This is a genomic window from Xenophilus sp. Marseille-Q4582 (assembly GCF_916700565.1).
GTDB lineage: Bacteria > Pseudomonadota > Gammaproteobacteria > Burkholderiales > Burkholderiaceae_C > Xenophilus.
On sequence record NZ_CAKAKO010000003.1, the window covers coordinates 564,051 to 990,645 of the forward strand.

Annotated in this window: 423 protein-coding genes, 7 tRNA genes, 1 other RNA gene, 8 pseudogenes and 2 riboswitches (1 of these 441 running past the window's edge); of the genes and pseudogenes, 181 read left to right on the forward strand and 258 right to left on the reverse strand. The window is 69.1% G+C overall.

Translation table 11 applies throughout. From position 1 onward, the window contains the following. Both LG388_RS13135 and LG388_RS13140 read right to left on the reverse strand, forming a co-directional pair. Positions 1-612 carry the 5' portion of a YeeE/YedE family protein gene (locus LG388_RS13135; protein ID WP_225783177.1) on the reverse strand. The gene continues 588 nt to the left of window position 1, outside the view, so the window shows 612 of its 1,200 coding nt (coding positions 1-612); it begins with the start codon at positions 610-612; its stop codon lies beyond the left edge, outside the window. A 177-nt stretch (positions 613-789) separates the two neighbouring features. Beyond that, positions 790-1,677: a sulfurtransferase gene (locus tag LG388_RS13140; protein WP_225783596.1), complete on the reverse strand. Its 888-nt coding sequence runs from the start codon at positions 1,675-1,677 to the stop codon at positions 790-792. A gap of 280 nt (positions 1,678-1,957) precedes the next feature. Here LG388_RS13140 and LG388_RS13145 point away from each other — a divergent pair, with 280 nt between their 5' ends. Both LG388_RS13145 and LG388_RS13150 read left to right on the forward strand, forming a co-directional pair. Then, on the forward strand, positions 1,958-2,590 hold the full coding sequence (locus LG388_RS13145; RefSeq protein ID WP_225783178.1) for an FMN-binding negative transcriptional regulator: 633 nt from the start codon (positions 1,958-1,960) through the stop codon (positions 2,588-2,590). Between the two features lie 33 nt (positions 2,591-2,623). Then, on the forward strand, positions 2,624-2,953 hold the full coding sequence (locus tag LG388_RS13150; RefSeq protein ID WP_225783179.1) for an antibiotic biosynthesis monooxygenase: 330 nt from the start codon (positions 2,624-2,626) through the stop codon (positions 2,951-2,953). Positions 2,954-2,988: 35 nt separating this feature from the next. Here LG388_RS13150 and LG388_RS13155 read toward each other — a convergent pair whose 3' ends face one another. Both LG388_RS13155 and LG388_RS13160 read right to left on the reverse strand, forming a co-directional pair. After that, entirely contained in the window at positions 2,989-3,774 is a 786-nt protein-coding gene (locus tag LG388_RS13155; protein WP_225783180.1) for an ABC transporter permease, read from the reverse strand. Then, complete coding sequence (locus LG388_RS13160; protein ID WP_370630157.1) at positions 3,774-3,959, reverse strand: hypothetical protein; 186 nt, start codon at positions 3,957-3,959, stop codon at positions 3,774-3,776. The genes LG388_RS13155 and LG388_RS13160 overlap by 1 nt, the downstream gene beginning before the upstream one ends. A 92-nt stretch (positions 3,960-4,051) precedes the next feature. Here LG388_RS13160 and LG388_RS13165 point away from each other — a divergent pair, with 92 nt between their 5' ends. Then, positions 4,052-4,459 (forward strand): ABC transporter substrate-binding protein, encoded by a 408-nt coding sequence (locus LG388_RS13165; RefSeq protein WP_370630177.1) that lies wholly within the window; start codon positions 4,052-4,054, stop codon positions 4,457-4,459. On the opposite strand, the gene LG388_RS13170 is transcribed toward LG388_RS13165, so the two are convergent. From LG388_RS13170 to LG388_RS13215, 10 genes and pseudogenes are all read right to left on the reverse strand, one after another. Next, complete coding sequence (locus LG388_RS13170) at positions 4,425-5,045, reverse strand: ABC transporter substrate-binding protein (protein WP_370630158.1); 621 nt, start codon at positions 5,043-5,045, stop codon at positions 4,425-4,427. The two genes, LG388_RS13165 and LG388_RS13170, sit on opposite strands and share 35 nt — an antisense overlap. 32 nt (positions 5,046-5,077) lie before the next feature. After that, a complete protein-coding gene (locus LG388_RS13175) occupies positions 5,078-5,896 on the reverse strand; it encodes an ABC transporter ATP-binding protein (RefSeq protein WP_225783181.1) in 819 nt (272 codons plus the stop codon). After that, positions 5,893-6,994: pseudogene (locus LG388_RS13180) on the reverse strand (acyl-CoA dehydrogenase family protein). Before LG388_RS13180 ends, LG388_RS13175 begins: the two are co-directional and overlap by 4 nt. Further along, complete coding sequence (locus LG388_RS13185; protein WP_225783182.1) at positions 6,984-7,568, reverse strand: carboxymuconolactone decarboxylase family protein; 585 nt, start codon at positions 7,566-7,568, stop codon at positions 6,984-6,986. The pseudogene LG388_RS13180 and the gene LG388_RS13185 overlap by 11 nt, the downstream one beginning before the upstream one ends. A gap of 62 nt (positions 7,569-7,630) precedes the next feature. Beyond that, positions 7,631-8,650 (reverse strand): AraC family transcriptional regulator, encoded by a 1,020-nt coding sequence (locus tag LG388_RS13190; RefSeq protein WP_225783183.1) that lies wholly within the window; start codon positions 8,648-8,650, stop codon positions 7,631-7,633. A 172-nt stretch (positions 8,651-8,822) separates the two neighbouring features. After that, positions 8,823-10,907: a family 2A encapsulin nanocompartment cargo protein cysteine desulfurase gene (locus LG388_RS13195; RefSeq protein WP_225783184.1), complete on the reverse strand. Its 2,085-nt coding sequence runs from the start codon at positions 10,905-10,907 to the stop codon at positions 8,823-8,825. A 13-nt stretch (positions 10,908-10,920) separates the two neighbouring features. Continuing rightward, the gene (locus LG388_RS13200; RefSeq protein ID WP_225783185.1) at positions 10,921-11,859 is read right to left on the reverse strand and encodes a family 2A encapsulin nanocompartment shell protein; all 939 of its coding nucleotides are present in this window, start codon (positions 11,857-11,859) and stop codon (positions 10,921-10,923) included. Between the two features lie 132 nt (positions 11,860-11,991). Beyond that, positions 11,992-12,327: a multiprotein-bridging factor 1 family protein gene (locus LG388_RS13205; protein WP_370630178.1), complete on the reverse strand. Its 336-nt coding sequence runs from the start codon at positions 12,325-12,327 to the stop codon at positions 11,992-11,994. 41 nt (positions 12,328-12,368) lie between these two features. Further along, positions 12,369-13,274 (reverse strand): serine O-acetyltransferase EpsC, encoded by a 906-nt coding sequence (epsC, locus tag LG388_RS13210; RefSeq protein ID WP_225783186.1) that lies wholly within the window; start codon positions 13,272-13,274, stop codon positions 12,369-12,371. 126 nt (positions 13,275-13,400) lie between these two features. Next, positions 13,401-13,901 (reverse strand): rhodanese-like domain-containing protein, encoded by a 501-nt coding sequence (locus LG388_RS13215; RefSeq protein ID WP_225783187.1) that lies wholly within the window; start codon positions 13,899-13,901, stop codon positions 13,401-13,403. Positions 13,902-14,153: 252 nt separating this feature from the next. On the opposite strand from LG388_RS13215, the gene LG388_RS13220 reads away from it, so the two are divergent. Together LG388_RS13220 and LG388_RS13225 are read left to right on the forward strand one after the other, a co-directional pair. Then, a complete protein-coding gene (locus LG388_RS13220) occupies positions 14,154-14,441 on the forward strand; it encodes an antitoxin (RefSeq protein ID WP_225783188.1) in 288 nt (95 codons plus the stop codon). Beyond that, positions 14,438-14,845 carry a type II toxin-antitoxin system VapC family toxin gene (locus LG388_RS13225; protein WP_225783189.1) on the forward strand — a complete coding sequence of 136 codons (408 nt, stop codon included), beginning with the start codon at positions 14,438-14,440 and terminating at the stop codon, positions 14,843-14,845. Before LG388_RS13220 ends, LG388_RS13225 begins: the two co-directional genes overlap by 4 nt. A 77-nt stretch (positions 14,846-14,922) precedes the next feature. Here LG388_RS13225 and LG388_RS13230 read toward each other — a convergent pair whose 3' ends face one another. Next, on the reverse strand, positions 14,923-16,125 hold the full coding sequence (locus LG388_RS13230) for an LLM class flavin-dependent oxidoreductase (RefSeq protein ID WP_225783190.1): 1,203 nt from the start codon (positions 16,123-16,125) through the stop codon (positions 14,923-14,925). Here LG388_RS13230 and LG388_RS13235 point away from each other — a divergent pair. Then, complete coding sequence (locus LG388_RS13235; protein ID WP_225781640.1) at positions 16,077-17,438, forward strand: IS5 family transposase; 1,362 nt, start codon at positions 16,077-16,079, stop codon at positions 17,436-17,438. The genes LG388_RS13230 and LG388_RS13235 overlap by 49 nt on opposite strands. Positions 17,439-17,453: 15 nt before the next feature. Here LG388_RS13235 and LG388_RS13240 read toward each other — a convergent pair whose 3' ends face one another. Then, on the reverse strand, positions 17,454-17,768 hold the full coding sequence (locus LG388_RS13240; RefSeq protein ID WP_225783191.1) for an LLM class flavin-dependent oxidoreductase: 315 nt from the start codon (positions 17,766-17,768) through the stop codon (positions 17,454-17,456). Between the two features lie 106 nt (positions 17,769-17,874). Further along, complete coding sequence (locus LG388_RS13245) at positions 17,875-18,474, reverse strand: hypothetical protein (RefSeq protein ID WP_225783192.1); 600 nt, start codon at positions 18,472-18,474, stop codon at positions 17,875-17,877. A 236-nt stretch (positions 18,475-18,710) separates the two neighbouring features. On the opposite strand from LG388_RS13245, the gene LG388_RS13250 reads away from it, so the two are divergent. The 5 genes from LG388_RS13250 (at position 18,711) to LG388_RS13270 (ending at position 23,817) form a co-directional block, all read left to right on the forward strand. Continuing rightward, positions 18,711-19,526 carry a MetQ/NlpA family ABC transporter substrate-binding protein gene (locus tag LG388_RS13250; RefSeq protein WP_225783193.1) on the forward strand — a complete coding sequence of 272 codons (816 nt, stop codon included), beginning with the start codon at positions 18,711-18,713 and terminating at the stop codon, positions 19,524-19,526. Positions 19,527-19,682: 156 nt separating this feature from the next. Then, complete coding sequence (locus LG388_RS13255) at positions 19,683-21,014, forward strand: LLM class flavin-dependent oxidoreductase (RefSeq protein WP_225783194.1); 1,332 nt, start codon at positions 19,683-19,685, stop codon at positions 21,012-21,014. Positions 21,015-21,557: 543 nt separating this feature from the next. After that, complete coding sequence (locus tag LG388_RS13260) at positions 21,558-21,821, forward strand: ParD-like family protein (protein ID WP_225783195.1); 264 nt, start codon at positions 21,558-21,560, stop codon at positions 21,819-21,821. Between the two features lie 10 nt (positions 21,822-21,831). After that, positions 21,832-22,623, forward strand: coding sequence for a type I methionyl aminopeptidase (gene map, locus LG388_RS13265; protein ID WP_225783196.1), 792 nt, complete (start codon positions 21,832-21,834; stop codon positions 22,621-22,623). Between the two features lie 231 nt (positions 22,624-22,854). Continuing rightward, positions 22,855-23,817 carry an IS110 family transposase gene (locus LG388_RS13270; protein WP_225783197.1) on the forward strand — a complete coding sequence of 321 codons (963 nt, stop codon included), beginning with the start codon at positions 22,855-22,857 and terminating at the stop codon, positions 23,815-23,817. Between the two features lie 16 nt (positions 23,818-23,833). Here the strand turns inward: LG388_RS13270 and LG388_RS13275 are convergent, their stop codons facing one another. The 5 genes from LG388_RS13275 to LG388_RS13295 form a co-directional block, all read right to left on the reverse strand. Further along, entirely contained in the window at positions 23,834-24,655 is an 822-nt protein-coding gene (locus LG388_RS13275) for a MetQ/NlpA family ABC transporter substrate-binding protein (protein WP_225783198.1), read from the reverse strand. Positions 24,656-24,887: 232 nt separating this feature from the next. After that, positions 24,888-25,094 carry a dodecin gene (locus LG388_RS13280; RefSeq protein ID WP_225783199.1) on the reverse strand — a complete coding sequence of 69 codons (207 nt, stop codon included), beginning with the start codon at positions 25,092-25,094 and terminating at the stop codon, positions 24,888-24,890. Positions 25,095-25,204: 110 nt separating this feature from the next. After that, on the reverse strand, positions 25,205-26,569 hold the full coding sequence (locus LG388_RS13285) for an ATP-binding protein (protein ID WP_225783200.1): 1,365 nt from the start codon (positions 26,567-26,569) through the stop codon (positions 25,205-25,207). Continuing rightward, positions 26,566-27,237: a winged helix-turn-helix domain-containing protein gene (locus tag LG388_RS13290; protein ID WP_225783201.1), complete on the reverse strand. Its 672-nt coding sequence runs from the start codon at positions 27,235-27,237 to the stop codon at positions 26,566-26,568. The genes LG388_RS13285 and LG388_RS13290 overlap by 4 nt, the downstream gene beginning before the upstream one ends. 19 nt (positions 27,238-27,256) lie before the next feature. Further along, complete coding sequence (locus LG388_RS13295; protein WP_225783202.1) at positions 27,257-27,937, reverse strand: hypothetical protein; 681 nt, start codon at positions 27,935-27,937, stop codon at positions 27,257-27,259. A 183-nt stretch (positions 27,938-28,120) separates the two neighbouring features. Next, positions 28,121-28,288: riboswitch (yybP-ykoY riboswitch) on the forward strand. Between the two features lie 18 nt (positions 28,289-28,306). On the opposite strand from LG388_RS13295, the gene LG388_RS13300 reads away from it, so the two are divergent. Further along, positions 28,307-28,879: a TMEM165/GDT1 family protein gene (locus LG388_RS13300; RefSeq protein WP_225783203.1), complete on the forward strand. Its 573-nt coding sequence runs from the start codon at positions 28,307-28,309 to the stop codon at positions 28,877-28,879. Positions 28,880-28,972: 93 nt separating this feature from the next. Continuing rightward, positions 28,973-29,784, forward strand: a protein-coding gene (locus LG388_RS13305) for an IS5 family transposase (protein WP_370630159.1) whose coding sequence is annotated in 2 segments (ribosomal slippage) — positions 28,973-29,306 and positions 29,306-29,784 — 813 coding nt in all. Because the reading frame shifts where the segments join, the coding sequence is not laid out codon by codon here. On the opposite strand, the gene LG388_RS13310 is transcribed toward LG388_RS13305, so the two are convergent. Further along, entirely contained in the window at positions 29,781-30,734 is a 954-nt protein-coding gene (locus tag LG388_RS13310) for an IS110 family transposase (RefSeq protein ID WP_225783205.1), read from the reverse strand. The genes LG388_RS13305 and LG388_RS13310 overlap by 4 nt on opposite strands. Positions 30,735-30,943: 209 nt before the next feature. Between LG388_RS13310 and LG388_RS13315 the strand changes: the two genes are divergently transcribed. From LG388_RS13315 to LG388_RS13330, 4 genes are all read left to right on the forward strand, one after another. Next, on the forward strand, positions 30,944-31,561 hold the full coding sequence (locus tag LG388_RS13315) for an ABC transporter permease (protein WP_225783206.1): 618 nt from the start codon (positions 30,944-30,946) through the stop codon (positions 31,559-31,561). 115 nt (positions 31,562-31,676) lie between these two features. Then, complete coding sequence (locus LG388_RS13320) at positions 31,677-33,365, forward strand: ABC transporter ATP-binding protein (RefSeq protein ID WP_225783207.1); 1,689 nt, start codon at positions 31,677-31,679, stop codon at positions 33,363-33,365. Between the two features lie 19 nt (positions 33,366-33,384). Beyond that, complete coding sequence (locus LG388_RS13325) at positions 33,385-34,725, forward strand: LLM class flavin-dependent oxidoreductase (protein ID WP_225783208.1); 1,341 nt, start codon at positions 33,385-33,387, stop codon at positions 34,723-34,725. 10 nt (positions 34,726-34,735) lie between these two features. Further along, positions 34,736-35,176 (forward strand): N-acetyltransferase, encoded by a 441-nt coding sequence (locus tag LG388_RS13330; RefSeq protein ID WP_225783209.1) that lies wholly within the window; start codon positions 34,736-34,738, stop codon positions 35,174-35,176. 36 nt (positions 35,177-35,212) lie between these two features. Here the strand turns inward: LG388_RS13330 and LG388_RS13335 are convergent, their stop codons facing one another. The 12 genes from LG388_RS13335 to LG388_RS13390 form a co-directional block, all read right to left on the reverse strand. Then, positions 35,213-36,109, reverse strand: coding sequence for a DMT family transporter (locus LG388_RS13335; RefSeq protein ID WP_225783210.1), 897 nt, complete (start codon positions 36,107-36,109; stop codon positions 35,213-35,215). 178 nt (positions 36,110-36,287) lie between these two features. After that, positions 36,288-37,376, reverse strand: a complete 1,089-nt coding sequence (locus tag LG388_RS13340) for an IS5-like element ISCte5 family transposase (RefSeq protein ID WP_225781276.1) — start codon at positions 37,374-37,376, stop codon at positions 36,288-36,290. A gap of 107 nt (positions 37,377-37,483) precedes the next feature. Beyond that, a complete protein-coding gene (locus LG388_RS13345; protein ID WP_038216298.1) occupies positions 37,484-37,699 on the reverse strand; it encodes a molybdopterin-binding protein in 216 nt (71 codons plus the stop codon). 79 nt (positions 37,700-37,778) lie between these two features. Then, complete coding sequence (locus LG388_RS13350) at positions 37,779-39,071, reverse strand: O-acetylhomoserine aminocarboxypropyltransferase/cysteine synthase family protein (protein ID WP_225783211.1); 1,293 nt, start codon at positions 39,069-39,071, stop codon at positions 37,779-37,781. Positions 39,072-39,095: 24 nt separating this feature from the next. Continuing rightward, positions 39,096-39,917, reverse strand: coding sequence for an ATP-binding cassette domain-containing protein (locus LG388_RS13355; RefSeq protein ID WP_225783212.1), 822 nt, complete (start codon positions 39,915-39,917; stop codon positions 39,096-39,098). Between the two features lie 13 nt (positions 39,918-39,930). Further along, positions 39,931-40,773 carry an aliphatic sulfonate ABC transporter permease SsuC gene (gene ssuC / locus LG388_RS13360; RefSeq protein ID WP_225783213.1) on the reverse strand — a complete coding sequence of 281 codons (843 nt, stop codon included), beginning with the start codon at positions 40,771-40,773 and terminating at the stop codon, positions 39,931-39,933. A gap of 50 nt (positions 40,774-40,823) precedes the next feature. After that, entirely contained in the window at positions 40,824-41,999 is a 1,176-nt protein-coding gene (gene ssuD, locus LG388_RS13365) for an FMNH2-dependent alkanesulfonate monooxygenase (protein ID WP_225783214.1), read from the reverse strand. 13 nt (positions 42,000-42,012) lie between these two features. Further along, complete coding sequence (locus LG388_RS13370; protein ID WP_225783215.1) at positions 42,013-42,234, reverse strand: hypothetical protein; 222 nt, start codon at positions 42,232-42,234, stop codon at positions 42,013-42,015. 17 nt (positions 42,235-42,251) lie between these two features. Beyond that, positions 42,252-43,226 (reverse strand): sulfonate ABC transporter substrate-binding protein, encoded by a 975-nt coding sequence (locus LG388_RS13375; RefSeq protein WP_225783216.1) that lies wholly within the window; start codon positions 43,224-43,226, stop codon positions 42,252-42,254. Between the two features lie 44 nt (positions 43,227-43,270). Then, positions 43,271-44,317, reverse strand: coding sequence for a sulfonate ABC transporter substrate-binding protein (locus LG388_RS13380; protein WP_225783217.1), 1,047 nt, complete (start codon positions 44,315-44,317; stop codon positions 43,271-43,273). Between the two features lie 143 nt (positions 44,318-44,460). Further along, positions 44,461-45,045: an NADPH-dependent FMN reductase gene (gene ssuE, locus LG388_RS13385; protein WP_225783218.1), complete on the reverse strand. Its 585-nt coding sequence runs from the start codon at positions 45,043-45,045 to the stop codon at positions 44,461-44,463. A 97-nt stretch (positions 45,046-45,142) separates the two neighbouring features. Further along, positions 45,143-46,192, reverse strand: a complete 1,050-nt coding sequence (locus LG388_RS13390; RefSeq protein ID WP_304956848.1) for a sulfate ABC transporter substrate-binding protein — start codon at positions 46,190-46,192, stop codon at positions 45,143-45,145. Positions 46,193-46,361: 169 nt separating this feature from the next. On the opposite strand from LG388_RS13390, the gene LG388_RS13395 reads away from it, so the two are divergent. Continuing rightward, the gene (locus LG388_RS13395; protein WP_225783219.1) at positions 46,362-46,634 is read left to right on the forward strand and encodes an oxidative damage protection protein; all 273 of its coding nucleotides are present in this window, start codon (positions 46,362-46,364) and stop codon (positions 46,632-46,634) included. A gap of 76 nt (positions 46,635-46,710) precedes the next feature. Here LG388_RS13395 and LG388_RS13400 read toward each other — a convergent pair whose 3' ends face one another. Together LG388_RS13400 and LG388_RS13405 are read right to left on the reverse strand one after the other, a co-directional pair. Then, the gene (locus LG388_RS13400; protein ID WP_225783220.1) at positions 46,711-47,406 is read right to left on the reverse strand and encodes a DUF4019 domain-containing protein; all 696 of its coding nucleotides are present in this window, start codon (positions 47,404-47,406) and stop codon (positions 46,711-46,713) included. A 188-nt stretch (positions 47,407-47,594) separates the two neighbouring features. After that, the gene (locus LG388_RS13405; protein ID WP_225783221.1) at positions 47,595-48,230 is read right to left on the reverse strand and encodes a DUF4019 domain-containing protein; all 636 of its coding nucleotides are present in this window, start codon (positions 48,228-48,230) and stop codon (positions 47,595-47,597) included. A gap of 172 nt (positions 48,231-48,402) precedes the next feature. Between LG388_RS13405 and mnmC the strand changes: the two genes are divergently transcribed. Both mnmC and LG388_RS13415 read left to right on the forward strand, forming a co-directional pair. Further along, positions 48,403-50,274, forward strand: a complete 1,872-nt coding sequence (gene mnmC / locus LG388_RS13410) for an FAD-dependent 5-carboxymethylaminomethyl-2-thiouridine(34) oxidoreductase MnmC (RefSeq protein ID WP_225783222.1) — start codon at positions 48,403-48,405, stop codon at positions 50,272-50,274. 245 nt (positions 50,275-50,519) lie between these two features. Further along, positions 50,520-51,125, forward strand: a complete 606-nt coding sequence (locus LG388_RS13415; RefSeq protein WP_225783223.1) for a chemotaxis protein CheB — start codon at positions 50,520-50,522, stop codon at positions 51,123-51,125. Between the two features lie 70 nt (positions 51,126-51,195). On the opposite strand, the gene LG388_RS13420 is transcribed toward LG388_RS13415, so the two are convergent. Then, entirely contained in the window at positions 51,196-52,326 is a 1,131-nt protein-coding gene (locus tag LG388_RS13420) for a GGDEF domain-containing protein (protein ID WP_225783224.1), read from the reverse strand. A gap of 240 nt (positions 52,327-52,566) precedes the next feature. On the opposite strand from LG388_RS13420, the gene LG388_RS13425 reads away from it, so the two are divergent. Then, a complete protein-coding gene (locus tag LG388_RS13425; RefSeq protein WP_225783225.1) occupies positions 52,567-53,463 on the forward strand; it encodes a transglutaminase family protein in 897 nt (298 codons plus the stop codon). A gap of 84 nt (positions 53,464-53,547) precedes the next feature. Here LG388_RS13425 and LG388_RS13430 read toward each other — a convergent pair whose 3' ends face one another. Together LG388_RS13430 and LG388_RS13435 are read right to left on the reverse strand one after the other, a co-directional pair. Next, positions 53,548-54,633, reverse strand: a complete 1,086-nt coding sequence (locus LG388_RS13430; protein WP_225783226.1) for an MFS transporter — start codon at positions 54,631-54,633, stop codon at positions 53,548-53,550. A 12-nt stretch (positions 54,634-54,645) separates the two neighbouring features. Then, complete coding sequence (locus LG388_RS13435; RefSeq protein WP_225783227.1) at positions 54,646-54,864, reverse strand: hypothetical protein; 219 nt, start codon at positions 54,862-54,864, stop codon at positions 54,646-54,648. Between the two features lie 91 nt (positions 54,865-54,955). Between LG388_RS13435 and LG388_RS13440 the strand changes: the two are divergent. Continuing rightward, positions 54,956-55,147: pseudogene (locus LG388_RS13440) on the forward strand (DUF2917 domain-containing protein); the annotation flags it as partial. Positions 55,148-55,173: 26 nt separating this feature from the next. On the opposite strand, the gene LG388_RS13445 reads toward LG388_RS13440, so the two are convergent. Further along, a complete protein-coding gene (locus LG388_RS13445) occupies positions 55,174-56,139 on the reverse strand; it encodes a LysR family transcriptional regulator (RefSeq protein WP_225783228.1) in 966 nt (321 codons plus the stop codon). A 146-nt stretch (positions 56,140-56,285) separates the two neighbouring features. Here LG388_RS13445 and LG388_RS13450 point away from each other — a divergent pair, with 146 nt between their 5' ends. Then, on the forward strand, positions 56,286-57,542 hold the full coding sequence (locus LG388_RS13450; protein WP_225783229.1) for an MFS transporter: 1,257 nt from the start codon (positions 56,286-56,288) through the stop codon (positions 57,540-57,542). Then, positions 57,539-57,661, forward strand: coding sequence for a hypothetical protein (locus tag LG388_RS26685; RefSeq protein ID WP_255632171.1), 123 nt, complete (start codon positions 57,539-57,541; stop codon positions 57,659-57,661). The genes LG388_RS13450 and LG388_RS26685 overlap by 4 nt, the downstream gene beginning before the upstream one ends. 49 nt (positions 57,662-57,710) lie before the next feature. Here LG388_RS26685 and LG388_RS13455 read toward each other — a convergent pair whose 3' ends face one another. Then, entirely contained in the window at positions 57,711-58,775 is a 1,065-nt protein-coding gene (locus LG388_RS13455) for an SDR family oxidoreductase (protein WP_225783230.1), read from the reverse strand. A 288-nt stretch (positions 58,776-59,063) separates the two neighbouring features. Further along, the gene (locus LG388_RS13460) at positions 59,064-61,493 is read right to left on the reverse strand and encodes a YgiQ family radical SAM protein (RefSeq protein WP_225783231.1); all 2,430 of its coding nucleotides are present in this window, start codon (positions 61,491-61,493) and stop codon (positions 59,064-59,066) included. A 223-nt stretch (positions 61,494-61,716) separates the two neighbouring features. Between LG388_RS13460 and LG388_RS13465 the strand changes: the two genes are divergently transcribed. The 3 genes from LG388_RS13465 to LG388_RS13475 all read left to right on the forward strand — a co-directional run bounded on the left by LG388_RS13465 (position 61,717) and on the right by LG388_RS13475 (position 64,288). Further along, entirely contained in the window at positions 61,717-62,676 is a 960-nt protein-coding gene (locus LG388_RS13465; RefSeq protein WP_225783232.1) for a bifunctional helix-turn-helix transcriptional regulator/GNAT family N-acetyltransferase, read from the forward strand. A gap of 183 nt (positions 62,677-62,859) precedes the next feature. Next, positions 62,860-63,324, forward strand: coding sequence for a GyrI-like domain-containing protein (locus LG388_RS13470; RefSeq protein WP_225783233.1), 465 nt, complete (start codon positions 62,860-62,862; stop codon positions 63,322-63,324). A 58-nt stretch (positions 63,325-63,382) separates the two neighbouring features. Next, complete coding sequence (locus LG388_RS13475) at positions 63,383-64,288, forward strand: GyrI-like domain-containing protein (RefSeq protein WP_225783234.1); 906 nt, start codon at positions 63,383-63,385, stop codon at positions 64,286-64,288. 12 nt (positions 64,289-64,300) lie between these two features. On the opposite strand, the gene LG388_RS13480 is transcribed toward LG388_RS13475, so the two are convergent. The 5 genes from LG388_RS13480 to LG388_RS13500 form a co-directional block, all read right to left on the reverse strand. After that, positions 64,301-65,812, reverse strand: a complete 1,512-nt coding sequence (locus tag LG388_RS13480) for a DegQ family serine endoprotease (protein WP_225783235.1) — start codon at positions 65,810-65,812, stop codon at positions 64,301-64,303. Between the two features lie 99 nt (positions 65,813-65,911). Next, positions 65,912-67,225: an ATP-binding protein gene (locus tag LG388_RS13485; protein WP_225783236.1), complete on the reverse strand. Its 1,314-nt coding sequence runs from the start codon at positions 67,223-67,225 to the stop codon at positions 65,912-65,914. Between the two features lie 33 nt (positions 67,226-67,258). Beyond that, positions 67,259-67,936, reverse strand: coding sequence for a response regulator (locus LG388_RS13490; protein WP_225783237.1), 678 nt, complete (start codon positions 67,934-67,936; stop codon positions 67,259-67,261). Between the two features lie 17 nt (positions 67,937-67,953). Then, the gene (locus tag LG388_RS13495; protein WP_225783238.1) at positions 67,954-69,183 is read right to left on the reverse strand and encodes a patatin-like phospholipase family protein; all 1,230 of its coding nucleotides are present in this window, start codon (positions 69,181-69,183) and stop codon (positions 67,954-67,956) included. Further along, positions 69,183-69,755 (reverse strand): CHRD domain-containing protein, encoded by a 573-nt coding sequence (locus LG388_RS13500; protein ID WP_225783239.1) that lies wholly within the window; start codon positions 69,753-69,755, stop codon positions 69,183-69,185. The genes LG388_RS13495 and LG388_RS13500 overlap by 1 nt, the downstream gene beginning before the upstream one ends. Positions 69,756-69,879: 124 nt before the next feature. Here LG388_RS13500 and LG388_RS13505 point away from each other — a divergent pair. After that, positions 69,880-70,224 (forward strand): annotated as a pseudogene (locus tag LG388_RS13505) (chromate transporter); the annotation flags it as partial. Between the two features lie 150 nt (positions 70,225-70,374). Here LG388_RS13505 and LG388_RS13510 read toward each other — a convergent pair. Next, positions 70,375-71,463: an IS5-like element ISCte5 family transposase gene (locus LG388_RS13510; protein ID WP_225783240.1), complete on the reverse strand. Its 1,089-nt coding sequence runs from the start codon at positions 71,461-71,463 to the stop codon at positions 70,375-70,377. An 89-nt stretch (positions 71,464-71,552) separates the two neighbouring features. On the opposite strand from LG388_RS13510, the pseudogene LG388_RS13515 reads away from it, so the two are divergent. The 3 genes and pseudogenes from LG388_RS13515 to LG388_RS13525 form a co-directional block, all read left to right on the forward strand. Further along, positions 71,553-71,804: pseudogene (locus LG388_RS13515) on the forward strand (chromate transporter); the annotation flags it as partial. A gap of 61 nt (positions 71,805-71,865) precedes the next feature. Then, positions 71,866-72,465, forward strand: a pseudogene (locus LG388_RS13520) (chromate transporter). 121 nt (positions 72,466-72,586) lie between these two features. Next, positions 72,587-73,561, forward strand: coding sequence for an aldo/keto reductase (locus LG388_RS13525; RefSeq protein WP_225783242.1), 975 nt, complete (start codon positions 72,587-72,589; stop codon positions 73,559-73,561). Between the two features lie 95 nt (positions 73,562-73,656). Here LG388_RS13525 and LG388_RS13530 read toward each other — a convergent pair whose 3' ends face one another. The 3 genes from LG388_RS13530 to LG388_RS13540 form a co-directional block, all read right to left on the reverse strand. Beyond that, positions 73,657-73,983 carry a hypothetical protein gene (locus LG388_RS13530; RefSeq protein ID WP_225783243.1) on the reverse strand — a complete coding sequence of 109 codons (327 nt, stop codon included), beginning with the start codon at positions 73,981-73,983 and terminating at the stop codon, positions 73,657-73,659. A 16-nt stretch (positions 73,984-73,999) separates the two neighbouring features. Next, complete coding sequence (gene rlmB, locus LG388_RS13535; protein ID WP_225783244.1) at positions 74,000-74,761, reverse strand: 23S rRNA (guanosine(2251)-2'-O)-methyltransferase RlmB; 762 nt, start codon at positions 74,759-74,761, stop codon at positions 74,000-74,002. A gap of 406 nt (positions 74,762-75,167) precedes the next feature. After that, positions 75,168-75,884 (reverse strand): ABC transporter ATP-binding protein, encoded by a 717-nt coding sequence (locus LG388_RS13540; protein WP_225783245.1) that lies wholly within the window; start codon positions 75,882-75,884, stop codon positions 75,168-75,170. A 16-nt stretch (positions 75,885-75,900) separates the two neighbouring features. Between LG388_RS13540 and LG388_RS13545 the strand changes: the two genes are divergently transcribed. Continuing rightward, positions 75,901-76,557 carry an arylesterase gene (locus LG388_RS13545; protein ID WP_225783246.1) on the forward strand — a complete coding sequence of 219 codons (657 nt, stop codon included), beginning with the start codon at positions 75,901-75,903 and terminating at the stop codon, positions 76,555-76,557. Between the two features lie 123 nt (positions 76,558-76,680). Here LG388_RS13545 and LG388_RS13550 read toward each other — a convergent pair whose 3' ends face one another. The 3 genes from LG388_RS13550 to clpB all read right to left on the reverse strand — a co-directional run bounded on the left by LG388_RS13550 (position 76,681) and on the right by clpB (position 80,061). Beyond that, positions 76,681-76,884: a hypothetical protein gene (locus LG388_RS13550; RefSeq protein ID WP_225783247.1), complete on the reverse strand. Its 204-nt coding sequence runs from the start codon at positions 76,882-76,884 to the stop codon at positions 76,681-76,683. A gap of 169 nt (positions 76,885-77,053) precedes the next feature. Beyond that, positions 77,054-77,416, reverse strand: a complete 363-nt coding sequence (locus LG388_RS13555; RefSeq protein ID WP_225783248.1) for a hypothetical protein — start codon at positions 77,414-77,416, stop codon at positions 77,054-77,056. Positions 77,417-77,421: 5 nt separating this feature from the next. Continuing rightward, a complete protein-coding gene (gene clpB / locus LG388_RS13560; RefSeq protein ID WP_225783249.1) occupies positions 77,422-80,061 on the reverse strand; it encodes an ATP-dependent chaperone ClpB in 2,640 nt (879 codons plus the stop codon). Between the two features lie 208 nt (positions 80,062-80,269). Between clpB and LG388_RS13565 the strand changes: the two genes are divergently transcribed. Beyond that, entirely contained in the window at positions 80,270-81,244 is a 975-nt protein-coding gene (locus LG388_RS13565; RefSeq protein WP_225783250.1) for a Bug family tripartite tricarboxylate transporter substrate binding protein, read from the forward strand. An 85-nt stretch (positions 81,245-81,329) separates the two neighbouring features. Here the strand turns inward: LG388_RS13565 and LG388_RS13570 are convergent, their stop codons facing one another. Then, positions 81,330-81,587 carry a TIGR04438 family Trp-rich protein gene (locus tag LG388_RS13570; protein WP_225783251.1) on the reverse strand — a complete coding sequence of 86 codons (258 nt, stop codon included), beginning with the start codon at positions 81,585-81,587 and terminating at the stop codon, positions 81,330-81,332. A 97-nt stretch (positions 81,588-81,684) separates the two neighbouring features. On the opposite strand from LG388_RS13570, the gene LG388_RS13575 reads away from it, so the two are divergent. Beyond that, positions 81,685-82,011, forward strand: coding sequence for a c-type cytochrome (locus LG388_RS13575; protein WP_225783252.1), 327 nt, complete (start codon positions 81,685-81,687; stop codon positions 82,009-82,011). 63 nt (positions 82,012-82,074) lie between these two features. Here LG388_RS13575 and LG388_RS13580 read toward each other — a convergent pair whose 3' ends face one another. After that, positions 82,075-82,590, reverse strand: coding sequence for a LapA family protein (locus LG388_RS13580; RefSeq protein WP_225783253.1), 516 nt, complete (start codon positions 82,588-82,590; stop codon positions 82,075-82,077). Between the two features lie 250 nt (positions 82,591-82,840). Then, positions 82,841-84,835, reverse strand: a complete 1,995-nt coding sequence (gene acs, locus LG388_RS13585; RefSeq protein WP_225783254.1) for an acetate--CoA ligase — start codon at positions 84,833-84,835, stop codon at positions 82,841-82,843. 249 nt (positions 84,836-85,084) lie between these two features. Here acs and LG388_RS13590 point away from each other — a divergent pair, with 249 nt between their 5' ends. The 6 genes from LG388_RS13590 (at position 85,085) to LG388_RS13615 (ending at position 92,364) form a co-directional block, all read left to right on the forward strand. Continuing rightward, complete coding sequence (locus LG388_RS13590; protein WP_225783255.1) at positions 85,085-85,705, forward strand: TIGR00645 family protein; 621 nt, start codon at positions 85,085-85,087, stop codon at positions 85,703-85,705. 136 nt (positions 85,706-85,841) lie between these two features. Beyond that, positions 85,842-86,648, forward strand: coding sequence for an SDR family NAD(P)-dependent oxidoreductase (locus LG388_RS13595; protein ID WP_225783256.1), 807 nt, complete (start codon positions 85,842-85,844; stop codon positions 86,646-86,648). Positions 86,649-86,791: 143 nt separating this feature from the next. Then, on the forward strand, positions 86,792-87,781 hold the full coding sequence (locus LG388_RS13600; protein ID WP_225783257.1) for a MoxR family ATPase: 990 nt from the start codon (positions 86,792-86,794) through the stop codon (positions 87,779-87,781). A gap of 8 nt (positions 87,782-87,789) precedes the next feature. Continuing rightward, entirely contained in the window at positions 87,790-89,151 is a 1,362-nt protein-coding gene (locus tag LG388_RS13605; RefSeq protein ID WP_225783258.1) for a VWA domain-containing protein, read from the forward strand. Between the two features lie 31 nt (positions 89,152-89,182). Beyond that, entirely contained in the window at positions 89,183-90,919 is a 1,737-nt protein-coding gene (locus tag LG388_RS13610; protein ID WP_225783259.1) for a class I adenylate-forming enzyme family protein, read from the forward strand. Further along, positions 90,916-92,364 carry an MATE family efflux transporter gene (locus LG388_RS13615; RefSeq protein ID WP_225783260.1) on the forward strand — a complete coding sequence of 483 codons (1,449 nt, stop codon included), beginning with the start codon at positions 90,916-90,918 and terminating at the stop codon, positions 92,362-92,364. Before LG388_RS13610 ends, LG388_RS13615 begins: the two co-directional genes overlap by 4 nt. A gap of 18 nt (positions 92,365-92,382) precedes the next feature. Here LG388_RS13615 and LG388_RS13620 read toward each other — a convergent pair whose 3' ends face one another. Next, positions 92,383-93,636, reverse strand: coding sequence for a TetR/AcrR family transcriptional regulator (locus tag LG388_RS13620; protein WP_225783261.1), 1,254 nt, complete (start codon positions 93,634-93,636; stop codon positions 92,383-92,385). 192 nt (positions 93,637-93,828) lie between these two features. Here LG388_RS13620 and LG388_RS13625 point away from each other — a divergent pair, with 192 nt between their 5' ends. The 15 genes from LG388_RS13625 to LG388_RS13695 all read left to right on the forward strand — a co-directional run bounded on the left by LG388_RS13625 (position 93,829) and on the right by LG388_RS13695 (position 111,438). Then, positions 93,829-95,160 carry an acyl-CoA dehydrogenase family protein gene (locus tag LG388_RS13625; RefSeq protein WP_225783262.1) on the forward strand — a complete coding sequence of 444 codons (1,332 nt, stop codon included), beginning with the start codon at positions 93,829-93,831 and terminating at the stop codon, positions 95,158-95,160. A gap of 561 nt (positions 95,161-95,721) precedes the next feature. Beyond that, a complete protein-coding gene (gene proV / locus LG388_RS13630; protein WP_225783263.1) occupies positions 95,722-96,924 on the forward strand; it encodes a glycine betaine/L-proline ABC transporter ATP-binding protein ProV in 1,203 nt (400 codons plus the stop codon). A gap of 19 nt (positions 96,925-96,943) precedes the next feature. Next, a complete protein-coding gene (gene proW / locus LG388_RS13635) occupies positions 96,944-98,203 on the forward strand; it encodes a glycine betaine/L-proline ABC transporter permease ProW (RefSeq protein ID WP_225783264.1) in 1,260 nt (419 codons plus the stop codon). A gap of 30 nt (positions 98,204-98,233) precedes the next feature. Beyond that, complete coding sequence (proX, locus tag LG388_RS13640; protein ID WP_225783265.1) at positions 98,234-99,238, forward strand: glycine betaine/L-proline ABC transporter substrate-binding protein ProX; 1,005 nt, start codon at positions 98,234-98,236, stop codon at positions 99,236-99,238. A gap of 164 nt (positions 99,239-99,402) precedes the next feature. Beyond that, positions 99,403-100,419, forward strand: coding sequence for a glycine betaine/L-proline ABC transporter substrate-binding protein ProX (proX, locus tag LG388_RS13645; RefSeq protein ID WP_225783266.1), 1,017 nt, complete (start codon positions 99,403-99,405; stop codon positions 100,417-100,419). Between the two features lie 96 nt (positions 100,420-100,515). Next, complete coding sequence (gene proX, locus LG388_RS13650; protein ID WP_225783267.1) at positions 100,516-101,556, forward strand: glycine betaine/L-proline ABC transporter substrate-binding protein ProX; 1,041 nt, start codon at positions 100,516-100,518, stop codon at positions 101,554-101,556. Positions 101,557-101,933: 377 nt separating this feature from the next. Beyond that, complete coding sequence (locus tag LG388_RS13655) at positions 101,934-104,057, forward strand: 3-hydroxyacyl-CoA dehydrogenase NAD-binding domain-containing protein (protein WP_225783268.1); 2,124 nt, start codon at positions 101,934-101,936, stop codon at positions 104,055-104,057. Positions 104,058-104,123: 66 nt separating this feature from the next. Beyond that, a complete protein-coding gene (locus LG388_RS13660) occupies positions 104,124-105,308 on the forward strand; it encodes an acetyl-CoA C-acyltransferase (protein ID WP_225783269.1) in 1,185 nt (394 codons plus the stop codon). A gap of 33 nt (positions 105,309-105,341) precedes the next feature. Then, complete coding sequence (locus LG388_RS13665; protein ID WP_225783270.1) at positions 105,342-106,232, forward strand: MaoC family dehydratase N-terminal domain-containing protein; 891 nt, start codon at positions 105,342-105,344, stop codon at positions 106,230-106,232. A 35-nt stretch (positions 106,233-106,267) separates the two neighbouring features. Then, the gene (locus LG388_RS13670) at positions 106,268-106,978 is read left to right on the forward strand and encodes a histidine phosphatase family protein (protein ID WP_225783271.1); all 711 of its coding nucleotides are present in this window, start codon (positions 106,268-106,270) and stop codon (positions 106,976-106,978) included. A 149-nt stretch (positions 106,979-107,127) separates the two neighbouring features. After that, the gene (locus tag LG388_RS13675) at positions 107,128-107,931 is read left to right on the forward strand and encodes an enoyl-CoA hydratase-related protein (RefSeq protein WP_225783272.1); all 804 of its coding nucleotides are present in this window, start codon (positions 107,128-107,130) and stop codon (positions 107,929-107,931) included. Beyond that, the gene (locus LG388_RS13680; RefSeq protein WP_225783273.1) at positions 107,928-108,764 is read left to right on the forward strand and encodes a crotonase/enoyl-CoA hydratase family protein; all 837 of its coding nucleotides are present in this window, start codon (positions 107,928-107,930) and stop codon (positions 108,762-108,764) included. Before LG388_RS13675 ends, LG388_RS13680 begins: the two co-directional genes overlap by 4 nt. A gap of 64 nt (positions 108,765-108,828) precedes the next feature. Next, on the forward strand, positions 108,829-110,001 hold the full coding sequence (locus tag LG388_RS13685; protein WP_225783274.1) for a C4-dicarboxylate TRAP transporter substrate-binding protein: 1,173 nt from the start codon (positions 108,829-108,831) through the stop codon (positions 109,999-110,001). 94 nt (positions 110,002-110,095) lie between these two features. Then, positions 110,096-110,800, forward strand: coding sequence for a glutathione S-transferase N-terminal domain-containing protein (locus LG388_RS13690; RefSeq protein WP_225783275.1), 705 nt, complete (start codon positions 110,096-110,098; stop codon positions 110,798-110,800). Then, the gene (locus tag LG388_RS13695) at positions 110,797-111,438 is read left to right on the forward strand and encodes a 2-hydroxychromene-2-carboxylate isomerase (protein ID WP_225783276.1); all 642 of its coding nucleotides are present in this window, start codon (positions 110,797-110,799) and stop codon (positions 111,436-111,438) included. Before LG388_RS13690 ends, LG388_RS13695 begins: the two co-directional genes overlap by 4 nt. 661 nt (positions 111,439-112,099) lie before the next feature. Here the strand turns inward: LG388_RS13695 and LG388_RS13700 are convergent. The 16 genes from LG388_RS13700 to LG388_RS13775 all read right to left on the reverse strand — a co-directional run bounded on the left by LG388_RS13700 (position 112,100) and on the right by LG388_RS13775 (position 132,201). Next, positions 112,100-113,773 carry a class I adenylate-forming enzyme family protein gene (locus tag LG388_RS13700; protein WP_225783277.1) on the reverse strand — a complete coding sequence of 558 codons (1,674 nt, stop codon included), beginning with the start codon at positions 113,771-113,773 and terminating at the stop codon, positions 112,100-112,102. 95 nt (positions 113,774-113,868) lie between these two features. Next, the gene (locus LG388_RS13705) at positions 113,869-115,476 is read right to left on the reverse strand and encodes a long-chain fatty acid--CoA ligase (RefSeq protein WP_225783278.1); all 1,608 of its coding nucleotides are present in this window, start codon (positions 115,474-115,476) and stop codon (positions 113,869-113,871) included. 89 nt (positions 115,477-115,565) lie between these two features. After that, positions 115,566-116,213, reverse strand: a complete 648-nt coding sequence (locus LG388_RS13710) for a methyltransferase domain-containing protein (RefSeq protein ID WP_225783279.1) — start codon at positions 116,211-116,213, stop codon at positions 115,566-115,568. Positions 116,214-116,217: 4 nt separating this feature from the next. Beyond that, positions 116,218-117,000: an enoyl-CoA hydratase/isomerase family protein gene (locus LG388_RS13715; protein WP_225783280.1), complete on the reverse strand. Its 783-nt coding sequence runs from the start codon at positions 116,998-117,000 to the stop codon at positions 116,218-116,220. Between the two features lie 38 nt (positions 117,001-117,038). After that, positions 117,039-119,024 (reverse strand): acetyl/propionyl/methylcrotonyl-CoA carboxylase subunit alpha, encoded by a 1,986-nt coding sequence (locus LG388_RS13720; RefSeq protein ID WP_225783281.1) that lies wholly within the window; start codon positions 119,022-119,024, stop codon positions 117,039-117,041. 20 nt (positions 119,025-119,044) lie between these two features. Continuing rightward, a complete protein-coding gene (locus tag LG388_RS13725) occupies positions 119,045-120,202 on the reverse strand; it encodes an acyl-CoA dehydrogenase family protein (protein WP_225783282.1) in 1,158 nt (385 codons plus the stop codon). Positions 120,203-120,239: 37 nt separating this feature from the next. Further along, positions 120,240-121,859: an acyl-CoA carboxylase subunit beta gene (locus LG388_RS13730; RefSeq protein ID WP_225783283.1), complete on the reverse strand. Its 1,620-nt coding sequence runs from the start codon at positions 121,857-121,859 to the stop codon at positions 120,240-120,242. A 221-nt stretch (positions 121,860-122,080) separates the two neighbouring features. Further along, the gene (locus tag LG388_RS13735; RefSeq protein WP_225783284.1) at positions 122,081-122,470 is read right to left on the reverse strand and encodes a hypothetical protein; all 390 of its coding nucleotides are present in this window, start codon (positions 122,468-122,470) and stop codon (positions 122,081-122,083) included. A 23-nt stretch (positions 122,471-122,493) separates the two neighbouring features. Next, complete coding sequence (locus tag LG388_RS26745; RefSeq protein WP_304956849.1) at positions 122,494-124,185, reverse strand: hypothetical protein; 1,692 nt, start codon at positions 124,183-124,185, stop codon at positions 122,494-122,496. Positions 124,186-124,307: 122 nt separating this feature from the next. Beyond that, positions 124,308-124,967: a response regulator transcription factor gene (locus LG388_RS13745; protein ID WP_225783285.1), complete on the reverse strand. Its 660-nt coding sequence runs from the start codon at positions 124,965-124,967 to the stop codon at positions 124,308-124,310. Beyond that, positions 124,945-127,269, reverse strand: a complete 2,325-nt coding sequence (locus LG388_RS13750) for an ATP-binding protein (RefSeq protein ID WP_225783286.1) — start codon at positions 127,267-127,269, stop codon at positions 124,945-124,947. The genes LG388_RS13745 and LG388_RS13750 overlap by 23 nt, the downstream gene beginning before the upstream one ends. Next, a complete protein-coding gene (locus tag LG388_RS13755; RefSeq protein WP_225783287.1) occupies positions 127,269-128,324 on the reverse strand; it encodes an ABC transporter substrate-binding protein in 1,056 nt (351 codons plus the stop codon). The genes LG388_RS13750 and LG388_RS13755 overlap by 1 nt, the downstream gene beginning before the upstream one ends. Before the next feature lie 151 nt (positions 128,325-128,475). Beyond that, entirely contained in the window at positions 128,476-129,357 is an 882-nt protein-coding gene (locus tag LG388_RS13760) for a phosphatidylglycerol lysyltransferase domain-containing protein (RefSeq protein WP_225783288.1), read from the reverse strand. Between the two features lie 4 nt (positions 129,358-129,361). Then, positions 129,362-130,174 carry a TIGR03084 family metal-binding protein gene (locus LG388_RS13765; RefSeq protein WP_225783289.1) on the reverse strand — a complete coding sequence of 271 codons (813 nt, stop codon included), beginning with the start codon at positions 130,172-130,174 and terminating at the stop codon, positions 129,362-129,364. A 57-nt stretch (positions 130,175-130,231) separates the two neighbouring features. Beyond that, positions 130,232-131,401, reverse strand: a complete 1,170-nt coding sequence (locus LG388_RS13770) for an acyl-CoA dehydrogenase family protein (protein WP_225783290.1) — start codon at positions 131,399-131,401, stop codon at positions 130,232-130,234. 101 nt (positions 131,402-131,502) lie between these two features. Next, positions 131,503-132,201 carry an AAA family ATPase gene (locus LG388_RS13775; RefSeq protein WP_225783291.1) on the reverse strand — a complete coding sequence of 233 codons (699 nt, stop codon included), beginning with the start codon at positions 132,199-132,201 and terminating at the stop codon, positions 131,503-131,505. A gap of 211 nt (positions 132,202-132,412) precedes the next feature. Between LG388_RS13775 and LG388_RS13780 the strand changes: the two genes are divergently transcribed. The 3 genes from LG388_RS13780 (at position 132,413) to LG388_RS13790 (ending at position 137,162) form a co-directional block, all read left to right on the forward strand. Beyond that, positions 132,413-134,200: an acyclic terpene utilization AtuA family protein gene (locus tag LG388_RS13780; RefSeq protein WP_225783292.1), complete on the forward strand. Its 1,788-nt coding sequence runs from the start codon at positions 132,413-132,415 to the stop codon at positions 134,198-134,200. A gap of 21 nt (positions 134,201-134,221) precedes the next feature. Further along, the gene (locus LG388_RS13785; protein WP_225783293.1) at positions 134,222-135,760 is read left to right on the forward strand and encodes a class I adenylate-forming enzyme family protein; all 1,539 of its coding nucleotides are present in this window, start codon (positions 134,222-134,224) and stop codon (positions 135,758-135,760) included. Between the two features lie 142 nt (positions 135,761-135,902). Continuing rightward, positions 135,903-137,162 carry a branched-chain amino acid ABC transporter substrate-binding protein gene (locus LG388_RS13790; RefSeq protein ID WP_225783294.1) on the forward strand — a complete coding sequence of 420 codons (1,260 nt, stop codon included), beginning with the start codon at positions 135,903-135,905 and terminating at the stop codon, positions 137,160-137,162. Positions 137,163-137,249: 87 nt separating this feature from the next. On the opposite strand, the gene LG388_RS13795 is transcribed toward LG388_RS13790, so the two are convergent. The 5 genes from LG388_RS13795 to LG388_RS13815 form a co-directional block, all read right to left on the reverse strand. Then, the gene (locus LG388_RS13795) at positions 137,250-138,089 is read right to left on the reverse strand and encodes an AraC family transcriptional regulator (protein ID WP_225783295.1); all 840 of its coding nucleotides are present in this window, start codon (positions 138,087-138,089) and stop codon (positions 137,250-137,252) included. Between the two features lie 221 nt (positions 138,090-138,310). Beyond that, entirely contained in the window at positions 138,311-139,516 is a 1,206-nt protein-coding gene (locus tag LG388_RS13800) for an acyl-CoA dehydrogenase family protein (RefSeq protein ID WP_225783296.1), read from the reverse strand. Between the two features lie 39 nt (positions 139,517-139,555). Continuing rightward, positions 139,556-141,166, reverse strand: coding sequence for an AMP-binding protein (locus tag LG388_RS13805; RefSeq protein WP_225783297.1), 1,611 nt, complete (start codon positions 141,164-141,166; stop codon positions 139,556-139,558). Positions 141,167-141,176: 10 nt separating this feature from the next. Next, complete coding sequence (locus tag LG388_RS13810; protein WP_225783298.1) at positions 141,177-142,484, reverse strand: TRAP transporter large permease; 1,308 nt, start codon at positions 142,482-142,484, stop codon at positions 141,177-141,179. 75 nt (positions 142,485-142,559) lie between these two features. Continuing rightward, positions 142,560-143,099 (reverse strand): TRAP transporter small permease, encoded by a 540-nt coding sequence (locus tag LG388_RS13815; RefSeq protein WP_225783299.1) that lies wholly within the window; start codon positions 143,097-143,099, stop codon positions 142,560-142,562. A gap of 357 nt (positions 143,100-143,456) precedes the next feature. Here LG388_RS13815 and LG388_RS13820 point away from each other — a divergent pair, with 357 nt between their 5' ends. From LG388_RS13820 to LG388_RS13840, 5 genes are all read left to right on the forward strand, one after another. Further along, positions 143,457-143,651, forward strand: a complete 195-nt coding sequence (locus LG388_RS13820) for a hypothetical protein (protein ID WP_225783300.1) — start codon at positions 143,457-143,459, stop codon at positions 143,649-143,651. Beyond that, positions 143,648-143,911, forward strand: coding sequence for an ATP-binding protein (locus LG388_RS13825; RefSeq protein ID WP_225783301.1), 264 nt, complete (start codon positions 143,648-143,650; stop codon positions 143,909-143,911). The genes LG388_RS13820 and LG388_RS13825 overlap by 4 nt, the downstream gene beginning before the upstream one ends. A 159-nt stretch (positions 143,912-144,070) precedes the next feature. Continuing rightward, positions 144,071-144,451 carry a hypothetical protein gene (locus tag LG388_RS13830; RefSeq protein ID WP_225783302.1) on the forward strand — a complete coding sequence of 127 codons (381 nt, stop codon included), beginning with the start codon at positions 144,071-144,073 and terminating at the stop codon, positions 144,449-144,451. Next, entirely contained in the window at positions 144,448-144,906 is a 459-nt protein-coding gene (locus tag LG388_RS13835) for a hypothetical protein (protein WP_225783303.1), read from the forward strand. Before LG388_RS13830 ends, LG388_RS13835 begins: the two co-directional genes overlap by 4 nt. 247 nt (positions 144,907-145,153) lie before the next feature. After that, positions 145,154-146,170 carry a lipid A deacylase LpxR family protein gene (locus LG388_RS13840; RefSeq protein WP_225783304.1) on the forward strand — a complete coding sequence of 339 codons (1,017 nt, stop codon included), beginning with the start codon at positions 145,154-145,156 and terminating at the stop codon, positions 146,168-146,170. 35 nt (positions 146,171-146,205) lie between these two features. Here LG388_RS13840 and LG388_RS13845 read toward each other — a convergent pair whose 3' ends face one another. From LG388_RS13845 to LG388_RS13870, 6 genes are all read right to left on the reverse strand, one after another. Further along, positions 146,206-146,421 (reverse strand): hypothetical protein, encoded by a 216-nt coding sequence (locus LG388_RS13845; protein WP_225783305.1) that lies wholly within the window; start codon positions 146,419-146,421, stop codon positions 146,206-146,208. 88 nt (positions 146,422-146,509) lie between these two features. Then, complete coding sequence (locus LG388_RS13850) at positions 146,510-147,733, reverse strand: MFS transporter (RefSeq protein ID WP_225783306.1); 1,224 nt, start codon at positions 147,731-147,733, stop codon at positions 146,510-146,512. Further along, entirely contained in the window at positions 147,717-148,259 is a 543-nt protein-coding gene (locus tag LG388_RS13855) for a Chromate resistance protein ChrB (protein WP_225783307.1), read from the reverse strand. The genes LG388_RS13850 and LG388_RS13855 overlap by 17 nt, the downstream gene beginning before the upstream one ends. 309 nt (positions 148,260-148,568) lie before the next feature. Then, positions 148,569-149,831 carry a putative Na+/H+ antiporter gene (locus tag LG388_RS13860; protein WP_225783308.1) on the reverse strand — a complete coding sequence of 421 codons (1,263 nt, stop codon included), beginning with the start codon at positions 149,829-149,831 and terminating at the stop codon, positions 148,569-148,571. A gap of 239 nt (positions 149,832-150,070) precedes the next feature. Then, a complete protein-coding gene (locus LG388_RS13865; protein ID WP_225783309.1) occupies positions 150,071-150,301 on the reverse strand; it encodes a hypothetical protein in 231 nt (76 codons plus the stop codon). A 141-nt stretch (positions 150,302-150,442) separates the two neighbouring features. Then, positions 150,443-150,655, reverse strand: coding sequence for a hypothetical protein (locus LG388_RS13870; RefSeq protein WP_225783310.1), 213 nt, complete (start codon positions 150,653-150,655; stop codon positions 150,443-150,445). A 145-nt stretch (positions 150,656-150,800) separates the two neighbouring features. On the opposite strand from LG388_RS13870, the gene LG388_RS13875 reads away from it, so the two are divergent. The 6 genes from LG388_RS13875 (at position 150,801) to LG388_RS13900 (ending at position 156,984) form a co-directional block, all read left to right on the forward strand. Further along, a complete protein-coding gene (locus LG388_RS13875; RefSeq protein WP_225783311.1) occupies positions 150,801-151,151 on the forward strand; it encodes an NIPSNAP family protein in 351 nt (116 codons plus the stop codon). 166 nt (positions 151,152-151,317) lie between these two features. Continuing rightward, positions 151,318-151,986: a helix-turn-helix transcriptional regulator gene (locus LG388_RS13880; RefSeq protein WP_225783312.1), complete on the forward strand. Its 669-nt coding sequence runs from the start codon at positions 151,318-151,320 to the stop codon at positions 151,984-151,986. Positions 151,987-152,279: 293 nt separating this feature from the next. Continuing rightward, on the forward strand, positions 152,280-152,513 hold the full coding sequence (locus tag LG388_RS13885) for a DUF4407 domain-containing protein (protein WP_225783313.1): 234 nt from the start codon (positions 152,280-152,282) through the stop codon (positions 152,511-152,513). Positions 152,514-152,554: 41 nt separating this feature from the next. Beyond that, positions 152,555-153,559 carry a multidrug transporter subunit MdtN gene (gene mdtN, locus LG388_RS13890; protein WP_370630161.1) on the forward strand — a complete coding sequence of 335 codons (1,005 nt, stop codon included), beginning with the start codon at positions 152,555-152,557 and terminating at the stop codon, positions 153,557-153,559. After that, on the forward strand, positions 153,540-155,504 hold the full coding sequence (locus tag LG388_RS13895) for an FUSC family protein (protein WP_225783314.1): 1,965 nt from the start codon (positions 153,540-153,542) through the stop codon (positions 155,502-155,504). Before mdtN ends, LG388_RS13895 begins: the two co-directional genes overlap by 20 nt. Next, positions 155,491-156,984: a TolC family protein gene (locus LG388_RS13900; RefSeq protein ID WP_225783315.1), complete on the forward strand. Its 1,494-nt coding sequence runs from the start codon at positions 155,491-155,493 to the stop codon at positions 156,982-156,984. The genes LG388_RS13895 and LG388_RS13900 overlap by 14 nt, the downstream gene beginning before the upstream one ends. Before the next feature lie 56 nt (positions 156,985-157,040). Here the strand turns inward: LG388_RS13900 and LG388_RS13905 are convergent, their stop codons facing one another. Then, on the reverse strand, positions 157,041-157,646 hold the full coding sequence (locus LG388_RS13905) for a helix-turn-helix domain-containing protein (protein WP_225783316.1): 606 nt from the start codon (positions 157,644-157,646) through the stop codon (positions 157,041-157,043). 238 nt (positions 157,647-157,884) lie between these two features. On the opposite strand from LG388_RS13905, the gene LG388_RS13910 reads away from it, so the two are divergent. Further along, entirely contained in the window at positions 157,885-158,847 is a 963-nt protein-coding gene (locus LG388_RS13910; RefSeq protein ID WP_225783317.1) for an IS110 family transposase, read from the forward strand. Positions 158,848-158,874: 27 nt separating this feature from the next. On the opposite strand, the gene LG388_RS13915 is transcribed toward LG388_RS13910, so the two are convergent. The 3 genes from LG388_RS13915 to LG388_RS13925 all read right to left on the reverse strand — a co-directional run bounded on the left by LG388_RS13915 (position 158,875) and on the right by LG388_RS13925 (position 161,102). After that, positions 158,875-159,667 (reverse strand): IS5-like element ISStma16 family transposase gene (locus LG388_RS13915; RefSeq protein ID WP_086009121.1). Its coding sequence is split into 2 segments (ribosomal slippage): positions 158,875-159,409 and positions 159,408-159,667, totalling 795 coding nucleotides; the frame shifts between segments, so codons are not numbered across the junction. Positions 159,668-159,875: 208 nt separating this feature from the next. Then, on the reverse strand, positions 159,876-160,352 hold the full coding sequence (locus tag LG388_RS13920) for a helix-turn-helix domain-containing protein (RefSeq protein WP_225783318.1): 477 nt from the start codon (positions 160,350-160,352) through the stop codon (positions 159,876-159,878). Positions 160,353-160,373: 21 nt separating this feature from the next. Continuing rightward, positions 160,374-161,102 carry an AP2 domain-containing protein gene (locus LG388_RS13925; RefSeq protein ID WP_225783319.1) on the reverse strand — a complete coding sequence of 243 codons (729 nt, stop codon included), beginning with the start codon at positions 161,100-161,102 and terminating at the stop codon, positions 160,374-160,376. 241 nt (positions 161,103-161,343) lie between these two features. On the opposite strand from LG388_RS13925, the pseudogene LG388_RS13930 reads away from it, so the two are divergent. From LG388_RS13930 to LG388_RS13940, 3 genes and pseudogenes are all read left to right on the forward strand, one after another. Further along, positions 161,344-162,588, forward strand: a pseudogene (locus tag LG388_RS13930) (MFS transporter). 138 nt (positions 162,589-162,726) lie between these two features. Further along, entirely contained in the window at positions 162,727-162,876 is a 150-nt protein-coding gene (locus LG388_RS13935) for a hypothetical protein (RefSeq protein WP_225783320.1), read from the forward strand. 483 nt (positions 162,877-163,359) lie between these two features. Then, positions 163,360-163,896 (forward strand): HNH endonuclease signature motif containing protein, encoded by a 537-nt coding sequence (locus LG388_RS13940; protein ID WP_225783321.1) that lies wholly within the window; start codon positions 163,360-163,362, stop codon positions 163,894-163,896. Here LG388_RS13940 and LG388_RS13945 read toward each other — a convergent pair. The 8 genes from LG388_RS13945 to LG388_RS13980 all read right to left on the reverse strand — a co-directional run bounded on the left by LG388_RS13945 (position 163,889) and on the right by LG388_RS13980 (position 173,597). Continuing rightward, positions 163,889-164,383: a DUF2514 family protein gene (locus LG388_RS13945; RefSeq protein ID WP_225783322.1), complete on the reverse strand. Its 495-nt coding sequence runs from the start codon at positions 164,381-164,383 to the stop codon at positions 163,889-163,891. The two genes, LG388_RS13940 and LG388_RS13945, sit on opposite strands and share 8 nt — an antisense overlap. Beyond that, the gene (locus LG388_RS13950; RefSeq protein WP_225783323.1) at positions 164,371-164,835 is read right to left on the reverse strand and encodes a lysozyme; all 465 of its coding nucleotides are present in this window, start codon (positions 164,833-164,835) and stop codon (positions 164,371-164,373) included. Before LG388_RS13950 ends, LG388_RS13945 begins: the two co-directional genes overlap by 13 nt. Further along, entirely contained in the window at positions 164,832-165,071 is a 240-nt protein-coding gene (locus LG388_RS13955) for a hypothetical protein (protein WP_225783324.1), read from the reverse strand. Before LG388_RS13955 ends, LG388_RS13950 begins: the two co-directional genes overlap by 4 nt. Further along, a complete protein-coding gene (locus tag LG388_RS13960; protein ID WP_225783325.1) occupies positions 165,068-165,682 on the reverse strand; it encodes an SGNH/GDSL hydrolase family protein in 615 nt (204 codons plus the stop codon). Before LG388_RS13960 ends, LG388_RS13955 begins: the two co-directional genes overlap by 4 nt. Positions 165,683-165,774: 92 nt before the next feature. Continuing rightward, positions 165,775-166,218: a hypothetical protein gene (locus LG388_RS13965; protein ID WP_225783326.1), complete on the reverse strand. Its 444-nt coding sequence runs from the start codon at positions 166,216-166,218 to the stop codon at positions 165,775-165,777. A 1-nt stretch (position 166,219) separates the two neighbouring features. Further along, a complete protein-coding gene (locus tag LG388_RS13970) occupies positions 166,220-167,224 on the reverse strand; it encodes a hypothetical protein (protein WP_225783327.1) in 1,005 nt (334 codons plus the stop codon). Beyond that, on the reverse strand, positions 167,224-168,144 hold the full coding sequence (locus LG388_RS13975; protein ID WP_225783328.1) for a hypothetical protein: 921 nt from the start codon (positions 168,142-168,144) through the stop codon (positions 167,224-167,226). Before LG388_RS13975 ends, LG388_RS13970 begins: the two co-directional genes overlap by 1 nt. Beyond that, complete coding sequence (locus LG388_RS13980) at positions 168,141-173,597, reverse strand: tape measure protein (protein ID WP_225783329.1); 5,457 nt, start codon at positions 173,595-173,597, stop codon at positions 168,141-168,143. The genes LG388_RS13975 and LG388_RS13980 overlap by 4 nt, the downstream gene beginning before the upstream one ends. 509 nt (positions 173,598-174,106) lie before the next feature. Between LG388_RS13980 and LG388_RS13985 the strand changes: the two genes are divergently transcribed. Beyond that, positions 174,107-174,361, forward strand: a complete 255-nt coding sequence (locus tag LG388_RS13985; RefSeq protein ID WP_225783330.1) for a hypothetical protein — start codon at positions 174,107-174,109, stop codon at positions 174,359-174,361. Here LG388_RS13985 and LG388_RS13990 read toward each other — a convergent pair. From LG388_RS13990 to LG388_RS14150, 33 genes are all read right to left on the reverse strand, one after another. Then, entirely contained in the window at positions 174,358-174,648 is a 291-nt protein-coding gene (locus tag LG388_RS13990; protein WP_225783600.1) for a DUF1799 domain-containing protein, read from the reverse strand. The genes LG388_RS13985 and LG388_RS13990 overlap by 4 nt on opposite strands. A gap of 77 nt (positions 174,649-174,725) precedes the next feature. Further along, complete coding sequence (locus tag LG388_RS13995; RefSeq protein WP_225783331.1) at positions 174,726-175,043, reverse strand: phage tail assembly chaperone; 318 nt, start codon at positions 175,041-175,043, stop codon at positions 174,726-174,728. 100 nt (positions 175,044-175,143) lie between these two features. Further along, positions 175,144-175,791 (reverse strand): phage tail protein, encoded by a 648-nt coding sequence (locus LG388_RS14000; protein ID WP_225783332.1) that lies wholly within the window; start codon positions 175,789-175,791, stop codon positions 175,144-175,146. A gap of 110 nt (positions 175,792-175,901) precedes the next feature. Continuing rightward, complete coding sequence (locus LG388_RS14005) at positions 175,902-176,240, reverse strand: DUF3168 domain-containing protein (RefSeq protein ID WP_225783333.1); 339 nt, start codon at positions 176,238-176,240, stop codon at positions 175,902-175,904. Continuing rightward, on the reverse strand, positions 176,240-176,674 hold the full coding sequence (locus LG388_RS14010; protein WP_225783334.1) for an HK97-gp10 family putative phage morphogenesis protein: 435 nt from the start codon (positions 176,672-176,674) through the stop codon (positions 176,240-176,242). Before LG388_RS14010 ends, LG388_RS14005 begins: the two co-directional genes overlap by 1 nt. Further along, a complete protein-coding gene (locus LG388_RS14015; RefSeq protein ID WP_225783335.1) occupies positions 176,671-176,991 on the reverse strand; it encodes a phage head closure protein in 321 nt (106 codons plus the stop codon). Before LG388_RS14015 ends, LG388_RS14010 begins: the two co-directional genes overlap by 4 nt. Continuing rightward, positions 176,991-177,560 carry a head-tail connector protein gene (locus LG388_RS14020; protein WP_225783336.1) on the reverse strand — a complete coding sequence of 190 codons (570 nt, stop codon included), beginning with the start codon at positions 177,558-177,560 and terminating at the stop codon, positions 176,991-176,993. Before LG388_RS14020 ends, LG388_RS14015 begins: the two co-directional genes overlap by 1 nt. Positions 177,561-177,598: 38 nt before the next feature. Next, positions 177,599-177,988, reverse strand: coding sequence for a hypothetical protein (locus LG388_RS14025; RefSeq protein ID WP_225783337.1), 390 nt, complete (start codon positions 177,986-177,988; stop codon positions 177,599-177,601). 50 nt (positions 177,989-178,038) lie between these two features. Beyond that, entirely contained in the window at positions 178,039-179,355 is a 1,317-nt protein-coding gene (locus tag LG388_RS14030; RefSeq protein ID WP_225783338.1) for a phage major capsid protein, read from the reverse strand. A gap of 66 nt (positions 179,356-179,421) precedes the next feature. After that, positions 179,422-180,114, reverse strand: a complete 693-nt coding sequence (locus tag LG388_RS14035; protein ID WP_225783339.1) for an HK97 family phage prohead protease — start codon at positions 180,112-180,114, stop codon at positions 179,422-179,424. Next, positions 180,095-181,333 carry a phage portal protein gene (locus LG388_RS14040; RefSeq protein ID WP_225783340.1) on the reverse strand — a complete coding sequence of 413 codons (1,239 nt, stop codon included), beginning with the start codon at positions 181,331-181,333 and terminating at the stop codon, positions 180,095-180,097. The genes LG388_RS14035 and LG388_RS14040 overlap by 20 nt, the downstream gene beginning before the upstream one ends. Then, entirely contained in the window at positions 181,330-182,823 is a 1,494-nt protein-coding gene (locus tag LG388_RS14045) for a terminase large subunit (RefSeq protein WP_225783341.1), read from the reverse strand. Before LG388_RS14045 ends, LG388_RS14040 begins: the two co-directional genes overlap by 4 nt. Then, entirely contained in the window at positions 182,816-183,262 is a 447-nt protein-coding gene (locus tag LG388_RS14050) for a hypothetical protein (protein ID WP_225783342.1), read from the reverse strand. The genes LG388_RS14045 and LG388_RS14050 overlap by 8 nt, the downstream gene beginning before the upstream one ends. 124 nt (positions 183,263-183,386) lie before the next feature. After that, positions 183,387-183,704, reverse strand: a complete 318-nt coding sequence (locus LG388_RS14055; protein ID WP_225783343.1) for an HNH endonuclease — start codon at positions 183,702-183,704, stop codon at positions 183,387-183,389. Beyond that, complete coding sequence (locus LG388_RS14060) at positions 183,701-184,258, reverse strand: hypothetical protein (protein WP_225783344.1); 558 nt, start codon at positions 184,256-184,258, stop codon at positions 183,701-183,703. The genes LG388_RS14055 and LG388_RS14060 overlap by 4 nt, the downstream gene beginning before the upstream one ends. A 297-nt stretch (positions 184,259-184,555) precedes the next feature. Next, a tRNA-Met gene (locus LG388_RS14065) sits at positions 184,556-184,633 on the reverse strand. Positions 184,634-184,858: 225 nt separating this feature from the next. After that, positions 184,859-185,245 carry a hypothetical protein gene (locus LG388_RS14070; RefSeq protein ID WP_225783345.1) on the reverse strand — a complete coding sequence of 129 codons (387 nt, stop codon included), beginning with the start codon at positions 185,243-185,245 and terminating at the stop codon, positions 184,859-184,861. 309 nt (positions 185,246-185,554) lie between these two features. Continuing rightward, positions 185,555-185,830, reverse strand: a complete 276-nt coding sequence (locus LG388_RS14075; protein ID WP_225783346.1) for a hypothetical protein — start codon at positions 185,828-185,830, stop codon at positions 185,555-185,557. Further along, the gene (locus LG388_RS14080; RefSeq protein WP_225783347.1) at positions 185,827-186,033 is read right to left on the reverse strand and encodes a helix-turn-helix transcriptional regulator; all 207 of its coding nucleotides are present in this window, start codon (positions 186,031-186,033) and stop codon (positions 185,827-185,829) included. The genes LG388_RS14075 and LG388_RS14080 overlap by 4 nt, the downstream gene beginning before the upstream one ends. Then, the gene (locus tag LG388_RS14085) at positions 186,030-186,530 is read right to left on the reverse strand and encodes a hypothetical protein (protein ID WP_225783348.1); all 501 of its coding nucleotides are present in this window, start codon (positions 186,528-186,530) and stop codon (positions 186,030-186,032) included. Before LG388_RS14085 ends, LG388_RS14080 begins: the two co-directional genes overlap by 4 nt. Before the next feature lie 302 nt (positions 186,531-186,832). After that, positions 186,833-187,099 (reverse strand): hypothetical protein, encoded by a 267-nt coding sequence (locus LG388_RS14090; protein ID WP_225783349.1) that lies wholly within the window; start codon positions 187,097-187,099, stop codon positions 186,833-186,835. Next, a complete protein-coding gene (locus LG388_RS14095) occupies positions 187,089-187,382 on the reverse strand; it encodes a hypothetical protein (protein WP_225783350.1) in 294 nt (97 codons plus the stop codon). The genes LG388_RS14090 and LG388_RS14095 overlap by 11 nt, the downstream gene beginning before the upstream one ends. Then, positions 187,366-187,764, reverse strand: a complete 399-nt coding sequence (locus tag LG388_RS14100; protein ID WP_225783351.1) for an HNH endonuclease signature motif containing protein — start codon at positions 187,762-187,764, stop codon at positions 187,366-187,368. Before LG388_RS14100 ends, LG388_RS14095 begins: the two co-directional genes overlap by 17 nt. Positions 187,765-188,062: 298 nt before the next feature. Beyond that, positions 188,063-188,470, reverse strand: a complete 408-nt coding sequence (locus tag LG388_RS14105) for a recombination protein NinB (protein WP_225783352.1) — start codon at positions 188,468-188,470, stop codon at positions 188,063-188,065. After that, on the reverse strand, positions 188,463-188,918 hold the full coding sequence (locus tag LG388_RS14110; protein ID WP_225783353.1) for a hypothetical protein: 456 nt from the start codon (positions 188,916-188,918) through the stop codon (positions 188,463-188,465). The genes LG388_RS14105 and LG388_RS14110 overlap by 8 nt, the downstream gene beginning before the upstream one ends. After that, the gene (locus LG388_RS14115) at positions 188,915-189,205 is read right to left on the reverse strand and encodes a DUF6378 domain-containing protein (protein WP_225783354.1); all 291 of its coding nucleotides are present in this window, start codon (positions 189,203-189,205) and stop codon (positions 188,915-188,917) included. Before LG388_RS14115 ends, LG388_RS14110 begins: the two co-directional genes overlap by 4 nt. A gap of 463 nt (positions 189,206-189,668) precedes the next feature. Further along, positions 189,669-190,532, reverse strand: a complete 864-nt coding sequence (locus LG388_RS14120) for a toprim domain-containing protein (protein WP_225783355.1) — start codon at positions 190,530-190,532, stop codon at positions 189,669-189,671. Continuing rightward, positions 190,529-192,073, reverse strand: a complete 1,545-nt coding sequence (locus tag LG388_RS14125; protein WP_225783356.1) for a DEAD/DEAH box helicase — start codon at positions 192,071-192,073, stop codon at positions 190,529-190,531. The genes LG388_RS14120 and LG388_RS14125 overlap by 4 nt, the downstream gene beginning before the upstream one ends. Continuing rightward, positions 192,070-192,897 (reverse strand): ParB N-terminal domain-containing protein, encoded by an 828-nt coding sequence (locus LG388_RS14130; RefSeq protein WP_225783357.1) that lies wholly within the window; start codon positions 192,895-192,897, stop codon positions 192,070-192,072. Before LG388_RS14130 ends, LG388_RS14125 begins: the two co-directional genes overlap by 4 nt. Positions 192,898-193,002: 105 nt before the next feature. Next, complete coding sequence (locus LG388_RS14135; protein WP_225783358.1) at positions 193,003-193,191, reverse strand: hypothetical protein; 189 nt, start codon at positions 193,189-193,191, stop codon at positions 193,003-193,005. Then, positions 193,188-193,403: a hypothetical protein gene (locus LG388_RS14140; RefSeq protein WP_225783359.1), complete on the reverse strand. Its 216-nt coding sequence runs from the start codon at positions 193,401-193,403 to the stop codon at positions 193,188-193,190. Before LG388_RS14140 ends, LG388_RS14135 begins: the two co-directional genes overlap by 4 nt. A gap of 47 nt (positions 193,404-193,450) precedes the next feature. Next, the gene (locus tag LG388_RS14145) at positions 193,451-193,840 is read right to left on the reverse strand and encodes a hypothetical protein (RefSeq protein ID WP_225783360.1); all 390 of its coding nucleotides are present in this window, start codon (positions 193,838-193,840) and stop codon (positions 193,451-193,453) included. Between the two features lie 283 nt (positions 193,841-194,123). Then, positions 194,124-194,840: a hypothetical protein gene (locus LG388_RS14150; RefSeq protein ID WP_225783361.1), complete on the reverse strand. Its 717-nt coding sequence runs from the start codon at positions 194,838-194,840 to the stop codon at positions 194,124-194,126. A gap of 62 nt (positions 194,841-194,902) precedes the next feature. On the opposite strand from LG388_RS14150, the gene LG388_RS14155 reads away from it, so the two are divergent. After that, positions 194,903-195,277, forward strand: a complete 375-nt coding sequence (locus LG388_RS14155; protein ID WP_225783362.1) for a DUF2513 domain-containing protein — start codon at positions 194,903-194,905, stop codon at positions 195,275-195,277. A 212-nt stretch (positions 195,278-195,489) separates the two neighbouring features. Here the strand turns inward: LG388_RS14155 and LG388_RS14160 are convergent, their stop codons facing one another. Continuing rightward, positions 195,490-195,729: a YdaS family helix-turn-helix protein gene (locus LG388_RS14160; protein WP_225783363.1), complete on the reverse strand. Its 240-nt coding sequence runs from the start codon at positions 195,727-195,729 to the stop codon at positions 195,490-195,492. A 72-nt stretch (positions 195,730-195,801) separates the two neighbouring features. Between LG388_RS14160 and LG388_RS14165 the strand changes: the two genes are divergently transcribed. Next, entirely contained in the window at positions 195,802-196,449 is a 648-nt protein-coding gene (locus LG388_RS14165; RefSeq protein ID WP_225783364.1) for a S24 family peptidase, read from the forward strand. A 63-nt stretch (positions 196,450-196,512) separates the two neighbouring features. Beyond that, positions 196,513-197,091, forward strand: coding sequence for a hypothetical protein (locus LG388_RS14170; protein ID WP_225783365.1), 579 nt, complete (start codon positions 196,513-196,515; stop codon positions 197,089-197,091). A 98-nt stretch (positions 197,092-197,189) separates the two neighbouring features. On the opposite strand, the gene LG388_RS14175 is transcribed toward LG388_RS14170, so the two are convergent. The 4 genes from LG388_RS14175 to LG388_RS14190 form a co-directional block, all read right to left on the reverse strand. Continuing rightward, a complete protein-coding gene (locus tag LG388_RS14175; RefSeq protein ID WP_225783366.1) occupies positions 197,190-197,378 on the reverse strand; it encodes a type II toxin-antitoxin system HicA family toxin in 189 nt (62 codons plus the stop codon). Further along, positions 197,375-197,644 (reverse strand): DUF1902 domain-containing protein, encoded by a 270-nt coding sequence (locus LG388_RS14180; RefSeq protein WP_225783367.1) that lies wholly within the window; start codon positions 197,642-197,644, stop codon positions 197,375-197,377. The genes LG388_RS14175 and LG388_RS14180 overlap by 4 nt, the downstream gene beginning before the upstream one ends. A gap of 222 nt (positions 197,645-197,866) precedes the next feature. Beyond that, positions 197,867-198,109, reverse strand: a complete 243-nt coding sequence (locus LG388_RS14185) for a hypothetical protein (protein WP_225783368.1) — start codon at positions 198,107-198,109, stop codon at positions 197,867-197,869. A 6-nt stretch (positions 198,110-198,115) separates the two neighbouring features. Then, positions 198,116-198,889, reverse strand: coding sequence for a hypothetical protein (locus LG388_RS14190; RefSeq protein ID WP_225783369.1), 774 nt, complete (start codon positions 198,887-198,889; stop codon positions 198,116-198,118). Positions 198,890-199,901: 1,012 nt separating this feature from the next. On the opposite strand from LG388_RS14190, the gene LG388_RS14195 reads away from it, so the two are divergent. The 25 genes from LG388_RS14195 (at position 199,902) to xerC (ending at position 212,840) form a co-directional block, all read left to right on the forward strand. Then, complete coding sequence (locus tag LG388_RS14195) at positions 199,902-200,222, forward strand: hypothetical protein (RefSeq protein ID WP_225783370.1); 321 nt, start codon at positions 199,902-199,904, stop codon at positions 200,220-200,222. A gap of 215 nt (positions 200,223-200,437) precedes the next feature. Continuing rightward, positions 200,438-200,695 carry a hypothetical protein gene (locus tag LG388_RS14200; RefSeq protein WP_225783371.1) on the forward strand — a complete coding sequence of 86 codons (258 nt, stop codon included), beginning with the start codon at positions 200,438-200,440 and terminating at the stop codon, positions 200,693-200,695. A 23-nt stretch (positions 200,696-200,718) separates the two neighbouring features. Then, positions 200,719-200,847: a hypothetical protein gene (locus tag LG388_RS26690; RefSeq protein ID WP_255632172.1), complete on the forward strand. Its 129-nt coding sequence runs from the start codon at positions 200,719-200,721 to the stop codon at positions 200,845-200,847. 283 nt (positions 200,848-201,130) lie between these two features. Next, positions 201,131-201,580 carry an HNH endonuclease gene (locus LG388_RS14205; RefSeq protein ID WP_225783372.1) on the forward strand — a complete coding sequence of 150 codons (450 nt, stop codon included), beginning with the start codon at positions 201,131-201,133 and terminating at the stop codon, positions 201,578-201,580. After that, positions 201,577-202,044 (forward strand): hypothetical protein, encoded by a 468-nt coding sequence (locus LG388_RS14210; RefSeq protein WP_225783373.1) that lies wholly within the window; start codon positions 201,577-201,579, stop codon positions 202,042-202,044. Before LG388_RS14205 ends, LG388_RS14210 begins: the two co-directional genes overlap by 4 nt. Then, positions 202,044-202,319 carry a hypothetical protein gene (locus LG388_RS14215; protein ID WP_225783374.1) on the forward strand — a complete coding sequence of 92 codons (276 nt, stop codon included), beginning with the start codon at positions 202,044-202,046 and terminating at the stop codon, positions 202,317-202,319. Before LG388_RS14210 ends, LG388_RS14215 begins: the two co-directional genes overlap by 1 nt. 70 nt (positions 202,320-202,389) lie before the next feature. Beyond that, positions 202,390-202,554: a hypothetical protein gene (locus tag LG388_RS14220; protein WP_225783375.1), complete on the forward strand. Its 165-nt coding sequence runs from the start codon at positions 202,390-202,392 to the stop codon at positions 202,552-202,554. Continuing rightward, positions 202,551-202,769: a hypothetical protein gene (locus LG388_RS14225; RefSeq protein ID WP_225783376.1), complete on the forward strand. Its 219-nt coding sequence runs from the start codon at positions 202,551-202,553 to the stop codon at positions 202,767-202,769. Before LG388_RS14220 ends, LG388_RS14225 begins: the two co-directional genes overlap by 4 nt. 3 nt (positions 202,770-202,772) lie before the next feature. Then, entirely contained in the window at positions 202,773-203,699 is a 927-nt protein-coding gene (locus LG388_RS14230) for a recombinase RecT (RefSeq protein ID WP_225783377.1), read from the forward strand. Between the two features lie 230 nt (positions 203,700-203,929). After that, positions 203,930-204,217, forward strand: a complete 288-nt coding sequence (locus LG388_RS14235; RefSeq protein ID WP_225783601.1) for an HNH endonuclease — start codon at positions 203,930-203,932, stop codon at positions 204,215-204,217. Continuing rightward, on the forward strand, positions 204,214-204,867 hold the full coding sequence (locus tag LG388_RS14240) for a lambda exonuclease family protein (RefSeq protein ID WP_225783378.1): 654 nt from the start codon (positions 204,214-204,216) through the stop codon (positions 204,865-204,867). Before LG388_RS14235 ends, LG388_RS14240 begins: the two co-directional genes overlap by 4 nt. Next, positions 204,864-205,130, forward strand: coding sequence for a hypothetical protein (locus tag LG388_RS14245; protein WP_225783379.1), 267 nt, complete (start codon positions 204,864-204,866; stop codon positions 205,128-205,130). The genes LG388_RS14240 and LG388_RS14245 overlap by 4 nt, the downstream gene beginning before the upstream one ends. A 59-nt stretch (positions 205,131-205,189) precedes the next feature. Then, positions 205,190-205,606 (forward strand): DUF551 domain-containing protein, encoded by a 417-nt coding sequence (locus LG388_RS14250; protein ID WP_225783380.1) that lies wholly within the window; start codon positions 205,190-205,192, stop codon positions 205,604-205,606. Beyond that, on the forward strand, positions 205,603-206,523 hold the full coding sequence (locus tag LG388_RS14255) for a hypothetical protein (protein WP_225783381.1): 921 nt from the start codon (positions 205,603-205,605) through the stop codon (positions 206,521-206,523). The genes LG388_RS14250 and LG388_RS14255 overlap by 4 nt, the downstream gene beginning before the upstream one ends. After that, positions 206,520-207,251, forward strand: coding sequence for a hypothetical protein (locus LG388_RS14260; protein ID WP_225783382.1), 732 nt, complete (start codon positions 206,520-206,522; stop codon positions 207,249-207,251). Before LG388_RS14255 ends, LG388_RS14260 begins: the two co-directional genes overlap by 4 nt. After that, entirely contained in the window at positions 207,248-207,676 is a 429-nt protein-coding gene (locus tag LG388_RS14265) for a hypothetical protein (RefSeq protein ID WP_225783383.1), read from the forward strand. The genes LG388_RS14260 and LG388_RS14265 overlap by 4 nt, the downstream gene beginning before the upstream one ends. Next, the gene (locus LG388_RS14270; RefSeq protein WP_225783384.1) at positions 207,660-208,025 is read left to right on the forward strand and encodes a hypothetical protein; all 366 of its coding nucleotides are present in this window, start codon (positions 207,660-207,662) and stop codon (positions 208,023-208,025) included. Before LG388_RS14265 ends, LG388_RS14270 begins: the two co-directional genes overlap by 17 nt. After that, positions 208,022-208,147, forward strand: coding sequence for a hypothetical protein (locus LG388_RS26695; protein WP_255632173.1), 126 nt, complete (start codon positions 208,022-208,024; stop codon positions 208,145-208,147). Before LG388_RS14270 ends, LG388_RS26695 begins: the two co-directional genes overlap by 4 nt. Further along, entirely contained in the window at positions 208,144-208,635 is a 492-nt protein-coding gene (locus LG388_RS14275; protein WP_225783385.1) for a hypothetical protein, read from the forward strand. Before LG388_RS26695 ends, LG388_RS14275 begins: the two co-directional genes overlap by 4 nt. Next, positions 208,632-208,838 (forward strand): hypothetical protein, encoded by a 207-nt coding sequence (locus tag LG388_RS14280; protein ID WP_225783386.1) that lies wholly within the window; start codon positions 208,632-208,634, stop codon positions 208,836-208,838. The genes LG388_RS14275 and LG388_RS14280 overlap by 4 nt, the downstream gene beginning before the upstream one ends. Continuing rightward, positions 208,835-209,266 carry a hypothetical protein gene (locus LG388_RS14285; protein WP_225783387.1) on the forward strand — a complete coding sequence of 144 codons (432 nt, stop codon included), beginning with the start codon at positions 208,835-208,837 and terminating at the stop codon, positions 209,264-209,266. The genes LG388_RS14280 and LG388_RS14285 overlap by 4 nt, the downstream gene beginning before the upstream one ends. Before the next feature lie 30 nt (positions 209,267-209,296). Continuing rightward, positions 209,297-210,331, forward strand: coding sequence for an IS630 family transposase (locus LG388_RS14290; protein WP_225783388.1), 1,035 nt, complete (start codon positions 209,297-209,299; stop codon positions 210,329-210,331). Positions 210,332-210,605: 274 nt separating this feature from the next. Beyond that, positions 210,606-211,046, forward strand: coding sequence for a hypothetical protein (locus tag LG388_RS14295; protein WP_225783389.1), 441 nt, complete (start codon positions 210,606-210,608; stop codon positions 211,044-211,046). After that, positions 211,030-211,515 carry a hypothetical protein gene (locus LG388_RS14300; RefSeq protein WP_225783390.1) on the forward strand — a complete coding sequence of 162 codons (486 nt, stop codon included), beginning with the start codon at positions 211,030-211,032 and terminating at the stop codon, positions 211,513-211,515. Before LG388_RS14295 ends, LG388_RS14300 begins: the two co-directional genes overlap by 17 nt. Positions 211,516-211,754: 239 nt before the next feature. Then, complete coding sequence (gene xerC, locus LG388_RS14305) at positions 211,755-212,840, forward strand: tyrosine recombinase XerC (protein WP_225783391.1); 1,086 nt, start codon at positions 211,755-211,757, stop codon at positions 212,838-212,840. Positions 212,841-212,937: 97 nt separating this feature from the next. On the opposite strand, the gene LG388_RS14310 is transcribed toward xerC, so the two are convergent. The 11 genes from LG388_RS14310 to LG388_RS14360 all read right to left on the reverse strand — a co-directional run bounded on the left by LG388_RS14310 (position 212,938) and on the right by LG388_RS14360 (position 223,484). Continuing rightward, positions 212,938-213,014 (reverse strand) — tRNA-Pro (locus LG388_RS14310). A gap of 23 nt (positions 213,015-213,037) precedes the next feature. Further along, on the reverse strand, positions 213,038-213,544 hold the full coding sequence (locus tag LG388_RS14315; RefSeq protein ID WP_225783602.1) for a MerR family transcriptional regulator: 507 nt from the start codon (positions 213,542-213,544) through the stop codon (positions 213,038-213,040). Positions 213,545-213,608: 64 nt separating this feature from the next. Then, a complete protein-coding gene (locus LG388_RS14320; protein WP_225783392.1) occupies positions 213,609-213,977 on the reverse strand; it encodes an integration host factor subunit alpha in 369 nt (122 codons plus the stop codon). 51 nt (positions 213,978-214,028) lie between these two features. Next, positions 214,029-216,452: a phenylalanine--tRNA ligase subunit beta gene (gene pheT / locus LG388_RS14325; RefSeq protein WP_225783393.1), complete on the reverse strand. Its 2,424-nt coding sequence runs from the start codon at positions 216,450-216,452 to the stop codon at positions 214,029-214,031. A gap of 28 nt (positions 216,453-216,480) precedes the next feature. Continuing rightward, a complete protein-coding gene (pheS, locus tag LG388_RS14330) occupies positions 216,481-217,551 on the reverse strand; it encodes a phenylalanine--tRNA ligase subunit alpha (RefSeq protein WP_225783394.1) in 1,071 nt (356 codons plus the stop codon). 129 nt (positions 217,552-217,680) lie between these two features. Further along, on the reverse strand, positions 217,681-218,040 hold the full coding sequence (gene rplT, locus LG388_RS14335; protein WP_038218552.1) for a 50S ribosomal protein L20: 360 nt from the start codon (positions 218,038-218,040) through the stop codon (positions 217,681-217,683). 26 nt (positions 218,041-218,066) lie between these two features. Beyond that, positions 218,067-218,270 (reverse strand): 50S ribosomal protein L35, encoded by a 204-nt coding sequence (gene rpmI, locus LG388_RS14340; protein ID WP_058642377.1) that lies wholly within the window; start codon positions 218,268-218,270, stop codon positions 218,067-218,069. 172 nt (positions 218,271-218,442) lie between these two features. Then, positions 218,443-219,048, reverse strand: coding sequence for a translation initiation factor IF-3 (gene infC, locus LG388_RS14345; protein WP_255632177.1), 606 nt, complete (start codon positions 219,046-219,048; stop codon positions 218,443-218,445). A gap of 101 nt (positions 219,049-219,149) precedes the next feature. After that, positions 219,150-221,057, reverse strand: coding sequence for a threonine--tRNA ligase (gene thrS / locus LG388_RS14350; RefSeq protein WP_225783395.1), 1,908 nt, complete (start codon positions 221,055-221,057; stop codon positions 219,150-219,152). Positions 221,058-221,414: 357 nt separating this feature from the next. Next, on the reverse strand, positions 221,415-222,746 hold the full coding sequence (gene aceA / locus LG388_RS14355; RefSeq protein WP_225783396.1) for an isocitrate lyase: 1,332 nt from the start codon (positions 222,744-222,746) through the stop codon (positions 221,415-221,417). A gap of 297 nt (positions 222,747-223,043) precedes the next feature. Continuing rightward, the gene (locus LG388_RS14360) at positions 223,044-223,484 is read right to left on the reverse strand and encodes a gamma-glutamylcyclotransferase (RefSeq protein WP_225783397.1); all 441 of its coding nucleotides are present in this window, start codon (positions 223,482-223,484) and stop codon (positions 223,044-223,046) included. On the opposite strand from LG388_RS14360, the gene LG388_RS14365 reads away from it, so the two are divergent. Both LG388_RS14365 and LG388_RS14370 read left to right on the forward strand, forming a co-directional pair. Next, positions 223,483-224,487 (forward strand): DMT family transporter, encoded by a 1,005-nt coding sequence (locus tag LG388_RS14365; RefSeq protein ID WP_255632174.1) that lies wholly within the window; start codon positions 223,483-223,485, stop codon positions 224,485-224,487. The two genes, LG388_RS14360 and LG388_RS14365, sit on opposite strands and share 2 nt — an antisense overlap. Before the next feature lie 180 nt (positions 224,488-224,667). Further along, a complete protein-coding gene (locus LG388_RS14370; protein ID WP_225783398.1) occupies positions 224,668-225,063 on the forward strand; it encodes an SWIB/MDM2 domain-containing protein in 396 nt (131 codons plus the stop codon). Positions 225,064-225,181: 118 nt separating this feature from the next. On the opposite strand, the gene LG388_RS14375 is transcribed toward LG388_RS14370, so the two are convergent. Beyond that, complete coding sequence (locus LG388_RS14375) at positions 225,182-226,888, reverse strand: thiamine pyrophosphate-binding protein (protein WP_225783399.1); 1,707 nt, start codon at positions 226,886-226,888, stop codon at positions 225,182-225,184. Positions 226,889-226,976: 88 nt separating this feature from the next. On the opposite strand from LG388_RS14375, the gene LG388_RS14380 reads away from it, so the two are divergent. The 13 genes from LG388_RS14380 (at position 226,977) to LG388_RS14440 (ending at position 240,404) form a co-directional block, all read left to right on the forward strand. Beyond that, positions 226,977-227,624, forward strand: coding sequence for a TetR/AcrR family transcriptional regulator (locus LG388_RS14380; RefSeq protein ID WP_225783400.1), 648 nt, complete (start codon positions 226,977-226,979; stop codon positions 227,622-227,624). Between the two features lie 79 nt (positions 227,625-227,703). Beyond that, positions 227,704-228,720, forward strand: coding sequence for a tripartite tricarboxylate transporter substrate binding protein (locus tag LG388_RS14385; RefSeq protein ID WP_225783401.1), 1,017 nt, complete (start codon positions 227,704-227,706; stop codon positions 228,718-228,720). Between the two features lie 28 nt (positions 228,721-228,748). Continuing rightward, entirely contained in the window at positions 228,749-229,312 is a 564-nt protein-coding gene (locus tag LG388_RS14390; protein ID WP_225783402.1) for a tripartite tricarboxylate transporter TctB family protein, read from the forward strand. 140 nt (positions 229,313-229,452) lie between these two features. Next, positions 229,453-230,994 carry a tripartite tricarboxylate transporter permease gene (locus LG388_RS14395; protein WP_225783403.1) on the forward strand — a complete coding sequence of 514 codons (1,542 nt, stop codon included), beginning with the start codon at positions 229,453-229,455 and terminating at the stop codon, positions 230,992-230,994. Beyond that, the gene (locus LG388_RS14400; protein WP_225783404.1) at positions 230,991-231,824 is read left to right on the forward strand and encodes a sugar phosphate isomerase/epimerase; all 834 of its coding nucleotides are present in this window, start codon (positions 230,991-230,993) and stop codon (positions 231,822-231,824) included. The genes LG388_RS14395 and LG388_RS14400 overlap by 4 nt, the downstream gene beginning before the upstream one ends. A 40-nt stretch (positions 231,825-231,864) precedes the next feature. After that, positions 231,865-233,289 carry an enolase C-terminal domain-like protein gene (locus LG388_RS14405; protein WP_225783405.1) on the forward strand — a complete coding sequence of 475 codons (1,425 nt, stop codon included), beginning with the start codon at positions 231,865-231,867 and terminating at the stop codon, positions 233,287-233,289. A 236-nt stretch (positions 233,290-233,525) separates the two neighbouring features. Next, complete coding sequence (locus tag LG388_RS14410) at positions 233,526-234,494, forward strand: tripartite tricarboxylate transporter substrate binding protein (RefSeq protein WP_225783406.1); 969 nt, start codon at positions 233,526-233,528, stop codon at positions 234,492-234,494. Between the two features lie 42 nt (positions 234,495-234,536). After that, entirely contained in the window at positions 234,537-235,712 is a 1,176-nt protein-coding gene (locus LG388_RS14415; RefSeq protein ID WP_225783407.1) for a Gfo/Idh/MocA family protein, read from the forward strand. A gap of 11 nt (positions 235,713-235,723) precedes the next feature. Next, entirely contained in the window at positions 235,724-236,908 is a 1,185-nt protein-coding gene (locus LG388_RS14420; RefSeq protein WP_225783408.1) for a dihydrodipicolinate synthase family protein, read from the forward strand. A gap of 14 nt (positions 236,909-236,922) precedes the next feature. Then, entirely contained in the window at positions 236,923-237,810 is an 888-nt protein-coding gene (locus tag LG388_RS14425; RefSeq protein WP_225783409.1) for a sugar phosphate isomerase/epimerase, read from the forward strand. 76 nt (positions 237,811-237,886) lie between these two features. Then, positions 237,887-238,786 carry a DMT family transporter gene (locus LG388_RS14430; RefSeq protein WP_225783410.1) on the forward strand — a complete coding sequence of 300 codons (900 nt, stop codon included), beginning with the start codon at positions 237,887-237,889 and terminating at the stop codon, positions 238,784-238,786. Between the two features lie 70 nt (positions 238,787-238,856). Then, positions 238,857-239,023, forward strand: a riboswitch (FMN riboswitch). A 111-nt stretch (positions 239,024-239,134) separates the two neighbouring features. Further along, positions 239,135-239,638, forward strand: coding sequence for a 6,7-dimethyl-8-ribityllumazine synthase (locus tag LG388_RS14435; RefSeq protein WP_225783411.1), 504 nt, complete (start codon positions 239,135-239,137; stop codon positions 239,636-239,638). A gap of 79 nt (positions 239,639-239,717) precedes the next feature. Beyond that, on the forward strand, positions 239,718-240,404 hold the full coding sequence (locus LG388_RS14440) for a glutathione S-transferase family protein (RefSeq protein ID WP_225783412.1): 687 nt from the start codon (positions 239,718-239,720) through the stop codon (positions 240,402-240,404). A 29-nt stretch (positions 240,405-240,433) separates the two neighbouring features. Here LG388_RS14440 and LG388_RS14445 read toward each other — a convergent pair whose 3' ends face one another. Continuing rightward, positions 240,434-241,261, reverse strand: coding sequence for a cyclopropane-fatty-acyl-phospholipid synthase family protein (locus tag LG388_RS14445; protein ID WP_225783413.1), 828 nt, complete (start codon positions 241,259-241,261; stop codon positions 240,434-240,436). A gap of 47 nt (positions 241,262-241,308) precedes the next feature. On the opposite strand from LG388_RS14445, the gene arsC reads away from it, so the two are divergent. Further along, on the forward strand, positions 241,309-241,686 hold the full coding sequence (gene arsC / locus LG388_RS14450) for an arsenate reductase (glutaredoxin) (protein ID WP_225783414.1): 378 nt from the start codon (positions 241,309-241,311) through the stop codon (positions 241,684-241,686). 44 nt (positions 241,687-241,730) lie between these two features. Beyond that, positions 241,731-242,387, forward strand: a complete 657-nt coding sequence (locus LG388_RS14455) for a cold shock and DUF1294 domain-containing protein (RefSeq protein ID WP_225783415.1) — start codon at positions 241,731-241,733, stop codon at positions 242,385-242,387. A gap of 9 nt (positions 242,388-242,396) precedes the next feature. Here the strand turns inward: LG388_RS14455 and LG388_RS14460 are convergent, their stop codons facing one another. From LG388_RS14460 to LG388_RS14470, 3 genes are read right to left on the reverse strand one after another with little or no spacing between them, the layout of a single operon-like run. Continuing rightward, positions 242,397-242,900, reverse strand: coding sequence for an EVE domain-containing protein (locus LG388_RS14460; protein ID WP_225783416.1), 504 nt, complete (start codon positions 242,898-242,900; stop codon positions 242,397-242,399). Between the two features lie 37 nt (positions 242,901-242,937). Continuing rightward, entirely contained in the window at positions 242,938-243,702 is a 765-nt protein-coding gene (locus LG388_RS14465) for a sulfite exporter TauE/SafE family protein (RefSeq protein WP_225783417.1), read from the reverse strand. A gap of 27 nt (positions 243,703-243,729) precedes the next feature. After that, positions 243,730-245,004: an MFS transporter gene (locus LG388_RS14470; protein WP_225783418.1), complete on the reverse strand. Its 1,275-nt coding sequence runs from the start codon at positions 245,002-245,004 to the stop codon at positions 243,730-243,732. 97 nt (positions 245,005-245,101) lie between these two features. On the opposite strand from LG388_RS14470, the gene LG388_RS14475 reads away from it, so the two are divergent. From LG388_RS14475 to LG388_RS14495, 5 genes are all read left to right on the forward strand, one after another. Beyond that, entirely contained in the window at positions 245,102-245,956 is an 855-nt protein-coding gene (locus tag LG388_RS14475; RefSeq protein WP_225783419.1) for a helix-turn-helix domain-containing protein, read from the forward strand. A gap of 328 nt (positions 245,957-246,284) precedes the next feature. Continuing rightward, positions 246,285-246,755, forward strand: a complete 471-nt coding sequence (locus LG388_RS14480; RefSeq protein ID WP_225783420.1) for a DUF421 domain-containing protein — start codon at positions 246,285-246,287, stop codon at positions 246,753-246,755. Between the two features lie 103 nt (positions 246,756-246,858). After that, positions 246,859-248,592 (forward strand): SulP family inorganic anion transporter, encoded by a 1,734-nt coding sequence (locus LG388_RS14485; RefSeq protein WP_225783421.1) that lies wholly within the window; start codon positions 246,859-246,861, stop codon positions 248,590-248,592. Positions 248,593-248,643: 51 nt separating this feature from the next. After that, positions 248,644-249,867 (forward strand): chromate efflux transporter, encoded by a 1,224-nt coding sequence (gene chrA / locus LG388_RS14490; RefSeq protein WP_225783422.1) that lies wholly within the window; start codon positions 248,644-248,646, stop codon positions 249,865-249,867. A 33-nt stretch (positions 249,868-249,900) separates the two neighbouring features. Beyond that, complete coding sequence (locus tag LG388_RS14495; protein WP_225783423.1) at positions 249,901-251,406, forward strand: rhomboid family intramembrane serine protease; 1,506 nt, start codon at positions 249,901-249,903, stop codon at positions 251,404-251,406. 79 nt (positions 251,407-251,485) lie between these two features. Here LG388_RS14495 and LG388_RS14500 read toward each other — a convergent pair whose 3' ends face one another. After that, the gene (locus tag LG388_RS14500) at positions 251,486-252,865 is read right to left on the reverse strand and encodes a tol-pal system YbgF family protein (RefSeq protein WP_225783424.1); all 1,380 of its coding nucleotides are present in this window, start codon (positions 252,863-252,865) and stop codon (positions 251,486-251,488) included. 430 nt (positions 252,866-253,295) lie between these two features. Between LG388_RS14500 and cml the strand changes: the two genes are divergently transcribed. Continuing rightward, complete coding sequence (cml, locus tag LG388_RS14505) at positions 253,296-254,492, forward strand: CmlA/FloR family chloramphenicol efflux MFS transporter (protein ID WP_225783425.1); 1,197 nt, start codon at positions 253,296-253,298, stop codon at positions 254,490-254,492. 32 nt (positions 254,493-254,524) lie between these two features. Here the strand turns inward: cml and arfB are convergent, their stop codons facing one another. From arfB to LG388_RS14525, 4 genes are read right to left on the reverse strand one after another with little or no spacing between them, the layout of a single operon-like run. After that, a complete protein-coding gene (gene arfB, locus LG388_RS14510; RefSeq protein ID WP_225783426.1) occupies positions 254,525-254,932 on the reverse strand; it encodes an alternative ribosome rescue aminoacyl-tRNA hydrolase ArfB in 408 nt (135 codons plus the stop codon). A gap of 22 nt (positions 254,933-254,954) precedes the next feature. Continuing rightward, positions 254,955-256,142: an acetyl-CoA C-acyltransferase family protein gene (locus LG388_RS14515; RefSeq protein ID WP_225783427.1), complete on the reverse strand. Its 1,188-nt coding sequence runs from the start codon at positions 256,140-256,142 to the stop codon at positions 254,955-254,957. 33 nt (positions 256,143-256,175) lie between these two features. Beyond that, the gene (locus LG388_RS14520) at positions 256,176-256,964 is read right to left on the reverse strand and encodes an enoyl-CoA hydratase/isomerase family protein (RefSeq protein ID WP_225783428.1); all 789 of its coding nucleotides are present in this window, start codon (positions 256,962-256,964) and stop codon (positions 256,176-256,178) included. Further along, entirely contained in the window at positions 256,961-257,743 is a 783-nt protein-coding gene (locus LG388_RS14525) for a TetR/AcrR family transcriptional regulator (protein WP_225783429.1), read from the reverse strand. The genes LG388_RS14520 and LG388_RS14525 overlap by 4 nt, the downstream gene beginning before the upstream one ends. Positions 257,744-257,907: 164 nt before the next feature. On the opposite strand from LG388_RS14525, the gene LG388_RS14530 reads away from it, so the two are divergent. The 6 genes from LG388_RS14530 to LG388_RS14555 all read left to right on the forward strand — a co-directional run bounded on the left by LG388_RS14530 (position 257,908) and on the right by LG388_RS14555 (position 264,749). Continuing rightward, positions 257,908-258,750 (forward strand): ABC transporter ATP-binding protein, encoded by an 843-nt coding sequence (locus tag LG388_RS14530; protein WP_225783430.1) that lies wholly within the window; start codon positions 257,908-257,910, stop codon positions 258,748-258,750. Next, a complete protein-coding gene (locus tag LG388_RS14535) occupies positions 258,747-259,628 on the forward strand; it encodes a branched-chain amino acid ABC transporter permease (protein ID WP_225783431.1) in 882 nt (293 codons plus the stop codon). Before LG388_RS14530 ends, LG388_RS14535 begins: the two co-directional genes overlap by 4 nt. Next, positions 259,625-260,662, forward strand: coding sequence for a branched-chain amino acid ABC transporter permease (locus LG388_RS14540; protein ID WP_225783432.1), 1,038 nt, complete (start codon positions 259,625-259,627; stop codon positions 260,660-260,662). Before LG388_RS14535 ends, LG388_RS14540 begins: the two co-directional genes overlap by 4 nt. A 14-nt stretch (positions 260,663-260,676) precedes the next feature. Next, a complete protein-coding gene (locus tag LG388_RS14545; protein WP_225783433.1) occupies positions 260,677-261,867 on the forward strand; it encodes an ABC transporter substrate-binding protein in 1,191 nt (396 codons plus the stop codon). Between the two features lie 88 nt (positions 261,868-261,955). Beyond that, complete coding sequence (locus LG388_RS14550; protein ID WP_225783434.1) at positions 261,956-262,771, forward strand: ABC transporter ATP-binding protein; 816 nt, start codon at positions 261,956-261,958, stop codon at positions 262,769-262,771. Positions 262,772-262,964: 193 nt separating this feature from the next. Next, entirely contained in the window at positions 262,965-264,749 is a 1,785-nt protein-coding gene (locus LG388_RS14555) for a long-chain fatty acid--CoA ligase (RefSeq protein WP_370630179.1), read from the forward strand. A gap of 21 nt (positions 264,750-264,770) precedes the next feature. On the opposite strand, the gene LG388_RS14560 is transcribed toward LG388_RS14555, so the two are convergent. After that, positions 264,771-265,679: a LysR family transcriptional regulator gene (locus LG388_RS14560; protein WP_225783435.1), complete on the reverse strand. Its 909-nt coding sequence runs from the start codon at positions 265,677-265,679 to the stop codon at positions 264,771-264,773. A gap of 75 nt (positions 265,680-265,754) precedes the next feature. Here LG388_RS14560 and LG388_RS14565 point away from each other — a divergent pair, with 75 nt between their 5' ends. Continuing rightward, positions 265,755-266,810, forward strand: a complete 1,056-nt coding sequence (locus tag LG388_RS14565) for a kelch motif-containing protein (protein WP_225783436.1) — start codon at positions 265,755-265,757, stop codon at positions 266,808-266,810. Between the two features lie 66 nt (positions 266,811-266,876). Here LG388_RS14565 and LG388_RS14570 read toward each other — a convergent pair whose 3' ends face one another. Further along, entirely contained in the window at positions 266,877-268,073 is a 1,197-nt protein-coding gene (locus LG388_RS14570; RefSeq protein ID WP_225783437.1) for a cystathionine beta-lyase, read from the reverse strand. A 67-nt stretch (positions 268,074-268,140) separates the two neighbouring features. On the opposite strand from LG388_RS14570, the gene LG388_RS14575 reads away from it, so the two are divergent. Beyond that, the gene (locus LG388_RS14575) at positions 268,141-269,016 is read left to right on the forward strand and encodes an alpha/beta hydrolase (RefSeq protein WP_225783438.1); all 876 of its coding nucleotides are present in this window, start codon (positions 268,141-268,143) and stop codon (positions 269,014-269,016) included. Between the two features lie 125 nt (positions 269,017-269,141). On the opposite strand, the gene LG388_RS14580 is transcribed toward LG388_RS14575, so the two are convergent. From LG388_RS14580 to LG388_RS14605, 6 genes and pseudogenes are all read right to left on the reverse strand, one after another. After that, positions 269,142-269,735, reverse strand: a complete 594-nt coding sequence (locus tag LG388_RS14580; protein ID WP_225783439.1) for a DJ-1/PfpI family protein — start codon at positions 269,733-269,735, stop codon at positions 269,142-269,144. 84 nt (positions 269,736-269,819) lie between these two features. Then, on the reverse strand, positions 269,820-270,764 hold the full coding sequence (locus LG388_RS14585) for a substrate-binding domain-containing protein (protein ID WP_225783440.1): 945 nt from the start codon (positions 270,762-270,764) through the stop codon (positions 269,820-269,822). A gap of 76 nt (positions 270,765-270,840) precedes the next feature. After that, the gene (locus LG388_RS14590) at positions 270,841-271,836 is read right to left on the reverse strand and encodes an ABC transporter permease (protein ID WP_225783441.1); all 996 of its coding nucleotides are present in this window, start codon (positions 271,834-271,836) and stop codon (positions 270,841-270,843) included. Then, positions 271,833-272,936: a sugar ABC transporter ATP-binding protein gene (locus tag LG388_RS26825; protein ID WP_370630167.1), complete on the reverse strand. Its 1,104-nt coding sequence runs from the start codon at positions 272,934-272,936 to the stop codon at positions 271,833-271,835. Before LG388_RS26825 ends, LG388_RS14590 begins: the two co-directional genes overlap by 4 nt. Continuing rightward, a pseudogene (locus LG388_RS14600) lies at positions 272,929-273,366 on the reverse strand (ATP-binding cassette domain-containing protein); the annotation flags it as partial. The pseudogene LG388_RS14600 and the gene LG388_RS26825, both read right to left, overlap by 8 nt. 8 nt (positions 273,367-273,374) lie before the next feature. Further along, positions 273,375-274,067 (reverse strand): GntR family transcriptional regulator, encoded by a 693-nt coding sequence (locus tag LG388_RS14605; RefSeq protein ID WP_225783442.1) that lies wholly within the window; start codon positions 274,065-274,067, stop codon positions 273,375-273,377. Between the two features lie 196 nt (positions 274,068-274,263). Between LG388_RS14605 and LG388_RS14610 the strand changes: the two genes are divergently transcribed. Next, on the forward strand, positions 274,264-275,487 hold the full coding sequence (locus LG388_RS14610; RefSeq protein WP_225783443.1) for an iron-containing alcohol dehydrogenase: 1,224 nt from the start codon (positions 274,264-274,266) through the stop codon (positions 275,485-275,487). Between the two features lie 26 nt (positions 275,488-275,513). Continuing rightward, positions 275,514-277,001, forward strand: a complete 1,488-nt coding sequence (locus tag LG388_RS14615; RefSeq protein WP_225783444.1) for an NAD-dependent succinate-semialdehyde dehydrogenase — start codon at positions 275,514-275,516, stop codon at positions 276,999-277,001. Between the two features lie 99 nt (positions 277,002-277,100). Here LG388_RS14615 and LG388_RS14620 read toward each other — a convergent pair whose 3' ends face one another. The 20 genes from LG388_RS14620 to LG388_RS14715 all read right to left on the reverse strand — a co-directional run bounded on the left by LG388_RS14620 (position 277,101) and on the right by LG388_RS14715 (position 298,148). After that, on the reverse strand, positions 277,101-277,625 hold the full coding sequence (locus LG388_RS14620) for a phosphoribosyltransferase (protein WP_225783445.1): 525 nt from the start codon (positions 277,623-277,625) through the stop codon (positions 277,101-277,103). 46 nt (positions 277,626-277,671) lie between these two features. Next, positions 277,672-279,003 (reverse strand): adenylosuccinate synthase, encoded by a 1,332-nt coding sequence (locus LG388_RS14625; RefSeq protein WP_225783446.1) that lies wholly within the window; start codon positions 279,001-279,003, stop codon positions 277,672-277,674. A 39-nt stretch (positions 279,004-279,042) separates the two neighbouring features. Next, positions 279,043-280,200, reverse strand: a complete 1,158-nt coding sequence (locus tag LG388_RS14630) for an ATP phosphoribosyltransferase regulatory subunit (protein ID WP_225783447.1) — start codon at positions 280,198-280,200, stop codon at positions 279,043-279,045. Positions 280,201-280,380: 180 nt separating this feature from the next. Continuing rightward, a complete protein-coding gene (locus tag LG388_RS14635; protein WP_225783448.1) occupies positions 280,381-280,569 on the reverse strand; it encodes a DUF2065 domain-containing protein in 189 nt (62 codons plus the stop codon). Beyond that, positions 280,566-281,465: a protease modulator HflC gene (hflC, locus tag LG388_RS14640; RefSeq protein ID WP_225783449.1), complete on the reverse strand. Its 900-nt coding sequence runs from the start codon at positions 281,463-281,465 to the stop codon at positions 280,566-280,568. The genes LG388_RS14635 and hflC overlap by 4 nt, the downstream gene beginning before the upstream one ends. Before the next feature lie 24 nt (positions 281,466-281,489). Continuing rightward, positions 281,490-282,824, reverse strand: coding sequence for an FtsH protease activity modulator HflK (hflK, locus tag LG388_RS14645; protein WP_225783450.1), 1,335 nt, complete (start codon positions 282,822-282,824; stop codon positions 281,490-281,492). Positions 282,825-282,978: 154 nt separating this feature from the next. Beyond that, a complete protein-coding gene (hflX, locus tag LG388_RS14650) occupies positions 282,979-284,151 on the reverse strand; it encodes a GTPase HflX (protein WP_225783451.1) in 1,173 nt (390 codons plus the stop codon). 55 nt (positions 284,152-284,206) lie between these two features. Further along, the gene (gene hfq, locus LG388_RS14655) at positions 284,207-284,452 is read right to left on the reverse strand and encodes an RNA chaperone Hfq (RefSeq protein ID WP_370630168.1); all 246 of its coding nucleotides are present in this window, start codon (positions 284,450-284,452) and stop codon (positions 284,207-284,209) included. A gap of 173 nt (positions 284,453-284,625) precedes the next feature. Continuing rightward, positions 284,626-285,981, reverse strand: coding sequence for a ribosome biogenesis GTPase Der (der, locus tag LG388_RS14660; RefSeq protein ID WP_225783453.1), 1,356 nt, complete (start codon positions 285,979-285,981; stop codon positions 284,626-284,628). A 144-nt stretch (positions 285,982-286,125) separates the two neighbouring features. Next, a complete protein-coding gene (gene bamB, locus LG388_RS14665; protein ID WP_225783454.1) occupies positions 286,126-287,268 on the reverse strand; it encodes an outer membrane protein assembly factor BamB in 1,143 nt (380 codons plus the stop codon). A 26-nt stretch (positions 287,269-287,294) separates the two neighbouring features. Next, complete coding sequence (locus tag LG388_RS14670) at positions 287,295-287,966, reverse strand: tetratricopeptide repeat protein (protein WP_225783455.1); 672 nt, start codon at positions 287,964-287,966, stop codon at positions 287,295-287,297. A gap of 26 nt (positions 287,967-287,992) precedes the next feature. Beyond that, on the reverse strand, positions 287,993-289,324 hold the full coding sequence (gene hisS / locus LG388_RS14675) for a histidine--tRNA ligase (protein ID WP_225783456.1): 1,332 nt from the start codon (positions 289,322-289,324) through the stop codon (positions 287,993-287,995). A gap of 12 nt (positions 289,325-289,336) precedes the next feature. Continuing rightward, the gene (gene ispG / locus LG388_RS14680; protein ID WP_225783457.1) at positions 289,337-290,614 is read right to left on the reverse strand and encodes a flavodoxin-dependent (E)-4-hydroxy-3-methylbut-2-enyl-diphosphate synthase; all 1,278 of its coding nucleotides are present in this window, start codon (positions 290,612-290,614) and stop codon (positions 289,337-289,339) included. Next, positions 290,611-291,555 carry a RodZ domain-containing protein gene (locus LG388_RS14685; protein ID WP_225783458.1) on the reverse strand — a complete coding sequence of 315 codons (945 nt, stop codon included), beginning with the start codon at positions 291,553-291,555 and terminating at the stop codon, positions 290,611-290,613. Before LG388_RS14685 ends, ispG begins: the two co-directional genes overlap by 4 nt. Then, complete coding sequence (gene pilW / locus LG388_RS14690) at positions 291,548-292,354, reverse strand: type IV pilus biogenesis/stability protein PilW (protein WP_225783607.1); 807 nt, start codon at positions 292,352-292,354, stop codon at positions 291,548-291,550. The genes LG388_RS14685 and pilW overlap by 8 nt, the downstream gene beginning before the upstream one ends. Positions 292,355-292,479: 125 nt before the next feature. Next, on the reverse strand, positions 292,480-293,634 hold the full coding sequence (rlmN, locus tag LG388_RS14695) for a 23S rRNA (adenine(2503)-C(2))-methyltransferase RlmN (RefSeq protein WP_225783459.1): 1,155 nt from the start codon (positions 293,632-293,634) through the stop codon (positions 292,480-292,482). A 62-nt stretch (positions 293,635-293,696) separates the two neighbouring features. After that, positions 293,697-294,122, reverse strand: a complete 426-nt coding sequence (ndk, locus tag LG388_RS14700; protein WP_225783460.1) for a nucleoside-diphosphate kinase — start codon at positions 294,120-294,122, stop codon at positions 293,697-293,699. A gap of 287 nt (positions 294,123-294,409) precedes the next feature. Then, a complete protein-coding gene (locus LG388_RS14705; protein ID WP_225783461.1) occupies positions 294,410-296,173 on the reverse strand; it encodes a pseudouridine synthase in 1,764 nt (587 codons plus the stop codon). Between the two features lie 46 nt (positions 296,174-296,219). Then, positions 296,220-297,044, reverse strand: coding sequence for an SMC-Scp complex subunit ScpB (scpB, locus tag LG388_RS14710; RefSeq protein WP_225783462.1), 825 nt, complete (start codon positions 297,042-297,044; stop codon positions 296,220-296,222). 129 nt (positions 297,045-297,173) lie between these two features. After that, complete coding sequence (locus LG388_RS14715; RefSeq protein ID WP_225783608.1) at positions 297,174-298,148, reverse strand: RluA family pseudouridine synthase; 975 nt, start codon at positions 298,146-298,148, stop codon at positions 297,174-297,176. Positions 298,149-298,234: 86 nt separating this feature from the next. On the opposite strand from LG388_RS14715, the gene LG388_RS14720 reads away from it, so the two are divergent. Next, complete coding sequence (locus LG388_RS14720) at positions 298,235-299,044, forward strand: outer membrane protein assembly factor BamD (RefSeq protein ID WP_225783463.1); 810 nt, start codon at positions 298,235-298,237, stop codon at positions 299,042-299,044. Positions 299,045-299,169: 125 nt separating this feature from the next. Here LG388_RS14720 and LG388_RS14725 read toward each other — a convergent pair. The 3 genes from LG388_RS14725 to LG388_RS14735 form a co-directional block, all read right to left on the reverse strand. Continuing rightward, a protein-coding gene (locus LG388_RS14725) for an IS5-like element ISStma16 family transposase (RefSeq protein WP_086009121.1) occupies positions 299,170-299,962 on the reverse strand; the annotation gives its coding sequence in 2 pieces (ribosomal slippage) (positions 299,170-299,704 and positions 299,703-299,962; 795 coding nt in all). A gap of 45 nt (positions 299,963-300,007) precedes the next feature. After that, positions 300,008-302,074, reverse strand: a complete 2,067-nt coding sequence (locus tag LG388_RS14730; RefSeq protein WP_225783464.1) for an ATP-dependent DNA helicase — start codon at positions 302,072-302,074, stop codon at positions 300,008-300,010. Next, positions 302,074-302,277, reverse strand: a complete 204-nt coding sequence (locus tag LG388_RS14735) for a DUF465 domain-containing protein (protein WP_225783609.1) — start codon at positions 302,275-302,277, stop codon at positions 302,074-302,076. Before LG388_RS14735 ends, LG388_RS14730 begins: the two co-directional genes overlap by 1 nt. Positions 302,278-302,424: 147 nt before the next feature. Here LG388_RS14735 and LG388_RS14740 point away from each other — a divergent pair, with 147 nt between their 5' ends. After that, positions 302,425-303,204: a PP2C family serine/threonine-protein phosphatase gene (locus LG388_RS14740; protein WP_225783465.1), complete on the forward strand. Its 780-nt coding sequence runs from the start codon at positions 302,425-302,427 to the stop codon at positions 303,202-303,204. 87 nt (positions 303,205-303,291) lie between these two features. Here the strand turns inward: LG388_RS14740 and LG388_RS14745 are convergent, their stop codons facing one another. The 6 genes from LG388_RS14745 to LG388_RS14770 form a co-directional block, all read right to left on the reverse strand. Then, positions 303,292-303,933 carry a hypothetical protein gene (locus LG388_RS14745; protein WP_225783466.1) on the reverse strand — a complete coding sequence of 214 codons (642 nt, stop codon included), beginning with the start codon at positions 303,931-303,933 and terminating at the stop codon, positions 303,292-303,294. Beyond that, the gene (zapE, locus tag LG388_RS14750; protein WP_225783467.1) at positions 303,930-305,030 is read right to left on the reverse strand and encodes a cell division protein ZapE; all 1,101 of its coding nucleotides are present in this window, start codon (positions 305,028-305,030) and stop codon (positions 303,930-303,932) included. The genes LG388_RS14745 and zapE overlap by 4 nt, the downstream gene beginning before the upstream one ends. A gap of 75 nt (positions 305,031-305,105) precedes the next feature. Beyond that, complete coding sequence (lpdA, locus tag LG388_RS14755; protein ID WP_225783468.1) at positions 305,106-306,533, reverse strand: dihydrolipoyl dehydrogenase; 1,428 nt, start codon at positions 306,531-306,533, stop codon at positions 305,106-305,108. A 146-nt stretch (positions 306,534-306,679) separates the two neighbouring features. Next, complete coding sequence (odhB, locus tag LG388_RS14760) at positions 306,680-307,951, reverse strand: 2-oxoglutarate dehydrogenase complex dihydrolipoyllysine-residue succinyltransferase (RefSeq protein WP_225783469.1); 1,272 nt, start codon at positions 307,949-307,951, stop codon at positions 306,680-306,682. Positions 307,952-308,052: 101 nt separating this feature from the next. After that, positions 308,053-310,926: a 2-oxoglutarate dehydrogenase E1 component gene (locus LG388_RS14765; protein ID WP_225783470.1), complete on the reverse strand. Its 2,874-nt coding sequence runs from the start codon at positions 310,924-310,926 to the stop codon at positions 308,053-308,055. A 263-nt stretch (positions 310,927-311,189) separates the two neighbouring features. After that, entirely contained in the window at positions 311,190-313,103 is a 1,914-nt protein-coding gene (locus LG388_RS14770; protein WP_225783471.1) for a propionate--CoA ligase, read from the reverse strand. 243 nt (positions 313,104-313,346) lie between these two features. On the opposite strand from LG388_RS14770, the gene LG388_RS14775 reads away from it, so the two are divergent. Beyond that, complete coding sequence (locus LG388_RS14775) at positions 313,347-314,126, forward strand: Crp/Fnr family transcriptional regulator (protein WP_225783472.1); 780 nt, start codon at positions 313,347-313,349, stop codon at positions 314,124-314,126. Positions 314,127-314,167: 41 nt separating this feature from the next. Here the strand turns inward: LG388_RS14775 and LG388_RS14780 are convergent, their stop codons facing one another. Further along, positions 314,168-314,770: an isochorismatase family protein gene (locus LG388_RS14780; protein WP_225783473.1), complete on the reverse strand. Its 603-nt coding sequence runs from the start codon at positions 314,768-314,770 to the stop codon at positions 314,168-314,170. 89 nt (positions 314,771-314,859) lie between these two features. Here LG388_RS14780 and LG388_RS14785 point away from each other — a divergent pair, with 89 nt between their 5' ends. Then, entirely contained in the window at positions 314,860-315,666 is an 807-nt protein-coding gene (locus LG388_RS14785) for an alpha/beta hydrolase (protein ID WP_225783474.1), read from the forward strand. A gap of 41 nt (positions 315,667-315,707) precedes the next feature. On the opposite strand, the gene LG388_RS14790 is transcribed toward LG388_RS14785, so the two are convergent. After that, positions 315,708-316,838: a PQQ-dependent sugar dehydrogenase gene (locus LG388_RS14790; RefSeq protein WP_225783475.1), complete on the reverse strand. Its 1,131-nt coding sequence runs from the start codon at positions 316,836-316,838 to the stop codon at positions 315,708-315,710. Positions 316,839-317,033: 195 nt separating this feature from the next. Here LG388_RS14790 and LG388_RS14795 point away from each other — a divergent pair, with 195 nt between their 5' ends. Then, entirely contained in the window at positions 317,034-317,576 is a 543-nt protein-coding gene (locus LG388_RS14795) for a C40 family peptidase (protein ID WP_225783476.1), read from the forward strand. Positions 317,577-317,723: 147 nt separating this feature from the next. Here LG388_RS14795 and lpdA (LG388_RS14800) read toward each other — a convergent pair whose 3' ends face one another. The 3 genes from lpdA (LG388_RS14800) to aceE are packed head-to-tail and all read right to left on the reverse strand — an operon-like array spanning position 317,724 to position 324,015. Continuing rightward, positions 317,724-319,565 carry a dihydrolipoyl dehydrogenase gene (gene lpdA / locus LG388_RS14800; protein ID WP_225783477.1) on the reverse strand — a complete coding sequence of 614 codons (1,842 nt, stop codon included), beginning with the start codon at positions 319,563-319,565 and terminating at the stop codon, positions 317,724-317,726. Between the two features lie 11 nt (positions 319,566-319,576). Next, positions 319,577-321,238, reverse strand: coding sequence for a dihydrolipoyllysine-residue acetyltransferase (gene aceF / locus LG388_RS14805; protein ID WP_225783478.1), 1,662 nt, complete (start codon positions 321,236-321,238; stop codon positions 319,577-319,579). Between the two features lie 44 nt (positions 321,239-321,282). Beyond that, positions 321,283-324,015 carry a pyruvate dehydrogenase (acetyl-transferring), homodimeric type gene (aceE, locus tag LG388_RS14810; RefSeq protein WP_225783479.1) on the reverse strand — a complete coding sequence of 911 codons (2,733 nt, stop codon included), beginning with the start codon at positions 324,013-324,015 and terminating at the stop codon, positions 321,283-321,285. Positions 324,016-324,243: 228 nt separating this feature from the next. Between aceE and LG388_RS14815 the strand changes: the two genes are divergently transcribed. The 5 genes from LG388_RS14815 to LG388_RS14835 all read left to right on the forward strand — a co-directional run bounded on the left by LG388_RS14815 (position 324,244) and on the right by LG388_RS14835 (position 331,278). After that, the gene (locus LG388_RS14815) at positions 324,244-326,745 is read left to right on the forward strand and encodes a PAS domain S-box protein (protein ID WP_225783480.1); all 2,502 of its coding nucleotides are present in this window, start codon (positions 324,244-324,246) and stop codon (positions 326,743-326,745) included. Next, positions 326,742-327,386, forward strand: coding sequence for a response regulator transcription factor (locus LG388_RS14820; protein ID WP_225783481.1), 645 nt, complete (start codon positions 326,742-326,744; stop codon positions 327,384-327,386). The genes LG388_RS14815 and LG388_RS14820 overlap by 4 nt, the downstream gene beginning before the upstream one ends. 109 nt (positions 327,387-327,495) lie before the next feature. Then, entirely contained in the window at positions 327,496-328,347 is an 852-nt protein-coding gene (folD, locus tag LG388_RS14825) for a bifunctional methylenetetrahydrofolate dehydrogenase/methenyltetrahydrofolate cyclohydrolase FolD (RefSeq protein ID WP_225783482.1), read from the forward strand. Between the two features lie 90 nt (positions 328,348-328,437). After that, entirely contained in the window at positions 328,438-330,486 is a 2,049-nt protein-coding gene (locus LG388_RS14830) for a M3 family metallopeptidase (RefSeq protein WP_225783483.1), read from the forward strand. Positions 330,487-330,609: 123 nt separating this feature from the next. Then, the gene (locus LG388_RS14835) at positions 330,610-331,278 is read left to right on the forward strand and encodes a glutaredoxin domain-containing protein (protein WP_225783484.1); all 669 of its coding nucleotides are present in this window, start codon (positions 330,610-330,612) and stop codon (positions 331,276-331,278) included. Between the two features lie 54 nt (positions 331,279-331,332). Here LG388_RS14835 and rpiA read toward each other — a convergent pair whose 3' ends face one another. Beyond that, positions 331,333-332,022: a ribose-5-phosphate isomerase RpiA gene (gene rpiA, locus LG388_RS14840; protein WP_225783485.1), complete on the reverse strand. Its 690-nt coding sequence runs from the start codon at positions 332,020-332,022 to the stop codon at positions 331,333-331,335. Positions 332,023-332,066: 44 nt separating this feature from the next. Here rpiA and LG388_RS14845 point away from each other — a divergent pair, with 44 nt between their 5' ends. Then, on the forward strand, positions 332,067-333,146 hold the full coding sequence (locus LG388_RS14845) for a quinone-dependent dihydroorotate dehydrogenase (protein ID WP_225783486.1): 1,080 nt from the start codon (positions 332,067-332,069) through the stop codon (positions 333,144-333,146). A gap of 179 nt (positions 333,147-333,325) precedes the next feature. Here the strand turns inward: LG388_RS14845 and LG388_RS14850 are convergent, their stop codons facing one another. The 13 genes from LG388_RS14850 to uvrB all read right to left on the reverse strand — a co-directional run bounded on the left by LG388_RS14850 (position 333,326) and on the right by uvrB (position 344,566). Beyond that, positions 333,326-334,003: a phage holin family protein gene (locus LG388_RS14850; RefSeq protein WP_225783487.1), complete on the reverse strand. Its 678-nt coding sequence runs from the start codon at positions 334,001-334,003 to the stop codon at positions 333,326-333,328. 59 nt (positions 334,004-334,062) lie between these two features. Next, on the reverse strand, positions 334,063-334,374 hold the full coding sequence (locus LG388_RS14855) for a DUF883 domain-containing protein (RefSeq protein ID WP_225783488.1): 312 nt from the start codon (positions 334,372-334,374) through the stop codon (positions 334,063-334,065). A 115-nt stretch (positions 334,375-334,489) separates the two neighbouring features. Beyond that, positions 334,490-335,596 carry an NAD(P)/FAD-dependent oxidoreductase gene (locus LG388_RS14860; RefSeq protein WP_225783489.1) on the reverse strand — a complete coding sequence of 369 codons (1,107 nt, stop codon included), beginning with the start codon at positions 335,594-335,596 and terminating at the stop codon, positions 334,490-334,492. 120 nt (positions 335,597-335,716) lie between these two features. After that, a tRNA-Val gene (locus LG388_RS14865) sits at positions 335,717-335,791 on the reverse strand. A gap of 62 nt (positions 335,792-335,853) precedes the next feature. Then, positions 335,854-336,576, reverse strand: coding sequence for a DNA polymerase III subunit epsilon (dnaQ, locus tag LG388_RS14870; RefSeq protein WP_225783490.1), 723 nt, complete (start codon positions 336,574-336,576; stop codon positions 335,854-335,856). Between the two features lie 48 nt (positions 336,577-336,624). After that, entirely contained in the window at positions 336,625-336,963 is a 339-nt protein-coding gene (fdx, locus tag LG388_RS14875) for an ISC system 2Fe-2S type ferredoxin (RefSeq protein WP_225783491.1), read from the reverse strand. A 44-nt stretch (positions 336,964-337,007) separates the two neighbouring features. Beyond that, on the reverse strand, positions 337,008-338,864 hold the full coding sequence (hscA, locus tag LG388_RS14880; RefSeq protein ID WP_225783492.1) for a Fe-S protein assembly chaperone HscA: 1,857 nt from the start codon (positions 338,862-338,864) through the stop codon (positions 337,008-337,010). Between the two features lie 46 nt (positions 338,865-338,910). Further along, on the reverse strand, positions 338,911-339,429 hold the full coding sequence (gene hscB, locus LG388_RS14885; protein WP_225783493.1) for a Fe-S protein assembly co-chaperone HscB: 519 nt from the start codon (positions 339,427-339,429) through the stop codon (positions 338,911-338,913). A 150-nt stretch (positions 339,430-339,579) separates the two neighbouring features. Further along, entirely contained in the window at positions 339,580-339,903 is a 324-nt protein-coding gene (gene iscA / locus LG388_RS14890; protein ID WP_225783494.1) for an iron-sulfur cluster assembly protein IscA, read from the reverse strand. Between the two features lie 34 nt (positions 339,904-339,937). Continuing rightward, positions 339,938-340,348 (reverse strand): Fe-S cluster assembly scaffold IscU, encoded by a 411-nt coding sequence (iscU, locus tag LG388_RS14895; protein ID WP_225783495.1) that lies wholly within the window; start codon positions 340,346-340,348, stop codon positions 339,938-339,940. A gap of 45 nt (positions 340,349-340,393) precedes the next feature. Further along, positions 340,394-341,614 carry an IscS subfamily cysteine desulfurase gene (locus LG388_RS14900; protein ID WP_225783496.1) on the reverse strand — a complete coding sequence of 407 codons (1,221 nt, stop codon included), beginning with the start codon at positions 341,612-341,614 and terminating at the stop codon, positions 340,394-340,396. Positions 341,615-341,741: 127 nt separating this feature from the next. Further along, entirely contained in the window at positions 341,742-342,278 is a 537-nt protein-coding gene (gene iscR / locus LG388_RS14905; RefSeq protein ID WP_225783497.1) for a Fe-S cluster assembly transcriptional regulator IscR, read from the reverse strand. A gap of 200 nt (positions 342,279-342,478) precedes the next feature. Then, positions 342,479-344,566, reverse strand: coding sequence for an excinuclease ABC subunit UvrB (gene uvrB / locus LG388_RS14910; RefSeq protein WP_304956850.1), 2,088 nt, complete (start codon positions 344,564-344,566; stop codon positions 342,479-342,481). Between the two features lie 163 nt (positions 344,567-344,729). Between uvrB and LG388_RS14915 the strand changes: the two genes are divergently transcribed. Beyond that, the gene (locus LG388_RS14915; protein ID WP_225783498.1) at positions 344,730-345,929 is read left to right on the forward strand and encodes an amino acid aminotransferase; all 1,200 of its coding nucleotides are present in this window, start codon (positions 344,730-344,732) and stop codon (positions 345,927-345,929) included. Positions 345,930-346,178: 249 nt separating this feature from the next. Here LG388_RS14915 and ppa read toward each other — a convergent pair whose 3' ends face one another. Beyond that, a complete protein-coding gene (ppa, locus tag LG388_RS14920) occupies positions 346,179-346,706 on the reverse strand; it encodes an inorganic diphosphatase (protein WP_225783499.1) in 528 nt (175 codons plus the stop codon). Positions 346,707-346,962: 256 nt separating this feature from the next. On the opposite strand from ppa, the gene LG388_RS14925 reads away from it, so the two are divergent. Beyond that, the gene (locus tag LG388_RS14925; protein WP_225783500.1) at positions 346,963-349,122 is read left to right on the forward strand and encodes a sodium-translocating pyrophosphatase; all 2,160 of its coding nucleotides are present in this window, start codon (positions 346,963-346,965) and stop codon (positions 349,120-349,122) included. A 96-nt stretch (positions 349,123-349,218) separates the two neighbouring features. On the opposite strand, the gene LG388_RS14930 is transcribed toward LG388_RS14925, so the two are convergent. Together LG388_RS14930 and LG388_RS14935 are read right to left on the reverse strand one after the other, a co-directional pair. Next, a complete protein-coding gene (locus LG388_RS14930) occupies positions 349,219-349,803 on the reverse strand; it encodes a hypothetical protein (RefSeq protein WP_225783501.1) in 585 nt (194 codons plus the stop codon). A 262-nt stretch (positions 349,804-350,065) separates the two neighbouring features. Beyond that, the gene (locus LG388_RS14935; protein ID WP_225783502.1) at positions 350,066-350,302 is read right to left on the reverse strand and encodes a hypothetical protein; all 237 of its coding nucleotides are present in this window, start codon (positions 350,300-350,302) and stop codon (positions 350,066-350,068) included. Between the two features lie 198 nt (positions 350,303-350,500). Here LG388_RS14935 and LG388_RS14940 point away from each other — a divergent pair, with 198 nt between their 5' ends. After that, positions 350,501-351,934 carry an aldehyde dehydrogenase family protein gene (locus tag LG388_RS14940; protein ID WP_225783503.1) on the forward strand — a complete coding sequence of 478 codons (1,434 nt, stop codon included), beginning with the start codon at positions 350,501-350,503 and terminating at the stop codon, positions 351,932-351,934. A 106-nt stretch (positions 351,935-352,040) separates the two neighbouring features. Here LG388_RS14940 and LG388_RS14945 read toward each other — a convergent pair whose 3' ends face one another. The 3 genes from LG388_RS14945 to LG388_RS14955 form a co-directional block, all read right to left on the reverse strand. Beyond that, positions 352,041-352,667, reverse strand: coding sequence for a DUF937 domain-containing protein (locus LG388_RS14945; RefSeq protein ID WP_225783504.1), 627 nt, complete (start codon positions 352,665-352,667; stop codon positions 352,041-352,043). A 167-nt stretch (positions 352,668-352,834) separates the two neighbouring features. Next, a complete protein-coding gene (locus tag LG388_RS14950) occupies positions 352,835-353,758 on the reverse strand; it encodes a ZIP family metal transporter (protein WP_370630169.1) in 924 nt (307 codons plus the stop codon). 40 nt (positions 353,759-353,798) lie between these two features. After that, on the reverse strand, positions 353,799-354,431 hold the full coding sequence (locus tag LG388_RS14955; RefSeq protein WP_225783505.1) for a superoxide dismutase: 633 nt from the start codon (positions 354,429-354,431) through the stop codon (positions 353,799-353,801). A gap of 435 nt (positions 354,432-354,866) precedes the next feature. Between LG388_RS14955 and moaA the strand changes: the two genes are divergently transcribed. The 3 genes from moaA to glp are packed head-to-tail and all read left to right on the forward strand — an operon-like array spanning position 354,867 to position 358,062. Beyond that, positions 354,867-356,000 (forward strand): GTP 3',8-cyclase MoaA, encoded by a 1,134-nt coding sequence (gene moaA, locus LG388_RS14960; RefSeq protein WP_225783506.1) that lies wholly within the window; start codon positions 354,867-354,869, stop codon positions 355,998-356,000. A 38-nt stretch (positions 356,001-356,038) separates the two neighbouring features. After that, the gene (gene mobA, locus LG388_RS14965; RefSeq protein ID WP_225783507.1) at positions 356,039-356,740 is read left to right on the forward strand and encodes a molybdenum cofactor guanylyltransferase MobA; all 702 of its coding nucleotides are present in this window, start codon (positions 356,039-356,041) and stop codon (positions 356,738-356,740) included. Next, positions 356,737-358,062, forward strand: a complete 1,326-nt coding sequence (glp, locus tag LG388_RS14970) for a gephyrin-like molybdotransferase Glp (protein WP_225783508.1) — start codon at positions 356,737-356,739, stop codon at positions 358,060-358,062. The genes mobA and glp overlap by 4 nt, the downstream gene beginning before the upstream one ends. Before the next feature lie 24 nt (positions 358,063-358,086). Here glp and rnhA read toward each other — a convergent pair whose 3' ends face one another. Together rnhA and LG388_RS14980 are read right to left on the reverse strand one after the other, a co-directional pair. Then, entirely contained in the window at positions 358,087-358,536 is a 450-nt protein-coding gene (gene rnhA / locus LG388_RS14975; RefSeq protein ID WP_225783509.1) for a ribonuclease HI, read from the reverse strand. A gap of 123 nt (positions 358,537-358,659) precedes the next feature. Next, the gene (locus LG388_RS14980; RefSeq protein ID WP_225783510.1) at positions 358,660-359,472 is read right to left on the reverse strand and encodes a class I SAM-dependent methyltransferase; all 813 of its coding nucleotides are present in this window, start codon (positions 359,470-359,472) and stop codon (positions 358,660-358,662) included. Between LG388_RS14980 and gloB the strand changes: the two genes are divergently transcribed. From gloB to LG388_RS14995, 3 genes are all read left to right on the forward strand, one after another. Beyond that, positions 359,471-360,271, forward strand: a complete 801-nt coding sequence (gene gloB / locus LG388_RS14985; protein ID WP_225783511.1) for a hydroxyacylglutathione hydrolase — start codon at positions 359,471-359,473, stop codon at positions 360,269-360,271. The genes LG388_RS14980 and gloB overlap by 2 nt on opposite strands. Continuing rightward, entirely contained in the window at positions 360,268-361,860 is a 1,593-nt protein-coding gene (locus LG388_RS14990; RefSeq protein ID WP_225783512.1) for a transglycosylase SLT domain-containing protein, read from the forward strand. Before gloB ends, LG388_RS14990 begins: the two co-directional genes overlap by 4 nt. Before the next feature lie 63 nt (positions 361,861-361,923). Then, complete coding sequence (locus tag LG388_RS14995; protein WP_225783513.1) at positions 361,924-363,717, forward strand: monovalent cation:proton antiporter-2 (CPA2) family protein; 1,794 nt, start codon at positions 361,924-361,926, stop codon at positions 363,715-363,717. A gap of 204 nt (positions 363,718-363,921) precedes the next feature. On the opposite strand, the gene LG388_RS15000 is transcribed toward LG388_RS14995, so the two are convergent. The 7 genes from LG388_RS15000 to dnaX form a co-directional block, all read right to left on the reverse strand. Beyond that, a complete protein-coding gene (locus LG388_RS15000) occupies positions 363,922-364,755 on the reverse strand; it encodes an ABC transporter permease (RefSeq protein ID WP_225783514.1) in 834 nt (277 codons plus the stop codon). A gap of 79 nt (positions 364,756-364,834) precedes the next feature. Beyond that, a complete protein-coding gene (locus tag LG388_RS15005) occupies positions 364,835-365,731 on the reverse strand; it encodes an ABC transporter ATP-binding protein (RefSeq protein WP_225783515.1) in 897 nt (298 codons plus the stop codon). 16 nt (positions 365,732-365,747) lie between these two features. Beyond that, positions 365,748-366,785 (reverse strand): ABC transporter substrate-binding protein, encoded by a 1,038-nt coding sequence (locus tag LG388_RS15010; RefSeq protein WP_225783516.1) that lies wholly within the window; start codon positions 366,783-366,785, stop codon positions 365,748-365,750. 181 nt (positions 366,786-366,966) lie between these two features. Further along, positions 366,967-367,368 carry an MAPEG family protein gene (locus tag LG388_RS15015; protein ID WP_225783517.1) on the reverse strand — a complete coding sequence of 134 codons (402 nt, stop codon included), beginning with the start codon at positions 367,366-367,368 and terminating at the stop codon, positions 366,967-366,969. A 43-nt stretch (positions 367,369-367,411) separates the two neighbouring features. Continuing rightward, on the reverse strand, positions 367,412-367,993 hold the full coding sequence (recR, locus tag LG388_RS15020) for a recombination mediator RecR (RefSeq protein ID WP_225783518.1): 582 nt from the start codon (positions 367,991-367,993) through the stop codon (positions 367,412-367,414). An 80-nt stretch (positions 367,994-368,073) separates the two neighbouring features. After that, entirely contained in the window at positions 368,074-368,406 is a 333-nt protein-coding gene (locus tag LG388_RS15025; RefSeq protein WP_225783519.1) for a YbaB/EbfC family nucleoid-associated protein, read from the reverse strand. Positions 368,407-368,457: 51 nt separating this feature from the next. Further along, positions 368,458-370,494 carry a DNA polymerase III subunit gamma/tau gene (gene dnaX, locus LG388_RS15030; RefSeq protein ID WP_225783520.1) on the reverse strand — a complete coding sequence of 679 codons (2,037 nt, stop codon included), beginning with the start codon at positions 370,492-370,494 and terminating at the stop codon, positions 368,458-368,460. 121 nt (positions 370,495-370,615) lie between these two features. Here dnaX and ffs point away from each other — a divergent pair. After that, positions 370,616-370,712, forward strand: an RNA gene (ffs, locus tag LG388_RS15035) — signal recognition particle sRNA small type. Positions 370,713-370,775: 63 nt separating this feature from the next. On the opposite strand, the pseudogene LG388_RS15040 reads toward ffs, so the two are convergent. After that, positions 370,776-372,068: pseudogene (locus tag LG388_RS15040) on the reverse strand (TIGR03862 family flavoprotein); the annotation flags it as partial. Between the two features lie 125 nt (positions 372,069-372,193). Here LG388_RS15040 and trxA point away from each other — a divergent pair. Next, positions 372,194-372,526, forward strand: coding sequence for a thioredoxin TrxA (gene trxA, locus LG388_RS15045; RefSeq protein ID WP_225783522.1), 333 nt, complete (start codon positions 372,194-372,196; stop codon positions 372,524-372,526). A gap of 218 nt (positions 372,527-372,744) precedes the next feature. Continuing rightward, positions 372,745-374,010, forward strand: coding sequence for a transcription termination factor Rho (gene rho / locus LG388_RS15050; protein WP_225783523.1), 1,266 nt, complete (start codon positions 372,745-372,747; stop codon positions 374,008-374,010). Between the two features lie 73 nt (positions 374,011-374,083). Here the strand turns inward: rho and LG388_RS15055 are convergent, their stop codons facing one another. Further along, positions 374,084-375,163, reverse strand: a complete 1,080-nt coding sequence (locus LG388_RS15055; RefSeq protein WP_225783524.1) for an oxidoreductase — start codon at positions 375,161-375,163, stop codon at positions 374,084-374,086. Positions 375,164-375,283: 120 nt separating this feature from the next. Here LG388_RS15055 and LG388_RS15060 point away from each other — a divergent pair, with 120 nt between their 5' ends. Together LG388_RS15060 and LG388_RS15070 are read left to right on the forward strand one after the other, a co-directional pair. After that, positions 375,284-375,544: a type B 50S ribosomal protein L31 gene (locus tag LG388_RS15060; RefSeq protein ID WP_225783525.1), complete on the forward strand. Its 261-nt coding sequence runs from the start codon at positions 375,284-375,286 to the stop codon at positions 375,542-375,544. 1,972 nt (positions 375,545-377,516) lie between these two features. Further along, the gene (locus LG388_RS15070) at positions 377,517-378,860 is read left to right on the forward strand and encodes an MATE family efflux transporter (RefSeq protein WP_225783612.1); all 1,344 of its coding nucleotides are present in this window, start codon (positions 377,517-377,519) and stop codon (positions 378,858-378,860) included. Positions 378,861-378,911: 51 nt separating this feature from the next. Here LG388_RS15070 and phoR read toward each other — a convergent pair whose 3' ends face one another. The 7 genes from phoR to pstS form a co-directional block, all read right to left on the reverse strand. Beyond that, on the reverse strand, positions 378,912-380,252 hold the full coding sequence (gene phoR, locus LG388_RS15075; protein ID WP_225783526.1) for a phosphate regulon sensor histidine kinase PhoR: 1,341 nt from the start codon (positions 380,250-380,252) through the stop codon (positions 378,912-378,914). Between the two features lie 126 nt (positions 380,253-380,378). Beyond that, the gene (gene phoB, locus LG388_RS15080; protein ID WP_225783527.1) at positions 380,379-381,071 is read right to left on the reverse strand and encodes a phosphate regulon transcriptional regulator PhoB; all 693 of its coding nucleotides are present in this window, start codon (positions 381,069-381,071) and stop codon (positions 380,379-380,381) included. 20 nt (positions 381,072-381,091) lie between these two features. Beyond that, a complete protein-coding gene (gene phoU / locus LG388_RS15085; RefSeq protein WP_225783528.1) occupies positions 381,092-381,793 on the reverse strand; it encodes a phosphate signaling complex protein PhoU in 702 nt (233 codons plus the stop codon). A gap of 20 nt (positions 381,794-381,813) precedes the next feature. Further along, complete coding sequence (gene pstB / locus LG388_RS15090) at positions 381,814-382,596, reverse strand: phosphate ABC transporter ATP-binding protein PstB (protein WP_225783529.1); 783 nt, start codon at positions 382,594-382,596, stop codon at positions 381,814-381,816. An 11-nt stretch (positions 382,597-382,607) separates the two neighbouring features. After that, positions 382,608-383,492, reverse strand: coding sequence for a phosphate ABC transporter permease PstA (gene pstA, locus LG388_RS15095; protein ID WP_225783530.1), 885 nt, complete (start codon positions 383,490-383,492; stop codon positions 382,608-382,610). Next, complete coding sequence (gene pstC, locus LG388_RS15100; RefSeq protein WP_225783613.1) at positions 383,489-384,481, reverse strand: phosphate ABC transporter permease PstC; 993 nt, start codon at positions 384,479-384,481, stop codon at positions 383,489-383,491. Before pstC ends, pstA begins: the two co-directional genes overlap by 4 nt. Before the next feature lie 126 nt (positions 384,482-384,607). Next, positions 384,608-385,648 carry a phosphate ABC transporter substrate-binding protein PstS gene (gene pstS, locus LG388_RS15105; RefSeq protein WP_225783531.1) on the reverse strand — a complete coding sequence of 347 codons (1,041 nt, stop codon included), beginning with the start codon at positions 385,646-385,648 and terminating at the stop codon, positions 384,608-384,610. 229 nt (positions 385,649-385,877) lie between these two features. Here pstS and LG388_RS15110 point away from each other — a divergent pair, with 229 nt between their 5' ends. Next, positions 385,878-387,398, forward strand: a complete 1,521-nt coding sequence (locus LG388_RS15110; RefSeq protein ID WP_225783532.1) for a Ppx/GppA phosphatase family protein — start codon at positions 385,878-385,880, stop codon at positions 387,396-387,398. Between the two features lie 100 nt (positions 387,399-387,498). Here the strand turns inward: LG388_RS15110 and LG388_RS15115 are convergent. The 3 genes from LG388_RS15115 to LG388_RS15125 all read right to left on the reverse strand — a co-directional run bounded on the left by LG388_RS15115 (position 387,499) and on the right by LG388_RS15125 (position 388,446). Beyond that, positions 387,499-387,575: transfer RNA gene (locus LG388_RS15115), tRNA-Arg, on the reverse strand. A gap of 48 nt (positions 387,576-387,623) precedes the next feature. After that, positions 387,624-387,700: transfer RNA gene (locus tag LG388_RS15120), tRNA-Pro, on the reverse strand. Positions 387,701-387,714: 14 nt separating this feature from the next. Continuing rightward, positions 387,715-388,446 carry a glutathione S-transferase C-terminal domain-containing protein gene (locus LG388_RS15125; protein ID WP_225783533.1) on the reverse strand — a complete coding sequence of 244 codons (732 nt, stop codon included), beginning with the start codon at positions 388,444-388,446 and terminating at the stop codon, positions 387,715-387,717. Between the two features lie 187 nt (positions 388,447-388,633). Here LG388_RS15125 and LG388_RS15130 point away from each other — a divergent pair, with 187 nt between their 5' ends. The 3 genes from LG388_RS15130 (at position 388,634) to LG388_RS15140 (ending at position 392,289) form a co-directional block, all read left to right on the forward strand. Then, positions 388,634-389,485: a GNAT family N-acetyltransferase gene (locus LG388_RS15130; RefSeq protein ID WP_225783534.1), complete on the forward strand. Its 852-nt coding sequence runs from the start codon at positions 388,634-388,636 to the stop codon at positions 389,483-389,485. Between the two features lie 78 nt (positions 389,486-389,563). Then, positions 389,564-391,780 (forward strand): polyphosphate kinase 1, encoded by a 2,217-nt coding sequence (ppk1, locus tag LG388_RS15135; RefSeq protein WP_370630170.1) that lies wholly within the window; start codon positions 389,564-389,566, stop codon positions 391,778-391,780. 47 nt (positions 391,781-391,827) lie between these two features. Further along, on the forward strand, positions 391,828-392,289 hold the full coding sequence (locus LG388_RS15140) for a histidine phosphatase family protein (RefSeq protein ID WP_225783535.1): 462 nt from the start codon (positions 391,828-391,830) through the stop codon (positions 392,287-392,289). 223 nt (positions 392,290-392,512) lie between these two features. Here LG388_RS15140 and ilvC read toward each other — a convergent pair whose 3' ends face one another. The 3 genes from ilvC to LG388_RS15155 form a co-directional block, all read right to left on the reverse strand. Beyond that, positions 392,513-393,529: a ketol-acid reductoisomerase gene (ilvC, locus tag LG388_RS15145; RefSeq protein WP_225783536.1), complete on the reverse strand. Its 1,017-nt coding sequence runs from the start codon at positions 393,527-393,529 to the stop codon at positions 392,513-392,515. Positions 393,530-393,676: 147 nt separating this feature from the next. Beyond that, on the reverse strand, positions 393,677-394,168 hold the full coding sequence (gene ilvN / locus LG388_RS15150; RefSeq protein ID WP_225783537.1) for an acetolactate synthase small subunit: 492 nt from the start codon (positions 394,166-394,168) through the stop codon (positions 393,677-393,679). Positions 394,169-394,307: 139 nt separating this feature from the next. Next, positions 394,308-396,092 (reverse strand): acetolactate synthase 3 catalytic subunit, encoded by a 1,785-nt coding sequence (locus tag LG388_RS15155; protein ID WP_225783538.1) that lies wholly within the window; start codon positions 396,090-396,092, stop codon positions 394,308-394,310. Positions 396,093-396,346: 254 nt separating this feature from the next. On the opposite strand from LG388_RS15155, the gene LG388_RS15160 reads away from it, so the two are divergent. The 6 genes from LG388_RS15160 to LG388_RS15185 are packed head-to-tail and all read left to right on the forward strand — an operon-like array spanning position 396,347 to position 399,738. After that, positions 396,347-396,916: an RNA polymerase sigma factor gene (locus LG388_RS15160; RefSeq protein WP_225783539.1), complete on the forward strand. Its 570-nt coding sequence runs from the start codon at positions 396,347-396,349 to the stop codon at positions 396,914-396,916. Beyond that, positions 396,913-397,332, forward strand: coding sequence for a DUF3619 family protein (locus LG388_RS15165; protein ID WP_225783540.1), 420 nt, complete (start codon positions 396,913-396,915; stop codon positions 397,330-397,332). Before LG388_RS15160 ends, LG388_RS15165 begins: the two co-directional genes overlap by 4 nt. 49 nt (positions 397,333-397,381) lie before the next feature. Then, on the forward strand, positions 397,382-398,128 hold the full coding sequence (locus LG388_RS15170; protein WP_225783541.1) for a DUF3106 domain-containing protein: 747 nt from the start codon (positions 397,382-397,384) through the stop codon (positions 398,126-398,128). Positions 398,129-398,166: 38 nt separating this feature from the next. Beyond that, positions 398,167-398,706 carry an RDD family protein gene (locus LG388_RS15175; protein ID WP_225783542.1) on the forward strand — a complete coding sequence of 180 codons (540 nt, stop codon included), beginning with the start codon at positions 398,167-398,169 and terminating at the stop codon, positions 398,704-398,706. Beyond that, positions 398,703-399,122 carry a diacylglycerol kinase gene (locus LG388_RS15180; protein WP_225783543.1) on the forward strand — a complete coding sequence of 140 codons (420 nt, stop codon included), beginning with the start codon at positions 398,703-398,705 and terminating at the stop codon, positions 399,120-399,122. The genes LG388_RS15175 and LG388_RS15180 overlap by 4 nt, the downstream gene beginning before the upstream one ends. Before the next feature lie 13 nt (positions 399,123-399,135). Continuing rightward, positions 399,136-399,738, forward strand: coding sequence for a TIGR00730 family Rossman fold protein (locus tag LG388_RS15185; protein WP_225783544.1), 603 nt, complete (start codon positions 399,136-399,138; stop codon positions 399,736-399,738). 117 nt (positions 399,739-399,855) lie between these two features. On the opposite strand, the gene LG388_RS15190 is transcribed toward LG388_RS15185, so the two are convergent. From LG388_RS15190 to LG388_RS15220, 7 genes are all read right to left on the reverse strand, one after another. Further along, a tRNA-His gene (locus tag LG388_RS15190) sits at positions 399,856-399,931 on the reverse strand. 36 nt (positions 399,932-399,967) lie between these two features. After that, positions 399,968-401,881 (reverse strand): SurA N-terminal domain-containing protein, encoded by a 1,914-nt coding sequence (locus LG388_RS15195; protein WP_225783545.1) that lies wholly within the window; start codon positions 401,879-401,881, stop codon positions 399,968-399,970. 100 nt (positions 401,882-401,981) lie between these two features. After that, positions 401,982-402,057 (reverse strand) — tRNA-Val (locus tag LG388_RS15200). Positions 402,058-402,073: 16 nt separating this feature from the next. After that, entirely contained in the window at positions 402,074-402,346 is a 273-nt protein-coding gene (locus LG388_RS15205; protein WP_225783546.1) for an HU family DNA-binding protein, read from the reverse strand. Between the two features lie 224 nt (positions 402,347-402,570). Further along, positions 402,571-403,605, reverse strand: coding sequence for an IS630 family transposase (locus LG388_RS15210; RefSeq protein WP_225781239.1), 1,035 nt, complete (start codon positions 403,603-403,605; stop codon positions 402,571-402,573). 202 nt (positions 403,606-403,807) lie between these two features. After that, positions 403,808-404,908 (reverse strand): tartrate dehydrogenase, encoded by a 1,101-nt coding sequence (locus LG388_RS15215; RefSeq protein ID WP_225783547.1) that lies wholly within the window; start codon positions 404,906-404,908, stop codon positions 403,808-403,810. Continuing rightward, positions 404,905-405,804, reverse strand: coding sequence for an alpha/beta fold hydrolase (locus LG388_RS15220; RefSeq protein WP_370630171.1), 900 nt, complete (start codon positions 405,802-405,804; stop codon positions 404,905-404,907). Before LG388_RS15220 ends, LG388_RS15215 begins: the two co-directional genes overlap by 4 nt. A 91-nt stretch (positions 405,805-405,895) precedes the next feature. Here LG388_RS15220 and LG388_RS15225 point away from each other — a divergent pair, with 91 nt between their 5' ends. Beyond that, a complete protein-coding gene (locus LG388_RS15225) occupies positions 405,896-406,852 on the forward strand; it encodes a LysR substrate-binding domain-containing protein (RefSeq protein ID WP_225783548.1) in 957 nt (318 codons plus the stop codon). Positions 406,853-406,879: 27 nt separating this feature from the next. Here LG388_RS15225 and LG388_RS15230 read toward each other — a convergent pair whose 3' ends face one another. From LG388_RS15230 to uvrC, 3 genes are all read right to left on the reverse strand, one after another. After that, positions 406,880-407,728 (reverse strand): DMT family transporter, encoded by an 849-nt coding sequence (locus LG388_RS15230; RefSeq protein WP_225783549.1) that lies wholly within the window; start codon positions 407,726-407,728, stop codon positions 406,880-406,882. 112 nt (positions 407,729-407,840) lie between these two features. Next, positions 407,841-408,407 carry a CDP-diacylglycerol--glycerol-3-phosphate 3-phosphatidyltransferase gene (pgsA, locus tag LG388_RS15235; RefSeq protein WP_225783550.1) on the reverse strand — a complete coding sequence of 189 codons (567 nt, stop codon included), beginning with the start codon at positions 408,405-408,407 and terminating at the stop codon, positions 407,841-407,843. Between the two features lie 94 nt (positions 408,408-408,501). Further along, on the reverse strand, positions 408,502-410,550 hold the full coding sequence (gene uvrC / locus LG388_RS15240; protein ID WP_225783551.1) for an excinuclease ABC subunit UvrC: 2,049 nt from the start codon (positions 410,548-410,550) through the stop codon (positions 408,502-408,504). A 144-nt stretch (positions 410,551-410,694) separates the two neighbouring features. Here uvrC and LG388_RS15245 point away from each other — a divergent pair, with 144 nt between their 5' ends. Then, positions 410,695-412,725 (forward strand): gamma-glutamyltransferase family protein, encoded by a 2,031-nt coding sequence (locus LG388_RS15245; protein WP_225783552.1) that lies wholly within the window; start codon positions 410,695-410,697, stop codon positions 412,723-412,725. A gap of 145 nt (positions 412,726-412,870) precedes the next feature. Here LG388_RS15245 and LG388_RS15250 read toward each other — a convergent pair whose 3' ends face one another. From LG388_RS15250 to LG388_RS15265, 4 genes are read right to left on the reverse strand one after another with little or no spacing between them, the layout of a single operon-like run. Further along, positions 412,871-413,839, reverse strand: coding sequence for a tripartite tricarboxylate transporter substrate binding protein (locus LG388_RS15250; protein WP_225783553.1), 969 nt, complete (start codon positions 413,837-413,839; stop codon positions 412,871-412,873). 54 nt (positions 413,840-413,893) lie between these two features. Continuing rightward, the gene (locus LG388_RS15255; protein ID WP_225783554.1) at positions 413,894-414,874 is read right to left on the reverse strand and encodes a tripartite tricarboxylate transporter substrate binding protein; all 981 of its coding nucleotides are present in this window, start codon (positions 414,872-414,874) and stop codon (positions 413,894-413,896) included. A 31-nt stretch (positions 414,875-414,905) separates the two neighbouring features. Further along, on the reverse strand, positions 414,906-415,883 hold the full coding sequence (locus tag LG388_RS15260) for a hydroxymethylglutaryl-CoA lyase (protein WP_225783555.1): 978 nt from the start codon (positions 415,881-415,883) through the stop codon (positions 414,906-414,908). Further along, entirely contained in the window at positions 415,880-417,094 is a 1,215-nt protein-coding gene (locus tag LG388_RS15265) for a CaiB/BaiF CoA-transferase family protein (protein WP_225783556.1), read from the reverse strand. The genes LG388_RS15260 and LG388_RS15265 overlap by 4 nt, the downstream gene beginning before the upstream one ends. Before the next feature lie 108 nt (positions 417,095-417,202). Here LG388_RS15265 and LG388_RS15270 point away from each other — a divergent pair, with 108 nt between their 5' ends. From LG388_RS15270 to LG388_RS15305, 8 genes are all read left to right on the forward strand, one after another. Continuing rightward, entirely contained in the window at positions 417,203-418,099 is an 897-nt protein-coding gene (locus tag LG388_RS15270) for a LysR family transcriptional regulator (protein WP_225783557.1), read from the forward strand. Positions 418,100-418,160: 61 nt separating this feature from the next. Continuing rightward, a complete protein-coding gene (gene earP, locus LG388_RS15275) occupies positions 418,161-419,300 on the forward strand; it encodes an elongation factor P maturation arginine rhamnosyltransferase EarP (RefSeq protein WP_225783558.1) in 1,140 nt (379 codons plus the stop codon). A 163-nt stretch (positions 419,301-419,463) separates the two neighbouring features. Beyond that, positions 419,464-420,018, forward strand: a complete 555-nt coding sequence (efp, locus tag LG388_RS15280; RefSeq protein WP_225783559.1) for an elongation factor P — start codon at positions 419,464-419,466, stop codon at positions 420,016-420,018. 87 nt (positions 420,019-420,105) lie between these two features. Next, positions 420,106-420,921 (forward strand): crotonase/enoyl-CoA hydratase family protein, encoded by an 816-nt coding sequence (locus LG388_RS15285; protein ID WP_225783560.1) that lies wholly within the window; start codon positions 420,106-420,108, stop codon positions 420,919-420,921. Between the two features lie 107 nt (positions 420,922-421,028). Then, a complete protein-coding gene (locus LG388_RS15290) occupies positions 421,029-421,898 on the forward strand; it encodes a TIGR00730 family Rossman fold protein (protein WP_225783561.1) in 870 nt (289 codons plus the stop codon). Positions 421,899-422,082: 184 nt separating this feature from the next. Next, a complete protein-coding gene (locus LG388_RS15295; protein ID WP_225783562.1) occupies positions 422,083-422,985 on the forward strand; it encodes a glutamate ABC transporter substrate-binding protein in 903 nt (300 codons plus the stop codon). A 3-nt stretch (positions 422,986-422,988) separates the two neighbouring features. Then, positions 422,989-423,651 (forward strand): ABC transporter permease subunit, encoded by a 663-nt coding sequence (locus LG388_RS15300; RefSeq protein WP_225783563.1) that lies wholly within the window; start codon positions 422,989-422,991, stop codon positions 423,649-423,651. Beyond that, complete coding sequence (locus LG388_RS15305; RefSeq protein WP_225783564.1) at positions 423,648-424,448, forward strand: amino acid ABC transporter permease; 801 nt, start codon at positions 423,648-423,650, stop codon at positions 424,446-424,448. The genes LG388_RS15300 and LG388_RS15305 overlap by 4 nt, the downstream gene beginning before the upstream one ends. A gap of 36 nt (positions 424,449-424,484) precedes the next feature. On the opposite strand, the gene LG388_RS15310 is transcribed toward LG388_RS15305, so the two are convergent. Beyond that, on the reverse strand, positions 424,485-425,138 hold the full coding sequence (locus tag LG388_RS15310) for a flavin reductase family protein (protein WP_225783565.1): 654 nt from the start codon (positions 425,136-425,138) through the stop codon (positions 424,485-424,487). 383 nt (positions 425,139-425,521) lie between these two features. Between LG388_RS15310 and LG388_RS15315 the strand changes: the two genes are divergently transcribed. Next, complete coding sequence (locus LG388_RS15315) at positions 425,522-426,556, forward strand: ABC transporter substrate-binding protein (RefSeq protein ID WP_225783566.1); 1,035 nt, start codon at positions 425,522-425,524, stop codon at positions 426,554-426,556. Positions 426,557-426,595 lie beyond the last annotated feature (39 nt).

The following is a 426,595-nucleotide window of genomic DNA, read 5'->3' on the forward strand; positions in this document are numbered from 1 at the left end:
GCGCCACAACCAGGCCGCGAGGGCCGCCAGCACGCCCAGCTGCAGCACCAACGCACCGCCATAGCCCAGGTGCGCCGGCAGCCAGACCACGGGCGCATCGGCCACGGCGAGGCTGTAGAGCGGGTTCCAGGTGATGAAGCCCAGCACGAAGCCGGCCGCGCTGCCGACCAGCGCGAAGGGCGAGGCCGGCGAGCCCTCGGCCAGCCGGTACCAGTGCGCGCTGATGCACGAGCCCGACACCACCATGCCCGCCCCGAAAGCCAGGCCGGCGAGCACCAGCACCCAGCTCACGGGGCCGATGTGCAGGTCGGGCGGCAACTGGCCCGGCTGCGGTGCCGCCACCCAGCTGCCGACCACCACCGTGTAGCCCAGCAGCCCCACGGCCAGGGCCAGCACGATGGCCAGCAGGCCGCGCGGGTTGCGGTCCTCGAACCAGTCGCGCGCGTGGCAATAGAAGCAAAAGCGCGTGCGCTGCAGCAGCAGGCCCAGCAGCGTGCCCGCGCCCAGCGCGAAGACCAGCGTGCGGGCGCCGGCCAGCGGCGTGAGGAAATGCGCCGCCACCGGCAACGCCGCCAGCCACAGCAAAGCCGCCCAGGGAGAAATGGAACGCATGGAAGAGGCGTGAAGGAATGCGAAAGAAGGCAAATGAAGAGGGGCGCAAACGCAAAGGCCGCACGCAAAAAACGGCCCGCACGAAGCGGGCCGAACAGAGACACCCTCACCCAAAAAATCAGGGCCGCAGCAGCATGTGCGTGGCGCGCGGGGGCACGGCGCTGCAGCCTCGCCGCCTTACTTGGCGGCCCAGACCGTGCCGGCCGGGTTGGCAATGGGCACGCCCACCGCATTGCCGTACTCGGTCCACGAGCCGTCGTAGTTCTTCACCTCATAGCCCAGGATCTTGCTGAGCGCGAACCAGGTGTGGCTGGAACGCTCGCCGATGCGGCAGTAGGTGATGATGGGTTTGGAGCCGTCGACACCGGCGGCCGTGTAGAGCTTCTTCAGGTCTTCGGCCGACTTGAAGGTGCCGTCTTCCTTGACGGCCTGGCCCCAGGCGACGTTGGCCGCACCGGGGATGTGGCCGGCGCGGATCGCCAGTTCAGGCACGCCCGCGGGCGCAAAGACCTTGCCCGAGAACTCGTCGGCCGAACGGATGTCCAGCAGCTTGTGGTTCGTCTTGCCTTCGGCCGCCGCCAGCGCGTCGGGCAGACGTGCACGCAGGGCCGTGTTCACGGTGCCCACGCGGTAGGTGGTGGCCGCGTACTCGGGCGCGCGGTTGTTCAGCGGGCGGCTTTCGGCCTCCCACTTCTTGCGCCCGCCGTCCAGCAGCTTGACGTTCTTCACGCCATAGATGTCGAACACCCAGGCGCCCCAGGCCGCGAACCAGTTGTTGGTGTCGCCATAGAGCACCACGGTGGTGTCCGGGCCCACGCCGGCCTTCGAGAGCAACTTCTCGAAGTCTTCCTTGCTCACGATGTCACGGCGGACCTTGTCGTTCAGGTCCGTGTGCCACGAGAAGTTCACGGCGCCCGGCACATGGGCACGCTCATACACACCAGGATTGACACTGACCTCGATCACGCGCACGTTGTTGTTGTCCAGGTTCTGTGCGAGCCAGTCGGTGGTGACCAACGGGCCGGCGGGAATCGGGGTTGCGCCAAACGCCACGCCGCCCAGCATCACGCCCAAGCCCAGCACGACGGTCTGGCGCCAGCGGATGCGCTGCACGGTGGGGTTTGCGAGTTCAGTTTTCATCCTCGTCCTCTTCCTTTCGAGTGGCTGATGACCCCGCGCGGGATGCGCGGGCTGGGACGGAATCTAAAGAGCGGGCAGACAGAAGCAAACCAATAAGAACTGGTTTGCTTATCGCCAACTCATCCGAGCCGACGTGCCGTGCCGCGGCGCCTGGCCGCCACCGGTGATACCGTCGGCAACCCACCGCGTCCGTCACCCCGCGTCCATGTACATCCCCGCGCATTTCGCCGAAACCCGGCCCGAGGCCCTGGCCCGCATCATCCAGGCCCACCCGCTGGGCATGCTGGTTCACGCCTACGGCGGCCAATTCGACGCCGACCACATCCCCTTCGAGTTCGACCCCGACGAAGGCCCGCACGGCACCTTGCGTGCGCACGTGGCCCGGGCCAACCCGCTGTGGCAGCGCTGCGCCAACGGCACGCCCGTGATGGTGGTCTTCCGCGGCGCCGAAGCCTACATCTCGCCCAACTGGTACCCGAGCAAGCACGAGACCCATCGCCTGGTGCCAACCTGGAACTACGAGGTGGTGCACGTCCATGGCACGCTGAGCGTGCACGACGACGAGCGCTTCGTGCGCCGCATCGTCGCGCGGCTCACGCGGCGGCACGAGGCCGGCGAGCCCCAGCCGTGGAAGATGGGCGACTCGGCGCCCGAGTTCATCAACGAGCTGCTGCAGCACATCGTCGGCATCGAGATCGCCGTCACATCGCTCGAAGGCAAGGTCAAGCTGAGCCAGAACCGCGCGCCGCGCGACCGGCTGAACGCGGCCGACACGCTGGCCGCGCGCGAGCGCCACGACATCGCGCAGTCCATGCGCGGCGCCGGCCCGAATCCCTGACCCCCCCGCAGCCCTCCCGCTTCCACCACCTCGATGTACAGCAGCACCTTCACCTTCGCCAAGCGCGAGTTCGACGACGCCTTCCACGCACTGGACCAGGCCATCGCGCAGGCCGCCAAATCCATCCCCGGCTACCTGGGCGAGGAAAGCTGGGAGAACCCGGCCAACGGCCTGATCTGCAACGTGTACTACTGGGAAACGCGCGAGGCCTTGGAGGCGCTCATGCAGCACCCGATGCACCGCGCGGCCAAGGAACAGCAGGCGCGCTGGCTGCAGGGCTACCACGTGGTGATCGCGCAGGTCACGGGCTCGTACGGCGACGGCGGCATCCCTCACCCGCTGGCGCCACCGAAGCAGGGCTGAACCGACTCAAGCATCGGCCCGGACTGGGGCCGGTCTCAGCTGCTGTGCAGCCAGCGCGCGTGCACCCAGCGCGCCAGGTGGTCGAGCAGAAAGCCCAGCGCGCCGATCAGCAGGATGGCGGCCATCAACTCCGAATAGGCCAGCCGGTCGCGCGTGTCGAGGATGAAGTAGCCCAGCCCGGCCGACACGCCCAGCATCTCGGCCGGCACCAGCACAATCCAGATGATGCCGATGGCCAGGCGCACACCCGTGAGGATCTGCGCCGTGATGCCCGGCAGGATCACGCGCCACACGGTTTCGCGGCCCGTGGCCGACACGCTGCGCGCCAGCAGCAGCCAGTTCGGGTCAAGCTGCGCCACGCCGGCGGCCGTGCTCAGCAGCACCGGCCACACGGCCGCGAAGGCCAGCAGGAAATACACCGGCGCATCGCCCACGCCCAGCACCATCACGGCAATCGGCATCCACGACAGCGGCGAGATCATGCGCAGGAACTGGAACACCGGCCCGGTGGCCTGCGCGAAGCCGCGCCACAGGCCCGTGGCCACGCCCAGCGGCACGCCGAAGCCGATGGCCAGCGCCAGCCCGACGCCCACGCGCTGCAGGCTCAGCAGCGTGTGGTGCCAGATGTCGGCGCCCGTGACCAGGCCGGCCAGCGCCTGGAACGTGGGCCAGGGCGCGAAGGCGGCGGCGATGGGCGTGCGCGCCGTCAGCGCGACGCTGCCCGCCCACCACAGCAGGCCCACGGCCAGCAGGCCCGCCCAGGGCAGCAGCCAGCGCAGGCCGCGGCCCCCGGCCTTCTTGCCTGCAGCCGCGCCCGCCATCAGAGCGCGAAGACTTCCTGGCGGCTGTAGCTGGCCGGAATGCCGAACACCGAAGGGCCGCCCACGGCGTCGATGGCCTTGCGCACGAAGCGCTCGTCCACCAGGTCCTTGGCCACGAAGGAAGGCTCCAGCGCCTGCAGGAAGGCGTCATTGCCTTCGACTTTTGTCACCTTGATGGCACGCACCAGGCGCTCGGTGTAGCTCGGGTACGGGTAGGGCTGGAAGTCGATGCGGCGCTGCAGCCAGCATCGGGCCGAAGGAAGTCAACCTGGTGGTGATGGCGCCGGCCGAGATGGTGGCGGCACTGGCGGGCAAGGGCATTGCGGGCAACATCGTGGCCGAGCCCTTCAACGCGCAGGCCGAGATCGCAGGCGTGGGCAAGATCCTGCGCTTCTCGGGCGACGTGTGGCGCGACCATGCCTGCTGCGTCACCTTCCTGGCCGAGCGCGACCTCGCCGAGCGGCCTGAATGGGCGCAGCGCGTGACCAACGCGCTGGTCAAGGCGCAGCAATGGACGCTGAGCAACCGGCTGCAGACCGCGCAGTTGCTGTCCAGCAGCGGCCCGGGCAAGTACACGCCGCACAGCCCGCAGGCGCTGGCCAAGGTGCTGGCCGCCACCGACTATGCCGAGTACGAGAAGAGCGGCGTGGTCAGGCACAAGGGCTGGCGCCGCGGGCGCGCGTGACCGGCGTCAGGCCGGCATCGCGCAGCAGGTCCTGGAACAGGATGTTGTGGATCGAGTACCAGAAGGGAATGGCGAAGGTGCGGCCACCCAGGTCCTGAATGGTGTTGACTTCCGGCGCCACGGTGATGCCCGAGCCGTTGATGTGGTTCCACATCACGACCTTGGCCGGGAACCTGGAGCCGTAGCGCACCCACAGCGTGGCGGGCGACAGCAGGTGCACCACGTTGACCTGGCCCGAGACGAAGGCCTCGACGATCTGCGCCCAGCTGCGGAACAGGCGCGGCGCCTCCACCTTCAGGCCTTCCTTCTGGAACAGGCCGTTGCCATGCGCCACCAGCAGCGGCGTGGCGTCGGTGATGGGCAGGTAGCCGATCTTCACGGGCTGGTCATCGCCCTTGAAAGACTGGGCCATCGCATCCCCCGCCTTCAGCAGCCCTGCCGCACCGGCGCCGGCCAGAGCCGACAGGCGCAACATGTCGCGCCGCGTGAGGCCGCAGCCGCAGTTGGTGGAGGCGCACACGTGCGGCGACAGGCCATTGCCAGCGGCTTCTGTGCCGGCGCCCAGGGAAGGAAAGCGGAAAGTCATGGCGATGGATCAGTCAATGGGAATGAAAGGGGTTAGACGGCCGGGCCGGGCGCAGTGGCATGCCGCACCTCGCGCAGCGCTTCCAGCACCTGCAGCCGCAGGGCCGTGACGGCTTCGGGATGCGCTTCACGCGGGCGCGGGATGTCCACGCGCCATTCGTGCACGATGCGGCCTGGCCGGCCGCCCATGAGCAGGATGCGGTCGCCCACGAGGATCGCTTCGTCGATGTCGTGCGTGACCAGCAGCGCGGCCGTGTGCCAGCGATGCACCACGTCGACCAGCAGCTCCTGCATCTCGGCGCGCGTGATGGCATCGAGCGCCGAGAAGGGTTCGTCGGCCAGCAGCAGTTGCGGTTCGCGCGCCAGTGCGCGGGCCAGCGCCACGCGCTGAGCCATGCCACCCGACAACTGCGCGGGGTACAGATCGCCCTGCCCGCCCAGGCCCACGGCCGCCAGCGCCTCGTCGACGCGGCGCTGCAGCGTGGCCTGGTCGTGCCGGGGCTGGTGCTGGAAGTCCAGGCCGAAGCCCACGTTGCGCGCGGCGCTCAGCCAGGGCAGCAGGCTGGGCTGCTGAAAGACCAGCGCGGTGCGCGGATGCGGCGCGGTGAGCGGCTCGCCGCCCAGCCGCACTTCGCCGCCGGCCTGCGTGCCGTCGTGCTTCTCGAGCCGGCCCAGCAGGCGCAGCAAGGTCGACTTGCCGCAGCCGCTGCCGCCCAGCAGGCAGACGATCTCGCGCTCGCCGATGTCCAGCGACACGTGTTCGAACACCGGCGGGCCGCCGGCATAGCCGAAACGCAGGTCGCGGCCTTCGAGCAGCGGACGTGTCGCCGCTTCAAGTCCCTGGACGCTCATGCGGCGCCGGGTGCCGAGGCCGCCGCCTCGGCTTCACGCGCGGCCTGCTTCTCCAGCTCGCCCAGCAGCTGCGTCACGCTGGGCGTGACGATGGGAATGAAGGCCGACTCGCGCCAGCGCCGCGCGAAGCCGCCCGGCACGTCGCGGTGATACGCCCGCCCGCCGCTGGCCTGCAGCTCCAGCTGCAGCGCCTGCTGCACGCATTCATGCAGGTCCAGGCGCAGTCGGAACAGCCGGTGCGGCTCGGCCACGAACAGGCCGCTGTCCACGCCCGCCTTGAGGGCGTGCACCGTCGCATCGAGCCGCTGCCCCAGCACCTGCAAGGGCGCCTGCAGCACATGCCGCCCTGCGCCCGCGCGCTGGCCTGCCACCGCATGCGAGGCACGCGCCAGGCCGATGGAGAGGCCGCATTGCAGGCCCAGGAAAGCCGGTCGCACGCGCGGCAGGAAGGCCGGCGCCTTCTCGGCCAGCAGGTCGCCCCCGTCGATCACCACGTCCCGCAGCTGCAGTGACGCGGTGTTGGTGCCGCGCAGCGCGATCAGGTCTAGGTCCGGCGAGCGCTGCAGGCCCAGCCGATCCGAGGGCAACGCCACCACCATGGGCGGCGAGCCGTCCTCGCGCGCCACGGCCATCGCGGCCAGGAAGCCCTCTTTGCGCAGGTTGGTGCACCAGGGCACGCTGCCTTGCAGAACCCAGCCTCCCTCGGGCCGGTTGGCGGCGCGGATGTTGAGCGACTCGATGCCGCTCAGGAACTTCATGACGTTGGACAGGCCCGAGGCGCCTGCCCCCCTCACCCGCCAGCAGTCGTGGCAGTTGCCGTTCGCGCAGCGCGGCGTTGTCGGTCTGGTCCAGCAACTGGATCAGCACACGCTGGCCCCAGAAGGCGAAGGCCGCGGCCAGCGAATGCGAGGCGACCTGCGCAATGGCCTCAATGGCATCGCTCACGGCGCCGCCGCGGCCACCGCGCTCCACGGCGATGCCGTGGCCCAGCACGCCGGCCTGGGCCAGGCGCGGCACCACGGTGGTGGCCAAAGCCTCGTCGGCATCCAGCGCTTCGGCATTGGCGTCGAGCCAGACGCGGTCGGCGTCAGCCAGCATGGGCCTTGCCTTGCGTGTTCTGCAGCTGCGCCGGCAGGAAGGCCTGCAGCTCGGCGTTGACGGTGTTGCGCGCCAGGTTGTTCGCAAAGTTGCACAGCGTGGCCAGGCTCACGCCCAGCACCACATCCAGCGCCTGCTGCTCGTTGTAGCCCGCGGCGGTGAAGGCGGCCAGGGCGGCATCGTCGACAGCACCGCGCGTGGCGATCACGGCTTCGGTGAAGACGCGGACGGCATCGAGCCTGGTGTCGCCCGTCGCGTCGCCGTTCTGCAACGCGATGACCTGCGCGTCGGGCAGCTGGGCCTGCTTGAGCGCAATCTTGGTGTGGCCCGCCACGCAGAAGTCGCAGCCATGGATGCGCGCGGCGGTGATCTGCACCACCTCGCGCTCGGCCAGGTTCAACGCACCTTTGGCATTGATCTGGCCCACCGTGAGGTAGGTTTCCAGCGCTTCCGGTGCATTCGCCAGCACGCCGATCAGGTTGGGCAGAAAGCCGCTGTTGGCCTGGACCTTCTCGACGAAGGGGCGGCTGCCTTCAGGGGCAGACTGGGCGGTGTGCAGGGTGAGCCGGGTCATGCGCGTTGGGGGTGACGAGTTGACAGAACTGAGGCCTCATTGTGTCGCCTGGGCTTTGACGATCAATGACCGAAGGTCTCATCCTGATGCCCGTTTGCTGCAGGGCCCTCGCCCGCTGGGGTTGCCGGCGCGGCTTCGCCACGTTGCCACGCGCCGGGCTGCTGCCCCAGTACGCGCTTGAAGGCGCGCGAGAAGGCCGGCACCGACTCATAGCCCACGGCCGTGGCCACGCGCGAGATGGCCTCGCCACGCGCCAGCAAACGTGCCGCCGTCTGCATGCGCAGCAACAGCACGAATTGCAGCGGCGACTGGCCGCAGGCGGCCTGGAACTGCCGGAACAGCGCGGCGCGCGACAAGTGCACCTGCCGCGCCATCTCGTCCACGTTCCAGGGCCGTTGTGGCTCGTCGAGCAGCGCCTGCACCAGCTCGGCAAAGCCCGGCTGCCGCAGCAGCGCGAGGATGCCGCCGACCTGCGGCGCGCGCTGCGCCAGCTCGCGCCAGGCGTAGAAGAAAAGCAGGCCCGACAGGCGGTCGAGTGCGACCGAACCCAGCTCGGGGCTGCGCAGCGACTCGCGCAGCATCAGCTCGAACAACAAGGCGGGCTCGCGGTTGTCGCTGTCTTGTGCACGCAGCACCAGCACATCGGCCAGGGCACCCGCCACCAGCGCGCGCAGGGGGCCGTCGAAACTGAAGAAACCGCAGGCCAGGCCCGTGGTGCCCAGGCCGCCCTCGGCCCGCAGCGGCTGCATGGCCTGCGGCGCGCAGGGCATGGCGGCATCTTCATAGGGCGAAAGAAAGTGCGGCACATCCTGCATCAGGAACACCGCATCGCGCGCATGCAGCGCCAGCGAGGGCTGGCCCGGTCGGTGCAGCCAGCAGCGCCCGCCCAGCACCAGATGGAAGCTGGCCTGTGCCTTGCCCTGCGTCGACGCCCGCCAGCGTCCGCAGTACTGGCCCACATGGAAGACGCGTGCCTGCCATTGCAGGCCATCGAGCAGGCCATCCACCACGCGCTCCAGCGCCGGGTGGCGCCGGCTCGCACTGTCGGAGGCGCAAGAGGATGGGTTCAGAACACGGGGCATCCGGTCGAGTCTGTCGCACGCGCGCGCATCTGCCAACGAACGATTGGCTCTTTGCTTATCCGGCCCGGCCGGCCTGCAACAACGCCCGCTCCATGAAAAAAGCCGCCGGTCCCGAAGGGGCACCGGCGGCTTGACTCGAAGCGGACGGCATCCGCCTGATGCAGCGCGGCGATCAACCCGCGCGGCGCTGCCCCGCCAGGCGCCGCACCACCGTCGTCAGGCGGTCGATCTCGTCGAAGGTGTTGTAGAAGGCCAGCGAGGGCCGCACCGTGGTCTCGACCCCGAAGCGGCGCAGGATGGGCTGCGCGCAGTGGTGGCCCGTGCGCACGGCAATGCCTTCCTCGTTCAGCGCCTTGCCCACCTCTTCGGTGCTGTAGCCCTGGAGCACGAAGGACATCACGCTGGCCTTGTCACGGGCCGTGCCGATCAGGCGCACGCCCGGGATGGCACCCAGGTGCTCCATGCCGTAGACCAGCAGCTCGTGCTCGTAGCGCGCGATGTTCTCGATGCCGACCCGGTTCACGTAGTCGATGGCCGCGCCCAGGCCCACGGCGTCGGCGATGTTGCCCGTGCCCGCTTCGAAGGTGTTGGGCAACGGCTGGAAGATCGTCTTCTCGAAGGTGACGTCGGCAATCATGTTGCCGCCGCCCTGCCACGGGGGCATGTCTTCGAGCACTTCGCGCTTGCCCCAGACCACGCCAATGCCGGTCGGGCCGAATACCTTGTGGCCGGAAAACACGAAGAAGTCGGCGCCAATGTCCTGCACGTCCACCCGCATGTGCGAGATGGATTGGGCCCCGTCCACCAGCGCCTTGGCGCCCGCGCGGTGCGCCAGTTCCACGATCTGCTTGACCGGCACCACGGTGCCCAGTGCGTTGGAGACCTGCGTGACGGACACGATCTTCGTGCGGTCGTTCAGCAGCTTCTTGTACTCATCGAGCAGCACCTGGCCCGAGTCGTCGACCGGGATCACGCGCAGCTTCGCGCCCTTGGCGGCCGCCAGCTGCTGCCAGGGCACGATGTTGGCGTGGTGCTCCAGGTGGGAAACGATGATCTCGTCGCCCTCGCCCACGTGCTGGCCGCCCCAGCTCTTGGCCACTAGGTTGATGGCTTCGGTGGTGCCGCGCACGAAGATGACCTCGTTCACATCCGGCGCGTTGATGAAGTTCTTGACCCGCTGGCGGGCACCTTCATAGGCGTCCGTGGCGCGGGCCGCGAGTTCATGCGCGGCGCGGTGGATGTTCGAGTTCTCGCGCTCGTAGAAGGATGAGATGCGCTCGATCACCGACTTGGGCTTGTGCGTGGTGGCCGCGTTGTCGAACCACACCAGCGGCCGGCCGTTGACGCGCTCCGACAGGATCGGAAAGTCGCGCCGCACGGCATGCACGTCGAAAGCCGGATGGCGGCCCTGGCCGGCTTGCGGGACGTTGTCCCTCGCACCTGGCGTGGCCGGCGTGACATAGCCGCTGGGCAGCACCACAGCGTCGACGAAGTAGAACTTCGGGTCGGCCGAGGGCGCGCCTTGCGGCACGGCGGCGCCTGCTGGCGCTGCCGTCGCACGGGGCGGTTGAGTGTGGCCCGTGAAGGGCAGGCTCGCCAGCGCGTCCAGCGGATCGGCAGGGCCTGGAGCGGCGGCCACGGGGGCCGCGCGTCCCGGATCGGCGCCGCCGGCGGAAGGATGGCCACGCGAGCTGTCCAGGAAGTAATAAGGCACCGCGCCCGTCGCCGGGTGCGTGGCGGCCTGCTGCGCGCTGGCGCCCTGAGCGCCGCCCGGCCGCCCGAAGGCGCTCACGCCTTCGCGCCCTGGCGCGAAGGCTTCGGCATTCCTTTCGGGCACGCCCAGCGCGGCACCGCCGAAGCGCGGCTCATAGGCCGGCAGCGCAGTGACCACGTTGTCGGGCAAGCCATTGCCGGCCTGCGTATGCGGCAGCAGCGCGGGGGCGCGATGCGCGAGCGATGCCAGCGGCGTCGGTGAAGCCGGCAGCAGGTTCGCGCCGGGCGCGATGCCCTGCGGAACCGGCGTGCCGGGCACGGAAGGGCCGAAGCCCGCCGGGCTGACCAGCGGCGAGCCCGGTGGCGCGATGTTCACCGGGGCCTGCACGCCGGCCGGCACGCCCGCCGAACCCAGCGCGGGGACGGAATCAGGGGACGTGCCCGGCAGCGCGGCGAACATGGCCGAGGCCATGCGCGCGAGCATCGCAGGGTCAATCGGCGCCTCCGGCCCGGTGGGCAGGTTTGGCACGGTCGCAATCGTCATGACGCGCTACCGATCACTTGTAGGTGTCCAGCACCGAATAGTCGTGGTAGCGGTTGATCTCCACGTCGTCCAGCACGGCCAGCGCGTCGAGCGTCAGCACCGCCAGCGAGCAGTACTGCGAGATCAGGTACGAAGCGATGGCGTGGTTGTTGATGCCCATGAAGCGCACCGACAGGCCGGGGCCCTGCTCACCCGGCAGACCCGGCTGGAACAGGCCGACCACGCCCTGGCGCTTGTCGCCGACGCGCACCAGGATGATCTTGCTCTTGCCGTCGGCCACGGGCACCTTGTCCGAAGGGATCAGCGGCACACCGCGCCAGGTGATGAACTGCGAGCCGAACAGGCTCACGGTGGGCGGCGGCGTGCCGCGGCGCGTGGCTTCGCGGCCGAAGGCGGCGATGGTCAGCGGGTGCGCCAGGAAGAAGGCCGGCTCCTTCCAGACCTTGGTCAGCAGCTCGTCGAGATCGTCGGGCGTGGGCGCGCCCGTCAGCGGGAAGATGCGCTGCTCGTCCGTGACCTGGGCCAGCAGGCCGTAGTCCGGGTTGTTGATCAGCTCGCTCTCCTGGTTCTCCTTGATCGTCTCGATCGTCAGGCGCAGCTGCTCCTTGATCTGGTCGTGCGGGCTGCTGTAGAGGTCGGAGACGCGCGTGTGCACGTCCAGCACCGTGCTGACGGCGTTCAGGAAGTACTCGCGCGGATGCTCTTCGTAGTCGACCCAGGTGCGGGGCAGCTGGTTCTCGCTTTCCTTGGCGGTGCACACCACCTTGATGTCGCCCGGGTTCTTCACCTTGTTCAGGCGGTAGATGCCCGCTTCGACCGGCACCCACTGCAGCAGGTGCGTGAGCCAGCGCGGCGAGATCGTCGCAAGCTGGGGGACGGTCTTGGTGGCATTGGCCAGCTGGCGTGCTGCGCTATCGCCCAAAGCGGTGGTGCCGCCGACGGTTGCTGTCATGAAGGACTCCGGAGGAAAACGAGAGTGAAAGAAGGCCCGCACGCACCCCAGGGGGCGCGCTCTTCACCAGGAGGGCCGCGATGAAAGGGCTGCTGAAAGCGAAGGCAGTGTCTTGGCGGCGGGGGTTTACCCTCAACAGGCTATAGCCGCCAAGCGAAGGCGCTGCGCGACGCGCTGGCGCTCCAGCAACTCGCCATGGCGCAGCAGCGCGGCCACGTCCACATTGAGCGCGTGCGCGAGCTTGTGTGCCGTGACGATGGAGGCGATGGCACGCCCGCGTTCCACCTCGCCCACATAGGAGCGGTTGAGTTCCGACAGCTCGGACAGCTTTTCCTGCGACAGGCCCTGGCGCTCGCGCAACTGGCGGATGGCCAGGCCGAAGTTCGCGACCAGGGCGGCGCAGGATTCGGTGGTGCTCAGCGCGAGAGGCGCCGCGGCGGGCTCGGTGCCCGGCAGCGGGCCGCGCATCGGCGGTGGCAAGCCGCGGCCTGTGGAGCGTTCGTCCAGGCTCATGCTGCCCTCGCCTTCTGCAGGCTGGCCTGCGTCACGCTGGCACCGGGCGGCACGTCTTCGGTGACCCAGACATTGCCGCCGATGGTGGCGCCCCGGCCCAATGTGACGCGGCCCAGGATGGTGGCGCCGGCGTAGATCACCACATCGTCCTCCACGAGGGGGTGGCGTGGCAGGCCCTTCTGCAGCTGGCCTTCGGCGTCGGTCGGGAAGCGCTTGGCACCCAGGGTCACGGCCTGGTAGACCCGCACGCGGGCGCCGATCTCCGCCGTTTCGCCGATCACCACGCCCGTGCCGTGGTCGATGAAGAAGCCCGCGCCGATGGTGGCGCCGGGGTGGATGTCGATGCCGGTCTGGCCATGCGCCTGTTCGGCCACGATGCGTGCCAGCAGCGGCAGGCCCAGCAGGTAGAGCCGGTTGGCGAGCCGGTGGTGGATCATGGCGTGCACGCCGGGGTAGCACAGCAGCACCTCGTCCACACTGCGCGCGGCCGGGTCGCCCTGGTAGGCGGCCAGCACGTCGCTGTCGAGCAGGCGGCGGATGTCGGGCAGGCTGGCGGCGAAGGCACGCACGGCGTCCAGCGCCTCGCTCTCGATCTCGGCCGGCGAGCGCGGGTTGCGACGCGCGGCATAGGCCAGCTCCAGCCGCACCTGCGCCAGCAGCGTGTGCAGGGCGGCGTCGAGCGTGTGGCCGACGAAGAAGTCCTCGCTTTCATGCCGCAGATCGGGCGGCCCCAGGCGCATCGGGAAGAGCACGCCTTTGAGCTGCTCGATCACCTGGGCCAGCGCATCGCGCGAAGGGAACTCGCGGCCCTGCGGCTCGCGGGTGCGCTTCTGCGCATCGCGCCACTCATCGCGCACGCGATGCAGCGCCTGCACGATCTCGCTCACATCAAACACGGCCATGCCGTCACTCCCTCTTCTTCATCGTCGGCGATGGGCCTCTTGTGTGCGGGCGCCATCGGTGGCTTTTTCTGGAGGCGTGCCGCAAGGAATGCATACCACACGCGGGATGCACCAAGTCAGTCCGGCTCAGTCCTGTTCCCAGGGCAGGCCATGGAAACGCCAGCCATCGCCATGGCCGCGCTGCTGCTGCGCATCGAGCTCGCCCTCGAAGCCCTCGAGGACGTTGAACACATGGGTGAAGCCGGCTTTGGCGGCAGCTTCGGCGGCCTGCGCCGAGCGCTTGCCCGAGCGGCACAGCAGCAGTGCCACGGCGTCCTTGCCGCCATGGGGCGCCAGCTTGGCTTCCAGCTCGCGCACGAAGCGCGGGTTGCGCGTGAGCGCCGTGCCCGTGGCCCAGGCCACATGCACGCTGGCGTACTCGCCGGCCGGCACGCGACCGACGAAGGCGCGTTCCTCGGCCGAGCGCACGTCCACCAGCACGGCTTCGCCGGCCTGCACCAGCGCCCAGGCGCTGCGCGGAGACACGCCGCCGGCATAGGGCAGCCCGCGCGCCTGCGCCTCGGCCTGCGCGGTCTCCAGGACTTCGGGCAAGGCGAGGACTTCGAGGGCTTCGCTCGGGGATGGCATGGGTGGTACTCCTTGATCTCTTTTGGGGTGAGCCGTTGGGGATGCGTGATGGCTACAGGCATCAAATTTAGAGGCCGGCCCCGCAATCACCAACGAACAAGAAGTGAAAACCAAACACCCGTTTGCTTATGACCAAATCGTCCTTTCCATGCGGCGCAGCCCCCTTGGCACTCCCACACGCCAAAAAACAAGCAGCCAAAATATATATTCATGTATATACTTCAGATTTCCGAACTCGTGAAAGGGAGCGCCATGCAAGTTGAAGAACGCATCGCCAAGCTGTTCACGAACGGCGCGAGCCAAGCCGTTCGTCTGCCTTCGGAATTCCGCTTTCAGGGCACGGAGGTCTACATCCGGCGCGATGAACGCTCTGGCGAAGTCATCCTGAGCCCGAAGACCCGCCGGAGCTGGGCCAGCTTCGAAGCGCTGCGGGCGGAGCTGGAAGAGGATCTGTCGAACGAGGGCCTGAAGGACTTCATGAAGGACCGCCAGCAGCCCGAAGACGCACCCCGCGATCCCTTCGAAGGCTGGACCGAATGAGCCTGGTCTTCATGCTCGACACCAACATCGCAAGCGCCGCCATTCGCGGCGAGACCGCGGTGTCGAAGCGCCTGCAGGCCCTGCCGCTGGAGGCCTGGTGCATCTCGGCAGTCACCGCCGCCGAGCATCTGTACGGGCTGGCCAAGCGCCCCCAGGCGACCACGCTGGCCCGGCTGGTGCATGGTTTCCTGCAGGTGGCAGAAGTCGCACCCTGGGATCGCGCTGCGGCAGGCGAACTGGGCGAACTGCGCGCCGAACTCGAACGCAAAGGCACACCCATCGACGCCTACGACCTCATGATCGCGGCCCATGCGCGCGCGAGGGGCCTGGTACTGGTCACGGACAATCAGAAGCACTTCAGCCGCGTGCCGGGCCTGAATCTCGAGAACTGGCTGCCCGCCTGATCGCCCCTCCGGGCGATCCCGGATGCCGCACCCAACGCACCATCCGCCATCCTGTTCCCCAACAGCCCTTCAGCCCTTCAGCGCTTCGCCGCCGGGTGCGCCGGCCGCGCCAGCCCCAGGTGTTCGCGCAGGGTGCGGCCCGTGTATTCGGTGCGGAACAGGCCGCGACGCTGCAATTCGGGAATCACCCCCTCGGCGAAATCCTTCAGGCCGTGCGGCAGCGTGGGGGCCAGCACGTTGAAGCCATCGGCCGCACCGGTCGTGAACCAGTGCTCCAGCTGGTCGGCGATGGATTGCGGCGTGCCCACCACGGTCCAGTGGCCGCGCGCGCCGGCCACCTTCTCGTAGAGCTGGCGGATGCTCAGCTGGTCGCGCCGGGCCATCTCCTCGAACAGCGCCTGCCGGCTCTTCCAGCCTTCGGTCACGGGCAGCCCCTGCGGGAAGGGGTCGTCCAACGAATAGCCGCTCAGGTCCACGTTGCCCAGAAAGGTGGACAACAGGCCCACGCCCAGCACGGGGTCGATCAGCGATTGGAGCTGCTCGAACTTCTCCTGCGCCTCCTGCTCGCTGCGGCCCACGAAGGGTGAGATGCCGGGCAGGATCTTGAGCGAGCCCGCCTCGCGCCCATGCGCGGCCAGGCGGCCCTTGAGGCCGCTGTAGAAGGCGCGCGCATCCTCGGGCGTCTGCTGGGCCGTGAACACCACCTCGGCCGTGGCGGCCGCCAGGTCCTGCCCGTCACCCGAGGAGCCGGCCTGCACCAGCACCGGGTAGCCCTGCGGCGCGCGCGGCGTCTGCAGGCCGCCGTGCACCTTGAAGTGCTCGCCCTGGTGCGACACGCGGTGCAGCTTGGCGGTGTCGAAGAAGCGGTTGGCCGCCTTGTCGTGGATGAAGGCGTCGTCTTCCCAGGTGTCCCACAGGCCCTTGACGATCTTCACGTACTCGTGGGCGCGGGCGTAGCGCTGTGCATGGCCGATCTGCTGGTCCAGCCCGAAGCTGCGCGCCTCGAAATCGCTGCCCGAGGTGACCAGGTTCCAGCCGCTGCGCCCGCCGCTGATCTGGTCGAGCGAGGCGTACTTGCGCGCCAGGTGGTACGGCGGCAGGTAGGTGGTCCGCCCTGAACAACTCGCAAGCCCTTGATCTGACTGGTTGTTCTTCGAGTTGATGGGCGCGGGATTTGCAAGGTATGGTCTTGCCAGTGCCTGTTTTCTTGCAAATTTCTCCGGGGAGTCCGATGGGTCCGAAGCCTTCGCAGCCGCAAACGGGCGAGTTGTTTCGTCCACGACTGGACGAGCAGATCAACATGAAGCATCCGCTGGTCAGGCTGGGCGCGCTGATCGACTGGGCCGAGATCGAGCGCACGTTCGCGGTGTCGTTCACTTCGGGGCGCGGGCGGCCCGCCTTGGCGCCGCGCCTGGTCGCCGGGCTGCTGTACCTGCAGCACACCTTCGATGCCTCCGACGAGGCGGTGGTCAACACCTGGGTGGAGAACCCATACTGGCAGTTCTTCTGCGGCGAGACCTACCTGCAGACCGAGCTGCCCATTGACCCGTCCAGCCTGACGCGCTGGAGAAAGCGCGTTGGGGAAGAAGGCGTGGAGATGCTGCTGGCGGCCAGCATCGATGCCGCCCGGCGTGGTGGCGTCATCAAGAAAGCCAGCGTGCAGCAAGTGATCGTGGACACCACGGTGATGCCCAAGGCTATCGCTCACCCCACCGACAGCCGCCTGCTGGAGCGAAGCCGCCAGCACCTGGTCAAGGTGGCCGAGGGCAATGGGCTGAAACTGCGCCAGAACTACAACCGCATCGCCCCACGGCTGGCCGCGCAGATCGGGCGCTACGCCCACGCCAAGCAGTTCAAGCGCATGAACAAGGCCGTTCGCACACTGCGCACCCGGGTTGGCCGCGTGCACCGCGAGGTGGCCCGCCAACTGCACATGCTGCCCGAAGCGGCCCAGGCCAAGGTCCAAGACCTGCTGCAGCGCACCGGCCGCATCCTCAGTCAACGCACGAAGGACAAGAACAAGCTGTACGCCCTGCACGCGCCCGAGGTCGAATGCATCAGCAAAGGCAAAGCCAGGACACCGTACGAGTTCGGCGTGAAGGTCAGCATCGCTACCACGTTGAAGGAAGGCCTGGTGGTGGGCATGCGCTCCATGCCGGGCAACCCCTACGACGGCCACACCCTGGCTGAGACACTGGAGCAGGTGGGCATCCTCACTGGCACGGACAGGCCGCCCGCCACGGCAATCGTGGACAAGGGCTACCGGGGTGTGAAAGTTGAAGGTGTGCGCATCCTGATGTCGGGCCAAAAGCGGGGCATCACCCGAACGCTCAGGGCCATGATCAAGCGGCGCAGCGCCATCGAACCGGCCATTGGGCACATGAAGATGGACGGGCGGCTGGGCCGCAACCCGCTCAAGGGTGCGCTGGGCGATGCGCTGCACGCGGTGATGTGCGGTGCCGGGCATAACCTGCGCCTGATCCTGGCCGCGCTGCGGCTTTATTGCGCCCGATTCGGGTTATCGATGCAGGCGGTCATCGCCGCACTGCTGGCCGCTCCTGGCGACGTCAGCCTATCTGTAGCTGACAACTGAATTGTTCAGGGCTGACTAGGTGGCCGACACGGTGGCCACCAGGCCGATGTGCGTGGTGTGCTGCGACAGCGCGGCCAGGGTGAGCATCGGATCGAGCGGGTACCACAGCGCGTTCTTGGCCAAGCCCACATCGGGCGGGCCGGGCAGGCCCACGTTGTCGGCAAAGAAGATGGCGTCGAACTTGGCGGCCTCGGCGATGCGCGTCCATTCGCGCAGCGCTTCGATGCGGCTGCCCGCGCCGGGCTCCACGTCGGGGTGGCGCCAGGCGGCCAGGTGGTGGCCGACGCCGAAGAAGAAGGCACCGAGGTGCATCTGGGGTGGGGTGGACATCGTGGAGTCTGGGCAAGGAAGAAAGGAAGACCGGGCGCCCGGCTGCGGGGCGCTCCGGCAGGCGATCCGTGCCGCGGTCGAGCCACCGCGGGCACGCAATCAGGAATCAGGGGGCCGGACAGTGCTCGGCCAGCGCCACGTCCACGCCCACCTCTTCGGCCAGCTGCGCGACGAACTCGTCCATCAGCGGCAGCGCCGCGGCAGGCGCGTCCGTGGGTTGCGCCACCCAGCCATCCGGCGCGGTGAAGAGGCGCAATGCGTCGAAGTCGGGCTCATCGCCGGCATCGAAGAAATGGCGCAGGCCCGCGGGCAGCGCGACCCAGTCGCCCGCCTCGCACAGCAGGCCCAGGTGGCCTTCAGGCGTGCGGATGTAGAACAAGCCGGCGCCGCCCAGGAAGAAGCGGATCTCCGCATCGGCATGCGTGTGCTCGGCGATGAACTTCTGGCGCAGCGCGGGCCAGCCGGCATGGCCGGGTGCCAGGCGCACGCGGTCCACGCTGCGAATGGCGAAGCGCTGCCCCAGCGCGGCCAGCTGCGGCGCATAGGCCGCCTGCACCTGCTCGGCGCCGGCCTGCGGTGCCAGCGCCTTCAGCGGCCAGCGGCCGAAGGCGATGTCCTGCGCTTCGAGCGCGGCGGCGATGCGCGCGGGGCAGTCCAGCGTCAGGCCCCAGCGGCCCTGGCCATCGAAGGCAACCAGCGCGCTCATGGCGCCGCGCGGCGGACGAACGACATGCGAACCCACTCCTCGGTATGACGAAGCGGCAGTATGCGAAGCGCCGCGCGGGCTGTGAACGAACCAATGGATTCGTGCTTATCACCGAAAAATCTGTGCGCCGGCCGTGGCAGCCACGCTTGCGCGCGGCGCGGATAAGCTGCTGCGCGAATCTTCGTTGGGCGGGCGCGAAGCGCCTCCTAAAGTGCGGACGCCTTCAAGGAACCTGCATGCCGCCCTCCCTCCCCTCGCCCCCGCCCCGCTGGCTCGCCGGCCTCGCGGCGGCCCTGTTCGCCACCGGCGCCCTGGCCGCCGAACTGGCCGTCGGCTTCATGCCCGGCCCCTACCGCGACATCTTCGCGCAGGGCATCGCACCGCAGCTCGAGAAGCAGGGCTACACGATCAGGTACGTGGAGTTCAGCCAAGGCGTGCAGCCCAACGACGCCGTGGAGCGCGGCCAGATCCAGGCCAACATCTTCCAGCACAGCCTGTACCTGGAGGCCACCAACAAGCAGCAGGGCTTCGACCTGGTGCCCGTGGTGCATGTGCCCACGCCGCCCATGGGCCTGTGCTCGCAGCGCCACAAGAGCCTGGCCAGCGTGCCCGATGGCGCGACCGTGACGCTGCCGGCCGACCCCGTGAACGCGGCACGGGCGCTCAACATCCTGGCCGCCCTCGGCTGGGTGCAGGTCAAGCCCGGCGTGAACCCGCTCACGGTGTCCGAGCGCGACATCGTGGCCAACCCCAAGAAGCTCAAGCTGGTGCCGCTGGAGGCCGCGCAGGCCCCGCGCTCGCTGGCCGATGCCGACATCGCCGCCGTGCAGGGCAACTTCGCCGTCGCCTCGGGCCTGAAGCTCACCGACGCGCTCAAGCTCGAGGACATGACGCTGCCCTACGTCAACGTGGTGGCCGTCAAGCGCGGCAACGCCAACGCCAGGTTCGCGCAGGACATCGCGGCCGCCTACCGCTCGCCCGAATTCCAGAAGGTGTTCCAGGCCAACCCGGCCTGGCGGGGCTACCGGCTGCCCGACTATTTCAGGAACTAGACATCCCCGTCGTCGCGCACTGCGCGCGCTGCGCCCACCCCTTCCCGGGGGGCACAACAGCGGTCTGGCAAGGCCAGCGCCGCGGCGGTCACCGAACTGGCCTGCCGTGCGGCCTTTGGCACCGCCTCCTGCGGGACCGCGCCTCTCCCGTTGCCCATGACTTCGCCTTCACCGCGCCAGCTGCACCTGAACGTCAACATCCTGCACTCGGGCTTCGTGCCCTCGGCCTGGCGGCTGCCCGAAGCCGATCCGCGGGCCTTCATCGACGTGCAGCACTACATCCGCGTGGCGCAGATCGCCGAGCGCGGCAAGCTGGACGCCGTGTTCCTGGCCGACAACGCGGCCATCATCGAGCAGATCCACTTCCGCCCCATCACGGGCCTGGAGCCCACGGTGCTGCTGGCCGCCATCGCGGCCGCCACCACACACATCGGCCTGATCGGCACGGCTTCGACCAGCTACAACGAGCCCTACAACATCGCGCGCCGCTTCGCCACGCTGGACCATCTGAGCGGCGGCCGCGCCGGCTGGAACGTGGTCACGACGGCCGACCTGCCTTCGGCGCGCAACTTCGGGCTGGACGCCGTGCCCGACCATGCGCGTCGCTACGCCCGCGCCTCGGAATTCACCGATGTGGTGAAGGCACTGTGGGACAGCTGGGAGCCCGATGCGCTGATCGGCGACAAGGCCTCGGGCCGCTTCATCGACCCGACCAAGGTGCATCCCATCGCCCACCGCGGCGAATTCTTCGGCGTGCAGGGCGCGCTGACGCTACCCCGTTCGCCGCAGGGCCGGCCCGTGCTGGTGCAGGCCGGCGGATCGGCCGACGGGCGCGAGCTGGCGGCGCGCCATGCCGAAGCCGTGTTCTCGGCCTCGCAGTCCTTCGACGAATCGCGGGCCTACCGCCAAGCGCTGAACGAGCGCGCCGCCGCCCTGGGCCGCGGCCCGCAGGCGGTGAAGGTATTGGCAGGCCTGACCACCATCCTCGGCGCCACCGAGGCCCAGGCGATCCGCCGTCGTGATGACCTGATCGACGCCATCCCCTGGGACTACAGCCTGGCGCGCGTGGCCGGCATCCTGGGCACAACGCCCGACCGGCTGCACCTGGACCAGCCGCTGCCCGAGGACCTGCCGCTGCCCGCCCGTGGCAACGGCAACCACACCTTCTTCCACGCCACGCTGGCCGCCGCGCGGCGCGGCAACTTCACCGTGCGCCAGCTGGTGCGCGAACTGGCGGGCGGCGGCGGCCACCGCGTGGCCGTGGGCACGCCCGAGCAGATCGCCGACGACATCGCGCGCTGGTTCGAGGGCGGTGCCGCCGACGGCTTCAACCTGATGCCCGACGTGCTGCCCGGCGGCATCGTGGACTTCGTCGACGCCGTGGTGCCGCTGCTGCAGCGGCGCGGCCTGTTCCGGCGCGAATACAGCGGCCGCACGCTGCGCGGGCATCTGGGCCTGTCATGGCCCCCCGCAGGCGACCCGGGATAGCAAAAAAGGGGATGGCAGGCACCTGCGCCGCGCACGCAGCCTTGCGGACGGCGCATGTCCTGCTGCGCCAGATCCGGAACGGTCATCGCTGTGCGGAAGGCGCGCCGCCCGATCTGGCCCGTGCGCTTGCCGCCTGCGGCGCAAGCGCACGCGCGGCGGCCTGGCGCACCGACGAAAAAAGGGGGACGGGCCACCCCTGAACCGTCCCCCACCTCACCCGGGGACAGCTTTTCGCGCAGCCGCGATCGGCGTCCCTCTCGCCCAACCCCTGGCCGACACCACCGCGCCGGTGCCGGCCCCCTTCGGCTCCCGCTTCGGGGGGCCTGCCCGCGTGAACGGCGGCGACATCGGGCCGGCCTTGCGCCGGTGCCACGCGGGCATGGCCGCACCGGTCCACTCGAGCGCCATTCTTGCGGCCGCCCGGCAGCGGGCCAACGAAGACTTCAGCAGATGCTTGCTCGGTGCCCGAATCCAGCTCTCGCCTGCAAGGCTCCCGGAATGAATATATGATTCAAATATGTTTCGCATATCAAGGGGCCGCCAATGGGCATCGTGAAAATCTCGGACCTCATGCACGAGAACCTGCGCGTGGCCGGCGCCGCCATGAGCCGTTCCATCAACGCCCAGGCCGAGCACTGGATGCGCGTGGGCATGCTAGCCGAGCTGTACCCCGACCTGGACCACCGCGAGATCAACCGGTTGATGGTGCGCGCGGAACTGGCGGGCGGCCTGGATCTGGCGGCCGCACTGGCCCCTGCCGCCTCGGGGGCGCCGAGCAAGCCCGCGCCCGGCCGCGGCAGGCATTGAGGAGCGGCCGATGACGCGCGGCATCGCCCTTCGCAGCGCCGGGGAGATCGCGCAGGCCCGGCAGGCAGCGCAACTGGCGGCGCAGGTGCTCAGCATGATCGCGCCCCACGTGGTGCCGGGCGTGAGCACCGATGCGCTGGACCGCCTCTGCCACGACCACATCGTGAACGTGCAGGGCGCCATTGCGGCCAACCTCGGCTACCAGGGCTATCCCAAGACCGTGCTCACCTCGGTCAACCAGGTGGTCTGCCATGGCATTCCCTCGCCCGGCAAGATCCTGAAGGACGGCGACATCATCAACATCGATGTGGCGGTGCTCAAGGACGGCTGGTTCGGCGACACCAGCCGCATGTTCGTCGTGGGCAAGCCGGGCATCCTGGCGCAGCGGCTGGTGCGCACCGCCTACGAGGCCATGGCCGCGGGCATCCGCCAGGTGCGCCCCGGCGCCACGCTGGGCGACGTGGGCCATGCCATCCAGCACGTGGCACGGCGCGAAGGCTTCAGCGTCGTGCGCGAATACTGCGGCCATGGCATCGGCCGCATTTACCACGACGAACCGCAGGTGCTGCACTACGGCCGCCGCGGCGAGGGCCTGAAGCTGCTGCCGGGCATGATCTTCACCATCGAGCCCATGCTCAACGCCGGCCGGCGCGAGACGAAGGAACTGGCCGACGGCTGGACCGTCGTGACGCGGGATCATTCCCTGTCGGCCCAGTGGGAGCACATGGTGGCCGTCACCGAAGACGGCTTCGATGTGCTCACGGCCTGGCCCGAGGGCACCGGCGACTACCCGCCGATCTGAGCGGGCACCCGGCGTGCAGCCGGCCGCTTGTATCTTTAAACCAGACCAGCGCGGTAGAGTCTGACCGCCGTTGAGGCGGCCAGACCGGCCCGTGCAGTTTGGTAGCGGCTGGGGTGATCGAGCCCGTTTCTGAGTACAGAACGCACGGCCGCCGCGCTGGTCTCCGTCAAGCCCGAACGGTTACGCGCGCCTTCGATGAGTGCGCATGCACAAGCAAGGGTTCTGGAGATCATGTCTGTTTTGTCAGTGACGGTGGGCATCGACGTGGCCAAGGCGCACGTGGATGTCTGTGTGCTGGGTGCCAAGAGCGAAGCCCAGCGGTTGAACAACGATGCCGAAGGCCATTCGGCGCTGGCGGCGATGCTGCTGCCTGTGGGCGTGGGCCTGGTGGTGATGGAGGCCACCGGCGGTTACGAGGCGGCGCTGGCCTGTGCGCTGCAGGCAGCGGGCCTGCCCGTGGCCGTGGTCAATGCGCGCCAGGCACGCGAGTTTGCCAAGTCCATGGGCCGTCTGGCCAAGACCGATGCGGTGGACGCGCGCATGCTGGCCGAACTGGCGGCGGTGCTGGTACGCCGTGAGGACCTGGAGCGTTTCCTGCGCCCGCTGGCCGACGAGCGCCAGCAGTGGCTGGCAGCCCTGGTCACGCGCAGGCGTCAGCTGTTGACCATGATGCATTCGGAGCGCCAGCGGCTGCAGATCACACCCAAGAAGCTGCACGTCAGCATCGATGCGATCGTGGCGGCAATCAAAGCACAGCTCGACGAGATCGAGGCGCAGATGCTCACCCACGTGCGCGAGCACTTCGCAGAGCTGGACAGCTTGTTGCAGTCCACGGCGGGGATCGGCCCGGTGGCCAGTGCGACGCTGATTGCCGAACTGCCAGAGCTGGGCAAGCTGAATCGACGCGAGATCGCTGCGCTGGTGGGCGTGGCGCCCATGGCCAACGACTCGGGCAGCAGCAAGGGGCGAAGGCGCGTGCAGGGCGGACGCTTTGAGGTCCGGCGCGTGCTGTACATGGCCACGCTGACAGCCACACGCTACAACCCGGCCATCAAGACCTTCTACGAGCGATTGAAGGCCGCGGGCAAGCTGCCCAAGGTCGCCCTGGTCGCCTGCATGCGCAAGCTGTTGACCACGCTCAACGCCATGGCCCGAACCGGCAAACATTGGGATAAATCGCTTCTCGGCGCTTGACTTCAAAGACGGTTACTCAGAAGGCCGGGATCAGTGCGCCCTTGAAGGTGGTCTCGATGAACTGCCTGACCTCGGCCGACTGGTAGGCCGCCACCAGCTTCTTCGCCCAGGGCTTGTCCTGGTCGGCGCGGCGCACCGCGATCAGGTTTGCATACGGGCCGGTGGGCGATTCCTTGATGATGGCGTCCTTCACGAAGGACAGACCGGCCTTCTCGGCATAGTCGTTGTTGATGGCGGCGATGTCCAGGTCGTCGAGCGAGCGCGGCAGCTGCGCGGCGTCCAGCGCCACGAGCTTGAGCTTCTTCGGGTTGCTCGTCACGTCCAGCGGCGTGGCGGTGTTGTTCTTCACCGCCTCGGGCTTGAGCGTGAGGAGGCCGGCCGACTGAAGCAGCAGCAGCGCGCGGTTGCCGTTGGACGGATCGGCCTGGATGCCGACCGAGGCGCCCTCGGGCAGCTCCTGCAGGTTCTTGACCTTGCGCGAGTAGTAGCCCAGCGGCGCCGTGATGGTCAGGCCCACGGGCACGAGGTCGAAGTGGCGCGCCTTGATCTGGTTGTCCAGAAAGGGCTTGTGCTGGAAGGCGTTGGCGTCCAGGTCACCCGAAGCCAGTGCGGCGTTGGGCAGCTGGTAGTCGTTGAACACCACCACCTCGACGTTCAGGCCGTCGCGCGCGGCCACCTTCCTCACCACCTCGAAGATCTTTTCGGCATTTCCCACCGAGATGCCGACCTTGATGCTGGACTTGTGCTGGGCCTGCGCAGGCAGCAGGGCCGGCAGGGCGCCCAGGACGGACAAAGACAGGACGGCCAGGGCGGCGCGGCGGCGGAAGGAGCGAAGCATGATGAAGACGCGACCTCTTGGAAGAAAGGCCGCGACTGTGGGCAAGGACACGCCGCCTGGCAACGAAGAAAGTCGCATGACCATATCTGCTGCAGCGAGTTGCTTCAGGCGGCCTGGCCACCTGCGACGAGCCCTTCCCCAGCGCGCGGCGGCCTGAACGTGCATGCGGCCCCTGCAGGGGGCCGCATGGAAGCGTGGCAGGCCAAGCGCCGGGCTTCGCCTGGAGGGGCGCTCAGTCCAGCGTGAAGCCCAGCTTCAGCGTCACCTGCCAGTGCGCCACCTGGCCGTCGACCACATGGCCGCGCGTCTCGGTCACGGTGAACCACTGGATGTTGCGCACCGTTTCGTGCGCCTTCGCGATGGCGGTGCGGATGGCCTCCTCGACACTCGTGGTGGACGAGCCCGTGAGCTCCAGCGATTTGTAGACATGGTTGGACATGGGCGTGCTCCTGTGGCGGCGGTGAGAAAGCCACAGCGTGCCTGCGGCAGGGGCTGCGGCCGCGAAGGACAGCGCCGCGGCGGGCTGACGGCCAGCGCGCAGGCCGTGGATCAGGCCGGCCGCAGCACGGCGCAGAAGCCGCCCAGCCGCTCGGAGCGCTGCGCTTGCAGCCGCAGGCCATGCGCCTGCGCGATGCGGCTGGCGATGGACCAGCCCAGGCCGCTGCCGCTGGCGCGCGTGCCGGCGGGGCGGAAGAAGCGTTCGCCCAGGCGCTCAAGGTCGGCCTCGTCCAGGCCGGGGCCGCTGTCGTCGATCCGAAGGCCCGTCCTTTCGCCGGCGAGGCGCTCGATGCGGACCTCGATGCGCGCCCCTGTGCCGGCATGCTGCAGCGCATTGGCGATCAGGTTCCGCAGCAGCACGGCCAGCAGCGCTTCATCGCCTTGCAGCGGCCAGGGGGCCTGGGCTTGCAGCGACAGCCGCTGGCCCTGCTCCAGCGCACGGGGCGCCTGGGCGGCGAGCACCTGGCGCGTGAGGGCCGTCAGATCCACTTCGTGTGCAGCAGCGGCGGCGGCAGTGCCTTCGGCCTCCAGCCGCGACAGGGTCAGCAGCTGCGTGACCAGGTGCGTGGCGCGGTCGCAGCCGGCCAGCGTGCGCGCCAGGGCCTGCCGGCGGGCCTCGTCGTCACCGGCGGCGTTGGCGCGCAAGGCGACCTCGGCATGCGCGCGGATGGCTGCGATGGGCGTGCGCATCTCGTGCGCGGCATCGGCCGTGAAGCGGCGCTCGCCGCTCAGCAGGCCGGCGATGCGCGCGAAGAGCAGGTTGAGGGCCTCGACCATGGGCTGCATCTCGCGCGGCAGGCCTTCGTCGGGAATGCGCTGCAGCGCGTCGGGCTGGCGCGCATGCAGATCGTCACCCAGCGCGCGCAGTGGCCGCAGGGCATGGCGCACCACGGCCCAGATGCCCAGGCCCATGAGCGGCAGCGTGAGCAGCAGGGGCCACAGCGTGCTGCGGAACATGGCCCACAGCACGTCGTCGCGCGCGGCCACGGCCTGGCCCACCTGCACCTGCTGGCCGGGCTGCGCACCGGCGGCGACGAGCACGCGCCAGGGCTGTCCGCCCACCTGCACGGTCTGGAAACCGGTGCGGGAATGCGGCGCCAGCGCCGTGACCGGCGCCGTGGTCGAGCGCAGCCGCAGCGTGCCATCGGCCCAGACCTGCAGCGCGGTCTTGGCGGCGTAGCGGTGCAGCACCGGCGTGTCGATGCGTGCCTGCGCATCGGCCGGCAGCGGCTGCGCCACCAGCAGCGCGGCGGCCTGGGCGAGGTGGCTGTCCAGGATCTCTTCCACCTCGTGCCGCGCGTCGAACCACGCGAGCGCAGCGGTGCCCAGCCACACGGCCGCGAACAGGCCCAGCAGCAGCCGCGCGAGGCGCGACTGCAGCGAGGGACCGGCGAAGCGAGGCGTGGCCGCGCTCACCGCAGCGGCTCCGTCTTCAGCAGCACATAGCCCACGCCGCGCACGGTCTGGATCAGCGCGCTGCCCAGCTTGCGGCGCAGGTGGTGCACGTGCACTTCGACCGCGTTGCTGTCCACCTCGCGGCCCCAGCTGTAGAGCTGCTGCTCGATCTGCTCGCGCGAGAGCACGCGGCCCGCGTTGAGCATCAGGAGGTGCAGCAGGTCGAACTCGCGCGCCGACAGGGCGACGGCCTGGCCGGCCTGTTGCACGGTGCGCGCGGCCGGGTCCAGCGTCACCTGCCGCGCCTGCAACCGCTCCTGCGGCTGACCATGGGCGCGGCGCACCAGGGCGCGCAGGCGCGCGGCCAGCTCCAGAAGATCCACGGGCTTGATCACGTAGTCGTCGGCGCCACTGTCCAGGCCGCGGATGCGGTCGTCCAGCGCATCGCGCGCCGTCAGCAGCAGCACCGGCAGGGCATGGCCGGCCTGGCGCCAGGCGCGCAGCACCGCGATGCCGTCGCGGCCCGGCAGCCCCACGTCGAGCACGGCGGCGGCATACGGATTCAGCGGCCCGGCGTGGGCCGCGTCGTGGCCGTGCTGCACCCAGTCCACCTGGAAGCCCTGCTGTTGCAGGCCCGCCTGCAGGCCTTCGCCCAGCAGCAGGTCGTCTTCGGCCAGAAGAATGCGCATGCGCCGGATTGTGCGAGGCTCAGGAAAGAAGGGCGGGGCGCAGCAGGGCCTGCCACAGCCAGCAGGCCGGGACCAGCCCCGCCAGGGCCCAGGCCCAGCCGGAGGAGTCGCCCTGCAGGGCCTCCTGGGGCCGGCCGGTGCCCTCGCCGCGAAGCAGCGCGGCGCGCAGCGATTCGCCCGCGCGCCGGTGCTGCCACAGCGCGCCCAGGCCCTGCAGCGCCAGCAACGCGAGTGCGCCCCACGCCAGCGCCTGGTGCAGGACCGGCGCCGGCCGGGCCGCGAGCGCAGCGGCAAGCAGGAGCAGCAGCACCATCGCCCGCGCGGCCAGCGCGATGCGGCCCGGGCCCAGCGCGCGCGGGGCCCAGCGGGCCAGCGATGCGCGCCAGCCCGCCGCCTGCAGCCGGGCGCGCACCTCGGCGCGGCGCGGGCCGTACAGGGGCCACAGCAGGTGGAAGAGCGCGAGCCAGGGCAGCGCCATGTCCAGTGCGCGATGCAAGGCCTGGCCCTGCGGACCGCCGGCGGGCAGCCAGGTGCCGGCCAGCGCACCCAACAACAGAAGCGGTGCCAGGCGGGCGGGCGCGTCCCACAGGTAGACGGTCTGGAAGGGCCAGTCCGCGCGCAGCGATGCGCCTGGCGCGCGCGACGGAAGGGGCGCCGGCGGCGCCGTGGCGGAAGAGGGGGCGGAGGTGGAGGAGGGCACGCCGGCGATGATGGCGGGCGCTTCTTATCGTTTGCTTAACGTCGGCTGCGCGAAGCCGGAGTGAACCCGCGGGCAAGGCCCATGTCCAGGGGGCCGCTTCAACGAGCCGGGCGCGTGCGAATGCGAACCGCTTTCAGGCTCCGTGTTTCCCCGGCGGCTGCCATGGCCTCGCCTACAATGCCCCTACTCGTCATTGGGGAGTAGCTGACCTGCGCCATGCAGGGGCGCACGTCAACAGACTTGGCCTGAGGGCCATGGCGTGTGCAGCTTGAAAAAGCCTGGCAAGACCTTTGACCACATGCCTCCGGTGAGGGCCGGGGGGCGTGAGGTCATTGCTGTGTCTGGCCCTGTTTTTCCGTTCCCCCACCCATGGAAGCCTTTCTCGTGTCCACCGGCGTTGTCGCGCTCGGTGAAATGGGCGACAAGACCCAGTTGCTGGCCATCGTTCTCGCGGCCGCATTCCGACGGCCCTGGCCCATCGTGGCCGGCATCTTCGTCGCCACCCTCGCCAACCATGCCGCGGCCGGTGCCGTGGGCGGCTGGGTCGCGCAGATGATGGGCCCCGACGTGCTGCGCTGGGTCATCGGCATTTCCTTCATCGCCATGGCAGGCTGGATGCTGATTCCCGACAAGATCGATGACGAAGACCTGCACCAGCGCTCCCGCTTCGGGGTCTTCGGCACCACCGTCATCGCCTTCTTCCTGGCCGAGATGGGCGACAAGACGCAGATCGCCACCGTGGCGCTGGCGGCGCGGTACGCGCAGGTGGTGCAGGTGGTGATCGGCACCACGCTGGGCATGATGCTGGCCAACGTGCCGGCGGTTTTCCTGGGCGAGAAGATCGCGCAGAAGGTCTCGATGAAGGTGGTGCACGGCGTCGCCGCCGCCATCTTCGGCGTGCTGGGTCTGCTGACCCTGTTCAACGTGGGCCGGCTGTTCTGAGTAACCGTCTTTGAAGTCAAGCGCCGAGAAGCGATTTAGAGCGGCTAACACAACCCTGTCATCGTCAAGCGCCTGATCTGCGTTTGACGGTGCATGGGTCGAAACAAGAACAAGGAGATCAGCACGGCGCTGTTCAAGAAGATCGAGCCGCTGCTGCCGGTGTTCGTGCCCTCAGCCAAGGGCGGGCGCCCGCGGGTCAGTGACGAGATGGCGCTCAACGGCATCCTGTTCGTGCTGCGTACGGGCATCCCCTGGGAGGAACTGCCGCAGGAGCTGGGCTTTGGCAGCGGCATGACATGTTGGCGGCGTCTGCGCCAATGGCAGGAAGCCGGGGTGTGGCACCGCCTGCATCTGCTACTGCTTGCTGAACTGCACAGCGCCGGCAGGCTCGATTTCAGCCGGGCCAGCCTGGACGCTGCCAGCGTCCCCAGCCCCCGGGGGGCTCGCACACGGGCCCCAACCCGACCGACAGGGGCAAACTCGGCAGCAAGCGCCACCTCATCACGGACCGCCAGGGCATCCCGCTGATGTTCTGCGTCACCGGTGCTAACCGGCACGACTCGGTGGTCTTCGAGCAACTGGTCGATGCCTTGCCCGATGTGCGAGGAAAGCGCGGCAGGCCGCGCCGCTGGCCGGGCAAGCTGCATGCGGACAAGGGCTACGACTTTGCGCGCTGCCGGGCGCACCTCAGGCGCCGGGGCATCGTCGATCGCATCGCCCGCCGGGGCATTGAACGCAACGATCGATTGGGCCGCCATCGTTGGGTCGTGGAACGTACGCATGCCTGGCTGGCCGCCTTCGGCAAGCTGCGTGTGCGTTTCGAGCGAAGCGTTCATACCCACGTGGCCTTGCTATCCCTGGCATGCAGCGTCATTTGCGTGCGGTCCTTGAGGTGGTTGTGTTAGCCGCTCTTATCCCAATGTTTGCCGGTTCGGGCCATGGCGTTGAGCGTGGTCAACAGCTTGCGCATGCAGGCGACCAGGGCGACCTTGGGCAGCTTGCCCGCGGCCTTCAATCGCTCGTAGAAGGTCTTGATGGCCGGGTTGTAGCGTGTGGCTGTCAGCGTGGCCATGTACAGCACGCGCCGGACCTCAAAGCGTCCGCCCTGCACGCGCCTTCGCCCCTTGCTGCTGCCCGAGTCGTTGGCCATGGGCGCCACGCCCACCAGCGCAGCGATCTCGCGTCGATTCAGCTTGCCCAGCTCTGGCAGTTCGGCAATCAGCGTCGCACTGGCCACCGGGCCGATCCCCGCCGTGGACTGCAACAAGCTGTCCAGCTCTGCGAAGTGCTCGCGCACGTGGGTGAGCATCTGCGCCTCGATCTCGTCGAGCTGTGCTTTGATTGCCGCCACGATCGCATCGATGCTGACGTGCAGCTTCTTGGGTGTGATCTGCAGCCGCTGGCGCTCCGAATGCATCATGGTCAACAGCTGACGCCTGCGCGTGACCAGGGCTGCCAGCCACTGCTGGCGCTCGTCGGCCAGCGGGCGCAGGAAACGCTCCAGGTCCTCACGGCGTACCAGCACCGCCGCCAGTTCGGCCATCATGCGCGCGTCCACCGCATCGGTCTTGGCCAGACGGCCCATGGACCCGGCAAACTCGCGTGCCTGGCGCGCACTGACCACGGCCACGGGCAGGCCCGCTGCCTGCAGCGCACAGGCCAGCGCCGCCTCGTAACCGCCGGTGGCCTCCATCACCACCAGGCCCACGCCCACAGGCAGCAGCATCGCCGCCAGCGCCGAATGGCCTTCGGCATCGTTGTTCAACCGCTGGGCTTCGCTCTTGGCACCCAGCACACAGACATCCACGTGCGCCTTGGCCACGTCGATGCCCACCGTCACTGACAAAACAGACATGATCTCCAGAACCCTTGCTTGTGCATGCGCACTCATCGAAGGCGCGCGTAACCGTTCGGGCTTGACGGAGACCAGCGCGGCGGCCGTGCGTTCTGTACTCAGAAACGGGCTCGATCACCCCAGCCGCTACCAAACTGCACGGGCCGGTCTGGCCGCCTCAACGGCGGTCAGACTCTACCGCGCTGGTCTGGTTTAAAGATACAAGCCGCGTGATCTGGGGCGGCCGCGAGTCGCGGCTGTCCACCCTCGTGCCGGTCTTCGTGGCGGTGGTGCTGAGCCTGGCGCTGGGCCTGTTCGCGGGCTACACGCGCGGGCGCAGCTCGGCGCTGGTGATGCGCATCATCGACATCCTGTTCGCCTTCCCGATGGTGCTGCTGGCCATCGGCCTGGCCACCGCGCTGGGGCCGGGGCGCTGGACCATCGCGCTGACCATCGTCTTCACGGCCACGCCCTACCTGACGCGCGTGGTCTATGCCGGCGTGCGCGCCGAACGCGACAAGGAATACGTGGAGGCGGCACGCGCGCTGGGTGCGTCGACCGGCACCGTGCTGCTGCGCGAGATCCTGCCCAACGTGGCCACGCCGGCCATCGTGTACGGCACCACGCTGGTGGGCAGCATGATCGTCTTCCTGTCGGGCCTGAGCTTCCTGGGCCTGGGCACGCAGCCACCCACCGCCGACTGGGGCCGCATGGTGAGCGAAGGCGCGCAGGTGCTGGTGCTGGACGCGGCCCATGTGGCCACCGCACCGGCGCTGGCCATCGTGTCGGTGGCGCTGGCCTTCAACTGGCTCGGCAACGGCCTGCGCGACTGGCTGGACAAGAGATGAGACCTCCCCGTTTGGAGCGCCTCACTGCGTGTGGCGCTCCCATCCCCCTCAAGGGGCGCACCCAGCGGCCTGGCAAAGCCAGTTCCGCGGGTGCCCTCGCCTGGAACCTGTCTGCATGACCGCACCTCTGCTCGCCATTGAGGGGCTTGAAGTCGACTTCGTCGGCCCGAACGGTACCGAGCCCGCGGTGCGCGGCGTGAGCCTAGAGCTGCGCCCCGGCGAGGTGCTGGCGCTGGTCGGCGAGTCGGGCTCGGGCAAGAGCGTGACGGCCGCCGCCGTGCTGGGCCTGCTGCCCGAGCGCACGGCGCGCGTGCGCGGCAGCGTGCGCTTCGACGGCCGCGAACTGCTGGGCCTGAGCGAAGCACAGCTCAACGAAGTGCGCGGCCAGGGCATCGGCATCATCTTCCAGAACTCGCTGACCTCGCTGGACCCGTCCCTGCGCGTGGGCACGCAGCTGGCCGCCTGCGCCGCCCACCGGCGGCGCCTGTCACCCGCGCAGGCGCGCGACCTGGCCCTGCAGTGGCTGGACCGCGTGGGCATCCGCGACGCGGCGCGTGTGATGCGCGCCTACCCGCACGAGCTGAGCGGCGGCATGCGCCAGCGCGTGATGATCGCCATCGCGGCCATGGCCGGCCCGCGCCTGCTGATCGCCGACGAGCCCACCACCGCGCTCGACGCCACGATCCAGAAGCAGATCCTCTCGCTGCTGGCCGACATCCACCGGCGCTACGGCACGGCCATCCTGCTGATCACGCACGACTTCGGCGTGGTCTCCTATCTGGCGGACCGCGTGGCCGTGATGCGCCGCGGCCGGCTGGTCGAACAGGGCGACACGCGGCCCTTGCTGGCCGCGCCGCAGCACGGCTACACGCGCCAGCTGATCGAGGCCGTGCCGGAGATCGGCACGCGCGCGGCAGACACCAGCCATGCACGCCGGCTGGGCGCCGCGCCGCGCGTGGCGACGGCCGCACGGCAGCCGCCCGGCCATGTGCTGCTCGAAGCGCAGGGGGTCTCGAAGTCCTTCGTCATCGACCGCCACCTGTTCAACCGCCAGGGCCGGCGCATCGACGCCGTGGCCGACGCCAGCCTGCAGCTGCGGCGCGGCGAGATCGTGGGGCTGATCGGCGAATCGGGCTCGGGCAAGTCCACGCTGGCCCGCGTGCTGGGCCGGCTGCTGCCGGCCAGCGCGGGCCGCGTGCAGTTCGATGGCCAGGACGTCACCGACCTGGGCGAGCGCGCACTGCGCGACTTCCGCCGCCGCGTGCAGTTCGTGTTCCAAGACAGCACTTCCTCGCTCAACCCACGGCGCCGCATCGCCGCGCAGCTGATCGACCCGGCCCTGCGCCTAGGCGTGGCGCGCGACGCAGCCCATGCGCACGCGCTGGCCGCGCAGGCGCTGGAGCGCGTGGGCCTGCAGGCGCGCCACCTGGCCCGGCTGCCGCACGAGTTCTCGGGCGGGCAGCGCCAGCGCATCGGCATCGCGCGCGCCCTCATCGTGCAGCCCGAAGTGCTGATCCTGGACGAGCCGACCTCGGCGCTGGACGTGTCGATCCAGGCGCAGATCCTGAACCTGCTGCTGGACCTGCGCGCGCAGTTGCAGCTGAGCTACCTCTTCATCGGCCACCACCTGCCGGTGATCGAGTTCCTGTGCGACCGCGTGGCCGTGATGGACCAGGGCCGCATCGTCGAGACCTTCGACGCCGCCGACCTGCAGGCGCAAGCGCGCCACCCCGTCACGCGCAAGCTGGTCGATTCGGTGCTGCCGCTGCGCCCGGCCGAACTGGCGCCAGCGCGCGCCGCCTGAACCTTTGCCCACCATTGCCATGAGCCACAGCGCCCCACCCCGCCGCCTGCACCTGAACGTCAACGCCTGGCTGCAAGGCTTCGCCATCTCGGCCCGGCGCCTGCCCACGAGCGACCCGCTGGCCTTCGCCAACCTGCAGCACTACGTGAAGATCGCGCAGATCGCCGAGGCGGGCAAGTTCGACGCCTTCTTCCTGGCCGACAGCGTGAGCGCCGACGGCCTGGCCGTCGCGCCCGTCACGGCCCTGGAGCCCACGGTAGTGCTGGCCGCCATTGCCGCGCTGACGACGCACATCGGCCTGATCGCCACCGCCTCCACCAGCTACAACGAGCCCTACAACATCGCGCGCCGCTTCGCCACGCTGGACCTGGCCAGCGGCGGCCGTGCCGGCTGGAACGTGGTGACCAGCGCCGACCCCGGCTCGGCCCGCGCCTTCGGCCTGCCCGGCGTGCCCGAGCACGGCGCGCGCTACCGCCGTGCCGACGAGTTCACGCAGGTCGTGAAAGGTCTGTGGAACAGCTGGGAAGACGGCGCCTTCGTGGGTGACCGCGTGCAGGGCCGTTTCGTCGACACCACGCGGCTGCACCCGGTGCAGCACGAAGGCGAGTTCTTCCAGGTGGCCGGCCCGCTGGCCCTGCCGCGCTCGGCCCAGGGCCAGCCCGTGCTGGTGCAGGCGGGCGGCTCGGGCGACGGCCGCGCGCTGGCGGCCCGCCATGCCGAAGCCGTGTTCTCGCTTTCGCAATCGCTAGCGGAATCGGCCGCCTATGCGCGCGACCTGCGCCAGGCCGCCGAGGCGCAGGGCCGCGGCCCCGACGCGATCCGCGTCTTTCCGGGCCTGGGCGTGTTTCTGGGCGGCACCGAAGCCGAAGCCCGGCGCCGCCATGCCGAACTGATCGAACTGGTGCCCCTCGATCAGGCCCTGGCCCGGCTCGCCGGCCGCCTGGCCGTGCCGCCGGAGCGACTGAAGCTGGACGAACTGCTGCCCGCCGACCTGCCCGTGCCGCCCGATGGCAGCCAGACCTTTGCGACCGCCATCCTTGCGCGCTCGCACCGGGAAGGCCTGACCGTGCGGCAGATCCTGCGCGAACGGGTGGGCGGCGGCGGCCACCGCGAGATCGTGGGCACGCCCGAGCAGGTGGCCGACGACATCGAGCGCTGGTTCAGGGCCGGCGCGGCCGACGGATTCAACCTCATGCCCGGCGTGCTGCCCGAAGGGCTGCAGGAGTTCGTCGACGAGGTGGTGCCGCTGCTTCAACGGCGCGGCCTGTTCCGCACCGACTACGAAGGCCGCACGCTGCGCGAGCACCTGGGCCTGCCGCACCCGGGTGGGCCTTCGTCGCACCGCCCGGATCAGGGATGATCGCGCCCCCATGAAACCCTTGCCCCGCATCGAACTCACCGACGCCCCGCCCGACGCGGCGCGCCAGGTCCTCATCAACGGCCTGGTGGCCTACAACCAGGCGCGCACCGGCATTGCCGACCACCGCCCGCTGGCGCTGCTCGTGTACGGCGACGACGGCCAGGTGGCCGGCGGCCCCCGGGGCCGCACCGCCTATGGCTGGCTCTTCGTCGAACTGCTGTTCGTGCCCGAATCGCTGCGCGGCCGCGGCGTGGGCCGCGCGCTGCTCACACAGGCCGAGGACGAGGCCCGCGCACGCGGCGCCGTCGGTGCCTGGCTCGACACCTTCGGCTTCCAGGCGCGGCCCTTCTACGAACGCCTGGGCTACCGCGTCTTCGGCGAGATCAAGGACTATCCGCCGGGCTTCTCGCGCTACTACCTGGCCAAGCGGCTGGGTCGCCCGGTGGACTGACTCCGCTGCCGCGCCCTTCCAGCGCGCTCGGGCGGCTCAGGCGGCGACGCCCTGAGCCGCCACCGGCCGGCGCCGCGTGCCGGCTGCGCAACCGACCGAGGCCCCCATCACCAGGCCGATGGCCAGCCATTGCGAGAAGCTCAACCGCTCGCCGAGCAGCACCAGCGCCAGCAGCGCCGCCACCGCCGGCTCCATGCTGATCATGATGCCGAAGGCCTGCTTGGGCAGCCGTTTGAGCGCCACCATCTCGAGCGAGATCGGAATGGCGCTGGAAATGGCTGCCACGCCCAGACCGGCCAGCAGCACACCGGGCGACAGCAGCGCCGTGCCCGCATGCCAGACGCCCACCGGCAGCACCACCAGCGCGGCCACGCTCAGGCCCAGCGCCACCGACTGGCCCGCGTGCAGGTGGCCCAGCCGTTTGCCGAACACGATGTACAGGCCCCAGCAGGTGGCGGCGGCCAGTGCCCACAGCACGCCCACGGGGTCGAGGGCGCTGCCGCCCAGGCCCACCGGCAGCAGCAGCGACAGGCCCGCCGCCGCCAGCGCCACCCAGACGAAATCGAGCGCACGCCGCGAGGACAGCACCGCCACCGTGAGCGGCCCCGCGAACTCGATGGCCACGGCCAGGCCGAAAGGGATGGTGCGCAGCGCCATGTAGAAGCTCAGGTTCATCAGCCCCAGCGTGCTGCCGTAGAGCAGGACCGAGCGCCAGTCGCCCGCTTCCAGGGGCCGGCGCCACGGCCGCCAGATCAGCAGCAGCAACAGAGCCGACAGGCCCACGCGCAAGGCCGTGGTGCCCTGCGCACCCACGGCCGGAAACAGCGCCTGCTTGGCCCAGGAGGTGCCCAGGCCCAGGGCCGTGACGGCGCCCAGCACGGACAGGAAGGGAATGAACGCCGCCGCCGGTGCGCGGCCCAGGAATAAAGGCATGCGGCGAAGTATCGCCCGCATGCCTTAGCAGGCCGTTGAAAAAATGCTCATCGAACGCGCCAGGGTCGTGGATTTCGAAGAAACGGATCGCCCAAACTGGCCTGCGCAGCGATTGGAGCGGCCATTTCGGCCTGTTTGCAGGCCGTTTTGCCCGTTCCGGGCGCACGTATCCCATGGTTCACGCATGATGCGCGTCCCACCAGCCGCCCAGACTGCCCATGCGCACCAGGTTGTAGGTGGCAAAGCACAGCAGCGCCTGGCCCGCGAGCTTGGCCTGACCGATCAATTTGGTCTTGGCCAGACCACCCACTGTCTTGATCCAGCCAAAGGCCTCCTCGATGCGCTTGCGCACTTTGAGGCTGGTCTTGTAGCCCTCGTGGCGCCGGATGCGGCCATCGACCGCCGAGTGCTTGTCCTTGGCCGCCACGTGTGGCGTGACTTTGAGCTTTCGGCAGCCCTTGATGAAGGCCTGGCTGTCGTAACCTTTGTCGGCCCCGACCGTGGCCCGCTTGTTCTTGTTTCCCCGGCGTTTGAGCATCGCCAGCGCCGCCTCGCGCTCGGCGGTGCCACTGGCATGTGTGATCTCCACATCCACGATCAGCCCGTTGCGGTTCTCCATGAGGATGTGCCCCATGTGGCACAGGCGAGATTTGTCGCCCGCGCTCTTCTTGAACAGCCGGGCATCGGCATCGGTGGTGCTGGCGTGGGTGTCGTTGCAGCGCTCCTGCCCTTTGAAGTTCACCTCGGGGTTGCGTCCGGGTGGCGTGCCGCTGTCGTCGTCTTTGCGTTTGAAACTCTTGTGCGAGGCCCAGGCCTCAATCAGCGTGCCGTCCACGCTGAAGTGTTCGTCGCTGGCAAGCCGGCCCCACTGGGCGCTGAGCTTGACGCGCTCGAAGAAGGCGCGCGCCAGGTCTTCGTTGAAGAGGCGTTCGCGGTTGGCGCTGAAGGTGGAGTGGTCCCAGACCTTGTCTTCAATGTTCAGGCCCACGAACCAGCGGTACAGCAGGTTGTAGTTGACCGCCTCGACCAGCTGGCGTTCGCTGCGGATGGAGAACAGGATTTGCAGCAGCAAGGCCTTGAGCAGCATCTCCGGCGGCACCGAGGGGCGGCCACGGCGGGCGTACACCGCTTCGAACTCGCTGTTCATGCTCGACAGCAGCGCATCCACCACGGCGCGCAACTTGCGCAGCGGGTGTGCCGCTGGCACTCTTTCTTCAAGGCTGATGTAGCTAAACATCGCCCCCTGGAAGTCTTGGTTGCCTCTCATCTTTCTTGTCGCAGTTGTTCCGGGATGGCTTCAGATCGTAGCGGCCGACGCGGACGCTCGCAGGGGATTTTTCAACGGCCTGTTAGGTCGGAGATCGCTGCGCGGGCTTACAGCTTCGCGATCGAGACTTCCGTGGACTTCACCAGCGCGACCACGTCGGAGCCGATCTTGAGCTGCAGTTCGTCGACCGAGCGCGTGGTGATGACCGAGGTGACAATGCCCCAGGGCGTTTCGACGTCGACTTCGGAGACGACGTCGCCGCGGATGATCTCGCGGACCTTGCCCTTGAACTGGTTGCGGACGTTGATGGCTTGGATGGACATGGCAGGAAACTCCTGGGTTGGAAAACTGGGAGGAACGAAGGCCGGGCCCCTCACGCTGCCGGGGGCCCGCGCCGCCGCGTCACCGGGCAGCGACCAGCGCCTGGTCGAGGTCGGCCTTGAGGTCGTCGATGTGCTCGATGCCCACGGACAGGCGCACGGTCTCTTCGCTTACGCCGGCCCTGACCAGCTCTTCGGGCGAGAGCTGACGGTGCGTGGTCGAGGCCGGGTGCGTGGCCAGCGAGCGCACGTCGCCGATGTTCACGAGGCGCGTGAACAGCTGCAGCGCGTCCAGGAACCGGGCGCCGCCGGCGCGGCCGCCGTGGATGCCGAAGGTCAAGACGCCGCTGGCCCTGCCCTGGAGGTACTTCTGCGCCAGCGCATGCTCGGCATGGTCTTCCAGCCCGGCGTAGTTGACCCACTTGACGGCCGGGTGGGCCTTCAGGTGCCGGGCGATGGCCAGCGTGTTCTCGCTGATGCGGTCCATGCGCAGCGCCAGCGTCTCGATGCCCTGCAGGATGAGGAAGGCGTTGAAGGGCGACAGCGCGGCGCCCGTGTTGCGCAGCGGCACCACGCGCGCGCGGCCGATGTAGGCGGCCGGGCCCAGGGCCTCGGTGTAGACCACGCCGTGGTAGCTCACGTCGGGCTCGTTCAGGCGCTTGAAGCGCTGCTTGTGCTGCGCCCACGGGAACTTGCCCGAATCGACGATGGCGCCGCCGATGCTGTTGCCGTGCCCGCCCAGGTACTTGGTGAGCGAATGCACCACGATGTCGGCCCCGTGTTCGATGGGGCGCAGCAGATACGGGGACGGCACCGTGTTGTCCACGATCAGCGGCACGCCGTGCTGGTGCGCGATGGCGGCGATGGCCGCGATGTCGGTGATGTTGCCGGCCGGGTTGCCCACGGATTCCACGAACACGGCCTTGGTGCGCTCGTCGATCAAGGCCCCGAAGCTGGCCGGATCGCGGTGGTCCGCGAAGCGCGTGGTGATGCCCGACAGCGGCAAGGTGTGGGCCAGCAGGTTGTACGTGCCGCCATAGAGCGCCGTGCTGGCCACGATGTTGTCGCCCGCCTCGGCGATGGTCTGGATCGAATAGGCGACGGCCGCCTGGCCCGAGGCCAGGGCCAGCGCGCCGATGCCGCCTTCGAGGGCCGCGACGCGCTGCTCCAGCACATCATGGGTCGGATTCATGATCCGGGTGTAGATGTTGCCGGGCACCTTGAGGTCGAACAGGTCGGCGCCGTGCTGGGCCGAGTCGAAGGCATACGCGGCTGTCTGGTAGATGGGCGGCACCACGGCGCGCGTGGTCGGGTCCGGCGAATAGCCGGCATGCACGGACTTGGTCTCGAATTTCCAATCGGCGTTCTGGGGCATGGTGAGTCTCTCAACAAGGGGGGGTCACACCGCCCAGCGCAGCGCGTGCGCCGGGCGTGAGAGCCAGCGGCTCTCGTTGGCGGCATCGGCGTCCTCGGTCGGCGCTTTCTGCAGCACGCGGTCGAGGATACGTTTCTCGATGGCGGCGAAGGCGGCGTCGCCCTGCTGGCGCGGGCGCGGCAGGTCGATGCGCTCGTCGAGCGCGATGCGGCCGTCTTCGATCAGGATCACGCGGTCGGCCAGCGCCACGGCTTCCTGCACGTCGTGCGTGACCAGCAGCGCCGTGAAGCGGTGCCGCTGCCACAGCCCTTCGATCAGGCGGTGCATCTCGATGCGCGTGAGTGCGTCCAGCGCGCCCAGCGGCTCGTCGAGCAGCAGCAGGCGCGGGTGGTGCACCAGCGCGCGCGCCAGGGCCACGCGCTGGCGCTGGCCGCCCGACAGGCGCGCCGGCCATTCGTTCTCGCGCTCGGCCAGGCCCACCTGGGCCAGCACCTCGCGGCCGCGCGGACGCGATTCGGCGGCGAGGCCCAAGGTCACGTTGTCGAGCACACGGCGCCAGGGCAACAGGCGCGCTTCCTGGAACATGATGCGCGTGTCGCCGTGCAGGCCGTCGACCCGGTGGCCATCGGTGTAGAGCGCGCCGTCGCTGGCCGCTTCCAGGCCCGCGACCAGGCGCAGCAGCGTGCTCTTGCCGCAGCCGCTGCGGCCCACGATGGCGATGAACTCGCCGGGCGCCACGGACAGCTGCGTGTCGCGCAGCACCTCGCGCTCGCCGTAGCGCTTGGACAGGCCACGCGCTTCCAGCTTCACGCCGGCCGGGCCGAGCGGGGAACCCCAGGTATTCATGCGCAACTCCTTGTCATTTCGCGTAGCCCGGGTGCCAGCGCAGCCAGCCCCGCTCCAGCGCACGAGCGAACACGTCTGCCAGCTTGCCCAGCAGCGCGTACAGCAGGATGCCCACCAGCACCACGTCGGTCTGCAGGAACTCGCGGGCGTTCATGGTCAGGTAGCCGATGCCCGACTGCGCCGAGATGGTCTCGGCCACGATCAGGATCACCCACATCAGGCCCAGCGAGAAGCGCAGGCCGACCAGGATGGAGGACAGCGCGCCGGGCAGGATCACGTCCTTGTAGAGCTGCCAGCGCGTGAGGCCGTAGGTGCGGCCCATCTCGATGAGCTGCGGGTCCACGTTGCGGATGCCGTGGAAGGTGTTCAGGTAGATCGGGAAGAACACCGACACCGCGATCAGGAAGAGCTTGGCCGACTCGTCGATGCCGAACCACAGGATCACCAGCGGGATCAGCGCCAGCGCCGGGATGTTGCGCACCATCTGGATGGTGGAATCGAGCAGGGTCTCGAAGAAACGCACCGACCCCGTGAGCAGGCCCAGCGCCAGGCCCAGGCCGCCGCCGATGGCCAGGCCCACCAGCGCGCGGCCGGCGCTGACCTTGACGTGCGTCCACAGCTCGCCCGAGATCGTGAGCGCCCAGGCGGCCTTCACCACATCGACGGGCGCCGGCAGCACGCGCGTGGACAGCCAGCCCAGCGACGAGGCGATCTGCCACGCCACGATCAGGCCCACCGGCACCAGCCAAGGCACGGCGCGGCGCAGCACCTGCCGCGCCAGCGGCGCAAGGACGGCCGGGGTCGCGGGCGCGGCCGCGGGCAACGGTGGCTGCAGGGATTGGACTTGTTCGGTCATGCGGTTCGGAAGGGAGGGTTCGTCAATCAAGCTGCGGCTGGCCCATGGGCTCAGCTTTGCGCGCGCAGCCGCGTGGGCACGTCGACATTCGCGATCGCCTCCCCGAAGGGGCCGGTGACGCGGCTGGGGCTGAGCTGCTGCTGCACGGCGCGCGGCAGCCGCGGAAACACCAGTTCCGCGAAGCGGTAGGCTTCCTCGAGGTGCGGATAGCCCGAGAGGATGAAGGCGTCGATGCCCAGGGCTGCGTACTCCTCGATGCGCGCCGCCACCTGCTCGGGGCTGCCGACCAGGGCGGTGCCGGCCCCGCCGCGCACCAGGCCCACGCCGGCCCAGAGGTTGGGGCTGATCTCCAGCGCCTCGCGGCTGCGGTTGGCACCCTGCCTGTGCAGCGCGGCCATGCGCCGCTGCCCTTCCGAGTCCATGCGCGCGAAGGCCTGCTGCGCGCGGATCACGGTGGCGTCGTCGACGCGGCTGATCAGCGATTCGGCGGCGCGCCAGGCCTCGTCCTCGGTCTCGCGCACGATCACGTGCAGGCGGATGCCGAAGGCCACGCGGCGGCCCTTGCTTTCCGCTCTTGCACGCACGTCGGCGATCTTCTTGGCCACTTCGGCCGGGGTCTCGCCCCAGCTCAGGTAGCGCTCCACCTGCTCGGCCGCCAGGCCGTGTGCGGCTTCGGACGAGCCGCCGAACCACACGGGCGGATGTGGCCGCTGCACCGGCGGGTACAGCAGCCTGGCGCCCTTCACCTGCAGGTGCCGGCCGTCGTAATCGAAAGGCTGCCCATCATGGCTGCGCGCGAGGATCTCGCGCCAGATGCGGATGAACTCGGCCGACTGTTCGTAGCGCGCCGCGTGGTCGAGGAAGACGCCGTCGCCTTCCAGTTCCGCACGGTCGCCGCCCGTGACCAGGTTGACCAGCAGGCGGCCCTGCGACAGGCGGTCGAAGGTGGCGGCCATGCGCGCGGCCAGCGCGGGCTGGTGCAGGCCGGGCCGCACCGCGACCAGGAACTTGAGCTTCTGCGTGGCGCCGATCAGGCTGGAGGCGATGACCCACGGGTCCTCGCAGGAGCGGCCCGTGGGAATGAGCACGCCTTCGTAGCCCAGCCGGTCGGCCGCGCCGGCCACCTGCTGCAGGTAGGCCAGGTCCACCGTGCGCGCGCCTTCACCGCTGCCCAGGTAGCGGCTGTCGCCGTGCGTGGGCAGGAACCAGAACACCTGAACGCTCATGGTGCGCGCCCCTTCACCAGGAATGCGCCAGCACGGGCGCGGGGTGGATCAGGCGCACGGCAGCGCGCAATCTGCGCAGCGTGCGCAGCGGCACGTGGCCATGCGGGGCGCGGCGCGCAATGGCATGCGCCGACGGCAACTGCACGCCCCAGGCCACGGCCGTCACGCCGATCACGCGCAGGGCCTGCTGCGACAGCGCGTGGCGCAGGGGCCTCGAAGGAACTTGGGCGGTCATCGCATCCCCCCTTCCGCTCAGGCCAGGCCCGGGGCCGCGGCCTCGAGCACGTTGATCTTCTTCGGGATCAGCTTGAGCGCGAAGAAGGTGTCCGCGATCTGCTGCTGCTCGGCCAGGATGGCCTTGGTGATCGGGCCCGTGCCGAACTGCGTGCGCTTCGTCGACACATCGACCACCGGCTTCGGAATGCCCCACAGCGCAGACAGTTCGCTGGCCAGCGCCTCGCGGTTGGCCTGGCCCCACTGGTCGATCCTGTTGATTTCCTCGACCAGGATGCGGGTGACGTCCGTGTTCCGGCCCGCGTAGTCCAGCGACGAGAAGTAGTACGCGCGGTTGCCCACCACGCCCGTGGCGTCGGCCAGCACGCGCCCGCCCAGGCCCACTTCGGCGGCGGCGAGGAACGGGTCCCAGATCACCCAGGCGTCGATGGAGCCCTTCTCGAAGGCCGCGCGGGCATCGGCCGGCGGCAGGTAGACCAGGCTCAGGTCGGCATAGGCCAGGCCGTGCTTTTCGGCCAGCTTGACGATGAAGTAATGGACGTTGCTGCCCTTGTTGAGCGCGATGCGCTTGCCCTTCAGGTCGGCCACGGTCCTGATGGCCGAGTTCTTCGGCACCAGCACGGCCTCGGACGCCGGGCGCGGCACGGTCGCGCCCACATAGGCCAGCGGCGCGCCGGCGGCCTGCGCAAAGATGGGCGGCGCTTCGCCCACGTCGCCGAAGTCGATGGAGCCGACGTTCAGCGCTTCCAGCTGCACCGGGCCGGCCGTGAACTCGGTCCACTTCACGCCCACGCCCAGCGGCGCCAGGCGTTGTTCCAGCGTGCCGCGGCCCTTGAGCAGGCTCAGGTAGCCCTTCTGGTGGCCGATGCGCAGTTCGCGCCTGGCGCCCTGGGCGATGGCGGGGAAGCCGGCCAGACCGGCGGTGGCGGCCGTGGTGGCGAGGGCCGCGCCCTGCAGCAGGCGGCGGCGGGAGACAGCGATGGGGTTGTTCATGGTCACGGGATCGAAATCTGAAAAGAGAAGGCGGTGGGTTGCACTCAGGGCTGGGAGGACAGCACGGCGTCGCTCACGCGGATGGGCTTGGGAATGAGGCCCAGCGCATGGAAGGTGTCGGCGATCTCCTGCTGGCCCCGGGCCACCTCGGGCGTGATGGGCTTGACGTTGAATTCGTAGCGGCGCAGCGCGAGCTCGACCACGTCCACCGGCAGGCCCTGCAGCGGCGCGATCACTTCGGCCGCCTGGCGCAGGTTCTTCTTGAGCCAGATGCCCTGTTCCACCGAGTCCTCGAACAGCGCCTGGATCACCTTCGGGTGCTTCTGGGCGTAGCCGCGCTCGGCCAGGTAGAACTGGTAGTTGTTGACCACGTGCGGTGTGCCGGGGGCCGCGGTGCCCTGTGTCCCGTCCGCCAGCACGCGCGCGTTCACGGCCTTCTCGGCAGCGGCCTGGAACGGGTCCCAGATCACCCAGGCGTCCACGCGCTTGCTTTCGAAGGCGGCGCGGCCGTCGGCCGGGGCCAGGTACACGGGCTGGATGTCGCTGAACTTCAGGCCGTGCTTTTCCAGCTGCTTGACCAGCAGGTAGTGCACGTTGCTGCCCTTGTTGAGCGCGACCTTCCTGCCCTTGAGCTCGGCCACGCTCCGGATCGGCGAATCGGCGGTCACCAGGATGGCCTCGGCGCGCGGCGCGGCCGGGTCGAAGCCGATGTAGGCGAAGCGGGCGCCCGCCGCCTGGGCGAAGATGGGTGGCGCCTCGCCCACATAGCCGACGTCGACCGCGCCCACGTTCAACCCTTCCAGCAGCTGCGGGCCGGCCGGGAATTCCACCCACTTCACGCGGGTGCCCAGCGGCGCGAGCTTCCTTTCCAGCGTGCCCTGGGCCTTCTGCAGCACGAAGAGGCTGGCCGACTTCTGGTAGCCGATGCGCAGTTCCTGCGGACCCTGCTGGGCCTGGGCCGTGGTGGCACCGAGGAAGGAAGTGACCAGCGCGATCGCCAGCACCAGCAGCACGGCGATCAGCAGGTCGGCGACGCGCAGCCAGGCCGGGCGCGGGGCGGAAGGAATCGGATCGGTGAAGCTCGGGGGCATGTGAATTTCTCTCTCTTGTGTGCGTGTTCGGGTTCTCCGGGCCAAGCGCGGCCCATCCCGCCATCGGGCGGGTCAGGGACATCTGCGGCTGGAAGGAAAGGACGGTGGCGAAGCGGCGTCAGGCGCTACATCGCACCGCGGCGTTAGACGCTACATCGCACCCGCGAGAAGTGAACAGGTTCGAAACCGCTGCAGGAGGCGGACGGCAAGGCTTCGGCGAGCAGCGTGTCGACCGCCTCGGCCAGCCGGTCGGCAATGTCGACCTGCAGCTGGTAGGCGCCTTCGGGCGTCAGCGTGACCTGGGCATCGCTGGCGTACACGCCCGGCAGGATGTGGCCGGCGCCGAGCGCGCCCAACACGGGGCGCAGCGCATAGTCGAGCGCCAGCATGTGATGGGGGCTGCCGCCGGTGGCCAGCGGCAGCACCGTCTTGCCCTTGAAGGCGGCCTGCGGCAGCAGATCGAGAAAGGTCTTGAGCAGGCCGCTGTAGGCCGCCTTGTAGACCGGCGTGGCCACGATCACGACCTGCGCCGCAGCCACCGAATGGATCGCCTCCTGCACCTGGGCATTGCCGAAGTCGGCGTGCAACAGTGCCTGGGCCGGCAGCTCGCGCACCACCAGCCGCTGCACCGCGAGGCCGCGACGCTGCAGGCGCAGGGCGGCGGCGTCGAGCAGGGCCGTCGAGCGCGAGGGCGCTGTGGGGCTGCCGGCAATCAGGAGAACGGACATGGGAGGAGGTCGGCGGGGCGCGAAAGGCGGGGATCAGGGGAACAGTGCCGGAGGCGGCACGCCCTCGTCCGAAGAAAGGGCGTGCAGTCAGCCGGTCTTACTTCTGCTTGTTCGTGTAGATCTGGTCGAAGGAGCCGCCGTCGGCGAAGTGCTCCTTGTCGGCCTTGGCCCAGCCACCGAAGCCCTGGTCGATGGTGAACAGCGTCAGCTTGGGGAAGGTGTTCGCGTACTTGGCCTTGGCCTTCTCCGACACGGCCGGGCGGTAGAAATGCTTGCCCGCGATGTCCTGGCCTTCCTCGGTGTACCAGTACTTCAGGTATTCCTCGGCCACGGTGCGGGTGCCGCGCTTGTCCACCACCTTGTCGACCACGGCCACCGCCGGCTCGGCCAGGATGGAGATCGAGGGCACGACGATCTCGAACTTCTCGGGGCCGAACTCCTTCAGCGCCAGGAAGGCTTCGTTTTCCCAGGCCAGCAGCACGTCGCCCACGCCGCGCTGGACGAAGGTGATGGTGGAGCCGCGCGCGCCGGTGTCCAGCACGGGCACGTTCTTGTAGAGGTTGCCGACGAACTCCTTCGCCTTGGCGTCCCCGCCGTACTTGCGCTTGGCGAATTCCCAGGCGGCCAGGTAATTCCAGCGGGCGCCGCCCGAGGTCTTGGGGTTGGGCGTGATCACCTGCACGCCGGGCTTGACCAGGTCGTCCCAGTCCTTCAGGCCCTTGGGGTTGCCCTTCTTCACCAGGAACACGATGGTCGAGGTGTAGGGCGAGCTGTTGTGCGGCAGCTTGGTCTGCCAGTCGGCCTTGAGCAGGCCGCCGTTCTTGACCAGCGCGTCGGTGTCGCCGGCCAGGGCCAGCGTGGCCACGTCGGCTTCCAGGCCGTCGATGATGGAGCGGGCCTGCTTGCCCGAGCCGCCGTGCGACTGCTTGATGGTCACGTCCTGGTTGGCCTTGGCCTTCCAGTGCGCCGCGAAGGCCTTGTTGAACTCGACGTACAGCTCGCGCGTGGGATCGTAGGACACGTTGAGCAGCGTCACCGGCTCCTTGGCCTGCGAGCCCTGGGCCAAGGCCGCAGTCCCGGGCAGGGCCATGGCCAGCGCCGCGCCGGTGCCGAGGGAAAGCTTGATAAAGTCGCGTCGCAAGTTCATGTTTCTACTCAGAAGTGCATAAGGTCAGTGACCTGAATTCTGAGTAGCGCATAACGAATCTGGAACGACCGAGTTTTCAGTTCTAAATAGCCAAATGAGCTAAGGACCGGTGCGCGGCCCGCGCTCCGGCTCTTCGCCCTTCCCCACTTCTGCAGCAAAAGGTTTCCCCATGGCACGCATGGTCCAGTGCATCAAGCTCGGCACCGAGGCCGAAGGTCTCGACTTCCCCCCCTATCCCGGCGAACTGGGCAAGCGGATCTGGCAAAGCGTCAGCAAGCAGGCCTGGGCCGACTGGCTCAAGCACCAGACCATGCTGGTCAACGAGAACCGCCTGAACCTGGCCGACCAGCGCGCGCGCGAATACCTCAAGCGCCAGATGGAGAAGCACTTCTTCGGCGACGGCGCCGACGCGGCCCAGGGCTACGTGCCGCCGGCGAACTGAAGCGCCACCCGTTCCGAGCGGCTTCCCGAGCGCGCCCCTTGCGGGCGCGCTGCCGTTTCTGGCCTGGTGGGCCCTTTCAGCGCCGTGTGGCGGGGGCCGGGGCGGCGGCCGCGGGCGGGCGCGGCACGGCCTGCGACGGCGACTGCGCAGCGGCCGCCTGGGGCTGCAGCAGCTGGGTGCCATAGCCTGTGAAGAGCCAGGCGTTGCCTTCCTGCCTGAAGCTCAGGCGCTCGGCCACGCGCTGGCCGCTGGCCAGTTGCGCCACGTACATCACGTTCACGTACTGGCCCGGCGGCGGACTCTTCGAGTCGGGACCGAACTGCACCGGCTGCACCCCGCCGCGCTGGCGGCCCTGCACCGTGCCCAACGCGGCCCGCGCCCGGCGCACGCCCTCCTGGAACTGCGCACGCGGGCTGGTGGCCTGGACGAAAGGCGCCGTGGCGGCCCACAGCTCATCCATGCGGTTGCTCTCGATGAGCTGCAAGGTGGCATCGCTGCGCGCGAGCAGCGCCTGCAGCGCCGGGTTCGGAGCCGCCGCTTGCGGCGCCTGCGGGGCCGGCTGGGGCGCGCCCGGCTGGGGCGCGGGCTGTCGCGCCGGTGGCTGCGCCGCAGCGGCAGGCGATGCCGCCGCCGCGTTGGGCGACGGCTGCGCGGCAGGCGGCTGGGGGCCGGTCGTCGAGCAGGCGCTCAAGGCCAGCGCAGCGGCCGCGGCGAGCCAGGCGGGCCCCTGCTTGGGGCGGCGGGCGGCGTCGGGGGACAGGTAAGGCGACATGGTCGGTTCACGCTCCAGAAGTGCCTCAGCGGGCAGAGATCGGCATCGGCCCAGGCGGCGGACGCCGCAGAGGGCACCTCGCCCGCCCGTGGACGGGCAGCAGTTCGAGAATACCGCCGCCCCGGCGAAATACCCTTCATTCGCAAGGGTCATGCCTTGCCGAGGCCGAAGGTGGGCCGATGGCTCGGTCAGCGAGGCGCGGCGCTGGCGGCAGCCGGCGGCAGCGGCGACGCCACCTGCGCCGTGTAGCCCGTGAAGCGCCAGCCGTCGCTTTCCTGCCGGAAGCTCAGGCGTTCGACGGCCGTGCCGCCCGCCGCCCGCTGCGCCGTGTATTCCACGTTGGCGTACACGCCGGGCGGCGGCATGCGCGATTCGGTGCCCAAGCGCACCATCTGCACGCCCTGCGCGCCCGCGCGGCTGCGGCCCTGGATCGCACCCAGCGCGGCGCGGGCCTGCGCGATGTCCGCGAGGATGCGCTCGCGCTGGCCCGCCTGCTGCAGGAAGGGCGCCGCCCACGGCCACAGCTGCGCGGCCTGGCCGGCATCGATCAGGCGCACGCTCGCGTCGCTGCGCGCCAGCAGTGCCTGCACGCTGGTGGGCTGCGCGGCAGGGTCGGCGCCGCCCGGCGGTGCGGAAGCCAGCGTGGAAGGCGGCGAGGCCGGCTCCGGCTCGGCCACGCCCGCGAGCCGCGGAGGCACCGGCACGCCCGAGGCCGGCCGGGTGAGGCTGCAGGCCCCGAGCAGCAGGGCGGCCGCGATGGCCAGGCATGGCAGGCAGGCGGCAGCCCAGCGGCGATTGCGAAGCAGGGGCAGAGACGGGCTCATGGTCAGGCGAAGCTCCACGGACATGCGGGCAGGCATGGTGCGGCCAAGGGCGAAGCGCGGCGGCCGGGCCGCCCCCGGCATGGCGCCGCGCCGAGAATAGCCGCCCTGCGCCCCCCTGACGGCGCAGGCTGCCCATGCCCCGCCCCATTTTTCACACCTTTGCGCTGCCCGCATGACCGAGCCCGTCACCTGGCGCCCCGACGGCCAGCCTTTCAGCGCACGCTTCGGCGACGTCTACCACACCGAAAGCGGCGCCCTCGCCCAGGCGCGCCAGGTGTTCCTGGGCGGCTGCGGCCTGCCCGACGCCTGGCGCGGCGCTGCGCAGTGGTGCGTGCTGGAAACCGGCTTCGGCCTGGGCCTGAACTTCCTGGCCACCTGGCAGGCCTGGCGCGCCGACGCACGGCGCCCGGGCCTGCTGCATTTCGTCTCCGTCGAGGCCTTCCCCGTCGCGCCGGCCGACCTGCTGCGCGCCGCCGATGCGCATCCCGAACTGCGGCCGCTGGCCGGGGAGCTGGCGGCGCAATGGCACGGCCTGCTGCCGGGCTTGCACCGGCTGGCCTTCGACGGCGGCCGCGTGCTGCTCACGCTGTGCATCGGCGACGTGCAACCCATGCTGCGCGCCCACCGGCCCTTCCATGCCGACAGCCTCTTCCTGGACGGTTTCAGCCCCCGCGTGAATCCACAGATGTGGTCGCCCGAGACGCTCAAGGCCGTGGCGCGCTTCGCCCGGCCCGGCACGCGGCTGGCCACCTGGACCTATGCGCGGGCGGTGCGCGACGCGCTGGTGCCGCTGGGCTTCGTGCTCACGCGCGCAGCCGGCCTGCCGCCCAAGCGCGACTGCCTGCACGGCCTGTTCGCGCCCGCCTGGCCGCGGCGCGCGGCGCCGGCCGTGCAGCAGGCGCTGGACGAGCAGGCCGGGCCGCCGGCGCGCTGTGCCGTCGTCGGCGCGGGCCTGGCCGGCGCCGCGGTGGCGGCCAGCCTGGCGCGGCGCGGCTGGCAGGTCACGGTGCTCGATGCGGCCGCGGTGCCGGCCACGGGCGCCTCGGGCGCGCCGGCGGGCGTGCTCGCGCCCCATGTGTCGCCCGACGACGCCCTGCTCTCGCGCCTCACGCGCGCCGGCGCGCGCGCCACCTGGCAGGAGGTGCAGCGCCTGCTGGCCGAGGGCCGGGACTGGCAGCGCCATGGCGTGCTGGAGCGCCGCGCCAGCGCGCAAGCGCTGCGGCTGCCGCCCGGCTGGGGCCCGGGCGCCCCTCACCTGTCGTGGGTGGCCGACGCGCCGGCCCTGCAGGCGGCCGCGCTGCCGGCGGGCACGCCGGCGCTGTGGCATGCGCAAGGGGGCTGGGTGCGCCCCGCACGGCTGGTCGCGGCCTGGCTCGCGCAGCCCGGCATCCGCTTCGAGGGCGATGCCGCCATCGCGCGCATCGAAGAGGCCGGGGGCGTGTTCACGCTGATGGACGGCGCCGGCCGCGTGCGCGCGCAGGCCGAGCGCGTGGTCCTCGCCGGCGGGGCGAGCGGCCGCGCGCTCGCCCCCGGCCTGCCGCTGCAGCCCGTGCGCGGCCAGCTGGCGTGGGGGCCGCATCCGGCCGGCCTGGACGCGCGCGCCCTGCCCGCCGTGCCGCTCAACGGCGACGGCCACCTGGTGCCGCGCCTGACCGACGACGCGGGCCGGCCCTGCTGGCTCAGCGGCTCCACCTTCGAACCCGGCGACGACGGCAGCGACCTGCGCCCCGCGGGCCGCGCCCACAACGCCGAACGCCTGGCGCGCCTGCATGCGCCGCTGGCCGCCGCGCTGGCGCCGGCCTTCGCGCGCGGCGAGGTGCGGGACTGGGCCGGCGTGCGCTGCGCCTCGGCCGACCGGCGCCCGCTGGTGGGACCGCTCGATCCCGCGCGGCCGGGCCTGTGGGCCTGCACCGCGCTGGGCTCGCGCGGCCTGAGCTTCGCAGCCCTTGCCGCCGAACTGCTGGCCGCGCGCTGGCACGGCGAGCCCCTGCCCGTCCCCGCGGCCTGGGCGCGCGGAATGGACACGGCGCGGCTGCGCGGCTGAGGCGGCGCCGAGCCGCGCTGCGGCGCCTGCGCGGAGCGCCCCGGCCCCAACGGCGGGAAGCAGCACGGCCGCGCGTTCCTTGCGCGGCCCGCCTTGCATGGCCCGAGTGCCTGCCAGGCGGCCCGCCGCGCTCCGCTGCCAGGTCGCGCCGACAGCGGGCGTAGGGACCGGCTGACCTGCACCCGCCCCGCATGCGCGCACGCTGGGCGCATCGCGCAGCGGCCCTGGCGCGGAGGTCGCCCCCCATGAAAACAGCCATCCCCCAGCTCATCGTCGTCGCCGCCTCCGTGGGCGGCTGGCAGGCGCTGACGCGCATCCTGAGCCAGCTGCCGGCCCACTTTCCGGCCGCGATGGCCGTGGTCATCGAGCCGCCGGAGCCCGGCCCGGCCTCCGCGCTCGCGGCGCTGGCCAAGCAGACGGCGCTGCGCGTGCGGATGGCCGAGGACGGCGCCGAACTGGCCGCCGGGACGGTGCATGTGGCGCCGGCGGGCCACCGGCTCACCGTCAGCGGCACCGGCCGCCTCGGCGTGGCGCCGGCCGCGGCGCAGCCCGCGCCCGCGCAGCCCCCCGCGGACGCCCTGTTCACGAGCGCGGCGAACGCCCTGCGGCACCGCGTCGTGGGCGTGGTGCTGAGCGGCACCGGCCGCGATGGCGCCGCCGGGCTGACCGAGATCCACAAGCAGGGCGGCGTGTGCATCGTGCAAAGCCCGGGCGAAGCCCAGTCCGCCCAGATGCCCATGCATGCGATCCTCCAGGACGACCCCGACTACATCGCCTTCCTGGACGACATCGGTCCCTTGCTCATGACGCTGGCGACCCAACGGCGCGGCGGCGCCGGCGCTTCGCCGTGAAGCGCCGGGCCCGGCGCGAGGGAAGCGGCGCATGGCTGCCGCCCTCCTGCCGTGCCCCCGCGCCTGCCGGCTACGGCGCTTCGACCACCCGGTTGCGGCCCTGCCGCTTGGCCTGGTAGAGCGCCTCGTCCGCGCGCCGGATCAGCGCATCGGGCGAATGCGGGCCGCGGGCGACCCGCACCAGCCCGATGCTGACCGTGCAGCGCAGGGCGCCGTGCGCCGCCACGGCCCGGCGCAGCCCTTCGGCCACCGCGCGCGCATGCGGCGCGCTGGGGCCGGTCAGCAGCACGGCGAATTCCTCGCCGCCATAGCGGCCGAGCACGCCGTCGGCGGGCAGGGCCTGCTTCAGCACGGCGGCCAGCGCGGCCAGCACCTCGTCGCCCGCCGGGTGGCCGCGCTCGTCGTTGATCTTCTTGAAGTCGTCCACGTCCAGCATGAACACCGCCGTGACCGCGCCGCCCGGCCGCGCCAGCGCGGCCTGCGCGGCGGCCATCCAGCTGCGGCGCGTCAGCGTCTGCGTCAGGCCATCGTGCGAGGCGATGAACTCGAATTCCGCGCGCACGCGCTCGGTGGCCATGAACAGCACGCCCACGCCCAGCAGCAGCACGGCGACGCTGAAGGTGGCCAGGTAGGCGCCCTGCACGGCCGAGGGCGTGTAGATGTGCATTTCCGGCCGGTCCACCCACCACGTGACCGTGCCGCGCGCCGCCATCAGCGCGCTCAGGCACAGCAGCACGCCCGCGGTGAAGCGCGCGGCCCAGCCCTGGCCATGGCGCAGCAGCAACTGCAGGTGCGCCCCGCCGATGAGCGCGAGCGTCCAGGTGAAGGCCGCGATGCGCACCCGGTAGTCCGGCCGCACGAAGGAGAACCAGGCGATGAGCGCGAGGCTGGCGCCGCACAGCAGCATCCACGGCCACCAGCGCGCCGGCCGCCCCAGAAAGCGCTCGCTGCCCAGCAGCAGCAGCGCGAAGCCGACGAGCAGCAGGGCGTTGCCCGGCAGGGTGGCCAGGCGCGGCGCGAAGGCATGGGTCAGCAGGTAGCAGGCCGTGCCGGCCGCGTAACTCAGCAGCGCGATGCCCCAGTGCCGCAGGCCGGGCACGCGCTGCGCATGCGGACGGCGCAGCCCGAGCAGCAGCAGGCCGACCACCAGAGCCATCAAGCCGGCCATCGTGCTCAGGGATTTCGGATCCAGCGCTTGCATGGGGGAAGGAAGGGACAGGCCGCGGGGCGCTGGCCGCCCACGAAGCGCCATGGATCCAGCCGGCAGAATGTGACCAATCATCTCATTTAATAAGAAATTGTTCATTGACATTTCTTATGACCAGCCCGGCCCCGGCCGATGCGAGGGGAAACCAGCCTTGCCGCAGGCCCGGCGCGCCGGCGGCGGACGGCCCGGCCAGGGATCCGTCGCACAATCCGGCTGCCTTCCGGCGGGCCGACCATGACCACGCGCTACGACATCCTCCACACCACCACCTACCGCTACCACGAGCCGGTCAATTTCGGCCTGCACCGGGTCATGTTCCGGCCGCGCGACAGCCACGACCTGCGCGTGCTGGCCACCGACCTGCAGGTGAGCCCGCAGGCGCATGTGCGGCTGATCCAGGACCCGCATTCCAATTCCGTCGCGCTGGTGCAGCCGCAGGGGCCCGCGGCCGAGCTGACCATCGTGTGCGCCTTCACCATCGAGTACGTGCCCGGCCTGGAAGACCAGCTGCAGCTGGACCCGGCGGCCGAGTTCCTGCCTTTCGCCTATTCGGTGCAGGAGCGGCTGGACCTGGAGCACTACCTGCGCCCGCACCACGAGGACGCCGACGGCACGCTGATCCGCTGGGCGCACCAGTTCCTGCACAGCGGCGAACCCAACAGCACGCGCGAGACGCTCACGCGCATGAACGCGCACATCGCCCAGAGCCTCAAGTACCAGGCGCGCGACGAGGAAGGCACCCAGACGCCGCTGGAGACCCTGGCCCTGGGCGGCGGCAGCTGCCGCGACTACGCCCTGCTCATGATGGAGGCGGCGCGCCGCCTGGGCATCGCCACCCGCTTCGTGTCGGGCTACCTGTACGACGCCGCGCTGGACGAAAACGCGCAGGAGCCGGGCGAAAGCACCGTGGGCGCCGGCGCCACGCATGCCTGGCTGCAGGCCTACCTGCCCGGCGCGGGCTGGGTGGCCTTCGATCCCACCAACAACCTGATGGGCAGCGCGCGGCTGATCCGCGTGGGCGTGGCGCGCGACCCGGCCCTGGCGCCGCCCATCAGCGGCAGCTGGTTCGGCGAGGCCGACGCCTATGCGGGCATGGACGTGGTGGTGAAGGTCACGCGCCGGCGGGAATAGACCCGCGCCCGGCCGGGCCTGGGCGCGCCGCTGCCCGCGCGGCGCGGAAGAAGACGCGCCACCGCGCCGGAGCTCCGGCCGGCCTCAGGCGCCGCTGCCGACCCGCGCGGCCGCCCGCTGCCGCCGGCCATGGCGCCAGGCCAGGCCCAGCGCCGCGGCCAGCAGCAGCGCACTGGTGAGGAGGCCGGCGGCCAGCGTGCCCGCCTGCCCCCAGTGCTGCAGCGCCAGCGCCACGGCCACCGGCGCCCCGGCCGAGAGCACGAAGGCCGGCCGCAGGAGGCCGCCGACGATGCGGCCGTAGTGCGCCGTGTCGAACAGCAGCAGCGGCATGGCGCCGCGCGTGATGGTCGCCATGCCGTTGCCCGCGCCGTAGCAGAAGGCGAAGGCGGCAGCGCCGATCCAGGCGCCGCCGGCCGCCAGCGCCAGGCCATAGGAGGCGGCCAGCAGCGCGCAGGGCAGCAGGTTGAGCCATACCGCGTCGTAGCGGTGGCCCCAGGCCACCACCCAGGCGCGGGCCGTGAACTGGCCGATGCCCAGCAGGGTGGCCAGCGTGACCGCCGCCTGCGCGTCCCAGCCCAGGCCGCGCAGCAGCGCCAGGAAGTGCGCCGCCACGCCCGTCTGCATGACCAGCACCAGCACGGCCACGAGCCCGAAGAGCCAGGTGTCCAGCCGCGTGGCGCGTGCCACCGGCGCCGCGGCCGTTGCGGCCGCCGCAGGGCCCGCGCCGGGCGCGGCGGCCTCGTGGCGCTGCCGCGGAACGGCCAGGTGCAGCAGCGCGCACAGCACCAACAGCCCGGCGTACACGCCCAGCGCGCCGCGCCAGCCCAGCGCATCGGCCAGCGCCTGGCCCACGGGCCAGAACACCGTGGAGGCCAGGCCGCCGAACAAGGTGATCTGCGACATGGCGCGCTTGGCCGCCGTGCCGCCCAGGTGCGCCAGCGCCGCGAAGGCCGCGTCGTACAGGGCCAGCCGCATGCCCAGGCCCAGCAGCACCCAGCCGGCGAAATAGACGGGGCTCGCATGGCTCAGGGCCAGCAGCGCGCAGCCGGCGGCGCCGCAGCCGCAGCCCGTCATGAGCGCGGGGCGGCCGCCGCGCCGGTCGATCCACCGGCCCGCGAAAGCGGAGCTCGCCCCCATCGCCAGCAGCGCCAGCGAGAAGCCGGCCTGCACATGCGCCGCGCTCTAGCCCAGCTCGGCGCCGATCAGCGGCCCGAAGACCGCGATGAGGTAATGCATGCAGCCCCAGCCCACGAGCTGCGACAGGCCCAGGCAGACGACCAGGCGCGTGCCGATGCGGGGAGGGGCGCAGCCGTCGGGGGCGCGGGGCGGCGTCTGGCGGAAGCGGCGGTCATGGGCGGGCGGGCTGGCCCCACTGTAAGCGCTGCGCCCGCGCGCGGGCATGCGTGCTTCTCATGGGTGGCGGGCCGCCTTTGCATGCCAGGCGCCCCACCGGCCGCCCACACTGGCCGCACCTCGTTCGCAGGAGCCCGCCATGCACCCCACCCACTTTCTCTCGCCCGCGCACAGCCTCACGCTGCACCTGCGCGCCGGCACGGCCGTGCGCTGCGTGGCGGGCCGGCTGTGGCTGACGCTGGAATGCCCGGCCCTGCCCGGCGCCAGCCCGGACGTCCTGCTGGAGCCCGGCGAGCAGCACCGCATGCCGGCCAATGGCCGGGCCTTCGTGCATGCGTGGGGGCCCCACACCGCGCGCTATGCGCTGGTGCCGGCGGCCGGGCCGGGCCGCGCGCCGGGCTGGCTCGCGCGCGCCTCGGCCTGGATCCAAGCCGCCACGCGGCGCACGTCCTCGCGCGGTGCGGGCTCGGCCTGCAGCAGCCAGTAGCCGAAGGGGCTGGGCCGCGGCGCGGCCTCCCGGAGCACCCCGTCGGGCAGGCAGGCGAGCTGGCCGCTGGCCAGCAGGGGCTGCAGCAGTTCCAGGCGGCCCAGGGCGACGCCCTGCCCCGCCAGCGCCGCATGGATCACCTGGTCGTACTGGTTGAGCCGCAGCATGGTCGGCCGCGTGCGCGCCCCGCCCGCGCGGGCCGGCATCGCGGCGCGCCAGCTCTGCCACTGCAGCCAGGGCCGCGGGTCGTCCAGCTCCAGCAGCGTCATGCGCGCCAGCGCCCCGGGTTCGTGCGCCAGTTCCTGCGCCAGCCGCGGGTGCAGCACGGGCGCCAGCGTCTCGCCGAACAGGTGCACGGCATCGGCCGGCGCGTCGGCGGCGCTGCAGTAGCGCATCGCCAGGTCGATGCCGTCGGCGCGCAGGTCGGCCAGCCGGTTGCCGGCCGACAGCCGCAGGTCGACCTGCGGATGCAGGCGTTGCAACGCGGGCAGGCGTGGCAGCAGCCACAGGCCCACCACGCCCACGCTGGCCGTCAGCGTGACGGGTCGCCGCTCCTCGCTGCGGCGCAGCTCGCCCATCACGTCCTGCAGCTGCTGCAGCGCGCTGTCGGCGCTGCGGAACAGGCGCTCGCCCTCGGGCGTGAAGGCCACGCCGCGGTGCTGGCGCACGAACAGCCTGCAGCCCAGCTGCTGCTCCAGCGCATGGATCTGGCGGCTCACGGCCGACTGCGTGAGGCACAGCTCCTCGGCCGCGAGCGTGATGCTCATGCGCCGGCCCACGGCGACGAAGCCGCGCAGCGGGTCGAGCGAGGACAGGCGCACCAGGGGCAGGGACACGGCGCCATTGTGCCGCGCGGGCGGCGCCACGCACGGGCCTTGCCATGCGCCGCATGCATGGCAGCGCGGCGCAAAGATCGCTTGAGCGCGCCCGCACCGCGGCCTCCAATGCCGGCATCGCTTGCCCTTTCCTCAGGAGCCTTCCCATGCCCTTCGCCGCCCTTCCCCGTTCCGCACCGCCCGCGCGCTGGTGGACCCAGGCCTGGGTGCTGGTGCTCGCCGGCGGCCTGGTCATGGGCCTGGCGCTGGGCGCGCGCCATGTGCAGGGCCTGTTCCTGCTGCCCGTGACGCAGGAGCGCGGCTGGTCGCGCGAGAGCTTCGCCTTCGCGCTGGCGGTGCAGAACCTGGTCTGGGGCCTGGCGCAGCCTTTCGCGGGCATGGTGGCCGACCGCTGGGGCGCGCGGCGCGTGGTGGCCACGGGCCTGGTGCTCTATGCACTGGGCCTGCTGGGCATGAGCCAGGCCGCCACGCCGGCGGCCTTCGTGATCGCCGGCGGCCTGTGCATCGGCGTCGCGCTGTCGGGCACCTCCTTCGCCGTCGTCTACGCGGCGCTGGGCCGGCTGGTGCCCGCCGAGCGCCGCGGCTGGGCGTTGGGGCTGGCCGGGGCCGTGGGCGGCCTGGGTCAGTTCCTGCTCGTGCCCGGTGTGCAGGGGCTGATCGATGGATGGGGCTGGGTGGCGGCGCTGGGTTTGCTGGCGGGGGTGGCGGCGCTGATGCTGCCGCTGGCCATGCCGCTGAACGACCGCAGGGCCGGCGCGCCCGCGGGTGCGCCGGCCTCGGCCCCGCCCCAGGCCTTGCGCGCCGCATTGCATGAAGCCTTCGCGCACCGCGGCTTCTGGCTGCTGAACCTGGGCTTCCTGGCCTGCGGCTTCCAGCTGGCCTTCGTCGCCAGCCACCTGCCGGCCTGGCTGCTGGACCGTGGCTGGCGCGCGTCCGACGGCATGGCCGCGCTGGCCCTCATCGCGCTGGCCAACGTGGCGGGCACCTATGCCTTCGGCCTGCTGGGCGCGCGCTACAGCAAGAAGAAACTGCTGGCCGGCGTCTACCTGGCGCGCAGCGCGGCGATGGCGCTGTTCCTGCTGCTGCCGCTCTCCACGGCCAGCCTGTACCTGTTCGCGCTGGCCATGGGTGCGCTGTGGCTGGGCACGGTGCCTTTGACCAACGGGCTCCTGGCGCAGGTCTTCGGCGTGCGCTACCTCGCCACGCTGTTCGGCTTCGTGTTCTTCGGCCACCAGCTCGGCAGTTTCCTGGGCGTATGGCTGGGCGGGGCGGTGTTCGAGGCCACCGGCAGCTACGGCCCCGTGTGGGCCGGCGCCATCGGCCTGGGCCTGCTCGCCGCTGCCCTGCACTGGCCCATCGACGAGCGGCCCCTGCCCCGGCTGGCGCGCGAGGCCTGGGCATGAAGCGGGCCGACTGGGTGGCGGCCGCGGGCCTGCTGCTGGCCTGCGGCGCGGCGCTGCCACTGTGGCTGGACCCGGCGCTCGCGGCCGCCGCGCTGGCGCTGCTGAGCCTGTGCGCGTGAACGCACGGGCAGCGGGCGCGGGGCGTCCCGCCGGCCTGGTGCGCCAAGCCTAGATTGCGCCCACGCTGCCGGTGATGGGCAGCACGATGCCCGTGATGTAGCTGGAACAGCAGGGCGAGGCCAGGAACACGTAGGCCGGCGCGATCTCCTCGGGCTGCGCGGCGCGCTTCAGGTCGGTCTGGCTGCCGAACTCGGCGATCTTGTCGGCCGGCCGGTCCGCGGGATTGAGCGGCGTCCACACCGGGCCGGGCGCCACCGCGTTCACGCGGATGCCCTTGTCCAGCAGCTGGCTGGCCAGCGACTTGGTGAAGGCATGGATCGCGCCCTTGGTGGCCGAGTAGTCCAGCAGCTCGGCGCTGCCCTGCAGCCCCACCACCGAGCCCGTGTTGATGATGGCGCCGCCCTCGGGCAGGTGCGGCACGGCCGCGCGGGCCATGTGGAAATAGCCGCCGATGTTGGTGCGCAGCGTCATGTCCCAGCGCGCGTCGTCCAGATCGGCGATCGACTGCGCATGCAGCTGGAAGGCGGCGTTGTTCACGAGGATGTGCAGGCCGCCCAGTTCGTCGCGCGTGCGCTGCACGGCGTCGCGGCAGAAGCCGGGGTCGCCCACGTCGCCGGACAGCGTGATGCAGCGGCGGCCCTCGGCCTCGACGCAGCGCTTCGTTTCCTGCGCATCCTCGTCCTCGTCGAGGTAGGTCAGCGCCACGTCGGCGCCTTCGCGCGCGAAGAGCACGGCCACCGAGCGGCCGATGCCCGAATCGCCGCCGGTGATGAGGGCCACGCGGCCTTCGAGCTTGCCGCTGCCGCGGTAGTCCTGCGCCGCGAAGCGCGGGGCGAGCTGCAGGTCGGCTTCGCTGCCGGGCTTCTTCAGGTGCTGGGCCGGCAGCGGGTTCTCGGGCTGGTCGTGGTGGCCGGCCTGCACGGCCTGGCCAGACTCGCTGCCGCCACCGCTGGCGCCGGAGGACGGCCGGGCATCGGCCGCGTCCTGCCCCTGCTGCAGCTGGCGCTGGCGCTGCGCCACCTCACGGGCGCGCTGGGCGTGGGCCTGGAAGTCGGCGGACCGAGCGGCCGGCAAGGAGGACGAAGACGAGGAAGAAGGGGAATCGCTGGGCATGGGTCACTCCTGGCGCCGGAACCTTTCCGGCCATGGGGTGACGTTCGCGCATGCGCCGCGGCCGCCGGCGTAGGACCCGGGCGCGCCCGACCTGTAGTCAGAAGGTGTGAATGAATCCGGCGTGGCCGAGCAGGCCGCGAAAACGCGACCGATCAAGGCGCAAAGCGCAGCCATAGCTCCGGCTATGGCGAGCATTTGCAACGCAGAGCGGGTGTGTTTTGGCGGAATGAGCGGGCATGCCGGGTTCGTTCACACCTTCTCAGTGCTGAAGCATGCCGTGCGCGGCCTTCAGCGTGGCTTGCGCAAGCCGGGCTTCGCGCCGGTCTCACGCGGCGGCAGGCCGGTGTGCTGCGTGAGCATCCGGCCCTTCATCGGCCTGGCCGGCTTCTGGGCGGCCGCCGCGTTCTGCGACTGGCCCGCGCGCGCCGCGCCGCCGGCCTTGCCCGCTGGCGTGGAGTTCTTGCGCCGCGCACTCTGGTAGCCCCCGTCCGTCACCGGCTGGAAGGTCGGGATCAGGTGCTGCTTGCCGTTGCCGATCAGGTCGGCGCGGCCCATGGCCTTGAGCGCCTCGCGCAGCAGCGGCCAGTTGTTGGGGTCGTGGTAGCGCAGGAAGGCCTTGTGCAGGCGGCGGCGCTTCTCGCCGCGCACGATGTCCACCGATTCCTCGGCCGCATCGCGCATCTCGCGCCGCACCTTGGTGAGCGGGTTGCGGCCCGAGTGGTACATCGCCGTGGCGGTGGCCATCGGGCTCGGGTAGAAGGTCTGCACCTGGTCGGCGCGAAAGCCGTTCTTCTTGAGCCAGACGGCGAGGTTCATCATGTCCTCGTCGCGCGTGCCCGGGTGCGCCGCGATGAAGTACGGGATCAGGTACTGCTTCTTGCCCGCCTCGGCGCTGAACTTCTCGAACAGGCTCTTGAAGCGGTCGTAGCTGCCGATGCCCGGCTTCATCATCTTCGACAGCGGCCCCTGCTCGGTGTGCTCGGGCGCGATCTTCAGGTAGCCGCCCACGTGGTGCTGCACCAGCTCCTTCACGTACTCGGGGCTCTTGACGGCCAGGTCGTAGCGCAGGCCCGAGCCGATCAGGATCTTCTTGATGCCCTTGAGCCCGCGCGCGCGGCGGTAGATCTGGACCAGCGGCGAATGGTCGGTGTGCAGGTTCGGGCAGATGCCCGGGTACACGCAACTGGGCTTACGGCAGGCGGCCTCGATCTCGGGCGACTTACAGCCCAGGCGGTACATGTTGGCCGTGGGGCCGCCCAGGTCGGAGATGGTGCCGGTGAAGCCCTTGACCTTGTCGCGGATCTCCTCGACCTCGCGGATGATCGAGTCCTCGCTGCGGCTCTGGATGATGCGGCCCTCGTGCTCGGTGATCGAGCAGAAGGTGCAGCCGCCGAAGCAGCCGCGCATGATGTTCACGCTGAAGCGGATCATTTCCCACGCGGGGATCTTGGTCGCGCCTTCGTGGCTGCCCTGCTCATCGGCATAGCGCGGGTGCGGGCTGCGCGCGTAGGGCAGATCGAACACGTAGTCCATCTCGGCCGTGGTCAGCGGAATGGGCGGCGGCGTGATCCACACGTCGCGCGCGGTCGTGCCCTCGCCATGCGCCTGCACCAGCGCGCGGGCATTTCCGGGGTTGGTTTCCAAGTGCAGCACGCGGTTGGCGTGCGCGTACAGGATCGGGTCGGCCTTGACCTGCTCGTAGCTGGGTAGGCGGATCACAGTCTTGTCGCGCGGCGGCGGCTTCAGGCGCACCGACGGGTTGGCGATGAAGTTGATCGGCTGTGCTGCCGCGGGGGCCGCGGCAGGCGCAGCGGGCTTCATGGCCCCCACACCCACCAGCACCGGCGAGCCAGCCGCTTCGGCCTTCAGCGCGACAGCTTGCGCTTCGTCTTCCTTCGCGCAGGTGGCGCCATTGGCCTTGGCCTGCTCCGACACCATCAGGTACGGGTTCGGGTGCGCTTCCACGCGGCCCGGTGCGTCCACGGTGGTGGAGTCGATCTCGAACCAGCCGTCACCGGTCTCGCGTCGCACGAAGGCGGTGCCGCGCACGTCGGTGATCTGCGCAACCGGCTCCTTGGCCGCCAGGCGGTGCGCGATCTCGACGATGGCGCGCTCGGCGTTGCCGTACAGCAGCAGGTCGCATTTGCTGTCGACCACGATGGAGCGGCGCACCTTGTCGCTCCAGTAGTCGTAGTGGGCGATGCGGCGCAGGCTGCCTTCGATGCCGCCGAGCACGATCGGCACGTCGTTGTACGCCTCGCGGCAGCGCTGCGAGTACACGATGGCGGCACGGTCCGGCCGCGCGCCCCCCACGTCGCCGGGGGTGTAGGCGTCATCGCTGCGGATCTTCCGGTCGGCGGTGTACCGGTTGATCATCGAATCCATGTTGCCGGCCGTCACGCCCCAGAAGAGGTTGGGCCGGCCCAGCGCCTTGAAGGGCTCGGCGCTGTGCCAGTCGGGCTGGGCGATGATGCCGACGCGAAAGCCCTGCGCTTCCAGCACACGGCCGATCACCGCCATGCCGAAGCTCGGGTGGTCCACGTAGGCGTCGCCCGTCACCACGATCACGTCGCAGCTGTCCCAGCCCAGCTGCGCCATTTCTTCGCGCGAGGTCGGCAGGAACTTCGCGGGGCCGAAGCGATGCGCCCAGAACTTGCGGTAGCTGGTGATCGGCTTGGCGGCGCGCGCGAAAAAGGAGACGTCGACGGGGGCGTTCATCGTGGAGGGGAGCGGCGGGGCCGAAGCACCGGATTAGGCAGGCGCGGTCCGGACGGCGGGTGGCCCGGTTGTCTGCAACGCAAAAGAAGGCCGGGATTTTAGCGAAGGGGGCACATTCCTGCACCTTCGGGGGCATGGCCGCGCAGCGCGCGGGCCGGGAGGCCGTCGGCATGCCGGGTTCAACAATTTGCCTCAGTCAACCAATTTCATTGACAATGGCATCATGAATGCCGAATCCGCTGCCGCCGTCGCGCCAGCCGTCCCTGTGGACCAGGTCAAGGCCGTGCGCCGCTTCAACCGCTTCTTCACGCGCCGTATCGGCGTGCTGGCCCCCTACCTGGGCAGCGAACTGTCGCTGACCGACGTGCGCATCCTCTATGAGTTGGCGCACCGCGAGGGCCTGAGCGCCACCCAGTTGCAGCGCGAGCTGGGACTGGACGGCGGCTACCTGAGCCGCATCCTCAAGCGCTACGAGAAGGCGGGCTGGCTGTCGCGCACGCCGCACCCCAAGGATGCGCGGCAGAGCCTGCTGCAACTGACCGAGGCCGGCCATGCCGCCTTCGCGCCCCTGCAGCAGAAATCGCGCGAGGAGGCGGCCGCGCTGCTGGCCCCGCTCGCGCCCGCCCGGCGCGCCGAGGCCGTGCAGGCCATGGCGCGCATCGAAGCACTGCTGGAACCGGCCCCGGCCGCCGCGCCGCCCGTGCGCACCGCTGTCCTGCGCGACCCGGCGCCGGGCGACCTGGGCTGGGTGGTGCAGCAGCATGGCGAGGTCTATGCGCGCGAATACGGCTGGGACCTGCGCTTCGAGGCCCTGGTGGCCGACATCGCGGCCCAGTTCGTGAACAAGTTCGATGCCGCCTGGGAGAAATGCTGGATCGCCGAGCTCGACGGCGAGCGTGTCGGCGCCATCTTCGTGGTGCGCAAGTCGGCCACCGTGGCGCAGTTGCGCATGCTGATCCTGGCACCGCAGGCGCGCGGCCTGGGCCTGGGCGCCCGGCTGACCGACGAGGCCCTCGCCTTCGCGCGTGCCAAGGGCTATCGCAAGATGGTGCTCTGGACCAACAGTTGCCTGACAGCGGCGCGCGGCATCTATGCCAAGCGCGGTTTCGTACTGGACAAGTCAGAGGCCTATGAAGGCTTCGGGCAGCAACTGGTGGGAGAAACCTGGTCGCTCAAGCTGTGAGTGCGCCTCGGGGATCACGTCCCGCACCGTGATCCCCGCAGAGCGGCCTCGCTCGACAAGGCACCCGGTTCGCCCGGCACCTTCCCGCAAGGTCCGGGGCCTGCACAACGGCCATCAAGTCCGCAAGAATCGTCAGGTCGGCGCACCTAGAGTGCAGGCATCGCCCCCACACCGCAGCCCCCCGTGCACATCCTCTTCCAGGCGCAGGCCATCCACATCGTCGGCATCGAATTGCGCACGCGCAATGAGGAAGCCGCGCAGACCATTCCCGCCTTCTGGCAGCATTTTTTCGAGTCCGGCGCGCTGCAGCGCATTCCGCAGCGCATCGGCACCGACCTGCTGGCCGTCTACACGCATTTCGAGCATGCGGGCTGCAACAACCAGGGGCTTTACTCCCTGATCATCGGCGCGCCGGTGTCTGCCGATGCGCCGATTCCGGCCGGCATGGTGCGTGCGGTGGTGCCGGCTTCGCTCCGCGCGGTGTTTCCGGTGGCGCAGGGGCAACCCGAACAGGTGGCTGCGGCCTGGCGACAGATTTGGGCCGCGCACGACCTGCCCAAGACCTACATCGCGGACTATGAGCGCTATGGCGCGGACGGCAGCATTGCCGTCCTCGTCGGCATCCATGAGCGCAGCGCACTGGCATGACGGGCCAGCCACCGCGCCCACGTCGCATCGGGCGGCGCCTGCCAGCAGGGAATGTGTCGTGAGCGCCAGGCGTGGCCGGATCGACTACCACGCACGCATGGCGCGCGTGCTCGCCCATGTTCACGAACACCTGGACGCGCCCCTGGACCTGGCCCGCCTGGCCGAGCTCGCCCACATGTCGCCCTTTCACTGGCACCGCACCTATGCCGCGCTGTACGGCGAAACCATCGCCGCCACGGTGCGCCGACTGCGCCTGCAGCGCGCCACCGGCCATCTGGCCAACAGTGCGCTGCCGGTGGCAGACATCGCGCGCCGCTGCGGCTATCCGAACGTGCAGTCCTTTGCGCGCGCCTTTCGCGAAGGCTATGGCTGCAGCCCCAGCGCCTACCGCCGGCAAGGCGCGCACCAGCTCTTCCGCGCCGGCACGGCCCCCGTGCTGGCGGCCGGATACACCGTCGAGGTGCGTGAAGTGGCGGTCGTTCACCTGGCCGGACTGGATCACCACGGCTCCTACATGCACGTGGGCCAAGCCTTCGAGGCCAGCTTCGCGCACCTGTCTGCCGCCCGGTTGATGCGGCCCGACACCCGATGGCTGGCGGTCTACTTCGATGACCCGGACGCGGTGCCGGAGGGCCAGTTGCATGCGCGGGCCGGGCTCTCGCTGCCGCAGCACATCGCCGCTCCCGCTTCCCTCACCCGATTTGCGCTGGGAGGCCAGCCCTGCGCGGTGCTGCGCCATCGCGGGCCGTATGCCACCATGCGCGCAGCCTACGCGTGGCTGTATGGTCGCTGGCTGGTGGAAAGCGGCCATGCCGCAGCAGATCTGCCGGTGTTCGAGGAGTACCTGAACAACCCGCGCGACACGCCCCCCGAGGCCTTGCTGACCGACATCTTCCTGCCGCTGGCCGCCCCGGCGCCCCAAGAGGAGCCGGGGAGTGCCATCGCCATCGGGCCCGGCCACTGAAGCCGGGGAATCTCAGCCCAGCCGTACCGGGACGAAGATGCGCTGCTCACCGCGCTGGATCAGCAGCGCCACCGACTTGTCGGACTTGGCCACGGTTTCGCGCACCTGCGCCACATTGCTGGCCGGCACGCCGTTCACGGCCAGCAGCACGTCGCCCGGCTGGATGCCCGCCGCCGCGGCCGGCCCGCGCGCGTTCTCGATCACCAGGCCGCCCTGCGCGGCGCTGACGCCCGCCACCTCGCGCTCCTGCGGCTGCAGGGGCCGCAGCGCCAGGCCCAGCTGGCCCTTGGCCACCGGCGCGTCGGCCTGGGCCACCTGCGTCTTGTCCGAGGCATTGCCCAGCGTGGCGGTCAGCTCCTGCGCGTGGCCCTGGCGCCACACCTCGATGGCCACCTTCTTGCCCGGCAGGGTCTGGCCGATGATGGCCGGCAGGTCGCCCGATGCCACGATGGGCTGGCCGTCCACCTTGAGGATCACGTCGCCGGGCTGCAGGCCGGCCTTGTCGGCAGCGCCGCCCTTCTCCACCTGCGACACCAGCGCGCCCTCGGGCTTGTCGAGCTTGAAGGAATCGGCGAAAGCCTGGTTCACCTCCTGCACCGCCACGCCCAGCTTGGCGTGGCTGGCATGGCCGGTGGCCACGATCTGGTCCTTCACGCGCACCGCCAGGTCGATCGGGATGGCGAAGGAGACACCCTGGTAGCCACCGCTGCGGCTGTAGATCTGCGAGTTGATGCCCACCACCTCGCCGCGGCTGTTGAACAGCGGCCCGCCCGAGTTGCCCGGGTTGATGGCCACGTCGGTCTGGATGAAGGGTGTGAAGCTGTCATCGGGCAGCGAACGGCCCTTGGCGCTGACCACGCCGGCGGTCACCGTGTTCTCGAAGCCGAAGGGCGAGCCGATGGCCAGCACCCATTCGCCCACCTTCAGGTCCTTGGGATTGGCCAGCGGCACCGTGGGCAGGTTCTTCGCGTCGATCTTGAGCACGGCCACGTCGGTCTTGGCGTCGGCGCCCAGCACCTTGGCGCGGAACTCGCGCCGGTCGGTGAGCTTGACGGTCACTTCCTTGGCGCCCTGCACCACGTGCGCATTGGTCAGGATGATGCCGTCGGGGCTGATGATGAAGCCCGAACCCTGCGAGCGCGTGGGCTGCGGCTGGCCGGGCATGCCCTGGTGCGGCCCGCGCAGGCCCGGCGCGCCGAACTGGCGGAAGAACTCGTACAGCGGGTCGCCGGGCTGCAGGCCGGGGGCGGTCTGCGCGTCGTCGCCGTCGTCATCGCTGGCGGCGGTCTTGGTGATGCCCGAGACGCTGATGTTGACCACGGCCGGGCCGCTGCGGGCCGTGATGGCGGAAAAGTCCGGCGCGCCCGCGACCGGGGCGGCAGCCGCCGCCACCGGCGCCGCGGCCGCCGCGCCGTTCACCGCGTTGGCGCTGGTGTACGCCCCCGTGGCTGCCGCGCCCAGCACACCGGCTGCGGCCAAGGCCAGCACCAGACGGCGCGGCGTGGTGATCGATTGCGTGTTCATCCGAGACTCCTTGTGCTCTGGGCGGCCCATCCGCCCTTTGTTGCCAAGGAATGTCGGCGCGAGTGCTTAGGCCTGCCTTAAGCCGTCCTGGCGGCGCGTTCAGCCCGGCAGGTCGACGCGCACGCGCAGGCCGCCCAGTGCCGGGGCCTCGTCCAGCTGCAGGGAGGCGCCATGCCACTGCGCCACGGCGCGCACGATGGCCAGGCCCAGCCCGCTGCCGCCGGGCGTGCTGCCGGGGGCGCGGTAGAAGCGGTCGAGCACGCGTTCGCGCTCGGCCGGCGGCAGGCCGGGGCCCGAATCCTGCACCGCCAGGCGCGCGCCCCCGTCGGGCAAGGCCTGCAGCGACACGTCGACCTGGCCGCCTTCAGGGGTGTACTTGAGCGCGTTGTCGATCAGGTTGCGCAAGAGCATGCGCAGCGCCTCGGCATGGGCCGGCAGCACCCGCGCGTCGGCCTGCGCCACACCCAGGTCGATGCGGCGCGCGCGGGCGCCCGGCAGCGCTTCCTCGACGGCCTCGCGCACCAGCGCCTGCAGATCCACGGCCGCGGGCGCCGCGCCCCCGGTGGCCTGCGCCTCCTGCCGCGCGAGCACGAGCAATTGCTCGACCAGGCGCGTGGCGCGGTCGATGCCGGCGTTCAGGCGCTGCACGGCCTGCTCGCGCGCCGCCTCGTCGCCGGCCCGGCGCAGGCCCTGCACCTGCAGCTTGAGTGCGGCCAGCGGCGAGCGCAGCTCGTGCGCGGCATCGGCCACGAAATGCTGCTGCGCCTCGAAGGCGCTGCGCACGCGCGCGAACAGCAGGTTCAGCTCCTCGACCAGCGGCGCCACCTCTTCAGGCAGGCCCTCGCCGCTCACGGGCGAAAGATCGTCGGGCTGGCGCGCCGCAACCTGGGCGCGCACCCGCGCCACGGGCCGCAGCGCGCTGCCCACCACCCCGCCCACCACGAGCATCAGCAGCGGCGCCATCAGCGCCACCGGCGCCACGGTGCGCCAGGCCAGCGCGCCCGCCATGCGGCGGCGCGGCGCGAGGTCCTGCGCCACCTGGATCACCTGGCCGCGCGTCTGCATCGAGAACACGCGATATTGCGTGCCGCGCGCCTGGACCTCGGTGAAGCCCAGCACCGCCAGCTGGGGCAGCAGCGCGTCCTCGGCCGATTCGAAGATGCGCCGCCCGTCCAGCGACCACACCTGCACGATGAACTCGAAGTTCTGCTCGCCGTCGCCCAGGCCCTGGACGGTCGCGCTGGGCGGCAGCCCCGCGCGCAGCGACAGGGCCATCTGCTGCATGTGGTAGTCGAAGATGGCGTCGGCCTCCTTGAGCGCCGTGCGGTAGGTGACGACGGCCTGCACGCCGCCTGCCAGCACAATGGCCGCCAGCAGGAAGGCCAGCAGGCGGGCACGCAGGGACTTCAGCATGGCGGCGCGTTCAAGATCCGAGGCCTGCAGCCATCAGGCCTCGTCCCGCTCGTCTTCGCGCGGCACGCGGTAGCCCAGGCCGCGCACGGTGCGGATCAGCGAGGCGCCCAGCTTCTTGCGCAGGCCGTGCACGTAGACCTCCACGGCGTTGCTGCTGATCTCGTCCTTCCAGCCATAGAGTTTTTCCTCCAGCTGCGCGCGCGACAGGGTCATGCCCGGGCGAGCGATCAGCGGCTCCAGCACCGCCCATTCGCGCGCCGACAGCACGACCGGCCGGCCGTCGACGCTGGCCTCGCGCGTGGCCGGGTTCAGGCTCACGCCGCGGTGCTCGTAGACCGGCTCGGCGCGGCCCGCAGCGCGGCGGATCAGCGCGCGGATGCGCGCGAGCAGCTCGTCCAGGTCGTAGGGCTTGAGCACGTAGTCGTCGGCGCCCGCGTCCAGGCCCTCGATGCGCTGGCGCACCGAATCGCGCGCGGTGGCGATCAGCACCGGCATGCGCTGGCGGCGCGCGCGCAGGGCACGCAGCACCTCCAGGCCGTCGCGGCGCGGCACGCCCAGGTCCAGCAGCACCAGGTCGTACTCGCCCGTGCGCAGCGCGGTGTCGGCCATCTCGCCGTCCTTGACCCAATCGACCGCGTAATGCTCGGCGCGCAGCAGGTCGACCAGCGCCTCGCCGATCATCAGGTCGTCTTCGAGCACGAGTAGGCGCATGGGGACGGGCGTCGGCCTCACGCCTTCGGGCGTTGGGCGCCCGGGGACTTACCGGCGCCGGGCCGCGGATGGCGCACCCGCGGCGCCTCGGGCTCGCCCAGGTCCCAGGTCGTCACGCCGGCCCCGTGCGACACGCGGCGCAGCCATTCGCGGTGGGTGAAGCTGCGCTCCAGGTCGCGCATGCCGGCCTCCCAGTGCTCCTCCACCGTGATGCGCGAGAACTCGTAGTCCTTGGAATCGAGCTCGTAGGGCTTGTGGCGGTAGATGAGCTGCACGATGTCGATGGGCGCATGCTGCAGCTGGGCGCACAGGTGCGCCACGGCCGGGTTGCGGCGTTGCGCGGCCGGCAGGCTCTTGAGCAGCGCGGCCAGCTGTTCCTGCAGGTTCAGGTTGCCGGCCAGCACGTCGGTGTTCATGCGCGTGCGGCTCGAGTACTGGATGTCCTTCTGCCGCGCCAGCACTTCCCCCAGCGTGCGCGGCATCTCGCCGCGCGCGCTGAACAGGTCCACCTGCAGCACCAGCAGGCGCTCGTCGCGGTCATGCTCGTCCAGCACGTACTGCAGCGGCGTGTTGGAGACGATGCCGCCGTCCCAATAATCTTCACCGTCGATGTGCACTGGCGCAAAGCCCGGCGGCAGCGCGCCGCTGGCCATGATGTGCTCAGGGCCGATCTTCTGGCGCCGGTTGTCGAAGTAGACCGAATTGCCCGTGCGCACGTTGACGGCACCGACCGAAAAGCGCATCGCGCCGTCGTTGATGCGGTCGAAGTCCACCAGCCGCTCCAGCGTGGCCTGGAGCGGCGCCGTGTCGTAGTAGCTGAGCACCGGCGCGGCAGGGCCCAGCATCAGCACAGGGCTGCGCCGCGGCTCGAAGAAGCCTGGGATGCCTGCGACGATGGCCGAGCCCGCGCTCCACTGGTTGAGCCATCGCCGATCGCCGGCCCAGTGCGGCCATTGCTGGCCCGGCCCCGAAGACACCAGCTGCCAGAATTCGCGCAGCCGGGCCACGCGGCGCTCGGGCGGGTTGCCCGCGATCAGCGCCGCGTTGATGGCGCCGATGGACACCCCGGCCACCCAGTCGAGCGAAGGCTCGCGCGCCAGCAGCGCTTCGTACACGCCGGCCTGGTAGGCGCCCAGCGCGCCGCCGCCTTGCAGCACCAGCGCGCGATGCGCGTCGGGCAGGCCGGCGGCCGGGGGGCGGGCCGGCTCGGCATCGCCGGGCTCGCGCGGCGCCTGCGCGCCGGCCATCAGCGCCGCTCGATCAGTTGGCCGCGCAGCTCGCCGTTGGGATAGCGCGCCGTGTGGATGTTCAGGTACCAGCGGCCGGCCAGCAGGTCGGCGGCCTGGGCGGGCGTCAGCGTGAGCTCGCCGCGCCAGGGGCTTTCGAAGGGCGGGTTGAAGCCGATCAGCGGCGCGGCGTTGCTGCCCACTTCGGCCGGGCCGTGGATGTGCATGGCCGTGACCGGGCTGCTGAGGTTGGAGTAGCTGATCTGCCAGCGGAACAGGCCCGTGTCGCGGTTGAGCACCGCATCGATGGTGCCCGTGCCCATGCTGTGCACTGGCGGCACCTGGTTGCGGCCGTCCAGGCGCGTGCTGAAGGCGGCCAGCTGCGGGTCGCGCACGGGCGCCGACGGCGCGGGCGGCGGCACGTCCGCCGGCGCTGGCGGGGGCGGCGGCGCCGGCTGGGGCTGCGAGATCGGAGGCATGGGCGGCAGCGGCACCGAGGTGCCGCAACCTGCCAGCGCCAGGGCGGCCAGCACGGTCAGCGGGAAAGCGCGGCGCGCGGCCACGAGGGAAGATGGGTACAGGTTCACTCGCATGGCGCGAACCATATCACCGCCGCCAACGGCCCTCAAATCGCCGCGGCGGCTTGCGGTGTCATCCATCACGACATCGGGCTGTAGTCGGGCGATGGCAGGGCGGCACGACAATCGCGCCCTTCCCATGACGGCTCCCGCACCCTCCTCTTCGGCGCCCGCATCCGCCGCGGCGCGCCCCGCGCCGCGTTCGCCGGGCGACCTGTTCGTGTCCTTCACCTGGCTCGCGCTGCAGGGCTTCGGCGGCGTGCTCGCCATCGTGCAGCGCGAGATGGTGGAGAAGAAAAAATGGCTCACGACCGAGGAGTTCCTGGAAGACTGGGCCGTGGCCCAGGTGATGCCCGGGCCCAACGTGGTGAACCTCTCGCTGATGATCGGCGACCGCCATTTCGGCCTGCGCGGCGCGCTGGCGGCGCTGGCCGGCATGCTGAGCGTGCCCCTGCTCGTGGTGCTGGCGCTGGCCGTGCTCTATCAGGCCGTTGAAAAAATGCTCATCGAACGCGCCAGGGTCGTGGATTTCGAAGAAACGGATCGCCCAAACTGGCCTGCGCAGCGATTGGAGCGGCCATTTCGGCCTGTTTGCAGGCCGTTTTGCCCGTTCCGGGCGCACGTATCCCATGGTTCACGCATGATGCGCGTCCCACCAGCCGCCCAGACTGCCCATGCGCACCAGGTTGTAGGTGGCAAAGCACAGCAGCGCCTGGCCCGCGAGCTTGGCCTGACCGATCAATTTGGTCTTGGCCAGACCACCCACTGTCTTGATCCAGCCAAAGGCCTCCTCGATGCGCTTGCGCACTTTGAGGCTGGTCTTGTAGCCCTCGTGGCGCCGGATGCGGCCATCGACCGCCGAGTGCTTGTCCTTGGCCGCCACGTGTGGCGTGACTTTGAGCGTTCGGCAGCCCTTGATGAAGGCCTGGCTGTCGTAACCTTTGTCGGCCCCGACCGTGGCCCGCTTGTTCTTGTTTCCCCGGCGTTTGAGCATCGCCAGCGCCGCCTCGCGCTCGGCGGTGCCACTGGCATGTGTGATCTCCACATCCACGATCAGCCCGTTGCGGTTCTCCATGAGGATGTGCCCCATGTGGCACAGGCGAGATTTGTCGCCCGCGCTCTTCTTGAACAGCCGGGCATCGGCATCGGTGGTGCTGGCGTGGGTGTCGTTGCAGCGCTCCTGCCCTTTGAAGTTCACCTCGGGGTTGCGTCCGGGTGGCGTGCCGCTGTCGTCGTCTTTGCGTTTGAAACTCTTGTGCGAGGCCCAGGCCTCAATCAGCGTGCCGTCCACGCTGAAGTGTTCGTCGCTGGCAAGCCGGCCCCACTGGGCGCTGAGCTTGACGCGCTCGAAGAAGGCGCGCGCCAGGTCTTCGTTGAAGAGGCGTTCGCGGTTGGCGCTGAAGGTGGAGTGGTCCCAGACCTTGTCTTCAATGTTCAGGCCCACGAACCAGCGGTACAGCAGGTTGTAGTTGACCGCCTCGACCAGCTGGCGTTCGCTGCGGATGGAGAACAGGATTTGCAGCAGCAAGGCCTTGAGCAGCATCTCCGGCGGCACCGAGGGGCGGCCACGGCGGGCGTACACCGCTTCGAACTCGCTGTTCATGCTCGACAGCAGCGCATCCACCACGGCGCGCAACTTGCGCAGCGGGTGTGCCGCTGGCACTCTTTCTTCAAGGCTGATGTAGCTAAACATCGCCCCCTGGAAGTCTTGGTTGCCTCTCATCTTTCTTGTCGCAGTTGTTCCGGGATGGCTTCAGATCGTAGCGGCCGACGCGGACGCTCGCAGGGGATTTTTCAACGGCCTGCTATGCGCAGTACCAGGGCCATCCGCAGGTGGCCGGCGCGCTGCGCGGCATGGGCGCGGTAGCCGGCGGGCTGGTGGCGGCCACCGGCATCAAGCTCATCGCGGCCCTGCGCAGCCACCCGCTGGGCCTGCGCCCCTGCCTGGCCATCATGGGTCTGATGGTGGCGCTGATCGCGTGGTGGCGCTTGCCCCTGGTGGGGGTGCTGCTGGGCGTGGGTTTGCCCGCGTGCTGGCTCACCTGGCGAAGGATCGCGCCATGAACGCCGCACGACCGCCCCGAAAGCGCTCCCGCCCGACGTGCGCAGCACGAAGGGTTTGCCCATGAGCATCGCCCTGCACTGGACCGACTGGCTGGCGCTGCTGGGCCAGTTCATGCTGCTGTCGCTGATCTCGGTCAGCGGCGCCATCACCACCGTGCCCGAGATGCACCGCTTCCTGTTCGATGAAAAGCAGTGGCTCAGCGCCGCGCAGCTCAATTCGTCGGTCGCCATCGCGCAGGCCGCGCCGGGGCCCAACGTGCTCTTCGTCGGCTTGATGGGCTGGAACGTGTGACTCAACGCGGGCGGCGGCATCGGCGGCGGCCCGCCGGCCTGGGCGCTGGGCCTGCTCGGGCTGATGACCACGATGGTCGGCATCCTGCTGCCCAGCTCCACCCTCACCTACCTGGCCACGCGCTGGGCGCACCGCAACCGCACGCGGCGCGACGTGCAGGCCTTCAAGCTGGGCATGGCGCCCGTGGTGGTGGGCCTGCTGATCGGCACCGGCTGCGTGCTGGCCGGCAACTACGACGCGCCCGCCCTGCCCGCCTGGCACGGCTGGCTGTTGAGCGCCGGAGCCGCCTTCGTCGTCTGGCGCACGCGGCTGCACCTGCTGTGGCTGCTGGCGGCAGGCGCACTGCTGGGCGTGCTGGGCTGGGTCTGAACGCGCGGGGCCCAGGCCGGCCCGGCAATCGCCGCCTGCATCCGCCTCTATATCCGCGTACGCCACTGCGTTTTGGAGCCGCCTGCACACTGGGCGCCCCTTTCTTCATTGGAGTGCATGGATGCAGCACCGCGCCCTGGGTCGTTCCGGCCTGCAAGTCTCCCCGCTCGCCTTCGGCGGCAACGTGTTCGGCTGGACCGTGGACGCGGCCCAGTCCTTTCGCCTGCTCGACGCCTGGCTCGACGCCGGCTTCAATTTCATCGACACCGCCGACGTCTATTCGCGCTGGGTGCCCGGCCACACCGGTGGCGAGTCCGAAACCATCCTGGGCCAATGGCTGAAGGCCAGTGGCAAGCGCGACCGCATCGTGCTGGCCACCAAGGTCGGCAAGCCCATGGGCGACGACCGCAAAGGCCTGTCGCCGCGCTACATCCGCGAGGCCGTGGACGCCTCGCTCCAGCGCCTGCAGACCGACTACATCGACCTCTACCAGTCGCATGACGACGATGCCGACACGCCGCTGGAAGACACGCTGGGCGCCTTCGCCGACTTGATCCAGGCCGGCAAGGTGCGGGCCATCGGGGCCTCGAACTACAGTGCGCCGCGTCTGGCGCAGGCGCTGGACACCAGCGAGCGCCTGGGCCTGCCGCGCTACGAATCGCTGCAGCCGCTCTACAACCTGTACGACCGTGCCGTGTACGAAGCCGAGCTGGAACCGCTGTGCCGCGCGCGCGAGGTGGGCGTGATCAACTTCTATGCGCTGGCCGCCGGATTCCTGACCGGCAAATACCGCAGTGCGGCCGATGCGGCCAAGAGCGCCCGCGGCGCGAGCACCACGGGCAAGTACCTCAACGAGCGCGGACTGCGCGTGCTGGCGGCGCTGGACGAAGCCGCTGCGGCGCACCAGGCCACGCCGGCCCAAGTGGCGCTGGCCTGGCAGATCGCACGGCCTTCAGTGACGGCGCCGATCGCCAGTGCCACCTCACTGGAGCAGTTGCAGGAACTGGTGCGGGGCGCCCAGCTGCAGCTGAGTCCGGCCACTATCGCTGCGCTGGATGCGGCCAGCGCCGAGGAAGGAGCCACGCCTTCGGCCTGACGCACCGAAGGCAACGGAAGCGCGGAAGTTCGGGAGAACGGAAGAAGCGACGCAGTCCCGGCGGCCTGCGTTCAATCAATGTTTGACGCCAGCCCTCAGATGCCCTCGGGCCGCGACGGGATGTCGCCCAGGGCTTCGTCGTCGCGCAGCTCGCTCGCGACCTTGAGCAGTTCCACCGACAGGCCGCCTTCCTGGCGAGAGAAGCCGCTGGCGATGCCTTCGAGCACGTCGGCGAGGTTGTGGTCGCCGTCCTCGCGCGCATTCATGCTGATGTTGAGCACGCGCGCCGCCATCTGGCGATAGCTGACCACGCCGGAGCGCTCCAGCACGGCCACCAGGTCCAGGTACAGGGCCAGTTGCAAGTCGAAGACCAGTTTGTCGTTGAGCTGCAAGCCTTCGCGGTTCGAACTATCTGCTGCCAAGGGGGCCTCCTTTTCTTCAATGGTTCAGGGCAGGCTGCCGCTGGCGCAGCGCCTCGTACAGGCACACGCCGCTGGCGACCGACACGTTTAGGCTCTCCACGGCGCCGGCCATCGGGATGCTGACCAGCTCGTCGCAGGTCTTGCGCGTGAGCTGGCGCATGCCGGCACCCTCGGCGCCCAGCACCAGCGCCAGCGGGCGCTTCATGTCGCATTGGTAGAGCGTGCCGGGCGCGTCGTCGCTGGTGCCCACGCACCAGATGTGGCGCTCCTTGAGCTCATTGAGCGTGCGCGCCAGGTTCGTGACCATGAAGTAGGGCATGCTCTCGGCCGCGCCGCTGGCCACCTTGGCCACCGTGGCGTTGATGCCGGCCGCATGGTCCTTGGGCGCGATGACGGCATGCGCGCCGGCGCCGTCGGCCACGCGCAGGCAGGCGCCGAGGTTGTGCGGGTCGGTCACGCCATCGAGCACCAGCAGCAGCGGCACGGTGCCGGCTGCATCCAGGCCGTCGAGCAGGTCATCGAGCGAATGGGTCTGGGCCACCGCTTCCACGCGCGCGGCCACGCCCTGGTGGCCGTGGCTGCCGGCCAGCTTGGCCAGGCGCAGGCCGTCGGCCTCGATCAGTCGCACGCCGGCTTCCTGGGCGCGCGCAAGGAACTGCTTCATGCGCGCGTCGCGCCGGCTTGCATCGAACAACACTTCGATCACCGAGGCCGGTGCCATCTTGATGCGCACGCTGACGGCATGGAAACCGAAGATCACTTTGGGGGAAGAAGCCATATGGCGCGCGATTATCGAGGGCGCCCTGCGCCGCGGCGTGCAGGACGGCGCGCACAGGCCGTGCGCGGCGCGGCGTTGTGCACGAAAGCCACAGCCGGCGGGGCCGCCTGCGGCCGCTGGCCCACGCTTGTTCCGCCCTCAGAGCCTGTTCAGCGTCTCCAAGGGGCCGCGCAGCCGCCTTGCCGGGTGGCCTGCAAGGCGCAGCGCGCCGCTCGTAGTGATCTACGCGCAAGCGCTGCAACGCCGCAGGACGCCCGGCAAGGCGGCTGCCCGAAGGGTTGGGGCGAAATCGGGCCCGCTCAGCGCCGCGTCGCTTGCATGGGCACCCGCCCATGCGGCGCGCCGCAACGCCGATCGCCTCCCGATTGCGCCCCAACGCGACCCCTTGGAGACACTGAACAGGCTCTCAGACCGGTGCGTCGGCCTGCGCGCCCTGCTCGTTGCGCGCCACGCGGCCGGCTTCGATGGTCAGGCGCCGCTCGCACTGCGCCGCGATGCTGCGGTCGTGCGTGACCAGGACCAGCGTGGTGCCCAGTTCGCGGTTGAGCTCGAACATGAGCTTCATCACCTGCTCGCCGGTGGCGAAGTCCAGGCTGCCGGTGGGCTCGTCGGCCAGCAGCAGCTGCGGCTGCACCACGAAGGCCCGCGCGAGCGCCACGCGCTGCTGCTCGCCGCCCGACAGCACCTTGGGATAGTGCGACAGGCGCTGGCCCAGGCCCACGCGGCCCAGCATCTCGGTGGCGGCCGCACGCGCATCGCGGCGGCTGGCCAGCTCCAGCGGCAGCATCACGTTCTCCAGCGCCGTCAGGTTGCCCAGCAGCTGGAAGCTCTGGAACACGAAGCCCACCTGCCGGGCGCGCAGCGCGGCGCGCTCGTCCTCGTCGATGGCGAACAGGTCCTGGCCGGCCAGGCGCACGGTGCCGCGCGTGGGCACGTCCAGCCCCGCGATGATGGACAGCAAGGTGCTCTTGCCCGAGCCCGACGCGCCCACGATGGCCGCAGTTTCCCGGGCGCCCAAGGTGAAATCGATGTCCTGCAGAATGTCCAGCGTCCCGGTCGAATCGCTGACGGACTTGAACACATGCTCGACAGCGACGATGGCTTCGGGGACGGGCGTGGACATGAATGAAAGGTTCTCGATGCGGCTGAAACGACGTCTCATTATCCTGAGCGCAGCACTGGCGCTTCCCTTCGGCACGGCGGGTCTTTCGGTGGCCCAGGCCCAGGCCGGTGCCAGGGAGCCCGTGGTGCTAGTGGTGGGCGATTCGCTGTCGGCCGAATACGGCATCGCGCGCGGCACGGGCTGGGTGGCGCTGCTGGAGAAAAGGCTGGCGCAGCAGAAGATCCCCGCGCGCGTGGTCAATGCCAGCATCAGCGGCGACACCACCTCGGGCGGCCGGGCGCGGCTGCCGGCGCTGCTGGCGCAGCACAAGCCCGACGTGGTGGTGCTGGAGCTGGGCGCCAACGATGCCTTGCGCGGCCTGCCGCTCAAGGGCACCGAGGACAACCTGCGCCAGATGACCGAGGCCTCGCAGCGTGCCGGCGCGAAGGTGCTGGTGGTCGGCATCCAGGTGCCGCCCAACTACGGCAGCGACTACACGCGGCGCTTCGGCGAGATCTTCCCGCGCGTGGCCCAGGCCACGAAGTCGGCGCTCGTGCCCTTCCTGCTCAAGAACGTGGCCGACGTGCCGGAAGCGTCCAGCCTGTTCCAGGCCGACCGCATCCATCCGCTTGCCGACGCGCATCCGCGCATCCTGGACAACGTCTGGCCGGAGCTGCGCAAGCTGCTGCGCTGAGAAGGGCGCGTCCGGGGGCAGACCCCGGACGGCCCGCGAAGACGACGAAGGCCGCTGCCCGTTGCCGGGTCAGCGGCCTTCGCGCCTGCACGACCGTTCGTCCACCGGTGCGGGCCGGCGGCCTCAGCCGTCCTTGGTAGGTTCGTCGGGGATGGAAGGCGGATCGCGCTCCAGCGACGCCACGTCCGTTTCCGGGTCACCGGGCATCAGCCCCTGGCTGCTGGGGTTGAGCTTGCGCTCTGCCTTGGCGCGCGCCTTGTCTTCCTTCTTCTGCTTCTTGGCCAGTTCCTTCTGGCGTTTCTCGTAACCGTAGTTCGGTGTGGCCACGTGCGCTCCTTCTGAATGTGACCCCTGAAAACGAGGCCCCCTGCGCTGCAATGTACGCCATTGCCGCCGCGCTGCACCATGCGCATGACGTCTTCGTGCAGGAAGCGCCGCCGCGAGCGCGCCTCGGCGAGGACCATGGCGCGCGTGCCGGGCGGACCGGCGCGCGGATTCAGCCCGCGCTGTCGACGGGGCGCGCACGCACGTCCGTGACGTCGCCGCCACGGCCGATGCGCCCCGGCTTGCTGACCGGGCTGTAGGCCGATTCGCCGCGTGCGCGGGCCGCCGTCACGTCCGCCGCCGAGGGCGCGCGCGCGTGGCGGCCGGCCGCAGCGCGGAAGCGCTCGAAGCCCTGGCGCGGGTCGAAGCGCTGGCCGAACATCACGGTCCAGGGCGTCACGGGCCGGCACGTGAGCCGCGCCCAGGCCATGCGCAGGCCCCACACGGCCAGCAGCAGCAGGGCTGCCACCGCCAGGCTGGCCGCGAACACGAGCCCGAAGAAGAACAGAACGATGCGGATGAGGAAATCGAACATGCGGGTTAGGCTACCTCATCGGCCGCAGGTTCCCCGACGCCCGCCCCCGCCGCGCGCTTTTCGAAGCCGAACACGCCGGGCGACTGGATCGGGTCGCTGGTCACGCGCACCGTGTCCTTGGGGCCGAAGGCCCCCTCGAGCAGCAGCTTCGACAGCGGGTTCTCGATGCGCTGCTGGATCGCACGCTTGAGCGGCCGGGCACCGAAGACGGGGTCGAAGCCGACCTTGGCGATCTCGGCCAGCGCACCGGGCGCCACCTCGAAGCCGATGTCCATCCTGGCCAGGCGCTTTTCCAGCACATCCAGCTGGATGCGCGCGATCGCCGCGATGTTCTCCGCATTGAGGCCGTGGAACACCACCGTCTCGTCGATGCGGTTCAGGAACTCGGGGCGGAAATGGTTCTTGAGTTCGTCCCACACCGCGTCCTTGATGTCCTGCAGGTCGCGTCCGGCCATCGCCTGGATCAGCGGCGAGCCGATGTTGCTGGTCATCACGATCACCGTGTTCTTGAAGTCCACGGTGCGGCCCTGGCCGTCGGTCAGGCGGCCGTCGTCCAGCACCTGCAGCAGGATGTTGAAGACGTCGGGGTGCGCCTTTTCCACCTCGTCGAGCAGCACCACGCTGTAGGGCTTGCGGCGCACGGCTTCCGTCAGGTAGCCGCCCTCCTCGTAGCCCACGTAGCCGGGCGGCGCGCCGATGAGGCGCGCGACCGAGTGCTTCTCCATGAACTCGCTCATGTCGATGCGGATGAGGTGGTCCTCGCTGTCGAAAAGGAAGCCCGCCAGCGCCTTGCACAGCTCGGTCTTGCCCACGCCGGTGGGGCCGAGGAACAGGAAGGAGCCGGTCGGCCGGTTCGGATCGGACAGGCCCGAACGCGACCGGCGGATGGCGTTGGACACGGCCGCGATGGCCTCGTCCTGCCCCACGACGCGCTCATGCAGCTTGCCTTCCATCTGCAGCAGTTTCTCCTTCTCGCCCTGCATCATCTTGGCGACCGGGATGCCCGTGGCACGGCTCACGACTTCGGCGATCTCTTCGGCGCCCACTTGCGTGCGCAGCAGCGTCGGCTTGTTCGAGCCGTTCTTGTTCGCCTCGCTGGCCTCGGCTTCCTTCAGGCGCTTTTCCAGCCCGGGCAGTTGCCCGTATTGCAGCTCGGCCACTTTGTTGAAGTCGCCTTTTCGCTCGAACTCCTTGATCTGGAACTTGATCTTGTCGATCTCTTCCCGGATCTGCGCGCTGCCCTGGGCCTGCGCCTTCTCGGCCTGCCAGATCTCGTCGTAGTCGGCGATCTCCTTCTGCAGCTTGGCGATCTCCTCCTCGATCAGCGCGAAACGCTTGACCGAGGCCTCGTCCTTCTCGCGGCGCACCGCTTCACGCTCGATCTGCAGCTGGATCAGGCGGCGGTCGAGCCGGTCCATCACCTCGGGCTTGGAATCCATCTCGATCTTGATCTTGGCCGCAGCTTCGTCGATCAGGTCGATGGCCTTGTCGGGCAGGAAGCGGTCGGTGACATAGCGGTCGGACAGCTCGGCCGCGGCCACGATGGCCGGGTCGGTGATCTGCACGCCGTGGTGCACCTCGTACTTTTCCTGCAGGCCGCGAAGGATGGCGATGGTCGCCTCCACGCTGGGCTCGCCCACCAGGATCTTCTGGAAGCGGCGCTCCAGCGCGGCGTCCTTCTCGATGTACTTGCGGTATTCGTCGAGCGTGGTCGCGCCCACGCAGTGCAATTCGCCGCGCGCGAGGGCGGGCTTGAGCATGTTGCCGGCGTCCATCGCGCCCTCGGCCTTGCCGGCGCCCACCATGGTGTGCAGCTCGTCGATGAAGACGATGGTCTGGCCCTCTTCCTTGGCCAGCTCGTTGAGCACGTTCTTCAGGCGCTCCTCGAACTCGCCGCGGAACTTGGCGCCGGCCAGCAGCGCGGCCATGTCCAGGCTCAGCACGCGCTTGCCCTTGAGCGAGTCGGGCACCTCGCCGGCCACGATGCGCTGCGCCAGCCCTTCGACGATGGCGGTCTTGCCCACGCCAGGCTCGCCGATGAGCACGGGGTTGTTCTTGGAGCGGCGCTGCAGCACCTGGATGGCGCGGCGGATCTCCTCGTCGCGGCCGATCACCGGGTCCAGCTTGCCCTGGCGGGCACGCTCGGTGAGGTCGAGCGTGTACTTCTTGAGCGCTTCGCGCTGGCCTTCGGCATCGGCGCTGTTCACGCCCTGGCCGCCGCGCACCGCATCGATGGCGGCCTCGAGGCTCTTGCGCGCGAGGCCATGCTGCCTGGCGAGCTGGCCCACGTCGGCCTTGCTGTCGGCCACGGCGAGCAGGAACAGCTCGCCGGCGATGAACTGGTCGTTGCGCTTGATGGCTTCCTTCTCGGTCGCCTGCAGCAGCTTGGCCAGCTCCGGGCCGACCTGGACCACGTCGTGGCCCTGCACCTGCGGCAGCCGCTTGACGGCCCCTTCGGCGGCAATGGCCAGGCCCTGCACGTTGACGCCGGCGCGCTCGAGCAGCGCGCGCGGGCCGTCGTCCTGGCGCAGCATGGCCAGCAGCAGGTGCACGGGTTCGATGTAGGCGTTGTCATGGCCCAGGGCGAGCGACTGCGCGTCGCCCAGGGCTTCCTGGAACTTGGTGGTGAGTTTGTCTTGACGCATGGGTGGGAAAACCTCCGGACTGCCATGGATATAGGGACCGCGCGGCGGCTCTTCAAGCCGCCCTCTGTGCGTCGCGCCCGCTGCCGCGCGCACGACAGCGCACGTTTCTCCTATGGATCAATGGACCACTCAGGGAAAACAGGCGTACTTCTTGCTGACGATCCAGGCATCATTCACCTTTTCAGGAGTAACCATGGGTTTCGAGAACATGTCCCACGTTTCGCGACTGCTGCGTCGCACCTTCTTGGCGAGCGCCCTGCTCGCGGCCAGCCTGGCGCAGGCCCAGCCGGGTGCCCCCATCAAGTTGCTGGTGGGTTTCCCGGCCGGCGCCGGCACCGATGCGCTGGCCCGCGCGATCGGCGACAAGCTCAAGGACGAACTGGGCGCGCCGGTGGTGGTGGAGAACCGCGCAGGAGCGGGCGGCCAGATCGCCGCGCAGGTGCTCAAGAGTTCGCCCGCCGATGGCCATACCTTCCTCGTGTCGCACGACCACACGATCTCCATCCTGCCGGCCGTGACCAAGAACCCGGGCTTCAACCCGGCCTCGGATTTCACGCCCGTGGCCGGCATCGCCACGTTCTCGAACGTGCTGGCCGTGTCGGCCGGCACCCCGGCCAAGACCATCCAGGAATACATCCAGTGGGTCAGGACGCAGCGCGGCGGCAAGGACTCCATCGGCGTTCCTGCGCCCAACTCGATCCCGGTCTTCCTGACACAGCTGATTTCCAAGAAATACGGCGTGGACGTCCAGGCGGCCCCTTATCGCGGCGGCGCGCCCATGCTGGCCGACATGATGGGCAACCAGATCGCGGCGGGGATCGCCGGCACGCAGGATCTGATGGAACTCCAGCGCACGGGCAAACTGCGCGTGGTGGCTGCCATCGGCGCCAAGCGCGACCCGCTGCTGCCGCACGTGCCCACTTTCACCGAACTGGGCTTCGAGAATCTGAACGACTACCCCTGGTATGGCGTCTTCGCCCCGGTGGGCACGCCCCAGCCCGTGATCGACAAGTTCAGCGCTGCGCTGCAGAAAGTGCTGGCGAACCCCGAAACCCACAAGAAGCTGACCGAAATGGGCCTGCACGTGAACTACGAGACCCAAGGCCAGTTCGCCGGCCGCGTGCGCAGCTACACGCAGACCTGGGAAGGCATCATCAAGGCCAGCGGCTTCCAGCCGCAGTGAGGGCCTGGTGGGGCCGCCAGGCCGCCCTGGCAGAAGCTGGAAGGGGCGCCGCGGCGCCCCTTTTTTCTGTCCGCTTCGTGCGGCCTCAGCGCCGCCTGCCGCGGCCCGACTTGCTGTTGAGCATGCCCAGCTGGCTGCGCTGGCGTTCGATGCGCGCCTGCTTGCGACGCTCGTCGCGCTCCATGGCCTTGCGGCTGGTGTAGCCCGATGCATCGGCCCAGGCCCACCAGGCCAGCGCGAGGCCGAACGGAATCAGCACGATCCACCAGCTCCAGGTGGCGACGAAGCCGATTTCCAGGTACTTGAGCAGCACGCCCAGCACCCCGATGACGAGAAACCCCATGGCAACCCCTCCGCACCGCTGTGCGCTCGTGCGGCCCCCAGGGGCCGCTCCCTACAATTGTTGAAACGAATGTAACTCAGCCCGCCGGCCATTCCCCATGCATTGCTCGCGCCTGCCCCGCTTCTGGCCCGCCCTGTCGCTGGCCGCCGCAGCCGCCTTTGCGGCCCCCGCGCAGGCGGACCTTGCGCTGGCGCGCGCCAAGAACTGCATGAGCTGCCACACCGCCGAGCGAAAGGTGATCGGCCCTTCGTTCAAGGACATCGCCGCGCGCTACAGGAGCCAGGAAGGTGCGGAAAGCCTTCTGGCCGCCAAGATCCTCAAGGGCGGTTCGGGCGTCTGGGGGCCGGTGCCCATGCCGGCCAACACCCAGGTCAGCGAGGCCGAGGCACGCAAGCTGGCCGCGTGGGTCCTGCGGGCGCATTGAAGCCTCATCAATCCACGAAGCCGCCGCGCCCGGGCCTCGGCGGCTTCCGGCGGCCCTGCTGCTTCAGCGCAGCAGCGCGCCTTCGCCCAGCGCCGGGGCGGCCGCCATCGCACGACGGTCCAGCCGGTCCTCGAGCTGCCCCATGTGGGCCGCGAGCGTCTGGTCGGCCTGCTCGGCTCGCACACGCAGCGCCTCTTCCAGCCGCTCGATGCGGGCCAGCAGGGCGGCGTGGCGCTCGCCGTTCTGGGCCATGTGCTGCTGCTCCTGCTCGGCCAGGAAGTTGCGCAGCTCCGTGAAGCGCGAGGCCTCGGCCCTGTCGGCCAGCTCACGCTGGGCCTGCAGTTCCTTGGTGTGGCGGCGCGCGTCGAGCAGCACCGTGCCCTGCATGTAGATCACGTACACGAGGAACATCAGGCCCAGCAGCGTCGTCAGCCCGAGCATCAGCAGGCCCAGCGGCGCCGTGACCTGCATGAAGCCCAGCGACACCGCCGTGGGCGCGGCCAGCGTGCCCCAGTTCAGGGCAGCCAGCCCCGCGATCAGCAAGACCACCACCAACAAAATGCCTGTACGCACGCCCATGGCGCCCTCTCCTATCTGTACGAAAGCCGGGTTTGTAACGCAAAGCGGCCCGCAGCCGTGTCAGCCGCGGGCCCGGGCCGGGCGTCAGGCATTCGCGCGTGCTGGGAATCTGCGGGCGCCGAGGGCTTCAGCGGGCCGGGGCCGGCAGATCGAGCGGGGCGGGGTTGTGCCGGCACCTCAATCGCCTTCCCGATGGGAGCGCCGTCGGACCCCGCGAGCGCTTCGCGCCCGCGCCGGCGGCGCGACCGGATCAGTTGGCCTGCGCCAGTTGATCCAGGATGGCGGGGTTCTCCAGTGTGGAGGTGTCCTGCGTGATGGCCTCGCCCTTGGCGATGGAGCGCAGCAGGCGCCGCATGATCTTGCCGCTGCGCGTCTTGGGCAGGTTGTCGCCGAAGCGGATGTCCTTCGGCTTGGCGATGGGGCCGATCTCCTTGGCCACCCAGTTGCGCAGTTCGTTGGCGATGGCCTTCGCCTCGTCGCCGGTCGGACGCGCGCGCTTGAGCACGACGAAGGCGCACACCGCCTCGCCCGTCACGTCGTCGGGGCGGCCGACCACCGCGGCCTCGGCGACGAGGTCGGTCTTGGCGACGAGCGCGGATTCGATCTCCATCGTGCCCAGGCGGTGGCCCGAGACGTTGAGCACGTCGTCGATGCGCCCGGTGATGCGGAAATAACCGCGGTCGGCGCTGCGCACCGCGCCGTCGCCGGCCAGGTAGATGGTGCCGCCCATCTCCTCGGGGAAGTAGCTCTTCTTGAAGCGCTCGGGGTCGTTCCAGATGGTGCGGATCATCGAGGGCCAGGGCCGCTTGATGACCAGCATGCCGCCCGAGCCGTTGGGGATGTCCTTGCCCGTCTCGTCGACGATCGCGGCCATGATGCCCGGCAGCGGCAAGGTGCACGAGCCCGGCACCAGCGGCGTGGCGCCGGGCAGCGGCGTGATGACGTGGCCGCCGGTCTCGGTCTGCCAGAAGGTGTCGACGATGGGGCACTTCTCGTGGCCCACGTTCCGGTGGTACCACATCCAGGCTTCGGGGTTGATGGGCTCGCCCACCGAGCCGAGGATGCGCAGGCTGTCCAGGTTCCAGTTCTTCGGATGCACCTTCTCGTCGGAATCCGCGGCCTTGATGAGCGAGCGGATCGCGGTGGGCGCGGTGTAGAAGACCGTGACCTGGTGCTTCTCGATCATCTGCCAGAAGCGGCCCGCGTGCGGGAAGGTGGGCACGCCCTCGAACACCACCTGCGTGGCGCCCGCAGCCAGCGGACCGTAGGCGACGTAGGTGTGGCCGGTGATCCAGCCGATGTCGGCGGTGCACCAGAAGACGTCCTCCGGCCGGATGTCGAAGGTCCACTCCATCGTCATCTTGGCCCACAGCAGGTAGCCGCCGGTGGCGTGCTGCACGCCCTTGGGCTTGCCGGTGGAGCCGGAGGTGTAGAGGATGAAGAGCGGGTGCTCGGCGTTCACCGGCACGGGCGCGCATTCGTCGCTCTGGCCCTGGAGCGCTTCGGCAAAGGTCCTGTCGCGGCCTTCGACCTTGTTCCAGGCCGAGGGCGTGCGTTCGTACACCAGCACGGTCTTCAGCGTGTCGCAGCCGCCCAGCGCGATGGCGTCGTCGACGATGGCCTTGAGCGGCAGCTCCTTGCCGCCGCGCAGCTGGAAGTTGGCCGTGATCACCGCCTTGGCGCCGGCATCGATGATGCGTTCCTGCAGTGCCTTGGCCGAGAAGCCGCCGAACACCACGCTGTGCGTGGCACCGATGCGCGCGCAGGCCTGCATCGCGACCACGCCCTCGATGGTCATGGGCATGTAGACGATGACGCGGTCACCCTTGGCGATGCCCTGCGCCTTGAGCGCATTGGCGAACTGGCTCACGCGCGCGAGCAGTTCCTTGTACGTGACCTTCGTGACCGCGCCGTCGTCGGCCTCGAAGACGATCGCAGTTTTGTGCTCGACGGGCGTGCCGATGTGGCGGTCCAGGCAGTTGGCGCTGGCGTTGAGTTCGCCGTCGTCGAACCATTTGTAGAAGGGGGCGTTGGATTCGTCGAGCGTGCGCGCGAAGGGCTTTGTCCACTGCAGGTGGGTGCGGGCCTGCCGGGCCCAGAAGCCTTCGAAGTCGGTCTCCGCCTCCCGGCACAGCGCCTCGTAGGCCGCCATGCCGGCGATGCGCGCGCCGTGCTGCGCGCGCGCATCGGGTTCGAAGACGCGGTTTTCCACCAGCACGGATTCGATGGTCGAGGGGGAACTCATGCGTGTCTCTCCAGATGTCGTTGTAGCCCGGCAGTGTCGCACCCGCGGCAACGCCCGCCCGGCCCGCCGCCTGCGGGCCCGGCCGGGACTGTGGTGCGCGCCACTTACGGTGGACTGACGTGCCCCTGCCGGCGCCTTCTCCCGCACGAGGACGCCGGGGACCGGGCCGCGCCCGACGCACTCCGGACTGCGGGTTAGGCCCCATTGCGCCCCCTAGAATCCGCAGCTCCCTGTCTTTTCCCACCCCCGATGTCCGCCCCCTCCCCCGTGGATTCGCACGCCGCGCGCGCCTCGCGCATGCGCCCCCTGCCCCGTTTCATATTCGCCAGCCGCTGGCTGCAACTTCCGTTGTACCTGGGCCTGATCGTGGCACAGGCCGTGTACGTGATGCATTTCATGGTCGAGCTGTGGCACCTGGTGGAGGCCGCGTTCGGCAACCAGACCGCCCTGCAGGCCCTGATCACCAGCATCGGCTACAAGCCCGACGTCATGCCCACCGCGCTCAACGAGACGGTGATCATGCTGGTGGTGCTGGCCCTGATCGACGTGGTCATGATCTCGAACCTGCTCATCATGGTGATCGTGGGCGGCTACGAGACCTTCGTGAGCCGCATGGACCTGGAAGGCCACGAGGACCAGCCCGAATGGCTGAGCCACGTGAACGCCTCGGTGCTCAAGGTCAAGCTGGGCCTGTCCATCATCGGCATCAGCTCCATTCACCTGCTCAAGACCTTCATCAACGCCGGCAACTACACCGACAAGGTGCTCATCGCGCAGACCGTGATCCACCTGGCCTTCCTGCTGTCGGCCCTGGCCATCGCGTACACCGACAAGCTGATGCACGCCGCGGGCGACAAGGCGCACCACTGAACCACGCGCCGGGCCTTCCCGGCCCTGCGCCGCGGGCCGCATGCGCCTGCCCGCTGTCACGCAAGTGATGGCCGCGCCCGCCCTGCTTTGGAAGACTGCCCGGCTTGCATCGATCACTCCCAGCAGGGCACGCCACATGTCGGAACAACTCAGCGGCAAGACCGCCATCATCACGGGCGCGGGCTCGGGCATCGGGCGCGCGTCGGCGCTGCGCTTCGCGGCGGAGGGCGCGCGGCTCGTGCTGGGCGACAAAACCGAAGCCGTGCACGAGACGGCGCGCCGCGTGGCCGAGGCCGGCGGCCAGGCCGTGGCGCTGCAGGTCAATGCCGGCGTGGAAGCCGACGTGGCCAAGCTCGTCGCCACCGCACTCGAACGGTACGGCCAGCTCGATGTCGCCTTCGCCAACGCCGGCATCTCGGGCGACATGGCCAGCATCTTCGAAACCACGACCGAAGCCTGGACCGAAGTGCTGCGCGTCAACCTGATCGGCCCCTGGCTCATGATCAAGCACGCCGGCCAGGTGATGGCCGATGCCGGGCGCGGCGGCTCCATCATCGTCACCGCGTCGGTGGCCGGCATCCGCTCCGGCGCGGGCGGGCCGGCCTATTCGGCCTCCAAGGCCGGCGTGATCAACCTGGTGATGGTCTCGGCCCAGCAGCTGAGCGACACCCAGGTGCGCGTGAACGCCATCTGCCCCGGCCTGACCGAGACCGGCATGACCAAGCCCACCTTCGACTACGCCACCGAGAAGGGCGTGACGCACAAGATCGGCAGGCTCAACCCGCTGCGCCGCGCGGCTCAGCCCGAAGAGCTGGCGAACGTGGCGCTGTTCCTGGCTTCGGACCAGAGCAGCTATGTGAACGGCCAGGCCATCGCAGTGGACGGCGGGCTGTCCAGCTCGCACCCGGTCACGCGCCAACTGCGAGGCCAGACGGCGGTGTGAAGGGCTTCGCGGGGCCGGGTGCGCCATCGCAGACGGCCCATACCGCCGCGCCGAATCCCTGCCCGGCCGGCCAAGGGTAAACCCCTTGACTGGGTGTCCCGCGCTCGATAGCCGCACCCGCCGCCGCCTTCCATACTCGATGGATGAATTCCAAAGCTGCGCCGTCCACCCCGCCCGGGCTGGGTTCCATCGAGGCCGTCATCGAATCGCTGGCCGGCGTGGGCTACATCGCCACGCGCCAGATCGCCACGGCCGTCTACCTGGCCCATCACCTGCGCAAGCCGGTGCTCATCGAAGGCCCGGCCGGCGTCGGCAAGACCGAACTGGCGGTCTCGGCCGCGCGCGCGCTCGGCTTCTCGCTGCTGCGCCTGCAGTGCTACGAAGGCCTGGACGACAGCCGCGCGCTGTACGAATGGAAGTACGGCAAGCAGTTGCTGTACACGCAGATCCTCAAGGAAAAGATCGGCCTGCTCACCGACGGCACCGACACGCTCGAAGGCGCCTTCCAGAAGCTCGCCGGCTTCCAGGACCTGTTCTTCTCGCGCGAATTCCTGGAACCGAGGCCGCTGCTGCAGGCCATGGAACAGCCCGGCGGCAGCGTGCTGCTGATCGACGAGATCGACAAGTCCGAGGAATCCTTCGAGGCCCTGCTGCTGGAGGTGCTGGCCGACTACCAGGTCACGATCCCCGAGATCGGCACCGTCCGCGCGAAGACGCCGCCGCTGGTCATCCTCACCTCGAACAACACGCGCGAGCTGGGCGACGCCATCAAGCGCCGCTGCCTGCACCTGCACATCGGCTTTCCCGACCCCGCGCTGGAGCAGCGCGTGCTGCGCGCCCGCGTGCCGGGCCTGGCCGACGCTCTGCTCGCGCAGCTCGTGGCCTTCGTCCAGGCGCTGCGCCACGACGACATCCGCAAGCCGCCCTCCATCGCCGAATCGGTGGACTGGGCGCGCACGCTGGTGCTGATGCACGCGCCCGTGCTCGACGAGTCGCTGGTGCGCGACACGCTGGGCGTGCTGCTCAAGCGCGAATCCGACATCCGCGAGGTGGACGCGCGCCTGGGCGCGCTCACGCAGGCGGCGGTGGCCAGCGCGGCCGCACCGACGCGCAAGACCACTGCCGCCACCTGACGCCGGCCATGGACAGCATCCTGGCCGGCTTCGTGCGCGCGCTGCGGGCCGCGGGCGCCGAAGCCTCGCCGGCCGAGGCCATCGACGCCGCGCGCACCGTGGCCCTGCTGGGCTACGCGGACCGCGCCAACCTCAAGTCGGCCCTGGGTGTGGTGCTGGCCAAGTCGGAAGAGGACAAGCAGATCCACGACCGGCTCTTCGATCTGTATTTCAGCGCGCCCGCCGCCGCACCGCAGGCCGGTGCCGACCGCGGGCAGGTGGCCGGCCGAACGCCCGGCCGCACCGGCGACACCGCCGTGGACGCCCTGATCGCCCTCGCCACGCCGCAGGCCGGCGGCCAGGCCAGCGACGCCCTGCGCAGCGCGCTGGCCCGCGCCGCGGCACAGGCCGGCGTGGACGACATCCGCTTCGCCACCCAGGCGCCCTATCTCACCAGCCAGACGCTGGCCGCCCTCGGCATCGCGCCGCTCGAAGCGCGCATCGCCCAGCGCATGGCTGAGCCGGGATCCGCCGCGGATGCCGAGGTGCACCGGCTCACGCAGGCACGCGATGCGCTGCGCCAGCACGCGCGCGCGCTCGTGCAGCAGCGCTTCGAGCTCTTCGGCAAGCCGGCCACCGAGGCTTTCATGACCGAGGTCGCCGTCAACCGCCCCATCGGCCGCATGGCGCCGGCCGAGATGGAACGCATGAAGGCGGCCGTGGCCCGCATGGCGCGCAAGCTGGCCCAGCAGCACGCGCGCCGGCAGAAGGTGGTGCTGCATGGCCGGCTCGACCTGCGGCGCTCCATGCGCGCCAACGCGGGCCATGACGACGTGCCCTTCAAGCTGGTCTGGAAGCAGCGCCGCCGCGACCGGCCGCGCATCGTCGCCGTGTGCGACGTGTCGGGCTCCGTGGCCACCCATGTGCGTTTCCTGCTGCTCTTTCTCTATGCGCTGCACGACAGCGTGGGCGACCTGCGCAGCTTCGCCTTTTCCAGCCGGCTCAAGGACGTGACGGCGCCGCTGGAGCACCTGCCCTTCGACGATGCGATGGCGCTGATCCTCAAGGAGGTGGGCAGCGGCGCCACCGACTACGGCCAGGCCTGGCAGGACCTGCACGACCGCCACTGGGACGCCATCGACCGCCGCACCACCGTGATCGTGCTCGGCGACGGCCGCAGCAACGGCGCCGACCCGCGGCTGGACCTGTTCGCCGAACTCGCCGGCCGCGCCAAGCGCGTGGTGTGGCTCAGCCCCGAGCCGCCGGGCCGCTGGGGCACCGGCGACAGCGCCCTGCTGCGCTACCGCCCGCTGTGCACCCGCCTGTCCCACGCCGCCAGCGCCCAGGACCTGGAGCGTGCGCTGGACGAGGCCCTGGCCGCCTACCACTGACCACGCATCCCCCTTTTCTGGAAGGAATCCCATGGCCACGCCGATGACCCGCCCGCAAGCCATTGCCGAACTGACGGCGCCCGGCATGCCCTATGCGCTGGCCGATGCCACCATCCGCGGCCAGCGCCAGCGGGTCTTCGTCAACGCACCGCCCTCGCTGCGCCCGATGTACGAAGCCACGGCCACCGACCTGCCCTTCCTGGTCTACGAGGACGAGCGCTGGACCTTCGCCCAGGCCTGGGCCGACGCCAGCCGCATCGGCCATGTGCTGGTGCACGACTGCGGCGTGCGGCCCGGCGACCGCGTGGCCATCGCGATGCGCAACTACCCGGAATGGGTGCTGGGCTTCACGGCCATCACCAGCATCGGCGCCGTGGCCGTCGCCATGAACGGCCACTGGCAAGCCGACGAGCTGGCCTACGGCCTGCAGGACAGCGGTGCGAACGTGGTGCTGGCCGACGCGGAGCGCCTGCAGCGCCTGTCGCAGCCCGGCGTGCGCGCGGCGCTGCCCGATCTGCAATGCCTGGCCGTGCGCTGCACCGATCTGCCGGCCGGCGCGCGCTCGCTGAGGGCGCTGGTCGACGCCGTGGGCGAGGTGCCCATGCCCCCGGCGGATATCCAGCCCGAGGATTACGCGACGATCCTCTACACCTCCGGCTCCACCGGCCACCCCAAGGGCGTGGTGTCCACGCACCGCAACGTGCTGTCGGCCCTGCTGTCGTGGGAACTGGACGCGGCCATCGGCGAGCGCGTGGCGGGGCTGGAACCCGCGCCAGCGCAGAACCCCGGCACCCTGCTGGCGGTGCCGCTGTTCCACGTCTCGGGGCTGCACACCTCCTACCTGGCCGGCTACCGCGCGCAGCGCCGCATGGTCGCCATGTACCGCTGGGACGCCGAACTCGCCGCCCAGCTCATCGAACGCGAACGCCTCACCTCCTGCGCCGCACCCGCGGCGATGACAGGCGACCTGATCCGGGTCGCGAAGGAGAAGCGCCATGACCTGAGCTGCCTGCTGCTGGTGGGCGGTGGCGGCGCGCCGCGCGCGCCCGAGCAGGTGCGCCAGATCGCGCAGAGCTTCGGCCAGGCCCAGCCCGCCACGGGCTGGGGCATGACCGAGACCAACGCCATCGGCGTGGGCATCGGCGGCGAGGACTACCTGGCGCGGCCCGCCAGCTCCGGCCGCTGCTCGCAGGTGCTGGAGCTGAAGATCATCGACGAGCGGGGCGAGGCGCTGCCCACCGGCCAGCGCGGCGAGCTGCTGGTGCGCGGCACCTCCGTCTTCCCGGGCTACTGGAACCGGCCCGAGGCCAACGCCCAGTCCTTCCTGCCCGGGGGCTGGTTCCGCACCGGCGACATCGCCTGCCTGGACGAGGAAGGCTTTCTCTTCATCGTCGACCGCCTCAAGGACCTGATCATCCGCGGCGGCGAGAACATCGGCTGCGGCCAGGTGGAGGCGGCCCTGCTCATGCACCCGCACGTGCACGAGGCTTCGGTGTACGCCGTGCCCGACGAGCGCCTGGGCGAGGAAGTGGGCGCCACGGTGCACGGTTCGCCGCAGCTGGACGTGGAGGCGCTGCGTGGCTTCCTGGCCGGGCACCTGGCGCGCTTCGAGATCCCGCGCTACATCCAGGTCTCGGCGCAGCCGCTGCCGCGCACGCCCTCGGGCAAGATCCTCAAGCGCGAGATCCGGCAGGCGGCGCTGGCTGCCATCGCGCCGGGGCAGGCGCAAGCCCAGGCAGCCGCACAGGCCCCGAAGCCCGGCCTGTGAGCGCGCCCGCGCCCGCCCCCGTCCTGGCCAGCCGCTTCGTGGCCGGGCCGATCACGCCCACGCTGCTGCGCTTCGCCTGGCCGCTGCTGGCCACCAACCTGCTGCACGCGGCGGCCGGCACCTGGTCGGCGGTGTGGGTGGGGCAGGTGCTGGGCGCCAACGCGCTCACGGCGGTGGCCACGGCGACGGTGCTGCTGTTCATGCTCATGGGCGCGGTGATGGGCATCGGCACCGCCGCCGGCGTGGCCATCGGCCAGTCGCTGGGCGCGGGCGACATGGCGGCCGTCAAGCGCGTGACGGGCTGCGCGCTGACCTTCGTGGCCGGCTTCTCGCTGCTGGTGGCGGCGGCGGGCTGGGCGCTGGCGCCGGTCCTCATCGAGGGGCTGGGCACGCCGCCGGAATCGCACGGCTTCGCCGTCGCCCACGTGCGCTACACCTGCCTGTCGATGCCCGCCATCTTCGTCTACCTCGTGACGGTGATGATGATGCGCGGCGCCGGCGACTCGCGCACGCCCTTTCGCTTCACGCTGGTGTGGATCGCGCTGTCGGTGCTGCTCGTGCCGGCGCTTCTCACCGGCCTGGGCGGCCTGCTGCCGGGCACGGGCATCGCGGGCGTGGGCCTGGCCAACCTGATCGCCGCCGGGGCCGCGCTGGCCGCGCTGCTGGCCTATGTCTACCACCGCCGCCTGCCCATCGCGCTGCACGGCAAGGACCTGCGCCACCTGCGGCCCGAACCGGCGCTGCTGTCGCTCATGGTGCGGCGCGCGCTGCCGGTGGGGCTGGAATCCATCGTCACACAGGGCGCCTACTTCGTGCTGCTGGGCCAGGTGAACACCTATGGCGCGGCCACCGCGGCGGCCTACAGCGGGGCGGCGCAGCTGTGGACCTACGTGCAGATGCCCAGCAACGCGCTGGCTGCCTCGATGTCGGCCATGGCCGCCATGAACATCGGCGCCGGCCACTGGGCGCGCGTGGAGCGCATCGCGCGGCACGGCTGCGGGGTGGGGCTGGCGGTTGCCGGGGGCGGCACGCTGCTCATCTACGGGCTGGGGGCGGTGTTCGGCGAACTGCCGCTGCGCCTGTTCATCCCGGCCGGGGGCGAGGTGCTCGAGCAGGCGCGCCGCATCAACTTCATCGTGCTGTGGGGCTGGATCGCGCTGGCCGTGACCATGGGCCTGTCGGCCATGGTGCGCGCCAACGGCGCCATGCTCGCGCCCACCCTGATCTTCATCGTCACCATGTGGGCCCTGCGCGTGCCCTTCGCGCTGGGGCTCAAGCCCTGGCTGGGCGAAGCGGCCATCTGGTGGAGTTTTCCCTTCGGCAGCCTCACCTCCGCCCTGCTGGCCTACGGCTACTACCGCTGGGGCCGCTGGCGCGAGCGGCCGCTGATGCTGGCGCAGCTCAAGCCCGAGCCGCTGCCCGCGCGCCGCGACGCCCCGCGTTGACGCGCCGCGCGCCCCGGCTCAGGCCGGGGGCGCCGAAGGCGGCCTCAGCAGCCCCAGGAACAGCGGCTCCACGAACAGCGGCAGCACCTCCTGCGGGCGGATGCCCGGCACCCACCAGCGCAGCGAGGACGCCGCGTTGATCAGGCAGGCCACCTGCTGCGCCGCCAGGCCTGCGTCCACCGGGGCGATGGCGCCCTCGCCCATGCCGCCGACCACGAAGAGGCCAAAGCGCTCGGTCAGCCGGTCGCCGCGCTGCACGGCGCCCTGCCGTGCGCCTTCGGCCAGCGCGTTGCGCGCCGAGCCGCGCAGCAAGGGCCCGCGGTCCGAGAGCTGGAACAGCGCCAGCGCGCGCGTGCTCGCCAGCAGGCGCTCCCACCCGGAGTCCGTGCGCGCCATCGCGGCCGACTGCACGCCGCGCACGATGGCGAAACTGCGCTCGAAGCACTGGGCGATCAGTTCGTCCTTGTTCGCGTGGTGGTGGTAGAAGGCCCCCTTGGTCCGATGGAGCTGCGCCGCGATGCGGTCGATGGAGGCGCCGCGAAATCCCTGCTCGTTGATGAGCGCGGTGGCCGCCTGCAGGAAGGCTTCGCGCACGTCGCTCGCCGGCGCCGCGCTGCAGCCCACCTCCAGTTGCGGGCCGGGCCGCTCGTGCCAGTGCCGCGGCGCCGCGGCCAGGCCGTGCAGCAGCATGTCGGCCAGGTGCTGCGCGGCCCAGGCGTAGTCGGCCGGCTCGTAGCGGCCGATCCAGGCCCGCATGCCGTTGGCCAGCACCAGGAGCAGGTGCGTGCGCGCATTGCGCAGCGCCCGGCTCCAGCCCAGCGAGGCGGGAAAGCACTGGCGCAAGCTGCGAAAGAGCTGGCGGTAGGCCTCGAAGACGCGCTCGCCCTGCGGCTGCGCGAGCGCGCGGATCTCGTTGAAGGACAGCAGCGCGCCGCGGCCGCCCTCAGCCACCTCGGCCAGCAGGGCGGCCTGGCCTGCCAGCACCGCACGGATGCGCGCGGGCGCCGAAGGCTGCCGCAGCGCCGCGTCGACCACGGCGCGCAGCGCCAGCACGGAGCGCAGCATGCAGTCGGCCGCCAGGTCCTCCTTGCGGCGGTAGTAGTAGTTGAGGCTGGCCTTCTGCAGGCCCACGCGCGCCGCCACGCCCGCCAGCGTGACGCCACGGATGCCGTGCTGGTCGAACTCCTGCGCCGCGGCCACCAGGATGGCCTCGCGCCGGCTGTGGAAGCGTTCGGTCGCGGCGGGGGGCAGCGGGCGCTGAACCATACTCATGTCATGAATGCAGGGGATGAAGGCGGCGGGCCGCCAGGCGCCATCGGGTGAAAACCCTGACCCTGGGGTGTCCCGGACTGGACCCGATGGTAGCCAACCCGCTTCCATACTTGGCGTACGAAAAGGCCTTTCCACCGACCCCCGAGGCTGCTTCCCTTCCACCTTCCTCCCACCGCACGGAGACCGTCCGCCATGAGCCCCAGCGCTTCCACCTCCCCCACCGCATCCGCCTTCGGCCTGAACCCGAGCGACGAACTCAACGACCTGCGCATGTCCGACAAGGCGCTGCCGCTGTACGAGCATGTGAAGCGCTTCGTGGCCGAAACCGTCGTGCCCATGGCCGAGAAGTACGAAGCCCTGGGCGCCGGACGCACCGGCGCCGACCGCTGGCAATACGCCCCAGGCCAGCTGGAACTGCTCAACGCCGCCAAGGACCAGGCCAAGAAGGAAGGCCTGTGGAACTTCTTCCTGCCCGATGCCGAGACCGGCGAAGGCCTGTCGAACCTGGACTATGCCTACATCGCGGCCGAACTGGGCAAGGTGCCGCTGGCCAGCGAATGCATGAACTGCTCGGCGCCCGACACGGGCAACATGGAAGTGCTGGAGCGCGTGGGCACGCCGGCGCAGAAGGAAAAGTGGCTCAAGCCGCTGCTCAACGGCGAGATCCGCTCCGCCTACGCCATGACCGAGGTGCACCATGCCTCGTCGGACGCCAAGAACATCGCCACCACCGCCGTGCTCGACGGCGACGAATGGGTCATCAATGGCGAAAAGCACTACATCTCGGGCGCCGGCAGCCCGCGCTGCAAGATCCTGATCACCATGGTGCGCACCAGCCCCGACGCGCCCTCGCACAAGCAGCAGTCGATGATCCTGGTGCCCAAGGACACGCCCGGCGTGACCATCGTGGGCGCGATGCACGTGTTCGCCGAGGACCATGCGCCGCACGGCCACATGCACATCAAGTTCGAGAACGTGCGCGTGCCCAAGGAGAACATCCTGCTCGGCGAAGGCCGCGGCTTCGAGATCTCGCAGCTGCGCCTGGGCCCGGGCCGCATCCACCACTGCATGCGCTCCATCGGCGCGGCCGAGAAGGCGCTGGACCTGCTGGTGCAGCGCGGCCTCTCGCGCAAGGCCTTCGGCAAGGAACTGGCCTGGCTGGGCGGCAACATCGAGATCATCTCGCGCGCCCGCATCGAGATCGAGAGCATGCGCCTGATGGTGCTCAAGGCCGCCAAGGCGATGGACGTGCTGGGCAACCGCGAGGCGCGCATCTGGGTGCACATGGTCAAGGCCATGGTGCCCGAGCGCGTGTGCAAGATCATCGACCAGGCGATCCAGATGCACGGCGCGCTGGGCGTGTCGCAGCACACGCCGCTGGCCCACATGTACGCCCAGCAGCGCACGCTGCGGCTGGCGGACGGGCCGGACGAGGTGCATCACCTGGTGGTGGGCCGCAACGAGATCCGCATGCACGAAGGCGGCGAGGACGACGGCAGCATGGCGGCCGTGTTCCGCAGCTGAGGCTCCTCTTTGCGCGGGAACGCACCCCGCGCGCACAGCGAGGGCCTGCGGGCCCTCGCGGGCATCCCGGGCTCCGGGAGGCGCCGTCCAGGTCGAGCCAGCCAGCGCTGCGACCGGCCCGGCGCTTCCGGTCTTGCGGGGCCCTGCCCGGGGCCATGAGGCGGCCAGCAGCATCATGCAGTCATCTGCTTGCAACTTGCATCATTTGAAACGAGCGCCTATACTGCGGCCCCTACCCATCCAACAGCCGGCCAGCGTGCCGGCGGTCTGAGCGCTACTCGCGGAGCATGCTGCCTCCCGTCGCGGCGCCGGACATCCCCGCCGGGCTCGCCCGGCATCCGGCTGGTTCCCCAGCCACCCGACGCCGCGTCACACCGCCCCCGCTCGGCCCCCTTGACCAGGCCGCCGAATGGCCCTCCGGTGTGTGACAGGCGCTGGCTGCGTCGTTGCTTCGTCGTCTTCAGTGCCTGCCGTGCGGCTGCGGTTCGCGGCCGTCTGCGCACGACAACGACTTTTCCAGACGGCCATTGCATCAAGCCTTTCCCGAGGAGGCCCGCCGCAATGGCAAAAGACATCCAGATCGACCATGTGTTCAAGGTCTTCGGCGACGAGCCGAAGGCCGCGCTCGCGCTCGTGCGCGAAGGCAAGACCAAGCAGGAGATCCTGGCCGAGACCGGCCAGTCCATCGGCGTCTTCGACGCCCACTTCCACATCCAGGCCGGCGAGATCTTCGTGATCATGGGCCTGTCGGGCTCGGGCAAGTCCACGCTGGTGCGCCTGCTCAACCGCCTGATCGAGCCCAGCGCCGGCCGCGTGGTGATCGACGGCCGGAACATCTTCGAGCACAACGACCGCGAACTGCGCGCCCTGCGCCGCAAGGACATCAGCATGGTGTTCCAGTCCTTCGCGCTGATGCCGCACATGACCGTGCGCGAGAACACCGCCTTCGGCCTGGAGCTGGCCGGCGTGGACAAGGCCACGCGCCTGGCCGCGGCCGACGACGCACTGGCGCAGGTGGGCCTGGCCGGCTGGGGCGACAGCTACCCCGACGAACTCTCGGGCGGCATGCAGCAACGCGTGGGCCTGGCCCGCGCGCTGGCGTCCGACCCTTCCATCCTGCTCATGGACGAGGCGTTCTCGGCCCTGGACCCGATCATCCGCACCGACATGCAAAGCGAGCTGCTGCGCCTGCAGCAGGTCAAGCGCCGCACCATCGTGTTCATTTCGCACGACCTGGACGAGGCCATGCGCATCGGCGACCGCATCGCCATCATGAAGGACGGCCAGGTCGTGCAGGTCGGCACGCCCGAGGAGATCCTGCGCAACCCGGCCGACGACTACGTGCGCAACTTCGTGCGCGGCGTGGACGCGGCCAAGGTCTTCAAGGCCGGCGACATCGCGCGGCGCAGCCCGGTGGTGGTGTCGGAGAACCCGGCGCGCGGCAGCGTGCGCCCGGCGCTCAAGATGCTGGAGGACCAGGACCGCGAGTTCGGCTACGTGGTCGATCCGCAGCAGCGCTTCCTGGGCCAGGTCTCGGCCGATTCGCTGCGCGCCGCGCTCGAGAACCCGGAAGGACAGCAGGCGCTGCAGCAGGCCTTCCTGCCCGGCGTGCAGACCGTGGCCGCCATCCACCCCGTGAACGAGCTGTTCGGCCAGGTCGCGCAGGCCGCCGGGCCGCTGCCCGTGGTCGACGAGCACGGCCGCTTCATCGGCGCGATCAGCAAGACCACCTTGCTGCGCTTCATGGACAAGAACAGCGATTGACCCCGAGGAGGACGCACAGATGAACGAAAACACGGCCATCGCTCCCATGACGGAGACCGATCCCTGGGCCGCACCCGCCGCCCCGGCCACCGAGGCCCCGGCCGCGGCGGACGCCGCATCCGCCGCCGACCCGTGGGCCGGCGCCACCGCGCCCGTTGAAAGCACCGCGGCCCCCCAGGGCGGCGACGCCTGGTCGACCGGCACCGACGCCAGCGCCGGCAGCGACTGGCTCGCCGCGCCTTCCACGCCGGCCGACGGCCTGGGCGGCGCGCCCGACGGCTTCTCGCTGTCCCAACTGTGGGACGGCAGCCTGCCCGTCGAGTCCTGGATCAACCAGGGCCTGGCCTGGACGGTCGAACATTTCCGCCCCTTCTTCCAGGCCGTGCGCGGCCCCATCGACGCCACGCTCTCGGGCGTCGAAGGCCTGCTGCAATCCGTGCCCACGCTGGCCATGATCGCGCTGCTGGGCCTGCTGGCCTGGCAGTTCGCGGGCCGCGCCATCGCCATCGGCGCCGTCATCTCGCTCATACTCGTGGCCATGCTGGGCATCTGGCCCGAGGCCATGGTCACGCTGTCGCTGGTGCTGACCTCGCTGGCCTTCTGCCTGGTGCTGGGCCTGCCGCTGGGCATCCTGCTGGCCTCGAGCGACCGCGCCAACCGCATCGCCCGCCCGGTGCTGGACGCCATGCAGACCACGCCGGCCTTCGTCTACCTGGTGCCCGTGGTCATGCTGTTCGGCATCGGCAACGTGCCGGGCGTGATCGTGACCATCGTGTTCGCGCTGCCGCCACTCGTGCGCCTGACCACGCTGGGCATCCGCCAGGTGCGGCCCGACCTGATCGAGGCCGCGCGTGCCTACGGCGCCTCGCCCTGGCAGCTGCTGACCCAGGTGCAGCTGCCGCTGGCCATGCCGTCCATCATGGCCGGCATCAACCAGGCGCTGATGCTGTCGCTGTCGATGGTGGTGATCGCTTCCATGATCGCCGTGGGCGGCCTGGGCCAGATGGTGCTGCGCGGCATCGGCCGCCTGGACATGGGACTGGCCACCGTGGGCGGCCTGGGCATCGTGCTCTTGGCCATCACGCTGGATCGCATCACGCAGGCCATGGGCCAGGCGCGCCGCGACAACGGAAAAGGGGTGCGCCACTGGTGGCAGACCGGCCCGGCGGGGCTGGTCGTGCGCGCCCTGCCGCGCAAACCGCAGGCCACGCCCGCTCAGGCGACCCCGGCCCCTGAAGCCAGCCACGACGCGAAGCCAGCGCCGGCGCGCGCGCACTGAATCGTTTCCAAGCAAGCAAGGAGTCTTCGCATGAACTTCCCCTCCCTTCGCACCCTCTTCTCGGCCGGCCTGCTGGCCACGGCCGCCGCTGGCGCCTTGGCGCAGAACCTGCCCGGCAAGGGCGTGAGCGTGCAGCCGCTGCAAAGCTCGCTGGCCGAAGAAACCTTCCAGACCCTGCTGGTCAGCCGCGCGCTGGAGAAGCTGGGCTACGAGGTCAAGCCCATCCGTGAGATCGAGTACGCCACGGCCTTTGTGGCCATTGCCAACGGCGACGCTACGCTGATCGCTGCCAACTGGCAGCCGCTGCACGACGATTTCTACAAGAGCGCCGGCGGCGATGCCAAGCTGTATCGCAAGGGCACCTACTCCACCCACGCGCTGCAGGGCTACCTGATCGACAAGAAGACGGCGGATCAGCACAAGATCCGCAGCATCGACCAGCTCAAGGACCCGGCGATCGCCAAGCTCTTCGACACCGACGGCGACGGCAAGGCCGACCTCACCGGCTGCAACCCCGGCTGGGGCTGCGAAGGCGTGATCAACCACCACCTGCAAGCCTATGGCCTCTCCAACACGGTCAAGCATGTGCAGGGCAGCTATGCCGCGCTGATGGCCGACACCATCGCACGTCACAAGGAAGGCAAGCCCACGCTCTACTACACCTGGACGCCCTACTGGGTGAGCGGTGTGCTCAAGCCGGGCACCGACGTGGTCTGGCTGCAAGTGCCCTTCTCCTCGCTGCCCGGCGAGCAGAAGGGCATCGACACCCAGCTGCCCAACGGCCAGAACTACGGCTTCATGCCCAACACCCAGCACATCGTGGCCAACAAGGCCTTCGCCGAGGCCAACCCCGCCGCCGCCAAGCTGTTCGAAGTGATGCAGCTGCCCGTGACCGACATCAACGCGCAGAACCTGCGCATGCGCAACGGCGAGAACAAGCCGGCTGACATCGCGCGCCACACCGACGCCTGGATCAAGGCGCACCAGAAAACCTTCGACGGCTGGGTGGCGCAGGCCGCCGCCGCGGCCAAGTAAGGCACAGGCCCACGGCCGGCGCAGCCGCGCCCGGCGGCGGCGCCTTGTCTTTTCCCTTCGCGATCTGCCCGGCTGGCGCGCCCCTGTGGCGCGCAGGCCGGGCGCGGCCGCGCGTTCACGCGCCGGCCTCCTGCACTGTTTTTCTTGAAAGGACTTGCTTCCGAATGACGATGACCACCCGCCACTTCACGCGCACCCTTCTGGCCGGCGGCCTGCTCGCCCTCGGCCTGTCGGCCTACGCGGCCACCGACCTGCCCGGCAAGGGCGTGCAGGTGCTGCCGCTGCAGAGTTCGCTGGCCGAAGAGACCTTCCAGACCCTGCTGGTGACCCGTGCGCTGAAGCAGCTGGGCTACGACGTGCTGCCCATCAAGGAAGTCGAGTACCCGATGGCCCACCTCGCGGTGGCCAATGGGGACGCCACCTTCATGGCCAACCACTGGAACCCGCACCATTCGGAGTTCTACAAGAGCGCTGGCGGCGACGCGAAGCTCTCGCGCAAGGGTGTGTACTCGGCCGGCGCCGCGCAGGGCTACATGATCGACAAGAAGACGGCCGATGCGCACAAGATCACGCACCTCGACCAGCTGAGCGACCCGAAGCTGGCGAAGCTCTTCGACAGCAACGGCGACGGCAAGGCCGACCTGGTGGGCCCGAGCGCGGGCTGGGGCGGCGAGGCGGTGGTCAACCACCAGTTGGACACCTTCAAGCTGCGTGACACCGTGACCTACGTCCAGGGCAACTACCCGGCCCTGATCTCCGAGACCATCGCTCGCTTCAAGGCCGGCAAGCCCGTGCTCTTCTATGCCTGGACGCCCTACTGGCTCAGTAACGTGCTGCGCGCCGGCCAGGAAGTGGTGTGGCTGGAAGTGCCCCGCTCGGCCATGCCCGGCGTGCAGGCCGGCACCGACACCCGGCTGCCCAACGGCAAGAACTACGGCTTCCCGCTGAACAACGAGTACATCGTGGCCAACAAGGACTTCGTGGCGAAGAACCCGGCCGCCGCCAAGCTGTTCGAGATCATGGTGCTGCCCGTCCACGACATCAGCGCGCAGAACCGCCTGATGCGCGATGGCGAGAACCGCCAGCAGGACATCGAGCGCCACACCGACGCCTGGATCAAGGCGCACCAGAAGACCTTCGACGGCTGGATCGCCACGGCGCTGCAGGCCGCCGGCCACTGAGCGCCGGCCACACCGCCCCTCGACCCGAGGCTGCGCCGCGGCCTCGGCTCCGTTCCCAGACCTTCTCTGACACCGTTCAAAGGAAACCCGAACCGCATGCCGTCGACCCACGCCCGCCTCCCTTTCACCCACCGCCTCGCACAGACCCTGTTCGCCGCCGCGCTGGCCCTCGCCGGCACGGCCCATGCCCAGGCGCCTGCCACTGACCTGCCCGGTAAGGGCGTGACGATCCTGCCGGTGCAGAACAACATCGCCGAAGAGACCTTCCAGACTGTGCTGGTCATGCGCGGCCTGCAGGCCCTGGGTTACACCGTGCAGCCCATCAAGGAGATCGAGCCCTCGGCCCAGCATCTGGCCGTGGCCAACGGCGACGCGACCTTCATGGCCGACCACTGGACGCCGATGCAGGAAGACCTGTACCGGAACGCGGGCGGCGCGGCCAAGATGTCGCGCGAGGGCGTGTACTCGCCCGGCGCGCTGCAGGGCTACGTGATCGACAAGAAGACGGCCGACAAGCACGGCATCACGCGCATCGACCAGCTCAAGGACCCGGCCATCGCCAAGCTCTTCGACACCGACGGCGACGGGAAGGCCGACCTCACGGGCTGCAACCCGGGCTGGTTCTGCGCCCGGCTGGTCAGCCACCACATCGAAGCCTATGGCCTGAAGGACACGGTGGAGCAGCGCCAGGGCAGCTATGCCGCGCTGATGGCCGACACCATCAACCGCTTCCAGCAGGGCGAGCCGGTGCTGTACTACGCCTGGACACCCTACTGGGTCAGCAGCGTGCTGCAGCCGGGCCGCGACGTGGTCTGGCTGGAAGTGCCCTTCTCGGCCATGCCCGGCAGCCAAAAGGGCGTGGACACGCGCCTGCCCAACGGCAAGAACTACGGCTTCACGCCCAACGACCAGCACATCCTGGCCAACAAGGCCTTCACCGACGCCAACCCCGCCGCGGCCAAGCTGTTCTCGCTGATGCGCCTGCCGGCCGCCGACATCAACGCCCAGAACCTGCGCATGCGCCAGGGTGAAAGCAGCCAGCGCGACATCGAACGCCATGCCGATGCCTGGATCAAGGCGCACCAGAAGACCTTCGACGGCTGGATCGCCCAGGCGCGGCAGGCGGCGGGCGGCTGATCGGCCCGCCCCCTTCGCGCCCTCACCCACGCCCGACTCCGGGCCGGCGGCGCTGATGACCGGCACGCACGAACAGGACCTCCTCCTGGCCCGCCCCGCGGGCCCGATCCGCTTCATCGGACGTTCGGTCAAGGTGCGCTGACCGTCGCGCGGCACCGCCGCGAAGGTGGGTGCGTCGCGGCCTGCCTGCACCGGCCGCGCGCGCCGGCCTGACACCTTCGTGACGCTCCAGTCCCCTCGGGCTGACACCTGGGTGACCACTGTGCACAAGCCAAGCGGCGCTTTGTTGCTTACGCTAGGCCTTCTGACTTTCCGTCGCCGCCGGCGCGCCTTTTCGGCCGTCGCGCGCGCGGTGCGCACACCTTGCGGAGACACCCATGAGCCCTTCCCCCGTCACCTTGCAACGCGACGGCGACATCGCCGTGCTGCTGATCGACAACCCGCCCGTCAACGCGCTGGGCAAGTCCACGGTGCAGGGCCTGATCGACGCACTGGCCGCCTTCCAGGCCGACGCCACGGCGCACGCGCTGGTCATCGCCTGCGAAGGCCGCACCTTCGTGGCCGGCGGCGACATCGCGGCCTTCGAGGATCCCGACTTCAGCACCGTGCCCTACAACAGCTTCCTGGGCCGGCTCGAAGCGCTGGACCGCCCGGTGGTCGCGGCCATCCATGGCACCGCGCTGGGCGGCGGGCTGGAACTCGCCATGGCCTGCCACTGGCGCGTGGCGCTGCGCGGCACGCGCGTGGGCCTGCCCGAGGTCAAGCTGGGCCTGATCCCGGGCTCGCTGGGCACGCAGCGGCTGCCGCGCCTGGCCGGCCCCGAGAAGGCGCTGCAGATGATGAGCACCGGCCGCATGGTCGGCGACCAGGAGGCGCTGGCCGCCGGCATCCTCGACGAGCTGTGTGAGGGGAATGTGGGCGACGTGCGCGCCGCCGCGCTGCAGCGCGCGCGCACGCTCGTGGCCGAAGGCGGGGCACCGCGCCGCACCAGCGCGCTGCCGGTGCCCACGGCCGGCCTGGCTCCGGGTTTCCTCGACCAGGCCGTTGCATTGGCCGAGGCCCAGTTCCGCTACCCCGCGCTGGCCGCCATCGCCCGCGCGGTGCGCGCCGCCGCCAGCGCGCCCAGCTTTGCCGAAGGCGAAGCGGCCGAGGCGCGCGAATTCATGGGCGTGCTGCGCACCCCGCAGTCGCAGGCCATGCGCCACCTGTTCTTCGCCGAGCGCCAGACCGGCAAGATCCCCGGCCTGCCCAGGGACCTGCCGCTGCGCCCCGTCGAGCGCGTGGGCGTGGTCGGCGCCGGCACCATGGGCGGCGGCATCGCGATGGCGCTGGCCAATGCCGGCCTGCCCGTGGTGCTGGTCGAGGCCACGCCCGAGGCGCTGGAGCGCGGCCTGGGCCTGATCCGCAGGAACTACGAAGCCACCGTGGCCAAGGGCAAGCTGGCGGCCGGGGTGGCCGAAAAGCGCATCGCGCTCATCACGCCCAGCCTGGCCTACGAGGACCTGTCGCAGGTGGACCTGGTGATCGAGGCCGTGTTCGAGGACATGGCGCTCAAGAAGGACATCGCCGCCAGGCTGGGCCGCGTGGTCAAGCCGGGCGCCATCATCGCCACCAACACCTCCACGCTCGACGTGGACCAGATCGCGCAAGCCAGCGGCCGCCCCGCCGACGTGCTGGGCATGCACTTCTTCAGCCCCGCGAACGTGATGCGCCTGCTGGAGGTGGTGCGCGGCGCCAAGACCGACCCGGCCGTGCTGGCCACCGTGATGAAGCTGGCCCCGCGCATCGGCAAGGTGGCGGTGGTGTCGGGCGTGTGCTATGGCTTCATCGGCAACCGCATGGCCGAGGTCTACATGCGCGAGGCCGAGTTCCTGCTGATGGAAGGCGCCACGCCGGCGCAGGTCGACGGCGCCGTGCAAACCCTGGGCCTGGCGATGGGCCCCTGCCGCATGCTGGACATGGCGGGCATCGACGTCGGTGCCAAGACCGTGATCGAACTCGGCAAGACCGGCGGCCTGCCGCAGGATCCGAGCTACCGCGCGCTGGTGCAGGCCCTCTTCGCCAAGGGCCAGTTCGGCCAGAAGACCGGCGCCGGCTACTACCGCTACGAAGGCCGCACGCCGCTGCCCAACCCCGACACGCTGGCACTGGCCGAGTCGCTGGCGCGCGAGCACGGCATCGCGCGGCGCGACGACATCAGCGACACCGAGATCGTCGAGCGCCTGATCTATCCCATGGTCAACGAAGGCGCGCGCATCCTCGAGGAAGGCATTGCCTACCGCGGCAGCGACATCGACGTGGTGTGGACCGCCGGCTACGGCTTTCCCGACCATGCGGGCGGCCCCATGTGCCTGGCCGACCAGCGCGGCCTGGCGCACGTGGTCGAACGCCTGGAGCACTATGCGCGCGTGCGCGGCAATGCGCATGGCTACTGGAGCGTGAGCCCGCTCTTGCGCCAGCGCGCGGCCGAAGGCCGGCCGCTGTCGCTGGGCGCGAACTGAAACGCGCCTCCATCCCTTCTTTTTCCTCGCTTTCCCTTTCCACCCGCCCATCAACAAGGACTCGCCATGAGAGAAGCCGTCATCGTCTCCACCGCCCGCACGCCCATCGGGCGTGCCTTCAAGGGTGCGCTGAACAACATCAAGTCGCCCACGATGCTGGGCCACGCCATCCAGCACGCTGTGCAGCGCGCGGGCGTGGACCCGCAGGAGATCCAGGATGTGGTGGCCGGCGCCGTGCTGACGGCCGGCACGGCCGGCGGCAACCTGGCGCGCACGGCCCTGCTGGCCGCGGGCCTGCCCGACGTCGTCTCGGGCCAGACCCTGGACCGCCAGTGCGCCAGCGGCCTGATGGCCATCGCCACGGCCGCCAAGCAGGTGATCGTCGACGGCATGGATGTCGTGATCGGTGCCGGCCAGGAGAACATCTCGGCCGTGCAGGGCCCCTACATGAAGTGGGTGGGCCAGGAGGTCGATCCGAACGTGCTGGCCCGTTCCGAGCATGCCTACATGCCCATGCTGCAGACGGCCGAGTTCGTCGCCAGGAAGTACGGGATCTCGCGCGATGCGCAGGACGAGTACTCGCTGCAATCGCAGATGCGCACCGCCGCCGCGCAGGAAGCCGGCCGCCTCGACGCCGAGATCGTGCCCATCACGACGACCATGGCCATCGCCGACAAGCAGACCGGCGCCATCAGCTACAAGGAAGTGACCCTGTCGCGTGACGAAGGCAACCGCCCCGACACCACGCTGGAAGGCCTCAAGGGCCTGAAGCCCGTGATCGAAGGCGGCGTCATCACGGCCGGCAACGCCAGCCAGCTGTCGGACGGCGCCTCGGCCAGCGTGCTGATGGAGCGCTCGCTGGCCGAGAAGCGCGGCCTGCAGCCGCTAGGCATCTACCGCGGCATGGCCGTGGCCGGCTGCGCGCCCGAAGAAATGGGCATCGGCCCGGTCTACGCCATCCCCAAGCTGCTCAAGCAGCACGGCCTGAAGGTGAGCGACATCGGCCTGTGGGAACTGAACGAAGCCTTCGCCGTGCAGGCCCTGTACTGCCGCGACCACCTGGGCATCGACCCCGCGATCTACAACGTGGACGGCGGCGGCATCTCCATCGGCCACCCCTACGGCATGACCGGCGCGCGCCTGGTCGGCCACGCGCTGATCGAAGGCAAGCGCCGCGGCGTGAAGTACGTGGTGGTGACCATGTGCGTGGGCGGCGGCATGGGCGCCGCCGGCCTGTTCGAAGTCGCCTGACGGCACGCGCCGCCAGGTCCAGCCCGTGCCGCCATGACCGAAGACGAGCTTCAGGCCTTCGCGCCCTGGCTGGCCCGGCGCAGCAGCGCCACCCAGCGCCTGGACCCGCACCCGGCCCGGGCGCTGGCCGCCACGCTGGACCTGCCCGAGCCCGCCGCCTGGACCGAAGGCCGCGCGCTGCCGCCGCTGTGGCACCCGCTGTATCTGCACGACCTGACACCCAGCGCGCAACTGGGCCCCGATGGCGCACCCCTGCAGGATGCGCAGGCGCCGGCCACCGACAGCCTGATGCCGCCCATCCCGCTGCCGCAGCTGATGTGGGCCGGCGCCGAGTACCGCTGGCATGCGCCCATGGTGCTGGGCGAGGTGGTGCGGCGCCACTCGCGCATCGCCGGCATGCAGCTCAAGACCGGCCGCCGCGGCCCCATGGTCTTCGTGAGCTGGGAGCACCAGTGGTCGCAGCACGGCGGCCTGGCGCTCACGGCGATCGACCGTGCGGTGTTCCTGGGCGCCGAAGGCGGCACGCCGGCCGCGCCCGCCGCCGAGGCGCCGAGCTGGCAGCGCGAACGCCGCGCGCCCGCCGACGAAGCGCGGCTGTTCCGCTTCTCGGCCCTGACTTTCAACACGCACCGCATCCACTACGACCTGCCCTATGCGCGCGACGTGGCCGGCTACCCCGCGCTGGTGGTGCACGGCCCGCTGCAGGCGCTGCTGATCGCCGAGGCCTGGCGCGCCTGGCACCCAGACCAGCCCCTGGAGCGCATGCAACTGCGCGCCCGTGCGCCCCTGTTCCTGGGGCGCTTCGACGCCGGGGGCGTGCATGTGCGGGCCGCCGCGCCCGGGCCGGACGGCACGCGCGCCTGGACCTGCGGCAGCGACGGCCAGCCCTGCATGGAAGCCATGCTGCAAGCGGCTTCGCGCTGAGCCAGGCCCCCATCGAACCGAGAAGAGAAGCACCCATGGGAAAGATCGTCCTGGTCCGCCATGCGCAGGCCTCGCTGCTGTCGGCCGAATACGACCAGCTCTCGCCGCTGGGCGAAGAGCAGTCGGTGGTGCTGGGCCGCTGGTGGGCCGCGCGCGGCGAACGCTTCGACCAGGCCTGGTCGGGCGACCTCCAGCGCCAGCGCAGGACCGGCGAGCTGAGCTTGGCGCAATTGCCCGCGCCGCCCGCGCTGCAGATCGACCCGCGCTTCAACGAATACGGCCACCATGACGTGTTCGCCGCCGGCCCGAACCCCGAGCTGGTGGACCGCGTGCGCCTGGCCGAGACGCTGCGCGCCGCCGAGAACCCGCGCAAGCTGTTCCAGCAGCTCTTTTCGCAGGCGCTCGAAAGCTGGGTGCGCGGCGAAGGCACGGTGGACACGGCCTCGGGCTCGTTGACCTGGGCCGGCTTTCGCCAGCGCTGCATGGACGCGCTGATGCAGGTGGCCGAGCAATGCGGCAGTGGCCAGAGCGCCGTGGTCTACAGCTCGGGCGGCGCCATCGCCGCCATGTGCCAGCACCTCATGGGACTGCCCGACGCACGCGTGCCTGCACTGCACTACGCCGTGCACAACACTTCGATCAGCCGGCTGCTGAGCCGCCCCGGCCACATCACGCTGAGCAGCTTCAATGCCCTGCCGCACCTGGAAGCGCCGGGCGTGCCGGAATCGCTGATCACCTACCGCTGAGGCCCCGGGCCGACGCGTGGCACTCCCCGCCGGGCCTGACGCCCCGCGGACCTCCGGACGATGACGCGCGCCGCGGCCCCAGGCAAACCCGCAGCGCGCGCAGCCAGAACCCACAAGACCGGGCCCGGTGTGCTCCGCACACTGCCCGCATGTCTTCGTCCCCCTTCCTCCTGACCTGGCAAGCCGGGCTCGCCACCCTCACGCTCAACCAGCCCGCGCGCGCCAACGTGCTCGACGATGCCTGCGCGCAGGCGCTGGCCGAGGCCACGCACACGCTGGTGGAGCGCGCCCGCGACGGCCGCCTGCGCGCCCTGCTGCTCACCGCCAGCGGCCCGGTCTTCTGCGCGGGCGGCGACATCCAGGGCTTTGTGCGCGCAGGCAGCGACCTGTCGGGCGCACTGGACCGTGGCATCCCGCCACTGCATGAACTGATTCTTCAACTCGCCGCACTGCCCGTGCCGGTGGTCAGCGCGCTCAACGGGCCGCTGGGCGGTGGCGGCATCGGCCTGGCGCTGCTGGCGGACATCGTGCTGGCCGCCGACACGGCCAAGCTGCGCGGCGGCTATGCGTCCATCGGCCTGTCGCCCGACGTGGGCGCCTCGTGGGCGCTCACACGGCTGGCCGGGCCCATGCGCGCCAAGCAGATCCTGTTCAGCCCGCGCGCCTTCAGCGCGCAGGAATGCCTGGCCTTCGGCCTGTATGCCGAAGTGCTGCCGCCCGACCAACTGATGTCCGCCGCCCTCGCGCTCGCCACCGAACTGGCGCAGGGCGCGACCGGCTCCTTCGCGCAGATCAAGCGCCTGGTCGATGGCGCCGCGCAGCGCACGCTGAAGGAACAGCTGGCGCTCGAACACGCGGGCATGGTGCGCTGCGGCGCCAGCGCCGATGCGGCCGAGGGCGTGCGCGCCTTCCTCGACAAGCGCGCGCCGCGGTTCAAGGGGCATGCAGCATGAGCGCCACGTCCTCCACCCTGCCCGCCTTCCGGACCCTGCAGCTGAGCCTGGCCGGCGGCATCGCGCGCATCGTGCTGAACCGCCCCGAGAAGGCCAATGCCATCAACCTGGCCATGTGGCAGGAGCTGCGCCGCGCCATGCAATGGCTCCAGCACACCGCCGAGGCGCGCGTGGGCATCCTGAGCGCGGCCGGCGCGCACTTCAGCGCCGGGCTGGACCTGGCCAGCTTCGACGAGCTGCAGCAGGCCACGCGCGACGACTGCGACGGGCGGGCGCGCGAGAAGCTGCTGGCCGCGATCCTGGACATCCAGGACACCGTGACCGCCATCGAGCGCTGCCACAAGCCCGTGATCGCCGAGGTGCACGCGGCCTGCGTGGGCGGCGGCATCGACATCATCACCGCCTGCGACCTGCGCTACTGCAGCGCGCAAGCCTGGTTCTGCGTGAAGGAGATCGACGTCGGCCTGGTGGCCGACGTGGGCACGCTGCAGCGCCTGCCGCTGCTGATCGGCGAAGGCATGGCGCGCGAGCTGTGCTACTCGGGCCGCCGCGTCGAGGGCGCCGAAGCGCAGACGATCCGCCTGGTCAACCGCTGTTACGACGATGCCGCGGCGCTGCGCCAGGGCGTGGAGGAAATGGCGCGCTGCCTGGCGGCCAAGTCGCCGCTCGCGCTGCGCGGCACCAAGCAGGCCATCACGCATGCGCGCGAGCACAGCATCGCCGACGGGCTGCAGCAGGTGGCACTGTGGAACGCGGCCATGCTGTTCTCGAACGACCTGCGCGAGGTGCAGCAGGCCCGGAGCGCGGGCCGGGCACCCCGCTTTGCCGACTGACTGGATCCCTTGCGCCGCGGCCCCCTGCGGCTGCGGCTTTCCCGAGCCCACCCAGAACGGAGACATGACGATGCGCTGGTTCCCACCCCTGACTTCCGCCGCCACGGCGACCCTCCTCTCGGCCGCGCTGCTGTCCGGCGGCCCGGCCCAGGCACAGAGCACCACGCTGCGCTATGCGGTGGGTTTTCCCACCGGCGCTGCGCCCGAATCGGCGCGGGTCTATGCCGAGACGGTCAAGAAGCACAGCAACAACACGCTCAACATCCGCGTGTTCGACCTGTCGCTGCTCAACCTTTCGGAGATGAGCGGCGGCGTGAAGCAGGGCGTGGCGGACATCGGCTACGTGCTCACGCCCTACTTCCCGGCCGAGTACCCGCACCTGAACATGGCGACCGAGCTGTCGATGCTGCTGGCGCTGCGCGACGACCCGAGCGGCAAGGGCGGCCTGGCCTACGGGGGCGCGATGGCCGAGTTCGTGTTCACCAAATGCCCCGAATGCGCGGCCGACTTCGCCAAGCAGAACCAGCTCTACACCAGCACGGGGGGCAGCAGCAATTACATGCTCCTGTGCAACAAGCCCATGCGCACGCTGGCCGACCTGAAGGGCGCACGCCTGCGCGCCGGCGGCGCCGCCTGGGCGCGCTGGGCACGCGAGATGGGCGCCACGCCGGCCTCCATGTCGGGCAACGAGGTGTTCGAGGCGCTGCACCAGAAAGTGGTGGACTGCGCCATCATCTCGGCGCCCGAGCTCAGCGGCCTGAACCTCAAGGACGCGGTCACGCACATCACGACCGACCTGCCCGGCGGCGCCTTCTCGGGCGCGACCAGCAACGTCAACCTCGACGCCTGGCGCAAGCTCAACGAGGTGCAGCGCACGGCCCTGCTGCGCGGCGGCGCCGTGCTGGGCGCCGAGGTCAGCATGCGCTACCTCAAGTACGGCCAGCGCGACCTGGAACGCGCCAAGGCCAAGGGCACACAGATCACGCAGGCCGACCCGGCCGCGGTGCAGGCCTCGCGCAAGGCCATCGAGGCCGACATCCAGGCCATCGCCGCCACCTATGCCAGGCAGCACCACGTGAAGCGCGCGGATGAGATCGTGGCCACCATGCGCCAGCTGGTGGACCGCTGGATGCCGCTGGTGCAGAACGTGGAGAACGCCGAGCAGCTGGCGCAGCTGTACTGGAACGAGGTGTACTCGAAGGTCGACGTGAAGACCTACGGCGGGGCGGCGAAGTAAGCCGCGCGCCTTGTCCAGCGCGCACCGGACAGCCGCCGGCCGCGCCGCTGGGCATACTGGCCGCCGCGATGGCGCATGCTTGCAGGAGACTCCGTTGATCGACCTCTACTACTGGCCCACGCCCAACGGCTGGAAGCTCAGCATCATGCTGGAGGAATGTGGCCTGCCCTACACGCTCAAGCCGGTGAACATCAGCCGCGGCGAGCAGTTCGAGCCCGCCTTCCTGGCCATCAGCCCCAACAACCGCATTCCGGCGCTGGTGGACCCTGCGCCGCCGGGCGGCGGGGCGGCCCTGTCGCTGTTCGAGTCCGGCGCCATGCTGCAGTACCTGGCCGAGAAGACCGGCCGCTTCCTGCCGGCCGACCTGGCCGGTCGCTATGCGGTCACGAGCTGGCTGCACTGGCAGATCGGCGGGCTCGGCCCGATGGTCGGGCAGAACGGACATTTCCTGCTGTACGCCACCGAGCAGGTGCCCTACGCCATCGAGCGCTACGCGCGCGAGGTGCTGCGGCTCTATGGCGTGCTGGACCGGCAGCTGGCACACACGGGCGCCTACATCGCCGGGGCCGACTACAGCATCGCCGACATCGCCTGCTTCCCCTGGATCATGACGCACAAGAAGCAGCAGGTGCCCATCGATCGGTTCCCGCACGTGCAGCGCTGGTTCGCCACCGTGCGCGAGCGCCCCGCCGTGCAGCGCGGGCTGGCCGTGGGGCGCGAGCTCGGCTCGCCCGGCAAGCCCATGGACGAGGAAGCGCGCAAGCACCTGTTCGGCAACGCACCACAGGCGCGCGCATGAGCGAACTTCACCGCGGCGCGCAGCCACGCGTCGAATGCTTCTTCGACTGCTCCAGCCCCTGGACCTACCTGGGCTTTGTCACCCTGCGCCGCATGCGCGAGGAACTGGGCTTCGCCATCGCCTGGCGGCCGGTGCTGGTGGGCGCGGTGTTCAACAGCGTGAACCCCAGCGTGTACGCCTCGCGCGAGCGTCCCATTGCGCCCAAGCAGAACTACCTGAAAAGCAGCCTGGCTCAATGGTCGCGCCAGGCCGGCGTGGCCGTCACCTTTCCGCCTCGCGTGTTCCCGGTCAACAGCGCCAAGGCCATGCGCTGCTGCCTGGCGCTGCAGGCGCGGCCTGATGGCGACCGGCTGCTGGAAGCCTTTGCACTTGGCGCCTTCGAGGCCTACTTCGGACAGGACCTGGACATCTCGCAGGACGAGGTGCTGGCCACCGTCGCTGCAACGATGGGGCTGGATGCGCGTGAGCTGCTCGCGCAGCAGGACTGTGCGGAGGTGCGTCAGCAATTGCGCGCGTCGACGGACGAGCTGATCGCGCGTGGGGGCTTCGGGTCGCCGACCTTCTTCGTCGGCAAGACGATGGTGTTCGGGAACGACCATCTGCCGTTGGTGCGGCAGGCCTTGGCTTCTGGCACTTGATGCTTCGCGCGAGCGTTGCGCGTTCGCAGGGCGGCTCGGCGCAGCGGGCACGAGCTCATACCGGGGCGGTCGGCGCAGGGCACCGACTTCGCTGCGATGCTCGCGAAGCCGGCTGCATCGCAGAACTCACTGCGCGCTCCTTCGTCGCGCTCCGTTCAAACAGCTGCGATGAGTCAGAGCACGAAGCCCGCGCGACTTCGCGCGCGCACGCCGGCTCCGCTGCGCTTCTCGCCGCCCCGGAAATCGCCCGCGCCCGCTGCGCCGAGCCGCCCTGCGTGGACAGGTGGTCGGTACACGAGGCACATGAGTGGCCGTGCAGTCCGCGCGCTGTGCGTTGAGCAAACCACGGTCCTCGGCTTCTGCGCACTCTCCTGCTCGCTTCACCTCAGCGCGACGCAGGCCAAGGTCCCTGGGCCGGGGGCGGGGTGCGCCTCTGAAGCGCCGAGGAGCGCAGCGGAGCCGGCCGCGCACCCGCCGAAGGACGGGTGCGCTTCGTGAACTGACTTGCGGCAGCTGTTCGAGCGCAGTGAACGAAGTGAACGCAGCGAGTTCTGCCGCGGGCCGGCTTCGTGAGCACCGCAGGGCAGTCGGCGCAGCCGACCGCTTCAGTGAAGCACCCCGCCCCCGGCACAGGGGCCTTGGCCGGACACAGGCAGCCAGCCTACCCACCAGCCCCGTCACCCAGCAACCGCTTCGCCTCCGCCGTCAGCAACTTGAAATTGATCTTCCCCTCCGCTGTCACCGGCCACTCCCCTTCCCACGGCAGGAAGTCGCGTGGAATCTCGTAGGCCGCCAGATGCCCCTTGCAGGCCTCGCGCAGCTCGGCCGTGCTGCGCATCGGCCGCCCTACCCGGGCGCGCACGAAGCTCACCACCTTCGCGCCCCAGTAATCGTCTTCCACGCCGATGGTCTTCACGTCGTCGAACTCGTCGGCGAAGTGTTCCAGCAGCAAGGTGGTCACGCGCGTGGTCGACACGTTCTCGCCGCCGGACTTCACCACCCCGCCCAGCCGGCCGAGGAAGGTGATGTAGCCGCCATCGAAATGGCCGTAGTCGCCGCTGTGGAAGTAACCCTCGGCGTCGTAGGAGGCACGCGTGGCCTCTTCCTGCGCCAGGTAGCCGCGGAACATGTAGGGGCTCGCATAGCAGATCTCGCCCGGCATGCCCTGTGGCACGCGCTCGCCGGTGTCGATGTCCTTGATCACCACGCGCACGCCGGGCAGCGGGCGGCCGTGCGTGTACTTGTTGATCGGGTAGTCCACGCAGTCGTGCTGCGCCACCGACACCAGCGGGCCGTTCTCGGTCTGCGCGTAGAGGTTGTTGATGGTCGCGCCCGCAGGGCACATGCTGCGCACCAGGTCGTACGTTTTGGGCTCGCCGGCCAGGATGGCCTTGCGGATCGTGAAGCGGTGGCGCTCGAAGTCTGGCACGCGGCGCATCGCCTGCCAGTGCGCGTCGAAGCCGAAGGTGCTGGTGCAGCCATGGCGGTCGATCAGCTCCAGCGCCAGCTTGGGGTGAAAGCTCTCCATCAGCACCAGCGGCGTGCCGCACAGCACCAGGTTCATGTTCAGCGCGTACAGCCCGCTGTTGTGATAGAAGGGCGCGAGGTTGATGTAGCACTCCTCCTCGCCGAAGCCCATGGCCTGCGCGCCGAAGTTCACGGTGGCCAGCGGCGGGCGGTGGTCCCACAGCGCGCTCTTCGACAACCCCGTGGTGCCCGAGGTCTGGCAGATGAACTGGATCTCGGTGGGCTCGCGTGCTGCCACCAGGGCTTCCATCACGGCCGCATCGGCGCCCTCGCCCTGCTTGCGCAAGTCGCTGAAATCCAGGAAGCCCTCGTGCCGCTGGCCCGCCCGGCTCAGGCACACCAGATGGCGCAAGGTGGGCAGGCTGGCCGCGCGCGGCTGGCCCTGCGCGTCCCACGTCAGGTCTGGAATCGCCTCCTTGAGCAACGCGATGTAGTCACGCCCGCCGTAGTGGTCCACGGTGACGATCATCGCGGGCCGGTTGCGCGGCAACACGCCTTCGAACTCCAGCCGGCCCCACAGCAGGTTCAGCGGGTTGACCACCGCGCCCACCTGCAAGGTGGCGAAGTACAGCACCGCGAACTCGGGCGTGGGACTGGGCAGCGTGCACACCACGTCGCCCTTTGCGATGCCCAGGCGCAGCAGCGCCTGCGCCATCTCGTTCACCTGTGCCTGCAGCGCGGCGAAGGAGGTGGCCTGCCCCTCGAAGATCAGCGCCGTGCGTTCGCCGCGCAGGCGGCAGGTCTCGTGGAACAGGTCGGGGATGGTGCGGTGGTACCAGGCCTGGGCGGCGATGCGTTCGGCGAGCATGGGACGGTCCTGTCTCTCTGGAGGAGGCGAAGCGCGGCCCGCCCGCTTCATGCGCGAGCGTCCGCAGGGACGAAGGAAGTCGGGCTTAGGGCCGCTCAGCGCGGGCTGAACATCTCGCGCAACTGGTACTTCAAGATCTTGCCCGTGGGGTTGCGCGGCAGCGCCGACAGCAGCTCCAGACGGCGCGGGATCTTGTAGCGCGCCAGGCTCTGGCTCGCATGGTCCTGAAGCGACTCCAGCGTGAGTGTCTGACCCGGCTTGAGCGCCACCACGGCCAGCACGGTCTCGCCCCATTTCTCGTCGGGCGCGCCGATCACCGCCACCTCGGCCACGGCCGGGTGGGCGTGCAGCACGCTCTCGACCTCGGCCGGGTACACGTTCTCGCCGCCGCTGATGATCATGTCCTTCACGCGGTCGCAGATGTACCAGAAGCCGTCGGCGTCGAAGTAGCCCACGTCACCGGTGCGGAACCAGCCTTCGGCGTCCAGCGCGGCGGCCGTGGCCTCGGGCTTGTTCCAGTAGCCGCGCGTCACGTTCTGGCCGCGCACGCAGATCTCGCCGCGCGCACCGGGCTCGGTGATCACGCGATCCTGCGCGTCGAGCGCGCGCACCTGCGTGAGCAGCGGCGACTTGCCCACCGAGCCGATCTTGCGCGCCGCCCACTCCGCCGTCAGGCTGGTGGCCATGGCGGCGGTCTCGGTCAGCCCGTAGCCCTGCTGCACCGCAATGCCGCGCTGGTTGAACAGGTGCAGCAGCGGCTCGGGGCACGGCGCGCCGCCACAGGAAATGAGCTTGAGCGTGGACAGATCGGCCGTCGCGAAATCCGGGTGCTGGCTGATGAACAGCAGCATGGCGGGTACGACGAAGATCTTGTTCACCCGGTAGGCCGCAATGTCGCGCAGCACCGCGCCGGGGTCGAACTGGCGCTGCAGCACCACATGCCCGCCCTTGAGCAACAGCGTCAGCGTCATCACGTTCAGCCCGCCGATGTGATAGACCGGCGCGAAGACCAGCAGCACGTCGCTGGCATTGCAGTCGATGGTCAGCATCTCGTTGACGTGGTTCCACCAGAAGTTGCCGTGCGTGAGCATCGCGCCCTTGGGCTGGCCCGTGGTGCCCGAGGTGTACATGATCAGCGCCACGTCATCCGTGTCCACGGCCACGGCGGGCGTCTTCAGCGGCGCCGCCTCGCGCAGCGCCGCGCCCAGCGCCGGCCAGGCGCCGGCCGCCGCTGCGGGCTTGTCGCCATGCGCGAGCCAGAAGGCCTCGCAGACCAGCCGCGCGCGCACCGGCTCGATGACCGCCACATGGTCGGCATCGACGATCAGCGTATGCGCACCGGCGTCGTTGATGATGTATTCGAGTTCCGGCCCCGTGAGCCGGAAGTTCAGCGGCACGAAGATGGCGCCCAGCCGCGCCACCGCGAACAGGCCGACGAAGAACATCGGGTGGTTGAAGCCCAGGTAGGCGACGCGCGCGCCCTCCTTCACGCCGCTGGCCTGCAGCACGGCCGCCATGCGCTCGACCTCGTCCTGCAGCTCGCCATAGCTGCGCGTGTGGCCTTCGTAGCTCAGCGCGGGCCGGTGCGCGTCGCGGTCGGCGCGCTCGGCCAGCCACTGGCCCAGGCCGATGGCGGGCAGCGGCGCGCGCATGCCGCCGAACTCGGGATGCGGCAGGGGGCCATAGGGGTGGGCAGGGCTCATCGGTCAGTCTCCTGGTTTCGTCTCGTCTCGTTCTTTCATTCATTCGCGGCATTCGCAACCGGGCGCCGGCCCTGCTGCGCGATGCACGCTCAATCGGCCAGCCGCGGCAGCAGGATCGCCAGTTCGGCACTGCGCGCCGCGACCGTGTTCGCGTGGCCGGGCAGCGCGGGCGGCAGCACGCGCGCGTACGGCGGCCGCGGCCACTGCCAGCGGTGGGCCGGGAACAGCGCGCGCACGGCGTTGATGTCCAGGTGATAGGGCGGGCCCTCGACCCGCCCCTCCTGCGCGCCGGGCCGCAGGGCCTGCACGGCCAGCAGCGCAAGCTGCCCCCCGGGCCGCAGCCAGGCATGCAGGCGCTCGGCATAGCGCACCCACAGGTCCGGATGGATCGCGCACAGGCAGGTCTGTTCGTAGATGCGGTCGAAGGGCTGCGCGGGCTGCCACTGCAGCAGGTCGGCGTCGACCAGCGTGGCGCTCAGGCCGGCTTCCTTCAGCAGACCGGCGCAAGCCGCCAGCGCGGCGGGCGCGATGTCCACGGCCGTGACTTCGGCGCCCAATGCGGCCAGCGCCACCACTTCCCAGCCGCGCCCGCAGCCGGGCACCAGCACGCGCTGGCCGGGCTTCAGAACGCCCTCGGCGATCCAGGCCTGCAACTGCGGGCTGGCGCCGCCGCGGTCCCAGGGCATGCGCCCTTGCTCGAAATGCTCCTGCCAGAAGGCAGCGGTCGGGCCGGCCATGGCTTCAGCGCCCCGTCCAGGCCGGCTTGCGTTTCTCGTTGAAAGCAGCAAGGCCTTCCTTGGCATCCTCGGTCAGCGCGAGCAGGCCGATCTGGCTCTCGGTGTACGCGAGGGCCTGCTCGAAGGACATGGCCTCGATGGCGCGCATCGCGTACTTGCCGCGCCGGATCGCGGTCGGCGACTTGTCGGCCAGGCGCGCGATCAGCCATTCCACCTTGGCATCGAGTTCCGCCGCCGGCACCACGTGGTTGACCAGGCCATGTGCCTGCGCGGTCACGGCATCGAAGGGTTCGCCGGTCAGCGCCCATTCGCGCACCACGCGGCGTGGCGCCAGGTTCTGCAGCAGGCTCAGCACCTGCATGGGGAACACGCCCACCTTGACCTCGGGCAGGCCGAAGAGCGCATGGTCGGCCGCCACGGCCATGTCCACCATGCACAGCAGGCCCATGCCGCCGGCCATGCAGGTGCCGTTGACGCGCGCGACGAGGGGCAGCGTGGCGGCCTGGGCCTCGCGCAGCAGGTCGGCATAGGCCAGGTTGGGCCGGGAGAAGTCGAAGGCGAAGCCCTTGCCCGGCTGCAGGTCGCCGCCCGCGCAGAAGGCCTTCTCGCCGGCGGCCGTGAGCACGATGGCGCGCACCGCGGGATCGGCATGCGCGCGGCGGATGCCGGCGCGAATGCCCTCGATCACGCCCGCATGCAGCGCATTGCGCTTGTCGGGCCGGTTGATGGTGATCCACAGCGTGGCGCCGCGGACTTCGGTCAGGACTTCGGGTTCGGTGCTGCTCATGGCATTCTGCTGCGCAAGTCGTTCAAAGATGGGGGGCTTCAGGCGGTGGCCTTCGGTTCGATTTCGGCCAGCACGCGGTGCGCGGCCACCTGGTCGTTGACGCTGGCGGCCAGCAGGCGCACGCGGCCGGCCACGGGCGCGGCATGCACATGCTCCATCTTCATGGCCTCCAGCGTCACGATGGGCTGACCCGCTTCCACCTCGTCGCCTTCGGCCACCAGCACCGCGACCACGCGGCCGTTCATGGACGCGCGCACCTTGCCGTCGCCGCCGCCCGGGCCCTGCCTGGCCGCGGCGGCATGCGTGCGCTCCTGCACCACGAAGGGATGGCCGCGCAGTTGCAGGTACAGCGTGTCGCCCTGGCGCAGGAAGACCACGCTTTCGCGCACGCCGTCCAGCAGCACCTGCGCACGCGCGCCCTCGGTGCCCAGCAGCGTGACGGCATGCGCCCGGCCGTCGAGCGCGACGGCGAAGCTGCGCGGCCCGTCCTGCGTCAGCGCGGTGGTGACGGCCTGCCCATTGAGTTCGAAGCGCTGGCCGATGGGCAGGGTGTGGGCCAGGCGCCGCTCGCTGTGGCGCAGCGCCGCATCGGCGCCCGTTTCGGCCAGCAGCAGCGCGGCGACCACGGCGGCCTGCTGCGCCAGCGCCGCATCGGGCCGCAGCAGCGCTTCTTGGTGCTGGCCGATGAAGGCCGTGGTGGCGCCGCCCGCCGCGAACACCGGGTGCGCGAGGCAGCGCGACAGGAAGACCTGGTTCGTCTTGAAGCCCAGCGCGATGCTGTCCTGCAGCCCGCGCAGCAGGCGGCGGCGCGCCTCGTCACGGTCCCGCCCGTGCGCGATGAGCTTGGCCACCATCGAGTCGTAATAGGGCGGCACCTCGGCGCCCGAGCGCAGCGAGTCTTCCACGCGCAGCGCGGTCGACGGGGCCCACAGCGCCATGGTGCCGCTCTGCGGCATGAAGCCCTGGTCCGGGTCTTCGGCGCACAGGCGCACTTCGATGGCATGGCCGTTGAAGCGCACGTCTTCCTGCCGCAGCGGCAGCGGCTCGCCGGCCGCCACGCGCAATTGCAGTTCCACCAGGTCCAGACCGGTGATCGCCTCGGTCACCGGGTGCTCCACCTGCAGGCGGGTGTTCATCTCCATGAAGAAGAAATTTCCTTCTCGGTCGAGCAGGAACTCCAGCGTGCCTGCGCCCTCGTAGCCGATGGCCTTGACGGCCTTCACGGCCACGGCGCCCATGCGCTCGCGCAGCTCGGCGCCCACCACGGGCGAAGGCGCTTCCTCGATCACCTTCTGGTGGCGCCGCTGCACCGAGCAGTCGCGCTCGCCCAGGTGGATGGCGTGGCCATGCCGGTCGGCGAAGACCTGGATCTCGATGTGGCGCGGCTCCAGGATGGCGCGCTCCAGGATCACTTCGGGGTCACCGAAGGCATTGCGCGCCTCGCTCTGCGCGCTGGCCAGCAGCTCGGCGAACTCGCCCGCGTGCTTCACCAGCCGCATGCCGCGCCCACCGCCGCCGGCCGTGGCCTTGATCATGACCGGAAAGCCGATGCGCACGGCCTCCTGGGCCAGCCGCTCGGCGCTCTGGTCCTCGCCCTGGTAGCCCGGGATGCAGGGCACGTCGGCGTCCATCATGAGTTTCTTCGCACCGGCCTTGTGGCCCATGGCGAGGATGGCCTCGGGCGAGGGCCCGATGAAGACCAGCCCCGCGTCGCGGCAGGCGCGCGCGAAGTCCTCGTTCTCGGCCAGGAAGCCGTAGCCCGGATGCACGGCGTCGGCCCCGGTCCTGCGCGCGGCGTCGAGGATCGCTTCGATGCGCAGGTAGCTCTGCGCGGGCAGCGGCTCGCCGATGCACACGGCCTGGTCGGCCTCCTGCACGTGGCGCGCGTCGGCATCGGCGGTGGAATACACCGCCACCGTGCGGTAGCCCAGCGCCTGGGCGCTGCGCATCACGCGCAGCGCGATCTCGCCGCGGTTGGCCACGAGGATCTTGGTGAACGGGGTGGAGGTCTTGGAATCGGTCATGGCTCGGCAGGCGTCGGGGCTCACTTCATGCCCTTGGGATAGGTGCCCATGTACTTGGTGAGGATCTGCAGCATCACCTCGTCGGCGCCGCCGCCGATGGAGGACAGGCGCATGTCGCGGAACAGGCGCGAGATCAGGCTGTCGTTCATGTAGCCCATGCCGCCCCAGAACTGCAGGCAGCCGGTGGACACGTCGCGCGTCAGGCGGCCGGCCTTGAGCTTGGCCACCGAGGCCAGGCGCGTCGCGTCGCGCCCCGCCACCACGTCTTCCACGCCCTGCCAGGCCAGGGCGCGCACGCAGTCCACCTCGGCCTGCATCTCGGCCAGCTTGAAGTTGACCCACTGGTTGTCGAGAATGGAGCGGCCGAAAGCCTTGCGCTCGCGCGTGTAGTCGATGGTGATGTCGATGGCGCGCTGCGCGAAACCCGTGGAGTTGAGCGCGCCCCACAGCCGCTCGATCTGGAACTGCTCCATCTGGTAGACGAAGCCCTGCCCCTCTTCGCCGATGCGGTTGCGCTGCGGCACGCGCACGTCGTCGAAGTAGAGCTGGCCGGTGTCGGACGAATCCATGCCGATCTTCTGCAGCTTGCGCGCGATGGACACGCCCTTGCTTTTCATCGGCACGATGATCAGGCTCTTGTTGCGGTGCGGGGGGCCGTCGGAGGTGTTGGCCAGCAGGCAGCACCAGTCGGCCTGCGTGCTGTTGGTGATCCACATCTTGCCGCCGTTGATGATGTAGTCGCCGCCGTCCTTGCGGGCCGTGGTCTTGATGGAGGCCACGTCGGAGCCGCTGCCCACTTCGGACACGCCGATGCAGCCCACCATGTCGCCCGCGATGGCCGGCGCCAGGAACTCGGCGCGCAGCTCTGCGCTGCCGTGCTTGGCCAGGGCGGGTGTGCACATGTCGGTCTGCACACCGATGGCCATCGGGATGCCGCCGCAGTTGATCTCCGACAGCGTCTCGGCCAGCAGCGCGGCATAGCTGTAGTCCAGGCCGGCGCCGCCGTCCTCGGTGGGCTTGTCCAGGCCCAGCAGGCCCAGCTGGCCCAGCTGCTTGAAGAGCTGGTGGGCCGGGAAGATCTCGGCCTTCTCCCATTCGTCCACATGCGGGTTGACCTGCTCGGCGATCCAGCGCTGGATGGTGCTGCGCACCTGCTCGTGTTCGTGCGTGAGTTGCATGGTGTGTCTCTCTTGTGTTTTCGATGTCAGGCCAGGGTCACGGACGGGCCACGGAGAACTGCATCTTCTGCGGCTCGCGCGCCTCGGCCTCGCGGCAGACGGCCAGCACGGTGGAGAGTACGGCGCGCGTGTCGCGCGGGTCGATCACGCCGTCGTCCAGCAGGCGCGCGCTGGTCGTGAACACACTCATCTGGCTGTCGAAGCGCTCGATGATCTGGCTGCGCATGGCTTCCAGCTTGGCGTGATCGACCTGCCCCTTGCGCGCCATCGCGGCCTCGGTCACGTTGACCATGGTGCCGGCCGCTTGCTCGCCGCCCATCACGGCGGTCTTGGCATTGGGCCAGCTGAAGCAAAAGCGCGGGTGGAAGCCGCGCCCGCACATGCCGTAGTTGCCGGCGCCGAAGGAGGCCCCGCAGTACAGCGTGATCTGCGGCACCGTGGCGCTGGTCACGGCCTGGATCATCTTGGAGCCGTGCTTGATGATGCCGCCCTCCTCGTAGATGCGGCCCACCATGAAGCCGGTCGTGTTGTTGAGATAGAGGATGGGCGTCTTCGACTGGCAGCAGGCCTGGATGAAGTGCGTGGCCTTGGTGGCGCCGGCCGGGTCGATGGGGCCGTTGTTGGTGATCACGCCCACCGGCCAGCCCTCGATCTTGAAATGGCCGCAGACGGTGGCGCTGCCGTAGTTCTCGCCGAACTCCAGGAACTCCGAGCCGTCGGCGATGCGCGCGATGACCTCGCGCATGTCCACCGGCCGCTTGTGGTCGGTGGGCATCACGCCCAAAAGTTCCTCGGCCGCGTAGCGCGGCGGCTGCCAGCTGCGCGCGGGCTTGAGGGCCTGCCCGCGGTCCCAGTCGAGCTGGGCCAGGATCTCGCGCGCGATGCGGATGCCGTCGCGGTCGTCCTCGGCCAGGTAGTCGCCCAGGCCCGAGATGTGCGTGTGCATCACGGCGCCGCCCAGTTCCTCTTCGGTCGCGATCTCGCCCGTAGCGGCCTTGAGCAGCGGCGGGCCAGCCAGGAAGGCGCGCGAGCGGCCGCGCACCAGGATGATGTAGTCGGACAGGCCGGTCTGGTAGGCGCCGCCGGCCGTGGAGGAACCGTGCGTCACCGTCACCACCGGCAGGCCGGCGGCCGACAGCCGCGCCAGGTTGCGGAAGGAACTGCCGCCGCGCACGAAGTCCTCGACGCGGTAGGCCAGCAGGTTGGCGCCGGCGCTTTCGACCAACTGCACGTAGGGCAGCTTGTTCTCCAGCGCCAGCTCCTGCACGCGCAGCACCTTGTCCAGGCCCATGGGCTGCAGCGCGCCGGCGTCGATGCCCGAATCGGACGCGTTGATCATGCAGCGGATGCCGCTGACATAGCCGATGCCCGAGATGATGCCGCCGCCCGGCACGCTCTTGTCGAGGTCGGGCGTGTCCATGCCCAGCCCGGCCAGCGAGGCAATTTCCAGGAAAGGCGTGCCCGGGTCCAGCAGCAGCGACAGGCGCTCGCGCGGCAGCAGCTGGCCGCGTTTCTCGAAGCGTTCGCGCGAGGCGGTGGACTTCTGGCGCGCCCGCATCTCGTAGCTGCGCACGCGCTCGATGAGCTGCAGCATGTGCGCGCGGTTGGCCTGGAAGCTCTCGCTGCCGGGGGAAAGGTTGGACTCGATCAGGGCCATGGGAGACTGCTCAAAACAACGCTGGAGCCGGATGGCTTCTTGCGACGGATGTCAGCGTAGGGCGGGGGCCCCGGGCAGTCTTGCGGCAATTGGCTGGCGATCGGCTGGCGGCTCGTCTTCGGGCCCCAACCCCGGCGTCCTGTGCAGTGCCGATGCCGCATCCGCCTGCGGCCCGCCCTGCCCGTCGGCCTGCAGCGCCCACCGGGCAGGCGCTGCGGCGCTCAACGCGCCGTCACGCGCACCACTTCGCCGTTGGCGCGCCGCAGGTACATGTCCGGGCCGGCCAGTCGGACGTCGTTGCACACGGAAGGGATCACCTTGAACTGGAAGCACACCTTGCCGTCCTCGGTGCGCCAGGTGCCGCGGTCCGAACGGCCCGAGAAATACGCCGTGACCCCATCCGCCTCGGCCGCGTAGTCCGTGCGGACGGCCACGCCGTTGCCCGCGGTGAAGGTGAAGGACTTGCCGCGCAGCAGTCCCGCCAGCTCGCTGGCCGAGGGCGCGCGCACGCCCGCCGGGAAGTCGCGGGCCGGCGGCGCGGTGGCGGCGCAGCCGGCCAGCAGCAGGGGCAGCAGGGTGATCAGCCAGGGGGTGTGGGTGCGGATGCGCATGCGTCTCTCCTCGTTCGGGCCGGTCACAGCCCCAGTCGGGCCTTCATCGCCGTCCAGGCCGTGCCGTTCAAGCGGGTGCTGCTGGACAGGCGCGCGTTGAAGTCCGGCTTGATCTCGTGCGCGCGGTACACCCACTGGGTGTCGGGGTCGGCCGCATTCCAGCGGATCTGCGTGTAGACCACGTGGTAGTCGAGGGCCGGCGTCGGCGGCTGGCCGCTGAAGCGCAGCACCCGTTCGCCGTTCACTTCGTCGATGCGGTAGCCGCCCGTGGCGGAAGCCGCACAGTTGGAGACCACGGTCTGATCGGCATTCAGGTCGCACTCGTAGTAGGTGGCCACGCCCTGGGTGGCCCCGGCGGGCGTGAACGACACGCGCAGATTCCGCTGCGCGCTGGTGCTCAGCGCCAGGCTCAGGGTGTTGCCGCCCGTGGGCGAGGCCGCGCCCGAGGCCGGGAAGGCGCCGATCACGGCCTCCAGCGTGCGGCGGCTGGCCGGCTGGGAACGGGTGAAGAAGTTGTCGATCTGGATGTCGGGCGCCAGCACCACCGCGCTGCCCTGCCGCTCCTGCGAGCCCGCGGGAAAGGCCGTGCCGCCCAGCACGCTGGCCGCATCGAGCACGTTGAAGACGGCCTGGCGGTCGGCCACGTAGGCGGCCATGCCCTGGCCCGCAAGGTCGCTGGCCCGGCTCCAGCCCAGCTGCACGCGCGTGCCGCACACCCGCGCCCGGTTGGGGTTGCCGACCGTGACCTCGACCGCCACGGCGGGGCCGCACCACTTCCAGCCGTCCGGAGACAGGTAGGCCGAACGGTACAGCGCATTGGGGTCGTTGCCGATGGGCCGGACGGCGCCCCCGGTCTTGCCGCTGCGCGTGTCCAGCACCGTGCCGCCGGGCGTGCCGGCCTCCTTGGCCTGGGTGTCGAGTGTCTGCACGAAGAAGTTGCCGGCGTCCTGGAAATACAGGTTGCTCAGCAGCGTGCCGGCACTGGCGGCGGCACCCTGGTCGCCCACCACCAGCGGCACGCCGGTGCGCAGCATGCCCGAGATGAGCGCCGCCGCCGTGCGGGCGGTGTCGCGCACCTGCGCGTCGTCCCAGGCCGGGTCGTCCTGGTAGCCCTCGATCTTGGCGGCGTCGATGGCCAGTTGCAGCGCAACGTTGGCGCGCGCCTCGGACTCGGCCATGCCGGCCTCCACGCCGGCCTGCACCAGCGTGGTCAGCGGATTGATGGCGCCGCCCGAGCCGGCCGGGCGCTTGAGCACGTAGTCGGCGCTGGTGGCGGCGACGGTGGGGTCGTACGAATCGACGGCGGTGCCGGAGGCGGCCGGATCGCCCGCCTTCACGGGGGCGATGAGAGGGGCCGTGGCCGCGTCCGGCACGGCCGTGGCGTCGTAGCTCAGGGTGTATCGGCCGTCGGCCCCGGTGGGCGCGGAAGCGGGTTCGCCACTGTCGCAGGCATCGTTGCCGTCCAGGTCCAGGCAGACGACGACATTCTGGAGCGTGCCGTTGCGCGCGACTTCGCCGCTCAGGGTGACGGGCGCCGGGGCCGGGGCCGGGGCCGGGGCCGGGGCCGGCGCGGGTGCCGGCGCGGGCGCGGGCGGCGCCGGCAGGGACACGACGGGGAAACCACCACCACCTCCGCCACCCCCACAGGCCGTCAGGGCCAGCGCGGCGGAAGCGGCGATGGCGTGGATCCGCAGGTTCTTGCTTCGCGATTGCATGGATGTCCTCCTAGGTCCTGGGTACGCGATGTGTCTTTCGACACGAGGACACTAAGAGAAACACTTCTGTCGCACATCACCCAGTTGGGCGATGGCCGAGGCGGCGTGAAGCCGCTATCGGCTCAGGGCGGCGCGTCGTCCCCCAGCACCAGCCCCATCCGGTTGGCGGCCACGATGGCCTGCGTGCGCGTGGTGACGGCCAGCGCGCGCAGCACGGTGCTGACGTGGGTCTTCGCGGTGTTCGGGCTGAGCCCCAGCTCGCGCGCGATGAGCTTCATCGGCTTGCCCTCCAGGATCAGCCGCAGCACCTGCGTCTGGCGGGCGGTCAGCCCGAGTTCCGCGGGACTGGTGCACGGCCGCGAGGGCAGGAGCGACGGCGGCGCGATGCCCGCCAGGCTGAGCGGCGGCACGTAGATGCCGCGCGCCAGCACCGTGCGCAGCGCCTCGAACATCCGGCTCGACGGCGCCGACTTCGGGATGAAGCCCATGGCGCCCAGCTGGATCGCGCGCAGCACCGTGACCTGGTCCTCCTGCGAGGACAGCATGACCAGCGGCACGCCGGGATGCCGCTCGCGCACCGTCTCCAGCGCCTGCAGGCCGTGCGTGCCGGGCAGGATGAAGTCGAGCAGGATCAGCTCGATGCCGGCGCCGCCGTCGAGGACGGCCAGCGCCTCGTCGAGCTTCGCCGCGTGCCAGACCTGCACCGCCGGATCCAGCTCCCTGAGCAGCAGCGCCACGCCCTCGCGGAACAGCGCATGATCATCGACCAGCAGGATCTTCATGGCCCGAGTCTGAACCGATTTCCGGCGGCTCGCCTCCCCCGCTTGGGTGAGCCTGCAGCGCGGCCTCGATGGCCGCCAGCAGCGCATCGGCGCCGACCGGCTTGTGCAGCAGCGCCAGCCCCGCCTCGGCCACGCGCCGCAGGTCCGCGGCGGCGATGTCGCCGGTGATGATGATCGCGGGCACCGCCTGGCCGATGCGCGCGCGCAGTTGCCGGACCGCGGCCAGGCCATCCTGGCGCTCGCGCAGCCGGTAGTCGCACAGGATCAGGTCGGGATCGCGCAGATGCTCGCCGAGCAGGTCCAGGCACTGCCCCGCCGACGCGGCGGTGAGCACGTGCGCCCCCCAGCTGTGGCACAGCGCCTGCATCGCGCGACGGGTGTCGGCCTCGTCGTCGATCACCGCGATGAATGCGCCGGCGATGCGCCCGCCGCCCGCCAGGGCCTCGGGCCGCACCGGCATCGCCGGCGGCGCCTCGGCCATCGGCAGCAGGACCGAGAAGCAGGTCCCGCGGCCCGGCATCGAGCGCAGCGCATAGGGGTGGCCGAGCAGTTCGAGCGTGCGCTTGACGATGGCCAGGCCCAGCCCGAGCCCCTTGCCGCGGTCGCGCTCCGGGTTGTCGATCTGGAAGAACTCCTCGAAGACGTGCGGCAGCTGGTCCGGCGCGATGCCAATGCCGGTGTCCCAGACCTGCAGCTCGACGCCGCCCGGGCGGCGGCGCCCGCCGAGCAGGACGCGGCCGCGCTCGGTATAGCGGATGGCGTTGGCGACCAGGTTGCCCAGCACCCGCTCCAGCAGCACGGCATCCGTGCGCACGGCGCAGCGCGAAGGCACCACCACCAGCCGCAGGCCCTTGCGCGCGGCTTCCGGCGCGTGGCCGGCAGCCACCCGGCGCAGCAGTTCGGCCAGCGCATGGTCGCCCAGCACCGGCCTGGCCATGCCGGCGTCCAGCTTCGAGATGTCGAGCAGGCTGCCGAACAGGGCCTCCATGGCGCCGACCGAGGCCTGGATGTGGTCCACCAGCTGGCCCACTTCCGGCGTGACCGGCTGGCGGCGCAGCACGCCCACCAGCAGGCCGATGGTGTGCAGCGGCTGGCGCAGGTCGTGGCTGGCCGAGGCCAGGAAGCGCGTCTTGGCCTGGCTGGCCTGCTCGGCCTCCTCGCGCCTGGCGCGCAGCAGCGCGTTGGCCTCGCGCAGCGCCCGGGTGCGCTCGGCCACGCGGCTTTCGAGCAGCCGGTACGACTCGTGCAGCTGCCCGGCCATCTGGTTGAAGCGGGCCGCGAGCTGGCCCAGTTCGTCGCCGCGCGACAGTTCGATCCGGTGCGCCAGCCGGCCCTCGCCGATGCGGTCGGCGCCCTCGGCGAGCTGCTGGATTGGCCGCACCACCCGGCGGGCCAGCACGATGCCGACGGCCGAGCCGGCCAGGACGGCGAGCACCAGGATCAGCAACGCGGTGGCCAGCGCGCGGCGCACCGGCGCGTAGGCCTCGCTGCGCGGCTGCTCGGTGATCAGCCGCCAGCCGGGCACGCTCAGCGTCGCGACACGAGCGACCATCGCGCGGCCCTCGGGCGTCTCGAATTCGATCAGCCCACCGGCGGGCGCCTGCGCGATCGCCGCGCGCACCGGCGGGCGGGCGGCCCAGTCGGGCAGCGCCAGCACCTGCAGGAAGTCGGGGTGCGCCAGCAGGCGCCCCTGCTCGTCGACCACGTAGGCGTACCCCTCGAGGCCGAAGCGGGCTTCATGGATGATGTCGCGCAGTTGCGCCAGATCGACCTCCGCCGCAAGCACGCCGCTGGCCGGGAGCTGGCCGCGCCGCGCCATCACCACGCGGGGCTGGTTGACGACGAACGTGACCGGACCGAACCATGGCGCCTCGGCGCTTGCGTGCAGGAATTCGGGCGACTGGCTGCGGTCCTCGCCCCGGCCGATGCGGTCGGGTGCCATGCGCGAGATGTGCGCGCGTTCCTGGCCGTGCGGGTCGATCCAGTACAGCGCCTGGATCGCCCGCGACTGCCTCATCAGCCGGTACAGCTCGAACTGGATGTCGGCATCCGCATCGCCCAGGTGGCGCGAATCCTGCAGCGACAGGGTGGCGCGCAGCAAGGCGACCGTCTGGCCGATGAAGCGGTCGATCCGGGCCGACGCCCGGCTGGCTTCGAGCGCCTGCAGCGCCTCGACAGCCACGCGTGTCTCGCGCTGGATCAGCCAGAGCTGCGCGAAGCCGCTGGCCGCGAGCACCAGCGTGACCAGCGTGGCCACCGACAGGGCATAGGTTTGCCACAGGCGATGGCCGTGCGGGCGCATCAGCGGGAGGGCGCCTGGGCGGCAGCCTTCGCGTCACCCGGAGTGCCCGCCGCTGGCGGCAGCGTGACCTCGCCCGGCCGGATCAGGCGGTCGGCGCGCGCGAGCAGCGCCGGCGGCAACGTCACGCCGATGCGCTCGGCGGTGTCGAGGTTGACGACCAGCGCTGCTTCGTACAGCTCCTCGACCGGCAGTTCCGCCAGGGGGCGGCCGCGCAGCACCTGATCCACATAGTGCGCCCCGCGTCCGCACATGCTGACGCGACCGATGGCGCCGTAGCTGAGCAGGCCGCCGTGGCGGGTGGCGAACCAGGAGGTGTGCGCGATCGCCGGCAGCCGCACCCGCAGCGCCTGCCGCGCGTGCTCGCCGAGCAGCGCCGAGGAATCCGGCCAGATCATCACGGCATCGACCTGGCGCCGCGCCAGCTCGTCCCAGGCCGCGGCGACGCCGGCCTCGCCCGAGAAACGCACGCGCACCCCCTCGACGCCGGCCTGCAGCAACATGTCCGTGAAGGGGCCGAGGTCCTTGTGCCGCTCGTGCCCCGCGTGGTCGCCGTTCGAAATCATGCCGATGCGGCGCGCCTGCGGGAACGCCTGCAGCAACACCTCCATCGGCTTGAGGAAGAACTGGCCCTTCAGGCCCAGCGTGACGCCCGTGACATTGGCCAGCGGGCGCAACTGCGCATCGAGGACCTTGTGCAGATTGGTCGGGCCCAGCATAACGATGGGCAGCTCCCGCGTGGCGTTCATCAGGGCTTCGGCCGCCAGATTCTCGGTCGCCAGAAGCACGGCCGGCCGGCGCGCCGCCAGCGCTTGCGCCAGGGGTGCGAAGCGGGCTGGATCGTTGGCCGCGTCGTTCCATTCGAGCCTCAGTGGCCCGTCGAAGGACCAGCCGGCCTGCTCCAGGCCGGCGCGCACCTCGTTCATGCAGAGCCGATTCGACTCGCTCGGACCGGGGCCCAGGTAGGCAATGACGCGGGGAGCGGTGCCTGGCGGGTCCGCCCTTGCAACGGCCTCGGAGGCGGTCTGCGCGGCAAGCGGCCGGCAGATGGCCAGCATGGCGATGGCCGCCCACGCGGCGACGATGGATGGCCGATGGCGCGGCGGAGCTGGAGGCATGGAGAGGCCCTGTCGAAGACATGCCGTTCGCGGCGGATCGGATTATGCGGCGGGGCGCCTGCGCGGCCTGCGCGCGCAGAAGGGCCGCCCGCTACGCCAACCCCGCGCGGTACTTGGCCAGCAGCGCGTGCGGGTGGTAGCTGAGCTTGGTGCGGCGGAAGTTGGGCAGGCCCAGGTCCTGCTCGAAGTTGAGCCACTGCGGCGGGCGGCCGAACAGCGCGCCACCCTCGCTCGCCAGGTGCTGGAACAGCGCCTGCGCGATGCCCTTGAAGCGCGCCAGGCCCTTGGCGAAGCGCACCACGCACACGCCGGGCTGCAGTTCCTCGGCCAGCACGAAGCCGGCCGGCTCGCCGTCGGCCCAGGTGAGGAAGCCGCGCAGGCCGAGTTCCGGCGCATGCATCAGGGCCTCCTGGCAGGGCAGGTCGTCGGCATCGCCGGGCTGTTTGCCCTTGTCCGCCAGCCATTCGCGCAGGATGGCCAGCGCCGCCTCCCGCAGCGGCGGCGCATAGGCCGCATGTGTGAGCCGGTGCGCGGCCAGGCACTGGCGCAGCAGGTTGCGCTTGTTGTGCAGGCCGGGACCGGCGTAGTCGCGAAAGGTGCTGGCGCGGTAGAGGTAGTCGGCGTCGTCGCGTGCGCTGGCCAGCGTGAAGCGCGCAGGGTCCAGCGCCGCGGCCTGCGCGGCGGCAATCGGGAAGAAGCATTCCCCCGGGCGCAGCAGACCGCGCAATACATGCTGCGGCGCGCCGGCCAGCGCGAACAGCGGCAGCACATGGCGCTGCCCGTCATAGGCATGGCCGCGGATCACGGGCCAGTCGCCGTCGCAGAACCGGTAGTCGTGCGCGCGGCGGAACAGCCAGAGGTTGGCGAAGGACAGGTCGGCGATCGCCTGCTCGCCCTGCCCCGCCAGGCCTCGGGCCAGCAGCGGCGCCACGCGCGCCGCATGGGCCAGCGACAGCGGTTCACCCGCGTTCACGTATTCACGCGGGCCGCGGCAGGTGGCGCGTGCGCACGCCGGGCGCGGGCCCGTCGGCCGGCTCGCCCGCGAAGCACTGGGCGATGGCGGTCCATTGCTCGGCGCCCTCGCCGGCCCATTGCAGCGCGGTGTCGTCGCGGTGCCGGCGCTGCGTGACCAGCAGGGCGAAGTCCAGCGCGGGCCCTTGCACGTGGTCGGTGGCCGAAGGCTCACCCCAGGTCCACAGTTCGCCGTCGGGCGCGCGCAGCGCCACATGGGGCACGGGTTGCGGCGGCTGGCGCTGGCGGTTCACGAAGGTCCAGCCATAGGTGCTCACGCCCAGGTGCGTGATGTGGCGCAGGCCCGGGCTCGCGCCGCGCGTGCGGCCCAGCACGTCCCAGATGTCCTGCCCATGCGCCCAGGTCTCCATGAGCCGCGCGGTGGCGAAAGAGCGCGCGCTCATGCTCGGGCCGTACCAGAGCAGGCGCGCCTTGGGGTCCAGCGGGCGCAGCGCCGCCACCAGCGCCTCGAAGCGTTCGCGCCACAGGGCCAGCAGGGCCGGGCCGTCCAGGTGGCCGAAGGTGTCGCGCGCGATGGCGCTGATCTCGCGGCCCGTCTCCAGTTCGGCCGCCAGGGCCCGGGCGCCGGCCGTGAAGGCATCGGCGTCGGTGGCCGACTGCAGCGCGGTCTGGTCGAAGTAGCACAGGTGCGCGATCTCGTCCCACGGCGTCCAGCCGTAGAAGTCGGTGCGCAGGCGCCATTGCTCGGGCGTGAGCGTGGCGCACAGGTCGGCCAGCGCCCGGTACTCGCCGAGCAGGTCATCGCAGGTCTTGTCCATCGGGGGTGTCTCTCTAGTGTTCGTTCTTCGTCGGGCGCCGGGCCGGCGCATGCCGCGCTACAGGCCCAGTTGCCGCGCCGTGAGGTCCTTCATGATCTCTTCCGAGCCGCCGCCGATCATCATCACCTTCACCTCGCGGTAGATGCGCTCGCTCTTCGTGCCGCGCATGAAGCCCATGCCGCCCAGGATCTGCACGGCCTGGTCGGCGCAGAACTGCATGGCCTGCGTGGCCAGGATCTTGGCCATGCAGGTGCGTGCCACCAGCTGCGCCGGATCGCCCAGCCGGTGCTGCACGCGGTAAGCCAGTTCATAGACCTGTGCGCGCGCGGCGTTGATGCGCATCGCCATGTCCACCAGCTTGTGGCGGATCACCTGCCGCTCGATGAGCGGCAGGCCGAAGGTGCGGCGCTCGCGCGCCCAGTCCACGGCCTCGTTCAGGCACACCTCGGCATAGGTGCAGGCCGAAGCCGCCATGCTCAGGCGCTCGGCGTTGAAGTTGGTCATGAAGACCTTGAAACCGGCGTTCTCGGGCCCGAGCAGGTTCGCGACCGGCACGCGCACACCATCGAAGCGCAGGTGCGCCGTGTCGGACGCCCACCAGCCCATCTTCTGCAGCGGCGTGCGCGTGAGGCCCAGCGCGTCGCCTTCCACCAGCAGGGCGGAGATGCCGTTCGCCCCCCTGCTGGCCGGATCGGTGCGCACCGCCACCGTGATGTAGTCGGCGCGCATGCCCGAGGTGATGAACACCTTCTCGCCATTGAGCACGTAATGCTCGCCGTCGCGCACCGCCGTGGTCCGCAGCGCCGCCACGTCCGAGCCGCCGCCCGGCTCGGTCACGGCCAGGGCGGCGATCTTCTCGCCCGCCAGCACGGCCGGGATCACGCGCTGCCTGAGCGCCTCGCTGCCGAAATGCGCGACCGGCGGCAGCCCGATGGTGTGCGACATGGCCGAGGCCGACACGCCGCCGCCGCCCGTGCGCGCCAGCTCCTCGGCCACGACGATGTGGAAGAACAGGTCGGCCGGCGTGCCGCCGTAGGCCTCGTCGTAGCCGATGCCCAGCACGCCCAGCCGGGCCAGTTGCCGGTACAGCTCGCGCGGGAAGGTCTGGGCCTCGTCCCATTCGTGGACGTGCGGCGTGATCTCGCGCGCGGCGAAGTCGCGCAGCGTGGCGCGGAATTCCTCGTGTTCGGGCGAAAAGTAGTGCGGCAGGGGCTGGATGTCGATCATGGTGGCGTGGTGAGCAAGCGCTTCGGCCAGCGTAGGCCCACGCGCGGCGGGTGTCTTGCGGCGAGTGGCTGCCGGGTGCGCGCATCGGCGCTCGCGCGACTTCAGGGCCAGGCGCCACCGCGCAGCGCCTGCAGCAGGGCACCGGGCTCCACCGCGCTCAGGCTACCCAGGCGCGGCGGCGCCCCTGCCGCGCGGCCCTGCACATCCTCCTGCTTGCCCAGCCCGTCCGCGCCCTCCTCCGCTTCCAGCCAGCCCGCGACATGTGCGCCATGCAGGGCTGAAGCCTTGCAGCCGGCGCCCGCCGCCCGCACCAGCACCAGCGGCAAGGCCAGGCGCGCCAGCATCTGCCCGGCGCTCAGCGCGGGCCCCAGCCGGGCGCACAGGCCACCCACGCCCATCACCACCAGGGCATCCACCCAGGTCGCCAGCACGTCATGCGCATCCGCGACCACTTCGGGGTCGATGGCCACGCCGCCGCGGGCAGCCGCGACGGCCAGGTCGGGCGCGGGCGGCAGCCGGTAGGGGCACAGCGCCGATTCGGGCAGCCGGAAAGTGCCGGCCGCCGCCAGGCGCTGAAGCCGGAGGCTGGTCCAGCGGCCGGACTCCCGCCATTCGCCGCTGATCGCGGGCGTCATCACGGCCACGCTCAGGCCCTGTGTGCGCAATGCGCGCGCGATGGCCAGCGCGGCCTGCTCCTCGCCCGCGCCGCCGTCGATGCCCGTGACCACGCAGCCCACCGGCGCATGCAGCCAGGGACCGGGGCACTGACTGCCATCGGGATGCGCGGAACAGGAGCTCATGGGTCCATGCTGGGCAGGTGTCACGCACGTGTCTTGTGCTTACAGGCTGCAAGCGCCATGGCCGCGCAAGACCGCGCGCCAGAACACCCGCAGCCGCCGGCCCCGCTTAGCCACAAACCACAAGCCCTGCGCAGGACCCGCTGATAGCCTGACTGCATCCAGTTTCGGCCGCCCTCGGGCGGCCGCATCCAGACCCTTCGGAGACAAGAGCATGACAACGGCAGGCAAAGTGGTGCGCATCGGCGGCGCCTCGGGCTTCTGGGGCGACAGCGCCGTCGGCGCCCCGCAACTGGTGGAATCGGGGCAGATCGATTACCTGGTGTTCGACTACCTGGCCGAGACCACCATGGCGATCATGGCGGCCGCGCGCATCAAGAAGCCCGAGATGGGCTACGCCACCGATTTCGTCGACGTCGCGATGAAGGCCGTGCTCCCGGAAGTGATGAAGCGCGGCATCAAGGTGGTGGCCAACGCGGGCGGCATCCACCCGCAGGGCTGCGCGGCGGCGCTGCAGGCGCTGGCCGAATCGATGAACCTGAGCCCGCGCATCGCGGTGGTCGAAGGCGACGACGTGAGCGCGCTGATGCCCGCGCTGCGCGAAGGCGGCGCCACCGACATGTTCAGCGGCGAGCCGCTGCCCGCGCGCGTGCTCAGCGCCAACGCCTACCTGGGCGCGCTGCCCGTGGCAAAGGCGCTGGCCGAGGGCGCCGACATCGTGATCACCGGCCGCGGCGTGGACAGCGCCGTGACCCTGGGCCCGCTGATCCACGAGTTCGGCTGGACGCCCGATCAGCACGATGCGCTGGCCGGCGGCAGCCTGGCGGGCCACATCATCGAATGCGGCTGCCAGGCCACGGGCGGCCTGCACACCGACTGGGAAGCGGTGCCCGACTGGCCGAACATCGGCTACCCCATCATCGACTGCCGCGCCGATGGTAGCTTCGACGTGCGCAAGGCCGCGGGCACGGGTGGCGCCATCCTGCGCGCGGCCGTCGCCGAGCAGATGCTCTACGAGATCGGCGACCCCGGCGCCTACCTGCTGCCCGACGTGAGCTGCGACTTCCGCGAGGTGCGCATCGAGCAGCTGGACGCCGAGCGCGTGCGCGTGAGCGGCGCGCGCGGCCGTGCGCCCAGCGGCCAGTACAAGGTCTCGGCCACCGCCATGGACGGCTACCGCAGCGCGGGCGGCATGGTGATCGTGGGCATAGCCGCGGCTCGCAAGGCGCAGCGCACGGGCGAGGCCATCCTGGCGCGCTGCCGCCAGATGCTGCAGCAGCAGGGCCTGGGCGACTTCACGCAGGCCGAGGTGGCGCTGCTCGGTGCCGAGACGCTGTACGGCCCGCACAGCCGCGCACAGGCCGCGCGCGAAGTGATGGTGCGCGTGACCGTGAACCACCCCGACAAGCAGGCGCTGGCCCTCTTCGCGCGCGAGATCGCGCCGGCCGGCACCTCCTGGTCGCCGGGCACCACCGGCCCCGGCCTGGCGCGGCCCAGCGCGTCGCCGCACATCAAGCCTTTTGCCTTCCTGCTCGACAAGGCGCGCGTGCCAGTGCAGGTGCGCCTGGGCGAGCGGCAATGGGCGGTGGAGATTCCGGCCGGCGGCGCCGTGAGCGCGGCGCCCGCCCTGCCCGACCCTGCGCCCTGGCAAGACGCCGATACGCCGCACATCGAGGTGCCGCTGGTCCGCCTGGCCTGGGCGCGCAGCGGCGACAAGGGGAATCTGTCGAACATCGGCGTGATCGCGCGCCGCCCCGAATGGCTGCCGCTGCTGTGGGCACGGCTCACGCCCGAGGCCGTGAAAGCCTGGTTCGCGCACCTGGTGCACGGCCGCGTGGAGCGCTTCCACCTGCCGGGCATCCATGCCATGAACTTCGTGATGCACGACGCGCTGGACGGCGGCGGACCCGCGTCCACCCGCATGGACCCGCTGGGCAAGGGCATGGGCCAGATCCTGCTGGACATGCCGGTGCGCGTGCCGGCGGCCTGGTTCAAGGATTGAGGCGGCACGCCGGGTACAGGCATGAACGTCTACTCGCTCTTCCTCAACCGCGCGCGGGCCTGGCCGGCGCGCACGGCGCTGGTCCAGAGCGACCAGGCCATTCGCTACGACGAACTGGCGCAGCGCGCCGAGCGCACGGCCCGCGCACTGGCGGCGCAGGGCCTGCGTGCGGGCGACCGCGTGGCGCTGCTGTCGGAGAACCGCATCGAGTATGTGGAGCTGCTGCTGGGCGCCGCGGCGCTGGGCGTGATCGTGGCCTGCCAGAACTGGCGCCAGTCGCCCGACGAGCTGCGCCACTGCATCACGCTGGTGAAGCCGCAGTTCGTCATCGGCTCCGCTCGCTTCTCCGCCCTGCTGGCCGATGCGCGCGTCCCGGCCCTGGTGAGCGGCGAAGTGCCGGTGCTGAACCTGGACGAGGGACAGGCCGCCTGGCTGCAGCGGGGCGATGCGGCCCCCGCCCCGGCGCTGGGCCAGGCCGACCCGGAAGCGGGCCTGTTCATCCTCTACACCAGCGGCACCACGGGCCTGCCCAAGGGCGCGCTGATCAGCCACCGCGCCTGCATCGCGCGTTCCTGCATCGCGGCGCTGGACCAGCTGCTGGTGCCCGGCGATGCCTTCATCGCGTGGACGCCCATGTTCCATATGCTGGCCACCGATTCGACGCTCACCACCCTGCTGGGAGGCGGCACGGTGTTCATCCTCGACGGGCTGGATCTGCCGGCCATCCGCCATCTGGTGCAGACCGAGCGCATCGGCCACCTGGTCGTGATCCCGGGCATGGTGGACAAGGCCATCGAGGCCTTTCGCGCGCCCGGCTTCACCGTGAAGGGCGTGCGCGGCGTGGGCTGCATGGCCGACCTGGTGCCGCCGGCGCAGATCGAGGCCATCACGCGGCGGGTGCAGGCGCCCTTCCTCAACTCCTTCGGTTCCACGGAGACGGGCGCGGCGCCGGCCAGCGCGGGCCTTCTGGCGGCGGGCCAGCCGGTGCAGGATCTTGCCAAGCGCCAGAGCGCGCTGTGCCTGATCCGGCTGGTGGACGACGAGGGCCACGAGGTGGGCATCGACCAGCCCGGTGAGATGCAGGTCAGCGGCCCGGGCCTGTTCAGCGGCTACTGCGACTACCAGGCCCATGCCGATGGCGGCGCGCGCCTGCGTGCCGGCGACTGGTTCGCGATGGGCGACATGTTCACGCGCAGCGCCGACGGCCTGCTGCACTACGTGGACCGCAAGAAGTACCTGATCAAGTCCGGCGGCGAGAACATCTACCCGGCCGAGATCGAGCGCGTGCTCACCGCCCTGCCGGGCGTGGCCGACGCGGTGGTGATCCGCCAGCCCGATGCGCAGTGGGGCGAGGTGCCCGTGGCCTACGTGGTGGCCGCCGAGCCGGGCCTGGACGCCGCCACCGTCATCGCCCGCTGCCGCGGCCGCATCGCCGGCTACAAGCTGCCGAAGGAAGTGGTCTTCGTGCGCGCCGACGAACTGCCGCGCAATTCCACCGGCAAGGTGCAGCGCAACCTGCTCGAAGCGGCGCATGCGCGGCGGCGTGCGACTGCGGCCTGAGCGCCCCGCAACACCCCACCCACATCCGACTCGATTCCGGCCCGTGCATCCGTGACTGCGCGCCTGGGTGGTGCGCGATGCGCGGGCCCTGTTCCCGTGCCCTGCTCCCCTTTACACAGAACCCAGAACCGGAGACATCACCATGACACGCTTTTCCATCCGCCCCCGCCTGCAACGCAGCCTGCTGGCCGCCCTGGTGCTCGGCACCGCGGCCAGCGCCGCGCTGGCCGAGAAGGTCCGCATCGCCTACATCGACCCGCTGTCCGGCCCCTTCGCCGAAACCGGCATCAACGTGCTGCGCAGCTGGCAGCTGGTGGCCGAGATCGCCAACCGCGAGAACTGGGCGCCCGGCCACACCTTCGAGGTGGTGGGCTTCGACAACAAGGCCAACCCGCAGGAATCGCTGGCCATGCTCAAGTCGGCCAGCGACAACGGCTACCGCTACATCGCGCAGGGCTTCGGCTCGGGCTCGGCGCTGGCGCTGGTGGACGCCCTGAACAAGCACAACCAGCGCAACCCGGGCAAGGAGATGGTGTACTTCAACACCTCGGCCGGCGACCCCGACCTGACCGGCGCCAAGTGCAGCTTCTGGCACTTCAGCCTGGACTCCAACGCCGATGTGAAGATGAACGCCATGGCCGAGATGATCGCGGCCAACAAGGCCATCAAGCGCGTCTACCTGCTGAACCCCAACTATGCGCTGGGCCAGCAGGTGTCGCGCGCCGCCAAGGAACAGCTGCCCGCCAAGCGCGCCGACATCGAGATCGTGGGCGACGACCTGCACCCCTTCGGCCAGGTCAAGGACTTCGCGCCCTACGTCGCCAAGGCCGCGGCCGCCAAGCCCGACATCGTGATCACGGCCAGCGCGGGCTCCGACCTGGCCCTGCTCATCAAGGCCGCGCGTGACTACAACCTGGCCCCGCCGCTGTACACCTACTACGCGGTCGCGCCCGGCATGGCCGTGCCCATGGGCGCCGGTTCGGCCGGCAAGGTGCGCGCCCTGCCCTACTGGCATGCCAACGAAAGCAACCCCGCCAGCGACGCCGTGGTGGAGGCCTTCAAGGCCAAGTTCAACGACGACTATTTCGTCTCCACCACCTACACCGGCCTGCGCCTGCTGGCCCAGGGCATCGTCAAGGCCGGCTCCACCGATCCGATCAAGGTCGCCTTCGCGATGGAGGACATGCAAGTGGACAGCCTGAACGGCCGGGTGACGCTGCGCAAGGCCGACCACCAGGTGCTGCAGCCGCTGTTCGCCGTCACCTGGGCCAAGGCGGGCGGTGCCGGCATGCGCTACGACCTGGGCAAGACCGGCCATGGCTGGCGCACCGACGAGCGCCTGCCGGCCGAGAAGGTGACACTGCCCACCACCTGCGCCATGCAGCGGCCCAACGCCAGCTGATCACCTCGCGCACAAGCACAAAGGGCGCCGGGGGCGCCCTTTGTCATGGGGAACGAATCGGCGAAACGCGCCGGGCGCCCTGCCCGCTCAGTGGCCCCGCATCATGCCCGCCAGGGGCTCGCCGAGCATCCGCAGCTTGCGCGAACCCGCGAAGATGTCACGCGGCTTGAGGCCGTAGGTCTGGCGGATCGAATGGCTGAAGTGCGTGGAGTCGGGGTAGCCGATGTCCAGCGCCACCTGCGCGAGGTTGTAGTTGCGGTCCACGTAGTGCAGCAGGCTGCGCGCGCGCCGCCAGGTGCGAAAGCTGCGGAAGGGCAGGCCCACCTCGGCCTTGAACAGGTGCAGGAAACGCGAGAAGGACAGGTTCACCTGCCGCGCGCATTCCTCGGCCGTGGCGGGCGCCGACGGGTTGGCCTTGATGGTTTCCAGCACCTCGGCGATGCGCGGATCCATGCGCCGCACCGCGAAGTCGCGGCCGAAGAAGAGCGGGTCGAAGTCCTGCGGCGTCAGCTCCTCGCCCTGCCCCATGGCCAGCACGCGCGCATGGCAGGCGCGCAGGTGGGCCGCCAGCCCGGGCAGCTCCACCGGGCCGCTGCCCTGGCGCAGCAGGGCCGGCAGCTGGGCCGGATCGACCGTCTCGGGCTCGATGTAGACGGCACCCACGTGGCGCGCGTCACAGGCCACGCGATGCGGCACGCAGGGCTGCACCAGCACGGCTTCGGCCGTGCGCCAGGGGCCGCCTTCCACGCTCAGCCGCACCGGCGCCTCCAGCGCGAAGTACAGCACCAGCGCCCCGCGCACATGCTCAGTCGGGTTGCCGAGCAGGCCGGCGTAGAACAGCCGGTCGGGCGTGATCCACATCACCCGGTCGGCACTGGAGCAAGGGCGCAGGGGATGCCGGACGGCGGAAGCGGTCGCAAGGGTCATACGGTGTCTCCAGAGGCTGCGCCAGTCCGCCCTGGCCTGGCGCCGAGGTTGCGGGTGCGCGGGCGTCCCGGTCCGCGAGGACAGGGCCGCGGCCCGGTGTTCTGCGGGGAAGGATACCGATCGGGCGCCAGAGTTCTTGTGGCAGTTGGCTACGCCGCGCCTTCCCCTGCTCCGTGATTACCCTGCACGCCGCGCCGCGGGCCCGCACGCATCCGCAGGCCTCAGCCGTACTTGCGCAACTCCAGCCGCCCGATCTGCGCCCGGTGCACCTCGTCGGGCCCGTCGGCCAGGCGCAGGATGCGCGCCATCGCATAGGCCATGGTCAGGCCGAAGTCGTTGCTGGTGCCGCCGCCGCCATGCGCCTGGATGGACCAGTCGATCACCTGGCAGGCCATTTGCGGCGCCGCCACCTTGATCATCGCGATGTCCAGCAGCGCCGCCTTGTTGCCCAGGCGGTCCATCTTCTCGGCGGCGTTGAGCGTGAGCAGCCGCGCCTGCTCGATCAGGATGCGCGCCTGCGCGATGCGCTCCACCGTCACGCCCTGCTCCGACACGCGCTTGCCGAAGGCGACGCGCTCGGTGCTGCGGCGGCACATCTTCTCCAGGCTGCGCTCGGCCAGGCCGATCAGGCGCATGCAATGGTGGATGCGCCCCGGCCCCAGCCGGCCCTGCGCGATCTCGAAGCCGCGCCCCTCGCCCAGCAGCAGGTTGGCGGCCGGCACGCGCACGTCGCGGAACACGACTTCCGACGCGCGGTCCGGCGCGCCGTAGAAGCCGAACACGGGCAGCGAGCGCCTGACCTGCACGCCCCGCGTGTCCATGGGCACGAGGATCATCGACTGCTGCCTGTGGCGGTCGGCATGGCCGGGGTCGGACTTGCCCATGAAGATGGCGATCTTGCAGCGCGGGTCGGTGGCGCCGGTCGTGTACCACTTGTGCCCGTTGATGACGTACTGGTCGCCGTCGCGCACGATGGCGCTTTCAATGTTGGTGGCATCGCTGGACGCGACGCCCGGCTCGGTCATCGCGAAGCAGGAGCGGATCTCGCCGGCCAGCAGCGGTTTCAGCCAGCGCTCCTGCTGCTCGGGCGTGCCGTAGCGCGCCAGCACCTCCATGTTGCCGGTGTCGGGCGCGCTGCAGTTGAACACCTCGGGCGCCATCAGCGAGCGGCCCATCACCTCGCACAACGGCGCGTAGTCCAGGTTGCTCAGGCCCGCGCCATGGCCCGATTCGGGCAGGAACAGGTTCCACAGCCCGGCCGCACGCGCCAGCGGCTTGAGTTCCTCGATCACCGGCAGCACCTTCCATGGGCCCAGCGTCTCGGCCTCCTGCACGTAGCGGCCCTCGTTGGGGTAGATGTGCGCTTCCATGAAAGCGTGCAGGCGCTGCTGCAGGTCCACGACGCGCGGGCTGGGTTCGAAGGCCATGGGGCTCCTGGGGGCGGGACGGAACAGGCGTCGACGGGTTCAGCGCGCGTCGTACAGCGAGGCGTGCTGCTTGCGGATCATGTGCTTCTGGATCTTTCCGGTGCCGGTGCGCGGGAACTCCGCGACCACCACCACCGCCTTGGGCACCTTGAAGGGCGCCAGCAAGGCGCGGCAATGCGCGATGAGCGCTTCCTCGTCCACCTGCACGCCGGGGCGCGCGACGACCACGCCCGTGATCGCCTCGCCCCAGCGCGGGTGCGGCAGGCCGACGACGGCCGCCTCGGCCACGCCGGCGTGCTCCATCAGGCAGCGCTCCACCTCGATGGAGGCCACGTTCTCGCCGCCGGTCTTGATCACGTCCTTGTAGCGGTCCTTGAACCAGATGGCGCCGTCCTCGTCGATGTGGGCCACGTCTCCGCTGTGGAACCAGCCGTGGCGCATGCTCGCCGCCGTGGCCTCGGGCTGGTTGAGGTAGCCGTTCATCACCTGCGGGCCGCGGTAGACCAGCTCGCCGGTCTCTCCGCGCGGCAGCAGGCGGCCTTCGTCGTCCATCACGCCCACGCGCGTCATGGCCGAGGCCGTGCCCCAGGTCCTGGACTTGCTCCACTGGTGCTCGGGCCGCTGCATGCAGGTGGCGGGCGTGAACTCGGTCTGGCCCGAGCCCAGCACCACGTCGGCATTCGGGAACATGGCGTGGATCTGGTGCAGCCGCTCCTCGGGCATGGGCGCCATCGCGTACATGGCGCGGCGCATGTGGCCGAAGGTGCGGCCCTTCATGGCCGGATCGCCCAGCAGCAGCCCGTACATCATGGGCAGCAGCACGACCAGGTGCACTTCCTCGCGGTCGAAGAGATCGGCGGCCTGGACCACGTCGAAGCCCTTCGTCAGCACCACCTTGCCGCCCACCAGCAGCACCGGGATGCTGATCGAGTTGAGCATCGCGCAATGGAAGAGCGGCAGCGCCACCAGCGTGGTGTAGCCCGCATCGGCATGCAGGGCCAGCGCGCCGGCCAGGCCGGCCATGGTGACGGCCAGGTGGCTGGTGAGCACGCCCTTGGGCTGGGCCGTGGTGCCACTGGTGTAGAGCAGCTGCACGGCATCGCGGTCGCCCACGTAGACCTCCAGTGGCGCATCGCTGCCACGTGCCGCCAGCGCGTCCAGCGTGTCGCCCGGTACCTCGTCGTCGGGCGCGGAGCGGATCCAGAACCGGTGCTCCAGATCGGGCAGCTGCTCGGCCGCCACCACATCGGCATGCGCGCGCAGCGCGGTCTCGGCGATCAGCACGCGGGCGCGCGAATCGCGGAAACACCAGGCGATCTCGCTCGGCCGCAGCCCCAGATTGGCCGGCGCGCAGATCAGGCCGGCGCGCGCGCAGGCGAAGTACACGAGCAGCATCTCCTGGCAGTTGCGCGCCATCACGCCCACCACATCGCCGCGCGCGAGGCCCAGGCCGAGCAGGGCGTGGCCCAGGCGCGTGACCTGCGCGTCCAGCTCGGCATAGGTGGTGCGGCGCACGCCGTCGACGATGGCGATGCGCTGCGGGTGCAGCTCGGCGCTGCGCGTGAGCATGTCGCCCACGTTGACGCGCTCGATGAGGTTGCGGTTGAGCGCCTCGGCGCTCACGTCGGCGAAAGCAGGGGATGCGGGCATGGGCGTCTCCTCAGCCGGCGGCGCGGGGCAGCGCCAGAATGATGTCGGGGAAGGCGATGAGCAGCGGGATCATCAGCAGGTCGGCCGCGAGGAACCACAGGATCCCCCTGAAGATGCCGGTGGTGGGAATGAGCTGGCCCACCACCCCCTTGATGACGAACACGTTCATGCCGATGGGCGGCGTGATCATTCCGATCTCGAGCAGCTTGGTCAGCAGCACGCCGAACCACACCAGGCTCATGCCGGTGGCGTCGATGATGGGCAGCACGATGGGCAGCGTCAGCAGCATGCAGCCGATGGGCTCGAGGAACAGGCCCAGCGCCAGGTAGAGCACCACGACCCCGAACATGACCCAGAAGAAGCTCGCGTCCGTGTCGATGATCAGCGAGGAGACGTAGGAGCCCGCGCCCGACAGCGCCAAAAAGCGCGTGAGCAGGCTGGCGCCGACGGCGATCACCATCAGTCCGGCGGTGGTCAGCAGCGTCTCGAGGATCGCGTTGCGAAAGCGCGCCCAGGTCAGCGAGCGGTTGAACAGCGCCACGCCGCAGGCCAGGAAGGCGCCCACGGCGCCCGCCTCGGTGGGCGTGAACAGGCCGCTGAACAGGCCCGCGAAGATGCCGGCCATCACCACCAGGATGGGCCACACGGGCTTGAGTGCGCGCAGCTTCTCGTCCATGGGGATCGTCTCGGTCGAACGCGGCGCCAGCGCGGGGTTGAGCTTCACGCGGATCACGATCACCAGGATGTAGCCCGCCACCGTGAGCAGGCCCACAGTGATGCCGCCCAGGAAGAGCTGCGTGACCGAGGCCTGCGCGATGATCCCGTACAGGATCATGATGATCGAGGGCGGGATCAGCGCGCCCACCGTGCCGCCCACGGCCACGGTGCCGGTGGCCAGGCCGGCGTCATAGCGCTGGCGCATCATCTCCGGCACGGCGATCTTGCCCATGGCGGCCGAGCAGGCGATGGACGAGCCGCACACCGAGGCGAAGCCCGCGCAGCCCAGGATGGCCGAGATGGCCAGGCCGCCCGGCACGCCCGCGAGCCACACCTGGGCCGCGCGAAAGAGGCCCTGCGTGAGCTGCGCGTGGTAGCAGATGAAGCCCAGCAGCAGGAACATGGGCACCGAGCTGAGCACCCAGTTGGTGGCGAACTGGTAGGGGATGACGCCCAGCGCACCCCAGGCCACGCCCCAGTCCATCAGGACCCAGATGCCGCCGAAGGAGACCACGATCAGCGCGATGCCGATCGGCAGCCGCAGGGCGATCAGCAGCAGCAGGAGGCCCATGCCGGTCAGGCCGATTTGTACTTCGCTCATGAGGTCTGCGCCGCAGCGCGGGAGTGACAGGAAAGGGGGAAAGAGAAAAAGGAAGGGGGTGCGGGGCGGGCCGGCTCAGGCGTCCTCGAGTTCGTCGGCGCGGGCGCGCTCGCCGTCCAGCCCCGAGGCGGCGCCGCTCAGGTAGGCGAGGAACTTGTAGGCCACCACCAGGAACATCAGCCCGCAGCCGACGGGCAGGAAGAAATAGGTGGGCCACACGGGGATGCTGTCGAGCCCCTGCACGACCGAGGCCTTGATCTCCCACTTGGTGATCGCCTCCTGCCAGGTGCGCACCGTGAGCGCGAGGAAGGCGGCCATCGACAGCAGCAGCAGCCAGCCGGCCAGGTGCTTCTGCACCAGCGGCGGAAAGCGCTCGGTCAGCACTTCCACCGAGATGTGCGCCGACTTCTGTTCCGCGAAGGCCAGCGGCATGAAGGCCGCGATGGCCATGTAGTAGTACGACACCACGCTCATGGTGCCCGGCAGCGGGGATTGGAAGAACACGCGCGCCAGCACGTCGACGGTGATGTGCAGCATCATGAGCGCGATGGACAGGCCCGAGATGACGGTCAGCACGTCGATGAAGCGGGACAGCAGCCTGCCGAGCTGGTACATGGATCGGGTCTCCTGCGCCCGCGAAGAAGGGGCGTCTGGCATCCGGGGGATCGGTCTTTGCGGCGGCCTCGGGCGGGCCTGCATCGCGATGGGGCGTACCGTACCCGCGCGGCTGCGGCAGGGTCTTGTGTGTTCTGGCTGTGCGCGGGCCTCGCAAACCCGCGGCGCACGGCGGTGCCGCCCGGCCGCTGGCGGTGCGGCTTCGTGCGCCTTGTTTCAGGACGGTGGGCGCCGTGCCGGCGGCCCGCGGCCCGTGGCCCGCGTGCGGAAGGACTATTCCACGAAAGGGCCGACGCATCACCGGGCCATCGGCCGGGCCCGCGGCCGGTGCGGCGAAGTGTGGGCAGAATCGGGCGCATGACCGACAGCGCTTCCACCTCTGCCGATCTTTGCGCGCCTTCCGTCCCTCCGACTGCCGCCGCGAAGGACGGCGCCCCCGAGCCCGGGCCCGTCAGCCGCTTCGGCGAAGCGGCCTATCTGCTGGACCGCCTGGACACCCGCCCCTTCGATCAGCGCCAGCCCACGCGCCGGCCCTGGTGGCGGCTCTGGTGAGCGCCACGAGCGGCTCGCCCCTGACCCCTGCCCGCGCGCCCCGGCCGGGCTGGCAACCCGCCATCGACCCCGAGCGCTGCACCGGCTGCGGCTGGTGCGTGGGCGCGTGCGCGCCCCATGTGCTGAGCCTGGCGGTGCGGCAGGGCCGCAAGATCGCCACGCTGCATGCGCCCGCGCCCTGCACCGGCTGCAGCGACTGCGCCGTGGTCTGCCCCTTCCATGCCATCCGCATGCGCAAGGGTGGGGCATCCCGAGGCTGAAGCCGCTGCCGGGCGCGGCCTGCGCCGCCGCAAGAAGTTGCCGGCCCGGCCGCTTGCGCCCTGCCCACTGACCGCCCCCTGCGCCATGGACTGACACGGCCTGCGTCTTCTTCTGCGGACACTCGTCGGGACCGCCAGCCACCGCCCACTGCCGCCGCCATGTCCCTTCATCCCCTCTTTCGCGTGATGCTCCGGCATCCGGACCTCATCGCCGATCACTTCGCGAACCATCTGGAGCATGTGAAGGCCCAGTCGGTGGAGGCGGTGCGTTCGCTGGTGCGCAAGCTGGCCGGCGGCGCCATCGCGGTGGTCGCACTGCTCATCGCGCTCAACCTCACGGGCATCGCCGTGATGCTGGCTTCCACGCACGGCACGGTCACGCCGGCCCTGGTCTGGGTGCCGGCGGTGGCCTGGGTCGTGACCGCGCTGGGCGCCCTGGTGGCCTGGCGCGAGAACATGCGCGCGGAGGTGCGGGAAGTGAAGGACGAGATCCGCGCTGACGCGGAGATGCTGGCGCTGATCAAGGAGGCCCGTTCATGAACCCGCCCGCAGACGGACTGAGCCCGCAGCAGAAGCTCGCGCAATCGCGCCAGCGCCTGCTGGATGCGATGGGCTACGTGCCCATGGTGTCGAACATTTCGGGCGAGCCCATGCTGGGCCGCAAGCAGCCGGCCCCGCCGCCGCGCCGGCCGATGTCGCTGGCCGGCCTGCCGGCGCGCCTGCGCGACTCCACGGCTGCGCAATGGGCCGCACGCTGGTGGTCGCACCACCCCCTGCACGACGTGGCCGACCTGGGCCGGCCCTACCTGCAGGACTATGCCGAGCGCCATCCGGCCAGGCTCATGGCCTATTCGGCCGGCGTGGGCGCGGTGCTGTGGCTCGTGAAGCCCTGGCGCCTCATCTCCACGGCCGCGCTGCTTTCGCTCACGCTCAAGGCGGGCACCAAGGGCCTGGCGCGGGCCGCGCTCACGCGCCAGCCAGAGAAACGGGCCTGAGCGCCGCCGGCGCCGCATGGGGGCCCCCAAGAGCGTGCAGTGGGGACTTGCACGTGCGCGACGGATGGCGCGACCGGTCCACCGCCGCTCCGATGTGCGCACGGCGCGCCGATTCCTTCCCGCCAGCGCGGCATTCTCCCCACCCGGGCCACGGGCACGCGCGCACGCGCAAGGCAGCGGCAACCTTCGCTGCCATGATCGGCGCCGCACCGGCCCCTTTCCTTTGCGCTCACGCCTGAAGCCCATCATGCCCCTGCCCCCTGCCCGCCCCCATCCCTTCCCCCTGCTGCGCCCGACGGTCGGCGCCCTGCTGCTCCTGGCCGCGGCCGCCGCGATGCCTGCGGGCGCGCAGGCGCACTGGGGCGTGGTGAACCTGCAGAACGACGTCTTCGTGGGGCGCGACGGCGGTGGCTACACCAACGGCCTCTACCTCTCCAGCGTGCGCCGGGCCAACGGTGACGAGGGATGGGGGCCCACCCGCGCGCTGGGCAGCCTGGCACAGGCGCTGGGCGGCGGCACGGCCGCGTTCAATGCGCACACGCTGGGCCATGCCATGGCCACGCCGCGCGACATCAGCACGCCCACCCCCGACCCCAACGATGCGCCCTATGCCGCCGCGCTGATGTACCGCGCGGCCCATGTCCTGCGCACCGAGCGCGGCGCCGACCTGTGGGCGCTGACTCTGGGCGTCACCGGCCCGGCGGCCGGCGGCAAGCACGTGCAGAAGCTGGTCCACAAGATCACGGGCTCCGAGGAGCCGCGCGGCTGGGACACGCAGCAGGGCAACCGCTTCCACGCCGGCCTGGAGTTCGACCGCGCCTGGCTGCTGGCAGGCCGCTCCGCCGGCGCGGGCGGCACGCCCTGGGAACTCACGGCCCATGCGGGCGGCATCGCCAGCACGCTCGAAAGCTCGGCCGGCGTGAAGCTGCTGGTGCGCTATGGCGGCGGCGTGGGCGACCCGTCGGAAGCGATGGGCCTGCTGTCGCGCGGCTCCGATCCGCTGAGCCTGCGGCGCGGCTGGCAGGGCTTTGCGGGCGTGAGCCTGCGCCGGGTCTTCCACACGCACGACTTCCAGCGCGACGACCCGTGGCGCATCGACATGCGCGAGTGGCGCCGCAACCGCGCGACGGTGGTGGCGGGCCTGGCGTACTCGTGGGGGCAGGCCTCGCTGTCCTTCGCGCTGCACAGCGCCGACCCGGCGCTGAAGGCGGGCGGGCAGCGCCAGACCTATGGCTCGCTGACCTACGCCTTCGCCCTTCGCTGAGCGCGCCGGCCCTGCCGCCGCGGGAAGGCGCGCGCCTATCCCGCGCGCGCGAGGTGGCCGCGGATCCACGCCTCGGCCCGGCGCTGCAGGTCGCGCCGGGCGGTGGCCTCGTCCACGGCCGGGCCGGAGATGCTGAGCCGGCACATCGGCATGCCGCCGCGCGTCACGGTGGCGAAATGCGGACCGCCGTCCTTGGACAGCGAGAAGCTCACGGCCCATTCGCCGGGAATGGGCAGGCGGGGATGGGGCATGCGGCGGCTTTGCATGGCAGGCAGGGGTTCAGCGCACTGTCCCTCGCCTGCCGCAACGCACGTGTAGGAAGGCCGCCGCGCGGCCAAGTCAGCGCGCGCGGCGAAGCAGCCGCAGGCCGACGGCCGTGGCCGCGGCGAAGAAGGCGCCGCAGGCAAAAGTGCCGCGGAAACCGACCGCGTCCCACAGCGCACCCGCGATCACGCTGGCCAGCAGCAGCGCCACGCCGGTCAGCAGGTGGTACATGCCGAAGGCCGTGCCGCGCAGTTCGGCCGGTGCGGCATCGGCGATCAGCGCGTTGAACAGCCCTTGCGTGAAGCCCATGTGCAGCCCCCACAGCGCCACGCCGATGCCCAGGCCCCACAGGCCCGGCACGAAGGCCAGCACCAGGTCGGCCGCGATCAGCAGCGCCAGGCCCGCGAGCAGCACGTCGAGCCGGTGCACGCGGTCCGACAGCACGCCGGCCGGATAGGCCGAGAGCGAATAGGCCACGCCCATGACCACCAGCACCGCCGGCGCCCACATGGGCGGCAGGCCGGCCGACTCGGCGCGCAGGATCAGGAAGGCTTCGGAAAAGCGCGCCAGTGTGAACACCAGGCCGAGGCCCACCACCCCCCAGTAGGCCGGGCCGAGGCGCGCCAGCTCCGCGCGGCGCAGCGGCAGCTTGCGCGGCCGCGCGGGGGTGGGCCGTTGCGGCTCGCGCACGAAGAAGACCAGCACCGCCACGCCCAGGAAGGCCGGCAGCACGGCGAACCAGAACACCAGGCGGTAGTTGTCCGCGGTCCACGCCATCAGCGCCATGGCCAGCAGCGGGCCCGTGAAGGCGCCGAGGGTGTCCAGCGTCTGGCGCAGGCCATAGGCGGTGCCGCGCAGTTCGGGCGGCGTGATGTCGGCCACCAGCGCATCGCGCGGCGCGCCGCGGATGCCCTTGCCGATGCGGTCGACGAAGCGCGCACCGACCAGCCATTCCAGGGCCGGCGCCATCGGAAACACGGGCTTGGTCAACGCCCCCAGGCCGTAGCCGATGACGGCCAGCAGCTTGCGCTTGCCGAAGCGGTCGCTCAAGGCGCCCGAGAAGACCTTGACGATGGAAGCCGTGGCCTCGGCGATGCCCTCGATCAGGCCCACCGCCAGCACCGAGGTGCCGAGCACGGCCACCATGTACAGCGGCAGCAGCGCATGGATCATCTCGGAGGAGATGTCCATGAACATGGACACGAAGCCCAGCGCCCAGACGCTGCGCGGCACGGCGCGCGCGCCACGCGCTGGACCGGCGGCGGGCGCGGGCGCCTGGGATTCAGCGGTTTTCGTCATGGGCGTCGTAGACCATCTGGGCGTACTGGTCGAGCAGCGCCTTGCATTCGCGCAGTCGCTCGGCGGCGGTGGCGGCCAGCGGCGCGTCGTAGAAGTCCAGCTTGCGGATCTTCTCGAACCAGGCGTCCAGCTTCTTCAAGTCCGTCTCTTCCTCGTCCAGCTCGGCGTAGGTGAATTTGCGGATCGAGATCTCCTTGGCGATCTCGGCCTCGAAGTCCTTGCAGCGGCCCAGCAGCTCGCGGTACTGGTCGTCGCGGTCGGCCTTGAAGCGGGCGATGACCTTGTCTTCCTGCGCGCGGTCCAGCGCCACGGTTTCCAGCAGCACGCAATCGCCGTCCATCCGGGCAATCTCGTTTTCCAGCACCTTGAGCCGCCGCACGTGCTCGCCGGTCTTGGGCAGCAGGCACACGCCGTTCTGCAGGTACACCGCGCCCAGCCCCTTGAGGCGGCGCCACAGCGCCAGGCGTTTCGACGTCGGTTCGGCCGGGACCTTGTAGGTCAGCAGCAGCCATTTGAGGGAAGCCATCGCCTTCTTTTGGATGTAACGACCGCTTCATCATAGATGATGCGAATCGAATTTCCGACCCGTAACAATAACCTGGTACAATCCGCGCACCGGATCACGACCGAACCGGTCGCCGTATCTCACGGCGGACAGTCGCACTGCGGGCACCGACGAGAAAACAAACGCCCGCATTGCAGTTGCATGCACGTAGCGTGGACCGCGTAAGAGTTCACGGCCATCTTCGATGGGCCCGCCAAGTGCGGGCCCTTTTCCATTTCCACGCCCGGTGCGCAGCGCGAAGGCGTGCCGCCCGCGCCGACGCGGCGGCGCTCAGAGCAGCAGGAAGGCCGCCGCGGCCACGGCCGTGGGCAGCGCCGCGCCCAGCAGCAGGGCCCCCGCGCTCACGGTCTCGTCGCGAAAGCCCTGCTTGAGCAGCGCCACGCCCGCCGGGTTCGGCGCATTGGCGATCACCGTGAGGCCGCCGCCCGCCACGGCCCCCGCCATCAGCATGTACTTCGATGCGTCGGACAGCCCCACGATGAGCGAACCCAGGTAGGTCAGCGCGGCGTTGTCGGTGATGGCGGTCAGCCCAAGCGCGCCCAGGAACAGCGCGAGCGGGCCCAGGCTTTCCACGATGGGCTGCAGCCACCACTGCTGCATGCCGCCCAGCACCACCAGGCCGGCCAGGAAGAAGCCCACGAGCAGCGCCTCCTTGAGGATCAGCGGGCTCTGGTGCCGCTCATAGGCCTGCGTGAAGCCCAGAAAGAGCAGGAACAGCCCCAGGAAGATGACCGGGTGGTGCGCGAACAGCACCACGCCGGCCAGCAGCCCGACATGCACCAGCACCACCGGCAGCGGCACGTCCGCTTCAGCGCCCTGCCCCCGCCCCGGCACGGGGGCCGCACGCAGATGGGTGCGAAGCGCCCAGGTGGCGAAGCTCGCATTGACGAGCACGGCCAGCCCCGCCTTCCAGCCGAAGTGGGCGAGCATGAACGCGCTGTCCCATTGCCAGGTGGCGGCCACCATCAGCACGGGCGGCGCGGCATAGGACGTCAGCGTGCCGCCGATGGACACGTTGACGAACAGCACGCCCAGCGCGAGGTACTTGGGCGCCTCGGGAATGTGCTGGCGAAAGATCTGCGGCGCCAGCAGCAGCGCGGCGATGGTCATGGCGGCCGGCTCGGTGATCAGCGAGCCCATGAGCGGCACCACGGCCAGCCCCAGCCACGCCATGGCCAGCGGCGTGGCCACGGGCAGGCGTTCGGCCAGCGCATGCACGGCCACCACCACCGTGCGCAGCACCGGCCGCGAGGCGGCCATCACCATCACGACGAAGACGAACAGGGGCTCGGTGTAGTTGCGCGACTCGGCATAGGCCAGGGCCGTGCCGCCGTCTGCCACCAGGGCCATGGCGACGATCAGCACGATCGCCCAGAAGCCGAACACGACCTCCACCTCGCCCAGCAGGTGGAAGATGCCGGCGTGGCGCGGAAAGCGGCGGGACAGGCGCTCGAACTGCTTGGCGGTGAAGGTGTGCAGCAGCGCGAGGGCGAACAGGGATGCGGCGATCCACTGCAGGGAGGGGGCGGTCATGGGGCGGAAAAAGGACGAAGCAATGCCGCGAGGCGGCCCGACCTTTCGCTGAACCTGGTGCGCCGGCATGCGCACCACCCACGTTCATTCTAGAGGCCGCCCGCGCCGCCGCCGGCCGCAAACCCCGGCACGCCCTGCGCCTTGGCGCAGCAGGCAGGGCCGTCCAGGCGGCGGTTGCGGAGCACCGTCCGATCCCCCGCGGGCGGGCCGCGCGGTCGGGCCCGCCAGCGCACAGCCGCTCAGGGCTCCGTCTTGAACAGGCCGCGCACGTTGAGCCCGATGAGCCCGATCTGCAGCGCGATGAGCGCCCAGGCGCGCGTGTGGAAGCCCCAGGCGATCCACAGCGCATTGCTGAGCAGGAAGACCCAGAAGCCTGCATTGCGGCGCGACTTCGTGTTCGAGGCCACCAGCCATGCAGCCGTCAGCGAGGCGGCAAAGGCCGGCCATTGCAACCACGACAACCATTCCATCCTCGGCAATCCCTCCGGGCCGATGCGCCGCCAGCGGCGCGACAAGCACAGCGTGCCGGCCCGCGCCGGCCGCGGCTCGTCGGCCAAGCCGCCGACCGCGCGTGCGCGCGGGCGCCCACGGGCAAGGGATGCGGGCCGCCTTCAGTCCGCGTGCGCCGCCCAGGCGGCCTGCAGCACGCGCTGCCCCGACAGCAGCGCCGCGTAGACCGACGCAAAGGTTTCCATCGATTCGCAGATGACGACGATCGCGGCCTCGTCCCCGCCGGCCGCATGGCTGCTGCGCGCGAAGATCTGCCAGGCGTAGCGGCCCGACGGGGAGACTTTGACGGTCGTGACGGCCATGACTGCGGACATGGCCGCACGGTAGGGACCGCGCAAGTCAGGCGCGTGAAACGAAGCATGCCGCTGCATGCCCATGCTTCGCCCCGCGCCGAAGCGTCCGGGCCCGGCCGGCACCTACGCTGGAGGCCCTTCCACCCCCCAGCCACGGCGCCGCACCATGACCCTCACCTGCTTCATCCGCTACGAGATCGACCCGTTCCAGAAGGAAGCCTTCCGCCGCTACGCCCAGGCCTGGGGCCGCATCATTCCGCGCTGCGGCGGCCACCTGCTCGGCTACTTCCTGCCGCACGAAGGCTCCAACGTCGAGGCCTGGGGCCTGGTCGCCTTCGAGAGCCTGGCCGCCTACGAGGCCTACCGCGCCCGCCTGCGCGAAGACGCGGAGGGCCGCGAGAACTTCGCCTTCGCGCAGCGCGAGCGCTTCATCCTGCGCGAGGAGCGGCGCTTTCTGGAGGTGGTGCCCGAAGCCTGGCTGCGCCCCGCGCCATCGGCGAGCGCCACGGCGCCATGAGGCGGGTGCCACCGGGCCTGCGGCGCCACCGGCCGGCCGGACGCGCCGGCCCCGCCCGTGCGCGCCCCGCGGCGCCCGCACGCTCGCGGCGCGCGCACGCGCTACCCTCGCCCCTGCCCTGCCCCTGACCGCCTCCATCCGCCGCGACGAGCCGCGCATCGCCCGCGTGGCGGCGCAGATCGCCGAACCCGCACGCGCGCGCATGCTGACCTACCTGATGGCCGGCGATGCGGCGAGCGCCGGTGAACTGGCGCGCGCCGCCGGCGTGAGCGCCTCGACCGCCAGCGCGCACCTGGCACGCCTGCAGTCCGACGGGCTGGTGGTGGCGCAGGCGCGCGGGCGGCACCGCTACTTCCGGCTGGCCGACGAAGACGTGCTGCGCGTGCTGGAAGCGTTGGCCCTGGTGGCCGAACGTGGCGCTCACGACCAGGCCTGGTCCAGCCCCGCCCGCCAGCGCCTGCGCTGCGCCCGCAGCTGCTACGGGCACCTGGCCGGCCGCCTGGGCGTGCAGATGCTGCAGGTGCTGCTGGCGCAAGGCTGGCTGGCGGCGGCCTCGGGCGGCTATGCGCTGACGCCGGCCGGCCGCGCGGGCCTCGCCGGCGTCGGCCTGGAGCCGGCGCTCGTGGACACGCTGGCCCGCGCACCGGTGGCCGGCACGCCCTGCCTGGACTGGTCGGAGCGGCGCGATCACCTGGCCGGCCCGCTGGCCACGGCGCTGCTGCGCCACTGCCTGGCGCAGGGCTGGCTGCGCCGGCGCGAAGGCGAACGCTCGCTGGCCCTGACGCCGCCCGGCCGGCTCGCGCTGGCCCGCTGGGTGCCGCTGGACATGGACTGAGAAGGTGTGAACGAACCCCACATGCCCGCTCATCCCGCCCAGGTGCACGCCCTCATCGTTGCAAATGCTCGCCATAGCCCGAGCTATGGCTGCGCTTTGCGCCTCGATGGCGCACCCCTGGACGGTCTGCTCGGCCACGCGGGATTCATTCACACCTTCTGACCGGGCGGCACCGCCTGCCGCCGCGCCGGCGGCCCGCTCTTCCGCTTCGGGTATCGTGCGCACCGGAACCGCCGCTGCCTTGCCCCCATGCCTTCGCACTTTCCTTCCGGCCTGCTGGCCGCCTGCGCCCCTTGCTGCTGGCCGGCTGCGGGGGTGGCGCACCGAGCTACACGCTGTTCGGCGCCTACTTCCCGGGCTGGCTGCTGTTCGCGCTGCTGTGGGGCGCGCTGGCCATCGCCGTGCGCGTGACGCTGGTGCTGGCGGGCGGCGGCGCCGACTGGCCCTGGCCGCTGGCGCTGTGCCTGTCGGCCGGCTTCCTGCTCGCGCTGGGCCTGTGGTGGCTGGGCACCGGAGCGCTGCCATGAAGGCGGCCGGCCGTTCCGCACCCCCGCGGTGACGCCAGGCCGTGGTGCTGGCCGTGGTGGCGGCCGCGCTGGGCGTCGGCGGCTGGCTGCTGCATCAGCGCAGCCAGGCCATCTCGTCCGAAGAAGCCACGCTGGACGCCGAGGTGGTGCACGTGGCGTCCACCGTGGGCGGGCGCATCGTGCGCATCGCCGTTCGCGAGAACAGCGCCGTGAAGGCCGGCGACGAGCTGTTCCAGATCGACCCCGAACCGCTGCAGCTGGCCGTGAACCAGGCCGAGGCCGATCTGGCGCTGGCCCGCGCCTCGCTGGCCGGGCAGCAGCGCGGCGTGGCCACGCAGCGCTCCACCGTCACCCAGGCGGCTGACCAGACGCGCCGCGCCGAGAACCACCTGGCCCTGGCGCAGCGCACCGTGCAGCGCCTGACGCCGCTGGCCGCCAAGGGCTACGTGCCGCAGCAGGAGCTGGACCAGGCGCAGGTGGCCGAGCGCGATGCGCGCACCTCGCTGCAGCAGGCGCGCGAGCAGGAACGTGCCGCGGCGCAGGCCGTGGGCACCGAGGACGGCGGCCAGGCCACGGTGCGCGCCCGCGAGGCGGCGCTGGCCCTGGCGCGCCATGCGCTGGCCAGCGCGACCGTGCGCGCGCCGCACGACGGCCGCGTGGTGGGGCTGACGGTGGCCAGCGGCGAGATCGTCGCGCCTTCGCAATCGCTGTTCACGCTGGTGCTCTCGCACGGCTGGAGCGCGGTGGCCAACCTGCGCGAATCGGAGCTCGCGCGCGTGGCCGTGGGCGACTGCGCCACCGTCTATTCGATGATCGACCGGCGCCAGGCGCTGCGCGGCACGGTGCAGGGCATCGGCGCGGGCGTGCTCGACGCCGAACGCATCCACCTGCCGCGCAACCTGCCCTATGTGCAGAAGTCGGTGAGCTGGGTGCACGTGGCGCAGCGCTTCCCGGTGCGCATCCAGTTGCACGAGCCGCCCGAAGCGCTGATGCGCCTGGGCGCCAGCGCCACGGTGGAAGTGGGCCATGGCGACGCCTGCCGCTGAGGCTGCGGCGCAGACCGCGCGCGGCGCGGGCGCGGGCGCGGTGGCGGCCCCGGCCGGGGCGGCGGATTGGCGCGCCCTGCCCGGCCTGCTCGCACCCGCGCCGGGCCGCTTCGAATTCGCGCTGCGGCTGGCGCTGGTCTGCACGGCAAGCGCCGGTGTCGCGGCCTGGTACGGCACGCCCGAGCCGGCATTGACCGCCTATGTGGGCTTCTTCCTGCTGCGCGCCGACCGCACCACCAGTTGCATCCTGAGCCTGGGCCTGCTGCTGCTCGCGTCGCTGCTGATCGGCGCCGTCGCGCTGATGGCCAACGGGCTGATCGGCCGGCCCGCCGCGCTGCTGGCCAGCATGACGGTCATCGCCTTCGGCCTGCTGTTCCTGGCCTCGGCCAGCAAGCTGGCGCCCGTGGGCGGCATCCTCGCCCTGGTCGTGACCTTCGCGCTGTCGCTCATCGCGCTCGTGCCCGAAGGCGAGCTGGCCACGCGCGCCCTGCTCTACGCCTGGTTGATGGTGGCCATTCCCGTGGGCGTCTCGCTGACGGTGAACCTGCTGGCCGGCCCCGCCCCGCGGCGGCTGGCCGAACGCGCACTGGCCCGGCGGCTGCACGCGGCCGCCGCGCTGCTGCGCGAAGGCGACGCGCGCAGCCGCCAGGCGCTGCGCGAGCTGCGCGCCGAGGGGCCGCACGAGATCCAGACCTGGCTGCGCCTGGCGGCGCTGGAGCGCAGCAGCGCCGGGCGCGACATCGACGCGCTGCGCCAGGCCAGCGGCGCGACCGTGCGCGTGCTGCTGCTCGCCGACCTGCTCGACGGCACGCTGCGCGACCCGCAGGCGCGCCAGGCCCTCGCCGAAACGCTGGAAGGCATGGCCGCGATCCTGCGCGCCGGCGGCTATCCCGTGGACGTCACGCTGCCGCCCGAGGTGCGCGCAGCCGACGCCCCGGCGGATCAGGCGCTGGCCGCGCTGCGGCACACGCTCGCGCATTTCGCAGACGCCGCGCCGCCCCCGGCCGACCCGGACCCGCGGCCCGGCTTCTTCGCGCCCGACGCCTTCAGCCAGCCCGCGCACGTGCGCTTCGCGCTCAAGGCCACGGGCGCGGCGATGGCCTGCTACCTCTTCTACAACGCCATCGGCTGGCAGGGCATCCACACCGCCTTCATCACCTGTTTCATCGTCGCGCTGGCCACCACGGGCGAGACGGTGCAAAAGCTCACGCTGCGCATCGCGGGCTGCCTCCTGGGGGCGGCGGCCGGCGTCATCGCGCTGCTTTTCGTGCTGCCGCAGGTGCAGGGCCTGGCCGGACTGCTGGCGCTGCTGTTCGTCGTGTCGCTGGGCGCGACCTGGGTGGCCGCCGGCAGCCCGCGCATCGCCTACGCGGGCTTCCAGATCGCCTTCGCTTTCTACCTCTGCGTGCTGCAGGGCAGCGGCCCGTCCTATGACCTCGCGGTGGCGCGCGACCGCGTGATCGGCATCCTGGTCGGCAATGCCGTCGTCTACCTGGTGTTCACGCGCGTGTGGCCCGTGAGCGTGGCGCCGCGCATCGCCGCGGCCCGCACCGCGCTGCTGCAGCGGCTGGCCCGGCTGGCGGACGCGTCCGATCCGCGCCTGGCGGACCTGCATGCGGGCCGCGCGGAAAGCGAACGCGGGGCGCTCGCGGCGGACCTGGCGCTGCTGCGCTACGAGCCGCCCCGCCTGCGCCCGGCGCCCTCCTGGATCGCCGCCCAGCGGCAGATGCTGCAGCACACCGAGGCGCTGCTGCCGCCGTTGGCGCTGCACGGTCCCGACCCGGCGCTCGCGCGCACGCTCGAGGCACTGGCCCGGCCGGCGACCGAAGACGCGGCGCCGGCGCTGCCCCCGCATCTGGCGCCGTGGCTCGCGCGGCCCCTGCAAGCCCTGGCCCACACCCCGGTCGGGCGCGACCCTGACGCTTCCCACCATGCTTCGTCCTGATTGCGCCGCGACCGTGCTGCTGGCGGCGCTGCTCGCCGGCTGTGCCGTTTCCCCGTCCGACCCAGGGCCGGCCCGGCCGGACGCGCCCTGGCAGCCCGTCCACGCCGCCCCCGTGCAGGGCTTCGTGCTGCCGCCGCAGCCGGCCCTGGCCGAACTGCCCGCCACGGCCGACGTCGACCCCGCCCATCCCTACACCCTGCCCGAGCTGATCGACCTGGCGCAGCAGCATCATCCGGCCACGCGCATCGCCTGGATGGAGGCGCGCAATGCCGCCCTGGCGGCCGGCGCCGCGCAGCGCAGTGGGCTGCCGCGCCTGTCCGCCACCGTGCTGGCGGGCCACCAGCAACGCCGCGGCAGGGGCGAGGCGCGCTGGCTGTCCGGCGACGAGCGCAGCAGCGGCCAGGGGGCGCTGGGCGTACTTTCGCTGCAATGGCTGCTGTTCGACTTCGGCGAACGCCAGGCGCTGGCCGAAGGCGCCGAGCAAGGCGCCGTGGTGGCCGGCATCGGCTTCACGGCGGCGCACCAGCAGCTCATCGAGTCGGTGAGCCTGGCGTACTACGCGCTCGGCGCCGCGCAGGCGCGGCTGGCCGTGGCGCAGCGTTCGCTGGCCAACAGCCGCCTCGTGCTGGATGCGGCGCAGGCGCGCCAGCGGCAGGGCGTGGGCACGGTGATCGACATCGCCCAGGCCCGCCAGGGCGTGGCGCAGGCCGAGCTGGCGCGCGTGCAGGCCGAAGGCCGGGCACGCGACCAGCACCACGCCCTGATTGCCGCACTGGGCATCTCGCCGCTCACGCCGCTGCGCGTGGCGCCGGCCCCCACGCCGAAGCTGGGCCCCGCCACGCTGGCGCCCATCGAACGCCTGGTGGCCGACGCCCTGGCCCGCCGGCCCGACGTGCAGGCCGCGCATGCCGCCGTGCTGGCCAGCCGGGCGAATGCGCAGGCCGCCGAGGCGGCGCGCAAACCCAAGGTTTTCATGGCCGCCTCGGCTTCCCGCAGCAGCGGGGGCGCACGCATCACGGCCCTGCCCGCGCTGGCCGGCGGCCAGGACGGGCCGGCGCTGGACCTGTCGGGCAGCGGCTCGGGCGCGGGCGTGTTCGTGGGCGTGACGGTGCCGCTGTTCGATGGCGGCCTGCGCGCGTCGGGCCAGGTCCAGGCGCAGCAGCGCATGGACATCGCCCAGGCGCGGCTGGACCGTGCGCGCCAGCAGGCCGTGCAGCAGATCGTGGTGGCGCAGGACGCCTTGCGCAGCGCGCTGGCCGGGGCGCAAGCCGCCGAGTCGCTGCAGGAGGCGGCCGCCCTGACGCACGACGCCGCACTGGACGCCTATCGCCACGGCGTGGGCACCGTCACGGCCGTGGCCCTGGCCGACACCCAGCTGGCCCAGGCCGGCCAAGCGCTGGCCGACGCACGCGCCGCGGCGCAATCGGCGGCGGTGACGCTGGCCTTCGCCACCGGCGCGCTGGGCGAGGCGCCGCCCTGACGGCGGCGGCAGCGACAGCGGGCCGCGCCGCTCACGCGATGCGCGCGCGCTCAGCCTCAGCGCTTGCGCGCCGCAGCTCCCTGTTCCTCACGGCTCGCCACCGGGCGGCGCCCTTCGTGCCTCTGCGGCGCGGACGCCTCCTTGCGCGGCTGCCCGCGCGGCAGCGGCTGGCTCGACGCAGGGGCGGCCTGGGTCTGCAGCAGATGGTTCAGCCGCCGCGCCAGCTCCAGGATGGGCCGGTCGTCGCCGCGCTCCTTGGCCAGGTCCAGCAGCGCGTTCGTGAGGAAGGCGTCGAGCGAGAGGCCTTCGCGTTCCGCGCGCTGGGTGAACACCTCGCGCAGCTCGTCGTACAGCACGAAGCTGACTTCGGTGCCGCCTTCGTGCAGGGGCGCCGTCGTCACCTTCAGCGGCTTGCCGCGCGCCGTGCCGGGGCTCATGTGCCGCGGGCCCTTGCCGGTGAGCAGCCATTCGGGCCGCACTTCCAGGCAGGCGGCGATCGCCGCCAGGATGCGGTCGCGCGGCACATGCTTGCCGCCTTCGTAGCGGCTGATCTGGGGATGCTTGATGCCCAGCAGCTTGCCGAGCGCGGTCTGGCTGAGTCCCTTGGCCGTGCGCGTCAGGCGCATGCGCGCCGCAAAGGAGTCGAGGTCGGGAGGCGACACGTTCGCTGGTTCGAAGAAGATCTCTGAAGGGGGCTTGTATCTTTAAACCAGACCAGCGCGGTAGAGTCTGACCGCCGTTGAGGCGGCCAGACCGGCCCGTGCAGTTTGGTAGCGGCTGGGGTGATCGAGCCCGTTTCTGAGTACAGAACGCACGGCCGCCGCGCTGGTCTCCGTCAAGCCCGAACGGTTACGCGCGCCTTCGATGAGTGCGCATGCACAAGCAAGGGTTCTGGAGATCATGTCTGTTTTGTCAGTGACGGTGGGCATCGACGTGGCCAAGGCGCACGTGGATGTCTGTGTGCTGGGTGCCAAGAGCGAAGCCCAGCGGTTGAACAACGATGCCGAAGGCCATTCGGCGCTGGCGGCGATGCTGCTGCCTGTGGGCGTGGGCCTGGTGGTGATGGAGGCCACCGGCGGTTACGAGGCGGCGCTGGCCTGTGCGCTGCAGGCGGCGGGCGTGCCCGTGGCCGTGGTCAATGCGCGCCAGGCACGCGAGTTTGCCAAGTCCATGGGCCGTCTGGCCAAGACCGATGCGGTGGACGCGCGCATGCTGGCCGAACTGGCGGCGGTGCTGGTACGCCGTGAGGACCTGGAGCGTTTCCTGCGCCCGCTGGCCGACGAGCGCCAGCAGTGGCTGGCAGCCCTGGTCACGCGCAGGCGTCAGCTGTTGACCATGATGCATTCGGAGCGCCAGCGGCTGCAGATCACACCCAAGAAGCTGCACGTCAGCATCGATGCGATCGTGGCGGCAATCAAAGCACAGCTCGACGAGATCGAGGCGCAGATGCTCACCCACGTGCGCGAGCACTTCGCAGAGCTGGACAGCTTGTTGCAGTCCACGGCGGGGATCGGCCCGGTGGCCAGTGCGACGCTGATTGCCGAACTGCCAGAGCTGGGCAAGCTGAATCGACGCGAGATCGCTGCGCTGGTGGGCGTGGCGCCCATGGCCAACGACTCGGGCAGCAGCAAGGGGCGAAGGCGCGTGCAGGGCGGACGCTTTGAGGTCCGGCGCGTGCTGTACATGGCCACGCTGACAGCCACACGCTACAACCCGGCCATCAAGACCTTCTACGAGCGATTGAAGGCCGCGGGCAAGCTGCCCAAGGTCGCCCTGGTCGCCTGCATGCGCAAGCTGTTGACCACGCTCAACGCCATGGCCCGAACCGGCAAACATTGGGATAAATCGCTTCACGGCGCTTGACTTCAAAGACGGTTACTCAGAGCGTGTTCAAAGTCTCTTGAGCAAGAGCACCAAGAATGCCAAGTGGACGAACTGCAGGCTGGTGTTGAGCCATCGCTCGCAGTTCTTCCACAGCCTCCTGTTCTTGTCCAGCCAGGCAAAGCTGCGTTCCACGACCCAGCGCTTGGGCATCACCTTGAAAGTGTGAAGCTCGCTTCTCTTGGCGATCTGCACCGTCACATGCCCTCCCAGAATCTGCTGCACGCCTTGCGCGAACGGCCGACCGATGTAGCCTGCATCGCACAGCAGGCTTTGTAGCCGGCTCAACCGGGGCTTGCAGCGCTGTAGCGCCTGCAGTGCGCCTTTGCGGTCCGTCACCTCGGCCGTGGTCACCGCTATCGCATGCGGCAATCCCTGGGTGTCCACCGCGATGTGGCGCTTGATGCCCGAGACCTTCTTGCCTGCGTCATAGCCCTTCAAGCCCGCCGTGTCCGTGTTCTTCACGCTCTGCGCGTCCACGATCAAGAGCGTGCTGCAGGCGTTGCGCCCCAGTTTCTCGCGGGCCGCGCCAACCTGATTTTTTTAATGCCTGCTCCAGCAGGCTGCCACCCTCGCGTGGCTCGCTCCAGATGGCAAAGTACGAGTGCACGGTGCGCCACTTGGGAAAGTCACTGGGCAGTGCCCGCCACTGACAGCCCGTGCGCAGCAGGTAAAGCACGGCGCAAAACACCTCGTACAGCTCCACTTTGCGTGGGGCAGTCTTTCTGCGCGCACTCTCCAGCAATGGCCGGATCACCTCGAACTGCTCGCGCTTGATGTCGCTGGGGTAGCCTTTTCTCACCCACCGAGCTTCTCACATCAAGAGGGTGAGACTTTGAACACGTTCTCAGAAGGTGTGAATGAATCCGGCACGGCTGGGTCGGACGGCGAAAGAGGCGGCCCGTTCGGGCGCAGGCGCAGCCATCGCCCCTGCCCGGGCGAGCGTGCGCAATGCCGCAGGGCGTGCTTTCGCCGCGCGGGCGGGCATGGCGGGTGCCTTCACGCCTTCTTCAGACCGCGCCGGCGTCGATCAGGGCCTTGATTTCCCGGGCCAGCTCCAGCTTCTCGTCCACGGGCTCCTTGGCCAGCTCCAGCAGCGCGTTGCGGATGAAGGCGTCGAGCGTCAGGCCCTGGCGCTGCGCGCGCTCCATGAACACCGTGCGCAGGTCGTCGTAGAGCACCAGCGAGATTTCCGTGCCGCCGGCCGGCAGCGCCGAAGTGGCCACCCGCAGCGGCCGCGGCACGGCCTGCACGTCGCGGCTCGTGGTGCGCGGGCCCGTGCCGTTGAGCAGCCATTCCGGGCGCACGCCCAGCGCCGCCGCCAGGTCGAAGAGCACACGCTCGCGCGGGACCATGTGCCCCGCTTCGTAGCGCGACAGCTGCGAGGACTTCATGCCGGCCAGTTCGGCCAGCGCGACCTGGCTCAAGGCCTGCGCCATGCGGGTGGTCCGCAGCCGATCTGCAAAAGTACCGGAGAGACGAGACAACAGACGAATCCTTCCTGAAGTTCAAGGGCGCCCGGCCTCGGGGCGGCCGTGCGCACCGGGATGCGCCAGCTGGTCCAGCCGCGCCCAGGTGGCGAGGATCAGGGCCACCTCTTCGCCGTAGCGGTCGACGCGGAAGGACTGGCTCACCCATCGGCCGTTGCGTGTCGTCTGCGCGGTCCAGTGCCGCGCGCGGCGGACCACGCCGGGGAAACCACTGGTGTTGGAGCTGCGCGCGACCTCGTGCGCAGCCAGGGGCGGCGGCAATCCGCGCAGCGCGCGGCGCGACGGGGCGCTTGCGCGCAGCAAGGGCTCTGCCGGGTGGACCGATGACAGCCCCTTGACCAGCGCCAGCTGCCTGTGCCGCTGCTCGATCGCCAGCCGCTGCGCGGCATCGCCATGGGCTGCGATGCTGAAGGTCTTTTGCAGCACCTTGCCGTCGCCCACGTAGGTCTTGGCACGCCACAGCTTCACGCGGCCCTGCCGGTCCAGTTCGCAGGTCACGCCCGGAATCGGACCACTGCCCCCGCGGGGCCGCATCATCTTCACGCAGCGCGGCGTGGGCCGGTGCTGGCGCACGATCTGGTCACGCCAATGCGTGGCATGCGCGAGCGCGGCCTGTTCGCTGCCGTAGGCCAGGTCGCTGAATCCTTTTTCGTAGCGCACGCCGTCGCGAACCAGCCGCACCACCCATCGGTGGCGCGAACGAACGATGCCGTACAGCGGCGCAGCATTGAAGGATCCCCGGGGCATGTCGGCAGGCGGTCAGTGAGGCGGAAATCGCTATTTTGCATTCTGTTGACATTCGTCTCCTCAATGTTTCCCGAGGGGGGTGAATGGTCGCCCTGCTAACGCGGCCCTTCCTATACCCTACGCCCTACGCGCAGACCCGGCGGCGCGGCCTCGCGGGCGGTCGCCAGGTCCTGTCGCGCACGGGCCAGGGCAGGCGGGTGGCCACGGGTAATCTGGAACGCCCCACGACCGCCCCATTCCCATGGCCTTGCTCCAGGTCCTGCGTCCCGTCCTGCCCATCCTGATCGGCACCTCCGTCCTGCTCACGGTGAGCATGGGACTGCGGCAGAGCCTGGGCATCTTCATGCAGCCGCTGACACGCGAGATCCAGATATCGGTGTCGGACTTCACCCTGGCGGTGGCGGTCCAGAACCTCGTCTGGGGCTTCCTGCAGCCGTTCGCTGGCGCCCTGACGGTGCGCTGGGGCTTTCGCCCGACCATGGTGATCGGTGCGCTGCTCTACATCGCGGGGCTCGCGATGATGGCCGGCGCGCAGGGCATGCTCGGCGTCATGGTCGGCGGCGGTGTGCTCATCGGCGCGGCACTCGCCTGCACGGCCACGGCGATCGCGATGTCGGTGGCCGCGCGGGCCAGTTCGGAAACCGTGCGCTCGACCGTGCTCGGCATCGTCTCCGCGGTAGGCTCGCTCGGTGCGCTGCTGTCCGCGCCGGTCGGCCAGTTGTTGAACGACCAGGCGGGCTGGCGGGCCGGCCTGTTCGGTTTCGTGCTGCTGGCGCTGCTGATGATCCCGGCGGCGTGGTACGCCGGACGGGTCGACCGGCTCCCGGTGCCGAGCACGGCCGCATCGAAGGGCGTCGACGACGCCACCGCCGCCATGGCGGCAAGGGCCGCGCTCGGCAATGCCTCCTTCGTGGTGATGAGTTGCGCCTTCATGGTCTGCGGCATGCAACTGGTCTTCCTGACCACGCACCTGCCGTCCTATCTGGCGATCTGCGGCCTCGATCCCATGCTGAGCGCACAGGCGCTCGGCGTGATCGGCGGGTTCAACGTGCTGGGCTCGCTGTTTTTCGGCTGAGCCGGCCAGCGCTGGAACAAGCTCGCGCTGCTGGGCACGATCTACATCCTGCGATCACTCACGCTGGCCTGGTATTTCGCGCTGCCGGCCACGCCGGCCTCCACGCTGGCCTTCGGCGCCCTCATGGGCTTTCTCTGGCTCGGCGTGAGCCCGCTGGCTGCAGGCGCCATCGCCGAGATGTTCGGGCTGCGCTGGCAGGCCATGATCCAGGGGCTCGCCTTCATGGTCCACCAGCTCGGCAGCTTCCTCGGGGCCTACGGGGGTGGCCTGCTGTACGACGCGCTGGGCTCCTATACGATGGCCTGGCGCCTCGCCGTCGCGCTGGGCCTGGCCGGCGGCATCGTCCAGATCGCATTCGCGTTCATCCGGCCCTCCAAGCGGCCCCCCACCCTGCTGTGCGTTGCCCAGTGATGGCAGCACCGGCCGGTCCTGCACCGCGGCCACGGCCGCTGCGGCCTGACGACGCTCACCGAGTCTTTGGCAGCGTCCACACCGTGCCGCACTCCACATGATCGTTGCGCGGCCAGCCGGAAGATCACATTCCACGACATGCGCACCAAGGCTGCGTCGGATGCCTCGTCGGACGTGGCCGCCACAGAGCTGCTGCACCACGCTGATCCGAAGGTCACGAAGCGGGTCTATTGCAGAAAAATCCCCATGTCGGCCCCGCTTCCATCGGCCATCGGCGGCCAGGGCTGAGGCAAATACTACCGGCCTGCTGCGGCTGGGTTTGTCACGGGCAGGGGGTCATTTGTCACGGGCCAACGAAAAACGGGCTACGCTTTTTGAGCGTAACCCGTTGATCTACCTACTTATTTTTGGTCGGTGTGAAAGGATTCGAACCTTCGACCCCTTGCACCCCATGAATGGAGAGAATTCCACGCAACATGGCGCCGCCATTCAATGTTCCGCCCTGCCGGCTGACAAACTTAGCGCCCAAAAACGCGTGTTCTGCATATGGCGCCCCCTCTGACGACCCCGCGTTTGTCAGTACGATTTCGTCATGTTCTGCACCCTCTACATCCTGCGCCCCGCCGCCCACCCGCACGGCGGCTACCTGCCGCTCATCGCGTCAGCGAGTCGTAGGCCTTGCGCTGTACAGAACACCAGTAGAAAATAGGCGAGCCCGCAAGGTGGTTGCACACCATGCGGGCTCTAACCAATCGACGAAAGTACCGTCTCATGGCTACCCATGATCTTACCGCCGCGCGTCTGCGCGAGCTTCTTCACTACGACGCGAGCACTGGAATATTCACATGGATGAAACGCCCGCTCTCCATGTTCCGCGACCTGCGCGCATGTGCGGCATGGAACGGCAGGTATGCTGGGCAGACTGCCGGAGGCATATCCAACGGATACGTGTCAATTGGAGTTTTTGACCGAGCGCATTGGGCACACCGGCTTGCATGGCTCTACGTCCATGACGAATGGCCGGAGCATGAGATTGACCACATCAATGGGATCCGCACCGACAACAGGATGCAAAACCTGAGAGATGTGCGTCGCGTTGTCAATCAGCAAAACGTCTACTCAGTCTCTCGGGGGCAGAAGATGCCAATGGGCGTCTTCTTCAACAAGAGGAAGCGCGAGCGCGCATACAGCGCAAACATTCGAATCCAAGGGAAGACCAAGCACCTTGGGTACTTTGAAACAGCAGAAATGGCCTCGCAGGCCTATATCGCGGCGAAGCGGCTGCGTCACGCAGGATGCACTATCTAGGCATCAACGAATCGAAGGCTGCTTCACACGCCAGTCCGGCTATTCGGGCTCGGTCAGCCGCCTCTGCATAGATTGCTGCTCGCTCGCCCACTGCGCCGAGCACGTCGATGAGCACGGCCAGGGGATCAGGCTCACCCGCGCTTGGGGCGGGAGCGGCGGGACGCGGGCAGGCTCGACGGGCGGCACTGGCGGCGGCGACACGCAGGCGGTCAGCAGCACCACGGGAATCAGCCAGATCGCGCTCCAGGGCGTTGATTTGCTCTTGGGCATGGGTTGCCACCTCCTGCACGGCTTGCGTGCGCTGCTGTTCGATCTCGCGCTGGCGGGCCTCTGCCTCCGCACGCGCTTTCTCAGCGGTCAGCCGGAACTCGGCCAGCGCCGTCCTCGCGTCATTGCCCCGCATGCGCTCCACGCCGCCCCACAGCAGCGCGGCGGCCAGGGCTGCGGCGAGCCAGAGGCGCAGGTCGAGCAAGCTCACGAGATGCACAGCGCATACTCCGCTTGCCGGCGCCGCACGAGGCCGGGCAACTCACGGCCTCCCGCGTAGGTCCAGCGCCGCAGCTCGCCGCACCAGTCCAGCACCTGCGCACCGGCATTTGCTTTCCGGACCAGCGTGCTGGCGCACATTTGTTTCCGACCGACGTTGAAGGCGAAGGACAGCATCGCGGCCTTCTGGCTGTCCGTCAGCGGCGCCTTGATGCAATCCAGATCATCCGCGTGCTTGAGCAAGTCGCGGTACAGCATGTCCTCGCACTGCTCGCGGGTGTAGGTCTGGCCCATGCGCAGTTCCGGCCCGGTGTGGCCGGTGCAGGCCGTGATGATCCCGATGGGGTCGCGGTAGGTGCGCAGGATGGTGCCCTCGAAGTGCGTCACTACAGGCACGGCCAGTGCCACGACGCCAGCGCCGACAGCCGCAATGAGGCGCTGCTTGGGGGTCATTCGTCAGCCTCCCGCGTGTCGAGCGGCGCAAAGTCTGTGCCGCGCTTGAACTTCGCGCCCCAGTCCGTTTCTTCGCGCCACCACTTGCGGATCAGGTAGGCGATCTGGACAACGATGTAGATGCCGGTGGCAACGGCCACCCACTCATTCAGCGTGAGGGATGCTGCGACGGCTCCGGCTACTGCGGGGGCGGCCTTGACGGACTCCACTGCAATGTCGTGTTTCTCTGGTGTCATTGGCCGTCCTCCGGCAGTTGCTTGATGATTTCGGCCAGCCGCTCGGCGATCTCCACTGCCACGCGCTCCTGTGCCGCCGGCCCGGGGTGGATCGGGTCGTGCATTTCATCGGCGGCAATGGGCACGCCCAGCACGTCGATGTAAGGCACGCCGCGCGATGCCGCGAGCGCTCGCATGCGCTGGTCGATGTCGAGGTAGACGGCCCTGATCTCGGGCGTGACGGTCTCGCTGAGCGGCACGTCGAACGCGCCGACGACTGCAACACGCTTGCCCGCCGCCAGGGCGATGCCGACGAGCACGTCAATGTCAGCCGCAGTCTCGGCCGGCGCCATGCCGGCCAGAGCCTCGGCGCCGCCGAAGCGCAGCACGATCCAGTCGGCGCCGTCGCGCTGGATGGCCTGCGCGAACGGCTCGCTGGCCCACGGCTCAATGCCGTCGATGACGTGGCGCGCGTGGCTGCCGCCGTAGCTGCGGTCAAGATGCACACTGCCGGGCATGTGGGCCTGCAGACGCGGCACGGTGCCGCCGCTGGTCAGGCTGTCGCCGTAGTGCGCGTAGACGATCTCGCGCGGAGCGGGCGCAGGCGGTGGCGCAGGCTCCGGTGTGGGCACGGGCACAAAACCCGGCGATCCACCGCCCCCACCGCATGCAGCAAGGGCGGCTGCGGCCAGGAGCCATAGGCGGCGAGTCAAGAGCAGCGCGATCACAGAACGATCTCCCCGGCCGCGATGAACAGCGCGTCGAGTTGCTCGGGCGTCAGGCCCAGCCCAACGGCGCACGCGGCCAGGAACGGACTGTCTCGTCGCCACTCTTGCGTGTCGTGCAGCGCGATCTCTGCGAGCGCCTGCTGTGTCGGGTCGGCGATGCTGGCGACGTACGCCAGCACGCCCGCCCACAGGCCCGCCTGCACGAGTGCGGCTTTGCCCTGCGCGCGCGTGACGCTTTCGGGCACCACGGGCTCAGGCTCGGGCACTAGGGGCCGGACGAATGCCGTCCCATCCCATGTGTCGCCGATGGCCCCACCCTCCCCGTCGATGGCTCGCCAGCCCTCGGGCCGGCCCAGCGCCTGCGGATCGACCTCCGAATGGAGCGCCAGGATCATGTCTTGCACGACGCCCGCGGCGTCAATGATTGCTGTGGTTGTCATGTCAGATGCTCACGAGGTAGTCAAGGACGATGAGGCCGGGCATGCCGGCGCCGCTGGCTACGGCTGCCGCAGTTCCGCCCGTGCCGCCCACGCCGTATCCGGAGGCAGCAGCGCCCACACTTTGGGCGTTCACGCCGTTGATCCCGAAAGGTGTGTTGCCCACAATGAACCCTTGGGCGGCGCTGGTGTTGAGCCGAAACGCGTCGCCGACATTGATCCCACCACCTGTTGCCGCACCCCCAGCAACCCCTGACGTGCCTGTCGCCTGAGCGCCCGATGCCGGCGCCGGAGCGCCTCCTGCCGTAGCTCCGAACATCGTTGTGTTCCCACCCGCAGTGCCCGCCGCCGCCGCGCCAGAGGGCACGGATGCACCACCCGCGCCGATTGCGTAGGTGTATGGCGAGCCAGGCGTGACAGAGGCCACCCCTTCACAGTAGCCTCCGGGCCCACCAATGTTTCCGAGCGACGTAGTTGCGCCGATTCCGCCACCCGCACCACCGCCAACCATCCGGTATTTCACGCGGCCTCCCACCAGATTGGCCGGAGCTGTCCACGTCGTGCCACTGGTCAGGTACTCGGTGACCATGCGCAAACCGGCAGCCTTCAGTTCCCAGCCGTCACCGGTTGCGTTGACGGCCAGGAATTTCCCGGGGTCGGTAGGGTTGGGAATGCCGCTCGCCTCTTCCGCAACCCCGGCCCAGTACTCCGCTTCGTTGCGGAACCCCTGCGCGGCGTTGCGGTACGCGAGCGCATCGGCCGCGCTTGTGGATGCCTCGCCCGCCTTCGTTGCCGCTGTCGCCGCATTCGTAGCCGCGTTGGCCAAGCCTGCATCCATGGCCGCATTGACAGCCACCACTGCCGCGTTGATGCCGGGGATCGTGTCGGCGTTCATCTGCTCGACAAACACCACGTCAGCCGCGACCTTGGCGTCGGCGCGTGCGTCGAAGTTGTCCGGGTCCGAGGTGTTCGGTGGCGTGCCGTAACTGGGCAAAAGATCGATGGGCATCAGAGTCCTTCGAGGTCGATGGAAAGGTTGGAGTGGCCGAAGAAGTCCAACGAGACTTCCCAGTTGTTGATCAGGCCCAGCACGAGCAAGGCGTCGAAGTAGCCACTGCTGGAGTCCTCGACGCCGACGAAGACGGCGGCCTTGCCGCGCTGCGCAGACAGGGCGTCACGCACGCGGGGCACTTGGTCCTTGAAGACGGTTGTGCGCTGGGAGGTCTTTGGCACAGCCTTGCGGCGCAGGATGAGTGCGCGGCCGAATGCGTCCCGCTCGGTGCGGGTGAAGTCACGGATGCCCGACGTGGCGCCTGTCTGCACCTTGCCCAGATCAACGGGCACGCCCATGACGATGGGGCCGCAGAGCACGTCACCGGTAGCCCGCGTGATGGTGATCGTGACTGTGGCGCCAGAAATCGGAGGCAGGCCCTGGTACAACACCGACGGCTTCCGGCCGAACTTGCCGAAGTAGTAGTCCGACCACGTCAGCGTCGTGCGACGGCGCAGGGTCTCGGTGAAGCTCCACGCGACCTCATCATTCGCATCACGCATCTCGATAGAGATCGAGTCGGCCTCCAGGCCCACGATGGCCAGAGCCGTGATGCGCTCGCCAGGCTCGATCACTACCGTGAGCGGCGAGGCGCCCGAAGTCTGGTAGTTCGCATCCGGGACGAGCATGCGCCAACGGTTGGTAGACCCGAGGTCCAGCCACGGCGGCGGGTCGTCGGTCACGCTGACCAGATTCGACTCTGGCGCCTTGTTGGTGTTGGGTGCAAGGCACTCGTAGACGCGGTGCAGGCTCTCACGCATGACCCGCTGACCTACGGTGTATGCCGTGGCGCTGTTCCACTCTGCGTAGTCCGTCTCGGGGACCGTGGACGACACCAGCTTGTCGTCCGTGATGGTGAGCGGCGGGATCATCTTCATGCTGGCACCACACCTTTCCGAATGTCGGTTGGGGCCATCGTCTGCAGCGCCCCGCCAACGTCGCAGCGATCCAGCGTGTCGGCCGTGCTCTGCGATGCAACACGGATACCGTTGGCCTGCTGCTCCAGGTCGTGCAGCTTCGAGGCGATCTCGCGCAGCAGCCCTTGCACGGCTGGGTCGCTGCTCGACGTGCCGCCCAGCGCGCCGGCCCGGTACAGGTTGGCCTGCTGGGCGTTCAGCACCGTCTCGCCCTTGTGCAGTTCGGCGCGGTAGCCGTCATACGGCACGTAGGCAAGGCCAGCAGCATGCGAGCCGTCCACCCCGCTTTGCGCGGCGAGCATGGCCGTCTGTGCGGCGATGGCGGCAGAGATCGAGCGCCCCATGACGGTAACGGCATCCGCCACGGACTTGACCCGGTTGTCCACGCCCTTGACGGCATCCAACTGCTCGCGCCAGTACTCCAGCGTCAGGTCCAGCGCCTCAATGTCAGCCTCGTATTGCAGCTTGAGTTGCTTCAACTGCTCCTCGCCGGCAAGCGTGATAGCTTCAAGAGTCAGCTCGGCAACAGACACCTGGGCCTCTGCGCGCTCGCGCAACTCGCTCATCACGAGCCCCGCTGCAGCTTGCTCGCGCGAGTACTCCTCAAACGTCGAGTACAGGTCAGCAGAGGGGCTGGAGAACACGTCCAGCGCGCCTTGCAGGCCCTGATAGTTCGTGAGCGAGCCGCCCGTGTTGGCATACGCCAGAGCGCCCTGCAGCACGCTCTGCGCGGCGCGGCGGCGCTCCAGCGACAGCGCCTCGCTCTCGATCTGTGTGCTCTTGATGGCCGAGTCGATGGCGCTGAAGATCTCGGAGATCGCGGAGACACGCTCCTGAGCCGCCTTCGTGGCCGCCGAGGTCTGCGCCTGGATTGCCGACACTTGCTCGTTGTAGAGCGCCGTGATGCGCGCCTTCTCGGCGTTGATCGAGCGCTCCAGTGCGGAGTACGCAGCATCCGCCGCAGTGACAGCTTCGCGGAAAGCGGCCTCCAGGTCCTTGGTGACATCAATCACCTCCTCCTCAACCGGAAGCAGCTGCTTGAACGCGCTCCACACACCCGCCAATGCTGCAGCCTGGTTACGCCCTTCGTCGGTGCCCAACTCGAACAGGTGTTTGAACGCTGCCGCGAACTGGTCCTTGCTTGCGCCGAGGATGTCGTCCACGCTCAGATTCAAGCCCGACTCGGCAAGCTGATCCCGGATGCGCTCGGCACGATACTGACGCAGGGCGCCGTCATCCAGGAACTCAGCGGAGATACCGTCGAACGCGGACAGCACGTTCTTCCAACTTTCCTTGGTCGCCTGAGCGATGGCCTCCAGGCGTTCGCGCTCAGCTTGTTCGGCTTGCCGCGCGGCTTCCGCCAGGTCGTCAGTGCGCCCGGTCACGTCGGCGAACGCATCGGCAAGAGACATCAGGCCGCCGAACAGGTTGGCGCCTGCGGCTGTGCTGGTGTCCAGCCCTTCGACCAGCGCCCGGAACTGCTCGTTCGTCTTGGGCATCGCCACGCCCAGGCGGTCAAAGTCCTCGGCCATGCGAGCCCATGCCGCATCGACCTGCTCCTGCTCGGTAAAGAAGTTCGTCAAGTAGGCGTCCAGGCCCGATTGCAGAGCCTCCAAGCCTCCTGCCCCACGGATCATGTCGCGCGACAGGTCCAGCGCCTGAGCGCCGACGCTCTTCATTGCATCGCGCACGTCCAGCAAGCCAGCGTACAGCTCCTGAAGTTCGCTTGCATCGCCGACGAAGGTGTCGATGATGGACGCCAAGCCCGTCTCCGGCGTGGCGCCGCTGACCACCGTGCCGGCCGAGCCGTAGCGGTACATCGCCAGTTCGCGCTCTGCACCCATGATCGTCTGGCGCATGATCTCGACCGCGATGTCGCCGTTCTTGCGGGCGATCTCGCTGTAGTCGATAGCCGTCAGGCCGAACTGTTCCAGGGCGTACTCGGCGGTTTCGATGCCGGTCGTGACGCGAATCAGCGTCTCGAACATGCCCTCGCCCACCTGTTGGAACGGACGCAGGGCCGGCAGCGCAGCGGCGGCCATCTGGTCGCCCACTGCCGAGAAGATCGCTTCCAGCTCCTTCTGGATTTCCTCGCCGGTCATGTCCTTCAGGGACACGAGGCCGCCACCCGTCATCCCGAACATGCCGTTCTGCATGTAGGTGGAGGTGTCGCCCAGCGTCGGGATCAGCGACAGCATGCGCTCCTGCAGCGCGGCGTCGTTCAGGCCCAGGGCATCGGCGGCCGTGTAGACCGTCTCGGCGACGTTGGCCAACACGCGGCCCACGCCCGTCGTGAACTCCTCGTCAAGAGCCTTCCACATCGGCTGGGCGCCGTTCTGGAAGATCAGGTTGAACCCGACGCCCTGCACGCCCTTCTCGATGATGTCCGCCACGGATTGCCCGGGGAAGAAGCCGATGCCACTGTCCAGGAAGTCATCGCCGAAGCCACCGCCTGCCATCCCCCGGATGAACAGGTCCGTGCTCGCAGTGCCGGCCAGCCCCTGGATGCCCTCGCGCACCTTCGTCAGCTCGCTCAGCATCTTCTGCGTGTAGCCCAGCTCGATCTTGCTGTTGTCGGCCAGGATGTCGATGGCGTTGCCGATGCTCTCGGACTGCTGGCCTTCCATTCCGAGGACCGTGCCGGTGCCGCCTGCTTTGATGCCCGTGTAGCCGCCGCCAGAGCCACCGCCTCCACCACCGCCGCCCAGGGAAACGCCGAGAGAGGCAACAAAGGCCGCCATCGCAGCCATGCGCGCGAAGGCGCTGTACGGCTCGCCTTGGCCCTGTCCGAGCACAGCACTGATCGCCTTGGGCACCAGCTCGGCCGTGGTCATTGCCAGCTGTGCCGCGTGGAACACTGCCGAGACGGTCTGCAGGGTCTTGTAGCCGCTCGACTGCTTGTCAAAGTACTGCGACGCGGCGCTTGTCAGGTCGCCGAAGATGCCGAGGGTGTCCCGCAAAGCCTGCTGGTTGTTGCGCTCCGTCTCAGCCTGGATCCTGCTCGTTGCGTCCTGGAACTCCCAGGCCTTCATCTTCCCGCTGGCGAGCGCCGTCGCGGCGTTCTGCTCTTGCTTGGCGATCTGTTGCGAGCGCTTGCCATACCGGTCAATCGCCGTCATGGCCTTGTTGATCGCCCCCGACATACCGCCCAGCGCATCGCTTGCCCCGGCAAACGCATCACGCAAGGCCTCGCCGAAGTCCTGTGCGCGCTCCGGATCAAGGAACTCCTGCAGACTCTTTGCTGCGTTCTCGGCGTTCTTGTCGATCTTCAGGCTGACCGAGCCCTGCGTCAGTTGCGTGCTGGCCCATGCCTTGTCGGCGGCGCTCATGCCCTCATTGGCATTGATGGCGGCCAGCTTCTTCTTGAGGTCAAGCTCGATGGTGTACTTGTCGATCAGCCGCTGCCGCTCGTCTGCCGACTTGCCAATCGACTCGATCTCGGCGCGGAGCATCACCTCGGCGTCTTCGAGCCCTTTGAGGTAGTCGGTGACAGTCGAGATACCTGCCTTGCGCTGATCGTCCAGGCGCTTTTCTTCGGCTCGCACCTCCGCAGCAATGTCCTGCTGCTCCTTGTAGAGCGTCACCGCCGCGCGGGCCGAACGCATCTGCCGCTCTTGGGCATCCAGCGTTTCCAGGAGCGCCAGCGCCGACGCCCGATGCGTCGCAGTGAGGGTCTTTGAACCAGCGTCCAGTTCCGCAAGGAGCTTGATCCGCAGCTTGTCCGATTCGGTCAGGCGCCCGCCAAACTCCAGTTCCTCGCGGTTCGTCTCGATCTTCGTCTTGATGGAGGCGATCAGGGATTCATAGGCCGACTGTTCTTTCTTGGCCGCTGCCGCGCCGCCCTTGTCCTTGTACTTGTCGGCGATGTTGGCCAGCTCAGTCTCATAAGCCGCCTTGACCTTCAGCTGCCTGTTGGTGTCTCCAACGGCGTCCTTGTAGGCCTTCTCATAAGCGATCTTGGCCTTGGCGGACTCGGCCGCCTGCTGCTCTGCCTTGGTCTGTCGGGCCGAGTTGCCGAGGTAGGAGTCCACGTTGGCGAAGCGGGCAGCCTGTTGAACGGTGGTCTCGGGGTTGACGAAGCCGCGCCCACCACCGGCACCTCCCAGACTCGCAAGCTCTCCGCGCGCCGAACGCAGCTGGGCAATCAGAGCATTGACCTCGCCCATACGGACGGTCACGTTGATGCCTGCCTGCGCCTGCTTCTGTAGCTTCGCAAGCTCTTGTTCTGCGGCGGCCAGCTTTCCCGCCGTGGATTGGACCTCGTAGTTGAATCCGTTCAATGGGTTCAGCCAACTCAGGACCGCACCGGCACCCGATGCCATCTGGCCCGCGAACCCCGAGCCGCTGGCTCGCGCCTTCTCGATTGACTCCGAGACAGAGTTCATCCCGTCTTCGAGGATCAGCAACTGGCCACGCATCCCCTCCGACGCTCCGGCATCACCGACATTCCTCTTCAAGCGCTCCCAGGCCGTATCAACCTTGTTGGTTGCTGCGTCGAGCCTGTTGGCGGCGTTCTCTGCGGCAGCACCAATGTGCTCGTCTAGCGCCTTGGCGAACTTCGGCAAGAAGTCGTCGGCAACGACTTGACCCTGCTCTAGCATCTTCCCAAGTTCGGCAGTGGTGACGCCCATCGCCTTAGCGGCAATCTGGAACGATCCAGGCAGACGCTCACCAAGTTGCCCACGAAGCTCTTCTGCCTGCACCGTGCCCTTGCTGATCATTTGCTGCAGGGCCAGAAGTGCGCCCGCCGACTGCTCGCTGGTCAGCCCCATGACTGATGACGCCTTCGAGATTGCCTCAAAGATGTCTCGCGTCTTCTGCCCCTCAATCGCGGTCCCACGCGCCGCCGCCGCGAAGCTGGCGTAGGCTTGGGATGTGCCCTCCATGCGAAGCCCGAGGCGGCCCGTCAGTTCAGTCAGGTAGACCAGGTCCCTAGCAGAGTTGCCTGTTGCGAACTGCAAGGTCGTGCGTAAGCGCTCTCCTGCCGCACTTGCTTGATAAAGCGCTCTGGCCGCAGATGCTGCGCCCTGCACTACCTCGCTGCCCAGGTACACCCCGACGCCGGTCTTGGTCAGGGCGGCAAGGGAGAATGTCGCTTCGCCCGACCGCTTCTTCACGCTGTCCAACTGGTCCAGCAGCGGCTTCAAGGCGGCGGGGTCTACCCCACGAAACTTGGCCATCTGTTCCCAGTAGACGCGGCTATCGCGCGAGCCCGCCTGCAGTTGTGCCAGATAGCGCTCTAAGTGCTGCTGCAGATTGCGCGCACTGCGCTCGGCCTTTTTGCTCGCCGCATCCGCGCCATCCCCGACGCTCGCCAGGTCGCGGGCAGCCTTGCCCGAAGTCGCGGCAATCTCAGCGCCAGCACGTCGGGTAGTGCCGCTAAGGTTCTCGATGCTTTTCTTCGTGCGGTTCAAGCCCGACTCGACACCAGTGGTGTCAGCCGTGACTGTGATCTGCGTTTGTAGGTCTGACATCGAGGCCCCAATAAAAAAGCCCCGGCAATGCCGAGGCTCAGAAAGAGAAAACCCGCCGAAGCGGGTGTTAGCTCATTGCGGGGTCAGTGCTGTGCCGCAGTGCTTGCACTTTCGCGCATCCCGCCTGACCAGTTCGCGGCAGTCCGGACACCGGACATGCGATTCCGTCGTAATAACTTGGCCCGCTTCGTCCCTAGGCGCCGCCGCTGCTCCGGTCTTGCCCAGTGCCAGGACCAAAATGAGGCAGATCAGCGGCGAGAGCACCAGAGAAAGCAAGAACCAACCGAAGCCAGACCGGCCTCGATTGGATGCAATGACGGCGACGACGATAGCGCCGACTAACCAGAATAGAACAAACTCCATCACCACCTCCAGAAGGAAGCGGTGATGCTACAGCCACTCAGACGCGGATTTAGACTACTGGCGATCGCGGAATAGGACTTAGCTCAATGGACACCGAGAAGCGCCTCAACGAATTGGCCGGCCAGATCGCAGCCATGAATGCCGTTCTTGGCGCCCTGCTGAGCGTCATCACGCCGCTGCAGGCCGCCAAGATGGCTGTCATGGTCGAGATGGAGCGGCAGGAGCTAAACAACACCGACATCGACAACGACATCCCGGACCAGACGGCAGATGCGCGCAATCTGATCATCAAGGCCTATCTCGACCTTCTCTCTGCAAGATCACGGAGCCAGCCGGACTAGCGGCCTCGCGCCGCTTCGCGCTCCCTCTCTTCGCGCTGCTCGGCCATCGCCTCCAGCGCGCCGCGCTCGATCAGCCGAACCTGATCAAACAAGTCCTTGCGTCGCACCGGCTCGGGTTCCTCGCACCCCAGGCACGCCAGCACGGCCGTGTAGTCCAGGCCTGTGTAGCCAGACATTCCGACTCGCCACTGCGTCGAACAGAAATTGCAGAAGAAGAGCCATGCGTCCGCATGCTCTGGCCAGACTTCGAACGTGTCCTCCTCCTGCTCGAAGTCCTCCGGCCGCATCCCAATTGCCGCCAGCGCCGCCCTGTTGGCCGCGTCCTCATGGTCCAACCCGGAGTAGAGGGCGCGACCAAGGCCAATCAGTTTCCCCGGCGCGCCGCCGTCAGCTCTTCGAAGTAGCGGTCGATGATGGCCCGAGCCGCGCCCAGGTAGTTCTGGCACAGCTTCTCGACGTTCTCACGCTCGAAGGCATCTTCCAGCTCCCAGCCGGACAGGATGTCCATCAGGATCGTTGTGTCGTCGCGCTCTTCCGCGCGGATCGACTCGCCCCACTCTTTGAACTCGTCGCGGGTGCGGGCCTTGAACTTGAACTTCACCGGCACCGGCTTGCCGCCAGGGACAGGGATTTCGACGGCGACTTCGAACGTGGGCTTCTGGGTCAGGGAGAGTTTTGCCATGTTGATTCCTTGAGGCGAGGGAAAAGGCCCGCCGATCTGCCCTCGCCAGAAGGCAGTGATCGACGGGCAGAAAAAAGCCCGCTCTGTGGCGGGCTATGGGTCAGGCGTTGTAGCGAACCGGGCGGGACATCAACGAGAACGTCGCCACAACGGTCATGATCGAGCCCTTGTTCATGGTCGGGGTCTCGTTGAACGACACGTAGCCGTTGTAGAGGATGAACGAGCCATCCGGCAGTTGCGCGCGCAGGGCACGCACTTCGCGGGTCTCAGCCGCGCGCTTGAGGGCTTGGTAGCCGGGCAGCGCGGGATCGTCCGCGATGGTCAGCTGCAGCGACTGGGCCGATGCCTGGGTGGGCAGTTGGCTTTCAAAGTCGTTCTCCAGGAAGGAGTACGACGTGAACTGCATTTCGCCGCCCGACGTGCTGGACTCGGTGATCTGCTGGATCTGCTGCCAGGTGGTCACCTGACGCAGCGAGCCGGCGCCGCCGCCAGTGGGGTAGCGGGTCACGTCGCTGGTGTTGGTGTTCAGCAGGGACAGCGTGTCCGTGGTCAGTTGGTCCACCTTGAACACGCGCTCATTGAGCGGGTTCCAGCCAGACTTCACTTCAACGATGTCGCCATCGTCCAGGCCGTGGGCGACGGCAGTCACCACAGTGGGCTCCGCGTTGGTCATCGCCGAGATCGGCTTCGACGCGGAGTAGGCGGTTGCGAGGGAGAACAGGATGCCGTTGGGCAGTTTGACACTCATGGTCGGGCCTTTCAAAGAAAAACCCGCCAGCGACTGCTAAGCGGGTCGAACACGCCCTTGCGGGCACAAAAAAACCGCCAGGCGGCGGTTGTTGAGAAAGTGGCGGAGCGTCAGCTCCAGATGTTCCAGTCCTGCCGCAGTCCGTAGAGGCCAGTTGCGGGCTCGTGCGTCATGACGTGCGCGTCAGCCGGCGTGCATGTGATGTCGGTGCGCGCACGCAGGGTCAGTTCCAAGGTTTCGCGTAGCGGCGCCAGCGCGGCCGGGCTCGGCCCCCAGATGGCAATCTGCACGCGCCCGTGCTTCTTGGCACGGGTGTTGTCCATGAACGATTGATCCGATCCGCCGACCTGCTGCCACACCGCGTAGGGCGTTGCGGTGCCTTCCGGCGCGACGATGGGGTAGCTGCGGCCGACGATGCCAGCAATGATGGTTTGCAGAGTCGCCTCCATCACAGGGCCTTCCTCAACTCGGCGAGTAGGCGCTTCTCGGCTGCGGCCATTGCGGCGCGCTCGCCGCTGGTGTACGCAGGCCGCATGAACGGCTGTGCAGCGGCGCGGCTGGTGCCGTACTCGACCATGAACCCATAGGGCACCTTTTGATGGTTCCACGCAATGTGGTACTCGGCCACGCCGTCGCGGCTGTTGTCCTTCGAAAAGGCTTGGTAGATCGCATCCCGCAACGACCCCGGCGCATACGGCCCATAGACCGCGTTCTCGCCGTGGAACATGTGCGGCGCCTTCGAAACTGGCACGTAGCGGCGCATGAGGTCGTAGTAGATCTGCGCGGCTTCCTGGGCCGCTGGCCGCGCCGCATTTTCTGCAGCTTTCGCCAGCTTGTTCACCTCAGCGATCAGCCGGGCAGTGTCGTCCTCGAACTTGATCATTCGGTGACCTCACACACCAAGTCCACATGCTCGCGCGACTGCTCGTCGGGTAGAACTGCCTTGACCTGGTACATCGTGTCCTGGTGCAGCACGCGCATGCCGGCGTCCAGGCCTGCGCGACGGCGAATGCGGATCGAGGCCTGCACCGTCGATGCCACAGCACCCGCCCGGATCGCCTCCGACCCGTTCATGTGCCGGATGCTCGCCCAGACCTGCGCCACGTCTTCCCAGGACTCGGGCAAAGGCGTGCCCCACTCGTCCACGCCACCAGCGTGGCGCTGGATCGTGATGCGGGAGGTCAGGGAGCCGGCGCGCATCAATACACCCTGTAGGGATCAAGCAGTCGGTCCACAAACTGGCCCTGAATGCTCGCGATGGAAACGCCAGCCTGGATGCTTTCCCGATGGGCGTACATCGTGCCCACAGTCAACAACAGCCAGGACTTGATCGCGGCTGGAACGGCGGCCTGCTGAGCTGCCTCATTCCCGGTGGCGAAACCCGCCTGATAGGTGACCACCACAGCGCCAGGGCCCGGCCTCACTTCAGGCCATACATCCACGGGTGTCAGCGTGTCACCAGAAAGGACATAGGCACTCGGGTCCAGCGTCTGCGTAGCTCCATCAACGTCCACGTAGACCACCGACGTCACCGACAGGACGGCGGGCCAAAGCAGGCGAATTGCCGGCTCGAAATACTCGGCGCTGCGCTTCCACGCCTGCGCCATGATGGACCGGCCCAGCATCTGCTGGCACATCTGGGTCGCGGCGGGGATGTACACACCCGTGAACAGGGCGTCATCCTCCGAGCCATCGACGCGGCAGTGCAGCTTCGCCTCTGCCAGCGACAGCGGCAGGTACTGCGGAGGGGTTGCGGGTGTGGTGCTCATGATCTGCAAAGCGCCCTCTTGCAAAGGCGCTTCACGCATCAGACTGCGCCAGCCAGGGCCAGATGACCCTTGACCACCACCGCCCCTGCGGCAATCGACGTGCCGCTGGTTTTGGTCAGCACCACGCGGACGTAGCGCTTGCCGCCGCGATAACCCACGGCATACGACTTGTCGGCCTCCAGGGCAGCGGGAAACGCGCCCAGCAGGTCGTCTGCGGTCGCATCCGATCCGCCGCTCAGGTCGGCTGCATCGCCGTGCATCAGCTTGGCGACGAACAGGCCGTCGCCTGCGATGGCGCCCGTGTTGATGACCACCGTCGCGGAGCCTGCGCCCTGCAGGTCAACAACCGTCGCATCGGCCTTCGTGGCTGTGTGAACAGCCGGGGACACGGCCAGAACAGCCGAGATGTTGTTCTTCAGATCGCTCATGACGATTTCCTTTCAGAATGAATTGGCCCGCCGAAGCGGGCCGTTGAACATCAGGTGCCGAAGCGCAGGAACTTCACGGCCTCGGTGTTGATCGCGCCCCCGCCAGTCCGCTTCGTGCTGTAGAAGCGGATATACGGCTTGGCGGTGTACGGGTCGCGCAGGGTGCGCACGCCGATGCGGTCCACGATGGTGTAGGCCTCCTTGAAGTCACCGAAAGCCAGCGACAGCGAGTTGGAGCCCAGGGACGGCATGAACTGGTCGATGCGCACCGGGTAGCCCAGCAGGCGGTCAGGCTGGCCAGCTTGCAGGCCCGGCTCCCACAGGTAGGTGTCGTCCGTGGTGCCGCGCTTCATCTTGCGAATCAGCGTGCGCACCTCGCGGCGCATCACGAATACCGCGCCTTGCAGGTACTGGTCCTTGAACGCACCGATCAGATCCTGAATGGGATCAGCCTTGGTCGTGTGGAACGCACCGCTCGCACCGGTATTGATGTGCTCGAACGTGCCCCAGGCGCGCGTGCCGTCGCCGGTCGCTGCCGTGGTGTACGACGCCAGGCCGCGAGGCTGACCCACGCCATTGCCGGTCCAGAATGCAGCGCCCTCGATGCGGGCGAACTTGTCCGCCACCTTGTCGGCGAGCCAGGCCTCCACGTCGGTGGCCGCGTCGTCGATCAGCTTCTGAGTGACCTTCGGCTGGGCGTACATCTCGTGCGCCTCGATGCGGTACTTCCCGACTTGCGGAGTGTCCGTGTCGTTGCGCGTGCCCATTTCCGACACCCAGCCTGCATCGGCCTCGTCGTTGTCCACGATGCCTTCCAGCGCGTCGGTGCTGATGGTCAGCACGTTGGCAAGCTGGCGCATGGTGGATTGCTCGTACACCTTCTTGACCATGCGGCCCACGGTAGGCGTGGGCAGCAGGTAGCCGCCATCCGGGTCCGAGCCGGCAGACATGGCCTTGCGCTCGTCAGCCGACAGGCGCTCGATGTCGCCATGGCGGATCAGGCTGAAGAAGGCGCTCTTGTACTGGGCGTATGCGTCAGGCGACACATCGGCAGGAACCGGGCGGCCCTTGCTCTGGAAGTCGGCGCGCAGCATGGCGTTCCAGGACTTGCACTCCTCCTCCAGCTTGGCCTTCTCTTCGCCGGAGTTCCCCGGGCGCTGGGAAGCGGTGACGAACTTGTCGAACTCTGCCTTCAGCTCGGCGAGTTGGTCCATGTCCGTGTTGATCTTGGCGAGCTTGGTTTCGAGGTCAGCAACCGCCTTCCCGTCCGCCTTCGCCTTGACCAGCTCGTCGTTGGTCTTCTTGAACTCTTCCCATGCCTGACCTTGCTTTTCGATCAGGCTCTTGATTTCGATGATGTCAATCATCATTGGTCCTTTCGGAAATGAAAAAGCCGCCTCGGTCGGCGGCTCGTTGCGGGTGACGCTGTGGAATCAGCGCGGGATGTGCTGCTCTCTTCCCTTGAGGGCTTCGACCAGCTCTTGCAGCCCGCCAGAATCACTCCGACTGAGGCTCTTGATCCGTGACACCAGGGCCACGGCGGCGCTCTTGGACAGGCCACCTGAATCTCTCAGGTAGCGCTCAGCGTCCGCGAGCGTTTCGATGGCGTCGATGGACTTCACAGCCTCGACGCGTGCTTTTCCGTTCGCCGGCCGCGTGACCAGCGACACTTCGATCAGGTCGATCCGCTTCAGACGGCGCCTGGGATCCTCCGGCTTGGTGCGCGGCTCCCAGTCCTTGGCGATGTAGCCGATACTCATGCCGTCAATCGCTGGGCGCGGGCTCATTTTCATGAGCTTGTACATTTCCAGGCCGCGTGGCGTGTCTGCCAGCTGCCCAGTGACTTTCAGGCCGTGCCCGTCCTCAGCGAAGTCGGTCCAGACACCAATGGGCGTCATATCTTCCGCGCTCATCTGCCAGCCGCCGTGCTGGCTCAGCATCGCGGGCCAGGGTTGAGCGCCTGACTTCACGTCGGCCAGAAACTTCGAAAAGGCCCCAGCTTCGATCACGTCGCCATAGGCGTCCACGTTCCCGAATACGGCGCCGTACCCGCTGAAGCTCATGACCTGGTCGCCTTCGCCCGGGTCGAACTTCAGCTCCTTCAGGCTACAGATCAGACTGTCCATCATCATCTTCCTTCGGCTTCGCGCCGGCTACGTTCGTCGGCTTCGGCAGCACCGCCGCTTCGCCCCCCATCGGGTTCAGCTCTTCCAGGCCACGAATCTCATCCTGCGTCATCCATCCCGGCGCACCGCCAGCACCCAGGGCTTTGGCGTAGTACTCGGCCCGATCCTTATGAGAGCCGCGCATGAGCCCGGCGGCGTTGAACTTGATGAAGTAGTTCTGGTCCCGCTCACGCTCACTGAGCAGCTGACATTCGCCGGACTGCTCAATGCGCGTGTACCAGGGGGCCAGGGTGTGCACGACGTGCGCCAGGAACATCTGCTCCGCGCTCGCATAGGTAGCGGCCTTGTCCGAGTAGCCGACCATGATCGGCATGACCCGGAACGCTCGGCAGATTTCCTCTACCTGCTGCTTTCGCGTCTCCAGCAACTGGGCATCCACCGCCGTCATGCTGGTGGGCGTGTACTTCGCCCCGCGATCCAGTAGCTTCGTGCGCCCGACATTCTGCGGGCCGTCGAAGTTCTTGTCGATGAACTCCCGCAGCGCCTTGTACTGGTCGGAGTTGAGCTTTTCCTCGACCGAGTAGAGCCCAGACATTGATGCGCCCGACTTTGTCATCCTGGCCTGCGACTCTTCCGTTGCCATTGCCAGGCCAATCGACTCTCGCGCCAGCTTGACCACATCCATCCCGCACACGCCGTCCCAGCTCGGGCCGCGCCAGTGCCAGATGGCCTCCTGCGGGAAGTCCTGACTCTGGCCGTTCGGCGCCTGGAGCCGGTACGTCATGCGGTAGTCGTTCTCCTGCTTGATCGTGACGTTCGCCGGGGCGAAGGGGATGATCTCCTTCACCTCGCCGCGAACCCGATTCACGAAAGCCACTGCATCGCCCGTCAGGACAGCATGCAGCGCCATCGTCTCCCGAAGGTCGAAGCTGGTCATCCAGCTATTCGGGCGACGGTGCAGGATGGTGTACAGCGGATGATCGACGGCAGGCAACACCTTGTCGCCTTCTGCCCGGTAGAGCTTGAACGGGACTTGCGCAATGCCCTCCGAAATCACCCGGGCGCACGCCAGCACCACTGACACCTCCAGCGCCGACTTGTGGCTGACAGACGCCCCGCTTTTCGTCGCCATCCAGCCGTACAGCAGCCGGAACAGGTCGAGCGAGTGACGAACCGAGCCGTCCTCGTTCGACTTGCGGCTGAAAGGCCAGAGTTTCATGCGGTTTCCCAGAATGATTTTTCGGTGCTGACAGCCTCAGGCATCACGCCGACCGCCATGGCGAGGGCCTGGATCCCATCAATCCGGCCACTGGCTTTCGCTTTCGTGAATTTGCGGTTCTCGGCCGGGTCTTTGACTACCACCGCGTTGTTCGCGCACATGGACAGCACAGGGTGATTCCCATGCCTCATCTTTCGCGTCAGGATTCGCTCTTCCAGTGCCCGAATCGCCGGAGACATGCTCACAAAACCCTGGCCGAAGTCGATGAAGCGCTCCAGTTCCTCTTCAGTGAACCCAGATTTCACCAACCACGGCCGAAGATGACGCATCCCCCAACGGTCAAATGCCAGCGCTCGCACATTGCAGCGGTCAAACACGCCGCGAAGGTGCTCCGCGACAAATTCATACTCGATGGCCCGGCCAGGCGTCGTCTGCAGCAGGCCCTGAGCTTCCCAAAGGTCATACGGAACACGGTCCTTGCGCGACTTCTCGGACAATCCATCGCCGGGGAGCCAGAAGGTCGGATGCACGTCGCCCCTTTCCGATACCAGCACCAAGGCTGTCAAGTCACTGACCGACGATAGGTCAAGCCCCCCGTAGACATCTTGGCCATCAATGGGATCAGGCTGATCCCCGCACTCCTGCCACACCGAGCGCGTGATGAATGGAGTCTTGGCTTCCACGCGCTGATTCAGGATCAAATTCCGATACCCAGCCTCCTGAGTCGGAAGCCGCTTCGCATCTGCCGCCTGCTTGCGCACCTCTTCGCGGTTCATGAACACGTCGAAGTGCGGATTCGCAGCCCGGATGGCTTGATCCGAGAACGGGTCCATGTCCATCGGCGCCGTGTGCAATGCCACTTTGATGCGCGGATCCGTGCCAGTCAAAGCATCGTCAATCAGGACGCTCAGTAGGTCCGCATCCGTGGGCGACTGTGTGCTGATGATGATCGACAGCGGCTGCTCATGCGCTGCCGAGGCGGTTTCAATCGCCTCATACAACTCCGAACGCGGCCCCCGAACCTGCCCCAACTCGTCATGCACAGAGAAGACCGGCGACAACCCGTATGCCGTCGATGCATCTGCTGACAGCGCCCGATACACCGTACCCAGCTCAGGGCACACCAACGTCTTCGCGGACTCCTTCGGAATCACGTATTCGCTCAGCTCCGGCGACATACGAACCACCTTGGACGCATATCCGTACAGGATGGCGGCCTGGTCACGGGACTGCGCCGCGCTGTAAAGCTGGCTGTTCGGCTTCGCCTCCGGTCCGCACAGGTGCAGGAGCAACAGGAATGCGCTGGTCGCGGTCTTCGCGTTCTTGCGTGCCATCGACAAGATGAACGTGCGCGTCGGCGTGTCGTAAATCTGCCTGATCCAGCCCTTTTGCGCGTCCGTCAACCGAACAGGCTTGCCGACCAACTTCCCATCTGGAATTCGGCACATGCTCTCGATCCAGCGGATGTTCCTCTCGCCTCGGCTAACCATCTACCACTTCCCACGGCTTGCGAGAGCGGCCCATCGCACTGTGCGCACGGCCTACAGTCTTGGGGTCTGCCGTCGCCTGGCGCGTGATGCGCAAACGTGTCGCCAGGGACGACGCAGAGCGGACTTCACGCTCCCGCATCGCTAGCAGGCGGTCATAGCGCTTCAGGCCATCGTCATCGCGCAGCCATTCGCGGTCGAACGCCTTGATCTCGTCGTCCAGCACCTGGGCCGTCACGATATGCTGGCAATACAGGTCCAACAGGTCGCGGTGAGTCTCTGTAAACGCGGATGCCGGATGGTCATTGACCAGGCGCGCCCACACGATCTGCTCAGCATCACTCAGATGCGGAGACGCGCGCAGCCGGTTTTCCGCCAAAACAGGCCCAAGCTGGGCCGCCACTGCGACGCTCGCAGCGGACTTGCGGCCCCTTTGTGCCATTTATGTCACCTTTTTTCTGGACGTTTAGGAAAGTAAGAGGAACCGGGCGGTCAGGGCGACGAAGGCCGCAGACTTTGATGGCCCCCCCCTGTCACGCCAGCACGACGGTCCATCGGCGAGACGGTCAGGCATCGGTGGGCCAGCCATCGGGGCCGACCACCCTGCGCTTCCGCCCCTTCTCTTCCGCCTGCTTGTCAGAGTCGTGATGCCTCTTGCACAACGGCTGCCAGTTCGTCTGATCCCACATCAGGACTTCATCGCCTTTGTGCGGGACGATGTGATCCACCACCGTGGCGATGGTCACCCGGCGCTCAGCACTGCACATCACACACAGCACGTTCTCCGGCCTGGCCAGGAACGCCTTGCGCTCTCTCTGCCATCTGCCGCCGTACCCACGCTCTGCTGTCTTGCGTCGGTCCTGGCGCCAGCTGGGTTGCTTCATAGGAGAGTCAGAACCTTTCCACCCTTGGACAGATTCTCTCGGCCCCAGAGCGGCCGTAGGTTGGTGTGATGCGTCAGCCTTACCACATCCTCAGCACTGACAGCAGTTGCCAACGGGACGATGTGGTCGATGTGCCAATCGCCCCTGTTCTCCCATGACATGCCACGGGCGAACTGCTTCTCGATGTGGGCCACGAACTCCTGCATCGTGCACCCCAATATCTGCTCAACGCGCTCCGACTTCTTGGCTCCGCGTGAGGCCAGCGCCTTGAAGATGGCCGCTCGGATCGAGTTCCGAAGCGCGTATGCCGGATCATTCGCCAGCCTTTGCCTATCCTTGGCGTTCCTGGCGGCTCGGTTCTGTGCCTTGTACTGCCGATCGTAGGCAGCCCGGCGATCTGCATTGCTTTCGCGCCATGCCTGACTGCGGGCCTTGCTGCAATCCTTGCAAGAGGGCTTGTAGCTGCCTGGGCGGGACAGGTAGAAGTGCGTCAGGGGCAGAAGCCGGTCACATGTCGCACACGCTTTGCAAGCTACGGCATCAGACGCAGCCATAGAATCACTCTCAGCCATGAAGCCTCTCATACAGGTTGACTGGTTAGAGCCCGCACAGGATTGCCGTCCTATGTGGGCTCGCTTACTTTAGCTTCCTCTTTGCCTTTGGTCCACGATCCTCGGCGCCTGCTGCATCCTGGTGGACTGGGCCATCTGGATGCGCTGGGGTGCAGCGGGGATGCGGGGGCGTTGCGTCATAGGGCGCCGGGCTCAGTCCTTGGGTACAGGTGACCGATGGGATGCGGACCGGCCCGGCAAAAGAAAACCCGCCGAGGCTTTCACCTGGCGGGCTGTGTGTGGTTGCGGTGGCGGGCTTCGATCCCGCGCCCTTTGGGGTATGAACCCAACGCTCTGACCAGGCTGAGCTACACCGCTGTTGATCTCGGCCCCTTACGGGAGCCACTCGGCGCCTCGCTAATTTTCTGCGCCCGTCACCGCAGTTGAGGATTGCGGCTCCTGCTCACACCCATGTACGGGGCTCGCAACCTGCGATTTCTACCGACACCGGCGCCTCCGTTTCTGGATGCTCTTGCCTTAGTGCTCGACAGCTCACAAGTCCTCCCGTTTGTATCACAAGTTTTTCGGGTTCTCAAGGGGTTTTCATACAGCCCGATTGATGAGCATCTGCCGGGCGTCTCGGACGTGCCGGGCCAGCCCTTCCATGGACAACCCCAGCTCACGGCAAGCCTTGGCCGGCGCAGTCGGCCGGACGTATGACCAGTGAATGGCTTTGCGATGTTTCTCCGGCAGGGCTTGAACTCCCTTGGCGATCTTGGCGGCATCGGCCCCATCCACCACATCGGCCACGAGTGACACGTCCCCACGTACACGCGGCGGCGGTGGGACGAGGCGGAACATCGGCGACACAGACGCGCCTCCCCAGCTCCGGCCGTTGCACCATGCCGCCCAGTTGGCAAGGCGCCGGTCCATCTCACGCTGGTGAGGCTCCACGGCGTGGAAATCGACGGCTTTCACTTTCATCAGCATCTGTGCTCCTTGAAATCTTCTCAGTTCGCTATTCGCGAATGGGCTTTATTTGTTTGGTGGCGGGGACTTAGGCGCGGGGGATCGCATCGGGAATCGCCTCAGATCAGCCCCGCTCGCCTCCGCATGTGATGCGGTATGGCGGCTGCCATGGATTGGGCGCTGTCATCGGCTCTACTGGCCCGGGCGTGCCAACCCTCGGCGTGCCGACGAAATAGGGCGGGATGTAGGTTCTGCCGCCCTCAAGGCATGCCACTCGCTCGCGGAGCTTTGCGATCTCTTCTCGGAGCGCCTGGATCTCTTGGTCTGTTGTCACCCCTGCTCCTTGCGGTTGCGGATGGCGGCGGCGCACAGCGAGCCAATCTCGCGTGCGTCGCTCTGCTTCATATGCAGATCCATGCCTGTATTCCACGCAGTAACAGCACACGCCTCCCGCTCAGCCCTCTGCCCAGCGGCGTAGGCGGCTTGCCAGACGGTCCAGCCCGTTGCGGCCGTCGACAGCTTGTACTCAGCGCCGGTCTTCTCGACCGCTGCCGGCCACTGGCCTTCATCAGACATCCACTGCTCGAACTCCTCTCGCATCGTCATCCCGCACTCCTTTGCTCATAAACCACCCGCGCCACGAGCCCCGCATCCGCCAGCAGGATTGGCGACGGGTGCGGATGGCCGTTGAGCGACTGGCAAAGGGTTGATGGGTCGATGCCCAGCGCCTTGGCGGCCTCCTTCTGGGTGCCGTACTTCTGCTGCACGTGCTGGCGCAGTACCTGGCTGATGTTGTTGCGGTCGATCACGCTGCCAGCCTCCAGAATGGGTTCTGGGTGTCGGCCCATGCCTCGCCGCGCCGGATGCGCCCGACCACGCTGCGGGTGATGCCGTAGCGCTCGGCCAGGACGGGCCCGGGCTCCGGCGACAGGCGAATCTCGCGGGCGATCTCGATGGTGATCTTGGCTTTCGTCGCCCGAGCGTGTTGCGTCAGCTTGAGGCGGCGTCCCGGACCCTTGGAGTCGACCTTCCGGCCCATCTTGGCCATGTGCTGGGCCTGGGTGTACTGGCCGATGTGTTCGGGATTCACGCAATCCGCGCAGCCGCACTTCGGGGCGAAGTACCGCGCTCGCTCGACTCGGATGCCCAGCAGGTCCACCATCACCGCGCGGACCGGCATCATCTTGCCGCCGTGGCTCACTGCCGGCACTCCGTTGCCGAAGTAGCCCTGCCACAGCCAGCACTCGCCCTCTTCAATGCAGCGGTTGCGCAGGCTGGTCATCGTTTGGAGCGTCTTGACTCTCATGCGCGCTCCAGAAGCTCGGGCTGGATGGCGGGCAGCGGGACGGGCTTCCAGGCGAGGGTTTCGTCCACGGCGTCGTCACCGGGGTCGCGGAGGGGTCGAAGCACGCTGTCATGGACCATGCTCCAGACGACGCCTGGGCGCCCAGCCATGCGCAGCTCGGGCGACACTTCCCACCATCCGTCATGTGACCACACGCATCGGACGATCTTCCCGTGGTGCTCGGGAGCCGCACGAGTCCATCGGACAACAGCTAGATCCCCAGGCTTGCAGTTCACGATTCCTTCTCCTTCCTCAGTTCGCGCTCAGACCAGCGCGGCGATGGTGTTGTTGAGCACGGCCAGTTCATCCAGGCGCTTGACCTTCCATATGCGCTGCTGGCCGTGGATGCCGTTGAAACTGCCTCGATGGCAGTCGGCGCACAGAGGAATGGACGTGTGCCACTCACCCTGGCGCAGTTCGTGGGCCTCGGACGGGCCTGGCGCTTCGCAGACGCCGCACGGCATCTCTTTGATGCGGACGATGTGCTCGCGCTCGGCCTTGGTCGGGGCGGCCTTGTTCTTAGACTGCATGGATCGCTCCAATCGCCTGCAACGCCTCGTCCACGCTGTTGACCACATGGACCGGGGCGCCCCACGCCGCATGCCAGCGCACCTGATCGGGCGTGAGCGCACGAGCCGAAGGCGGCTTGCTGCCGTCCTTGACCTCCAGCAGGAACAGATCCGACCGGAAGGCCACAAGCAGATCCGGCACTCCGTCGCCCGCAGCGGCCAAGCTCTGCACAGTGGCGCCGGCCTTGCGCAGAGCAGCCACCACGGCGGGCTGGTTGGCGTCAACCCTAGCTTTCTTTCGCATGCTTCCTCCGGTTCTGCTCAGCCGTGAGCCATTGATGGTTCGTAGGGTGAAAAGCGGCACGGACCTGCTCAGGATCGGAGAAGTCAAAGCTGCACAGGGGCTTGATGTGGTCGATCTCCCATTCGCCCAGCGGGCCAGGACATGGGCCTAGATGCCGGATGATTGCCATGAAGTCCGCGTACTCGGAAGACGCTGCCTGCTTACCGGACACCGAGAAAGCGACGAACGCCTTCCGAAGCCGGTTGCGAAGGCGCGTCAACAGGACTTCTCGTCGATAGCGATCTCGGCCGCGCTCTCTCGCCAACACGGGGTTGAGTGCGCGCCTTTCCCGCGCCCACTCGCGCTGGTAGGCCCGCGCGGCATCGCGGTCGCGGGCAGCCATGGATGCGGCAGGGTTGAGGCGATATGCCGCTCTGGCCTTTTCTCGGCAGCACACCACACAACTGCGGTCTGACAGCTTCCGAAGACTTTGCCCTGTGCCATCGTGGTCGTGCCCACGCTTGCAGAGGGCGCCCAGATACTTTGGTGCGTCGATCTTCGCGGCGCGACGCATCATTCGCCCCTCGCCGCAATCCACATCGCCGCAAGTCCCCATGCGAGCACTGCGCCCAAAGCAAATTCCCGCGACAGATGAGGCGCCGCCAGCACAGCCGCCACGAGCGTGTAGCAATGCCACGTCTTCATGCAGCCTCCATGTAGTGCAGATCCACATCACGCGCCGCAGCGGTCGCATGCAAGAACTCGATGAACTCGCTCATCTCGCGCACGCTGAACTTGCTGGTGCGACTGCCGAGCATCACCATGCCGCCGTCCATGCCCATGGCGACCCGGACGGACTCGCGCTTGAAGGCTGCGGACAACACGTCCTTCCACTCGTCGGCAGTCATCCAGACCATCTGGCCATTGACCGGCCATTGCAGTTGGTCGGCGAAGGCTTGCAGCAGGGGCCACATCGCCGCGTTCTGCTCCAGGCTGCGCGTGGGCTCCGAAATAGTGACGCAGTACCCCTCCGGCGCCATGTCGATGGCGTCATGTGCACGCATGCGGCGCTCGTGGTCGATCAGGCGGATGACGCGCTTTTCAGCCACGGCCAGACTCCTTGCGCGCCCCATCATCCGGGGCGGCCAGGGATATGCCTCCGATCAACTGCTGGAGTTGCTCGATGTATTCGCGCTTGCTCCAGCCCTCAATATCGCAAACCTGCAGGTCAACCAGGATGTCGGAGAGCAGTCGCCGCTTGAAGCGGGCGCGGGCCAGATCGTTGAAGGCCTTTGCAGAGCCCGCATCAAAGACCGAATCTCCAGCCCCACTCTTAGGTGCGCTGGGCACTGGCACGACCAACTCCGGCCGCCTTCCAACTGCCGCCTGCGCATCCCCCTTCGGGCGTACCGGGACAAGCACGCGGCGTTGCCCAGTCAGCGGACTCTTGCCGTTCGTCGCGAACACATGCCCAGCCAGCGGAGAGCCGCAGGTTCTGTCGATGACCCATCCGTCAGGCAACTCATCAAGGACTGCCCAGTACTGGTAGGTTTTCATCGCTCCACGCCCTCCAGCCGGTCAGCCACCAGCTTTGCGTAGCCGGCGATGTCCACCCACGAATCGGCGTAGTTGGGATCGCCGTTGAGGATGCGCGAGATCTTGTGCGCGATCATCTCCAGGGCCTCGCGTTGGTCGTATGTGAGTCGGTCCCAGCCTTCGCAGATGCGCATGGTTCCGGTCAGCGTCTGGCTGATGGCCGCGTGCTCAGCGAAAACGCCGTACCGCTTGCCGCGCTCGTCCAGTACGGCGTCGATGCCGCCCGCTTGGGTGTCTTGGGGGGTCATGCGCACTCCTTCAGAGGTTGTTGCTGGGCTTCCGGTCCAGCCACTTCACACGAGCCGCAATCACGTCCGCAGGGGCCTTCACCGCCCGCTCGCACGTCCCGCTCGGCGACTTGAACTGCCAGGGCTTCCCGTGGGCACACAGCCCGAATCCGTGCTTTCCCATGTCCTTCGCGTCCTTCAGCCGCCAGTTGTTGCATCCCACACATCGCGTCATTCCTCTTCCTATGGATACGTCGCTAGAAATCCCCTAAGACCTGGCTTGGTGGGCAGACCTAGCCCATCCTGGGAAGGCCTTCACATGTGTCCTGTCTCGGAGCCGCATGACCCGTCAGCCGTTCGATGCAAGGGCGCTAACTTCGCCACCCTCTCCCCTGTTTCAGCACCTGATCCAACAGTAGGGGACTCACCCTGCGCCGCTGCCGTTAAACCATGTCCAACCAGCGCAGTGAAGACATAAGAAGCGCTAACGCATGGCGCGCACCCTCATCAACTTCCCCGCCACCGCGAACAGCCCAGCACGTAGGTGCAGATCGTTCGCGTCTTCGCCCACCACATCACTCATGCAATACGGCACACCCGCATTGATCGCGGCTTTCTCTCCAGTGCCCGATGCGTCGTTGTCAGCGAAGGCCATCACGCGGCCTTTAACCATCCGAGCCACGTGCTCCATGTTGTTTGCACTGAAGCACACCAGAATGGCCGCAGATAGGCCCACAGCGCGCGCTGCTGCCTCAATTGATAGTCCGGTGGCATACCCCTCGCACAGGAACGTCTCGCGTGCGTAGCGGTCGCCGATACGAAACACCGCCGCCTTGGCCTTCATGCCTGGCAGCATCTTTTTCTGGAACTTGCGCTCGTCCTCAATCCAACGGATGACTTGCAGCCCGTTGAGGTTGTTCGTGAACACGTCGCGCATCGGGATCAGCAATGCGCCGTCATCTGCCACGAGGCCCTGATGCGACGGGAATCCCTTGCGGTGCAAGTAGTCATGCTCAGAGGGCTTCGCGCCGCGCAGCATTTCTTGGGCGCGTCTTGCGGCACGCTGGTGGTCGGCGTCCTGGCTGGCCTGGGCCGCATTGCGCTTCGCGCGCCACGCCGCCTTTTCTTCTTCCGTCCACGGGCGCGCATTGGGGTCGCTGAACCACTGGACGCGCGCCTCTGCGGCCCAGTTGAAGACCCAGCCGCGCTCGCCATCAAAAAAGTAGGCGCCGTTGGTGCTCTTTGGCTTGTCAACCGTGCCACAGCGACGAATTCGGCTGCCAGGCTGAAAGCGCGACGGATCGATTTCCACGCCGTGGGCACGTGCGAAGGTGATGAAGTCAGTCATGCGCGCACCGCCTTCAGGTAGGCCAAATCAAGGCTCTTGATCTTGTTGCGCACGTTCGCGGTGATCTCAGCGTTAGGCGTGCAATCGAAGCGCCACTCACGCGGCGGCGCGAAACCAGTGATCTTCTTGAACAGGTTCCATGCGCGGCCTGCCTGACGCTCAGGCGCGCTGTGCCCGCGCGCATAGCTGCAAAGCTGCTCCCACAGGTGGCGGTGATCGTCTGCCAGCTTCTTCTTGCCTGCCATCACCACTTCTTGCATCACGCCTGCTGCAGCCTCTTGCATCGAGGGCGATTGCTTCTCAAACCCGCAGGACATGCAGCGCTTCGCAAAGGGCTTGTAGCCGCACGATGGGCACCCTTTGCTGTTCTTTTCCTCGTCCTCTTCCCGGCGAATCTTTTTGTCCAGCTTCTCGCCCATGTCCAGAGCGCTCAAGCCGTCATAGAAGATGCTGGTGAAGTCCTCAGCGAAGCGGATGATGTTTCCGCTGTGGTCCAGCAAGATGCAGTCCTTCTTGCCTGTGTCAGGACTCGCGCGCAGCCCACGGCCCCACATCTGGATTGCCGTGGAAAGGGACTTGCGAAGGGGGCGGCAATCCACGACACACCCGACGTCAGGCACATCAAACCCCTTTGCAAGTGCCTCAACACTGATCAGGACGCGCAGCGATGAATCGCGCTTGCTGTACTCCTTGACCAGCAGCTCACGCTCTGCCGCAGTGGTCTCGCTCGTGAAAACGGCGGCCATCACGCCCGCGTCAAGGAACTGGCGAGCCAATTCCTGGCAGTGCTTGATCGTGGCGCCAAACACAATGGTCTTGCGGCCTTCGCCATGCGCGATCCACTCTTTGACCACATCGCCGACGATGCCCATGCCGCGCTCTTCGGCGGCTGCATCCGTCCATTCGCCACCAGATGTGGCCGCGCCGGTCATATCCATGCGCTTGCACGAAAGGATGCGCATCGGCACCAGCACCCCCGATTGGGTCAGCTCGTGCATCGTGGTGGCGTTGATCAGATTCGTGAAAATCTTGCCCAGGCCCGACGAGAACGGGGTGGCCGACAAGCCAATGAATGCTGCTTTGCTTTGCGCTGAGAATTCGGTCCACACCTTCATTTGGGTGTGCGCCTCATCAACGATCACCACATCAGCCGCAGGCCAGTAACCACGCTTGGCAATGGTCTGAGCACTGGCGATCTGATAGGGCATCTCGGTGGCCCGGCGCCAGTGATTCGCCTGCACGATGCCGTGCGCCGACAGCCCATAGGAGTCAGCCGTCTTGCTGGTCTGGTTGATCAGCGTGGTGCGGTCGCAAAGAAACACCACGCGACGGCCTTTGAGTAGCGCTTCGTGCGCGATGCGGTGGCCCAGGTAGGTCTTGCCTGCGCCTGTCGGGGCCATGATGAGTTGATTCTTGTGGCCGTCGCGGAAGCCCTGGCGCAGAGCTTCATGTGCTGCCTGTTGAAACGGGCGCGGCGGTGGAAAAGTCGTGCTGGCGTAGTTGGGCTTGTCTTCAAACAAGCGGGCAGTGACGAGGCTCATGCGGCCACCTTGTCCAGCTTGCGCTGCAGGCTCTTGACCATGCGAATGGCCTCGTTCTTCTCGTTCATGAGACCCTGCAGGCGGCTCTCAAGCGCAGCGTTCACTGCGTTGAGGCGCTTGATCTCGGCATAGGCGGCGGCGAGCTTGTCATCCGACTCCATCAGCTTGTCGAGGGCCTCACGGTCAGCCTGCTCCTGCAGGGCATGGGCGCGCAGCTCCTCTTCGCTGGGGCCGTCGTATTCGGGGGCATCGTTGACAGCCACCGGTTCAGACTTCGGCGCGGGCTTGTGGATGGCGGCGGCCTGCTCCTCCTTGGGCAGCTTGGCGATGGCAGCGGCCTTGGGCAGACCAATATCGCCGCGCTTCACAGCCTCTTGGACTTCGGGCGCAGCTTTCGTCTGTACGGTCTTCGCCTGGGTGATCGTGTTCGGGTGAACGCCTGCGATGGCGGCCAGTTCCGCGTTGGACTTGGGGGGGGTCACATTCAGTGTGACCCCCCCTCTTTGGGCCGCCCCGTCAGCCGGGAACCAGGCAAACACAGCGGTGGTCGCCAGCGCCAACTGAGCCTGCGTGGTGTGGCGACGCGCCTTGTTCTGCGCCATCACGAAGTCGCGCGGGTCAACGTCTGCCAGCTCTACCGACGGGCAATCCACACCAACTTCGTTCGCTGCCGTGTAGCGATGCCAACCGTCCAGCACCATGCCCTCGAAGACGGTGATGGGGTTGAGCACGCCGTTCACGGTGATGCTGTCAACAAGCCCCTGGTACTCCTCGGCGCTCATGGCCGGGAATGCGGCCGACAAAGGATGCTGCTTCAGTGCCACTTCTTGCCCTCGTGTTGGATGCACCACACCGCGCTCGACCACGACCTGTGAATCCACAGGTAGCGCAGGAAGGCTGCGATGTAGGCCAGCTTGTTCATGGATTGCTCAGGCCTGAGTGATTGCCTGCGACGGAAGCCGACCGATAGGAGCCAGCGTGTACGGCCCAGCCTTCACGGTGGTCGTGATGAGCTTGCGGGTGCGACGACGGCGCGATGCCAGCGAGAGATTCGAGCGGCGCAACTGCGTGTCAGTGCGCGCGATGCTGGGGCCGGTGGTGTTCTGGAAGGCGTTCATGCGGCCTCCTCAAATGCCACGGCGCGCTCCAACTGCTCAATCAAGTAGTTGTGCCCAACACCGGCGGCCGCGCAGTAACTCTTGAGGCCATTGACGAAGAATCCCCTCCGGAAGTCGGGGGTCCTTTTTTGATTTTCCGCATCCGATTGCTCGTCAGCGATGGCCTGCGCCATGACGGCCAACAGAAGATTTCTTTCCGCCGACTCGGGCATGTCCGACCACCGACGAAGCAACTTCTCCCATGTGTCTCTGCGCAACCTCATGCGGCCCCCAGCGATTCGAGTTGCCGCATCATTTCGATCATCTGGTCCTTGATGACCTGCACTTGCTTGGCGTTCTTCGGGCGGGCATCTGGCGCCAAGAACTTCTCGACCAGATACATCACGGGCGTCGTGTCCCCGGTCTTCTCGATGTACCGTTCAAGGGAGTCCACCGAGAAGTTGCGGGACGGGTCCTCGCTCAACTGCACGGAAAGGTTTCCGGGGGCCTGATTCAGATCGATGGCGACGCGCCCGAGCCCACGCTGGTAGACGCCCGCCGCGATGCAGTCGCGCAGCGACAGGTGACGATCCGTCAGCCCAGGCGTGAAGTCCAGCGTAAGTTGGTCCTTCTTCTCGGCGCGGAGGGCAGTGATAACGGTTGATGCCATCTGCTATCAGTCCTTATCTGGAGTTATCAATGGGAGGCAAAAAAATAGAGGCCATGAAACACGTACATGCCTCAGCCCTACTCAGCCTCTCCCTCGTTGGGCTCGCGCCTGACTTGGATAGCCAGGTCGATCAGGGCGGCGACGGCCAAGGCAGTCAGCAAGGCGGTGGCGATGAAGGCGGCCATGGGTCAGATTCCGGTGTGGGTGCCCGCGCCCTCCAGGGGCAGAATGGCGTCACCACAACAACCATCCCCTGGAGGGGCGAACATGAACGACATGGAATTCACTCGCGTGCCTCTTGCGCCGAACCCACTGAAGGACTTCCCGGAGTTCGCACGGACGGTGACAGCGAATCAACGCGAGCTAGGTCTAACCCTGAAGCGGTTGATCGAGCTGCAAGAGCAGTCGAATGCGCTTCTTGCGCAGCTTGTGCAGGGTCAAGCTGCGAAGGACTGAACGGGTCGCGCTGGAGAAGTTGGGACCATGCCAGCACGGCGGTCTGGCGCTCCAGTAGCGCGCGGGCCGCCCGCAGTTCTGCGAGCACGTCAGCGAGCGTGGGCACTTGGTCTGCCGGGATGGATGCGCCTGCGCTCGGATCGATCTCGGCCGCCTCACTGCGTCCCTGTTCAACGCGAGACTGGATCGCGGCCAACTCCTGCCGTGCCCGCCTGATGTCGGCGATCAGTTCGCCCTTGCTGTACAGCCTGGAGGGCGCCGTCGCCTCAAGCTCGGGGCCTTTCTCGCCAAAGACGCGCATGTTTCTCACCCCGCCGAAGATCGGCGGCGGCGTGCTCGGGTCCGTTGCGGCAGGCTGGTCAGCGTCGCCATCGGCGCAGCGCACAAACACGCGCGTGCCATCGGCAAAGGTCAGCGACTCGCCGGGGCGCAGCTCGATGGAACGCTCACCCAGAGGCTCGGACGCACCAGACAGTTGGTCCACCGCTTTTTGCAAGGAGTACACGGCGTCGCGCAAATCAGCCAGCGTGCGGATGTCACCCATGGCTCGCCTCCTTCTCGGGGGAGAGAATCTGCTGGCCCAACTCAACACCGGAGAGCCGACCAATGAAGCGAGACATGGACTTGATCCGGCGCATCGCGCTGGAGACTGCGGCGCTGCCGTATGGCGAGCAGCTGACGGCCTTGGAAGGGGTCGCAGAGGAAGACTTTGTGACGCACGTCATATGGCTGCAGGAAGCGGGGCTGATCAAAGCAATTGCGCAGGATGGCGTGGGCACCTCCGAAGCGAGGTATGCCTTTGTGTTCAGGCTGACCTGGGCGGGGTGCGAGTTCACGGATGCGATCCGCGACGACACGCTCTGGAAGAAGGCGAAGGCCAACGTACTCAAGCCAGGCATGTCATTCACCTTCGATGTGCTCAAGGAATGGCTGAAAACCGAAATCACGCAGGGCCTGCCGACCTTGCGGGCTTTGGGCTAGCAATTCGCGGAGCTCGACCGCAGCAGCAAGCAAGCTGCTGCCTGTGGGGTCAAGCTCCAGCAGCTCAGTCGGCCGAATGGGATGGCGAACACTGCGACCCGCGATCTGTCCCCAACGAAGGGTCAGGGCAATCGCCCCATCGAGAACTGCCCGGTTGTTTCCAGATCGAATGCGCGCCAAGGCGTCGCGCATGTCCGGGGAGCGGACCGTGCTCATGCGCCCTCCTTCTCGGTGGCCAGCTCGGGCCACTTCGCCGGATAGGTGTCGGGGAACATGTCACGCCGGCTGCACTCGCCATTCGACTCACGCTCGATGGCGACGGCCAACTCGGTCGATGGCTCGCGATAGCCGTATGCGACGTTTCGCATGTGCCCCAGCGTGGTGCCGCATCTGCTCGCGAAAGACTCACGGCTTTCAGGCGACATCGCGAAGAAGTAGAGCTTCAGTTCCATGCGCGAATTACACCATCGGGTGACATTCGCTGTCAACACCGTTTAGTGACATTGGGTTGATGTACTCGCCCCATGAAGACGGAAGCCAGAGCCAGAGTGGACAGGCTCAATGCCTATATGGTTGCCCAAGGCTGGACCAGCCGGAAGTCTGCGGAGCGTGGTTCGCCATCCGAACTAGAGCGCAGGCTGCCAAAGGGCAGCAGTTTCTGGAGCGACCTGCTGCGCGGCGATAAGTCGTTTTCGGCTGATCTAGCGCGGGAGATCGAGGAGGCCTTTGGGCTTGAAAAGTACTACTTGGACAATGACCACGGCATTGACCCATTCGTGGCGGTCGAGAGAGTCAACGTCCGGGTATCTGCTGGGCCGGGCGCTCACCCTGAGGTGGTCGAAGCAGATGGCGCCCTGCAGTTCCGGCGTGACTTTTTGATGTCTTGCGGCGCCTCAAGCGCGAGCGCCAAGATCGTGACAGTCACGGGGACCAGCATGGAGCCCACCATCACGGACGGCGCTGTGCTGCTGATCAATATCGCGAACAAGGAGCCCAAGAACAACGCGATCTATGCATTGGCGACGTCTGACGGTTTGCTCGTCAAGCGGCTGATAAGGGTCGGCGAAGCATGGATTGCCAGATCGGACAACCCGGACGGGAACCCGGACCGACCTCTCGAGGATGGCGACCGGGTTATAGGCCGGGCCGTATGGATGGGCGCCAAGCTGTGAGCATTGACAGGTTGCACGACCCCTACGAGTGCGTAACATCGAGTTTCAACTACGGAGATGGGAATGATTCGATTGGTCGTCTTGGCTTTCGGGGCACTGGCCCTGAGCGGCTGCGTGGGGATGATGAAGCCCCCGCCGCCCCCTGTCGCTAAAGTCGACGTGACGGAGAACTGCCTCACCGAGCTGCACCAAGCACCCAAATACGAGCCCCTGCGCAGCAAGGTTTCGCTCAGCAAGTTCCCTCAGCGCGCAACCCTCGCGATGTTTGCGGATCAGACCAAGCCCACCGAAGCGGAAAAGGCCCTGCTTTCACAGCTGGACGCAGATCGGAATGCATGCTTCGAAGCCGGGCGAGAGTTCCGCAACTACTACGTTGCCGGGAACATCTCTGCCGAGTATCAGCGCGAGTACTCGGAGGTGACTCGCCTCACCGCTCAGATCTACAACGGTGAGCTGACGTACGGGCAATACAACACGAAGCGCGCCGAGATCGCTGACGCAGCGGATGCGCGAAGGGGTGCGCTACTGGAATCGAATCGCAAAGCCGTTCAGGAGCTTCAGGACCGCATCGACTCCATCGGTCAAAAGTCGCGCACCTCCTGCCGCCGAGTCCGCGGCGGCTTCGACTGCGAAACGGATTGAGGCAGCGCATGAGCTACCCCAAGGGCGGGAAGGTGGCGGGGTGAGGCTGGTTGTGCCGGAGTCGTTTAGGTAGGCAAAGAAAAGGCCCCTAGGAGGCCTTAGAACTTGTGCGTGATGCCCGCGTCTCTCATGATGCCGTTGGCGGTGTGGCGAGAGTAGCAGTTGTATGAAACCATCACCCTGATTGCGCCCTTGCGATAGAACTCGTGGGAGCCTTTGCCTGCCCCATCAAAAGAAAAGCCATGCTCCTTGAGCATGGCTATAACTTGAGGGTAGTAGCTCCTCATGCGGGGCAGAACTCTCCACTCCAAGCCAGCCTGGCCTCGGATTTGGCACGCCCGTGCACTTGTTCGGTGATAAGCGCGTCAGCGCCTAGGCGCACCTCATGGAACAGTTCTTCAAGGGTGGCTGCTTCGGCCACAAGGCCCCGCAAATCAGGGCTAGTCGCCACAAAGACCCCTGCCTCTTCATCCTTCAACACTTCAATGTTGAAAACGAGCGGCCTACCAAAGCGAGCCGCCAGCTTCCATCCCGGAAACCCAACTCGATACATATCAGACTCCTGTTCTCGACTCTCACGAGTCGTTTGAAAGACAGTCTCAGGACGCTTCACAGCGTGTGCTTACAGTGCCTGTAAACACCTGATTTTGCCCCATTCGGTAGGCCCGAACGTAGGACCTACCCGAACAACCGTGCTGCGCTGCGGCAAATACAACTGATCGTTCGTCCAGCCATGCCCCACACAGCCCGCTTCGGCGGGCTTTTTTGCGCCCGCTCAGTCCGTGTCCATGTCGTACTCAAGCTGCATCTGCTTGATGACCCGGGCCACGTCCAGGCGGTAGTCATCCCTCTGCGGCCCGCGCGGCACGTACCAATTCGGCTCCCCTGGGCCGGCGTCTACCCACCGGATTCCGAGCGTGTGCACGTCCGTGACCTGGCCGGACATGCCTGGCAAGGCCTCGATGCGCTCGATCAGCAGGGCTTGCAGTTTCCGGGGCGAGAGGGATGGGCGGGGCATGGAGGGTCAATCCATTAGGAATCGGTCGTGCAGCCCGATGATCTTGTACATGGCCGGCTTGCCATTTACCGTCTCCACGACAACGTCCACCACGAAAGCCTCCTGAAACGGGTTGACTTCGGACAGCACCATCCTGGCCTTAAGCGAGTCAGTTGCGCAGACCGTCTTCACCGGCTTCTTGCTGATCGTCTCGATGATCGCCCGATCACCAACCTTGCTAGATGAGTCGGCGCGGGCCTGGAACCAGTGCATCAGGACCTTCTCCTGAATGCCGCTGCTGGCCTGACGCTGGCTATCAATGAAGCGCCGGGCTGTGTTCTGCACGGTATTGGCGTCGGAGAAGTTGATGTTGATGACCCCGCCGTTGCTCGCCGTCAGGCTGCCGATGTTCAGTTGCGAGCCCGCATCCTTGGCGATTGGCTCGACGATCTGCGACAGATTGCTGGCCGTCGACGGCTCGCCGGCCTTCTCAGTCCGGCCGAGCAGCCAGTCGAAGCCGTTGCGTAAGTGCTCCGCGAAGTCACCGACCGTGACCGCATAGCTCAGCCCCTGCATCAGCGTGGGCGACAAGGCAGCCAATGTCGCGATCACGCTGCCAGCCCGCACCTCGTGGACATACAGCTTCACATCAGCCGCATCCACCTCCGGATGGTGCTTGGCGATGTACTCCCCAAACTCGACAGTGAGGGCACTGAGGCTGTTGGTCAGGTCCAGCAGTTCGATGGGCCGGACGTTCTTGATCTCGACCTGCAGTTCCGGGGTGATTTCTTGAGGGTCCATGCTTTGATTGTCGGTCCGGCTCACTTCTGCGACCACCCCCAGCGTCCCAAACGGCGGCGCTGTCGTTCGTCCAGCCCTCGCGCGCGGGTGGGGTGCGGGGCATGGAGGGAGGGTAGCGCATCCTTGCTGCCGACGGCACAAACGCGTCAGTTACAAAAATCTTCCTCGAATCACACCATGTGGTGTTGACAGCTATGTCACCGCTTGGTGTAATTCACCCATCGACACACAAACCCCATCCCACCAGGCGGGGCTAGTCCGGAAGGGCGCAGTCGATGGGCACCAGGGATCGGCCGGTGTTCTTGGATCGTTAACAGGCTGATGGATTGAGAGAGGCGGCGCTGTGATGGCGCAGCAGGCTTCAGCGGGCAGCGGGTGGCCGAAACCACCCGCCCCACTAGGTCACAGCATCATGGACAGGATGATGGCGATTGCCCGAAGGCATGCCGCCACATCCACCACGATGCTCACCTTCACTAGGCAGCGCATAGGGTTTCCTATGTGATGCCCGTGGCCACGGGACGTTGATGTGCCCGATGAACTTGTTGCGCGCCCTTGCTAGCGCGTCCGACGGCTTACCGCGAATAGGCCATCGGAAGCGGCCCAGGCCATGCGGGCTTGTCCCAGCAAAGGGGGCCGGCGGTCCCTGGACCTTGAACGGCCCCGCAAAGGGTCGTCCTGGCTGTTTGCGCAGCCAGAGCAAGTATCGCTGTCGCCGCCTCCCTCAATCCATTCGCCAAAACCTGACATCCTGGGCCTCTGATGGCAAGGCGCGGACCACGGCGAGAGAGTGAGTTGAGGCGGCATGCGCCAAGAACAGGAAGCAGCCAAACCGCTGTTGCCCCGGGTGGGGATTGGAAGCAGCGGAACACGGCGCTGATGTTGATCAGCAAAGCGATGCCAGATCGCAGCGGGAGCCCGGTACGCCGGGGAGATGTCCGCACAGCCCTTGGCAACAGGGGCGAAATCTGAGCGCATTCGCGGAGTGCTCTCAGGTTTACATGAGAACAGCATGGACGCAGAAAAGATCGCCGCCCTGGCCGAGCTGATGGGCCGCAAGCCCTCGGAGGTCGAGGATTACGTGATCGGACTGAGCATCTTCGTCAATCGTGGATTCACGTTGGAAGAGGCGATCCACAAGCTCAACGCGATGTGGGGGAATGTGCTGACGGCCGTCACTACGGCGGCCAGCAATGCCGAGCGCGTGCCTTCGTGGGGCGAGGCCCTGAACGGCTATGTGCAAACACTCGCCGAAGACGCATGGGACACGGTGGATCAGGCCCGGCAAGGGCCGAAGCTGCCCAAGCCCCGCCGCGAGTGGGCGCTGATCTGATCCCTGCGAGCCATTCGCAAGAGTGGACTCATTGAAGCGGCGGCGTGGAGAGCAGACACGCAAATTCTGGAAGCAAATCCGTGCGGGCGCCAACAGGCGGTATGGAGCCACTTAATGTTCCGCCAAACAGCAAGCAGGCGTAGCGCCCTGCCCGCTTCAATGAGCCCACCCCCAACCAGGACCAATCTCGGTCCCTCTGTTTATAGGAGAGAGTGATGAGCTGGACAGACGACAGCGCCGCATGGATAGCTGAGCAGGTCAAGGCTCATCCCGATATGAGCAAGGCCGAACTGGAAAAGCACTGCCGCAAGAACTACCCGTTCTGCGAGCGACGTGGCTGGGCCTACAAAGCTTGGCTCAAGGCGATGCGCACCTACTTCCGGCCTCAGTCTATGCGGCCCGTGCGCGCCGGCAAGACCGAACCAAGCCCCGAAGAACTGGAACGGCGCGGTCAACAGAGGCTGATCGCCTAACCCCACCGCCCTGCAAAGCAAGCATGAAAACGGGCGAGTTCCTTTTGCTTGCGGCGCTGATCTTCATCGCGCCGCACCTGCGCCCAATCTACGGCGCATGTATCACCGTCTGCCTCGCGCTTCTGTGCGCGATCTGGGTCATCTACGCATGACCTCACCGAATTGCCGAAAGCGGATAGCTGGCCTCTGGCTTTTCCGGGGGAGCGCACCAGCCGCAGCGATTAGGCATTCATCTTCACGGGAGCCAGCAACTCCTCCAGCCGCGACCCCGGACCCGCGCGGCAACAAGCCCCTGAATGAGCCCACGCCCTTCCCGAGCACAAGGGGTGTGGTGCTTACGCGCGCGCTGGCAGCAAGAGATAGCGCGATTTGGGGGAAGTGGCCGATCAATCAACTAGCCCGCCGTCGCGGGCTTCGTCTTTTCTGGAGCAGAGCATGGAAGCAAAGCACACGCCGGGCTACGAAGTGGAGCGCGATGGCCGCGTATTCTCGGTATCGTCCAACTGGAGAGGGTTGGGGCGAAGAGAACTGAGCCAAGACTTGAACGATGACGGCTATCCATCCGTTCGACTGACCATAGGCGGAAAGAGGACGCGCTATGCGGTTCACAAACTGGTGGCGATTCATCACCTCCCACCAAGGCCCAGCGAAGAGCATGAGGTCCGCCATCTTGATGGAAACAAGTTGAACCCCCACGCCGACAACTTGGCATGGGGCACGCGGAAAGAAAACGCCGATGACCGCGAACGGCATGGAAGAACTTCACGCGGTGCGTCGCACAGCAATGCAATCAAGTCGAGCAATCACTCCAATCGTGTTGCACGCGGTGACAGCCATTACAAACGTCGCGCCGCCATCGCGAAGGCTCTCGGGAGTGCCGCATGACCGCCGCCCTCCCTCTGCCCGCGTTCGACGCGATGGGCGAGCAGCTGGCGGCGCTGCGCAGTGCACAGGCCCCGCTGCAGAACAAGCGCCGCGCGCTGATCGACCAGAAGATGTGCCTCGCAGTGGGCGCGACGGATGACGCGTTCAGCGCCGACCTGTCGTACCGCGAGTACGTGGCCGACGCGCTGCACTTCGCGGCTTCGCAGTGGCGCAAGGACGAGCCCGAGCGCCGCGGCCTGTACGAGTACCGCTACGACGCGGAGGCGCCGGCGGACCTGCTGTGCTTCATGGAGGTGGACGACGTGGGCGGCATGTACCTCGAGCGCGCCTACCTGGGCCCGTTCGACGTGACCGAGCTGGTCTTCCCCATCAAGAAGCAGATCGAGGAAGCGGCCGAGCGGCACCACCGCATCGAGGCTGCGCGCGCCCGCACGGACAACCGCATCCCTTCGGAGGCTTGCTGATGACCGAGAAGCACTCTCCAGCGCCGTGGCGCGTCCAAGAATCGGCGACGTCCATCAGCGTTGTCGCTGCCAATAACGAGACCATCTTTCACGATGACAAGCGCATTCCTTCGGTGATTGATGACGCCCGCCTGATCGCCGCCGCGCCTGAGCTGCTGGCCTTCGCTATCCGCCAGATCAAGCGCAAACACCGTGGACAGGTTTTGCTGGATCACGAAGACGTGATCGATCTGGAGAACCTGATCGCCAAAGCCACCGGGGAGGCGCAACCGTGAACTACCAAGCCCACGACTGGGCGCTGTTCGCATGCGCCCCTCTTGCCCTGTTCGTCATCTGGAGGTTTGCATGAAGCCCGCCCGACGCCTGCGCGCAGTGACCAAGCCCGAGCCGAAGCCCATCGGCGGACTGATGGATCCGCGCTTCCAGTACGTGCCCGCAGCGGCTACCAACATCCGCGCCACCTTTGAGCGCATCCGTGAACAGCAGGCCAAGCAAGCGAGGACGATGTGAGACGCGATCTCTCCCCAACCGCCCTGGCCGAGCTTGAGATCGGCAGCCAGCAGGACCACAACGCGCGGCACGAGCGGCACACAGCGATGTTGCAGGCGGCGTACGAGCCCGTGTCCTGGGTCACCTTCGCCGTCATCGTCATGGTGGCTTTCGGCATCAGCTTGGCCATCGGGCTTGTGCTGGGCCACATCGTTTTCAACCCGTTTGCGAGGTGATGCATGAACGCCATCCAGACGATCTCCAACTACGTCTACGGAGCCGAGGACAGCTTCCAGAACGTGCTGGCCGACCGCTCGATGAACTTCGAGCGCGAGGCCGGGTTCGCCATCCAGATCCTCACCGCGAATGACTACGTGGCAAAGCTGGCCGCGAACGACCGGCAGTCCGTGGTCAACGCAGTGACCAACATTGCCGCCATCGGCATCAGCCTGAACCCTGCCAAAAAGCAGGCCTACCTGGTGCCGCGCAAGGGCAAGATTTGCCTTGACATCAGCTACATGGGCCTGATCGACCTGGCCATCCAGTCGGGCTCGATCATGTGGGCGCAGGCGGACCTGGTCTACTCCAGCGATGCGTTCACCCTGAACGGTTTCGACAAGCCACCCACCCACTCATTCAACCCGTTCTCCAAGGACCGGGGCGACATCGTCGGCGCCTACGTGGTCGTGAAGACGCACAGCGGCGACTACCTGACCGAGTGCATGAGCCGCGAAGACATCGACGCCATCAAGAACCGCTCCGAGTCGGTGAAGGCCGGCAAGTCGTCACCCTGGGACACCGACTACGGCGAGATGGCGAAGAAGACGGTCGTGAAGCGCGCCTACAAGTACTGGCCGAAGTCAGATCGTCTGGATGAGGCGATCCACCACCTGAACACCGAAGGCGGCGAAGGGCTGGCAGTGGTTGCCAAGCCGGCCACGATTGACCCTCAGCCCATCATTGACGGCGCGCGCAACACCAAGACGGTCGAGGAACTGAACGCCTACTGGGCCGAGCACAACGGCAAGCTGGCGAACAACCTGCCCGCTCACGACGCGCTGAAGGCCGCATGCAAGGCGCACAAGGCTCGCCTGCAAGCGCAGCGGGCTAAGGATGAGGCAACCGACGTAGAGGTGAAAGAAGATGCCGTGGAGGTGGCGCAATGAACCGGGCGGAAGCTGCACGTATCGCTCGCGCGGCCAAAGCCGCAAAGACACCTCCTCTCTCGGACCGATTCTGGTCCAAGGTAGATAGACGAGGCGCCGACGAATGCTGGCCCTGGACCGCCTCTGTACGTCGCAAAGAAGAGGGTTATGGCGCGTTCTGGCTGGACGGGAGACACCAGCCCTCCAATCGGGTTGCCTTGCTTCTCTCCGGCATCGATGTTCCCGCTGGGATGGCGGTCTGCCATCGCTGTGACAACCCAGCATGTTGCAACCCCAGTCACTTGTTTGTCGCCACCCACAAGCAAAACAACGACGACAAGGTTGCGAAGCGAAGACAGGCGGCAGGCGAGAAGCACGGCGGCGCAAAGCTGACAGCAGCAGCGGTCTCAGAAATCAGGTCGTACCGCGGGCCTGGAGTAAAGCAGTTAAGAAAAGGTGTGGCCGCGGAGCTTGCGGCGAAATTTGGCGTCTCTGTGCCTTACATCTCGGAGCTGCAAACCAGAGGCTGGGGGAAATGATGGTCAACTTCTTCAATCATCCGCAGGGTTCTGACGAATGGCATGAGGCGCGACGCGGTGTCATCACGGGAAGCCGGTTCCGCGACGCTCGCGACAAGCTGAAGAGCGGCCACCCGAGCAAAGCATGCCTCGACTATGCCCGGGACCTAGCACGTGAACGGCTGGGCGGCAGCGCTCCAAGCAAGCCACAGAGCGCCGCAATGCGTGTTGGGACAGAACAGGAGCCCGTCGCGCGCGCGCGATACGAAGCGAAAACGGGCTACATGGTCGAAGAGGTCGGCTTCTTCTCAACGGCCGACGGTCTCTTCGGCGGATCGGTTGACGGCCTGATCGACGAAGACGGCGTGCTGGAGATCAAAACAATGGTCAGCAGCGACACGCTGTTCACAGCCGTCGCCGAGCACGACTTGAGTGCATACCGGGACCAGTGCCTGGGCTATCTCTGGTTGCTTGGCCGCAAGTGGGTCGATCTGGTGCTGTGGTGCCCCGACCTGAAGCACATGGTCATCCACCGGATCGAACGCGACGAAGAAGCCATCGAAGCGCTCGAGTCCGACATGCTCGCCTTCGCCAAGAAGGTCGATGAGTACGAGTTCGCGCTGAGCATGGCTCTGGCAGCGAACGAACACAACCAACTGGAACCAGCATGAGCAAGAAGTACGACGTGACCGCCGTGACCGGCAAATACACCGACCGTGACGGCAACGAGAAGAGCCGCTACATGACCATCGGCGCAATCATCGAGACGCGCAACGGCCCCATGCTCAAGCTGGAGGGCGTGCCTGTGGGCTGGGATGGCTGGGCCTACCTCAACGAGCCCAAGGAGCGCGAGGGCGGGCAGCCGCAGCAACGTCAACAGAGCAAGCCGCAGAACCGGCGCCAAGACGCCGATTTCGAGGACCCGCCGTTCTGACCCCCGCCCTCCCCCGACAACAGCCCGCTAGTCGGGCTTTTCCATTTCTGGAGATGACCATGCTGACCGCCCCCGAACATGAAGCGCTGATGCGGCTGATCGAAGCGTACGCCGACGCCCGGCACGAGCACGGAGCACCCGAGTACAACGCGCACACGATGGAAGCGCGCAACGCGCTGTACACGGCACTGCTGCACGCCCTCACGCAGACGGGCGGGTGGGTCAGCGTGGATGAGCGGCTGCCTGACCTGCCTACTGACGCCGAAGACGATGGCGTGAAGGTCTGGACCTGGGACGGCTCATTCGTCACGGAAGACGAGTTCATGCCTGCCTATGAGCAGCCCGCAGGCCCCGCCGTTGGTGGCTGGTTGCGCACTGGCGAATGGTTTGCCGGCGACACCCTGCAGCGCGTGACGCACTGGATGCTGCGCAAGTCGCCTCTCCCTCCCTCGCCAGCCGCAGGAGCACCCGCATGAACCCCCAACACGCCGAGGCGCTGCCAAGCGTCATTGCCGAGCTTCGCCACCTCTACGCCAACATGGTGAATGGTGCGGTCAAGGACGGCGCACAGGCCAAGCGAATCGCCGAAGGCCTCCTGTCTCGGCAGATCGAGCGGCTGGAGCGTCTCGCCGCGCCCCATGCAACTGCCGAGCAATCCGAGGCAGTTGCCGGGTGGAAGATGGTGCCCTACGCCTTCTACACCGCTGACCAGATGCGCGCCTACGCTGACGCCGACCGCAAGGCCCGCGCCACGCAAGCTGGCGTGAGCGATGCCTTCGAGGCGGCGATGAAGCAGACGTGGCAGATGATCGACCCGCTGCGCCCGCCCGCCGCTGGCACCTACGCACTCGGCGAGCACAACGGCATCGCTGCGGCCCTGAAGACCGTGCGGCAGAACTTCGAGCGTGCACTGGCCCAGACCGAGCAGCCCGAGGCGGCAGAGTCCATCACGATCCAGGAAGCCTGGAACGCATCGGGCGGCAACCAAGCGTACAGGCCCACCAAGGAAGAGTTGCTGCACAGCCTGCGCATCCTGGATCAGGTGTGCGAAGAAGCTGCGGCCACCCCATCCGCCCCTCCCTCCATCGAACATGAGCCGGGCGACGTGTCAAAGAAAGCGCCGGAAGCGAACATGAGCACTGCCCCGGCCCGAATCTACCTCGACATCGGCGACCGGTTTGCGCTGGAGCGCGTGCAGGATGGCACGCTGCCGTGGGACAAGCTGGCAGAGGTGACGTGGAGCGCAGACAACGCGACAGGCCACGGCATCGAGTACGTGCGGGCCGATGTCGCCGCCTCGCCAGCCGCTCCTGCGCCCTGTGCGACCAAGCCCGCCGAACCATTCACGCCGTGGCCGAACAGCTACCGCGCAGACAACGAGAGCCAGCCATGACCGACAAAGCCTACCCTGAGCCCAGCCCTTTGATGCGCGCCTTCCAGGCGTTCATGGCCGACTACGAACTGCGCGGCGAGGATGACGATGGCCGCGAAGGCTGTTACAGGCAGTACGAGACCGAGCGGCCCCTGATCGAGGACTTCGTGTGGGGCCTCATGGAAGACGACGACTGGATTGCCGCCTCACGCAACGCTGCGGGGTCGGGGATCAGTGATGAGCAGATCGCCGCCCTGCGCGACAAGCACGGCATCACATCCAGTGGTCGCGGCATCCGGGCATTCGATCAGATACGCAACTTCGTGCATGCAGTGCTCGCCATGGCGCCTGCCCCCACGCAGGCACAGGAGCCGGTGGCCGAAGTCGAGAACGACTACAACGCCGACGGCATGTCCTCGCGCATTACTACGAGGCTGCCAGCAGGCACAAAGCTGTTCGCCGCGCCCCAGCACTCCACAGCCGAGCCCTTTGGGTACTTCCGCGCGGATTCGTTCGGCTGGACGGACTGCGCCGCGACAGACGATGGGGCCGTGGCGCTCTACGAGGCCGCGCCCCAGCAGGCGCCGCTGACGGATGAGCAGATTGAGGCCATCGGCCTGAAAGTTCTCTTGAAGGAAAGCGACGGACTCAAGAAGGACCGCCCCGCGTTCGGGTTTTCGACCGTGGAGGGAATCATCCGGGCTGCCGAGGAGATCCACGGCATCGGCGCCGCCAAGGAGACGAGATGACGGACAAGTTCAAGGCGCTGCGGGATGCGCTGGCTGGCGTCGAACACGCAGGCACGTTCAGCAAATCCGGCCGCACGGTTCAGGTTGCAGAGACCGACGAATGGGCGGCCATCCACGTCGAGGTGCGCGCGAACAAGCTGATAGCGCCCAAGCTGGCCCGGTACATCGCCGAGGCAAATCCCGACACCATCCGCGCCCTGCTGGCCGAAGTGGAAGCGCTGCGCAAGAAGGCGGCGCGCTACGAATGGCTGCGGGCAAATTGGGGCTACGTGACCGAGACATACGACGGCACGCGCTGCGAGTCCGTGTACCTCGTCAGCAAAGACGACGGCTGGGACACCGATCCGGACAGCCTCGACGCCGCAATCGATGTCGCCCTGTCCGGCCCCACCACCAAGAGAGAAGACCGTGCTGCTGACCGCTGAACACTACGAGCTGATGACCATGTTCGAGCGCACGCGCCGTGGCGCCCGCCTGGACAAAGAGACAAAGGACCTCTGGCCGCGCGGGATCATCTACCAAGACGGCCAAGTCAACGAGCAGTTCTCGGCCTACCGGCAGGGCTACGCCTACGCCCAGTGCGACATGCGCAGCGATATCCAGAACCTCGAAGCGAGCCGAGACGGCTATCGCGACGACGCCCGGGTACTGCACGCCGCCCTGTCGCGAATGGCCGCGCTGCACGTCCCAGACGGCGAGACGCCTGATTGGCTGAGCGATGCGCTGGCTCGCACGAATGCCTTGGACGACGGCCCCACCGGAGCGTCAGCATGACCCCCATCGAACGACTGCGGGCGCTGGCCCGCGATGCACGCGCACAGTACGGCACCGAGGCGGCCTTGGTTTCTGGCGAAGCGATCGACGCTGCCCGTCAGGGCGAAGGGGGTGCGGAATGAAGATGGCACGCGCAGACGAGAACGATCTGAAGGCGGCGCTCGATGTGTCACGCATCATCGAGGATCTGGAGCGTGGGTACATGCCTGGCCAGGACGACGAGGGAGTCGAATTTTTCGACCGAGACGACGCCGATCAGTGCCGGCGTGCATTGGCGGCGATCCTCGATGCAGCCGACCAGGGCAGCATGTTTCGAGTCACGTTCGGCATGACCGTGGTGCTGGACCCGCGCAACAAGGTCGTCGATCCTGACGCCGACACGTTGGAAATCCACCCGGACCACGAGCGCAATGCGGAAGACGCGGCGCGGTGGCGATACATCCGCCGCAAGCTGTGCCTGACCGGCAACGGCGACGGGACATGCGCTATGCAGGCAATCAATCTTCCTGCGGCCATCCAAGGTTGGCCGGAGCCGGAACAAGTGGCCGAGTTTTGCGACGCCGCAATCGACGCCGCACTGCGCGCAAACATCGGGGAGAAGATGCCATGACGGACGCCACCACCCCCGTCGCATGGCGCTGGCGCTGGAAGGATTTGCCGGACGCCGGATGGCAATTGAGCAGCGTGGGCGGATGGCGCGAAACCGAGCACATCGACGCGCAACCGCTGTACCTGCATCCGCCACATCAGCCAAAACGCACCGTCACCTACGTCTGCCCGGTGTGCGCGGCCAGCCTGGAGCGCCAGGAATGACACCTGACATTCGCGCGGCCAGCAGGCTCACCAGCGACCCCACGCGCGTGATGTGGTTCGACGTTGGCCAGGTGCCCGAATACTCTGCTGATCGCCCCGTCGACGCAGAGCGGTTGATGCATCCACCGTTCGACCGTTGCGCCATCTGTGGGCGGGATGCGGACGGAGATCTATTCGTGCTGACAACCACAGCAGGCCACAACAGCCTGGCCATCGCGGGACTGACAAGGGCGCGCGCCGGCATCGTCTACATGGATGCGTTCGCCATCATGCGGTTGGAAGATGGATCACTCGCGCTGCATCGAGCGAGTGACGAAACCCAGGCCCGTGCCGCCGTGGTGATGGTGGATGAATGGCTCACACGCCTGGACACATCGGGCCTCAGTGGTTATCAGCCCGTGATATTGATTCGGCCCTTGTGCACTTGAATTTATCTGCACCGCCCCCAACTCGGATTCATGCAAGCAACTGACATGAGATCGTTGAGCCACGAAGCGCGGCATGAGCGCCGGGTTCAGGTCATCCGGCTACGCAAGGCCGGCAACACCTACGACAAGATCGCCGCGCTCACCGGCCTGAGTCGCACAGGCGTCTTCAACATCTGCAAACGCCATGAGGCGCTCGGTGCCAAGGCGCTGCACGACGCCATTGGCGGGCGCAAGCTCGGCGAAAACCGCTTGCTCGACCCCGCCCAGGAGGCCCTGGTGCGCAAGCTCATCGCCGACAAGACGCCCGATCAGCTCAAGATGCCCTACGCGCTGTGGACCCGCGCCGCTGTGGCCCAACTCATCGAACAGCGCTTTGGGCTGCGACTGCAAGTGCGCACCATGGGCAAGTACCTGGCGCGCTGGGGCTTCACGCCGCAAAAGCCGATGAAGAAGGCCTACGAGCAGTCACCGGCGGCGGTCAAGAAGTGGCTCGACGAGGACTACCCCGCCATTGCCGCGCGGGCCAAGGCCGAGGGAGCCGAAATTCACTGGGGCGACGAGAGTGGACTGCGCAGCGACGATGTACGCGGCCGTGGTTTTGCGCCCAAGGGCCAGACGCCGGTGGTGCGGGTCCACAACAAGCGCCACAACCTGTCGGTCATCTCCACCGTGACCAACAAAGGGCAGATGCGCTGGCGCATCTTTGACGGGGCGCTCAACACCACAATCCTGATCGACTTCCTGCGCCGGCTGATCAAGGGACAGACCAAGAAGGTGTTCCTGATCCTGGACAACCTGCGGGTGCATCATGCCAAACCGGTCAAGGCCTGGCTGGCCGAGCATGCCGATGCCATCGAGGTGTTCTACCTACCGAGCTATAGCCCGGAGTTGAACCCGGATGAGATGGCCAATGCGGATATCAAGCAGGCGGTCACGAAGCTGGCACCGGCGCGAACGAAGCTGCAACTGGCCAAAGCCACAGCCAAGCACCTTCGCAGCGTGCAACGCCAGCCCGAGCGCATCCGCAAGTACTTCGAGCACGCCACGGTACGCTATGCGGCTTGAGTCAAGTTCATTGAGGCCGGATCAATAACAGAGCACCCCATCAACCGCGAGCGCATGCGCAAGGGCAAGCGCCCGATTCACTACACATGGCGCACTGTCGTCGTGCAGCCCAGCAGGCCATCAACCCCGCAGGGCGGAACGCACGCAAGTCCGCGCGCACACGACCGGCGCGGGCACTGGCGCAGGCATCCGGGCGGGAAGTTGGTGTGGGTCAAGTCATGCCGCGTCGGCGACGAGAGCGCGGGCGCGGTTTTCAAGGACTACAGGATTTCACATGGCAGTGATACTCACAAAACACCCGCCAGCCACCATTGAATGCATCACTGCATTCTCGAGATGGTTTGGTCTCTCTCCGCTCGATTCTGACATCGACATTCAGACCGATGTGGCGTGGGACCACTGGCAGCACGCATGGCACGCCGCGAAGCGCGACAGTGACCGCGAGCAGGCCGAGAACGCCACGCTACAAGCGGCATGGCGCATTGCGGACGAAGCAAGCCGCGAATTGGTAGAGGGCCACGGCATGCGCGTCGATCACGTCACGATCAGCTTGGATGCTGATGAGATCGCATCCGCGCCAGCGCTGGAGGAGGCCATCGACTACCTCGAGAACCGTGGCATTGCCACTCGGATGGATGCGCCGGACGAGGTGCTGGTGATTTTCGAAAACGTGGCGCCCGGCGCGGGAGGGGGTGGGAATGCCAATCAAGCCTGAGAACCGGGCGCGATACCCGGCCGACTGGCCGGCCATCCGCGAGCGCATCCTGGCGCGCGCTGGCGGCCGCTGCGAGCACCCCGGCTGCACGGCGCGCCAGTACGCCGTCGGCCGCTGGCTCGACCAGGGGGCGCGGCACAACTGGTACGAGCTGGACGATCCCCAGGCGACCTATCAACAGGCGCGCCAGCGCGCGGCCGAGATCTCCTTCGACCTGAACGGCGACGGGCCGGCCTGCGCCAAGGTCATCGTGATCGTGCTGACCATCGCCCATTTGGACCACCAGCCCGAGAACTGCGCCGAGGACAACCTGCGGGCGTTGTGCCAGCGGCATCACCTGGCGCACGACCACCAGCACCACATCGCCACCGCCCAGGCTACGCGCCGGGCCTGCCGGGCGATGGGGGACCTGTTCGCAACATCTGGCGCTGTGGCGCCGCTGGAGGGAGAGGGACATGAAATGCCCTGACTGCAACAGCGACGATGGCCGCGTTATGTCCACGCGACAGGGGCCGATCAAGGTCACTCGCCTGCGGTGCTGCAATGCGTGCGGCCGGCGCTGGAACACCATCGAGGTGGACGCGCAGAATCTAGCTCGCATGGAATCGGCCGTCGAGGCTGTTCGAACCTTCACGAACCTGTCGAGGGAACTGGAGAATGTCGCGTCCGCGCACGGTTAACAACAAGATCCCGGACTTGCCCCGGGGCATGCGCAAGGTCGATGGGCTATGGTACTGGCGCGGGACCGACGAGCTGACTCGAGAAGTTGAGAGGAAGTTGCGCGAGGCCGGCATCCGCGGAAGCATCGGCAAGACGCCGAACCAGGCTCGCGTCTGGTGGGAGCGCAACGTCTCCCCAGCCCTGATTGCTGCCATGCCCGATGACGACATCGTGGGCACTGTGGAAGAGCTGCTGCGCCAGTACGAAGCCGACGAGTTGCCGACGAAGACCCGCGCGGCGACACAGGCCGAGTACCGCGGGCGCGTGGGCCGACTGCGAGAGGCCTTCGGGAAGATCAAATACGCGAAGACCGAGGCCCAGGCGCTTGTCCCCGGGCATCTCAGCGCGGTCACCATCACCAGGCACTTGCACGAGAACCGGCATCGGGCTTCGTCCGCAAACAAGGACATCCAGACCCTGTCGCGCACGTTCCGCCTGGCGCGCATCCGCTGGGGTCTGACGACGTTCAACCCGTGCGAGGCCATCGAGTACCTGCCCGAGGCGCCGCGGGACCAGTACGTCAGCGACGTGAAGTACGTGGAGATCTACGAGGCTGCTCCGCCTGTGTTGCAGTGCATGCTGGAGATCAGCACCCAGACTGGCGCGAGACAGGGGATGATCCTGGATATCCGGGTGGGCGACTTCGATGCGCAGTGGCTGGAGTTGCGGGTGACGAAGAAGCGGAACGCGGCCGGCTACGAGGCCAAGCGCTACGCCATGACGCCCGACCTGAAACAGGCGCTGGACCGGGCGCTGGAGCTGCGCAAGAAGAACCGAGGCGGAGCGACTAGCCTGCCGAGCGATTTCCTGTTCATCACGCGCAATGGCAAGCAGTACACGAAGGAGTCTTTCAAGAGCCTGTGGCGAACCGTGCGCACACGCCTGGGCATAGGTCCTCGGGAGTTCACTTTCCACGACATGCGGGCCAAGGCTGGTAGCGACGCCGAATCCGATGTGGCTGCGCAGGAGCTGCTGCACCACGCAGACCCCAAGATCACGAAGCGCGTCTACCGGCGCAAGGTGCCTTCGTCGATCCCCCTGCCGTCTGCCGTGAAGGGTCGGAACGCGGCCTGATGGCATGGATTTGTCAGAAACCTGGGGAATTTGTCAGTCAGAACGAAAAACGGGCTACGCTTTTTGAGCGTAACCCGTTGATCTACCTACTTATTTTTGGTCGGTGTGAAAGGATTCGAACCTTCGACCCCTTGCACCCCATGCAAGTGCGCTACCAGGCTGCGCCACACACCGAAGCCCACGAGTATAGCGGGAAATTAAAAGCTCTCCGAAAGAATCGCACGAATTTCTTGAAGCTCCTGGCGCAGCTGGACGAGGTCGCGCAGTTCCAGCGGCGAATGAGCGTGCGAGGACGATGGCCAGCCGGTCATGCCCCCCGCGGGTGCACCATCGCCCGCCCTTTCCTCGGCCGGCAGTTCATCGTCCAGTTCGGCCAGGGACGGCTCGACGGCCTCGCCGTCGCGGCCGCCAGCCTTGCGGCGCTCGCGTTCGAGCTGCGCCATTTCCTGAAGCCGGTTGCGCGCGCCGCTGATGGTGAAACCCTGGTCGTAGAGCAGGTCGCGGATGCGGCGGATCATCAGCACTTCATGGTGCTGGTAGTAGCGCCGGTTGCCGCGGCGCTTCATGGGCCGCAGTTGCGTGAATTCCTGCTCCCAGTAGCGCAGCACGTGCGGCTTCACGCCACACAATTCCGCCACCTCACCGATGGTGAAGTAGCGTTTGACAGGGATCGGGGGCAGCCCCGTCTCGGGCGGTTTCTCCATTGAAATCAAGAGCGTGCGCGGCAAACGTCAGAGGTTACTCCAGCGGCCTGTGCAGCGCCAGCATTCATTGGGCGTCAGCGCCCACGGTCCATGCCACGGGCGGCTCGTGCGCGGCTTCGGGCACGCCGTGGATCTGCTCCTTGAGCTTGGCACTGGCATGGAAGGTGGCCACGCGGCGCTCGCCGATCGGAATGTGCTCGCCGGTGCGCGGGTTACGGCCCGGCCGCGGCGCCTTCACGCGGATCTGGAAGTTGCCGAAGCCCGAGATCTTCACGTCCTCCCCTTCGATCAGGCGTGCGGCAATCAGGTCGAAGAAGGCTTCGACCATGTCCTTGGCCTCGCGCTTGTTCAGGCCGATCTGCTCGAACAGCAGGTCCGCCAGCTGGGCTTTGGTCAGAGCAGGCGTTTCGATCGCCTCGATGGTGAATTCCATGGAAGGGCCTCGGGGGGATTCTGTGAGGTTCAGCACGGCAGGAAGCGCTCGTCAGGCCCGCAGGCGTGCACCAACCTTCGCCGCGCATTGCGCCACGACGGCCTGCACGACGCCATCGACTTGCTCGTCGGTCAAGGTGCCGGCCTCGCTTTGCAGCAACAGGCGCACGGCCAGGCTCTTTTCGCCCGCCGCCAGGCCGCCGGCCGCCGCGCCGGGCGCGGGCCGGTAGATGTCGAACAGCTGCACGTCGCGCAGCAGGCCCTGGCTGGGTGCGCTGCGGATCGCCTCGACCAGCGCGGCGAAGCTCACCGATTCGGCCAGCACCAGGGCCAGGTCGCGCTCCACGGCCTGGTGGCGCGGCACAGGCTGCGCCACGGGCACGGGGCGCGCGGTCACGGCATCCAGCGCGAGCTCGAACAGCACGGGCGCATGCGCCAGCTCCCACTGCTGGCGCCAGCGGGGATGGAGCTCGCCGATCACGCCCACGGACTGGCCGTTGACGATCACCGACGCCGCGCGGCCCGGGTGCAGCGCGGGGTGGTCCACGCGCTCGAAGCTCGGGCGCAGCGGCGCCAGCAGTGCCTCCACATCGCCCTTCACCTCGAAGAAGTCCACACGCGCGGGCTTGCTGTCCCAACGCGCCGCCTCGGCATCGCCCCAGGCGAGGCCGGCCACGCGCATGGGCTGATGCACGCCCTTCACGGTGCTGTCGGTGGTGGCCACCGACGGATCGCGCAGGAACACGCGGCCCACTTCGAACACGCGCACGCGCGGCGCCTTGCGATCCAGGTTGAACTTGAGCACCTGCAGCAGCGAGCCGATCAGTGACGAGCGCATCACGCTCATCTGGCTGGCGATCGGATTCAGCAGCTTCACCGGGTCGGCGTTGCCGGCCAGGTCGCGTTCCCACGCAGCTTCGACGAAGCTGAAGTTGATGGTTTCCTGGTAGCCCAGCGCCGCCAGGCGGTGGCGCACGGCGAAGCGGCTGCGCTCAGCCTCGGGCCGCAGGCGGGCGCGGATGGGCGCCAGCGGCGGCGTGGTGGGCAGGTTGCCGTAGCCGACCAGGCGCGCCACTTCCTCGATCAGGTCTTCCTCGATGGCAAGGTCGAAGCGATGCGGCGGCGGCGTCACGGTGATCGTGCCCTCGCCTTCCTGCAGCGCGAAGCCCAGGCGTCCCAGCGCCTCGGCGCATTGCGCCTGCGTCAGCGGCATGCCGATCACGCGCGCGGCGCGGGCCACGCGCAAGGTCACCGGCTTGGCGTCGGGCAGCTTCAGCACCTGGTCGTCCATCGGGCCGGCGGTGCCGCCGCAGATCTCCTGCACCAGTTGCGTGATGCGCTCGATGATCTGCACCGTGCGGCTCGGGTCCACGCCGCGTTCGTAGCGGTGGCCGGCGTCGGTCGAGAAATTGAAGCGGCGCGAACGGCCCTGGATGGCTTCGGGCCACCAGAAGGCGGCTTCGATGTAGATGTTGCGCGTGTCGTCGGACACGGCCGTGGCGTCGCCACCCATGATGCCGGCCAGCGACTCCACTTCGCGCGCGTCGGCGATCACGCCCACTTTCTCGTCGACGGTGACGGTGTTGCCGTTGAGCAGCTTCAGTTGCTCGCCCTGGCGGCCCCAGCGCACCGTGAGGCCGCCATGGATCTTGTCCAGGTCGAAGATGTGGCTGGGCTGGCCGTACTCGAACATCACGTAGTTCGAGATGTCCACCAGCGCCGTGACGCTGCGCTGGCCGCAACGGGCCAGGCGATCCACCATCCAGGCCGGGGTGGCGGCCTTCGTGTTCACGCCGCGCACCACGCGACCCGAAAAACGGCCGCACAAATCGGGCGCTTCCACCGTCACGGGCAGCTTGGCGTCATGCGAGACGGGCGCCGGCTCGATCACGGGCTTGAGCAGCGGCGCACCGGTCAGGGCCGACAGCTCGCGCGCGATGCCGTACACCGACAGGCCATGCGCCAGATTGGGCGTGAGCTTGAGCGTGAGCAGCGAGTCGTCGAGCTGCAGCCATTCGCGGACGTCGGTGCCCACGGGCGCCTCGGCGCCCAGCTCGAGCAGCCCGCCGTGGTCTTCGCTGAGCTGGAGTTCGCGCGCCGAGCACAGCATGCCCTGGCTTTCCACGCCGCGCAGCTTGCCCAGCTTGATGTGGAAGGGCTTGCCGTCTTCGCCCGGCGGCAGCTCGGCGCCGACCAGGGCCGTGGGCACCTTGATGCCCACACGCGCGTTCGGCGCGCCGCAGACGATGTTGAGCAGGGCGCCCTGCCCCACGTCCACCTGGCACACGCGCAGGCGGTCGGCGTTGGGGTGCTGCACGGCTTCCTTGATCTCGCCGACGACGATCTTCGTGAACGGCGGCGCAGCGGGGCGGCGCTCCTCGACCTCGAAGCCGCCCATGGTCAGGGTTTCGGCCAGTTCCTCACTGCTGAGCGACGGATTGCAGAAGCTGCGCAACCAGGACTCGGGAAATTGCATGGCGGGGTTCTCGTCTCTTCTTGCAGGATTACTGGAATTGGCTCAGGAAGCGCAGGTCGCCATCGAAGAACAGGCGCAGGTCGTTCACGCCGTAGCGCAGCATGGTCAGGCGGTCGGGGCCCATGCCGAAGGCAAAGCCGATGTAGCGCTCGGGGTCCAGCCCCATGTTGCGCACGACGTTGGGATGCACCTGGCCGGAGCCGGCCACTTCCAGCCAGCGCCCGGCCAGCGGGCCGCTCTGGAACTGGATGTCGATCTCGGCGCTGGGTTCGGTGAAGGGGAAGAAACTGGGCCGGAAACGCAGCACCAGGTCATCGCTTTCGAAGAAGGTGCGGCAGAAATCCGTGAAGACGACCTTCAGGTCCTTGAAGCTCACGTTCGCACCCAGCCAGAGGCCTTCGCACTGGTGGAACATGGGCGAATGGGTGGCGTCGCTGTCCACGCGGTAGGTGCGGCCCGGCGCGATCACGCGAATCTCGGGCGCGCTCGCGTTCGGGTCGCGCTCGGCGGCCTCGAACTGCGCCGCCAGCTTCTTCACCTGCTGATGCGCATAGCGCACCTGCATCGGGCTGGTGTGCGGTCGCAGGTTGTAGGGCGTGCCGTCCTCGCCGTTCAGGTCCACGTAGAAGGTGTCCTGCATCGAGCGCGCCGGGTGGTTCGGCGGGTTGTTCAGCGAGGTGAAGCTGTGCCAGTCGCTCTCGACTTCGGGGCCGTCCGCCACGTCGAAGCCCATGCTGGCGAAGATGGCCTCGATGCGTTCGAGGGTGCGGCTCACCGGATGCAGCCCCCCGCCCGCCCGACGGCGTCCGGGCAGGCTCACGTCCAGGGCTTCGGCGCGCAATTGCGCTTCCAGCTCGGCGTCGGCCAGCGCCTGGCGGCGCGCGTTCAGGGCCGCTTCGATGGCCTGCTTGGCCACGTTGATGGCCGCGCCCCGGGCCTTTTTTTCTTCCACCGGCAGTTGGGCCATGCCCTTCATGAGTTCGGTCACGCGACCGGACTTGCCGAGGAACAGCGCCTTGGCGTTCTCGAGATCCGCAGGCGTGGCGGCCTGCGCAAAGGCCGTGCGGGCGTGGTCGACCAGGGTGTCCAACTCGTTCATGGGCGGGGCAGATGCGGTGGGGGGCAAAAAGCGAAAAGCAAAAAAGGGCTGGTGCCTTGCGAGCGCCAGCCCTTCGAGCGTGGACGCATGCCCTCCGCCGCAAGAGCGAGCGGAAGACATGCGGCAGGATCAAGCAGCCAGCTTGGCCTTGACCTGCTCCACGATGCCGGCAAAAGCGGCCTTGTCGTGCACGGCGATATCGGCCAGGACCTTGCGGTCGATCTCAATACCGGCCTTGCGGATGCCATTGGCGAACTGGCTGTAGGTCAGGCCCAGTTCACGCGAGGCGGCGTTGATACGCGCGATCCACAGCTGACGGAACACACGCTTCTTGGTACGGCGGTCACGGTAGGCGTATTGGCCTGCCTTCATCACCGCCTGCTTGGCGACGCGGAAGACATTGCCGCGGCGGCCGCGGAAGCCCTTGGCAAGGGCGAGAACCTTCTTGTGGCGAGCGCGGGCGGTGACACCACGTTTGACGCGAGGCATATGAGTACTCCTTGTCCGTCAGTTGATCAAATGCCTTGGCCGGGCAGCATGGCGGCCATCGAAACCATGTTGGTTTCATGAACCGACACCGCACCGCGCAGGTGGCGCTTGTTCTTGGTGGTCTTCTTGGTCAGGATGTGACGCTTGAAGGCTTGACCGCGCTTGACGGTGCCACCGGGACGAACGCGAAAACGCTTCTTCGCGCTGCTCTTGGTCTTCATTTTGGGCATGTGACTGCTCCTTAGTTTGTGCTCGCAAGGCGCCGTGATGCTTTCACGGACTTGCCGGCCTTCGAGGCACTTCTTCATCCCGCGGCCGCACGCACTGGCGTGCGGCCGCGAAATCCCTTGGATTCCTGGACGGTTCGGCGGGGCCGAACGGGTTCGCCGTCCGGCGGTCCGCTCAGGCAGCCGTCGCCGGCTGCTCGTTCGCTGCGGGCTTGGCGCCTCCGCCGCCTCCGGCCTTCTTGCGGCCCGGCGCGATCATCATGATCATCTGCCGGCCTTCCAGCTTGGGGAACTGCTCGACGATGATGCTGTCGGCCAGTTCGTCGCGGATGCGGTTCAGCAGCGCCAAACCGAGTTCCTGGTGCGTGATCTCGCGACCGCGGAAGCGCAAGGTGATCTTGCACTTGTCGCCGTCTTCCAGGAAGCGCCGGATGTTGCGCATCTTGATGTTGTAGTCACCGTCGTCGGTCCCGGGCCGGAACTTGACTTCCTTGACCTCGATGACCTTCTGCTTCGACTTGGCCTCGGCCGCCTTCTTCTGCTCGAGGAACTTGAACTTGCCGTACTCGATCAGGCGGCACACCGGCGGATTGGCCGCCGCCACCACCTCGACCAGGTCGACATCGTGCTCACCGGCCAGGCGCAGGGCCTCCGACAGGCTGACGACGCCCAGAGCCTCGTTGTCGGGTCCGAACAGACGAACTTCCGGGGCCATGATTTCCCGGTTCAGGCGATGTTGGCGTTCCTCGCGTTGGCGACGGTCGCGGAATCCAGTAGCGATGGTGACTGTCCTTCAAAAAACGCTGCGAATTGCAGCACAAGCCTTCACGGCGCACGCACCAAGGTCGACAAGGGGCCCGAATGCCTTCGGGCCACCACGGCTCAACGCTTGTGAGAGATGTCGTCGGCGATCTTTTGCGAGAACGCTTCCAACGACATGACACCGAGGTCGATGTTGCCCCGGGCGCGCACTGCGACGGCGCCAGCTTCCTTCTCCTTGTCACCCACGACGAGGATGTAGGGGAGCTTTTGCAACGAATGCTTCCGTATTTTATACGTGATCTTCTCGTTGTGCAGGTCCAGCGCCACCCTAAGGCCTTGATTCCGCAGCGTTTTCGCAACTTCCGCCGCGTAATCGGCCTGTCCCTCGCTGATATTGAGCACCGCGACATGCACCGGCGCCAGCCAGGCGGGCATCGCTCCGGCATGGTGCTCAATCAGCATGCCGATGAAGCGCTCCAGGCTGCCGACGATGGCGCGGTGCAGCATCACGGGGTGCGCCCGGCCGCTCGTTTCCGTCACGTATTCGGCCCCCAGACGCTCGGCCATGTTGAAGTCCACCTGCATCGTGCCGCACTGCCATTGGCGGCCCAGCGCGTCACGCAACGTGTACTCGATCTTGGGCCCGTAGAAGGCGCCATCGCCCGGCGCGATGACGAACTCCACGCCCGAACGGCGCAGCGCCTCCATCAGCGCCCCTTCCGCCTTGTCCCACAGCGCGTCGGAGCCGATGCGGCTCTCCGGACGCGTGGCGACCTTGTACAGGATGTCCGTGAAGCCGAAGTCCTGGTAGACCTTGAGCAACTGTGCCGTGTAATCCACGCATTCCTGCAGGATCTGGTCTTCCGTGCAGAAGATGTGCCCATCGTCCTGCGTGAAGCCGCGCACGCGCATGATGCCGTGCAGGCCGCCCGAGGGCTCGTTGCGGTGGCACTGGCCGAATTCACCGTAGCGGATCGGCAGGTCGCGGTAGCTGCGCAGGTCGCTCTTGAAGATCAGCACGTGGCCCGGGCAGTTCATCGGCTTGAGCGCGTAGTCGCGCTTTTCCGATTCCGTGACGAACATGTTCTCGCGGTAGTTCTGCCAGTGGCCCGTCTTCTCCCACAGGCTCTTGTCCAGGATCTGCGGCCCCTTGACTTCGCTGTAGCCCGTGTCGCGGTAGACCTGGCGCATGTACTGCTCCACGGCCTGCCACAGCGCCCAGCCCTTGGGATGCCAGAACACCACGCCAGGCGCCACATCGTCGATGTGGAACAGGTCCAGCTCCTTGCCCAGCTTGCGGTGGTCGCGCTTCTCGGCCTCCTCGATGCGCTGGATGTAGGCGTCGAGCTGCTTCTTGTCGGCCCAGGCCGTGCCGTAGATGCGCTGCAGCTGCTCGTTCTTGGCGTCCCCGCGCCAGTAGGCGCCGGCCAGCTTCGTGAGCTTGAACACCTTCAGGAAGCGCGTGTTGGGCACGTGCGGGCCGCGGCACATGTCCACGTACTCCTGGTGGTAGTACAGGCCCATGGCCTTCTCGTCGGGCATGTCCTCGACCAGGCGCAGCTTGTAGTCCTCGCCGCGCGACTTGAACACCTCGATCACCTCGGCGCGCGGCGTCATCTTCTTGATGACGTCGTAGTCCTGCGCGATCAGCTCCTTCATGCGCTGTTCGATGGCGGCCATGTCCTCGGGCGTGAAGGGGCGCTCGTAGGCGATGTCGTAGTAGAAGCCCTCTTCGATCACCGGGCCGATCACCATCTTGGCCGTCGGGTAGAGCTGCTTGACCGCATGGCCGACCAGGTGGGCCGTCGAGTGGCGGATGATCTCCAGGCCCTCCTCGTCCTTGGGCGTGATGATCTGCAGCTTCGCGTCGTGGTCGATGATGTCGCTGGCATCGACCAGCTTGCCGTCCACCTTGCCGGCGACCGTCATCTTGGCCAGGCCGGGGCCGATGGCCTGGGCCACCTCGGCCACGGACACGGGGCCTGGGAACTCGCGGCGGGAGTTGTCGGGGAGCGTGATCTGAATCATGGAAAGAACCTTGGGGCAGAAACGAAAAAGCGCGGACCGAAGCCGCGCTTTTGGAAAGAGTCCGGAATCCGACCGGCGCGCGGGCTACCGGCCCTTCATGGATGAGGGCCGCCGAAAGCGGTGCCGGTAGTTCGCGGTGTCATAACCAGGATGCCTTTCTCGCCCTTGTTGACCGTGGATGCGAGGATTGTAAGCGGCGCCCGCGCGCAGGGCCGTCTTCACGCCACTTCGCACGGTGCATGTGCGCAAACAAACAACGGCCGAGCGGCGTCGCAGCGCAAAAAAGCCCGGCGATGCCGGGCATGAAAACCGTCTCTGCCGGGGCCGGGCCGCAGGCGGCCCGTTCATCCCCCGGACTCAGTGGAACTGCTCTTCCTCGGTCGAGCCGGTCAGGGCCTTCACGCTGGACGAGCCGCCCTGGATCACGGTGGTCACGTCGTCGAAGTAGCCTGCGCCGACTTCCTGCTGGTGCGACACGAAGGTGTAGCCGAGCTCACGCGCAGCGAATTCGGGCTCCTGGATCATTTCCACGTAGTGCTTCATGCCTTCGCCACGGGCATAGGCATGGGCGAACTTGAAGGTGTTGTACCAGTTGCTGTGGATGCCGGCCAGCGTGATGAACTGGTACTTGTAGCCCAGCGCGGACAGCTCGTCCTGGAAGCGGGCGATGGTCGCGTCGTCGAGGTTCTTCTTCCAGTTGAAGGACGGCGAGCAGTTGTAGCTCAGCAGCTTGCCCGGATGCGCGGCATGCACGGCCTGCGCGAACTCGCGGGCGAAGCCCAGGTCCGGCGTGCCGGTCTCACACCACACCAGGTCGGCATAGGGTGCATAGGCCACGCCGCGGCTGATGGCCTGCTCCAGGCCGTTCTTGACGCGGTAGAAGCCTTCCTGCGTGCGCTCGCCGGTCAGGAAGGGCTTGTCGTTGGCATCGTGGTCACTGGTCAGCAGGTTGGCGGCCTCGGCGTCGGTGCGGGCCAGCACGATGGTGGACACGCCCATCACGTCGGCGGCGAAGCGCGCGGCGATCAGCTTCTCGCAGGCTTCCTGGGTGGGCACCAGCACCTTGCCGCCCATGTGGCCGCACTTCTTCACGGCCGCCAGCTGGTCCTCGAAGTGCACGCCGGCGGCGCCCGCGGCGATCATGTTCTTCATCAGCTCGAAGGCGTTGAGCACGCCGCCGAAGCCGGCCTCCGCATCGGCCACGATGGGCAGGAAGTAGTCGATGAACTCCTTGTCGCCCGGGTTGATGCCGCGGCCCCACTGGATCTCGTCGGCGCGCTTGAAGGTGTTGTTGATGCGGCGAACCATGGTGGGCACCGAGTCATACGCATACAGCGACTGGTCGGGGTACATGGTTTCACTGGTGTTGCCGTCGGCGGCCACCTGCCAGCCCGACAGGTACACGGCCTCCAGGCCGGCCTTGGCCTGCTGCATCGCCTGGCCGGCAGAGATCGCGCCGAAGGCGTTCACGTAGCCCTTCTTGGCGCCGCCGTTGATCTTCTCCCACAGCTTCTCGGCACCGCGCTTGGCCAGCGTGTGCTCGATCGGGAGGGAGCCGCGCAGGCGCACCACGTCCGCGGCGCTGTAGCCGCGCTTGATGCCCTTCCAGCGCGGATTGGTAGCCCAGTCCTTTTCGAGGGCGGCGATCTGCTGTTCACGGCTGAGCTGTTCGGTGATGGTTTGGGGCATGGTCACTCCAGAGTTGCGGAAGGTTGGGAAGGCATCGATGGGCCGGAGCCCTTGGACATGACTGTACCGCCGCCATCAACTCTTATGTCTTATACAAGACCAGAATTTTTTATTTATAAATCAACGATTTATTCATTAGTTTTCTCAATACGGCATTGAATTTCTTGCATTGAGAAAAAATGCGGCGCCGCAGCAGTCTGGTTTTTCAGATTGCGGGAGACGAATCTCTGCCCGTGAAAATCACGAGGCGACGTCCGGGCGCATTGCGCGGGCGACACGCGCGCGACAGAGCCCGGGTCAAGCGGCATCCGTATCTGTCCTGCTCATTCCCAGGCGCATCGCGCCCGGGCGGCAGAGCCAGTCGCCGCATTCGATGCAGGGCCTGCCGGGCAGGCGCGACGGGTGGATCTCGTAGGCCAGGCACCAGAGAACCCGGCCTTGCACACGCACGGGCACCTCGCGCCGCCGGTACTCGCCCTCGCCGTCGGCCTGCACCCCTTCCAGCGCATCCAGCAGTGCCTCCACGGCCGGCGTGACGCGGTACACCTCGCCCACCACCCGCGCGCTGCCGCCGAAAACCGCACCGGGGTAAGGCCCCAGGTGGTACAGCGTGCCCTGCGTTTCACCTTCGCCCACATGAATGGGCGCAGGCGCATAGCGCGTGATGTCGTTGCATTCGCCGCGCCGCAGCGTGCCGTACACGAACACCAGACGCGTGGTTCCACGGCCTTCGGGCATGATCCGCACTCCTTTTGTCGTCCATGCCGGCAGTCTATTGAGCCCCGCCCACGCCCCTTCGCGCATCACCGCCTGTGCCTGCCTGGCGCTCAGCATGTCGCTGGTGGGCAGCTACGTGGCCCTGTCCAAGCCGCTGGCGGCCGCCTTTCCGGTGCTGCTGCTGGCCTGGCTGCGCTTCGGCATCGCCGCGCTGGCCATGCCGCACTGGCTGCGCAAGCCGGCCGACGAGCCGCCGATGACCCGGCGCACGCGCGGGCTGGTGTTCCTGGAGTCCTTCCTGGGCAACTTCCTCTTTTCCATCTGCATGCTGTTCGGTGTGAGCCTGACCAGCGCCGTATCGGCCGGCGTCATCATGGCCTCGATCCCGGCCATGGTCGCCATCGCCAGCGCGGTGTTCCTGCGTGAACGCATCACCCCGCGCGTGGCGGCCGCCATCGCCTGCGCGGCGGGCGGCATCGGCCTGCTGGCGCTGGCGCCCGGCGCGGGGGCGCATGGCGCCTCCGCGGCAACGGAGCCGGCCCCGCCGTCGTCCCTGGCCTGGCTGGGCAACCTGCTCGTCTTCGGCGCGGTGATCTGCGAAGCGGCCTATGCGGTGATCGGCAAGTCGCTCACCGGCAAGCTGGGCCCGCGGCGCATCTGTGCGCTGATCAACCTCTGGGGCTTCGTCCTGTCCACGCCCTTCGGCGTCTGGTTCGCGCTGCGTTTCGACTTCGGCAGCGTGCATGCCGGCCATTGGGCGCTGCTGGTGGCGTATGCGATGGCGGCCAGCATCTGGACCGTGTGGCTCTGGATGACCGGGCTGCGCAGCGTGCCGGCCTCGCAGGCCGGCGTGTTCACCGTGATGCTGCCGGTCAGCGCCGCCCTGGTGGGCGTTCTGGTGCTCGGCGAATCGCTGGGCACGATGCAGACGGGGGCCTTCGGACTCGCGCTCCTGGGGGTGGTGCTGGCCACCTGGCCCGGCCGCCGAAGGGGCCCGAACGAGCCCGCGCGAACGGCGCTTTGACGCCCGGGCGCGCCCCGGGTGCCGGAAGCCTGAAAAAAAGCAACAGCTCCCAATGAAAAATGCGTTCGCTCGCTTGGAGCGCTCTGCCTTTCTCCTTTAGCATGCGCCTTGCCACTGAAGACAGCGATTTCCTGCGTTTTCATTGGTAGAACGTTCTCTCCAAAGCACAAGGAATCAACCATGGCAACTGCAAAGAAAGCACCGGCGAAGGCACCGGCCAAGAAGGCGGCCGCTCCTGCCAAGAAGGCAGCAGCACCCGCGAAGAAGGCCGCTGCGCCGGCCAAGAAGGCGGCGCCGGCCAAAAAGGCCGCGGCACCGGCCAAGAAGCGCACGCCCAATGCAGCCTTCATGAAGGCGCTGACCCCCAGCCCCGCGCTGGCCGCCGTCGTGGGCAGCACGCCCCTTCCGCGCACGGCCATCGTCAGCAAGCTGTGGGACTACATCAAGAAGAACAACCTGCAGGACAAGGCCAACAAGCGCAACATCAACGCCGACGCCAAGCTGAAGGAAATCTTCGGCAAGCCTCAGGTCTCGATGTTCGAGCTGGCGGCCCTGATCGGCAAGCACGTCAAGTAAGCCAGTTCCCTGGCGCTTGCGCTCGGAAGCCGGTGCGATGCACCGGCTTTTTCGTTTCCGGGACCCTGGGCCTGCGGAACGCGCGGCAGGCCCGTTCGCGCCAGCCGGCCGCCCCGCGTCAAGCCTGCGACAGGCCCTGCTTCGCCTGCGCGCTCTGCCGGATCGCGCTCAGCGTCCCGCGGGTGGTGATCACCTCGGGGTCCAGCGGAATCTCGATCAGCGTGCCGGTGTCGGCCGCCAGCGCGCGCAGCAGTGCGGCCTCGAACTGCGCCGTCTCCGGCACCCGCTCGGCCGCGTAGCCATAGGCGCGAGCCAGCGCGCAGAAGTCGGGGTTGCGCAGCGCGGTGCCGCTCACGCGCGCGGGATGCTCGCGTTCCTGATGCATGCGGATGGTGCCGTACATGCCGTTGTTGAGCAGCACGACGATGCTTTTCGCGCCGTGCTGCACAGCGGTCGCGAGTTCCTGCCCGTTCATGAGGAAGTCGCCGTCGCCGGCCATCGTGAGCGCGACGCGGCCCGTCAGCAGGTTGGCCGCGATGCCGGCCGGCACGCCATAGCCCATGGCGCCCGCGGTGGGCGCCAGCTGCGTCTTGTGGCCCCTGGCCAGCCCCGGGTGGCGGAAGAAGCGATGCACCCAGCTCGCGAAGTTGCCCGCACCGTTGGTCAGCACCGCGTCGGCGGGCAGGTGCCGCTGCAGGCAGGCCACGATGGCCGGCATGTCGATGGGCCCGGGCAGCGCTTGCGGCTGCAGCTGGGCTTCGTAGTCCGCATGCACGGCCGCCGTCCAGCCGGCCCAGGGCAGTTCCGGCGGCGCGCTGAGCACCTCCAGCGCCCGCGCCGCCGCATTCATGGTGGTGTTGAACACCAGGTCGGCCTGATAGACGCGGTTCAGTTCCTCCGCGCTGGCATGGAAATGCACCAGCTTCTGCCTCGGCTTCGGCGCTTGCAGCAGTTCGTAGCCCCCCGTCGTCATCTCGCCCAGCCGCGGGCCGAGCGCGATCACCAGGTCGGCCTCGCGCACGCGCTGCGCCAGCCGCGGATTGATGCCGATGCCCACGTCGCCCGCGTACAGCGGGTGGTGGTTGTCGAAGGTGTCCTGGAAGCGGAAGGCGTTGCCCACGGGCAGCTGCCAGTTCTCGGCAAAGCGCTGCAGCGCCTGCGCGGCCTGCGGCGTCCAGCCTCCGCCGCCCGCGATGACGAAGGGCCGCCGCGCGGCCAGCAGCATCTGGCGCAGTTCGCGCAGGCCGCCCGGGTCGGCCCATGCCAGCGCGGCCTCGACGCGCGGCAGCGGCTGCGCCGCCGTGAAGGCGCGCAGCATGTCCTCGGGCAGCACCAGCACCACCGGCCCCGGCCGGCCGTTCATGGCCGTGGCAAAGGCGCGCGCCACATACTCAGGCAGGCGCTGCGGCGCGTCCACGCGCTCGACGCGCTTGGCGAAACCCTTGGTGCTCGGGCCGAAGAAGCTGGCGAAATCCACTTCCTGGAAGGCTTCGCGGTCGCGGTGGTCGCCCCCCACGTCGCCGACCAGCAGCACCAGGGGGGTCGAATCCTGGAAGGCCGTGTGCACGCCGATCGAGGCATTGGTGGCCCCCGGTCCGCGGGTGACGAAGCACACGCCGGGCCGTTCCGTGAGCTTGCCCTGGGCTTCCGCCATGAAGGCAGCGCCGCCCTCCTGGCGGCAGGTGACGAAGCGGATGCGGTCCGCGTGGCGATGGAAGCCATCGAGCGCCGCCAGGAAGCTCTCGCCGGGAACGCCGAACACATGGCTCACCCCCTGTGCCACAAGACAATCGACGAGAAGGTGGCCGGCAAGCTGGGAGGTCATGATGCGTGAGTGACTGAGGCGGTCGGCGATTATGTGCAGCCCCGGATTGCGGCGCGCCGCAATTAACCATACAGTGAATTAAAACGAAATGAGTGCCCTGCCCACCGTGACCGAAACCCGCCTGCGCGACGCCGAGCGCTCCCAGGCGGCCATCCTGCTGGCGGCGCGCGACGAGTTCGCCGGCCACGGCCTCGCGGGCGCGCGCGTGGACCGCATCGCCGAACGCGCCCAGGTCAACAAGCGGCTCATCTACTACTACTTCCACAGCAAGGACGACCTCTTCCTCGCGGTGCTCGAACAGGCCTATGCCGACATCCGCGCGGCCGAGCGCGAGTTGCACCTCACGGACATGCCCCCGGCCCAGGCCATCCGCCGCCTGACCGAGTTCACCTGGGAGTACTACCTCGCGCATCCCGAGTTCCTGACCTTGCTCAACAGCGAGAACCTGCACCAGGGCCGGCATGTCGCCAGGTCGGCGCGGGCGCGGGAAATGAACTCTCCGCTGATCGATACGCTCGCGCAGATCCTCGAGCGCGGGCGCGCCGAAGGCATCTTCCGCGGCGGCATCGATCCGGTGCAGCTCTACGTGTCCATCGCGGGCATGGCCTATTTCTACCTGTCCAACAACCACACGCTGTCGGCCATCTTCGGCCGCAGCCTCATGACGCCCAAGGCCCAACACGAGCGCATCTCCCACATGTGCGACGTGATCCTCGGGTATGTCCTGAAAGGCTGAGCGTCTCCATGCGTTGACGCCGCCGGGCGGGGGCGCCAGAATTAACTCGACAGTTAATTACAACGCACAGAGACACTGTATGAGCAAGCCCTCCTTCGCGGGCCTCGCCCGCCGCGCCGCCGTTCTGGGGGCGCTGACCCTGGCCACCACCTGCGTGTTCGCGCAATGGAAGCCCACGCGCCCCATCAACCTGATCGTGCCCTGGGCCGCCGGCGGCTCCACCGACCAGGTCACGCGCGTGGCGGCGCTGGAGATGGAAAAGGCGCTGGGCCAGACCATCGTGATCGTCAACCAGCCCGGCGCCTCGGGCGCCATCGGCACCAAGAGCGCGCTCGATGCGCCCAAGGACGGCTACACCTGGACGGCCGGTGCCGCGCAGGACCTGGGTGCCTACGAGACCCTGGGCAGCCTGAAGACCCGCATGGCGGACTGGCATCTGTTCCTGTCGGTCGCCAACATCCAGGTCATCGGCGTGAACCCCTCTTCGCCCTACAAGGACGCGAAGGAACTGATCGAGGCCATGAAGGCCAAGCCCGGCAAGATCACCGTCGCCACGGCCGGCGTCACGTCGGCGGGCCACAACGCAATGGACTTCATCTCCAAGGCCACGGGGGTGAAATACCGCGAGGTGTCCTATGACGGCGGCAACCCCGCCGTGGTGGCCACGGTGTCGGGAGAAACCGAAGTCACGACGCAACTGGCCGTGGAGCAGGCCGACATGATCCGCGGCAAGCGCCTGCGCGCATTGGCCACGGTCAGCGACAAGCCGCTGGAGCTGGAAGGCTACGGCACCATTCCTGCGCTCTCGACCCAGGTGCCGGGCTTCAGCGCACCGCCCAACTACTTCGGCATCTTCATCCCCAAGGGCGTGCCGGACGACGTGGTCAAGACCGTCACGAAGGTCTGGGACGAGCAGATCGCCAAGAGCGAGGCGCTGATGAAATACGCGCGCCAGCGCGGCGCGTTGTTCAACCCGCTGTCGGGCGAGGCCGCACAAGAGGCGGTCAAGCCCGCCGTGCAGGCCAATGCCTGGAATCTGTTCGCCGCCGGCAAGGCCAAGGTGTCGCCTGACACGGTCGGCATTCCCAAGCCCTGAGATGGATTCCCCTGCCAGGGAGGTCGACATGAGTTCGCCAGCCGGCGCGCAGGCGCAGGCCGCCGAGCCTGGTGGCACCGATGAAGCCGCGCATCCCCGCTCCGATTTCAAGGACGCCATCGGATGGGTGCTGCTGGGCGCGGTGACGCTGGCGGGCGCGCTGCGCATGGACCGGCTCGAAGACCAGGGCATCAACCCCTACACCGTGCCCGGCCTGCTGCCGGGCCTGCTGGGCATCGGGCTGATGCTGCTGGGCGCGTTGATGGCCGTTCGCAGCCTCCGCAAGGGCGCGCTGAGCGCGGCCCCGCCGGCCGCCTCGCCGCTGCGGGCACAACAGCGCCGGCGCGTGGCCGTGGCCATTGCCATGTGCGTGGGCTACTCGGTGGTCCTGGTGGGGCATGGCCTGCCCTTCTGGGTAGCCTCTGCCATCTACATCACCGCCTCCATCCTGGTCTTCCAGCGCATGAGCCAGGATCCGGCCGAGCGCCGGCTGGACCTGCGCAGCGCGGTCAAGGCGCTGGCGATCGGCGTCGGCATGTCCGTGCTCGTCTGGTTGGTCTTCGAACAGGTCTTCCTGGTCCGGCTGCCCTGACCCGCCTCCGCGCGCCGTCAGCGGCCCTCGCCAGCCATCGCATGCAGCTCCGACGGCCTCCCGCGCTGCGCATCCCGCGCGCATCCCGCCCGCCTCCGCCCTCTCGCCCCCGAGCGGGCTCTTTCTGTCCAGGTTGATCCATGTTGCAAGGACTTTCCGATCTCGGCCAGGCCTATCTGAGCTTCCTCAATCCCATGACCTTGCTGTACGGGCTCGGCGGCGCGTTCGTGGGCATCGTGATGGGCATTCTTCCAGGCCTTTCGGCCACGCTGGCCATTGCCCTGCTGACCACGCTGACCATCAAACTCAGCCCCAACGACGCCATCCTGGTGCTGATCTGCTCCTACGTGGGCGCGCTGTACGGCGGCTCGCGCACGGCCATCCTGCTGAACATCCCGGGCACCGCCGCCAACGCGGCCTCCTGCGCCGACGGCCACGCGCTGGCCCTGAAGGGCCAGGCCGGCCGCGCCATCGGCATCGCCACCAGCGGCGCCTTCGTCAGCACGCTGATCGGCGTGATCTGCCTGGCACTGTTCACGCCCCTACTGGCCGAGGTGGCGCTGAAGTTCGGCGCGTTCGAGTTCTTCTGGCTGGCCCTGTTCGGCGTGACCATGTCGGGCAGCATCGTGGGAAGCGACCCACTCAAGGGCTGGCTGATGGGGCTGCTGGGCCTGCTGCTTGCGCAGGTGGGCCAGGAGAGCCTGTACGCCTACGACCGCTTCACCTTCGGCTGGGACGAGCTCGCCGGCGGCATCGGCCTCATCCCGGCACTGGTCGGCGCCTTCGGGCTGGCGGAAGTGCTGACCACGCTGGCCGACCCCATCGAGCGCAAGATCGCCGACCTGAAGGACTCCGTGCTGCCACGCTGGCGCGAGGTGATCCAGTACCGCTGGACCGTGCTGCGCTCCGGGATCATCGGCGTCGCCACGGGTCTGCTGCCCGGCGTGGGCGAGGATGCCGGCGCCTGGATGTCCTATGCCTCGGCCAAGGCGTTGAGCAAGAACAAGGAAGAGTTCGGCAAGGGCTCCATCGACGGGCTGATGGCCGCCGAAACGGGCGACATGTCTTCCATCCCGGGCCACATCATTCCCTCGCTGGCACTGGGCATCCCGGGCTCGGCCCCCTCGGCCGTGCTGATGGCCGCCATGATCATCCACGGCGTGCAGCCGGGCCCGATGCTCATGATCGACAACCCGCACTTCATCTATCACGTGGTGGCCATGACCACGCTGGCCTCCGTCACCATCCTGCTGTTCGGCCTGTTCGGCGTGCGGCCGCTGCTGAAGGTGCTGAAGATCCGCCGCGGCATCCTGATGCCGATCGTCTTCGTGCTGTGCACGGTGGGCGCCTTCGCCACGGCTTCGCGCCTGTTCGACGTGTACGTGATGCTCGCGATCGGCATCGGCGCCTTCTTCCTGCGGCGGCGCGGCTACGAGATGGCCCCGCTGGTCCTGGGCCTGGTGCTGGGCCACCTGCTGGACAAGAGCCTGCGTCGCGGCCTGGTGCTCTCCGATGGCAGCCTGCTGCCCTTCATCACCCGGCCCATCTGCATTGTGTTCGCGCTGGTCACGGTGTTCACCATCCTGATGTACGTGCCGGCCTTCAAGGCGGCCGTGAAAGCCGCCGTCGCTGCCGTCGGCGGCCGCGTGGCGGCCCTGCTCGGGCGCGGAGCGCGCGCATGAGGATCGGCCTTTGCAACGAGGTGCTGGCCGGGCTGCCGCTGGCGCGCCAATGTGAAACCGCAGCCCAACTGGGCTATGACGGACTGGAGATCGCGCCGTTCACGCTGTCGGACACGCCCGAGCGCATCGGCAGCGCACAGGCGGCGCGCATCCGCGCCACCGTCGAATCCTTCGGCCTGGTGGTGACCGGCCTGCACTGGCTGCTGGTCAAGCCCGAGGGCCTGTCGCTCACCAGCCCCGACGCCGCCCTGCGCGAGCGCACGGCGCAGGTGATGGAACGGCTGGTGGGACTGTGCGCCGAACTGGGCGGCGCCGTGCTGGTGCACGGCTCGCCGCGCCAGCGCGCCATCGCCGAGGGTGACAGCCACGCCACCGCGCTCGCACGCCTGCACGAAGGCCTGGCGCGCGCCGCCCGCGCCGCCGCACGCCAGGGCGTCATCTACTGCATCGAGCCGCTGTCGCCACGCGAGACATCCTTGATCAACACCCTGGCCGACGGCGCCCGGGTCGTGCGGGCCGTGAACGAGCCGGCGCTCAAGACCATGCTCGACTGCAGCGCCGCCGGCCTGAGCGAAACACAGGACGTGCCCGCCCTGATCGACCAGTGGCTGCCCACCGGCCTCATCGGCCACGTGCAGCTCAACGACCCCAACCGGCGCGGCCCCGGCCAGGGCGCGATGCGCTTCGCGCCCATCCTCTCAGCGCTGCATCGGCACGGCTACGCGGGCGCCATCGGCGTCGAACCCTTCGACTACCTGCCGGACGGTCCCGGCTGCGCCGCCTTCGCGGCTGGCTATCTGCGCGGCCTGCGCGAGGCCCTCGGGTGCTGAACGCATTCACGGCCTGAACGGCAAACGGCACAAGGCGACCATGTCCATCCCCTTTCGCATCACCGACATCCAGCTCTACGAGCGCGGCGTCCACATGCGCCTGCCCTTTCGCTTCGGCGTGGTCACGCTCACCGCCTGCCCCCAGGCCTTCGTGCGCGTGCGCATCGAAACGGCCGACGGCCGCACCGCCGAAGGCGCCTCGGCCGAGCTGCTGGCGCCCAAATGGTTCGACAAGAACCTGGCGCTGAGCAACGAAGACAACTTCGAGCAGTTGCGCCAGGCGCTGCGGCTGGCCCGCCAGGCCTACCTGGGCGATGCGAGCGCGCGCGACGCTTTCGGCCACTTCAGCGCGCACTACCAGCCGCAGATCGACGCGGCCGCCCGCCAGGGGCTGAACCCGCTGATCGCGTGCTTCGGCCCGGCCCAGATCGACAAGGCCGTGCTGGATGCGCTGTGCCGGGCCGAGGGCCTGCCTTTTCACGCCGTGCTGCAGCGCAACCTGCCGGGCATCGATGCGCGCCTCACGCCCGACCTGGCCGGCTTCGACCTGGACGCTTTTCTGGCCGGCCTGGCGCCCGTTCCCGCCATCGCCGTGCGGCACACGGTGGGCATGCTGGACCCGATCACCCGCGCCGACATCGCGCAGCGGCTGGACGACGGCCTGCCCGAGAGCCTGGAAGAAGTGGTGGCCGCCACCGGCTGCCGGCACTTCAAGCTCAAGGTGGCGGGCGATGCGGGTCCGGACCTCGCGCGCCTGACGCGCATCGCACAGGTGCTGGACACGCTGCCCGACTACCGGATCACGCTCGATGGCAACGAGCAGTTCGCCGACGCCACGGCCGCCGGGGCCTTCTGGCAGCGCGTGCAGGACACGCCCGCCCTGCACCGCCTGGCGCGGGCCACGCTCTACATCGAACAGCCGCTGCCGCGTGCCCTGGCGCTGGGCAGCGATGTGCGCCCACTGGCCGCGATGCGGCCGGTGCTGATCGACGAGTCCGATGCCACGCTGGACGCCTTCCCGCGTGCGCTGGCCTGCGGCTACACGGGCGTATCGAGCAAGGCCTGCAAGGGCCTTTACCGCTCGATCCTCAACGCGGCGCGCTGCCGCCAGCGCAACGAACAGGCCCGGCGCGACGGCCGCGAAGCCGTGTACTTCATGTCGGCGGAAGACCTGACCACGCAGGCCGGGCTGGCCGTGCAGCAGGATCTGGCGCTGGTCGGCCTGATCGGGCTGGGCCATGTGGAGCGCAATGGCCATCACTACGTCGATGGCTTCGGCACCGCGCCAGCCGCCGAAGTGCAGGCCTTCGCGAGCGCCCATGCCGACCTGTACCAGCCCGCCAGCCACCCGCGTCTGCACATCCGCGCCGGCCAACTGGCGCTGGACAGCCTCAATGCGGCGGCAGGCTTCGCCACGGCTGCCCATCCGCACTGGGACACGCTGCAGCCCATGGCGTCGGCATAAATCACCATTTGGTTAATTCAGGCCGCTGCGCACGCGGCTTGTGCGGAGCCTCGGGCCCGCGCGCACAGCTTCTTGACTGCGCCACACCCCGATTACTGGGGAAAACCATCACGCGCACGCCATCGACGGCGCTTGGCGCCTGCGGACGCTCACCCTAAAATCCACCCTCAATTCACCAAACAGTGAATTAAAAGCCCTCAGGCTCCTTCAGGGCCTGGACAGACACGGAGACCCTCATGAAGTTCGCAACCCTTCTTCCCGCGTTGGCCGCACTGAGCCTGAGCACCGCCGCCTTCGCGCAGGACGGCTATCCCAACAAGCCGATCCGCGTGGTCGTGCCCTTCGCGGCCGGCAGCACCACCGACATCATTGCGCGCGCGATCGCCGACAAGATGGGCCAGAGCATGGGCCAGACGCTGGTGGTGGACAACCGCGGCGGCGCCAGCGGCACCATCGGCCAGCAGGCCGTGGCCACGGCCGCGCCGGACGGCTACACGATCATGATCCACTCGTCGTCGCACACGGTGAGTCCGTCCACCTTCGCCAAGCTGCCCTTCGACACGGTGGCCGACTTCGCCCCCATCACGCCCATCAGCACCACGCCCAACGTGCTGGTGATCTCGCCGAGCAAGAACATCAAGTCGGTGCAGGAGCTGGTGGCCAGGGCCAAGGCCGAACCGGGCAAGATGAACTTCGCCTCCGCAGGCCAGGGCAGCGCCACGCACCTGAACGCCGAGAAATTCAAGATGGCCGCCAAGATCGACGCGACCAACATTCCGTTCAAGGGCTCCGGGGAGGCCGTGAGCGAAGTGCTCTCGGGCCGCGTCGACTACTACTTCTCGCCCATCTCGCCGGTCATCGGCCAGATCAAGGAAGGCCAGTTGCTGGCCCTGGCGGTGGGCTCGCCCAAGCGCGCCACCGCCCTGCCCGACGTGCCCACCACCGCCGAAGCCGGCGTGCCGGGTTCCGAATTCAACTTCTGGATCGGCATGATGGCCCCGGCCAAGACGCCGAAGGCCATCGTCAACCGCCTGCACGACGAGGTGGTCAAGGCCTTGGCCACGCCCGAAGTCAAGGAGCGCTTCCTCAAGCTGGGCGCCGACGCCTGGACGCTCAAGCCCGAGCAGTTCGACGCCTACATCCGCGACGAGATCAAGAGCAACGCCGCACTCGTGAAGGCCGCCGGCCTGTCGCCCACGCAATAAGTTTTCCGCCCACTCTCCCTTTCCCTTCAGTCAGGCACACACATGGCAACCCAACGACTCGGCCTCATCATGCACGGCGTCACCGGCCGCATGGGCATGAACCAGCACTTGATCCGCTCCATCGTGGCGATCCGCGCGCAAGGCGGCGTCACGCTTTCCAACGGCGACAAGGTGATGCCCGACCCGATCCTGATCGGCCGCAACGCCGAGAAGATCGAAGCGCTGGCCAAGGCGCATGGCATCGCGCGCTGGGGCACCGACCTGGATGCCGCGCTGGCCAACAAGGACGACACCGTCTTCTTCGACGCCGGCACCACGCAGATGCGCCCCACCCTGCTGGCCAAGGCCATCCGCGCGGGCAAGCATGTGTATTGCGAGAAGCCCATCGCCACCAACCTCAACGAAGCGGTGGAGATCGCGCGCCTGGCCGAAGAGGCCGGCAAGGCCACGGGCCTCAAGCACGGCGCCGTGCAGGACAAGCTCTTCCTGCCCGGCCTGCGCAAGCTGGACATGCTGCGCCGCGCCGGCTTCTTCGGCCGCATGCTCAGCGTGCGCCTGGAGTTCGGCTACTGGGTCTTCGAAGGCGACCTGCAGCCCATCCAGCGCCCGAGCTGGAACTACCGCAGCGAAGACGGCGGCGGCATGATCCTGGACATGATGTGCCACTGGCGCTACGTGCTGGACAACCTGTTCGGCGAAGTGCAGTCCATCTCCTGCCTGGGCGCCACGCACATCCCCAAGCGCTGGGACGAGAACGGCAAGGAGTACGTGGCGACGGCCGACGACGCCGCCTACGCCACGGCCGAACTCAAGGGCCACAACGGCGAGCACGTGATCGCGCAGCTCAACATGAGCTGGGCCACGCGCGTGCGCCGCGACGACCTGGTCACCTTCCATGTGGACGGCACCGACGGCTCGGCCGTCGCCGGCCTGCAGAGCTGCCGCGCCCAGTCGCGCGTGGCCACGCCGCGCCCGGTGTGGAACCCGGACATCAAACAGAACATGAATTTCTTCGACCAGTGGCAGGAGATCCCGGACTCGCAGGTTTACGACAACGGCTTCAAGATCCAGTGGGAACACTTCATCCGCCACGTGGTGGAAGACGCGCCCTACAAGTGGACGCTGCCCGAAGGCGCCAAGGGCGTGCAGCTGGTCGAGGCCGCGCTCGCGTCCTGGAAGGAACGCCGCTGGATCGACGTGCCGGCACTGAAGGTCTGAGGACGCACGCCATGGCTCTCTCGATCCAGCTGCCCACGCCCACCGGCCTGGCGGACTACGCCCTGCGCGGCACGCCGCTGGCCAGGCCACCCGCCGGACTGAAGTTCAACCGCATCGCCTACTCCGCCGCGCACGTGGTGGCCGACCCGCTGGCCGCGGTCGACCCCTGGCTCACGGCCGCCGTGGACTGGGATGCCACCATCGCCTACCGCCAGCACCTGTGGTCGCTGGGCCTGGGCGTGGCCGAGGCCATGGACACGGCCCAGCGCGGCATGGGCCTGGACTGGCCCACCTCGCTGGAGCTGATCCGCCGCTCGCTGGACGCGGCCAAGGACCATCCGGGCGCCTTCGTCGCCTCGGGCTGCGGCACCGACCACCTGGACATCGACGCCGTCAAGACGGTGGACGACGTGATCCGCGGCTATGAAGAGCAGATGGCGGCCATCGAGAAGCTCGGCGGCAAGCTCATCATCATGGCCAGCCGCGCGCTGGCCCGCGTGGCGAAGAGCCCGGCCGACTACGAGCGCGTGTACGGCCGCATCCTGTCGCAGGCCAGGCAGCCCGTGGTGCTGCACTGGCTGGGCCCCATGTTCGACCCGGCGCTGGCGGGCTACTGGGGCAGCGACGCCGTCGATGCCGCCATGGACACGGCCCTGGCCGTGATCGCCGCGAACCCGTCCAAGGTGGACGGCATCAAGATCTCCCTGCTCGACAAGGACAAGGAAATCGCGATGCGCCGGCGCCTGCCTTCGGGCGTGCGCATGTACACGGGCGACGACTTCAACTACGCCGAGCTGATCGCGGGCGACGGCTTCGGCACCGAGCCCTTCCATGGCCAGAGCGACGCGCTGCTGGGCATCTTCGACGCCATCGCGCCGGCGGCCGCCGCGGCGCTGGGCGAACTCGCCCAGGGCCACACGCAGAAGTTCCACGACATCCTCGGCCCCACGGTGCCGCTGTCGCGCCACATCTTCGCGGCGCCCACGCGCTTCTACAAGACCGGCGTGGTGTTCATGGCCTGGCTCAACGGCCACCAGAAGCACTTCACGATGGTCGGCGGCCAGCAGAGCACGCGCTCGCTGCAGCACCTGGCCGAGCTCTTCCGCCTGGCCGACGTGGCGAACGTGCTGGAGAAACCCGAGCTGGCCGTGCAGCGCATGAAGTCGCTGCTGGCGGTGCACGGCATCGACGCTTGAACAGGCAGCCTGCGATGCGCGATTTCTCCGCCAACCACGACTGGCTGTCCATCAACACCGCCACGATCCGCAAGCAGCACGGCGCTGAAGTGCCGCTGGACCGCCTCATCGACCAGTGCGCCGCCGCCGGCGTGCGCGCGATCAGCCCCTGGCGCGACCAGGTCGCGGCCGTGGGCCTGGACAGGATCGCGGCGCAACTGAAGGCGCTGGACATCGGCCTGTCGGGCTACTGCCGCGGCGGCTTCTTCCCGGCGCCCGATGCGGCCGGCCTGAAGGCCGCGCTGGAGGACAACCGCCGCGCCATCGACGAGGCCAAGACCTTGAACGCGCCCTGCCTGGTGCTGGTGGTGGGCGCGCTGCCCGGCGCGCTGGACGGCAAGGCCGCCTACACCGACATGGCCCGCGCCCGCGGCGAGGTGCGCGACGGCATCGCCGCGTCGCTGGAGTACGCGCGCGACGTCGGCATGCCGCTGGCCATCGAGCCGCTGCACCCCATGCAGGCCGCCGACCGCGCCTGCATCAACACGCTGGAGCAGTCGCTGGACCTGTGCGACGAGCTGGACCCGGGCCAGACCGGCCTGCTGGGCGTGGCGCTGGACGTCTATCACACCTGGTGGGACCCGAAGCTGGCGCAGCAGATCGCCCGCGCCGGCGATGCGAGGCACACGCGCATCCTGGCCTACCACGTGTGCGACTGGCTCACGCCCACGCGCGACCTGCTCAGCGACCGCGGAATGATGGGCGATGGCGTGATCGAGCTCAGGAAGATCCGCGGCTGGGTCGAGGCCGCCGGCTTCGCGGGCTTCAGCGAGGTCGAGATCTTCTCGTCGCTGGACTGGTGGCAGCGCAGCGGCGAAGAGACCCTGGCCACCTGCATCGCACGCTACCGCAGCGTGGTCTGAGAACGCGACAGGGCGCGGTGCCGCTTTGACCCACCGCGAGCGTGGGCCAGCGTGCAGCGCCTATGCTCGCGCCCGCATGTCCGCTTCTTCCCCACCCCTGGCCGCTCCGGCATCCCCGCGCCCGCACGCCCTGCGGGCCGTGCTCATGACCATCGGCGCCTCGGGCTGCTTCGTGGCCAACGACGCACTGGCCAAGTACGTGAGCCAGACCCTTCCCGCCGGCCAGCTCATCGTGCTGCGCAGCGGCATCGTGGTGCTGCTGATGCTGCTGCTGGCCTGGCGCCAGGGCGTGCTGCGGCAGTTGCCGCAGGCCGCGCATCCGCGCGTGCTCGTGCGCAGCCTGGCCGACGCCTTCGGCACGGCGATGTACCTGCTGTCCCTGTTCCAGCTGCCCCTGGCCAATGCCACCGCCATCAACCAGGGCGCGCCGCTGTTCATGACGCTGTTCGCTGTGCTCTTCCTGCGCGAGAAGGCTTCGGCGCTGCGCTGGGCCGCCGTGGGCATCGGCTTCGTCGGCGTGCTGCTGGTGGTGCGCCCGGCCGGCGAGGGCTTCAACGCCTGGGCCCTGCTGTGCCTGGCCGGCACCTTGCTGCATGCCCTGCGCGACCTGCTCACGCGCCGGCTCGATCCGCGATTGCCCTCGCTCGTCGCCACGCTGTCCAGCGCCCTGGCGCTGGGCCTGCTGGCCGCGCTGCTGCTGCCCTTCCAGGGCTGGCGACCCGTCGGCCTGCCCACCCTGGGTCTGATCAGTCTGGGCGCCACCTTCCTGTGCAGCGCTTTCCTGCTGCTCATCGGCGGCCTGCGCCTGGGCGAGATCTCGCTCGTCGCGCCTTTTCGCTACAGCGGTTTGCTGTTCGCGGTGCTGCTGGGCTACGGGGTGTGGGGCCACCTGCCCGACGCCTGGGGCCTGTTCGGGATCGCGCTGCTTGTGATCTCGGGACTGCTCGTGATGCAGGGCGAGCGCCGCGGGCGCTGACCGCGCGCACGTGACAGCAGGGTTTGCAACCGCTGCCTAGAATGGCCGCGCCGCCGACTCCTTCGGCGGCAAGCGTTCTCAGGGCGGGGTGGAATTCCCCACCGGCGGTGATGGCCACGGGTGACCGTGGCATGAGCCCGCGAGCGGCCGCGACTCGGTTCTTCCGCAGTCGCGGTGTCAGCAGACCCGGTGTGACTCCGGGGCCGACGGTCACAGTCCGGATGAAAGAGAGCGCGATCGCCCTGGCGGCCCGCATGCCCTGCTTGGCAAAAGCGAGGCAGGGTCGCCATGCGCTCGTGCGTTCATGCGCCCTGATTCAGGCCAACCCTTTGATTCAAAAGGACCACCATGAGTCAGCTCAACGACCTTCCCCTCGCCTCCTTCATCGCTTCGGGCGACCAGCGCATCGCGCTCGTCGAGGCCCAGTGGCATTCCGACATCGTGCACCAGGCGCGCGACGCCTTCCTGGTCGAGCTCGAGCGCCAGGGCGTGCCGCGCGAGCGTGTCGACATCTTCGACGTGCCGGGCGCCTTCGAGATCCCGCTGCATGCCAAGCGCCTGGCGCGCTCGGGCCGCTACGCCGCCGTCGTGTGCTGCGCGCTGGTGGTCGACGGCGGCATCTACCGCCACGAGTTCGTGGCCAGCACGGTGGTCAATGCGCTGATGACGCTGCAGCTGGACACGGGCGTGCCCATGATCTCGGCCGTGCTAACGCCGCACCACTTCCACGAGCATGTCGAGCACCGCAAGTACTTCCACCGGCACTTCGCCGTCAAGGGCACCGAAGCGGCCGAAGCCTGCCTGAAGACCATTGCCGGCCTGCAGCAGGTGGACGCGCTGCTGGCGGCCTGAGCCTGCCGCCCGCGAGCCCGGGCCCACTGTAGGAGCCTGGCCGATTGCGCGCCGCGCCGCGCACGGCCACACTGGCTGCATGACCGATGCCGCCCCTCCTTGCTACACGCTCTACGGCGCGCCGGGCTCGGGCGCCACGCCGGTGCACGCCGCGCTCACGCTGATCGGCGCGCCGGTGCGCACGGTGGACATCGCCCCCTGGGAGGGCGAGGCCGAGCGCGAGCGCGCGGGCGAAGTGAACCCCGCGCGCCAGGTGCCCGCCCTGCGCACGCCCGAGGGTGAACTGCTCACCGAAAGCGCCGCGCTGCTGATCTGGCTGGGCGACCGCCATCCGCAGGCCGGCCTGGCCCCTGCCCTCGACCATCCGCTGCGCGGCCAGTACCTGCGCTGGATGAGCTACGTGGCCACGCAGATCTATGCGCTGTTCTGGGTGCGCGACGAGCCTTCACGGCTGGTGCCCGACGCTGCCGCGCAGCCCGCGATGCTCGAACGCAGCGCGGAACGCATCGCCCATTGCTGGCAACTGATGGACACGCAGATGCGCGCCATCACGCCCGCTGGCGCGCCTTACCTGCTGGGCGACGCGATCAGCATGCTGGACCTGTATGTGGCCGTGGCTTCCCGCTGGACGCCGCGCCGCGCGCGTTTTGCGAAGGAGGCGCCGCACCTGATGGCCGCGGTGCGGCGCGTCGATGCCGAACCGCGCCTGCAGGCCTTCTGGGCCGAGCGTTTTCCCTTCACGGCCGACGACACCGTCGAACCCTGAGACGGCAGGCGCGACCCGGTTGGCGCGACTCAGGCGCCGCACTGCGCGTCCGCGGCGCGCGTGAAGCGGGTGCCCGCCGCCAGCCCGGCGGCGGCCGTCCTCACATCCAGCCCGCCATCGCGCCAGTGGAACGCCGCACGCGCGGGCCCGCCCACGGGCGCGGGCAGGTCGGCGCCGACGATGCGTCCCTGCCAGCGCTGGGCGGGCGCGCCCGGCGCGTCCAGCCGCACGCGGTACTGCTGGAACTGCTGCTCGAAACGCAGCGCCGTGCCGCCTGCACACCACAGGCCCTCGACGGGGGCAGGCACGCGCCACAGGTGGATGCGGCTGAACTTCTCCAACCCCACCTTCTTGTCGGGCACCTCCACCTTGACGGTGCGGTCGGGCTGCCAGTCGCCCATGTCCCAGTCGTGCGAGACGATGCGCGTGCCCGGCGCCATGCGCAGCAGGCGCGGGCGCAGTTGCAGGTTCACCTCGGGCAGCAGGTACATCGTGATCACGCTGGCCGCAGACAGATCGGTGTCGAAGATGTCCTGCGCGCGGAACTCGGTCTTGTCCGCCACGCCGGCGCGGCGCGCGTTGGCGCGGCTCTTTTCGACCAGATCGGGCACGATCTCCACGCCCAGGCCCGTGGCGCCGAACTGCCGTGCCGCCGTGATGACGATGCGCCCGTCGCCCGAGCCCAGGTCGATCACATGGTCCTTCGCGCCCACGTCGGCGATGCGCAGCATCTCCAGCGTCACGTGGTCGGGGGTGGTGATGAAGGGCACTTCTTCGCCCAACTGGGCCTGGGCGCTGGCGGCTGCGGCGCAGAGGATGGCTGCGGCTGCGGTTCGGGAAACGGGGTGCAGGGTCATGCCGGGAGTATGGCGTGCGCACCGCGCGCGCTCGCCACAATCGCCCCATGAACACCCCTGCCGACTTCCCCACGACGATCTTCCACAACCCCGCCTGCGGCACCTCGCGCAAGACGCTTGCGCTGCTGCGCGAACACGGCATCGAACCCACCGTGGTCGAGTACCTGAAGACCCCGCTCGACGAGGCCAGCCTGCGCGCCGTGATCGCCGAGATGGGCACCGGCGCCCGTGCGCTGCTGCGGGAGAAAGAGACGCTGGCCGAAGAGCTGGGCCTGCGCGACGCCGCGCGCAGCGACGACGAACTGGTCGCGGCCATGGCGAAGCACCCCATCCTGATGAACCGCCCGGTGGTGCGCACACCGCGCGGCACGCGGCTGTGCCGGCCGCAGGAGCTGGTGCTGGAGCTGCTGCCGGCCACGGCCTGATCCGCACAACAAGGCGCTGCGACGCGGCGCGGACAATGCCGCGCATGCGCATCCAAGGCACCCTCACTTCCTGGCACGACGACCGCGGCTTCGGCTTCATCGAAGCGGCGCAGGGCGGACAGCCGGTCTTCGTCCACATCAAGGCCTTTCCGTCGGGCGCAGGCCGGCCGGTGGTCGGACAGGTGCTGAGCTTCGAAGTGGAGATGGCGCCCAACGGCAAGAAGCGCGCCGTGGCCGTGCAGCTGCCTTCGCGCATCCAGGCGCACGCGCCCTCGCGCAGCCCGGCCCGCGCCGCGGCGCGCCCCCGCTTCGACGCACCTGCCAAATGGTCGCCACCGCGGCTGCTGGCCCTGCCCGCCTTCGCGGCCCTGCTGGCCTACGCAGCGCTGTTCTGGCGCATGCCGCTCTGGGTGCCCGCGCTGTACGCCGCGCTCAGCCTGCTGACCTTCTTCGTTTATGCCTTCGACAAGTCGGCCGCCATGGCCCAGCGCTGGCGCACGCCGGAAAACAAGCTCCATCTGCTGGCGCTGGTGGGCGGCTGGCCCGGCGCACTGATCGCCCAGCAGTGGCTGCGCCACAAGTCGTCCAAGCCCGGCTTCGTGGCCATGTTCTGGTTCACGGTGCTGCTCAATGTGGGCGCCTTCATCGCCTGGCACACGGGCATGGTGGGCGATCTGGGCCTGCCCGCCCTGCCCCGCTGAGCCCGGCCTTCAGGACGGGGCCGCCTTGCTCGCGAGATGCTCGATGAGCGCCCACTCCTCGGCCGTCACCGGCGTGATCGACAGCCGGTTGCCGCGCTGCAGCAGCCGCATGTCGGCCAGCGCAGGCGTGGCGCGCAACTCGGGCAGGGCCAGCAGGCGCGTCTTGCGCACGGCCTGCACGTCCAGCAGCAGCCAGCGCGGATCGTCCGCCTTCGACTTCGGGTCGTAGTACGGCGAGCGTTCGTCGAACTGCGTCGGGTCGGGCCGCACGCCCGAGGCCACGCGTGCGAAGCCGGCGATCCCGGGTTCGGGGCAGCTGGAGTGGTAGAAGAGCACGCCGTCGCCCACCTGCATGGCGTCGCGCATGAAGTTGCGCGCCTGGTAGTTGCGCACGCCGGTCCAGGGCACGGTCTGCTGCGGCGCGGCCAGCGCGTCGTCGATGGAGCATTCGTCGGGCTCCGACTTCATCAGCCAGTAGTGGCGGGCGCGTTCGGAAGTGCGGTCGGTGCTCATGGGCGCCGATTCTGACGGCACGCGTGCGCCGAGGGAATCAGAACCAGCGCGGAACCAGCACCGGCAGCGACGCCGCCAGCAGCACGACGCCCGAAGCCGTGAGCAGCCCCAGCACGATGCGGCGGAAGGCCAGGTCGCTGATGCCGATGTACAGCCGCGCGCCCAGCAGCACGGGCACCAGGACGCAGGCAGCGACGATGCCCATCAGCGGCAGCATGCGCAGTGTGACGTTGCCCGTGCCCACATGGATCGCGAAGGACACGAGCAGCATGGCCAGGTTGAAGTTCTGGATCACGGCGCGCGCGGCGTCGCGCGGCAGGCCGCGCAGCTGCGCCCACAGCGTGGGCACGGCGCCCGCGAAGCCGGCCACGCCGGCCATCACGCCGCCCATCAGGCCCGAGACGGCATCGCCCACGCGCGCGCCGCGGCGCACGCGCGGCAGCTTGTCGCTCAGCAGCATGGCCGGCGCCCAGATGACCAGCAGCAGGCCCAGGCAGAACTTGAACAGCGGCACGTCCAGCCGCGGCAGCAGCCACACGCCCAGCGGCACGCCGGCCAGGCCGCCCAGCACGAAGGGCAGCAGCAGCGCCTTGTCGAAGGCGCGGCGCTGCGTGAAGGCGGCGATGAGCTGGCCCAGCAGCGCGCCGAACACGGCCAGCACGGCGGCCAGCATCGGGTCCACCGTCCAGGCCCAGACCGACATGGCCACCAGCCCGAACGCAAAGCCCGACAGGCCCTGCACGAAGCCGGCCAGGCCCGCGCCGAGCGCGATCAGCAGGTAGAGCGGGAGGCCGCTTGCCAAGGCCGGCGAGTTGCGTGCGCCGCCGGATCAGGCCGACGCGGAGGCCGCCGGCGTCGGCAGCAGCTCGCGCCGCGCGCGGCGCACGTTGAAGGCGCTGGCGATGAGCACGGCCTGCACCACGGCCAGGCCCAGGATCACGGCGCGGTGCTGGCCGTGGTCCATCAGGCGGCCGAAGACCAGCGGCGCCACGGCCTGGCCGATGTCCAGCCCCGCATACACCACGCCGTACACGCGGCCGCTGGCGTTGGCCGGCGTGGAGCGCTTGACGATCAGGTCGCGCGACGGCCCGGCGATGCCGGAGGCGAAGCCCATCAGGCCGAAGAGCACGGGCACCACCACGGGCGGGAAGTCCGCCCACGCCAGCACCAGCGTGATCAGGGCCGCGATGCCGAAGCCGATGCCCACGATGCGCTCGCAGCGCGCCGGGTCCGAGGCCAGGAAGCCGCCCAGCACCATGCCGGCCGAGTTGGCCACCATGTACACGGTCAGGCAGATGGCGACCAGCGCCACCGGCACCGCATGCAACTGGCCGGCCGCCACGGGTGCGAAGGTCTGCACCACGCTGATGACCATGGCGTAGAAAAAGAAGAAGCCGAAGCACATCCACACGGCCGGGATGCGCAGGAAGCCGAACTCGCCGCCTGCGGCCGCCGCCGCGGCGCTGCCCGGCGCGGCCGGCTTGCGGGCCGCCTTCACGTCCAGCGCCAGCGCCTCGCGGTACACCCACACCAGGGCCAGCACGGCGAAGGCCACGGCGCCGGCCGCCGCCAGCGCGATGCGCCACGAGAAGGCCATGGCCAGCGGCACCACGAAGGCCGGCGCCAGCGCCCAGCCCAGGCTGCCCGTGATGCCGTGCACGCTGTAGGCATGGCCCAGGCGCGTGGACGCGACCTTGCGGTTGAACAGCGTGTAGTCGGCCGGGTGGAACACGCCGTTGCCGATGCCGCCGATCACGGCGCTCGCCATCAGCACCCAGTAGTTGGGCGACAGCGCATAGCCCACGCCGGCCAGGCCCAGGAAGCCCAGGCCCGCGAACAGCACCGGGCGCGGCCCCATGCGGTCGACCACGAAGCCCGACGCCGCCTGCACGATGCACGAGACGACGAAGAACACCGTGAGCACCGCGCCCAGCTGCGTGTACGAGACGCCGAAATCGTCCTTGAGCCAGGGGAACAGCGGCGCCAGCAACAGCTGGCTGAAATGGCTGACGGCATGGGCGATGCCCACCAGGCCGATGAGGCGGGCGTCGCTGCCCAGGCTGGGCGGCGGGGCGGACGGTTGCGGGGAAGCAAGGGTGGACATGGCGGCGGCGACGAAGAAGCAAGAACAGAGGCAGAGCCGATGCTAGGCGGCCCGAACGCGGCAGAATGCCGATACAGAGACAATGTTTGTCGAAACCATGCCAAGCCTTGCCCGCGCCCCCCGTTTTGCCGCCGCGCCGCCGCCGGCCGTGACGCACAGCGTAGGGCCGCTCACGCCGCACCTGTACGTGCCCGACGCGGTGCGGCCGCTGCGCGCCAAGGAGCATTTCCTGTCGGGCGACACGCAGGTCGAACTGCATGCCCATCCCTGGCCGCAACTGACCTTCTCCACACGCGGCGTGATCCGCCTGAGCACCGCCGACGGCACCTGGATCGTGCCGCCTTCGCGCGCCCTGTGGGTGCCGGCCGACGTGCCGCACAGCACCACCCTGGTCGAAGACGCGGAGCTGCGCACCGTCTACCTGCACCGCTGGCTGGGCCCGGACTGGACGCGCTGCGAGGTGCTGGAAATCAGCCCGCTGCTGCGCGCGCTGATGCTGTCGCTGGACACCACGCCCGACGGCCGCCCGCCGGCCGACCCCGAGGCGGCGCAGCGCGAGCGCTGGATCGCGCCGCTGCTGGTCAACGAGCTGGAGCGCGCGACGCAGATCCGCGTGGACGTGCCGCTGCCGCAGGACAAGCGCCTGCGCCAGCTGTGCGAGGCCATGCTCAACAACCCGGCCGACCGCGCCACGCTGGCCGAGCGGGCCGCCGCCATCGGCGCCAGCGAGCGCACCGTGGCGCGGCTGTTTCGCAGCCACATGGGCATGAGCTGGCAGCAATGGCGCCAGCAGGCCGTGCTGGCCCATGCCCTGCCGCTGCTGGCGCGCGGCATGGCCGTGAGCCAGGTCGCATCCGCCAGCGGCTACGCCACCGACAGCGCCTTCTGCGCGATGTTCAAGCAGGCCACGGGCAAGTCGCCCACGGCCTTCCAGCCGCGGCGCGGGCGCTGAGAGCTTGAGAGTCTTTCGCCCATGCCCGCCCTGCACGCCAAAACACCCCGGCTCTTCGTTGCAAATGCTCGCCATAGCCCGAGCTATGGCTGCGCTTTGCGCCTCGATCCGGGGCGTTCTGACGCGCCTTTCGGGCACGGCCAAAAAACTCTCAAGCTCTGAGCGGCCCCGCGCCGCGCCCCTACAGCCCAATCAGGCGGCGCCTACGGGCCGGGCGGCGCCTGCCTGCGCACACTCTCGCTGCGGCGGGCGGGGCGGATGAAGTGCGCCCGCCCGGTGGCCGCGCGCTTCGCTGCGTGCGGTCGTGGGCCGTCCGACAACCTTCGCCATGTTGAACCTCGAAGTCGATGCCTGGGAGCTGCTGCTGCGTGCGGCGGCCGTGTACGGGGTGCTGCTGCTGATGATGCGCCTGACCGGCAAGCGCACCGTGGGCCAGTTCACGCCTTTCGACCTGCTGGTCGTGATGCTGGTGAGCGAAGCCGCCGGGCCGTCGATGACGGGGTCGGACCAGTCGCTGCTGGGCGGCCTGCTGGTGTGCCTGGTGCTGATCGCGCTCAACACGCTGGTGGGCGCGGTCACGGCGCGCAGCCGCACGGCCGAACGCCTGCTCGAGGGCGAGGCGGTGCTGCTGGGGCGCGACGGCGCCATCTTCGACAAGGTGCGCCAGAAGCACCGCGTGGCCCGCAACGACATCGAGCAGGCCCTGCGCGAGGCAGATTGCGACCTGGAGGAGCTGCGCTACGCCTTCCTGGAGGCCGACGGACGCATCAGCGTGCAGAAGAAGCGCCGCGAAGGCTGAAGCCGCGGCCCCGCCGGCGCGCGTGTGCGGGCGCGTCGGCCACAATGCGGGCCTGTGCCTTCCCTGGTGCCCGCCGCTGCCGCGCGCACCGCCCATCCTGCGCATGCCCGGCTCCGCCCCTTCTTCCGCTTCGCCTGCTTCCACCCGCGCCCGCCTCACCCGCTGGCTGCCCTTCCTGGCCTGGCCCCGCCCCGACCGCCCGCTGCTGGTCAACGAAGCCATCGCCGGCATCACGGTGGCGCTGATGGTCATCCCGCAGGGCGTGGCCTATGCGGCACTGGCGGGCATGCCGTTGATCACGGGCATCTACGCGGCCCTGTTCCCGGCGCTGATCGCCGTCATGTTCAGCGCCTCGGCGCGGCTGTCGGTGGGGCCGACGGCGCTGACCAGCGTGCTGGTGGGCGCCTCGCTCGCGCCGCTGGCGGTGCCGGGCAGCCGCGAATGGGTGTCGCTGGCGGTGTGGCTCACGCTGCTGTCCGGCGCCATGCAGGTGCTGCTGGGCGCGGCGCGTTTCGGCTGGGTGCTGCGGCTGGTCAATTCACCGGTGCTGATGGGCTTCACCCAGGGCGCGGCGGTGCTGATCACGCTGTCGCAGTTGCCGGCGCTGCTGGGCTTCACGGGCCGCAGTTTCGGCCAGCTGCTGCAGGGGCCGCCGCCGGACTTCGTCGCCATCGCCTTCGGGCTGGGCAGCATGGCGGTGCTGTGGCTGGGCAAGCGCTTTTCGCCGCGGCTGCCCACCACCATGCTGCTGGTGGGCGCCGCGGCGCTGATCAGCGGCACGCTGGGCTATGCGCTGCGCGGTGGCGCGGTAATCGGCGCCCTGCCCTCGGGCCTGCCCGCGCTCTACTGGCCCACGCTGCCGGCCTGGAACGAACTGGGGGCGCTGCTGCTGCCGGCCTTCCTGATCACGCTGGTGAGCTTTCTGGAAACCGCCTCCAGCGCCAAGGTGGACAACGGCCGCGCCGGCACGCTGTGGAACGAGAACCAGGACCTGATCGGCCAGGGTCTGGGCAAGATCGCCTCCGGGCTCACGGGCTCCTTCCCGACCAGCTCTTCCTTCTCGCGCTCGGCCATCACGCTGTACGCGGGCGCCAAGACGCAGTGGTCCACCCTGTTCAGCGTGGCGGTGGTGGCGGCGGCGCTGCTGTGGGCCATGCCGCTGCTCTACCACGTGCCGCAGGCGGTGCTGGCGGCCATCGTGGCCACGGCCACGCTGGGCCTGCTCAAGCCTTCGGCCTTCGTGGCGCTGTGGCGCGTCTCGCGCATCGAGGCGGGCATCGCCTTCGCGACCTTCGTGCTCACCATCGCCACCGCGCCGGCCATCTACTGGGGCGTGCTGGGCGGGCTGCTGGCGGCCCTGGCGCACTACATGTACCGCCACCTGCATCCGCGCATCATCGAGGTGGGCCAGCATCCCGACGGCAGCCTGCGCGACCGCCACCTGCTGCAGCTGCCGCTGCTGGCGCCGGGCCTGTACGCACTGCGGCTGGACGCGGACCTGGACTTCGCCTCAGCCAGCGAGATCGAACGCGCCGTGACCGTGGCGCTGACCGAGCGCCCAGGCCTGACGGACGTGTGCCTGTTCGCGCAGCCCATCAACCGCGTGGACCTGACGGGGGCCGAGGCCTTCGGCAACATCCGCCGGCAGCTCGAAGGCCGCGGCGTGCGCCTGCACCTGAGCGGGCTGAAGCTGCCGGCGCTGCAGGTGCTGGAACGCGCGGGGCTGCTCGCGCCCGGCCCGCTGCTGTTCACCTACCGCACCGATGCGGAAGCACTGGCGGCGCTGCGGGCGGGCGCTGCGGAGGGGGCGCCGGCATCCGGGCGCCGTCCCGAATGACCCGCGCCTGACAACGCCGCTGGCACGGCCTTGCGGTCCAATCGCTGCCCCATGGAACCCGCTGATACCGCCGCCGCGCCGCGCACGGCGCCGGCGCGCATCGCCGAAGTCTTCGTCGCCTTCCTCGCGCTGGGCCTGAGCAGCTTCGGCGGGCCGATCGCGCACCTGGGCTACTTCCGCACCGCCTTCGTCGAGCGGCGCCGCTGGCTCGACGAAGCCGCCTATGCCGAACTGGTGGCGCTGTGCCAGTTCCTGCCCGGGCCCACGAGCAGCCAGGTCGGTTTTGCGCTGGGCCTGGCGCGCGCGGGGTGGGGCGGCGCGCTGGCGGCCTGGGCCGGCTTCACGCTGCCCTCGGCCGCCCTGCTGATCGGGCTGGCGCTGGGGCTCGCGCAGCACGCGCACTGGCTGGAATCGGGCGCCGTGCACGGGCTCAAGGTGGCGGCCGTGGCGGTGGTGGCGCAGGCGGTCTGGCAGATGGGCCGCGGCCTGTGCCCCGATGGGGCGCGCCGGCTGCTGGCGGGGGGCGCGGCGGCGCTGGCGCTCGCGCTGCCGGGGCTCACGGGGCAGTTGCTGGCGATCGGGCTGGCCGCGCTGGTCGGCGCCGCCGCACTGCGGCATCTGCCGCAGCCGGCTTCGTCGTCGCGCGCGCTGCCGCTGCAGGTCTCGGCGCGCGCCGGGCGCGGGGCACTGGCGCTGTTCCTGCTGCTTCTGCTGGGCCTGCCGCTGCTGGCGGCCACGCAGGGGCCGGGCCTGTGGCCCCTGCTCGACGGCGTCTACCGCGCCGGCGCACTGGTCTTCGGCGGCGGCCACGTGGTGCTGCCGCTGCTGCAGGGCGCCACCGTGGGCGCGGGCCATCTGAGCGAGGCCCAGTTCCTGGCCGGCTACGGGGCGGCGCAGGCCGTGCCCGGGCCGCTGTTCAGCGTGGCGGCCTACCTGGGCGCGGCCATGCAGGCACCGGTGAGCGGCGCGCTCGGCGGGCTGCTGCTGATGGCGCTGCTCTTCGCGCCGGGCCTGCTGCTGCTCGTGGCCGCCCTGCCCTTCTGGGCGCGGCTGCGCGGCCGGGCCGGCGCACGCGCGGCGCTCGCCGGCGTGAACGCGGCCGTCACGGGCCTGCTGGCTGCGGCGCTGTACCGGCCCCTGTGGACCACGGCCATCCATGGCCCGGCCGATGCCGCGCTGGCCGCTGCGGCGCTCGCCCTGCTGCTGTGGGGGCGTGCCTCACCGCTGCCCGTGGTGCTGCTGGCCGCGGCCGCGGGCGCGGCGCTGGCCCGCTGACCTTCTTCGCCCCGCTCTTCGCATCTTCCGCCGATGTTCATCGCCATCCCGCTCGAAACCAAGCCCAGCTGGCGTTCGCCGCCGTGGATGACGGTGCTGATCATGCTGGTCAACTGCTGGGTGTTCTGGGCCTGGCAGCAGCCCGAAGAAGCCGCCGTGGAACGCGCCGCCGCGCAGTACGCGGCCACGCCGCTGCCGGCCCTGGAGCTGCCGCGCTTCGTGGCGCACCTGCAGCGCCAGGCCGCGCAGCAGCCGCAGGACGAACGCGCGCGCCTGAGGGCCGCGCATGCGGCCGGCCTGCTGCGCCAGCAGCAGGAGGCCGCGCTGTACCGGCTGATGTGGAACGAGCGGCACTTCCGCCGGCAGCTGCTGGCCGGCGAAGTGATCCGCCCCGGCGACCCCGCGCATGAGGCCTGGCAAGCCGAGCGCGCCGCCTTCACGCCGCGCGAGCCAAAGCGTTTCACCGAACGCTGGGCCATGAGCTACGAGGCCGGCGCCGGCTGGCAGCCGCTGCAGGCGCTGACCTCCACCTTCCTGCACGGCAGCACCGGGCATCTGCTGGGCAACATGGTCTTCCTCTTTCTCTTCGGCTTCACGCTGGAGATGGCGCTGGGCGCCTTCACCTACCTGGCCTTCTACCTGCTGTGCGGCACGGCCGCCTCGCTGTTCGCGCTGATGTTCTATGCCGGCCTGGGCAGCTACGGCCTGGGCGCCTCGGGCGCGGTAGCGGCGCTGATGGCGATGTACGCCGTGCTCTACCGCATGCGCCGCATCCCCTTCTTCTACATGCTGTTCTTCTACTTCAACTACGCGCGCTGGCCGGCCCTGGTGATGCTGCCCGTGTGGATGGGCTTCGAGCTGCTGCAGCATTTCGTGGACGGGCACCAGGTGGCCTACATGGCGCATCTGGGCGGCCTGATCGCCGGCGCGCTGTGCATGGGTGCCTACATGCGCATGCGGCACGTGGAAGCGCCGGTGGACGAAGCGGCCCAACGCCGCGCGCAGGAGCAGCCGCTGCGCGACGCCATCGCGCGCGCGCAAAAGCACACCGACGCGCTGGACTTCGCCCGCGCCGCGCCGGCCTGGCGGGCCGCGGCCCAACTCGCGCCGCAAGACCCGCAGGTGCTGCGCGCCTGGTTCGAGAGCGCGCGCCACGAGCCCGCCAGCGAGGACTTCCATGCCGCCGCGCGCCGCATCTTCAAGCTGCCCGCGCAGGGCGAGGCCGAGCGCCGGCTGCAGCACGCCGCCTGGCGCACCTACCGCCAGCGTGCAAAGCCCGGCCCGCGCATGAGCGCCGACACGCAGCACGCGCTCGCGCGCGCGTTCATGCGGCTGGCCGAATGGGCCGATGCCGAGGCGCTGTGCCGGTCACTGGCGCGCGCGCCCGAACATCCGCAGTGGGTGGACACGCTCACGCAGCTGGCCAATGGCCTCGCGCAATCGGGCCACCTGGCCCAGGCCCGCGCCTGGCTGCCCACGCTGCAGCGCGATGCGCCGCAGGAGGCCGTGACGCGCTGGCTGGCGGCGCAGGCCGCCTGAGCGGGCAGCGAAGCTTCGGGCGCAGCGCGCCTTCAGGTTCGGCCAGGAACGCCCTGCCTCTGGCCCGCGGACGGCATGCTCAGGCCGGGCTGGCCGGACCGGCCGGCGACGGCCCCAGCTCATCGCGCAGGATCCACGCCGCTTCCTGCGTGCTCGCATGCTCGGGATAGCGCAGCTTCATGCGCATGAAGATGCGCACCGCGCGCTCGGGGTCGTTCAGGCCCTGCTGCAGCGCGCGCACCGTGAGCTCCATGGCCTGCGGGATGCGCGCGTCCTGCGGGAAGTGTTTCTCGAAGTGGTAGAGCAGCAAGGCCACATGCCGCGCCTTCGTGGCCTTCCAGGCATGCTGGGCCAGCGCCAGCACGCTGTCGGCCGACGCCAGCCTGAACTGCGGCACGCGCTTGTGGCAGGCGCTCCAGACTTCCAGCGCCTCGCCGGCGCGCTGCTGCTGCAGCAACTGGTGGATGAAGCCCTGCGCGTGCCGGCCCAGCTCCTCGGGCCGCTCGGCCACCTTGAGCACGCGGTGGTAGCGGCGTGCATCGGCCAGGTCGTTCGCAGCGCCCGAGGCGCCGCGCGACCCCACCCGCTCCCATTCCCGCGCGGTGGCCACGGCCTCGTCCATGTCGCCGGCCTGCACCAGGCGCGCCACTTCGGCGTCGCGGCGCTGCGCCTCGGCGGCGGCCGGGTCCGGCACGGCGGCCGCCGCCGCGCTGCCGGGTGGCGCCATCAGCGGATCGATGTCCAGCGCAGCATGGTGCTGGTACATCACATAGCCGACCATGGCCGCCATGACCCAGGTGAAGTAGATGACCACGAAGGTCAGCGCCGGCAGCAGCACGCCATGCGGCACCACCGCCGCCAGCAGGCCGGCCGCCATCGGCGCCCCCTGCATCAGCAGGAAGAGGAAGAAGCACAGCAGGAAGTAGGACTTGCCCACGCGTGCCACGGTGGCCAGCAGTTCGAAGGGATGGATGGCCGCGCGCAGGCTGCAGGTGTTGATCAGCACCATCAGCGTGGCCGGGATCAGGAAGGAGGACAGCAGGTTGGCCGCCACGCCCAGTGCCGGGCTCTTCACGGCCAGCAAGCCGATCACGAAGCCGTGCACCAGGGTGACGCCCAGGAACTTCCAGGGCAGCCATTTCCAGTCCTCGTCGAACAGGTGCGGGCGGTAGTCGGCGCTGCGCGTGACGCCGCGCGAGGCCAGCGCCGCCACCTTGAAGGCATAGCGGCTCACGGCCAGCACCAGGCCCAGCAGCACCGCGGCCATGAAGAGGCCGCCCAGCATCAGGCCGAAGCTGCACAGCGCCAGGAAGCCGGCGTACAGCAGCGGCTCCAGCTGCAGCGGGAAGAGGAAGAAGCTGTTGAGCCGCTGCCAGAAGGGGGGGATCCGCTCGTCCGCCCGCTCGGCGGAAGCGGCGCGGTGCGGGCCGGGGCGCAGAGCGGCGGGAGAGGAAGGCATGGTGGATGCGGAGGAAATCAGGGGCGCCGGTGCAGCACCGCGCCCCAGCGGTGAATGATGGTAACTAATTGTGCGCGCACTGCCAGCACCCTGCCGACCTGCGCAGACGCCTGCGGCACAGACAAGGTCGCGCCGGGCGCCGGCCCGTGGAGGTGCCGAGGCGGCTGGAGGCTGCACGGCGCTCGAGCGAGGGAGCGCCGCCGGCGCGGCTGATAGGATCGCCACGCATCTTCCAAGCCTTCCGTCCTGGCAAGGACACCCGCAGCCGCCATCCATCATGGGAGCCAAGTCCGCAGAGCGCTGAGCCGCAACAACGCCTGTCCTGTTGTTGCGGCGGTCCATGCGCACCCCGCTTCGGCCCTGTGCTCGGCCGAGGCTGGGCCATGCGGGCCGCCGTCAGATCCTTCTCATCTGACCGGAAGCTTCTCTCATGACCCGTCAATGCGCGCCCGCCTGGGCGCATTCGCTGCCGTCCACCCTGGCGCTGATGGCCCCCTTCGACCTGCTCGCTTCGCTGGCGATGGATGTGTACCTGCCGGTGATTCCGGCGATGCCGACCGCGCTCGGCACGTCGGCCGCGCTGATCCAGCTCACGCTCACCGTGTACATGGTGCTGATCGGCCTGGGGCAGCTGCTCTTCGGCCCGCTGTCCGACCGCTTCGGCAGACGGCCCGTGCTGCTCGGCGGCGCCCTGCTGTTCACCGCCGCATCGCTGGGCCTGGCGCTGGCACAGAGCGGCGCGGCCTTTCTCGCCCTGCGCGTGGTGCAGGCCCTGGGCGCTTCGGCGGCGCTGGTCGCCACCTTCGCCACGGTGCGGGACGTCTATGCCGAAAGACCCGAAAGTCAGCGGATCTACGGCCTGCTCGGGGCCCTGCTCGCCTTCGTGCCCGCCGTGGGCCCCATCGCCGGCGCGCTGCTGGCCCGGGCAGGAGGGTGGCGCGCCATCTTCATGACGCTCGCGGTGCTGGGCCTGGGCGCCGCCGCGCACGCCTTCTGGCGTTGGCCCGAAACACTGCGGCGCCGCTCCACGGCGGGCGCCGCGCCGCTGCGAGCGATCCTCGGCAGCCCCGCCTTCCAGACCTACACCCTGGGCTTCAGCGCGGCAATGGGCAGCTTCTTCGTGTTCTTCTCCACCGCACCCGGCCTGCTGATGGCGCGTGGCGCCATGGCGCCCTGGGAGTTCAGCCTGGCCTTCGGCTCGGTCGCGCTCGTGATGATCCTCGCCACCCGCTTCGCCGCCGCGCTGGCGCGCCGCTGGGGCACACGCGGCAGCCTGCTGCGGGGACTGGGGGTGCTCATGACCGGCGCGGTCCTGCTGGCGCTCGCCCAGGCCCTGGCGCCCGGCGCACCCGTGCCGGCCTTGCTGGCGCCCATGTACCTGATCGCCTGCGGGATCGTGCTGCTGGTCTCGGTGTGCGCCCAGGGCGCACTGCGTGACTTCGGCCATGCGGCCGGCCTGGCCGTGGCGCTGTACTACGCCCTGCAGAGCCTGTTCGTGGGCGGACTGGGCACATTGGCCGTGCTGCTGCTGGGCCCGGCCTCCCACTGGCCGCTGGCGGCCTACGCGAGCGGAGTGCCGCTGCTCGCGGGGCTCAGCGCCAGGCGCCTGCCGGCGCAGACAGACTGATCGGGCGTTGCTTCAACCGGGGCAAGTTGCGCTCAGTCCTTCACCGCCCTGCGCAGCTTCTTCGTCTGCGAACGCAGGCTCTTGCCCTGCAAGCGGCGCTGCTGGCTGCCGTAAGTCGGCTTCGTCGCCCGCCGCACGCGCGGCGGCGCGGCCACGGCATCGACGATGGCCTGCAGCCGGGCCAGCGCGTCGGCGCGGTTCATCTCCTGCGTGCGGTGCTGCTGCGCCTTGAGCACCAGCACACCGGCCTGGGTGATGCGCGAATCGGCGCTGGCCAGCAGGCGGTGCTTCACATCCTCGGGCAGCGAGCTGGCGGCGATGTCGTAGCGCAGGTGCACCGCGCTGGAGACCTTGTTGACGTTCTGGCCGCCCGCACCCTGCGCGCGGATGGCCGACCATTCGACCTCGCGCTCGTCGACGCGCGGCGACCGCAGGGTCATGGCCTGGCCGACCTCGCCCGCCTCAGACGCGCTCGAAGATGGCCGCGATGCCCTGCCCGCCGCCGATGCACATGGTCACCAGCGCATAGCGGCCCTGCACGCGCTGCAGCTCGGCGATCGCCTTCACGGTGATGATCGCGCCGGTCGCGCCCACCGGGTGGCCCAGCGAGATGCCCGAGCCGTTGGGGTTCACCTTCGCGGGGTCGAAATCCAGCTCCTTGATGACGGCGCAGGCCTGGGCCGCGAAGGCCTCGTTGGACTCGATCACGTCCAGGTCGCTGACCTTCAGGCCCGTGCGCGCCAGCACCTTGCGCGTGGCCGGCACCGGCCCGATGCCCATGTACGCCGGCTCCACGCCCGCATGCGCATAGCCCACCAGGCGCGCCAGCGGCTTGAGCCCCAGGGCCTTCACGCGCGCGCCTTCGGCCAGCACCACGGCGCCTGCGCCGTCGTTGATGCCCGAGGCATTGCCTGCCGTCACGGTGCCGCCCTCCTTCTTGAAGGCGGGCGTCATGCCGGCCAGCACTTCGACCGTGGTGGCGGCCTTCACGTGCTCGTCGGTGTCGAAGACGACCACGCCCTTGCGCGTCTTGACCTCGACCGGGACGATCTGCTCCTTGAAGCGGCCCGCCGCGATGGCGGCGGCGGCACGCTGGTGGCTCTGCGCGGCCAGTTCGTCCTGCTGGGCGCGCGTGATGCCGTGGCGCTCGGCCACGTTCTCGGCCGTGATGCCCATGTGGATCTTCTGCCAGGGGTCGTGCAGGATGCCCAGCATGTAGTCGATGACCTGTGCATCGCCCATGCGCGCGCCGAAGCGCGCGGCGGTGTCGAAGTAGGGGCCGCGGCTCATCGATTCGGAGCCGGCGCCGATGGCGATGTCGCAGTCGCCCAGCGCGATGGCCTGGGCGGCCGACACGATGGCCTGCAGGCCCGAGCCGCACAGGCGGTTGACGTTGAAGGCTGGCGTCTCGATGGGGCAGCCGGCGTCGATGGCGGCCACGCGGCTGAGGTAGGCGTCCTTGGTGTCGGTGGGGATCACGTTGCCCATCACCACGTGGCCGACGTCGGCCGGTGCCACGCCGCTGCGTTCGAGGGCGGCCTTGACGGCCGTGGTGGCCAGCTGGGTGTTGGGCACGTCCTTGAGCGAGCCGCCGAAGGTGCCGATGGCGGTGCGGGCGGTGCCGACCACGAAGATGTCGCGTTGGGACATGGATGCTCTCCTGGAGGATGGGATCAGAGAATTTCAGTGCCCGCCGAAGACGGGCTTGCGCTTGTCGAAGAAGGCGTCCACGCCGGCCCTGAAGTCCGCGCTGGACGCGCAATGGCGGAACGCCGCCGATTCGGCCTCCAACTGTGCCGGCAGGTCGCGCTCGAAGCTGCCACGCATGAGACGCCGAAGCTGCCCCAGCGCCACCGTGGGGCCGGCCGCCAGGCGCTGCGCCAGCGCCATGGCCTCGTCGCCCAGCGTGTCCGCCGGCACGACCCGGTTGACCAGGCCCATGCGTTCGGCGGCTTGCGCGTCGAGCATGTCGCCCAGCATCGCGATTTCCAGCGCGCGGCGCAGGCCGACCCAGCGCGGCAGCGCCCAGGACGCGCCCACGTCGCAGCTCGCGCCGATGTTCACATAGGCCAGGTTGAAGCGCGTGCCCTCGGCGGCGAGCACGAAGTCGGCCTGCAGCATCAGCGACAGGCCCGCGCCAGCGGCCACGCCATGCACCTGCGCCACCAACGGCGCATCGAGCGTGGCCAGCAGCGCCACCGCTTCATGCAGCGGGCGGATCAGATCGGCCGCGCCCTGCAGCGGGTTGGCCTGCAGCACGGCCAGGTCGCCCCCGGCCATGAAGCCCTTGCCACTGCCGCGCAGCAGCACGGCGCGCACGCCGCGGTCGGCAGCGATGGCCTTCACGGCGGCCAGGACGGCCTGCGCCATGGGCACGTCGATGGCGTTGAGGGCCGCGGGGCGGTTGAACTGCAGCGTGGCGACCGCGCCTTCGCGGCCGATCAGGAGGGGGGACGGGGGCTCGGTGCTCATGAGGGGGTCTCCATCGTGGTGATGCGGCGGCCGCGCACCGCAGCGCTGCGGGCCGGCGGCGCGGATGTCTTGGCCGCCCTGCGGCTGGCCGCGGGCGCCGGGGCAGCTGCCGGCCGCACGGCCAGCACGCCGCCCAGCAGCAGCGCGATGCCCTGGTCGGTGATCTGCGCGGGCGTCAGCGTGCCGTCCTCGCGGTACCAGCGGCCGATCCAGCTGAGCGCGCCGGCCAGCATGAAGGCCGCCATCTTCGGGTCGCAGGGTGCGAGCGAGCCTTCGCGGATGCCTTCCTCGATCAGCTGACGGAACTCCGCGTCGATGCCGGCCTTCAGCCGGCGCAGTTCCTTCCTGAGCGGCGCGGGCAGCGGGTCTTCGCCGATGCGGATCACGCACATGCCGAAATCCTGCATCACGATGCCCGCATAGATGCGCATGCAGGCCATCAGCTGATCCAGCGCGCGCCCGCCGCCTTCGCGCACCTCGGCGATGCCGGCGCGCATCATCTCCAGCGCGCTGCGCACGCATTCGAGCAGGATGTCGTCCTTGCTCTTCACGTAGTAGTAGAGCGTGGGCTTGCTCACGTGCAGGCGCTCGGCGATGTCGTCGAGCGAAGTGGCGTGGAAGCCTCGCTCGTTGAACAGCTGCGCCGCCGTCTGCAGCACCGCCTGGCGCTTGCGCTCGCGCTGCTGCGTGCGGCCGGCGGCCGGCAGCCAGGGCGAAAGCCCGATCGGGCCGGCCGGTTCGGCGGGCGCTTCAGCGGCGGAACGCTTGCGGGGACTCATGGGGTTTGCGCGCACGGGAAAGTCCCGATGTGACCGGTGGGGCGCTTTCCGAAGATCGCCCACGTTACCAGGGAGTAGAAATTCTACGGGCGAGTAGCCCTGCATGTCTCGGACTGTTTCATCCAGTCGCCCACGCCAGCCCTGCAAGCCCTTGCGCCTCCGCCATGAGTGCCGTCCCTTCGCCTTCCACTGCCGCGCCCATCCTGCGCGTGGACGCGCTGACGCTGGCCTTCGGCGGTGTGAAGGCGTTGAACGGCGTGGGCTTCGACGTGCAGCCGGGCAGCATCACGGCCGTGATCGGCCCCAACGGCGCGGGCAAGACCTCGCTGTTCAACACCATCTCGGGCTTCTACCGGCCCACCGCCGGCAGCGTGCAGTTCGAAGGCGCCGACATCACACGCGTGCCGGCGCCCCGGCGCGCGGCCATGGGCCTGGCGCGGAGCTTTCAGAACATCGCGCTGTTCCGCGGCATGACGGTGCTGGACAACATCAAGCTGGGCCGCCACGCGCACCTGAAGACCAATGTGTTCGAAGCGCTCTTCTATGTCGGCCGCGCGCGCCGCGAAGAGGCCGAGCTGCGCCGCGACGTGGAGGAATGCATCATCGATTTCCTCGAGATCGACCACATCCGCCACGCCAGCGTCGCCGCCCTGCCCTACGGCCTGCGCAAGCGCGTGGAGATGGCGCGCGCGCTGGCCATGCAGCCCAAGGTGCTCATGCTGGACGAGCCCGTGGCCGGCATGAACCGCGAGGAAACCGAGGACATGGCGCGCTTCATCCTCGACGTGCGCCGCGAGTGGGGCATCACCGTGCTCATGGTCGAGCACGACATGGCCATGGTCATGGACCTGTCGGACCATGTGGTGGTGCTGAACTTCGGCCAGGTCATCGCGCAGGGCCGGCCACAGGAGGTGCAGGCCAACCCGGACGTGGTGCGCGCCTACCTCGGCGCCGGCGACGTGAGCACCCTGCGCGCCAAGCTGCGCGGCGCGGCGGCCGCGGCATGATGGACTGGGCCTACCTGTTCGAGATCGCGCTGACCGGCATCGCCGGTGGCGGGCTCTACGCGCTCGCGGCGCTGGCCTTCGTGCTGGTCTACAAGGCCACGCGCGTGGTCAACATCGCGATCGGCGAGATGCTGATGATCGGCGCCTACCTGTTCTTCGCCTTCGCCGCGAGCATGGCCCTGCCCATCTGGCTGGCCGTGCTGGGCGCGGTGCTGGGCACCGGGCTCCTGGGCGCGGTGGTCGAACGCACCATGATCCGCCCGCTGCTGGGCGAGCCGCCGATCTCGGTCTTCATGGTCACGGTGGGCCTCGCGTCCATCCTCGTGGGGCTGGTGGAGATCATCTGGACAGCGGACCAGCGCCGGCTGCCCGAGTTCTTCCCCAGGGCGCCGGTGATGGTGGGCGAGGCCTTCCTCGCGCCCAAGGTGGCCTACGGCGCGCTGGCGGCACTCGTGCTGATCGTGCTGGTGCTGCTGCTGTTCCGCTTCTGGCGCGGCGGCGTAGCGCTGCGTGCCACGGCCTCGGACCAAGGCGCGGCCACCATGATGGGCATCCACGTGCCGCGCGTGTTCTCGCTGGCCTGGGTGGCCTCGGCCATGATCGCGGCCGTGGCCGGCATCGTGGTCGGCGCCATCGGTGGCATCTCCTCGTCCATGGGCGTGTTCGGGCTGTCGGTGCTGGTGGTGGTGATCGTGGGCGGGCTCGACAGCGTGCTGGGCGCGCTGGTCGGCGGGCTCATGATCGGTCTCATCGAGGCATTGGCCGGCGCCTACCTGGGTGGCGAGTACAAGCTGCTCGCGACCTTCGTGGTGCTGGTGTTCGTGCTCATGGTCCGGCCCTACGGCCTGTTCGGCACCCATGAGATCGAGCGGCTATGAGAATCGGCACCCTCAAGCAGACCTACATCGCCGATGCGGCGCTGTTCGACTCGCGCACGCAGAAGGTCTGGCTCGCCATCGGCGCCGCGCTGCTCGTGCTGTTTCCCTTTGTCGCCAGCGACTACTGGCTCTACCTGGCCTGCCTGGTGGCGATCAACGTGGCCAGCGCCACGGGCCTGAACATCCTGACCGGCTACACCGGCCTCGTGAGCCTGGGCCAGGCGGCCTTCATGGGCCTGGGCGCCTACACGGTGGCGATCCTGCAGGCACGCTGGGGCACGCCCTTCCTGCTGAACATCTTCGCCGGCGGCCTGGTGGCCATGGTGGGCGGCATCGTGGTGGGCATCCCCTCGCTGCGCGTCAAGGGCCTGTACCTGGCGATTGCCACCATCGCGGCGTCCTTCATCGCGCACTTCCTGTTCGCCAACCTCAAGATCACGGGCGGCACCACGGGCCTGTCGCTGCAACCGGCCCAGGTCTTCGGCCTGGCGCTGGACACCTCGTTCCGCATCTACTGGCTGATCGTGCCGGTCACGCTGCTCATGGTGCTGGGCGCGGCCAACCTGTTCCGCACGCGCGTGGGCCGGGCCTTCATCGCCGTGCGCGACCGCGACATCTCGGCCGAGGTGCTGGGCATCCCGCTGTTGCGCACCAAGCTGCTGTCGTTCGGCTTGTCCTCGTTCTATGCGGGCGTGGCGGGCGGGCTCTGGGCCTACTTCTTCCGCGTGGTCACGCCCGAGAGCTTTCCGCTGCTGATGTCGATCTTCTTCCTGGCCGCCATCATCGTCGGCGGCATGGGCACCATCCTGGGCGGCATCCTGGGCGCGGTCTTCATGACCATGGTGCCCGAACTCTTGAAGCTGGTGTTCGACCTGCTGCCGGGCGGCACCGAGATGACGGTGTTCCTGTCGCCGGTGCGCACGGTCGTGTTCGGCCTGCTGATCGTCGGCTTCCTGGTGTTCGAGCCGCACGGGCTCGCCGAAATGTGGCGGCGGATCCGCCGCTTCTTCCATCTCTGGCCCTTCCGGAACTGACAAAGGAGACTGCCATGCCTGCTGCACCCCTGACCCTCACGTCCAACCACCGCCGCGCCCTGGTGCTGGGCGGCAGTGCCGCGCTGGCCGCGGCCGCCCTGCCGCGCGTGGTGCGCGCCCAGGGCGAGGACATCGTGATCGGTGGCTCGATCCCGATGACGGGCGTGTTCGCGTTCGCCGGCATCGGCATCAACGCGGGCATCGCCGACTACGTGAAGATCGTCAACGACGCGGGCGGCATCAAGGGCCGCAAGCTGCGCTACGTGCCCGAGGACACGGGCTACAAGGTCGACGTCTCGGTCGCGGCCTACAAGAAGATCACGAGCCAGAACAAGGTCAATCTCTACTACGGCGACTCTACGGGCTTCGCCAAAACCATCAACCCCGAACTGGACCGCAACGGCCAGATCCTGATGGCCGGCGCCTCGTTCGCGTCGGAGCTGAATGACCCAAAGAAGTACCCGCACCAGTTCCTGGTCGGGCCGGACTACACCGAGCAGATCGGCATCCTGCTGCAGCACATCGCCAAGGAGAAGCCAGGCGCCAAGGTGGCCTTCGTCTACAGCGATTCGGAGTTCGGCCGCGACCCGATCGAGGCCAGCGAAGCCGCGGCCAAGAAGCTGGGCCTGGCGGTGCCGCTCAAGATCATGACGCCGGCCGGCAGCGTGGACGTGTCGACCGAGGTCATCAAGCTGCGCCGCGCCGCACCCGACTACACCATCTTCCACGGCTACATCCTCGCGCCCATCCCCGAGTTCATCCAGCAGGGCCGCCAGCAGGGCATGACCAGCAAGTGGATGGGTACCTTCTGGACCATGGACAGCTCCACCGTCATGAAGATGGGCGAGGCCGGTGACGGCTTCATGGGCGTGATGCCGTTTCGCTACTACTACGACACCGAGAAGGCGCCGATGCTGGAGAAGATCCGCGCGCTGCGGCCCGAGTACCAGAGCACGGCCTACATCCAGGGCTTCCTCACGGCCATGCTGTTCGCCGAGGCCGCCAAGCGCACGCTGGACGCCGGCAAGCCGCTGGACGGCAAGAACCTCAAGGCCGCACTGAACACCATCAAGGACTTCGACACGGGCGGCATCATCGGCACGCCGATCACGATCACGGGCAACTCGCTGCCGGTGGGCCGCGTCTACCGCGCCGACATGAAGGCCCAGAAGATGGTCGCGGCCTCCGACTGGATCAAGCTGTAGAAATGCAGCCCCCACGCTCATCGCTTCGCGTATCGCTGCCCCCCAAAGGGGGCGCTCAGTGGCTTCGGGCGGCCGGGCGCTCGCTGACATGACCGCAGCGGCCGGCCCCATCCTCGAGGTCAACAACATCGAGGTGGTCTACAACAAGGTCGTGCAGGTGCTGCGCGGCCTGTCGCTGGCCGTGCCGCGCGGGCAGATCGTGGCGCTTCTGGGCAGCAACGGGGCCGGCAAGTCCACCACGCTCAAAGCCATCTGCGGGCTGCTGCCGCTGGAGGACGGCGCGCTGCAGGCCGGCCGCATCGCCTTCGACGGAGCGCCCACCGACCAGCAGGCGCCGCACGTGCTGGTGCGCCGCGGCCTGGCCCATGTGATGGAGGGCCGGCGCGTGTTCGAGGACCTCACGGTGGAAGAGAACCTGGTGGCCGCCACCTACGCGCTGACCGGCCGCAAGGCCATGCCGCGCGATTTCGACGCGGTGTACGCCTACTTCCCGCGGCTGCACGAGCGCCGCAAGGGTCTGGCCGGCTACCTCTCGGGCGGCGAGCAGCAGATGCTGGCCATCGGCCGCGCACTGATCGCCGAGCCGCAGCTGATCCTGCTCGACGAGCCCTCGCTGGGCCTGTCGCCCATGCTGGTGGAAGAAATCTTCACCATCATCGCGCGCATCAACGCCGAGCGCGGCACCTCCATGCTGCTGGTGGAGCAGAACGCGAGCATCGCGCTGGCCGTGGCCGACGCGGGTTACATCATGGAGAGCGGCAAGATCGTGATCGACGGCAGCGCCGAGCGGCTCGCGGCCGACCCCGACGTGCGCGAGTTCTACCTGGGCGTGGGCGGCAGCGGCGAGAGCCGCAGCTTCAAGGACCTCAAGCACTACAAGCGCCGCAAGCGCTGGCTTTCATGACCACCCCCGTCACTCGCTCACTTCGTGTGCTCGCCTCCCCCCTCAAGGGGGCGCACGCCGCGGCCTGGCAGAGCCAGTTCCGCGCGTGCACGCGCATGGCCTGCTCCGCGGCCGTCGGCTCCGCGGCGTGCGACCCGCGGCGGAGTTGTCAGCCGTGAGCGTGTCGGCACTCCCCGACAAGACCCTGCCCCAGATGCTGCGCGAGCAGGCGCAGCGCCAGGGCGCGCGCGTGGCCATCCGGCAGAAGGACTTCGGCATCTGGCAGCCCATCACCTGGGCCGACTACCTGCGCCGCGCGGGCCACGTGGGCCTGGGCCTGGCATCGCTGGGCCTGCCCGCGGGCGGCCATCTGGGCGTGATCTCCGAGAACCGCGTGGAATGGGTGCTGGCGCAGATGGGCGCCGGCCTGGTCGGCGCGGTGACGGTGGGCGTGTACCCCACCAGCCCCAGCAACGAGGTGGCCTATGTGGTGGGCCATGCCGACGTGGAGGTGGTGGTCTGCGAAGACCAGGAGCAGCTGGACAAGATCCTGGACGCGCAGGCGCAGCTGCCGCGCCTGCAGCGCATCGTGGTGGTGGAGACCAAGGGCCTGGCCAGCTACCCGCCGGCCGTGCGCGAACGCATCGTCTCGTTCGCCGAGCTGGAGCGCCTGGGCGCCGAGCTGCAGGCGCGCGAGGGCCTGGGCCGCATCGACGCGGCGCTGGCCGCGCAGACGCTGGACGACATCGGCCTGATGATCTACACCTCGGGCTCCACCGGCGCGCCCAAGGGCGCCATGCTGTCGTGGCGCAACATCCGCGGCGTGGTGCCCGGCATCGTGGACCGGCTGGGCCTGGACGGCGCCACCACGCACCTGTCGTACCTGCCGCTGTGCCACGTGGCCGAGCAGATGCTGAGCTGCTTCGTGCCGCTGTACCTGGGCTCGCAGGTGCACTTCGGCGAATCCATCCGCACCGTGCAGGAAGACCTGCGCGAGGTGGCGCCCAGCATGTTCCTGGGCGTGCCGCGCATCTGGGAGAAGCTGCACGCGGCCATCAGCATCAAGATGCAGGAGGCCGGCCCGCTGCAGCGCGCACTGTACGCGCGCGCCCTGGCCGCCGGCGCGCCGTTGGCCGAGAAGCCGCGCAGCCAGTGGACGCTGGCCGAGCGCGCGCGTTTTGCGCTGGCCTACTGGACCGTGCTGCGCGCGCTGCAGAACTTCATCGGCCTGCGCGCGGCGAAGGTGGCGCTGACGGGCGCGGCGCCCATCCCGCCCGACGTGGTGCGCTTCTTCCGCACACTGGGCGTGCCGCTGGTGGAGGTCTACGGCCTCACCGAATCCAGCGGCATGGTGACGGGCCAGTCCGTGGACCACGTGCGCGCCGGCACCGTGGGCCCGCCCACGCGGGGCGTCGAGGCGCGCATCGGCGATCAGGGCGAACTGCAGATCCGCGGCGACATGGTGTTCGCGGGCTACTACAAGAGTCCCGAGGCCACGGCCGCCGCCGTGCAGGACGGCTGGCTGCACACGGGCGACGTGGTGCAGCAGGACGCCGATGGCCACATCCGCATCGTCGACCGGCTCAAGGACATCATGATCACGGCCGGCGGCAAGAACCTGACCCCTTCGGAGATCGAGAACCAGATGAAGGGCAGCCCCTTCATCAAGGAATGCATCGTGGTGGCCGACGGCCGCAAGTTCGTGGCCGCGCTGGTGCAGATCGATTACGAGACCGTGGGCAAGTGGGCCGAGGCGCAGCGGCTGGCGTTCACGCACTTCCGGTCGCTGGTGGAGCTGCCGCAGGTGCGGGATCTGGTGCAGGGCGAGATCGACCGTGGGAACGAACGGCTGGCGCAGGTGGCGCAGGTCCGGCGCTTTCACCTGCTGACCAAGGAGCTGGACCACGACGATGGGGAGGTGACGGCGACGATGAAGGTGCGGCGGGCGAGTGTTTACAAGGCCTATGCGGCCGAGATCGAGGGGCTGTACGCCGGCTGAGTCTTCAGAACGCCCGGGCTGTCAGCTCTCGGCCGGGACCGCTGCGCGCGCCTTCGCGAAATCGATGAAGGCGCGCAACGCGGCCGGCACGTAACGCTGCCGCGGGTAGTACAGGAATGGCTGCCCCAGGCCGGGCGACCAGTCCTGCAGCAGGCGCACCAGTGCGCCCTCGTGCAGTTCGCGCCGCGCGTACTGCTCGTGCACGTATGCGATGCCCAAGCCGGCCACTGCGGCGTTGACGGCGATCTGCGCGTCGTTCACGGTCAACGGACCCGATGGCTCCACGCGCACGGTCTGGCCCCTTCGGTAAAAACTCCACACGAACAGGCTGCCGCCCTGGAAGCGGCGGCGGATGCAGGCATGGTCGGCCAGATCGGCTGGAACCTGGGGTGGCGGCAGGTTCATCAGGTAGGCGGGCGCGGCAACGACCGCATAGCGCTGTGGCGGTCCGATGGGCACGGCCACCACGTCCTGGTCCAGGTCGCTCTCGAATCGCACCCCGGCGTCGAAGCCGGCTTGCACGAGGTCGATCTTGGCGGCTTCGGCCGTGATCTCCATTTCCACCTGCGGGTGCGTGCGCAGGAACTCGGCCACCAGCGGCGCCAGCAGGAACTGCGCGACGGGCGCCGGCGCGTTGATGCGCAGCAGGCCCATGGGCGAGCCGCGGTGCAGGTTCACCCGGTCCACCGCATCCCGGATCTGCTCCAGCGCCGGCGACAGCTGCTGCAGCAGTTGCTCACCCGCGGTGGTGGGCGCCACGCTGCGCGTGGTCCGGCGCAGCAGCACGAGGCCCAGTTGCCCTTCCAGGCGACGCAGGGTCTGGCTCAGCAAGGCCGGCGACACGCCGCGCTCCAGCGCCGCGCGCCTGAAGCTGCGGTGGCGGGCCACCGCCGCGAAGGCTTCCAGATCGGCCAAGGCCGGCTTGGTCACTGTTCACTCCTGCTAATGAATGCATCCAGCACTGTGCGTCTGGTCATTTTGCACACGCTGCCTACGATGCGAGACATGGATGCCCTCACACGCCCCTCCTCCTTCTCCCGGCATCGGCGCGCCGCCCTGCGCCTTGGCACCGCACTGGTTGCCGCTCCCTGGCTGCAAGTCGGCCAGGCCCAGGGCCCGACGCCGCACTGGCGCACGGCCGCGCCGGCCTCGCTGGCGCGCCAGGAACTCTATCCCGAGGTGCTGGACGGCCGGATCTATGTCGCCGGCGGGCTGCTGAGCCCCAACACCGGCTACTCCGCGCACCTGGAAGCCTACGATCCAGCCACCGACCGCTGGACGCGCCTGGCCACGCTGCCCGAGGCGCGGCATCACATCGCGCTGGCAGCCGTGGACGGCCTGCTGTACGCCGTCGGCGGCTTCAGTGGCGGCTTTCCCAACTGGCGCGCGCAGGCGCAGACCTACGTCTACGAGCCCTCGACCAACCGCTGGCGTGACGGCGTCGCGCTGCCGCAGCCGAACGCCGAAGGCGTGGTGGCTGCGTTGGATGGCAAGGTCTACGTGGTCGGCGGCCGCGTACGCGCCCACCCGGACGCGCGCCACTTCAACGCGCATGTGGACACGGCACGCGGCGTTGCCTTCGACCCGGCGCGCGGCCGGTGGTCCCCCATCGCCGAGGCGCCGACGGCGCGCAACAGCGCGGCGTCGGCCGTCATCGACGGCCAGCTCTACGTGGTCGGCGGCCGCCAGGCTCTGCCGCAGCCCGACGGCACGCTGCGCCAGGTGAACGTGCCACATCTGGAGATCTACGATCCCGCGCGTGACCGCTGGACGGTGCGTGCGCCGATGCCGCAGGCCCAGGGCGGGCTTGCTGCCGCGGCCGCAGGGGGTCGGCTCTATGTGTTCGGCGGCGAGCAATGGGTGCCCGAGCCAAAGGTGTTCGCGGATTGCTGGATGTACGAGCCAGGCGCGGACCGGTGGACCGCGCTGCCGCCATTGCCCACGCCGCGCCATGGACTGGGCGCCGCGGCGCTGGGCCACCGCATTCACGTGTTCGGCGGTGGCCGGCGCGTGGGCGGCGACGCGGCCACCGACGTGCACGAGGTGCTGGAGCTGGCTTAGCCCGGGAGTCAGCCGCCCGCCAGATGCCTCGGCTGCGCTGCAGCCTGCCGCTGAAGAAGTCGGTGCTCAGCCCTCGACCGCGTGCACGCGCTCCAGCGCTTGCGCCAGGTCGGCGCGCAGGTCGTTCACGTCTTCCAGGCCGACCGAGAAGCGCACCAGCGTGCCCTTGTGCGGCCAGCGGCTCACGGCAGGATCGCGCATCAGGCCGATGTCGTAGGGCACGACCAGGCTCACGGGGCCGCCCCAGGAGTAGCCGAGCTTGAACAGGTGAAGGCTGTCGCAGAAGCGGTCCACGGCCTCGGTGCCGAAGCGCGCGTCGAACACGACGGAGAACAGGCCCGCCGCCAGGCCCTGCTCGCCGCACAGCGCGCCCCAGTGCGCGTGGCCCGGCGAATCCTCCAGCGCCGGGTGCAGCACCTGCACGATCTCCTCGCGGTCCTCGAACCAGCGCGCCAGCTCGCGGGCGGCGCGGTCATGCGCGGCGTAGCGCAGGGGCAGGCTCGGCAGGCTGCGCAGCACCGCCTCGACATCGTTCGCGCCCACGCCCCAGCCCATGCGCATGTGACTGAGCTTGAGCTTCAGGTGCAGCGCCTCGTCGCGCGTGACCACGCTGCCCATCAGCACGTCGCCGCCGCCGCTGGGGTACTTGGTGAGCGCATGGACGGAGATGTCCACGCCCGCGTCCGCAAAGGGCCCGAAGGCCAGGCCCGCGCCCCAGGTGTTGTCCAGCGCCGTGACCACACCGCGCGCCTTGCAGGCCGCCACCAGCGCGGGCAGGTCCGGGAACTCCATGGTCACGGAGCCCGGGGCCTCCAGCCAGACCAGCTTCGTGCGTTCCGACAGCTTGGCGGCCAGGTCCTGCGGGTCCATCGCGTCGTAGAGCCGGTGCGTGATGCCGAAGTTGGCCAGCTCGCCCGTGGCCAGCGCCTTGTTGGGGCCGTAGGCATTGTCGGGGATCAGCACCTCGTCGCCGCGCTTGAGCAGCGCGAAGCCCACGAGCGCGATGGCGGCCAGGCCGCTGGGCACCAGCAGGCATTGGGTGCCGCCTTCGAGCGTCGCGAGCCGTTCCTCGAGCAAGAAGCTGGTGGGCGTGCCGTGCAGGCCGTAGGTGTAGCCGGCCTTGCTGCGCCAGTCGCGCGCGCGCATGGCGGCGACGTCCTTGAAATAGACGGTCGAGGCCTTGTGCACGGCCGGCTGCGGCGCGCCGAAGCCCTCGGGCGGCGTGTATGGATGGTGGATGAGTTCGGTCGAAGGCTGGGTCATGCGGCGATGCTAGCCCGGATGATGCGAATCCCGTTGCGGCTGCAGTGCAGCACGGCACAATCGCCGCATGCCCTTGACCCTGCCCCACGGTTTCGAGAGCCTGCAGGCGATCGATGAAGCCTACAACCCGCGACTGCGCGCCGCGGATCTCGAGGCCGCCTTGCGTCACCAGGCCCAGCGCAGCGAGCAGGCGCGCCGCGAACTGCCCTACCGTGCCAAGGTGCCCTACGGGCCGACATTGGCCGAGACGCTGGACATCGTGCCGGCCCGCCGCGCCGATGCGCCGGTGTTCTTCTTCATTCACAGCGGCTACTGGCGTGCCAACGCCGCACGCGACTTCACCCAGGTGGCCTTCGGGCCGCATGCGATGGATTTCACCACGGTGCTGGTGGACTATGCGCTGTGCCCGGCCGTCACGCTGGACGAGATCGTGCGGCAGGTGCGCGCGGCGGCGGCCTGGGTGCTGCGCCATATCGGCGAGCATGGCGGCGACCCGGGCCGGGTCGTGATCGGCGGCCATTCGGCCGGTGGGCATCTGGGCGCGATGCTGCTCAACACGCCCTGGCGGGCCCAGTACGGCCTGCCGGACAACCCCTTCGCGGGCGCCGTGCTCGTGAGCGGCCTCTATGACATCGCGCCGTTGCGCTACAGCTACCTGCAGCCTGCCGTGCAGCTCGACGCGGGCATCGTGCAGCGCAACAGCCCCGTGCACGCGGTGCGCCGGTGCGGCACGCCGCTTCTGCTGAGCTGGGGCGGCCTGGAGCAGCCGGCCTTCGAGGAGCAGTCCACTCGCATGCTCGGTGCCTGGCAGGCGGCGGGCAACACGGGCGAAGCGCTGCCGCAACCGCAGGCCGACCATTTCACCGCCATCCACGGCTTCGAGGATGCGGCCAGCCCGCTGTGCGCCGCGATGCAGCGCATGGTGCAGGCGCCCGGCCGCTGACGACGCGCGGCCACTGCGGCCCGCTCAGCCGCGGCGGCAGCGGCACAGCAGCAACGACAACGGCGCCCGAGAGGCGCCGTTCAAAGCGATGCACCGACCACGCGCATGCGCGCGCGCCGTGCCGGTCAGCGGTGGTGGATCTCCGTGCCCAGCACCTTCAGGCACTCGCGGATGAAAGCCGCCAGCGCGGTCCATCCCTTGGCCGAGACCATCGTGCCGTCCACGTAGGCTTCCGTCGGCGACAGGTCGACGTAAGTGCCGCCCGCCAGCTGCACTTCGGGCTCGCAGGCGCCGAGCGCGGCCACCTTCTTGCCACGCACGACGCCGTCGACGGCGATCAGGATCTGCACGCCATGGCAGATCGTGAAGATCGGCTTCTTGTGCTCATGGAAGTGCCGCACCATGGCCTGCACGCGCTTGTCGGTTCGGATGTACTCCGGCCCGCGTCCGCCGGCCGCATAGACGGCGTGGTACTGGTCGAGCTGCTCCTGCGCTTCCGAGAAGGTCTTGTTGATGTCCGCGTAGTGGCCCAGCTTCTCGGTGTAGGTCTGGTCGCCCTCGAAGTCGTGCAGAGAGGTCTTGATGCGGTCGCCGGCCTTCTTGTCGGGGCAGACCACGTGCACGGTGTGGCCCACGGCTTCCATCGCCTGCTGGAACACGAAGATCTCGTATTCCTCGGTGAACTCGCCCGTGAGCATCAGGATTTTCTTGCCTGGCATGTGTGAGGTTCCTTGGGTTGGGTGTCGAAGAAAGGCAAGGGATGCCGCGGCGGGCGTCGGGGTGCCCGCCGCGGCGGACGAAACTCAGAACGGCGAATCCGGAAAGTAGTATTCCTTGGCGTTCTGCCTGGTGATCAGCGGCGCGTCCAGCTTGACGGCGCCGCGCACCGGCACCTGCGCAGTGAGGTTGGCCACGGTCATGTAGATGGCCGTCTTGATCATCGAGGGCGGGTACGGCGTCTCCACCGGCGTCACCGGGTCGCCGTCCATCACCTTCTTGACGATCTCCTTCATGCCGTTGCCGCCGAGGGCGTACTTGATCTCCTTGCGGCCCGATTGCTTGATCGCTTCCAGCACACCCAGCAGCATGTCGTCGTCGTTGGCCCACACGGCGTCGATCTTGGGGTATTTGGCCAGGTAGTCCTGCATCAGCTTGAAGGCCTGGTCGCTGTTCCAGTTCGCGTACTGGATGTCGAGCACTTTCATCTCGGTGCCCTTGAGCGCGTCCTGGAAGCCCTTGATGCGCTCGTCGTCGATCACGGTCGGAATGCCGCGCAGCACGACGAGGTTGCCCTTGCCGCCCATCTTGTCGACCAGGAACTTGGCGGTGTTGCGGCCCACGGCGATGTTGTCGCCGGCCACGTACAGGTCCTGCACGCCCGGGTCCGTGAGGCCGCGGTCGACCACGGTGACGAAGGCGCCCTTGCCCTTGACCGACCTGACCGGACCCGTGAGCTCCTCGGAGCTGAAGGGCAGGATCACGAGCGCCGCCAGGCTGCGGCTGGCCGACAGATCTTCGAGCGCGCTCACCTGCGCCGATGCCGAAGGCGAGGTCTTCACGACCACCTCGACGCCGGGGAAGGCCTTGTTGACCTCCTTCGCCGCCGCCTGGGCGTGGTAGACCACCCCGGCCGTCCAGCCATGCGTGGCGGCCGGGATCGACACGGCCACCACCTTCTTCTGCGCCTGTGCAGCGCCCGCCGCCACCAGGGCACACAAGGCCACGGCCGAGAGCCATTTGGATTTCAACACTGTCGTCTCCTTCGTTGTCGATGAATTGGATGGACCCGCCTCGCTCCTGCACCCGCGGGGTCCGGGAGGCGGGTTACTTCTTCGAGAACCGCTGGATCAGCATCGCGACGATGATGATGGCGCCCTGCACCGCGCCCACCAGGTACTCGGACACCAGGTCCGACAGCACCATCAGATTGGCGATGAGCTCGAGCACGACGGCGCCGGCCACGGTGCCCCAGATGCGGCCCTTGCCGCCGCGCAGCACGGTGCCGCCGATGACCACGGCGGTGATGACCTGCAGCTCCCACAGCAGGCCGGTGGTGGGCGTGGCGGCGCCCAGGCGCGGCACGTAGCACATGGCGGCAATGGCGACACAGGCCCCCTGCACCACGTAGGCGATGGTGCGCGTCTTCACGATGGAGATGCCGGAGTAGCGCGCCACCTCCTCGTTGGCCCCGACGGCCGCGCAACGCCGCCCGTACTTCATGCGGTAGAGGATGAAGGCGCCCAGCGCGGCCACCACCAGCGACACGACGATGGGCACGGGCACCCCCGCCACGGTGCCGAAGTAGACCGGCCGGTAGGCCTCGCGCAGCGAACGGTCGATCGGGATCGTGCCGCCGTCGGCCATGTAGGTGATGAGCGCGCGGAAGATGCCCATCGTCCCGAGCGTCGCGATGAAGGCCTCGATCCTGCCCACGGTGACGATCAGCCCGTTGACGAGGCCGCACAGCAGGCCCACGGCGAGCGCCACGGCCATCCCCGCAGGAATGGCCCAGTTGCCGTAGGCCGGCGCCATGCCGTTCATGAACAGGATCATCACGCCGGTGATGAACGCGGCCATGGACCCGACCGACAGATCGAGGCCGCCCGAGGAGATGACGAAGGTCGCGCCGACCGCGATGATCGCGATGAAGGCGCTGCGCGCGACGACGTTGCTCAGGTTGGTCGCCGAGAGGAAGTCGGGATTGATCAGGTAGCCGATCACGAGCAGCGCCGCCAGGGCGATGAAGGGCCCGGCGTCGGCCAGCGGAAGACTGAAGCCGCGCTCGCGCGGCATCGGGGCGGCCTGGGTGATGGCGGTCATGCAACGGTCTCCTCAAGGGTCGGGGCACCGCTGGTGGCCAGCAGCGCGATGTTCTTCTCGGTCATGTCTTGGCCGGCCAGTTCGCCCTGGATGCGGCCCTGCCGCATGACCAGGATGCGGTCGCACAGGCCGATCAGCTCCTGCATCTCCGACGAGATGACGATGCACGCCTTGCCCTCGCCGACCAGCTGCTGGATGAAGGCGTAGATCTGCGCCTTGTTGGCGATGTCGATGCCGCGGGTGGGCTCGTCGATGACGACCACCGACGGATTCGTGAGCATCACCTTGGCCAGCAGCAGCTTCTGCTGGTTGCCGCCCGAGAGCTGGCCCGCATGCGCGCGCGGGCTCTTGAGCCGGATGTCGTAGTCGCGCACCGCTTCCTGCAAGGCCGCGCGCTCGCGGCGCCGGCTGAGCCAAACGCCCGGATGGAAGCGCCCGAGCGCCGACAGCGTGAGGTTGGGCGCCAGCGTTTCATGCAGCAGCAGGCCCTTGCCCTTGCGGTCCTCGGTGCGGTAGCCGATGCCCGCTTCCATGGCCGCGCGCGGTGATCGCAGGGTCAGCGGCCCGCCGCGCAGTTCGACCTCGGCCGTCGCCGGGCGCAGGCCCACCAGCCCTTCGAAAAGCTCGGTGCGGCCGGCGCCGATCATGCCGGCGAAGCCCAGGATCTCGCCCTCGTGCAGGGTGAAGGACACGTCGCGCACATGGCCCGGCACCGAGGCGTGGCGCACGCGCAGCAGCGGCTCGCGGCCCGGCGTGGCGGTCTTGGCCGGGTACAGCGCGGAAAGCTCGCGGCCCACCATGAGGTGCGCCATGTCCATCTGGCTGAGCGTGCGGCCCGGGTGCGTGCCGACCCTGCGGCCATCGCGCAGCACCGTCACCTTGTCGGCCAGCCGCTGCACCTCGTCCAGCCGGTGACTGATGTACAGCACCGCGATGCCCTTGGCCTTGAGCCCGAGGATGATGGCCAGCAGCCGCTCCACCTCGTCGCCGGTGAGCACGGCGGTGGGCTCGTCGAAGATCACGACGCGGTGCTCGTCCAGCAGCGCGCGCGATCTGCACCAGTTGGCGGTCGGCCAGCGACACGTCGCGCACGAGGGCATCGGGGGAAATGTGGCAGCCCAGCGCCGCGAGCTTTTCGGCCGCCACCCGGCGCATGAGCCGGTCGTCCACCACGCCCCGGCGCACGGGTTCGCGCCCCAGGAAGAGGTTGTCGGCCACCGTCAGGCCGTCGGCCAGCAGGATCTCCTGGTGGACCAGCACGATGCCGGCGTCCTGGGCCTGGTGCGGCGTGTCGAACCAGACCGGCGCGCCGTCGAGCCACAGGTCGCCGGCGCTGGGCGTCACATAGCCCGAGAGCAGGCGCATGAGGGTCGACTTGCCGGCGCCGTTCTCACCGATGATGGCGTGGATCTCGCCGGCAAAGACGTCCAGCGTCACGTCCGACAACACGGTGACGGGGCCGTACTGCTTGGCCAGCTTCTCTGCGCGCAGCAGGGGGCGCGCCTGCCCGGGCTCGGTCGGTGCGGGCATGGTGGACTTCAGTCGAATGCGGGCAGCAGGCGGTCGCGCGAGCGCTTGATGTGCACGCGCATCGCGGCCGCGGCAGCCTCGGCATCTCCGGCGGCGAAGGCGTCCAGCAGCGCCTGGTGCTCGTCCAGCGCCTCTTCGGTCACCCGGCGGTGGTACATCAGGCGGAAGATGTGGAAGTGGCTGTGCTGGAACGCCAGCGCCTCCTGCACCAGTTCGTTGCCGGCGAACTTCATGATGCTGTCGTGGAACACGCCGTCCTGCCGCGCGAAGGCCGAGTAGCGCAGGCGCTCGTCGTCCCCCTCGCCGCGGGCCATCACGCCGGCCGTCTCGTGCAGCAGCGCAAGCCGCTCGGCATTCATGGCAAGCGCCGCTTTCGCCGCCGCGGGCGGCTCGAGCAGCAGGCGCAGCTCGTACAGCTCGTCGAAACGGCGTCGCGTGATCTGCGGCGCCGCCCGGAAACCGACCAGGTGCTGCTTCACGACCAGCCCTTCGCCTTCCAGCCGGCCCAGGGCCTCGCGGATCGGCGTGTGCGAGACGTTGAGCTCCTTGACCAGCGCGTCCACCGTGATGCGCTCGCCGGGTGCGATCTTCAGCGCCATCAGCTGGTTGAAGATGGCGTCGTACACGTCCTCGGCCAGGCTGCCGGCGCGAGGGATGACGCCGGTGCCCGGGACGGAAGGGGTGGCGTGGACGGTTTGCATGGGCTGGGAGATCTCCTGCGGGCTGTCGCCGGATCCTGCGCGAAGCAGGACAAGCGCTGGCATGTCAGATACTATATCCTATAGGATCCGATATAGACACAAATTTTGTGTCCGGCGTGCGTGTTGAGCGATGCGCCTGGAATCCACCCGGCTGCATCCACGGCTCTCTCCCCACCCCACTCAAGGACCTCTTCAAGTGACCCTCTTCGCCGCATTGAGACTGCCCCGCGAAATCCTGTTTGGCGCCGGGCAGCGCCAGGCCCTGCCCGTTGTCGCGCGCAAGTTGGGGCAGCGCGCGCTCATCTGCACCGATGCGCGGCTGGCCGCCACCGAGGTGTTCGCTGAAATCCTCGCCGGGCTGCGTGCCGCCGGGATCGAGGTGCGCGTGGACGACGGCGTGCAGCCCGATCTGCCGCGGGAAAGCGCCGCCCGCAGCGCCGGGGCTGCGCGCGACTTCGCGCCCGATCTCGTGATCGGCATCGGCGGCGGCAGCTGCCTGGACATGGCGAAGTGCGTGTCGCTGCTGCTGACGCACGGGGGCGCCTTGCAGGACTACTACGGCGAGTTCAAGGTGCCGGGCCCGGTGCTGCCCATCATTGCCGTGCCGACCACGGCCGGCACCGGCTCGGAGGTCACGCCCGTGGCCGTGGTTGGGGACCCGGAACGCACGCTCAAGATCGGGATCTCCAGCCCCTACCTGATTCCGGCCATGGCGCTTTGCGATCCCGAACTGACCTGGAGCTGCCCGCGCGGACTCACGGCCATTGCCGGCGCCGACGCCCTGACGCATGCGATCGAGGCCTTCACCGCCGCGCGCAAGGCGCCCGACGCGTCCCTGGCGCAGGAGAACGTCTTCATCGGCAAGAGCGCCCTGACCGATCAGTTCGCGCTCTATGCCATCCGCCTGCTGGGCCGCAGCCTGGAAAGAGCGGTGACCGACGGCACGGACAGCGAGGCACGCGCCGACGTGATGATGGGCGCGCTCGCTGCGGGCTGCGCGTTCGGCACGGCGGGCACCGCGGCCGCGCATGCGGTGCAGTACCCCGCGGGCGCGCTCACGGACACGGCGCACGGCATGGGCGTGGCGGCGATGCTGCCCTACGTGATGAGCTACAACCGGCCGGCGGCAGCCCCGGCCTTCGCCGAGGTCGGCGCGGCACTGGGCCTGCCGGCCACGGGCAGCACCGATGCACAGGCCGATGCCGCCATCCGCGAAGTCGCGCGCCTTTTCGCGGCCATCGGCATCGCGCCGACGCTGGCGGCCCTGGGGCTGGCCCCGGACCAATTGGAATGGACCGCCGAGCAGGCGATCGGCATCCAGCGCCTCATCAAGAACAACCCCCGTCCCATCGACCCGGCCGGCATGCGCCGGCTCGTCCAGGCAGCCTACGACGGCGACCTGGCCGCCGCCGCCCTCTGAACCCCTCGCTCATCCAGGACTTCTCCATGAACGCACCGCAAGCCTCCCTGCCGACCGAAGCCGCCTCCCTCGACATCGGCGCCCTGCCTCAAGGCCTGTACATCGACGGCGAGTGGCGCGCCGCCCACGGCGGCCGCGAGATCGAGGTCATCGACCCGGCGACCGAAGCCGTGATCGCACGCGTCCCGGACGCCACCCTCGAAGACGCGCGCGCGGCGGTCGAGGCCGCCGCGCGCGCGGCATCCGGATGGCGCGAGACGCCGCCACGGCAGCGCTCGGAAGTGCTGCGCCGCTGCTTCACCTTGATGACCGAGCGCGCGGACGCACTGGCCATCCTCATCTCGCTGGAAAACGGCAAGGCCCTGCGTGACGCGCGGGCCGAAGTGGCCTATGCCGCCGAGTTCTTCCGCTGGAACGCCGAAGAGGCCGTGCGCATCACCGGGGAGTTCGGTACCGCGCCCTCCGGCACCAACCGCATCATCGTGGACTACGCGCCGATCGGCATCTGCGTGCTGATCACGCCCTGGAACTTCCCGGCCGCCATGGCCACGCGCAAGATCGCCCCGGCCCTGGCGGCCGGTTGCACGGTGATCCTGAAGCCCGCCAGCGAGACGCCGCTGACGGCCTATGCGCTCGCCGCCCTCTACGAAGAGGCGGGCGTGCCGCCCGGCGTGGTGAATGTGCTGACCACCTCGGACCCGGGCCCCCTCACCGCCGCGATGCTGGCGGACCCGCGCGTGCGCAAGCTGTCGTTCACGGGCTCCACGGGCGTCGGCCGCACGCTGCTCGCCGAGGCGGCCAAACATGTGATCTCGTGCTCGATGGAACTGGGCGGCAATGCGCCCTTCATCGTCTTCGACGACGCCGACCTGGAAGCGGCGCTCGACGGCGCCATGGTGGCCAAGATGCGCAACGCCGGCGAGGCCTGCACGGCCGCCAACCGCCTGTACGTGCAGGCCGGCATCCACGATGCCTTCGCCGCGGGGCTCGCGCGCCGCATGGCCGCGCTGCGCGTGGGCCCCGGCGTGGAAGCCGCCACGGAATGTGGACCGATGATCACCCGCAAGGCCGTGCACAAGATCGACCGCCTGGTGCGCGACGCGATGGCGCGCGGCGCACGCGTGCTCGGCGGCGGCCGTGCGCCGGACGGCACCGGCTACTTCTACCCGCCGACGGTGCTGGCCGACGTGCCCCTGGACGCCGACATGGCGCACGAGGAGATCTTCGGCCCCGTCGCGCCGATCACGCGCTTCCACGCCGAGGATGAAGCCATCGAGCGCGCGAACGACACCGAGTACGGTCTGGCCGCGTACGTCTACACGCGCGACGTGGCCCGGGGCATGCGCGTCGCGGCGCGGCTCGAATCGGGCATGGTGGCGCTCAACCGCGGCCTGGTGTCCGACCCGGCGGCGCCCTTCGGCGGCGTCAAGCAGAGCGGACTGGGGCGCGAAGGCGGCCAACACCATGGCATCGCCGAGTTCATGGAGGCCAAGTACATCGCGACCACTTTCTGAACCCGGCGCCCGGCCTTCGGGTCTACCTGGTCCGGGACGAAAAAAGCCGCTCCGGGGAGCGGCTTTTTCATGCCTGCCAGGCGCAGGCAGGTCCGCAGGTCAGACCTTCCACTTCTCCATCAGCTTCTCGGGCCGCAGCGAGTCATAGCCTTCGAAGGGCTGGTGGATCCACGGGTTGGTGGGCAGGAACTCCACCGAATAGTCGGGCGTGAAAGTCGACAGGCCCTTGGTCCACAGCACGGCGCTGCGCAGTTCGGTGATGGGCGTGTACTTGGTCTTGAGCAGTTCCACCACGGCATTGAGCGTGTGGCCCGAATCGGCCAGGTCGTCCACCAGCAGGACCTTGCCCGCGATCTCGCCCTTGGGCGTGGTGATGTAGTGGGCGATGTCCAGGTGGCCTTGCACCGTGCCGGCGTCGGCGCGGTAGGAGCTGGTGGACATGATGGCCAGCGGCTTGTCGAAGATGCGCGAAAGCACGTCGCCGGGGCGCATGCCGCCGCGGGCCAGGCACAGGATGTTGTCGAACTCCCAGCCGGACTGGTGCACCTTGATCGCGAGCTTCTCGATCAGGTTGTGGTATTCGTCGTAGCTCACGTACAGGTGTTTGCCGTCTTCGGTCAGCATGGGCTCTTCTCCGTGGGATCGTGGTGGGCGTATTCGGGGCAAGCGGTCAGTCCGCGAGGTACGGATGACGCATCATGATCGTGTGGTCCCGGTCGGGGCTGGTCGAGATCATCGCGATCGGCACGCCGGTCACCTGCTCGATGCGCTGCAGGTACAGGCGCGCATTCACGGGCAGCTTTTCGTACTGGGTCACGCCCACGGTGCTTTCGCTCCAGCCCTCGAGGGTCTCGTACACGGGCACGCAGCGCGAGATTTCGTCGGCACCCATGGGCAGGATGTCGATGTGCTCGCCATCCAGCTCGTAGCCGGTGCACAGCTTGAGCTCTTCCAGGCCGTCCAGCACGTCCAGCTTGGTGATGCACAGGCCCGACAGGCCGTTGACCTGCGCCGAGCGCTTGAGCAGCGCGGCGTCGAACCAGCCGCAGCGGCGCGAGCGGCCGGTGGTGACGCCCTTCTCGGCGCCCACGGTGCTCATGTGGTAGCCAGGCGTGCCGGGCACGTCCCAGTCCAGCTCGGTCGGGAACGGGCCGCCGCCCACGCGCGTGCAGTAGGCCTTGGTGATGCCCAGGATGTAGTGCAGCAGGCCCGGTCCCACGCCGGCACCGGCGGCGGCATTGCCCGCCACGCAGTTGCTGGAGGTGACGTAGGGGTAGGTGCCGTGGTCCACGTCCAGCAGCGTGCCCTGCGCGCCTTCGAACAGCAGGTTGGCGCCGTTGCGATGCGCCTCGTTCAGCTCGCGCGAGACGTCGGCGATCATCGGCTTGAGCAGCTCGGCGTGCTTCATCGCCTCGTCGTAGACGGTGTCGAAGTCGATGGCCGGCGCGCCCAGCACCTGCGTGAGCACGTGGTTGTGCAGCTCCAGCAGCACCTTGAGCTTCTCGGCGAAGCGTTCGGGATGCTTCAGATCCTGCACGCGCAGGGCGCGGCGCGCGATCTTGTCTTCGTAGGCCGGGCCGATGCCGCGGCCGGTGGTGCCGATCTTCTCGATGCCGCCCTTTTCGCGGTAGGCCTCGCGCGCCACGTCCAGCGCGGCATGGAAGGGCAGGATCAGCGGACAGGCTTCGGACACGCGCAGGCGCGAACGCACTTCCACGCCGGCCTTCTCCAGGCCCTCGATTTCCTCGAACAGCTTGGCGGCCGACAGCACCACGCCGTTGCCGATGTAGCAGGTGACGCCCGGGCGCATGATGCCGCTGGGGATCAGGTGCAGGGCCGTCTTGACGCCGTTGATGACCAGCGTGTGGCCCGCGTTGTGGCCGCCCTGGAAGCGCACCACGCCCTGGGCGCTCTCGGTCAGCCAATCGACCAGCTTGCCTTTGCCTTCGTCGCCCCATTGGGTGCCGACGACGACCACGTTACGTCCGGTAGTCACGCTCATGATGTGATGTGTGTATCGCTGGTGGGAGATTCGGGAAGCTCAGGCGGCCGCGACGGCCTGGACCGTCCACTGGCCGGCGCGCTGCACCAGCGCGCGGTCGCATTGGAATTCGTCGATTTCGCTCTCGTGGCCCGGCAGCATGCAGACCACGGTCTCGCCCTGCGCGCGCAGGGCGGCGATGGCGGCGCGCAGGCCGGCATCCTCGGACCAGGGCGCGCGCACGGCGGCGCGCAGCGGGCGCGTGGGCAGCACGCGCACGAGTTCGCGCACGTCGAGGCTGAAGCCCACGGCCGGCCGGTTGCGGCCGAACACCGCGCCCACCTCGTCATAGCGGCCGCCGCGGGCCAATGAATCCGAGGCGCCTTCGGCATAGATCGCGAAGCGCGCGCCGCTGTAGTAGGCGTAGCCGCGCAGGTCGGCCAGGTCGAAGCTCACTTCGGCGCCCTGCAGCGAATCGGCCAGCCAGCGCAGGTTGTCCAGCGCGGCCTGCACGCCCGGCGTGGCCTTCAGTGCCTGCGCCGCCTCGTCGAGCACGCGCGCGTCGCCATACAACTGCGGCAGGGCCTGCAATCCCTCGCGCGCGGCGGCGGGGAAGTCGCGTGTCAGCGCGCGCAGCGAACTGGCGTCCTTGGCGGCCAGGGCGGCATGCACCTGCGCGATGGTTTCGGCGGAGACGATCACGCCCGCGAACAGCGCCCGCACGATGCGCACGTCGGCCAGGTCGACGATGGGACGGGAGATGCCGGCGGCCGACAGGCAGTCCAGCGCCAGCAGCAGGGCTTCCAGGTCGGCCTCGCGGCCCGCATGGCCGTAGATCTCGGCGCCGAACTGCAGCGGCTCGCGCGTGGCGTGCGGGCGATCTGGCCGCGCATGCAGCACCGGGCCGCAGTAGCACAGGCGGGCCACGCCCTGGCGGTTGAGCAGGTGGGCATCGATGCGGGCCACCTGCGGCGTGGTGTCGGCCCGCAGGCCCATGCTGCGGCCCGAGAGCTGATCCACGAGCTTGAAGGTCTGCAGGTCCAGCGCCTCGCCCGTGCCGGATAGCAGGGATTCCAGATGCTCCAGCAGCGGGGGCATCACCAGCTCGTAGCCATAGCCACGGGCGGTATCGAGGAGTTGGCGGCGGAGTTCTTCGATGTGGCGCGCCTCGGAAGGCAGCACATCGGCGAGGTGATCCGGGAGGACCCAGGCGGACATGGCGAAACAGGCCGTGGTTAAAAAGGGATTCTAAAGGGATCGAACGGCCGCTTCGCGGCTCCCCCCTTCCGGTTCCCGAAGGGGCGCACCCAACGGTCCGGCAAAGCCGGTCCCGGGAGGTGCCCTGGGGGCTTCGCTGCGCTTGCCGGCTGGGAGGGGGAAAAAGTGTCTTCGGCGGGCTCAGCCCACGATCCAGAGCAGCGCGAGGCCGGCGAGGATGCAGCACAGCCCGAAGAAGCGCAGCTGGCCGTTGCGCAGCTGCATCAGCTGGCTGAAGCCGCGCCGCCAGCCTTCGGGAGAGATGAAGGGCAGCAGCCCTTCGAGCACCAGCACCAGCGCCAGTGCAGTCCAGAAGGCCTCTGCGCTCACGGCCGGGCGGCGCCGGCAGGGCCGGCGCTGCGCATGGCCCGGAAGAAATCGCTGCCCGAGGGGTCGAGCACCATCACGTCGCCCTTCTTGTTGAAGCTCTGCTTGTAGGCTTCCAGGCTGCGGTAGAACTGGGCGAACTGGGCATCGCGGCCGAAGGCGTCGGCATAGGCCGCCGCGGCCTGGGCGTCGCCCTCGCCCTTGATCTTCTGGGCGTCGCGGTAGGCATTGGCCACCGTCACCTCGCGCTGGCGGTCGGCGTCGGCGCGGATCTTCTCACCTTCGGCAAAGCCCGTGGAACGCAGTTCGTTGGCCACGCGCTTGCGCTCGGCCTCCATGCGGCGGTAGACCGATTCGGTGATGGCTTCCACGTAGTCGATGCGCGTCACGCGCACGTCCACGATGTCCATGCCCCAGGAGTTGCCGCCGCGCACCACTGCAAGCACCTCGCGCTTGACGTCGTTCATCACGTCCTCGCGGCGGGCCGAGATCAGGTCGCGCACGGTGCGCTTGTTGATGTTCTCCTGGAAGGCGTTGCGCACCACGCGGTTGAGCTGCACGGCCCCCGCGTTCTCGTCCAGGCCCACGTTGCGGATGTACGCCTGCGGATCGACGATGCGCCAGCGCACGTACCAGTCGATCACCACGCGCTGCTTCTCGGCCGTCAGCATGGGCTCGGTGTCCAGGCTGGACAGCGTCAGCAGCCGCTTGTCGATGTACGAGACGTTCTGCACCGGCGGCGGCAGCTTGAATTTCAGGCCCGGCTCGGTGATGACTTCCTTGATCTGGCCCAATTGGTAGACCACGCCGAACTGGCGCTGGTCGACCACGAAGGCCATGGAGCTGAGCGCCATCAGCAGCACGATGACCGAGGCGGCGATGAATCCGATTCTGTTCATGTGGGGATCCCCTTCCTGAAGTCTTCAGCGCACGTCGCGGTCGCGCGAGCGTGCGTCGCGCGCGCTCGACGGCGGCGCCACGGGGATGGACGAGGATTGTGGTGGTGCGGTGCCGGCCACGTTGGGCGGCGCACCGTCGACCGGCGCCGGCGTGCCGGCCTGGCCCGTCATCTGCATCAGCTTGTCCAGCGGCAGGTACAGCAGGTTGCTGCCCTGCTTGCTGTCCACCAGCACCTTGGTGGTGTTGGCGTAGATCTGCTGCATGGCGTCGGTGTACATGCGGTCGCGCGTGACCTGCGGCGCCTTCTGGTATTCGGTCAGCACCTGGCCGAAGCGCTGCGCATCCCCCTGCGCCTGCGCGACCACGCGGGCCTTGTAGGCTTCGGACTCCTCGATCAGGCGCGAGGCCGTACCGACGGCGCGCGGCACCACGTCGTTGGCGTAGGCCTGGGCTTCGTTCTTGGCGCGCTCGCGCTCCTGCCCGGCCTTGAGCACGTCGTCGAAGGCCGCCTGCACCTGCTCGGGCGGGCGCACGCCGCCCTGCTGCAGGTTGATGCCCACCACGTCCACGCCCACCTTGTAGCGGTCCAGGATCTGCTGCATCAGCGTGCGCACGCGCGGCGCGATCTGGTCGCGTTCCTCGGCGAGGGCGGCGTCCATCTTCATCTTGCCCACCACCTCGCGCACGGCGGTCTCTGCCACCTGCACCACGGTCTCGGACGGGTTGCGGCTTTCGAACAGCCAGGCGCGCGCGTCGCTCAGGCGGTACTGCACGGCGAACTTGATCTCGACGATGTTCTCGTCCTCGGTCAGCATGGCCGACTCGCGCAGGCCGGTGCTGCGCACGATGGCGTCGCGGCCCACGTCGGTCGAGCGGATCTGCGTGACCATCACCGTCTCGTGGCGTTGGATCGGGTACGGCAGGCGCCAGTTGAAGCCCGCGCCCACGGTTTCCTTGTAGCGGCCGAACTGGGTAATGACGGCCTGGTAGCCTTCGTTCACGATGAAGAAGCCCGTGCCCAGCCAGATCAGCAGGGCCACCACGGCGATCATGCCGAGCCCGAAACCGGCGTTCTTCATGTCGGGCTTGTAGCTGTTGCCGCCGCCATTGCCGCCCATCGGCGAGCGCGGCCCGCCGCCCTTGCCGCCGCCGAAGATGCCACCCAGCTTGCGGTTGAAGTCGCGCCACAGCTCGTCCAGGTCCGGCGGCCCCTGGTTCGGGCCTTGCGATCCGCGCGGCCGCTGCGGGGCCGGTGGCGGGCTCGGCGGATCGCCCTCGGGACGCGAGGCAGGCCGATCGTTGTCGGACGAAGCGGATTCGTCGCCTCGGCCCCAGCGGCCATCATTGAGATTGAACATGCCCGGGAACCGGCTCGCAAGAAAGCGTCGGGCGGCCCCAAGCTTGCTTGCCCCACCTTGGGGTCGGGCCGGGTACAGACCGGACCCGGGGGCGCTCTCAGGCATTGTCTTCATTCGTAGTGCTGTTTGATTGACGGCGACTATTGTGCCGCGCTCAGTGTGCGGCGTCGTCGAATTCGGCCTCGTGTGCAGGGGTCATGCGCTCGTCGGCCTCGGGCAGTGCACGCGCCGCCAGTTCGGCCCGCAGCAGTGGCAGGCCCTGGCCCGAATGCGCGCTCAGGAAGATGCGCGGCACGGGACGCCCGTCCAGCTCCATGTGGTCCTGCAATTGCAGCGGCCGACGCGATTCGTCCAGCGCGTCGAGCTTGTTGAAGACCAGCAGCTGCGGCACCTCCTGCGCACCGATCTCGGCCAGCACCTCCTGCACCTGCGCGATCTGCTCGGGATGGTGCGGGTTGGACGCATCCACCACGTGCAGCAGCAGGTCGGCGTCCACCGCCTCCTGCAGCGTGGCCTTGAAGGCATCGACCAGGCCGTGCGGCAGGTCGCGGATGAAACCCACGGTGTCGGAAATCGACACGCGCCGCCCGCCCTCGCCCAGGTACAGGTGGCGGGTGGTGGTGTCCAGCGTGGCGAAGAGCTGGTCGGCCGCATAGGCGCGCGCCTTCACCAGCGCGTTGAAGAGCGAGGACTTGCCCGCGTTCGTGTAGCCCACCAGCGAGATGTTGAAGGTGTCGCGGCGCTCGCGCTGGCGGCGTTGCGTGCCGCGCTGCTTCTGCACTTTCTGCAGGCGCTCGCGCGTGCGCTTGATCGAGGCATCGATCATGCGGCGGTCCAGCTCGATCTGCTTCTCGCCCGGGCCGCCACGCACACCCGCACCGCCGGTCTGGCGTTCCAGGTGGGACCAGCGGCGCACGAGGCGCGTGCTCAGGTACTGCAGGCGCGCCAGCTCGACCTGCAGCTTGCCCTCATGGCTGCGCGCGCGCTGCGCGAAGATTTCCAGGATGAGGAAGGTGCGGTCGTACACCGCGCAGCCCAGCGCACGCTCGAGGTTGCGCTGCTGGGCCGGCGACAGCGCCTGGTCGAAGATGACTTCGCTGGCGCGGTGCAGCTCGGCGAGCTCGCGGATCTCCTCGGCCTTGCCGCTGCCCACGAAGAGCGCGGCATCGGGCGCCTTGCGCTTGCAGCTCAGGCGCGCCACGGGCGTGAGGCCGGCGGTCTGTGAAAGAAGGCCGAGCTCTTCGAGTTCGGCGTCGAAATGAGGCAGGCCGAAGTCGACGCCCACCAGCACGGCGGCGCCTTCTTGGCGTGGAATGGATTCGGACAATCGGAGGCGGGAGGTTCAAGAAACCGGGGCGTCGCCGTCCCGGTTTCCGCGCCGATCAGCCGCCGGCGTCTTCGTTCTCGTTGACCGAGAAGTTGACCGCGCGGCCGGGCACGATGGTGGAGATCGCGTGCTTGTAGACCATCTGGGTCACCGTGTTGCGCAGCAGCACGACGTACTGGTCGAAAGATTCGATCTGGCCCTGCAGCTTGATGCCGTTGACCAGATAGATCGAAACCGGCACGTGCTCACGACGCAGGGTGTTGAGGAAGGGGTCTTGCAGAAGCTGCCCTTTGTTGCTCACGATATTCTCCGTGTTCAAGAGTTGTTGTTGGACCGGGCACCTTAACACAGCGCTTCCGCGCTGCAGCAATCGGCCGCAAAGGCCCGGGAAAATTTCTGGCTCTGCCTGTTCCCAGGTGTGTCGCAGCTGGCGCCGGCGCGGCGCTTTTCAAGGCCGCCCGCTCACCGCGGCGCTCAGCCGCCGCCCTTCTTGTCCGCGTAGGGGTTGTCGGAGGTCTTGAACTCGATGCGCAGCGGCGTGCCCACGAGGTCGAACTCCTTGCGAAAGCGCGATTCCAGGAAGCGGCGGTAGCTGTCGCTCACATGTTCCAGCGAATTGCCGTGGATCACGATCAGCGGCGGGTTCATGCCGCCCTGGTGCGCATAGCGCAGCTTGGGCCGGAACATGCCGCTCTTCTTGGGCGCCTGGAACTGCACCGACTCGAGCAGCAGGCGCGTGAGCAGCGGCGTGGGCATCTTGCGCGTGGCCGCCCGGTGTGCCTGGATGATGGACTGCCACACGGGCGCCAGCCCGAGCCGCTTCTTCGCCGAGATGAAGTGCAGCGAGGCGAACTTCATGAAGGGCAGCCGGTTCTCGATCTGCCGCTGCAGCTGCTCGCGCTGGTAGGCGTCGAGCGCATCCCACTTGTTCACGGCCAGCACCACGGCGCGGCCGGCTTCCAGGATGAAGCCGGCGATGTGCGCGTCCTGGTCGGTCACGCCCTGCGTGGCGTCGATCAGCAGCAGCACGACGTTGGCCGATTCGATGGCCTGCAGCGTCTTGACCACCGAGAACTTCTCGATCGCCTCGAACACCTTGCCCTTGCGGCGCAGGCCGGCGGTGTCGATCAGCTCGAACTTCTGGCCGTTGCGCTCCATCGGCACCGTGATGGCGTCGCGCGTGGTGCCCGGCATGTCGAAGGCCACCAGGCGCTCCTCGCCCAGCCAGGCGTTGATCAGCGTGGACTTGCCGGCATTGGGCCGGCCCGCCACCGCCAGGCGGATGGGCCGCTGCTCGGCATCGGCGTCATCGTCCGGCTCGTCCTCCTCAGGCGGCGGCAGCATGTCCAGCGCCAGCTCCAGCAGCGCGCGCACGCCCTGCCCGTGGGCCGACGAGACCGCATGCACCTCGCCGAAACCCAGCTCGTAGAACTCGGCCAGCTTGCCGCTGTCCTTCATGCCTTCGGCCTTGTTGGCCGCCAGCACACAGGGCTTGCCGAGCCGGCGCAGCTCGTTGGCGATGTCGTGGTCCTGCACCGACAGGCCTTCGCGCGCATCGAGCACGAAGATCACCACGTCGGCCTCGGCGATGGCTTGGCGCGTCTGCTTGGCCATCTCGCGGTAGATGTCGTGCGCGGCCGCGTCGGGCTCGAAACCGCCGGTGTCGATCACGATGAACTCGCGCCCCGACTGCTTGCCGCTGCCGTAGTGGCGGTCGCGCGTGAGCCCCGCATAGTCCGCCACGATGGCGTCGCGCGTGCCCGTCAGGCGATTGAACAGGGTGGACTTGCCCACGTTGGGGCGCCCCACCAGCGCCAGTACTGGCTTCATGAGCCCATCTCTTTCTTGCACCCGTCTGGCGAGCGCAGCGCAGCCCCCGGGGCGCCCGTCGAACCGGCCGGGCCGGAGCGTGGGACGCGCCCCCTTCGCAAGGCACGAAGGGGTGCCGCGAAGTGGCCTGGGGAATGCTTCATGTCAATTGGGGCGATAGCCGAAGATGCCGCCGTTGCGCGTGACCACGACGACCGTGTTGGCCGCCTGCACCGGCGTGGCCGCGATGGCCGAGCCGTCGGGCACCAGCCGGTTGAGCGGTGCGCCGTCGGCCTTCGACAGGAAATGCACCGTGCCCGTGTCCTCGCCGATGACCAGCGTGTTGCCGACCGCCAGCGGCGCCGTCAGGCTTCGCAGGCGCAGCCGGTCGCTGGACCAGGCGCGCGCGCCGTTGGCGCGGTTCCAGGCCACCAGCGTGCCGTTCGATTCGGTGCCGTAGACCCGGCTCTCGTCGCCCGCCACGCCTTCGGCGCCCACGGCCGGCTGCGTCCACACCAGCACGCCGCGCGCGGTGTCCACACAGCCCACGGCCGCGTAATAGGCGCGCGCGCAGACACTGCTGCCTTCACGGCTCACCGGGCCGGTCAGGTCGACCAGGCGCTCCACGTCGTTGGTGCCGCGCGGCGACGCCACCGGCACTTCCCAGCGCGAGGCGCCGTTGCCCGGATTCATGCCGACCAGGCGCGCGCCCACGCCGGCAAGCAGCGTGTCGCCCACCGGCTGCAGCACGCCGGGGCGGCGCAGCACCAGCGATTCGCCGGCGCTGCGTTCCTGCAGCCACAGGCGGCGGCCGCTCTGGCCGTCGAAGGCCACCGTGCTGCGGTCGGCCAGCTGGACGAACACGCGGCGGCCCGCCACCAGCGGCGCCGTGAAGGTTTCGGCCTGCAGGCGCTCCTTCCAGAGCACCTTGCCGCCTTGCAGCACCACGACCTCGTTGTTGCGGGTCACGACGGCGCTCAGGTCGCCGTCGCTGCCCACGCCCGCCGTCAGCGGTGCGCCTGCGCTGGCGCGCCACAGTTCGCGGCCCGTGCGCGCGTCCACGGCCAGCACCGTGCCGTCGCCCGAGGCCACGGTGACCGTGTCGCCCGTCACGGCCGTCTGCAGCGGAAAGGACACCGCGGGCAGCTTCGCGCTCCAGGCCTGGTTGACGCCCAGCACCGCCACGTTGGGCGGCAGCTCGGCCGGCTTCGGCTTGGGCGTGCCCGAGCAGGCGGCCAGGGCCGCCACCAGGGCCAGGACGGCCAGACGCGGGACAGGAGCCGGAACAGCGATGGACTTGAAATTCATGTGCAGCGGGGATGGCAATGGGGCAATCAGGATTTGGGCGCGTCGGCACCCAGGCTCTTGACGTCGACGCCCACGGCGTTGAGCTTGACCTCGACCAGTCGGCGGTACTCGGACTCGGGGCCGAAGGCGGTCCACGCCTTCTGGTACTGCGCGCGCGCTTCGTCGCGCTTGCCCTGGGCCAGCAGCAGGTCGCCCTTGCGGTCGGCAGCCAGGGCCTGGAACTCGGCCGGGAAGCCGGCATCGAGCTGCTGCAGCGCGGGCTCCCAGGCCTTGGCATCCATGTGCAGCGACGCCAGGCGCAGCCGCGCCACCGCCTGGTAGCCCGGGTCCACGGCCTTGTCGATCACCCAGGTCAGGGCGGTGCGGGCCTCTTCGGCCTTGCCCTGCGTCGCCAGGCTGCTGGCGGCCAGCAGCCCGCCCTGCTGGGCATAGGCCGTGCGTGCAAAACGCTGCTGCAGATCGGCCAGCGCGCGCTGCACGCGCTCGGCGTCCGCGGCCTTGGTCGCGCGGTCCAGCTCGTCGTACAGCGTGGCGGCCTGCGCCGATTGCGAACGCTGCCAGTACTGCCAGCCGTTCCAGGCGACCACGGCCCCGGCCACCAGCAGCAGCACCCAGGTGATCAGGGTGCCGTAGGTGTTCCAGAAGTGCTTGAGCCGGTCGAGCTGTTCCTGTTCTTCGAGGTCGAGATGGGTCGCCATGCGCTGTCGTCGTGCCTGTGAATGCCTCAGGGCGTGGTGCCCGGGGAAGCGGGGAATTGTAGGGTGGCGGCCCACGCGGCCACGTCGGACAGCGGGCGCAGCACCTGGGCGCCGCTGCCGTCGCGCAGCGCCTTGACGGTCACTTCACCGCGAGCGACCTCGTCCTCCCCGAAGATCAGTGCAAAGGCCGCGCCACTGGCATCGGCTTTCTTGAACTGCGCCTTCATGCTGCCGCCGCCGGCATGCAGCAGCACGCGGACCCCTGCGGCGCGCAGGGCCTCCAGCGCCACCATGGCTTGCGGCAGCTGCGCCGGCTGCGGCGCAATGGCATAGACGGCCGGCGCCGGCGCGGGCACCGGCAGGCCCAGGGCCTGGATCAGCAGCAGCAGCCGCTCCACGCCCAGGCCGAAGCCCACGGCCGGGGCCGGCTTGCCGCCCATCTGGCCGATCAGGCCGTCGTAGCGTCCACCGCCGCACACCGTGCCCTGCGAGCCCAGCTGGTCGGTGACCCACTCGAAGACCGTGAGGTTGTAGTAGTCCATGCCGCGCACCAGGCGCGGGTTCACGCGGTATTCCAGGCCGGCCGCGTCGAGCACGGCGCGCACGGCGTCGAAGTGCGCGCGCGATTCGTCGCCCAGGAAGTCCATGAGCTGCGGTGCGGCCTCGACCATGGCCTGCATGGCCGGGTTCTTGGTATCGAGGATGCGCAGCGGGTTGCTGTGCAGGCGGCGCTTCGCATCCTCGTCCAGCAGATCGGCATGGGCCTCGAAGTGGCGCACCAGCGCATCGCGGTGGGCCTGGCGCTCGGCCGGCTGGCCCAGGCTGTTGAGTTCGAGGCGCACGTGCTGGCCTTCGATGAGGCCCAGCTGCTTCCACAGCGCGCGCACCATCAGGATCAGCTCGGCATCCACGTCGGGACCGGCGAAGCCCAGGGCCTCGACGTCGAGCTGGTGGAACTGGCGGTAGCGGCCCTTCTGCGGTCGCTCGTGGCGGAACATCGGCCCCATCGTCCACAGCCGCAGCGGGCCGTTGTACAGCGCGTTGTGCTCGACCATGGCGCGCACGATGCCGGCCGTGGCCTCGGGCCGCAGCGTGAGCTTGTCGCCGTTCATGGAATCGGTGAAGGAATACATCTCCTTCTCGACGATGTCGGTCACCTCGCCCAGGCCACGCACGAACAGCGCCGTGGGCTCGACCACGGGCGTCACGATGTACTGGTAGCCGTAGCGGGCCAGCACCTCGCGCACGGTGCTCTCGAACCAGTGCCACAGCGCCGAATCGGGCAGCTTGTCGGTGCGCGGCACGCTCGCCGGCAATATGTCGTTCATGCCTTTGACGGCATTGATCTTGTCAGCCATGGGATGCAGGAATCAGGCTTCGGTGGCCGGGGCCCGGCCGAAGCGCTTCTCGATGTAGTTCTCGACGATCTGGTGGAATTCGGCGGCGATGTTCTCGCCGCGCAGCGTCAGTGCCTTCTCGCCGTCGATGAAGACGGGCGCGGCCGGCGCCTCGCCGGTGCCGGGCAGGCTGATGCCGATGTCCGCATGCTTGCTCTCGCCGGGGCCGTTGACGATGCAGCCCATCACGGCCACCTTCATCGCCTCCACGCCGGGGTACTTGTGGCGCCACACGGGCATCTGCATGCGCAGGTAGTCGTCGATCTGCTTGGCCAGTTCCTGGAAGGTGGTGCTGGTGGTGCGACCGCAGCCCGGGCAGGCCGTGACGCTCGGAACGAACACGCGCAGGCCGAGCGCCTGCAGGATCTCCGAGGCGATCACGACTTCCTGCGTGCGCGACTCGCCGGGCTGCGGCGTGAGCGACACGCGGATGGTGTCGCCGATGCCCTCCTGCAGCAGGATCGACAGCGCCGTGGCCGAGGCCACGGTGCCCTTGGTGCCCATGCCGGCCTCGGTCAGGCCCAGGTGCAGCGCGTAGTCGCAGCGGCGGGCCAGCTCGCGGTAGACCGAGATCAGATCCTGCACGCCGCTCACCTTGCAGCTCAGGATGACCTGGTTGCCGTCCATGCCCATCGATTCGGCCAGCTTGGCGGAATCGATGGCCGAGGTGACGAGCGCTTCGTACATCACGCTCTTGGCGTCCCAGGGCTCGGCGCGCCGGCTGTTGATGTCCATGAGGCTGGCCAGCAGTTCCTGGTCCAGGCTGCCCCAGTTCACACCGATGCGCACGACCTTGTTCCAGCGCATCGCGGCCTCGATCATCTGGCCGAACTGCCTGTCTTTCTTGTCGCCCTTGCCCACGTTGCCGGGGTTGATGCGGTACTTGGACAGCGCCTCGGCGCAGGCCGGGTACTCGGTCAACAGGCGATGGCCGTTGTAGTGGAAGTCGCCCACCAGCGGCACGTCGACCCCCATGCGGTCGAGCTGCTCGCGGATGTAGGGCACCTGCGCAGCCGCCTCGGGCGTGTTGACGGTGATGCGCACCATCTCCGAGCCGGCCTGGGCCAGCTCCTTGACCTGGATCGCGGTCCCGATGGCGTCCACGGTGTCGGTGTTGGTCATCGACTGCACGCGCACCGGCGCGTCGCCGCCCACGGTGACGACGCGCGGGCCCCAGACCACGCGCGCCTGGCGCGAGCGGCGCGGCGCGGGCGCCGCCGCCTCGATGGGCTGGGCTTCGTGCAAGGTCACGGCTTCACCTCGAAACGTGCGACACCGCCCGAGCGCGTGATCGGCGCCAGGTCGAAGGCCTGGCCCTGCACCTGCACCTCCACCACGGCCGCGCGGCCCACGGTCACGGCCAGCGGCAGATCGGCCTGCGGCACCGAGGCCGTCTCGCCGTCCTTGAGCGTGCGCTCGAACACGGTGCGGCCGCCCGTGCCCGTGACGCGGATCCACGACTCGCCGCGCGCCTTGAAGACCAACACCTCGGGCGTCGAAACCGGGGCGGCCGGCACACTGTCGGCAGCGGGCGGCGCGTCGGCCGCGGGCACGGCCGCTGCCGATGCAGCAGCCACGGGGGGCGCTGCGGGCGCCGGCGCCGCCACCGGGGCCGGCTGCGGCGTCTCGGCCACCATGCCCTCGGGCGGGCGGCTGTCTTCGTCCGCGGCCTCCTGCGCGCCGCCGCCGGTCAGGCGCGTCCAGGCGGCAGACATCGACTCGGTGGCCGATTGCGGCAGGAAGTAGATCACCAGCGCGCCCACCAGCAGCAGCCCCACCACCGCCAGCAGCGGACGCGAAGGCCCGCCCGTGAGGCCGGCGCGCACGCTGCTGCGTTGCGCCTGGGGGCGGATGTTGCCGCTCATCGTGCGGTCGGCCTCGGCCAGCACCGCACGCGGCGCGCCGGGCAGCTTCTCGAGCACGGGGGCGGGATCGACGCGCAGTGCGCGGCACATGCTGGCCGCCAGCGCACGCGCGAAGACCGGGTCCGGCAGCGCGTCGATCTGGTCGGCCTCCAGCGCCGCCAGCTTCTGCGTCGGCACCTTCAGCGCCGCGGCCACCACGTCGAGGTGCAGACCGTGCGCCTCGCGCGCCTGGCGCAGCATCTGGCCGGCGCTCAATTCGCCCGAGGGGGGGTCCGGCACCAGCGGCATGGCCGCCGAGGGGCTGAACTCGCTCGCACGCTCAATCATCAAACTGTCCCTTCTCGAAGGCCCGCGCCTCGCGCGAATCGGGATATCGCCGCTGCAGCTGGCTGGCCAGCTCGTTCATGGCTTCGCGGTTGCCCAGCCGGCGTTCGGTGCGAATGCCCAGCCACAGCGATTCGGCATTGGAAACCGGCCCATTGTTGACGCGCCGGATGTAGAACTGGGCCCGCGCGTATTCGCCGCGCTGGTACAGCAGCAGCGCGAGGTTGTAGCCGATGACGGGATTGGCCGCGTCGATCTCGTAGGCCTGCGTCAGCGCGCGCTCGGCGTCGGCGCGCTGGCCCGCCTGCAGGTGGCAGATGCCCTGCGTCATCAGCGTCTTGGCGGACTCCGCATAGCCGGGCGCGGCGAGCGCCGCCGCGAACTGCTGCTGCGCATCGGCGTAGCGCTGCTGCTGGCACATCAGCCACGCGTAGTTGTGGCGCACGTTGCCGTCGCGCGGGTTGATCACGATCGCGCGCCGGAAGCTGTCCTCGGCGCGGCCCGGGTCGTCCAGCCGCATGTAGATCAGCCCGCGCAGGCTGTAGGCATCGACGGAATTCGGGTCGGCCGCCAGCGCCTGGTTGACCTCTTCGAGCGCGATCTGCGTCTGCCCCTGCTCGAAATAGCCGGTGGCCAGTTGCAGCCGGATGCGCGCGCGATGGCGCGCCTGCTCGGGATCGTTCGCCGTCGTCGGCGCGGGCAGGCCGGCGTTGTTCACGTCGGGCAGCGAGGTGGTGACCGTGGTGGTGGTCTTGCAGGCGCCGAGCGCCAGGCAGGCCGCCAGCGCCAGCAGCCAGCGCATGCCGCCCCGTCCCGTCCCACACCCCTGCTCTTGCTGGATCGCGCGGCGCGCGGCGGGCGCGCCCTTCGGATGCCCGCCGCCCGGCGGCAGTCCGGCGGCAAGAGAGGTCTGGAAGGTCATCGGCTTCAGTGCTCCTGGGTCATGGCTGGCCGGGCTGCGGGCGCGCCGGCCCGCTGCATCATCACCGTGCGGCGCTGCGCCATGCGGTCTGCGGCGCGCGTGCGGTCCTTGACGTCGCCGGCCAGCTGGCCGCACGCCGCGTCGATGTCGTCCCCGCGGGTCTTGCGCACCGTGGTCACGATGCCCGCATCGGCCAGCGTACGCGCGAAGGCCTGCACCCGCGGCGCGGGCGAGCGCAGCAGGCCCGAGGCCGGGAAAGGGTTGAAGGGGATCAGGTTGAACTTGCAGGACACGCCCTGGCTGCGCACCAGGTCGATCAGCTGCTGCGCATGCGCATCGCTGTCGTTCACGCCGTCGAGCATGCAGTACTCGAAGGTGATGAAGTCGCGCGGCGCATGGTCGAGGTAGCGCTTGCAGGCGGCCAGCAGTTCGGCGATGGGGTACTTGCGGTTCAGCGGCACCAGGTCGTCGCGCAGCGGGTCGTTGGGCGCGTGCAGCGACACGGCCATGGCCACCGGGCAGTCCTGCGCCAGGCGGTCGATCATGGGCACCACGCCCGAGGTGGACACCGTGACGCGGCGGCGCGACAGGCCATAGGCGTTGTCGTCCAGCATGGTGCGCAGCGCGGGCACCAGCGCCGCATAGTTCTGCAGCGGCTCGCCCATGCCCATCATCACCACGTTGGAGATGATGCGCTCGTCGCGGCCCAGGTGCTTGCGCAGGAAGTGTTCGGCGAACCAGAGCTGGGCCACGATCTCGCCGGTGCTCAGGTTGCGGCTGAAGCCCTGGTGGCCCGTGGAGCAGAAGCGGCAGCCCACGGCGCAGCCGGCTTGCGAGGACACGCACAGCGTGCCGCGATCATCTTCCGGAATGAACACGGCTTCGACGGCATTGCCGTCACCGACGTCGAACAGCCACTTGATGGTGCCGTCGGCGGAAATGTGTTGGGTGATGACGGGCAGGCCCTGGACCTGCGCGACGCCGGCCAGCTTGCCGCGCAGCGACTTGGCCAGGTCCGTCATCTGCGTGAAGTCGCTCGCGCCGCGCTGGTGGATCCAGCGGAACAGCTGCGTGGCGCGAAAGCGCTTCTCGCCCAGCCGCTCGCAGAACGCGGCCAGTCCTTCGAGATCGAAATCGAGCAGGTTGGTGGCGGTCGTCATGGCGGGGCTGGATTTTTGTCTGAGCAGGCGGCGCGGGCTCAGGCCACACGCCGCCAGGGCGCTCAGCGCGCGTAGACGTTCGCGGCGGGGAAGAAGAAAGCGATCTCGACGGCGGCCGTTTCGGGCGCGTCGGAGCCATGCACGGCGTTGGCGTCGATGCTGTCGGCGAAGTCGGCGCGGATGGTGCCGGCAGCGGCCTTCTTGGGGTCGGTGGCGCCCATCAGGTCGCGGTTCTTGGCGATGGCGTTCTCGCCTTCCAGCACCTGCACGAACACGGGACCGGAGACCATGAAGTCCACCAGGTCCTTGAAGAAGGGACGCTCCTTGTGCACGGCGTAGAACTGCTCGGCTTCGGCGCGCGACAGGTGCACCAGCTTGGCGGCGGCGATCTTCAGGCCGGCGGCCTCGAAGCGGGAAACGATCTTGCCGATGACGTTCTTGGCGACGGCGTCGGGCTTGATGATGGACAGGGTACGTTCGATGGCCATGATGAGCTTTCTGAGCGGATTGCTTGTTGGAAGCGTTTTGGAAAAGCGGGAAGCGACATTTGCCCGGGGGCCCTGCGCAGGCAGGGGCTCGAACCAGGGTCGGGCCGGATTGACACGGCCTGGCTCGGCGACCGCCGACACGCACGCACTGCCGCGCGGACAAAGCGCACGATTTTAACCCGGGCCCCTCGCGCCCCTTAGGGCGCCGGGCTCAAAAACAGCAGGGAAATCGGTGGCTCGGGGCGCGCGCGGCCAGCGCGGGCCCGCGCCCCGGCACCGCCTGGCGGTCAGCGCGAGCGGCCGCCGCGCCGGTTGCCACCCCGGCCGCCACCGCCACCGCCGCCGCCCGACGGGCCGCCGAAGCCGCCACCGCCGCGGCGCGCTTCCTTGCGCTGGCGCATGAAGCTGTCGGCGCCGATGTAGCCCAGCGAGGTCTTCATCGGGTCGGGTTGCGCACCGCCGCCGCTCCCACCGCCAGCGCCCTTGGCGCCGCCGCGCTTGCCGCCCGGCCGGCCCTTCTTGGCGCCGTTGCGGACCGCGCCGGCGTCGCCGTCCCGGCCCGGCCACGCACCGCGGGCCGGGCTCCCCGCCTCGGGTGGGCGGGCGCCGCCGCGCTGGCTGCGGCCGTCGCCGCGCCGGGCCTTCTTGCCGTTGCGGCCGCCCCCTTCGTTCTGCCGCGGCAGGGCCGGCATGTCGGCGCCGGCCGCCTGGGTGAGCGCCCGGATGTCGCGCTCGTCCAGCTCCATCCAGGCGCCGCGCTTGAGGCCGCGCGGCAGCAGCATCGCACCGTAGCGGATGCGGATCAGCCGGCTCACGGCATGGCCGACGGCCTCGAACAGGCGGCGCACCTCGCGGTTGCGGCCTTCGGAGATGGTCACGCGGTACCACTGGTTCGAGCCTTCGCCACCCCCGTCCTCGATGGTGCCGAACTGCGCGCGCCCGTCGGCCAGCTGCACGCCGTCGAGCAGGCGCTGCTTCTCTTCGTTGCTCAAGGCACCCAGCACGCGCACGGCGTATTCGCGCTCCAGACCGAAGCGCGGGTGCATCAGGCGGTTGGCCAGTTCGCCGGAACTGGAAAAGAGCAGCAGGCCTTCGGTGTTCAGGTCCAGCCGGCCCACCGACTGCCACTTGCCCTGGTGCAGGCGCGGCAGCTTGCGAAACACCGTGGGCCGGTTCTGCGGGTCGTCGTGCGTCACCACCTCACCCACAGGCTTGTGGTAGGCGATCACGCGCGGCGGCGGGGGCGCGATGCGGTAGCGGATCGGCTTGCCGTTGAACTTGATCTGGTCGCCGTACTGGATGCGCTGGCCGATGTGGGCCGGCTCGTTGTTGACCGAGATGCGGCCCTCGAGGATCAGGCGCTCCATCTCCAGCCGCGAGCCCAGGCCGGCCTGCGCCAGCACCTTGTGCAGCTTGGGCGCGTCGGCCTGCGGCAGCAGCACGCGCTTGGGCGGCGCCACGTCGGCGCTGCCTTCGTCGGCATCGAACTGGCCCGACACCACGTCGGCGAACTGGATCGGCTCCGGCGGCGGCGCGTTGCGCGCCGCGCGGGCGGCGGCCCGCTGCTGGCGGTCGAACTCGTCGTCGTCCTCGTCATCGTCCTCGTCGTCTTCCAGCTCCTGCGACCGGTCCCCGACGCCCGCACCGCCCGCGTCGCTGGCGCGCCCATCGGCGGCAGGGGCCGACGTGGGGCGCGACGGGGCGGCCGGCACGGAGGCAGGCGCGTCCGCGGCGGCGATCGCTGCCTGCGCAGCAGGCTCGGCCTCCAAGGACGCCGGTGCCGCATCGGCCTCGGCGGGCTGCACGGCTGGCGCGCTTTCCTCGGGGGAGACGGCGGCCTTGGGCGGACGGGGCTTGCGCTTGCGGGGCGCCACAGGCGCTGGCGCGGCCGCCGGCGTGCTCACGTCCGGCGCAGCCTCGGCAGAGGCTTCGGGGCTGTCGGCCGCGGCGGCCGCTGCCCGGGTCGTGCGCGGCTTGCGCTTGCGCGGCGCGGGCGCGGCCTCGTCGGCTGCGGGTGCAGCTTCAGCCGCGGGCGCAGCAGCCGCCGGCACAGCGGGGACTTCCGCCTCGGGGCTCTGGGGGTCGGTGGGGCGGAAGTCATGGTGTCTGTTCGGGAGCGTTCGAGGGGGGCGCCGCCGGAGGCGGCGGCGTGTCGGATTCGGGGGACGGCGGCGTCGCGTCGCCCGCGGGGGCCGTGTCGTCCACAGGGGCCGCGCCATCGTCGACGGATCGCGGCGGCGCAGGCGGTTCGGCCGTTTCAGCCACGGTCGCCGGCTCGGCCGCGTCGGCCGGGGCGGCTTCCAGCGCCTGCACGCCCGGGGCGGCCGCGGGCTCGGCCGCAGCCGGCGCCTCGTCGATGGACAGGCCCTGCTGCGCGCCCGCCAGCGCCTCGGCCATGGCGGCGGCATGCTGCGGGGCTTCGATCATGGGCAACTGGTCCAGCGAGGCCAGGCCCAGGTCGTCCAGGAACTGCTTGGTGGTCGCGTACAGCGCGGGCCGGCCCACGGTCTCGCGGTGCCCGATCACTTCCACCCAGTTGCGATCCTCCAGCTGCTTGAGGATCATCGAATTGATGGTCACGCCACGGATGTCTTCCATGTCGCCACGCGTGACGGGCTGGCGGTAGGCGATGATGGCCAGCGTCTCCAGCGTGGCGCGCGTGTAGCGCGGCGGCTTCTCGGGGTGCAGGCGGTCCAGGTGCTCGCGCATCTCGGGCCGGCTCTGGAAGCGCCAGCCGGTCGCCACCTGCACCAGCTCCAGCCCGCGCTGCGCCCAGTCGTCCTGCATCTGGGCGAGCAGTTCCTTGATGGTGTCGGCCCCGAGCGCATCGTCGAACAGCGTGCGCATGTCGCGCACGGGCAGCGGCTGCGCCGAACAGATCAAGGCGGTTTCGAGAATGCGCTTGGCATCCGCCGTATTCATGGTTCGCGGTGTCCGGAGGTGGCGCCCTCGGGCGCACGTCAGAAAACGGAAGGGGAAGGAGCGAGCGGCGGGCTGCAGGCAGCCTGGCGCTGCAGCGGGCCGGCGGATGCGCCGGCAGGACAAAGACCGTCAGGCGCAATTGTAGTCCAGGCCCCAGGCCTCGCAGACGGCCGCCAGGTCGGCCGGCACGGGGGCGCGCCAGTCCAGCGCCTGCTGCGTGAAGGGGTGCACGAAGGCCAGCCGGTAGGCGTGCAGCGCCTGGCGCTCCAGGCCATGGGCGGGCGCACCGCCGTAGGTCGCATCGCCCACCAGCGGGTGGCCGATGTGCGCCATGTGCACGCGGATCTGGTGCGTGCGGCCGGTCTCCAGCGTGCAGCGCACCAGGCAGCCCTGCGCCTGCGACCCGAGCGGCTCGACGAAGGTGCGCGCCGGCTTGCCCGACTGGTGCGCCAGATCGACCACCGCCATGCGCAGGCGGTTGCGCGGGTCGCGGCCGATGGCGGCGTCCACCTGGCGCGCCCCGCCCTGCCAGGCGCGGTGGGCCAGCGCCACGTACTGCCGCGTGACCTCGCGCGCGGCGATCATGCGCACCAGCGCTTCCATCGCGCGGCGGCTGCGCGCCACCACCATGAGGCCGCTGGTGTCGCGGTCCAGCCGGTGCACGATGCCGGCGCGCGGCAGCTGGGCCGCCTGCGCATCGCGCGCCAGCAGGCCGTTGAGCAGCGTGCCCTGCCAGTGGCCCGGCGCCGGATGCACCACCAGCCCGGCGGGCTTGCGGATCACGCACAGGTCGGCGTCCTCGTGCACCACGTCCAGCGCCATCGCCTCGGGCTTGAAGGCCTGGCTCTGCGGCGTCGGGCGCAGCTCCACCGTGCCCTGCTCGCCCGCGCGCACGGGCGTGGAAGGCTTGCGCGCCACGCGCCCCTGCAGTTGCACCGCCCCTTCGTCGATGAGCTGCTGCAGGTAGCTGCGCGAGAACTCGGGCACCTGCAGGGCCAGGGCGCGGTCCAGGCGCAGGCCGTGCAGCACCGGGTCGATGCGGAAGGCGCGCGTCTCGGGGGCCTCGTCCTGTTCGTCCACGGCCTCCTCGGCCGCCAGCGCCATCGCCATGTCCCCCTCGCCCGCAGGGGCGTGGGCCCGGGGGGGGCTCCCTATAATTCCGCGTTCCTGTTTCAAGAAAGCTGCCTCAGATGTATCGCGCCGGATTATCGAACGCCCCCGCCTGGGTGGCCCTTTCGCTGGCTGCGGCCCTGCTCGCCGGTTGCTCCACCACCGAGGAGGACCGCACGGCCAACTGGAGCCCCAACCGCATCTACGCCGAAGCCAAGGAAGAGGCGGACGGCGGCGCCTACGACAAGGCGGTCCCGCTGTATGAGAAGCTGGAAGGCCGCGCGGCCGGCACGCCGCTGGCCCAGCAGGCGCAGCTGGACAAGGCCTATGCGCAGTACCGCGCGGGCGACAAGCCGCAGGCCATCGCCACGCTGGACCGCTTCATGAAGCTGCATCCGGCCAGCCCGGCGATGGACTACGCGCTCTACCTGAAGGGCGTGGTCAACTTCAACGACGACCTCGGCATGTTCGCCTGGCTCACGCGCCAGGACCTGTCCGAGCGCGACCAGAAGGCGGCCAAGGAATCCTTCGAGTCCTTCAAGGAGCTGGCCACGCGCTTTCCCGAGTCGCGCTACGCGCAGGACGCGCGCCAGCGCATGAATTACATCGTGAACTCGCTGGCCCAGTACGAGGTGCACGTGGCGCGCTACTACTACACGCGCGGCGCCTACCTGGCCGCCATCAACCGGGCCCAGATCGCGCTGGCCGAGTATCGCGAGGTGCCGGCGCTGGAAGAGGCGCTGTACATCATGGTGCGCTCCTACGACGCGCTGGGCATGAACGACCTGCGCGACGACGCGCGCCGCGTGCTGACCACCAACTACCCGCAGAGCAGCTACCTGACCGAGGGCTTTCGCGGCAAGGACGATCCCTGGTGGAAGCTGTGGTGATGCGGCGCATGCAGGGCTGAACGCACTGCGCGCCCTGCGCAGCAACGGCCGCCTTCGGGGCGGCCGTTCTTGTTTTCCCCTATCCCTTGTGCGTTTGCGGCAGGCGGCGGGCGCTCAGAGCGTGTTCAAAGTCTCTTGAGCAAGAGCACCAAGAATGCCAAGTGGACGAACTGCAGGCTGGTGTTGAGCCATCGCTCGCAGTTCTTCCACAGCCTCCTGTTCTTGTCCAGCCAGGCAAAGCTGCGTTCCACGACCCAGCGCTTGGGCATCACCTTGAAAGTGTGAAGCTCGCTTCTCTTGGCGATCTGCACCGTCACATGCCCTCCCAGAATCTGCTGCACGCCTTGCGCGAACGGCCGACCGATGTAGCCTGCATCGCACAGCAGGCTTTGTAGCCGGCTCAACCGGGGCTTGCAGCGCTGTAGCGCCTGCAGTGCGCCTTTGCGGTCCGTCACCTCGGCCGTGGTCACCGCTATCGCATGCGGCAATCCCTGGGTGTCCACCGCGATGTGGCGCTTGATGCCCGAGACCTTCTTGCCTGCGTCATAGCCCTTCAAGCCCGCCGTGTCCGTGTTCTTCACGCTCTGCGCGTCCACGATCAAGAGCGTGCTGCAGGCGTTGCGCCCCAGTTTCTCGCGGGCCGCGCCAACCTGATTTTTTTAATGCCTGCTCCAGCAGGCTGCCACCCTCGCGTGGCTCGCTCCAGATGGCAAAGTACGAGTGCACGGTGCGCCACTTGGGAAAGTCACTGGGCAGTGCCCGCCACTGACAGCCCGTGCGCAGCAGGTAAAGCACGGCGCAAAACACCTCGTACAGCTCCACTTTGCGTGGGGCAGTCTTTCTGCGCGCACTCTCCAGCAATGGCCGGATCACCTCGAACTGCTCGCGCTTGATGTCGCTGGGGTAGCCTTTTCTCACCCACCGAGCTTCTCACATCAAGAGGGTGAGACTTTGAACACGTTCTCAGAAATCTGCTTGCGCCCCGCCCTCGGCCAGCGATGCCAGCGCCGCGGCGAAATCGTCCGCGCTTTCGAGCCACCGCATGGGCGGCAGCGCCGCCAGCAGGCGCTTGCCGTAGCCCATCTGCAGCAGCCGCGTGTCGCAGACCACGAGCAGGCCGCGGTCGGTCTCGCGCCGGATCAGGCGGCCCGCGCCCTGCTTGAGCGCCACGGCCGCCTCGGGAATGGAGAAGTCGGCAAAGCCGCTGCGCCCCTGCGCTTCGAGCCGCTGGGTGCGCGCCTCCACCAGCGGGTCGCCCGGCGGCGGGAAGGGCAGCTTGTCGATCACCACCAGCTGCAGCGCATCGCCGGGCGCGTCGAAGCCTTCCCAGAAAGAAGCCGAAGCCACCAGCACGCAGCCACGCTGCCCGGGCTCGGCGCCCGTGCGGAAACGATCCATGAGCACGCGCTTGGGCAGCTCGCCCTGCACCAGCAGCTCAAGCTCGGCGCCCGCGGCCTGCAGGCGCGCGCGCATCGCATCGGCGATGGTGCGCAGCGCGCGCAAGGTGGTGGTCAGCACCAGCGTGCGCCCGCCCAGGCGCGCGGCGCCCTGCGCCGCGAGCACGGCCACCTCGCGGCCGTGCGCCGCATCGCTGGGGCGCGGGAACACGCGCGGCACGTACAGCGCCGCCTGCCGTGGGTAATCGAAGGGACTGGCCACGCGCAGCACCTGCGCGTCCTGCAGGCCGCAGGGCTCGGTGAACCAGCGCAGCGCGGGCTCGTCGCCCAGCGTGGCCGAGGTGAAGATCCAGGCGCGCGGGCGTGCGGCGGGCGCCTGGCCCTGCGCGGCGTCATGGCGCCCGGCATGGGGCGCCTCGTCGTCGGCCGGCGCCTGGCCCGTGCGCAGCACGCGCGTGCGCATGGCTTCGGCGATGTCCAGCGGCGACTCCACCAGCCGCAGCTGCGTGCCCACGTCCACCCAGCGCACCGCGTCATGCGCGCAAGGCGCGGCCATGCGCTGGGCGCGCTCGGCCAGCCGCGTGGCGCGCTCGTGCAGGCGCACGAAGTCCGGCGCCATCTCGCTGCACGTCGCCAGCGCCTCCAGCGCCACCTCGGCGGCCTGCTCCAGCGCCTCCAGGCCGCGCTGCCATTCGGCGTGCGGCACGCCTTCGGGCCCCGGGCCGGCCCAGCGCAGCTTGGTGCCGGGCCATTGCTGGCCCACGACGAGGCGCAGGTCGCGCGCCGCGCGTTCTAGCCCCGCCGCGGCCTGCTGCCAGTCGGCCAGGCCGCGCGCATGCTGCAGGCCCGCCGCCAGCAGGTCGTGCGCCAGATCGAGCACCTGGCCGGTGCCCAGCTGCAGCCCCAGGAACTGCACACCGATCTCGTTGAGCTGATGGGCTTCGTCGAAGACCACCACACGCACGCTGGGCAGCAGCTCGGCCATGCCGCTTTCGCGCACCGCCAGGTCGGCGAAGAAGAGGTGATGGTTGATGACCACCACATCGGCCGCCAGCGCCTCGCGCCGCGCCAGGTTCACGTGGCAGGGCTTGAACTGCGGGCATTGCGCGCCCAGGCAGTTCTCGCGCGTGGAGGTGATGAGCGGGATCAGCGGCGAGCGCTCGTCCAGCCCCGGCAGCTCGGCCAGGTCGCCGGTGCGCGTGCCCTGGGCCCAGCGCTCCACCTTGGCCAGCGCGCGTGCCGCCATCGGCTCGTGGCCGGTGTCGTGGCGGGCCAGCTCCAGCCGGTGCAGGCACAGGTAGCTGCCGCGGCCCTTGAGCAGCGCGGTGCGCATCGGCAGACCCAGGCTCTCGACCAGCCGCGGCAGGTCGCGGCCGAAGAGCTGGTCCTGCAGCGCCTTGGTGGCGGTGGACAGCAGCAGGCGCTCGCCGCTCAGCAGGGCCGGCACCAGGTACGAGAAGGTCTTGCCCACGCCGGTGCCCGCTTCCACCACCAGCGCCCCGCCCTGCTCGATGGTCTGGGCCACGGCCAGCGCCATGCGGGTCTGGCCCTCGCGCTCGCGGTACTGCTCGGCCGCGCGCGAAAGCAGGCCTTCGGCCGCGAAGGCAGCCTCGACTTCGGCGACGAGCGACATCAGGCGGGCTCTTGGGGTTCAAGCAGGCGCTCGAGGCGCGCGATCTCGTCACGCAGGCCCAGGCGGCGCTTCTTGAGCCGCCGCAGCAGCAGCTCGTCGGGCACGGCCGATCGCGCGAGGTGGTCGACGCTGGCGTCCAGGTCGGCGTGCGCGATGCGCAATTCGATCAGGCGACGCGCATGGGAATGCAGGTGCGCCTGCAGCTGCGAATGAAGAAGGGGATGGAGCGGGGAATCCAAGACAAAAGCCACATGCGACAGCGCCGAGGGAGCTGCGCCTGCGCCGGATAATACGCGCTTCGCGTGCGCGCCCGCGCCGCCAACCGGGCCGCGCCGACGGCTGCCGCAACCATGTCCAAGGGCTTTCGACTCACCGCCGCCACCGCGATCCACCAGGGCGACCGTCCTTATCAGCAAGACCAGGTGCAGGTGCTGACGCATGCGCGCGCGCAGGGCTGCCTGCTGGGCGTGGTGGCCGACGGCATGGGCGGGCGCAGCGGCGGCCGCAAGGCCTCCGACCAGGTGCTGATGACTGCGCAGCAGCTCTTCGCGCGCTACGCGCCCGGCCACGAGAAGCCCGCCGAGCTGCTGGAGCGCCTGGTGGAAGATGCCCACACCGTCATCAAGCTCACGGCCGTGGCCGCCGAGCAGGAGCCGCACAGCACGGTGGCGGCCTTCCTGCTCGACCCCGACGGATCCGGCGCCTGGGCCCATGCGGGGGATTCGCGCATCTACCACTTCCGCAAGGGACGGCTGGTGCAGCGCACGCGCGACCATTCGTACGTGGAGGTGCTGGTGGAGCGCGGCGAACTCAGCGAACAGGAGGCCCTGCTGCACCCGCAGGCCAACATCCTGGTCGGCTGCCTGGGCATGCGCTCGACCCCGCCGCCCATCGACGTGCACCGCTTCGACAGCCTGCGCCCCGGCGACGCGCTGCTGGCCTGCAGCGACGGGCTCTGGCACTACTTCACGCCGGAGGAACTGGGCGCGGTGATCGCCGAGCAGTCTCCCCGCGCGGCGGCCGAGCTGCTGGTGGACGAGGCGCGCCACCGCGCTGGCGGCGGCGGCGACAACCTGTCGCTGGTGATCCTCAAGCTGGAGCCCCTGCCGCGTCACGAGGACGACGCCTGAGCCTCCTGAGCCTCCTGAGCCTTCTGTTGGACGGGCGCATTGCCGCCCGCGCCGTCACAACCCGTGGCCGGCCCCCGCACCCGGCGGCTACGGAGCCGGCACCGGCAAGGGTGCGGCTGGCGGCTTCTCCCGTTCGGCGTTGATGCGCGCCCGGTCCTCGCGGCGGCGCTGCGCGTCGGCCTGCTTGCGCTCGAAGCGCTCCCTGGCCTGCGGCGCCTCGGCCTGGCGCCGGGCCGCGCTGGCTGCGTCTTCGGCCCGCTGGCGCTGGCGCGCCTCGAAATCGGCGCGGTTCTGCGCCGCTTCGGCCTCCTTGGCGGCGCGGCTTCTCGCATGCTCGGCGGCACGCTCTTCACGGGCCTGCCAGGCCTCGCGCGAATCCTGCTGCTGCCGGGCGTTCGGGCCCGCGGGCGCGGCCTGCTTCTCGTCCAGGCGCTGCAGCTGCTCGGCGCCCCGGCGCTTGCGCTGCATGTCGTTGAGCGCGCTTTCCTGGCGGCGCAGGTCGTCGGTCTGGGCGCGCAGGTTGCGGCGGCTCGCTCGCAGGCAGTCCTCCACCGCAAAGCGCTGGTAGCAGGCGGCGCGCTCCTGCGCATGCCGCGCATCGATGGCCTTGCGCTCGGCCGCGATGCGCGCGCGCTCGGCATCGATCTGCTCGTCGCTCAGGCCCTGGGCCTGGAGGGCGCCGGCCGACAAGGACAACAGCAACAGCGGCAGGAGACGGGGAAGGTTCATGTGAGGCGGGTGTCCACGATGCGGCGCTCCAGCGCCAGGAACTCGGCCGATTGCATCTCGGTCAGGCGAGAGACGGTGCGCGGGAACTCATGCGCGAGCGGCCCTTCGGTATACAACGCCTCGGGCGGCACGGCGGCCGACAGGATCAGCTTGACGCGCCGATCGTAGAACACGTCCACCAGCCAGGTGAAGCGGCGCGCCTCCGAGGCCATGTTGACCGGCATGTGCGGCACGTCCGACAACAGCACGGTGTGGAACTGGCTCGCGATCTCGAGGTAGTCGTTCATCGAGCGCGGCCCGCCGCACAAGGTCTTGAAGTCGAACCACACCACGCCGCCGGCGCGCCGGCGCGCACGGATCTCGCGCTTCTCGATGTGCAGCACAGGGTTGTCGTCGCCCTTCTCGGCCAGTTGCTCGAAGGTCTTGCGCAGCTGCTTCTCGGCCGCCGCGTCGTTGGGCGTGAGGTACAGCGGTACCTGCTCGAGCGTGCGGCGGCGGTAGTCCGTGCCGTTGTCCACGTTCACCACGTCCATGCGCGCGTTGAGCAGCTCGATGGCCGGCTGGATGCGGTCGCGGTGCAGGCCGTTCGGATACAGGTCGTCGGGTTTGAAGTTGGAGGTGGTGACGAAGCCCACGCCGTTGTCGAACAGCGCCGTCAGCAGCCGGTGCAGGATCATCGCGTCCGTGATGTCGGCGACGTGGAACTCGTCGAAGCAGATCAGCTTGAAGCGTTTGGCGATGCGCTTGCCCAGTTCGTCCAGCGGGTTCACCGTGCCCTGCAGCTCGTGCAGCTCGCGGTGCACCTCGCGCATGAACTCGTGGAAGTGCAAGCGCGTCTTGCGGTTGATCGGGACCGCGTTGAAGAAGCAGTCCATGATGAAGCTCTTGCCGCGCCCCACCCCGCCATACATGTAGACGCCGCGCGGGATCTCGGGCCGGTTGATCAGCTTCTTGAACGCGTTGGAACGCTGCGACTTGTACTGCGCCCAGTCGCGCGCGCAGCGGTCCAGCGCCTCGACGGCACGCAGCTGTGCGGGATCGGCCTGAAAGCCGCGGGCCTGGAGTTCTGCCTCGTAGGCTTGCTTGACGGTCTGCAAGGGATGCTCGGGTCGGTGGAAAAGACAAAGCCGTCCGCGCCCTTGGAGGCGCGGACGGCCTGCAGTATCAGCGCATCAGAAATTCAGCGTGCGCTTGTCGACCGCCAGGGCGGCCTCCTTGGTCGCTTCGGAAAGCGACGGATGCGCATGGCAGATGCGCGCGATGTCCTCGGCGCTGGCCTTGAACTCCATCGCCACCACGGCTTCGGAGATCAGCTCGCTGGCCATGGGGCCCACGATGTGCACGCCCAGGATCTCGTCGGTCTTGGCGTCGGCGAGGAACTTGACCATGCCGGTCGTGTCGCCCAGCGCGCGCGCGCGGCCGTTGGCCAGGAAGGGGAAGGTGCCGGCCTTGTACGCGACGCCGTCGGCCTTGAGCTGCTGCTCGGTGCGGCCGACCCAGGCGATCTCGGGGCTGGTGTAGATGACCCAGGGGATGGTGTTGAAGTTGACATGCCCGTGCTGGCCGGCGATGCGCTCGGCCACGGCCACGCCCTCTTCCTCGGCCTTGTGCGCCAGCATGGGGCCGCGCACCACGTCGCCAACCGCCCAGACGTTGGGCAGGCTGGTCTTGCACTCGTCGTCCACCACGATGGCGCCGCGCTCGTCGAGCTTCAGGCCCACGGCTTCGGCGTTCAGGCCGATGGTATTGGGCACGCGGCCGATCGAGACGATCATCTTGTCGGCCTGCAGCAGCTGCGACTCGCCCTTGGCGTTCACGTAGGCGATGCTCACGCCGGCGTCATCGGACTTCACCTCGCCGACCTTCACGCCCAGCTCGATCTTCAGGCCCTGCTTGTCGAAAGCCTTCTTGGCTTCCTTGGCGATCTGCTCGTCCACCGCACCCAGGAAGGTCGGCAGGCCTTCGAGGATGGTCACGTCGGCACCGAGGCGCCGCCACACCGACCCCATTTCCAGCCCGATCACGCCCGAGCCGATGAGCACCAGCTTCTTGGGCACGGCCCCCACGCGCAGGGCGCCGTCGTTGCTCAGCACCGTCTTCTCGTCGAACGGCGCGCCCGGCAGCGCGCGGGCATTGGAGCCCGTGGCGACGATGATGTGCTTGCCGGTGATCGTCTCCTCTTCCTTGCCGGCGACCTTGATCTCGTAGCCACCGTCAGCCGCCTTCACGAAGGAACCCCGGCCGTGGAAGAAGCTGACCTTGTTCTTCTTGAACAGGTACAGGATGCCGTCGTTGTTCTGCTTCACGACCGCGTCCTTGCGGCCGAGCATCTTGGCCACGTCGATCTTCACGTCGCTGGCGGTGATGCCATGCTCGGCGAAGTGCTTGTTGGCGTGCTCGAAATGCTCGGAGGACTGCAGCAGCGCCTTGGAGGGAATGCAGCCCACGTTGGTGCAGGTGCCGCCGGGCGCCGGGCCGCCCTTGTCGTTCTTCCACTCGTCGATGCAAGCGGTGTTGAAACCCAGCTGGGCGGCGCGGATGGCGGCGATGTAGCCGCCGGGACCGCCACCGATGACGATGACGTCGAAATTCTTGCTCATGTTGGACTTCCGTGACTTGGTAGGAAGAAGTGGTGCAGCGGCCGTCGCGAGCGGCTTGAGGTTGCGCCGAGCACCGCAGCCGTACACCCGTACGGCGAGGAGCGCAGGCGCAAGATCGGACGTGCAGTAGGCCGATGTGCCGCTTCTTAGATGTCGAACAGCAGGCGCGACGGATCTTCCAGCGCTTCCTTCATCGCCACCAGGCCCAGCACGGCTTCGCGGCCGTCGATGATGCGGTGGTCGTAGCTCATCGCCAGGTAGTTCATCGGGCGCACCACGATCTGGCCGTTCTCGACCACGGCGCGGTCCTTGGTGGCGTGCACGCCCAGGATGGCCGACTGCGGCGGGTTGATGATCGGGGTCGACAGCATGGAGCCGAAGGTGCCGCCATTGGAGATGGAGAAGGTGCCGCCGGTCATCTCCTCGATGCCGAGCTTGCCTTCCTGGGCCTTCTTGCCGAACTCGGCGATCTTCTTCTCGATGTCGGCGAAGCTCATCTGGTCGGCATTGCGCAGGATGGGCACCACCAGGCCGCGCGGCGAACCGACCGCGATGCCGATGTCGAAGTAGCCGTGGTAGACGATGTCGTTGCCGTCGACCGAGGCGTTGAGCACCGGGTACTTCTTGAGGGCGTGCACCGCGGCCTTGACGAAGAAGCTCATGAAGCCCAGCTTCGTGCCGTGTTCCTTGGTGAAGGTGTCCTGGAACTTCTTGCGCAGGTCCATCACCGGCGCCATGTTCACCTCATTGAAGGTGGTCAGGATGGCGTTGGTGGCCTGCGACTGCAGCAGGCGCTCGGCGATGCGGGCGCGCAGGCGGCTCATGGGCACGCGCTCTTCGGGGCGGTCGCCCAGGTCCTGCTTGGAAGGGGCCGCCACCTGGGGCAGCGCCGTCTTCGGCACGCCGGTGGGAATCTGCACGGCGGGGGTGGCGGCGGGCGCGCCGGCGCCGCGGGCCACGGCCGAGAGCACGTCGCCCTTGGTCACGCGCCCGTCCTTGCCAGTACCGGCGACGTCGTTCACGGTGAGGTTGTTGTCGGCCAGCAGCTTGGCCGCGGCAGGCATGGCGATGTCGCCCTTGCTGGCGGCGGTGGCGGCCGGGGCCGGCGCCGATGCGGTGGCGGGCGCAGCGGCCGGAGCGGCAGCGTTGGCGGCGGGCGCGGCAGCGTCGGCCTTGCCTTCGGTGTCGATCTTGGCAATCAGCTGATCGGCCACCACGGTGGCGCCGTCGCCCTGCACGATCTCGGCCAGCACGCCGGCGGCGGGCGCCGGCACTTCCAGCACGACCTTGTCGGTCTCGATCTCGATCAGGATTTCGTCGGCCGCCACGGCTTCGCCGGGCTTCTTCTTCCACTGCAGCATCGTGGCCTCGGCCACGGACTCGGACAACTGGGGAACCTTGACTTCAACGATGGACATTTCTTATCTCTGTCTGTGCGTGTTCGGGGGAGGGTCGCGCCGCCTTCACGGCAGGCAGCACGAACAAAGGCCGTCGCGCCAGGCGACGGCCTTTGGCCGGATTACTTGGTCAGCACGAAGCCCTTGAGCTTGGCGAAGGCAGCGTCGACCAGCGCCTTCTGCTGCTCCTGGTGCAGGTGCGAATAGCCGACGGCCGGCGAGGCCGAGGCGGCACGGCCGGCGTAACCCAGCTTCTGGCCTTCCTGCAGGCTTTCGTGGATGTTGTGCTGCACGAAGAACCAAGCGCCCTGGTTCTGCGGCTCGTCCTGGCACCACACCACGTCCACCAGGTTCGGGTACTTCTTGAGCTCGGTGGAGAAGGCCTTGTGCGGGAAGGGGTAGAGCTGTTCGACGCGGATGATCGCCACGTCGTCGGCCCCCTTTTCCTCGCGCTTCTTGGCCAGGTCGTAGTAGACCTTGCCCGAGCACGCGATCAGGCGCTTGACCTTGTCGGCCTTCAGTTCCTTCGCGTCCGGAATCACGGTCTGGAAACCGCCCTTGGTGAACTCGGCCAGCGGCGAGGTCGCGTCCTTGTTGCGCAGCAGCGACTTGGGCGTCATGATGACCAGCGGCTTGCGCAGGTTGCGCACCTGCTGGCGGCGCAGCACATGGAAGATCTGGCTGGCCGTGGTCGGCTGCACGATCTGCATGTTGGTATCGGCGGCCAGCTGCATGAAGCGCTCCAGGCGGGCCGAGCTGTGCTCGGGGCCCTGGCCTTCATAGCCGTGCGGCAGCATCATCGTGATGCCGTTGACGCGGCCCCACTTCACCTCACCCGAAGCGATGAACTGGTCGATCACCACCTGCGCGCCGTTCACGAAGTCGCCGAACTGGGCCTCCCAGATCACGAGCGTGTTCGGGTCGTTGGAGGCATAGCCGTATTCGTAGGCCAGCACGGCTTCTTCCGACAGGATCGAGTCGATCACCACGAAGGGAGCCTGGTTTTCGGCGATGTTCTGCAGCGGCACGTAGGTGCCTTCGTCGAACTTCTCACGGTTCTGGTCATGCAGCACGGCATGGCGGTGCGTGAAGGTGCCGCGGCCGCAGTCCTCGCCCGACAGGCGCACCGGATAGCCGCTGGCCACCAGCGAGGCGAAGGCCATGTGCTCGCCCATGCCCCAGTCGACATTGACCTCGCCACGGCCCATGGCCGCGCGGTCGTCCAGCACCTTCTTGACCAGCGGATGCACCGTGAAGCCTTCGGGCACGGTGGTGATCTTCTCGGCCAGGCGCTTCCATTCGGTCAGCGGGATCGCGGTTTCGGCGGCGTCGGTCCACTTCTTGTTCAGGAAGGGGCTCCAGTCCACCGCGTACTTGCTCTTGAAGTTGGTCAGCACCGGATCGACCGTGTGCTTGCCCGCGTCCATGGCGGCCCGGTAGGCCTTGACCATGTCGTCGCCCAGCGTCTCGCCCAGGCCCTGCGCGGCCAGCTTGTCAGCGTACAGCTTGCGCGTGCCGGGGTGCTTGGAGATCTTCTTGTACATCAGCGGCTGGGTCAGCGCCGGCGTGTCCTGTTCGTTGTGGCCCAGCTTGCGGAAGCAGACGATGTCCACCACCACGTCCTTGTTGAACTCCTGGCGGTATTCGAGCGCGAGCTGCGTGCACAGCACCACGGCTTCGGGGTCGTCGCCGTTCACGTGCAGCACGGGCGCGTCGATCATCTTGACCACGTCGGTGCAGTACAGCGTGGAGCGGCTGTCGCGCGGGTCGCTGGTGGTGAAGCCGATCTGGTTGTTGATCACGATGTGCACCGTGCCGCCCGTGTAGTAGCCACGGGTCTCGGCCAGCGCCAGCGTTTCCATCACCACGCCCTGGCCGGCGAAGGCGGCGTCGCCGTGCACCAGCACGGGCAGCACCTGGTCGCCTTCCTTGTCGCCGCGGCGGTCCATGCGCGCGCGCACGGAGCCTTCCACCACCGGATTCACGATCTCGAGGTGCGAAGGGTTGAAGGCCAGCGACAGGTGGACCGGGCCGCCACGCGTGGACACGTCGCTGGAGAAGCCCTGGTGGTACTTCACGTCGCCGGCCGGCAGGTCTTCAGGGGCCGTGTGGTCGAACTCGGAGAACAGGTCCTTGGGCGCCTTGCCCAGGGTGTTGACCAGCACGTTCAGGCGGCCGCGGTGGGCCATGCCGATCACGATCTCCTGCACGCCCTTCTCGCCGGCACGCTGGATCAGCTCGTCCATCGCCACGATGAAGCTTTCGCCACCTTCGAGCGAGAAGCGCTTCTGGCCGACGTACTTGGTGTGCAGGAAGCGCTCCAGGCCCTCGGCGGCCGTCAGGCGCTCCAGCACGTGCTTCTTCTGCTCGCCGCTCAGCTGCGGGTTGGTGCGCGCGCTCTCCAGCTTCTGCTGCCACCAGCGCTTTTGCGCCTGGTCGGTGATGTACATGTACTCGGCGCCGATGGTGCCGCAATAGGTTTCGCGCAGGGCGTTGAGCAGGTCGCGCAGGGACATGGTGTCCTTGCCGAAGAAGGTGTTGCTCGTGTTGAACACCGTCTCCATGTCCGCGTCGCCGAATCCGTAGAAGGACGGCTCCAGCTCGGGGATGGCCGGGCGCTCGGTGCGCTTGAGCGGGTCCAGGTCGGCCCAGCGCGCGCCCACGTTGCGGTACGCGGCGATCAGCTGCTGAACGGCGGTGCGCTTGCGGCCCAGTTCCGAATCGGCGCCGCTGGCCACCACGACCCGGGTCTGGCCCTGCTTCGCGCGCTCGGCGAAGGCGTTGATGACGGGCAGGTGCGGCACGTCCTTGGCATTGCTGCCATCGGTGGCGGGCACGTGCTGCAGGGCGTCGAAATAGGCGCGCCAGTTGTCGGGGACGCTACCGGGGTTGGCCAGGTAGTTCTCGTACATCTCCTCCACGTAGGGCGCGTTGCCGCCGAAGAGGTAGGTGTTGCCGAGATAGGCGCTGTAGATGGACGGCGACGAATCGCTCATGTTCCGCTGACCTCCGCTTTCCTTGGGAAAGCATTAGCTGGTTTGAGAAACCTTCCGCGACACGGCTGAACCGGTTGGCGGATGCGACTGTGGCTGGGAAGGGCCTGAGTACCGTCGCATTGTGCCACGTCAAGCGTGTGACAGGGCGCGCGCCCGCCGCCGCGGCGGCAAGGGCGAAGCCGCCTGTGGTGGCAAAGGAACAGGCATTCTCGTGGCGCCGGCGCGGGCCGCCCCCCCGGGCATGCCCGCGGGTGCGGGCTCGCTCAGGCGCCCAGCAGGGCGCGGACCTGCTGCAGGGTGCCCGGGTCGTCCAGCGTGGTCAGGTCGCCGGGGTCGCGCCGCTCGCACACGGCCTGGATGGCGCGGCGCAGCAGCTTGCCGCTGCGCGTCTTGGGCAGGCCGGTCACGCAATGCACGCGCGCGGGCCGGGCGAGCGCGCCCAGTCGCGCGCTCACCAGCTGCAGGATTTCGCCTTCCAGCGCACGCGCCGCGTCGGCGTCGGTGGCGGCCGCCCCGCTGCGCGGGACGACGAAGGCCATCGCCACCTGGCCCTTGAGCGCGTCGGCCACGCCGACCACCGCCACCTCCGCCACATTCGCATGGCTGGCGATGCATTCCTCGATCTCGCGGGTGCCCAGCCGATGGCCGGCGACATTGATGACGTCGTCCGTGCGGCCCAGGATGTAGTAGTAGCCCTCGGCATCGCGGATGCCCCAGTCGAAGGTGGAGTACACGCTCCTGCCGGGCACGCTCTTCCAATAGGTGTCGACGAATCGGGCGTCGTCGCGCCACACGGTCTGCATGAAGCCGGGCGGCGTCGGTCCCTCGATGGCCAGCACGCCCTTCTGGCCGGGCTCGGTCAGCTCCTCGCCCGTGGCTTCGTGCAGGATCTTGACGCGATAGCCGTACATGGGCACGCCGGGGCTGCCGAAGCGCGTGGGCTGCTGCGGCTCCACGCCGCGCGCCAGGGTCAGGATCGGCCAACCCGACTCGGTCTGCCAGTAGTTGTCGATGATCGGCACGCCCAGGCCGTCGCTGATCCAGCGCGCCGTGGGTTCGTCCAGCGGTTCGCCGGCCAGGAACAGCGCGCGCAGGCTGGACAGGTCGTATTTCTTCAGCAGGGCCGGGTCCTGTTTCTTGAGCACGCGCACCGCCGTGGGCGCGCTGAACATCACGCTCACCCGGTACTTCTCGACCAGCTGCCACCAGATGCCGCCGTCGGGCTGCCGGTCCAGGCCCTGCGTGGGCAGCCCTTCATAACAGAGCGTGGCCATGCCGGCGATCAGCGGCCCGTAGACGATGTAGCTGTGGCCCACCACCCAGCCGATGTCGCTGGTGGAAAAGTAGGTCTCACCCGCGCGGCCGTCGAAGATGTGCTTCATGCTCGCCGCCAGCGCCACCGCATAGCCGCCCACGTCGCGCTGCACGCCCTTGGGCTTGCCCGTGGTGCCGCTGGTGTAGATGGTGTAGCTGACGTCGGTGGCTTCCAGCCAGGTGCAGGGCACCTGCGCACCCTGGTGGCGCACCATCAGTTCGGCCCAGAGGTGGTCGCGGCCGGCCTCGCGGTCCATGGGCGCGAGGCCGCGGTCTACCAGTACCACGGCGGCCGGCTTGTGACGGGACAGGCGGATGGCCTCGTCCAGCAGCGGCTTGTAGGCGATCACCTTGCCGCCGCGCGAACCGGCGTCGGCGCTGACCACCACGCGGGGCTCGGCGTCCTCGATGCGCGAGGCCAGCGAGCCGCTGGCGAAGCCACCGAACACCACGCAGTGGATGGCGCCGATGCGCGCGCAGGCCAGCATCGCGACGATGGCCTCGCCGACCATGGGCATGTAGATCAGCACCCGGTCGCCGCGCCCCACGCCCAGCGCGAGCAGGCTGGCCGCGGCGGCCTGCACGTCGGCATGCAGCTCGCGGAAGCTCCAGGTGCGTTCGGCCCCGGTTTCGGTGGACACGGCGATCAGCGCCGGCTGCTGGGCGCGCTGCGCCAGGTGGCGGTCCACGGCGTTGTGGCACAGGTTGGTCTGCCCGCCCACGAACCAGCGCGCAAAGGGCGGCCGGCTGGCGTCCAGGATCTGCTCGGGCGGCCGATGCCAGTCGATCAGGCGGGCCTGCTCGGCCCAGAAAGCCTCCGGCGCCTCGATGGAGCGGCGATAGAAGTCCGCATAGCTACCCATGGTTGTCTCCGTCGTTAGATGAATGCCCGGTCCGGCCCGGCGCCTGGGCCCGCGCGGCAGCCCGGCCGGCGGATGGCCCGATTGTAGAAGGCGGGCTTGCGGGAGGCTGACAGTCTGCCAGCGCCCTGGCCCCGCGCCGGCTGAAGCACGCGCGACTTCGCCGAGGGTTGAGATGGCTCAAAGCCGGCTGCGGCGGGCTGGGGCAGATTGCGGGCCTTCCATCGCCGCGCTGCGCCTCATCCCATGTTGCACGCTCCTTCCGCTCCCGCCGGGTCGCCCCTGGGCCGGCCGCGCGCGCGCTGGGCGCCGGCAGGCGCCCCGCCGCGCCAGGCGCTGGCGCGCACGCTGCTGGCGGGCGCCTTCGGCCGCGTCACGCTGTCGCACGCCACGCTGGACCGGCTCGAGGCGCAGATGCGCTGCCACGGACTTGAACGGGGGCCGGTCGCCCGGGCGCCAGCGGGCGCACCGCCGTCCTGGTGGCTGGTGCTGGAAGGCCGCATCGCGGTCGGACGCGCCGGCGCCGACGGCAGCACGGTGGAAAACCGGATGGTGGAGCCCGGCCAGTGGTTCGACCTGGCCAGCGCCTGGCTGGGCACGGAATGGATCGAGTCGGCCGTTTGCGTGGCGCCCGTGATCCTGGCGGCGCTGCCGCTGGCCACGCTGCTCGACTGCGCACGCGAGGACGAACAGCTGATGCGGGGCATGGGCCAGGCCATGGCCGAACGGCTGCGCGAGCTGACCGAGGGTCGCCACGAACTGGCCACCAAGGACGTGCTGAGCCGGCTGGCGCTGTGGCTGCTGCGCCAGCCGCGCGACGGGGACGCGGGGGCGTCGATCCGGCTGCCGGTGCAGAAGCGCTCCATCGCGCGCCAGCTGGTCATGGCCCAGGCCACGCTGTCGCGCTGCTTCCGGCGCCTGGTCGAGCTGGGCTGCATCGATGTGGCCGGCTACACCGTCACCATCCGCGACCTGGCGAAGCTGCGCATGCTGGCGGGGGAAGACGGCGTGCGCGTCCCGGCCTGAGCCCACCCGCGCGCCACCTCGGCCCCAGGGGGCCCGGCACGTCAGCGGATCAGCGCCAGCCAGTCGCGGAAGGCCGGATGTTCCGCACCGCGCAGCCACTCGAAGCCCACCATCTCGGTGGTCACCAGTTCGGCGCCGGCGCCGGCCAGGCGGTCGAAGGCGGCATCGCGGTTGCGCTCCGTGCGCGAGCTGCAGGCGTCGGTCACCACCCAGACTTCGAATTCGTCCTCCAGCAGTTCCAGAGCCGTCTGCAGCAGGCACACGTGCGCCTCGCAGCCGGCCAGCACGATGCTGCCGCGTTCGGGCGCCTGGGCCGGGGGTTTCTGCAGGTGGCGCGGCAGGCTGCGCGCATTGCCCGAGGCGGGCTTGGCCGGCGGACGCAGCCACTCTCCCAGGCCTTCGGACACGGCGCTGAATTGCATCTTGGCCAGGGTGCGGCGGCAGTGATCGCGCAGTTCGGCCGGCATCTGGCCCAGGCGCGAGGGGTTCTGCTCCGTGCCCCACACCGGCACGTCGGCCAGGGCCGCCAGCCGGGCCAGGCGCAGCGCCTTGGCCATCACGGCTTCGCCTTCATGGATGGCGGGCATCAGCCGGGGCTGATAGTCGATGAGCACGAGTTGGGACTGGTCGGCGTCGAGAAGCATGGAGGCAGGGGAAAAGGAAGGGTCCGGGCCGGACGGGCAAGGCGGGCGGCCACAATGGGCCGTATGCCCGCCATTGTCCACCTCCGCCCATGAGCGCACGCGGCCGTGTCCCTCCGGACGCCGGGGCGCTGCCGCGCCGGCGCCGGCTGCTGGGGGGCGGCGCGGCGGCCGCCGCCCTGGCCGCCTCGGGCCTGCCAGGCTGCGGCTGGCTGCCCCGGCCGGCCGGGGTGCCGCTGCCGGTCCGGGAGGATCGCGCGGACTGCGGCGCTGCCGACACCCTGCTCGTCCTTCTGCCCGGCCGCGGCATGGCCCTGCGGGAGCTGGCGCACGAGGGCTTCGTGCAAGCCTGGCGCGCCGCGGGCGTGCGGGCCGACCTGTGGCGCGTGGACGCCCATCAGGGCTACTACCGCGACCGCAGCATCGTCGACCGGCTGCATGCGGACATCGTGCAGCCCGCGCGGGCCCGCGGCTACGGCCGGATCTGGCTGGCCGGCATCTCGCTGGGCGGCCTGGGCGCGCTGCTTTATGCGCACGCGCATCCGCAGGAAGTGGCCGGCCTGCTGCTGATCGCGCCCTACCTCGGAGAAGCCGCCACGGCCGCCGACGTGGCCGCGCAGGGCGGCCCGGCTCGCTGGACGCCGCCGCAGGCCGGCGGCGACGCCATCGGCCTGCGCGCGTGGGGCGCTTTGAAGCACGCTGTCAGCCCGCCACCCGGTCCCACGCCGCTGTACCTGGCCTTCGGCGTGGACGACCGCCTGGCGCCCACGCACCGGGTGCTGGCCGAGGCCTTGCCGCCGCAGCGGGTGATGACGGCTGCGGGCGGCCACGACTGGCCGGCTTGGCGCCCGCTGTGGCGGCGCCTGCTGGCGCAGGCGCCGCTGCCGCGCTGCGGCTGAGCCGCATGCCGCATGCCCCGCGGCGGGGGCGGCCAGGACATTCAGGGCTTGAGCCGGATCAGCTGGCCGTTCTGCGCATCGGTCAGCACGTACAGCAGGCCGTCCGGCCCCTGCCGCACGTCACGAATGCGGGCGCGCCCGTCTTCCAGCAGCTTGTGCTCGGCCGCGACCCGGCCGTCCCTGATCTCCAGCCGCGCCAGATAGCCGAACTTGAGCGAACCGACGAAGAGGTTGCCCTTCCAGGCCGGGCCGTAGCGGTCGCTGGTCAGGAAGGCCATGCCCGACGGCGCAATGGACGGCACCCAGTACTTGAGCGGCTGTTCCATGCCGGCCTTGGCCGTGCCTTCGCCGATCCGGCCCCCGCCGTAGTTCTCGCCATGCGTGATGACCGGCCAGCCATAGTTGCGGCCGGCTTCGGCAATGTTGATCTCGTCGCCGCCCTGTGCGCCATGCTCGTGCATCCACAGCCGCCCGTCGGGCCCGAGCGTGGCGCCCTGGCCGTTGCGGTGGCCATAGCTCCAGATCTCGGGCAGGGCGCCGCCGCGGTTCACGAAGGGGTTGTCCGCGGGCACGCTGCCGTCCTTGGCCACCCGCACCACCTTGCCGATGTGGCTGTCCAGCTTCTGCGCGTCGTCGCGGCGGCTGTAGCGATCGCCCAGGGTCATGAACAGGGTGCCGTCACGCGCCTCGACGATGCGGCAGCCGAAATGGGCGCGGCTCGCCACCTTGGGCTTCTGGCTGAAGAGCACCTTCACGCTTTCCAGGCGCGTGCGGTCGGCAGACAGCACGGCGCTCGCAAGCGCGGTGCTGTTCGCACCGCCCTCTCCGGGTTCCGAGTAGCAGAAATAGACCGTGCGGTTGCGGGCGAACTGCAAGTCGACAACCACGTCCAGCAGCCCGCCCTGCCCGCCCGCGGCCACGGCCGGCAGGCCCTGCAAGGGTTCGCTGCGCTGGCCCGTGACGGAGATGACGCGCATGCGTCCCGGTTTCTCCGTGACCAGGAAGCGGCCCTCGGGCAGGAAGGCCACGGCCCAGGGGTTCTCCAGGCCGGAGGCCACGACTTCCGGCGCGCCCTGCGCGTGCGCCCAGGCGCAGGCGCCCGCCAGCAGCGCAGTGGCCAGCCAGCGCCCGGCCCTCTGGGGGCGCCGGGCCCGGATGAGTGCTTGGTTCATGCGGCACTGTCGCGTGCCTCCCCGGCGGCTGGCAAGCATGCCCCTCTATGACTTCGGGCAATGACGAAGCCGGCCCTTACAACTTCCGTTTTCACATATGTGTCAATAACATGAATCGAATCAAGAAGTTAGGTCTTCATTTGAGACCGCATTTTCGATTGACACATTTGGTAGTGCTATCTATCCTACGCGCCCATGCGCCAAACAGCCCTCGCCGTCCTGGTTCTCCTCTTCGCATGCGCCGCCCACGCGGCTCCGCCCCAGGACCGCTTGCCCGCTGACCCAGCCCCCGCCGAGCGCGGCGGTTTCATGAACCGCATCGAGCACGCCAGCCATGCCGTGGTGGACCGCACTTCGGACCTGGTGATCGGCGCGATGGGCTTCCTGGGCGTGCCCTACAAGCGCGGCGGCAACAACGCCGAGACCGGCTTCGACTGCAGCGGCTTCGTGCGCGCCATGTACGACAAGTCCATGGGCCTGCTGCTGCCGCGCCGCGCGGAGGAACAGGCCGCGGCCACCCAGAAGATCGACCGCAGCGAACTGCAGCCCGGCGACCTGGTCTTCTTCAACACCATGCGCCGCGCCTTCAGCCATGTGGGCATCTACGTGGGCGACGGCAAATTCATCCATTCGCCCCGCTCCGGCGCCGAGGTGCGCGTGGAAAGCATGAACGTGGGCTACTGGCAGAAGCGATTCAACGGCGCCCGGCGGGTGACTGAAGCGCGGGCCGGCGAGTAGGCTCAACAGGCTCGCGCGGGCACCGCGCTTTCCGAGGGCGGTAGAAGCAGCACACGCGCCAGTCTGCCCCCAACAAAAACCCGCCAGCGGCGGGTTTTGTCGTTTCTGAGGGGCCTCAGACCGCCGATGGCGGCCCAAGGCCGTGCCTCACTTGCGCTGCGGCGGCAGGTCCGTGCAGGTGCCGTGCGCCACTTCGGCCGCCATGCCGATGCTTTCGCCCAGCGTGGGGTGCGGGTGGATGGTCTTGCCGATGTCGATCTCGTCGGCGCCCATCTCGATGGCCAGCGCGATCTCGCCGATCATGTCGCCGGCATGCGTGCCGACGATGCCGCCACCCAGGATGCGGTGGGTTTCAGCGTCGAACAGCAGCTTGGTGAAGCCTTCGTCGCGCGTGTTGGCGATGGCCCGGCCCGACGCGGTCCACGGGAAGTGACCCTTCTTGACCTTGATGCCCTCGGCCTTGGCCTGGTCCTCGGTCAGGCCCACCCAGGCCACCTCAGGGTCGGTGTAGGCCACGCTGGGGATCACGCGGGCGTTGAAGGCGGCCGCGGCCAGTTCCTTGTTGCCCTGCTGCTCGCCCGCGATGACCTCGGCCGCGACGTGCGCCTCGTGCACCGCCTTGTGGGCCAGCATGGGCTGGCCGACGATGTCGCCGATGGCGAAGATGTTCGGCACGTTGGTGCGCATCTGGATGTCGACCGGGATGAAGCCGCGGTCGCTCACCGCCACGCCGGCCTTGTCGGCGCCGATCTTCTTGCCGTTGGGGCTGCGGCCGACGGCCTGCAGCACGAGGTCATAGACCTGCGGCTCCTTGGGGGCGTTCGCGCCTTCGAACCTCACCTTGATGCCGTCCTTCGTCGCTTCAGCTCCCACGGTCTTGGTGCCGGTCATGATGTTGTCAAAGCGCGGGGCGTTCATCTTCTGCCAGACCTTCACCAGGTCGCGGTCGGCGCCCTGCATGAGGCCGTCGAGCATCTCGACCACGTCCAGGCGCGCACCCAGCGTGGAATACACCGTGCCCATCTCCAGGCCAATGATGCCGCCGCCCAGGATCAACATGCGCTTGGGGTCGGTGCCCAGCTCCAGCGCGCCGGTCGAATCGACCACGCGCGGGTCGCCCTTGGGCATGAAGGGCAGGTGCACGGCCTGCGAGCCGGCCGCGATGATCGCGTGGCGGAACTTGATGACCTTCTTGCTGCCGGTCGTTTGCGAGCCGCTGCCCGTGGTCTCGTCGACTTCGAGGTGGTAGGCGTCCAGGAAAGTGCCCAGGCCGCGCACGGTGGTCACCTTGCGCATCTTGGCCATCGCCGTGAGGCCGCCCGTGAGCTTGCCCACCACCTTGTTCTTGTGGGCGAGCAGCTTGGCACGGTCGATCTTGGGCGTGCCGAACTCGACGCCCAAGTCGGCGAAGTGCTTGACCTCATCCATCACGGCCGCGACGTGCAACAGCGCCTTGGACGGGATGCAGCCGACGTTCAGGCAGACGCCGCCCAGCGTGGCATAGCGCTCGACCAGCACGGTCTTCATGCCCAGGTCGGCGCTGCGGAAGGCGGCCGAGTAGCCGCCGGGGCCGGCACCGAGCACCAGGGTGTCGCATTCGAGGTCGACCTTGCCGCCGTAGGTGCCGGCCGGAACCGGCGCGCGCGCGGCAACCGGCGCCGGTGCGGGCGCCGGCGCCGATGCGGCTGGCGCTGGAACCGGGGAGGCTGCCGGCGCGGCCGCGGGCGCTGCCGCCGGCGCCGAAGCATCTTCGGCCGCGTCCACCACCACGACCACCGAGCCCTCGCTGACCTTGTCGCCCACCTTCACGGCCACCGACTTCACGACGCCGGCGTGGCTGGAGGGAATCTCCATCGAAGCCTTGTCCGATTCGACGGTGATCAGCGACTGCTCCACCTTGATGGTGTCGCCCGGCTTGACCAGCACTTCGATGACGGCGACTTCGTCGAAGTCGCCGATGTCCGGAACCTTGATCTGTTGTTCGCTCATGCCGTGTCTCCTTACAGCACGATGCGGCGGTAATCCGCCAGCAGCTGGCCCAGGTAGGCGTTGAAGCGGGCCGCGGCGGCACCGTCGATCACGCGGTGGTCGTACGACAGCGACAGCGGCAGCACGAGGCGCGGCACGAACTGCTTGCCGTCCCACACCGGCTTCATCTGACCCTTGGACAGGCCCAGGATGGCCACCTCGGGGGCGTTGATGATCGGCGTGAAATGCGTGCCGCCGATGCCGCCCAGCGAGCTGATCGAGAAGCAGCCGCCCTGCATGTCGGCCGCGCCGAGCTTGCCGTCGCGGGCCTTCTTGGCCAGTTCGCCCATTTCCTGGCTGATCTGCAGGATGCCCTTCTTGTCGGCGTCCTTGAGCACCGGCACCACCAGCCCGTTGGGCGTGTCGGCCGCGAAGCCGATGTGGAAGTACTGCTTGTAGACCAACGCATCGCCGTCCAGGCTGGCGTTGAATTCGGGGAACTTCCTGAGCGCCGCGACCACCGCCTTGATCACGAAGGCCAGCATCGTCACCTTGATGCCCGACTTCTCATTCTCCTTGTTGGTGGCCACGCGGAAGGCCTCCAGCTCGGTGATGTCCGCCTCGTCGTTGTTGGTGACGTGCGGGATCATCACCCAGTTGCGGTGCAGATTCGCGCCCGAGATCTTCTTGATGCGCGACAGGTCCTTGCGCTCGACGGCGCCGAACTTCGCGAAGTCGACCTTGGGCCAGGGCAGCAGGTCCAGGCCCGCACCGCCGCCACCGCCGGCCGGCGCCTTCGCCGCCTGCGCCTGGGTGCGGGTCGCGCCGCTCATCACGGCCTGCGTGAACTTCTGGATGTCTTCCTGCGTGATGCGGCCCTTGGGACCGGAGCCCTTGACCTCCTCGAGCGGCACACCCAGCTCGCGGGCGAACTTGCGCACCGAGGGCGACGCATGCGGCAGGCTGCCGCTCGGGGCCTTCGTCGGATCATGGGGCGCAGCGGCCGCAGGCGCGCTGGCAGCAGCCGGTGCGGGTGCCGCCGCGGCAGCACTGGACGCAGGGGCCGCGGCCGGTGCCGAGGCCGCCGGCGCAGCGGCGGGCGCCGGAGCCGGTGCCGCGCCCGCGCCGCCTTCCAGCACGGCGATCAGATCGCCGATGTTCACGGTGTCGCCCACCTTGACCTTCAGCTCCTTGAGCGTGCCGGCGGCCGAGGACGGGATCTCCATCGAAGCCTTGTCGGACTCGACGGTGATCAGCGACTGCTCTTCCTTGATGGCGTCGCCGACCTTGACCAGCACCTCGATCACGGCCACGTCCTTGAAATCGCCGATGTCAGGCACCTTGACCTCGACCGGGCCGGCCGGGGCAGGCGCTGCCGGGCTCGGCGCAGGCGCGGCGGCCTGGGCGGGCGCGGCCGCTGCGGGCGCCGGGGCCGCAGCGGCGGGCGCGCCTGCGCCCTCGGCTTCCAGCACCAGCACCAGCGAGCCTTCGCTGACCTTGTCGCCCACGGCGACCTTGATGTCCTTGACCACGCCGGCCGCGCTCGACGGGATCTCCATCGACGCCTTGTCCGACTCCACGGTGATCAGCGACTGCTCGGCCTTGACCGTGTCGCCCACCTTCACCAGCACCTCGATGACGGCGACCGATTCGAAATCGCCGATGTCCGGTACCTTGACTTCCACTGCTGCCATGTTCCTTGTCTCCCGCCCGCAGGCGCGTGGGGTTGTGCGTGCGCTCAAGCGTAGAGCGGGTTGATCTTGTCGGCGTTGATGCCGTACTTGCGGATGGCCTCGCTCACCTTGGCGACGGGCAGCACGCCGTCTTCGGCCAGCGCCTTGAGGGCCGACACGACGATGTAATGGCGATTGACCTCGAAGTGCTCGCGCAGCTTGCTGCGGAAGTCGCTGCGACCGAAGCCGTCGGTGCCCAGCGTCTTGTAGGTGCGGGCCGAACCGTCCTTGTTCTTCGGGATGAAGGGGCGGATCTGTTCCGTGTAGGCCTTCATGTAGTCGGTCGAGGCGACCACCGGGCCCGTCGTCGCGCCGAGCTGCTGCGCCACGAAGGGCACGCGCGGCGTTTCGGTCGGATGCAGCAGGTTCCAGCGCTCGGCGTCCTGGCCGTCACGCGTGAGCTCGTTGAAGCTCGGGCAGCTCCAGACCGCCGCGGCCACGCCCCAGTCCTTTTCCAGCAGTTCCTGGGCGAAGAAGGATTCGCGCAGGATGGTGCCGCTGCCCAGCAGTTGCACCGTGGGGCCGTTGGCCTGCTGCAGCGTGGGCGCCTGCTTGCACAGGTACATGCCCTTGATGATCTGCTCCTCGGTGCCGGGCTGCAGGCCGGGCATGGCGTAGTTCTCGTTGAGCAGCGTGAGGTAATAGAAGACGTTGTCCTGCTTCTCCACCATGCGCTTGAGGCCGTGGTGCAGGATCACGCCCACTTCGTGCGCGAAGGTCGGGTCGTAGCTCACGCAGTTCGGGATGGTGTTGGCCAGGATGTGGCTGTGGCCGTCCTCGTGTTGCAGGCCTTCGCCGTTGAGCGTGGTGCGGCCCGAGGTGCCGCCCAGCAGGAAGCCGCGTGCCTGCATGTCGCCGGCCGCCCAGGCCAGGTCGCCGATGCGCTGGAAGCCGAACATCGAGTAGTACACGTAGAACGGCACCATGATCCGGTTGTTCGTGCTGTACGAGGTGGCCGCCGCGATCCAGCTGCTCATGCCGCCGGCCTCGTTGATGCCCTCCTGCAGGATCTGGCCGGCCTTGTCTTCCTTGTAGTACATGACCTGGTCCTTGTCGACCGGGGTGTACTGCTGACCGTGCGGGTTGTAGATGCCGACCTGGCGGAACAGGCCTTCCATGCCGAAGGTGCGGGCCTCGTCGACCAGGATGGGCACCACGCGCGGGCCCAGGGCCTGGTCGCGCAGCAGCTGCGTGAGAAAGCGCACGTAGGCCTGCGTGGTGCTGATCTCGCGGCCTTCGGCGGTGGGCTCGAGCACGGCCTTGAAGGTCTCGAGCGCGGGCACGGTGAAGCTCTCGTCGGCCTTGGTGCGGCGGTGCGGCAGGTAGCCGCCCAGAGCCTTGCGGCGCTCGTGCAGGTACTTCATCTCCGGCGTGTCGTCGGCCGGCTTGTAGAAGGGCAGCTCGGCGATCTGGCTGTCGGGGATCGGGATGTTGAAGCGGTCGCGGAAGGCCTTGATGTCCTCGTCGCTGAGCTTCTTGGTCTGGTGAACGGTGTTCTTGCCTTCGCCGATCTTGCCCATGCCGAAGCCTTTGACGGTCTTGACGAGCAGCACGGTGGGCTGGCCGGTGTGGTTCTGGGCGGCATGGAAGGCGGCGTAGACCTTCTGCGAATCGTGGCCGCCGCGCTGCAGGTTCCAGATCTCGTCGTCCGTCATGTGCTCCACCATCTTGGCGGTGCGCGGATCGCGGCCGAAGAAATGCTTGCGCACGTAGGCGCCGTCGTTGGCCTTGAAGGCCTGGTAGTCGCCGTCGTTGCACTCCATCATGATCTTGCGCAGCGCACCGTCGTGGTCCTTGGCCAGCAGCGCGTCCCAGCCCTTGCCCCAGATCAGCTTGATGACGTTCCAGCCCGAGCCGCGGAACTCGCCTTCCAGTTCCTGGATGATCTTGCCGTTGCCGCGCACGGGGCCGTCCAGGCGCTGCAGGTTGCAGTTGATGACGAAAATCAGGTTGTCGAGGTTCTCGCGCGCAGCGAGGCCGATGGCGCCCAGCGATTCGACCTCGTCCATTTCACCGTCGCCGCAGAAGACCCAGACCTTGCGGTTGGCCGTGTCGGCGATGCCGCGGGCGTGCAGGTACTTGAGGAAGCGCGCCTGGTAGATCGCCATCAGCGGGCCCAGGCCCATGGAGACGGTGGGGAACTGCCAGAACTCCGGCATGAGCTTGGGGTGCGGATAGCTCGACAGGCCCTTGCCGTCCACTTCCTGGCGGAAGTTCAGCAGTTGCTCTTCGGTCAGACGGCCTTCGAGGTAGGCCCGTGCGTAGATGCCGGGCGAGACGTGGCCCTGGATGTAGAGCAGGTCGCCGCCGTGCTTTTCGGTCTCGGCGTGCCAGAAGTGGTTGAAGCCGGCGCCGAACATGCTGGCCAGCGAGGCGAAGGAGCCGATGTGGCCGCCCAGGTCGCCGCCCTCGGGCGGGTGGTGGCGGTTGGCCTTGACCACCATCGCCATGGCGTTCCAGCGCATGTAGGCGCGCAGGCGCTGTTCGATCTCGAGGTTGCCGGGGCTGCGGGCCTCCATCTCGGGCTCGATGGTGTTCACGTAGCCCGTGTTCGCCGAGAAGGGCATGTCCACGCTGTTCTGGCGCGCATGCTCCAGCATTTCCTCCAGCAGGAAGTGCGCACGCTCGGGGCCCGCGCTCTGGATGACGGCGGAGAGCGCATCCCTCCACTCCTTCGTTTCCTGGGCGTCTGTGTCCTGGGCAGTCGCGCTGAAGTGGGTCTCGGGATTGGCCGACATCCTGTGGTCTCCTTGATGGTGTGTGGGCGTAATTTAGTACCGCCGAGCTAGCAGTCGCGGAAGTGTCTCACACAAATTTCGTTATTCCAAATGGTGCTTTTATCTTTCTTATTATGAAATTAATCGTTCTCGGACCCCGTTCGACCGAGGCAGGCGGCAGGTCCCTGAGGCCTTGTCCCCGCGGCGCGCGCCTACACTTCATCGGATGAAACAACTGTGGACTGCGGCGTGATCGAAGGCTCACCGCTGAAGTGGTGGCAACGCTGGTGGCGCCGCCAGACGCCGGGCCGGCAGGACCGCGTGGCCATGCTGGCGCCGCTGGGCGCCGTGCTGCTCTTTCTGGCCGCCATCGTGGCCGCTTTCGGCTACCTGCGTCTGGAAGAGCACGAACGCGAGCTCGAGTCCGTGCGCCGTGACGTGGAATATGCGCAGCAACGCCTGCGCCTGCGTCTGCTGGAGCGGCAGGAACAGCTGATGCGGCTGGCGCGCGACGCCGGCAACCGCGAGATCGACGCGGCGGAATTCACCAGCCGCGCCGAATCGCTGGTCAGCCAGAACCCCGAGTTGCAGGTGATCAGCTGGATCGACGACCGCCGCGCCATCCGCGCCAGCTATGCGGCGCCCAGCGTGCATCCTTCGCAGCAGCATCCCGTGGGGGATGTGCTGCGGCCGGGCGACATCGAAACGCATTACGCGCTCGCGCGCGAGCTGCGCCAGCCGGTGTTCTCGCAGCCCGCCGCGGGCGCCGAGCCGCCCAACATGCTGCAGTTGCACATCCCGCTGTACGACCAGGGCCTTTTCGCGGGCGTGGTGCTCGGTGAGTTCTCGGTGGATGGGCTGCTGCGCTACGGCGTGCCGCCGGAAGTCAACTTCCGCTATGCCGTCTCGCTGCTGGACGACAAGCGCGGCGTGATCGCGGGCAGCGCGCTCACGGAACGCGAGGCCGAGGGCCTGCGCGCGTGGACCGGGGACACGCGCGAGTTCGAGGTGCCCGTCTCGCCGGTGGGCAACGGGCTCCTGCTGCGCGCGCAGGCCTACCGCACTTCGCAGGGCCTGGTCGGCAACGGCCTGTTCTGGATGGTGGCCGCCCTGTCCGTGCTGACCAGCTGGATGCTGATCGGCACCTGGCGGCACACGCGCCGCCGGCTGCAGGCGCAGCAGGCGCTGGTGGCCGAGACGAACTTTCGCCGTGCGATGGAGAACTCCATGCTCACCGGCATGCGCGTGCTGGACCTGCAGGGCCGCATCACCTACGTGAACGCCGCCTTCTGCGCCATGACGGGCTGGAGCGAGGAGGAACTGGTGGGCCAGAAGCCGCCTTTCCCCTACTGGCTCGAAACCGACCACGAGCTGATGAACGAGCGGCTGGAGGAAGAGATCCATGGCCGCTCGCTGCCCGGCGGCTTCCAGGTGCGCGTCAAGCGCAAGAACGGCAGCGTGTTCAACGCGCGGCTGTATGTGTCGCCGCTGATCGACGCCAAGGGCCAGCAGACCGGCTGGATGACCTCGATGACCGACATCACGGAGCCCACGCGCATCCGCGAGCAGCTGTCGGCGTCATACGAGCGCTTCACCACCGTGCTGGAGGCGCTGGACGCGTCGGTGTCGGTGGCGCCGCTGGGCAGCGAGGAGCTGCTGTTCGCCAACAAGATGTACCGCTCGTGGTTCGGCTCCGACACCGTGGGCCACCTGCACATGGTGGCCCAGGCGGGCGTTCCGGCCGCGCAGACGCCGGAGGCCGACTTCGATGACGTGGACCCGCTGGCCGGCCTGCCGGTGGACACGCTGACCACGGCCCAGCCCGCCAACAACGAGATCTTCATCCATGAGCTGGGCAAGTGGCTGGAAGTGCGCTCGCGCTACCTGACCTGGGTCGACGGGCGCCTGGCGCAGCTCGTCATCGCCACCGACATCACGCCGCGCCGCGACGCCGAGGAGCAGGCCGCCGCCCAGGCCGACCGCGCGCAATCCGCCAGCCGCCTGATCACCATGGGCGAGATGGCCTCCAGCGTGGCGCACGAGCTGAACCAGCCGCTCACGGCCATCAGCAACTACTGCAACGGCATGGCCTCGCGCATCCGCAACCAGCAGATCGACGAAGAGGCGCTGCTGGGCGCGCTGGAGAAAACGGCCAAGCAGGCACAGCGCGCGGGCCAGATCATCCAGCGCATCCGCAGCTTCGTGAAGCGCAGCGAACCCAACCGCACGCTGTCGGACGTCTCGGCCATGGTCAGCGAAGCGGTGGAACTGGCCGGCATCGAACTGCGCCGGCGCAACGTGCGCCTGAACCATTACGTGGCGGCGCGCCTGCCCAAGCTGATGGTGGACCCGATCCTGATCGAACAGGTGCTGGTCAACCTGATGAAGAACGCCGCCGAATCCATCGACGCCGCCGAGCGGCCCGCCTCGCACCGCAGCGTGGAGCTGCGCGTGGTGCCCAAGGTCATGGAAGGCCATCCGGCGGTGGAGTTCTCGGTGCAGGACACCGGCACGGGCCTGGCGCCCGAAGTGCTGGAACGCCTGTTCGAGGCCTTCTTCTCCACCAAGCGCGAAGGCATGGGCATCGGCCTCAATCTGTGCCGCTCCATCGTCGAGTCGCACCGCGGCCGGGTGCATGCGGAGAACCTCTACAATGGAACGGACGTGGTCGGGTGCCGTTTCTCCTTCTGGATCCCGGTATCAGGCGCCATCGATCCCACAGCGATTGACGAGGCAAAGGTATCTGCATGAGTTTGATCCCGAAGAAAGGTACCGTTTACGTTGTCGATGACGACGAGGCAGTGCGCGATTCCCTCCAATGGCTGCTCGAAGGCAAGGACTACCGGGTCCGCTGCTTCGATTCCGCCGAATCCTTTCTCTCCCGCTACGACCCGCGCGAAGTCGCCTGCCTGATCGTGGACATCCGCATGGGCGGCATGACCGGCCTGGAGCTGCAGGACAAGCTGATCGAGCGCAAGTCGCCACTGCCCATCGTGGTGATCACGGGCCACGGCGACGTGCCGATGGCCGTGGACTCGATGAAGAAGGGCGCGATGGATTTCATCCAGAAGCCCTTCAACGAGGACGAGCTCGTGGCCCTAGTCGAGCGCATGCTCGAACACGCCCGCTCGGCCTTCGCGCAGCACCAGCAGTCGGCCAGCCGCGATGCGCTGCTGTCCAAGCTGACGGGCCGCGAAAGCCAGGTGCTGGAACGCATCGTGGCCGGCCGCCTGAACAAGCAGATTGCCGACGACCTGGGCATCAGCATCAAGACCGTGGAGGCGCACCGCGCCAACATCATGGAAAAGCTCAACGCCAACACCGTGGCCGACCTGCTCAAGATCGCCCTGGGCCAGACGCCGGCCAGCAAGGCCGCCCCCGCCGCGCCCTGAAGCCCCCTGCATCCCGCCGACGCCCGCTCCACCTGCCCGTGAGCGGGCGTTTGCATTTGGCACCACCACCCCCGCCGCCCCTTTTCGAAGCCCGCAGAGAAAGCCTCTCATGACCGCCCAACTGATCGACGGCAATGCCCTCGCCCGCCAGATCCGCGCCGACGTCTCCGGCCGCACCGCCGCCCTCCAGGCGCGCGGCATCCAGCCCACCCTGGCCATCGTGCTGGTCGGCGACGACCCGGCGAGCCAGGTGTACGTGAAGCACAAGGTCAACGACAGCAGCGAGACCGGCCTGGTCGCGAACCTCGAGCGGCACCCCGCCGGCATGAGCGAAGCGGCCCTGCTGGCCCGCATCCACGCGCTGAACGACGACCCGGCCGTGCACGGCATCCTCGTGCAATTGCCGCTGCCGAAGCACATGGACAGCCACAAGGTGATCGAGGCCATCTCGCCCGCCAAGGACGTCGACGGCTTCCACGTCGCCAGTGCCGGCGCCCTCATGGTCGGCCAGCCGGGCTTCTGGCCCTGCACGCCGCACGGCTGCCTGAAGATGCTCGACAGCATCGGCTACGAACTGCGCGGCAAGCATGCCGTGGTCATCGGCCGCAGCAACATCGTCGGCAAGCCCATGGCCATGATGCTGCTGGGCCGCAGCGCCACCGTGACCATCTGCCACAGCGCCACGGCCGACCTGGGCGCCATCACGCGCCAGGCCGACGTGATCGTGGCCGCCGTGGGCAAGCAGAACCTGGTGACGGCCGACATGGTCAAGCCCGGCGCCGTGGTGCTGGACGTGGGCATGAACCGCAATGCCGAAGGCAAGCTGTGCGGCGACGTGGATTTCGACGCCGTCAAGGAAGTGGCCAGCTGGATCACGCCCGTGCCGGGCGGCGTGGGCCCGATGACGCGGGCCATGCTGCTGGTGAACACGCTCGAGGCCGCAGAACGCGCGGCCGGCTGAGACCGCGGCCACTCGGCCATCGCCCCGCCGCATCGCGGCGATGCAGGCGCCGCGCCTTGAAGCACGCGCGCCTGCCACAAAATGCCCTCCATGACCTCTCCCCTGCTCGACTTCCAAGACCTGCCCCTGTTTGACCAGATCCGTCCGGAGCATGTCGGCCCGGCGGTCGACGTGTTGCTCCAGGAAGCCGTGACAGCGCTGGAGCAGGTGACGGCGCCGGACTTCCCGGCCGACTGGACCGCCATCGCCCGGGTGCTGGACGTCGCCACCGAACGCCTGTCGCGCGCCTGGAACGCGGTGGGCCACCTGAACGCCGTGGCCGACACGCCCGAGCTGCGCGCCGCCTACAACGAGGCGATGCCGCGCGTGACGGCCTTCTGGACGCAGCTCGGCTCGGACGAGCGCCTGTATGCCAAGTACAAGGCCATCGATCCGGCCACGCTCACCGCGGAGCAGGCCCAGGCGCACCGCAATGCCGTGCGCAACTTCGTGCTGGGCGGGGCCGAACTGCGGGGGGCGGCCAAGGAGCGCTTCGCGCAGATCCAGGAGCGCCAGGCCGAACTGAGCCAGAAGTTCAGCGAACATGCCCTGGACGCCACGGATGCCTTCGCCTACTTCGCCGAGCGCGACGAACTGGACGGCCTGCCGGAAGACGTGATTGCCGCCGCCCGTGCGGGCGCCGAGGCGCAAGGCAAAGCCGGCTACAGGCTCACGCTCAAGATGCCCTGCTACCTGCCGGTGATGCAGTTCGCCAAGAGCAGCGCCCTGCGCGAGCGGCTGTACCGCGCCTACGTCACGCGCGCCAGCGAACTGGGCGATCCGGCTTTCGACAACACGGCGCTGATCACCGAGATCCTGGCGCTGCGCGAGGAAGAGGCGAAGCTGCTGGGCTACCCGAACTTCGGCGCCCTGTCGGTCGTGCCCAAGATGGCCGAATCGCCCGAACAGGTGACCGGCTTCCTGCGCGATCTGGCTTCTCGCGCGCGGCCCTACGGCCAGCGCGACGTGGCGGAACTGCGCCAGTTCGCGGCCAGTGAACTGGGTCTGGCCGATCCGCAGCCCTGGGACTGGAGCTACATCGGCGAGAAGCTCAAGGAGGCGCGCTACGCCTTCAGCGAGCAGGAGGTGAAACAGTACTTCCCGGCGCCCAAGGTGCTGGCCGGCCTGTTCAAGATCGTCGAGACCCTGTTCGAAGTCAGCATCCGCCGCGACAGCGCGCCCGTGTGGCATCCCACGGTGGAGTTCTACCGCATCGAACGCCAGGGCCAGAAGGTTGGCCAGTTCTACCTTGACCCCTCGGCCCGCGTCGGCAAGCGCGGCGGCGCCTGGATGGACGACGTGCGTGCGCGCTGGCTGCGCCCCGACACCGGCGCCTTGCAGACGCCCGTCGCGCAGCTGGTGTGCAACTTCGCCGAAGGCGTGGATGGCAAGCCGCCGCTGCTCACGCACGACGACGTCATCACCCTCTTCCACGAGTTCGGCCACGGCCTGCACCACATGCTCACGCAGGTGAACGAGCGCGATGTCTCGGGCATCAGCGGCGTCGAATGGGACGCGGTCGAGCTGCCCAGTCAGTTCATGGAGAACTTCTGCTGGGAGTGGGACGTGCTCAGGCACATGACGGCCCACGCCGACACCGGCGAGCCGCTGCCGCGTTCGCTCTACGACAAGATGATCGCGGCCAAGAACTTCCAGAGCGGCATGCAGACGCTGCGCCAGATCGAGTTCGCGCTGTTCGACATGCTGCTGCACACCGAATTCCATGCGGCCGGCGCGGCCCCCGGGGCCGTGATGGCACTGCTGGGCCAGGTGCGCGACGAAGTGGCCGTGCTGCCTTCGCCGCCCTTCAGCCGCACGCCGCACACGTTCACCCACATCTTCTCGGGCGGCTATGCCGCGGGCTACTACAGCTACAAGTGGGCCGAAGTACTGAGCGCCGATGCCTACGCCGCCTTCGAAGAAACCGCGGGCGCGGACGGCCTGCCCAGCGTGGAAACCGGCCGGCGCTACCGCCAGGCCATCCTCGAAGCAGGCGGCAGCCGCAGCGCCATGGATTCGTTCAAGGCCTTCCGCGGCCGCGAGCCCCAGCTCGACGCGCTGCTGCGCCACCAGGGCATGGCCGAACCGCTCGCCGCCTGAAACCCTCTCGCGGCCAGGACGGTGGGCAGCCGGGAGCTCGTTCGCAGGCCTCCCGGACGCAGGCCTTCAGCCCGCGCGGCCTGCTGGGGTACGCTCGGGGTCTTCGCATTTCTCGACCCTTCCATGCGCACCCGCCCTCTTCTTCACCTGGGCGCCCTGGGCCTGCTGTTCCTCGCAGGCGCGGCGGGCGCCCAGAACCTGTACCGCTCGGTGGACGCCCACGGCCGGGTGACCTATTCGGACCGCCCGCCTGCCGCCGGCAGCGCGCCGCCATCCAGTAGCACGGGCGCGGCAGGCCACGGCGCAGCAGGCGCAGCCGCAGCGGCAGCGACGGGCGCCCTGCCCTATGCCCTGCGCCAGACCGTGCAGCGCTACCCCGTCACGCTGTACACGAAGAACGATTGCGAGCCCTGCGCGGCCGGCCGCACGCTGCTGCAGACGCGCGGCATCCCTTTTGAAGAACGCACCGTGGGCACGCCGCAGGACGCCGCAGCGCTCGAACGCCTGAGCGGCCAGAACGCGCTGCCCCTGCTGACCGTGGGCAGCCAGCAGCTCAAGGGCTTCTCGGACGGAGAATGGTCGCGCTACCTGGATGCGGCCGGCTACGCGCCCAGCATCCAGTTGCCGGCGGGCTACCGCAACCCGCCCGCCCAGCCGCTGGTGGCCGTGAGCCCGGCCGTGCCGGCGGCATCCGCCGCACCTGCGCCGCCGGCTGCGCGCACACTGAGTGCCCCACCGCCGCCACCGCCCGGTACGCCGACCCCCGACAACCCGGCGGGCATCCGTTTCTAAGCGCGGCCCGCACTCCCCTGTTCAGCGCGCGACCGCCGCTGCGCCCGCGCGCGCTCAGGCGTACTTGAGCGTCTGCACGCCCTCGGGCGTGGCAAGCAGGCAGACCTGCGCCTTCTGGTGCGCGAACACGCCCACCGTGACCACGCCGGGCCACTGGTTCACTTCCGTTTCGAAGGCCAGCGGATCGGTGATGCGCAAGCCGCGCACGTCCAGGATGTGCTGGCCGTTGTCGGTCACCAGCGGCGCGCCGTCCTTCATGCGCAGCGCGGCCTGGCCGCCCTTCGCCGCGAACTGGCGCACCAGGCGCTGGGCGGCCATCGGGATCACCTCGACCGGCACCGGGAAGGCGCCCAGCGCATGCACCCGCTTGGACACATCGGCGATGCAGACGAAGCTGCGCGACTGCGCCGCCACGATCTTCTCGCGCGTGAGCGCCGCACCGCCGCCCTTGACCATGTGGCCCTGGCCATCGATCTCGTCGGCGCCGTCGATGTAGACGGCGAGTTCGTCCACCGCGTTGCTGTCGAAAACGGGAATGCCCAGCGCCTGCAGGCGCTCGGTGGAGGCGACGGAGCTGGACACCGCGCCGCGGATCTGGTCCTTGATCGTGGCGAGGGCGTCGATGAACTTGTTGACCGTGGAGCCCGTGCCCACGCCCACGATTTCGCCGCGCACCACGTAATCCAGCGCCGCGCGGCCCACGAGGGTCTTGAGTTCATCCTGGGTCATCGGGGCGCTCGTCATCGGGGAGAATCCTGGGTTCGTCTGAAGAAGCCGCGAATTATCCGATGCCCATTCCCTTCCCCGGTCTTTCCGGCCTCTATGGTCTGGCACGGCCCCTGCTTTTCAGCATGGACGCCGAGGCCGCGCACGAGCTGACCCTGGACAACCTGGCCCGCACGCAGCACACGCCGCTGGCCTGCCTCTATGCAGCCGCGCGCGTGGACGACCCCGTCACGCTGGCGGGCCTGCACTTTCCCAACCGGGTGGGCCTGGCCGCGGGGCTGGACAAGAACGCCCGCTGCATCGATGCCTTCTGCGCCATGGGTTTCGGCTTCGTCGAGGTCGGCACGGTCACGCCGCGCGCCCAGCCCGGCAACCCCCGGCCGCGCATGTTCCGCCTGCCGGCGGCCGACGCGCTGATCAACCGCCTGGGCTTCAACAATGAAGGCCTGGACGCCTTCGTGGCCAATGTGCAGCGTGCGCGCTTCCGGCAACAGGCACAGGCCCGCGGGCGGGCGCCCATGCTGCTGGGCCTGAACATCGGCAAGAATGCCGACACGCCCATCGAGCGTGCGGTGGACGACTACCGGCTCGGCCTGCGCGGCGTGTATCCGCATGCCGACTATGTGACGATCAACATCTCCAGCCCCAACACGGCCAACCTGCGCAGCCTGCAAAGCGATGCCGCGCTGGACGCCCTGCTCGGCGCGCTCAAGGAAGAGCATGCGCGCCTGGCGCAGTCGCAGGAGCGGCACGTGCCCATGTTCCTCAAGATCGCGCCGGACCTGGACGCCACCCAGGTGGACGTGATCGCCGCCACACTGCGGCGGCAAGGCCTGGACGGCGTGATCGCCACCAACACCACGCTCGCGCGCGACGCGGTGGCGGGCCTGCCGCATGCGCAGGAGGCGGGCGGCCTGTCGGGCGCGCCCGTGCGCGAGGGCAGCAACCGCGTGATCGCGCAGTTGCGCACGGCGCTGGGCCCGGACTTTCCCATCATCGGCGTGGGCGGCATCCTGAGCGCAGCGGATGCCCTGGCCAAGCGCGAAGCCGGGGCCGACGTGGTGCAGGTCTACACCGGCCTGATCTACCGCGGCCCGGCGCTGGTGACACAGGCGGCTCGCGCCCTGGCGTACGGCCGCTGAGCCCCGGCTTCCGTCACGCCTGAAAGATGGTCCCTCGCTCCCCCGCTGCGCGAGGTCGGTGGCCCTCCGGGGGAGCGCTTGTCATCTGGGGGCGGCCCGGCGGTGAAGAACCGGCGCAGGAAGCGCCGGTTCTTGTTTCCGGCCGGCCGTCGGCCGGCTGCCCGGTGCGCCTGCGGCGCTCAGCGCAACTTCCACAGAATGGGCAGGGCCCATCCGGCCACCCGCAGCAGGCGCCGCGGACCGATGGCGGCCAGGGCCACGGCCGCAGCCGCGCCTGCAGCCATGGGGTGCTCGCGCGCCAGGCGCAAGGCCTTTTCCGAGGTGCTCTCGGGCCGGGGCGCTTCGTCGGCCACGGCCTCCATGCGCTCCTGCAGGGCCAGCCGGCGGCGCTGGCGTTCGATGCGGTCCACCAGTTCCTGCCGCGTGGCCGGGCGCACCTTCGGCGGCCTGTCCTCGTCGCCGAAGCGCTGCTCCAGCCAGTCGCGGTCGCGTGCGAGTTCGTCGCGCGCCACCGCCACCGTGGGCGGCGTGTCCTGGATGGTCGCCAGCAGCGCCCACAGCGCCCCACCCCACAGCACCAGCCAGGCCAGGGCCACGGCCCAGGCCGCGGTCGCGCGGTAGGACGTGTCCCAGAACTGGACGATGACGGCCACCGACAGCAGCGCCGTCATCATGAAGGTCAGGCCCACCAGCGCCAGCAGCAGCAGCAGCAGGCGGCGCAGGCGCAGCTTTTCCTCGTCCCAGGCCATGCGCAGCAGCTGCACACGGTCCTCGGCGGCCATCACGCCTTCGCCCAGCACTTCGCGTGCATGCGCGATGCGGCGCTCGATGCCGAGCAATGCCAGCAACTGCTTCATGGGCGCCTCCACGGCGCCGCGCCCTCGACGCTCGGTTGTCGTGCCATCCGCACCGGGCTTCAGCGGCGGCTGCCCAGCACCAGGCCCACGAGCACGCCCACGGCCAGGGCGGCGCCGGCGATCTGCCAGGGTTCGTCGTGCGCGTACACGTTGGCGGTATGCGCGGCATCCTTGGCCTTCCGGGCGGCCAGGCGGCTCTTCTCGGCCGCCAGCGCACGCACCACGGTCATCTTGGATTCAACGCGCTGTTTGAGCTTGCGGACTTCTTCCTTGGATGCCAGTTCGGTGTCGGACAGCACGTTCTTGACGTCTTGCGCCAGGTCTTCGACCACGGCATTGGCACGCGCTTCGAGATTGTTGGATGCGGACATGGAAGAACCTTCCCCTCAGTGAATTCCAGACATCGGCCCCATGCCGACGATGAGCACGCCTGCAAACGGCGTGCCGGCCATGTTACCCCCAGCGCCCGGGGCCACGGCCCATGCCCTAGCGTTCACGATGGAGTAAGGCCGTGACATGGTCCGCGATGGCCAGGCTGCTGGTGAGCCCGGGCGACTCGATGCCGAAGAGATTGACGAGACCCTGCACGCCATGCTCCTGTGGCCCCTGGATCAGGAAGTCGGCCGCGGCCTCGCCCGGGCCGCTGATCTTCGGCCGCATGCCCGCATAGCCCGGCATCAGCGCGCCATCGGCCAGCGCGGGCCAGTAGCGGCGCACCTCGGCATAGAAGGCCTGGCCCCGCGCGGGGTCCACCTCCAGGTCGGCGGGCGATTCCACCCATTGCACGTCGGGCCCGAACTTCGCCTGCCCGCCCAGGTCCAGCGTCAGGTGCACGCCCAGGCCCGCGGCTTCGGGCACGGGATAGATGAGCCGGCTGAACGGCGCGCGCCCCGACAGCACGAAGTAGTTGCCCTTCGCCCAGTGAGCTACAGGCACGTGTTCGGGCCCCAGGCCCGCGAAGCGCCGCGCCAGGGCGGGCGCCTGCAGGCCGGCGGCATTGACGACGGTGCGGCACAGCCACTCGCCACCGTCTGCGGTCCTCAGCACGATGCCTTCGGGCCGGACCTGCGCGGCATCGACACCTGAGCGCAGCGCCAGCAGGCCGCCCGCGTGCTCCAGGTCGCCCTGCAGGCTCAGCATGAGCGCATGGCTGTCGATGATGCCCGTGCTGGGGGAATGCAATGCGGCCACGCAATGCAAGGCGGGCTCCATCGCTTTCGCTTGCGCGGCATCGATCAGCGCCAGGTCATGCACGCCGTTGGCCGCAGCCTTGGCCTGGATGCCCTGCAGCGCGGCCAGCTGCGCATCGCTGGTCGCGACGATCAGCTTGCCGCAGCGGCGGTGCGGCACGCCGCGCGCCTCGGCATAGGCATAGAGCTGGTCGCGCCCCTGGACGCAGAGACGCGCCTTCAACGACCCCTGGGGGTAGTAGATGCCGGCGTGGATGACTTCGCTGTTGCGCGAACTGGTGCCGGTGCCGATGGCGCCTTCGGACTCGAGCACGAGCACCTCGCGCCCCTGCAGGGCCAGCGCACGCCCCACGGCCAGCCCCACCACGCCCGCGCCTATGACCACGCAATCGATTTTTTCCATGCCGCGAGCTTAGCCGCAGCGCGCCACGCATCGCGGCCGACCCGACCAGGCCAAGCCAGGCCGAGCCAGAAGCGGACGCGAAAAAGCGAACGGCACCCGAAGGTGCCGTTCGCTTGGAATTGGTGGGCGATAGTGGGATCGAACCACTGACCCCTGCAGTGTGAATGCAGTGCTCTACCCCTGAGCTAATCGCCCGAAGAAGCCGCCGGGTGCTGCGTCTTCCCGTCTTCGCCAGCAGTGCTGAGCGAAGACTTAAATTATGCCACAGTTTTTTCCTCGTACGCACGAAAGATCGTTTTTCCGCCGCTGGCCTTGTCCAGCTCGCCCAGCACCTGCGCATGCGCGCTCAACTCGTCGTCGGAGGCGAGCAGCACGGGCAGCGTGAAGCCGCGCAGGTCGACCTGCTCCAGCACCATGCCGGGGGCCGGTTCGTCGCTGGCCACTTCGATCAGCAGCGCATCCTGGCCTCGGGTGAGGTGGATGTAGACATCCGCCAGCAGTTGCGCGTCGAGCTTGGCGCCGTGGAACGTGCGGTTGGACCGGTCCACGCCGAAGCGGTCGCACAGGCCGTCGAGCGAATTGCGCTTGCCCGGGTAGAGCTGCTTGGCCATCACCAGCGTGTCGATCACCTCGCCCACGTGGCTGCGCAGCGGCGGCAGGCCGGCGCGCTCCAGTTCCTTGTTGAGGAAACCGACGTCGAAGGGTGCGTTGTGGATGATGAGCTCTGCACCGCTCAGGTAGGCCACGATGTCCGGGGCCAGAGTCTCGAAGCGCGGCTTGTCGGCCAGGAACTCGGTGGTCAGGCCGTGCACCTTCAAGGCGTCTTCATGGCTCTCCCGGTCAGGATTGAAATACAGGTGCAGGTCGTTGCCCGTGAGCTTGCGGTTGAGCAGCTCCACGCAACCCAGCTCGATGATGCGGTCGCCGTTGTCGGCGGACAGGCCCGTGGTTTCGGTGTCGAGGACGATCTGGCGCGACATCCATGCTCCTTCAATGGCAGGCGGACAGCTCGAGCGCGAGGTGCACGCTCAGTGGTTTTCCTTGGCGTGGTTGATGGAGTACTTCGGAATCTCCACCGTCACGTCCTGCTGCGCCAGGATGGCCTGGCAGGACAGGCGCGATTGCGGCTCCAGGCCCCAGGCGCGGTCCAGCAGATCCTCTTCCTCCTCCTGCGCCTCGTTCAGCGAGGCATAGCCCTCGCGCACGATCACGTGGCAAGTGGTGCAGGCACAGCTCATGTCGCAGGCGTGCTCGATGTTGATCTTGTTGTCGAGCAGGGCTTCGCAGATGGACGTGCCGGCCGGCGCCGTGATCTCGGCGCCCTCCGGGCAGTACTCCGCGTGAGGAAGGATCTTGATGATGGGCATCGCGTGCTGGGTCGTTCCGTGTGGTTGTTCTAGAGGTCTAGGGTCTAGAGGGATTCGAGCTTGCGGCCGGCCAGTGCCCGAGCGATGCCGGCGTTCATGCGCTGAGCCGCGAAGGCTTCGGTGCCCTCGGCCAGCGCCTTCGTGGCGGCTTCCACCACTGCGGCATCGTCCGCGCTGCGCGCGGCTTCCAGCGCCGCCAGCAGTTCGTCGATGCGCGCGCGCTGCGCATCGTCGAGCAAGTGGCCATCGGCGGCCAGGGCGCTGCGCGTGGCCAGCAGCATGCGCTCGGCATCCACGCGTGCCTCGATCAGCGCCCGCGAGGCCATGTCCTGCTGCGCGGTCGAGAAACTCTCCTGCAGCATGGTGGCGATCTGCTCGTCCGACAGGCCATAGGAAGGCTTGACGGCCACGCTGGCCTCGACGCCGCTGGTCTGCTCCCTGGCACTGACCGACAGCAGCCCGTCGGCATCGACGGTGAAGCTCACGCGGATGCGCGCCGCGCCCGCGGCCATCGGGGGAATGCCGCGCAGCGTGAAGCGCGCCAGGCTGCGGCAATCGGCCACCAGGTCGCGTTCGCCTTGCACCACGTGCAGCGCCAGCGCGGTCTGGCCGTCCTGGTAGGTGGTGAAGTCCTGGGCCATGGCCGTGGGCAGCGTGGTGTTGCGCGGCACGATGCGCTCCACCAGCCCGCCCATGGTCTCGATGCCCAGCGACAGCGGAATCACGTCCAGCAGCAGCAGATCGCCATGGCTGTCGTTGCCGGCCAACTGGTTGGCCTGGATGGCCGCCCCCAGTGCCACCACCTCGTCGGGGTTGAGGTCGATGAGCGGCGGGCGACCGAAGAAGCGCTCCACCGCCGCGCGCACCTGCGGCATGCGCGTGGCCCCGCCCACGAGCACGATGCCCTGCAGATCGGCCGCCTTCAGATCCGCGTCGCGCAAGGCCTTGCGCACGCCGGCAAGCGTCCGCTCCGTGAGGGCCTGCGTGGCCGCTTCGAACTGCTCGCGAGTCAGCACGAGGCGGCACGGGCCGCCAGACAACTCGGCCGAGAAGGTGGTTTGCGATGCCTCGGTGAGCGCCTCCTTGGCGGCGCGCGCCGCCGTCAGCAGCGCGCTGCGGTCGCCCGCGCTGGCCGGCACCACGCCGGTCTGCGCCAGCACATGGGCCAGCAGCGCATGGTCGTAGTCGTCGCCGCCCAGCGCCGAATCGCCGCCGGTGGCGATCACCTCGAACACGCCCTGCGTCAGGCGCAGGATGGACACGTCGAAGGTGCCCCCGCCCAGGTCGTACACGGCGTAGACGCCCTCGGCCGCGTTGTCCAGGCCGTAGGCGATGGCCGCTGCCGTGGGTTCGCTGATCAGGCGCAGCACGTTCAGGCCCGCCAGCTGCGCGGCGTCCTTGGTCGCCTGGCGCTGGCCTTCGTCGAAGTAGGCTGGCACGGTGATCACCGCGCCGTAGAGCTCGCCGTCGAAGGTGTCTTCGGCGCGGTAGCGCAGCGTGGCCAGGATCTCTGCGCTCACTTCCACCGGCGACTTCGGGCCCGCCGCGGTCTGCACCCGCACCATGCCGCCTTCGTCCACCAGGGCGTAGGGCAGCGAGGCCGCATGGCCGATGTCCGCGAGGCCACGCCCCATGAGGCGTTTGACCGAGCTGATGGTGTTGGCCGGGTCCTGGGCGCCGGCCGCCTTGGCGGCCGCACCGATCTGCCGGCGTTGCCCGTCCAGGTAGCGCACCACCGAAGGCAGCAGCACTTCGCCCTGTTCGTCGGGCAGGCATTCGGCCACGCCGTTGCGCACGGCGGCCACCAGCGAATGCGTGGTGCCCAGGTCGATGCCGATGGCGATGCGGCGCTGGTGCGGATCGGGCGCCTGGCCGGGTTCTGAAATCTGAAGAAGTGCCATGAGAGAAAGAAAAGTCCGGCGCCGGAGTCCGGCGCGACGGCGAGACCTATTGTCCCAAGCGATCGGCGCGCTGGCCGAGCTCGTGCACAAAGCGCTCGATGAACATCAGGGCTCTGACCTGCGCGACCGCTGCCGGCCAGTCGCCTTTCTCGTCGATCAGCCAGTCCAGCGAGGACAGTGCGCGGGCGCGGGCGGCGTCCACCTGTTCCTGCAGCGCATCGAGCGCCGGCAGGTCGGCCGCATCGTCGAGCGCCTCGCGCCATTCCATCTGCTGCATCAGGAACTCGGCCGGCATGGCGGTGTTGTTCTCGGCTTCGATGGGCGCACCGTGCAGCTCGCACAGGTAGGCGGCTCGCTTGAGCGGGTCCTTGAGGCGCTGGTAGGCCTCGTTGATGCGCACCGACCACTGCATGGCCAGGCGCTGCGCGGCACTGCCTTGCGAGGCGAAGCGGTCCGGATGCACCTCGCGCTGAAGCTGCTTCCAGCGCGCGTCGAGCTGCGCGCGGTCCTGCGCGAAGGTGGGCGGTACCGCGAAGAGTTCGAAATCAGTGTCCTGCAGATTCATGGCGGGTACATGCTCGGGCGCCGAAACGGCACAGACAGAAAAAAGCCGCCTTCGGTGGCGGCTCGGCGGCGACGGCCTGAAACGCCAGGCCCGGCCCGTCGGCAGCGCAGGACTGCGCAATGGCGCCCGGGTCCGGCCCCGTGCATGGGCTCAGATGCGAAAGCTCTCGCCGCAACCGCAGCGGTCACGCTCGTTGGGGTTGTTGAAGCGGAAGCCCTCGTTGAGCCCTTCGCGCACGAAATCCAGCTGCGTGCCGTCCAGGTAGGCCAGGCTCTTGGGATCGATCAGCACTTTCACGCCATGGTCTTCGAACACCACGTCCTCGGGGGACGGCTCGTCCACGTACTCCAGTTTGTAGGCCAGGCCGGAGCAGCCCGTGGTCTTCACGCCCAGCCGCACTCCCACACCCTTGCCGCGCTTGGCAAGGTAGCGGTTCACATGGCGGGCAGCGGCTTCGGTCAGAGTGACGGACATGGCAACAGCAAGCAAGCAGGCGTTCGCGGAAGGATCAGTGGACGGAGCTTTCTTCGGCCTTGGCGCCGTGCTTGGCCTTGTAGTCGCTCACGGCCGCCTTGATGGCGTCCTCGGCCAGGATGGAGCAGTGGATCTTCACGGGCGGCAAGGCCAGCTCCTCGGCGATCTGCGCGTTCTTCAGCGCGGCCGCCTCGTCCAGCGTCTTGCCCTTGACCCACTCGGTCACCAGCGAGGACGAGGCAATCGCCGAGCCGCAGCCATAGGTCTTGAAGCGCGCGTCTTCGATGACGCCAGTCTCGGGGTTGACCTTGATCTGCAGCTTCATCACGTCGCCGCAGGCCGGTGCGCCGACCATGCCGGTGCCCACCGTCTCGTCGCCCTTGTCGAAGGAGCCGACGTTGCGCGGGTTTTCGTAGTGGTCGATGACCTTGGAGGAGTAAGCCATGGGGAACCTCTCTCTTGCTTCTATGCGTTCAACAAAGGGCGCGCGTCAGTGCGCGGCCCACTGGATGGTGCTCAGGTCCACGCCGTCCTGGAACATTTCCCAGAGCGGGCTGAGTTCGCGCAGCTTCACCACGTTGTGCTTGATGGTGGCGATCGCGTAGTCGATCTCTTCCTCGGTCGTGAACCGGCCGATGGTCATGCGCAGGCTGCTGTGGGCCAGCTCGTCGCTGCGGCCCAGGGCGCGCAGCACGTAGCTGGGCTCCAGGCTGGCGGAGGTGCAGGCCGACCCGCTGGATACGGCCAGGCCCTTGATGCCCATGATGAGCGACTCGCCCTCGACGAAGTTGAAGCTCATGTTCAGGTTGTGCGGCACCCGGCGCTCGAGGTCACCGTTGACGAAGACCTGTTCCACGTCCTTGAGGCCGTCGAGCAGGCGCTGGTGCAATGCGCGCGCCTTGGCCAGGTCCTGCGCCATTTCTTCCTTCGCGATGCGAAAGGCCTCGCCCATGCCCACGATTTGGTGCGTGGGCAGCGTGCCCGAGCGCATGCCGCGCTCGTGGCCGCCGCCGTGCATCTGGGCCTCCAGGCGCACACGGGGCTTGCGGCGCACGTACAACGCGCCGATGCCCTTGGGACCGTAGGTCTTGTGCGAGGCCAGGCTCATCAGGTCGATGGGCAGCGCGGCCAGGTTGATCTCGACCTTGCCCGTGGCCTGCGCCGCGTCCACATGGAAGATCACGCCCTTCTCGCGGCAGAGGGTGCCCAGCGCCACCATGTCCTGGATCACGCCGATCTCGTTGTTCACGAACATCACGCTGGCCAGGATGGTGTCGGGACGGATGGCGGCCTTGAACACGTCCAGGTCCAGCAGGCCATTTTCCTGGACGTCGAGGTAGGTCACCTCGAAGCCCTGGCGTTCCAGTTCACGCATGGTGTCCAGCACGGCCTTGTGCTCGGTCTTCACCGTGATCAGGTGCTTGCCCTTGCCCTTGTAGAAATGGGCGGCACCCTTGATGGCCAGGTTGTTGGACTCGGTCGCGCCCGAGGTCCAGATGATCTCGCGCGGATCGGCGCCGATCAGGTCGGCTACCTGCGTGCGGGCGCGCTCCACCGCCTCTTCCGCCTCCCAGCCCCAGGCGTGGCTGCGCGATGCCGGGTTGCCGAAGTGCTCGCGCAACCAGGGAATCATGGCGTCGACCACGCGCGGGTCCACCGGCGTGGTGGCGCCGTAGTCGAGGTAGATCGGGAAATGAGGCGTGGCGTCCATGGCTGTCACTTTTTTCTGGCCGGCAATGCGGCCGGCATTCTTGCTGCGTGGGTTCGTTCGATCGGCAGGCGCCGCAGCGCCCGCCCTGCGTGAAGTCGACGCAAAGTCGACGAAAGCGTGGGGCGCCTCAGGACTTCGCGAACGCGTTGCCCAGGGCGAACACCGAGTTCGGCGCATTCACGCGGATGGGCTTGACCACCGGCTGGCTGGAAATGGCGCGCTTGACGGCGGGCTTGTTCTCGACCTGGACGCCCTTGGCGATCTGGTCGTCCACCAGCTTCTGCAGCGTCACGGAGTCCAGGAACTCGACCATTTTCTGATTGAGCGAAGCCCACAGTTCGTGCGTCATGCAACGACCCTGTTCGCCTAGACAGTTTTCCTTGCCGCCGCATTGGGTGGCGTCGATGGGTTCGTCGACCGACACGATGATGTCGGCGACGGTGATGTCGGCTGCCTTGCGGCCCAGCGAGTAGCCGCCGCCCGGTCCGCGGGTGGATTCGACCAGTTCATGGCGGCGCAGCTTGCCGAACAGCTGCTCCAGGTACGACAGCGAAATCTGCTGGCGCTGGCTGATGGCGGCCAGGGTGACCGGCCCCGTGTTCTGGCGCAGGGCCAGATCGATCATGGCGGTCACGGCGAAACGGCCTTTGGTGGTGAGACGCATCGTTGGCTCCTTTGGCTCGGGCGGATCGTGAAGACGGCACCCGCCGCGGCAGATGCCCCGACAGGCGCCCGCAGCAGCCTGCGGGAACCGCGGCGGCTGCCCGGTTCATCGCGGGCGCTCTATTTGTCGAGTGTTTCGCTCAAGTATAACAGAACCCACGCGATTTGCTCGGGTTGACCCGGGGGAACGGCGATTTCGGGTTAGAGCGCGACGATGTTGTCGCCGCCAGCCGCGCCGAACGCCTGCTCGCGCAGCAGCGCCAGCTGGTCGCGCACACGTGCCGCCTTCTCGAATTCCAGGTTGCGCGCGTGTTCCAGCATCTGCTTTTCCAGGCGCTTGATCTCCTTGGCGATGTCCTTTTCGGACATGTCCTCGACCTTGGCGCGTGCCATTTCGCGCTCGGTCGCTTCCTTGCCGCTCTTCTCGCTGTAAACGCCATCGATCAGCTCCTTGACCTGCTTGACGATGCTGCGCGGCGTGATGCCGTTCGCCTCGTTGAAGGCAATCTGCCTGGCGCGCCGGCGCTCGGTCTCGTCGATGGCCTTCTTCATCGAGGCCGTCATGCTGTCAGCGTAGAGGATGGCCTTGCCGTGCAGGTTGCGCGCCGCGCGGCCGATGGTCTGGATCAGGCTGCGCTCGGCGCGCAGGAAGCCTTCCTTGTCGGCGTCGAGGATGGCCACCAGCGACACCTCGGGGATGTCCAGGCCCTCGCGCAGCAGGTTGATGCCCACCAGCACGTCGAAGGTGCCCAGCCGCAGGTCGCGCAGGATCTCCACCCGCTCCACGGTATCGATGTCGCTGTGCAGGTAACGCACCTTCACGCCGTTGTCGCCCAGGTAGTCGGTGAGCTGCTCGGCCATGCGCTTGGTCAGCGTGGTGATGAGCACGCGCTCGTTCTTCTCGACGCGGATGCGGATCTCCTGCAGCACGTCGTCGACCTGGTGGGTGGCCGGACGGACCTCGACCTCGGGATCGATCAGGCCGGTCGGCCGCACCACCTGTTCCACCACCTGGCCCGTGTGCGTCTTTTCGTATTCGGCCGGCGTGGCCGAGACGAAGATGCACTGGCGCATGCGCCGCTCGAATTCCTCGAACTTCAGCGGCCGGTTGTCCAGCGCCGAGGGCAGCCGGAAGCCGTACTCCACCAGCGTGGTCTTGCGCGCGCGGTCGCCGTTGTACATGGCCCCCAGCTGGCCGATCATCTGGTGGCTTTCATCCAGGAACATGATCGCGTCCTTGGGCAGGTAGTCGGTCAGCGTGGGCGGCGGATCGCCCGGCGCCGCGCCCGACAGGTGGCGCGTGTAGTTCTCGATGCCCTTGCAATGGCCGATCTCGGCCAGCATCTCCAGGTCGAAGCGGGTGCGCTGTTCGAGGCGCTGCGCCTCCACCAGCTTGCCGGCCCCGACCAGCTCCTTGAGGCGGTCGGCCAGTTCGGCCTTGATCGTGTCGACCGCGCGCAGCGTCTTGTCGCGCGGCGTCACGTAGTGGCTCGAGGGATAGACCGTGAAGCGCGGCACCTTCTGGCGGATGCGGCCCGTGAGCGGGTCGAACAGCGACAGCGTCTCGATCTCGTCGTCGAAAAGCTCGATGCGGATCGCCAGCTCGCTGTGCTCGGCCGGGAACACGTCGATGGTGTCGCCGCGCACGCGGAAGGTGCCGCGCGCGAAGTCCTGCTCGTTGCGCGTGTACTGCATGCGGATCAGCCGGCCGATCAGGTCGCGCTGGCCGATCTCGTCGCCCACCCGCATGATCAGCCGCATCTGCATGTAGTCCTCGGGCGTGCCGATGCCGTAGATCGCGCTCACCGTGGCCACGATCACCACGTCGCGCCGCTCCAGCACGCTCTTGGTGGCGCTCAGCCGCATCTGCTCGATGTGCTCGTTGATCGAGCTGTCCTTCTCGATGAACAGGTCGCGCTGCGGCACGTAGGCCTCGGGCTGGTAGTAGTCGTAGTAGCTGACGAAGTACTCCACCGCGTTCTTCGGGAAGAACTCGCGGAACTCGCTGTACAGCTGCGCCGCCAGCGTCTTGTTGGGCGCGAACACGATGGCCGGCCGGCCCAGCCGCGCGATCACGTTGGCCATGGTGTAGGTCTTGCCCGAGCCGGTCACGCCCAGCAGGGTCTGGAACACTTCGCCATCGTTCACGCCGTCCACCAGCTGCGCGATGGCCGTGGGCTGGTCGCCGGCCGGCGGATAGGGCTGGAAGAGCTGGAAGGGCGAGTCCGGGAAGCTCACGAAGCGGCCCTCGCGGGCGGCTTCGGCGGGGGAAACGGCAGGTTCGGTCACGGCGGTGGGTCCTGAAACGGTGCGCGGCGCGCAAGGTGCACCCGGCAGGTGCGATGCATCGCCGTAAAATTCAAGCCAATCCGCCAGCCTAACGCAGCCAGGCGGCAGACCCAAGCCCCGGTTCGACCTGTCCGGGCATCACCCTCCGAAGGACGCTTTCCAAATGTCTCTGTTCACCGCCGTCGAAATGGCGCCGCGCGACCCGATCCTGGGTCTCAACGAACAATTTGCCGCCGACACCAACCCCCACAAGGTCAACCTGGGCGTGGGCGTGTACTACGACGACAACGGCAAGCTGCCGCTGCTGGAATGCGTGAAGAAGGCCGAAGCCGACATGATGGCGGCGCCCAGCGCCCGCGGCTATCTGCCGATCGACGGCATCGCCGCCTATGACGCGGCAGTGAAGTCGCTGGTCTTCGGCGCCGACAGCGAGCCCGTGAAGTCCGGCCGCGTGGCCACCGTGCAGGGCCTGGGCGGCACTGGGGGCCTGAAGATCGGCGCCGACTTCCTCAAGAAGCTGAGCCCGAACGCCAAGGTGCTGATCAGCGATCCGAGCTGGGAAAACCACCGCGCCCTGTTCACCCAGGCGGGATTCACGGTCGAAACGCATCCCTACTACGACGCGGCCAAGCGCGGCGTGAACTTCGAGGGCATGCTGGCCGCGCTGAAGGCCGCGCCGGCCGGCACCATCGTCGTGCTGCACGCCTGCTGCCACAACCCCACCGGCTACGACATCACCCCCGAGCAGTGGGACCAGGTGATCGCCGCCGTCAAGGAAGCCCAGCTCACGCCCTTCCTCGACATGGCCTACCAGGGCTTCGGCAACGGCATCCAGGAAGACGGCGCCGTCATCGGCAAGTTCGTCGCTGCGGGCCTGACCTTCTTCGTCTCCACCTCCTTCTCCAAGAGCTTCAGCCTGTACGGCGAGCGCGTGGGCGCCCTGTCGGTGCTGTGCAACGACAAGGACGAGGCCGCGCGCGTGCTCTCGCAGCTCAAGATCATGATCCGCACCAACTACAGCAACCCGCCGACGCACGGCGGCGCCGTGGTGGCGGCCGTGCTGAACAACCCCGAGCTGCGCGCCCTGTGGGAGAAGGAGCTGGCCGAAATGCGCGTGCGCATCAAGGCCATGCGCCAGAAGCTGGTCGACGGTCTGAAGGCCGCCGGCGTGAAGCAGGACATGAGCTTCATCACCACGCAGATCGGCATGTTCAGCTACTCGGGCCTCACCAAGGAGCAGATGGTGCGCCTGCGCAACGAGTTCGGCGTGTATGGCACCGACACCGGCCGCATGTGCGTGGCGGCGCTCAACAGCAAGAACATCGACCACGTCTGCCAGAGCATCGCCAAGGTCGTCGGCTGACGCCTCGGCCCCGGGGAGCCCGCAGGCCCCCTCGGCGGTCCATCGGAGAGCCGGGCCGCGCGTGAGCGCCGGCCCGGCCTTTTTCATGGGGCGCCGAGTTCCGCGCCGGTCACGGCGCCCGAAGCCTGAACGAAGCGCACAGTCAGTGGCGCCGCCGCTGCGGCGCGCGCGTGCCGGCAGCATGAAAAAGCCCGCGGCACCTTGACGTGCCGCGGGCCCCTTTTGCTGCGCGCCGAGCGCCGCCGCAACTTACTTCTTGTAGGCCGCCACGCCGTCGGCGATTTCCTTGTGCGCGGCGTCGATGCCTTCCCAGCCCAGCACCTTGACCCACTTGCCGGCCTCCAGGTCCTTGTAGTGCTCGAAGAAGTGGCTGATGGCCTTCAGGCGCATCGGGTTCACGTCTTCCACGCTCTTCCAGTGGCTGTAGATGGGCAGGATCTTGTCGGTGGGCACGGCCAGCACCTTGCCGTCGACGCCGGCTTCGTCTTCCATCTTCAGGATGCCCAGTGCGCGGCAGGTCACGACCACGCCCGGCAGCAGCGGATAGGGCGTTACGACCAGCACGTCCACCGGGTCGCCGTCGCCCGACAGGGTCTGCGGCACGTAGCCGTAGTTGGTCGGGTAGTACATGGCGGTGGTCATGAAGCGGTCCACGAAGATGGCGCCGGATTCCTTGTCCACTTCGTACTTGATCGGGTCCGCGTTCATCGGGATCTCGATGACCACGTTGAATTCTTCGGGGACTTTCTTGCCGGGGGAGACTTTGTCGAAGGACATGTGTTGTCTTTGGTTGGAGTGGGCGGACGCCCCGGATGGGGACAAACCCGGAGTTTAGCGAGCGCCGGCCCCCGGCTGGCTGACAGCGCACACGACTTGCCTGTAAATTGGACGCGTTGGCCAATCGTCACCTGACCGGGTGCACCGAGGAAGCAACGCGGCGGCAGCATCGGCCCCTCGCGTTGCAGGGTTGCAGCGCAACGCGTGATCCGGCCCGGCGCTGGCGTCTCCATCACAACAACTGGAGACCTTCGGCATGACAGGCAACACCCCTCTGGTCCTCGCCCTCGTCTGCGGCCTCGTGGCCGTGGCCTACGGCATCTGGGCGCGCAGCTGGATCCTTTCCAAAGACCCCGGCAACGCGCGCATGCAGGAAATCGCCGCCGCCATCCAGGCCGGCGCCTCGGCCTACCTGGCCAAGCAGTACCGCACCATCGGCATCGTCGGCCTGGTGCTGGCCGTGCTCATCGGCCTCTTCCTCGACCTTCGCACGGCCATCGGTTTCGTCGTCGGCGCCGTGCTGTCGGGGGCCTGCGGCTTCATCGGCATGAACGTCTCGGTGCGGGCGAACGTGCGCACGGCGCAGGCCGCCACGCAGGGCATCGGGCCTGCGCTGGACGTCGCCTTCCGCGGCGGCGCCATCACGGGCATGCTGGTGGTCGGGCTGGGGCTGCTCGGCGTGGCGGGCTTCTACGGGTTCCTGGGCGGCACGGCGGCCACCAGCGCGCAGGCGCTCAACCCGCTGATCGGCTTCGCTTTCGGCTCCTCGCTGATTTCCATCTTCGCGCGCCTGGGCGGCGGCATCTTCACCAAGGGCGCCGACGTGGGCGCCGACCTGGTGGGCAAGGTCGAGGCGGGCATCCCCGAGGACGATCCGCGCAATCCCGCCGTGATCGCCGACAACGTGGGCGACAACGTGGGCGACTGCGCCGGCATGGCGGCCGACCTGTTCGAGACCTATGCCGTGACGCTGATCGCCACCATGGTGCTCGGGGCGCTGATGGTCACGGCCGCGCCCGTCAATGCCGTGCTCTATCCGCTGGCGCTGGGCGGCGTGTCCATCCTCGCGTCCATCATCGGCTGCTTCTTCGTCAAGGCCTCGCCGGGCATGACCAACGTGATGCCGGCGCTCTACAAAGGGCTGGCCGTGGCAGGCGTGCTGTCGCTCGTCGCCTTCTGGTTCGTGACCGCCTGGCTGATGCCCGACAACGCGCTGCGGCCCAGCGGCACGCAATTGCGGCTGTTCGGCGCCTGTTTCGTGGGCCTGGCCCTCACGGCCGCGCTGGTCTGGATCACCGAGTACTACACCGGCACGCAGTACAAGCCCGTGCAGCATGTGGCCCAGGCCTCGACCACCGGGCATGGCACCAACATCATCGCGGGCCTGGGCGTGTCGATGCGCTCCACGGCTTGGCCGGTGATCTTCGTGTGCATCGCCATCGTGGCCTCGTACACGCTGGCGGGCCTGTACGGCGTGGCCGTGGCTGCGACCTCCATGCTGTCCATGGCCGGCATCGTGGTCGCGCTGGATGCGTATGGCCCCATCACCGACAACGCCGGCGGCATCGCCGAGATGAGCGAGCTGCCGGCCGCGGTGCGCGACATCACCGACCCGCTGGACGCCGTGGGCAACACCACCAAGGCCGTGACCAAGGGCTACGCCATCGGCTCGGCCGGGCTGGCCGCGCTGGTGCTGTTCGCCGACTACACGCACAAGCTCGAAAGCTATGGCAGCGCCGTGCGCTTCGACCTCAGCGATCCGATGGTCATCGTCGGGCTGTTCATCGGCGGGCTGATCCCCTACCTCTTCGGTGCCATGGCGATGGAAGCCGTGGGCCGCGCCGCCGGCGCCGTGGTGGAGGAAGTGCGCCGCCAGTTCCGCGAGATCTCCGGCATCATGGAAGGCACGGCCAAGCCCGAGTACGGCAAGGCCGTGGGCATGCTGACCGGCGCCGCCATCAAGGAAATGATGATCCCCTCGCTGCTGCCGGTGCTGGTGCCCATCCTGGTGGGCTTCGTGCTGGGCCCCAAGGCGCTGGGCGGGCTGCTGATGGGCACCATCGTCACGGGCCTGTTCGTGGCCATCTCCATGTGCACCGGCGGCGGCGCCTGGGACAACGCCAAGAAGTACATCGAGGACGGCCACTTCGGCGGCAAGGGCAGCGAGACGCACAAGGCCGCCGTCACCGGCGACACCGTGGGCGACCCCTACAAGGACACCGCCGGCCCGGCCGTCAACCCGCTGATCAAGATCATCAACATCGTGGCGCTGCTGATCGTGCCGCTGGTGGTGCAATTCCATGGCGCGGCGCCGCGGGCGGCCGAAGCGCCGGCACTGCGGCGTGCGCCCGTGGCGCAAGCCGCATCGGCGCTGCCGGAGACCGCAGCCGCGCCGGCCCTCACGGCCGCAAGGTAGCGCCCAGCCAAAGGCCGGCGGCGCGCGGTCGCCGGACCTTCTTTCCACACGGGATTCTTCTGCGGAAAAGCACGGCCGCCCCGCAGGCGGCACCCTTCAGCTGAAGGTGCGCAGCACGGGCCGCTTCCGCTCCGGCGGCGCGGCCACGGCATCGCCGCCGCCGAGAGGGACGCTCGCCGTCAGCGGCGCGCCCGGCATGGTGTCGAAATCCGTGGCCGACTCGAAGCCGCGCGCAGGCTCGTGCGCATGCAGCATCGAGGACCAGCGGCGCGCATTCGATTCCGGCGGCTCGTCGTTGGTGAAGATGCCGTTGCGCAGGAAAAAGGTTTCGCCGTTCGGCCGCGTGTGGTGCAGCTCGATCAGGCGCGCGATCGGGAAGGTGTAGGTCACCAGCTTCTCGCGCGTGGCGCGCTTCTTGGCGCCGCAGTTGAAGAAGCCCTCGGTGGCCACGACGATGGACGAACCATCGACCACCGAGGCCACATCGCCCAGCCCATCGCAGCGCCAGATCGCCGACGGCATGCGCACGCGCACTTTGTCGATGACGAGGTCCCGGTGGCGGTTGAGGTTGTTCAGCGGCGGAACCAGTGAACGAAGCTGGTTGAGCCTTTCCGCGAAGGCATCGTCGAGCGTGAATTCGACGTGGTGGGCCGCATCTCCCGAACGGGAGATCACTTGCATGACGACCAGACGCGTTTGGTTCACGGTATCCCTTGAAGCAGAATTGCCGCATCCGCAGCAATCGTGTCCAACTGTATATCATGGCCGCTCCCGCGCGGTAGACAGCCATTAGTTCACACACGGAAGGCACGCGGGCGCGGCGCCGTCACACGCATGACAACAAAAAAGGGCCACGGCTTACGGGCATCCGCGCCCGACTCACAGGCGCGCGAAAGCACGCCGATGTCGCCATCGGCGTGCCGCAGCCTCGGTCAGCCCCGGATCAGCTGCCCTTGAGGGACTCTTCCAGTTCCTTGCAGGATGGCGCGCAGACGGGCTGGGCCTTGCCCAGCACGCGCTTGGTCTGCATCAGCGAGCGCGGCCGGTGCTTGCCGCACAGGAAGCAGGACATGGTCGCGCCGCTGAAGGACGACGAGGCCTTGAAGGGCGAGCCGGGTGTCTTGGACTTGTAGCGCAGGCCGCCTTCGCTCACCGTGGTTTTGACGTCAGCGCTGGCCATGGTGATCTCCTTGCGCGGATGCGCCACAGATGGGATACGACGGGGAAGAAATGACTTTCTTGCAGAGCATAGGGGTCGATTTTCGGACTTTTTTGCGGCATTGCGGCCATGCAGGCCTTTGAAGGGGCCGCAATCGCTGCAAAAACTTGGAGACAGCGGCCTCTGCACGCCGGCCCAGGCTCACGCACAATCCGCGCCATGCAGCTCAATTTCATTGCCAATGCCCAGGTGCCCTCGGCTTCCGGGCGCGTCCTTCCCGTCCTGGACCCTTCCGATGGCCAGGCTTTCACCGAGATCCAGCGCAGCCAGGCCAGCGACATCGACGCCGCCGTGCGTGCGGCGCGCGACTGCTACGAAGGCGTCTGGCACAAGACCAGCGCCGCCGAGCGCAGCCGCCTGCTCTACAGGCTGTCGCAGAAGATCGCCGAGCACGCCGACGAACTGACGGCGCTGGAGCAGCGCGATTGCGGCAAGCCGACCAAGCAGGCCCGCGCCGACGCCCTGGCGCTGGTGCGCTACTTCGAGTTCTACGCCGGCGCCTGCGACAAGCTCCATGGCGAGACCATCCCCTACCAGGACGGCTACAGCGTCTTCACCTGGCGCGAGCCGCATGGCGTGACCGGCCACGTCATTCCCTGGAACTACCCGATGCAGATCTTCGGCCGCAGCGTGGGCGGCGCCCTGGCTGCGGGCAACGTCTGCGTGGTGAAGCCGGCGGAGGACGCCTGCCTGTCCCTGCTGCGCGTGGCCCAGCTGGCGGCGGAAGTCGGCTTCCCGGCCGGCGCGCTGAACATCGTGACGGGCTACGGCCACGAGGTCGGCGATGCGCTGGCGCGCCACCCCGGCATCGACCACATCAGCTTCACCGGCAGCCCCAAGGTGGGCACGATCATCCAGCAGGTGGCGGCCGAGCGGCATTGCCCCGTGACGCTGGAGCTCGGTGGCAAGAGCCCGCAGATCATCTTCGCCGACGCCGACCTGGACGCCGCCATCCCGGTCGTCATCAACGCCATCGTGCAGAACGCGGGCCAGACCTGCTCGGCCGGCTCGCGCGTGCTGATCCAGCGCGACATCTACGAGCCGCTGCTGGAGCGCCTGGGCAAGGCCTTCGAGGCCCTGCGCGTGGGCCCTGCCGCGATGGACCTGGACGTCGGCCCGCTGATCCGCCAGAGCCAGCAGCAGCGCGTGTGGGATTTCCTCTCCGACGCGCATGCCGCCAACATCCCGATGGTGGCGCAGGGACGGGTCGTGGACGAGGCGCCGGACACGGGCTTCTACCAGGCGCCCACGCTGCTGCGCGACGTGCCGGTGGATCACCGCCTGGCGCAGGAAGAGGTCTTCGGCCCCGTGCTCGCCGCCATGGCCTTCAGCGACGAAGACGAAGCGGTGGCCCTGGCCAACGCCACGCAGTTCGGCCTGGTGGCGGGCGTGTGGACGCGCGACGGCGCGCGCCAGTTCCGCATGGCCAAGCGCGTGAAAAGCGGCCAGGTCTTCATCAACAACTACGGCGCCGGCGGTGGCGTGGAACTGCCCTTCGGCGGCGTGAAGTCCTCGGGCTACGGCCGTGAAAAGGGCTTTGAAGCGCTGTACGGCTTCACCACCCTCAAGACCGTGGCCGTGCGCCACGGCTGAACGCGGCGGGCCCCCGTACGCTTCCATGAAGAACGGCGCCCGCGGGCGCCGTTCTCGTTTCAGCGCCGAGCTGGTGCAAGCCCGGCGCGCATGAAGGACGATCGCCTCAGCGGCGCCCGCCCAGCAGGCTGCCGCCGATCTTGAGCAGGTCGCCCATGTCCAGCTTGCCATCGCCGTTCTGGTCCAGCACGGCGCCCAGCAGGCCGCCGCCCAGGCCACCCTGGTCCTGGATGCGGCTGGACTCCTGCCCCAGCAGGCTGCCCAGGCCGCCCGCGTCCATGCCGGCGCCCTGCGTGCGCTTGGCCAGGAAGGCCATCACGATGGGCGCCAGGATCTGCAGCAACTGGCCCACCTGCGCACCGCCCAGGCCGGTCGCCTGGCTCAGCCCGCTTTCGGCCCGCGGCTGGGCGCCACCGAAGATGTGGCCCAGGATGCCGCCTGCGTCCAGCTGCGGCGCGGCCGCGCCGCCCGAACCGCCGCCCAGCAGCGAACCCAGCAGGCCGCCCAGGTCGGGACCGCCGGCGTGGTCGCGCTGCAGGGCGCCAAAAAGATCGGCCGCGCCTTGCGGCTCCTGCGCGTTGCGGCCCAGCGCACCCAGCAGCATGGGCAGGGCCGCGCCGACGGCGGTGCTCGCCTGCTGCGTGCTGGTGCCCAGCTGCCCGGCAATCTGCTGCAGGGGCGCGCCCTGGAGCTGGGCGAAAAGATCGTCGACGAGGGAAGTGGAAGCGTTCATGGCGGTCCTTGCCCACAGGCAGTGGAAGCTGAAAGAAGCGGGCCTGGCGGCCCGGGCGGCATCTTAGCCACCGCCCCCTTGCAAGGCGGCAGCCTGCCCCCGCGGCACCGGGGCCGACCGGGACTTATGGCGCACTCCCCGCCGATTCCGCAAGGGCCGCCCCCGCCTCAGCCCAGCGCCGTGTCCAGCAGCATCATGAGCACGAAGCCCAGCATCAGTCCCCCCGTGGCGAAGGCCTCGTGCCCCTTGCGATGCGATTCGGGGATGATCTCGTGGCTGATCACGAAGAGCATGGCCCCGGCGGCGAAGCCCAGGCCCCAGGGCAGCATGGCGGCCGACTGCTCGATCACCGCAGCGCCAATGACGGCGCCGACCGGCTCCACCAGGCCCGAGGCCATGCCCAGCGCCACCGCCACCCCGCGGCGGTAGCCCGCCGCCAGCAGCGCCACGGCCACCACGAGCCCTTCGGGCACGTCCTGGATCGCGATCCCGGTGGCCAGCGCATGGGCGCCCACGCGGTCGGTGCCCGCATAGCCCACGCCGATGGCCAGCCCTTCGGGCAGGTTGTGCAGCGCGATGGCGAAGACGAAGAGCCAGGTGCGCCTCAGCTGGCGCGCGGCCAGGCGGTCCGCGCCCTCGCGGCCCTTGATGAAATGCTCGTGCGGCAGCGCCTTGTCCATCAGCATGAGCACGGCGCCGCCCAGCAGGATGGCGGCCCCGATCACGCCGCCCGCGCCCCAGGCGCCGCCGCCCCACAGCGCCTGCCCCCTGGCCGCTTCGAGCCCGGGCAGGATCAGCGAGAAGGCGCAGGCGGCCAGCATGACACCGGCGCCGAAGCCGAACAGCGTGTCCTGCACGCGCTCGGACAGGCGCTGCGAGAACAGCACCGGCACCGCGCCCAGCGCGGTGGCCAGCGCCGCGGCCGAGCCGCCCATGAAGGCCTGCCAGATCACGGCGCTGCTGCGCACGAAATGCCAGGCCTGCACCGCAAGCAGCAGCGCGCCGAAGAGGACCACGGCGAGCCCCAGCATGCGGCGCCAGCGCCAGGCAGGACGGCGGCTCGTGGCAAGGGGGGCATCCGGGGCATTCATGCGTGCTCCTGCAGGCAAGGAGGGACGAGCGGCGAAGCGATCAGCCGCGCGCCGCGGCGTACCGGCGGGCCACTTCGGCCCAGTCCACCACGTTATAAAAGGCGGCGATGTACTCGGGCCGTCGGTTCTGGTAGCGCAGGTAGTAGGCGTGCTCCCACACGTCCAGCCCCAGGATGGGCGTGGCGCCCGAGCCGATGCCGCGCATCAGCGGGCTGTCCTGGTTGGCGCTGCTCTCCACGGCCAGGCGGCCGTCGGCGCCCACGACCAGCCAGGCCCAACCGCTGCCGAAGCGGGTCAGCGCGGCCTGGGTGAAAGCGTCCTTGAAGGCCTCGAAGCCACCGAGTTCGCGGTCGATGGCTTCGCGCAGCGCGCCTTCCGGCTGGCCACCGCCGCCTTCGGAGGGCGGCGCCATCACGGTCCAGAACAGCGAATGGTTGGCATGACCGCCGCCGTTGTTGCGCACGGGCGCGCGCAGGGCTTCAGGCAGGGCCTGCAGGTCCGCGATCAGGGCCTCCACTGGCGTGCCGGCATGCGGCGTGCCCTGCAGCGCGGCATTCAGGTTGTTGCCATAGGTCTGGTGATGCTTGCCGTGATGGATCTCCATCGTCTGCGCATCGATGTGCGGCTCCAGCGCGTCGACGGCATAGGGCAGCGGGGGCAAGGTGTGAGACATGGCAGGGTTCTCGGTGGTTGGAAGCAGGACATCGACCGGCGCACGGGCCGGTTTCAGGGGTGACGGCCGGCGCCCAGGGCGTGCGGGCCGAGGGAGGCTCCGCGGGGCGGCTGGCGGCGCGGACCAGCGCTTTCCCGTGCCCTGCCGCAGGGGCGGGCCCGACACGGGGGCACCGAGGGCGTTGACGTTCGCAGGCGGGGCAGGCACACGCGTCTCCAGGAGGGGGAGGAAGGGCCCTTTGCGTGCGCAGGCTGCGTAATCAGGCTTCAGATAATGATAGTCATTCTCAACAATTCTTGTCGAGTGCGGTTTTTCCATGCGCGAGAGGCCTTGAGCGGAGCCCGGACGGAGCCAGGTCCTTACACTGCACCGGAGCGTCGCCCTCCTTCGCGGGCGCCGCGCCCAGGCCACCTCTTCGACCCGAATCGCCCGCCCATGGCAGAACGCGTGATCCCGCTGATCGACCAGCGCCGGCTCGCCACCGCGCCCGCAGTGGGGGTGGCTGCGGGCGCGTGGGAGGGCGGCCTGCTGCTGGACCGGCATGCCCGTCCGCTCACGGACCTGCGCATCAGCGTGACGGACCGCTGCAACTTCCGCTGCAGCTACTGCATGCCCAAGGAGGTGTTCGACAAGGACTACCCCTACCTGCCGCACAGCGCGCTGCTGAGCTTCGAGGAGATCACGCGGCTGGCCAGCGTGTTCGTGCACCTGGGCGTGCGCAAGATCCGGCTCACGGGCGGCGAGCCGCTGCTGCGCAAGCACATCGAGGCGCTGATCGGCCAGTTGGCGGCGCTGCGCACGCCCGAGGGCGAGGCGCTCGAACTCGCGCTCACCACCAACGGCTCGCTGCTCACGCGCAAGGCTGCAGCGCTCAAGGCCGCCGGGCTGCAGCGCGTGACGGTGAGCCTGGACGGGCTGGACGACGCCGTGTTCCGTCGCATGAACGACGTGGACTTTCCCGTCGCGCAGGTGCTGGCCGGCATCGAGGCCGCGCTTGCCGCCGGACTGGGGCCGGTCAAGGTCAACATGGTGGTCAAGCGCGGCACCAACGACGACCAGCTGCTGCCCATGGCGCGCCATTTCCGCCAGCACTACGGCGGCCAGGTGGTGCTGCGCTTCATCGAGTACATGGACGTGGGCGCCACCAACGGCTGGCGCATGGACGAGGTGCTGCCCTCGGCCGAGGTGGTGGCGCGCATCGCCAGCGAATTTCCGCTGCGCCCGCTGGAGCCGCACACGGCCAGCGAAACCGCGCAGCGCTGGGCCTATGCCGACGGCGCGGGCGAGATCGGCGTCATCAGCAGCGTCACCCGCGCCTTCTGCCACGACTGCAGCCGCGCCCGCCTGTCGACCGAAGGACAGCTGTACCTGTGCCTGTTCGCGCACCAGGGACATGACCTCAAGGGCCTGCTGCGCGGCGGTGCCGACGATGCGCAGTTGCGCGCCGCGCTGGCGGCCCTCTGGCAGGGCCGCGGCGACCGCTACTCCGAGCTGCGCGCCCAGCGCGGCCCCGACGCGGGCGCGAGCGCCGCGCCGCGCCGCGTCGAGATGAGCTACATCGGCGGCTGAACGCGCCTTCGCGCCCGCCCCCTGCCCGACGGCCTCGCATGACTGCATCCCCCGCGCTGGATCCCGCCTCGATCACCGGCCTGGTGCTGGCCGGCGGCCAGGGCCGCCGCATGGGCGGCATCGACAAGGGGCTCGCACTGCTGCAAGGCAGGCCGCTGGCGGGGCATGTGCTGCAGCGCCTGAAGCCGCAGGTGGGCCCGCTGCTGATCAGCGCCAACCGCCACCTGGACCGCTACGCCGCTTGGGGCGTGCCCGTCTGCCCCGATGCGCAGACCGGCCACCCGGGCCCGCTGGCCGGCTTCCTGGCCGGCCTGGCGCACTGCCAGACGCCCTGGCTGCTCACCGTGCCCTGCGACACGCCGTGCTTCCCGCACGACCTGGCGCAGCGCCTGGCCGCGGCAGCCCTGGACCGGGGCGCGGCCATCGCCGTGGCCTGCGCGCCCGAGGGGCCCGGCGCGCCGGGCGAGGCGCCTGCGCTGCGTCTGCAGCCGGCCTTCTGCCTGCTGCGGCGGGAGCTGAAGGACAGCCTGGCGCAGGCCCTGGCCCGCGGCGAACGGAAGATCCAGGCCTGGCTCGGCCAGCACACCGCCGTGCGCGTGCCCTTCGACCGGCCCGCGGACGATCCCTTGGCCTTTTTCAACGCCAACACCCCGCAGGACCTGCAGGTGCTGGCCCGCCTGTGCGGCGGCCCCGCTGCCGCCGAAGACCCGGTGCCTGCCGGGGCCGCCTCTGCGCCATGACGCCGTCTCCCTCTGCCCTCGCCGCCTCCGATCCTTCGTCCGCCCTGCCGGCCGGCGACTGGCATGTGGACGAGGTGCTGGCCCGGCTTCGGGCCCTGGCAGCCCCCGAGGTGCTGCGCGAGGCCCGCATCCAGCCGTTGGCTGCCTGCCTGGGCCGCGTGCTGGCGCAGCCCGTGGTGTCGCCGCTCGACGTGCCGCCGCACGACAACTCGGCCATGGACGGCTATGCCTTCGATGGCGCAGCGCTGCAGACGCCCGCGGCGGCCGGCGGCTGGCAATGGCGGATCGTGGGCACGGCGCTGGCCGGCCAACCCTGCACCACGCCGCTGGCCGCCGGCCAGGCCCTGCGCATCATGACCGGCGCCGTGATGCCGCCCGGCGCGGACACGGTCGTGCCGCAGGAGCTGTGCACGCGTGAAGGCGACACGTTGCGGCTTCAGGCTTCGGTCGGCCTGCGGGCCGGCGCCAACCGCCGGCGGCGCGGCGAAGACCTGTCGGCCGGGCAGTGCGCGCTGCCGGCGGGCACCCGCCTGGGGCCGGCCGCGCTGGGCCTGCTGGCCAGCCTGGGGCTGACGGCGGTCCCCGTGCTGCGCCCGCTGCGCGTCGCGCTTTTTTCCACCGGCGACGAGCTGCTGGAACCCGGCGAGCCCTGGCGCGAAGGCGCCATCTACGACAGCAACCGTTTCACGCTCGCCGGGCTGCTGGCGCGGCTGGGCTGCGAGACGACGGACCTGGGCCGCCTGGCCGACCGGCCCGAGGCGCTCGAAAGCGCGCTGCGCCGCGCTGCGCTGGAAGCGGACGTGATCCTCACCAGCGGCGGCGTGAGCCAGGGCGATGCGGACCACCTGCGCACCGTGCTGCAGCGCCTGGGCGAGATCGATTTCTGGCGCGTGGCCATGCGCCCGGGCCGACCGCTGGCCGTGGGCCGGCTGCCCAAAGGAGCGTCGGCGCAGCGGGGCCGCGCCCTGCTCTTCGGCCTGCCCGGCAATCCGGTGGCCGCGATGGTGAGCTTTCTGGTCTTCGTGCGCCCCACCCTGCTGCAGTTGATGGGCTGCCGCGCACAAGACTGCGCACCGCCGCCGCTGGTCCGCGCCCGTACCCTGCAGCCCATCCGCAAGCGCCCCGGCCGCACTGAATATCCGCGCGGCTGGCTGCAGGCACGCCCCGGGACGCTGCCCGAGGTGCAGGTGTCGGCCGACCAGGGTTCGGGCCTGCTGAGCGGCATGCAGGCCGCCAATGCGCTGGTCGTGCTGCCGCATGACCAAGGTCAGGTGCAGGCCGGCGCCGAGGTGGACGTGCTGCTGATCGACGCGCTGGTCTGAACCCCCACGGCGCCCGCGCGGCGCTCAGAGCCGCCCCAGCGCGCGCAGCACGCCCTGGTTGGCCAGCGCGTCGGCCTTCTCGTTGCCCATGTCGCCCGAATGGCCCTTGACCCAGCGCCATTCGATCTGGTGGCCGCCCTCGCTCACGAGCGCGTCCAGCCGGCGCCAGAGGTCGGCGTTCTTCACGGGCTGCTTGCTGGCCGTGACCCAGCCCTTGGCCTTCCAGCCGCGGATCCATTCCGTGATGCCCTGGCGGACATACTGGCTGTCCAGATAGAGCAGCACCTTGCAGGGGCGCTTGAGGGCCGCCAGCCCCTCGATCACCGCCGTCAGTTCCATGCGGTTGTTGGTGGTGCTGGCTTCGCCGCCGAACAGCTCCTTCTCATGGCTGCCCGATTTGAGCCAGACGCCCCAGCCGCCCGGGCCGGGGTTGCCCTTGCAGGCGCCATCGGTGTAGATCACAACTTCGTTCAAACGTCGTTCCTTATAGTGGGTTTCGCGGCGTGCAGTGGATCGGCACCGCATCCGGCTGCGCCGCCACACGGCCCGACAAGTGCATGCCCAGGAAAAACAGGCCCACTCCGGGCCGCCACAGCGTCAGACGCATGGATGTCGGCCGTTCTCCGGTGCTTCCTGCGGACGAGGTGACACAAGGCCCCGGTGCACGCGGCCCGTGGCAGCGACCGGCGCGGTGGCCAGGGCGCGGCGGCGCTTCCAGTCGGCCGGCAGCAGGTGCAGGCCGCGCACGCGCTTCACGGCCACGATGAAATAGGCCGCGCCGAAGATCGGCCAGGAGCGCTCGCCCAGCCGGTCCAGCCAGCGGTAGCGCTCCAGCCAGGCCTCGCTGCGCACGCCGGGGCGGTACAGGCCAAAGCGGCTCGACTCCACCTCGAAGCCCAGCAGCCGCAGCCAGTCGCGCATGCGCCAGTAGTGGATGAAGCCGCCTTCCTGGGGCAGGTACAGCTCGCCCATGCCCAGGCGCCGGTACAGTTGCGCACGGCGCTGACGCAGGCCCCAGAGGCTGGCGGGGTTGAAGCCGCACAGGATCGCACGCCCTTCGGGCACCAGCACGCGCTCCACTTCGCGCAGCGTGCCATGCGGGTCGGGGCTGAGTTCCAGCGTGTGCGGCAGCGTCACCAGGTCCAGGCTGTTCCCGGGAAAAGGCAGGGCCTCGAAATCGGTGACCAGATGCGCGCCCGCGCATTCCGGCGCGGTGGCGGGCAGCGCCAGCCAGCGGTGCGGCATGCGGTTGTGCTGGAGGGTGGAAATCTCGGGCAGGCCCAGTTGCAGCGCGTGGTAACCAAAGACGTCAGCCACGGCCTCATCGAACTGCATCTGCTCCCAATTTCGCAGATGGCGGCCGGGCGGAGTGTCCAGCCACGGACCCAAACCTATAATTTCGCCGCTCATGACCCTCGTTCCGTTGCCCGCTTTTGCCGACAACTACATCTGGACGCTGCAGGTCGGAACGCACGTGGTCGTGGTCGATCCGGGCGAGGCCCGGCCGGTGTTCGATTGGCTCGCGCTTCGGCCCGACCTGACACTGGCGGCGATTCTAGTCACGCACCATCACGGCGATCACACCGGCGGCGTGGCCGCGTTGCGCGACGCCACGGGCGCCGCGGTGTTCGGACCCGCGACCGAGCAGATCCCCGAACCCTTCACGCGCTGCCGCGGCGGCGAGCGCATCGGCGCGGCCGGCTTGCAGTGGGACGTGATCGACGTGCCGGGCCACACGGCCGGGCACATCGCCTTCTGGCTGACGGCCGAGCAGGCGCAGGCGGCTGGGGCCGGCGCGGCGCCGCTGCTCTTTTGCGGCGACACGCTGTTCTCCGGCGGCTGCGGGCGCCTGTTCGAGGGCACGCCGGCCCAGATGCTGGCCTCCCTCGACACCCTGGCCGCCCTGCCCGGCGAGACGCGCGTATGCTGTGCGCACGAGTACACGCTGTCGAACCTGCGCTTTGCCCAGGCCGTGGAACCGGGCAATGCCGAACTGGCCCGCTATGCCGCCTGGTGCAGCGCGCAACGCGAAGCCGGCCGGCCCACGCTGCCGGCGGAACTGCAGACCGAGCGCCGGATCAACCCCTTCCTTCGCAGCCGCGAAGCCTGCGTCACCTCCGCCGTGCACCGGCACGCCGCCCTGCCCGCCCATGCGGACGAAGTGGCGGTGTTCGCCGCACTGCGCCAATGGAAAAACGACTTTCGATGAAGTTTCTGCTTGCGGCCTTCATGGCCGGCACCCTGCTGCTGGCCGGCTGCGCCACCGGCCCCACCGGCGACGGCACCTCTTTCGGCGCGGCGGGCGGCACCGGCTTCGTGACCGGCTCCGCGGCGCCGGTCTACCCGGCTGGCGCCCTTTCCCCCATCACCGCCGGCCGCGCCGGCGCCAGCGCCCGCAGCGTGGTGATGACCGCCCCGCCGGCCGACATGTGGGACCGCATCCGCCGCGGCTTCAGCATGCCCGACCTGGACTCCGAGCTGGTGCGCGATCGCGAGCAGTGGTATGCCGCGCGGCCCGACTACATCCAGCGCATGGTCGCGCGCTCGAACCGCTACATCTTCCACATCGTCGAAGAACTCGAGCGGCGCAACATGCCCACCGAGCTGGCGCTGCTGCCCTACATCGAGAGCGCGTTCAACCCGCAGGCCGTGTCCAGCGCCCGTGCCGCCGGCATGTGGCAGTTCATGCCTGCCACGGGCACCGACTACGACCTCAAGCAGAACCTGTTCCGCGACGACCGCCGCGACGTGGTGGCGTCCACGCGCGCCGCGCTCGACTACCTGCAGCGCCTGTACGGCATGTTCGGCGACTGGCACCTGGCGCTGGCCTCGTACAACTGGGGCGAAGGCAGCGTGGGCCGTGCCATCGCGCGCAACAAGGCGGCCGGCCTGCCCACGGGCTACACCGACCTGCGCATGCCCGATGAGACGCGCTACTACGTGCCCAAGCTGCAGGCGGTGAAGAACATCGTGGCCGATCCCGCCCGGTTCGGCGTGGACCTGCCGCTGATCCCGAACCACCCCTATTTCCAGACCGTGCCGCTCACGCGCGACATCGACGTGGAACTGGCCGCGAAGCTGGCCGACGTGCGCATCGAGGACTTCCGCGCCCTGAACCCGGCCGCCCACAAGCCCGTGCTGCTGGCCGCCGGCGGCACCGAGATCCTGCTGCCCTGGGACAACGCCGAAGTCTTCCAGCGCAACTTCGAGGCCTACAACCAGGGCCAGTACGCCAGCTGGACCGCCTGGGTGGTGCCCAGCACCATGACCGTGGCCGACGCCGCCCAGCGCGCGGGCATGAGCGAGGCCGACCTGCGTGCGCTGAACAACATCCCGCCGCGCATGCTGATCAAGTCCGGCTCCACGCTGATCGTGCCGCGCACGGCGCGTGTGCAGGAAGACGTGGCCGCGGTGGTGGCCGAAACCGGCCAGCTGAGCTTCGTGCCCGAGGTGGTGACGCGCCGCACCGTGGTGCGCGCGGGCCGCAACGACAGCGTGGCCAGCATCGCCCGCCGTTACGGCGTGAGCGCGGCCAACGTGGCGCAATGGAACGACGTCAGCACCTCGCACGTGTTCAAGCGCGGCCTGCAGGTGGTGCTGTTCCAGCCGGTGCGTGCGGCGCCCGCCGCGCGCGTCGGAACGGGCGCCCGCGGCGCGAAGCGCCCGGTGGTCACCGCCAAGCGCGGCGGCGGCGCCCATGTCAGCGCCGCACGCGCGGGCGCCTCGAGCAAGCAGGCGGCCAGCGCCAAGAAGGCGCCCGCCCCGCGCGGCGGAGCGAGCAGCAAGAAAAAGCGCTGAGCCCCGCCCTCCTGCGCGGCCCCACAGAACCCATACAACAACAGCACAGGAAGGGAATCACGAATGGCCGCAGAAGGCAGCGCAGGCGACCTGATCAAGGTCGTGACCCTGCTGGGGGCCGCCGTGGTGGCGGTGCCCCTGTTCAAGCGCATCGGGCTGGGCTCGGTGCTGGGCTACCTGGCCGCGGGCCTGGCCATCGGCCCCTTCGGCCTGGGCCTGTTCTCCGACCCGCAGACCATCCTGCACACCGCCGAGCTCGGCGTGGTGATGTTCCTGTTCGTCATCGGCCTGGAGATGCGCCCCTCGCACCTGTGGAGCCTGCGGCGCGACATCTTCGGCCTGGGCAGCCTGCAGGTGGCGGTGTGCGGGCTGCTGCTCACCGGCGTGGGCATGGCCTTCGGCTTCCCGCTGGCCGTCTCCTTCGTCAGCGCCATGGGCTTCGTGCTCACCTCTACGGCCATCGTCATGCAGCTGCTGGGCGAGCGCGGCGACATCGCCGCTGCGCGCGGCCAGAAGATCGTGGCCATCCTGCTGTTCGAGGACCTGCTGATCGTGCCGCTGCTGGCCATCGTCGCCTTCATGGCGCCGGCCGGCGCGGGGGCGGCCACCGAGGCCGGCTCGCGCTGGACCAGCATCGCCATCGCCCTGGGCGCGCTGCTGGCCCTGGTGGCCGCGGGCCGCTGGCTGCTCAACCCGCTGTTTCGCATCCTGGCCAATGCCAAGGCGCGCGAGGTCATGACCGCCGCCGCGCTGCTGGTGGTGCTGGGCGCGGCGCTGCTGATGCAGCTGGGCGGCCTGTCGATGGCCATGGGCGCCTTCCTGGCGGGGGTGCTGCTGTCCGAATCCACCTTCCGCCACCAGCTCGAAGCCGACATCGAGCCCTTCCGCGGGCTGCTGCTGGGCCTGTTCTTCCTGGGCGTGGGCATGTCGCTGGACCTGGCGGTGGTGGGGCGCAACTGGGAGCTGATCGTGGCGGGCGTGCTGGTGATGATGCTGGTGAAGGCGCTGTGCATCTATGGCGTGGCGCGGCTGGCCAAAAGCAGCCACGCGGATGCGCTGGACCGGGCGGTGCTGATGGCGCAGGGCGGCGAGTTCGCCTTCGTGCTCTTTGCGGCGGCGCTGGCCGAGGGCGTGATCGACCCGACGGTCAATGCCAACATGACGGCCATCGTGGTGCTGTCGATGGCGCTCACGCCGCTGGTGGTCATCGCGCACAGGCGCTTCGCCAAGCCCGAGGCCATCTCGATGGAAGGCGTGCAAGAGGCGCACGGCCTGTGCGGCAAGGTGCTGGTGATCGGCTTCGGCCGCTTCGGCCAGGTCGCCAGCCAGGGCGTGCTGGCCCGCGGCGCCAGCATCTCGATCATCGACAACAGCACGCAGATGATCCGCGACGCGGATGCCTTCGGCTTCACCGTCTATTACGGTGACGGCACGCGGCCCGAAGTGCTCCACGCCGCAGGCGCCGCCACCGCGCGCGCCATCCTGGTCTGCATCGACGACAAGGCCGCCGCCACGCGCATCGCCGAAGTGGTCAAGGCCGAATTCCCGCAGGCCCAACTGCTGGTGCGCGCCTGGGACCGCGAGCATGCGCACGAGCTGCTCAAGGCCGGCGTGGACTTCCAGATGCGCGAGACCTTCGAGTCCGCCATGCTCATGAGCCGCCAGGCCGTGATGGCGGTCGGCGCCACGGAGACCGAGGCCGACGAAGTCATCGAAGCCGTGCGCCGCCGCGATGCCGAGCGCTTCTATCTCGAAACCGCCGGCGGCCTGTTCGCTGGCCGCTCGCTGATCCTGAGCAACCGCAACGCCGAGCAGGACCCGGAGTTCGCGCAGCCCGACCAGGCGCCTGCGCGCTGAGCGGCAGCAGCTGCCGTCCGGAGTCGGCGGGCCCCGCGCCTTCAGCGCGGCGTGCGGGCGGCGCCGCGCCGGCGCACGGGCGACGATGCCGGCGATCAGGAGCACATGGATGCAGTGGAAGCGGGGCGCCGGCGCGGCCCGGATCATCGGCCCGTTCGATGACGGGGCTCGCGCCCTGCTGCTGCTGTCGCCCCCCCCCGCGCGTCAGAGGCGCTCGGCCTGCGCGCTGCGCGGCTGCCACTTCATCAGCCGGCGCTCCACGCGGCCCACGATCGCATCGAGCGCCAGCGCGAAGGCCGTGAGCACCGCAATACCGGCGAACACGGTGTTCACGTCGAAGGTGCCTTCGGCCTGCAGGATCAGGTAGCCCACGCCGCGCGCGGAGCCCAGGTATTCACCCACCACCGCGCCCACGAAGGCCAGGCCTACGGAGGTGTGCAGGCTGGAGAACACCCAGCTCGTGGCGCTGGGCAGGTAGACGGTGCGCAGCAGCTGCCGCTGGCTCGCGCCGAGCATGCGCGCGTTGGCCAGCAGCACCGGGCTGACCTCGCGCACGCCCTGGTAGACGTTGAAGAACACGATGAAGAACACCAGCGTCACCGCCAGCGCCACCTTGCTCCAGATGCCCAGGCCGAACCACAGCGCGAAGATCGGCGCCAGGATCACGCGCGGCATGGAGTTGGCGGCCTTGATGTACGGGTCCAGGATCAGGCTGGCCGTGGGCGCGAGCGCCAGCCACAGGCCGCAGGCCAGGCCGAGCACGGTGCCGATGGCGAAGGCCAGGCCCGTCTCCAGCAGCGTGGTGCCCAGGTGGCGGTAGATGTCGGCATTGCCCGGCAGCCCGTCGGGAAACAGCGCGCTGGGCGGCAGGCTCCACGGCAGGAACCAGCTCCACACCCGGCCCGCCACCTGGATCGGCTCGCCCAGGAAGAAGGCCACCTTGTCGTCGCGCGCCGCCACATGCCAGGCCACCAGCAGCAGCGCGAGCAGCGCCGCCTGCCAGAGGCGTGCATTGCTTTCGTGCGGACGCAGCCTCATCGCCGGGCCGCCCCAAGATGAGAACGCCCCCACGGGGGGCAGCGGACCTCGCGAAGCGGGGAAGCGTGGGGGCCATTTTTCATGCCACGCCTCGCTGCAGCTGCTGCGCGTAGCCCTTGATCACCTCGTCGCGCAGCACGGCCCAGACCTGGGCATGCAGTTCGACGAAGCGCGGCTGGTTGCGCACCTCGGCCACGTCGCGCGGGCGCGGCAGGTCGATGACGAATTCGCCGATCGGGCGGGTGGCCGGGCCGGCCGACAGCACCACCACCCGGTCGCTCATGGCAATGGCTTCGTCCAGGTCGTGCGTGATGAAGAGCACCGCCTTGCGTCCGGCGCCTCCGGCCCCTGCGTGCCTGCCCTCCGAGGAGGCGCGCTCCGGGGTGGGGGCGGGCCGGCGCCCGTCGCCTGCCCACAGCTCGAGCACCTCGTTTTCCATCAGCTGGCGGGTCTGCACGTCCAGCGCGCTGAAGGGCTCGTCCATGAGGATGATGTCGGGATCCCTCACCAGCGTCTGCGCCAGGGCCGTGCGCTTGCGCATGCCGCCCGAGAGCTGGTGCGGATAGCGGTCGCCGAAGCCGGCCAGGCCTACGCGCGCCAGCCACCGCTGCGCCTGGGCGCGCTGCTCGGCCTCGGGCAGGCCGCGGTACTGCAGGCCGAGCATCACGTTCTGCTCGGCGGTGCGCCAGGGCAGCAGCGCCTCGGCCTGGAACATGTACCCCGCGCGCGCGTTGATGCCCTGCAGCGGCTGGCCGAAGACGCGCACCGTGCCCGCCGAAGGCACCAGCAGGCCGGCTGCGACGTTCAGAAGCGTGGATTTGCCGCAGCCGGTGGGCCCGACCACGGAAACGAACTCGCCGGCCTCCACGCGCAAGGTGCTGCGGTCCACCGCCGTGTAGGACTCACCGCCCTCGCGCGCGCGGAAGGTGCAGCGGATGTCTTGCAGTTCGAGGGCCGGCGCCACCGATCCAGCCATGGCCTCACCCTCCGCTTCAGGCCTTGAAGCGGTCCTTGGCCCGGCGTGCGAATTCGTTGGTGTAGAGCTTGTCGAGGTCGATGCGCTCGGCCTTGACCTGCGTGTCGAAGCTCGCGATGGCGCCCAGCGCCGTCCTGGGTCCGTCTGCCGGCACCAGGCCATCGGGCGAGATGGATTCACGCACCTTGTCGAAGGAGGCCAGGTACAGCGCGCGGTCGCCGAGCAGGAAGGCCTCGGGCACGGCCTTGATGATGTCGCCCGGCCCGGCCGTCTGCAGCCACTTGAGCGCATGCACGATGGCGTGGGCCAGCGCCTGGCAGGTGTGGGGGTTCTTCTGCACGAACTCGGCGGGCGCGTAGAGGCAGGCGGCCGGCATCGGGCCGCCGAAGACCTCCTGCGTGCCCTTGAGCGTGCGCGTGTCGCTGATGATCTTCACGTCGCCCTTCTGCTCCAGCATCGTCATCACCGGATCGGTGTTGCTGATGGCGTCGATCTGGCCGGAGCGCAGGGCCGTCAGCGCGCCGGCGGCGACGCCCACGCCCACGTAGCTCACGTCGCTGGCCTTGAGGCCGCCGCGCGAGAGCACGAGGTTGGCCACCATGTTGGTGGACGAGCCCGGGGCCGACACGCCGATCTTCCTGCCCCGCAGGTCCGCGACGCTCTGGTAGGCGGGCAGGTTGCGGGTCGACACGCCCACCGCGATCTGCGGCGCGCGGCCCTGCAGCACGAAGGACTGGAAGAACTGGTTCTTGGACTGCAGGTTGATGGTGTGCTCGAAGGCGCCGGAGCACACGTCGGCCGAGCCGCCGACCACGGCCTGCAAGGCGCGCGCGCCGCCGGCGAAGTCGGCGATCTCCACCGTGAGGCCCTCTTCCTTGAAGTAGCCCAGCTGCTCGGCGATGGTGAGCGGCAGGTAGTAGAAGGCCGCCTTGCCACCGACGGCGATGCTCAGCCGGGGCTTCTCCAGCCTGGCCTGGGCCCGCAGGGCGGGCGCCACCACGATCGCGGCACCCGCGGCGGCGGCCAGGGTCTGGAAGGAGCGGCGGGTGAGCATGGCGGCCATGTCGGTGCAGGGAGGCGAGGAAGGTGCGAGTGAGCTTAGGGGTCGGCCCACAGCGCCTGAATCCGGAACATCCCCACGCGGGTTTCCACCGCCCGCGCCACGGGCGGGACCGGCTGCCGCCGCCAGCGCGCCGCGGCGCTGAGGACTTTCTTCTGCCTTCGAACGCAGGCCGTCAGCGCGCGACCGGCGCGACGAAGAAGATCGCCAGGTTGACGATCAGCGCGGCCAGCCACACCAGGCTGCGCAAAGTGCCGAGTCCGCGCAGGTAGCAGCCGATGTAGGCCACGCGCAGCAGCACGTAGGCCAGTGCGAGCGCATCGACGCGCGCCGCATCGGCGCCCAGTTGCTGCGCCACCAGCACGGCCCCGAAAAAGAGCGGCAGCCCTTCGAAGCAGTTGGTCTGCGCCGCCATGCCGCGGGCGCGCCAGCCGCTCTGGCGGGCGGCCCATTCGCGCGGCGCGGCGTTGTCGTGCGGCCGAAAGGCGCCGGCCTTGGCGATCCAGGCGGCCCCGAAAGGAAGCAGGGCCGCCACGATCAGGCACCAGTGCGCCAGGCCCAGATGGGTGAAGCTCATGCGGGTCTCCTCGTCCTCTCGTGCTGCGGCGCGGGGCCGTTCCTCAGCGCCGGTCCACCAGCGCATGCGCGATGGTGCCCAGGTCCACGTATTCCAGCTCGCTGCCCGCGGGCACGCCGCGCGCCAGCCGCGTCACCGTGAGGCCGCGCGAGCGCAACGCCTCGCCGATCACGTGGGCCGTGGTTTCGCCCTCGGCCGTGAAATTGGTGGCCAGGATCACTTCGCTCACCTGCCCGTCGAGTGCACGCGCCATGAGCTGGTGCATGCCGATCTCGCGTGGACCGATGCCGTCGAGCGGGCTGAGCTTGCCCATCAGCACGAAGTAGTAGCCGCGGAAGGCGCCCGTGCGTTCGAGCGCGGCCTGGTCGGCCGGCGTCTCGACCACGCAGAGCTTGGTGGCGTCGCGCCGCGGATCGGCGCACAGCGCACACAGCGGCGTCTCGGTGAAGGTGTTGCAGCGTTCGCAATGCCGCACCTGCTGCGCCGCCGTCTGCAGGGCGCGCGCCAGCAGCTGCGCGCCCTCGCGGTCGTGCTGCAACAGGTGAAAGGCCATGCGCGAGGCCGACTTGGCGCCCACGCCCGGCAGGCGTCGCAGGCTGTCGACCAGGGTGTCGAGCGATGACATCCGGCTGGACGTGGAGTGCCGGGCGTTGGGTGCTGGGCGGGTTCACGCCCAGCGCTCGACGCCGGCCCCTGACGTCTTCCTCAGAAAGGCAGCTTCATTCCGGCCGGCAGGCCGGGCATGCCCGCGGTGATCTTGCCCATCTTCTGCTCGCTCGTTTCCTCGGCCTTGCGCACGGCCGCATTAAAAGCGGCGGCCACCAGGTCTTCCAGCATGTCCTTGTCGTCGGCCAGCAGGCTGGGGTCGATGGTCACGCGCTTGACGTCATGCTTGCAGGTCATCACGACCTTGACCAGGCCGGCGCCGGACTCGCCTTCGACCTCGATCGTGGCGAGCTCTTCCTGTGCCTTCTTGAGGTTGTCCTGCATGGCCTGGGCCTGCTTCATGAGGCCGGCGAGTTGTCCTTTGTTGAACATGGTGCTTGTCCTTGATTGAAAGAGAGTGAGATGGGCGGCGAGGGACTGCCCTCAGGCGGGCTTGAGGCTGCCGGGGACGATGCGCGCCCCCCATTGCTGCATCAGCAGCTGCACGTCGGGGTCGTTGCGGATGGCCTCTTCGGCGGCGCGCTGGCGTGCCTCGGCCGCCAGCCTGTTGCGGCGCGCGGGGCTGTCGGTCACGGCGCCGATCTCGATGACCAGGCGCACGGCATGCCCGGCGCCGGCCAGCGCATTCTGCAGCTTTTCGCGGCTGGCCCCCTGGTTCAGCGATTCGCGCTCCACGCGCAGCAGCCACTGGTCCACGTCACGCGCGACCAGCTGCGACTGAAGCGCCAGCTCGCGCGCCAGCGCGGTGATGGCTTCGGCCGCCACCAGCGCGGTGACGGTGGCGAACCAGAAGTCGCCCTCCTCGCTGGGCGGAATGGGATCGAGCCGGCTGTCGCTCGGGCGCTCGCGCGCGCCGGGCGGCGGCTGCACGCGCAGGGGGATGGGCGAGAGCTCCGTGCCTTCCGAGGGTGCCTCGCGCGCCTGCCGCGGCGTTTCGGGGGGGGCTGCGCGACGGGCGGCATCCACCACGGGCAGACGCTGGCCGCGTGCCGCGCGCTCGGGCCCAGCGGCGGCGGGCGAAGGCGCCTGGGACGGTGCGGCCTGCACGGCGGGCGCATGCGCCGCACCGGCCTGCGGCTCGGGCCCGGACGCAGGCCGAGCCGCCGCATCCATAGCCGCAGCCGCGTCTTCCCACGGGGGCGTCGCGGCCTCCTGCGGCGCCGGCTCGGCGAGGGTGACGGATGCAGGCGATGCACTCGGCATCGGTGCTTCCGGCGCGCGCGCCTCTGGTGCAACGGGGGTTGCCGGCAGCGGCAGGGGCCGCGCGTCAGGCGCTGGCGTGGAGGCCGGCCGCGCGTCCTGCGCCGTCAGCAGGCTTTTTTTTTCCGCCGGCGGCGTCACCGCCTCGGCCGGCTTGAAGGCCAGCAGCCGCAGCAGCACCATCGTCAGCGCGGCGTACTCGTCGGGCGCCAGACCGAGTTCGGCACGGCCGTGCAGGCACAGGCTGTAGAGCAGCTGCGTCTCGTCGCGCGGCAGCGCGGCAGCCAGGCGCGCGGTCTCCATCGCGTCAGGAACGGTCTCGTCCTGCTGCGCGGCCTGCGCGCGCGCAGGGACGGCCTGAAGCACCGCCATGGCCTGCAGCACGGCCGTCATTTCTTCCAGGGTGGAAGCCGCCGACAGGCCATCGCGCCGCATCGCTTCGCTGGTTTCGACCACGGTCTGGCCGTCGCCCCGCGCCAGCGCGTCGATGAGCGCGTGCACGTGGCCGCGGTCGGCGCTGCCCAGCATCTGGCGCACGCCGCCTTCGGTCAACTCGCCGTTGCCATAGGCGATGGCCTGGTCGGTCAGCGACAGCGCATCGCGCATGGACCCGCGTGCGGCGCGCGCCAGCAGGCGCAGCGCGCCGGGTTCGGCCGGCACCTGTTCGGCGCCCAGCACGCGCGTGAGGTGCTCCAGCACGGTCTCGGGCGCCATCGGGCGCAGGTTGAACTGCAGGCAGCGCGAAAGCACCGTGACCGGCACCTTCTGCGGGTCGGTGGTGGCCAGCACGAACTTGAGGTATTCGGGCGGCTCTTCCAGCGTCTTGAGCATCGCGTTGAACGCGGTGTTCGTGAGCATGTGCACTTCGTCGATCATGAAGACCTTGAAGCGGCCCTGCACCGGCTTGTAGACGGCCTGCTCGAGCAGGCCCTGCACTTCGTCCACGCCGCGGTTGGAGGCCGCGTCGAGCTCGGTGTAGTCGACGAAGCGGCCGGCATCGATGTCGGTGCAGGCCTGGCACCTGCCGCAAGGCGTGGCGGTGATGCCGCCCTGGCCGTCGGGGCCCTGGCAATTCAGCGACTTGGCCAGGATGCGCGAGACGGTGGTCTTGCCCACGCCGCGCGTGCCGGTGAACAGGTAGGCATGGTGCAGGCGCTGCTGCGTGAGCGCGTTCGACAGGGCTTGCACCACATGCTCCTGGCCGACCATCTCGCTGAAGCTGCGAGGGCGATATTTGCGGGCCAGGACGAGGTAGGACATCGGACGGATTCTAAAAGCCGGCGGCGGCGCCTTCCGCCATCGCGGTGCCGGGGCACGCCCTTTTGCGTCTCGCGCCCCCATCGCTGCGAAGGGGCATGCGCGGCCGACTACAATGGGCGGCGACGGGCCTCCCCGCATGGTGAAGTGGCCAACCGGGTCAGGTGGGGAACCAAGCAGCCCTAACTGCGTAGCCAGTGCCGGGGGTAAGGCTCGTCACCTTCTTCTTTCGTACGAGCGCCTGCGGGCGCTTTTGCGTTTGCGGGACGCGCTTTTCTCGATCCTCAATCGGCCGCCATGCCGAGCCAGCGACGCGCCCCTTGGGCCGCCACCACGCCGCTGGCCATGCAGGCCGTCAGCAGGTAGCCGCCCGTGGGCGCCTCCCAGTCCAGCATCTCGCCCGCCACGAACACGCCCGGCATCGCCTGCAGCATGAGGCCGCCGTCGAGCGCCTCGAAGGCCACGCCCCCGGCCGTGCTGATGGCCTCCGCGACCGGCCGGGCAGCCACCAGTTCGATGGGCGCGGCCTTGAGGGTCTGCGCGATGCGCAGCGGGTCCTGCCACTGCTCGCGCGGCAGCAGCTCGTGCAGCAGCGCGGACTTGATCCCTTCCACGCCCAGCCGGCTCTTGAGATGGCTGCCCAGCGAACGCGAGCCGCGCGGGTGGCGCACGGCCGCCAGCACCTGTGCTTCGCTGCGATCGGGCAGCAGGTCCACCCACAGCGTGGCCGTGCCGTGCGCCGCGATGCGATCGCGCAGCAGGGCCGAAACCGCGTAGACCACGCTGCCTTCCACGCCCGTGGCCGTGGCGACGAACTCGCCCTTGCGCGTGACCGCTTCGCCGCCGGCATCGAGCACGCGCACGGCCACCGACTTGAAAGGCTGGCCGGCGAAACGTTCGGCGAAGAAGGGGGTCCATGCGGCCACGTCGAAGCCGCAGTTCGCGGGCCGCAGCGGCGCCACGGGGACGCCGCGCGCTTCGAGCACCGGCACCCAGCCGCCGTCGGAGCCCAGGCGGGGCCAACTGGCCCCGCCGAGCGCGAGCACCACGGCGTCGGCCGACCGGGTCAACCGTCCTTCGGGCGATTCGAACTGGAGGGGCACATGCGCTCCTGTGCCCGCCCAGCCCAGCCAGCGGTGCCGCATGTGGAAGCGCACGCCGGCCTCGCGCAGCCGGTGCAGCCAGGCGCGCAGCAACGGGGCCGCCTTCATGTCGATGGGAAACACACGGCCCGAGCTGCCCACGAAAGTCTGAACACCCAGCCCATGCACCCAGTCGCGCAAGGCCTGGGCATCGAAGGTGCGCAGCAGCGGCTCGATCTGCGGCCTGCGCGATGCATAACGCCCGGCGAACGCTTCGAAGGGTTCCGAATGCGTGAGATTCAAGCCGCCGCGCCCCGCCAGCAGGAACTTGCGTCCCACCGAGGGCATGGCATCGAACAGGTCGACTTCGCAACCCGCATCCGCCAGCTGCTGCGCGGCCATCAATCCGGCCGGTCCGCCGCCGATCACGGCCACCCGTTTCATGCGCCGCTCCCGGTGCGCGACGGTTGCGCTGTTTCCCGCAGGGAACTCCGTCGTTGCGGGCTTTGGCTATCGTCGCCATAGCGTCCCGGCCGACCCTGCAAACTCTTGGTTTCTGTCACAATGAACCGAACTGTAGCGGCACCCTCTGCCACGCCCCTGCACGCTAAGGAAACACCATGGCCAGCGAACTGATCAAACACATCACCGATGCCTCCTTCGAAGCCGACGTCCTGCAGTCCGACAAGCCGGTGCTGGTGGACTACTGGGCCGAATGGTGCGGTCCCTGCAAGATGATCGCCCCCATCCTGGACGACGTGTCCGGCACCTATGAAGGCAAGCTGCAGATCGCCAAGATGAACGTGGACGAGAACCGCGACATTCCGGCCAAGTTCGGCATCCGCGGCATTCCCACGCTCATGCTGTTCAAGAACGGCCAGCTCGCCGCCACCAAGGTCGGCGCCATGAGCAAGGCCCAGCTCACGGCCTTCCTGGAACAGCAACTGGCCTGAGCCGGCACCTTCGGGCACCGCCGCTCCTGCAAGAAGCATCGACAACGGCCGACGCGCAAGGCGTCGGCCGTTTTCTTTTCCTGTCATAATCAGGCGCAATTCACCGGCCTCCAACACAGCGGCCGGATCGAACGCCCCGGTCGCGCTGCACTTCTCTCGCGGCGCCTCAGACCTCCCCCTCCTGCAGACATAGCCGAATCCCACCCTGGGATCATTCCATGCACCTGAACGAACTCAAGGCACTGCACGTGTCGGAACTGCTCAAGCAGGCCGAAGCCCTCGAAATCGACAACGCCAGCCGCATGCGCAAGCAGGAGTTGATGTTCGCCATCATCAAGAAGCGGGCGAAGGCGGGCGAGCAGGTGTTCGCGGACGGCGTGCTGGAGATCCTGCCCGACGGCTTCGGCTTCCTGCGCAGCCCCGACACCAGCTTCACCGCGAGCACCGATGACATCTACATCAGCCCGAGCCAGGTGCGCCGCTTCAACCTGCACACCGGCGACATGATCGAGGGCGAGGTGCGCATTCCCAAGGACGGCGAGCGCTACTTCGCGCTGACCAAGCTGGACAAGGTGAACGACGGCGCGCCCGAGGCGAACAAGCACAAGGTGATGTTCGAGAACCTGACGCCGCTGTTCCCCAAGGAACAGATGAAGCTCGAGCGCGACAACTTCAAAAGCGACGAGAACATCACCGGCCGCGTGATCGACATCATCGCGCCCATCGGCAAGGGCCAGCGTGCCCTGCTCGTCGCCCCGCCCAAGAGCGGCAAGACGGTGATGATGCAGCACATCGCCCACGCCATCAGCGCCAACTACCCCGACATCCACATGATGGTGCTGCTGGTGGACGAGCGCCCGGAAGAAGTGACGGAAATGCAGCGCTCGGTGAAGGCCGAGGTCATCGCCTCCACCTTCGACGAGCCCGCCGCGCGCCACGTGCACGTGGCCGAGATGGTGATCGAGCGCGCCAAGCGCCTGGTCGAGCTCAAGAAGGACGTGGTGATCCTGCTCGACTCCATCACGCGCCTGGCCCGTGCCTACAACAACGTCGTGCCCTCCTCGGGCAAGGTGCTCACCGGCGGCGTGGACGCCAACGCGCTGCAGCGCCCCAAGCGCTTCCTGGGTGCGGCACGCAACGTCGAGGAAGGCGGCTCGCTGACCATCATCGGCACCGCGCTGATCGACACCGGCAGCCGCATGGACGAAGTGATCTTCGAAGAGTTCAAGGGCACCGGCAACAGCGAAATCCACCTGGACCGCCGCCTGTATGAAAAGCGCGTCTTCCCCTCCATCCAGCTCAACCGCAGCGGCACGCGCCGCGAAGAGCTGCTGCTGGCGCCCGAGGTGCTGCAGAAGACCCGCATCCTGCGCCAGTTCATGTACAACATGGACGAGATCGAGTCGATGGAAATGGTCCTCAAGAGCATGAAGGCCACCAAGACCAATGTCGAGTTCTTCGACATGATGCGCCGCGGCGGTTGATGCCGTTCGGCCGCGCGGGCTGCGCGGCCCGCGCTCTCATGCAGGGCCCGCCTTTCGGCGGGCTTTGCGCTTTCTAGAGGCGCAGTGCGCGGCCTTCTGCGGCACTCTGGCGACCGAGATCGAGCCACTGCATCAACTGCACGGCTTCATCCGGCGTCACGGGCGGCTTGCCCTGGCCACGGATCGCATCGCGCACCTGGGCGTAGTAGCGCGTGTAGTCGCCGCGCGCGTTGGGCACGGCTGCGGTGCGCAGCGAGCCATCGGGCTGCACGCTCACCCATTCGCCCTGCAGCGCATCCGCACCCCAGTCGCTGCCGCCTGGCTTTTGGCCCGCACGCAGCGCGTCTTCCTGCGTATCGACGCCCTGCTTCATGTAGCTGCCCTGCGTGCCATGCAGCAGGTAGCGCGGCGCAGCATGGGCCGCCAGCGTGCTCGCGTGCAGCACCACCCGCAGCGGCGCGTGCGGGCCGCGTTCATAGCGCAGCAGCGCATGGAAATGGTCTTCGACCTGCGCGCCGTCGCGCAGCGCGGCGCAATCGAGTTGCAGCGTGTCGGGTGCGCCAAAGAGCTGCAGCGCCTGGTCCAGCAGGTGCGAGCCCAGGTCGACCCACAGGCCCGCGCCCGGCACCGCCTGCTCGCGCCAGCGCGCTCGCACCTGCGGGCGAAAGCGGTCGAAATGCGATTCGAAGTACACGGGGCGGCCCACGGCGCCCCGCTTCAGCAGGTCGCGCAGGGTCAGAAAGTCCGCGTCCCAGCGCCGGTTCTGGTACACGCTGAGCACGCGCCCCTGCGTGCGCGCCAGTTCCGCCAGTTCGTGCGCCTGGCCGGCGTCGAGGGTGAAGGGCTTGTCCACCACCACATGCCTGCCCGCCTGCAAGGCCGCCCGGGCCACCGGATGGTGCTGTTCGTTGGGCGTGGCGACCACGATCAGGTCCACGTCCCGCGCCAGCAGTTCGTCCACCGTGGCGACCACCTGGGCCTGCGGCCAGTCCGCAAGGACCTTCGCGGGCTGAGAGCTGGCCACCGCCGCGAGTTGCAGCCCCGGCACGGCCGAGAGCACGGGGGCGTGGAAGGTCTGGCCGGCAAAGCCGTAGCCGACCAGGCCCACACGGATGACGGGACCAGGGCGCTCAGCGGATTCGGTGGAAGGCATGGAACAGGCGCATTGACGACATCAATGCCCAGTATGCGATAATCGCTGGCTTCGCGAAAAGTGCGCCCGGCAGATCGGCTTTGGCGTGGCTCTCGCAACGACCTCAAGGAACACCGCACCATGGCCAAAGAAGGCATTCACCCGAACTACCGCGAAGTCCTGTTCGTGGACCTGTCCAACGGCTTCAAGTTCGTCACGCGCTCGTGCGTGAACACGAAGGAAACCGAAACCTTCGAAGGCAAGGAATACCCGCTGTACAAGCTGGACACCTCGAGCGAATCGCACCCCTTCTACACCGGCACGCAGAAGTCGGTGGACAACATGGGTGGCCGCGTCGAGCGCTTCCGCAACAAGTTCGGCAAGACCGCACTGGCCAAGTAATCAGGCGCCACGCCGAAAAGGGCAGCCCGGGCAACCGCGCTGCCCTTTTTCGTCGCCGGGCCGAAAGCGGCATCCGCGCGCGCTGGAGGCAGCCGGCCCTTCTCCGGCCCCGGCACAACTCGTGACGCGGGGAACGCACGGGCTCCCTTTACAGTCGCCGCGTTCTCCTTGCGCATCTCAGTCTTTAGCCTTCTTGAACCAGCCCACGCCCGCCATCGTTGCCCAGAGCGCCGTGCGCCGCCTGCCCCGCGTGGCGCTGGTGCTGCTGTGCGTCGCCTACCTGCTGCCCGGCCTGCTGGGGCGCGGACCCTGGAAGAGCGCCGACGTGGCGGCCTTCGGGTACATGCACGTGCTGGCCAGCCAGCCGGGCGACTGGAGCCGCTGGCTGGAGCCCATGCTGCTGGGCCTCAAGCCCGAGATCCCGGCACTGCTGCCCTACTGGATCGGGGCCTGGGCGATCCAGCTGGCGTCCTGGTGGCGGCCCGACCTGGCGGTGCGCGTGGTGTACGCGCTCATGCTGTGGGGCACCTTCAGCGCGACCTGGTATGCCGTCTACTACCTGGCGCGCACCCCGCGCGCGCAGCCGGTCGCTTTCGCGTTCGGGGGCGAGGCCCAGCCCAAGGACTATGCGCGGGCAATCGCCGACGGCGGACTGCTGGCGTTGATCGCCAGCCTGGGCCTGGCCCAGCTGGGCCACGAGACCACCCCCGCGCTGGCCCAGCTCTTCTTCGGCGCCCTGTGCTTCTACGGCGTGGCTGCCCTGCCCTTCCGCCGCACGGGCCCGGCCCTCGCCCTGCTCGCCGGCGGGCTGGGCCTGTCGCTGAGCGGTGCACCCTGGCTGGCCCTGGTGCTGGGCGCGGGCAACCTGTTGCTGGGCGCGCGCGAATACGGGCAGGGCCGCTCGCATGAGGGCGAAGGCAGCGGCTACGCGCCCTTCGCTCTGGCCGCCATTGCCGCGCCCCTGATGCTGGGCGCCGGCCTGGCGTACGGGCTGCAGCAATTCCACTGGCGCATCGAGTGGCCCGGCGCCGGCACCAGCAGCGTCGGGGCCGACGCGGGCAGCCTGCTGCGGCTGTTCATCTGGTTCACCTGGCCGACCTGGCCGCTGGCGCTGTGGACGCTGTGGCGCTGGCGCCGCCAGTGGCTGGCGCGCCATGTGGCCCTGCCGCTCTTCCACACCGGTGTGATCGGCCTGGCCGCCGTGCTCTCGGCCAGCTCCGACCGGGTGCTGCTGCTGGCCCTGCCCGCGCTGGCAACGCTTGCGGCCTTTGCGCTGCCCACCTTCCGGCGCAGCGTCTCGGCCCTGGTGGACTGGTTCACCTTGCTCTTCTTCAGCGGCTCGGCGCTGCTCATCTGGCTCTACTGGATCGCGATGCAGACCGGCCAGCCGGCCAAGATGGCGGCCAGCGTGGCACGCCTCACGCCGGGCTACGTGGCCGAGTTCTCGCTGCCGGTCTTCCTGATTGCCCTGGGCGCCACGGGGGTCTGGTGCTGGCTGGTGCGGTGGCGCACCGGCCGCCATCGCGCCGCGCTCTGGAAGACGCTGGTGCTGCCCGCCGGCGGCGTGACGCTGTGCTGGCTGCTGCTCATGACGCTGTGGCTGCCCGCGCTGGACCATGCATTGAGCTACGCCCCCCAGGTCAGCGCCATCCGCCAGCACACGGGCACGCCGCGCTGCATGGCCGAGCTGGGCGTCGACCGGCCACAGCTGGCCGCGCTGCGCTACCACGGCCCCTATCACCTGCAGCCCATCAATTCGCACACCGAATGCGACTGGCTGATCGTCAAGCCCGAGGTGGTGCGGCTGCTGCAGCTGATCGTGGACCTGGACGACTGGCGCCTGGTCGGCACCTTCCGCCGCAGCACCAATGCCGGAGACGACCTGCTGCTCTACCAGCGCAAGCCCGGCGCGCCCCCGCCTGCCGCCCCCCTGCCCCCCTCGACCCCGCGGCCGACGGATCCTGACGCGCCGATGAGCGAACGCAGCCTCATCGCGCGCCATGCCGGCACGGTCTTCATCGGCCAGATGGCGGTGATGGCCTTCGGCGTGACCGACACCATCGTGGCCGGCCGCTATGCCGAAGAGGCACTGGCCGCGCTGTCGGTGGGTGCCGCCATCTTCGTGAGCGTCTACGTGTCGCTCATGGGCGGGCTGCAGGCGCTGCTGCCCGTGTGGGCCGAACTGCATGGCGCCGGGCGCAGCCACGAGGTGGGCCGTTCCGTGCGCCAGTCGCTGTACCTGTGCGCGGGCGCCGTGTGCATCGGCATGGCGGTGCTGCTCTTTCCCGCGCCGCTGCTGCGCTGGACGGACGTGCCGCAGGCGATGCAGGCCGACGTGACCCGCTATCTGGCCGTGCTGGCGTGGGCATTGCCGCCCGCGCTGCTCTTCCGCCTCTACAGCACACTCAACCAGAGCCTGGGGCATCCGCGCCTGGTCAGCTGGCTGCAGACGGCGTCGCTGGGCCTGAAGCTGCCGCTGTCGGTCTGGCTGACCTTCGGCGGCGCCGGCATGCCGGCACTGGGGCTGCTGGGCTGCGGCATCGCGACCCTGGTCGTCAACTGGAGCATGCTGGCGCTGGCCCTCGTGCTGCTGCGCACGCAGCCGCTTTATGCGCCCTATCGGCTCTGGCAGCGGCTGGAGGCGCCCGATGGCGCGCAGCTCAGGCAGTTCGCGCGCCTGGGCGTTCCGGGCGGACTGGCCGTGCTCGTGGAAGTCAGTTCCTTCACGCTGATGGCCCTGTTCATCGCGCGCCTGGGCACCACCGCCTCGGCGGCGCACCAGATCGCCTCCAACCTCACGGCCGTGGCCTACATGGCGCCGCTGGCGCTGGGCTTGGCGACCAGCGCGCGCGTGAGCTTCTGGCTGGGCGCGGACCAGCCCGCGCGTGCCCGGCAGGCCTGCCGGCTGGGCCTGGAGATGACCGTCCTGTGCGCGCTGGCGGTGGGCGCCGCCATGGCGCTGGGCCGCCACCCGCTGGCCGCGCTGTATTCCACGCAACCGGGCGTGGCCCAGCTGGCCGCCCAGTTGCTGCCGGCCACCGCGGCCTATCACCTGGCCGATGCGGTACAGACGCTGTGCGTGTTCGTGCTGCGCTGCTGGCGCGTGACCGTCGCGCCGCTCCTGATCTATTGCAGCCTGCTGTGGGGCCTGGGCCTGACGGGCAGCTACTGGCTGGCGTACCACGGCATCGGGCCCTGGCCGGCCATGCAGTCGCCGCTGGCTTTCTGGATCATGAGCGCGCTGGCCCTGGGGCTGACGGCGCTGCTCTTCCTGGGGCTGCTGGGGCGCACCGTGCGCCGCGCCACCACCGCCTGAGCGCGGCGGCGGCCCCCGCCAAAGCCCCGCGTCCGACGGCGGCCCGCGCGCTCAGGCCACCGCCATCTGCGGCCGCGCCGGCCGCAGCCGCGTCACCGGGAACAGCAGCATGAAGCGCGAGCCCTGCCCCACCGTGCTTTCGATGCGCAACTGCGCGCCATGGCGCTGCGCGATGTGCTTGACGATGGCCAGGCCCAGCCCCGTGCCGCCGGTCTCGCGCGAGCGGCTGCGGTCCACGCGGTAGAAGCGCTCCGTCAGGCGCGGGATGTGGTCGGCGGCGATGCCCGGGCCCGTGTCGCGCACCGCGAATTCGCCGCGGCCGTCGGGCAGCAGCCGCCAGGTCACGGTGACTTCGCCGCCCCCGGGCGTGTAGCGCACCGCATTGGTCACCAGGTTCGACATCGCGCTCTGCAGCTCGGTCGCCGTGCCGGCCAGCTCGGTGTCGGCCTCCAGCGCGAAGAACAGGCGGTGCCCCTGGCCGGACAGGCGCGCCGACAGGCCGCGCGCCTCGTCCTCGCAATGGGCCAGCAGGGCGCGCACACGCGTCCACTGGTTGCTGGGCGGCGGCGCGCTGCCTTCCAGGCGCGACAGCGTCAGCAGGTCGTTCACGAGCGTGCCCATGCGCTGCGCCTGCTGGCCCATCAGGCCCAGGTAGCGTGCGCGCTCGTCCGCTTCCAGCGGCAGGCTCTGCAGCGTTTCGACGAAGCCCGTGAGCACCGTCAGCGGCGTGCGGATCTCGTGCGAGACGTTGGCCACGAAGTCGCGCCGCATGGCCTCGGCCTGCTCGAGGGCCGTGACGTCGCGCGTGAGCAGCATGCGGCGGTTGCCCGCATAGGGATGCACCTGCACCGACAGGCGCGCGGGGCGGCCCTGCGCCCCCGAGGGCGCGGCCGGTCCGTCGATGACCACGTCGCGGCTGTAGTTCCAGGACGCGAGGTAGGCCACGAAGGCCGGATCGCGCACGAGGTTGGACAGGTGCTGCAGCAGGTCGCGCTCGGCGTCGATGCCCAGGTGGCCGGCCGCGGTCTGGTTGCACCATTCGATGCGGCCCTGGTCGTCGATCAGGATCACGCCATTGGGCGAAGCCTGGATCGCCGCCAGGAACTCCTTGAGCCGCTCCTCGGCCTGCTGGGTCTGCTGTTCGCGCACGCGCAGCAGCTTGCGCACGCGCTCGGCGATCTCGCCCCACACGCCCATGCGGCGCGCACCCAGGCCCACGGTGTCTTCGCGCAGCGCCTGCACCAGTTGCTGCGCACGCCAGGCGTCCATGAGCAGCCATGCCAGCGCGCCGATCCATGCGCCCACCCAGAGCTGGCGCCACTGGCTGGTCAGCCCGGCCAGCAGGGCGCCGGCGATCGAGGCAAGGAAGAAAGCGGCGATACGGAAGGGCATGGGCGGATTATGAGGAGCCGCGCGGGCGCAGCGGCAGCGGACGCCGGCCCAACGCAAACGCCCTGGCGGACCAGGGCGACAGGCATGAAAAAGGAAAGCGGTGCGCAGGCGCGGGCCTGCCGGAGCTCAGACCGTGGCCTGGGCCGTGAAGCGGTAGCCCGCGCCGCGCACGGTCTCGACCATGGTCGAGGCCGCCCCGAGCGCTTCGCGCAGGCGCTTCACGTGCACGTCGACCGTGCGCTCCTCGATGAAGACATGGTCGCCCCACACCTTGTCGAGCAGCTGGGAGCGGCTGTGCACGCGCTCGGCGTTCTGCATCAGGTACGACAGCAGCTTGAACTCGGTCGGCCCCATCTTCAGCGGGTTGCCCTGCCAGGTCACGCGATGCGTGGCGGAATCGAGCACCAGATCGCCCACCTCCACGCGCTCGGCCGCGGCCTCGGGCGCGCGGCGGCGCAGCACGGCGCGGATGCGCGCCAGCATCTCCTGCGTGGAGAAAGGCTTGGTGATGTAGTCGTCGGCCCCGGCGTCCAGGCCCGCCACCTTGTCGGGCTCGTCGCCGCGTGCCGTCAGCATCAGGATGGGCACGGCCTTGGTCCGTGCCTCCTTGCGCCACTGGCGCGCGAGCTGCAGCCCGCTCTGGCCCGGCAGCATCCAGTCCAGCAGGATGAGGTCGGGCAGCACGGCGTCGATCTCGCGCTGCGCCGACACGCCGTCCTCGGCCCAGATGGGCTCGAAGCCGTTGTGCCGCAGGTTCACGGCCAGCAACTCGGCAATGGACGACTCGTCCTCGACGATCAGTACACGCGGTTTCTTCATGGATCAGTCAGTCCGCAGGCTCATTGCACCGCGGATTCGATTTCCTTCATCGGAGTGTGCCGCACGTCGGCACCCTTGACGACGTAGATGATGAACTCGGCGATGTTCTTCGCATGGTCGCCGATACGCTCGATGGCCTTGGCCACGAACAGCAGGTCCAGGCTCGGCGAGATGGTGCGCGGGTCTTCCATCATGTAGGTGACCAGCTTGCGCACGAAGCCGTCGAACTCGTGGTCGATCAGGTCGTCCTCCTTGAGGATGGAGACGGCCGCCGCGGTGTCCAGGCGCGCGAACGAATCCAGCGCCTTGCGCAGCAGGCCCGAAGCCAGGTCGGCCGCGATGCGCAGCTCGGTGGTCGGCAGCTGGCGCGAGGAGCCGCTTTCGATGATCGACTTGACCATGCGGGCGATGCGGTGAGCCTCGTCGCCCACGCGCTCGAGGTTGGCCGTGGCCTTGGAGATGGCGATCAGCAGGCGCAGGTCGCGCGCGGTGGGCTGGCGGCGCGCGATGATGCTGGACAGCTCGCGGTCGATCTCCACTTCCATCGCGTTGAGGCTGTCTTCGGTCGCGATCACGCGGTCGGCGGCTTCGGTGTCGTAATGCAGCAGCGCATGGATGGCCAGGCGGATCTGCGATTCGGCCAGGCCGCCCAGTTCCATCACGCGCGAGGAAACGCCATTGAGCTCGCTGTCGAACTGGCTGGAGAGGTGCTTTTCGGTCATGTCTTGCCTCCGGGTCCGGATCAGCCGAAGCGGCCGGTGATGTAGTCTTCCGTTTCCTTGCGCTGGGGCTTGAAGAACATCTGCTCGGTGGCGCCGAACTCGATGAGGTCGCCCAGGTACATGTAGGCCGTGTAGTCGCTGCAGCGCGCGGCCTGCTGCATGTTGTGGGTCACGATCACCACGGTGTACTCGTTCTTCAGCTCGGCGATCAGCTCCTCGATCTTGGCGGTGGAGATCGGGTCCAGCGCCGAGCAGGGCTCGTCGAGCAGCAGCACCTCGGGCTTGATGGCGATGCCGCGGGCAATGCACAGGCGCTGCTGCTGGCCGCCGGAAAGGCCCGAGCCGCTTTGCTGCAGCTTGTCGCGCACTTCGGTCCACAGGGCCGCCTTCTTCAGCGCCCATTCCACGCGGTCGTCCATTTCGCTGGCCGACAGGTTCTCGAACAGTTTCACGCCGAAGGCGATGTTGTCGTAGATCGACATCGGGAAGGGCGTGGGCTTCTGGAACACCATGCCCACCTTGGCGCGGATCAGCGCCACGTCCTGCTTGGAGGTCAGCAGGTTCTCGCCGTCCAGCTCGATCGCGCCCTCGGCACGCTGCTCGGGGTACAGCTCGAACATGCGGTTGAAGGTGCGCAGCAGCGTGGACTTGCCGCAGCCCGAGGGGCCGATGAAGGCCGTGACCTTGTTCTCGGGGATCTCGAGGTTGATGTTCTTCAGCGCGTGGAACTTGCCGTAGTAGAAGTTCAGGTCCTTGACGGCGATCTTGGCGCGCTCAGGCGTGGAGGCAACGGTGGCAACCATTTGGAGGTCTCTCAGAATTTGCTGCGCGTCAGAACCCGCGCGAGGATGTTGAGGGCGAGCACGGCGACGGTGATGAGGAACACGCCGGCCCAGGCCAGGTGCTGCCAGTTCTCGTACGGGCTCATCGCGAACTTGAAGATGGTCACGGGCAGGCTGGCCATCGGCTGCGTGATGTCCGACGTCCAGAACTGGTTGTTCAGGGCCGTGAACAGCAGCGGCGCGGTTTCGCCGGCGATGCGCGCCACGGCCAGCAGGATGCCAGTCACCACACCGGCGCGGGCGGCGCGCAGCGTGATGGACAGGATCACCTTCCACTTGGGCGTGCCCAGGGCGTAGGCGGCTTCACGCAGGCCCGGGGGCACCAGCTGCAGCATGTTCTCGGTCGTGCGGATCACCACCGGGATGGTGATGAGCGCCAGCGCGAGCGCACCGGCCAGGCCCGAGAAGCCCTTGAAGTAGGCCACGGCCACGGCATAGACGAACAGGCCGATCACGATGGACGGCGCCGACAGCAGGATGTCGTTGACGAAGCGGGTCACCGACGCCAGCACGCCCTTGGGGTTGTATTCCGCAAGGTAGATGCCGGCCATGATGCCGATGGGCGTGCCGATGAAGGTCGCCAGACCCACCATGACGACGGAGCCGAAGATGGCGTTCAGGATGCCGCCCTCTTCGTTGGGCGGCGGCGTCATCTGCGTGAAGGTGGCCACCGACAGGCCGGACAGGCCCAGCCGCAGGGTCTCCCAGAGGATCCAGATCAGCCAGAACACGCCGAAGGCCATGGCTGCCAGCGACAGGGTCAGCGCGACCTTGTTGACCGTGCTGCGGCGCGCGAACTTGGCCTGGCGCACGGCGGCCAGCTTCTGCGCTTCGAGGAGTGCGTTGGCGGTGCTCACGATTTCTTGCCCTCGCTCTTGGCCATGCGTGCCAGCAGCAGCTTGGACAGCGACAGCACGACGAAGGTGATGAAGAACAGCACGAGGCCCAGGTACATCAGCGCGGCCTGGTGCAGGCCCGCGCCCGCTTCGGCGAACTCGTTGGCCAGGGCCGAGGTGATGGAGTTGGCGGCCTCGAACATCGACAGCGAGTTGAGCTGGTTCATGTTGCCGATCACGAAGGTGACGGCCATGGTCTCGCCCAGCGCCCGGCCCAGGCCGAGCATGATGCCGCCGATGACGCCGGCCTTGGTGTACGGCAGCACGACCTTGGACACCACCTCCCAGGTGGTGGAACCCAGGCCATAGGCCGATTCCTTCAGCAGCGGCGGCGTGACTTCGAACACGTCACGCATCACCGAGGCGATGAAGGGAATGATCATGATCGCCAGGATGATCCCGGCCGACAGGATGCCGATGCCCACGGGCGGGCCGGAGACCAGGGCGCCCAGGTAGGGCACGTCGCCGACCAGGCGCTGCAGCGGCTGCTGCACGTAAGTGGCCAGGATGGGGCCGAACACCAGCAGGCCCCACATGCCATACACGATGGAGGGCACGGCGGCCAGCAGTTCGATGGCGGTGCCCAGCGGGCGCTTGAGCCAGGCCGGCGACAGTTCGGTCAGGAACAGCGCGATGCCGAAGCTCACGGGCACGGCGATGACCAGCGCGATCAGCGAGGTCATCAGCGTGCCGTAGATCATGACGAGGCCGCCGTACTCGTCCTGGACGGGGTCCCAGACGCTGCTGGTGAGAAAGCCCAGCCCGTACTTGGTGATGGCCGGCCAGGCGCCGGCAATGAGTGACAGCAGGATGCCGATGAGCAGCGCGAGGGTGAGCAGCGCGGCGCCCTTGGCGGCCCAGCCGAACAGGCGGTCTGCGAGCGGGCCCGAGCGGGTGCTCTTGACGGGCGGCGGCGACGCGGTGCGCGTGGCCTGCGTGGAAACGTCCATCGGCGCTGCGCCGGCGGTGAGGGTGGATGACACGGGTCGCTCCATGGTGGCGTGGGCGCGTGCGCAGTCCTTCAACCGCGGCACGCGCCCTTTGTCGTTTTTATGAACTGACGAGCAGCGCCGTGGTCACTCGACGGCGATCGCCTTGCCGGCGCTGTCCTTCACGCTGCTGGCCCACTGCTTGGTGATGGCCGTCTTCACGCTGGCGGGCATGGGCACGTAGTCCAGGTCGGAAGAGGTCTTGTCGCCGTTCTTGTAGGCCCAGTCGAAGAAGCGCAGCACCGTGGCGGCCTGGGCGGGCTTGTCCTGCGTCTTGTGCATCAGGATGAAGGTCGCGCCGGTGATGGGCCATGCGCCGTCGCCCGCCTGGTCCGTCAGGATCTGGTAAAAGCTCTTGTCCCACTGGGCGTTGGCAGCCGCGGCCTTGAAGGCGTCCTCTTCAGGCTGGGGGAACTTGCCGGCGGCGTTCTGCAGCAGGGCGTAGTTCATCTTGTTCTGCTTCACGTAGGCGTACTCGACGTAACCGATCGAGTTGGGCAGGCGGCCCACGAAAGCGGCCACGCCTTCGTTGCCCTTGCCGCCCGCGCCGGTGGGCCAGTTCACGGCGGTGCCTTCGCCCACCTTGGCCTTCCACTCGGCATTGACCTTGCTCAGGTAGTTCGTGAACAGGAAGCTGGTGCCCGAACCATCGGCGCGGCGCACCGGGGCGATGGCGGCGTCAGGCAGGTTCAGCGAGCCGTTCAGGGCCTTGATGGCGGGGTCGTTCCACTTGGTGATCTTGCCCAGGTAGATGTCGCCCAGCACCTGGCCGCTGAGCTTCAGCTCGCCCGGCTTAATGCCCTGGATGTTCACCACAGGGATCACGCCGCCGATCACGGTGGGGAACTGGATCATGCCCTTGGCGGCCAGGTCCTCGTCCTTCAGCGGAGCGTCGGAAGCACCGAAGTCCACGGTCTTGGCTTCGATCTGCTTCAGGCCGGCGCCGGAGCCCACGGACTGGTAGTTGATCTTGATGCCGGTGGCCTTGTGGAAGTCGGCGGCCCACTTGGCATACAGGGGCGCCGGGAAGCTGGCGCCGGCGCCGGTGGCTTCCTGGGCCATGGCGGGCAGCGAGACGAAAGCGGCAGCGGCGACGCCGGCGGCGATGAATTGGAACGGGCTTTTCATGGTCATCCTTTCGAAGATGGCGAACCCCGTGGATCGGGGGTTGAAAGAAATGTAGGAAGGCCATGTGACAGTGCCGTGACAGGCTGTCATAAAACGCGGGAGCCCGGCCGCTCCTGCCGGGCATGCCGTGGAGTCATCATTTCGTCACGCACCGGCGCCATGCTTGCAGCCCCTTCGCGAAGCCCCGCCGTTACCATGCAGGCTCGCTTCCCCTGCTGTCACCTCCCCCATGCAAAACGGAACCCGCCTGGCCGCGGTCGATCTCGGCTCCAACAGTTTTCGCCTTGAAATCGGGGAGGTCGACCACGGCCAGATCCACCGCGCGGAGTACCTCAAGGAAACCGTGCGCCTGGGCAACGGCCTGGACGCCAGCCGCAATCTGACGCTCGAAGCCATGCAGCGCGGCTGGGCGGCGCTGGCCCGCTTCGGCGAGCGCCTGGCCGGCTTCAAGCCGGGACAGGTGCGCGCCGTGGCCACGCAGACCCTGCGCGAGGCGCGCAACCGCGACGAGTTCCTGCTGCGCGCCCGCACGGTGCTGGGCTTCGGGATCGACGTCATCCCGGGCCGGGAGGAAGCCCGCCTGATCTACCAGGGCGTGGCCCACACCCTGCCCCACCAGGACGGCAGCGAGCGCGAACGCCGCCTGGTGGTGGACATCGGCGGGCGCTCCACCGAGCTGATCATCGGCCAGCGCTTCGAGGCCCTGGCCACCGAGTCCTACCGCGTCGGCAGCGTGGCCTGGTCGATGAAGCACTTTCCCGACGGCCAGTTCACGCCCGCCGCCTTCCGCGTGGCCGAGGTCGCGGCCAAGGCGGTGCTCGACGACGCCCTGGCCTACTGCGGCCGCGACCAGTGGGACGTGGCCTACGGCTCCTCCGGCACCATCGGCGCCGTGGGTGACGTGCTGCTGGCCGCCGGCCACGCCCCCGGCGTGGTCACGCGCGAGGGGCTGGACTGGCTGCTGGACCGCCTGCTCAAGGCGGGCCAGGCCGACAAGCTGCGCCTGGACGGCATGCGCGAGGACCGCAAGGCCGTGATCGGCGGCGGGCTCTCAGTGCTGCGTGCGATTTTCAGCCTGCTCGACATCGAGGAAATGCGCGTGGCCCAGGGTGCGCTTCGCCACGGCGTGCTGTACGAACTGCTGGAGCGCGACGAGGCGGTGGCCGACATGCGTGCCACCACCGTGGCGCGGCTGGCCACGCGTTTCGCGGTCGATTCGGCCCAGGCGCGGCGCGTGGGTGAGACGGCCAGCGCCCTGTTCGTGCAACTGGTGCCGGGCGCGCGCGGCGCGGCCAACACGCACAGCGCCGGCCGCGCTCTGCGCAAGCTGCGCTGGGCCGCGGCGCTGCACGAGATCGGCAACCACATCGCGCACAGCGACTCGCACAAGCATGGCGCGTACATCCTCGACAACGTGGAGGCGCCCGGCTTTGCCACCAACGAACTGCATGTGCTGAGCCAACTGGTGCTCGGCCATCGCGGCAAGCTGCGCAAGATCGAGACGTCGCTGGACGACGCGCTCTTCACGGCCCAGTTGCTGGCGCTGCGCCTGGCCGTGCTGCTGTGCCACGCGCGGCGCGATCCCGAAGTGGACAGCCTGCGCCTGGCCCGCGGCGGTAGCCCGCAGAGCTTCGAGCTGCGCGCCAGCGCCGACTGGGCCGAGCGCTACCCGCAGTCGGCGCACCTGCTGCAAGAAGAAGTGCTGGCCTGGCAGAAGGCCAATGTGCAGCTGACGCTGCAGATCGATTGAGGGACGGCGGGCCTCGCACGCCGCGCGCTGGCGTTCCGCAGTGCACGCCTGGATTCTCCCCCGGGATTCGAGGCCGGCGCACGACGTGCAAGAAAAGTGGTGGCCTGCCCGGAGGGACTCGAACCCCCGACCTGCTGCTTAGAAGGCAGCTGCTCTATCCAGTTGAGCTACGGGCAGATCCGGGGGCCTGCTGCATGCAGGCGAATGCGGTGCGGCAAGAAAAAATGGTCGGAGCGGCGGGATTCGAACTCGCGACCCTCTGCTCCCAAAGCAGATGCGCTACCAGGCTGCGCTACGCTCCGACAAGCCCGCCATTCTAGCGTCTTTGATACTGCTTCTTGCCAAAAAGAATTTCGCGCGATTTGTCATCGGTGATGGGCTTGCGTCGGTCCGCCAGCGTCTGCACGGCGCGCTGCACCGCCGGGCGCGCGTCGATGGCCTCGAACCAGGCCTTGAGGCGCGGAAATTCGTCGAGGACCACGCCCTGGTTCTGCCAGCTGCGCAGCCAGGGGAAGATGGCGATGTCGGCGATGCTGTAGGTGTCGCAGCCCACGAAGGCCGATTCTCCCAGGCGCCTGTCGATCACGCCATAGATGCGGCGCGCCTCCTGCGTGTAGCGATCGATGGCATAGGGCAGCTTCTCGGGTGCATAGAGCCGGAAGTGATGGGCCTGGCCCAGCATCGGGCCCACGCTGCCCATCTGGAACATCAGCCACTGCAGCACCTGCCAGCGGTCGCGCTCCTGCGGCGGCAGGAACTGGCCGGTCTTGTTGGCCAGGTACAGCAGGATGGCACCGGACTCGAAGAGCGAGATCGGCTGCCCCTGCGGGCCCTGGGGATCGGTGATCGCGGGAATCTTGTTGTTGGGGCTGATGGCCAGGAAGTCCGGCGCGAACTGGTCGCCGGCCCCGATGTCGATGGCATGGGCGCGCCACGGCAGGCCGCATTCCTCCAGCATGATGTGCACCTTGTGGCCGTTCGGCGTGGGCCAGGTGTAGACGTCGATGGCGGCGCGCTCGGCGGCGGCGGATGGGGCAGCAGCGGTCATGGCGATGGCAACGGATGCAAGGAATGGGACGGGAGACTGCGCAGCATAGCGAAGCGGCTTGGCCTGCGCGGGCGCATGGGCTCTGCGCAGGACCTGCGGGCCGTCACGCAATTGCCTTGCTCCTGACACAGATGCTTCATGGGGGTCTTTGAGACTCGGCCCGAGACAGCCAAGCGAGGCCCGCCCCATGAAAGACCTGCCGATTCCCACCCTTGCCCTGGCCAGCCTGGGTCTGCGCAACACCTTGTGGCCCGTGCCCGCAGCGCCCCGGCTGCCGCAGCCGCCGGCCATGGCGGTGCCGGCGTCGCGCGGGGGCCTGTCGGTGAGCTGGGCGCGCCACCAGGATGAAGTGCGCGAAGCCCAGCGCCTGCGCCACGACGTGTTCGTGGGCGAGATGGGCGCGCGCCTGCGCACGCCCCTCGCGGGCCACGATATCGATCTGTTCGACGATTTCTGCGAGCACCTGCTGGTGCGCGAGGAAAGCACGCGCCAGGTCATCGGCACCTACCGCGTACTCACCCCGGCGCAGGCCAAGCGCCTGGGCGGCACGTACACCGACGGCGAGTTCGACCTGACGCGCCTGCGCAGCCTGCGCGCGCGCATGGTGGAACTGGGCCGCAGCTGCGTGCATGCCGACCATCGCCAGGGCGGCGTGATCCTCGCGCTGTGGGGGGCGCTGGGCGACTTCATGCATCGCAACCAACTCGACACCATGGTGGGCTGCGCCAGCATTCCTATGGGCGCGCAAGGCGGCGTGGCCAGCGGCGACGTGGCCGCCAGCATCTGGCGCCGTGTGGCGGCGCAGCACATGGCACCGATCCAGTACCAGGTGCAGCCGCGCCTGCCGCTGCCGGTGGATCAACTGGACGGCTCGCTCGACGTGGAGCCGCCCGCGCTGATCAAGGGCTACCTGCGCATGGGTGCCCGCGTGCTGGGTGCGCCGGCCTGGGATCCGGACTTCAACACCGCCGACCTGCCGATGCTGCTGCGCATCCAGGACCTGCCGGCGCGCTACCGCCGGCACTTCCTGGGCGAGTGAGCTGGGCGGGTGGCTGGGCCCGGCGACGGTTGCGGGCTTGTCTGTCACAACACTGTCACGCGGCTGTATGACACTGGCATGACAGCTGTCATTCTTGCTTCATCACCCGTGAATCCCTTGCCGTCGCCTTCCTTCACCGCCGCACCGGACCCTTCCCCCGTGCCCGATGGACCGGCGCCGGAGGTCATGGCGTCACCGGCCCTGCTGGACCGCGATCACAGCATCCTGGCGTTCAACCGCCGCGTGCTCAACTGGGCCGAGCGGCCCGAGGTGCCGCTGCTGGAGCGGCTGCGCTACCTGTGCATCGTGTCGTCGAACCTCGACGAGTTCTTCGAGGTGCGTTCGGCACCGCACCTGCAGGCCTGGATGGCCGGCGACCAGCGCGGCAACTACACGGTCGATTCCTTCGAGGCGCTGTCCAAGGCTGCCCATGCGCTGGTCGCGCGGCAGTACGAGCTGTATGACAGCGCGCTGCTGCCCGCCTTCGCGGAGCAGGGCATCCAGCTCATCTCGCACGGCAAGCGCAATGCGGCGCAGCGCAAGTGGGTGCAGGACTACTTCGAGCGCGAGGTGCGGCCGCTGCTGATCCCGGTGGGGCTGGATCCGGCCCACCCCTTCCCGCAGGTGGCCAACAAGTCGCTGAACTTCATCGTGCGCCTGTCGGGCAAGGACGCCTTCGGGCGCGAGAACCCGATCGCCATCCTGAAAGTGCCGCGCGTGCTGCCCCGCCTGATCCGCATGCCGGCCAAGGTGTCGGGCGGCAAGACGCTGGTGGTGGCGCTGTCGAGCATCGTGCGCGCGCATCTGCACAGCATGTTCCCGGGACGGGAGGTGGGCGAGTTCTCGCAGTTCCGCGTCACGCGCCATTCGGACCTGGCCGTGGACGAAGAGGACGTGAAGAACCTGCGCACCGCGTTGCGCCAGGGCCTGCAGCATCGCCACTTCGGCCAGGCGGTGCGGCTGGAGGTGTCGTCCACCTGCGCCGAATCATTGGCCAGCTTCCTGCTCGCGCAGTTCAACTTGCCCGAAGGCGCGCTGTACCGCGTGCACGGCCCGGTCAACCTGGCGCGCTTCGCACAGCTGGTCGACCTGATCGACGATCCGCAGTTCCGGGCGCTGCGCTTCCCACCGTACCAGGCGTCCTACCCGTTGCGCCTGTCGCCCGGGCAGTCCTTCTTCGATCGCCTGCAGCGCGGCGACGTGCTGATCCACCAGCCGTTCGAGAGCTTCGACGGCGTGCTGGCTTTCCTGCGCGAAGCCGTGAGCGACCCGCAGGTGCTGGCCATCAAGCAGACCATCTACCGCACCGGCGCCGATTCCGAGCTGATGGAACTGCTGCGCGAGGCCGTGCGCCGCGGCAAGGAAGTGACCGTGGTCGTGGAGCTGAAGGCGCGCTTCGACGAAGAGGCCAACATCAACGTGGCCGAAATCCTCGAGTCCGTCGGCGCGCAGGTGGTCTACGGCGTCGTGGGCCTGAAGACGCACGCCAAGATGCTGCTGGTGACGCGCCGAGAAGGCAAGAAGCTGGTGCGCTACGGCCATCTGTCGACCGGCAACTACAACGCGCGCACGGCGCGCCTGTACACCGACATCAGCCACCTCACCGCCGACCCGCTGCTGACGGCCGACATGGAAGCCGTGTTCGTGCACCTGGCCAGCCAGAGCCGCGTGCCGCGCCTGAACCGCCTCTGGCTCGCGCCTTTCGACCTGCACCGCAACCTGGTGGCGCGCATTGACGCCCTGGGCATCGCGGCCGCCCAGGGGCAGGACACGCGCATCGTCGCCAAGATGAATGCGCTGACCGACCAGGGACTGATCGATGCGCTGCTGCGCGCGGGGCAGCGTGGCGTGAAGATCGACCTGATCGTGCGCGGCGCCTGCACGCTGGCGGCGCAGGTGCCCGGCCACAGCGAGAACATCCGCGTGCGCTCCATCATCGGGCGCTTCCTGGAGCATTCGCGCGTCTTCTACTTCCGCCAGGGCGAGGACGAGTCGCTGTACCTTTCCAGTGCGGACTGGATGAACCGCAACATGATGCGGCGCGTGGAGCTGGCCTGGCCCGTGACCGATCCGGTGCTGCGCCAGCGCCTGATCGACGAATGCCTGATCGCCTACCTGCACGACGGCCGCGACGCCTGGGAACTGCGCGCCGACGGCCAATACCAGCGCCTGCACCAGGACAGCCATGCGGCCGAAGACGGCGCCTCCCACCGCATCGAGGCGCATGGCGCCCAGCAGGCGCTGATGGACCGCTACGCCTCCCGGGGCCGCAGCCGGGTCGCCACGCGCGACTGAGGCCGCCGCCGGACGCTGCTTCGCTCACCAGACTTTTCCCCCCGACCATGGACCTCATCCTCTGGCGCCACGCCGAAGCCGAAGACTGGACCGAAGACTGCAACGACCTGGAGCGCTCGCTCACGCCGCGCGGCGAGAAGCAGGCCAAGCGCATGGCCGCCTGGCTGGACCGCCAGTTGCCCGAAGGCACGCGGGTGCTGTGCAGCCCGGCACGGCGCTGTGAGCAGACCGTGCTGGCGCTGGGCCGCAAATACAAGCTGCGGCCCGAGCTGGCGCCCGACGCCACCCCCGAAGCCGTGCTGGAGGCGGCCGGCTGGCCGCACGGCAAGTCGGTGGTGCTGATCGTGGGGCATCAGCCCACGCTGGGCCAGGCCATCGCGCGCCTCATGGGCCTGAAGCAGGGCAGTTGCGCGGTGCGCAAGGGCGCGGTCTGGTGGTTGCGCACCCGCGAGCGCGACGCGGAAGAGCAGACGGTGATGGTCACGGTGCAGTCGCCCGAATTGCTGTAGGCGTGGCGCCGTCGGGCGGGCCAGATCCGCAAGCCGCTTCGAGCGGCTTTCTACTGGCCCGGCCATCTGCTTTGGGAGCAGGGGGTCGCGAGCTCGAAACCCGCCGCGCCGCCCCAAGAAAAAGCCGCCCTTTTGAGGCGGCTTTCGAAGGTGCCACGCGCTCATGCGCGCGTGCACCTGTGCGGCCCTCGCCCGCCCTTGGAAGGCAGGCGATGGGGCGGCATCAGTTGCGGGTCTGGTCGACCAGCTTGTTCTTGGCGATCCAGGGCATCATCGCGCGCAGCTGGGCGCCCACCACTTCGATGCTGTGCTCGGCGGTGTTGCGGCGGCGGGCCGTCATGCTGGGGTAGTTCAGGCGGCCTTCCTGGATGAACATCTTGGCGTAGTCGCCGTTCTGGATGCGCTTGAGGGCGTTCTTCATCGCGGCGCGCGACTGCTCGTTGATGACCTCTGGGCCCGTCACGTACTCGCCGAACTCCGCGTTGTTGGAGATCGAGTAGTTCATGTTGGCGATGCCGCCTTCGTAGATCAGGTCGACGATCAGCTTGAGCTCGTGCAGGCACTCGAAGTAGGCCATCTCGGGCGCGTAGCCGGCTTCCACCAGCGTCTCGTAGCCCATCTTGATCAGCTCGACGGCACCGCCGCACAGCACGGCCTGTTCGCCGAACAGGTCGGTCTCGGTCTCTTCCTTGAAGTTGGTCTCGATGATGCCGGCCTTGCCGCCGCCGTTGGCCATGGCGTAGCTCAGGGCCAGGTCACGCGCCTTGCCCGACTTGTCCTGGTGCACCGCGACCAGATGCGGCACGCCGCCACCTTGGGTGTAGGTGCTGCGAACGGTGTGGCCCGGCGCCTTGGGTGCGACCATCCAGACGTCGAGGTCGGCACGCGGCACGACCTGGTTGTAGTGCACGTTGAAGCCGTGCGCGAAGGCCAGAGAGGCGCCTTCCTTGATGTTGGGCTCGACGTTGTTCTTGTAGACCTCGGCGATCTGCTCGTCGGGCAGCAGGATCATCACGACGTCGGCCGATTTCACGGCCTCGTTCACTTCCAGCACGTTCAGGCCGGCCTTGCCGACCTTGTCCCACGAGGCACCGCCCTTGCGCAGACCGACCACGACCTTCACGCCGCTGTCGTTCAGGTTCTGCGCATGCGCGTGGCCTTGCGAGCCGTAGCCGATGATCGCGACGGTCTTGCCCTTGATGAGGCTCAGGTCGCAGTCCTTGTCGTAAAAAACCTTCATGTCTTCTCTCCGGTTGAATGCAATGTTGTTGCGGGGTGCCGTCCGTGCTGAGCCTGTCGAAGGGCTCGCTGCAGTCCTGGTGCCTCTCGGCGGCCAGGGCTTCGACAGGCTCGGTCCGGACGGGCAGCGACCGAGCCCCGATCCATGTCAGACGCGCAGGATGCGCTCGCCCCGGCCGATGCCGCTCGGGCCCGTGCGCACCGTCTCGAGGATGGCGCTGCGGTCGATAGCGTCGAGGAAGGCGTCGTTCTTGCCGTGGTCGCCCGTGAGCTCGATGGTGTAGCTCTTGTCGGTCACGTCGATGATGCGGCCGCGGAAGATGTCCGCCATGCGCTTCATCTCCTCGCGTTCCTTGCCCACCGCGCGCACCTTCACCATCATGAGCTCGCGCTCGGTGTAGGCACCTTCGGTCAGGTCGACCACCTTCACGACTTCGATGAGGCGGTTCAGGTGCTTGGTGATCTGCTCGATCACGTCGTCAGAGCCGGCCGTCTGGATGGTCATGCGCGACAGCGACGGGTCTTCCGTCGGCGCCACGGTCAGCGATTCGATGTTGTAGCCGCGGGCCGAGAACAGGCCCACCACGCGGGAGAGTGCGCCGGGCTCGTTCTCGAGCAGCACGGCAATGATGTGCTTCATGATGTGCGATTCCTCTTTTCGCCGCCCTCCTCCGCGCACGGTAATGCGCGGACTTGGCGGGCAATAGATTCGTCTGGATGAACCGGCCCTGCTGCGAAGAGCGGGAGCCGGCGGGGGATTTCAGCGCAGGCGCTTCAGATCAGAGGTCCTCGGAGCCCAGCAGCATTTCCGTGATGCCCTTGCCGGCCTGCACCATCGGGAACACGTTCTCGGTGGGGTCGGTGCGGAAGTCCAGGAACACGGTGCGGTCCTTGAGCTTGCGGGCTTCACGCAGCGCGGGCTCCACGTCCTGCGGGCGCTCGATCAGCATGCCGACATGGCCGTAGGCCTCGGCCAGCTTCACGAAGTTGGGCAGCGCGTCCATGTAGCTGTGGCTGTAGCGGCCGGAGTATTCGATCTCCTGCCACTGGCGCACCATGCCCAGGTAGCGGTTGTTGAGCGAGCAGATCTTGATCGGCGTGTTGTACTGCAGGCAGGTCGACAGTTCCTGGATGCACATCTGCACCGAACCTTCGCCGGTGATGGTGAACACCTCGGCTTCGGGCTTCGCCAGCTTGATGCCCATGGCGTAGGGAATGCCCACGCCCATGGTGCCCAGGCCGCCGGAGTTGATCCAGCGGCGCGGCTCGTCGAAGCGGTAGTACTGCGCGGCCCACATCTGGTGCTGGCCCACGTCGGAGCAGATGTAGGCTTCCACGTCCTTGGTCATGTTCCACAGCGTCTCGACGACGTACTGAGGCTTGATGACCTCCTGGTTGCCCCGGTCGTACTTGAGGCAGTCGCGGCTGCGCCAGGTTTCGATCGTCTTCCACCAGTCGGCCAAGGCACGGGCATCGGGCTTGGTGCTGCTCTCGCGGATCATCGAGATCAGCTCGGTCAGCACGTCCTTCACGTCGCCCACGATCGGAATGTCGACCTTCACACGCTTGGAGATGCTCGAAGGGTCGATGTCGATGTGGATGATCTTGCGTTCGTTCTGCGCGAAATGCTTGGGGTTGCCGATCACCCGGTCGTCGAAACGCGCGCCCACGGCCAGCAGCACGTCGCAGTTCTGCATCGCGTTGTTGGCTTCGATGGTGCCGTGCATGCCCAGCATGCCGAGGAACTTGCGGTCGCTGGCCGGGTAGGCGCCCAGGCCCATCAGCGTGTTGGTGACCGGGTAGCCCAGCATGTCGACCAGCGTGCGCAGCTCGTTCGTCGCGTTGCCCAGCAGCACGCCGCCGCCGGTGTAGATGTACGGGCGCTTGGCCGCCAGCAGCAATTGCAGGGCCTTGCGGATCTGCCCGCCGTGGCCGCGCTTGACCGGGTTGTACGAACGCATCTCGACCTTGTCGGGATAGCCGGTGTACAGGGTCTTCTTGAAGGAGACGTCCTTCGGGATGTCCACCACCACGGGGCCGGGGCGGCCGCTGCGCGCGATGTGGAAGGCCTTCTTCATGGTCAGGGCGATGTCCCTGACGTCCTTGACCAGGAAGTTGTGCTTGACGATGGGACGGGTGATGCCGACGGTGTCGCACTCCTGGAAGGCATCCTGCCCGATCGCGGGCGTGGGCACCTGGCCGGAGATGATGACCATCGGGATCGAGTCCATGTAGGCCGTGGCGATGCCGGTGACCGCATTGGTCAGGCCGGGGCCGGAAGTGACCAGGGCCACGCCCACGTCACCCGTCGCACGGGCATAGCCGTCAGCGGCATGCACGGCGGCCTGCTCGTGGCGCACCAGCACGTGCTGCACGCCCTCCTGCTTGTAGAGCGCGTCGTAGATGTAGAGGACGGCGCCGCCGGGGTAGCCCCAGAGGTACTTGACGCCTTCGGCCTGAAGGGCCTTGACGAGCACCTCGGCGCCCATGAGTTCCTGGGGGGCTTCGCCGTGATGAGCGTCCGCAATGGCGGCGCCGGCGAGTTCTGCCTTGGAGATTTCCATCTTGATCAACCTTTAGCGTTTTCGGGAACGAAAAACCTTTGGGTGCCCCTTGCCAACCCTTGTGAGGCCGCGTCGGGACTTGAGGCCAAAGCCATGGGCGTCTGGATTGCGCCGGACCTTGACCCGTTTGCCTTTTTGACTGACAGCCAGCGATTATGGCACCGACACGGGCCACTCGGCGAGCGCTGCCATAATCCAACGCACCAGAAAGTCACAGGCTGGTCCGGTTCCGCCCTTTCCACGCCCTTTTCCGCTTGGCTTCCGAACACGAACTGTCCGAATTCCTCAAGAGCGTCGAGATGCGGGCGTTCAAGCGCGCGCACTACCACGTGCGCGACGAGGAAGCGGCCCTGGACATCGTGCAGGACAGCATGATGAAGCTCGCCGAGCACTACGGCGACAAGCCGGCCGCCGAGCTGCCGATGCTGTTCCAGCGCATCCTGTCGAACTGCGTGCTGGACTGGTTCCGCCGGCAGAAGACGCGCCGGGCACTGTTTTCCAGCCTTGGCGATTTCGAGATGGACGGAGACGACAGCACGGGTTTCGACCTGCTGTCCACCCTGGAAGTGACCGTGGACACGCGTGAAACCGAAAGCGCGGAGGACACCGTGCGGCGCGCCCAGATCTTCCACGCCATCGAATCCGAGGTGCAGGCGCTGCCTGCGCGTCAACGCGAGGCTTTTTTGCTGCGTTACTGGGAAGAAATGGATGTCGCAGAAACCGCTGCGGCCATGGGCTGCTCGGAGGGCAGCGTCAAGACGCATTGCTCCCGCGCGGTGCGTGCCCTCAGCCAGGCCCTGCAGTCCAAGGGAATTCAGCTATGAGAAATTCGTCCTCATCCGTTGCTTCCTCCGCGGAAGACCGGTTCGGCCGTGCCATTGCGGCGCGCCTGTCGCAAGGGCAGTCTTCCCTGCATCCGGACATCGGCGAGCGCCTGCGCGTGGCGCGCCAGCAGGCCGTGGCGCGGCGCAAGGTCGAGGCCGTGCCGCGCCTCGTGCAGGCACAGGACGGCCAGGCGGTGCTGGGCGGCGCGCCACGCTGGTGGTCCTGGGGGGCCAGCGTGCTGCCGCTGGTGGCACTGGTGGCCGGACTGGTCGCCATTGCCCAGTGGCAGGCCGAGGAACGGGCCGACGCGATCGCGGAAATCGACGCCGCGCTGCTGACCGACGAGTTGCCGACCGCCGCGTACACCGATCCGGGCTTCAAACAGTTCCTGCAGCGCGACGGCGCGGCCCGCTGATCCTGCCGCTCATCCCTCTCTGCCAACTGCCGCCCGGTTCGCGCACCCCATGACCCTTTTGCCCGCCGTCGTCCTTCTGGCTGCCCTCACAGGCGCCGGGGTCGCTGCCGCCCAGATGCAGGGCGGTCGCGGCGTCGGGCCGAACGCCAGCTCCGACACGGAAACCGCATCATCCAGGTGGGCCCGGCTGCCGGCCAAGCAGAAAGCAGCCCTGCGCCCGCTGGCCCTGGAATGGGACGCCCTGGACGGAGCGCACCGCCGCAAGTGGATGGCGCTGGCGCGCAATTTCGACCGCATGAGCGAGCAGGAACGGGCCACCCTGCACAGCCGCATGACCGAATGGGCCACGCTGAGTCCACGCGAGCGCGTGCGCGCGCGCCTGAATTTCGCCGAAGTGCAGCGCCTGGCGCCCGAGGACGAGCGCAAGGCCAAGTGGGAGGCCTATCAGGCCCTGAGCGAGGACGAACGCAAGGCCCTGGCCGAGCGCGCAGCGCCTCCCCCGCGCGGCACGGCGCTGCCGGTCCGCCCGGTGCCGCGCGACCGCCTTGCGCCCGTGCCGCCCGCGGCGCTGCAAAGCGGCCATGGCGGCCCGCGCATCGCGCTGACGCCGCCGCCTCGCCCCGCAGCGGCAACGCCGGCCGCCACCGCGCCGGCGGCCGAACCCGCGGCCCCGGTCGCACCGCCGCCCCCTGCCCCCTCTGCCGCACCGCCTGCGCCTGCGGAGCCCGCGGCGCTGCCACCTCCCGAATCGCCCTCGTTGCACACGCCCATGCCCGGCCAGCCCGTGGCCCCTTGATCGGGACCCGCCGGAGGTGCGGGACAATGGCGGGCGCCATGCCCTCGTTGCCCCCCTCTTCCGCCTCTCTTGCCCCTTCGGCCGTCGCCGCGCCTGCCGTCCCCGGCATCTGGCGCCGCATGGCGGCCTGGATGTACGAAGGCATGCTGCTCTTCGCCGTGGTCTTCGTCGCCGGCTGGCTGTTCAGTGCGCTGAGCCAGATGCGCCATGCGCTGGACGATCGCCGCATCCTGCTGCAGGCCTTCCTCTTCATCGTCTTCGGCATCTATTTCGTGGGGTTCTGGTCGCGCGGCCAGACCTTGGCGATGAAGACCTGGGGTATGCGCCTGGTCGGCCGCGATGGCGCGGCCGTCCCGCAGTGGCGTGCGCTGTTGCGCTATTTCCTGGCCTGGCTGTGGTTCCTGCCTCCGCTGGTCGTCGCGCGCGCCCTGCCGTTCCCGGTCTCGGGCGCGGAACTGGGCGTGCTGTGCCTGGGCTGGGTGGCCATCTGGGCCGTGCTGGCGCGCTTTCACCCCGAACGCCAGTTCTGGCACGACGCCTGGGCTGGCACCCGCCTCATTTCAACCCGTCCCCGATGAGCCCGCCGACTCCCCGCACGCCCGACACGGCCGCGCACCCCGTCAATCCCCAGAAATCGCGCACCGGCCTGAACCGCCTCTGGCACGCGACCGGCTATTCGCTCAACGGCCTGCGCGCCGGCTGGGGCGAGGCGGCCTTCCGCCTCGAAGCCCAGCTGGCCCTCGTGCTGATTCCCCTCGCTTTCTGGCTGGGCCGCGACTGGGTGCAGACCACCCTGCTGGCCGGCAGCGTACTGCTGGTCATGATCGTGGAACTGCTGAACACGGCGGTCGAGGCCGCCATCGACCGCATCGGCCCCGAGTGGCACGACCTTTCCAAACGCGCCAAGGACATGGGCAGCGCTGCCGTGCTGCTGGCCAGCCTGCTGGCCGGCGGCGTGTGGCTGGCGGCGCTGTACCACCGCTTCCTGGCCTGATCTTCCCGATTCCATGAGCCCTTCCGCTTCGCCCTCTTTTTCGGTCTGCGTCTACTGCGGCTCACGGCCCGGCGAACTGCCGGCCTATGCCGAAGCCGCCACCGCGGTCGGCCGGTGGATCGGCCAGCACGGCGGCCAGTTGGTGTACGGCGGCGGCCGCACCGGCCTCATGGGCACCGTGGCCGAAGCCGCGCGCCAGGCGGGCGGCCGCGTGGTCGGCATCATTCCGCAGGCGCTGGTGGACCGCGAAGTCGCCAATCCCCTGTGCGACGAACTGCACGTCGTGAACACCATGCACGAGCGCAAGGCCATGATGGGCGAACGCTCCGATGCCTTCGTCGCGCTGCCGGGCGGCATCGGCACTTTCGAGGAACTGTTCGAGATCTGGACCTGGCGCCAGCTGGGCTACCACGACAAGCCGGTCGGCATCCTCAACTGCGCGGGCTATTACGACGGCCTGCTGGACTTCCTGCGCGGCAGCGTGCGCACGGGCTTCATGGGCGAGTGGCAGCTGGACCTGGTGCGCACCGGCACCGACCCCGCCGCGCTGCTGCACGCCCTGCGCGCCGAAGCGTCGCAGCGCCCGGCACAGAACAAGCTGGCCGAGCACGTGTAGAAGAGAAGAAGGCCGCCACGCGCGATCCACGCATCCGGCGGGGGTGGCCGGGCGGCATGCGCGAATCCCGCCAGAAAGCAGAACGGGCGCCGAGGCGCCCGTTCTTTTCGTGTTCTGTGGGGTGGCTGATGGGACTCGAACCCACGACAACCAGGATCACAACCTGGGACTCTACCAACTGAGCTACAGCCACCGCAGAATCGAAGATTGTACTGCGAAATTTGCCATTTCAGCTCTGGGCCGCAGCACTTTTTGGCTTTGGCACCAGGATGCGGGCCTTCATGCGGTCGCGCAGCAGGGTGTAGTACGCCTCTGCCTCCGCCGCCGCCAGGGCCTGGCCCATCTGCGCACGCTCTTGCGCCTGCAGCGCCTCGTCGGAAGCCTGGCGCGGCAGATCCTTGAGCACGCGCACCACCGCATAGCCCGCGGCGCCAAGGTCGACACCGGTCCAGGCGGGGAGCTTGGCGGCGTCCGCACGCAGCACGGCTTCGACCAGCGGCGCGGGCTGGCCCTGAGGATCCACGCGAGAGACTTTCAGGGGGGCGCCCAGCTTGGCCGTTGCCGCATCCTTCTCCCATTGCGCCAGGCGCGCCAGGCCCTCTTCCTTGGCCAGCGCTGCGGCGCGCTCGTCGGTCAACTCGCGGCGCACGAGCTCCTTCACCTCCTCGAAGGTCTGCGCGCGCGCGGGCGTGTATTGCGTCACCCGGCCCGCCGCCACCTGGTTCGAGCCCAGGTCGATGGCTTCGGTGTTCTGCTTGCGCTCGAGCACCTCGGGCGCATAGAGGGCCGCCACGAAATTGCGATGGCCCAGCGGACCCTGCGCCCCTGCCGCCGGCGTGCGGCCCACGCCCGTCGCCGTCTGGATCTTCAGCTTGAGCGCATCGGCCGCGGGCTTCAGGCTTTCGGGATTCTGGTACGCCAGTTCGGTCAGCGTCTCGGCCGCCTTCGCGAATTCCTGGCTCGCCTGTTGCGTGCGCACTTCGTTCTCGACCTGCGCGCGCACCTGGGCCAGCGGCGGCACGACCGCAGGCTTCACGTCGTCCAGGCGGATGATGTGGTAGCCGAAATCGCTCTCGACCACATCGCTGATCTCGCCCTTCTTGAGCGCGAACATCGCATCGTCGAAGGGCTTGACCATCGCGCCGCGCGGCGCCATGTCCAGCTGGCCGCCGCGCTCGGCCGAGCCCGGGTCCTGCGAATGCTTGCGCGCCAGCTCGGCGAAGTTCGCCGGCGCCTTGCGCACCTCGGCCAGCAGTTCCTGCGCACGCGCACGCGCCTTGTCGCGTTCGGCTTGCGGCGCGTCCTTGGCGGCCGCGATCAGGATGTGGCTGGCCCGGCGCTCCTCGGCCGTGCCGAAGCGGCCCTGGTTCTGCTCATAGTAGCTCTGCAGATCGGCATCGCTCACGTTCACGTTCTTCTTGGCCGATTCCATGTCGAGCACGATGTATTCGATGCTGGCCGCCTCCTGCGTCTGGTAGCGCGCGCTGTGCGTCTTGAAGTAGCTTTCGAGGTCGGCATCGCTCAGCGTCACCTTGGCGGCGAAGTCCTTGGGTTCGAAGCGCGCCACCTGGACCTCGCGGCCGTCATAGATGGCGTTGAGCGTGAGGTCGGCCTGCGTCTTGGCGGGCAGCGGCGTGCCGGCCACGCCGGCCACCAGTTGCTGCATGGACAGCTCGCTGCGGATGCTCGCTTCGTACTGCTCGGGCGTGCTGCCCGTGGTCAGGATGAAGCGCTGGCGGTCGAACTTGCCTTCCGCGTCGCGGAAGCTCGCGATGCCCGGATCTTCCGCGAACATGCGCGCCAGGCGGTCGTCGCTGACGGTCATGTGGGCCTTGGACGCGGCACCCAGCAGCACGCGCTCGCGCACCATGCGCTCGAGTGTGGCGTAGCGGGCTTCGTCGGAGTCCAGCAGCGCGGGATCGATGTTCTGCATCTGGCTGCGCATGCGGTCGGTTTCCACGCGATGGCGCGCATCCCATTCGGGCCGGGTGATGGCCTTTCCATCGACCACCGCGACTTCCTGTCCGCCGGAGCCGCTGCGGTCGCTGTACTGCTCCAGGCCGACGAGCACGAACGACGGGATCACCAGCAGGAACAGGATCACCATCAGGAACTTGGTGTGCTTGCGGAAGTAATCAAACATGCCGGGACATTTCCAGAAAAGCCCGCGCACCGGAGCACGCGGCGGGATGAGGAACCCCCAAGAAAAAAGGCGAACCGTCGTTCGCCTTTTCTTCGGGTGGTGGTGGGTGCTGAGGGGCTCGAACCCCCGACCTACGCCTTGTAAGGGCGCCGCTCTACCAGCTGAGCTAAGCACCCCACCGGAAGTTCCCTCTCAGTTCAGCGCATCCTTGAGCGCCTTGCCGGGACGGAACTTGGGAATCTTGGCCGCCTTGATTTTAATCTCAGCGCCGGTGCGCGGATTGCGGCCAGTGCGCGCCTCGCGTTTGCCCACGGCGAAGGTGCCGAAACCCACCAGCGAAACCGAGCCGCCCTTCTTCAGGGTCTTCTTCACCGCGTCGATGGTCGATTCCAGCGCGCGCGTGGCGGCTGCCTTGGAGATGTCTGCGTTCGTTGCGATGTGCTCGATGAGTTCGGTCTTGTTCACAAGGGCCCCTTGTCACGGAAGATGGTTGATCGGTGCGCGCCAGCCAATGGCAAAGACCCCGCGCGAGTCGGGAGATCCGGACGGGAGGAGGGAGGTCGATGCCGGCGCTTCGGCAGTTCAGTGCCGTCGGCGATTAAAGCCACGCGTTCAGGGGGTGTCAATCAGCGGGCAACCCCATCACACAAGGGGCGCGATTCTATTGATCCGGCCTCAATGAACTTGACTCAAGCCGCATAGCGTACCGTGGCGTGCTCGAAGTACTTGCGGATGCGCTCGGGCTGGCGTTGCACGCTGCGAAGGTGCTTGGCTGTGGCTTTGGCCAGTTGCAGCTTCGTTCGCGCCGGTGCCAGCTTCGTGACCGCCTGCTTGATATCCGCATTGGCCATCTCATCCGGGTTCAACTCCGGGCTATAGCTCGGTAGGTAGAACACCTCGATGGCATCGGCATGCTCGGCCAGCCAGGCCTTGACCGGTTTGGCATGATGCACCCGCAGGTTGTCCAGGATCAGGAACACCTTCTTGGTCTGTCCCTTGATCAGCCGGCGCAGGAAGTCGATCAGGATTGTGGTGTTGAGCGCCCCGTCAAAGATGCGCCAGCGCATCTGCCCTTTGTTGGTCACGGTGGAGATGACCGACAGGTTGTGGCGCTTGTTGTTGACCCGCACCACCGGCGTCTGGCCCTTGGGCGCAAAACCACGGCCGCGTACATCGTCGCTGCGCAGTCCACTCTCGTCGCCCCAGTGAATTTCGGCTCCCTCGGCCTTGGCCCGCGCGGCAATGGCGGGGTAGTCCTCGTCGAGCCACTTCTTGACCGCCGCCGGTGACTGCTCGTAGGCCTTCTTCATCGGCTTTTGCGGCGTGAAGCCCCAGCGCGCCAGGTACTTGCCCATGGTGCGCACTTGCAGTCGCAGCCCAAAGCGCTGTTCGATGAGTTGGGCCACAGCGGCGCGGGTCCACAGCGCGTAGGGCATCTTGAGCTGATCGGGCGTCTTGTCGGCGATGAGCTTGCGCACCAGGGCCTCCTGGGCGGGGTCGAGCAAGCGGTTTTCGCCGAGCTTGCGCCCGCCAATGGCGTCGTGCAGCGCCTTGGCACCGAGCGCCTCATGGCGTTTGCAGATGTTGAAGACGCCTGTGCGACTCAGGCCGGTGAGCGCGGCGATCTTGTCGTAGGTGTTGCCGGCCTTGCGTAGCCGGATGACCTGAACCCGGCGCTCATGCCGCGCTTCGTGGCTCAACGATCTCATGTCAGTTGCTTGCATGAATCCGAGTTGGGGGCGGTGCAGATAAATTCAAGTGCACAAGGGCCGAATCAATAAGCAACGATTCGTGAAGTCGTCAGGGCTTGCGCGGGGGCAAGCCGCGCAACTGACACATCTGCCCACAAGCCGGCTTGACAAAGGCGCCAAGGCGCGTATGCCCCCCACGCGCGCCCATCGCGCCCTCTTTGCGTGCGCGCAGCGCTCAGAGCGCCTGCGCGATAGCCTTGCCCAGGTCGGCCGTGCCCGCGGTGCCGCCGATGTCCGGCGTGCGCGGCGCGCCGCTGCCGGGCTGCAGGGCCCGCTCGATGGCCGAGAGGATCGCGTCGTGCGCCTCCTTATGGCCCAGGAACTCCAGCATCATCGCGCCACACCAGATCTGCCCGATTGGGTTGGCAATGCCCTTGCCGGCGATGTCGGGCGCCGAGCCGTGCACGGGCTCGAACAGCGAAGGCGTGGTGCGATCGGGATTCAGATTTGCGCTCGGCGCGATGCCGATGGTGCCGGTGCAGGCCGGGCCCAGGTCCGAGAGGATGTCGCCGAACAGGTTCGAGGCCACCACCACGTCGAAGAAGTCGGGGCGCTGCACGAAGTGCGCCGTGAGGATGTCGATGTGGAACTTGTCCAGCTTCACGCCGGGGTACTGCCTGGCCATCTCGGCCACGCGCTCGTCCCAGTAGGGCATGGTGATGGAGATGCCGTTGCTCTTGGTGGCGCTGGTCAGGTGCTTCTTGGGGCGCGACTGCGCGAGCTCGAAGGCGAACTTGAGCACGCGGTCCACGCCGTGGCGCGACATCACCGTTTCCTGCACCACGATCTCGCGCGGCGTGCCTTCGTACATGCGCCCGCCGATGGACGAGTACTCGCCCTCGGTGTTCTCGCGCACGATGTACATGTCGATCTCGCCGGGCTGGCGCGGGCTGCCGTCGCGGCGCACCACGGGCGCCGTGATGCCGGGCATCAGGCGTGCCGGACGCAGGTTGATGTACTGGTCAAATTCGCGGCGGAACAGGAGCAGCGACTGCCACAGCGACACGTGATCGGGGATCTTGTCGGGCCAGCCCACGGCACCGAAGAAGATGGCGTCGTGGCCACCGATGCGGTCCTTCCAGTCCTCGGGCAGGTACTTGCCGTGCTTCTCGCAATAGTCCCAGCTGCCGAAGTCGAAATGGTCGAACTGCAGATCGATGCCGAACTTGCGCGCCGCGGCGTCCAGCACGCGCAGCCCTTCGGGCATCACTTCCTTGCCGATGCCGTCGCCGGCGATGACGGCGATGCGCTTCTTGCCGCTGTTGCTGTTGCTCATGAATGGGTCTCCTGGAGAAAGAAGGAAAGGGATTCGTCGACGAGCGCCTCGGGGGCCTCCTCGGCGATGTAGTGGCCGCACGGCAGGCTGCGGCCGCTCAGGTGCAAAGCGCGCTCGCGCCACAGCGCCAGCACGTCGAAGCAGCGGCCCACGGCGCCATGCTCGCCCCAGAGCACGCGCAAGGGCTGCGGCAGGCGCCGGCCCGCCGCGATGTCCGCGCGGTCGTGGTCGAGGTCGATGCCGGCCGATGCACGGTAGTCCTCGCAGATGGCGGCGGCGGTGCCCGGCAGGCCGGCGCAGCGCTCGTATTCGGCCAGGGCCGCGGGTGCGAAAGGCGCCAGGCCCGCATGCCGTGCGCCCATCACGCTGCGCACGTAGCGCGCCGGGTCGGACGCGATCAGCGCCTCGGGCAGCGGCGGCGGCTGGATGAGGAAGAACCAGTGCCAATAGGCCCGCGCGAAGGCTTCGCCGGTCTGCGCGTACATGGCCAGCGTGGGCGCGATGTCCAGCAGCAGCAGGCGCGTCACGGCCTCGGGATGGTCCATCGCCAGCCGGTGCGCCACGCGCGCGCCGCGGTCGTGGGCCAGCACGCCGAAGCGCGCGAAGCCGTGGTGCGCCATCGCCGCGAGCGCGTCGAGGGCCATCTCGCGCTTGCTGTAGGCCCGGTGCTGCGCATCGGCCGGCGGGCGGCCCGAATCGCCGTAGCCGCGCAGGTCCACCAACACCAGCGTGAAGCGCTCGGCCAGGCGCGGTGCCACGCGGTGCCACATCGCGTGCGTCTGCGGGTGGCCGTGCAGCAGCAACAGGGGCGCGCCCTGGCCGCCGGTGCGGCCATGGATGCGCACGCCGTCGCGCTGCAGTTCGAAAGGTTGGAAGTCGTTCAGCACGGTGCGCATTGTGCGTGCGCGCCGGGTTCATCTCAAGCAACAATCGGCGAATCGACTCGTTCCTTCACGGAACGAATCAGGACAACCGAGGAAGACACGGATGGAACGCGCGGATCTGGACCTGGTGCTGCGGGTGCGCGAAGGCGGCAGCCTGGCGGCGGCCGCGTCGGCCCTGGGCGTGGTGCCTTCGGTGGTGAGCAAGCGCCTGGCCGCGCTCGAAGCGCGGCTGGGCCAGCGCCTGTTCGAGCGCACCACGCGGCGCCTGTTGCCCACGCGTGAAGGCGAGGCGGTGTGCGCCCACGCGCGCACGCTGCTGGACGGATTCGCACAGCTCGAAGCCGAACTGCGCGAGCGCCAGACCGACCTGCAGGGCACGATCCGCCTGGCGGCCACCTTCGGCTTCGGCCGCCGCTGGCTGGCGCCGGCGCTGGCCGATTTCCAGCGAGCGCACCCGGGCCTGCGCGTGGAGCTGCAGCTGGGCGAGCGCCTGCCCGAACTCGCGGCCGAAGGCTATGACGGGGCCGTGTGGCTGTGGTCGGTGCCCGCGCGGCACCGCGCCGACTGGGCCACGCGCCGGCTCGCGCGCAACCAGCGGGTGCTGGTGGCGGCGCCCGCCTACCTGCAGGCGCATGGCCTGCCGCGCACGCTGCACGACCTGGCCCAGCACGCCTGCCTGTGCGTGCAGGAGAACGAAGAGCGCCCGCACACACCGCCCGCCGCCACCGCCAGCGGCCACTGGTGGACGCTGCGCCATCTGCGCGACGGCACGGTGCACCGCGTGCGCGTGAACGGCCCACTGGCCAGCAACGCGGGCGAGGTGGTGCGCGACTGGTGCCTGGCCGGGCAGGGGCTGATGCTGCGCAGCCTGTGGGACATCGGCCCCCAGCTCGCCGACGGCACGCTGTTGCAGGTGCTGCCAGCCTATGCGATGACGGATGCCGACATCCACTGGATCGCGCCCTGGCAGCCGCGCACGCCGCGGCGCGTGAAGCTGCTGGTCGATGCCCTGGCCGCGCGCTTTCGCGGCGAGCCCTGGAAGCAGGCCGCAGGCGCCTGACCGGCTGGCCCCGCCCGGGGCGCGCCCTCAGCGGCGCACCCGCAGCACCAGGCCCACGCCCACGGCCGTCAACACGATGCCGGCCACGGTCAGCCCCGTGATCGGCTCGCCGAAGAGCAGCCACGCCATCACCGCCGTGCACGGCGGCACCAGGTACAGCAGGCTGGTGACCGCGGTGGCCGAGCCGCGCTGGATGAGCAGATACAGCAGCGAATTGCCGCCCAGGGTGAGCACGAGCACCGACCAGGCCATGGCGCCGATGGATTCCACGTTCCACACGATCGCGCCCTGGCGCTCCAGCAGCCACGCCAGAGGCAGCGTGACCGCCAGCGCCGCCATCTGCTGCACGGCACTGGCGCTGCGCACGTCGCAGGGCGCGACGAAGCGCTTCTGGTAGAGCGTGCCCGCAGTGATCGACAGCAGCGCCACCAGCGCCAGCGACACGCTGAGCACGCTGACTTCGCTGCCCTGCCCCAGCTTACGCCAGACCACCAGCGCCAGCCCGGCGAAGCCCAGGCCCAGCCCGGCCCACTGCAGCGGCGCCACGCGCCCGCCGCGCGCCGACAGCCACAGCGCCGTCAGCACCGGCTGAAGGCCCACCATCAGCGCGATCAGTCCCGAGCCCATGCCCGCCTTGACGGCCGCCCACACCCCGCCCAGGTAGGCCGCCTGCATCAGCACGCCAACCACCGCCAGGTGCGCGGCCTGGGCGCGGGAATGCGGCCAGGCCGCCGAGCCCGCCAGCGCCCACAGGCCCAGGGCCAGCGCCGACAGGCCGTAGCGCACGGACAGGAACTGCAGCGGGGGCGCATGCGGCATGGCGTAGCGCGCAACGATGAAGCCCGTGCTCCAGATCAGCACGAAGACGACAGGCATGGCCTGCCATGCGCCGGCGCCTGCCGCGCCGGCCCCGCCCTGCGCGTTCACTGGGAAGCTCCCCGCGTGTCGCGCCGCCGGCGCGCGCGGCCTGGCCACGGACGCAACACCTTCATCGCGCCCTTGCGCGGATCTCGGGAACGGCCTTTTGCAGGTAATAGACCATGGACCAGACCGTGAGCACGGCCGAGGCCCAGATCAGCCACAGGCCCCAGGTGCCGGTGTCGATGCGCCCGAACAGCAGGCCGTCATAGAGCAGGAAGGGGATCGCCACCATCTGCACGGTGGTCTTGAGCTTGCCGATCATGTGCACCGCCACGCTCTTGCCCGCGCCGATGGTCGCCATCCACTCGCGCAGGGCCGAGATGGCGATCTCGCGGCCGATGATGATCAGCGCCACGAACACGTCGCAGCGGTTCAGGTGCACCAGCACCAGCAGCGAGGCGCAGACCAGGAACTTGTCGGCCACCGGGTCGAGGAAGGCGCCGAAGGCCGAAGTCTGGTTGAGCTTGCGCGCCAGGAAGCCGTCCAGCCAGTCGGTGGCCGCGAAGATGATGAACATCACGGTCGCGATCAGGTTGCGCACCGGCTCCGCAAGCGGCAGGTAGAACACGCCCACGATCAGCGGAATCGCGACGATGCGCGTCCAGGTCATGAGGGTGGGCAGGGTCCAGAACATGGCGGCGATTGTGGCATGTGCTCATGCACGAACCGGCGTGCGCGGACATGGGCTGCGCGCGGGCCAGGCCGGGCCCCGCGACGGCCCGGCCGGCTCAGTGCAGGGCGCGGTAGATCTGCTCGGCCAGCTCGTGCGCGATGCCGTCCACCGAGGCGATGTCGTCCACGCTGGCGGCCGCCACGCCGCGAATGCCGCCGAAGCGCTGCAGCAGGCGCGCGCGGCGCTTGGGGCCCACGCCCGGAATGTCCTCCAGCTGGCTGCCGCCCACGCGCACCTTGGCCCGCTTGGCGCGCATGCCGGTGATGGCGAAGCGGTGCGCCTCGTCGCGGATCTGCGCCACCAGCATCAGCGCAGCCGAGTCGCGGCCCAGGTAGACCTTCTCGCGCCCGTCGGCGAACACCAGCTCTTCCAGGCCCACCTTGCGGCCCTCGCCCTTTTCCACGCCCACGATCAGCGACAGCGGCAGGCCCAGCTCGTCGAACACCTCCCGCGCCATCGACACCTGGCCCTTGCCGCCATCCACCAGCACCAGGTCGGGCATGCGCGCCCCGGCCGTGCCGGGCGGTGCGTCAGTGCCGGCGCCCCCCGCATCGCCCGGCGGCGGCGCTTCGGCTTCGGCCGCCATGGCCTCGGCGATCTTGCCGTAGCGCCGCATCAGCACCTGGCGCATGGCGGCATAGTCGTCGCCCGGCGTGATGCCTTCGATGTTGTAGCGGCGGTACTCGCGGTTCTGCATCGCATGGCGCTCGAAGACCACGCACGAAGCCTGCGTGGCCTCGCCCGCGGTGTGCGAGATGTCGAAGCACTCGATGCGGAAGTGCTCCAGGTCGTCGGGCGCCAGCTCCAGCGCTTCGACCAGCGCGCGCGTGCGCGCCTGCTGCGAGCCCTCCTCGGCCAGCAGGCGGGCGAGCTGGATGTCGGCATTCTTCTGCGCCATTTCCAGCCACAGGCGCCGCTGCGCGCGCGGCTGGAACACGGCCGTGATGCGCTGGCCGGCCTGCTCGGCGATGGCGGCCACCAGTTCGCGGCCCACCACCTCGCCGAGCACCAGCGTGGGCGGCGCGGGCACGTCGATGTAGTGTTGGGCCACGAAGGCTTCGAGCACCTGCCGCTCGATGGACGGCGGCGCCCCGGCCTGCGCGCCATCGCCCATGCCGCGAGCCTCGGGTGCTTCGGCGGCGGCCTCGCCCTCGGATTCGGACTCGGCCTGCGCCACCAGCGCCGCGTCTTCCACATGCGCCGGGAAGTACGGCCGGTCGCCCAGGTGCCGCCCGCCGCGCACCATGGCCAGGTTCACGCAGGCCTTGCCGCCATGCACCTTCACGGCCAGGATGTCCACGTCCTTGTCGGAGGCGATTTCCACCGACTGCTGGTGCAGCACCTTGGACAGCGCCGACATGCGGTTGCGCAGCTCGGCCGCCTGCTCGAACTCCAGCTTCTCGGCATGCGCCATCATGCGCGCCTCCAGCTCCGACAGCACCTGCTGCGTGTCGCCGCGCAGGAAGGCCTCGGCATCCGCCACGTCGGCCGCATAGGCCTGCGCATCGATGTGGCCCACGCAGGGCCCGGTGCAGCGCTTGATCTGGTAGAGCAGGCAGGGCCGCGTGCGGTTGGCGTACACGGTGTCCTCGCAGGTGCGCAGGCGGAAGACCTTCTGCAGCAGCTGGATCGTTTCCTTCACCGCCCAGGCGCTCGGGTAGGGGCCGAAGTAGCGGTGCCGGCGATCCGTGGCACCGCGGTAGTAGGCCAGGCGCGGCACGCTGCCGGCGTCCAGCCCGCCATGCAAGCCTTTTCCGTCACGCTCGCGTGTGCCCGTGATCTTCAGGTAGGGATAGCTCTTGTCGTCGCGAAACAGGATGTTGTAGCGCGGCTTGAGCGTCTTGATGAGGTTGTTCTCGAGCAGCAGCGCCTCGGCCTCGGAGCGCACCACCGTGGTCTCCATGCGCACGATCTTGCCCACCATGTGGCCGATGCGTGTGCCGCCATGGTTCTTCTGGAAGTAGCTGGCCACGCGCTTCTTCAGGTTGCGCGCCTTGCCCACATAAAGCACACCGCCGGCCGCGTCGAAGTAGCGGTACACGCCCGGCAGCGGCGGCAGCGCCGCCACCTCGGCCAGCAGTTGATCGGAATGCGTGGAAGACATGGCGGCTATTGTCGCGGGGCGCCGGGATGCGACAGGGCCGGCTTCGCATCATGGAATGGCATCTAGGCACAAATCCTGCTGCCCGCACCCGCCTGAAGCCTGCAGACTGCGGCTTCGAGGAACAACAACGAAGGAACTTCATCCATGGCCACCCCCACCTCCCGGCCCCTGCCCCGACGTCTGCGCCGGCTGGCCCCGCTGGCCTCGCTGACTTTCGCGGCGCTGCTCGCGTCCTGCGGCGGTGGCTCGAACACCACGCAGGAGATGATGCAGACCGCGGCGCTCATCGCCGCGCTGACGCCGCCGCCGACAGTCGACCGCAGCTGCGAAATCACGGGCGGCAACGGCTCCGTGGTGGTGGGCTCGGGGGACCCCGGCGACCCGGCCGCACCCGAGCCCGCCTCGGGCTACAAGCCGGGCTTCAAGACCACCTATGCCAAGAGCTACATGGTGGTGGCCAACCACCCGCTGGCCACCAAGGCCGGCTGCAGCGTGCTCAAGGCCGGGGGCAGCGCGGTGGATGCGGCGGTGGCCATCCAGGCCGTGCTGGGCCTGGTGGAGCCGCAGTCCAGCAGCCTGGCCGGCGGCGCCTTCCTGATGCACTACGACGCCGCGACGAAGAAGGTGGTGGCCTATGACGGCCGCGAGACGGCGCCCGCCGCCGCCACCGAGAATTACCTGCGCTACATCGACGACGACCGGGACCAGACGGCTCCCAAGCCCAGCGCCCGCGCCAGCGGCCGCTCCATCGGCACGCCCGGCGTGATGCGCATGCTGGAGATGGCGCACCAGGACCACGGCAAGCTGGCCTGGAAGAAGCTGTTCGACGACGGCATCCGGCTGTCCACCGACGGCTTCAAGATCGGCGGGCGCATGGCCGCGGCCATCGCCTCGGCCGCGCCCAACCTCAAGCGCGACGCCGAGGCCGCGGCCTACTTCCTCGACGCGCAGGGCAATCCCAAGCCGCTGGGCACCACCCTCACCAACCCGGCCTACGCGGGCGTGCTCAAGGCCATGGCCGAGCGCGGCGCCAGCGCCATGTACACGGGCGAGATCGCGGCCGACATCGTGGCCAAGATCCAGGCCACCACGGGCGCCGACGGCAGCGTCATCACGCCCGGCAAGACCACGCTGGCCGACCTGGCCGCCTACGAACCCAAGCGCCGCGAGCCGGTCTGCACCACCTACCGCAGCGCCTACTACATCTGCAGCATGTCGCCGCCCTCCTCGGGCGGCATCGGCGTGCTGTCAGCGCTGGGCATCCTGGAGAACTTCAGCCTGTCCGACTATGCGCCCACGCAGATCGACCTGGAAGGCGGCAAGCCCAGCGTGATGGGCGTGCACCTGGTGGCCGAAGCCGAACGCCTGGCCTATGCCGACCGCGACAAGTACGTGGCCGACACCGACTTCGTGCCCCTGCCCGGCAACAGCCCCGACACGCTGCTCAACAAGAACTACATGCGCCAGCGCGCCAGCCTCATTAGCATGAACAAGAGCATGGGCACGGCGCAGGCGGGCGACTTCGGCCCGGTGCCGCTGGGCATCGACAAGACCGTGGAGCGCGGCACCACGCACTTCTCGGTGGTGGACAAGGCGGGCAACGTGGTGTCGATGACGACCACCGTGGAGTCCTCGCTGGGCTCCTACCACATGGCGCGCGGCATCATGCTGAACAACCAGCTGACCGACTTCTCGGCTTCGCCGGTCGACGCCGACGGCCACCCCGTCGCCAACCGCGTCGCCCCCGGCAAGCGCCCGCGCAGCACCATGGCGCCCACGCTGGTGTTCCGCGGCAGCGAGCCCGGCGACTTCCTGATGGCCACGGGCTCGCCCGGCGGCGGCACCATCATCCAGTACGTGGTCAAGACCGTGGTCGGCGCGCTGGACTGGGGGCTGGACGCGCAGCAGGCCACCTCGCTGGTCGACTTCGGCGCCGCCAACTCGCCCACCACCAACGTGGGCGGCGAGCATCCGGCCATCAACACCGCCAACGACGGCAACAACGACCCGCTGATCACGGGCCTGCGCGCCTTGGGCCACACCGTGAACACCGGCGCCCAGTCCAGCGGCATCAGCACCATCATGCGGGTGTCGCGCGATCGCCGCCTGGTGCTGACCGGCGGCGCCGATCCGCGGCGCGAGGGCGTCGCTCTGGGGGACACCTTCACGCCCTGAGCCGCATCGCACCCCGCCCGCCCGGCGGGGCGTCGGCCCGCACCCAATGGCCTGCACGGCACATCCGTGCTGGCCCGCGGATGAGAACAGGAGGCGGTTCAAGGCGGGCTCTCGCGGCGCCCGCCTTTCGCCTCACCTCAGGGCCTCATTCCGCCTCGAGCTTCGCGCTCTTGACCACCTGCGCCCAGCCCTCCAGATCGGTCCTCACGCGCTCGCCGAGGACGGCCGGTGTCTGGTAGTCGGCGGTCGCGCCCTGCTCCTGGGCCTTGGCCTTGAAGGCCGCGCTCTCCACCACCTGGCGCACATCGGCGGTGAGCTTGTTCACGACGGCCTTGGGCACGCCGGCCGGCGCGAACAGCGCGAACCAGGAGGTGGCGTCGACCCCGGGATAGCCGGCTTCTGCGGTGGTCGGCACGTCGGGCAGGCTCGGCAGGCGCTGCTTGCCGGTGACGGCCAGCACGCGCAGCTTGCCGCCCTGGATGTGCGGCATGAACGGGGGCGCGGTGCCGAAGGTCAGGTCCACCTGCCCGCCCAGCAGGTCCTGCAGCGCCGGCCCCGTGCCCTTGTAGGGCACATGGACCATCTTGATGCCGCCCTGCTGCTCCAGCATCGCCCCGGTCACGTGCTGCAGCGACCCGTTGCCCGACGAGGCGTAGTTCAGCTTGCCGGGATTTGCCTTGGCGTAGGCGATCAGCTCGGCCAGTGTCTTCACGGGCAGGCCCTCGCGCACCACGATGATCTGCGGCGCCGAGATCACGTTGGCCACGGCCTGGAAGTCGCCCTGCTCCCACTGGCGCACGCGGGTCAGGTGCGGCGAGATCACGTGGTAGCCCGAGTACTGCAGCAGCAAGGTGTAGCCGTCGGCCGGCGCACGCTTGACGATGCTGGCCGCGATGGCGCCGTTGCCGCCCCCCTTGTTGTCCACCACCACGGACTGGTTCAGCACCGGCCCCAGTGCCTGGGCCAGCATGCGGGCCGACAGGTCGGTGGTGCCGCCGGTGGCGGTCGGCACCACCAGGGTGACGGGCTTGTTCGGATAGTCCTGCGCCAGCGCGGATGCGGCGAAGGCCGCTGCGGCGGCGAATGCGATGAGATGCCTGCGTGCGAGTGTCATGGGGGTGTGTCTCCTGGTAGATGTCGTCAGGTTCGCAAAAAAAGTCGGAAGGTCTCAGTCCACCTGCGCGCCGGTGTCCCTGACCACGCGGGCCCACTTGGGCAGATCGGACTGCACGAGCGCCGCCAGTTGCACGCCGGTGCCCTTGAACGGCTCGCAGCCCACGCCGGCCAGCTTCTCGACCGTTTCCTTCTGGTCCAGCGCACGGGCCACGGCCTCCTGGAGGCGCGCGACGATGGACGCCGGCGTGCCGGCCGGCGCGAACATGGCGTACCAGGGCGCCTCGCCAAAGCCCTTGAGCGTTTCGCCGATCGTGGGCACGTCGGGCAAGGCGGCCACGCGCTTCTCGTTGACCACGCCCAGCACCTTGAGCTTGCCGGCCTTGATGAGCCCGATGACGGAAGGCAGGCTCTGCACCGACAGCGGCACCTGGCCGCCTGCCACGTCGGCGGCCGCCTGGGCCGACCCCTTGTAGGGCACATGCTGCAACCGGATACCGGCGGCCTTCTGCAGCATCTCGCCGATCAGGTGATTCAAGGTGCCGTTGCCGGCGGAGGCGTAGGTGTACTTGCCGGGCGCCGCCTTGGCCAGCGCGATCAGCTCGGCCACGGTGTTCGCGGGGAAGGAAGGGTTGGCCACCACCGTGTAGCCGGCCGTCGCGACGGGCGCCACCGGCGTGAAGTCCTTGACCGGATCGAAACCGGGGTTCTTGTAAAGCGCCGGCCCGATGACGTGCGCGCTGTCCGCCGTCACCAGCAGCGTGTAACCGTCGGGCCGTGCACGGGCTGCGCCGGCCGTGGCCAGCGTGCCGCCAGCGCCGGGCTTGTTGTCCACCACCACGCTCTGGCCCAATTGCTCGGAAAGGCGTTGCGCCAGCACGCGCGCGATGGCGTCGTTGGCGCCGCCGGCCGCCTGGGGCACGACCAGGGTGATCGCCTTGTTCGGGTAGCCGTCCTGCGCGGACGCTCGCACCGCCCATGCGGAAGCGGCCAGGCCCACCAGCACTTTGCGGCGGTCGATCTGCGGGAATTGCATGTCATGTCTCCTTCTGTGGTTCTTGAAAAGCTCAGGCGCGCGCCAGTGCGCGGGCGCGCGTCGCCTCGAAGTCGGCGGGCACGGGGTGCAGGTCCAGCCGGCGGCCGGCCTTGACGATCTGGCCCGGCAGCTCGTGGCCGATCAGCGCGGGCAGGCGGCGCGCCGCGGCGATCAGCTGCGCCAGATCCACGCCCGTGTCGTAGCCCATCAGCTGCAGCGCGTGCACGATCTCCTCGCTGCAGACATTGCCCGACGCGCCCGGCGCGTACGGACAGCCGCCAAGCCCGCCCAGCGAGGTGTCGTAGCAATCCACGCCGGCCGCGATGCCGGCCAGCACATTGGCCAGGCCCATGCCGCGCGTGTTGTGGAAGTGCAGCGTGAACAGCACGCCGGGCCAGCGCGCGCGTGCCGCCGCCGCGAGTGGCTGCACCTGCGAGGGATAGGCCATGCCCGTGGTGTCGCACAGCGTGATGCCGGCGATGCCGAGGTCGACGAAGCGCTGGACCCAGCCGAACACGGCCTCGGGCGCCACATCGCCCTCCATCGGGCAGCCGAACACGCAGGACAGCGAGACGTTGACCGGCACGCCCGCCGACTGCGCCGTGGCGATGACCTGGGCCAGCGCCGCGAAGGACTGTTCCTGCGTCATGCGCAGGTTGGCCAGGTTGTGCGTGGCGCTGGCCGACATGACCAGGTTGAGCTCGTCGGTGCGGGCCTCGATGGCACGCTCGGCCCCGCGCACGTTGGGCACCAGCGCGGTGTAGACCACGCCGGGCACGCGCGTGATCTCGCGCATCACGATCTCGGCGTCGCGCAACGCAGGGATGGCACTCGGCGAGACGAACGAGGTGACCTCGATCTTGGCAAGCCCGGCTGCCGACAGCGCATTGGCCAGCGCGATCTTCTCGTCGGTCGGCACGAAGGCCTGCTCCATCTGCAGACCGTCGCGCATGCCGACCTCCTGGATGTGGATGCGCCGGCCGGCGCCCTGCCAGATGTCCTCGTTCATGCGATCACTCCTTTGGCACGCAGCAGCGCGATCTGTTCGGCCGTGAGGCCGGCTTCGGCCAGCACCGCGTCGGTGTCGTCACCCAGGCGCGGCGCGCTCGTGCGGATGCGGCCGGGCGTGGCCGAGAGCTTGGGCACGATGCCCGGCACGGTCAGCGTGTCGCCATCGCGCGTGGTCTGCGCCAGCAGCATGTCGCGCGCGCGGTAGTGCGGATCCTCTGCGATGTCGCGCGCGGTGTAGACCTTGCCGGCCGGCACGCGCGCCGCGCCCAGCGCATCCAGCACCTGCTGCACGGTACGCGTCGCGGTCCAGGCGCCAATCGCCGCATCGATCTCGGCCACGCGCGCCACGCGGCCCGCGTTGTCGGCCAGGTCGGGCGCCGTGGCCAGGTCGTCGCGGCCGATGGCGGCCATCAGGCGCTTGAAGATGCTGTCGCCATTGCCGGCCACCAGCACCCAGCCGTCGGTGCAGGGATAGGCGTTGCTGGGTGCGATGCCGGGCAAGGCGCTGCCAGCCGCCTCGCGCACGGCGCCGAAGGCGCTGTACTCGGGGACCAGGCTTTCCATGCAGTTGAACACGGCCTCGTGCAAGGCCACGTCGATGACCTGGCCCTGGCCGCCGTTGACCTTGCGGTGGTACAGCGCGGTCAGCACGCCGATGGCGCCGTGCAGCGCGGCCAGCGTGTCGCCGATCGAGATGCCGCAGCGCACCGGCACGCGGCCCGGCTCGCCGGTCAGGTGGCGCAGCCCGCCCATGGCCTCGCCGACCACGCCGAAGCCGGGCATGTCGCGGTAGGGGCCGGTCTGGCCGTAGCCCGAGATGCGCAGCATGACCAGGCCCGGGTTCAGCCGGTGCAACTCCTCTGGCGACATGCCCCAGCCCTCCAGCGTGCCGGGGCGGAAGTTCTCGATCAGCACGTCGGCCTCGGCAATGAGCTTGCGTGCGATGGCCTGGCCCTCGGCCTGGCGCAGGTCCAGCGCCAGCGAGCGCTTGTTGCGCGACTGCACCTGCCACCAGACCGAGGTGCCGTTCTTGAGCATGCGCCAGTTGCGCAGCGGGTCGCCGCCGCCGGGCGCCTCGATCTTGACCACGTCGGCACCGAACTCCGCGAGCGTCTTGCCGCAGAACGGGCCGGCGATCAGCTGCCCCATCTCGACCACGCGCACGCCGGCCAGGGCCAGCGGTGGGGGTGGGGTATCTCGGGTGTCCATCGTCCTTGTCTCCTTGAACCGGGCCGGATCATGCGGCAGCCCCCGGCCAGCGCAAAACGCCCATGCGCGACGCCGCCATCGCCATCCGGCATGGCAGACTCGGGCGATATGAAACTCGACCCCGTGTCCCTGCGCCTGTTCGTGGCCGTGATGGAGGAAAGCGCCATCGCACGCGCCGCCGCGCGCGAACACATCGCGCCGTCGGCCGCGAGCCGGCGCCTGGCGGAGCTGGAGCAGCAGCTGGGTGTGGAGCTGTTCGCGCGCAGCAACCGGGGCACGCAGCCCACACCCGCAGCCTATGCACTGCTGCACATGGCGCGCGGCGTGCTGCACGACCTGGACGGCATCGCCACGCAGATGCGCGACTACGGCAGCGGCCTGCGCGGCCAGGTGCGCGTGGTGGCCAATATCTCGGCCATCACCCAGTTCCTGCCCGGCGAGCTGCAGGCCTTCATGGCGCAGAACCCGCAAGTGCAGGTGCGGCTGCAGGAGCAGATCAGCTCGGCAATCGCCAATTCGGTGGCGGAGAACGCCGCCGATGTCGGCATCCTGAACGCGGGCAGCTATGGCGACCGGCTGCAGCTGCTGCCCTACCGGGAGGACGAACTCGTGCTGGCCGTGCCGGCCCGGCATGCGCTGGCGCGGCGCAAGGCCGTTCGGCTGGCCGATGCCCTGCCCTACGACATGGTCGGCATGCACCCGGGCAGCGCGATCCACAACCAGCTGCTGCGTGCCGCGGCCGACGCCGGCCAGGCGCTGCGGCTGCGCATGCAGGTCACCAGCTACGACGCCCTGTGCTCGATGGTGGCGGCCGGCCACGGCCTCGGCCTGATCCCGCGCCGAAGCGCGCAGATCTTCCGCGGCCTCGCGATCCGGCTGGTGGCGCTGACCGAGCCCTGGGCCCGGCGCCGCCTGATGCTGTGCCTGCGCGCGAACGAGGAGCCGACCGGCGTCACGCGCCTGCTGGTGGCCCATCTGCAGAACACCTCGGAGGCGCTGCCATGAGCCCCCTCCCGGCCGATCCGAAGGGGCTCGCACCGCAGCCCGCAAGGGCAAAGGTCCGCCAGTGACCGCCGCCCGCCGCTGGGACATCTTCTGCCAGGTGATCGACAACCACGGCGACCTGGGCGTGTGCTGGCGCCTGGCGCGCCAGCTCGCGGACGAAGGTGAATCGGCGCGCCTGTGGGTGGATGACGCGCGTGCGCTGGCCTGGATGGCGCCGCAGGGCACGGGCGCCGTCGAGATCGTTCGCTGGGGCGACGCGCAGGCCGAGGCGCGCGCGCTGGCCGCACCGCCGCCCGACGTGCTGGTCGAGGCCTTCGGCTGCGACCCCGCACCGGCGCTGGTCGCTCATTTCGCCCAGGCCGCGCGGGCCGGGGCGCGGCACGCCTGGATCAACCTGGAATACCTGTCGGCCGAGCCGGTGGTCGAGCGCCTGCACGGCCTGCCTTCGCCGGTGTCCAGCGGACCGGGCGCCGGCCTGACCAAGCATTTCTTTTACCCGGGCTTCACGCCATGCACAGGCGGCCTGTTGCGCGAAGCCGACCTGCCGCAGCGCCAGGCCCGCTTCGACCGCGAAGCCTGGTTGGCCGCGCACGGCATCGCCAAGCAGGCCGGCGAGCGGCTGGTCTCGCTCTTTTGCTACGAGCCCGCCGCGCTGGGGGCGCAGCTGGATCAGTGGGCCCGCGACCCGCAGCCCACGCGCTTGCTGGTCACGGCGGGGCGCGGCGCGGCGGCCGTGCGGCAACGGCTGGCAGAACAAGCGCCGCATCTGCAGCAGGAGGACGGCGGCGCGCTGCAGTGGGGGCAGCTCGCCCTGCATTTCCTGCCCGCGCTGCCGCAGCCGGCCTACGACGAATTGCTGTGGGCCTGCGACCTGAACTTCGTGCGCGGCGAGGATTCCTTCGTGCGCGCCCATTGGGCCGCGGCCCCCCTGGTCTGGCACATCTACCCGCAGGACGACGACGCGCACCACGCCAAGCTGCAGGCCTGGCTGGACTGGCTGCAGGCGCCGGCCACGCTGCGCGCCGTCCACCATGCGTGGAACGGCGTCGGCACGGCCCACCCGGGAGCGGCCCTGAACGCGCTGGCCGACCCGGCCACGCTGCCCGCCTGGCGCGACTGCCTGGACGCCGCCCGCGCGCGCCTGCAGGCCCAGCCCGACCTGCTCACGCAGCTGCGTGGCTTCGTCATGCAAAAAAGCTAGAATCGCGGGCTTTGCGGAAATCGGGCCATCCGGTTCTCGCCCAACCCGCCGCGGGTTCGCAGCGCAGCTGCTGGATCGCCACACGGCCTCGTCCTCGACGGCCTCCCGGCAGATCGAGCCACCCTGCACCGAGCGGCCAACGTCCACGCAAGGACACACACTCATGAAAATCGCTCAAGAAATCCGCGCCGGCAACGTCATCATGCACGGCAAGGACCCGATGGTCGTGCTCAAGACCGAATACAGCCGCGGCGGGCGCAACAGCGCCACCGTGCGCATGAAGATGAAGAGCCTGATCGCCAACTTCAACACCGAAGTGGTGTTCAAGGCCGACGACAAGATCGACCAGATCGTGCTGGACAAGAAGGAGTGCACCTACTCCTACTTCGCCGATCCGATGTACGTGTGCATGGACGCCGAGTACAACCAGTACGAAGTCGAAGCCGAGAACATGGGCGACGCGCTGAACTACCTGGAAGACGGCATGCCCGTCGAAGTGGTGTTCTACGACGGCAAGGCCATCTCGGTCGAACTGCCCACCAGCGTCGAGCGCGAGATCACCTGGACCGAGCCGGCCGTCAAGGGCGACACCTCGGGCAAGGTGCTCAAGCCCGCCAAGATCGCGACCGGCTTCGAAGTGGCCGTGCCGCTGTTCGTCTCGCAAGGCGACAAGATCGAAATCGACACCCGCACGGGCGAATACCGCAAGCGCGTCTGAGCGTCTGGCGCCTCGCGCGCGGCTCTCCACGCGCACCTCCGTGAAGGCTCCCTTGGGAGCCTTTTCTTTTTTGCGTAGGCTGGGGCGATGAACACCCCGCCCGCCCCCGCCCCCTTTCAAGCCGATGCCGAGGCCGTCCGCACCGAAATCGCAGGCCCCGTCAGCACCGTGATCCTGAGCCGCCCCGCCGCGCGCAACGCGGTGGACGGCCCCACCGCCGCGCTGTTGCGCCAGGCCTTCGAGCGCTTCGAGGGCGACGACACGCAGCGCGTGGCCGTGCTGTGGGGCGAGCACGGAACGTTCTGCGCCGGCGCCGACCTCAAGGCCGTGGCCGACCCCGCGCGGCGCAACGAACTGGACCCCGCAGGCGGCGGCAGCGGCCCCATGGGCCCGACGCGCATGGCGCTGGCCAAACCGCTGATCGCGGCCATCACGGGCCACGCGGTGGCCGGCGGACTGGAACTGGCCCTGCTGGCCGACCTGCGCGTGGCCGAGGAGGACGCCGTGCTGGGCGTGTTCTGCCGCCGCTGGGGCGTGCCGCTGATCGACGGCGGCACCGTGCGCCTGCCGCGCATCGTGGGCATGGGCCGCGCGCTGGACCTGATCCTCACCGGCCGGCCGGTGGGCGCCGAGGAGGCGCTGGCCATGGGCCTGGTCAACCGCGTCGTGCCGCGCGGCCAGGCGCGGGCCGCGGCCGAGGCCCTGGCGCGCGAGATCGCCGCCTTTCCGCAGCAATGCCTGCGCACGGACCGCGCCAGCGCCTATGCGCAGTGGGACCTGCCGCTGGACCAGGCCCTGCGCGAGGAAGGCCGGCGCGGCGTGCCGATGGTGGCGGCCGAAGGCGCCGCGGGTGCGGCGCGTTTTGCGGGCGGCGCCGGCCGGCACGGCCGCTTCGGCGCCTGAGCCTGCGGCGGCGATCGGGCGAGGCGGCGGGCCCGCCGCTTGCTGGGCGCACAATCCAAGCACTCTTTTCAGGCGCGACGCCCTTCTCTCCCCTCCGTTCTCTCCGCATGAGCCCCAACGACACGCACGACCTTCACGACAAGCGCCTGGCCGACGCCTGGGCCACCCTGCAAGCCCATGCCGACCAGGGCTTGCCGCTGGACCCGGACCCTTCCCGCATCGCCTTCGCCGACCCCGAGTTCCTGCTGCGCCGCGAGACGCGCGGCCTGCGCATGCAGCTGGAGCTGATGAAGCCCGACCTGGAGATGCGCGCGCACGGCATCGAGAGCACGGTGGTGGTCTTCGGCAGCGCGCGCCTGCGCAGCCAGGAAGAGATGACTGCGCTGATCGCGCAGGCCGAAGCCGCCGACGACCAGAAACTGGCCGCGCGCCTGCGCCGCCTGGCGCACGGCAGCCACTTCTACGAGCAGGCGCGCGCCTTCGGCAAGCTGGTGGCGCACTACAGCGCCGGCAAGGAGCCGGCCGACAAGCTCTTCGTGTGCACGGGCGGCGGCCCGGGCATCATGCAGGCGGCCAACCGCGGCGCCTACGAGGCCGGCGGGCTGTCCGTGGGCCTGTCCATCGCGCTGCCGATGGAAGAAGCGGCCAATCCGTACATCACGCCCGCGCTGTCCTTCAAGTTCCACTACTTCGCCATCCGCAAGATGCATTTCATGATGCGGGCGAAGGCGCTGGTGGCCTTCCCGGGCGGCTTCGGCACGCTGGACGAACTGTTCGAGGTGGTGACGCTGGTGCAGACGCGCAAGTCCAAGCAGGTGCCCATCGTGCTGTTCGGCAGCGAGCACTGGCGCCGGCTGATCGACTTCGACATGCTGGTCGAGGAAGGCATGATCTCGCCCGAGGACATCCACCTCTTCCAGTATGTCGACACGCCCGAGGACGCCTGGCGCGTGATCGAGAAGTTCTACGAGCTGTGAGGGGCTGACGCTGCGCGCGCTGGCCAGCCGACGAAGCGTGGCACGCCGGTGGCATCCGTCGGGCGTGCGCGATGCGCAGGGCAACGTGGCCCAGGCCGCGTGCACGGTCCCGCACGCCCAAGTGCCATGCCAAGTGCTATATATTGATTCGGCCGACACACACACGATTGAAGAAGAGGACCGCATGCCGATCACATCCATCCTGAAATCCACCCTGGTGGCCCTCGCGGTCGCCGCTGGCGGCTCGGCGCTGGCGCAGGGCACGCCCATCAACGCGGCGGCGTTCGACGCGCTGGTGGCGCAGGGCCCGGTCGCCGACGCGGCGACCATTGCCTCGAGCACCTGGGCCACCAAGATCAAGCAGGCCGGTACGCTGCGCCTGGGCGGCACCCAGACTTCCAACCTCTTCTCGCTGCTCAACGAGAAGGACGGCAAGATGCGCGGCTTCGACGCGGGCCTGGCCCAGATGCTCACGCGCTACATCCTGGGCGACGCGTCCAAGATCCAGTTCACGCAGGTGACCTCGTCCACGCGCGAGCAGGTGCTGGTCAACGGCCAGGTGGACCTGGTGCTGGCCACCTATTCCATCACGCCCGCGCGCGCCGAGAAGATCTCCTTCGCCGGGCCCTACTACACCTCGCAGGCCGGGGTGCTGGTCAAGTCCAGCAACAAGGCGATCCAGTCGCACAACGACCTGGCCGGCAAGAAGGTCGCCACGCAGGCCGGCTCCACCGGGCCGGCGATCCTGGCGCAGCACGCGCCCAAGGCGACCGTGCAGGAATTCCAGACGCACCAGGAAGCGCTGGACGCCCTGCGCCAGGGCCGCGTGGACGCGTACGTGACCGACCACACGCTGCTGCTCAATGCGTTGAGCCTGGGCACGGGCGACGCGCGCCTGGCCGGTGCGCCCTTCGGCGCGCAGGACCCGTACGGCATCGGCCTGCCCAAGGATTCGGACGGCGTGGCCTTCGTCAACGGCTTCCTCAAGAAGGTGCAGGCCGACGGCACCTGGGCCAAGCTCTGGACCATTTCCATCGGGCAGCGCACCGGCACCACCGCCGTGCCCACGCCGCCCGCCCTGCCCTGAACGATGGGCGAGGTTTCCAGGCTCCTCGCCGACTACGGGCCTGCCTTCGGGCAGGCCCTTTTTCTGACGTGGAAGCTCACCGTGCTGTCCTTCGTGCCCGGTGTGCTGCTCGGCGTGGCCGTGACGGTGCTGCGGCTGCTGCCGCTGCCGCCGCTGCGCTTCGTGCTGACCGGCTATGTCGAGATCTTCCGCAACATTCCCAGCGTCGCGCTGCTGATCTTCATCGTGTTCGCGCTGCCCGATCTGAACGTGCTGATCGACTATGAGCCCAGCGTGATCCTGACCCTGGTGCTGGTCTGTTCCGCGTTCACGGCCGACTACCTGCGCTCGGGCATCAACACCGTGCCCGGCGGCCAGATCGAGGCCGCCCTGAGCCTGGGCATGCGGCCGATGCGCGTCATCGCCTCGGTGGTGTTGCCGCAGGCGCTGCGCGCGGTGGTGCAGCCGATGACCTCGCTGCTCATCGCGCTGATGCTGTCGACCTCCCTGGCGTCCCAGGTGCCCTTTCCGGGCCGGGAGCTCACGGCCCTGGTGGCCAGGATCGCCAATGATTCGGCGGCCGGCATCGCGGCCTTCGCGGTGGCGGCCGCGATGTACGTGGCCTCGGGCCTGCTCATCGCCTGGGGCGGCGCCACGCTCGAGAAGAAGCTGCGGATCCTGCGATGAGCCGCGCGCTGGAGGACATTCTCTTCGGGGCGCCGACCCCGCGGGCCCGCGCCCTTACCCGGGCGACGAGCGCCACGGCAGCCCTGCTGCTCGTCGTGCTGGCGGCGGCCGTGGCGCATCGCTTCCATGACGCCGGGCAGTTCGAAGCCCGCCTGTGGAAGTTCTTCGTCTGGCCCTCCACCTGGGCCTTCCTGGCCGAGGGCCTGCTCGGCACCCTGGCGTCGGCGGCCATGGCCGCCGTCATCGCCCTGACGCTGGGGCTGGTGCTGATGGTGGGCCGCCTGGCGCCGTCGCGGCTGCTGCGCTGGCCGGCCGTCGCCGCCATCGAGTTCCTGCGCGGCACGCCGACACTGCTGCTGATCTACGTGTGCTTCCTGGTGCTGCCCCAGGCCGGGGTGAAGCTCAGCACCTACTGGATGCTGACCTTGCCCGTCGGCCTGAGCACCGCCGCGGTCGTGGCCGAGGTCTACCGCGCGGGCGTGCTCGCCGTGCCCCGCGGCCAGGCCGAGGCCGCGCGGAGCCTGGGGCTCACGGAAGCGCAGGTGTTCTTCTCGGTCGTCTTTCCCCAGGCCCTGCGCTACATCGTGCCGGCGCTGGTCGCCCAACTGGTCATCGTGGTCAAGGACACCACCTTCGGCTATGTCGTCACCTATGGCGAGCTGATGCAGAACGCCAAGGTGCTGATCGCCAACTACCACTCGCTGGTGCCCGTGTACCTCGTGGTGGCGGTGCTGTACTGCCTGGTGAACTACGCGATCTCGCGGGCGAGCCGGCGGCTGGGCCGGCCCAGGCACTGAGCCCCGCCGGTGCCACGACGGCCGCCGGGCGCGGCCTCACATCTCGTCGATCGCCGTGCTCGCGCCGCCGCGCTTTTCCACCGCCAGGCCCTGGTCCGCCTCGATGGCGAAGCGGTCCCGGCAGTTCACGTAGAAGCTCGCGCCGAAGCGGCCGACCGGAAAGAACTCCTGCAGCCGCACGCGCCAGCGTTCGGTGTCCACCAGGCCTTCGCGCACGGCCAGCCATTGCACGCGGCCGATGAAGACGTAGCGGCTCGCGGTTTCCATCGTCTCGTGCAGCACGCATTCGAAGGCCACGGGCGCCTCGGCGATGCGCGGCGGATCGACGGTGCGCGACGCGACGGGCGTGAGGCCCGTGTAGGCCAGCTCGCTCTCGGTCACCGGCAGCCGGTCGCCGCAGCGGTGCATGGCGGCGGCGATGGGCTCGTCGGCGATGTGGACCACGAACTCGCCCGTGCGCAGGATGTGCGCCGCCGTGTCCTTGAGCTGGCCCGGGTCCAGCTTGTTGATGCTCACCATCAGCACCGGCGGATCCTCGCCCAGCATGTTGAACATGCTGAAGGGCGCGGCGTTCACGGCGCCGTCGGGCGCCAGCGTGGTGATCAGCGCGATCGGGCGCGGCACGATGAGGCTGGCCATGAGCTTGTAGCGCGCATGGGTGTCCAGTTCGGAAAAGTCGATCTCGGTCATGAAACTCGGTGGAGGGCGGCGCCGGCCTCGGGCCTCGGGTTTGGGTCGGCGCCCGGCGTGGGCAATGCGCCAGCCTACACGCAAAGGACATGCCTCGGCCGGCAGGCTTGCGCACCGACGCGCCGGGCGCGCCTGCGGACGGCGCGGCCCGTCCCGATGCGAGGGGCGCCGCTGGCGGCGGCCGCCTCGACGGACTGCGGCCGCGATCAGGCACCAGGACGAGGCAGCCGCATGCCCACCCTCGCCCGACAGCGGTGCGCCACCTCCAGAAACGGGGCGAAATCCCGCCCGTCGCGCAGGTCGCAGCCGCGTGTTTGCACCGACATGGGGCGGCCCCGTTTTTGCTCACACTTGGCAACTCTTTCTCATCCGCAGGAACCGCCATGAACAAAAGACAACTGATCCAGTCGCTCCTCGCTGCCTCGGCCCTGAGCTTCGGGCTGGGCAGCGCGCATGCACAGGCCCCCACGCCCATCAAGTTCCAGCTGGACTGGCGCTTCGAAGGCCCGGCCGCCTTCTTCCTGCTGCCCGCCGCCAAGGGCTACTTCAAGGAAGCGGGACTGGACGTGAGCGTGGACGCCGGCAACGGCTCCGGCGGTGCGGTGCAGCGCGTGGCTTCGGGCACCTACGACATGGGCTTCGCCGACCTGGCGGCGCTGATGGAGTTCCACGCCAACAATCCCGAGGCGCCCAACAAGCCCGTGGCCGTGATGATGGTCTACAACAACACGCCGGCCTCGGTGATGGCGCTCAAGAAGAGCGGCATCAAGGCACCCGCCGACCTGACGGGCAAGAAGCTGGGCGCCCCGGTGTTCGACGCCGGCCGCCGCGCCTTCCCGATCTTCGCGGCCGCCAACAAGGTGGGCAACGTGACCTGGACCGCCATGGACCCGCCGCTGCGCGAGACCATGCTGGTGCGCGGCGACATCGACGCCATCACGGGCTTCACCTTCACCTCGCTGCTGAACCTGGAGGCGCGCGGGGCCAAGGCTTCCGATGTGGTCGTGATCCCCTACGCCGACAACGGCGTGAAGCTCTACGGCAACGTGATCATCGCCACGCCCAGGATCCTCAAGGAGAACCCCGAGGCGGTGAAGAAATTCCTGTCGGCCTTCGCCAAGGGCGCCAAGGAAGTCATGGCCAAGCCCGCCGACGCGATCCAGTACGTGAAGGCGCGCGACGGCATCATCAACGTGCCGCTGGAAACGCGCCGCCTGCAGCTGGCCATCGACACCGTGGTCGCCAGCCCCGACGCACGCGCCGAAGGCTTCGGCCAGGCCGTGCCCGGCCGCCTGGCGCTGATGGCCTCGCAGGTCTCCGACGCTTTCGGCACCAAGACGCGCGTGAACCCCGAAGCCGTCTGGAACGCCAGCTATCTGCCGAGCAAGGCCGAGCTGGACGTGCTGCCCAGGAAGTAAGCCCCGCCCCCGGACCGCTGCGCGGCCGCGGCCGCGCAG

What these genes read in the sequence shown, in the direction of transcription:
- LG388_RS13985 (WP_225783330.1), top strand. Translation starts at nt 174,107, where the DNA reads ATGGACACCGAGAAGCGCCTCAACGAATTGGCCGGCCAGATCGCAGCC.
- LG388_RS13840 (WP_225783304.1), top strand. Translation starts at nt 145,154, where the DNA reads ATGCCCCTGCCCCCTGCCCGCCCCCATCCCTTCCCCCTGCTGCGCCCG.
- LG388_RS14280 (WP_225783386.1), top strand. Translation starts at nt 208,632, where the DNA reads ATGACGGACGCCACCACCCCCGTCGCATGGCGCTGGCGCTGGAAGGAT.
- LG388_RS14015 (WP_225783335.1), bottom strand. Translation starts at nt 176,991, where the DNA reads ATGCGCGCCGGCTCCCTGACCTCCCGCATCACGATCCAGCGCCACGCT.
- clpB (WP_225783249.1), bottom strand. Translation starts at nt 80,061, where the DNA reads ATGCGTCAAGACAAACTCACCACCAAGTTCCAGGAAGCCCTGGGCGAC.
- LG388_RS14240 (WP_225783378.1), top strand. Translation starts at nt 204,214, where the DNA reads ATGATGGTCAACTTCTTCAATCATCCGCAGGGTTCTGACGAATGGCAT.
- LG388_RS13900 (WP_225783315.1), top strand. Translation starts at nt 155,491, where the DNA reads ATGCTTCGTCCTGATTGCGCCGCGACCGTGCTGCTGGCGGCGCTGCTC.
- LG388_RS15140 (WP_225783535.1), top strand. Translation starts at nt 391,828, where the DNA reads ATGGACCTCATCCTCTGGCGCCACGCCGAAGCCGAAGACTGGACCGAA.
- LG388_RS14525 (WP_225783429.1), bottom strand. Translation starts at nt 257,743, where the DNA reads ATGAGTCCCCGCAAGCGTTCCGCCGCTGAAGCGCCCGCCGAACCGGCC.
- LG388_RS13870 (WP_225783310.1), bottom strand. Translation starts at nt 150,655, where the DNA reads ATGTCCGCAGTCATGGCCGTCACGACCGTCAAAGTCTCCCCGTCGGGC.
- LG388_RS13955 (WP_225783324.1), bottom strand. Translation starts at nt 165,071, where the DNA reads ATGACACCAGAGAAACACGACATTGCAGTGGAGTCCGTCAAGGCCGCC.
- LG388_RS13220 (WP_225783188.1), top strand. Translation starts at nt 14,154, where the DNA reads ATGCAAGTTGAAGAACGCATCGCCAAGCTGTTCACGAACGGCGCGAGC.
- LG388_RS14440 (WP_225783412.1), top strand. Translation starts at nt 239,718, where the DNA reads ATGACCGATGCCGCCCCTCCTTGCTACACGCTCTACGGCGCGCCGGGC.
- LG388_RS14110 (WP_225783353.1), bottom strand. Translation starts at nt 188,918, where the DNA reads ATGAAAACCTACCAGTACTGGGCAGTCCTTGATGAGTTGCCTGACGGA.
- LG388_RS14150 (WP_225783361.1), bottom strand. Translation starts at nt 194,840, where the DNA reads ATGGGTGACATCCGCACGCTGGCTGATTTGCGCGACGCCGTGTACTCC.
- LG388_RS15255 (WP_225783554.1), bottom strand. Translation starts at nt 414,874, where the DNA reads ATGCAATTCCCGCAGATCGACCGCCGCAAAGTGCTGGTGGGCCTGGCC.
- LG388_RS14940 (WP_225783503.1), top strand. Translation starts at nt 350,501, where the DNA reads ATGCAGCTCAATTTCATTGCCAATGCCCAGGTGCCCTCGGCTTCCGGG.
- LG388_RS14770 (WP_225783471.1), bottom strand. Translation starts at nt 313,103, where the DNA reads ATGGGTAGCTATGCGGACTTCTATCGCCGCTCCATCGAGGCGCCGGAG.
- LG388_RS15010 (WP_225783516.1), bottom strand. Translation starts at nt 366,785, where the DNA reads ATGCTCACCCGCCGCTCCTTCCAGACCCTGGCCGCCGCCGCGGGTGCC.
- LG388_RS15290 (WP_225783561.1), top strand. Translation starts at nt 421,029, where the DNA reads ATGAGCCCCAACGACACGCACGACCTTCACGACAAGCGCCTGGCCGAC.
- LG388_RS14045 (WP_225783341.1), bottom strand. Translation starts at nt 182,823, where the DNA reads ATGGTTAGCCGAGGCGAGAGGAACATCCGCTGGATCGAGAGCATGTGC.
- LG388_RS15130 (WP_225783534.1), top strand. Translation starts at nt 388,634, where the DNA reads ATGAAAGACCTGCCGATTCCCACCCTTGCCCTGGCCAGCCTGGGTCTG.
- LG388_RS13860 (WP_225783308.1), bottom strand. Translation starts at nt 149,831, where the DNA reads ATGACCGCCCCCTCCCTGCAGTGGATCGCCGCATCCCTGTTCGCCCTC.
- LG388_RS14120 (WP_225783355.1), bottom strand. Translation starts at nt 190,532, where the DNA reads ATGACTGACTTCATCACCTTCGCACGTGCCCACGGCGTGGAAATCGAT.
- LG388_RS14380 (WP_225783400.1), top strand. Translation starts at nt 226,977, where the DNA reads ATGAGTGCCCTGCCCACCGTGACCGAAACCCGCCTGCGCGACGCCGAG.
- LG388_RS13330 (WP_225783209.1), top strand. Translation starts at nt 34,736, where the DNA reads ATGAAACCCTTGCCCCGCATCGAACTCACCGACGCCCCGCCCGACGCG.
- ppk1 (WP_370630170.1), top strand. Translation starts at nt 389,564, where the DNA reads ATGACAGCTGTCATTCTTGCTTCATCACCCGTGAATCCCTTGCCGTCG.
- LG388_RS13790 (WP_225783294.1), top strand. Translation starts at nt 135,903, where the DNA reads ATGACACGCTTTTCCATCCGCCCCCGCCTGCAACGCAGCCTGCTGGCC.
- LG388_RS15005 (WP_225783515.1), bottom strand. Translation starts at nt 365,731, where the DNA reads ATGGCTGGATCGGTGGCGCCGGCCCTCGAACTGCAAGACATCCGCTGC.
- LG388_RS13555 (WP_225783248.1), bottom strand. Translation starts at nt 77,416, where the DNA reads ATGTTCGATTTCCTCATCCGCATCGTTCTGTTCTTCTTCGGGCTCGTG.
- LG388_RS15215 (WP_225783547.1), bottom strand. Translation starts at nt 404,908, where the DNA reads ATGAGCAACAGCAACAGCGGCAAGAAGCGCATCGCCGTCATCGCCGGC.
- ilvN (WP_225783537.1), bottom strand. Translation starts at nt 394,168, where the DNA reads ATGAAGCACATCATTGCCGTGCTGCTCGAGAACGAGCCCGGCGCACTC.
- rpmI (WP_058642377.1), bottom strand. Translation starts at nt 218,270, where the DNA reads ATGCCCAAAATGAAGACCAAGAGCAGCGCGAAGAAGCGTTTTCGCGTT.
- LG388_RS13770 (WP_225783290.1), bottom strand. Translation starts at nt 131,401, where the DNA reads ATGATCGACATCCAGCCCCTGCCGCACTACTTTTCGCCCGAACACGAG.
- LG388_RS13300 (WP_225783203.1), top strand. Translation starts at nt 28,307, where the DNA reads ATGGAAGCCTTTCTCGTGTCCACCGGCGTTGTCGCGCTCGGTGAAATG.
- LG388_RS14470 (WP_225783418.1), bottom strand. Translation starts at nt 245,004, where the DNA reads ATGTCCACCCTTGCTTCCCCGCAACCGTCCGCCCCGCCGCCCAGCCTG.
- LG388_RS14820 (WP_225783481.1), top strand. Translation starts at nt 326,742, where the DNA reads ATGAGTTTGATCCCGAAGAAAGGTACCGTTTACGTTGTCGATGACGAC.
- LG388_RS13750 (WP_225783286.1), bottom strand. Translation starts at nt 127,269, where the DNA reads ATGCGCCCGCACGGCCATCGCCTGTGGCAAACCTATGCCCTGTCGGTG.
- LG388_RS13435 (WP_225783227.1), bottom strand. Translation starts at nt 54,864, where the DNA reads ATGCCCGCGCGCGGGCGCAGCGCTTACAGTGGGGCCAGCCCGCCCGCC.
- LG388_RS14790 (WP_225783475.1), bottom strand. Translation starts at nt 316,838, where the DNA reads ATGAACCAAGCACTCATCCGGGCCCGGCGCCCCCAGAGGGCCGGGCGC.
- LG388_RS15305 (WP_225783564.1), top strand. Translation starts at nt 423,648, where the DNA reads ATGAGCCGCGCGCTGGAGGACATTCTCTTCGGGGCGCCGACCCCGCGG.
- LG388_RS13235 (WP_225781640.1), top strand. Translation starts at nt 16,077, where the DNA reads ATGGGTCCGAAGCCTTCGCAGCCGCAAACGGGCGAGTTGTTTCGTCCA.
- LG388_RS15070 (WP_225783612.1), top strand. Translation starts at nt 377,517, where the DNA reads ATGAGCGAACGCAGCCTCATCGCGCGCCATGCCGGCACGGTCTTCATC.
- LG388_RS14515 (WP_225783427.1), bottom strand. Translation starts at nt 256,142, where the DNA reads ATGTCCCAACGCGACATCTTCGTGGTCGGCACCGCCCGCACCGCCATC.
- LG388_RS14720 (WP_225783463.1), top strand. Translation starts at nt 298,235, where the DNA reads ATGTATCGCGCCGGATTATCGAACGCCCCCGCCTGGGTGGCCCTTTCG.
- LG388_RS13595 (WP_225783256.1), top strand. Translation starts at nt 85,842, where the DNA reads ATGTCGGAACAACTCAGCGGCAAGACCGCCATCATCACGGGCGCGGGC.
- LG388_RS13415 (WP_225783223.1), top strand. Translation starts at nt 50,520, where the DNA reads ATGAAAACAGCCATCCCCCAGCTCATCGTCGTCGCCGCCTCCGTGGGC.
- LG388_RS13260 (WP_225783195.1), top strand. Translation starts at nt 21,558, where the DNA reads ATGGGCATCGTGAAAATCTCGGACCTCATGCACGAGAACCTGCGCGTG.
- LG388_RS14495 (WP_225783423.1), top strand. Translation starts at nt 249,901, where the DNA reads ATGTTCATCGCCATCCCGCTCGAAACCAAGCCCAGCTGGCGTTCGCCG.
- LG388_RS14260 (WP_225783382.1), top strand. Translation starts at nt 206,520, where the DNA reads ATGACCGACAAAGCCTACCCTGAGCCCAGCCCTTTGATGCGCGCCTTC.
- fdx (WP_225783491.1), bottom strand. Translation starts at nt 336,963, where the DNA reads ATGCCCATCATCAAGATCCTTCCTCACGCGGAGTACTGCCCGGAGGGC.
- LG388_RS13280 (WP_225783199.1), bottom strand. Translation starts at nt 25,094, where the DNA reads ATGTCCAACCATGTCTACAAATCGCTGGAGCTCACGGGCTCGTCCACC.
- LG388_RS14265 (WP_225783383.1), top strand. Translation starts at nt 207,248, where the DNA reads ATGACGGACAAGTTCAAGGCGCTGCGGGATGCGCTGGCTGGCGTCGAA.
- LG388_RS13775 (WP_225783291.1), bottom strand. Translation starts at nt 132,201, where the DNA reads ATGAGCTCCTGTTCCGCGCATCCCGATGGCAGTCAGTGCCCCGGTCCC.
- LG388_RS13910 (WP_225783317.1), top strand. Translation starts at nt 157,885, where the DNA reads ATGTCTGTTTTGTCAGTGACGGTGGGCATCGACGTGGCCAAGGCGCAC.
- LG388_RS13895 (WP_225783314.1), top strand. Translation starts at nt 153,540, where the DNA reads ATGGCGACGCCTGCCGCTGAGGCTGCGGCGCAGACCGCGCGCGGCGCG.
- LG388_RS13175 (WP_225783181.1), bottom strand. Translation starts at nt 5,896, where the DNA reads ATGAGCGTCCAGGGACTTGAAGCGGCGACACGTCCGCTGCTCGAAGGC.
- LG388_RS13815 (WP_225783299.1), bottom strand. Translation starts at nt 143,099, where the DNA reads ATGTACCAGCTCGGCAGGCTGCTGTCCCGCTTCATCGACGTGCTGACC.
- LG388_RS15165 (WP_225783540.1), top strand. Translation starts at nt 396,913, where the DNA reads ATGAGAAATTCGTCCTCATCCGTTGCTTCCTCCGCGGAAGACCGGTTC.
- LG388_RS13150 (WP_225783179.1), top strand. Translation starts at nt 2,624, where the DNA reads ATGTACAGCAGCACCTTCACCTTCGCCAAGCGCGAGTTCGACGACGCC.
- LG388_RS13620 (WP_225783261.1), bottom strand. Translation starts at nt 93,636, where the DNA reads ATGAGTATGGTTCAGCGCCCGCTGCCCCCCGCCGCGACCGAACGCTTC.
- LG388_RS13460 (WP_225783231.1), bottom strand. Translation starts at nt 61,493, where the DNA reads ATGAACGCCCCCGTCGACGTCTCCTTTTTCGCGCGCGCCGCCAAGCCG.
- LG388_RS14830 (WP_225783483.1), top strand. Translation starts at nt 328,438, where the DNA reads ATGACCTCTCCCCTGCTCGACTTCCAAGACCTGCCCCTGTTTGACCAG.
- LG388_RS14230 (WP_225783377.1), top strand. Translation starts at nt 202,773, where the DNA reads ATGAACGCCATCCAGACGATCTCCAACTACGTCTACGGAGCCGAGGAC.
- pstS (WP_225783531.1), bottom strand. Translation starts at nt 385,648, where the DNA reads ATGAAAAGCCCGTTCCAATTCATCGCCGCCGGCGTCGCCGCTGCCGCT.
- LG388_RS13725 (WP_225783282.1), bottom strand. Translation starts at nt 120,202, where the DNA reads ATGCAACTCACGCACGAACACGAGCAGGTGCGCAGCACCATCCAGCGC.
- hscB (WP_225783493.1), bottom strand. Translation starts at nt 339,429, where the DNA reads ATGAATCTGCAGGACACTGATTTCGAACTCTTCGCGGTACCGCCCACC.
- LG388_RS13375 (WP_225783216.1), bottom strand. Translation starts at nt 43,226, where the DNA reads ATGAACAACCCCATCGCTGTCTCCCGCCGCCGCCTGCTGCAGGGCGCG.
- LG388_RS14990 (WP_225783512.1), top strand. Translation starts at nt 360,268, where the DNA reads ATGAAGTTTCTGCTTGCGGCCTTCATGGCCGGCACCCTGCTGCTGGCC.
- chrA (WP_225783422.1), top strand. Translation starts at nt 248,644, where the DNA reads ATGGAACCCGCTGATACCGCCGCCGCGCCGCGCACGGCGCCGGCGCGC.
- LG388_RS14480 (WP_225783420.1), top strand. Translation starts at nt 246,285, where the DNA reads ATGTTGAACCTCGAAGTCGATGCCTGGGAGCTGCTGCTGCGTGCGGCG.
- LG388_RS14775 (WP_225783472.1), top strand. Translation starts at nt 313,347, where the DNA reads ATGTTGCACGCTCCTTCCGCTCCCGCCGGGTCGCCCCTGGGCCGGCCG.
- trxA (WP_225783522.1), top strand. Translation starts at nt 372,194, where the DNA reads ATGGCCAGCGAACTGATCAAACACATCACCGATGCCTCCTTCGAAGCC.
- scpB (WP_225783462.1), bottom strand. Translation starts at nt 297,044, where the DNA reads ATGAATACGGCGGATGCCAAGCGCATTCTCGAAACCGCCTTGATCTGT.
- LG388_RS13835 (WP_225783303.1), top strand. Translation starts at nt 144,448, where the DNA reads ATGAACCCGCCCGCAGACGGACTGAGCCCGCAGCAGAAGCTCGCGCAA.
- LG388_RS14995 (WP_225783513.1), top strand. Translation starts at nt 361,924, where the DNA reads ATGGCCGCAGAAGGCAGCGCAGGCGACCTGATCAAGGTCGTGACCCTG.
- LG388_RS13495 (WP_225783238.1), bottom strand. Translation starts at nt 69,183, where the DNA reads ATGGCCGGCGCGCAGGCGCCGCGCGAGCCCGGCGATGCCGAGCCGGCC.
- LG388_RS13780 (WP_225783292.1), top strand. Translation starts at nt 132,413, where the DNA reads ATGACAACGGCAGGCAAAGTGGTGCGCATCGGCGGCGCCTCGGGCTTC.
- LG388_RS15055 (WP_225783524.1), bottom strand. Translation starts at nt 375,163, where the DNA reads ATGCCTTCCACCGAATCCGCTGAGCGCCCTGGTCCCGTCATCCGTGTG.
- LG388_RS14020 (WP_225783336.1), bottom strand. Translation starts at nt 177,560, where the DNA reads ATGAGCACCACACCCGCAACCCCTCCGCAGTACCTGCCGCTGTCGCTG.
- LG388_RS14040 (WP_225783340.1), bottom strand. Translation starts at nt 181,333, where the DNA reads ATGAAACTCTGGCCTTTCAGCCGCAAGTCGAACGAGGACGGCTCGGTT.
- LG388_RS14195 (WP_225783370.1), top strand. Translation starts at nt 199,902, where the DNA reads ATGGACGCAGAAAAGATCGCCGCCCTGGCCGAGCTGATGGGCCGCAAG.
- pheT (WP_225783393.1), bottom strand. Translation starts at nt 216,452, where the DNA reads ATGCAATTTCCCGAGTCCTGGTTGCGCAGCTTCTGCAATCCGTCGCTC.
- iscR (WP_225783497.1), bottom strand. Translation starts at nt 342,278, where the DNA reads ATGCGTCTCACCACCAAAGGCCGTTTCGCCGTGACCGCCATGATCGAT.
- LG388_RS26690 (WP_255632172.1), top strand. Translation starts at nt 200,719, where the DNA reads ATGAAAACGGGCGAGTTCCTTTTGCTTGCGGCGCTGATCTTCATCGCG.
- LG388_RS15260 (WP_225783555.1), bottom strand. Translation starts at nt 415,883, where the DNA reads ATGAACGAGGACATCTGGCAGGGCGCCGGCCGGCGCATCCACATCCAG.
- LG388_RS14500 (WP_225783424.1), bottom strand. Translation starts at nt 252,865, where the DNA reads ATGCCTTCCTCTCCCGCCGCTCTGCGCCCCGGCCCGCACCGCGCCGCT.
- pstB (WP_225783529.1), bottom strand. Translation starts at nt 382,596, where the DNA reads ATGGTTGCCACCGTTGCCTCCACGCCTGAGCGCGCCAAGATCGCCGTC.
- LG388_RS14425 (WP_225783409.1), top strand. Translation starts at nt 236,923, where the DNA reads ATGCGCGATTTCTCCGCCAACCACGACTGGCTGTCCATCAACACCGCC.
- LG388_RS15125 (WP_225783533.1), bottom strand. Translation starts at nt 388,446, where the DNA reads ATGACCGCTGCTGCCCCATCCGCCGCCGCCGAGCGCGCCGCCATCGAC.
- LG388_RS15315 (WP_225783566.1), top strand. Translation starts at nt 425,522, where the DNA reads ATGAACAAAAGACAACTGATCCAGTCGCTCCTCGCTGCCTCGGCCCTG.
- LG388_RS14980 (WP_225783510.1), bottom strand. Translation starts at nt 359,472, where the DNA reads ATGAGCGGCGAAATTATAGGTTTGGGTCCGTGGCTGGACACTCCGCCC.
- LG388_RS13590 (WP_225783255.1), top strand. Translation starts at nt 85,085, where the DNA reads ATGTCCGCCCCCTCCCCCGTGGATTCGCACGCCGCGCGCGCCTCGCGC.
- LG388_RS13720 (WP_225783281.1), bottom strand. Translation starts at nt 119,024, where the DNA reads ATGACCGATTCCAAGACCTCCACCCCGTTCACCAAGATCCTCGTGGCC.
- LG388_RS13655 (WP_225783268.1), top strand. Translation starts at nt 101,934, where the DNA reads ATGAGCCCTTCCCCCGTCACCTTGCAACGCGACGGCGACATCGCCGTG.
- LG388_RS13225 (WP_225783189.1), top strand. Translation starts at nt 14,438, where the DNA reads ATGAGCCTGGTCTTCATGCTCGACACCAACATCGCAAGCGCCGCCATT.
- LG388_RS14365 (WP_255632174.1), top strand. Translation starts at nt 223,483, where the DNA reads ATGATCCGCACTCCTTTTGTCGTCCATGCCGGCAGTCTATTGAGCCCC.
- LG388_RS13805 (WP_225783297.1), bottom strand. Translation starts at nt 141,166, where the DNA reads ATGCCCGCATCCCCTGCTTTCGCCGACGTGAGCGCCGAGGCGCTCAAC.
- rlmN (WP_225783459.1), bottom strand. Translation starts at nt 293,634, where the DNA reads ATGACGACCGCCACCAACCTGCTCGATTTCGATCTCGAAGGACTGGCC.
- LG388_RS14145 (WP_225783360.1), bottom strand. Translation starts at nt 193,840, where the DNA reads ATGGCATCAACCGTTATCACTGCCCTCCGCGCCGAGAAGAAGGACCAA.
- phoB (WP_225783527.1), bottom strand. Translation starts at nt 381,071, where the DNA reads ATGAAGAAACCGCGTGTACTGATCGTCGAGGACGAGTCGTCCATTGCC.
- LG388_RS13965 (WP_225783326.1), bottom strand. Translation starts at nt 166,218, where the DNA reads ATGACAACCACAGCAATCATTGACGCCGCGGGCGTCGTGCAAGACATG.
- LG388_RS13935 (WP_225783320.1), top strand. Translation starts at nt 162,727, where the DNA reads ATGCGCACCAAGGCTGCGTCGGATGCCTCGTCGGACGTGGCCGCCACA.
- lpdA (WP_225783477.1), bottom strand. Translation starts at nt 319,565, where the DNA reads ATGAGCGAACAACAGATCAAGGTTCCGGACATCGGCGACTTCGACGAA.
- LG388_RS14405 (WP_225783405.1), top strand. Translation starts at nt 231,865, where the DNA reads ATGTCCATCCCCTTTCGCATCACCGACATCCAGCTCTACGAGCGCGGC.
- ndk (WP_225783460.1), bottom strand. Translation starts at nt 294,122, where the DNA reads ATGGCCATCGAACGTACCCTGTCCATCATCAAGCCCGACGCCGTCGCC.
- LG388_RS13810 (WP_225783298.1), bottom strand. Translation starts at nt 142,484, where the DNA reads ATGAGCGAAGTACAAATCGGCCTGACCGGCATGGGCCTCCTGCTGCTG.
- LG388_RS14900 (WP_225783496.1), bottom strand. Translation starts at nt 341,614, where the DNA reads ATGGACGCCACGCCTCATTTCCCGATCTACCTCGACTACGGCGCCACC.
- LG388_RS14060 (WP_225783344.1), bottom strand. Translation starts at nt 184,258, where the DNA reads ATGGCTGCGTCTGATGCCGTAGCTTGCAAAGCGTGTGCGACATGTGAC.
- LG388_RS13700 (WP_225783277.1), bottom strand. Translation starts at nt 113,773, where the DNA reads ATGCTCGCCGAACGCATCGCCGCCCAGGCCTGGTACCACCGCACCATC.
- LG388_RS14520 (WP_225783428.1), bottom strand. Translation starts at nt 256,964, where the DNA reads ATGAGCACCGAGCCCCCGTCCCCCCTCCTGATCGGCCGCGAAGGCGCG.
- LG388_RS14915 (WP_225783498.1), top strand. Translation starts at nt 344,730, where the DNA reads ATGTCTCTGTTCACCGCCGTCGAAATGGCGCCGCGCGACCCGATCCTG.
- LG388_RS14745 (WP_225783466.1), bottom strand. Translation starts at nt 303,933, where the DNA reads ATGAACCTTCCCCGTCTCCTGCCGCTGTTGCTGTTGTCCTTGTCGGCC.
- pstC (WP_225783613.1), bottom strand. Translation starts at nt 384,481, where the DNA reads ATGGACGTTTCCACGCAGGCCACGCGCACCGCGTCGCCGCCGCCCGTC.
- LG388_RS13695 (WP_225783276.1), top strand. Translation starts at nt 110,797, where the DNA reads ATGAGCGAACTTCACCGCGGCGCGCAGCCACGCGTCGAATGCTTCTTC.
- LG388_RS14455 (WP_225783415.1), top strand. Translation starts at nt 241,731, where the DNA reads ATGCGCATCCAAGGCACCCTCACTTCCTGGCACGACGACCGCGGCTTC.
- LG388_RS14300 (WP_225783390.1), top strand. Translation starts at nt 211,030, where the DNA reads ATGCCAATCAAGCCTGAGAACCGGGCGCGATACCCGGCCGACTGGCCG.
- LG388_RS14550 (WP_225783434.1), top strand. Translation starts at nt 261,956, where the DNA reads ATGACCGCAGCGGCCGGCCCCATCCTCGAGGTCAACAACATCGAGGTG.
- LG388_RS13975 (WP_225783328.1), bottom strand. Translation starts at nt 168,144, where the DNA reads ATGAAGATGATCCCGCCGCTCACCATCACGGACGACAAGCTGGTGTCG.
- LG388_RS15295 (WP_225783562.1), top strand. Translation starts at nt 422,083, where the DNA reads ATGCCGATCACATCCATCCTGAAATCCACCCTGGTGGCCCTCGCGGTC.
- LG388_RS26825 (WP_370630167.1), bottom strand. Translation starts at nt 272,936, where the DNA reads ATGCCCTCGTGCGCGACGTGTCGCTGGCCGACCGCCAACTGGTGCAGA.
- LG388_RS15060 (WP_225783525.1), top strand. Translation starts at nt 375,284, where the DNA reads ATGGCCAAAGAAGGCATTCACCCGAACTACCGCGAAGTCCTGTTCGTG.
- LG388_RS14605 (WP_225783442.1), bottom strand. Translation starts at nt 274,067, where the DNA reads ATGCAAACCGTCCACGCCACCCCTTCCGTCCCGGGCACCGGCGTCATC.
- LG388_RS14540 (WP_225783432.1), top strand. Translation starts at nt 259,625, where the DNA reads ATGAGAATCGGCACCCTCAAGCAGACCTACATCGCCGATGCGGCGCTG.
- LG388_RS13850 (WP_225783306.1), bottom strand. Translation starts at nt 147,733, where the DNA reads ATGACGAAAACCGCTGAATCCCAGGCGCCCGCGCCCGCCGCCGGTCCA.
- LG388_RS14555 (WP_370630179.1), top strand. Translation starts at nt 262,965, where the DNA reads ATGCTGCGCGAGCAGGCGCAGCGCCAGGGCGCGCGCGTGGCCATCCGG.
- LG388_RS13540 (WP_225783245.1), bottom strand. Translation starts at nt 75,884, where the DNA reads ATGTCCACGCCCGTCCCCGAAGCCATCGTCGCTGTCGAGCATGTGTTC.
- LG388_RS13845 (WP_225783305.1), bottom strand. Translation starts at nt 146,421, where the DNA reads ATGCCCCATCCCCGCCTGCCCATTCCCGGCGAATGGGCCGTGAGCTTC.
- dnaQ (WP_225783490.1), bottom strand. Translation starts at nt 336,576, where the DNA reads ATGTCGCGCCAGATCGTCCTCGACACCGAAACCACGGGCCTGTCCGCC.
- LG388_RS13575 (WP_225783252.1), top strand. Translation starts at nt 81,685, where the DNA reads ATGCATTGCTCGCGCCTGCCCCGCTTCTGGCCCGCCCTGTCGCTGGCC.
- LG388_RS14535 (WP_225783431.1), top strand. Translation starts at nt 258,747, where the DNA reads ATGATGGACTGGGCCTACCTGTTCGAGATCGCGCTGACCGGCATCGCC.
- LG388_RS13755 (WP_225783287.1), bottom strand. Translation starts at nt 128,324, where the DNA reads ATGCTGGCCATCTGCCGGCCGCTTGCCGCGCAGACCGCCTCCGAGGCC.
- LG388_RS14715 (WP_225783608.1), bottom strand. Translation starts at nt 298,148, where the DNA reads ATGGCGCTGGCGGCCGAGGAGGCCGTGGACGAACAGGACGAGGCCCCC.
- LG388_RS15310 (WP_225783565.1), bottom strand. Translation starts at nt 425,138, where the DNA reads ATGACCGAGATCGACTTTTCCGAACTGGACACCCATGCGCGCTACAAG.
- LG388_RS13395 (WP_225783219.1), top strand. Translation starts at nt 46,362, where the DNA reads ATGGCACGCATGGTCCAGTGCATCAAGCTCGGCACCGAGGCCGAAGGT.
- LG388_RS13565 (WP_225783250.1), top strand. Translation starts at nt 80,270, where the DNA reads ATGTCCCACGTTTCGCGACTGCTGCGTCGCACCTTCTTGGCGAGCGCC.
- LG388_RS14945 (WP_225783504.1), bottom strand. Translation starts at nt 352,667, where the DNA reads ATGAACGCTTCCACTTCCCTCGTCGACGATCTTTTCGCCCAGCTCCAG.
- LG388_RS13290 (WP_225783201.1), bottom strand. Translation starts at nt 27,237, where the DNA reads ATGCGCATTCTTCTGGCCGAAGACGACCTGCTGCTGGGCGAAGGCCTG.
- LG388_RS13705 (WP_225783278.1), bottom strand. Translation starts at nt 115,476, where the DNA reads ATGAGCCCTGCCCACCCCTATGGCCCCCTGCCGCATCCCGAGTTCGGC.
- LG388_RS15245 (WP_225783552.1), top strand. Translation starts at nt 410,695, where the DNA reads ATGGCCACCCCCACCTCCCGGCCCCTGCCCCGACGTCTGCGCCGGCTG.
- lpdA (WP_225783468.1), bottom strand. Translation starts at nt 306,533, where the DNA reads ATGAGCAAGAATTTCGACGTCATCGTCATCGGTGGCGGTCCCGGCGGC.
- LG388_RS13680 (WP_225783273.1), top strand. Translation starts at nt 107,928, where the DNA reads ATGAGCGCCACGTCCTCCACCCTGCCCGCCTTCCGGACCCTGCAGCTG.
- LG388_RS14245 (WP_225783379.1), top strand. Translation starts at nt 204,864, where the DNA reads ATGAGCAAGAAGTACGACGTGACCGCCGTGACCGGCAAATACACCGAC.
- LG388_RS15025 (WP_225783519.1), bottom strand. Translation starts at nt 368,406, where the DNA reads ATGTTCAACAAAGGACAACTCGCCGGCCTCATGAAGCAGGCCCAGGCC.
- LG388_RS13715 (WP_225783280.1), bottom strand. Translation starts at nt 117,000, where the DNA reads ATGAGCAGCACCGAACCCGAAGTCCTGACCGAAGTCCGCGGCGCCACG.
- LG388_RS15285 (WP_225783560.1), top strand. Translation starts at nt 420,106, where the DNA reads ATGAACACCCCGCCCGCCCCCGCCCCCTTTCAAGCCGATGCCGAGGCC.
- LG388_RS13765 (WP_225783289.1), bottom strand. Translation starts at nt 130,174, where the DNA reads ATGGACAAGACCTGCGATGACCTGCTCGGCGAGTACCGGGCGCTGGCC.
- recR (WP_225783518.1), bottom strand. Translation starts at nt 367,993, where the DNA reads ATGTCATCGCTCGACACCCTGGTCGACAGCCTGCGACGCCTGCCGGGC.
- LG388_RS14295 (WP_225783389.1), top strand. Translation starts at nt 210,606, where the DNA reads ATGGCAGTGATACTCACAAAACACCCGCCAGCCACCATTGAATGCATC.
- LG388_RS14615 (WP_225783444.1), top strand. Translation starts at nt 275,514, where the DNA reads ATGAACGCACCGCAAGCCTCCCTGCCGACCGAAGCCGCCTCCCTCGAC.
- LG388_RS14005 (WP_225783333.1), bottom strand. Translation starts at nt 176,240, where the DNA reads ATGGAGGCGACTCTGCAAACCATCATTGCTGGCATCGTCGGCCGCAGC.
- LG388_RS14360 (WP_225783397.1), bottom strand. Translation starts at nt 223,484, where the DNA reads ATGCCCGAAGGCCGTGGAACCACGCGTCTGGTGTTCGTGTACGGCACG.
- LG388_RS13270 (WP_225783197.1), top strand. Translation starts at nt 22,855, where the DNA reads ATGTCTGTTTTGTCAGTGACGGTGGGCATCGACGTGGCCAAGGCGCAC.
- LG388_RS13215 (WP_225783187.1), bottom strand. Translation starts at nt 13,901, where the DNA reads ATGCCATCCCCGAGCGAAGCCCTCGAAGTCCTCGCCTTGCCCGAAGTC.
- LG388_RS13350 (WP_225783211.1), bottom strand. Translation starts at nt 39,071, where the DNA reads ATGCCCCAGAACGCCGATTGGAAATTCGAGACCAAGTCCGTGCATGCC.
- LG388_RS14210 (WP_225783373.1), top strand. Translation starts at nt 201,577, where the DNA reads ATGACCGCCGCCCTCCCTCTGCCCGCGTTCGACGCGATGGGCGAGCAG.
- LG388_RS14410 (WP_225783406.1), top strand. Translation starts at nt 233,526, where the DNA reads ATGAAGTTCGCAACCCTTCTTCCCGCGTTGGCCGCACTGAGCCTGAGC.
- iscA (WP_225783494.1), bottom strand. Translation starts at nt 339,903, where the DNA reads ATGTCCGTCACTCTGACCGAAGCCGCTGCCCGCCATGTGAACCGCTAC.
- LG388_RS14930 (WP_225783501.1), bottom strand. Translation starts at nt 349,803, where the DNA reads ATGCAAGTGATCTCCCGTTCGGGAGATGCGGCCCACCACGTCGAATTC.
- rlmB (WP_225783244.1), bottom strand. Translation starts at nt 74,761, where the DNA reads ATGGCTTCTTCCCCCAAAGTGATCTTCGGTTTCCATGCCGTCAGCGTG.
- gloB (WP_225783511.1), top strand. Translation starts at nt 359,471, where the DNA reads ATGACCCTCGTTCCGTTGCCCGCTTTTGCCGACAACTACATCTGGACG.
- LG388_RS13390 (WP_304956848.1), bottom strand. Translation starts at nt 46,192, where the DNA reads ATGAACTTGCGACGCGACTTTATCAAGCTTTCCCTCGGCACCGGCGCG.
- ssuC (WP_225783213.1), bottom strand. Translation starts at nt 40,773, where the DNA reads ATGACCGAACAAGTCCAATCCCTGCAGCCACCGTTGCCCGCGGCCGCG.
- LG388_RS14430 (WP_225783410.1), top strand. Translation starts at nt 237,887, where the DNA reads ATGTCCGCTTCTTCCCCACCCCTGGCCGCTCCGGCATCCCCGCGCCCG.
- LG388_RS14050 (WP_225783342.1), bottom strand. Translation starts at nt 183,262, where the DNA reads ATGGCACAAAGGGGCCGCAAGTCCGCTGCGAGCGTCGCAGTGGCGGCC.
- LG388_RS13200 (WP_225783185.1), bottom strand. Translation starts at nt 11,859, where the DNA reads ATGACAGCAACCGTCGGCGGCACCACCGCTTTGGGCGATAGCGCAGCA.
- LG388_RS14205 (WP_225783372.1), top strand. Translation starts at nt 201,131, where the DNA reads ATGGAAGCAAAGCACACGCCGGGCTACGAAGTGGAGCGCGATGGCCGC.
- LG388_RS13425 (WP_225783225.1), top strand. Translation starts at nt 52,567, where the DNA reads ATGACCACGCGCTACGACATCCTCCACACCACCACCTACCGCTACCAC.
- LG388_RS14100 (WP_225783351.1), bottom strand. Translation starts at nt 187,764, where the DNA reads ATGGCTGCCCGCGACCGCGATGCCGCGCGGGCCTACCAGCGCGAGTGG.
- epsC (WP_225783186.1), bottom strand. Translation starts at nt 13,274, where the DNA reads ATGGCCGTGTTTGATGTGAGCGAGATCGTGCAGGCGCTGCATCGCGTG.
- LG388_RS13605 (WP_225783258.1), top strand. Translation starts at nt 87,790, where the DNA reads ATGGACAGCATCCTGGCCGGCTTCGTGCGCGCGCTGCGGGCCGCGGGC.
- mnmC (WP_225783222.1), top strand. Translation starts at nt 48,403, where the DNA reads ATGACCGAGCCCGTCACCTGGCGCCCCGACGGCCAGCCTTTCAGCGCA.
- LG388_RS13345 (WP_038216298.1), bottom strand. Translation starts at nt 37,699, where the DNA reads ATGTCCATCCAAGCCATCAACGTCCGCAACCAGTTCAAGGGCAAGGTC.
- LG388_RS14290 (WP_225783388.1), top strand. Translation starts at nt 209,297, where the DNA reads ATGCAAGCAACTGACATGAGATCGTTGAGCCACGAAGCGCGGCATGAG.
- LG388_RS14950 (WP_370630169.1), bottom strand. Translation starts at nt 353,758, where the DNA reads ATGAATGCCCCGGATGCCCCCCTTGCCACGAGCCGCCGTCCTGCCTGG.
- LG388_RS13950 (WP_225783323.1), bottom strand. Translation starts at nt 164,835, where the DNA reads ATGACCCCCAAGCAGCGCCTCATTGCGGCTGTCGGCGCTGGCGTCGTG.
- LG388_RS26685 (WP_255632171.1), top strand. Translation starts at nt 57,539, where the DNA reads ATGAAGCGGGCCGACTGGGTGGCGGCCGCGGGCCTGCTGCTGGCCTGC.
- pilW (WP_225783607.1), bottom strand. Translation starts at nt 292,354, where the DNA reads ATGCGCTGGCTGCTGGCGCTGGCGGCCTGCCTGGCGCTCGGCGCCTGC.
- LG388_RS14565 (WP_225783436.1), top strand. Translation starts at nt 265,755, where the DNA reads ATGGATGCCCTCACACGCCCCTCCTCCTTCTCCCGGCATCGGCGCGCC.
- hflC (WP_225783449.1), bottom strand. Translation starts at nt 281,465, where the DNA reads ATGAACAGAATCGGATTCATCGCCGCCTCGGTCATCGTGCTGCTGATG.
- LG388_RS13490 (WP_225783237.1), bottom strand. Translation starts at nt 67,936, where the DNA reads ATGCGCCTACTCGTGCTCGAAGACGACCTGATGATCGGCGAGGCGCTG.
- LG388_RS15220 (WP_370630171.1), bottom strand. Translation starts at nt 405,804, where the DNA reads ATGCGCACCGTGCTGAACGACTTCCAACCTTTCGAACTGCAGCGCGAC.
- arsC (WP_225783414.1), top strand. Translation starts at nt 241,309, where the DNA reads ATGAACACCCCTGCCGACTTCCCCACGACGATCTTCCACAACCCCGCC.
- LG388_RS15185 (WP_225783544.1), top strand. Translation starts at nt 399,136, where the DNA reads ATGAGCCCTTCCGCTTCGCCCTCTTTTTCGGTCTGCGTCTACTGCGGC.
- LG388_RS14275 (WP_225783385.1), top strand. Translation starts at nt 208,144, where the DNA reads ATGAAGATGGCACGCGCAGACGAGAACGATCTGAAGGCGGCGCTCGAT.
- LG388_RS13140 (WP_225783596.1), bottom strand. Translation starts at nt 1,677, where the DNA reads ATGCTGGGCGGCGTGGCGTTTGGCGCAACCCCGATTCCCGCCGGCCCG.
- LG388_RS14385 (WP_225783401.1), top strand. Translation starts at nt 227,704, where the DNA reads ATGAGCAAGCCCTCCTTCGCGGGCCTCGCCCGCCGCGCCGCCGTTCTG.
- LG388_RS15155 (WP_225783538.1), bottom strand. Translation starts at nt 396,092, where the DNA reads ATGGAAATCTCCAAGGCAGAACTCGCCGGCGCCGCCATTGCGGACGCT.
- hisS (WP_225783456.1), bottom strand. Translation starts at nt 289,324, where the DNA reads ATGGCTGACAAGATCAATGCCGTCAAAGGCATGAACGACATATTGCCG.
- uvrC (WP_225783551.1), bottom strand. Translation starts at nt 410,550, where the DNA reads ATGTCTTCCACGCATTCCGATCAACTGCTGGCCGAGGTGGCGGCGCTG.
- LG388_RS13995 (WP_225783331.1), bottom strand. Translation starts at nt 175,043, where the DNA reads ATGGCAAAACTCTCCCTGACCCAGAAGCCCACGTTCGAAGTCGCCGTC.
- LG388_RS14200 (WP_225783371.1), top strand. Translation starts at nt 200,438, where the DNA reads ATGAGCTGGACAGACGACAGCGCCGCATGGATAGCTGAGCAGGTCAAG.
- LG388_RS13795 (WP_225783295.1), bottom strand. Translation starts at nt 138,089, where the DNA reads ATGACCCTTGCGACCGCTTCCGCCGTCCGGCATCCCCTGCGCCCTTGC.
- LG388_RS14415 (WP_225783407.1), top strand. Translation starts at nt 234,537, where the DNA reads ATGGCAACCCAACGACTCGGCCTCATCATGCACGGCGTCACCGGCCGC.
- LG388_RS26745 (WP_304956849.1), bottom strand. Translation starts at nt 124,185, where the DNA reads ATGCAATCGCGAAGCAAGAACCTGCGGATCCACGCCATCGCCGCTTCC.
- LG388_RS14955 (WP_225783505.1), bottom strand. Translation starts at nt 354,431, where the DNA reads ATGTCTCACACCTTGCCCCCGCTGCCCTATGCCGTCGACGCGCTGGAG.
- LG388_RS15265 (WP_225783556.1), bottom strand. Translation starts at nt 417,094, where the DNA reads ATGGACACCCGAGATACCCCACCCCCACCGCTGGCCCTGGCCGGCGTG.
- LG388_RS14570 (WP_225783437.1), bottom strand. Translation starts at nt 268,073, where the DNA reads ATGACCCAGCCTTCGACCGAACTCATCCACCATCCATACACGCCGCCC.
- LG388_RS13145 (WP_225783178.1), top strand. Translation starts at nt 1,958, where the DNA reads ATGTACATCCCCGCGCATTTCGCCGAAACCCGGCCCGAGGCCCTGGCC.
- LG388_RS13510 (WP_225783240.1), bottom strand. Translation starts at nt 71,463, where the DNA reads ATGAGAGGCAACCAAGACTTCCAGGGGGCGATGTTTAGCTACATCAGC.
- LG388_RS15000 (WP_225783514.1), bottom strand. Translation starts at nt 364,755, where the DNA reads ATGAGGCTGCGTCCGCACGAAAGCAATGCACGCCTCTGGCAGGCGGCG.
- aceE (WP_225783479.1), bottom strand. Translation starts at nt 324,015, where the DNA reads ATGTCGGCCAATCCCGAGACCCACTTCAGCGCGACTGCCCAGGACACA.
- LG388_RS14095 (WP_225783350.1), bottom strand. Translation starts at nt 187,382, where the DNA reads ATGCGAAAGAAAGCTAGGGTTGACGCCAACCAGCCCGCCGTGGTGGCT.
- LG388_RS14435 (WP_225783411.1), top strand. Translation starts at nt 239,135, where the DNA reads ATGAGTCAGCTCAACGACCTTCCCCTCGCCTCCTTCATCGCTTCGGGC.
- LG388_RS14215 (WP_225783374.1), top strand. Translation starts at nt 202,044, where the DNA reads ATGACCGAGAAGCACTCTCCAGCGCCGTGGCGCGTCCAAGAATCGGCG.
- LG388_RS14545 (WP_225783433.1), top strand. Translation starts at nt 260,677, where the DNA reads ATGCCTGCTGCACCCCTGACCCTCACGTCCAACCACCGCCGCGCCCTG.
- cml (WP_225783425.1), top strand. Translation starts at nt 253,296, where the DNA reads ATGACCCGTCAATGCGCGCCCGCCTGGGCGCATTCGCTGCCGTCCACC.
- LG388_RS13255 (WP_225783194.1), top strand. Translation starts at nt 19,683, where the DNA reads ATGACTTCGCCTTCACCGCGCCAGCTGCACCTGAACGTCAACATCCTG.
- LG388_RS14165 (WP_225783364.1), top strand. Translation starts at nt 195,802, where the DNA reads ATGAAGACGGAAGCCAGAGCCAGAGTGGACAGGCTCAATGCCTATATG.
- proX (WP_225783265.1), top strand. Translation starts at nt 98,234, where the DNA reads ATGAACTTCCCCTCCCTTCGCACCCTCTTCTCGGCCGGCCTGCTGGCC.
- LG388_RS14115 (WP_225783354.1), bottom strand. Translation starts at nt 189,205, where the DNA reads ATGACCCCCCAAGACACCCAAGCGGGCGGCATCGACGCCGTACTGGAC.
- LG388_RS13480 (WP_225783235.1), bottom strand. Translation starts at nt 65,812, where the DNA reads ATGAACACGCAATCGATCACCACGCCGCGCCGTCTGGTGCTGGCCTTG.
- LG388_RS13340 (WP_225781276.1), bottom strand. Translation starts at nt 37,376, where the DNA reads ATGAGAGGCAACCAAGACTTCCAGGGGGCGATGTTTAGCTACATCAGC.
- LG388_RS13625 (WP_225783262.1), top strand. Translation starts at nt 93,829, where the DNA reads ATGAGCCCCAGCGCTTCCACCTCCCCCACCGCATCCGCCTTCGGCCTG.
- LG388_RS14180 (WP_225783367.1), bottom strand. Translation starts at nt 197,644, where the DNA reads ATGTATCGAGTTGGGTTTCCGGGATGGAAGCTGGCGGCTCGCTTTGGT.
- rplT (WP_038218552.1), bottom strand. Translation starts at nt 218,040, where the DNA reads ATGCCTCGCGTCAAACGTGGTGTCACCGCCCGCGCTCGCCACAAGAAG.
- aceA (WP_225783396.1), bottom strand. Translation starts at nt 222,746, where the DNA reads ATGCCCCAAACCATCACCGAACAGCTCAGCCGTGAACAGCAGATCGCC.
- LG388_RS14375 (WP_225783399.1), bottom strand. Translation starts at nt 226,888, where the DNA reads ATGACCTCCCAGCTTGCCGGCCACCTTCTCGTCGATTGTCTTGTGGCA.
- LG388_RS14785 (WP_225783474.1), top strand. Translation starts at nt 314,860, where the DNA reads ATGAGCGCACGCGGCCGTGTCCCTCCGGACGCCGGGGCGCTGCCGCGC.
- ssuE (WP_225783218.1), bottom strand. Translation starts at nt 45,045, where the DNA reads ATGTCCGTTCTCCTGATTGCCGGCAGCCCCACAGCGCCCTCGCGCTCG.
- LG388_RS14035 (WP_225783339.1), bottom strand. Translation starts at nt 180,114, where the DNA reads ATGGACAGTCTGATCTGTAGCCTGAAGGAGCTGAAGTTCGACCCGGGC.
- LG388_RS14590 (WP_225783441.1), bottom strand. Translation starts at nt 271,836, where the DNA reads ATGACCGCCATCACCCAGGCCGCCCCGATGCCGCGCGAGCGCGGCTTC.
- phoU (WP_225783528.1), bottom strand. Translation starts at nt 381,793, where the DNA reads ATGACCGAAAAGCACCTCTCCAGCCAGTTCGACAGCGAGCTCAATGGC.
- acs (WP_225783254.1), bottom strand. Translation starts at nt 84,835, where the DNA reads ATGAGTTCCCCCTCGACCATCGAATCCGTGCTGGTGGAAAACCGCGTC.
- LG388_RS13420 (WP_225783224.1), bottom strand. Translation starts at nt 52,326, where the DNA reads ATGCAAGCGCTGGATCCGAAATCCCTGAGCACGATGGCCGGCTTGATG.
- LG388_RS13165 (WP_370630177.1), top strand. Translation starts at nt 4,052, where the DNA reads ATGGCGCCGGCCGAGATGGTGGCGGCACTGGCGGGCAAGGGCATTGCG.
- bamB (WP_225783454.1), bottom strand. Translation starts at nt 287,268, where the DNA reads ATGAATTTCAAGTCCATCGCTGTTCCGGCTCCTGTCCCGCGTCTGGCC.
- LG388_RS13875 (WP_225783311.1), top strand. Translation starts at nt 150,801, where the DNA reads ATGACCCTCACCTGCTTCATCCGCTACGAGATCGACCCGTTCCAGAAG.
- LG388_RS13195 (WP_225783184.1), bottom strand. Translation starts at nt 10,907, where the DNA reads ATGACGATTGCGACCGTGCCAAACCTGCCCACCGGGCCGGAGGCGCCG.
- LG388_RS14025 (WP_225783337.1), bottom strand. Translation starts at nt 177,988, where the DNA reads ATGAGCGATCTGAAGAACAACATCTCGGCTGTTCTGGCCGTGTCCCCG.
- LG388_RS14925 (WP_225783500.1), top strand. Translation starts at nt 346,963, where the DNA reads ATGACAGGCAACACCCCTCTGGTCCTCGCCCTCGTCTGCGGCCTCGTG.
- LG388_RS14090 (WP_225783349.1), bottom strand. Translation starts at nt 187,099, where the DNA reads ATGCAGTCTAAGAACAAGGCCGCCCCGACCAAGGCCGAGCGCGAGCAC.
- aceF (WP_225783478.1), bottom strand. Translation starts at nt 321,238, where the DNA reads ATGGCAGCAGTGGAAGTCAAGGTACCGGACATCGGCGATTTCGAATCG.
- LG388_RS14255 (WP_225783381.1), top strand. Translation starts at nt 205,603, where the DNA reads ATGAACCCCCAACACGCCGAGGCGCTGCCAAGCGTCATTGCCGAGCTT.
- rho (WP_225783523.1), top strand. Translation starts at nt 372,745, where the DNA reads ATGCACCTGAACGAACTCAAGGCACTGCACGTGTCGGAACTGCTCAAG.
- LG388_RS13205 (WP_370630178.1), bottom strand. Translation starts at nt 12,327, where the DNA reads ATGCGCGGCCCGCTGCCGGGCACCGAGCCCGCCGCGGCGCCTCTCGCG.
- LG388_RS14935 (WP_225783502.1), bottom strand. Translation starts at nt 350,302, where the DNA reads ATGGCCAGCGCTGACGTCAAAACCACGGTGAGCGAAGGCGGCCTGCGC.
- LG388_RS14125 (WP_225783356.1), bottom strand. Translation starts at nt 192,073, where the DNA reads ATGAGCCTCGTCACTGCCCGCTTGTTTGAAGACAAGCCCAACTACGCC.
- efp (WP_225783559.1), top strand. Translation starts at nt 419,464, where the DNA reads ATGAAAATCGCTCAAGAAATCCGCGCCGGCAACGTCATCATGCACGGC.
- LG388_RS13245 (WP_225783192.1), bottom strand. Translation starts at nt 18,474, where the DNA reads ATGAGCGCGCTGGTTGCCTTCGATGGCCAGGGCCGCTGGGGCCTGACG.
- LG388_RS15175 (WP_225783542.1), top strand. Translation starts at nt 398,167, where the DNA reads ATGCCCTCGTTGCCCCCCTCTTCCGCCTCTCTTGCCCCTTCGGCCGTC.
- LG388_RS14485 (WP_225783421.1), top strand. Translation starts at nt 246,859, where the DNA reads ATGCCCGGCTCCGCCCCTTCTTCCGCTTCGCCTGCTTCCACCCGCGCC.
- LG388_RS14845 (WP_225783486.1), top strand. Translation starts at nt 332,067, where the DNA reads ATGCCCATTCCCTTCCCCGGTCTTTCCGGCCTCTATGGTCTGGCACGG.
- LG388_RS14855 (WP_225783488.1), bottom strand. Translation starts at nt 334,374, where the DNA reads ATGTCCGCATCCAACAATCTCGAAGCGCGTGCCAATGCCGTGGTCGAA.
- LG388_RS13800 (WP_225783296.1), bottom strand. Translation starts at nt 139,516, where the DNA reads ATGGCCTTCGAACCCAGCCCGCGCGTCGTGGACCTGCAGCAGCGCCTG.
- LG388_RS14135 (WP_225783358.1), bottom strand. Translation starts at nt 193,191, where the DNA reads ATGAACGCCTTCCAGAACACCACCGGCCCCAGCATCGCGCGCACTGAC.
- LG388_RS14055 (WP_225783343.1), bottom strand. Translation starts at nt 183,704, where the DNA reads ATGAAGCAACCCAGCTGGCGCCAGGACCGACGCAAGACAGCAGAGCGT.
- arfB (WP_225783426.1), bottom strand. Translation starts at nt 254,932, where the DNA reads ATGACCCTGCGGTCGCCGCGCGTCGACGAGCGCGAGGTCGAATGGTCG.
- LG388_RS15250 (WP_225783553.1), bottom strand. Translation starts at nt 413,839, where the DNA reads ATGACACTCGCACGCAGGCATCTCATCGCATTCGCCGCCGCAGCGGCC.
- LG388_RS14285 (WP_225783387.1), top strand. Translation starts at nt 208,835, where the DNA reads ATGACACCTGACATTCGCGCGGCCAGCAGGCTCACCAGCGACCCCACG.
- LG388_RS13820 (WP_225783300.1), top strand. Translation starts at nt 143,457, where the DNA reads ATGACCGACAGCGCTTCCACCTCTGCCGATCTTTGCGCGCCTTCCGTC.
- LG388_RS26695 (WP_255632173.1), top strand. Translation starts at nt 208,022, where the DNA reads ATGACCCCCATCGAACGACTGCGGGCGCTGGCCCGCGATGCACGCGCA.
- LG388_RS15180 (WP_225783543.1), top strand. Translation starts at nt 398,703, where the DNA reads ATGAGCCCGCCGACTCCCCGCACGCCCGACACGGCCGCGCACCCCGTC.
- LG388_RS13735 (WP_225783284.1), bottom strand. Translation starts at nt 122,470, where the DNA reads ATGCGCATCCGCACCCACACCCCCTGGCTGATCACCCTGCTGCCCCTG.
- LG388_RS15270 (WP_225783557.1), top strand. Translation starts at nt 417,203, where the DNA reads ATGAAACTCGACCCCGTGTCCCTGCGCCTGTTCGTGGCCGTGATGGAG.
- LG388_RS13465 (WP_225783232.1), top strand. Translation starts at nt 61,717, where the DNA reads ATGAATGCCGAATCCGCTGCCGCCGTCGCGCCAGCCGTCCCTGTGGAC.
- LG388_RS14580 (WP_225783439.1), bottom strand. Translation starts at nt 269,735, where the DNA reads ATGCCAGGCAAGAAAATCCTGATGCTCACGGGCGAGTTCACCGAGGAA.
- LG388_RS14780 (WP_225783473.1), bottom strand. Translation starts at nt 314,770, where the DNA reads ATGCTTCTCGACGCCGACCAGTCCCAACTCGTGCTCATCGACTATCAG.
- LG388_RS14400 (WP_225783404.1), top strand. Translation starts at nt 230,991, where the DNA reads ATGAGGATCGGCCTTTGCAACGAGGTGCTGGCCGGGCTGCCGCTGGCG.
- LG388_RS14085 (WP_225783348.1), bottom strand. Translation starts at nt 186,530, where the DNA reads ATGAGAGTCAAGACGCTCCAAACGATGACCAGCCTGCGCAACCGCTGC.
- LG388_RS14235 (WP_225783601.1), top strand. Translation starts at nt 203,930, where the DNA reads ATGGCGGTCTGCCATCGCTGTGACAACCCAGCATGTTGCAACCCCAGT.
- LG388_RS14185 (WP_225783368.1), bottom strand. Translation starts at nt 198,109, where the DNA reads ATGCCCCGCCCATCCCTCTCGCCCCGGAAACTGCAAGCCCTGCTGATC.
- LG388_RS13855 (WP_225783307.1), bottom strand. Translation starts at nt 148,259, where the DNA reads ATGGCTTCCCTCAAATGGCTGCTGCTGACCTACAAGGTCCCGGCCGAA.
- LG388_RS14250 (WP_225783380.1), top strand. Translation starts at nt 205,190, where the DNA reads ATGCTGACCGCCCCCGAACATGAAGCGCTGATGCGGCTGATCGAAGCG.
- LG388_RS13275 (WP_225783198.1), bottom strand. Translation starts at nt 24,655, where the DNA reads ATGCTTCGCTCCTTCCGCCGCCGCGCCGCCCTGGCCGTCCTGTCTTTG.
- LG388_RS13665 (WP_225783270.1), top strand. Translation starts at nt 105,342, where the DNA reads ATGACCGAAGACGAGCTTCAGGCCTTCGCGCCCTGGCTGGCCCGGCGC.
- ssuD (WP_225783214.1), bottom strand. Translation starts at nt 41,999, where the DNA reads ATGAGCGTTCAGGTGTTCTGGTTCCTGCCCACGCACGGCGACAGCCGC.
- LG388_RS13370 (WP_225783215.1), bottom strand. Translation starts at nt 42,234, where the DNA reads ATGACCGCCCAAGTTCCTTCGAGGCCCCTGCGCCACGCGCTGTCGCAG.
- LG388_RS13155 (WP_225783180.1), bottom strand. Translation starts at nt 3,774, where the DNA reads ATGGCGGGCGCGGCTGCAGGCAAGAAGGCCGGGGGCCGCGGCCTGCGC.
- LG388_RS14460 (WP_225783416.1), bottom strand. Translation starts at nt 242,900, where the DNA reads ATGAGCACCGACCGCACTTCCGAACGCGCCCGCCACTACTGGCTGATG.
- LG388_RS14630 (WP_225783447.1), bottom strand. Translation starts at nt 280,200, where the DNA reads ATGTCCGCCTGGGTCCTCCCGGATCACCTCGCCGATGTGCTGCCTTCC.
- LG388_RS13190 (WP_225783183.1), bottom strand. Translation starts at nt 8,650, where the DNA reads ATGCCCCGTGTTCTGAACCCATCCTCTTGCGCCTCCGACAGTGCGAGC.
- LG388_RS13400 (WP_225783220.1), bottom strand. Translation starts at nt 47,406, where the DNA reads ATGTCGCCTTACCTGTCCCCCGACGCCGCCCGCCGCCCCAAGCAGGGG.
- LG388_RS13745 (WP_225783285.1), bottom strand. Translation starts at nt 124,967, where the DNA reads ATGAAGATCCTGCTGGTCGATGATCATGCGCTGTTCCGCGAGGGCGTG.
- proV (WP_225783263.1), top strand. Translation starts at nt 95,722, where the DNA reads ATGGCAAAAGACATCCAGATCGACCATGTGTTCAAGGTCTTCGGCGAC.
- LG388_RS13710 (WP_225783279.1), bottom strand. Translation starts at nt 116,213, where the DNA reads ATGGCCGGCCCGACCGCTGCCTTCTGGCAGGAGCATTTCGAGCAAGGG.
- LG388_RS14795 (WP_225783476.1), top strand. Translation starts at nt 317,034, where the DNA reads ATGCGCCAAACAGCCCTCGCCGTCCTGGTTCTCCTCTTCGCATGCGCC.
- LG388_RS13185 (WP_225783182.1), bottom strand. Translation starts at nt 7,568, where the DNA reads ATGACCCGGCTCACCCTGCACACCGCCCAGTCTGCCCCTGAAGGCAGC.
- LG388_RS14175 (WP_225783366.1), bottom strand. Translation starts at nt 197,378, where the DNA reads ATGAGGAGCTACTACCCTCAAGTTATAGCCATGCTCAAGGAGCATGGC.
- LG388_RS14475 (WP_225783419.1), top strand. Translation starts at nt 245,102, where the DNA reads ATGCCAAGCCTTGCCCGCGCCCCCCGTTTTGCCGCCGCGCCGCCGCCG.
- LG388_RS14000 (WP_225783332.1), bottom strand. Translation starts at nt 175,791, where the DNA reads ATGAGTGTCAAACTGCCCAACGGCATCCTGTTCTCCCTCGCAACCGCC.
- LG388_RS13545 (WP_225783246.1), top strand. Translation starts at nt 75,901, where the DNA reads ATGCGGCTGAAACGACGTCTCATTATCCTGAGCGCAGCACTGGCGCTT.
- LG388_RS14860 (WP_225783489.1), bottom strand. Translation starts at nt 335,596, where the DNA reads ATGGAAAAAATCGATTGCGTGGTCATAGGCGCGGGCGTGGTGGGGCTG.
- LG388_RS13355 (WP_225783212.1), bottom strand. Translation starts at nt 39,917, where the DNA reads ATGAATACCTGGGGTTCCCCGCTCGGCCCGGCCGGCGTGAAGCTGGAA.
- proW (WP_225783264.1), top strand. Translation starts at nt 96,944, where the DNA reads ATGAACGAAAACACGGCCATCGCTCCCATGACGGAGACCGATCCCTGG.
- LG388_RS14685 (WP_225783458.1), bottom strand. Translation starts at nt 291,555, where the DNA reads ATGATTGAGCGTGCGAGCGAGTTCAGCCCCTCGGCGGCCATGCCGCTG.
- LG388_RS13525 (WP_225783242.1), top strand. Translation starts at nt 72,587, where the DNA reads ATGCAGCACCGCGCCCTGGGTCGTTCCGGCCTGCAAGTCTCCCCGCTC.
- LG388_RS14670 (WP_225783455.1), bottom strand. Translation starts at nt 287,966, where the DNA reads ATGGCGACCCATCTCGACCTCGAAGAACAGGAACAGCTCGACCGGCTC.
- LG388_RS14835 (WP_225783484.1), top strand. Translation starts at nt 330,610, where the DNA reads ATGCGCACCCGCCCTCTTCTTCACCTGGGCGCCCTGGGCCTGCTGTTC.
- LG388_RS15210 (WP_225781239.1), bottom strand. Translation starts at nt 403,605, where the DNA reads ATGCAAGCAACTGACATGAGATCGTTGAGCCACGAAGCGCGGCATGAG.
- phoR (WP_225783526.1), bottom strand. Translation starts at nt 380,252, where the DNA reads ATGCCCTTCCGTATCGCCGCTTTCTTCCTTGCCTCGATCGCCGGCGCC.
- ppa (WP_225783499.1), bottom strand. Translation starts at nt 346,706, where the DNA reads ATGTCCTTCGACAAAGTCTCCCCCGGCAAGAAAGTCCCCGAAGAATTC.
- pheS (WP_225783394.1), bottom strand. Translation starts at nt 217,551, where the DNA reads ATGAACGAGTTGGACACCCTGGTCGACCACGCCCGCACGGCCTTTGCG.
- LG388_RS13685 (WP_225783274.1), top strand. Translation starts at nt 108,829, where the DNA reads ATGACGATGCGCTGGTTCCCACCCCTGACTTCCGCCGCCACGGCGACC.
- LG388_RS13610 (WP_225783259.1), top strand. Translation starts at nt 89,183, where the DNA reads ATGGCCACGCCGATGACCCGCCCGCAAGCCATTGCCGAACTGACGGCG.
- map (WP_225783196.1), top strand. Translation starts at nt 21,832, where the DNA reads ATGACGCGCGGCATCGCCCTTCGCAGCGCCGGGGAGATCGCGCAGGCC.
- folD (WP_225783482.1), top strand. Translation starts at nt 327,496, where the DNA reads ATGACCGCCCAACTGATCGACGGCAATGCCCTCGCCCGCCAGATCCGC.
- LG388_RS13570 (WP_225783251.1), bottom strand. Translation starts at nt 81,587, where the DNA reads ATGGGGTTTCTCGTCATCGGGGTGCTGGGCGTGCTGCTCAAGTACCTG.
- xerC (WP_225783391.1), top strand. Translation starts at nt 211,755, where the DNA reads ATGCGCAAGGTCGATGGGCTATGGTACTGGCGCGGGACCGACGAGCTG.
- LG388_RS14320 (WP_225783392.1), bottom strand. Translation starts at nt 213,977, where the DNA reads ATGGAATTCACCATCGAGGCGATCGAAACGCCTGCTCTGACCAAAGCC.
- LG388_RS13455 (WP_225783230.1), bottom strand. Translation starts at nt 58,775, where the DNA reads ATGCCCAGCGATTCCCCTTCTTCCTCGTCTTCGTCCTCCTTGCCGGCC.
- LG388_RS14420 (WP_225783408.1), top strand. Translation starts at nt 235,724, where the DNA reads ATGGCTCTCTCGATCCAGCTGCCCACGCCCACCGGCCTGGCGGACTAC.
- LG388_RS13600 (WP_225783257.1), top strand. Translation starts at nt 86,792, where the DNA reads ATGAATTCCAAAGCTGCGCCGTCCACCCCGCCCGGGCTGGGTTCCATC.
- LG388_RS13170 (WP_370630158.1), bottom strand. Translation starts at nt 5,045, where the DNA reads ATGACTTTCCGCTTTCCTTCCCTGGGCGCCGGCACAGAAGCCGCTGGC.
- LG388_RS15300 (WP_225783563.1), top strand. Translation starts at nt 422,989, where the DNA reads ATGGGCGAGGTTTCCAGGCTCCTCGCCGACTACGGGCCTGCCTTCGGG.
- LG388_RS13485 (WP_225783236.1), bottom strand. Translation starts at nt 67,225, where the DNA reads ATGCTGAAGTCCCTGCGTGCCCGCCTGCTGGCCTTCCTGCTGGCGGCC.
- ilvC (WP_225783536.1), bottom strand. Translation starts at nt 393,529, where the DNA reads ATGAAGGTTTTTTACGACAAGGACTGCGACCTGAGCCTCATCAAGGGC.
- LG388_RS14390 (WP_225783402.1), top strand. Translation starts at nt 228,749, where the DNA reads ATGAGTTCGCCAGCCGGCGCGCAGGCGCAGGCCGCCGAGCCTGGTGGC.
- LG388_RS13450 (WP_225783229.1), top strand. Translation starts at nt 56,286, where the DNA reads ATGCCCTTCGCCGCCCTTCCCCGTTCCGCACCGCCCGCGCGCTGGTGG.
- LG388_RS14315 (WP_225783602.1), bottom strand. Translation starts at nt 213,544, where the DNA reads ATGGAGAAACCGCCCGAGACGGGGCTGCCCCCGATCCCTGTCAAACGC.
- LG388_RS15110 (WP_225783532.1), top strand. Translation starts at nt 385,878, where the DNA reads ATGCAAAACGGAACCCGCCTGGCCGCGGTCGATCTCGGCTCCAACAGT.
- odhB (WP_225783469.1), bottom strand. Translation starts at nt 307,951, where the DNA reads ATGTCCATCGTTGAAGTCAAGGTTCCCCAGTTGTCCGAGTCCGTGGCC.
- dnaX (WP_225783520.1), bottom strand. Translation starts at nt 370,494, where the DNA reads ATGTCCTACCTCGTCCTGGCCCGCAAATATCGCCCTCGCAGCTTCAGC.
- LG388_RS14170 (WP_225783365.1), top strand. Translation starts at nt 196,513, where the DNA reads ATGATTCGATTGGTCGTCTTGGCTTTCGGGGCACTGGCCCTGAGCGGC.
- LG388_RS14220 (WP_225783375.1), top strand. Translation starts at nt 202,390, where the DNA reads ATGAAGCCCGCCCGACGCCTGCGCGCAGTGACCAAGCCCGAGCCGAAG.
- LG388_RS13785 (WP_225783293.1), top strand. Translation starts at nt 134,222, where the DNA reads ATGAACGTCTACTCGCTCTTCCTCAACCGCGCGCGGGCCTGGCCGGCG.
- LG388_RS13380 (WP_225783217.1), bottom strand. Translation starts at nt 44,317, where the DNA reads ATGCCCCCGAGCTTCACCGATCCGATTCCTTCCGCCCCGCGCCCGGCC.
- LG388_RS14730 (WP_225783464.1), bottom strand. Translation starts at nt 302,074, where the DNA reads ATGTCGCTCGTCGCCGAAGTCGAGGCTGCCTTCGCGGCCGAAGGCCTG.
- LG388_RS14620 (WP_225783445.1), bottom strand. Translation starts at nt 277,625, where the DNA reads ATGCTGACCGAAGACGGCAAACACCTGTACGTGAGCTACGACGAATAC.
- LG388_RS13670 (WP_225783271.1), top strand. Translation starts at nt 106,268, where the DNA reads ATGGGAAAGATCGTCCTGGTCCGCCATGCGCAGGCCTCGCTGCTGTCG.
- LG388_RS13660 (WP_225783269.1), top strand. Translation starts at nt 104,124, where the DNA reads ATGAGAGAAGCCGTCATCGTCTCCACCGCCCGCACGCCCATCGGGCGT.
- LG388_RS15170 (WP_225783541.1), top strand. Translation starts at nt 397,382, where the DNA reads ATGACCCTTTTGCCCGCCGTCGTCCTTCTGGCTGCCCTCACAGGCGCC.
- LG388_RS14740 (WP_225783465.1), top strand. Translation starts at nt 302,425, where the DNA reads ATGTCCAAGGGCTTTCGACTCACCGCCGCCACCGCGATCCACCAGGGC.
- LG388_RS14445 (WP_225783413.1), bottom strand. Translation starts at nt 241,261, where the DNA reads ATGACCCTGCACCCCGTTTCCCGAACCGCAGCCGCAGCCATCCTCTGC.
- LG388_RS13580 (WP_225783253.1), bottom strand. Translation starts at nt 82,590, where the DNA reads ATGGGCGTGCGTACAGGCATTTTGTTGGTGGTGGTCTTGCTGATCGCG.
- LG388_RS15225 (WP_225783548.1), top strand. Translation starts at nt 405,896, where the DNA reads ATGGAACGCGCGGATCTGGACCTGGTGCTGCGGGTGCGCGAAGGCGGC.
- thrS (WP_225783395.1), bottom strand. Translation starts at nt 221,057, where the DNA reads ATGATTCAGATCACGCTCCCCGACAACTCCCGCCGCGAGTTCCCAGGC.
- LG388_RS13500 (WP_225783239.1), bottom strand. Translation starts at nt 69,755, where the DNA reads ATGCGAGTGAACCTGTACCCATCTTCCCTCGTGGCCGCGCGCCGCGCT.
- LG388_RS13405 (WP_225783221.1), bottom strand. Translation starts at nt 48,230, where the DNA reads ATGAGCCCGTCTCTGCCCCTGCTTCGCAATCGCCGCTGGGCTGCCGCC.
- LG388_RS13970 (WP_225783327.1), bottom strand. Translation starts at nt 167,224, where the DNA reads ATGCCCATCGATCTTTTGCCCAGTTACGGCACGCCACCGAACACCTCG.
- proX (WP_225783267.1), top strand. Translation starts at nt 100,516, where the DNA reads ATGCCGTCGACCCACGCCCGCCTCCCTTTCACCCACCGCCTCGCACAG.
- moaA (WP_225783506.1), top strand. Translation starts at nt 354,867, where the DNA reads ATGGCAGAACGCGTGATCCCGCTGATCGACCAGCGCCGGCTCGCCACC.
- LG388_RS14765 (WP_225783470.1), bottom strand. Translation starts at nt 310,926, where the DNA reads ATGAGCGATTCGTCGCCGTCCATCTACAGCGCCTATCTCGGCAACACC.
- LG388_RS15015 (WP_225783517.1), bottom strand. Translation starts at nt 367,368, where the DNA reads ATGAGCTTCACCCATCTGGGCCTGGCGCACTGGTGCCTGATCGTGGCG.
- pgsA (WP_225783550.1), bottom strand. Translation starts at nt 408,407, where the DNA reads ATGTTCTGGACCCTGCCCACCCTCATGACCTGGACGCGCATCGTCGCG.
- LG388_RS13320 (WP_225783207.1), top strand. Translation starts at nt 31,677, where the DNA reads ATGACCGCACCTCTGCTCGCCATTGAGGGGCTTGAAGTCGACTTCGTC.
- hflK (WP_225783450.1), bottom strand. Translation starts at nt 282,824, where the DNA reads ATGTTCAATCTCAATGATGGCCGCTGGGGCCGAGGCGACGAATCCGCT.
- LG388_RS14010 (WP_225783334.1), bottom strand. Translation starts at nt 176,674, where the DNA reads ATGATCAAGTTCGAGGACGACACTGCCCGGCTGATCGCTGAGGTGAAC.
- LG388_RS14160 (WP_225783363.1), bottom strand. Translation starts at nt 195,729, where the DNA reads ATGGAACTGAAGCTCTACTTCTTCGCGATGTCGCCTGAAAGCCGTGAG.
- LG388_RS13240 (WP_225783191.1), bottom strand. Translation starts at nt 17,768, where the DNA reads ATGTCCACCCCACCCCAGATGCACCTCGGTGCCTTCTTCTTCGGCGTC.
- LG388_RS15195 (WP_225783545.1), bottom strand. Translation starts at nt 401,881, where the DNA reads ATGTTTGATTACTTCCGCAAGCACACCAAGTTCCTGATGGTGATCCTG.
- der (WP_225783453.1), bottom strand. Translation starts at nt 285,981, where the DNA reads ATGAAGCCAGTACTGGCGCTGGTGGGGCGCCCCAACGTGGGCAAGTCC.
- glp (WP_225783508.1), top strand. Translation starts at nt 356,737, where the DNA reads ATGACGCCGTCTCCCTCTGCCCTCGCCGCCTCCGATCCTTCGTCCGCC.
- LG388_RS15230 (WP_225783549.1), bottom strand. Translation starts at nt 407,728, where the DNA reads ATGCCTGTCGTCTTCGTGCTGATCTGGAGCACGGGCTTCATCGTTGCG.
- LG388_RS14530 (WP_225783430.1), top strand. Translation starts at nt 257,908, where the DNA reads ATGAGTGCCGTCCCTTCGCCTTCCACTGCCGCGCCCATCCTGCGCGTG.
- LG388_RS14395 (WP_225783403.1), top strand. Translation starts at nt 229,453, where the DNA reads ATGTTGCAAGGACTTTCCGATCTCGGCCAGGCCTATCTGAGCTTCCTC.
- LG388_RS13925 (WP_225783319.1), bottom strand. Translation starts at nt 161,102, where the DNA reads ATGCCCCGGGGATCCTTCAATGCTGCGCCGCTGTACGGCATCGTTCGT.
- LG388_RS13830 (WP_225783302.1), top strand. Translation starts at nt 144,071, where the DNA reads ATGTCCCTTCATCCCCTCTTTCGCGTGATGCTCCGGCATCCGGACCTC.
- LG388_RS14575 (WP_225783438.1), top strand. Translation starts at nt 268,141, where the DNA reads ATGCCCTTGACCCTGCCCCACGGTTTCGAGAGCCTGCAGGCGATCGAT.
- rpiA (WP_225783485.1), bottom strand. Translation starts at nt 332,022, where the DNA reads ATGACGAGCGCCCCGATGACCCAGGATGAACTCAAGACCCTCGTGGGC.
- LG388_RS14625 (WP_225783446.1), bottom strand. Translation starts at nt 279,003, where the DNA reads ATGAGCGTGACTACCGGACGTAACGTGGTCGTCGTCGGCACCCAATGG.
- LG388_RS14070 (WP_225783345.1), bottom strand. Translation starts at nt 185,245, where the DNA reads ATGCTGATGAAAGTGAAAGCCGTCGATTTCCACGCCGTGGAGCCTCAC.
- LG388_RS14850 (WP_225783487.1), bottom strand. Translation starts at nt 334,003, where the DNA reads ATGAAGCAGTTGCTGGCATTGCTCGGCATCGAGCGCCGCATCGCGCAT.
- LG388_RS14190 (WP_225783369.1), bottom strand. Translation starts at nt 198,889, where the DNA reads ATGGACCCTCAAGAAATCACCCCGGAACTGCAGGTCGAGATCAAGAAC.
- LG388_RS13250 (WP_225783193.1), top strand. Translation starts at nt 18,711, where the DNA reads ATGCCGCCCTCCCTCCCCTCGCCCCCGCCCCGCTGGCTCGCCGGCCTC.
- LG388_RS13335 (WP_225783210.1), bottom strand. Translation starts at nt 36,109, where the DNA reads ATGCCTTTATTCCTGGGCCGCGCACCGGCGGCGGCGTTCATTCCCTTC.
- mobA (WP_225783507.1), top strand. Translation starts at nt 356,039, where the DNA reads ATGACTGCATCCCCCGCGCTGGATCCCGCCTCGATCACCGGCCTGGTG.
- LG388_RS14370 (WP_225783398.1), top strand. Translation starts at nt 224,668, where the DNA reads ATGGCAACTGCAAAGAAAGCACCGGCGAAGGCACCGGCCAAGAAGGCG.
- iscU (WP_225783495.1), bottom strand. Translation starts at nt 340,348, where the DNA reads ATGGCTTACTCCTCCAAGGTCATCGACCACTACGAAAACCCGCGCAAC.
- proX (WP_225783266.1), top strand. Translation starts at nt 99,403, where the DNA reads ATGACGATGACCACCCGCCACTTCACGCGCACCCTTCTGGCCGGCGGC.
- LG388_RS14140 (WP_225783359.1), bottom strand. Translation starts at nt 193,403, where the DNA reads ATGCCCGAGTCGGCGGAAAGAAATCTTCTGTTGGCCGTCATGGCGCAG.
- LG388_RS13310 (WP_225783205.1), bottom strand. Translation starts at nt 30,734, where the DNA reads ATGTCTGTTTTGTCAGTGACGGTGGGCATCGACGTGGCCAAGGCGCAC.
- LG388_RS13990 (WP_225783600.1), bottom strand. Translation starts at nt 174,648, where the DNA reads ATGCGGCCGGAGGACTTCGAGCAGGAGGAGGACACGTTCGAAGTCTGG.
- LG388_RS14155 (WP_225783362.1), top strand. Translation starts at nt 194,903, where the DNA reads ATGAAGCGAGACATGGACTTGATCCGGCGCATCGCGCTGGAGACTGCG.
- LG388_RS13865 (WP_225783309.1), bottom strand. Translation starts at nt 150,301, where the DNA reads ATGGAATGGTTGTCGTGGTTGCAATGGCCGGCCTTTGCCGCCTCGCTG.
- LG388_RS14030 (WP_225783338.1), bottom strand. Translation starts at nt 179,355, where the DNA reads ATGATTGACATCATCGAAATCAAGAGCCTGATCGAAAAGCAAGGTCAG.
- hscA (WP_225783492.1), bottom strand. Translation starts at nt 338,864, where the DNA reads ATGGCACTTCTTCAGATTTCAGAACCCGGCCAGGCGCCCGATCCGCAC.
- LG388_RS14075 (WP_225783346.1), bottom strand. Translation starts at nt 185,830, where the DNA reads ATGACGATGCGAGAGGAGTTCGAGCAGTGGATGTCTGATGAAGGCCAG.
- LG388_RS13730 (WP_225783283.1), bottom strand. Translation starts at nt 121,859, where the DNA reads ATGGCCCTGATCGAGTCCAACCTTTCCCCCGGCAGCGAGAGCTTCCAG.
- LG388_RS13940 (WP_225783321.1), top strand. Translation starts at nt 163,360, where the DNA reads ATGGCTACCCATGATCTTACCGCCGCGCGTCTGCGCGAGCTTCTTCAC.
- LG388_RS13675 (WP_225783272.1), top strand. Translation starts at nt 107,128, where the DNA reads ATGTCTTCGTCCCCCTTCCTCCTGACCTGGCAAGCCGGGCTCGCCACC.
- LG388_RS13325 (WP_225783208.1), top strand. Translation starts at nt 33,385, where the DNA reads ATGAGCCACAGCGCCCCACCCCGCCGCCTGCACCTGAACGTCAACGCC.